The 461,373-nt window shown below is 39.8% G+C and carries 437 protein-coding genes, 6 tRNA genes, 1 pseudogene, 4 riboswitches and 1 other annotated feature (2 of these 449 cut by a window edge); of the genes and pseudogenes, 369 read left to right on the top strand and 75 right to left on the bottom strand.

Translation table 11 applies throughout. The features are described from left to right. The 3 genes from MKY65_RS15785 to coaD form a co-directional block, all read left to right on the top strand. Positions 1-77: the 3' end of a DUF2129 domain-containing protein gene (locus MKY65_RS15785; RefSeq protein WP_042535218.1), read on the top strand. Its footprint begins 196 nt before the window's first position; 77 of the gene's 273 nt are visible here — the last part of the coding sequence; its start codon lies beyond the left edge, outside the window; its stop codon occupies positions 75-77. Between the two features lie 296 nt (positions 78-373). Further along, entirely contained in the window at positions 374-943 is a 570-nt protein-coding gene (gene rsmD / locus MKY65_RS15780; protein WP_339178413.1) for a 16S rRNA (guanine(966)-N(2))-methyltransferase RsmD, read from the top strand. Positions 944-946: 3 nt separating this feature from the next. After that, entirely contained in the window at positions 947-1,429 is a 483-nt protein-coding gene (coaD, locus tag MKY65_RS15775; RefSeq protein ID WP_042536352.1) for a pantetheine-phosphate adenylyltransferase, read from the top strand. 96 nt (positions 1,430-1,525) lie between these two features. Here the strand turns inward: coaD and ylbJ are convergent, their stop codons facing one another. Next, a complete protein-coding gene (ylbJ, locus tag MKY65_RS15770) occupies positions 1,526-2,734 on the bottom strand; it encodes a sporulation integral membrane protein YlbJ (RefSeq protein ID WP_339178410.1) in 1,209 nt (402 codons plus the stop codon). A gap of 290 nt (positions 2,735-3,024) precedes the next feature. On the opposite strand from ylbJ, the gene MKY65_RS15765 reads away from it, so the two are divergent. Further along, on the top strand, positions 3,025-4,044 hold the full coding sequence (locus MKY65_RS15765; protein ID WP_339185276.1) for a SepM family pheromone-processing serine protease: 1,020 nt from the start codon (positions 3,025-3,027) through the stop codon (positions 4,042-4,044). A gap of 94 nt (positions 4,045-4,138) precedes the next feature. Here MKY65_RS15765 and MKY65_RS15760 read toward each other — a convergent pair whose 3' ends face one another. Then, entirely contained in the window at positions 4,139-5,344 is a 1,206-nt protein-coding gene (locus tag MKY65_RS15760; RefSeq protein WP_339178409.1) for a nucleotidyltransferase, read from the bottom strand. Positions 5,345-5,635: 291 nt separating this feature from the next. Between MKY65_RS15760 and MKY65_RS15755 the strand changes: the two genes are divergently transcribed. The 3 genes from MKY65_RS15755 (at position 5,636) to MKY65_RS15745 (ending at position 7,009) form a co-directional block, all read left to right on the top strand. After that, positions 5,636-6,166, top strand: a complete 531-nt coding sequence (locus MKY65_RS15755) for a YceD family protein (RefSeq protein ID WP_339178407.1) — start codon at positions 5,636-5,638, stop codon at positions 6,164-6,166. Positions 6,167-6,212: 46 nt separating this feature from the next. Then, positions 6,213-6,386, top strand: a complete 174-nt coding sequence (gene rpmF / locus MKY65_RS15750; protein WP_042535209.1) for a 50S ribosomal protein L32 — start codon at positions 6,213-6,215, stop codon at positions 6,384-6,386. A 161-nt stretch (positions 6,387-6,547) separates the two neighbouring features. Beyond that, positions 6,548-7,009, top strand: coding sequence for an RsfA family transcriptional regulator (locus tag MKY65_RS15745; RefSeq protein WP_042535207.1), 462 nt, complete (start codon positions 6,548-6,550; stop codon positions 7,007-7,009). 60 nt (positions 7,010-7,069) lie between these two features. Here the strand turns inward: MKY65_RS15745 and MKY65_RS15740 are convergent, their stop codons facing one another. Further along, a complete protein-coding gene (locus MKY65_RS15740) occupies positions 7,070-7,552 on the bottom strand; it encodes an N-acetyltransferase (protein WP_042535205.1) in 483 nt (160 codons plus the stop codon). Positions 7,553-7,881: 329 nt separating this feature from the next. Between MKY65_RS15740 and MKY65_RS15735 the strand changes: the two genes are divergently transcribed. The 39 genes from MKY65_RS15735 (at position 7,882) to pyrE (ending at position 53,044) form a co-directional block, all read left to right on the top strand. Continuing rightward, entirely contained in the window at positions 7,882-8,262 is a 381-nt protein-coding gene (locus tag MKY65_RS15735) for a DUF3397 domain-containing protein (protein WP_339178405.1), read from the top strand. A gap of 282 nt (positions 8,263-8,544) precedes the next feature. Continuing rightward, entirely contained in the window at positions 8,545-10,173 is a 1,629-nt protein-coding gene (gene bshC, locus MKY65_RS15730; RefSeq protein WP_339178403.1) for a bacillithiol biosynthesis cysteine-adding enzyme BshC, read from the top strand. 194 nt (positions 10,174-10,367) lie between these two features. Next, a complete protein-coding gene (gene mraZ / locus MKY65_RS15725) occupies positions 10,368-10,799 on the top strand; it encodes a division/cell wall cluster transcriptional repressor MraZ (protein ID WP_339178401.1) in 432 nt (143 codons plus the stop codon). 41 nt (positions 10,800-10,840) lie between these two features. Further along, positions 10,841-11,818 (top strand): 16S rRNA (cytosine(1402)-N(4))-methyltransferase RsmH, encoded by a 978-nt coding sequence (rsmH, locus tag MKY65_RS15720; RefSeq protein WP_339185274.1) that lies wholly within the window; start codon positions 10,841-10,843, stop codon positions 11,816-11,818. After that, positions 11,818-12,192, top strand: a complete 375-nt coding sequence (gene ftsL / locus MKY65_RS15715) for a cell division protein FtsL (RefSeq protein WP_339178400.1) — start codon at positions 11,818-11,820, stop codon at positions 12,190-12,192. Before rsmH ends, ftsL begins: the two co-directional genes overlap by 1 nt. Positions 12,193-12,209: 17 nt before the next feature. Further along, positions 12,210-14,495, top strand: a complete 2,286-nt coding sequence (locus MKY65_RS15710) for a penicillin-binding protein (protein ID WP_339178398.1) — start codon at positions 12,210-12,212, stop codon at positions 14,493-14,495. 760 nt (positions 14,496-15,255) lie between these two features. Beyond that, on the top strand, positions 15,256-17,190 hold the full coding sequence (locus MKY65_RS15705) for a stage V sporulation protein D (protein WP_339178395.1): 1,935 nt from the start codon (positions 15,256-15,258) through the stop codon (positions 17,188-17,190). Between the two features lie 152 nt (positions 17,191-17,342). Then, positions 17,343-18,824, top strand: coding sequence for a UDP-N-acetylmuramoyl-L-alanyl-D-glutamate--2,6-diaminopimelate ligase (locus tag MKY65_RS15700; protein WP_339178394.1), 1,482 nt, complete (start codon positions 17,343-17,345; stop codon positions 18,822-18,824). 3 nt (positions 18,825-18,827) lie between these two features. After that, positions 18,828-20,183 (top strand): UDP-N-acetylmuramoyl-tripeptide--D-alanyl-D-alanine ligase, encoded by a 1,356-nt coding sequence (gene murF, locus MKY65_RS15695; RefSeq protein ID WP_339178392.1) that lies wholly within the window; start codon positions 18,828-18,830, stop codon positions 20,181-20,183. Between the two features lie 157 nt (positions 20,184-20,340). Beyond that, positions 20,341-21,324: a phospho-N-acetylmuramoyl-pentapeptide-transferase gene (gene mraY / locus MKY65_RS15690; RefSeq protein WP_042535188.1), complete on the top strand. Its 984-nt coding sequence runs from the start codon at positions 20,341-20,343 to the stop codon at positions 21,322-21,324. Beyond that, positions 21,324-22,673, top strand: coding sequence for a UDP-N-acetylmuramoyl-L-alanine--D-glutamate ligase (gene murD / locus MKY65_RS15685; RefSeq protein WP_339178391.1), 1,350 nt, complete (start codon positions 21,324-21,326; stop codon positions 22,671-22,673). Before mraY ends, murD begins: the two co-directional genes overlap by 1 nt. Positions 22,674-22,805: 132 nt before the next feature. Further along, a complete protein-coding gene (gene spoVE / locus MKY65_RS15680; RefSeq protein WP_339185272.1) occupies positions 22,806-23,930 on the top strand; it encodes a stage V sporulation protein E in 1,125 nt (374 codons plus the stop codon). 223 nt (positions 23,931-24,153) lie between these two features. Next, on the top strand, positions 24,154-24,990 hold the full coding sequence (locus MKY65_RS15675; RefSeq protein WP_339178389.1) for an FtsQ-type POTRA domain-containing protein: 837 nt from the start codon (positions 24,154-24,156) through the stop codon (positions 24,988-24,990). A gap of 198 nt (positions 24,991-25,188) precedes the next feature. Further along, positions 25,189-26,472, top strand: a complete 1,284-nt coding sequence (gene ftsA / locus MKY65_RS15670; RefSeq protein ID WP_042535180.1) for a cell division protein FtsA — start codon at positions 25,189-25,191, stop codon at positions 26,470-26,472. Between the two features lie 65 nt (positions 26,473-26,537). Beyond that, positions 26,538-27,692 (top strand): cell division protein FtsZ, encoded by a 1,155-nt coding sequence (ftsZ, locus tag MKY65_RS15665; protein ID WP_339178386.1) that lies wholly within the window; start codon positions 26,538-26,540, stop codon positions 27,690-27,692. An 833-nt stretch (positions 27,693-28,525) separates the two neighbouring features. After that, positions 28,526-29,446, top strand: coding sequence for a sigma-E processing peptidase SpoIIGA (spoIIGA, locus tag MKY65_RS15660; protein ID WP_339178383.1), 921 nt, complete (start codon positions 28,526-28,528; stop codon positions 29,444-29,446). Positions 29,447-29,461: 15 nt separating this feature from the next. Next, positions 29,462-30,181, top strand: coding sequence for an RNA polymerase sporulation sigma factor SigE (gene sigE / locus MKY65_RS15655; protein ID WP_193063322.1), 720 nt, complete (start codon positions 29,462-29,464; stop codon positions 30,179-30,181). A 122-nt stretch (positions 30,182-30,303) separates the two neighbouring features. After that, positions 30,304-31,086: an RNA polymerase sporulation sigma factor SigG gene (sigG, locus tag MKY65_RS15650; RefSeq protein WP_042535173.1), complete on the top strand. Its 783-nt coding sequence runs from the start codon at positions 30,304-30,306 to the stop codon at positions 31,084-31,086. Positions 31,087-31,314: 228 nt separating this feature from the next. Continuing rightward, positions 31,315-31,575 carry a YlmC/YmxH family sporulation protein gene (locus MKY65_RS15645; protein ID WP_339178377.1) on the top strand — a complete coding sequence of 87 codons (261 nt, stop codon included), beginning with the start codon at positions 31,315-31,317 and terminating at the stop codon, positions 31,573-31,575. 95 nt (positions 31,576-31,670) lie between these two features. Beyond that, positions 31,671-32,489 carry a peptidoglycan editing factor PgeF gene (gene pgeF / locus MKY65_RS15640; protein ID WP_339178375.1) on the top strand — a complete coding sequence of 273 codons (819 nt, stop codon included), beginning with the start codon at positions 31,671-31,673 and terminating at the stop codon, positions 32,487-32,489. A gap of 12 nt (positions 32,490-32,501) precedes the next feature. Next, complete coding sequence (locus MKY65_RS15635; protein WP_339178372.1) at positions 32,502-33,182, top strand: YggS family pyridoxal phosphate-dependent enzyme; 681 nt, start codon at positions 32,502-32,504, stop codon at positions 33,180-33,182. A 15-nt stretch (positions 33,183-33,197) separates the two neighbouring features. After that, entirely contained in the window at positions 33,198-33,635 is a 438-nt protein-coding gene (locus MKY65_RS15630; protein WP_042535167.1) for a cell division protein SepF, read from the top strand. 6 nt (positions 33,636-33,641) lie between these two features. After that, on the top strand, positions 33,642-33,905 hold the full coding sequence (locus tag MKY65_RS15625; RefSeq protein ID WP_042535165.1) for a YggT family protein: 264 nt from the start codon (positions 33,642-33,644) through the stop codon (positions 33,903-33,905). Positions 33,906-33,926: 21 nt separating this feature from the next. After that, a complete protein-coding gene (locus MKY65_RS15620; protein ID WP_339178368.1) occupies positions 33,927-34,703 on the top strand; it encodes a YlmH/Sll1252 family protein in 777 nt (258 codons plus the stop codon). A gap of 84 nt (positions 34,704-34,787) precedes the next feature. After that, positions 34,788-35,291: a DivIVA domain-containing protein gene (locus MKY65_RS15615; RefSeq protein ID WP_339185271.1), complete on the top strand. Its 504-nt coding sequence runs from the start codon at positions 34,788-34,790 to the stop codon at positions 35,289-35,291. Positions 35,292-35,383: 92 nt separating this feature from the next. Beyond that, positions 35,384-35,601, top strand: a binding site (T-box leader). Positions 35,602-35,674: 73 nt separating this feature from the next. Beyond that, positions 35,675-38,428, top strand: coding sequence for an isoleucine--tRNA ligase (gene ileS, locus MKY65_RS15610; RefSeq protein WP_339178365.1), 2,754 nt, complete (start codon positions 35,675-35,677; stop codon positions 38,426-38,428). 137 nt (positions 38,429-38,565) lie between these two features. After that, positions 38,566-38,668: riboswitch (TPP riboswitch) on the top strand. Positions 38,669-38,863: 195 nt separating this feature from the next. After that, positions 38,864-39,706: a lipoate--protein ligase family protein gene (locus MKY65_RS15605; RefSeq protein WP_339178362.1), complete on the top strand. Its 843-nt coding sequence runs from the start codon at positions 38,864-38,866 to the stop codon at positions 39,704-39,706. Continuing rightward, complete coding sequence (lipA, locus tag MKY65_RS15600) at positions 39,699-40,643, top strand: lipoyl synthase (RefSeq protein WP_339178359.1); 945 nt, start codon at positions 39,699-39,701, stop codon at positions 40,641-40,643. Before MKY65_RS15605 ends, lipA begins: the two co-directional genes overlap by 8 nt. Positions 40,644-40,863: 220 nt before the next feature. Next, positions 40,864-41,334: a signal peptidase II gene (lspA, locus tag MKY65_RS15595; protein ID WP_042535158.1), complete on the top strand. Its 471-nt coding sequence runs from the start codon at positions 40,864-40,866 to the stop codon at positions 41,332-41,334. Further along, on the top strand, positions 41,331-42,242 hold the full coding sequence (locus tag MKY65_RS15590; protein WP_339178358.1) for an RluA family pseudouridine synthase: 912 nt from the start codon (positions 41,331-41,333) through the stop codon (positions 42,240-42,242). Before lspA ends, MKY65_RS15590 begins: the two co-directional genes overlap by 4 nt. Positions 42,243-42,412: 170 nt before the next feature. Continuing rightward, positions 42,413-42,961, top strand: a complete 549-nt coding sequence (gene pyrR / locus MKY65_RS15585; protein ID WP_339178356.1) for a bifunctional pyr operon transcriptional regulator/uracil phosphoribosyltransferase PyrR — start codon at positions 42,413-42,415, stop codon at positions 42,959-42,961. A 677-nt stretch (positions 42,962-43,638) separates the two neighbouring features. Next, on the top strand, positions 43,639-44,568 hold the full coding sequence (locus tag MKY65_RS15580) for an aspartate carbamoyltransferase catalytic subunit (protein WP_339178354.1): 930 nt from the start codon (positions 43,639-43,641) through the stop codon (positions 44,566-44,568). Beyond that, positions 44,525-45,808, top strand: coding sequence for a dihydroorotase (locus tag MKY65_RS15575; RefSeq protein ID WP_339178352.1), 1,284 nt, complete (start codon positions 44,525-44,527; stop codon positions 45,806-45,808). Before MKY65_RS15580 ends, MKY65_RS15575 begins: the two co-directional genes overlap by 44 nt. Further along, positions 45,801-46,901 (top strand): carbamoyl phosphate synthase small subunit, encoded by a 1,101-nt coding sequence (locus MKY65_RS15570; protein ID WP_339178349.1) that lies wholly within the window; start codon positions 45,801-45,803, stop codon positions 46,899-46,901. Before MKY65_RS15575 ends, MKY65_RS15570 begins: the two co-directional genes overlap by 8 nt. Continuing rightward, a complete protein-coding gene (carB, locus tag MKY65_RS15565; RefSeq protein WP_339178346.1) occupies positions 46,894-50,094 on the top strand; it encodes a carbamoyl-phosphate synthase large subunit in 3,201 nt (1,066 codons plus the stop codon). Before MKY65_RS15570 ends, carB begins: the two co-directional genes overlap by 8 nt. Further along, on the top strand, positions 50,091-50,849 hold the full coding sequence (locus MKY65_RS15560; protein WP_339178343.1) for a dihydroorotate dehydrogenase electron transfer subunit: 759 nt from the start codon (positions 50,091-50,093) through the stop codon (positions 50,847-50,849). Before carB ends, MKY65_RS15560 begins: the two co-directional genes overlap by 4 nt. Beyond that, positions 50,846-51,760, top strand: a complete 915-nt coding sequence (locus MKY65_RS15555) for a dihydroorotate dehydrogenase (protein WP_339178340.1) — start codon at positions 50,846-50,848, stop codon at positions 51,758-51,760. The genes MKY65_RS15560 and MKY65_RS15555 overlap by 4 nt, the downstream gene beginning before the upstream one ends. Continuing rightward, positions 51,757-52,446, top strand: coding sequence for an orotidine-5'-phosphate decarboxylase (pyrF, locus tag MKY65_RS15550; protein WP_339178338.1), 690 nt, complete (start codon positions 51,757-51,759; stop codon positions 52,444-52,446). The genes MKY65_RS15555 and pyrF overlap by 4 nt, the downstream gene beginning before the upstream one ends. Further along, positions 52,436-53,044 carry an orotate phosphoribosyltransferase gene (pyrE, locus tag MKY65_RS15545; RefSeq protein WP_042535141.1) on the top strand — a complete coding sequence of 203 codons (609 nt, stop codon included), beginning with the start codon at positions 52,436-52,438 and terminating at the stop codon, positions 53,042-53,044. The genes pyrF and pyrE overlap by 11 nt, the downstream gene beginning before the upstream one ends. A 52-nt stretch (positions 53,045-53,096) precedes the next feature. On the opposite strand, the gene MKY65_RS15540 is transcribed toward pyrE, so the two are convergent. Beyond that, positions 53,097-53,858 (bottom strand): class I SAM-dependent methyltransferase, encoded by a 762-nt coding sequence (locus tag MKY65_RS15540; RefSeq protein ID WP_339178332.1) that lies wholly within the window; start codon positions 53,856-53,858, stop codon positions 53,097-53,099. A 159-nt stretch (positions 53,859-54,017) separates the two neighbouring features. Here MKY65_RS15540 and MKY65_RS15535 point away from each other — a divergent pair, with 159 nt between their 5' ends. Then, on the top strand, positions 54,018-54,884 hold the full coding sequence (locus MKY65_RS15535) for a LysR family transcriptional regulator (protein WP_339178331.1): 867 nt from the start codon (positions 54,018-54,020) through the stop codon (positions 54,882-54,884). Between the two features lie 277 nt (positions 54,885-55,161). Then, entirely contained in the window at positions 55,162-55,584 is a 423-nt protein-coding gene (locus tag MKY65_RS15530) for an organic hydroperoxide resistance protein (protein WP_042535135.1), read from the top strand. Between the two features lie 56 nt (positions 55,585-55,640). On the opposite strand, the gene MKY65_RS15525 is transcribed toward MKY65_RS15530, so the two are convergent. Continuing rightward, positions 55,641-56,183, bottom strand: a complete 543-nt coding sequence (locus tag MKY65_RS15525) for an NADPH-dependent FMN reductase (RefSeq protein WP_193063344.1) — start codon at positions 56,181-56,183, stop codon at positions 55,641-55,643. A gap of 167 nt (positions 56,184-56,350) precedes the next feature. Beyond that, positions 56,351-58,054 (bottom strand): NFACT RNA binding domain-containing protein, encoded by a 1,704-nt coding sequence (locus MKY65_RS15520; RefSeq protein WP_339178328.1) that lies wholly within the window; start codon positions 58,052-58,054, stop codon positions 56,351-56,353. Between the two features lie 100 nt (positions 58,055-58,154). On the opposite strand from MKY65_RS15520, the gene MKY65_RS15515 reads away from it, so the two are divergent. The 14 genes from MKY65_RS15515 to spoVM all read left to right on the top strand — a co-directional run bounded on the left by MKY65_RS15515 (position 58,155) and on the right by spoVM (position 74,819). Then, on the top strand, positions 58,155-60,809 hold the full coding sequence (locus MKY65_RS15515; RefSeq protein ID WP_339178327.1) for a calcium-translocating P-type ATPase, SERCA-type: 2,655 nt from the start codon (positions 58,155-58,157) through the stop codon (positions 60,807-60,809). Positions 60,810-61,062: 253 nt separating this feature from the next. After that, complete coding sequence (locus MKY65_RS15510; protein ID WP_042535126.1) at positions 61,063-61,323, top strand: DUF370 domain-containing protein; 261 nt, start codon at positions 61,063-61,065, stop codon at positions 61,321-61,323. Positions 61,324-61,350: 27 nt separating this feature from the next. Further along, entirely contained in the window at positions 61,351-61,971 is a 621-nt protein-coding gene (gene gmk / locus MKY65_RS15505) for a guanylate kinase (protein ID WP_339178326.1), read from the top strand. Continuing rightward, on the top strand, positions 61,968-62,162 hold the full coding sequence (gene rpoZ, locus MKY65_RS15500) for a DNA-directed RNA polymerase subunit omega (protein ID WP_084613001.1): 195 nt from the start codon (positions 61,968-61,970) through the stop codon (positions 62,160-62,162). Before gmk ends, rpoZ begins: the two co-directional genes overlap by 4 nt. Before the next feature lie 268 nt (positions 62,163-62,430). Then, complete coding sequence (gene coaBC / locus MKY65_RS15495; RefSeq protein WP_339178323.1) at positions 62,431-63,639, top strand: bifunctional phosphopantothenoylcysteine decarboxylase/phosphopantothenate--cysteine ligase CoaBC; 1,209 nt, start codon at positions 62,431-62,433, stop codon at positions 63,637-63,639. Further along, complete coding sequence (priA, locus tag MKY65_RS15490; RefSeq protein ID WP_339178321.1) at positions 63,636-66,044, top strand: primosomal protein N'; 2,409 nt, start codon at positions 63,636-63,638, stop codon at positions 66,042-66,044. The genes coaBC and priA overlap by 4 nt, the downstream gene beginning before the upstream one ends. Before the next feature lie 716 nt (positions 66,045-66,760). After that, entirely contained in the window at positions 66,761-67,702 is a 942-nt protein-coding gene (fmt, locus tag MKY65_RS15485) for a methionyl-tRNA formyltransferase (RefSeq protein WP_339178319.1), read from the top strand. 7 nt (positions 67,703-67,709) lie between these two features. Further along, entirely contained in the window at positions 67,710-69,056 is a 1,347-nt protein-coding gene (gene rsmB, locus MKY65_RS15480) for a 16S rRNA (cytosine(967)-C(5))-methyltransferase RsmB (protein WP_339178316.1), read from the top strand. Positions 69,057-69,456: 400 nt separating this feature from the next. Beyond that, on the top strand, positions 69,457-70,218 hold the full coding sequence (locus MKY65_RS15475) for a Stp1/IreP family PP2C-type Ser/Thr phosphatase (RefSeq protein WP_339178315.1): 762 nt from the start codon (positions 69,457-69,459) through the stop codon (positions 70,216-70,218). Continuing rightward, positions 70,215-72,428 (top strand): Stk1 family PASTA domain-containing Ser/Thr kinase, encoded by a 2,214-nt coding sequence (pknB, locus tag MKY65_RS15470; protein ID WP_339178312.1) that lies wholly within the window; start codon positions 70,215-70,217, stop codon positions 72,426-72,428. Before MKY65_RS15475 ends, pknB begins: the two co-directional genes overlap by 4 nt. Next, the gene (rsgA, locus tag MKY65_RS15465; protein WP_339178310.1) at positions 72,429-73,310 is read left to right on the top strand and encodes a ribosome small subunit-dependent GTPase A; all 882 of its coding nucleotides are present in this window, start codon (positions 72,429-72,431) and stop codon (positions 73,308-73,310) included. A gap of 2 nt (positions 73,311-73,312) precedes the next feature. Further along, positions 73,313-73,966 (top strand): ribulose-phosphate 3-epimerase, encoded by a 654-nt coding sequence (gene rpe / locus MKY65_RS15460; protein ID WP_339178308.1) that lies wholly within the window; start codon positions 73,313-73,315, stop codon positions 73,964-73,966. Further along, positions 73,966-74,613: a thiamine diphosphokinase gene (locus MKY65_RS15455; protein ID WP_339178306.1), complete on the top strand. Its 648-nt coding sequence runs from the start codon at positions 73,966-73,968 to the stop codon at positions 74,611-74,613. Before rpe ends, MKY65_RS15455 begins: the two co-directional genes overlap by 1 nt. Before the next feature lie 122 nt (positions 74,614-74,735). Further along, the gene (gene spoVM, locus MKY65_RS15450) at positions 74,736-74,819 is read left to right on the top strand and encodes a stage V sporulation protein SpoVM (RefSeq protein ID WP_042535106.1); all 84 of its coding nucleotides are present in this window, start codon (positions 74,736-74,738) and stop codon (positions 74,817-74,819) included. Between the two features lie 244 nt (positions 74,820-75,063). On the opposite strand, the gene rpmB is transcribed toward spoVM, so the two are convergent. Beyond that, a complete protein-coding gene (gene rpmB / locus MKY65_RS15445) occupies positions 75,064-75,252 on the bottom strand; it encodes a 50S ribosomal protein L28 (protein ID WP_010649390.1) in 189 nt (62 codons plus the stop codon). Between the two features lie 547 nt (positions 75,253-75,799). Between rpmB and MKY65_RS15440 the strand changes: the two genes are divergently transcribed. Together MKY65_RS15440 and MKY65_RS15435 are read left to right on the top strand one after the other, a co-directional pair. Beyond that, on the top strand, positions 75,800-76,162 hold the full coding sequence (locus tag MKY65_RS15440) for an Asp23/Gls24 family envelope stress response protein (protein WP_339178296.1): 363 nt from the start codon (positions 75,800-75,802) through the stop codon (positions 76,160-76,162). 19 nt (positions 76,163-76,181) lie between these two features. Beyond that, positions 76,182-77,840 (top strand): DAK2 domain-containing protein, encoded by a 1,659-nt coding sequence (locus MKY65_RS15435; RefSeq protein WP_339178294.1) that lies wholly within the window; start codon positions 76,182-76,184, stop codon positions 77,838-77,840. A gap of 56 nt (positions 77,841-77,896) precedes the next feature. On the opposite strand, the gene MKY65_RS15430 is transcribed toward MKY65_RS15435, so the two are convergent. Then, a complete protein-coding gene (locus tag MKY65_RS15430) occupies positions 77,897-79,153 on the bottom strand; it encodes an NCS2 family permease (RefSeq protein ID WP_339178291.1) in 1,257 nt (418 codons plus the stop codon). A 240-nt stretch (positions 79,154-79,393) separates the two neighbouring features. Here MKY65_RS15430 and sdaAB point away from each other — a divergent pair, with 240 nt between their 5' ends. The 9 genes from sdaAB (at position 79,394) to rnc (ending at position 87,767) form a co-directional block, all read left to right on the top strand. Next, on the top strand, positions 79,394-80,056 hold the full coding sequence (gene sdaAB / locus MKY65_RS15425) for an L-serine ammonia-lyase, iron-sulfur-dependent subunit beta (protein WP_339178289.1): 663 nt from the start codon (positions 79,394-79,396) through the stop codon (positions 80,054-80,056). Between the two features lie 15 nt (positions 80,057-80,071). Continuing rightward, positions 80,072-80,947 (top strand): L-serine ammonia-lyase, iron-sulfur-dependent, subunit alpha, encoded by an 876-nt coding sequence (gene sdaAA, locus MKY65_RS15420; RefSeq protein ID WP_042535096.1) that lies wholly within the window; start codon positions 80,072-80,074, stop codon positions 80,945-80,947. Between the two features lie 52 nt (positions 80,948-80,999). After that, on the top strand, positions 81,000-83,027 hold the full coding sequence (gene recG, locus MKY65_RS15415; RefSeq protein WP_339178286.1) for an ATP-dependent DNA helicase RecG: 2,028 nt from the start codon (positions 81,000-81,002) through the stop codon (positions 83,025-83,027). Positions 83,028-83,273: 246 nt separating this feature from the next. Further along, the gene (gene fapR, locus MKY65_RS15410) at positions 83,274-83,846 is read left to right on the top strand and encodes a transcription factor FapR (RefSeq protein WP_339185269.1); all 573 of its coding nucleotides are present in this window, start codon (positions 83,274-83,276) and stop codon (positions 83,844-83,846) included. A gap of 4 nt (positions 83,847-83,850) precedes the next feature. Beyond that, the gene (plsX, locus tag MKY65_RS15405; RefSeq protein WP_339178285.1) at positions 83,851-84,852 is read left to right on the top strand and encodes a phosphate acyltransferase PlsX; all 1,002 of its coding nucleotides are present in this window, start codon (positions 83,851-83,853) and stop codon (positions 84,850-84,852) included. Then, entirely contained in the window at positions 84,853-85,791 is a 939-nt protein-coding gene (gene fabD / locus MKY65_RS15400; RefSeq protein WP_339178283.1) for an ACP S-malonyltransferase, read from the top strand. Further along, positions 85,791-86,531 carry a 3-oxoacyl-[acyl-carrier-protein] reductase gene (gene fabG, locus MKY65_RS15395; protein ID WP_339178280.1) on the top strand — a complete coding sequence of 247 codons (741 nt, stop codon included), beginning with the start codon at positions 85,791-85,793 and terminating at the stop codon, positions 86,529-86,531. The genes fabD and fabG overlap by 1 nt, the downstream gene beginning before the upstream one ends. Positions 86,532-86,591: 60 nt before the next feature. Next, positions 86,592-86,825, top strand: coding sequence for an acyl carrier protein (gene acpP, locus MKY65_RS15390; RefSeq protein ID WP_042535086.1), 234 nt, complete (start codon positions 86,592-86,594; stop codon positions 86,823-86,825). 255 nt (positions 86,826-87,080) lie between these two features. Further along, entirely contained in the window at positions 87,081-87,767 is a 687-nt protein-coding gene (gene rnc, locus MKY65_RS15385; RefSeq protein ID WP_339178276.1) for a ribonuclease III, read from the top strand. Positions 87,768-87,917: 150 nt separating this feature from the next. Here the strand turns inward: rnc and MKY65_RS15380 are convergent, their stop codons facing one another. Next, on the bottom strand, positions 87,918-88,139 hold the full coding sequence (locus MKY65_RS15380; RefSeq protein ID WP_042535084.1) for a DUF1128 domain-containing protein: 222 nt from the start codon (positions 88,137-88,139) through the stop codon (positions 87,918-87,920). A 415-nt stretch (positions 88,140-88,554) separates the two neighbouring features. Between MKY65_RS15380 and smc the strand changes: the two genes are divergently transcribed. The 104 genes from smc to hfq all read left to right on the top strand — a co-directional run bounded on the left by smc (position 88,555) and on the right by hfq (position 194,374). Then, positions 88,555-92,124 (top strand): chromosome segregation protein SMC, encoded by a 3,570-nt coding sequence (smc, locus tag MKY65_RS15375; RefSeq protein ID WP_339178274.1) that lies wholly within the window; start codon positions 88,555-88,557, stop codon positions 92,122-92,124. Positions 92,125-92,136: 12 nt separating this feature from the next. Further along, the gene (gene ftsY, locus MKY65_RS15370) at positions 92,137-93,147 is read left to right on the top strand and encodes a signal recognition particle-docking protein FtsY (protein ID WP_339178272.1); all 1,011 of its coding nucleotides are present in this window, start codon (positions 92,137-92,139) and stop codon (positions 93,145-93,147) included. An 87-nt stretch (positions 93,148-93,234) separates the two neighbouring features. Further along, positions 93,235-93,552, top strand: a complete 318-nt coding sequence (locus MKY65_RS15365) for a putative DNA-binding protein (RefSeq protein ID WP_339178270.1) — start codon at positions 93,235-93,237, stop codon at positions 93,550-93,552. A gap of 13 nt (positions 93,553-93,565) precedes the next feature. Next, a complete protein-coding gene (gene ffh, locus MKY65_RS15360; protein WP_339178267.1) occupies positions 93,566-94,912 on the top strand; it encodes a signal recognition particle protein in 1,347 nt (448 codons plus the stop codon). 119 nt (positions 94,913-95,031) lie between these two features. After that, on the top strand, positions 95,032-95,304 hold the full coding sequence (rpsP, locus tag MKY65_RS15355) for a 30S ribosomal protein S16 (protein ID WP_042535073.1): 273 nt from the start codon (positions 95,032-95,034) through the stop codon (positions 95,302-95,304). Between the two features lie 13 nt (positions 95,305-95,317). Next, complete coding sequence (locus tag MKY65_RS15350) at positions 95,318-95,545, top strand: KH domain-containing protein (protein ID WP_042535071.1); 228 nt, start codon at positions 95,318-95,320, stop codon at positions 95,543-95,545. Between the two features lie 130 nt (positions 95,546-95,675). After that, complete coding sequence (locus MKY65_RS15345) at positions 95,676-96,065, top strand: YlqD family protein (protein ID WP_042535069.1); 390 nt, start codon at positions 95,676-95,678, stop codon at positions 96,063-96,065. A 16-nt stretch (positions 96,066-96,081) separates the two neighbouring features. Next, the gene (gene rimM / locus MKY65_RS15340; protein ID WP_339178262.1) at positions 96,082-96,594 is read left to right on the top strand and encodes a ribosome maturation factor RimM; all 513 of its coding nucleotides are present in this window, start codon (positions 96,082-96,084) and stop codon (positions 96,592-96,594) included. Continuing rightward, the gene (trmD, locus tag MKY65_RS15335; RefSeq protein WP_339178261.1) at positions 96,595-97,332 is read left to right on the top strand and encodes a tRNA (guanosine(37)-N1)-methyltransferase TrmD; all 738 of its coding nucleotides are present in this window, start codon (positions 96,595-96,597) and stop codon (positions 97,330-97,332) included. Between the two features lie 122 nt (positions 97,333-97,454). Beyond that, complete coding sequence (rplS, locus tag MKY65_RS15330) at positions 97,455-97,799, top strand: 50S ribosomal protein L19 (protein WP_042535064.1); 345 nt, start codon at positions 97,455-97,457, stop codon at positions 97,797-97,799. A 288-nt stretch (positions 97,800-98,087) separates the two neighbouring features. Further along, on the top strand, positions 98,088-98,636 hold the full coding sequence (gene lepB / locus MKY65_RS15325) for a signal peptidase I (protein WP_042535062.1): 549 nt from the start codon (positions 98,088-98,090) through the stop codon (positions 98,634-98,636). A gap of 14 nt (positions 98,637-98,650) precedes the next feature. Next, complete coding sequence (gene ylqF, locus MKY65_RS15320; RefSeq protein ID WP_339178258.1) at positions 98,651-99,490, top strand: ribosome biogenesis GTPase YlqF; 840 nt, start codon at positions 98,651-98,653, stop codon at positions 99,488-99,490. A 122-nt stretch (positions 99,491-99,612) separates the two neighbouring features. After that, positions 99,613-100,383 (top strand): ribonuclease HII, encoded by a 771-nt coding sequence (locus tag MKY65_RS15315; protein WP_339178256.1) that lies wholly within the window; start codon positions 99,613-99,615, stop codon positions 100,381-100,383. Positions 100,384-100,404: 21 nt separating this feature from the next. Next, positions 100,405-102,582, top strand: a complete 2,178-nt coding sequence (locus MKY65_RS15310; RefSeq protein ID WP_339178254.1) for a hypothetical protein — start codon at positions 100,405-100,407, stop codon at positions 102,580-102,582. Beyond that, complete coding sequence (locus MKY65_RS15305) at positions 102,579-102,857, top strand: EscU/YscU/HrcU family type III secretion system export apparatus switch protein (RefSeq protein WP_339178252.1); 279 nt, start codon at positions 102,579-102,581, stop codon at positions 102,855-102,857. Before MKY65_RS15310 ends, MKY65_RS15305 begins: the two co-directional genes overlap by 4 nt. Positions 102,858-103,019: 162 nt before the next feature. Next, positions 103,020-104,180, top strand: coding sequence for an ADP-forming succinate--CoA ligase subunit beta (gene sucC / locus MKY65_RS15300; protein WP_042535054.1), 1,161 nt, complete (start codon positions 103,020-103,022; stop codon positions 104,178-104,180). Between the two features lie 62 nt (positions 104,181-104,242). Then, positions 104,243-105,145, top strand: coding sequence for a succinate--CoA ligase subunit alpha (gene sucD / locus MKY65_RS15295; protein ID WP_339178250.1), 903 nt, complete (start codon positions 104,243-104,245; stop codon positions 105,143-105,145). A gap of 121 nt (positions 105,146-105,266) precedes the next feature. Further along, positions 105,267-106,166 (top strand): DNA-processing protein DprA, encoded by a 900-nt coding sequence (gene dprA / locus MKY65_RS15290; protein ID WP_339178247.1) that lies wholly within the window; start codon positions 105,267-105,269, stop codon positions 106,164-106,166. 84 nt (positions 106,167-106,250) lie between these two features. After that, the gene (topA, locus tag MKY65_RS15285) at positions 106,251-108,329 is read left to right on the top strand and encodes a type I DNA topoisomerase (protein WP_339178245.1); all 2,079 of its coding nucleotides are present in this window, start codon (positions 106,251-106,253) and stop codon (positions 108,327-108,329) included. Between the two features lie 451 nt (positions 108,330-108,780). Next, the gene (xerC, locus tag MKY65_RS15280) at positions 108,781-109,674 is read left to right on the top strand and encodes a tyrosine recombinase XerC (protein ID WP_339185267.1); all 894 of its coding nucleotides are present in this window, start codon (positions 108,781-108,783) and stop codon (positions 109,672-109,674) included. A gap of 13 nt (positions 109,675-109,687) precedes the next feature. Continuing rightward, entirely contained in the window at positions 109,688-110,233 is a 546-nt protein-coding gene (gene hslV / locus MKY65_RS15275) for an ATP-dependent protease subunit HslV (protein WP_042535046.1), read from the top strand. A 61-nt stretch (positions 110,234-110,294) separates the two neighbouring features. Next, a complete protein-coding gene (gene hslU, locus MKY65_RS15270; protein WP_339178242.1) occupies positions 110,295-111,692 on the top strand; it encodes an ATP-dependent protease ATPase subunit HslU in 1,398 nt (465 codons plus the stop codon). 29 nt (positions 111,693-111,721) lie between these two features. Next, complete coding sequence (gene codY / locus MKY65_RS15265; RefSeq protein WP_339178240.1) at positions 111,722-112,501, top strand: GTP-sensing pleiotropic transcriptional regulator CodY; 780 nt, start codon at positions 111,722-111,724, stop codon at positions 112,499-112,501. A 554-nt stretch (positions 112,502-113,055) separates the two neighbouring features. Further along, positions 113,056-113,448 carry a flagellar basal body rod protein FlgB gene (gene flgB / locus MKY65_RS15260; protein ID WP_339178237.1) on the top strand — a complete coding sequence of 131 codons (393 nt, stop codon included), beginning with the start codon at positions 113,056-113,058 and terminating at the stop codon, positions 113,446-113,448. Between the two features lie 2 nt (positions 113,449-113,450). Next, entirely contained in the window at positions 113,451-113,903 is a 453-nt protein-coding gene (flgC, locus tag MKY65_RS15255) for a flagellar basal body rod protein FlgC (protein ID WP_042535039.1), read from the top strand. Between the two features lie 23 nt (positions 113,904-113,926). Further along, positions 113,927-114,229 carry a flagellar hook-basal body complex protein FliE gene (gene fliE / locus MKY65_RS15250; RefSeq protein ID WP_042535038.1) on the top strand — a complete coding sequence of 101 codons (303 nt, stop codon included), beginning with the start codon at positions 113,927-113,929 and terminating at the stop codon, positions 114,227-114,229. A 227-nt stretch (positions 114,230-114,456) separates the two neighbouring features. Next, positions 114,457-116,076 (top strand): flagellar basal-body MS-ring/collar protein FliF, encoded by a 1,620-nt coding sequence (gene fliF, locus MKY65_RS15245; RefSeq protein ID WP_339178231.1) that lies wholly within the window; start codon positions 114,457-114,459, stop codon positions 116,074-116,076. 12 nt (positions 116,077-116,088) lie between these two features. After that, entirely contained in the window at positions 116,089-117,099 is a 1,011-nt protein-coding gene (gene fliG, locus MKY65_RS15240; protein WP_339178228.1) for a flagellar motor switch protein FliG, read from the top strand. Beyond that, on the top strand, positions 117,092-117,829 hold the full coding sequence (gene fliH, locus MKY65_RS15235) for a flagellar assembly protein FliH (RefSeq protein WP_339178225.1): 738 nt from the start codon (positions 117,092-117,094) through the stop codon (positions 117,827-117,829). The genes fliG and fliH overlap by 8 nt, the downstream gene beginning before the upstream one ends. Beyond that, positions 117,826-119,136 carry a flagellar protein export ATPase FliI gene (gene fliI, locus MKY65_RS15230; RefSeq protein ID WP_339178223.1) on the top strand — a complete coding sequence of 437 codons (1,311 nt, stop codon included), beginning with the start codon at positions 117,826-117,828 and terminating at the stop codon, positions 119,134-119,136. Before fliH ends, fliI begins: the two co-directional genes overlap by 4 nt. A gap of 14 nt (positions 119,137-119,150) precedes the next feature. Then, positions 119,151-119,597 carry a flagellar export protein FliJ gene (gene fliJ / locus MKY65_RS15225; protein ID WP_339178220.1) on the top strand — a complete coding sequence of 149 codons (447 nt, stop codon included), beginning with the start codon at positions 119,151-119,153 and terminating at the stop codon, positions 119,595-119,597. A 5-nt stretch (positions 119,598-119,602) separates the two neighbouring features. Then, the gene (locus tag MKY65_RS15220; protein WP_339178217.1) at positions 119,603-120,250 is read left to right on the top strand and encodes a hypothetical protein; all 648 of its coding nucleotides are present in this window, start codon (positions 119,603-119,605) and stop codon (positions 120,248-120,250) included. Between the two features lie 40 nt (positions 120,251-120,290). Then, positions 120,291-122,105, top strand: a complete 1,815-nt coding sequence (locus tag MKY65_RS15215) for a flagellar hook-length control protein FliK (protein ID WP_339185265.1) — start codon at positions 120,291-120,293, stop codon at positions 122,103-122,105. A gap of 45 nt (positions 122,106-122,150) precedes the next feature. After that, positions 122,151-122,663, top strand: coding sequence for a flagellar hook assembly protein FlgD (gene flgD / locus MKY65_RS15210; protein ID WP_339178215.1), 513 nt, complete (start codon positions 122,151-122,153; stop codon positions 122,661-122,663). Beyond that, complete coding sequence (locus tag MKY65_RS15205) at positions 122,663-123,028, top strand: TIGR02530 family flagellar biosynthesis protein (protein ID WP_042535026.1); 366 nt, start codon at positions 122,663-122,665, stop codon at positions 123,026-123,028. Before flgD ends, MKY65_RS15205 begins: the two co-directional genes overlap by 1 nt. 81 nt (positions 123,029-123,109) lie before the next feature. Beyond that, positions 123,110-123,907 carry a flagellar basal body rod protein FlgG gene (gene flgG, locus MKY65_RS15200; RefSeq protein ID WP_339178214.1) on the top strand — a complete coding sequence of 266 codons (798 nt, stop codon included), beginning with the start codon at positions 123,110-123,112 and terminating at the stop codon, positions 123,905-123,907. 56 nt (positions 123,908-123,963) lie between these two features. Next, complete coding sequence (locus MKY65_RS15195; protein WP_040980122.1) at positions 123,964-124,182, top strand: flagellar FlbD family protein; 219 nt, start codon at positions 123,964-123,966, stop codon at positions 124,180-124,182. After that, complete coding sequence (fliL, locus tag MKY65_RS15190) at positions 124,175-124,594, top strand: flagellar basal body-associated protein FliL (protein ID WP_339178211.1); 420 nt, start codon at positions 124,175-124,177, stop codon at positions 124,592-124,594. Before MKY65_RS15195 ends, fliL begins: the two co-directional genes overlap by 8 nt. A 31-nt stretch (positions 124,595-124,625) precedes the next feature. Next, the gene (gene fliM / locus MKY65_RS15185) at positions 124,626-125,618 is read left to right on the top strand and encodes a flagellar motor switch protein FliM (RefSeq protein WP_339178209.1); all 993 of its coding nucleotides are present in this window, start codon (positions 124,626-124,628) and stop codon (positions 125,616-125,618) included. Continuing rightward, complete coding sequence (gene fliY / locus MKY65_RS15180) at positions 125,608-126,828, top strand: flagellar motor switch phosphatase FliY (RefSeq protein WP_339178207.1); 1,221 nt, start codon at positions 125,608-125,610, stop codon at positions 126,826-126,828. Before fliM ends, fliY begins: the two co-directional genes overlap by 11 nt. Before the next feature lie 37 nt (positions 126,829-126,865). After that, positions 126,866-127,228, top strand: coding sequence for a response regulator (locus MKY65_RS15175; protein WP_042535016.1), 363 nt, complete (start codon positions 126,866-126,868; stop codon positions 127,226-127,228). Between the two features lie 33 nt (positions 127,229-127,261). Next, entirely contained in the window at positions 127,262-127,939 is a 678-nt protein-coding gene (gene fliO, locus MKY65_RS15170) for a flagellar biosynthetic protein FliO (protein ID WP_339178203.1), read from the top strand. After that, positions 127,932-128,597, top strand: coding sequence for a flagellar type III secretion system pore protein FliP (gene fliP, locus MKY65_RS15165; RefSeq protein WP_042535014.1), 666 nt, complete (start codon positions 127,932-127,934; stop codon positions 128,595-128,597). The genes fliO and fliP overlap by 8 nt, the downstream gene beginning before the upstream one ends. Before the next feature lie 193 nt (positions 128,598-128,790). Beyond that, on the top strand, positions 128,791-129,060 hold the full coding sequence (fliQ, locus tag MKY65_RS15160) for a flagellar biosynthesis protein FliQ (RefSeq protein ID WP_042535012.1): 270 nt from the start codon (positions 128,791-128,793) through the stop codon (positions 129,058-129,060). A gap of 5 nt (positions 129,061-129,065) precedes the next feature. Then, on the top strand, positions 129,066-129,845 hold the full coding sequence (gene fliR, locus MKY65_RS15155) for a flagellar biosynthetic protein FliR (RefSeq protein WP_339178201.1): 780 nt from the start codon (positions 129,066-129,068) through the stop codon (positions 129,843-129,845). Between the two features lies 1 nt (position 129,846). After that, the gene (gene flhB / locus MKY65_RS15150; protein WP_339178198.1) at positions 129,847-130,926 is read left to right on the top strand and encodes a flagellar biosynthesis protein FlhB; all 1,080 of its coding nucleotides are present in this window, start codon (positions 129,847-129,849) and stop codon (positions 130,924-130,926) included. Positions 130,927-130,946: 20 nt separating this feature from the next. After that, positions 130,947-132,980 carry a flagellar biosynthesis protein FlhA gene (flhA, locus tag MKY65_RS15145; protein ID WP_339178195.1) on the top strand — a complete coding sequence of 678 codons (2,034 nt, stop codon included), beginning with the start codon at positions 130,947-130,949 and terminating at the stop codon, positions 132,978-132,980. Continuing rightward, entirely contained in the window at positions 132,977-134,065 is a 1,089-nt protein-coding gene (gene flhF, locus MKY65_RS15140) for a flagellar biosynthesis protein FlhF (protein ID WP_339178192.1), read from the top strand. Before flhA ends, flhF begins: the two co-directional genes overlap by 4 nt. Next, positions 134,062-134,913, top strand: coding sequence for a MinD/ParA family protein (locus tag MKY65_RS15135; RefSeq protein ID WP_339178190.1), 852 nt, complete (start codon positions 134,062-134,064; stop codon positions 134,911-134,913). The genes flhF and MKY65_RS15135 overlap by 4 nt, the downstream gene beginning before the upstream one ends. 4 nt (positions 134,914-134,917) lie before the next feature. Then, positions 134,918-135,985, top strand: coding sequence for a chemotaxis response regulator protein-glutamate methylesterase (locus MKY65_RS15130; protein ID WP_339178187.1), 1,068 nt, complete (start codon positions 134,918-134,920; stop codon positions 135,983-135,985). 26 nt (positions 135,986-136,011) lie between these two features. Continuing rightward, a complete protein-coding gene (locus tag MKY65_RS15125) occupies positions 136,012-136,491 on the top strand; it encodes a chemotaxis protein CheW (protein WP_339178184.1) in 480 nt (159 codons plus the stop codon). Further along, positions 136,491-137,126 (top strand): chemotaxis protein CheC, encoded by a 636-nt coding sequence (locus tag MKY65_RS15120; protein WP_339185263.1) that lies wholly within the window; start codon positions 136,491-136,493, stop codon positions 137,124-137,126. Before MKY65_RS15125 ends, MKY65_RS15120 begins: the two co-directional genes overlap by 1 nt. Position 137,127: 1 nt before the next feature. Then, positions 137,128-137,619: a chemotaxis protein CheD gene (locus MKY65_RS15115; protein WP_339178181.1), complete on the top strand. Its 492-nt coding sequence runs from the start codon at positions 137,128-137,130 to the stop codon at positions 137,617-137,619. Between the two features lie 24 nt (positions 137,620-137,643). Next, complete coding sequence (locus MKY65_RS15110; RefSeq protein ID WP_339178179.1) at positions 137,644-138,420, top strand: FliA/WhiG family RNA polymerase sigma factor; 777 nt, start codon at positions 137,644-137,646, stop codon at positions 138,418-138,420. A gap of 27 nt (positions 138,421-138,447) precedes the next feature. After that, complete coding sequence (locus tag MKY65_RS15105; RefSeq protein ID WP_339178177.1) at positions 138,448-138,912, top strand: hypothetical protein; 465 nt, start codon at positions 138,448-138,450, stop codon at positions 138,910-138,912. A 177-nt stretch (positions 138,913-139,089) separates the two neighbouring features. Next, on the top strand, positions 139,090-139,848 hold the full coding sequence (rpsB, locus tag MKY65_RS15100; protein WP_339178175.1) for a 30S ribosomal protein S2: 759 nt from the start codon (positions 139,090-139,092) through the stop codon (positions 139,846-139,848). Positions 139,849-139,953: 105 nt separating this feature from the next. Then, positions 139,954-140,838 carry a translation elongation factor Ts gene (gene tsf, locus MKY65_RS15095; RefSeq protein ID WP_042534994.1) on the top strand — a complete coding sequence of 295 codons (885 nt, stop codon included), beginning with the start codon at positions 139,954-139,956 and terminating at the stop codon, positions 140,836-140,838. 147 nt (positions 140,839-140,985) lie between these two features. After that, positions 140,986-141,708 carry a UMP kinase gene (gene pyrH / locus MKY65_RS15090; protein WP_042534993.1) on the top strand — a complete coding sequence of 241 codons (723 nt, stop codon included), beginning with the start codon at positions 140,986-140,988 and terminating at the stop codon, positions 141,706-141,708. A 2-nt stretch (positions 141,709-141,710) separates the two neighbouring features. Continuing rightward, positions 141,711-142,268 carry a ribosome recycling factor gene (gene frr / locus MKY65_RS15085; RefSeq protein ID WP_339178170.1) on the top strand — a complete coding sequence of 186 codons (558 nt, stop codon included), beginning with the start codon at positions 141,711-141,713 and terminating at the stop codon, positions 142,266-142,268. Between the two features lie 382 nt (positions 142,269-142,650). Then, entirely contained in the window at positions 142,651-143,409 is a 759-nt protein-coding gene (locus MKY65_RS15080) for an isoprenyl transferase (protein ID WP_339178169.1), read from the top strand. A 15-nt stretch (positions 143,410-143,424) separates the two neighbouring features. Then, positions 143,425-144,213: a phosphatidate cytidylyltransferase gene (locus MKY65_RS15075; RefSeq protein WP_042534988.1), complete on the top strand. Its 789-nt coding sequence runs from the start codon at positions 143,425-143,427 to the stop codon at positions 144,211-144,213. A gap of 279 nt (positions 144,214-144,492) precedes the next feature. Beyond that, positions 144,493-145,767, top strand: a complete 1,275-nt coding sequence (gene rseP, locus MKY65_RS15070) for an RIP metalloprotease RseP (RefSeq protein ID WP_339178167.1) — start codon at positions 144,493-144,495, stop codon at positions 145,765-145,767. A gap of 129 nt (positions 145,768-145,896) precedes the next feature. Further along, complete coding sequence (locus MKY65_RS15065; RefSeq protein WP_339178166.1) at positions 145,897-150,186, top strand: PolC-type DNA polymerase III; 4,290 nt, start codon at positions 145,897-145,899, stop codon at positions 150,184-150,186. Between the two features lie 287 nt (positions 150,187-150,473). Next, positions 150,474-150,944: a ribosome maturation factor RimP gene (gene rimP / locus MKY65_RS15060; protein ID WP_339178163.1), complete on the top strand. Its 471-nt coding sequence runs from the start codon at positions 150,474-150,476 to the stop codon at positions 150,942-150,944. A 42-nt stretch (positions 150,945-150,986) separates the two neighbouring features. Beyond that, positions 150,987-152,090 (top strand): transcription termination factor NusA, encoded by a 1,104-nt coding sequence (gene nusA / locus MKY65_RS15055; RefSeq protein ID WP_339178162.1) that lies wholly within the window; start codon positions 150,987-150,989, stop codon positions 152,088-152,090. A 14-nt stretch (positions 152,091-152,104) separates the two neighbouring features. Next, the gene (locus MKY65_RS15050; protein WP_339178159.1) at positions 152,105-152,374 is read left to right on the top strand and encodes a YlxR family protein; all 270 of its coding nucleotides are present in this window, start codon (positions 152,105-152,107) and stop codon (positions 152,372-152,374) included. A 1-nt stretch (position 152,375) separates the two neighbouring features. Continuing rightward, positions 152,376-152,675 (top strand): YlxQ family RNA-binding protein, encoded by a 300-nt coding sequence (locus MKY65_RS15045; RefSeq protein WP_339178157.1) that lies wholly within the window; start codon positions 152,376-152,378, stop codon positions 152,673-152,675. A gap of 20 nt (positions 152,676-152,695) precedes the next feature. Further along, positions 152,696-154,795 carry a translation initiation factor IF-2 gene (gene infB / locus MKY65_RS15040; protein WP_339178154.1) on the top strand — a complete coding sequence of 700 codons (2,100 nt, stop codon included), beginning with the start codon at positions 152,696-152,698 and terminating at the stop codon, positions 154,793-154,795. Further along, complete coding sequence (locus tag MKY65_RS15035; protein ID WP_339178152.1) at positions 154,792-155,070, top strand: DUF503 domain-containing protein; 279 nt, start codon at positions 154,792-154,794, stop codon at positions 155,068-155,070. The genes infB and MKY65_RS15035 overlap by 4 nt, the downstream gene beginning before the upstream one ends. Positions 155,071-155,103: 33 nt before the next feature. After that, on the top strand, positions 155,104-155,445 hold the full coding sequence (rbfA, locus tag MKY65_RS15030) for a 30S ribosome-binding factor RbfA (RefSeq protein WP_042534967.1): 342 nt from the start codon (positions 155,104-155,106) through the stop codon (positions 155,443-155,445). A 514-nt stretch (positions 155,446-155,959) separates the two neighbouring features. Further along, positions 155,960-156,847, top strand: a complete 888-nt coding sequence (truB, locus tag MKY65_RS15025; RefSeq protein ID WP_339185261.1) for a tRNA pseudouridine(55) synthase TruB — start codon at positions 155,960-155,962, stop codon at positions 156,845-156,847. Positions 156,848-156,881: 34 nt separating this feature from the next. Further along, complete coding sequence (locus tag MKY65_RS15020; RefSeq protein ID WP_339178148.1) at positions 156,882-157,826, top strand: bifunctional riboflavin kinase/FAD synthetase; 945 nt, start codon at positions 156,882-156,884, stop codon at positions 157,824-157,826. A 114-nt stretch (positions 157,827-157,940) separates the two neighbouring features. Continuing rightward, a complete protein-coding gene (rpsO, locus tag MKY65_RS15015; RefSeq protein WP_339178146.1) occupies positions 157,941-158,210 on the top strand; it encodes a 30S ribosomal protein S15 in 270 nt (89 codons plus the stop codon). 249 nt (positions 158,211-158,459) lie between these two features. After that, entirely contained in the window at positions 158,460-160,574 is a 2,115-nt protein-coding gene (gene pnp / locus MKY65_RS15010; RefSeq protein WP_339178145.1) for a polyribonucleotide nucleotidyltransferase, read from the top strand. 170 nt (positions 160,575-160,744) lie between these two features. Beyond that, the gene (locus MKY65_RS15005) at positions 160,745-161,698 is read left to right on the top strand and encodes a polysaccharide deacetylase family protein (protein ID WP_193065525.1); all 954 of its coding nucleotides are present in this window, start codon (positions 160,745-160,747) and stop codon (positions 161,696-161,698) included. 25 nt (positions 161,699-161,723) lie between these two features. Next, positions 161,724-162,950: a pitrilysin family protein gene (locus MKY65_RS15000; protein ID WP_339178140.1), complete on the top strand. Its 1,227-nt coding sequence runs from the start codon at positions 161,724-161,726 to the stop codon at positions 162,948-162,950. A 101-nt stretch (positions 162,951-163,051) separates the two neighbouring features. Then, entirely contained in the window at positions 163,052-163,303 is a 252-nt protein-coding gene (locus MKY65_RS14995) for a YlmC/YmxH family sporulation protein (RefSeq protein WP_042534953.1), read from the top strand. A 624-nt stretch (positions 163,304-163,927) separates the two neighbouring features. Continuing rightward, the gene (gene dpaA, locus MKY65_RS14990) at positions 163,928-164,812 is read left to right on the top strand and encodes a dipicolinic acid synthetase subunit A (RefSeq protein WP_339178136.1); all 885 of its coding nucleotides are present in this window, start codon (positions 163,928-163,930) and stop codon (positions 164,810-164,812) included. Continuing rightward, a complete protein-coding gene (gene dpaB, locus MKY65_RS14985) occupies positions 164,809-165,414 on the top strand; it encodes a dipicolinate synthase subunit B (protein WP_042534950.1) in 606 nt (201 codons plus the stop codon). The genes dpaA and dpaB overlap by 4 nt, the downstream gene beginning before the upstream one ends. Positions 165,415-165,453: 39 nt before the next feature. Further along, positions 165,454-166,506 carry an aspartate-semialdehyde dehydrogenase gene (locus MKY65_RS14980; protein WP_339178135.1) on the top strand — a complete coding sequence of 351 codons (1,053 nt, stop codon included), beginning with the start codon at positions 165,454-165,456 and terminating at the stop codon, positions 166,504-166,506. Positions 166,507-166,667: 161 nt separating this feature from the next. Beyond that, positions 166,668-167,897, top strand: a complete 1,230-nt coding sequence (gene dapG / locus MKY65_RS14975; protein WP_339178133.1) for an aspartate kinase — start codon at positions 166,668-166,670, stop codon at positions 167,895-167,897. Positions 167,898-168,069: 172 nt separating this feature from the next. Next, complete coding sequence (locus MKY65_RS14970) at positions 168,070-168,813, top strand: ATP-dependent Clp protease proteolytic subunit (protein WP_339178132.1); 744 nt, start codon at positions 168,070-168,072, stop codon at positions 168,811-168,813. Next, positions 168,810-169,016 carry a YlzJ-like family protein gene (locus tag MKY65_RS14965; protein WP_339178130.1) on the top strand — a complete coding sequence of 69 codons (207 nt, stop codon included), beginning with the start codon at positions 168,810-168,812 and terminating at the stop codon, positions 169,014-169,016. The genes MKY65_RS14970 and MKY65_RS14965 overlap by 4 nt, the downstream gene beginning before the upstream one ends. Positions 169,017-169,283: 267 nt before the next feature. Next, a complete protein-coding gene (locus MKY65_RS14960) occupies positions 169,284-171,626 on the top strand; it encodes a DNA translocase FtsK (RefSeq protein WP_339178128.1) in 2,343 nt (780 codons plus the stop codon). 182 nt (positions 171,627-171,808) lie between these two features. Continuing rightward, on the top strand, positions 171,809-172,534 hold the full coding sequence (locus tag MKY65_RS14955) for a GntR family transcriptional regulator (protein WP_339178127.1): 726 nt from the start codon (positions 171,809-171,811) through the stop codon (positions 172,532-172,534). 100 nt (positions 172,535-172,634) lie between these two features. Beyond that, complete coding sequence (locus MKY65_RS14950) at positions 172,635-173,924, top strand: pitrilysin family protein (protein ID WP_339178125.1); 1,290 nt, start codon at positions 172,635-172,637, stop codon at positions 173,922-173,924. Beyond that, positions 173,917-175,212 carry a pitrilysin family protein gene (locus tag MKY65_RS14945; RefSeq protein WP_339178123.1) on the top strand — a complete coding sequence of 432 codons (1,296 nt, stop codon included), beginning with the start codon at positions 173,917-173,919 and terminating at the stop codon, positions 175,210-175,212. The genes MKY65_RS14950 and MKY65_RS14945 overlap by 8 nt, the downstream gene beginning before the upstream one ends. Continuing rightward, positions 175,209-175,925: an SDR family oxidoreductase gene (locus tag MKY65_RS14940; RefSeq protein ID WP_339178122.1), complete on the top strand. Its 717-nt coding sequence runs from the start codon at positions 175,209-175,211 to the stop codon at positions 175,923-175,925. The genes MKY65_RS14945 and MKY65_RS14940 overlap by 4 nt, the downstream gene beginning before the upstream one ends. 210 nt (positions 175,926-176,135) lie before the next feature. Next, entirely contained in the window at positions 176,136-176,387 is a 252-nt protein-coding gene (locus tag MKY65_RS14935) for a DUF3243 domain-containing protein (RefSeq protein ID WP_042534929.1), read from the top strand. A gap of 811 nt (positions 176,388-177,198) precedes the next feature. Continuing rightward, a complete protein-coding gene (locus tag MKY65_RS14930; RefSeq protein WP_193064664.1) occupies positions 177,199-177,984 on the top strand; it encodes a DUF3388 domain-containing protein in 786 nt (261 codons plus the stop codon). A 24-nt stretch (positions 177,985-178,008) separates the two neighbouring features. Then, on the top strand, positions 178,009-178,914 hold the full coding sequence (locus tag MKY65_RS14925; RefSeq protein WP_339178118.1) for a RodZ domain-containing protein: 906 nt from the start codon (positions 178,009-178,011) through the stop codon (positions 178,912-178,914). Positions 178,915-179,108: 194 nt separating this feature from the next. Then, positions 179,109-179,687 carry a CDP-diacylglycerol--glycerol-3-phosphate 3-phosphatidyltransferase gene (pgsA, locus tag MKY65_RS14920; RefSeq protein ID WP_042534923.1) on the top strand — a complete coding sequence of 193 codons (579 nt, stop codon included), beginning with the start codon at positions 179,109-179,111 and terminating at the stop codon, positions 179,685-179,687. Beyond that, positions 179,684-180,931 (top strand): competence/damage-inducible protein A, encoded by a 1,248-nt coding sequence (locus MKY65_RS14915; protein ID WP_339178114.1) that lies wholly within the window; start codon positions 179,684-179,686, stop codon positions 180,929-180,931. The genes pgsA and MKY65_RS14915 overlap by 4 nt, the downstream gene beginning before the upstream one ends. Positions 180,932-181,129: 198 nt before the next feature. Continuing rightward, on the top strand, positions 181,130-182,173 hold the full coding sequence (gene recA, locus MKY65_RS14910; RefSeq protein ID WP_042534919.1) for a recombinase RecA: 1,044 nt from the start codon (positions 181,130-181,132) through the stop codon (positions 182,171-182,173). Between the two features lie 269 nt (positions 182,174-182,442). After that, entirely contained in the window at positions 182,443-184,005 is a 1,563-nt protein-coding gene (gene rny, locus MKY65_RS14905) for a ribonuclease Y (protein WP_339178113.1), read from the top strand. A gap of 184 nt (positions 184,006-184,189) precedes the next feature. Continuing rightward, on the top strand, positions 184,190-184,987 hold the full coding sequence (locus MKY65_RS14900; RefSeq protein ID WP_339178111.1) for a TIGR00282 family metallophosphoesterase: 798 nt from the start codon (positions 184,190-184,192) through the stop codon (positions 184,985-184,987). Positions 184,988-185,078: 91 nt separating this feature from the next. Next, positions 185,079-185,339, top strand: coding sequence for a stage V sporulation protein S (locus MKY65_RS14895; protein WP_042534912.1), 261 nt, complete (start codon positions 185,079-185,081; stop codon positions 185,337-185,339). Between the two features lie 256 nt (positions 185,340-185,595). Next, the gene (gene miaB / locus MKY65_RS14890) at positions 185,596-187,155 is read left to right on the top strand and encodes a tRNA (N6-isopentenyl adenosine(37)-C2)-methylthiotransferase MiaB (RefSeq protein ID WP_339178106.1); all 1,560 of its coding nucleotides are present in this window, start codon (positions 185,596-185,598) and stop codon (positions 187,153-187,155) included. 1 nt (position 187,156) lies between these two features. Beyond that, positions 187,157-187,585 (top strand): YlbF family regulator, encoded by a 429-nt coding sequence (locus MKY65_RS14885; RefSeq protein ID WP_339178104.1) that lies wholly within the window; start codon positions 187,157-187,159, stop codon positions 187,583-187,585. Positions 187,586-187,841: 256 nt separating this feature from the next. Further along, positions 187,842-188,414: an outer spore coat protein CotE gene (locus tag MKY65_RS14880; RefSeq protein WP_339178101.1), complete on the top strand. Its 573-nt coding sequence runs from the start codon at positions 187,842-187,844 to the stop codon at positions 188,412-188,414. Positions 188,415-188,623: 209 nt separating this feature from the next. After that, positions 188,624-191,221, top strand: coding sequence for a DNA mismatch repair protein MutS (gene mutS, locus MKY65_RS14875; protein ID WP_339178099.1), 2,598 nt, complete (start codon positions 188,624-188,626; stop codon positions 191,219-191,221). A gap of 24 nt (positions 191,222-191,245) precedes the next feature. Further along, the gene (gene mutL, locus MKY65_RS14870) at positions 191,246-193,132 is read left to right on the top strand and encodes a DNA mismatch repair endonuclease MutL (RefSeq protein ID WP_339178096.1); all 1,887 of its coding nucleotides are present in this window, start codon (positions 191,246-191,248) and stop codon (positions 193,130-193,132) included. A gap of 39 nt (positions 193,133-193,171) precedes the next feature. Beyond that, complete coding sequence (gene miaA, locus MKY65_RS14865) at positions 193,172-194,104, top strand: tRNA (adenosine(37)-N6)-dimethylallyltransferase MiaA (RefSeq protein ID WP_339178093.1); 933 nt, start codon at positions 193,172-193,174, stop codon at positions 194,102-194,104. Between the two features lie 45 nt (positions 194,105-194,149). Continuing rightward, a complete protein-coding gene (hfq, locus tag MKY65_RS14860) occupies positions 194,150-194,374 on the top strand; it encodes an RNA chaperone Hfq (protein ID WP_042534897.1) in 225 nt (74 codons plus the stop codon). A gap of 262 nt (positions 194,375-194,636) precedes the next feature. Here hfq and sigK read toward each other — a convergent pair whose 3' ends face one another. The 9 genes from sigK to MKY65_RS14815 form a co-directional block, all read right to left on the bottom strand. Then, the gene (gene sigK / locus MKY65_RS14855) at positions 194,637-195,344 is read right to left on the bottom strand and encodes an RNA polymerase sporulation sigma factor SigK (RefSeq protein WP_339178089.1); all 708 of its coding nucleotides are present in this window, start codon (positions 195,342-195,344) and stop codon (positions 194,637-194,639) included. A 228-nt stretch (positions 195,345-195,572) separates the two neighbouring features. Next, positions 195,573-195,923: a monovalent cation/H(+) antiporter subunit G gene (gene mnhG, locus MKY65_RS14850; protein ID WP_339185259.1), complete on the bottom strand. Its 351-nt coding sequence runs from the start codon at positions 195,921-195,923 to the stop codon at positions 195,573-195,575. Beyond that, the gene (locus MKY65_RS14845) at positions 195,916-196,194 is read right to left on the bottom strand and encodes a Na(+)/H(+) antiporter subunit F1 (RefSeq protein WP_042534890.1); all 279 of its coding nucleotides are present in this window, start codon (positions 196,192-196,194) and stop codon (positions 195,916-195,918) included. Before MKY65_RS14845 ends, mnhG begins: the two co-directional genes overlap by 8 nt. Further along, positions 196,194-196,670, bottom strand: a complete 477-nt coding sequence (locus tag MKY65_RS14840; RefSeq protein ID WP_339178087.1) for a Na+/H+ antiporter subunit E — start codon at positions 196,668-196,670, stop codon at positions 196,194-196,196. Before MKY65_RS14840 ends, MKY65_RS14845 begins: the two co-directional genes overlap by 1 nt. A gap of 5 nt (positions 196,671-196,675) precedes the next feature. Then, positions 196,676-198,160, bottom strand: coding sequence for a Na+/H+ antiporter subunit D (locus MKY65_RS14835; RefSeq protein ID WP_339178086.1), 1,485 nt, complete (start codon positions 198,158-198,160; stop codon positions 196,676-196,678). Then, the gene (locus MKY65_RS14830) at positions 198,153-198,491 is read right to left on the bottom strand and encodes a Na(+)/H(+) antiporter subunit C (protein WP_212929077.1); all 339 of its coding nucleotides are present in this window, start codon (positions 198,489-198,491) and stop codon (positions 198,153-198,155) included. Before MKY65_RS14830 ends, MKY65_RS14835 begins: the two co-directional genes overlap by 8 nt. Then, positions 198,491-198,919 (bottom strand): Na(+)/H(+) antiporter subunit B, encoded by a 429-nt coding sequence (locus tag MKY65_RS14825; protein WP_193064690.1) that lies wholly within the window; start codon positions 198,917-198,919, stop codon positions 198,491-198,493. Before MKY65_RS14825 ends, MKY65_RS14830 begins: the two co-directional genes overlap by 1 nt. After that, entirely contained in the window at positions 198,919-201,339 is a 2,421-nt protein-coding gene (locus MKY65_RS14820; RefSeq protein ID WP_339178083.1) for a Na+/H+ antiporter subunit A, read from the bottom strand. The genes MKY65_RS14825 and MKY65_RS14820 overlap by 1 nt, the downstream gene beginning before the upstream one ends. A 420-nt stretch (positions 201,340-201,759) precedes the next feature. Further along, the gene (locus MKY65_RS14815; RefSeq protein ID WP_193064671.1) at positions 201,760-201,900 is read right to left on the bottom strand and encodes a sporulation histidine kinase inhibitor Sda; all 141 of its coding nucleotides are present in this window, start codon (positions 201,898-201,900) and stop codon (positions 201,760-201,762) included. 638 nt (positions 201,901-202,538) lie between these two features. Here MKY65_RS14815 and MKY65_RS14810 point away from each other — a divergent pair. From MKY65_RS14810 to MKY65_RS14760, 11 genes are all read left to right on the top strand, one after another. After that, positions 202,539-203,054 carry a YqeG family HAD IIIA-type phosphatase gene (locus MKY65_RS14810; RefSeq protein WP_339178082.1) on the top strand — a complete coding sequence of 172 codons (516 nt, stop codon included), beginning with the start codon at positions 202,539-202,541 and terminating at the stop codon, positions 203,052-203,054. Between the two features lie 2 nt (positions 203,055-203,056). Then, positions 203,057-204,169: a ribosome biogenesis GTPase YqeH gene (gene yqeH, locus MKY65_RS14805; protein WP_339178080.1), complete on the top strand. Its 1,113-nt coding sequence runs from the start codon at positions 203,057-203,059 to the stop codon at positions 204,167-204,169. 77 nt (positions 204,170-204,246) lie between these two features. After that, complete coding sequence (aroE, locus tag MKY65_RS14800) at positions 204,247-205,092, top strand: shikimate dehydrogenase (RefSeq protein ID WP_339178078.1); 846 nt, start codon at positions 204,247-204,249, stop codon at positions 205,090-205,092. Further along, entirely contained in the window at positions 205,079-205,369 is a 291-nt protein-coding gene (yhbY, locus tag MKY65_RS14795) for a ribosome assembly RNA-binding protein YhbY (RefSeq protein WP_339178077.1), read from the top strand. Before aroE ends, yhbY begins: the two co-directional genes overlap by 14 nt. A 101-nt stretch (positions 205,370-205,470) precedes the next feature. Beyond that, positions 205,471-206,040, top strand: coding sequence for a nicotinate-nucleotide adenylyltransferase (locus tag MKY65_RS14790; RefSeq protein WP_339178075.1), 570 nt, complete (start codon positions 205,471-205,473; stop codon positions 206,038-206,040). Next, complete coding sequence (gene yqeK / locus MKY65_RS14785; RefSeq protein WP_339178073.1) at positions 206,027-206,608, top strand: bis(5'-nucleosyl)-tetraphosphatase (symmetrical) YqeK; 582 nt, start codon at positions 206,027-206,029, stop codon at positions 206,606-206,608. Before MKY65_RS14790 ends, yqeK begins: the two co-directional genes overlap by 14 nt. Continuing rightward, on the top strand, positions 206,605-206,961 hold the full coding sequence (rsfS, locus tag MKY65_RS14780) for a ribosome silencing factor (RefSeq protein ID WP_339178070.1): 357 nt from the start codon (positions 206,605-206,607) through the stop codon (positions 206,959-206,961). The genes yqeK and rsfS overlap by 4 nt, the downstream gene beginning before the upstream one ends. 5 nt (positions 206,962-206,966) lie before the next feature. Beyond that, positions 206,967-207,713: a class I SAM-dependent methyltransferase gene (locus MKY65_RS14775; protein WP_339178067.1), complete on the top strand. Its 747-nt coding sequence runs from the start codon at positions 206,967-206,969 to the stop codon at positions 207,711-207,713. A 110-nt stretch (positions 207,714-207,823) separates the two neighbouring features. Beyond that, entirely contained in the window at positions 207,824-208,444 is a 621-nt protein-coding gene (locus MKY65_RS14770) for a helix-hairpin-helix domain-containing protein (RefSeq protein WP_339178064.1), read from the top strand. Between the two features lie 25 nt (positions 208,445-208,469). Next, entirely contained in the window at positions 208,470-209,048 is a 579-nt protein-coding gene (locus MKY65_RS14765) for a ComE operon protein 2 (RefSeq protein WP_339178061.1), read from the top strand. Next, positions 209,045-211,336 (top strand): DNA internalization-related competence protein ComEC/Rec2, encoded by a 2,292-nt coding sequence (locus tag MKY65_RS14760; protein WP_339178057.1) that lies wholly within the window; start codon positions 209,045-209,047, stop codon positions 211,334-211,336. Before MKY65_RS14765 ends, MKY65_RS14760 begins: the two co-directional genes overlap by 4 nt. Positions 211,337-211,418: 82 nt before the next feature. Here the strand turns inward: MKY65_RS14760 and MKY65_RS14755 are convergent, their stop codons facing one another. Then, complete coding sequence (locus tag MKY65_RS14755; RefSeq protein ID WP_040980284.1) at positions 211,419-211,553, bottom strand: YqzM family protein; 135 nt, start codon at positions 211,551-211,553, stop codon at positions 211,419-211,421. Positions 211,554-211,921: 368 nt separating this feature from the next. Here MKY65_RS14755 and holA point away from each other — a divergent pair, with 368 nt between their 5' ends. Then, complete coding sequence (gene holA, locus MKY65_RS14750) at positions 211,922-212,926, top strand: DNA polymerase III subunit delta (RefSeq protein WP_339178054.1); 1,005 nt, start codon at positions 211,922-211,924, stop codon at positions 212,924-212,926. A 76-nt stretch (positions 212,927-213,002) separates the two neighbouring features. Here holA and rpsT read toward each other — a convergent pair whose 3' ends face one another. Continuing rightward, on the bottom strand, positions 213,003-213,263 hold the full coding sequence (rpsT, locus tag MKY65_RS14745) for a 30S ribosomal protein S20 (protein ID WP_339178052.1): 261 nt from the start codon (positions 213,261-213,263) through the stop codon (positions 213,003-213,005). A gap of 348 nt (positions 213,264-213,611) precedes the next feature. Between rpsT and gpr the strand changes: the two genes are divergently transcribed. The 11 genes from gpr (at position 213,612) to MKY65_RS14690 (ending at position 226,608) form a co-directional block, all read left to right on the top strand. Beyond that, the gene (gpr, locus tag MKY65_RS14740) at positions 213,612-214,712 is read left to right on the top strand and encodes a GPR endopeptidase (protein WP_339178049.1); all 1,101 of its coding nucleotides are present in this window, start codon (positions 213,612-213,614) and stop codon (positions 214,710-214,712) included. Between the two features lie 124 nt (positions 214,713-214,836). Further along, positions 214,837-216,021, top strand: a complete 1,185-nt coding sequence (locus MKY65_RS14735; protein WP_339178047.1) for a stage II sporulation protein P — start codon at positions 214,837-214,839, stop codon at positions 216,019-216,021. A 33-nt stretch (positions 216,022-216,054) separates the two neighbouring features. Beyond that, positions 216,055-216,360 (top strand): hypothetical protein, encoded by a 306-nt coding sequence (locus MKY65_RS14730; RefSeq protein ID WP_339178044.1) that lies wholly within the window; start codon positions 216,055-216,057, stop codon positions 216,358-216,360. A 123-nt stretch (positions 216,361-216,483) separates the two neighbouring features. Continuing rightward, positions 216,484-218,292 carry a translation elongation factor 4 gene (gene lepA / locus MKY65_RS14725; protein WP_042534854.1) on the top strand — a complete coding sequence of 603 codons (1,809 nt, stop codon included), beginning with the start codon at positions 216,484-216,486 and terminating at the stop codon, positions 218,290-218,292. A 353-nt stretch (positions 218,293-218,645) separates the two neighbouring features. Continuing rightward, on the top strand, positions 218,646-219,827 hold the full coding sequence (gene hemW, locus MKY65_RS14720) for a radical SAM family heme chaperone HemW (RefSeq protein WP_339178042.1): 1,182 nt from the start codon (positions 218,646-218,648) through the stop codon (positions 219,825-219,827). A gap of 76 nt (positions 219,828-219,903) precedes the next feature. Then, the gene (gene hrcA / locus MKY65_RS14715; RefSeq protein WP_339178039.1) at positions 219,904-220,935 is read left to right on the top strand and encodes a heat-inducible transcriptional repressor HrcA; all 1,032 of its coding nucleotides are present in this window, start codon (positions 219,904-219,906) and stop codon (positions 220,933-220,935) included. Between the two features lie 83 nt (positions 220,936-221,018). Continuing rightward, positions 221,019-221,579 (top strand): nucleotide exchange factor GrpE, encoded by a 561-nt coding sequence (gene grpE / locus MKY65_RS14710; RefSeq protein WP_339178037.1) that lies wholly within the window; start codon positions 221,019-221,021, stop codon positions 221,577-221,579. 40 nt (positions 221,580-221,619) lie between these two features. Further along, entirely contained in the window at positions 221,620-223,461 is a 1,842-nt protein-coding gene (gene dnaK, locus MKY65_RS14705; RefSeq protein WP_339178034.1) for a molecular chaperone DnaK, read from the top strand. Positions 223,462-223,644: 183 nt separating this feature from the next. Then, on the top strand, positions 223,645-224,778 hold the full coding sequence (gene dnaJ, locus MKY65_RS14700) for a molecular chaperone DnaJ (protein ID WP_042534846.1): 1,134 nt from the start codon (positions 223,645-223,647) through the stop codon (positions 224,776-224,778). Between the two features lie 103 nt (positions 224,779-224,881). Then, positions 224,882-225,823, top strand: a complete 942-nt coding sequence (gene prmA, locus MKY65_RS14695) for a 50S ribosomal protein L11 methyltransferase (protein ID WP_339178031.1) — start codon at positions 224,882-224,884, stop codon at positions 225,821-225,823. A gap of 17 nt (positions 225,824-225,840) precedes the next feature. Beyond that, entirely contained in the window at positions 225,841-226,608 is a 768-nt protein-coding gene (locus MKY65_RS14690; RefSeq protein WP_339178028.1) for a 16S rRNA (uracil(1498)-N(3))-methyltransferase, read from the top strand. 71 nt (positions 226,609-226,679) lie between these two features. Here MKY65_RS14690 and MKY65_RS14685 read toward each other — a convergent pair whose 3' ends face one another. Continuing rightward, positions 226,680-227,474, bottom strand: a complete 795-nt coding sequence (locus MKY65_RS14685; RefSeq protein WP_339178026.1) for a Cof-type HAD-IIB family hydrolase — start codon at positions 227,472-227,474, stop codon at positions 226,680-226,682. 230 nt (positions 227,475-227,704) lie between these two features. On the opposite strand from MKY65_RS14685, the gene MKY65_RS14680 reads away from it, so the two are divergent. The 30 genes from MKY65_RS14680 (at position 227,705) to MKY65_RS14535 (ending at position 260,864) form a co-directional block, all read left to right on the top strand. Next, positions 227,705-228,910: a Bcr/CflA family efflux MFS transporter gene (locus MKY65_RS14680; RefSeq protein WP_339185258.1), complete on the top strand. Its 1,206-nt coding sequence runs from the start codon at positions 227,705-227,707 to the stop codon at positions 228,908-228,910. Between the two features lie 385 nt (positions 228,911-229,295). Next, positions 229,296-231,851, top strand: coding sequence for an AAA family ATPase (locus tag MKY65_RS14675; RefSeq protein WP_339178024.1), 2,556 nt, complete (start codon positions 229,296-229,298; stop codon positions 231,849-231,851). A 217-nt stretch (positions 231,852-232,068) separates the two neighbouring features. Further along, on the top strand, positions 232,069-233,430 hold the full coding sequence (gene mtaB / locus MKY65_RS14670) for a tRNA (N(6)-L-threonylcarbamoyladenosine(37)-C(2))-methylthiotransferase MtaB (RefSeq protein ID WP_339178022.1): 1,362 nt from the start codon (positions 232,069-232,071) through the stop codon (positions 233,428-233,430). A 15-nt stretch (positions 233,431-233,445) separates the two neighbouring features. Next, a complete protein-coding gene (deoC, locus tag MKY65_RS14665; protein WP_339178019.1) occupies positions 233,446-234,111 on the top strand; it encodes a deoxyribose-phosphate aldolase in 666 nt (221 codons plus the stop codon). Between the two features lie 111 nt (positions 234,112-234,222). Continuing rightward, positions 234,223-234,399 carry a 30S ribosomal protein S21 gene (gene rpsU / locus MKY65_RS14660; RefSeq protein WP_019377991.1) on the top strand — a complete coding sequence of 59 codons (177 nt, stop codon included), beginning with the start codon at positions 234,223-234,225 and terminating at the stop codon, positions 234,397-234,399. Between the two features lie 14 nt (positions 234,400-234,413). Continuing rightward, positions 234,414-234,860 (top strand): GatB/YqeY domain-containing protein, encoded by a 447-nt coding sequence (locus tag MKY65_RS14655; RefSeq protein WP_339178016.1) that lies wholly within the window; start codon positions 234,414-234,416, stop codon positions 234,858-234,860. A gap of 231 nt (positions 234,861-235,091) precedes the next feature. Continuing rightward, entirely contained in the window at positions 235,092-236,426 is a 1,335-nt protein-coding gene (locus MKY65_RS14650) for a nodulation protein NfeD (protein WP_339178013.1), read from the top strand. A gap of 27 nt (positions 236,427-236,453) precedes the next feature. Next, positions 236,454-237,449 carry a flotillin-like protein FloA gene (floA, locus tag MKY65_RS14645; RefSeq protein ID WP_040980627.1) on the top strand — a complete coding sequence of 332 codons (996 nt, stop codon included), beginning with the start codon at positions 236,454-236,456 and terminating at the stop codon, positions 237,447-237,449. A gap of 27 nt (positions 237,450-237,476) precedes the next feature. Continuing rightward, positions 237,477-238,028 (top strand): hypothetical protein, encoded by a 552-nt coding sequence (locus MKY65_RS14640; RefSeq protein WP_212929083.1) that lies wholly within the window; start codon positions 237,477-237,479, stop codon positions 238,026-238,028. Between the two features lie 122 nt (positions 238,029-238,150). Continuing rightward, positions 238,151-238,450 carry a sporulation protein YqfC gene (gene yqfC / locus MKY65_RS14635; RefSeq protein ID WP_339178009.1) on the top strand — a complete coding sequence of 100 codons (300 nt, stop codon included), beginning with the start codon at positions 238,151-238,153 and terminating at the stop codon, positions 238,448-238,450. A gap of 114 nt (positions 238,451-238,564) precedes the next feature. After that, entirely contained in the window at positions 238,565-239,782 is a 1,218-nt protein-coding gene (gene yqfD, locus MKY65_RS14630; protein ID WP_339178006.1) for a sporulation protein YqfD, read from the top strand. Positions 239,783-239,784: 2 nt separating this feature from the next. Continuing rightward, on the top strand, positions 239,785-240,756 hold the full coding sequence (locus MKY65_RS14625; protein WP_339178003.1) for a PhoH family protein: 972 nt from the start codon (positions 239,785-239,787) through the stop codon (positions 240,754-240,756). 253 nt (positions 240,757-241,009) lie between these two features. Next, the gene (locus MKY65_RS14620; protein ID WP_339178002.1) at positions 241,010-243,127 is read left to right on the top strand and encodes an HDIG domain-containing metalloprotein; all 2,118 of its coding nucleotides are present in this window, start codon (positions 241,010-241,012) and stop codon (positions 243,125-243,127) included. Next, entirely contained in the window at positions 243,127-243,591 is a 465-nt protein-coding gene (gene ybeY, locus MKY65_RS14615; protein ID WP_339177999.1) for an rRNA maturation RNase YbeY, read from the top strand. Before MKY65_RS14620 ends, ybeY begins: the two co-directional genes overlap by 1 nt. Beyond that, positions 243,581-243,943, top strand: a complete 363-nt coding sequence (locus MKY65_RS14610) for a diacylglycerol kinase family protein (protein ID WP_212929085.1) — start codon at positions 243,581-243,583, stop codon at positions 243,941-243,943. Before ybeY ends, MKY65_RS14610 begins: the two co-directional genes overlap by 11 nt. A gap of 739 nt (positions 243,944-244,682) precedes the next feature. Further along, entirely contained in the window at positions 244,683-245,585 is a 903-nt protein-coding gene (era, locus tag MKY65_RS14605) for a GTPase Era (protein ID WP_042534822.1), read from the top strand. Between the two features lie 335 nt (positions 245,586-245,920). Beyond that, entirely contained in the window at positions 245,921-246,082 is a 162-nt protein-coding gene (locus tag MKY65_RS14600; protein ID WP_139089150.1) for a YqzL family protein, read from the top strand. Positions 246,083-246,205: 123 nt separating this feature from the next. Beyond that, positions 246,206-246,952 (top strand): DNA repair protein RecO, encoded by a 747-nt coding sequence (gene recO / locus MKY65_RS14595; protein WP_339177994.1) that lies wholly within the window; start codon positions 246,206-246,208, stop codon positions 246,950-246,952. Between the two features lie 382 nt (positions 246,953-247,334). Beyond that, positions 247,335-248,213 carry a glycine--tRNA ligase subunit alpha gene (gene glyQ / locus MKY65_RS14590; RefSeq protein WP_339177992.1) on the top strand — a complete coding sequence of 293 codons (879 nt, stop codon included), beginning with the start codon at positions 247,335-247,337 and terminating at the stop codon, positions 248,211-248,213. Between the two features lies 1 nt (position 248,214). After that, on the top strand, positions 248,215-250,293 hold the full coding sequence (gene glyS / locus MKY65_RS14585) for a glycine--tRNA ligase subunit beta (protein ID WP_339177990.1): 2,079 nt from the start codon (positions 248,215-248,217) through the stop codon (positions 250,291-250,293). Between the two features lie 259 nt (positions 250,294-250,552). Beyond that, positions 250,553-251,182 (top strand): helix-turn-helix transcriptional regulator, encoded by a 630-nt coding sequence (locus tag MKY65_RS14580; protein ID WP_339177987.1) that lies wholly within the window; start codon positions 250,553-250,555, stop codon positions 251,180-251,182. Positions 251,183-251,212: 30 nt separating this feature from the next. After that, positions 251,213-252,022: a pyruvate, water dikinase regulatory protein gene (locus MKY65_RS14575; protein WP_042534812.1), complete on the top strand. Its 810-nt coding sequence runs from the start codon at positions 251,213-251,215 to the stop codon at positions 252,020-252,022. A gap of 401 nt (positions 252,023-252,423) precedes the next feature. Then, complete coding sequence (dnaG, locus tag MKY65_RS14570) at positions 252,424-254,235, top strand: DNA primase (RefSeq protein WP_339177984.1); 1,812 nt, start codon at positions 252,424-252,426, stop codon at positions 254,233-254,235. A 27-nt stretch (positions 254,236-254,262) separates the two neighbouring features. Beyond that, on the top strand, positions 254,263-255,378 hold the full coding sequence (gene rpoD / locus MKY65_RS14565; protein ID WP_042534808.1) for an RNA polymerase sigma factor RpoD: 1,116 nt from the start codon (positions 254,263-254,265) through the stop codon (positions 255,376-255,378). Between the two features lie 173 nt (positions 255,379-255,551). Next, positions 255,552-256,103, top strand: coding sequence for a hypothetical protein (locus MKY65_RS14560; RefSeq protein WP_339177981.1), 552 nt, complete (start codon positions 255,552-255,554; stop codon positions 256,101-256,103). A gap of 81 nt (positions 256,104-256,184) precedes the next feature. Then, on the top strand, positions 256,185-256,586 hold the full coding sequence (locus MKY65_RS14555; protein WP_212929089.1) for a cytochrome c: 402 nt from the start codon (positions 256,185-256,187) through the stop codon (positions 256,584-256,586). A gap of 97 nt (positions 256,587-256,683) precedes the next feature. Continuing rightward, complete coding sequence (locus tag MKY65_RS14550) at positions 256,684-257,427, top strand: class I SAM-dependent methyltransferase (protein ID WP_339177976.1); 744 nt, start codon at positions 256,684-256,686, stop codon at positions 257,425-257,427. Continuing rightward, positions 257,399-258,517, top strand: a complete 1,119-nt coding sequence (locus tag MKY65_RS14545; protein WP_339177973.1) for a Nif3-like dinuclear metal center hexameric protein — start codon at positions 257,399-257,401, stop codon at positions 258,515-258,517. Before MKY65_RS14550 ends, MKY65_RS14545 begins: the two co-directional genes overlap by 29 nt. A 128-nt stretch (positions 258,518-258,645) precedes the next feature. After that, positions 258,646-259,959 (top strand): DEAD/DEAH box helicase, encoded by a 1,314-nt coding sequence (locus tag MKY65_RS14540; protein ID WP_339177972.1) that lies wholly within the window; start codon positions 258,646-258,648, stop codon positions 259,957-259,959. Positions 259,960-259,970: 11 nt separating this feature from the next. Beyond that, complete coding sequence (locus MKY65_RS14535; RefSeq protein ID WP_339177971.1) at positions 259,971-260,864, top strand: deoxyribonuclease IV; 894 nt, start codon at positions 259,971-259,973, stop codon at positions 260,862-260,864. A gap of 116 nt (positions 260,865-260,980) precedes the next feature. Here the strand turns inward: MKY65_RS14535 and MKY65_RS14530 are convergent, their stop codons facing one another. Continuing rightward, positions 260,981-261,268, bottom strand: a complete 288-nt coding sequence (locus MKY65_RS14530; RefSeq protein ID WP_339177970.1) for a DUF2624 domain-containing protein — start codon at positions 261,266-261,268, stop codon at positions 260,981-260,983. A gap of 168 nt (positions 261,269-261,436) precedes the next feature. Between MKY65_RS14530 and MKY65_RS14525 the strand changes: the two genes are divergently transcribed. Then, positions 261,437-261,805: a DUF4190 domain-containing protein gene (locus tag MKY65_RS14525; RefSeq protein ID WP_052485089.1), complete on the top strand. Its 369-nt coding sequence runs from the start codon at positions 261,437-261,439 to the stop codon at positions 261,803-261,805. A 97-nt stretch (positions 261,806-261,902) separates the two neighbouring features. Here MKY65_RS14525 and MKY65_RS14520 read toward each other — a convergent pair whose 3' ends face one another. Further along, positions 261,903-262,229: a hypothetical protein gene (locus tag MKY65_RS14520; RefSeq protein WP_339177966.1), complete on the bottom strand. Its 327-nt coding sequence runs from the start codon at positions 262,227-262,229 to the stop codon at positions 261,903-261,905. Between the two features lie 135 nt (positions 262,230-262,364). On the opposite strand from MKY65_RS14520, the gene MKY65_RS14515 reads away from it, so the two are divergent. The 11 genes from MKY65_RS14515 (at position 262,365) to MKY65_RS14465 (ending at position 270,491) form a co-directional block, all read left to right on the top strand. Continuing rightward, the gene (locus tag MKY65_RS14515; RefSeq protein ID WP_339177964.1) at positions 262,365-263,000 is read left to right on the top strand and encodes an NfeD family protein; all 636 of its coding nucleotides are present in this window, start codon (positions 262,365-262,367) and stop codon (positions 262,998-263,000) included. 278 nt (positions 263,001-263,278) lie between these two features. After that, positions 263,279-264,907: a Na/Pi cotransporter family protein gene (locus tag MKY65_RS14510; RefSeq protein ID WP_339177962.1), complete on the top strand. Its 1,629-nt coding sequence runs from the start codon at positions 263,279-263,281 to the stop codon at positions 264,905-264,907. Positions 264,908-265,326: 419 nt separating this feature from the next. Next, positions 265,327-265,401 (top strand) — tRNA-Asn (locus MKY65_RS14505). 1 nt (position 265,402) lies between these two features. After that, a tRNA-Met gene (locus tag MKY65_RS14500) sits at positions 265,403-265,479 on the top strand. A gap of 30 nt (positions 265,480-265,509) precedes the next feature. After that, positions 265,510-265,585 (top strand) — tRNA-His (locus MKY65_RS14495). A 13-nt stretch (positions 265,586-265,598) separates the two neighbouring features. Continuing rightward, positions 265,599-265,675, top strand: a tRNA-Ile gene (locus tag MKY65_RS14490). Between the two features lie 12 nt (positions 265,676-265,687). Continuing rightward, a tRNA-Ser gene (locus tag MKY65_RS14485) sits at positions 265,688-265,780 on the top strand. Positions 265,781-265,833: 53 nt separating this feature from the next. Beyond that, positions 265,834-265,906, top strand: a tRNA-Phe gene (locus MKY65_RS14480). A gap of 270 nt (positions 265,907-266,176) precedes the next feature. After that, positions 266,177-266,788: a superoxide dismutase SodA gene (sodA, locus tag MKY65_RS14475; RefSeq protein WP_042534787.1), complete on the top strand. Its 612-nt coding sequence runs from the start codon at positions 266,177-266,179 to the stop codon at positions 266,786-266,788. 101 nt (positions 266,789-266,889) lie between these two features. Further along, complete coding sequence (locus MKY65_RS14470) at positions 266,890-268,167, top strand: MFS transporter (protein WP_339177959.1); 1,278 nt, start codon at positions 266,890-266,892, stop codon at positions 268,165-268,167. Positions 268,168-268,421: 254 nt separating this feature from the next. Then, the gene (locus tag MKY65_RS14465) at positions 268,422-270,491 is read left to right on the top strand and encodes a penicillin-binding protein 2 (RefSeq protein WP_339185256.1); all 2,070 of its coding nucleotides are present in this window, start codon (positions 268,422-268,424) and stop codon (positions 270,489-270,491) included. 97 nt (positions 270,492-270,588) lie between these two features. On the opposite strand, the gene MKY65_RS14460 is transcribed toward MKY65_RS14465, so the two are convergent. Next, the gene (locus MKY65_RS14460; protein WP_339177957.1) at positions 270,589-271,203 is read right to left on the bottom strand and encodes a hypothetical protein; all 615 of its coding nucleotides are present in this window, start codon (positions 271,201-271,203) and stop codon (positions 270,589-270,591) included. A 12-nt stretch (positions 271,204-271,215) separates the two neighbouring features. Continuing rightward, positions 271,216-271,446 (bottom strand): hypothetical protein, encoded by a 231-nt coding sequence (locus tag MKY65_RS14455; protein ID WP_042534783.1) that lies wholly within the window; start codon positions 271,444-271,446, stop codon positions 271,216-271,218. A 428-nt stretch (positions 271,447-271,874) separates the two neighbouring features. Between MKY65_RS14455 and rpmG the strand changes: the two genes are divergently transcribed. Continuing rightward, complete coding sequence (gene rpmG, locus MKY65_RS14450) at positions 271,875-272,024, top strand: 50S ribosomal protein L33 (RefSeq protein ID WP_040985278.1); 150 nt, start codon at positions 271,875-271,877, stop codon at positions 272,022-272,024. 69 nt (positions 272,025-272,093) lie between these two features. Further along, the gene (locus tag MKY65_RS14445; protein WP_339177953.1) at positions 272,094-272,663 is read left to right on the top strand and encodes a 5-formyltetrahydrofolate cyclo-ligase; all 570 of its coding nucleotides are present in this window, start codon (positions 272,094-272,096) and stop codon (positions 272,661-272,663) included. A 100-nt stretch (positions 272,664-272,763) separates the two neighbouring features. On the opposite strand, the gene MKY65_RS14440 is transcribed toward MKY65_RS14445, so the two are convergent. Next, the gene (locus tag MKY65_RS14440) at positions 272,764-272,919 is read right to left on the bottom strand and encodes a hypothetical protein (protein ID WP_339177951.1); all 156 of its coding nucleotides are present in this window, start codon (positions 272,917-272,919) and stop codon (positions 272,764-272,766) included. Between the two features lie 172 nt (positions 272,920-273,091). On the opposite strand from MKY65_RS14440, the gene MKY65_RS14435 reads away from it, so the two are divergent. The 5 genes from MKY65_RS14435 to MKY65_RS14415 all read left to right on the top strand — a co-directional run bounded on the left by MKY65_RS14435 (position 273,092) and on the right by MKY65_RS14415 (position 279,617). Continuing rightward, positions 273,092-274,639 carry a rhomboid family intramembrane serine protease gene (locus MKY65_RS14435; RefSeq protein ID WP_339177948.1) on the top strand — a complete coding sequence of 516 codons (1,548 nt, stop codon included), beginning with the start codon at positions 273,092-273,094 and terminating at the stop codon, positions 274,637-274,639. 139 nt (positions 274,640-274,778) lie between these two features. Continuing rightward, the gene (locus MKY65_RS14430) at positions 274,779-276,224 is read left to right on the top strand and encodes a spore germination protein (RefSeq protein WP_339185254.1); all 1,446 of its coding nucleotides are present in this window, start codon (positions 274,779-274,781) and stop codon (positions 276,222-276,224) included. Positions 276,225-276,291: 67 nt separating this feature from the next. Continuing rightward, positions 276,292-276,504 carry a YqgQ family protein gene (locus MKY65_RS14425; RefSeq protein WP_339177945.1) on the top strand — a complete coding sequence of 71 codons (213 nt, stop codon included), beginning with the start codon at positions 276,292-276,294 and terminating at the stop codon, positions 276,502-276,504. Then, the gene (locus MKY65_RS14420; RefSeq protein ID WP_339177943.1) at positions 276,497-277,456 is read left to right on the top strand and encodes an ROK family glucokinase; all 960 of its coding nucleotides are present in this window, start codon (positions 276,497-276,499) and stop codon (positions 277,454-277,456) included. The genes MKY65_RS14425 and MKY65_RS14420 overlap by 8 nt, the downstream gene beginning before the upstream one ends. Positions 277,457-277,676: 220 nt before the next feature. Then, positions 277,677-279,617, top strand: a complete 1,941-nt coding sequence (locus MKY65_RS14415; RefSeq protein WP_339177941.1) for an LTA synthase family protein — start codon at positions 277,677-277,679, stop codon at positions 279,615-279,617. Positions 279,618-279,989: 372 nt separating this feature from the next. On the opposite strand, the gene MKY65_RS14410 is transcribed toward MKY65_RS14415, so the two are convergent. Continuing rightward, positions 279,990-280,163, bottom strand: coding sequence for a DUF2759 family protein (locus tag MKY65_RS14410; protein ID WP_084612994.1), 174 nt, complete (start codon positions 280,161-280,163; stop codon positions 279,990-279,992). A 142-nt stretch (positions 280,164-280,305) separates the two neighbouring features. Between MKY65_RS14410 and MKY65_RS14405 the strand changes: the two genes are divergently transcribed. Continuing rightward, positions 280,306-280,935, top strand: coding sequence for an MBL fold metallo-hydrolase (locus MKY65_RS14405; RefSeq protein ID WP_339177939.1), 630 nt, complete (start codon positions 280,306-280,308; stop codon positions 280,933-280,935). A gap of 86 nt (positions 280,936-281,021) precedes the next feature. Here MKY65_RS14405 and MKY65_RS14400 read toward each other — a convergent pair whose 3' ends face one another. The 8 genes from MKY65_RS14400 to comGA form a co-directional block, all read right to left on the bottom strand. Further along, positions 281,022-281,264: a DUF2626 domain-containing protein gene (locus MKY65_RS14400; protein WP_040985302.1), complete on the bottom strand. Its 243-nt coding sequence runs from the start codon at positions 281,262-281,264 to the stop codon at positions 281,022-281,024. A 153-nt stretch (positions 281,265-281,417) separates the two neighbouring features. Beyond that, positions 281,418-281,786: a hypothetical protein gene (locus tag MKY65_RS14395; protein WP_339177935.1), complete on the bottom strand. Its 369-nt coding sequence runs from the start codon at positions 281,784-281,786 to the stop codon at positions 281,418-281,420. Next, positions 281,758-282,192: a competence type IV pilus minor pilin ComGF gene (comGF, locus tag MKY65_RS14390; protein WP_339177934.1), complete on the bottom strand. Its 435-nt coding sequence runs from the start codon at positions 282,190-282,192 to the stop codon at positions 281,758-281,760. Before comGF ends, MKY65_RS14395 begins: the two co-directional genes overlap by 29 nt. Further along, positions 282,176-282,514 carry a hypothetical protein gene (locus MKY65_RS14385; RefSeq protein WP_339177931.1) on the bottom strand — a complete coding sequence of 113 codons (339 nt, stop codon included), beginning with the start codon at positions 282,512-282,514 and terminating at the stop codon, positions 282,176-282,178. The genes comGF and MKY65_RS14385 overlap by 17 nt, the downstream gene beginning before the upstream one ends. After that, the gene (gene comGD / locus MKY65_RS14380; RefSeq protein WP_339177930.1) at positions 282,498-282,929 is read right to left on the bottom strand and encodes a competence type IV pilus minor pilin ComGD; all 432 of its coding nucleotides are present in this window, start codon (positions 282,927-282,929) and stop codon (positions 282,498-282,500) included. The genes MKY65_RS14385 and comGD overlap by 17 nt, the downstream gene beginning before the upstream one ends. Then, positions 282,916-283,221 (bottom strand): competence type IV pilus major pilin ComGC, encoded by a 306-nt coding sequence (gene comGC, locus MKY65_RS14375; protein WP_339177928.1) that lies wholly within the window; start codon positions 283,219-283,221, stop codon positions 282,916-282,918. The genes comGD and comGC overlap by 14 nt, the downstream gene beginning before the upstream one ends. 13 nt (positions 283,222-283,234) lie before the next feature. Then, on the bottom strand, positions 283,235-284,275 hold the full coding sequence (locus MKY65_RS14370) for a type II secretion system F family protein (protein WP_339177926.1): 1,041 nt from the start codon (positions 284,273-284,275) through the stop codon (positions 283,235-283,237). Next, positions 284,244-285,242, bottom strand: a complete 999-nt coding sequence (comGA, locus tag MKY65_RS14365) for a competence type IV pilus ATPase ComGA (protein ID WP_339177924.1) — start codon at positions 285,240-285,242, stop codon at positions 284,244-284,246. Before comGA ends, MKY65_RS14370 begins: the two co-directional genes overlap by 32 nt. Before the next feature lie 148 nt (positions 285,243-285,390). Between comGA and MKY65_RS14360 the strand changes: the two genes are divergently transcribed. Continuing rightward, positions 285,391-285,585 carry a YqzE family protein gene (locus tag MKY65_RS14360; protein WP_339177922.1) on the top strand — a complete coding sequence of 65 codons (195 nt, stop codon included), beginning with the start codon at positions 285,391-285,393 and terminating at the stop codon, positions 285,583-285,585. A 5-nt stretch (positions 285,586-285,590) separates the two neighbouring features. Here MKY65_RS14360 and MKY65_RS14355 read toward each other — a convergent pair whose 3' ends face one another. Continuing rightward, positions 285,591-286,382 (bottom strand): YqhG family protein, encoded by a 792-nt coding sequence (locus tag MKY65_RS14355; RefSeq protein ID WP_339177919.1) that lies wholly within the window; start codon positions 286,380-286,382, stop codon positions 285,591-285,593. After that, on the bottom strand, positions 286,366-288,030 hold the full coding sequence (locus tag MKY65_RS14350; protein ID WP_339177916.1) for an SNF2-related protein: 1,665 nt from the start codon (positions 288,028-288,030) through the stop codon (positions 286,366-286,368). The genes MKY65_RS14355 and MKY65_RS14350 overlap by 17 nt, the downstream gene beginning before the upstream one ends. A gap of 160 nt (positions 288,031-288,190) precedes the next feature. Beyond that, a riboswitch (glycine riboswitch) is annotated at positions 288,191-288,280 on the top strand. A gap of 232 nt (positions 288,281-288,512) precedes the next feature. Here MKY65_RS14350 and gcvT point away from each other — a divergent pair. From gcvT to gcvPB, 3 genes are all read left to right on the top strand, one after another. Next, on the top strand, positions 288,513-289,616 hold the full coding sequence (gene gcvT / locus MKY65_RS14345; RefSeq protein WP_339177914.1) for a glycine cleavage system aminomethyltransferase GcvT: 1,104 nt from the start codon (positions 288,513-288,515) through the stop codon (positions 289,614-289,616). 81 nt (positions 289,617-289,697) lie between these two features. Then, entirely contained in the window at positions 289,698-291,047 is a 1,350-nt protein-coding gene (gene gcvPA, locus MKY65_RS14340; protein WP_339177912.1) for an aminomethyl-transferring glycine dehydrogenase subunit GcvPA, read from the top strand. Further along, a complete protein-coding gene (gcvPB, locus tag MKY65_RS14335; protein ID WP_339177909.1) occupies positions 291,040-292,500 on the top strand; it encodes an aminomethyl-transferring glycine dehydrogenase subunit GcvPB in 1,461 nt (486 codons plus the stop codon). The genes gcvPA and gcvPB overlap by 8 nt, the downstream gene beginning before the upstream one ends. Positions 292,501-292,592: 92 nt before the next feature. Here gcvPB and MKY65_RS14330 read toward each other — a convergent pair whose 3' ends face one another. Further along, a complete protein-coding gene (locus MKY65_RS14330) occupies positions 292,593-292,967 on the bottom strand; it encodes a rhodanese-like domain-containing protein (RefSeq protein ID WP_042534741.1) in 375 nt (124 codons plus the stop codon). Positions 292,968-293,297: 330 nt separating this feature from the next. Between MKY65_RS14330 and MKY65_RS14325 the strand changes: the two genes are divergently transcribed. Beyond that, a complete protein-coding gene (locus MKY65_RS14325) occupies positions 293,298-295,862 on the top strand; it encodes a vitamin B12-dependent ribonucleotide reductase (RefSeq protein WP_339177907.1) in 2,565 nt (854 codons plus the stop codon). A 42-nt stretch (positions 295,863-295,904) separates the two neighbouring features. Here the strand turns inward: MKY65_RS14325 and MKY65_RS14320 are convergent, their stop codons facing one another. Together MKY65_RS14320 and MKY65_RS14315 are read right to left on the bottom strand one after the other, a co-directional pair. Continuing rightward, positions 295,905-296,678, bottom strand: coding sequence for an ABC transporter permease (locus tag MKY65_RS14320; RefSeq protein WP_339177906.1), 774 nt, complete (start codon positions 296,676-296,678; stop codon positions 295,905-295,907). Further along, the gene (locus MKY65_RS14315) at positions 296,665-297,639 is read right to left on the bottom strand and encodes an ABC transporter ATP-binding protein (protein WP_339177904.1); all 975 of its coding nucleotides are present in this window, start codon (positions 297,637-297,639) and stop codon (positions 296,665-296,667) included. The genes MKY65_RS14320 and MKY65_RS14315 overlap by 14 nt, the downstream gene beginning before the upstream one ends. Before the next feature lie 300 nt (positions 297,640-297,939). On the opposite strand from MKY65_RS14315, the gene mntR reads away from it, so the two are divergent. Together mntR and MKY65_RS14305 are read left to right on the top strand one after the other, a co-directional pair. Continuing rightward, on the top strand, positions 297,940-298,359 hold the full coding sequence (gene mntR, locus MKY65_RS14310) for a transcriptional regulator MntR (RefSeq protein WP_193063922.1): 420 nt from the start codon (positions 297,940-297,942) through the stop codon (positions 298,357-298,359). Positions 298,360-298,497: 138 nt separating this feature from the next. After that, entirely contained in the window at positions 298,498-299,388 is an 891-nt protein-coding gene (locus tag MKY65_RS14305; protein ID WP_193063921.1) for a patatin-like phospholipase family protein, read from the top strand. Between the two features lie 575 nt (positions 299,389-299,963). Here MKY65_RS14305 and MKY65_RS14300 read toward each other — a convergent pair. After that, positions 299,964-300,347, bottom strand: coding sequence for an SA1362 family protein (locus MKY65_RS14300; RefSeq protein WP_193064740.1), 384 nt, complete (start codon positions 300,345-300,347; stop codon positions 299,964-299,966). A gap of 281 nt (positions 300,348-300,628) precedes the next feature. Here MKY65_RS14300 and MKY65_RS14295 point away from each other — a divergent pair, with 281 nt between their 5' ends. The 25 genes and pseudogenes from MKY65_RS14295 (at position 300,629) to spo0A (ending at position 322,169) form a co-directional block, all read left to right on the top strand. Beyond that, positions 300,629-301,135, top strand: coding sequence for a YqhR family membrane protein (locus MKY65_RS14295; RefSeq protein WP_193064741.1), 507 nt, complete (start codon positions 300,629-300,631; stop codon positions 301,133-301,135). Between the two features lie 81 nt (positions 301,136-301,216). Next, positions 301,217-302,278, top strand: coding sequence for a Xaa-Pro peptidase family protein (locus tag MKY65_RS14290; RefSeq protein ID WP_339177894.1), 1,062 nt, complete (start codon positions 301,217-301,219; stop codon positions 302,276-302,278). Between the two features lie 21 nt (positions 302,279-302,299). Further along, on the top strand, positions 302,300-302,857 hold the full coding sequence (efp, locus tag MKY65_RS14285) for an elongation factor P (protein WP_339177892.1): 558 nt from the start codon (positions 302,300-302,302) through the stop codon (positions 302,855-302,857). Between the two features lie 228 nt (positions 302,858-303,085). After that, positions 303,086-304,039: a stage III sporulation protein AA gene (spoIIIAA, locus tag MKY65_RS14280; RefSeq protein WP_339177890.1), complete on the top strand. Its 954-nt coding sequence runs from the start codon at positions 303,086-303,088 to the stop codon at positions 304,037-304,039. Next, positions 304,008-304,520, top strand: coding sequence for a stage III sporulation protein SpoIIIAB (spoIIIAB, locus tag MKY65_RS14275; RefSeq protein ID WP_339177888.1), 513 nt, complete (start codon positions 304,008-304,010; stop codon positions 304,518-304,520). The genes spoIIIAA and spoIIIAB overlap by 32 nt, the downstream gene beginning before the upstream one ends. Positions 304,521-304,553: 33 nt before the next feature. Continuing rightward, positions 304,554-304,754 carry a stage III sporulation protein AC gene (spoIIIAC, locus tag MKY65_RS14270; RefSeq protein WP_042534715.1) on the top strand — a complete coding sequence of 67 codons (201 nt, stop codon included), beginning with the start codon at positions 304,554-304,556 and terminating at the stop codon, positions 304,752-304,754. 11 nt (positions 304,755-304,765) lie between these two features. Then, on the top strand, positions 304,766-305,158 hold the full coding sequence (spoIIIAD, locus tag MKY65_RS14265; RefSeq protein ID WP_042534713.1) for a stage III sporulation protein AD: 393 nt from the start codon (positions 304,766-304,768) through the stop codon (positions 305,156-305,158). A 40-nt stretch (positions 305,159-305,198) separates the two neighbouring features. Beyond that, complete coding sequence (gene spoIIIAE, locus MKY65_RS14260; RefSeq protein WP_339177883.1) at positions 305,199-306,407, top strand: stage III sporulation protein AE; 1,209 nt, start codon at positions 305,199-305,201, stop codon at positions 306,405-306,407. Positions 306,408-306,413: 6 nt separating this feature from the next. Continuing rightward, on the top strand, positions 306,414-307,040 hold the full coding sequence (spoIIIAF, locus tag MKY65_RS14255) for a stage III sporulation protein AF (RefSeq protein WP_226895092.1): 627 nt from the start codon (positions 306,414-306,416) through the stop codon (positions 307,038-307,040). Beyond that, positions 307,037-307,675, top strand: a complete 639-nt coding sequence (gene spoIIIAG, locus MKY65_RS14250) for a stage III sporulation protein AG (protein WP_339177880.1) — start codon at positions 307,037-307,039, stop codon at positions 307,673-307,675. The genes spoIIIAF and spoIIIAG overlap by 4 nt, the downstream gene beginning before the upstream one ends. Before the next feature lie 13 nt (positions 307,676-307,688). Beyond that, positions 307,689-308,360: a SpoIIIAH-like family protein gene (locus MKY65_RS14245; protein WP_339177879.1), complete on the top strand. Its 672-nt coding sequence runs from the start codon at positions 307,689-307,691 to the stop codon at positions 308,358-308,360. 172 nt (positions 308,361-308,532) lie between these two features. Continuing rightward, positions 308,533-310,039: pseudogene (locus MKY65_RS14240) on the top strand (IS1182 family transposase). A gap of 157 nt (positions 310,040-310,196) precedes the next feature. Continuing rightward, entirely contained in the window at positions 310,197-310,688 is a 492-nt protein-coding gene (gene accB / locus MKY65_RS14235) for an acetyl-CoA carboxylase biotin carboxyl carrier protein (RefSeq protein WP_339177876.1), read from the top strand. Between the two features lie 13 nt (positions 310,689-310,701). Next, the gene (gene accC / locus MKY65_RS14230) at positions 310,702-312,075 is read left to right on the top strand and encodes an acetyl-CoA carboxylase biotin carboxylase subunit (protein WP_339177873.1); all 1,374 of its coding nucleotides are present in this window, start codon (positions 310,702-310,704) and stop codon (positions 312,073-312,075) included. Positions 312,076-312,087: 12 nt separating this feature from the next. Further along, the gene (locus MKY65_RS14225) at positions 312,088-312,471 is read left to right on the top strand and encodes an Asp23/Gls24 family envelope stress response protein (protein ID WP_339177870.1); all 384 of its coding nucleotides are present in this window, start codon (positions 312,088-312,090) and stop codon (positions 312,469-312,471) included. Positions 312,472-312,776: 305 nt separating this feature from the next. Then, complete coding sequence (gene nusB, locus MKY65_RS14220; protein ID WP_339177867.1) at positions 312,777-313,157, top strand: transcription antitermination factor NusB; 381 nt, start codon at positions 312,777-312,779, stop codon at positions 313,155-313,157. 14 nt (positions 313,158-313,171) lie between these two features. Beyond that, a complete protein-coding gene (folD, locus tag MKY65_RS14215; RefSeq protein WP_339177865.1) occupies positions 313,172-314,026 on the top strand; it encodes a bifunctional methylenetetrahydrofolate dehydrogenase/methenyltetrahydrofolate cyclohydrolase FolD in 855 nt (284 codons plus the stop codon). Then, positions 314,023-315,393 carry an exodeoxyribonuclease VII large subunit gene (xseA, locus tag MKY65_RS14210; protein WP_339177862.1) on the top strand — a complete coding sequence of 457 codons (1,371 nt, stop codon included), beginning with the start codon at positions 314,023-314,025 and terminating at the stop codon, positions 315,391-315,393. Before folD ends, xseA begins: the two co-directional genes overlap by 4 nt. Then, positions 315,371-315,613 (top strand): exodeoxyribonuclease VII small subunit, encoded by a 243-nt coding sequence (locus MKY65_RS14205; protein WP_256704802.1) that lies wholly within the window; start codon positions 315,371-315,373, stop codon positions 315,611-315,613. The genes xseA and MKY65_RS14205 overlap by 23 nt, the downstream gene beginning before the upstream one ends. Position 315,614: 1 nt before the next feature. Further along, entirely contained in the window at positions 315,615-316,502 is an 888-nt protein-coding gene (locus MKY65_RS14200) for a polyprenyl synthetase family protein (protein WP_339177858.1), read from the top strand. A gap of 41 nt (positions 316,503-316,543) precedes the next feature. Further along, positions 316,544-317,353, top strand: coding sequence for a TlyA family RNA methyltransferase (locus MKY65_RS14195; protein ID WP_339177857.1), 810 nt, complete (start codon positions 316,544-316,546; stop codon positions 317,351-317,353). Between the two features lie 63 nt (positions 317,354-317,416). Further along, a complete protein-coding gene (argR, locus tag MKY65_RS14190; protein WP_040985350.1) occupies positions 317,417-317,866 on the top strand; it encodes a transcriptional regulator ArgR in 450 nt (149 codons plus the stop codon). 25 nt (positions 317,867-317,891) lie between these two features. Next, a complete protein-coding gene (gene recN / locus MKY65_RS14185) occupies positions 317,892-319,586 on the top strand; it encodes a DNA repair protein RecN (protein WP_339177854.1) in 1,695 nt (564 codons plus the stop codon). A 248-nt stretch (positions 319,587-319,834) separates the two neighbouring features. Next, positions 319,835-321,028, top strand: a complete 1,194-nt coding sequence (gene spoIVB, locus MKY65_RS14180; protein WP_139089148.1) for a SpoIVB peptidase — start codon at positions 319,835-319,837, stop codon at positions 321,026-321,028. 358 nt (positions 321,029-321,386) lie between these two features. Beyond that, positions 321,387-322,169, top strand: a complete 783-nt coding sequence (gene spo0A / locus MKY65_RS14175; RefSeq protein WP_042534689.1) for a sporulation transcription factor Spo0A — start codon at positions 321,387-321,389, stop codon at positions 322,167-322,169. Between the two features lie 274 nt (positions 322,170-322,443). Here the strand turns inward: spo0A and MKY65_RS14170 are convergent, their stop codons facing one another. Together MKY65_RS14170 and lexA are read right to left on the bottom strand one after the other, a co-directional pair. After that, positions 322,444-322,707, bottom strand: a complete 264-nt coding sequence (locus tag MKY65_RS14170) for a hypothetical protein (RefSeq protein WP_339177850.1) — start codon at positions 322,705-322,707, stop codon at positions 322,444-322,446. Positions 322,708-322,919: 212 nt separating this feature from the next. After that, positions 322,920-323,540 (bottom strand): transcriptional repressor LexA, encoded by a 621-nt coding sequence (gene lexA, locus MKY65_RS14165; RefSeq protein WP_339177849.1) that lies wholly within the window; start codon positions 323,538-323,540, stop codon positions 322,920-322,922. Between the two features lie 388 nt (positions 323,541-323,928). On the opposite strand from lexA, the gene MKY65_RS14160 reads away from it, so the two are divergent. From MKY65_RS14160 to tkt, 3 genes are all read left to right on the top strand, one after another. Further along, entirely contained in the window at positions 323,929-324,585 is a 657-nt protein-coding gene (locus MKY65_RS14160; RefSeq protein WP_339177846.1) for a recombinase family protein, read from the top strand. Between the two features lie 65 nt (positions 324,586-324,650). Then, positions 324,651-324,884 carry a DUF896 domain-containing protein gene (locus MKY65_RS14155; RefSeq protein WP_339177844.1) on the top strand — a complete coding sequence of 78 codons (234 nt, stop codon included), beginning with the start codon at positions 324,651-324,653 and terminating at the stop codon, positions 324,882-324,884. A 92-nt stretch (positions 324,885-324,976) separates the two neighbouring features. Beyond that, positions 324,977-326,977 (top strand): transketolase, encoded by a 2,001-nt coding sequence (tkt, locus tag MKY65_RS14150; RefSeq protein WP_339177843.1) that lies wholly within the window; start codon positions 324,977-324,979, stop codon positions 326,975-326,977. Positions 326,978-327,042: 65 nt separating this feature from the next. Here tkt and MKY65_RS14145 read toward each other — a convergent pair whose 3' ends face one another. Next, positions 327,043-328,074: a hypothetical protein gene (locus MKY65_RS14145; protein WP_339177841.1), complete on the bottom strand. Its 1,032-nt coding sequence runs from the start codon at positions 328,072-328,074 to the stop codon at positions 327,043-327,045. Positions 328,075-328,566: 492 nt separating this feature from the next. Between MKY65_RS14145 and sirA the strand changes: the two genes are divergently transcribed. The 3 genes from sirA (at position 328,567) to MKY65_RS14130 (ending at position 329,740) form a co-directional block, all read left to right on the top strand. Continuing rightward, entirely contained in the window at positions 328,567-329,025 is a 459-nt protein-coding gene (sirA, locus tag MKY65_RS14140; protein WP_339177839.1) for a sporulation inhibitor of replication protein SirA, read from the top strand. A 47-nt stretch (positions 329,026-329,072) separates the two neighbouring features. Further along, positions 329,073-329,300 (top strand): YneF family protein, encoded by a 228-nt coding sequence (locus tag MKY65_RS14135; protein ID WP_339177836.1) that lies wholly within the window; start codon positions 329,073-329,075, stop codon positions 329,298-329,300. 293 nt (positions 329,301-329,593) lie between these two features. Further along, the gene (locus tag MKY65_RS14130) at positions 329,594-329,740 is read left to right on the top strand and encodes a YjcZ family sporulation protein (RefSeq protein ID WP_339177834.1); all 147 of its coding nucleotides are present in this window, start codon (positions 329,594-329,596) and stop codon (positions 329,738-329,740) included. A 161-nt stretch (positions 329,741-329,901) separates the two neighbouring features. On the opposite strand, the gene MKY65_RS14125 is transcribed toward MKY65_RS14130, so the two are convergent. Continuing rightward, the gene (locus tag MKY65_RS14125) at positions 329,902-331,542 is read right to left on the bottom strand and encodes a hypothetical protein (protein WP_339177832.1); all 1,641 of its coding nucleotides are present in this window, start codon (positions 331,540-331,542) and stop codon (positions 329,902-329,904) included. Further along, positions 331,532-332,257, bottom strand: a complete 726-nt coding sequence (locus MKY65_RS14120; protein ID WP_339177831.1) for an ABC transporter ATP-binding protein — start codon at positions 332,255-332,257, stop codon at positions 331,532-331,534. The genes MKY65_RS14125 and MKY65_RS14120 overlap by 11 nt, the downstream gene beginning before the upstream one ends. A 346-nt stretch (positions 332,258-332,603) precedes the next feature. On the opposite strand from MKY65_RS14120, the gene map reads away from it, so the two are divergent. Further along, positions 332,604-333,356, top strand: coding sequence for a type I methionyl aminopeptidase (gene map, locus MKY65_RS14115; protein WP_339177829.1), 753 nt, complete (start codon positions 332,604-332,606; stop codon positions 333,354-333,356). Positions 333,357-333,414: 58 nt separating this feature from the next. On the opposite strand, the gene nhaC is transcribed toward map, so the two are convergent. The 3 genes from nhaC to MKY65_RS14100 form a co-directional block, all read right to left on the bottom strand. Then, positions 333,415-334,779 (bottom strand): Na+/H+ antiporter NhaC, encoded by a 1,365-nt coding sequence (gene nhaC, locus MKY65_RS14110; protein ID WP_339177827.1) that lies wholly within the window; start codon positions 334,777-334,779, stop codon positions 333,415-333,417. A 432-nt stretch (positions 334,780-335,211) separates the two neighbouring features. Next, positions 335,212-336,315 (bottom strand): putative lipid II flippase FtsW, encoded by a 1,104-nt coding sequence (ftsW, locus tag MKY65_RS14105; RefSeq protein ID WP_339177823.1) that lies wholly within the window; start codon positions 336,313-336,315, stop codon positions 335,212-335,214. A 511-nt stretch (positions 336,316-336,826) separates the two neighbouring features. Further along, on the bottom strand, positions 336,827-337,708 hold the full coding sequence (locus tag MKY65_RS14100; protein ID WP_339177821.1) for a cation diffusion facilitator family transporter: 882 nt from the start codon (positions 337,706-337,708) through the stop codon (positions 336,827-336,829). Positions 337,709-338,036: 328 nt separating this feature from the next. Between MKY65_RS14100 and MKY65_RS14095 the strand changes: the two genes are divergently transcribed. Further along, the gene (locus tag MKY65_RS14095; protein WP_042534671.1) at positions 338,037-338,273 is read left to right on the top strand and encodes an IDEAL domain-containing protein; all 237 of its coding nucleotides are present in this window, start codon (positions 338,037-338,039) and stop codon (positions 338,271-338,273) included. A gap of 235 nt (positions 338,274-338,508) precedes the next feature. Next, entirely contained in the window at positions 338,509-339,819 is a 1,311-nt protein-coding gene (locus tag MKY65_RS14090) for an MFS transporter (RefSeq protein ID WP_339177817.1), read from the top strand. A gap of 54 nt (positions 339,820-339,873) precedes the next feature. Here the strand turns inward: MKY65_RS14090 and MKY65_RS14085 are convergent, their stop codons facing one another. After that, on the bottom strand, positions 339,874-340,788 hold the full coding sequence (locus MKY65_RS14085; protein WP_339177815.1) for a zinc dependent phospholipase C family protein: 915 nt from the start codon (positions 340,786-340,788) through the stop codon (positions 339,874-339,876). Between the two features lie 162 nt (positions 340,789-340,950). Between MKY65_RS14085 and fumC the strand changes: the two genes are divergently transcribed. After that, entirely contained in the window at positions 340,951-342,336 is a 1,386-nt protein-coding gene (gene fumC / locus MKY65_RS14080) for a class II fumarate hydratase (RefSeq protein WP_339177813.1), read from the top strand. Between the two features lie 146 nt (positions 342,337-342,482). Then, complete coding sequence (locus MKY65_RS14075) at positions 342,483-342,677, top strand: alpha/beta-type small acid-soluble spore protein (protein WP_040981996.1); 195 nt, start codon at positions 342,483-342,485, stop codon at positions 342,675-342,677. 73 nt (positions 342,678-342,750) lie between these two features. On the opposite strand, the gene ugpC is transcribed toward MKY65_RS14075, so the two are convergent. Beyond that, a complete protein-coding gene (gene ugpC, locus MKY65_RS14070) occupies positions 342,751-343,848 on the bottom strand; it encodes a sn-glycerol-3-phosphate ABC transporter ATP-binding protein UgpC (RefSeq protein WP_339177808.1) in 1,098 nt (365 codons plus the stop codon). Between the two features lie 111 nt (positions 343,849-343,959). After that, positions 343,960-344,859, bottom strand: coding sequence for a helix-turn-helix domain-containing protein (locus MKY65_RS14065; protein WP_339177807.1), 900 nt, complete (start codon positions 344,857-344,859; stop codon positions 343,960-343,962). Positions 344,860-345,024: 165 nt separating this feature from the next. On the opposite strand from MKY65_RS14065, the gene MKY65_RS14060 reads away from it, so the two are divergent. Next, entirely contained in the window at positions 345,025-345,372 is a 348-nt protein-coding gene (locus MKY65_RS14060) for a YlbF family regulator (RefSeq protein ID WP_042534660.1), read from the top strand. 61 nt (positions 345,373-345,433) lie between these two features. Here the strand turns inward: MKY65_RS14060 and MKY65_RS14055 are convergent, their stop codons facing one another. Further along, positions 345,434-345,619: a YhzD family protein gene (locus MKY65_RS14055; protein WP_042534658.1), complete on the bottom strand. Its 186-nt coding sequence runs from the start codon at positions 345,617-345,619 to the stop codon at positions 345,434-345,436. An 866-nt stretch (positions 345,620-346,485) separates the two neighbouring features. On the opposite strand from MKY65_RS14055, the gene MKY65_RS14050 reads away from it, so the two are divergent. The 7 genes from MKY65_RS14050 (at position 346,486) to MKY65_RS14020 (ending at position 354,743) form a co-directional block, all read left to right on the top strand. Next, positions 346,486-347,382, top strand: a complete 897-nt coding sequence (locus MKY65_RS14050; RefSeq protein WP_339177803.1) for an ABC transporter ATP-binding protein — start codon at positions 346,486-346,488, stop codon at positions 347,380-347,382. Next, positions 347,375-348,628 (top strand): ABC transporter permease, encoded by a 1,254-nt coding sequence (locus tag MKY65_RS14045; RefSeq protein ID WP_339177801.1) that lies wholly within the window; start codon positions 347,375-347,377, stop codon positions 348,626-348,628. The genes MKY65_RS14050 and MKY65_RS14045 overlap by 8 nt, the downstream gene beginning before the upstream one ends. A 275-nt stretch (positions 348,629-348,903) precedes the next feature. Further along, complete coding sequence (locus MKY65_RS14040; protein WP_042534650.1) at positions 348,904-349,203, top strand: metal-sensing transcriptional repressor; 300 nt, start codon at positions 348,904-348,906, stop codon at positions 349,201-349,203. Positions 349,204-349,337: 134 nt separating this feature from the next. Beyond that, complete coding sequence (locus MKY65_RS14035; protein ID WP_339177799.1) at positions 349,338-350,552, top strand: DNA repair exonuclease; 1,215 nt, start codon at positions 349,338-349,340, stop codon at positions 350,550-350,552. After that, positions 350,549-353,500, top strand: a complete 2,952-nt coding sequence (locus tag MKY65_RS14030) for an AAA family ATPase (RefSeq protein WP_339177796.1) — start codon at positions 350,549-350,551, stop codon at positions 353,498-353,500. The genes MKY65_RS14035 and MKY65_RS14030 overlap by 4 nt, the downstream gene beginning before the upstream one ends. An 18-nt stretch (positions 353,501-353,518) precedes the next feature. Next, on the top strand, positions 353,519-354,463 hold the full coding sequence (gene yhaM, locus MKY65_RS14025) for a 3'-5' exoribonuclease YhaM (RefSeq protein WP_339177793.1): 945 nt from the start codon (positions 353,519-353,521) through the stop codon (positions 354,461-354,463). A 103-nt stretch (positions 354,464-354,566) separates the two neighbouring features. Further along, a complete protein-coding gene (locus MKY65_RS14020; RefSeq protein WP_339177790.1) occupies positions 354,567-354,743 on the top strand; it encodes a sporulation YhaL family protein in 177 nt (58 codons plus the stop codon). 48 nt (positions 354,744-354,791) lie between these two features. Here the strand turns inward: MKY65_RS14020 and MKY65_RS14015 are convergent, their stop codons facing one another. The 5 genes from MKY65_RS14015 to MKY65_RS13995 form a co-directional block, all read right to left on the bottom strand. Next, entirely contained in the window at positions 354,792-355,691 is a 900-nt protein-coding gene (locus tag MKY65_RS14015; protein ID WP_339177789.1) for a peptidylprolyl isomerase, read from the bottom strand. Between the two features lie 114 nt (positions 355,692-355,805). Then, positions 355,806-355,991 (bottom strand): hypothetical protein, encoded by a 186-nt coding sequence (locus tag MKY65_RS14010; protein WP_042534637.1) that lies wholly within the window; start codon positions 355,989-355,991, stop codon positions 355,806-355,808. Positions 355,992-356,214: 223 nt separating this feature from the next. After that, positions 356,215-356,586, bottom strand: coding sequence for a YtxH domain-containing protein (locus MKY65_RS14005; protein WP_042536304.1), 372 nt, complete (start codon positions 356,584-356,586; stop codon positions 356,215-356,217). A 283-nt stretch (positions 356,587-356,869) separates the two neighbouring features. Further along, entirely contained in the window at positions 356,870-357,391 is a 522-nt protein-coding gene (locus MKY65_RS14000) for a tryptophan transporter (RefSeq protein ID WP_042534635.1), read from the bottom strand. 123 nt (positions 357,392-357,514) lie between these two features. After that, positions 357,515-358,084: an HIT family protein gene (locus MKY65_RS13995; protein WP_339177782.1), complete on the bottom strand. Its 570-nt coding sequence runs from the start codon at positions 358,082-358,084 to the stop codon at positions 357,515-357,517. A gap of 59 nt (positions 358,085-358,143) precedes the next feature. Between MKY65_RS13995 and MKY65_RS13990 the strand changes: the two genes are divergently transcribed. Beyond that, positions 358,144-358,887, top strand: coding sequence for an ABC transporter ATP-binding protein (locus MKY65_RS13990; protein ID WP_339177780.1), 744 nt, complete (start codon positions 358,144-358,146; stop codon positions 358,885-358,887). Beyond that, positions 358,880-360,100, top strand: coding sequence for an ABC transporter permease (locus MKY65_RS13985; protein WP_339177778.1), 1,221 nt, complete (start codon positions 358,880-358,882; stop codon positions 360,098-360,100). Before MKY65_RS13990 ends, MKY65_RS13985 begins: the two co-directional genes overlap by 8 nt. A 37-nt stretch (positions 360,101-360,137) precedes the next feature. Here MKY65_RS13985 and MKY65_RS13980 read toward each other — a convergent pair whose 3' ends face one another. Beyond that, a complete protein-coding gene (locus MKY65_RS13980) occupies positions 360,138-361,313 on the bottom strand; it encodes a M20 family metallopeptidase (protein WP_339177776.1) in 1,176 nt (391 codons plus the stop codon). A gap of 200 nt (positions 361,314-361,513) precedes the next feature. Beyond that, the gene (locus tag MKY65_RS13975; protein WP_339177774.1) at positions 361,514-361,948 is read right to left on the bottom strand and encodes a ferritin-like domain-containing protein; all 435 of its coding nucleotides are present in this window, start codon (positions 361,946-361,948) and stop codon (positions 361,514-361,516) included. 108 nt (positions 361,949-362,056) lie between these two features. Here MKY65_RS13975 and MKY65_RS13970 point away from each other — a divergent pair, with 108 nt between their 5' ends. The 4 genes from MKY65_RS13970 to MKY65_RS13955 all read left to right on the top strand — a co-directional run bounded on the left by MKY65_RS13970 (position 362,057) and on the right by MKY65_RS13955 (position 365,280). Next, the gene (locus MKY65_RS13970) at positions 362,057-362,707 is read left to right on the top strand and encodes a phosphatase PAP2 family protein (protein WP_339177770.1); all 651 of its coding nucleotides are present in this window, start codon (positions 362,057-362,059) and stop codon (positions 362,705-362,707) included. Positions 362,708-362,773: 66 nt separating this feature from the next. Next, entirely contained in the window at positions 362,774-363,544 is a 771-nt protein-coding gene (gene liaF, locus MKY65_RS13965; protein ID WP_339177768.1) for a cell wall-active antibiotics response protein LiaF, read from the top strand. An 18-nt stretch (positions 363,545-363,562) separates the two neighbouring features. Continuing rightward, positions 363,563-364,642 (top strand): sensor histidine kinase, encoded by a 1,080-nt coding sequence (locus tag MKY65_RS13960; RefSeq protein ID WP_339177765.1) that lies wholly within the window; start codon positions 363,563-363,565, stop codon positions 364,640-364,642. Next, positions 364,639-365,280 (top strand): response regulator transcription factor, encoded by a 642-nt coding sequence (locus MKY65_RS13955; protein WP_339177763.1) that lies wholly within the window; start codon positions 364,639-364,641, stop codon positions 365,278-365,280. The genes MKY65_RS13960 and MKY65_RS13955 overlap by 4 nt, the downstream gene beginning before the upstream one ends. 136 nt (positions 365,281-365,416) lie before the next feature. On the opposite strand, the gene MKY65_RS13950 is transcribed toward MKY65_RS13955, so the two are convergent. Beyond that, a complete protein-coding gene (locus tag MKY65_RS13950; RefSeq protein WP_339177762.1) occupies positions 365,417-365,914 on the bottom strand; it encodes an antibiotic biosynthesis monooxygenase in 498 nt (165 codons plus the stop codon). A 186-nt stretch (positions 365,915-366,100) separates the two neighbouring features. On the opposite strand from MKY65_RS13950, the gene MKY65_RS13945 reads away from it, so the two are divergent. The 5 genes from MKY65_RS13945 (at position 366,101) to MKY65_RS13925 (ending at position 372,721) form a co-directional block, all read left to right on the top strand. Next, complete coding sequence (locus MKY65_RS13945; protein WP_339177760.1) at positions 366,101-368,302, top strand: PBP1A family penicillin-binding protein; 2,202 nt, start codon at positions 366,101-366,103, stop codon at positions 368,300-368,302. A 197-nt stretch (positions 368,303-368,499) separates the two neighbouring features. Beyond that, complete coding sequence (gene hemE / locus MKY65_RS13940; protein ID WP_339177758.1) at positions 368,500-369,537, top strand: uroporphyrinogen decarboxylase; 1,038 nt, start codon at positions 368,500-368,502, stop codon at positions 369,535-369,537. Between the two features lie 119 nt (positions 369,538-369,656). Next, positions 369,657-370,592 carry a ferrochelatase gene (gene hemH, locus MKY65_RS13935; protein ID WP_339177755.1) on the top strand — a complete coding sequence of 312 codons (936 nt, stop codon included), beginning with the start codon at positions 369,657-369,659 and terminating at the stop codon, positions 370,590-370,592. Then, on the top strand, positions 370,592-371,998 hold the full coding sequence (hemY, locus tag MKY65_RS13930) for a protoporphyrinogen oxidase (RefSeq protein WP_339177753.1): 1,407 nt from the start codon (positions 370,592-370,594) through the stop codon (positions 371,996-371,998). Before hemH ends, hemY begins: the two co-directional genes overlap by 1 nt. A 153-nt stretch (positions 371,999-372,151) precedes the next feature. Further along, positions 372,152-372,721, top strand: a complete 570-nt coding sequence (locus MKY65_RS13925) for a GNAT family protein (protein WP_339177751.1) — start codon at positions 372,152-372,154, stop codon at positions 372,719-372,721. Positions 372,722-372,991: 270 nt separating this feature from the next. Here MKY65_RS13925 and pepF read toward each other — a convergent pair whose 3' ends face one another. Both pepF and yhfH read right to left on the bottom strand, forming a co-directional pair. Next, positions 372,992-374,812 (bottom strand): oligoendopeptidase F, encoded by a 1,821-nt coding sequence (gene pepF, locus MKY65_RS13920; RefSeq protein ID WP_339177748.1) that lies wholly within the window; start codon positions 374,810-374,812, stop codon positions 372,992-372,994. A gap of 266 nt (positions 374,813-375,078) precedes the next feature. After that, complete coding sequence (yhfH, locus tag MKY65_RS13915; RefSeq protein ID WP_084612985.1) at positions 375,079-375,210, bottom strand: protein YhfH; 132 nt, start codon at positions 375,208-375,210, stop codon at positions 375,079-375,081. A gap of 114 nt (positions 375,211-375,324) precedes the next feature. Here yhfH and MKY65_RS13910 point away from each other — a divergent pair, with 114 nt between their 5' ends. The 17 genes from MKY65_RS13910 to MKY65_RS13830 all read left to right on the top strand — a co-directional run bounded on the left by MKY65_RS13910 (position 375,325) and on the right by MKY65_RS13830 (position 398,160). Then, positions 375,325-376,053, top strand: coding sequence for an MBL fold metallo-hydrolase (locus MKY65_RS13910; protein WP_339177744.1), 729 nt, complete (start codon positions 375,325-375,327; stop codon positions 376,051-376,053). A gap of 136 nt (positions 376,054-376,189) precedes the next feature. After that, a complete protein-coding gene (locus tag MKY65_RS13905; RefSeq protein ID WP_339177742.1) occupies positions 376,190-377,185 on the top strand; it encodes a lipoate--protein ligase in 996 nt (331 codons plus the stop codon). Between the two features lie 229 nt (positions 377,186-377,414). Then, the gene (locus tag MKY65_RS13900) at positions 377,415-377,879 is read left to right on the top strand and encodes a competence protein ComK (protein ID WP_042534605.1); all 465 of its coding nucleotides are present in this window, start codon (positions 377,415-377,417) and stop codon (positions 377,877-377,879) included. A 380-nt stretch (positions 377,880-378,259) separates the two neighbouring features. After that, complete coding sequence (locus tag MKY65_RS13895) at positions 378,260-378,898, top strand: TVP38/TMEM64 family protein (protein WP_289585459.1); 639 nt, start codon at positions 378,260-378,262, stop codon at positions 378,896-378,898. 159 nt (positions 378,899-379,057) lie between these two features. Further along, positions 379,058-379,606 (top strand): signal peptidase I, encoded by a 549-nt coding sequence (gene lepB, locus MKY65_RS13890; protein ID WP_339177738.1) that lies wholly within the window; start codon positions 379,058-379,060, stop codon positions 379,604-379,606. 788 nt (positions 379,607-380,394) lie between these two features. Next, positions 380,395-383,892, top strand: coding sequence for a helicase-exonuclease AddAB subunit AddB (gene addB, locus MKY65_RS13885; RefSeq protein ID WP_339177735.1), 3,498 nt, complete (start codon positions 380,395-380,397; stop codon positions 383,890-383,892). Next, positions 383,885-387,601, top strand: a complete 3,717-nt coding sequence (gene addA, locus MKY65_RS13880) for a helicase-exonuclease AddAB subunit AddA (protein WP_339177733.1) — start codon at positions 383,885-383,887, stop codon at positions 387,599-387,601. The genes addB and addA overlap by 8 nt, the downstream gene beginning before the upstream one ends. Before the next feature lie 3 nt (positions 387,602-387,604). Further along, positions 387,605-388,762 carry a DUF418 domain-containing protein gene (locus MKY65_RS13875; protein ID WP_339177731.1) on the top strand — a complete coding sequence of 386 codons (1,158 nt, stop codon included), beginning with the start codon at positions 387,605-387,607 and terminating at the stop codon, positions 388,760-388,762. 144 nt (positions 388,763-388,906) lie between these two features. Beyond that, positions 388,907-389,278 carry a YisL family protein gene (locus MKY65_RS13870; protein ID WP_339177729.1) on the top strand — a complete coding sequence of 124 codons (372 nt, stop codon included), beginning with the start codon at positions 388,907-388,909 and terminating at the stop codon, positions 389,276-389,278. A 68-nt stretch (positions 389,279-389,346) separates the two neighbouring features. After that, the gene (locus tag MKY65_RS13865; protein WP_339177727.1) at positions 389,347-389,481 is read left to right on the top strand and encodes a hypothetical protein; all 135 of its coding nucleotides are present in this window, start codon (positions 389,347-389,349) and stop codon (positions 389,479-389,481) included. A gap of 306 nt (positions 389,482-389,787) precedes the next feature. Next, complete coding sequence (locus MKY65_RS13860; protein ID WP_339177725.1) at positions 389,788-391,287, top strand: alpha-amylase family glycosyl hydrolase; 1,500 nt, start codon at positions 389,788-389,790, stop codon at positions 391,285-391,287. Positions 391,288-391,518: 231 nt separating this feature from the next. Further along, positions 391,519-392,067 carry a signal peptidase I gene (lepB, locus tag MKY65_RS13855; protein ID WP_339177721.1) on the top strand — a complete coding sequence of 183 codons (549 nt, stop codon included), beginning with the start codon at positions 391,519-391,521 and terminating at the stop codon, positions 392,065-392,067. A gap of 218 nt (positions 392,068-392,285) precedes the next feature. Continuing rightward, a complete protein-coding gene (locus MKY65_RS13850) occupies positions 392,286-392,915 on the top strand; it encodes a helix-turn-helix domain-containing protein (protein WP_339177719.1) in 630 nt (209 codons plus the stop codon). A gap of 17 nt (positions 392,916-392,932) precedes the next feature. Then, positions 392,933-394,099 carry a rod shape-determining protein RodA gene (gene rodA / locus MKY65_RS13845; protein WP_339177717.1) on the top strand — a complete coding sequence of 389 codons (1,167 nt, stop codon included), beginning with the start codon at positions 392,933-392,935 and terminating at the stop codon, positions 394,097-394,099. A 701-nt stretch (positions 394,100-394,800) separates the two neighbouring features. After that, positions 394,801-395,898 carry a D-alanine--D-alanine ligase gene (gene ddlA, locus MKY65_RS13840; RefSeq protein WP_339177715.1) on the top strand — a complete coding sequence of 366 codons (1,098 nt, stop codon included), beginning with the start codon at positions 394,801-394,803 and terminating at the stop codon, positions 395,896-395,898. A 20-nt stretch (positions 395,899-395,918) separates the two neighbouring features. Then, on the top strand, positions 395,919-396,350 hold the full coding sequence (locus MKY65_RS13835) for a hypothetical protein (RefSeq protein ID WP_339177714.1): 432 nt from the start codon (positions 395,919-395,921) through the stop codon (positions 396,348-396,350). A gap of 130 nt (positions 396,351-396,480) precedes the next feature. Next, positions 396,481-398,160, top strand: a complete 1,680-nt coding sequence (locus MKY65_RS13830; RefSeq protein WP_339185252.1) for an AarF/ABC1/UbiB kinase family protein — start codon at positions 396,481-396,483, stop codon at positions 398,158-398,160. Positions 398,161-398,232: 72 nt separating this feature from the next. On the opposite strand, the gene guaC is transcribed toward MKY65_RS13830, so the two are convergent. After that, a complete protein-coding gene (gene guaC, locus MKY65_RS13825) occupies positions 398,233-399,216 on the bottom strand; it encodes a GMP reductase (protein WP_339177711.1) in 984 nt (327 codons plus the stop codon). Between the two features lie 281 nt (positions 399,217-399,497). On the opposite strand from guaC, the gene MKY65_RS13820 reads away from it, so the two are divergent. The 17 genes from MKY65_RS13820 (at position 399,498) to MKY65_RS13740 (ending at position 419,916) form a co-directional block, all read left to right on the top strand. Continuing rightward, entirely contained in the window at positions 399,498-400,298 is an 801-nt protein-coding gene (locus MKY65_RS13820) for an SDR family oxidoreductase (RefSeq protein ID WP_339177710.1), read from the top strand. A 542-nt stretch (positions 400,299-400,840) separates the two neighbouring features. Beyond that, on the top strand, positions 400,841-401,137 hold the full coding sequence (locus MKY65_RS13815; RefSeq protein WP_339177709.1) for a WXG100 family type VII secretion target: 297 nt from the start codon (positions 400,841-400,843) through the stop codon (positions 401,135-401,137). A 119-nt stretch (positions 401,138-401,256) separates the two neighbouring features. Then, on the top strand, positions 401,257-404,901 hold the full coding sequence (gene esaA, locus MKY65_RS13810; RefSeq protein ID WP_339177707.1) for a type VII secretion protein EsaA: 3,645 nt from the start codon (positions 401,257-401,259) through the stop codon (positions 404,899-404,901). Continuing rightward, complete coding sequence (essA, locus tag MKY65_RS13805; protein ID WP_339177705.1) at positions 404,870-405,376, top strand: type VII secretion protein EssA; 507 nt, start codon at positions 404,870-404,872, stop codon at positions 405,374-405,376. The genes esaA and essA overlap by 32 nt, the downstream gene beginning before the upstream one ends. 13 nt (positions 405,377-405,389) lie before the next feature. After that, the gene (locus tag MKY65_RS13800) at positions 405,390-405,641 is read left to right on the top strand and encodes an EsaB/YukD family protein (RefSeq protein ID WP_339177704.1); all 252 of its coding nucleotides are present in this window, start codon (positions 405,390-405,392) and stop codon (positions 405,639-405,641) included. Between the two features lie 237 nt (positions 405,642-405,878). Next, positions 405,879-407,117: a type VII secretion protein EssB gene (gene essB, locus MKY65_RS13795; RefSeq protein WP_339177702.1), complete on the top strand. Its 1,239-nt coding sequence runs from the start codon at positions 405,879-405,881 to the stop codon at positions 407,115-407,117. Between the two features lie 37 nt (positions 407,118-407,154). Next, the gene (gene essC / locus MKY65_RS13790; protein WP_339177701.1) at positions 407,155-411,609 is read left to right on the top strand and encodes a type VII secretion protein EssC; all 4,455 of its coding nucleotides are present in this window, start codon (positions 407,155-407,157) and stop codon (positions 411,607-411,609) included. A 12-nt stretch (positions 411,610-411,621) separates the two neighbouring features. After that, positions 411,622-412,044 (top strand): DUF5082 family protein, encoded by a 423-nt coding sequence (locus tag MKY65_RS13785; RefSeq protein WP_339177698.1) that lies wholly within the window; start codon positions 411,622-411,624, stop codon positions 412,042-412,044. A 2-nt stretch (positions 412,045-412,046) separates the two neighbouring features. Continuing rightward, positions 412,047-412,337, top strand: a complete 291-nt coding sequence (locus MKY65_RS13780) for a TIGR04197 family type VII secretion effector (RefSeq protein ID WP_339177695.1) — start codon at positions 412,047-412,049, stop codon at positions 412,335-412,337. A gap of 13 nt (positions 412,338-412,350) precedes the next feature. Continuing rightward, complete coding sequence (locus MKY65_RS13775) at positions 412,351-414,255, top strand: T7SS effector LXG polymorphic toxin (RefSeq protein WP_339177693.1); 1,905 nt, start codon at positions 412,351-412,353, stop codon at positions 414,253-414,255. A 30-nt stretch (positions 414,256-414,285) separates the two neighbouring features. Beyond that, a complete protein-coding gene (locus MKY65_RS13770) occupies positions 414,286-414,924 on the top strand; it encodes a DUF443 family protein (protein WP_339177692.1) in 639 nt (212 codons plus the stop codon). 325 nt (positions 414,925-415,249) lie between these two features. Further along, complete coding sequence (locus MKY65_RS13765) at positions 415,250-415,561, top strand: DUF4176 domain-containing protein (protein WP_339177690.1); 312 nt, start codon at positions 415,250-415,252, stop codon at positions 415,559-415,561. 344 nt (positions 415,562-415,905) lie between these two features. Next, complete coding sequence (locus MKY65_RS13760) at positions 415,906-417,711, top strand: T7SS effector LXG polymorphic toxin (RefSeq protein ID WP_339177689.1); 1,806 nt, start codon at positions 415,906-415,908, stop codon at positions 417,709-417,711. A 37-nt stretch (positions 417,712-417,748) separates the two neighbouring features. Further along, the gene (locus MKY65_RS13755; protein WP_339177688.1) at positions 417,749-418,474 is read left to right on the top strand and encodes a hypothetical protein; all 726 of its coding nucleotides are present in this window, start codon (positions 417,749-417,751) and stop codon (positions 418,472-418,474) included. After that, the gene (locus tag MKY65_RS13750) at positions 418,474-418,770 is read left to right on the top strand and encodes a DUF4176 domain-containing protein (RefSeq protein ID WP_339177687.1); all 297 of its coding nucleotides are present in this window, start codon (positions 418,474-418,476) and stop codon (positions 418,768-418,770) included. Before MKY65_RS13755 ends, MKY65_RS13750 begins: the two co-directional genes overlap by 1 nt. A 530-nt stretch (positions 418,771-419,300) precedes the next feature. Next, positions 419,301-419,636 (top strand): DUF443 family protein, encoded by a 336-nt coding sequence (locus tag MKY65_RS13745; RefSeq protein WP_339177685.1) that lies wholly within the window; start codon positions 419,301-419,303, stop codon positions 419,634-419,636. After that, a complete protein-coding gene (locus tag MKY65_RS13740; RefSeq protein WP_339177683.1) occupies positions 419,626-419,916 on the top strand; it encodes a hypothetical protein in 291 nt (96 codons plus the stop codon). The genes MKY65_RS13745 and MKY65_RS13740 overlap by 11 nt, the downstream gene beginning before the upstream one ends. 396 nt (positions 419,917-420,312) lie before the next feature. Here the strand turns inward: MKY65_RS13740 and MKY65_RS13735 are convergent, their stop codons facing one another. Next, positions 420,313-421,323, bottom strand: coding sequence for a LacI family DNA-binding transcriptional regulator (locus tag MKY65_RS13735; RefSeq protein ID WP_339177682.1), 1,011 nt, complete (start codon positions 421,321-421,323; stop codon positions 420,313-420,315). 324 nt (positions 421,324-421,647) lie between these two features. Between MKY65_RS13735 and purB the strand changes: the two genes are divergently transcribed. Together purB and MKY65_RS13725 are read left to right on the top strand one after the other, a co-directional pair. Then, entirely contained in the window at positions 421,648-423,015 is a 1,368-nt protein-coding gene (gene purB, locus MKY65_RS13730) for an adenylosuccinate lyase (protein WP_339177679.1), read from the top strand. Between the two features lie 12 nt (positions 423,016-423,027). Continuing rightward, positions 423,028-424,296, top strand: a complete 1,269-nt coding sequence (locus MKY65_RS13725; protein WP_339177677.1) for an SLC13 family permease — start codon at positions 423,028-423,030, stop codon at positions 424,294-424,296. Between the two features lie 961 nt (positions 424,297-425,257). Here the strand turns inward: MKY65_RS13725 and MKY65_RS13720 are convergent. Beyond that, on the bottom strand, positions 425,258-426,853 hold the full coding sequence (locus MKY65_RS13720) for an amidohydrolase (RefSeq protein ID WP_339177675.1): 1,596 nt from the start codon (positions 426,851-426,853) through the stop codon (positions 425,258-425,260). 376 nt (positions 426,854-427,229) lie between these two features. Between MKY65_RS13720 and MKY65_RS13715 the strand changes: the two genes are divergently transcribed. From MKY65_RS13715 to MKY65_RS13700, 4 genes are all read left to right on the top strand, one after another. Then, positions 427,230-428,132: a hydroxymethylglutaryl-CoA lyase gene (locus MKY65_RS13715; RefSeq protein ID WP_339177673.1), complete on the top strand. Its 903-nt coding sequence runs from the start codon at positions 427,230-427,232 to the stop codon at positions 428,130-428,132. A 199-nt stretch (positions 428,133-428,331) separates the two neighbouring features. After that, positions 428,332-428,901 carry an XRE family transcriptional regulator gene (locus MKY65_RS13710; protein WP_339177671.1) on the top strand — a complete coding sequence of 190 codons (570 nt, stop codon included), beginning with the start codon at positions 428,332-428,334 and terminating at the stop codon, positions 428,899-428,901. Positions 428,902-428,963: 62 nt separating this feature from the next. Further along, positions 428,964-429,269: a hypothetical protein gene (locus MKY65_RS13705; RefSeq protein WP_339177669.1), complete on the top strand. Its 306-nt coding sequence runs from the start codon at positions 428,964-428,966 to the stop codon at positions 429,267-429,269. Further along, positions 429,269-429,385: a hypothetical protein gene (locus MKY65_RS13700; protein WP_339185250.1), complete on the top strand. Its 117-nt coding sequence runs from the start codon at positions 429,269-429,271 to the stop codon at positions 429,383-429,385. Before MKY65_RS13705 ends, MKY65_RS13700 begins: the two co-directional genes overlap by 1 nt. A gap of 171 nt (positions 429,386-429,556) precedes the next feature. Here MKY65_RS13700 and MKY65_RS13695 read toward each other — a convergent pair whose 3' ends face one another. The 5 genes from MKY65_RS13695 to MKY65_RS13675 all read right to left on the bottom strand — a co-directional run bounded on the left by MKY65_RS13695 (position 429,557) and on the right by MKY65_RS13675 (position 434,555). Continuing rightward, entirely contained in the window at positions 429,557-429,868 is a 312-nt protein-coding gene (locus MKY65_RS13695; RefSeq protein ID WP_339177667.1) for a hypothetical protein, read from the bottom strand. Between the two features lie 93 nt (positions 429,869-429,961). Then, positions 429,962-431,503: a flotillin family protein gene (locus MKY65_RS13690; RefSeq protein WP_339177666.1), complete on the bottom strand. Its 1,542-nt coding sequence runs from the start codon at positions 431,501-431,503 to the stop codon at positions 429,962-429,964. A gap of 142 nt (positions 431,504-431,645) precedes the next feature. After that, positions 431,646-432,173, bottom strand: a complete 528-nt coding sequence (locus tag MKY65_RS13685) for a hypothetical protein (protein WP_339177664.1) — start codon at positions 432,171-432,173, stop codon at positions 431,646-431,648. A 178-nt stretch (positions 432,174-432,351) separates the two neighbouring features. Beyond that, the gene (locus MKY65_RS13680) at positions 432,352-432,531 is read right to left on the bottom strand and encodes an aspartyl-phosphate phosphatase Spo0E family protein (protein WP_042534554.1); all 180 of its coding nucleotides are present in this window, start codon (positions 432,529-432,531) and stop codon (positions 432,352-432,354) included. A gap of 662 nt (positions 432,532-433,193) precedes the next feature. Continuing rightward, complete coding sequence (locus MKY65_RS13675) at positions 433,194-434,555, bottom strand: sigma 54-interacting transcriptional regulator (RefSeq protein ID WP_339177661.1); 1,362 nt, start codon at positions 434,553-434,555, stop codon at positions 433,194-433,196. A gap of 244 nt (positions 434,556-434,799) precedes the next feature. Between MKY65_RS13675 and pruA the strand changes: the two genes are divergently transcribed. From pruA to MKY65_RS13655, 4 genes are all read left to right on the top strand, one after another. Beyond that, positions 434,800-436,347: an L-glutamate gamma-semialdehyde dehydrogenase gene (pruA, locus tag MKY65_RS13670; protein WP_339177660.1), complete on the top strand. Its 1,548-nt coding sequence runs from the start codon at positions 434,800-434,802 to the stop codon at positions 436,345-436,347. Between the two features lie 102 nt (positions 436,348-436,449). Then, a complete protein-coding gene (locus MKY65_RS13665) occupies positions 436,450-437,457 on the top strand; it encodes a proline dehydrogenase family protein (protein ID WP_339177657.1) in 1,008 nt (335 codons plus the stop codon). A 139-nt stretch (positions 437,458-437,596) separates the two neighbouring features. After that, a complete protein-coding gene (gene putP, locus MKY65_RS13660; protein ID WP_339177655.1) occupies positions 437,597-439,084 on the top strand; it encodes a sodium/proline symporter PutP in 1,488 nt (495 codons plus the stop codon). A gap of 489 nt (positions 439,085-439,573) precedes the next feature. Continuing rightward, positions 439,574-440,608 carry a lactonase family protein gene (locus MKY65_RS13655; protein ID WP_339177653.1) on the top strand — a complete coding sequence of 345 codons (1,035 nt, stop codon included), beginning with the start codon at positions 439,574-439,576 and terminating at the stop codon, positions 440,606-440,608. Between the two features lie 69 nt (positions 440,609-440,677). On the opposite strand, the gene htpX is transcribed toward MKY65_RS13655, so the two are convergent. After that, positions 440,678-441,583 (bottom strand): protease HtpX, encoded by a 906-nt coding sequence (gene htpX, locus MKY65_RS13650; RefSeq protein ID WP_339177651.1) that lies wholly within the window; start codon positions 441,581-441,583, stop codon positions 440,678-440,680. A gap of 183 nt (positions 441,584-441,766) precedes the next feature. Here htpX and MKY65_RS13645 point away from each other — a divergent pair, with 183 nt between their 5' ends. Next, positions 441,767-443,389 (top strand): M20/M25/M40 family metallo-hydrolase, encoded by a 1,623-nt coding sequence (locus tag MKY65_RS13645; RefSeq protein WP_339177649.1) that lies wholly within the window; start codon positions 441,767-441,769, stop codon positions 443,387-443,389. A 71-nt stretch (positions 443,390-443,460) separates the two neighbouring features. Next, positions 443,461-443,676, top strand: a complete 216-nt coding sequence (tatA, locus tag MKY65_RS13640) for a twin-arginine translocase TatA/TatE family subunit (protein WP_339177648.1) — start codon at positions 443,461-443,463, stop codon at positions 443,674-443,676. A 192-nt stretch (positions 443,677-443,868) separates the two neighbouring features. On the opposite strand, the gene MKY65_RS13635 is transcribed toward tatA, so the two are convergent. After that, the gene (locus tag MKY65_RS13635; protein WP_084612984.1) at positions 443,869-443,964 is read right to left on the bottom strand and encodes a YjcZ family sporulation protein; all 96 of its coding nucleotides are present in this window, start codon (positions 443,962-443,964) and stop codon (positions 443,869-443,871) included. Positions 443,965-444,100: 136 nt separating this feature from the next. Here MKY65_RS13635 and dacB point away from each other — a divergent pair, with 136 nt between their 5' ends. Further along, complete coding sequence (dacB, locus tag MKY65_RS13630; protein WP_339177645.1) at positions 444,101-445,465, top strand: D-alanyl-D-alanine carboxypeptidase/D-alanyl-D-alanine-endopeptidase; 1,365 nt, start codon at positions 444,101-444,103, stop codon at positions 445,463-445,465. 313 nt (positions 445,466-445,778) lie between these two features. Continuing rightward, positions 445,779-446,186 (top strand): transcriptional regulator Spx, encoded by a 408-nt coding sequence (gene spx, locus MKY65_RS13625; RefSeq protein ID WP_042534537.1) that lies wholly within the window; start codon positions 445,779-445,781, stop codon positions 446,184-446,186. 565 nt (positions 446,187-446,751) lie between these two features. On the opposite strand, the gene MKY65_RS13620 is transcribed toward spx, so the two are convergent. Continuing rightward, a complete protein-coding gene (locus MKY65_RS13620) occupies positions 446,752-447,858 on the bottom strand; it encodes a methionine biosynthesis PLP-dependent protein (protein WP_339177642.1) in 1,107 nt (368 codons plus the stop codon). Positions 447,859-448,001: 143 nt separating this feature from the next. After that, a riboswitch (SAM riboswitch) is annotated at positions 448,002-448,106 on the bottom strand. 309 nt (positions 448,107-448,415) lie between these two features. Between MKY65_RS13620 and MKY65_RS13615 the strand changes: the two genes are divergently transcribed. The 3 genes from MKY65_RS13615 (at position 448,416) to MKY65_RS13605 (ending at position 452,120) form a co-directional block, all read left to right on the top strand. After that, a complete protein-coding gene (locus MKY65_RS13615; protein WP_339177640.1) occupies positions 448,416-449,309 on the top strand; it encodes a hypothetical protein in 894 nt (297 codons plus the stop codon). Between the two features lie 418 nt (positions 449,310-449,727). Next, positions 449,728-450,936 carry an NAD(P)/FAD-dependent oxidoreductase gene (locus MKY65_RS13610; protein WP_339177638.1) on the top strand — a complete coding sequence of 403 codons (1,209 nt, stop codon included), beginning with the start codon at positions 449,728-449,730 and terminating at the stop codon, positions 450,934-450,936. A gap of 305 nt (positions 450,937-451,241) precedes the next feature. Beyond that, positions 451,242-452,120 (top strand): VanW family protein, encoded by an 879-nt coding sequence (locus tag MKY65_RS13605; protein WP_339177637.1) that lies wholly within the window; start codon positions 451,242-451,244, stop codon positions 452,118-452,120. Between the two features lie 58 nt (positions 452,121-452,178). Here the strand turns inward: MKY65_RS13605 and MKY65_RS13600 are convergent, their stop codons facing one another. Continuing rightward, on the bottom strand, positions 452,179-452,712 hold the full coding sequence (locus MKY65_RS13600; RefSeq protein WP_339177635.1) for a YceI family protein: 534 nt from the start codon (positions 452,710-452,712) through the stop codon (positions 452,179-452,181). Between the two features lie 216 nt (positions 452,713-452,928). On the opposite strand from MKY65_RS13600, the gene MKY65_RS13595 reads away from it, so the two are divergent. The 6 genes from MKY65_RS13595 to polA all read left to right on the top strand — a co-directional run. Continuing rightward, positions 452,929-453,147, top strand: a complete 219-nt coding sequence (locus tag MKY65_RS13595; RefSeq protein WP_339177632.1) for a phage holin — start codon at positions 452,929-452,931, stop codon at positions 453,145-453,147. Between the two features lie 143 nt (positions 453,148-453,290). Further along, positions 453,291-455,084 (top strand): M3 family oligoendopeptidase, encoded by a 1,794-nt coding sequence (locus MKY65_RS13590; protein ID WP_339177630.1) that lies wholly within the window; start codon positions 453,291-453,293, stop codon positions 455,082-455,084. A gap of 64 nt (positions 455,085-455,148) precedes the next feature. Continuing rightward, positions 455,149-455,253: riboswitch (TPP riboswitch) on the top strand. A 143-nt stretch (positions 455,254-455,396) separates the two neighbouring features. Next, a complete protein-coding gene (thiT, locus tag MKY65_RS13585) occupies positions 455,397-455,963 on the top strand; it encodes an energy-coupled thiamine transporter ThiT (RefSeq protein ID WP_339177627.1) in 567 nt (188 codons plus the stop codon). A gap of 263 nt (positions 455,964-456,226) precedes the next feature. After that, positions 456,227-456,919 (top strand): response regulator transcription factor, encoded by a 693-nt coding sequence (locus tag MKY65_RS13580; protein ID WP_339177625.1) that lies wholly within the window; start codon positions 456,227-456,229, stop codon positions 456,917-456,919. Beyond that, positions 456,920-458,284 (top strand): ATP-binding protein, encoded by a 1,365-nt coding sequence (locus MKY65_RS13575; protein WP_339177623.1) that lies wholly within the window; start codon positions 456,920-456,922, stop codon positions 458,282-458,284. 510 nt (positions 458,285-458,794) lie between these two features. After that, positions 458,795-461,373, top strand: the 5' portion of a protein-coding gene (polA, locus tag MKY65_RS13570) for a DNA polymerase I (protein ID WP_339177622.1). The gene runs 58 nt beyond the window's last position; 2,579 of the gene's 2,637 nt are visible here — the first part of the coding sequence; its start codon is at positions 458,795-458,797; its stop codon lies beyond the right edge, outside the window.

Genomic DNA, 461,373 nt, shown 5'->3' with positions numbered 1-461,373 from the left:
AGCCGTTTATTCCGACAAACTATGAAAACGCGAAGCCGGATAAGGCGAAGCAATACGATTATAAAATGGGAATTTAAAGAAGACATCTAAAAAGAATTATATCAAATAAAAAGAAAAAACCTGCAGTCAAAATTACTGCAGGTCCTTTTATTTTTATAAAAAATAAAAGGCTAAAGGGAGAGGAGAAACCGGATGAAGAGCTTATGGGGAAGAATAAGCCTTCTTCCGTTTCAACTAAATCATATTTAGCTGAATCATTATGATAGTATAGACAAAGTAAAAAATAATATACATGACGAATAAAAATAATTTGCTAAAGCGTCGAATCGTGGTAGACTATTGACGAGCTAAAAGAAGCTGAGGTGATTCAGAAGTGCGCGTTATAGCAGGAATACATAAAGGAAGAGCGTTAAAAAGTGCAGCTGGTGAGTCTACAAGACCAACTTCTGATAAAGTAAAGGAAGCTGTGTTTCAAGTAATGGGTCCTTACTTTTCAGGAGGACTAGCTTTAGATTTATTTGCGGGAAGCGGGTCTCTGGGAATCGAAGCATTAAGCAGAGACATGTCTAAGGTGATTTTCGTAGATAAACATCCCAAGGCAGTTCAAATCATTAAAGAAAATTTGAAATCGCTCCAATTAGAAGCGCAGGCAGAGGTCTATCGAAATGACGCAGAGCGTGCTTTAAAAGCCATCGCCAAACGAGAATTACAATTTGATTTAGTGCTTTTAGATCCGCCGTACAAAAGTAAAGATTATATGAAATTACTTGATTATCTGCTCGATAACAAAATGCTGAATAAGAATGCGATTGTCTATTGTGAGCACGATAAGACCAACATGCTGCCGGATACGTATAAGTCCTTGAAAGCAATCAAACAAGCAGATTATGGCGGTTTAGTTCAAGTTACGATTTACCAATCAGATAAAAGAGAGGAAGCATAAATGATGAGGAAATTAGCGATATGCCCCGGGAGTTTCGATCCGGTAACGAATGGCCATCTGGATATTATCAGACGCGGTGCTAAAGTGTTTGAAGAGATAGTAGTTACCGTGTTTAATAATCAATCGAAATCTCCACTCTTTACAGTAGAAGAAAGAATGCAGTTATTAGAAGAATCATTGAAAGACCTGCCAAATGTACGGGTCGATTCTTCGAGCGGATTACTCATGGATTATGCGGAAGAAGTAGGAGCTACTGCAGTTATTAGAGGATTGCGGGCAGTCAGTGATTTTGAATATGAGATGCAGATTACGTCGATGAACCGGAAGTTAAACGAAGACGTGGAAACCTTATTTATGATGACAAACACAAAATATTCTTTTTTAAGCTCAAGTATGGTAAAGGAAGCGGCTAAATACCAGGGAAATATTTCTGGTCTTGTTCCAGAAGTGGTGGAAACGGCACTGAAGCAGAAATATAATCAATAAAGAAATAACGAACGGACGCGGATTTCATTCGTTACATATTTTCAGAAGAAGAGAGAGTCAGCGATCAAGCGGCTCTTTCTTCTTCTATAGGGAGAATTATTTTTTTCTGACTTTATTAATAAGGATGAAAATAGCAGCCCCTAAACTGATGATTGTCAGGCTTGGCCCAATTGCCTGTAATAGATAGTATATTTGTATCCCGATGGGGGTCTCTTGTATTGTGCCGGCAGGAATCTCGTTAGAATGAAAAACGATTCGATCCAGGTATAACGGTTTGTATAATAAAATAGTTAAAATCACAGCAAAAGTTCCGTGTAAAAGCCGGGCGAAGAAATAAGGATAGAAACGGATATCTGTCTTGGCTAAGATGCTGGCTACCTGTGCTTGGATGGATAATCCATTAAAGCCAAGGATGAAGCTGATCAAAATTGCTTTTTGTAATAAAGAATCTGTGGTGATCTGTGAAATTAAGTTTGATCCGACGGTAATTTCAAATAAACCAGAAATAAATGGAAGTCCCAGCTCTTTTGGCAGATCAAAAACAGGGAAAATCGGTTCAATAAACGCTGATATAAAAGATGTGATGTCCATCAGGAAAAGCAATTTAATAAGAACGGAAAAGAGAATAATAAATCCCCCGACCATCACAAGAGTCTGAATCGAATTTAATACCGCATCCCCTAATATTTCTCCAAAAGGCCGGGGATTTCTTAACCGATTTCGATGCATCTCTTGAAATGCTTTTTTCAGCGAAAAGGGCTGTCTCTTTTGTTTGGTAATCTGCTTTTCCTGCTTTCTCCCATGAAAACGCATAACGATCCCGACGATCGTATTAGCTCCATAATGACACACAGCCAATAGAAGTCCCAGTTTAATATTATAAAAAAAGCCTGCAGAAATGGCGCCGAATATAAAGAGCGGGCTTGAATTATTGGTGAAAGACACTAATCTTTCAGCTTCTATCTGTGTGACTTGTTTTTCTTCACGAAGTCTTGCTGCTATTTTGGCTCCGGTAGGATAACCGCTGGCCATTCCCATAATCCAGCCGAAGCTGCCGGCACCGGGGATATTAAAAAGCGGCCGCATGATGGGCTCAAATAAAATGCCTAGAAATTTCACTACGCCAAAAGCTAATAATAATTCAGCGGTTATGAAAAAAGGAAGCAAAGATGGAAATACGACCTCCCACCACATATTTAATCCACGGATTGCTGCTTCTAATGCTTGATCTGGAAAACGTATTAAACTAAAAAACAAAAAAATGGATATGCCGCCATAGCCTAGTGTTTTCAGCTTTTGCTTCAATCTGGTGTCCCCCTATTAGTGCGTGTTTAAAAAATGGATGTATTATTTTGATTCGTTTTTTTTGAACATCCTTTATTCGTTAGAAGAAAGTATCCTTATGCTGTTTTTATCTTCCTGTTATGAAGTCTCATTCTGTACAATTATGGCAGGAAGTAGTAGAATAATGCTAGCTTGTCCGATGTATCGTTTCAATAAAAAAGTTGATATATATGATATATACGCGAATACCATCTAAAAATATGCCATAGATATATTTTTAGTAAGAGTGTCAGGAAGGGGAATAAGCAGTGTTGCGATTATCAAAACGGAGGATTATAGGATTATTAGCGGTTGTACTGATTGTTTATTTTTTGGGAGTGTATCAATTGCCGTATTATATACAAAAACCAGGCGGAGCCGATGCATTAGATCCCATTGTCGAAGTGGACGACGGCTATCCAAGTGAAGGGGATATGCATTTAGTGACCGTCAGCGGTATGCAGGCAACCCCTATTTTATATGCTGCAGCCTTCGTTCTTCCTCATCAGGATATTCTTCCTTTAGATCAGGTTTTCCCGGAAGGAATGTCGCAGGAAGATTATATGGCAGCACAGCTTCAGGTAATGGAAAGCTCTCAGGAAGCTGCAACTGTGGTAGCCTATGAAACAGCAGAAAAAGATATAGATATCCATTTTAATGGCGTCTATGTGGTTGCTGCGGTGGATGGCTTGCCTGCAGATGGTAAATTAGAGAGTGGAGATCGTATCATTGGAATTGATGATGCGGAAGTGCATGAATCTCAGGATTTGATTGATTATATTGATGGAAAAGAAGCCGGAGATACAGTGACAGTTTTGTTTGAAAGAGATGATGAAGAACACACTGCCGAGATGGAATTAGAACCGTTGGATGATGAAGGAACTCGTGTGGGTGTTGGAATAAATCTTGTCACAGATCGTGAAGTAACTGTAAATCCAGAAGTTCATTTTTCCAGCGGTAATATTGGCGGCCCGAGTGCAGGGCTCATGTTTTCATTGGAAATCTATGATCAGTTAACAGAGGGGGATTTAACCGGCGGCAAGCAAATCGGCGGAACTGGTGAAATTGACTATGAAGGAAATGTCCATCGAATTGGCGGGATAGATAAAAAAGTTGTCGCTTCCGATAGAGAAGACGTTGATATTTTCTTCGCTCCAAATGAAGGCGGCCGGGAAGGCTCCAATTACCAAGTGGCAGCAGAAACAGCAGAAAGTATCGGGACAGATATGGAGGTTGTTCCGGTGGATACGTTTGAAGATGCTGTAGAATATTTAGAAAGTGTTAATGAATAAACGAATTAAATAAAAGAGGATTTCCGTATCATAATGAAGACGGAAATCCTCTTTTTTGTAACGTCAGAAAGAATTGCTTCAACAAAATGAAGTTTCACTTTATAATAATCGGCGGTTTAATCTCCTGTAAAAAGAAGTCTCTTTGTTTCTTACCGGGTAAAATACTGTAATACGCTTTCGCAGCCCGTTCCTCGATTTCCAGGAAGGGGTGTTTGATTTGATTTATTTTTGTAATAAACGGAAGCTCCGCTTTCTTTTTCTGCTGATTAAGATAAGCCTGGCCGGTTTTATTCATGGCCAGTACCTTTATATAACCTGCCTGGGCACCAAGTATATTATCTTCTTTTCTTGTATTGGTTAAAATATGGACAAAAATACGTTGAAGCCTTGTCCATGTGTAACGTTTTGTTTTTAAAGCAGTCATCCATCCTTGAAAAGAGGAAGCTTCCATAGCTGTGCGTGCAATGCGATGCTCCAGCCCCTCAACAACCCCTTCTATCTGCTGCAATTCTGCTAAGGTCATTGTTTGTACTCGATATTTCAAAAAAGAGAAATATAACTCCCAATCATGCCAGTAGCCTGAGGCGCTTTTATAGCTCTGTAAAATATCTGATGTGGTCTCCGGCATGGCTTCAGCAGCTGCTTTGCTGGCAGATGGGTTATTCAGCACTTCTTTTCGGATACTTGTTGCGCTGGCTATATTTCCAGTAATAGCAGTATCGTGATAATTATTCTCGATTCGTTTTATAGTGATTGGTTTTATTGGATAATGGGCGTCTTTAATTGCCCGGACATAACTTAGTCCTAAAATATTATTTGGTCTGGACACATCCAATATATCAGATATACCAAAAATATGCTGATATGCTTTTGTTGCTGCATCTGGATAGGCATGTCCCTTATTTAAATATTCTTTTACAAAGGCTTCGTATTGATGCTGATGTACTTTCTGTAGCTGATAAGCATCGGAAAAAGCATCGATTTTGCCTGCTTCACTTCCGAAGCATACAGCACTGACGCCGGAATGATAAAGCATATCGATTGCTCCTTTGGCGAAATAATCGCTGTGTTGTACAGCATAGACATACGGCAGCTCAACAACTAAATCAACGCCTCCAAGGATGGCCGCTTTGGCCCGGTTGTATTTATCCACAATAGCCGGCTCGCCGCGTTGCAAAAAATTCCCGCTCATAACCGCAACAATACAGTCGGCATCGGTTTCTTTCCTGGCTTTTTTTAAATGATATTGATGTCCGAAATGGAAAGGATTGTATTCAACTATTAAACCGCAAGCTTCCATACACTCACCTCTATTTTTTCAAGTAGCTTTATTTTAACATATTCCGGAATTTGTAGGACGAAAAGAGAAATAGAATGACAAAAAGAAAAACTGCGGTTAGAATGGTTTTAACTGTTGTTTTTTATACACTGTATCAGGGAATACTACGTATGTATGGAAGATTTAGCAATTGGCAAGCCGGCAAGGGCTGTCAGAGCTATAGTCGAACTTATACCTGTGGTGTAAAGAAAATATATTGACAAACGAAGCATTTTCTTTTATCATTTATCTTGTTGCCTAGAGGTGATTTTAATGAAATTAACTGTTAATCAGATTAGAAAAGGTTCCGTAAATGAGCCATATTTCTTTGATAATCAAACCGATGTGTCAGAACTGGAAACGATGAATAATGATATACGAAAAATCGCTCCAGTACATGTGACCGGACAAGTGGTTGTGCATGGGGAAGAGTTCTATGTGAATTTTCATATAACAGGAGAAATGACACTCCCGTGCGCACGTACATTGGTGGATGTTCCTTATCCATTTGAAATAGATGCAAATGAGGTTTTCTCAGCATCTCCTTATTATGGAAGTGAGGAAGAAGAACAAGAAATTCATCCTATTCGGGGAGAAGTTCTTGACTTAACACCATATATCAAGGAAAATATATTATTGGAAATTCCATTCCGCGTTTTTGCAGAAAACGCCGATTCGGATGAGGCAGCTCCTTCCAGCGGGAAGGACTGGGAATTTGTATCTGAGACAAAGGAAGAGAAGCCCATCGATCCAAGATTGAAAAAATTGGAGTCTCTCCTTAATAATAACCAGAAAGAAAAATAAGAATCTGATTCAAGTTTTACTTTCATTTTTGAAGGAGGTGTAAGTCATGGCAGTACCTAAAAGAAGAACTTCCAAAAAAGTAAAGAACCAACGTCGTACGCATAAAAAACTACATGTACCTGGTATGGTAGAATGCTCCAACTGTGGCGAATTAACGAAACCTCACCATGTTTGCAAAGCATGTGGAAATTATGATGGAAAAGAAGTTATCAGCAACTAACTTTAATTAACGAAAACAGATCACATTGCGTGGTCTGTTTTTTTCGTTTTCCTCCACGTATATATTTTTTTAAGAGCTTTCTGGATATTTTTAATATAAAACGATTCTAGCATACCTATTTTTTGCATACATTGATAGCAAACCCTAATAGGAGGTATGTTATGAACGATACAAGACAGGACGCTTGGACAGAAGAAGAGGACAGATTGTTAGCAGATACCGTACTTCAATGTATTCAGGAAGGGAGAACCCAATTAGAAGCTTTTAAGGAAGTTGCTGAAAAATTATCCAGAACATCTGCAGCATGCGGGTTCCGCTGGAATGCGAAAATAAGAAAGCAATGCCAGGACCAGGTGCAGGCTGCGAAGGACAAAAGAAAAGCAGGGTTAAAGCAGCGAATTGCCTACCCAGCTATCGAAACCTCATCGATTCAATCTATTGATGCAGCTATTCAGCTGCTAGAAAAAATGCGGACAGATATTCCGCAGCAGGATGATTTTGTGAAGCGGGAAGAAGTAGATAAAATCTTAAAGGAAAACAAAGAGTTAAAAAAGCAGATGGAGAAATATGAAATGGTGTGGGGAAAAATAAATCAACTTATTCATACAGTCTCCAATCCATAAGTGCCCCAGATAAAGGGGATGCCTTCATTTAATCTTATATGATGCAAAAAAGCACGAAGCTTATTGCTTCGTGTCTTTTTCTTCAACGCCCTCAGGCAGCCAGAGCAGTGGATTTTCTCCTAAATCGCGTTCCATTTCATAATGTGGTTTGATGAAATCCATCTTTTCCCAAAATCCATGCGAATTAATACGTGGACTTGTTTTAATAGGAAGGTTAAAGCTTTTTGCAAAATCTACAAGCGCTTTTCCATAGCCTTTTCCTTGATAATCGGGAAGCACTTCTAATTTCCAAAGTGTCAAATAATCCTGAGAAGGCTTAAAGTAAAAATCATACTTCCTGCTCACTTCATAAAGACTCATTCTGGCTACTAAATTATCCCCGATATAAATTCCATAAAAAGGAGACTTACTATTATTCTCGATAATCTTATTCTCTAAATCTTCCATCATGGTCAATTCCTGGTTTCCATATTCACGAAAACGCTTAAATTTTTCTAGTGTTTTAAAATTAATCAGTAAATTTTCTATCTTTATATTTCCCATGTTAAACCCTCCTGAATAATTATCCTGTTATCAAAGATGAATGTAGATTTCCTTCTCTGTCTAAATTATAATACATAGGAGACAAATTTAAAATTATTTCTGTTATATTTATATTAGAAAACTTTTGCATTCATTAAAAGGAAGACTTGAAAGCGGGCTTAGTTTTCTAAAAATCGCTTCTGTTCAGAAGTGCATTTATAGGCGGACAGACGCCGGGGTTATGCAGTGGATACCGATACTGGTGCATTATGTCAAAATAAACTTGCATACATCAAAGCGGTCATCTTAACTTGATAGAAATAAATTGTTTATAGGCAGGGAGGAAAAGGATGAGAGATTATATTTATTATACAATAGCTCTTTTTATTGCATTCCCATTTATCATTACTTTTTTAGCATATGGGATAACGAAGCTCCGGAAACAACATACATGGAAAGCTGTACATAATGCTGTCCAGTGGTCAGCAATCTTTTTTATTTTAGGTGTAGGCGTCTTACTGCAGCTTTTGTTTGATCGAAGCTTTTTTGGCTGGATAATCCTGCTGTTTCTGATAAGTTTGACGGGGATATTGATTCATCAATATCAGAAACAAAGTGATGTAGAGATTTCAAAAGCAATTAAAATTGTTTGGAGAAGTGCATTTTTATTATTCTCTTCTGCTTATCTTGTTTTAAGTCTTGTTTATATTATCAAAGAAGTATTATCTTAATATGTGCAGTCAGAATATAGGTAACCAGTTAAGGGCGCCGGGGCTGGAAGGAAAGCTGTCTCTGCAAGCTTTTTTTGCTTTCGAAAAAATGCTCTGCCAGCCCGGCCACGATGCGGAGAATGAAAAGCTCCCCTTGAATAGAGATTCTTTTTCTCATTTGAGATAAAATAAACTTCTTCTGAAAAATGTTTATTCGTTTCCCCGGAAGCAGATTAGTTTGATTCTTGCTGTTTTTTCTGTACAATACGGAATGTATTCAAATCGATATAAGGGGAAAATGATATGCAGATAAATTCGTTAACTTTGCCTGCTGCCAACAGGTTAGTAGCTGATTATAAAAAAGAAGCAGAAAATATAACACAGTTGTTTGATTACCATCCATATAAGGATTTTCATAAACGATTACAAGATGTAGCTGAAAAAGATTTTGACCGGCATGGGCTGACGAATGTATTACATACATTAAACAAAGAATGGGGAGCGCCGGAAGAAACACTCAAACAAATTGAACGTTTAAACGATCAACAGAGTACGGTTGTTATCGGCGGACAGCAAGCTGGCCTTTTGACAGGACCTATTTATACAATCAATAAAATTATTTCTATTCTTGAACTGGCAAAACAGCAGGAAAAACTATTGGAAGCACCAGTTGTCCCGGTTTTTTGGATTGCTGGTGAAGATCATGATTTTGAGGAAATCAATCATATTTACTGTCCGAAAGACGATGGAGATTTTCACAAGCTAAAACTGCGGACTAAAAATATAGACGCGGGGAAAAAGGCTGTTTCGGAATTAGAAATGGATAAGAAAGAACTCTCAAAATGGGTGGAAGCTGTATTTGAAGCTTTGCCTGAGACAGCACATACAAGAGACATTTACACAGTGATTCAGGAAATACAACAAAAAGCTTCTAATTACATTGATTTTTTTGCACGTCTTATTTTTGCACTATTTCCAAATCAAGGGATTGTATTGGTAGATTCTGGCAACCCAGCATTTCGTAAACTGGAATCAAAGTGTTTTGTGGAATTAATTCAGAATCAATCTCAAATCAGCGGTTCCGTAGTCAAAACGCTGGAAACGTTAGAAAAGCATCAATATCCGCTTGCTATTGAAGCAGATACATCAGATGGGAATATATTTTACCATGATGATATACAAGGAAGAATTTTGTTGAACGTAGACGAGAGCGGAAACTGGGTCGGGAAGCAGCAGGAGGTTTCCTTCACGGTGGAGGAGCTTAAGGATATTGCCAGAAATACACCGTGGAAACTAAGCAATAATGTGGTAACAAGACCAATTATGCAAGAGTATATGTTTCCTACGCTGGCTTTTATAGCCGGTCCCGGGGAGATAGCTTATTGGGCTGGATTAAAGGCGGGTTTTCATGTAATGAACCTGCAAATGCCGCCAGTTGTGCCAAGACTTTCCCTGACTTTTTTAGACGCAGCTACGAAAAAATTAGTCACAAAATATCAGCTGACGGTGAAAGATGTTATCTTAAATGGCGTTCAAGCGACGGTAAAAGATTACATGGAAAGAAATGGTCAACAGGAAATTGATCAAATAACAGAAGACGTGGCGGAGAAGATTAAAGAAGCGCATCAGCCAATCCGGGAGATGGCTTCTGAAATGGGCGATGATATTCAGGCGCTGAGCAAAAAGAATTTAGCTTATTTATTAGAGGATATTCAATTTATGAACAAGCGGTTCCATAAGGAATTTGAAAAGAAGCATTCTAAAGTTTTACGTGAATTTAATCAGCTGGAGCAAGTGCTTCATCCGCATGGAGGCTTGCAGGAGCGTGTTTGGAATCCATTATTCTTATGGAACCACTATGGTACAGAATTTATTTCACAGCTGACTGCCTTTTCATTTGATATGGAACAAGGGCATTGGGTGGTTGAATAAAATCCCCCACAACTCACCACCACAACTATATAGTTGGAAGAAAAACTGTCTATCTATTGATATGGCAGTTTTTTTCATGTCTAAAAAAAGATATAAAACACAATGGAAAAGAGAAATAAAATATTTTTGAAGAAATAGTGGAGCATAGTGGGGGGATGTGGTATTATGAATTTACGAAAGTAGGGGGCGTCTATATGTTCATGGGAGAATTCCTGCATAGCATTGATACAAAAGGACGAATCATTGTCCCTTCCAAGTTCAGAGAAGAATTAGGGACAAGTTTTGTATTAACGCGTGGACTCGATAAATGTTTATTCGCATACCCTAAGCAAGAATGGGAAATTTTAGAAGGAAAGTTAAAGAAACTCCCACTGACTAAAAAGGATGCCCGGGCTTTTACACGTTTCTTTTTCTCTGGTGCTGTGGAATGCGAAGTGGATAAACAGGGAAGAATAAATATTCCTGCGAATCTTCGGACCTACGCTAATTTGGAGAAGGATTGCAATGTGATTGGTGTTTCCAATCGTGTGGAGCTTTGGGCGAGCGATCATTGGAATACGTATGTGGAAGAATCTGAAGAATCGTTTGCCGAGATTGCGGAGAACCTAATGGATTTTGATATTTAATTTGAACACGCATTATAAGGATAAAAAAGTTGGTGGCTAAGATGTTTGAGCATTACAGTGTTTTAAAAGAAGAAACAATAAAAGGATTAAAAATAAAGCCGGATGGTACTTATGTAGACTGTACGGTTGGAGGCGGCGGTCATTCCTTAGAAATTGCCTCAAGATTGAATGAAAACGGCAGGCTTTTTGCTTTTGATCAAGATATTCAGGCATTAGAAGCTGCTCAGGAACGCTTACGTATACATCAAGAAAAAATTACATTTATACACTCTAATTTTCAAGGACTGGAAAAAAGTCTGTCAGAGCTTGGGGTGGTACAAGCTGATGGAATTCTTTTTGATTTAGGGGTTTCTTCCCCGCAATTAGATCAGGCAGACAGAGGTTTCAGCTATCACCAGGATGCGAAATTAGATATGCGTATGAACCAATCTCAGGTTCTCACTGCATATAAAGTGGTGAATGAATGGACCTATGAACAATTGGTATCTATCTTTTTTCGATACGGTGAGGAGAAATTTTCCAAAGGGATTGCCCGGAAAATTGAAAAAGCAAGAGAGGAAAAACCGATTGAAACGACCGGAGAGCTGGTAGACATTATTAAAGACGCGATACCTGCACCCGCCAGAAGAAAAGGCGGCCATCCGGCAAAACGTATTTTCCAGGCGATACGAATCGCTGTAAATGATGAGCTGGAAGTGTTTAACCAGGCACTTCATCAGGCTGCGGAATTGACAGGCGTAAATGGAAGAATTGCAGTCATCACATTCCATTCATTAGAGGATCGTCTTTGTAAGCAGGCTTTTAAAACATGGAGTACAGATAAACCTGTACCCAGGAACCTTCCTATTGTCCCGGAAACACACCAGGCTCCATTTAAATTAATAACCAGAAAACCAATAATAGCTCATACGGATGAGCTGGATGAAAATAGACGATCGCGTTCGGCCAAGCTGCGGATTGTCGAAAAAATAAATGAATGGAATAATGATTTCCGTTATGAAGAAGGGTGGAAAAAGTAATGAGTGAAAATCAGGCTAGAAAGTGGCAAGTAAATCCCCAATATAATCCCCAAGAAGAATCTAAAACGATAGTCAAAAAGGTAAAGAAAACACCTTGGATCAGTAAAGGCGAAAAAGTGATTTATTCGGTTACCAGTGCTGCGATTTTAGTATTTGGGATCGGAATGGTTTCCTACGCTTCTGGGACAGACAGCTTAAATCGGGAAGTGCAGCAATTAGAAAACTCCATAAACCAGCAAAAAATCGTAAATGAAAACTTAAATTTTGAGAGAGAGGAACTGTCGCGTCCAGAGAGAATCACAGAGATTGCAGAGAAAAATGGTTTAAAAATCCAAAATTCGGAAGTGAAACAAGCAGAAACAGTTAACAACTAGCAAGGGGTTTCTTGAACATGAAAAAAAATAAGACGGCAAATGTCATGGCTAGCATTTATATGCTAGTTTTCGTTGCTTTATTCCTTGTGCTTGCAGGCAGGTTTATGTATATACAGGCAACGGGCGAAGTTAGCGGCGTTGCATTGGATGAATGGGCAGAAAACCAGCGGACAACCTCCTATAAGATGAATGCAGAGCGTGGACAAATCATGGATAAGAATGGCATGGTATTAGCTTATGACCGTCCGGCGTATCGGATGTATGCCATCTTAGATGAAGGATACTCAGAAAATTCACCGGAAGCCCTGCACGTTTCAGACACGGAGGAAACAGCGGAAGAATTGGCATCTATTTTAGATGAGGAAGAAAGTGAAATAAAAGGGATACTGGATGAAGCGGTAGAAGCGGAGAGATTTCAGGTTGAATTTGGTCAGCTGGGACGTCAGCTGTCTCAACAAGAAAAAGAAGCCATTGAAGAAGCAGAAATTCCAGGTATCTACTTTGACGAAGAGCCGATGCGGTATTATCCAAATGGTATGTTTGCTTCACATATTATTGGTTTTGCCCGCGAAGTGGAAGAAGAAACCGAAGATGGCATTGAACATAGCATCACCGGTGTAACTGGAATGGAAAATGTCATGAATGAGGTCCTTGGAGGGAAGGATGGATTTATTTCCTATCAGCGTGACCGTTTTAACAGCAAACTATTGGATCCTGATGAAATTATTCAAGAGCCGGAGGACGGGGATCAGGTTTATTTAACCATTGATCAAAAAATCCAAACCTTGCTGGAGGATTTAATGACGCAGGTAGATGAACAATATAATCCTGTAAAAATGAATGCAATTATTATGGATCCGAAAACGGGTGAGATTATGGCGATGAGTACACGGCCAAGTTTTAACCCGAATAGCCCTGAAAATGTAGAGAATTGGTATAATGATCCGATTTCTTCTCCATTTGAGCCTGGATCAACATTTAAAATATTTACTTGGGCAGCAGCGATTGAAGAAGGTGTCTATAATGGAGAAGAGACATTTGAATCGGGAACGTATCAGCCTAACGAAAGAATTGAGGAAATCAGAGACCACAACCAAGGGGAAGGCTGGGGAGATATTTCCTATGATGAAGGATTTATGCGTTCTTCCAACGTAGCTGCTTCTAAATTGCTTTGGGAAGATATTGGCGCAGATGAATTCTATGAATATATTCAGGCATTTGGTTTTGAAGAACCTACCGGGATCGATCTTCCAGATGAATCTGTCGGCCGGATACAATACAATTGGCCATCCGAAAAATTAAGAACGGCTTTTGGTCAAGGGACAACCGTTACCCCAATACAGCAGATGAGAGCTGCTTCAGCTATCGCAAATGACGGACAAATGGTAAAGCCGTATGTAGTGGATAAAATTGTTGATTCCACGACAAACAATGTACTGGAAGAAACTGAATCGGAATACACCGGCCAGCCAATTTCACCGGAAACTGCAGAAGAAATGAAAGAATTGCTTGCTTCTGTAGTGAATGATGAGGATGGAACCGGCGCCCCATATAAATTAGATGATTATGTGGTCGGAGGCAAAACTGGAACCGCACAAATGCCGGACCCTGAAGGCGGCGGCTATTTAACTGGAAAAGAAAATCATGTATTTTCCTTTTTAGGGATGGCTCCAATGGATGATCCCCAGTTAATGGTTTATGTATCTATCCAGCAGCCGGAATTGGAGGATACAGAATCAGGTTCTGCCCCGCTTGCATTTATCTTTAATAATGTGGTAGAAAATAGCCTTCATTATTTAGATGTAGAGCCGGAAGAAGATGAATCTAACAAGATTCAAGAGGTGGAATTTCCTGAAGTAGCAGAGCAATCTGCGGAAAGTGTTCAGTCTGAATTAGAGGAGCAAGGAATCCAGCCAATTCTTATTGGCGAGGGAGAAACCATTGTTGCCAGTAATGTGGAAGCAGGAGAGAGAATACTGCCAAATGAAAAAGTTCTATTGCTTACAGATGAACCAACGATGCCTGATATAACAGGCTGGTCGTTAAGAGAAGTGATGAGCTTTGCTGATCTGCTGAACCTGCAGACAGAAAGATTCGGTAATGGTTATGTCACCTCACAGGGTATTGAAGTTGGAAAACCAATTCAGGAAGGTGACTATTTAGGTTTTGAATTAGAAGTTCCTTCCGGAGAATCATCTGAAACATCATCTGATGAAAACGATGATGATAACGCGGGTGAAGAGGAAGCAGAAGAAGGAAATAACGACGACGAAGCAGAGAACGAAGAAACCGAAGAGGAATAGAGCAAAGGCTTGCTGAAAAAAGATTACTTTTTCAGCAAGCCTTTTTTTATAAAATAAGAATTTTTATAAAAAATAGCTGGGGATACCCGATCCAACGGGTTTCATGGGGTGAGCAATCTCAGGACCCGGAAATACACTCCGCTTTCCGGAGGCCCCGAGCTCAGCCCCCTTTAAAGAAGACTTGCTGATTGGCAAGCCGTCAGGCGCAGACAGAAGCTAAAGTTAGGACTGCGATTGCTCGTCCCACCGAAGACCATTGTGCATTCCCACGACGAATAGGACGTCCTATTCGTCGGTCGTTGGTTACAGGACGTGATTGTTCTTAGCCAACCAGGGTCTCCGTGTATTTCTTCTAGGACTGGGATTGCAATTACCCATGTTGTCAGGTTAATGGATTTTATTAATTTTGATACAGATAGTACTAAAACCTATCTAGCGTAGTGTTTTTCCGCAGCGGCCACATTAACCTGACAACATTGCTGTGATTACTCGCCCTATCCAAAAGCGTCGTAGTGGACATCTCCTTGGCAAGAACACCGATGTTTTAAAGAACAAGCGGTGTTCTTGGTTTTTCTTAGTGAAATTTATAGTCCTGTGACTTTCTTGGTATTTCTTATAAGCAGTTTTATATATGAAGTGAATTTTAGAAAAATCTATTCGCGACAGAAATACATGAGGGACAAGTAGAAAAGATAGCTTGTTCTATTCCATTTTTTACATTCATATAGTGGATACAAAGCAGGTTGAAAGGAGTTCTTTCATGAAACGCGCATCCACCATTATCATAAAAAAACGAATGATTACTGTTTTTTTATTTGCGATTCTAATTTTTCTGGTTATTATTGCAAGATTAGCCTATGTTCAACTGGTATTAAGCGATGATTTATCTGACAGTGCCAATGATTTATGGACAAGAGATATCACTTTTGCTGCAGAAAGAGGCTATATCCTTGATTCGGAGGGGGAAATCCTTGCAGAGAATGTAACTGCTCCTACGGTATTATTGATGCCGCGGCAAATTAAAGAACCGGAAAATACAGCGAAGCTTCTGGGGGAGGTCCTTGGCGTTCCAGAGGAGAGAATGCTGGAATTAGTTACACAGAATTCATCCAGTGTGATGGTGCGTCCTGAAGGTATTAAAATAAATAATGAGCAGGAGCAGGCCGTTCGAGAACTGGATTTGGACGGTGTTTATTTAGCGAAGGATTCCAAGCGTCACTATCCAAATAACAGTGCTTTATCACATGTGCTCGGATTTACAGGAATTGATAATCAAGGGTTAATGGGACTTGAATTATACTATGATGATAAATTAAAAGGAGAAAATGGGAGGCTCTCATTTTATTCCGATGCCAAAGGTGGAAGATTAGAGCAGCTGGCAGACGAATATACATCTCCAAAAGATGGTTTGAATTTAAAAACAACGATTAATAACAAAGTAACTACCATTATGGAAAGAGAGTTAGACCAGATTGTAGCGGAATATAATCCGGATGGGGCGATGGCCATTGCGGTTGACCCTAAAACAGGCGGTGTGCTGGGGATGTCCAGCCGTCCAAATTTTGATCCGGAAAATTATCAGGACGTGGATGCATCTATATTTGGCAGGAATTTGCCTATTTGGAGCACCTATGAGCCAGGGTCAACCTTTAAAATAATTACGTTAGCTGCTGCTTTAGAAGAGGGAGTCGTTGATTTAGAGAAAGATCGTTTTTACGATGACGGCGATATTAAAGTCGGCGGAGCAACGATTCATTGCTGGAAACGCGGCGGGCATGGAGACCAGTCGTATCTTGAGGTTGTTCAGAATTCCTGTAACCCGGGATTTGTTAATTTAGGACAAATGCTTGGTACAGAAAAGCTTTTTTCTTATATCGATGCCTTTGGTTTTGGGAGGAAGACAGGGATTGATTTGCAGGGAGAAGGAAACGGAATCCTATTTAAGCCAGAAAATGTCGGTCCTGTAGAGCTGGCAACCACATCCTTTGGACAGGGTGTTTCGGTAACGCCGATTCAGCAGGTGATGGCTGTTGCAGCAACGGTAAACGGCGGTTATTTATACGAACCGATGATTGCGAAAGAATGGGTTGACCCTGTAACGGGAGAAGCAGTTGAAACCTATGAGCCGCAATTAAAGGAACAAGTTATTTCCCAGGAGACATCCGAAACCATTCGGGAAACCTTAGAGACGGTAGTTGCCCAGGGAACAGGCAGACCTGCTTATGTCGATGGATATCGTGTCGGCGGGAAAACGGGGACCGCTCAAAAGGTAGGACCGAACGGCGGATATTTAGAAAATAACTATATTGTATCCTTTATTGGCTTTGCACCGGCGGACGATCCGGAAATTGTTGTTTATCTCGCTGTCGATAATCCAAAGGATACGATTCAATTTGGCGGTGTTGTTGCTGCGCCAGTTGTCGGAACGATTATTGGTGACAGCCTCCGGGCGATGAATGTAGAACCGCGGACAGATGGATTAGAAAAAGAATATGCCTGGCCGGATCAGCCTAAAATTGAAGTGCCGGATTTTATAGGTGAAAGTACAGATAAACTGGCGGAATATCCGTTAGATCTTTCCATTGAAGTAAACGGTGAAGGGGATGAAATCATTGACCAATCCCCAAGTGCGGGAACAATGCTGGAATCTGGAAGTACGATTCGATTAATATTAGGTCATAAAAATAATCGTTAAATCGTTAAAAATTTGCTATAATAGATTCTGTTGTAAGAGGATGTTTAACAAGTCCAGCAAAAATGTGAACAGAACATTCATGACAACCCTCTTAAACGATAGTTTTTTCGAGAATACATTAAAAGGAAAAGAACAGAAATAGGGTGTAAAAAATGAGACTAAAAGAATTATTGGATGGAATCGAATTCTATCAAACATCAGAATCTATTAAAGATATAAATATTGTCAATGTAGAAATGGACTCCAGAAAAGTAGAGCCGGGGAGCTTATTTGTCTGTATTGAAGGCTATACCGTGGACGGCCATAATTTTCTGCAGCAAGCGATAGACAAAGGTGCTGCGGCTGCAGTTATTTCCAGGGACGTAAACGTCAGCGGTGATATTCCGCTTATCCGGGTCAGAGACACGGGACGCGCCTTGGCGATGCTGTCAGCCGCATACTATGATTATCCAACAACGAAATTTCCGCTGATTGGGGTCACCGGTACAAATGGTAAAACAACCACGACTTATTTATTAGATACTATTTTTGAAAAACAGGGTAAAAAATCGGGTGTCATTGGCAGCATCCAAGTAAAAATTGGCGATGAAACATTTCCAGTAAATAATACGACACCTGATGCATTAGAGCTAAATCGCATCTTTCATCAAATGCAAAAAAAAGAAACAGACCAGGTTATCATGGAGGTTTCTTCGCATGCTTTAGACATGGGAAGAGTTTTTGGCTGTGATTATGACATTGGTATTTTTACAAATCTGTCGCAGGATCATCTCGATTATCATAAAGATATGGATGATTATTTGCGGGCAAAGAGTCTTCTCTTTGCCGGTTTAGGGAATGACTATCATCAAGGGAAGAAAAAATATGCAATTATCAATGAGGATGATGCTTCAAGCGACTTATTAAAACGAAGCACAGCGCAGCAGGTATTAACATACAGCTGCAAGCAGGATGCGGATATAATGGCAAAAAATATTATGCTTTCCCCTGCCGGTGTGGCATTTAACCTTGTGACTCCAGTGGGCACAGTTCATATTAAAACTGGTTTAATCGGTATGTTCAATGTGTATAATATGCTTGCGGCAAGCGGCGCTGCTATCGCATCGAAGGTGGATTTAGATGTGATTAAAGAAGCCCTGGAGGATACAAAAGGGGTAGATGGCCGGTTTGAACCGATTAATGAGGGTCAGGATTTTTCTGTCATTGTTGATTTTGCGCATACACCGGATTCATTAGAGAATGTGCTTCAAACGAGCCGGGAATTTGCAGAGCGTAAAGTATATGTAGTTGTGGGCTGCGGTGGGGACCGCGACCGTACTAAACGGCCGTTAATGGCTGATGTTGCTGTTAAGTATGCGGACCATGCGCTGTTCACATCTGATAATCCGCGTACAGAAGACCCGGTACAAATCCTGGATGATATGACAAGTCATTTAACGGAAGAGGTAGCGACCTTTGAAGTGATTGTAGACCGGACAGAAGCTATTAAGCATGCAGTGAAGCTTGCTCAAAAGGATGATATTATTTTGATTGCGGGCAAGGGACATGAAACCTATCAAATCATCGGCAAGAAAAAATTCGATTTCGACGATCGCCAAATTGCCCGGGAAGCAATTAAAGAGAAAGGGGAGTAAGAGATGTTATTTACTGCATCACAATTAATGAAATTATTCCCCCGGCATCAAGGGAACGTTTCCGCTGATTTAGAAATTCATGAAGTAGTCCATGATAGCCGGGTGAATACAAACCACGGGCTCTATGTACCAATTGCCGGCGAACGGTTTGATGGCCATCAATTTATTGGCGGAGCAGTGGAGAACGGGGCGGAAGCGGCCTTTTGGCAGAAAGAAAAGCCGCTTCCGTCAAATCTCCCTGACTCTTTGCTGATATTATTTGTAGATGATACTGTAAAAGCATTACAGGAGCTGGCTGCTGCGTATCGGAAGGACGTCAATCCGACTGTTATTGGGATTACCGGATCAAATGGGAAAACAACGACGAAGGATCTGACTAATGCTGTCATGCAGACAACATTTAAAACCCATGCTACAAAGGGGAATTTCAATAATCATATCGGGCTCCCATTGACGATTTTATCGATGGACCGGAAAACAGAAGTGCTGATTCTTGAAATGGGGATGAACCATTTTGGAGAAATCGAGCTGTTGAGTAAGATCGGGGAGCCGAATCAGGCGATTATTACCAATATTGATGGGCAGCATATTGAAAATTTGGGCTCTAAAGAAGGAATAGCCAAAGCCAAATTAGAAATTGTGTCGGGAATCAAGCCAGAGGGTACGTTAATCATTGATGGGGATGAACCGCTGTTAACAGATGCAGCTGTGCCTGTAGCTAAAACACGGGTCGGCTTCAGCGAAGACAATGATGTTGTGGTTCGCAATATCACCGTAGAGGAAGAAACGACAACCTTTGAGGCAGGAGAGAAAACTTACCAGATTCCGCTCTTAGGAAAGCATCACGCAAAAAATGCCGCTTATGTTATTCAACTGGCATACGGGATGGGGGTAGCTCCTGAAACCATCCAGCAAGCATTCGGACAATTAGAAATGACGAAAATGCGCTTTGAAAAGCATGCAGGCAAAAACGGTATTACGATTATTAATGATGCTTATAATGCTTCTCCTGCATCTATGAAAGCATCGATTCAAGTAGTCGAAGAAATGAAAGGCTATCAGCATAAAATACTTGTATTAGGCGATATTTTAGAGCTTGGTGATTATGCAGAGGAATTTCATCGCGGAATTGCAGATGTTATTCATTCTGAGATTACAGCAGTGTATACGTATGGTAATCATTCGCATTACATACATGACGAATTAAAAAAGAAAGGTACGGAGCTGATTGCTGTCCACTTGCAGGATAAGCAGGAGCTGATGGATCAGATTGAACAATATCTGGAACCGGAAAACCTTATCTTGCTGAAAGCATCAAGAGGAATGAAATTTGAAACATTTTTAGAACAATTACGTTAAGGCATCTTATAGGTATTGTTTACATCATCAGGAAACAGAATCAGTGCGGTGGATTTGAGGGTTAGAGGCGTTTCAGCAAATGCTCATAAGAATTGCACTGATTCTGGCATGCTTTGTTAACAATCCTATAAATGGTTACAAATGAGGTGGAGAGAAAATGAATATTACAGGTTTATTAATTACAATCGCAGTAGCGTTTCTTATAACAGTTCTTCTATCTCCAATTTTTATCCCTTTTTTAAGACGATTAAAGTTTGGACAGAGTATTAGAGAAGAAGGCCCTGAGTCTCATCAGAAGAAATCAGGAACACCGACAATGGGTGGAGTTATGATTGTATTCAGTATTGTGATTACATCCCTGATTATGGGAATGAGAATGGATACAGGGATTGGCTATGAGCTGTGGCTGTTACTTTTTGTGTTATTTGGCTATGGCTTACTAGGATTTTTGGATGATTATATTAAAGTAGTAATGAAACGAAATCTAGGCTTAACTTCAAAGCAGAAGCTATTTGGACAAATTATTATTGCACTTGTATTTTATTTTGTTTTACGCGGGCAGGAAGACTTCTCGTCAGCAATTGCCATTCCCGGAACAACGGTTGAATTTGATATTGGCTGGTTCTATGCAATTCTTATTATTGTAATGCTTGTAGGAGCCTCCAATGCTGTTAACTTAACGGATGGGTTAGATGGTTTATTAGCTGGTACTGCAGCGATTGCTTTCGGTGCTTTTGCCATTATTGCCTGGTATGGTGTGCCAAATGATATGGTAACCGTCTTCGCTTTAGCAGTCGTCGGCGCTCTGTTAGGATTTTTAGTGTTTAACGCGCACCCTGCCAAGGTGTTCATGGGCGATACAGGATCATTGGCATTAGGAGGAGCAATTGCTGCTATTGCGATACTTCTGAAGCTGGAGATTTTATTAGTAATTATCGGTGGTGTGTTTGTTATTGAAACCTTATCTGTTATTATTCAGGTAATTTCCTTTAAAACGACAGGAAAACGTATTTTCAAAATGAGCCCGCTGCATCACCACTATGAGCTGGTTGGATGGTCAGAATGGAGAGTCGTTACCACTTTCTGGTCTGTCGGCCTGCTATTTGCGATTCTTGCTATTTATATTGAGGTGGGTATCTAATGAACACATGGAAACAATTTCCCAAAAAAGTGCTTGTCTTAGGATTGGCCCGGAGCGGTACAGCTGCTGCGAATGTTTTGTTGGAGAGCGGCAAGGATGTAACGGTGAATGATGCGGCAGCATCCTATGAAGATGCGCCTGTTTTGGCACTTCAGGAAAAAGGAGCCCATCTTGTGCTCGGTTCTCATCCGCTAAGTGTTTTAGAGGGGATAGAGATGGTTGTTAAAAACCCGGGTATCCGTTATGATCACCCTATTGTTGCAGAAGCGCAGAAACGCAGTATTCCGGTAATTACAGAGGTGGAATTGGTATCTTATATAACCGAACAGCCAATCATCGGAATTACTGGTTCCAATGGAAAAACAACCACAACAACCTTAGTTACGGAAATGCTGGAAAAGAGTAATTGTAAGGTAAAGCTCGCTGGGAACATTGGAATTGCTGCAACGGAAGTGGCCCAAACGATGCAAGCAGATGAAAAGATGGTAATGGAGCTATCCTCCTTTCAGTTGCAGGGAATAAATACATTTCGCCCATCGACAGCAGTCCTTTTAAACATTTATGAAGCGCATTTGGATTATCACGGCGATTTAGAAAGCTATGTCAGAGCTAAATGTAATATATTTAAAAACCAGCATGCCGATGATTATCTGGTATATAATGCCGATGATTCGACGCTTGAAGAAAAAGTGAAGGATACAAAAACAAAAAATATAGCCTTTTCGGCAACAAAAAACCTGCATCAAACAGGCGCTTGGGCAGATGATACGCATGTATACTTTTTCGATGAAGCAATTATTCCTTTAGAGGATATTGTCTTGGTCGGGAAGCATAACTTAGAGAATATCCTGGCAGCTGTTGCAGCAGCAAAATTAAATGGAGCAACCAATGAGGGCATACAGCATGTCTTAAAAACTTTTTCCGGTGTCAAGCATCGTTTAGAGTTTGTAGGGCTGCTACATGACCGCTATGTTTACAATGATTCGAAAGCAACCAATATCCTAGCTACGCAAAAAGCATTAGATTCCTTTAAAAAGGATATTGTCCTTCTTGCAGGCGGTTTAGATCGCGGGAATGAATTTGATGAGCTGATTCCGCATTTGCATCATGTTAAAGCAATGGTTGTATTTGGAGAGACGGCACCGAAATTAGAGCGAGTTGGAAAAGAAGCCGGCATCCAGGTGATTGAGCACGCAGCCGGCGTGGATGATGCAGCTGAAATCGGTTTTTCATTAGCAGATGCAGGTGATATCCTATTGCTTTCTCCCGCATGTGCGAGCTGGGATCAGTACAAAACATTTGAAGAAAGAGGAGACATATTTGTTCAAGCAGTTCATACAATGAAGTAAGGGGCTTGAATAAATACTAAACCTAAAACAGCAAACCATATTCGGACAAGCCGAGAATAATACAGCATATTTAAAATGCCCCTATTTCCAAAGTTTATGTCATGGAAAGAAGGGGTATTTTTGTCTAAGTTCATTCAAAATCAAAATAAAGTAGACAGAGTATTATTTGGAATAATCATTCTCCTTTTATGTATCGGTATGCTGATGGTTTACAGCTCATCCTATATTTGGTCGGAGTATAAGTTCAATGATTCATTTTATTACTTAAAAAGACAGCTTTTATTTGCCGGCATCGGCTTTATTGGAATGGTTGTTATCTCTTACTTTCCTTATTATATATGGAAAAAGTATGCAAAGATTTTATTATTTTCTTGCTTTGTTCTGCTTCTTCTTGTGCTTATTCCGGGAATCGGCATGGTGCGCGGAGGGGCACAGAGCTGGATTGGCATCGGTGCATTCAGTATTCAGCCGTCTGAATTTATGAAGCTGGGTTTAATTATTTTTCTGGCATCTATATTATCTGACCATCAAAAATATATTACCTCGTTTAAAAAAGGGTTCTTCCCATGCCTTCTATTGATTTTTACTGCATTTGGTCTGATTATGCTTCAGCCAGATTTAGGAACTGGAATGGTGCTGGTCTTAACATGCATGATTCTGCTTTTTGTGGCAGGTGCAAAGCTCTCTCATTTTTTTGGACTGGCTGGCATTGGCATTATTGGGTTTATCGGATTGATTGCTTCTGCTCCTTACCGGATTAATCGGATTCTGGCTTTCTTAAACCCATGGGAGGACCCGTTAGGACATGGGTTTCAAATTATTCAATCTCTTTATGCTATTGGACCCGGGGGACTGATGGGACTGGGGCTGGGAAACAGCCTGCAAAAATATTTTTATCTGCCGGAGCCGCAGACAGATTTTATTTTTTCAATCATTGGTGAGGAATTAGGTTTAATTGGAGGTTGTACAACTATTTTATTGTTTTTTCTGCTATTATGGAGAGGGATAAAAATTGCTATTGAAGCTCCGGATTTATTTAGCAGACTGTTAGCGCTGGGAATTGCAAGTATGTTAGCATTACAGGCGATGATTAATATTAGTGTAGTCATCGGATTGATTCCGGTAACGGGGATTACCCTGCCTTTTCTCAGCTACGGCGGTTCATCACTGACGTTAACACTCTGTGCGGCCGGGATTCTTCTAAGTATTAGCAGGCACGCCAAAAGTATGGAAAAAAGTACGAAGCCGATTATTTAATATAGCAGCGAAGAACATTTATATAAAACGTAAATCCCGTCCGTGGAAGAAGTAAGAAAACTTCTGCGGACGGGTTATCCGTGATAAAAAAGAAAAAACTTCAGAAACAATAGAAGTCAATGACGTGTATCACCATAATTTATGATATAATTTTTGTAAATACAAGGGAGTAAACTGATACAGTTATATTCCTTGAAAATAATGGATAAAGGAAGAAATGGAGATGAGTGATAAAAATATCGTTTCGATTGAGGATCGAATTCCAAAATTGAAGCAAGCTAGGAAGAAAAAAGCAAACAGACGATTAATATTTTATCTATCTATATTTTTCTTTCTCATTGCTATCATTGTTTACTTGCAATCTCCATGGAGTGAAATACGGTCGATTGAAGTAAACGGCAATGTGTTCTTAACGGATGAGTACATAATAGATGAGTCAGGTGTAACAGAAGGAACAAATATCTGGTCTATGAACGGATCCTCTGTTGCAGCCGGGATGGAAGAAAATCCTGTCATTGAACATGCATCTATTAATCGGAGTTTTCCCAGCACCGTTGTGATTGAGGTAGAAGAACAGTCTGTCCTTGGCTATGTTCAGGACGAAAGGGAATTTTACCCGGTTCTTGCAGACGGTCAAGTCATCCAGCAAAATGCACAAAACTCTATCAGCAATGCTCCATTAATAACAGGCTTTAATGAAGCGCAATTAACAGAATTGGCAACAGCCATGGATAATGTTCGCCCGAGTATTTTTAATATGATTTCTGAGATTGAACGAAAAGATTCAGATGAAGAAGAGGATACGCTGCAGGTTAGATTGTATATGAGTGATGGGTTTCTGGTAGAAGGCAATGCAGATCAAATGTTAGACAGATTGGATTACTATCCTTCTATTGTGTCACAGCTTGACGAAGAGGATAGTGGTATCATTCATATAGGTGTCGGCATCTATTTCGAATCTTTTCAAAAAGATGAAATGGAAGAAGTAGATATCGAAGACGAAATTGAAGAACTCAATGAGGAAATTAATGAAGAAAATGAAGAAACAGGAAATGAATAATTTGCAGAATGAAGTCATATATCATCCTTTTTTAACGAATGGTATAATGTCGATTTTTATAGAAATAGATTACTTGAAAAAAATAAGCATAAAATATGTTTATTTTTTATTCATTTTCTTTTAGAATTAAAGACTATACAAAGGATAACGTGGCAGTAAAAATATCGTCAGCATATTTTTACGGGGAGGTGCTCTTTTTTGAACAACAGTGAGATATTAGTTAGTCTTGATATTGGGACAAACACGATAAAAGTAATTATTGGAGAAGTACAACAAGACTCTTTAAATATTATTGGAGTAGGTACTGCAGCGTCAAACGGAATGAAGAAGGGTGCTATAATTGATATTGATCAGACTGTTCATTCTATCAGGAATGCAGTAGAACAAGCAGAACGAATGGTAGGGATGGAAATCCACCGCGTAGTAGTGGGGATAAACGGATCCCATATCCAGCTTCAGCCTTGTCATGGCGTTGTAGCTGTACAAAGTGAGAACCGGGAAATAAATGATGAAGATGTAACGAGAGTAATTGACGGAGCTCAAGTGATTTCTATTCCTCCGGAACGGGAAATCATCGATGTGATTCCGAAGCAGTTTATTGTGGATGGATTAGATGAAATTACTGATCCGAGAGGGATGATCGGTGTCCGTCTGGAGATGGAAGGAACGATTATCACCTGCTCAAAAACGATTTTGCATAATATCTTAAAATGTGTAGAACGGGCTAATTTGGAAGTATCTGATATTTGTCTTCAGCCGCTTGCTGCCGGAACAGTCGCTTTATCAAAGGATGAGATGAATATGGGCTCTGCCCTGATTGATATCGGAGGAGGCTGTACAACGGTATCTGTATTTGAAAATGATCATCTGGCTGCGACAAGTGTCATTAATTTAGGCGGAGACAATATAACGAAAGATTTATCCGTCGGCCTGCGTATTTCTACAGAAGAAGCAGAGCAGATTAAACTAAATTATGGCTATGCATTTTACAATGATGCTTCTGAAGATGAGACATTTGAAGTCACAACAATCGGAAGCAATCAAAAACAGGTATTTAATCAACTTCAATTAGCTGATATGATAGAAGCTAGATTAGAAGAAATATACACTTATATTGATAGAGAAATTCGGAAAATGGGCTTTCAGGAGCTGCCTGGCGGTTTCGTATTGACAGGAGGCACCACGGCTATGCCGGGGAGCCTGGAATTAGCGCAAGACTTGTTCTATTCTCATGTACGTGTAGCTGTCCCGGATTATATTGGTGTCAGGGAAGCACAATTTACTTCAGGTGTTGGTATTTTACAATTTGCTTATCGCAATGCGAAAATACAAGGGAAAGAATTGTATCCTGCTGTAGCAATAGATGGGGAAGCGGAGCAGCAGCCAGTGAAGCAATCCAGACCTGCAGGCGAGAAGAAAAAGAAACAAGGCAAGAAAAAAGAATCAGGATTTGCTAACCTATTCAAATATTTCTTTGATTAATTTCTTTTAACAGAAGTTGAAATGAGGAATTGTTCGTAATTAGTAGACTAGGAGGAAACCATAATATGTTAGATTTTGATACAAACATGGAAGAATTAGCAACGATAAAAGTTATTGGAGTTGGCGGCGGCGGTAACAATGCTGTTAACCGTATGATTGAGCATGGCGTAGAAGGTGTCGAATTTATCGCAGTAAACACAGATTCTCAAGCTTTAAATCTTTCGATGGCTGAATCCAAGATACAAATCGGCGGGAAATTAACCCGTGGTCTTGGAGCCGGCGCTAACCCGGAAGTAGGGAAAAAAGCAGCAGAAGAAAGTAAAGAGCAGTTAGAAGAAGTGTTAAAAGGTGCTGATATGGTTTTTGTTACTGCTGGAATGGGCGGCGGTACAGGAACTGGAGCAGCTCCGGTCATTGCACAGGTAGCTAAAGATTTAGGAGCGCTGACAGTTGGTGTCGTTACTCGTCCTTTTTCTTTTGAAGGAAGAAGAAGATCAACACAGGCAATTTCTGGTATCGATACGCTGAAAGGAAGCGTGGATACATTAATCGTTATTCCAAACGATCGGCTGCTTGAAATTGTGGATAAAAATACACCAATGCTTGAAGCATTCCGTGAAGCGGATAATGTGCTTCGTCAAGGTGTACAAGGCATATCCGATTTGATTGCGAAGCCAGGTCTTATTAACGTTGACTTCGCTGACGTGAAAACGATTATGTATGATAAAGGTTCTGCTTTAATGGGTATTGGTATCGCAACTGGCGAAACAAGAGCAACAGAAGCTGCTAAAAAAGCAATTTCTTCCCCGTTGCTGGAGACTTCTATCGATGGAGCGCATGGTATTTTAATGAATATCACAGGCGGTACAAACCTGAGCTTGTATGAAGTGCAGGAAGCAGCTGACTTAGTTACTTCTGCAGCGGACCAAGAAGTAAATGTTATCTTTGGTTCTGTAATTAATGAGAACCTTAATGATGAAATTGTTGTAACTGTCATTGCTACAGGTTTTGATGAAAATGCACAACCAAAAGCAGATACGCGTCAAAAACAACAACGTCCAAATATAGGACAAACACAGCAGGCAGCTACACAGCAAACAAGTGAATCGACTCCTGTCAGGGAAAGAGAATCATCCAATCCATCACCTTCTAAACCTCGTCCCGAGGAAGATGAATTAGATATCCCGACTTTCTTAAGAAATCGTAATCGTAATCGATAAAAAGAAAAAATACTGTGCTAAGAGAACTCTTTTAGCACAGTATTTTTTTGTTTAAAGAGTAAGAAAATATATAAAAAATGCTGAATATAGCCGCTCTAACGGGTTTCATGGGGCGAGTAATCTTAGGCCACAGAAATACACTCCGCTTTCCGCGGGCCCCGACCCGAGCTCATCTCCTTTAAAGAAGACTTAGCGATTGGCAAGCCGACAGGCGTAGACAGAGCTAAAGTTGCACTTATGCCCCGCAGAAAAAAAGAAGTTCGCTTTTTTTCTACCCGCGGGGTCTTCCCACTGGGACTGGGACTGCGGTTACTCGCCCCACCGAAAACCATTGCGATTACTCGTCCCATCAAAACCGTCGCTAGAATTTGCGTTATTTCCTTGTAAAAAAGCAATTAAAACATAATTCCACTTAGATGGGAGCGGAGGGAAGTCGACTCCTGCGGGAAAAGCAACAGGTAGACCTGAGCAGGAAGCGGTTTTCTTACCGTGCGGCTGAACGTTGCCCGCGGAAAGCGACTTCCCGGAGCGGACATCTCCTTGGCAAGAACACCGATGTTTCAAAATCAAGTGGTGTCCTTTGTTTATCTAAAAGGAAAGAAAGTAAAGTTTCCTTGCCCCTCTTTTTTATTCCAAAAATCGTTAGACATTATTTCTAAGAATAAGTGTTAAATAGCTTAATTTTGCACACAAGAATTGACAGACTTTTCTCTTTCAATTGTCTATACTTTTCATCATATATTACTTCCTTTCTATGAATTTCATGATCAGCAACGTACGCAGAAGATAACAGCTTCTTCTGATTAGCAGCAATTTAGGGGGTGCAACAGAGAGTGTCTATTTACTTAGACGTTATTTGGGCATTAAATTTTATGGTAGATTTAATGCTGCTGATGCTCGTACAAATACTTGTCCGGAAACCAGTGAAAAGAAGGCGCTTGTTTCTTGGGGCATTTATTGCGTCATGCATTGTTCCGCTGACGATTTTGTATCCAAATTCGTTTTTTAATCATGTAGTCGGGAAATTGCTCTACTCTTGTATTATTATTTTCAGCACATTTGGATTTAAGAGTCTGTATCGCTTTATTAAGCTGATCTTCCTCTTTTATTTTGTATCCTTTGCCATTGGGGGCGGGTTAATGGCGATGCATTTTTTCCTGCAGCGTCCGGTGACTGTTTCCTTGGAAGGGATAATCACCTTCAACCAAGGCTATGGTGATCCTGTCAGCTGGATATTTGTTATAACCTGCTTCCCGATTATTTGGTATTTTACAAAGAGACGAATGGACGAGCACGTTGGAGAACAAGTGAAATATGACGAAATGTACAAGGTAATCTTAACAATGAATCATCAGTCTTTTGAATCCATTGGTTATATCGACAGCGGAAATCAGCTTGTTGATCCGTTAACCAAACAACCTGTCGTCATTTGTGATCAGCCGTTTTTAAAGCAATGGTTCGATGATGAAGAGTGGGAAGAGCTGAAAAATGTGAAAGAGCATTTAGACTTCAGCCGGCTGCCAAAGAAATGGGAAGATAAGCTGCATTTGATTCCTTATCAGGGAGTAGATGGAACACATTCTTTCATGCTTGCTATTCGGGCTGAGGAACTGACAATTTTTTATAATAACGAAATTCTTCAGGCAGTAAATGTATTCATTGGAATTCAATTTGGAGTATTGGAAAGGGACGGGCAATATCATTGTTTGCTGCATCCCCTCATCATTAAGCAATCTATTATACAATCTGCATAAAGGAGAGTGCGTTAAGTGGCTAATTGGAAATTCAAATTTAAATTACGCTGGTATCAATTTCTTAAAAAAATCGGAATAAAACCAAAGGAAATCTATTATATAGGCGGAAGTGAGGCTTTGCCCCCGCCGCTAACAAAGCAAGAAGAACAGGAATTGCTTAAAAAATTGCCCGAAGGAGATAAAGCGGCAAGGTCGATGCTGATTGAAAGAAATTTGAGATTAGTTGTTTATATTGCCAGAAAATTTGAAAACACGGGTATTAATATCGAAGACCTGATTAGTATTGGTACAATTGGGCTGATTAAGGCGGTAAATACGTTTAATCCGGAAAAAAAGATTAAACTGGCAACCTATGCCTCCCGCTGTATTGAAAATGAAATCTTAATGTATCTGCGCAGAACAAATAAATTAAAGACAGAGGTTTCCTTCGATGAACCCTTAAATATTGATTGGGACGGCAATGAGCTTTTATTGTCGGATGTATTAGGAACAGAAGAAGATATTATTACAAAAAGTATTGAATCAAATGTAGATAAATCATTGTTAAAATCAGCTTTAGGCAAATTAAATGCACGTGAAAAACAGATCATGGAACTGCGCTTTGGATTGATTGGCGATGATGAAAAAACGCAGAAAGATGTAGCAGATATGCTTGGAATTTCCCAGTCTTATATTTCCCGTTTAGAGAAGAAAATTATACGTCGGTTGAAAAAAGAATTTAACAAAATGGTTTGACTTGATATATCAATTGTTTTGCCGCATAGGTCGACTTTATTTACATGATTTTCCTGCATAAAAAAATTTCCCGGGGAGATACTGTCCTTGAACAGCATCTAAGATTGGGGAGGTTTTCGGGAATGGCAAGACATAAAGTTGAAATATGCGGGGTTGATACATCCAAACTTCCAGTACTTAAAAACGAAGAAATGAAAAAACTATTTATCCGGCTGCAAGAAGAAAATGATATTATTGCCCGGGAAGAATTGGTAAACGGCAATTTACGCCTTGTTCTTAGTGTTATTCAGCGTTTTAACAACCGGGGAGAATATGTCGATGATTTATTTCAGGTCGGCTGCATTGGTTTAATGAAATCAATCGATAATTTTGATTTGTCCCATAACGTACGTTTTTCTACCTATGCTGTTCCGATGATCATTGGTGAGATCAGAAGGTACTTGCGGGATAATAATCCAATTCGTGTATCCAGGTCTTTACGTGATATTGCTTACCGTGCTCTGCAAGTCAGAGAACAATTGATCAGTAAAACATCGAAGGATCCATCTCCAGCAGAAATCGCCAAGGAAATGGGAGTGGAGCAGGCTGATATTGTTTTTGCTCTGGATGCCATCCAAGATCCCGTATCGCTTTTTGAGCCGATTTACAATGATGGCGGCGATCCGATTTTTGTCATGGATCAGCTGAGCGATGAAAAAGATAAAGATTCCTCATGGGTTGATAAGCTATCACTAAAAGAAGGAATGCACAGATTGAATGCTAGAGAAAAGATGATATTAAATAAACGCTTTTTTCAAGGGAAAACACAAATGGAAGTGGCGGATGAGATTGGTATATCCCAAGCACAAGTGTCCAGGCTTGAAAAAGGGGCTATCCACCAGATGAATAAGCAAATGTTTGAATAAACAAAAAGCCTTGCCTTAACCGGTAAGGCTTTTTGTATGCAATAATAACTTTTTTAACAACGAATCACTCCATCAACCACTCTTTATTCACCCCGCTATAATCCATCGCAGCAGCCGCATTAACCTGACAATATTGATAATTACAGACTCACGAAGTGAAGATCTGTTTAATTTTTCATGAAAAAAAGCATGTTCCAATGCATAGGATAGGAAGAGGAGGGAGCTGTCATGGTGAAACTATCTGAACTGCAAATAAAAGAATTGATTGTCATGGATGATGGAACAAGGCTGGGACATATCATTGATTTAGAGATAGACGGCAGAACTGGAAGAATCATTGCCATCATTGCGGAAGCCAAAGGAAAAAAATCAGGTATGTTTGCTAAATCAGGCGAGCTTTTTATCGCCTGGGAAAAAATTGTTCGGATTGGGGAAGATGTTATTTTAGTCGAGAAAGTAAAAGGGCCGGATCTTTATACCGAAGATTAAGAAGAAATTATCGATATAATGTGTTAAAATAAGACACAAATTTGAATTTAAGATAATGTTCAATAGGAGAAATTATAGGGAAAAGAGGGAAAAACATGGAGCCATTTCAGCTTAAAAGTGAGACAAGACTTCATTTATCTTCATTGGAGGAAGAAATTCCAGGTCTGGTAGCAGGCTTTACAACAAAAAATGGCGGTGTAAGTAAGGGGGCTTATAAGCAATTAAATATGGGGCTCCATGTATTGGACGACGAGAATAAGGTGCTGGAAAATCGGCGGATTCTGAGCAAGGAATTAAATATTCCCCTGAACCGCTGGGTTTGCGGTGAACAAGTACATGGAACAAGCATCCATTTTACAGGGGAAGAAGATGCGGGAAAGGGCAGTATTTCCTTTGATTCCGGTATATCCGGCGTCGATGGATTAATTATCAATGAGGCGGATTCTCTCCTCGGCACGGCTTTTTTCGCAGACTGTGTTCCATTATTTTTTGCAGACCCGACCACAAGAATAGCGGGTATTGCTCACGCCGGCTGGAAAGGAACAGTCGGTCAGATCGCCCGGGAAATGGTACAGAAATTGAAAGAAGCCGGTGCCTCTATAGAGAATCTGAAAGTTGTGATAGGCCCGAGTATTTCCAAAGAAAACTACGTTGTTGACGATGTTGTTTTATCACATCTAACTGGTGAACAGAAACAAAAATTTACGAAAGAAATATCGCCAAATCAATATTTCATCGATTTAAAAGAGCTTAATGTCGATATCCTTGTACAATCTGGCGTCTTTCGTCATAATATAGAGGTAACAAAATATTGTACATTACAAGATGAGAGGCTATTCTTTTCTCATCGGCGCGATAATGGAAAAACAGGAAGAATGCTCGCGTTTATCGGATTTGAGAAACAGAAGAAGTAATGGAGGATAAGAATGGTTGCAGTAAAAGAAAATCTAATGGAAATTCAAGCAGATATCGAGCAGGCTGCAAGGAGAGCAGGCAGAAATAAAGAAGATATTAATATTATCGCAGTGACGAAATATGTTACAATAGAACGAGCTAAAGAAGCATTATCTGCCGGGATAGTTCATCTGGGTGAAAATAGAAATGAAGGATTTTTAGCGAAATTTGAAGAGATCAGGGACAGTGCCACTTGGCATTTCATTGGCTCCCTGCAATCCAGAAAAGTAAAAGATATGATACATCATATTGATTATATTCATTCACTAGACAGAAAATCTTTGGCGAAAGAGATTAATAAGCGGGCAGAAAAAACGGTGCCCTGCTTTGTTCAAGTCAATGTGAGCGGAGAAGAATCGAAACACGGATTAGATGAAGGAGAAGTTGAATCGTTTATAAAAGATTTAGCGGTATTTGAGCATATACAGGTGGCAGGTTTAATGACGATGGCTCCGCATGTCGATAATCCGGAAGAAACCCGGCCGCTGTTTAGAAAATTGCGTTTGCTGAGAGACCGTATAAAGGGGCTTGGCTTAGATTATGCACCATGTGAATACCTGTCTATGGGAATGAGCAATGATTATGAAATTGCTGTAGAAGAAGGTGCAACACATATTCGGATAGGTACCAAACTGGTCGGCAGCGAAATATAAAGTGAGGTGCAGTAAATGAGCTTTAAAAAGAAGCTTAAAAATTATTTCACGATGGACGATGAATACGAGTATGAATATGCCGAGGAAGAACAAAAAGAAGAAATACCCCAGGTTCAGGAAAAAACAGCAGGAAGCAAAAATGTTGTGAACCTTTCCAGTATACAAAATACGAATTCAAAGGTTGTTTTAGCTGAGCCGAGAAATTATAATGAAGCTCAGGACATCGCAGATAATATTGTTAACAGACGAGCTGTTATCATTAATCTGCAGCGTGTGGATCGTCAGCAGGCAAAGAGGATCGTTGATTTTCTGAGCGGAACGGTTTATGCCGTAAAAGGAGATATTCAAAAATTAGGATCAGAAACATTCCTGTGTACGCCGGATAATGTAGAAGTATCCGGCAGTATTTCTGAAATGTTATATGAGCAGGAAGATTATGATAAAGGATGGTAGCAGGAGATGTTGGCACAAATCGTTTCACTAATAAGCTTTGGTTTAAACATTTATAGCTTTGCACTAATCGTGTATATTTTTATGTCCTGGTTCCCTGGAGCCAGAGAATCTCAATTTGGAGAATTACTCGGAAAAATTTGTGAGCCCTATTTAGAAATTTTTCGTAAATTTATTCCGCCGCTTGGTATGATTGATTTTTCTCCAATTGTTGCGATATTATTATTGCATTTTGCAAGAATGGGATTTATCCAGTTTGCAATGATGCTTTAGGCTTGAAAGAAAGGAATGACCATGGAAGTTTATCAGCATTTTCGAAAAGAAGAACAGCCATTTATTGATCAGGTTCTTTCATGGAAAGACCAGGTGGAGCGATCGTATATTCCCAAATTGACTGATTTTTTGGATCCGCGCGAACAAGAAATCGTGCAGATGCTGTTAGGGACTAATCATGACGAGCTTCAGGCCGCTGCCTTTGGCGGATCCGAGTACAGCGAACGAAAAAGAATGGTGATTGCTCCTATTTATGAAAGCATTACAGAAGATATGTTTCAAGTGGAGCTCCTGGAGGCATCTTACCCGGAGAAATTTGTAAGCCTGGAGCATCGGGATGTAATGGGTGCTTTTTTATCACAGGGTGTGAAGCGAAAAAAATTAGGAGATATTACAGCAGCAGATGGGAAAATTCATTTACTTGCAGCGGGAGAGGTCGTCCCTTTTATCAAGATGAATTTAACATCTATTAAGAAATCTCGTATATCTTTCAAAGAACAGCCGCTCACGTCGCTGATTACAGAAAAAAAAGCCTGGAAAGAATATGATAAAACCATTTCTTCCCTGCGTTTAGATACAGTTGTTAAAGAAATATATGGTGTCTCCCGAAAAGACGCTGCTGCTTTGATTCAAAAATTGCTCGTAAAGGTAAATTACCGGGTAGTAGATGATGTGAAATTCCAATTACAAGAAGGGGACATGCTCTCTGTACGTGGAAAAGGCAGAAGTAAAATTACAGCGATACGCGGGAGAACCAGGAAAGATAAAATTAAAATGACAGCGGCAATTTTGCAATAAATGCTGGAAATTTAGCTGGAATTATTGAATAATAAAGAGAGAAATCGGAAGCTCAAGCAAGCACCGATTAGGGAGGTGGAGATGGTGGCACTATCACCATTAGATATTCATAATAAAGAGTTTGCAAGAGGATGGAAAGGCTATGACGTGGATGAAGTAAATAAATTTCTTGATCAAGTGATGAAGGATTATGAAATTGTTATACGTGAAAGAGATGAACTGGATCAAAAAGCGAAAGAGCTTCAGGAACGATTAGGACACTTTACGAACATTGAAGAAACATTAAATAAATCTATTCTGGTTGCTCAGGAAACGGCAGAAGATATCAAAGGCAGTGCGCAAAAAGAAGCAAAATTAATTATGAAAGAAGCAGAAAAAAATGCTGACCGTATTGTCAATGAAGCATTAAGTAAAGCGCGTAAAATATCCCTTGATGTGGAAGAATTGAAAAAGCAGGCAAAAGTATTCCGCTCAAGAATGCGCATGCTTGTGCAGGCTCAATTAGAAATGCTCGGTACAGATGATTGGGAAGAATTATTTGATACTGAAGTGGATGAAGATTTAGAATTGATGGAGCATGAATCTTAAAGGCTTGACTTAGGCTTGTATATTACATATAATTCATACAAGTATCATGTTTTTTGACATTTAATTTATGCTAAAAATTTCATAATCACTATCGTTATACAATGAAAGAGAAAGTATAGAAGATGACTCTGTGTAAGCGAGTCAGGGGCGGTGGAAGCCTGATACAGAAGTCTTTTAGAAAATCACTCTGGAGTAGCTATTATGAAAATAATGTAGTAATAGCCGGCTGTCCACGTTACGGATTTCGAGTGAATTTAATGCCGGGCATTAAATTTATAAGGGTGGTACCGCGAGTCTTCTCGTCCCTTTAGGGATTAGAGGACTCTTTTTGTATATAAAAATTTAATTTACGATGTGTCATGAAAATAACAGGAGGGAATATCTTGGAATATAAACAAACATTATTGATGCCGAAAACAGCTTTTCCAATGCGTGGAAATCTTCCAAATAAAGAGCCGGAGCGCCAACAGAAATGGGAAGAAAGTGAACAATATCAAAAAAACTTAGAGCGTACTAAGGACAGACCGTTATTTATTTTACATGATGGACCGCCTTATGCGAATGGAGATATCCATATCGGTCATGCACTGAATAAAATCTTAAAGGATTTTATTGTCCGTTATAAGTCCATGACAGGCTATTATGCACCATATGTTCCAGGCTGGGATACACACGGGTTGCCGATTGAAACAGCATTAGCGAAAAAGAAAGTAAAACGGAAAGAAATGTCTGTTGCAGAATTCCGCAAGCTTTGTGAAGAATATGCACTTGGACAAATTGACAGCCAGCGTACACAATTTAAAAAATTAGGTGTGCGCGGTGATTGGGATAATCCATATATCACCTTAACGAAGGATTATGAAGCTTCTCAAATTAAGGTGTTTGGAGAAATGGCACGAAAAGGCTATATTTATAAAGGACTTAAGCCGGTATATTGGTCTCCGTCTTCTGAATCTGCCCTTGCAGAAGCAGAAATCGAATATCAAGATAAACGCTCTCCATCTATCTATGTTTCCTTTGAAGTAACGGATGGAAAAGAAGTGCTTGACGGCGGCGAGAAAATTATTATCTGGACGACAACTCCTTGGACGCTTCCAGCGAACTTAGGAATCAGCTTACATCCTGATTTAAGCTATGTGGTAGCACAAGTAAATGATGATAAATATGTCATTGCAGAAGCTTTATTAGAAGATGTGAAAGAAGTATTAGGCTGGGAAGATGTAACAGTTGTAAAGAAATTCAAAGGACAGGAAGCAGATCGTGTAGAAGCACAGCATCCATTTTATGATCGTAAATCCCTTGTTATGCTTGGAGAACATGTTACAACTGATGCGGGGACTGGATGTGTTCATACAGCTCCAGGCCACGGGGAAGATGACTTCTATGTTTGCCGCAGATATGGTATCGATGCATTCTGCCCGGTGGATGAAAAGGGTGTCTTTACAAGTGAAGCGCCAGGTTTTGAAGGTTTATTCTACGATGCAGCAAATAAGGTCATCACAGAACAATTGGATGAGAATGGAGCCTTATTAAAATTAGAATTTATCACTCACTCTTATCCGCATGACTGGAGAACAAAGAAACCGACGATTTTCCGTGCAACGTCACAGTGGTTTGCATCCATTAAAGATTTCCGTCAGGATATTCTTGATGAAATTAAAAAAGTGCATTGGTATCCGCATTGGGGAGAAACAAGACTTTATAATATGGTGAGAGATCGTGAAGATTGGTGTATTTCCAGACAGCGTGCCTGGGGAGTTCCGATTCCAGTATTTTATGGAGAAGACGGCACAGCCATCATTACGGATGAAACGATTTCGCATGTATCCGAACTTTTCCGTGAACATGGGTCCAATGTATGGTTCGAAAGAGAAGCGAAGGATTTATTGCCGGATGGATTTACTTCAGAGCATAGCCCTAATGGCAAGTTTACTAAAGAAGTCGATATTATGGATGTTTGGTTCGATTCAGGCTCCTCACACGAAGGGGTGTTGATGAACCGGGAAGAACTTGATCGTCCGGCTGATGTGTATTTAGAAGGAAGTGACCAGTATCGCGGCTGGTTTAACTCTTCATTATCTACATCTGTTGCTGTAACAGGCAAAGCGCCATTTAAAAATATTATCAGCCATGGGTTTGCGCTGGATGGAAATGGACGCAAGATGAGTAAATCATTAGGAAATACGGTTGATCCGTCCAAAGTACAAAAACAATTAGGTGCCGATATTTTGCGTCTGTGGGTTTCCAGCGTGGATTATCAGGCAGATGTGCGTATCTCGGATGCTATTTTAAAACAGACTTCGGAAAGCTACCGTAAAATCCGGAACACCTTCCGTTTCTTACTGGCGAACCTTGCTGATTTTGATCCTAGCAAAGATCGCGTGAACGATGAAGAATTGCAGGAAGTAGACCGTTATATGCTTTATCGTCTGCAGCAAATCTTAAATAATGCACGTGATAATTATGAGCACTTTGAATTTGCACCAGTAATCAGCCAGGTCCATAATTTCTGTGCTGTTGATTTAAGTTCCTTCTATTTAGATTTTGCGAAGGATATCCTGTATATTGAAGCTGCAGACCATCCGCGCCGTCGCAGTCTTCAAACAGGCTACTATGAAATTTTAACAACACTTGTGAAATTGCTTGCTCCAATAATTCCGCACACAACCGAAGAAGTTTGGGAATATATCCCTGGAGTGGAGGAAGAAACAGTTCACTTAACAGATATTCCTGAGCCGCGGGAGGTTGCAGGGGCAAAAGACATTGTCGGAAAATGGGATCATTTTATGGAAGTAAGAGATGATGTTCTGAAAGCACTCGAAGAAGCAAGAAGCGAAAAGGTTATCGGGAAATCATTGGAAGCTAAAATTACAATCGTACCGCTTGATGAAGAAACGAAGCAGGTGCTTGAAAATATTACGCATCTGCATCAATACTTTATTGTTTCAGAAACAGTTATTGCAGATGAAAAAGGAACAGGTAAAGCATATGATTATGTTGAGGTTGCCGTTGAAAAACATCCAGGTGAAACATGTGAACGCTGCTGGGTTGTTTCAGAAACAGTAGGCGAAGACAAAAATCATCCAACATTATGTGCGAGATGTGCCAGTGTTGTCAAAGAAAATTATGAGAATTAAAAAACAGGAGCCAGCTTTTTGAGAAAGCTGGCTCCTGTTTTTACATATCTGCAAAAAAAATTGTAAACGCTAATTATTGTATTTTTCTTTACAATTATAAAAATTACCAGTAGACTTAATTTGTAAACTGAATAAGTATTATGCACTGGGGGAGCTGTTAAGCTGAGAAAGACATTCTGTATTGACCCTTGGCACCCGAACTAGATAATCCTAGCGTGGGGAATGTGCAGTCGATAAGGAATTGGATAATTTATCTATTTATCAATAAATCTATCAAAGGCTGCATTCTGTGGAATGGGGTCTTTTTTTTATTGAATCTATTCCCCATTTCGCTTGTATCTTTTAAGCTTGATGATCAAGAAGGGCCGCTAAGAAGCTTGGCATAACAGGGAACAGCTCCTGCAACAAGAAATTCTTTCATTGGAGGTGACGATATTGAAAAAACAGTGGGCGTTTATCGATACAGGCTTTCGAGATGCTGCATGGAATATGGCTTTTGATGAGTGCTTGATCAATTGGCATCAAGAAGGTAAAATTCCGCCGACATTACGTTTCTATGGCTGGGAAAAGCCCAGTTTATCGATTGGCTACTTTCAAAAAGTCGATAAGAAAATTGATCTGGAAGCGGTAGAACGGCATCAGTGTCAGTTCGTCCGTCGTTTGACCGGCGGCAGTGCCGTGCTTCATGACGATGAATTAACGTATAGCCTGGTTATTACAGAGAGTGATCCAGATATTCCTGTATCTGTACAAGAGGCCTATCATGTACTGGCAGAAGGAATATTTGAAGGATATCGCAATTTAGGGATTCCTGCAGAATATGCAACGCTGGACAGAGAAAGTGCCAGAGGAAGAACAGCAATATGCTTCGAAAAACCTGCGTTCTATGAAATGGTTGTTGACGGTAAAAAGCTTTCTGGAAACGCACAGACAAGGAAAAAAGGTGTATTGATGCAGCATGGGTCTATTCCTATGAGCATGGATACAAACATGCTTTTTGATTTATTTGTATTCTCTTCCGAAAAAATAAGAGAACGGAGCCGGGCTGCATTTTCTAAAAAAGCGGTGACGATTAATCAATTAACGAGTCGAGAGCATCGGTATGATATACTGGCGGATGCATTCAAAGAAGGGTTCAAGAAAGGTTTAGGTTTAGAATTTCATCCTCTGCAATTAACCAAAGCTGAGTGGGATGAAGTAGAGCAATTAGCACAATCAAAGTATGAAACGGAAGCGTGGAATATCAACTCAAACAAGGAGCGTGCTGGCATTGGCTAAACAATCAGAATATATTCGTAAACCAGAATGGCTGAAAACAAAAATCAACACCAATGAATCATACAAAAAATTAAAGAACTTAATGCGGGATAAACGGCTGAACACAGTTTGTGAGGAAGCAAAGTGTCCGAATATTTATGAATGCTGGAGCGAGCGAAAAACGGCAACTTTCATGATTTTAGGAGATACCTGTACACGGGGCTGCCGATTCTGTGCCGTCAAAACTGGTCTTCCAAGCGGAGTTGATCTGGGAGAACCAAAGCGGGTTGCTGACTCTGTTGAAATTATGGGATTAAAGCATGTCGTTATAACAGCGGTTGCGCGTGATGACCTGGAGGACGGAGGAGCGGCTGTTTTTGCCAATACAGTCCGTGCAGTTCGTCATCAGAATCCAGGCTGTACAATAGAAGTTCTCCCTTCGGATATGAAAGGGGACTATGAAAGCTTACATACACTGATGGACAGCGAACCGGATATTTTCAATCATAATATTGAAACGGTGAGACGTTTAACGAAACGGGTTCGGGCAATTGCAAGATATGACCGGTCCTTGCAGCTTCTGCAGCGAGTTAAAGAAATTGCTCCCGACACTCCTGTGAAATCAAGTATAATGGTAGGTCTGGGCGAAACAAAAGAAGAGCTTATCGAGGCAATGGATGACCTGCGGGCGCATGACGTGGATATTGTGACCATCGGACAATATTTACAGCCAACCAAAAAACATTTGAATGTGGAAAGGTATTATCATCCCGATGAGTTTGAAGAATTGAAAAATATTGCCCTTGAAAAAGGCTTCTCGCATTGTGAAGCTGGACCATTAGTACGCTCCTCCTACCACGCCGATGAACAAGTAAGCCAATCAGCCGCCCAAAGGCGAATTAACTATATGAAAGGCTATGAATCACAGGAGAATACAAAGGTTGATTTTCAATTTTAAATGATATATTTTCTGATAAAATCCCTCTCTGCCCGTTTATAAAACGGCCGGAGGGGATTTTTTATATGCTCATATGCTTACGAACCGATAGATGCAGCTGTCAGAAAGAAGGAAAGCCGTATTGTTTCTTGAAAATTACCAGCAGAAAGGATAAGATAAAGAAAGCTTGGTAAACGAACCCTGAAAAGGCGCAGATTTGCTTTAGATTGGAGAAATGAACATGTGGAGATATTATCTGATTACACTTGTCCTGATTGGGATAGACCAATGGACAAAATGGCTTGTTGCTGCACGAATGGAAATAGGTGAATCCATCCCGATTGTGGAGGACTTCTTTTATATTACCTCACATCGGAATTCAGGAGCAGCATGGGGTATTTTAGAAGGACAAATGACGTTATTTTACATTATTACGGTTATTGTGATTGCCGGGTTAATATACTTTTTACATACACATGGAAAACAGGACCGCCTGATTGCTGTCGGGGTCAGTGTATTGATTGGAGGGGCGGTCGGGAATTTCATCGACCGTATTTTATATCAAGAAGTAGTAGACTTTGCAAACTTCTATATTTTTAATTATAATTTTCCGATATTCAACGTCGCAGATGCATCTCTTACAATTGGTGTGGTGATTGTGATGATTGCAATTATTTTGGATGAGAGAAAGCGGGGGAAAGAGAAAAAATGACAGTAAACCAGCATACAGTGACAGAAACAGAGCATAAAAAAAGAGTGGATAAAATACTGGCGGATGTGCTGCATGAATATTCGCGTTCTCAAATTCAGGGCTGGATAGAAGAAGGCAATGTCAAGCTGAATGGAGAAGCAGTGAAAGCAAATCAAAAATGCCAAACCGGAGAAAGCCTTACATGGGAAATACCTGAAACCAAACCGCTTGTTTTAGAGCCGGAAAATATTCCTTTAGATATTGTTTATGAAGATGAGGACCTGCTGGTGGTGAATAAAGCAAAAGGGATGGTTGTCCATCCTTCTGCAGGTCATCACACCGGGACATTGGTCCATGCGTTATTATATCATTGCACTGATTTATCAGGAATTAACGGTGTGGAGCGCCCCGGGATTGTACACCGTCTCGATATGGATACGAGCGGACTTTTAGTTGTTGCGAAGAATGACTACGCCCATCAGTATCTATCAGAGCAGCTGCAGGAAAAGACATTAAAAAGAACGTATGAAGCAATTGTTCATGGAGAAATTGGCCATGAGACCGGGTTAATCGATGCGCCGATCGGCAGAGATCCGAAAGACCGTCAAAAAATGGGGATCGTTGAAAATGGAAAACAGGCGGTTACTCATTTTCGCGTGCTCGAACGTTTCCCTGACTATACGCATGTGGAATGCCAATTAGAGACTGGCAGAACACATCAAATTCGTGTGCATATGCAATATATTGGCTTTCCGATTGTAGGCGATCCAAAATACGGTCAGCGAAAATCGTTAGATGTCCAAGGACAGGCTCTCCATGCGAAGCAAATTGCTTTTATCCATCCAAAAACAGAGAAGCAGATGGAATTCAAAGCAGCACCGCCTGCTGTCTTCATGGAGGCGCTCGACCAAATCCGCAAAATGTATTGACAGACCCGTCATATTCTGACATAATAAGTAACAACAAATAAAGACCTTTAACAATAGTCCTGTGAGGCTAGGAAGGCTGCGATCAGCAAGTTTGCTTACGGTACACGTATGCCCTTTTCCATCAGCAGGAAAAGGGCATTTTTTATGCAGTTTGGAAGGAGCGGGCTAATTTGAAGAAAAAAACAGAGATTCTGGATGCTGCAGCAATAAATAGAGCATTGACCAGAATGTCCCATGAGATTCTGGAAAAAAACAAAGGTGGAGAGAACCTTGTTTTAATTGGAATCAAAACAAGAGGCGTTCCGCTGGCGAAAAGCATTCAAGAAAAAATTAAGCAAATTGAAGACATCGAAGTTCCGTTTGGCGAATTAGATATTACCATGTACCGGGATGATTTGGAAAAAAAGGATCATCACGAAGAACCGCGAATTAACTCAGTTTCTATTGATATGGACATAACGAACAAGCAGGTCATTCTGATTGATGATGTTCTTTATACAGGAAGAACTGTCCGTGCGGCAATGGATGCCGTAATGGATGTCGGCAGACCGGCGACGATTCAGCTTGGAGCTTTGGTAGACCGCGGTCACCGCGAGCTGCCTATTCGGGCTGACTATGTAGGCAAGAACATACCTACTTCTGAACAAGAAATTGTTGTTGTTCAGTTAAGTGAAAAAGATCAAGTAGACCTTGTTTCTATTTATGAAAAGAATACATGATAACTTTTAATCAGATCCAGAGAGATTTGAAAGGTTGTTCAGAATAGCGAATGCTTATAGGGTATTCGTCTAGCTCTCTGCAACCTTTGCAGGGAGCTTTTTTTATGGAAGTTCAAAAAGTCACTAAATGATAAATGAAGAGCTCTTTAGTTGACTTGCTTTATCCGATGGGACTGCGGTTACCAATGTTGTCAGGTTAATGAATTTTATTAATTTTGATATAGATAGTAATAAAACCTATCTAGCGGAGTAAAAACACGGAGACTCCTATGGGAAAGCGCAATGGTCTTCGGTGGGGCGAGTAATCGCAAAAGCTCTTCGATGGGACGAGTAATTGCAGTCCCAGTCCCAGGGTGAAGACCTCGCAGAAAAAAAGCGAACTTCTTTTTTTCTACCCGCGGGGCATAAGTGCGACTATGCTTCTGTCTGCGCCTGACGGCTTGCCAATCAGCAAGTCTTCTTTAAAGGAGATGAGCTCGGGGCCCATGGAAAGCGTAGTGTTTTTCCGTAGCGGTCGCACTAACCTGAGAACATTGAGACCTGCGATTACTCGGTCTATTAAAACCGTTGCTGCGATTACTCGTCCCATCAAAACCTGTTAGCAACTTTTTGAACACATATATTTGTATAATAAAAATCAATTTTAAAGAATGACACCAAAGAGGGAGAGATGAATCGTGAAACATTTTATGTCGATGCAGCAGCTGTCGAAAGAAACGATGAATCAAATTCTGAAAGAAGCCGAATTGATAAGAAAATCACCAAGAACCATGAATAAACAGTTATTTGCAGCCAACCTGTTCTTTGAACCAAGCACAAGAACGAAAATGAGCTTTGAAGTTGCACAAAAAAAACTTGGTTTAGAGATGCTGGATTTTCATACCGAAGCTTCCAGCCTTGTCAAGGGAGAGTCCTTATATGACACAGCGAAAACCTTTGAAGCTATAGGTGCAGATGTGTTAGTCGTGCGTCATCCATCTGATAATTGGATAGATGAAATAGAAGAAGAAGGTTACTTGAGCATACCGGTTATCAACGCCGGCTCCGGAAAAGAAGAGCATCCTACACAGTGCATGCTGGATTTACTGACAATGTACCAGGAATTTGGCCATGTTGAAGGCAGGAAGGTTGTTATCGCTGGTGATATCAAGCACAGCCGGGTGGCCAGGTCGAATGCGCTTGCTCTGGAGAAATTAGGAGCTGAAGTTTACTTGAGTGCAGCACCAGGATTTGAAGATACCAGCTTACATTATCCATATATCACGATGGATGAGGCGGTAGAAATAGCGGATGTCGTGATGCTGCTGCGAATTCAGCATGAGCGTCATATTCATAAAGCAGAAACTTCAGATTATCTCACCCTCTATGGTTTAACAATGAAAAGAGCTGCAAAAATGCAGAAACACGCGATTATCATGCATCCCGCCCCAATCAACAGAGGGGTGGAAATCGACAGCAGGCTTGTAGAAAGTAAACAGTCACGTATTTTTAAACAGATGGAAAATGGTGTCTATGTCAGAATGGCAATTTTAATTCATGTATTAAAAGAATGGGGGATTATCAATGAAAACGAAATTAACGAACGCAAAACGCTTAACATCATCTAATGAATTGGTAAACTGTGAGGTGCTTATCGAAGACGGTAAAATCAAAAAGGTGGCCCCGGAAGTAACAGAGCAGGCGGATAACACAATTGATGCAAAGAATAACCTTGTTGCTCCAGGGTTTATCGATGTGCATGTGCATCTGCGTGAACCGGGCGGAGAGTATAAAGAAACGATTCGTACAGGAACAGAAGCAGCTGCCAAAGGAGGATATACTACTATTTGCGCAATGCCAAATACGAATCCGGTTCCGGATAGCCCGGAAACATTGGAGCAGCTGCTTCAAAAAATTAAAGAGGATGCTGTTATCCGTGTTCTTCCCTACGCTTCGATTACAAAAGGTTTAAAAGGTGAAGAACGCACAGATGTTAAAGCGCTGTTTGAGCAGGGAGCTTTTGCCTTTACAGATGATGGGGTAGGTATACAGACTGCCAATCAAATGCTTCAGGCCATGAAGGAAGCAGCTGCATGCGGTGCGGCAATTGTTGCTCATTGTGAAGATAATTCCCTGGTCTATGGCGGAGTAACCCATGATGGAGAAGTAAGCAAGCGCCTAAACCTGCCGGGGATTCCATCTTTAAGTGAATCCGTACAAATTGCCAGAGATGTCCTGTTAGCTGAAGCTGCCGGCTGTCACTATCATGTTTGTCATGTCAGCACGAAGGAATCGGTTCGCGTCATCCGTGATGCAAAAAAAGCTGGTATTCATGTTACAGCGGAGGCATCTCCACACCATTTAATATTAAATGAATCTGATATTACCGAAAATGATGCAAATTTCAAAATGAATCCGCCGTTAAGAGGAAAGGATGACCAGGAAGCACTGATTGAAGGGCTTTTAGATGGTACACTGGATGCTATCGCAACAGACCATGCGCCGCATGGAGAGGAAGAAAAAGCAAATGGTTTCTTAGAAGCGCCATTCGGAATTGTTGGATTAGAAACAGCTTTTCCATTGTTATACACTCATCTGGTACAAAAAAACGTACTAAATTTACATGAATTGATTGATAGAATGACGAAAAAGCCGGCGGATGTGTTCGGACTTCCTTATGGAACGTTGGAAGAAGGAGCGCCAGCAGATTTAACCATTATTGATTTAGGGAAAACAGCAAAAATCGATCGCTATCAATTTGCTTCTAAAGGGAAAAATACACCTTTCCATGGCTGGGAGGTAACAGGATTCCCTGTCCTGACAATGGTAGATGGCAAGGTCGTATTTGAGGAGGGCAACCATGCGTAAACGTAATTTAATTTTGGAAGATGGAACAGTTTTTGAAGGATACGGTTTTGGAAGCGAAGAAGTTTCCAAGGGAGAGATTGTTTTTAATACAGGAATGACTGGATATCAGGAAGTTATCACCGATCCAAGTTATTGCGGACAATTTGTAACGATGACGTACCCTCTCATTGGAAACTATGGAATCAATCGAGACGATTATGAAACAGTGACACCATTTATTCATGGTTTGATTGTGAAAGAATATAGTGAGCAGCCTTCCAATTTCCGGAATGAAGAGACCATCGACAGCTTCCTAAAGGCGAATAATATTCCCGGAATCGCCGGAATCGATACGAGAAAATTAACACGGATTATTCGCAAGCATGGAACGATGAAAGCAGCTATCCTTTCTGCGGAAGAAGATGTAGAAAAAGCAGTAGAAGAATTGAGAAATGCGGAATTTCCTAGAGACCAAGTAAAACAGACATCCACAAGCAAGCCTTACGTTGTTCCAGGCAGAGGAAGCCGTGTGGTACTGGTTGATTTTGGTGCAAAGCATGGTATTCTGCGGGAATTAACGAAACGGGATTGCCAAATTACGGTGGTTCCTTATAACTATCGTGCAGAGGACATTCTGCGTCTCCGTCCAGACGGCATCATGCTGACAAATGGACCGGGAGATCCAAAAGATGTACCGGAAGCGATTGAAATGATCAAAGAGATTCTCGGGCAGGTGCCGATATTTGGAATTTGTCTTGGACATCAGCTTCTGTCTTTAGCCTGCGGGGCAAATACAGAAAAGATGAAATTTGGACATCGCGGTGCGAATCATCCAGTGAAAGATTTAGAGAATGATAAAACGTACCTTACTTCCCAGAATCATAGTTATGCAGTAAATCCAGATTCCCTTGAAAATACGGGGCTTGAACTGACACAGATCGCCATCAATGATGAAACCGTAGAGGGAGTAAGACACACGAAGTATCCGGCGTTCTCGGTACAGTACCACCCGGAAGCATCTCCGGGACCAGAGGATACCAATTATCTATTTGATGAATTTTTAAAAATGATGAAGCAGCAAGTGAAGAAGCAGGAGGTTCATATTCATGCCTAAACGTACAGATATTCAAAAAATTCTCGTGATTGGATCTGGCCCGATTGTCATTGGACAAGCGGCCGAATTCGACTATTCTGGAACTCAGGCTTGTCAAGCATTGAGAGAAGAAGGTTATGAGGTTATTTTAGCCAACTCCAATCCGGCAACAATTATGACAGATAACACAGTTGCAGATAAAGTATATATGGAACCTTTAACAGAAGAATTCTTAACAAAAATTATTCGTAAAGAGCATCCGGACGCTATTTTGCCGACATTAGGCGGACAAACAGGCTTAAACCTTGCTATGGAGCTTGTCCGTAAAGGGGTATTGGAAGATCATAAAGTACAGCTTCTGGGAACCGCACCGGAATCGATTCAGCAGGCCGAGGATAGAGAGCTGTTCCGTACCTTGATGAATGAGTTGGATGAGCCAGTGCCGGAAAGTGAAATTGTACATACCGTGGAGGAGGCTGTTAATTTCGCCAATACCATCGGCTATCCGCTCATTGTGCGCCCGGCATACACGCTTGGCGGTACAGGCGGAGGAATGTGCTACAGCGAGGAAGAGCTGAAGGAAATCACACATAACGGACTGGTGCTTTCTCCAGTAAACCAGTGTCTGATTGAACGAAATATTGCAGGGTTTAAAGAAATAGAGTATGAAGTGATGCGTGACCATAAGGATCAGGCAATTGTGGTTTGTAACATGGAAAATATCGACCCGGTAGGAATTCATACAGGGGATTCGATTGTTGTGGCCCCGTCACAAACCTTAAGTGACCGGGAATATCATATGCTGCGTAATGCTTCCTTGAAAATTATTCGTGCTTTAGAAATTGAAGGCGGCTGTAATGTTCAGCTGGCATTAGATCCATACAGCTTCCAATACTACATTATTGAAGTGAACCCGCGTGTCAGCCGCTCATCTGCTTTGGCGTCTAAAGCAACAGGTTATCCGATAGCCAAAATTGCAGCGAAAATCGCGGTTGGTTATACGCTCGATGAAATTATCAATCCGATTACCGGTAAAACCTATTCGATGTTTGAGCCGGCGTTAGACTACGTGGTTACTAAATTCCCGCGTTTTCCATTTGATAAATTTACATCAGGAGACCGCCGTTTAGGCACACAGATGAAGGCGACTGGTGAAGTAATGGCAATTGGCCGTAATTTGGAAGAATCCTTACTTAAAGGTGTACGTTCCCTGGAAATGGGAACAGAAGAGCTTTACCTTGCAAAAGCAGAGGGCTTAGATGAAGAAACATTAGATAGACGCTTGAAGCGTGCAGATGATGAACGTATTTTTCTCTTGGCAGAAGCATTGCGCCGCGGTTATTCGGTCGATAAAATCTTTGACATGACCAAGATTGACCGTTTCTTCTTAAACAGCTTAAATAAAATTATTGAAACAGAGAAAGCCTTGATTGAAAATAAAAACGATATGGCAGTGTTAAAAGCAGCAAAAGAGCTGGGCATTGCAGATGAGCAGGTTTCCAGACTCTGGGATGTTCCGCTGGATGACGTATATGCATTAAGAAAAGAAAACAATCTCTTCCCGGTTTATAAAATGGTAGATACCTGCGCAGCAGAATTTGAGTCGGAAACACCTTATTTCTATAGCTCGTATGAAACAGAAAATGAATCGGAAGTAACAGAACGTAAGAAAATCCTCGTGCTTGGTTCCGGACCAATCCGCATCGGACAAGGGATTGAGTTTGATTATGCGACCGTGCATTCGGTATTTGCAATTAAAGAGCTGGGCTATGAAGCAATTATTATGAATAATAATCCGGAAACCGTATCTACTGATTTTACGATTTCCGATAAACTTTACTTTGAGCCGCTTACGCTGGAAGATGTCATGCATGTGATTGAACTGGAAAAACCAGAAGGCGTGATTGTGCAGTTTGGCGGTCAAACTGCGATTAATCTGGCAGATGGACTGGAACGCCGCGGAGTGAAAATCCTAGGTACTGGCCTGGAAGCAATTGATCGTGCAGAGGATCGCGATAAATTTGAAGTATTATTAGATGAGCTTGACTTACTTCGCCCGCAAGGAAAGGCAGTACCAAGATTAGATAAGGCAATTGAAACAGCAAATGAAATTGGCTATCCGGTACTTGTACGCCCTTCTTATGTTATTGGCGGCAGCCGTATGGAAATTGTATACAGTGAAAAAGAGCTGGAAAATTATTTAGCGAAATCAGATGGTGTGGATTCTGCCCATCCGATTTTAATCGATAAATATTTAACAGGAATGGAAGCAGAAGTAGATGCCATCAGTGATGGAGAAACAACGATTGTTCCTGGAATCATGGAGCATATCGAACGCGCTGGAGTCCACTCTGGTGACTCGATGGCTGTATATCCTCCGCAGCGTTTAAGTGAAGCTGTAAAAGAAAAATGTCTGGATGCAGCAGTGAAGATTTCAAGCGCATTGAACGTAAAAGGGCTAATCAATATCCAATTTATTATCCGTGATGAAGATGTTTATGTGCTTGAAGTAAATCCAAGAGCCAGCAGAACAATTCCATTTCTAAGCAAGATTACCGGCGTAACGATGGCAAATATTGCTACGAAATGTATCTTAGGTGAGAAATTAGCCGATATGGGCTATGAAACTGGTATTTTACCTGAGCAGAATCTTGTTTCTGTCAAAATTCCAGTTTTCTCTTTTGAAAAATTACGCAGTGTGGATACCATTCTTGGACCAGAAATGAAATCTACCGGCGAGGCAATCGGTTATGATAAAACATTAGAAAAAGCATTGTATAAAGGACTTATTGCTTCCGGATTAAAAGTTCCGCAAGAAGGCGGCGTATTATTGACCGTTGCCGATAAGGACAAGGCAGAAATGCTGGAAGTAGCAGAACGGTTCCATCAGCTTGGGTTTGTCCTCTATGCAACACAAGGGACAGCATCCTTTATTCAGGAAGAAGGCGATATTCCTGTTGTTCAAGTAGGTAAAGTAGGGGTAGACGAGCCGAATGTATTATCCATCATTGAAGAAGGAAAAGTCCAATTTGTTATCAATACACTTAATTCTGGGCAAAAACCAAGGTCGGATGGTTTCTTAATCCGCCGTGAAGCAGTAGAGCATGGCATTGCAAGCCTGACAAGCTTAGACACGGTGAATGCAATTATCAATGTCATTGATTCCACAACATTTACAGCACAATCCATTAGCCAGCAAAAGGTGAAGCAATGATGAAGAAAAGACATGAAATGGAAGTAATCGCTGTTGATACAATCGCCAAAGAAACAATTGAAATGACATTGTATCAGCCGGAAATCAGTCAGCAAACTGTGCCGGGACAATTCCTGCATTTGCTTGTCCCCGGTTTTACATTAAGAAGGCCTATCTCAATTGCCAAGGTCAATTCAGAGGAAGGCACCGTCACCATTTTGTTTAAAGTCGTCGGCGGCGGCACAAAAGCGTTAGCAGCTTATCAGCCGGGAATGACAGTCGATGCACTTGGTCCAAATGGAAATGGTTTTCAGGTAGATGATGTACAAGAAGGAGAACGTATTCTGTTAGTAGGTGGAGGAATTGGGGTTCCTCCCATCTACCACCTCGCCAAGCGCTTGAGTGAAAAGAATGTGGAGCTTGTTGCTGTATTAGGATTTCAATCCAAGGATTATGTCTTTTACGAAGAAGCATTCCAGAAAATAACGGAAACGTATGTAGTCACTAATGATGGCTCCTATGGACATCAAGGGTTTGTCACACATGTGTTTTCTGAAGTGGGCGCCTTTGATCAATATTTCAGCTGCGGACCGCTGCCAATGCTCCGCGCTGTGACCACAGAATTAAAAGATGCGGCAGGAAAAGTATCTCTGGAAGAACGGATGGGCTGCGGAGTCGGTGCATGTATGGCTTGTGTGCTGCCGACGGTGGATAACAGCTATAAGAAGATTTGCAGTGACGGTCCCGTATTTTCTGCGCAGGAGGTTATTTTATGAATCTAGAGGTGAAATTGCCTGGACTAACATTAAAAAATCCGATTATGCCGGCATCAGGCTGCTTTGGGTTTGGCAAGGAGTACAGTGAATTCTACGATTTAAGCCGGTTAGGCGCTGTTATTATGAAGGCGGCAACGCAATTTGAACGCTTTGGAAATCCGACGCCGCGTGTTGCAGAAACTTCTTCAGGCATGTTAAATGCCATTGGTCTGCAAAATCCGGGAGTAGAGCGGATTATTGCCAATGAAGTTCCCAGACTTGCTGCATATGATACATCTATTATCGCAAACGTTGCTGGAAGCTCATTAGAGGAATATATTTTTGTAGCCAGTGCATTTAATCAGACTAAGGATGTGCATGCATTAGAATTAAATATCTCCTGTCCCAATGTAAAAGAGGGCGGTATTCAATTTGGCACAGATCCGGAAATGGCTAAACGCGTTACATCCGCAGTGAAAGAGGCGAGTAATCTTCCTGTGTATGTGAAGCTGTCCCCTAATGTGACCAATATTGTCGAAATGGCAAAAGCCGTAGAAGAAGCCGGTGCGGATGGACTTTCCATGATAAATACATTAACGGGTATGAAGCTGCATTTGCCGACTGGAAAACCGCTGATTGCCAATCAGACTGGCGGATTATCCGGTCCGGCTATTAAGCCGATTGCAATCCGGATGATTTATGAAGTGCGGCAGCAGGTGTCTATTCCGATTATCGGCATGGGGGGCATTTCTACTGCCGAGGATGTGCTGGAATTCCTGCAGGCTGGTGCAGATGCAGTAGCAATTGGTACAGCCAATTTCCAAAATCCTTTTGCGTGTGTAGATATCATTGATGCGCTTCCAGAAACACTAATGAACTATCAATATACGTCTGTGCAAGATGTAATTAATAGAAGGGGCGTACAGGTATGAGTGTCTTTGTCGCATTAGATTTTCCAACATGGACCGAAACGGAACGGTTTTTAAAGGATAATGATCTTGCAGGCGTCCCTGTAAAAGTCGGAATGGAGCTTTTTTATCGAGAAGGACCGGCAATCATTGAAAAATTGAAAGCAGATAACCACCCTATTTTCTTAGATTTAAAGCTTCACGATATTCCAAATACGGTTCATCAGGCAATGAAAAATATTGCTTCTTTGAACGTAGATATGGTAACAACGCATGCGATTGGCGGAAAAGAGATGATTTATCAGGCGAAGCAGGGGCTGGCAGGTTCATCTACCAAGCTGATGGCAGTGACGATCCTTACTTCAATGGATGATGATGTTTTAGAGCAGGAGCTTGGTTTATCAGGCGATGTAGAAGAGAATGTTATCCGTTTTGCAGCACTCGCAAAAGAAGCAGGAGCAGATGGAGTGGTCAGCTCCGTTCATGAGGTGCCAGTAATCAAAAAGCATTGTGGTGACGACTTCTTGTCCATCACTCCGGGCATCCGTTTAGCAGATTCTTCCCAGGATGATCAGAGACGAGTAGCGACGCCTGAGAAAGCGAAAGAGCTGGGCAGTGATTTCCTGGTTGTCGGCAGAAGCATTACCAAAGCAGAAAATCCAAGAAAAGCGTATGAACAAGTGATGAAGGAGTGGCAGCATGGAGAATAATATAACCAAAGATTTATTAGCAATTGAAGCCGTACAATTAAATGCAGATAACTATTTCACATGGACATCTGGACTTAAATCACCTATCTATTGTGATAACCGTTTAACGATGAGCTATCCTGCCGTCCGCAAAAAAATTGTTCAAGCATTTGCAGATATGGTGAAAAATAGTGATACCAAACCGGAAGTTATTGCCGGCTGTGCAACAGCAGGTATCCCGCATGCAGCCTGGCTGGCAGAAGAGCTTGATTTACCAATGGTATATGTACGTTCGAAGCCAAAAGGACATGGAAAAGGCAACCAGATTGAAGGGGCATCGGTAGAAGGGAAAAAGGTACTTGTGATTGAAGACCTGATCTCCACTGGCGGGTCATCCATTCAATCTGCCGAGGCGTTAAAACAAGATGGCGCTGAAATTACAGCAGTATATTCCATTTTCACATATGGACTTCCAAGAGCCCAAAAAGCTTTTGAAGAAGCAGGCTTCTCTTATGAATCGATAACCGGTTTTGATCAGCTGTTAGAATTACTTATTGAAGAAAATAAGCTTACAGAGAAAGAAAAAGAGACAGTACTTGCTTGGAGAAGCGAGTTATAAGAATAAGAAAGAAGGATGTGACTCGTAAAAGAGGGCACATCCTTTCTTATTTTTATTTTTCCCACATACTTATCCATTCATCAATGGAAAAGGAGAGAATGGTATTTTCATCTTTTTGTAAACGTATCGCTTCTTGCAGCTTTTCATCGGCTGTTTCGATAAAACGAGTAACCTGCTGGCGTACTTCCTCCGAATCTACAGTACGGTCAAGCCAGTCTTGGAAAGGAAGCTCTTTTATCCGTATATTCTCCTGCAGTAACGTAAATGGATGTTTAGAAAATAGTTTTTTCCATTCGGAGATTTTTTTTGCACGTTCATGACTGGGATCACGCATGGCTTCCAGCTGATTTAAAAATTGATCAGCTGCATCCTCCTCTGGAGCTACATTATCAACAAATAAACATTTTCCGCCAGGCTTCAACACACGATATACTTCTTGAATAAACTTCTTAGGTCGTGGAAAATGATGGGCCGCGATACGGCAGGTGATAATATCCATAGAGTCATCCAGAAAGGGAAGTTCCTCTGCATCAGCAATAATCAGCAGGATGTTATCGTTTTCATTTATGCTATTCCTCACACCGGTCAGCATGGACGGGGTTAAATCGGTTGCGATAACTTGTTTGGCGATGGGAGCTAACGTTTTTGCGACCTGACCTCCTCCTGTTGCAATATCTAAAATGATTTGGTCAGTGGATGGCTTTAACCATTCCGCGATTTTTTGTAAAGCGGCGGGGTTGCTATGTGTACGGCTGTTGACATAAGCATCCTTCCTTTTTGTGAATAATTCTTTGTTCTGCAATTTTTTATCCATTTAACACCGTTCCTTTCTTAATTTTTAGTAGAAAGTAAATTTCATGAGCAATTCATGCTGGAAAGTCTTCTTAAACTGATGTTATATGATATAATCGGATAAGTAAAATACTATATTATAATCAAAAATGATAACCTGTACTTATCGGAGGTTTTTGCTATGCGGATGGATGATTATGAAATCCTTTTAAAACTCTATGAAATTGGCACGATAAGGGGAACAGCAAAAGCGATTCTCATTTCTCAGCCAGCGGTTACCCAGCGTTTGAAATACATGGAGAACTATTTTGGGGAAGAGATATTTATACGAACATCAAAACGTTTATTACCCACACCTGCTGGAGAACAAATTATTCAGCATGCCAAAGAAACGGTGGAAAAGGAGCGGCTGTTTAAAAATCGTTTAGCGGAGACGGGTGAAGCGATACAAGGTACGCTGTCGATTGCCTGTTCTTCGTTGATCAGCCAGCGTTACTTGCCGGACATTTTAGGGGAATACACTGCTGCCTACCCCAAGGTAACGATTGATTTAGTAACAGGCATCAGTGAAAATATCAAACAAAATCATAAGCAATATCATGTATGCATTATTCGCGGCGAGAAATTAAAAGAAACGACCTCAGTTCATTTGTTTGATGACCCGCTTTATATTTTTGATACAGAACCTTTTCCGGAGCAAGCTTTAAAAGAAAGACCTATTATTTCCTTTAAGAGTGATGACAGCATGCATGAGCTTGTCGACAGCTGGTTGTTTGAACAGCAGAATTACATTAAACCGCAAAAAAAGATGACCGTGGATCAAATCGAAACGTGTAAACAGTTTATGAAGCAGGGAATTGGCATGGCCGTGTTGCCCGGCAGTGTCTCAAATCATCTGAAGGAGCACTATCCGTATATTCCTTTATTTTTAGAGAAAAAGGCAGTAACCCGAGATACATGGGTCTGCTTCCAGGAAGGGATCCGCCAGCTCCCGCAGGTCGATCATTTTCTTCGGCTGCTGGAAAATTATGATTTTGTCGCAGTGTAACTGGCTGGGACTGCGGTTACTCGTCCCATCAAAAGGCTTTTGTAAGACTCCCGCTTCAAGAATAGGTGGAAATCGAACATTCTAAGTGAGAGATCTAACAGCCAGTAACGGCCCGATTGGTTCCTTTCAAATTCAGTAGGAGATGAAAAGGCCCCCACTGAATGAAGTTTCACTTTATCGCAGATTAAAATAAAGTATCTTTAGAAAAAAAGGTTTAAAGAAAATGAATAAAGGTAATAGTACCATTAGATTAAATGATAAAGGAGCAGTGATTTCAATGAGTAATATTATTTTCAGTTCAAAAGCAACCGCACAAAACGGCAGAGACGGACATGTAAAATCAGATGATGGGATTATCGATGTTAACTTAGTTAATCCAGCCGGAAATAAATCAGATGAAAAAGGCTCCAACCCGGAACAGCTCTTTGCTGCTGGTTACGCAGCTTGCTATGATGGGGCACTTAATTTAATGGCATCCAATCAGGGAAAAAATATTACGTCAGAAACAACAGCAGAAGTTCATTTTATGAAAGACCCTGCTGACGACGGCTTTAAAATCGGCGCAACTCTGCATATCAAAATAGAAGGCGTTGATCAGAAAGAAGCGGAAGAACTGGCAGAAGCTGCGCATCAATTTTGCCCTTATTCGAAAGCAACGAGAGGTAATATTGATGTTGAACTGAAACCGACCGCAGTTTAAAAATCTATGTATAAAAAAATTCCAGCCGATAAAGGCTGGATTTTTTTATACATAGATTACTGATTTTTCATCCCCTGCTGCAAGGAAACCATTTCCTCTCCAAGCGCTTGAAGTCTTTCCAAAACACGTTCATCAATAATTTCATCACTGTCCATATTAAAAGCACTATTATGGACAAACACATTCCCGGTTGGAACTAAGCCTTTAAAATAAGACAGAATCGATCTTAGATGATATTCCATGACAAGAAAATGCCGGTCTGACCATCCAGTAGCAACCATTCCCGTTACTTTATGTTTAAAAGTGTATTCCGGTAAGTGGTCAAACAGATTTTTTAACGCTCCAGAAATCGATGCTTGATAAATTGGAGTCCCAAACACAAGGAAATCAGCGGAAGCAATTTTTTGAACAACATCCCAGGTATCTTCATTATAGTCTGCCAAGGGAGCACCGTTAAAAAAGTCGATTTCATAATCTCTTAAGTCTACTAATTCTGTTTTTATGGATGAATCGAAACGGCGAGCGTGGACTAGAATCTGATTAACAACAATCGATGTTTTATCTCCTGCAAGTGCACCTGATATTCCAACAAGTTTCATATATTTTAACCTCTTTTCCAGATGATTTTAATTAATAATTATAGTATGAGTTTATCATTTAGAAGGAGAAGGCTCTAATTTAATGATTGGTTTAGGCAATAAATCCGGATGATATTTTATTCATAAAAATTTGGTGTATCACGTCAGAGAAATGATACACCAGATTTTTATTTTACTTTCAGTTGATCCACCATCTCTTTTTTCGGCGTCACAAACAATGTTTTTTGATTATCATACGTCACGTACCCGGGTTTCGAGCCATTCGGTTTTTTTACGTGGCGAATCAACGTGTAGTCTACCGGTACAGAAGAAGATTGCTGGGATTTACTGTAATAAGCAGCTAAAACAGCAGCCTCCTCTAATGTCTTTTCACTTGGCTCTCTGTCCCGGATGATTACGTGTGACCCGGGAATGTCCTTCGTATGGAGCCAGATATCATCGCGGTGTGCCAGCCGCATCGTGGCGTATTCATTCTGTTTGTTATTTTTCCCGACTAATATCGTTGTGCCGTCAGAAGACTGGTAGGTTTCAGGTTTTGGCTTCTGCGGTTTTTTCGTCTTTTTCGAAGCACGCTGTTTTCGCAAATATCCTTCTTCCCGGAGCTCCTCGCGAATTTCTTCAATATCATCAGTACTTGCTACATCCAACTGCTGCAATAACTGATCGAAATAAACGATTTCTTCGTTCGTACGTTTGATTTCTGTTTCCATCATCTTACGGGAATTCTTCAGCTTCTGATAGGTTTTGAAATAATTCTGTGCATTGCCGCTTGGTGATTTATTTGGGTTTAGCGGAATAGTGATTTCTTTTTGATCCGGATCATAATAATCTACAACGGAGATTTCTTTTTGATTCGGCTTGACTAAATGCATATGCGCAGTTAAAAGCTCACCCATTTTTTGGTAGTGATCTGCCCGTTCAGATTTTTCTACCGTCTGCCGATGTTTTTTCAGCTTGCGGACGTTTTTATCCTGTTCATTTTTAATAAAGCGATAGAGGTCTTTTGCCTGCTGCTTGACCCGGTCCCGCTCGGCTTTGCCGGAGTAAAAGGCATCGAGCATCGTATTGACCTCTTCAAAAACCGTGTCTGCTGGTTCATCTGGAAAAGACAGTACATGAAAATCTTCTTTTGGCTCCTGATAGATAGCAGGCTGATAATCATTTTCCTGTAATTGCTTTTGCACTAGAGAAAGCGTATTTTCAAAATCTTGATTCGTGCCGAGTCGGACGTGCTCGATCATTTTTTTCGTCACAAATGGGGAAAAGCCTTCTAATAACCCAAGCAGCTGTTTATCCATTTTACCTGCATTGAAATCTAATTTTTTTATAATAGATGTGCTGTCTGTCTCTAAAATGTAAAGCTTATACTGGTCAGGCGGCAGTTGATACTGCTGTCCCGGCAAAATCATCCGATGCCTGTTTTGGGATAAGGAGACATGCTTCAGGCTGTCAATAATATGTCCTTTCTCCTGGTCGACTAAAATAAAGTTACTATGCTTGCCCATGAGTTCAATAATTAATTTTTTATAACTGATATCTCCTATTTCATTACGCGTCCGGATGGTGAATGTAACGATCCGCTCCATTCCTTTTTGTTCGATCTGTTCAATAACACTTCCGGTCAGATGCTTCCGCAGCACCATACAAAACATAGGGGGTTCTTTCGGATTGGTGTAGGAATCGTTCGTAATATGAAAACGGGCATAGGTAGGATGGACAGAAAAAAGCAGGCTGTGGTTTACAGACTGGCTGCGGACTGTCATCACAATCTCTGTTTCCGATGGCTGATAAATTTTATTGATTTTTCCTCTTTCTAATTTCGTTCTTAGTTCTTCTGTAACCGCTCTTGTTACAATACCGTCGAATGGCATAAGTAATCACCTCATCGGCAATTATAGCATCTTTTTAGATGTAGAGGCATAGAAATGGATTAAGTGCTTGTACAATTTATGTCTGCCGGAGGAATGTATAATGAAATGGTATCAGCTTACAACCGAAAAATTAGAAGAGACATTACAAGTAAAATCGAATGTCGGGTTAGGAGAGAAGCAGGTTGCGAAAAGACGTCAGCAATACGGCGAGAATGTTCTAGCAGCGAAGAAAAAAATACCTGGATGGATTTTGTTTTTAAAGCAATTTCAGGATTTTATGGTATTAGTTTTATTAGCTGCCACGTTGATAGCCGGATTATTAGGGGAGTATATTGATGCGATTGCGATCATGGTGATTGTATTAATTAATGGAATCATTGGTTATTTTCAAGAGCAGAAAGCAGAAAATTCACTAGAAAAACTGAAAGAATTATCTGCGCCGATAGCCAGTGTCAGACGAGATGGACAGTGGGTCAAGATTCCATCCAAAGACATTGTGGTAGGAGATATTGTCCGGTTTACAAGCGGGGACAGGGTTCCAGCAGATGTAAGAGTGATTAAAACAACCAGCCTGGAAACCGAGGAGTCTGCTTTGACAGGAGAATCCCTTCCTGTTGCGAAACATACCAAAGAAATTAGAATGGACGGATTAGAAGCCCAGGATCAAGTGAATATGGCTTTTATGGGGACATTAGTTACACGGGGATCAGGTGAAGGAATTGTTGTCGGTACAGGAATGAAAACAGTCATGGGGCAGATTGCCACGTTGTTGGATAATACAAAGAAGACCATTACACCGCTGGAAATGAAATTGGCCGAGCTGGGGAAAATCCTGATTGTTGTCGCCTTGTTCTTAACGATACTCGTGGTCGGAGCAGGTATTTTCCAAGGACACCCGATGTATGAAATGTTTTTAGCAGGAGTTTCCTTGGCGGTAGCTGCTATTCCTGAAGGACTGCCGGCGATTGTTACGGTTGCTTTATCACTTGGCGTCCAGCGGATGATTAAAAAGAAAGCCATTGTAAGGAAGCTTTCAGCTGTAGAGACACTAGGATGTGCCTCCGTCATTTGCTCGGATAAGACAGGCACCATGACAGAAAATCAAATGACAGTGAAGGAAGTATATATAAATGGAAAAACATTATATGTTACCGGGGACGGATACCAGACACAGGGAGATTTTCTATATAATCAGAAGAAGGTAGAGGATTCTCATTCTAATTTAAAAACGATGCTGCTATATGGCATGCTGTGTAATCATGCCTCCATTTCTACGAAAAAAGGAAAGAATGTAGTGGATGGCGATCCGACAGATGGTGCGTTACTTGTTGCAGCATATAAATTTGGTTTTCATGAAAATGATAAACAGCCTTTTCGGATTATCAAAGAAATACCATTCGATTCCGATCGGAAGCGGATGAGTGTCGTAATAGAAGATGATAATGGCATGCGTTTATTGATTACAAAAGGTGCACCGGACATGCTGCTGCCGAGGTCATCCCATATTCAAACAAAGGATGGAAAGACTGTTTTAACAAAGGAACAGAGTAAACAGACAGAACAAGCAATGGTAGGGATGGCGGAAAAAGCACTTCGAACGATTGCGATAGGTTTTCGGGTATTATCCCCTTCCGATTCATTAGATACAGCATTGCTGGAAGAGGATTTGACCTTGATTGGCCTGTATGGATTGATGGATCCTCCTAGAAAAGAAGTAAAAGCAGCCGTTCGCGAATGTAAAGAAGCCGGAATTAAAACGGTAATGATAACAGGGGACCATGCGCATACGGCAAGAGCAATTGCAAATCATTTAGAAATTCTTCCAGAGAGCGGGAAAGTATTGGAAGGAAAAGAATTAACACAGATGTCAGACGCTGAATTAGTGGATACGATTGAAGATACGTATGTTTTTGCACGTGTCACGCCAGAGCATAAACTTCGAATCGTCAACGCCTTTCAAGAAAAAGGACATATTGTTGCGATGACAGGAGATGGTGTCAACGATGCACCAGCGATGAAAGCAAGTGATATAGGCATTGCGATGGGAATAAGTGGAACAGATGTCACAAAAGAAGCATCATCGCTCGTGTTAATGGATGATAACTTTGCAACCATTAAATCGGCTATTCAGGAAGGCAGAAATATTTATGAAAATATTCGTAAGTTTATCCGCTATCTGCTGGCTTCCAATGTAGGAGAAATTTTAGTGATGCTCTTTGCTATGCTGCTTGGACTGCCGCTGCCGCTTGTGCCTGTGCAAATTCTATGGGTGAACTTAGTGACAGATGGACTGCCGGCCATGGCATTAGGTGTGGATCAGGCGGAAGGAGACGTCATGAAGCGGGGACCCCGGAATCCGCGTGAAGGCATTTTCTCCCGAGGGCTCGGTTACAAGATTATCAGCAGGGGAATTTTGATTGGGGTTGTCACCTTAATTGCATTTATTGTTGCTTACCAGAATGACCTAAGCAATTTAGTCTATGCGCAGACCATTGCTTTCTCAACTCTGGTGGTAGCACAATTAATTCATGTATTTGACTGCCGCAGCGAAAAATCTATTTTTGCGAGAAATTTGTTTGAAAACCGATACCTGATTTTAGCTGTACTGTCGTCCATGCTGCTGCTCTTAGTTGTTATTTACTTCCCGCCGATTCAGCCGATTTTCCATACCGTCAGCTTGTCTGTGGTTGACTGGTGCCTGATTGTCGGACTGGGAGCATTACCGACCGTATTATTTGGATTTACTAAAAAATAAGACAGGAAACAGCTATCCCATTTATTATGATAAGGCGGATAGCTGTTTTCATTATTTAAAATGTGTATTACAATATTTGCAGGCACTTATATAAAACGGATAAACCAAGCAATTCAAAGCCTGTAAATCTCACTCTATTTTCCTATTTCTTGGTTTTGCTCTTGTAACAAAAAAGTTTATAGTATAAAATTCAATAAAGATACAGTATAATGGTACTATTATAGATAGAAAAGAAATGACAGGGGGAAAAATTTTGAATCTAAGTTTAATAAATATTGGCTTTGGTAATGTTGTTTCCGCAAACCGCATTATTTCTATCGTGTCTCCGGAATCAGCACCAGTAAAACGAATTATTACGGTCGCCAGAGATAATAATAAGTTAGTGGACGCTACCTATGGCAGACGTACCAGAGCTGTTATCATTACGGATAGCGATCATGTTGTATTATCTGCAGTGCAGCCTGAAACAGTAGGACAACGGCTTGTGACAAACGATGAAATTGCAGACGAATAACGAAGCTGGAAATTAGGAGGAAATGGTTTGATTAAAGAGAAAGGCATTTTATTTATTTTATCTGGTCCATCAGGAGTAGGAAAAGGTACAGTTCGTAAAAAATTATTTGAGGAAGAACTAGATCTTCAATATTCTATTTCCATGACAACCAGGGACAGAAGAACCGGGGAAGTCGATGGTGTCGATTATTTTTATAAATCCCGTGAAGAATTTGAAAAGCTGGTGGAAGAAGGCGAGCTTTTAGAATATGCCCAGTATGTAAATAATTATTATGGGACTCCGAGAAAATATGTAGAGGAAACAATTGAAAAAGGACTTGATGTTTTTCTTGAGATAGAAGTGCAGGGAGCAATGCAAGTGAAGAAAAATTTCCCTCAAGGTGTATTTATCTTCCTATTCCCTCCTAGTTTAGAAGAGTTGAAAAATCGTATCGTTAATCGTGGTACAGAATCACAGGAACTTGTTTTAAACCGTTTGAAGGAAGCTCGCAATGAAATAGAAATGATGGATGCCTATGATTATGTTGTCGTCAATGATCAGGTAGAAACAGCAGTTGATAAAGTAAAAGCAATTATCAAAAGTGAGCATTTAAAGCGGGAAAGAATCGCAAAACAATATAAGCAAATTTTGGAGGATGAGTTATCATGATGTTAGAACCTTCTATTGATTCACTGCAAACGAGAATTAAATCAAAATACAGCTTAGTCACTTTATCGGCCAGAAGAGCGAGAGAACTGAGCGAAACAAATGAAGTTTTAGTAGACCGTCCCAAATCGCATAAATTTGTCGGGAAAGCATTAGAAGAAATTGAGGCTGGAAAGCTTTATATTAAAAAATAAATGTAAATTACAGAATAATAAAGACCTTTGCACAGCGAATAATTCTTCATATAAGAATTGTTCGGGGTGCAGAGGTTTTTCTATTTGCAGCGGAGTTGTTTTAAATTTTGCCCAGCCTCTTTTTCAAGCCTTCATTCGGCAGAGAAAGCCTATTATATGTTATAACTATGTATAGAGAAGATAAAAAAATGTTGAAATATGTTTTTAAATGTAAATGCTTATTTAGCATACGAATACGTGAAGAAAAATTATAGAGAGGATGTTTTCCATGCTCCATCAGAAAAAAATACTTTTAGGTGTTTCAGGCGGTATTGCTGTCTATAAGGTAAGTGCGCTTGCAAGTAAGCTGACACAGCTTGGTGCGGAAGTGAAGGTTATCATGACAGAAAGTGCGACGGAATTTGTTACACCGTTAACCTTCCAGGCATTAACAAGAAATCCAGTGTATACAGATACCTTTGATGAAAAAAATCCAAAGAAAATAGCGCATATTGATTTGGCGGACTGGGCGGATATCGCCATTATTGCTCCGGCAACAGCAAATATTATTGCAAAGATGGCCCATGGGCAGGCAGATGATATGCTCTCCACCACCATGCTGGCAACACAGGCTGAGGTATATATAGCTCCGGCCATGAATGTGCATATGTATGATCATCCGGCTGTTATCCAAAACATGAAACAGCTTGAAAAGTGGGGGTACCATTTTATCGAGCCGGGTGATGGCTATTTAGCCTGCGGTTATGTCGGAAAAGGCCGTCTGGAAGAACCCCAGGAAATTATTTCTGTATTGGAACGTCATCAGCAGAGAACACTCGATATGCAGGGGAAAAAGGTGCTTGTCTCTGCCGGACCGACAAAGGAAATGATTGATCCGGTACGTTTCTTTACCAACCGCTCCTCCGGAAAAATGGGTTTTGCTTTAGCTGAAGCAGCTGCAGAACGGGGCGCAGATGTTACGTTAGTTGCCGGACCTGTGTCGATAGAAGCGCAGCATCCATCGATAAAACGAATCGATGTTGTTTCTGCCAAGGAAATGTATGATGCGATGAACGAGCAGTTTGCTGATAAAGATATTGTCATCAAATCAGCTGCTGTAGCCGATTATCGTCCCAAAGAGGTACAAACATCTAAGATGAAGAAAAAAGAAGGCGATGATGTAATAACTCTGGAACGGACAGAGGATATACTAAAAAAACTTGGAGAAAGAAAAGAAAATCAATTTTTAGTCGGGTTTGCTGCAGAAACAGATACCCCAATTGAATATGGACTGGGAAAACGGAAGAAGAAAAATTTAGATGCTATTGTTGTCAATGATGTTAGCCGTGAGGGAGCAGGATTTGAAGGAGATACAAATATTGTTTCCTACATTAATAAAGCGGAATCGGTCATTGAATTGAAGCAGGCTTCCAAAAAACAGATAGCGACCCAGCTCTTAGATTGTATTTTACAAGATATGAAGGATGATTCCATTTGAAAATTGCCAGTGTCATCGTTGATGTGCCGACAAGTGCAACGAATCAAACATACGACTATTTAGTTCCAGAAAAATATCATGAAATCATTACTCCCGGTATGCGCGTCACTGTGCCATTTGGACCGCGGAAGATTATGGGGTTTGTTGTCCAATTAAAGAAGGAAACACATCTATCAAAAGTAAAAGAACTGCATGAGGTGTTAGATATAACACCTGTTTTAACAGAGGAACTGCTCCAGCTGGGGAAATCAGTCGCCAAAAAAACACTTAGCTTATATATTACCGTATTTCAAACGATGCTGCCCCAGGTATTAAAATCCCAGTACACGAAGGATTTGGTACGGGAGACAGACGAATTTCTCAGCCCGGAATTAGAGGATTTGTTTGCAGGCAGAGAATCCATTTCATTTGAAGAATTCACAGCTTCTTCTATCAGCTATTATCAATTACAAAAACAAATAGAAGCTGGAAATATCACGATTTACTATCATGTGAAGTCAAGAATTACGAAAAAACTGCTGACCATGGTGCAATTGGATGTATCAGAAATGCGTGCCATGGAGGCGTTAGAGGATTTAACCAAGCAGGCAAAGAAACAAAAAGAGCTGATTCAATTTCTTATGGGAAATCCGGAGCCGATCGAACAGGCAAAATTAATTCAAACTTTAGGCACCTCTGCTCAGACTGTGAAAACGTTGGTATCCAAAGGGATTGTAAAGACATTTCAGCAGGAAGTATTCCGTGACCCTTATAAGAATCAGCCAATCGAACAGACAGAAGCATTCGAACTGACGGAGGAACAGGCAGAGGCCATCAAACCAGTGATAACTTCTATCGAGGACCAAGAGGATAATATATTTCTATTACACGGTGTTACCGGAAGCGGTAAAACAGAAATTTATCTGCAATCAATCCAGCATGTGATTTCAAAAGGGCAGGAGGCGATTGTTCTTGTACCGGAGATTTCGTTAACGCCACAGATGGTGCGCCGCTTTAAAGGCCGTTTCGGATCCAGTGTAGCAGTTATGCATAGCGGCCTTTCCGCTGGAGAAAAGTATGACGAGTGGAGAAAAATTCAACAAAAGCAGGTCCAAGTGGTTGTCGGTGCCCGCTCTGCGATATTTGCTCCTTTTTCAAATATTGGTATTATTATTATTGATGAAGAGCATGAAACAACCTACAAGCAGGAAGACCAGCCGAGATATCACGCCCGGGACGTTGCGATAGAAAGAGCGGCAAGCCATCGCTGCCCGGTTGTGCTTGGCAGTGCAACGCCTTCGTTAGAAAGCTATGCCAGAGCTAAAAAAGGTGTCTACAAGCTGTTAACGCTTGCCAGCCGTACGAATCAGCAGCAAATGCCAAGTGTTGAGATTGTCGATATGCGCAAAGAACTGCATGCCGGCAACCGGACCATGTTTTCTACGTCGCTTATGGAAAATATGAAGGCTTGTATGGAGCGGGGAGAACAGATTGTACTGCTCTTAAATCGCAGAGGATATTCGACATTTGTGATGTGCCGTGATTGCGGCCATGTATCCGAATGTCCGCATTGTGATATTGCATTAACTTATCATAAGAACTCACATCGGCTTAAATGTCATTATTGTTCCTACGAACAGGCGGTTCCAGCACATTGTCCATCCTGTGAGAGTGATTCCATCCGCTACTTTGGAACAGGTACCCAGCGGGTGGAAGAGTCCTTGGCGAAGCTTCTGCCGGAAGCTCGTGTAATCCGGATGGATGTGGACACAACGAGACGCAAGGGTTCTCATGAAAAATTATTAAAACAATTTTCAGAGAAGAAAGCAGATATTTTACTAGGGACACAGATGATTGCCAAAGGCTTGGATTTTAAAGATGTGACATTGGTCGGAGTATTATCAGCAGACTCGATGCTGCATCTTCCTGATTTCCGTGCCTCCGAACGTACTTTTCAATTATTGACGCAAGTAAGCGGTAGAGCAGGCAGACATGAGCTCACGGGTAATGTAATTGTGCAGACCTATACGCCGGAGCATTATAGTGTGACATATGCTGCCGGCCACAATTTTTTAGATTTTTATCAGCATGAAATGGCTGTCCGAAAAGCATTTCAATATCCGCCGTTCGTTTTTCTTGTATTGGTTACCGTGTCGCATGAAAATCATGCCCGGGCCGTACAGGTTACGGGGGAGATTGTAAAGCAGCTGAGTGAGATTGTGTCACCTGGAACAACTATTTTAGGCCCAACACCTTCCACTATTGCACGGATAAAAGATAGATATCGGTATCAGTGCATGATAAAATACAAGCATGAACCTGACTTAATAAACTATTTAGAACATATTCAATCGGCATACGCTGATGAGATACGGAAGCAGACGCTGCAGTTGTTCATCGATATGCAGCCGTATTATATGATGTGAGGAGGTTCAAAAAGTCCAATAAAAATGACATGGAAGAAAAGGAACTTCTACTAAGAACGTCCACGTCCTGTGGACAACGCAGAAGTCACCACATCCTGTGAAAGCTCGTTAGCTTGCATTTCCGTTGGGGCTGCGATTACTCGCCCCATTAAAAGAGTTGCTCACGTATTTATAAGCATACGTTCCGCTACTCAATGCTGCGCTGCCTCGATCTTCTCGGTCCTTTTTATCGAACTTTTTGAACATAATTTAATCTATATAAATTGAAGTAAGAAATTACACTTTATTTTTCTTATAAAAATGACGAAATAATGATTGAAAACAGTAACTAGCGACGGTTTTTGATGGGGCGAGTAACCGCAGTCCCAGTCCCGGAGGAAAAACACGGAGACTCCTGGTCGGCTAAGAACGGTCACGTCCTGTGACCAACGACCGACACTAGGACGTCCTGTCCGTCGTGGGAAAGCGCGGAGGGAAGACCCCGCAGAAAAAAAGCGAACTTCTTTTTTTCTACCCGCGGGGCATAAGTGCGACTATGCTTCTGTCTGCGCCTGGCGGCTTGCCAATCAGCCAGTCTTCTTTAAAGGAGATGAGCTCGGGGCCCACGGAAAGCGTTGTGTTTTTCTGGGGCCTAAGATTACTCACCCCATGAAACCCGTTGTAGCGGTAGCTATTAATTTCAATTTATATAACTGGAAGGAAATGAGGGAATAAATTTGAAACGAATCGTTTTTATGGGGACACCAGACTTTGCTGTCCCTGTTTTACAAAAAATTATCGAAAATAACTATGAAGTTGTTCTGGTTGTAACTCAGCCGGACCGGCCGAAAGGAAGAAAAAAAGTCATCACTCCGACGCCAGTCAAAGAAGAAGCCTTAAAACATGGTATAGAGGTATTTCAGCCTGAAAAGCTAAAGAATGATTATCAAGCGCTGGCAGATGCAAAGCCGGACTTGATTATAACGGCAGCCTACGGGCAAATCCTGCCTAAGGAGGTGCTGGATATAGCCCCTTTTGGAGCAATAAACGTACATGCTTCCCTGCTTCCGGAGTTGCGCGGCGGTGCGCCGATTCATTATTCCATTATACAAGGGAAGCAGAAGACAGGAGTAACCATCATGTATATGGCGGAAAAACTGGACGCGGGAGATATCCTGACGCAGGTAGAAGTAGAGATAGAAGACACAGACCATGTCGGCACATTGCATGATAAGCTGGCTGAGGCTGGGTCAGACTTGCTTATTCAAACGCTGCCTGATTTATTTGCTTCTAAAATAACACCTCAGAAGCAGGACGAAGCATTAGCAACCTTCGCATCCAACATTAAACGGGAACAAGAAAAGATTGACTGGAATAATTCCGCCGCGGAGATTTATAATCAAATAAGAGGACTCCACCCTTGGCCTGTTGCATTTACTACCTATCAAGGTAAGGTAATGAAAATCTGGTGGGGAGAAGAAGCAGCAGAAAGCTCGTCTTCCAAGCCGACAGGTGAAATTATCGCGAAGGACAGTTCCTCTTTTACGGTGCAGTGTGGACAGCAAACAAGTATAAAGATAACGGAGATTCAACCTGCCGGAAAGAAGCGCATGAACGTAAAAGATTATTTACAGGCTTCCCGGGACAGGATTCAAATCGGCGTCATACTAGGAGAATAAAATAATTATGAAATATCAACTGAGACAAACCATGCTTGATGTTCTTATTCGGATTGAAAAAGATAAAGGATACAGCAATCTGCTGTTAAATCAAGAATTAAAGCAAAAAGGTTTAATTGAAAAAGATAAGAGATTACTTACAGAAGTTGTTTATGGAACTATACAAAATCAAATAACCATTGACTATTATCTAGCACCATTTATTAAAAATAAGAAAAAAATAGATGTATGGGTGAAACAGCTGTTAAGAATGTCTGTATACCAGATGGTGTATTTAGAAAAAATTCCGGATCATGCTGTTCTTCATGAATCTGTTGAAATTGCTAAGATACGCGGTCATAAAGGGATAGCTTCTTTCGTGAACGGAATATTGCGCAGTATGCAGCGGAATGGTCTGCCGGACCTATCCTTGATAAAGGATCCTGTGGAACAAATTTCGGTTGAGACAAGCCATCCAATCTGGCTCGTTGAAAGATGGATAGAAATGTATGGCAAAGAACGGACCGAAGCAATGTGCCATGAAAATTTAAAGCATTTCCCTATGTCTATCCGGATTCAGCCTATGAAAACAAATCGTGAAACGGTTATGGAGCAGCTTGAAAGGGAAGGATTCACGGTATCAGTATCCCAATTTTCACCACAGGGTATTTTGATTGAAAAAGGAAATATCTTTAAAACAAATCTTTTGCAGGACGGGTTCGTAACTATACAGGACCAAAGCTCCATGCTTGCGGCCGAATCATTAAAATTAGAATCAGGCATGAAAGTGCTGGATACATGCAGTGCGCCGGGTGGAAAGGTAACACATATTGCAGAGAAAATGACAGATCGGGGAGATATTCATGCCTATGATCTGCATCAGAAAAAAGTGAAATTAATCGAAGAAAAAGCAGCAGTATTGAATTTACATTCGATAGCGGCCTTTCAAGGGGACGCCAGAAAACTTAATGAAAAGTATGAAGAAGAAAGCTTTGACCGGATTCTTATCGACGCTCCCTGTTCCGGTTTAGGCGTTATTAACGGCAAGCCTGAAATAAAATATGAAAAACAAGTGCAAGATATTGAGCGTCTTGCAGCCATTCAGCTGGATATTGTGCAGGCTGCAGCAAAACTTTTAAAACCAGATGGGTTGCTTATTTACAGCACCTGTACAGTTGACAAAGAAGAAAATAACCAAGTAATCCAGAAATTTATAGAAAAAAATGATGGATTTAGTGTGGACCTCTCCTTTAGAGAGGACCTTTCCGAACCATTAAAACAAGCGCCAGGCTGGTCATCAGAAGGATTACAACTATTCCCCCAAGATTTTCAAACAGATGGATTTTTCCTGACAAGAATCAAACGGAATAGGTAAAGGATGTTTACTAGAGGAAAAAGTTTCATTTAACTTATAGAATGCATAGTTTTAATCTACGGAAGAATGTGCCATAATTATAAAGAAGTCTATACGGATATTTAAATAATGAAAAACGCATAATCCGGTTTTATCAAGGTGTTACTGACTGGGACTGCGATTACTCGTCCCATCGAAGGACTTTTGTAAGATTCCTGATTCCAGAAGAGAGAATCGAAAATTCTAAGCGGGACTTCAGCAGTGAGTAACAGTCCGATCAGTTTAATTATCATTTCGTGGAGAAGAAAAGCCCCGCGAAATGAAGTTTCACTTTATCTTATTTGTGGACATTCATTTACGAAAAGTAATCAGTATTGTTTGAGAAAGATATATATTTGGATTTGTAAAGGGGGAGTAGCTCTTGAAAGGACTTTTCTTAACGCATTGCGGACAAGTTCGCAATCATAATGAAGATGCAGGCGGTGTTTTTGAAAATAAAAGCAAGCAGCCAATTGCCATTATTGCTGATGGCATGGGAGGTCATCAAGCAGGTGATGTAGCAAGTATGCTGGCTGTTGAAAATATTAAAAACAGATGGGAAGAAACCGAACAAGTTGAAAACACAGATGAGATTGAACAGTGGTTTCAACAAACTATTAGAGAAACAAATGAACAAATTTTTCAGAAATCGCAAGAAAACAAGCAGCTGGAAGGGATGGGGACAACCCTTGTAGCTGTAGTGATAATAGGAGATTCCCTTACAATTGCCCATATTGGGGACAGCCGCTTGTATATTGCCAGAGGCAGTCAACTTGAACAGCTGACAGAGGATCATTCCTTTGTAAATGAGCTTGTAAAAAGAGGCGAGATTACAGAGGGGGATGCTGAAGTTCATCCTTATAAAAATTATATTATTCGTGCTCTGGGGACAGATGCCAAAGTTGATACAGATGTAAAGACGCTGACATGGCAGGCGGGAGACCGGCTGCTGCTATGTTCAGATGGCCTGTCAGATAAACTCAGTCAAACGGAATTAGCACAACATATTACAGCAGATAACGAGATGGATGAGATAGGTCACCAACTTGTTGATTTAGCGAATCAGCGCGGTGGAGAAGATAATATTTCGCTTATCTTGATAACACATGACGGTTCAGGCTCGGAGGCAGGTGAACCTGCATGAACACGGGACACTTATTAAATGACCGTTATCGAATCGAGAGAAAAATAGGCGGAGGCGGAATGGCTAATGTCTTTCTCGCCAGAGATACCATTCTTGAGCGTGATGTAGCTGTTAAAGCATTGCGTACCGACTATGTACATGACCAGGAGTTTATTGCACGTTTTGACCGTGAAGCGCAATCTGCAAGCTCTCTCTCTCATCCGAATATTGTCAATATCTTCGATGTCGGAGAAGACGATCAGGTATTGTATATGATTATGGAATATGTAGAGGGGATGACTTTAAAGGAGTATATTCAGCAGTTTGGGCCAATAGAGGTTCCCCTTGCGCTGGATATCATGAAACAGATCGCTTCTGCTATTGCGCTGGCACATGAAAATGATATTATTCATCGTGATATCAAGCCTCAAAATATATTAATTGACCGTTTTGGTCAGGCGAAAGTGACAGATTTCGGGATTGCGATGGCTCTCAGTGCAACCGCATTGACGCAAACCAATTCCATCCTGGGTTCTGTTCATTATCTGTCACCGGAGCAGGCGCGCGGCGGGATGGCAACAAAAAAATCAGATATTTATTCATTAGGTATTGTATTGTTTGAATTACTGACTGGAAAATTGCCTTTTTCTGGGCAATCCCCAGTATCTATTGCATTAAAGCATTTGCAAAGCGATACACCGTCTGTGAAAGAAATCAACTCGGATATCCCGCAGAGTGTGGAGAATATTGTTTTGCAGGCAACAGCTAAAAATTCATTTTATCGTTATGAAGATGTCTATCAGTTTGAGGCAGCTCTTGAAACTGCATTGTCACCGGAAAAATTACATGAGGATCCTTTTACGATTCCGGATGAAGAAGGCGACGAGACAAAAGCGATTCCAATTATTACAGATGATGATTTGTCCGAGGATGATACAGAAGCAGGACGGACGATAGTTCATCAAGCGGATACGGAGCCGACAAAAAGCTACCCGGATGATGACAATAAAAAGAAAAAAGAAAAGAAGAAAAAGAAACCTGCCAGTAAAAAGAAAAAAATTATCTGGATATCGATTCTATTATTATTACTTATCGGTATCGGAACTGCTGCGGTTGTGTATGCGATGCAGCCTCAAGATGTCACGATAGCCGATTATGTAAATGAACCGGCAGATGAAGCAAGAGAGGCACTGGAAAGTCAAAATCTTCTAGTTGAAATAGAAGAGGTTAATTCGGAGGAAATTGAGGCCGGATATGTGGAGAGAACCAATCCTGTTGCTGGAAGAACAATCAAAGAAGGGGCAGCAATCACCCTATTTGTCAGTCAAGGGCCAGAGCAAGTGGAATTTGGTGATTTTGTCGGAGAAGATTTTGAAGAGGTGGAAGCACAATTGAACCAAGAAGGTTTTGAAGATATTACACCTTTTGAAAGAAACTCTGACCAGCCTGTCGGTGAGATTATTTCACAGGTTCAGCCGGATCCGGAATCATCTGTCGTTCCAGCAGATACGAAGGTTATTTTTGAAGTCAGTGCCGGGCCAGAGATGGTGAGCCTTAATAACCTGACAGGAATGAGTGAAGAAGAAGCACAAGCTTATGTAGATCGTAATGAATTAGTTATGAATAAGCATGAAGAGCATTCAGATGATGTCGAAGAAGGGCTTGTTGTCAGACAATCTCCAGAATCAGGAACAGATATTGAAAAAGGTTCTACCGTTGATGTTTATTTCTCTTTAGGGCCGGAAGAGGAACCGCCGCGGTCTCATTCTGTTTCGTATATGGTTCCATATACGCTTAATAATGAAGAGGAATCAGCTGAAGAAGGCGGAGAAGAGAACGAAGGAAATCAAGAGGAAGACAACGAAGAAGAATCATCTGGTGACGGGAATAATGACGAAGAGCAAAACAGCGAATCAGATGAAGAGAATGCAGAGAACGAGGACACAAATAATGAAGATTCGAATAACGAAGATTCCAATAATGAAGAAGCAAATGCAGAGAATGAAGAAGAAACAGAATCGGCAGAACCAGAGGAGCAAACGGTGCGGATCTATATAGGTGACAGTAATAACGATATTTCAGATGTATATCGGGAAGAGACAATAACAGAAGATACGGAAGTAACGTTCACATTAACGATTGCGCCAGGAACGGATGCCGAATATCGAATCACCAGAGATGACGAGGAAATTACGGAAAGGACTGTATCCTATGATGGAGAGGAAGAGTAGATGGCAGTAGGAAGAATTATTAAAGCGTTAAGCGGCTTCTACTATGTACAGTCAAATGAAGGAGTTTATGCTTGCAGGGGCAGAGGGGTGTTCCGGAATAAAAAAATCACCCCTTTGGTTGGCGATTTTGTGGAATTTGAAGTTCGTAATGAAGTAGAAGGCTATATTATGAAAGTAAGAGACAGGTCGAATGAGCTTATTCGGCCTCCTATTGCGAATATTGATCAAGTAGGAATTGTCAGTGCGGCAACTTCTCCGGACTTCAATCCGCTATTGCTGGACCGCTTTCTTGTCCTTGTAGAATCAAAGCATATCCAGCCTTTGATTCTTATTACAAAAATGGATTTAATAGCGCAAGCAGAAATCGATAGAATTAAGGAGTATCAAACAGCTTATCAGGAGATTGGCTATGAAGTGAAGCTGTTATCATCCAAAGAGCCGGAATGGATTTCCGAAGTAATGCCCTATTTTAAAGATAAGGTGACCGTTTTTGCGGGGCAGTCCGGGGTCGGGAAATCATCGTTATTAAACACACTGGATCCAAATCTGTATTTGGAAACAGCTGAGATTTCAAAAAGTCTTGGAAGAGGAAAGCATACCACAAGGCATGTAGAGCTCCTGGCAATTGGAGAAGGGCTTGTGGCGGACACACCTGGGTTTAGTGCGTTAGAGTTTTCCGATTTAGAGGCGGAAGATTTAGGATCCTGTTTTCCGGAAATAAGACTTCATATGCCGGATTGTAAATTTCGGGGCTGTTTGCATGATAAAGAACCCAAATGTGCAGTGAAAGCAGCTGTTTCGGATGGAGCTATAGCTGAATTCAGATACGATCATTATTTACGTTTCCTAGAAGAAATTAAAACAAGAAAGCCGAGGTATTAATTATGACAAAAATAGCACCTTCTATTTTATCAGCTGATTTTGCCAAGCTTGGAGACGAAATCAAAGAAGTGGAACAAGCCGGGGCAGATTATATTCATGTTGATGTCATGGATGGACATTTTGTTCCTAACATTACCATTGGTCCTTTAATCGCAGATGCGATTAAACCAATTACAAATTTGCCGTTAGATGTTCATTTAATGATAGAAAATCCAGATGCATATATACCGCAATTTGCTAAAAGTGCATCTATCATTACCGTCCATCAAGAAGCCTGTGTGCATCTGCACCGTACATTACAACTGATTCGTTCCCATGGTGTAAAGCCGGGCGTCGTCATTAACCCGGGCACTTCAGCCGAAGCAATTAAGCCGGTTTTAACGGAAGTGGATCTTGTTTTATTAATGACTGTAAATCCTGGCTTTGGGGGGCAGTCTTTCATTAAAGAAGTTGTCCCTAAAGTTGCCCAGATAGCCTCATGGCGTGAAGAAATGGGCTTAAGCTTTGAAATAGAAATCGATGGCGGTGTAAATGAGGAAACAGCGCCTGTATGTACGGAAAATGGTGCAGATGTATTAGTCGCAGGAAGTGCTATTTTTAATCAGCGTGACCGAAAAGCAGCCATTGATGTGATTCGCAAGAGTGCAGAGAAATAATGATGCGTGTCGGCATTGTAGGTAATGGTCCGAAAGAACAGTTACCTAATCTGTTAACCTATCAAGAGGAAGTGGATTTTTGGATTGGCGCTGACCGCGGGGCACTTTATTTAGCAGAGCATGGAATAACGATAGACATTGCACTTGGAGATTTTGATTCTGTTACGAAAAGGGAATATGCTATTATTGAAAAACATGCGGAGCTTTTTGATAAGTACCCGGTGATGAAGAATCAGACGGATTTAGAGATTGCTATCGAGATGGGAAAAAAGAAGGAAGCAAGTGAATTTTACTTGTTTGGCGTAACTGGGGGCAGACTGGATCATGCATTAATGAATCTGCAGCTGCTTTACCCATTATTACAGCAAGGAAAGCGTGCGGTCATACTAGATAAGGGAAACCATATTGAAATGCTGGAGCCGGGCAGCTATTCAGTGGAGGAGGAAGGATATTCTTATATTTCTTTTTTAGCATTTACTCCTGAGGCTGCCGGGTTAACATTGACCGGATTTGTATATCCATTAGAAAATAAAACGATACACTGGGGTTCATCTTTATGCATATCTAATGAGCTTAGTCAAAAAAAAGGTACTTTTTCTTTCTCTAAAGGCATACTAATACTAGTAAAGAGTTATGATGCAGTTTAACTAATGATAAGTGTTCAACATTACGATAAAGGGGATTAAGAAGTTCGATATGTCGTTTTACCGGACTTTTTGAACATCCTTTAGGAGCAAATAGGATAGTTAAACAGGGAGGGCCTTTATAAATGAAATTTTATACGATTAAGCTTCCTAAGTTTGTAGGCGGATTTGTAAAAGTGATTATTGGTGTATTTAAAAAAGAAAAGTAATAGTAAACGAGCTTTTGTCATTAACGGCAAAAGCTTATTTTTTAGAGAAATCCGTTTAGTCGAAAGAGGTAATTTAAGGAAAAAAGTAAAGCTGAAAATAATCTCTTCGTGGAGAAAAGACCTGAAACTGATAACCATGATATGTATTTATTACTTCACCAATGATAGTTAAATTTTTTTTAGACACAAAAAAACACCATGCAAAACATGGTGTTTTTAAGGCATATGCACATATTTTCGTATATTATACACGTTCTACTTTGCCTGATTTTAATGCACGAGCAGATACATATACTTTCTTCGGTTTTCCATCTACCATAATACGTACTTTTTGTACATTTGCTTTCCAATTACGCTTGTTGGAATTCATAGCGTGAGAACGTTGGTTACCACTACGTGTTTGGCGTCCAGTTACAACACATTTTCTAGCCATGTCATTCCCTCCTTACATTCCAAAATCAGTATACCACTAACTTAATTTATCATAACTTCCCCGATATTGCAATTGAATCTTTTTTATTCGTTAAAGACCGTATGTTTTTTGAGAGCTAAGAAAGTATATGAAAAATGTAGAAGATAGCCGCTCCAACGTGTTTCATGGGATGAGTAATCTTAGGCCCCAGAAATACACTCCGCTTTCCGTGGGCCCCGAGATCACCTCCCTTAAAGAAGACTAACTGATGTTTTTATTTTTCTTAAGCAATCCTATGAAAGAAAAATTGCTTGACAGATGAATGAAAATCATCCATTGTAATAGTGGAGTTTTTTCTTCTGCCTAGTTTTAGAGGACAATTGTTGAGAGGATAGGTTTTCTAATTCTCGCAGGCTCCCTTTTAAAATGGCAGAGCATATAGTATAATTTTAATCATATATGATGGAAAAAACGGATGATCAAATGGCGCGAGGGCAATGATTACTCGTCCCATTCAATTTGTTTGAACAGCGATAAAACATACTTTGTAATAAAAGGAGCTGTAGTTATGTCAATAGAGTTGCATACAAACGATGGACTCGTTACGATAACAACAGATGTTATTGCAACAATAGCTGGTGGAACAGCTGTTGAATGCTATGGAATTGTAGGGATGGCATCGAAAAGCCAAATTAAAGATAATATTTCAGAAATACTGCGTAAAGAGAACTATTCTAAAGGAATTGTTGTTCGTCAAGAAGACGGAAAGCTACATATTGACTTGTTTATTATTGTAAGCTATGGCACAAAAATTTCCGAAGTGGCACATAATGTGCAATCACAAGTAAAATATACACTTAGTCAATCCTTAGGATTAGAAATCGATTCGGTAAATATATTTATTCAAGGTGTCCGAGTAGAAAAGGAATAGAGCAGAAGGAGGAGAAGATGTGGCAGTTGAGAAAATAGATGCAGCATTATTATCACAGATGGTGTTGACCGGAGCTTACCATCTTTCGAATAATGCACAAAAAATTGACGCATTAAATGTTTTCCCTGTTCCTGACGGGGATACCGGAACAAATATGAATTTAACAATCACTTCTGGAGCAAATGAAGTGAAAAAATTGGAAACAGACAAAGTTTATGAAGTGACAAGTGCTTTTTCAAAGGGATTATTAATGGGAGCCAGAGGGAATTCTGGTGTTATTTTATCTCAGATTTTCCGCGGCTTTGCGAAAGCGTGTGAAGGAAAAAAAGAGCTTTATGTAAAAGATTTTGCGGAAGCCTTTGAAGGGGCTGTCCATGCAGCTTATAAGGCGGTTATGAAGCCCGTAGAAGGAACTATTCTTACCGTAGCAAAAGACACTGGAAACAAAGCAATGGAAATTTCGGAGAATGATTTGGACATCGTTGCGTTTATGGAAGAAATATTAAAAGAAGCCAAAGCATCATTAAAACGGACTCCCGACTTATTGCCTGTATTAAAGGAAGTAGGGGTCGTGGACTCCGGCGGTCAAGGTCTGGTGACGATTTATGAAGGCTTTCTTGCTGCGCTAAAGGGTGAAGAACTGCCGGAAGAGTCGGATGCTGCTGGTAAAATGGACGAAATGATCAATGCCGAACATCATAAAGTAACTCAGGATTTCATGAATACTGAGGATATTGTATATGGGTATTGTACAGAGTTTATGGTGAAATTAGAAAATGATAAATTAAAAGATCATCCTTTTGATGAAACGACTTTCCGTAATGAATTAAGTGAATGGGGAGATTCCCTCCTTGTTGTTGCAGATGAGGAAATTGTAAAAGTGCACGTACATGCTGAAGCTCCAGGCACGTGCTTAAATCTGGCACAGCAATATGGCAGCCTGATTAACCTGAAAATCGAAAACATGCGGGAGCAGCATACAGCAATTGTCGGGGATAAAAAAGAAGTGCCAAAAGAAAAATCCGCTTATGGCATTGTGACTGTAGCAATGGGAAATGGATTAAAGGAACTGTTTGAAAACTTAGGGGCTGCCGTAGTCATTGAAGGTGGACAGACAATGAACCCGAGCACGAAGGATATTACCGATGCAATTGAAAAAGCAAATGCAAAGAAAATCATTATCCTTCCTAATAATAAAAATATCCAAATGGCAGCGGAGCAGGCGGCAGAATTAGCCGGCGATCATGTTAGAGTGGTTCCCACTAAAACGATACCACAAGGAATCAGTGCTATGCTGTCATTCCACCCCGAATCATCTTTAGATGAAAATAAATCTGTGATGGAAGAGGCAGGAAAGCAAGTCCGGAGTGGGCAAATAACCTATGCAGTAAGGGATACCCAAATTGATGGTATCGATATTGCTAAAGGGCATTTTATGGGAATTGATGAAGGAAAGATTGTGACAACACATAAGCAAAAACAAGAAACGGCTCAAGACCTCATTGATAAAATGATTTCAGAGGACAGTGAAATCTTAACGATTCTTTCAGGGGAAGATGTTTCTGCAGAAGAAGTGGAAGCATTAGAAGCCTATGTAGAAGCGAAGTATGATGAAATTGAAGTTGAAGTTCATCGAGGAGAACAGCCTATCTATTCTTATATTTTCTCGGTTGAGTAAGGAAAATAAAGCAAAGTCCAGTCTGATATTATAATCGGGCTGGACTTTGCTTTTATTTATATACCAACGATTTTTAAAACAAATTCGATAAAAAATAAAGTAGATATAAGCAGCAGCTGCTTAGATATTTCATTTCTCTTTCCGAGTGCCAATTGCACAATAGGATAGGCAATAAAACCAAATGCCATTCCATCACCAATACTATAGGTGAATGGAATCATCACTATAATGAGCAGTGCCGGGATACATTCGGAAAATTGATTCCAGGGCAAGTACTTCATGTTTTGAACCATTAAGAATCCGACAATAATTAGAATCGGACTCATTGCTGTTGCAGGAATAATGGAAATCCATGGAATAAATACCACCGTAGCCAAAAATAAGATACCAGCAGTTATCGCTGCTCTGCCTGTCTTTCCACCTGATGCTATCACAGCTGCATTTTCAGCACTTGAGATCGTAGGCGATGTTCCAAATATACCAGAAAGAAACGAAGATGTTGCGGTAATCCGATAAGACTTCTGAAAAGCTTCAGGTGATTTCAGCATATCCAGCTGGCTGGATAATGTACCCATATTTTCAAAAATCAAAATTAAAGTTAATGTAAATACAGATAACCAAAAAGAGATATCGCCGATTGCTGTAAACGAAGGAATAAATAGTAATTCATCCAAGTTAAAACTCACGGATGAAACGCCATTTGTCGGAACATTTAATGCCATAGCAACGAAAGTACCGATAATCATGGTGATTAAAAAATTTGCCGGTACTCCTTTTACAAACAGGTAAATTGCAACAAATAATGTAATCAGCCCTGCAATCACAGATGGTGAAGTAAAATCACCGATTGTAATAACAGTTTGTTCTCCGCTTGTAACAATCCCGCTGTTTTCAACACCGATCAGAATTAAGAAAAAACCTAATCCGATTGTTATCCCGTGCTGCAGAGAGTCCGGTATAGCTTCTTTTAGGATGGTACTGAGCTTTGTGAAGGCGGTAACCATAAATAATAACCCTGCTAAACAGACAACTGCTAATCCTTCATGAAAGCTAAAGCCATTATTTCCAATGATTGAAAAAGCAAATAAGGCGTTAATCCCCATACCAGGAATTAAGATTAAAGGAAGCTTTCCGAAAACCCCCATCATGACAGTGCCGGCAAAACTCGCTAAAATGGTTGCTATCATCCCGTTTTCTAATGAAAGCCCTGCTTCACTTAGAATGCTGCCATTTACAACAACGATATACACTGTTGTCAGATAACCGATAATACCAGCAACAATATCTTTTCTTAACGTATTTTTTTGTTGCATAGGAAACCTCAATATTTTATTATCCCTCTCCCGCCCAATAAAGAATGAAATCTTTATCCACAATTGAATATTATAAGAAGATGTTCAGAAAGTCAATGTTACCAGGAATTAGGCTGAGAATCTTTATAAAGATTCGAACGCATGGTTGCTTTTTTATCAAGATTAAATTGTGAATGAACTTCGTATTTTTGTTATAATGATAAAGGAAAGCTTAAACAATTACAGGGCGGTGTTATTTTTATGAAATATAATTCCGTATTCGATATTATCGGTCCGGTTATGGTGGGACCCTCCAGCTCACATACAGCAGGGGCGGCACGTATTGGAAAAGCAGCCCGGAATCTATTTGGCAGACAGCCCGCTTGGGCAAAAATACACCTCTATGAATCTTTCGCTAAAACCTATCGGGGACATGGAACAGATTTTGCACTTGTCGGCGGTCTTTTAGGCATGGAAACCGATGACTCGCAAATTAGTAACTCTTTGCAGCTGGCAAAAGAGAAAGGTTTAGAGGTTGAATTTATTGAGGATAGTGCAGCAGTAGACCATCCGAATACAGTCCGCATGATTATTGGAGATGACAAAGAACAGCAAGAGCTGATGGGAATATCTATTGGCGGAGGGAAAGTGGAGATTACAGAATTGAACGGTTTTGAACTCCGGTTATCCGGGAATCATCCCGCTATTTTAATTATGCATAATGACCGTTTTGGCGCGATTGCCTCAGTAACGAGAATTCTGGCAAAATATGAATTGAATATTGGACATATGGAAGTAAACCGAAAAGACGTTGGCAAAGAGGCGCTGATGGTTATTGAGGTGGATCAGAATATAGAAGATTCTATATTACAGGAGCTGCAGGCTGCTGATCATATAATCTCTATTGCAAAGATTGTAAGTTAAAAAGGGGGAATTGCGATGTTTCGAACAGTTGCAGAGTTAGTGGAAATGGCCAAAACAGAAAACATCCCCATATCAGAAGTGATGATACGACAAGAAATGGATGTAAAAGAGAAAACGAGAGATGAAGTTTTTGCCGAGATGGAAAAAAATCTCGTCGTTATGGAAAATGCGATTGAGGATGCACTGAAAGGAGTCCAGTCCGTAACAGGACTTACTGGCGGAGATGCTGTGAAAGTGCAAAAATATATGAAAGAAAAAACCCCGCTGTCCGGTAATTTAATGATGGACGCGGTCAGTAAAGCAATGGGAACAAATGAAGTAAATGCAGCCATGGGAATCATTTGTGCCACCCCCACTGCCGGGAGCGCTGGCTGTGTGCCGGGCACACTATTTGCGGTGAAGGAACAATTGAATCCGACGAGAGAAGAAATGGTGCGGTATTTATTCACTTCCGGAGCATTTGGCTTTGTGGTGGCAAACAATGCGTTTATTTCTGGTGCAGCAGGCGGATGTCAAGCGGAAGTCGGATCAGCAGGAGCAATGGCCTCCGCGGCTATCGTTGAAATGGCGGGAGGTACACCAGAGCAGTCCGCTCACGCTTTTGCAATGACATTGAAAAACATGCTTGGCTTGGTATGTGACCCGGTAGCTGGTTTAGTAGAAGTTCCGTGCGTGAAGAGAAATGCAGGAGGTTCCTCTCTTGCTATTGTATCTGCAGACTTAGCTTTAGCGGGTGTAGAAAGCCGTATTCCATGTGATGAAGTCATTGGAGCAATGTATCGAATCGGAAAACAAATGCCTTCTTCTTTACGTGAAACAGGGGAAGGCGGCTTGGCTGATACGCCAACGGGACGATTCCTAAAAGAAAAAATCTTTGGGGTATCTGTCTAACCGAAGAAAAGATAAGAAATAGCAATAGCTCTTGCAGAAAAGGATGTTGGAAATGAATGAATCAATCTTAGAAGTGAAAGGTATTGGCGAAAAGGTAGCAGAACAGCTTGCCTTCATGCATATTTACGAGACGAACGATATATTACAATATTTCCCGTATCGATATGATATTTATGAAGAAAAACCTCTGCAAGAGCTGGTTCATGATGAGAAGGTTACGATTAAAGGGAAGGTCGTTTACAATCCTTCTCTTACTTTTTTTGGAAAGAAAAAGTCACGGTTAAGCTTCACTGTAGAAGTGGAAGGGATTGCTGTCAAAGCGATTATGTTTAACCGGGCGTTCGCAAAGAAACAGATTCAGCAGGGACAAGATATTACCTTAACAGGAAAATGGGACGCGCACCGCCTGCAAATTACAGTCAGTAAATATAAAACAGGAAAAATGGAAGAAAATGATTCTATTACCCCTGTATATTCATTGAAAGGCGATTTAACTTCTTATAAATTCCAAAAGCTTATCAAGCAGGTGCTTGACTCACATGAGGACGATATCACAGAGATTCTTCCTGCTTCTTATTTGGAAAATTATAAGCTTCCGGAAAGGAAAGCTGCCGTAAGGACGATGCATTTTCCGGAGAGCAGGGTTGCTTTAAAGCATGCACGGAGACGGTTTATCTATGAAGAATTTCTGCTGTTTCAGCTGAAGATGCAATTGATTCGAAAAATAAATCGTGAATCCACCAAAGGGAATGAACAGGATTATCAGATCAATAACGTTCAAAGTTTTATTACATCATTGCCGTTTACATTAACCGATGCGCAGCAAAAAGCATTAACTGAAATTTTAAAGGATATGAAAAGTGCTTATCGAATGAACCGGCTGCTTCAAGGCGACGTTGGCTCCGGGAAAACCGCTGTTGCGGCAATTTGCCTATACGCTGCTGTTACAGCAGGTAAGCAGGGAGCATTAATGGTTCCTACTGAAATTTTAGCAGAACAGCATTTCCAATCCTTTCAAACGATGCTGGAAGGCAGAGCGGACGTTGCTTTGTTAACAGGATCTGTAAAGGGAAAGAAACGTAAAGAGCTGACCCGGCAAATTGAAAATCAAGAAATTGATATTGTGATTGGAACGCATGCGCTTATTCAGGAGGATGTCTTATTTAAGGATTTAGGTTTAGCAATTGTGGATGAGCAGCATCGCTTTGGCGTTGCGCAGCGCAGGACACTGCGAGATAAAGGGCTGGATCCGGATGTCTTATTTATGACAGCAACCCCGATTCCCAGAACGCTTGCGATTACAACGTTTGGCGATATGGATGTATCCATTATCAACCAGCTTCCTTCCGGGAGAAAAGAGATTGAAACATTATGGGTGAAGGAAAATATGTTTGAACGGATTCTTGATTTTATTCAAGAGCGGGTTAAGCAGGGCGAGCAGGCATATATTATCAGTCCGCTTATCGAGGAATCGGATAAATTAGATATTCAAAACGCCGTGGATTTGTATCATCAGCTGACAGCTTACTACGATAATGAAATGGAAATTGGCTTAATGCATGGCCGCCTGTCTTCCGCGGAGAAGGATGAAGTAATGCGCGATTTTGCAAATAACAGGGTAAAGGTGTTAGTTTCAACAACCGTTGTTGAAGTCGGAGTGAACGTTCCGAATGCTACCGTAATGGTAATTTACGATGCAGAACGTTTTGGCTTGTCACAGCTGCATCAGCTCCGGGGACGCGTCGGCAGAGGAAGCAAGCAAAGTTATTGTATTCTCATTGCAGAACCTAAAGGGGAAGTAGGCAAAGAGCGGATGCGCATCATGTCAGAAACAAGTGACGGATTTGAACTGTCCGAACAGGACTTGCAATTGCGCGGACCGGGCGATTTTTTTGGCAGAAAACAAAGCGGTATGCCCGAATTTAAAGTAGCTGACATGGTACACGATTACCGCGCGCTGGAAACCGCACGCCAGGATGCACAGCATATTGTTGAAAATAATTTATTACAATCCGAGGACTACAAATATTTAAAGGAAATATTAGCAGAAGAAGAGGGTCTGCTTGAAAAATTGGATTAGTCCAGAGACAGCAGTTAAATCAATAGATTACTTGCATAAAAAAGCATGCTATTATATATTACTATTAGTACCAAGTCTTAAAACGAAGCTTCACCATCGGCAGTATTCAATAAGCGCTCTTTTTCCCTGATCGAGACAAGAGACGGGACGATGCTTACCAATATTGACAGGTTAATGAGATTTATTGAATATGATAAAAAAGAATCGGCACCTCTGAAAATATTAGATGAAAGTTTGATGATAGAAATGAGACGATCAAAAGCAGAACGGCAATCGTTATTAAGAGCAAAAATCGAAGACTCTCCATTTGTAACGGATGAACAGCTTGCAAAAGATTTTCAAGTGAGTATTCAAACGATTCGGCTGGACCGTATGGAGCTGTCTATTCCTGAACTTCGTGAACGGATAAAACATGTGGCTACAAAGCAATGGAATGAAACAGTTAAAGCTTTGCCAGTGGAAGAAGTAATTGGAGATATTATTGACTTGGAATTGGATGAGCGGGCTATCTCCATGCTCGATATCACGTCAGAGTTTGTTTTTTCCAGAAATAAAATTGCCAGAGGGCATCATCTGTTTGCCCAGGCAAATTCATTAGCTGTGGCCGTCATTAATGATGAACTTGCTTTAACTGCTAAGTCTACCCTGCGTTTTAAAAGACAGGTTAAAGAAGGCGAAAGAGTGATTGCCAAAGCGATTGTTAAAGGAAGAGACAAGCGGGGGTACACCATCGTGGAAGTGAACAGCTTTGTGAATAATGAACCTGTGTTTACAGGTGAATTTTTCATGTTTCATTCCAGTGAAAGCAAAGGAGAATAAATCAATGCGATTAGCGATAGATGCAATGGGAGGCGACCATGCACCAAAGGAAATTGTGTTAGGTGCGATGGAAGCTGTAAAAGAAAATAAAGATTTACAAATTACCCTTTATGGGGATGAAAATCAAATTAAACCAATTTTAACGGACAGGAAGCAAATTAATATCATACATACAGATGAAAAAATAACATCAGAGGATGAACCTGTAAAAGCGGTGCGGCGCAAAAAGAATGCTTCGCTTGTTTTAATGGCTAAAGCTGTCAAAGACGGGGAGGCAGATGCCTGTATTTCTGCAGGGAATACGGGTGCATTAATGAGTGCCGGCTTGTTTGTCGTGGGGCGTATTCCAGGAATCGACCGTCCTGCATTGAGTCCTACTTTTCCAACAGTGGACGGGCAAGGCTTCTTAATGCTCGATGTCGGAGCAAATGTTGACGCAAAACCAGAGCATCTGCTTCAATATGGTATTATGGGCTCCATTTATGTGGAGAGAGTAAGAAATATTAAAAAGCCTCGAGTCGGCTTATTAAATGTAGGCACGGAAGATGGAAAAGGGAATGACTTAACGAAAAAAGCTTTTCAGCTTCTAGAAAATGCGCCCATCCATTTTGTAGGGAATGTAGAAGCAAGAGATATATTAAATGGTGTGGCAGATGTTGTGGTGACTGATGGCTTTAGCGGAAACGTAGCATTAAAAACCATGGAAGGCGTTGCCGAAACAATCTTTTCTCTTTTAAAAGGTACATTTATGTCTTCCACAAAAACCAAAATTGCTGCTGCACTTGTTAAAAATGACCTGAAAGGCATAAAAGACCGGTTAGATTACTCAGAGTATGGCGGAGCGGGATTATTTGGACTTTCTGCGCCAGTAATCAAAGCGCACGGATCTTCCAAAAGCCGGGCAATCACCAATGCTGTAAAGCAGGCCGTTTATATGGTTGAGAACGATGTGACCGCAACAATTCAGAGTACCATTGAAACGATCAGCGAAGAGGAGGAGAAATAAATGAAACGTATTGCATTTATGTTCCCGGGGCAAGGGTCGCAGGCTGTTGGCATGGGGAAAGATTTATATAACGCTTATCCGCAAGTACAGGCCTTGTATAAAGAAGCAAATGAAGTGCTGGATATGGATATACAGACACTTATGTTTGAAGGACCGAAAGAAACATTGACGGAAACAGAGAATACACAGCCAGCGCTATTATTATCCAGCGTTGCCGTAACCAAGCTCTTAGAAGAAAATGGCATTCACCCTTCGATGGTTGTCGGACATAGCTTGGGAGAGTATAGTGCATTAGTTGCTGCTGGTGCAATCAAGTGGCAGGACGCAATTCAGCTTGTTAAAGTAAGAGGACGTTTAATGGAACAGGCATTTCCAAAAGGGCAAGGAACCATGGCTGCTGTGTTAGGTCTTGGTCAGGACAAGGTTGAGGAAGCACTTGAGCAAGTGAAAGACGAAATTGTAGATATTGCCAATTTAAATTGTCCGGGGCAGATCGTTATTTCCGGTTCCGTTGCAGGCGTGGAACAGGCAACTGCATTATTAAAAGAAGCAGGAGCAAAACGGGTATTGCCGCTAAATGTAAGCGGGCCGTTCCATTCCAGATTGATGAAGCAGGCTAACGAAGATTTTGCAGCACATTTAAATGAAACAGCTCTAGGAGATGCAAAAACACCTGTTTATGCAAATGTTTCAGCTGATGCAGTAACGGAAAAAGAAACCATGAAAGAATTATTAGTACAGCAGCTCTACTCGCCGGTGCGCTTTGAAGAATCGATTCAAAAGATGCTGGAAGAAGATGTGGATGCATTTGTTGAAGTAGGTACAGGAAAAGTACTTTGTGGATTATTGAAGAAAATCGACCGGAAAACAAAAACATTTGCTGTACAGGATCAGGAATCACTCGACGCGTTTATTCGCTGGTACAAGGAGGAAGAATAATGTTACAAGGTCAGACAGCAGTAGTAACGGGAGCTTCCAGAGGGATTGGCAGAGCGATTGCTTTGGAACTTGCAAAAAATGGAGCAAATGTCATTGTAAACTATTCAGGTAGTGAAGCAAAAGCAGAAGAGGTTGTTGGAGAAATTCAGGAGCTCGGAGTAAAAGCAGTTAAAGTACAGGCAAATATTTCTGAGGAAGAATCTGTTAAACAACTCATGAAGCAAGCAGTGAAAGAGTTCGGATCAATCGACATTCTGGTGAACAACGCCGGCATTACAAAGGATAACTTATTAATGCGAATGAAAGAAGATGAATTCGATCAGGTGATTCAAACCAACCTGAAGGGCACGTTCTTATGTACGAAAGCTGTTACCCGCCAAATGATGAAGCAAAAATCAGGACGTATTATTAATGTAGCTTCCATCGTCGGAGTAAGCGGAAATCCTGGACAGGCTAATTATGTTGCAGCCAAAGCGGGCGTGATTGGTTTAACCAAAACAACCGCAAAAGAGCTTGCTTCACGAAATATTTTAGTAAATGCTGTTGCACCAGGGTTTATTTCTACAGATATGACGGATTTATTAAGTGAAGAACAGCAGGAATCTTTATTGCAATTAGTGCCGTTAGCCCGCTTAGGCAAACCGGAAGACGTCGCGCGGGTTGTCCGCTTTTTAGCAAGTGAAGATGCAAATTATATTACAGGGCAGACCATTCATATTGACGGTGGAATGGTGATGTAATACAATTGCAGAACAAAAACAAAAAATAATAATATATTTTTGAAAGGAGGTGAACGGGTAATGGCAGATGTGTTTGAACAAGTAAAGTCTATTATTTCTGATCGTCTGGATGTAGACGAAGAAAAAGTAGTTTTAGAAGCTTCATTTAAAGATGACCTTGAAGCAGATTCACTAGACGTTGTTGAGCTTGTTATGGAATTAGAAGACGAGTTTGATATTGAAATCGCTGATGAAGATGCTGAAAAGATTAATACAGTAGGTGATGCTGTAGATTACATAAACAGCAAAGCTTAATGAATAAAAACAACCTATGGGAAAGCTTCTTTTTAGAGGCTTTCCCATATCTATTTAACGCAGTGGTTACCTGTCTTATTGAAAGATGGAGCCGGTGTCCGCGCTTAATCATGAAATAAATAATTTATTGAAGTATGTGGTAAAATAAAGATTGTTCAAGTCAGTACCTGTATGTATTAAAGAATTCCGGCAATGTTTATTTGTTTCTTTAGAAAGTGTGAAATCATCTATTTTATGGGGGTGAAGGAGATTAATTTGGAATTAAGTCAGCTGGAGAATGAATTAGGAATAACTTTTCAACAAAAAGATTTATTAAAGGAAGCATTTACACATTCTTCTTATGTCAATGAATATAAAAAAAGCAAGCTGAATGATAACGAGCGGTTGGAATTCTTAGGAGATGCCGTATTGGAATTAGCTGTTTCGCAATATTTATACAGGAACAATCAGGAAATGCCTGAGGGAGAGATGACCAAATTACGTGCAGCTATTGTCTGTGAAGCGTCTTTAACGGTATTTGCAAAACAATTTGACTTTGGGAAATACATCCTTTTAGGTAAAGGAGAAGATAAGACTGGCGGACGTCAAAGGCCGGCGATTCTAGCGGATGCATTTGAGGCCTTTTTAGGAGCACTTTATTTAGATCAAGGCTTTGATGCGGTGCTTCGTTTTCTAAATATGCATATTTTCCCTGCATTAACAGTAGATACGTCAACAAGTGTGATGGATTATAAAAGTCATCTTCAGGAAATCGTTCAGCAGCAAAAAGATAGAAAAATTGAGTATGAGATTATCGAAGAGCGCGGACCTTCCCATCATAAAGAGTTTATCGCTCAGGTTGTAATTCAGGGAGAACCCGCTGGAAAGGGAAACGGAAGAACAAAAAAAGAAGCTGAGCAAAAGGCAGCCAGAGCGGCGCTTGAGAAAAAGCTTCCAGAATAAAAAAACGTTACGCAAGGGTAATTTAGCTGCTTGTTCTTGCGTAACGTTTTTCTTATATTGCGTGACCGAAAAGGTATTATGGCAACTTTTTCACTGGGATGAGTAATCGAAGCCTTAATTCCTGAGCGTTGCAGCCTTAGTCTTTCTGCATCATTTGCGAATGGCTGCTAATTCATTAATAAAGGCCTGTGTTTCTGACGCGCTTAAACGGCCTTTACTGATAACCATGTCATACATCCATTTTAAGTCCTCATATTTTTCAAGATTATAATCCTCTGCGTCCATAATTGAACGATTTACTACCTGTAGCTTTTCAGCTAACTCTTGAAGCATATACTCCATATTTTCCTTGCTTGGCTGCTCTAACTGCATCATATCCTCCTTCTATTTATCCTCTTCAGGAATTTTATCCGTACATAGAAAAAGTACAAAATAAGAATGAATGGTATTTCAAATGAGCTATGTACGAATAAATAACATTAATCTTATAACAAGTGTTAATTATAGCATAATTTTTATCTTTCGTTAAAGCGTTCCTTTCTGAATTAATAGCATGTCGCGCATAGGCTAAAGTGCCATAATGTGATAAAATATATTAGCTAAACAATTCAAGCAGCGGAAGAAAGAAATAAGTTTCATTTTATTGAAATGTTCACTTTGCCGCAGCTTTGGAAATCATAAAGCTGCGTATGAAAATGGGAGAGGCTTCTATTAGCCACTCTTTTGACGTATATAACGATAAATAGACACGATGAAAATAGAAAGATTAGATTTTAGGAGAATGATTATGCATTTAAAGCGATTAGAAAGTGTTGGATTTAAATCCTTTGCAGAGCGAATTAACGTAGATTTTGTACCTGGAGTAACAGCGGTAGTAGGTCCGAATGGAAGCGGGAAAAGTAATATTACTGACGCAATCCGCTGGGTGCTGGGAGAACAATCTATGAAATCACTGCGCGGATCCAAAATGGAAGATATTATATTCCAGGGGAGTGACTCGAGATCTCCTTTAAATATCGCTGAAGTTACACTTGTATTAGACAATAAAGATCAGCGTGTACCGCTGGATTACGAAGAAGTCAGTGTGACAAGAAGGGTTTACCGATCTGGGGAAAGCGAATTTTATATAAATAAACAGGTTTGCCGTCTGAAGGATATTGTTGACCTGTTTATTGATTCCGGTCTGGGCAGGGAAGCTTTTTCTATTATCAGTCAAGGAAGAGTGGAAGAGATTCTCAGCTCGAAAGCAGAGGAGCGCCGTGTGATTTTTGAGGAAGCGGCAGGTGTTTTAAAATATAAGCAGCGTAAGAAAAAAGCAGAATATAAACTTGCTGAAACGCAGGAGAATCTGAATCGTGTCGAGGATATTGTTTATGAAATTGAACAGCAGCTGGACCCGTTAGAAGAGCAATCAAAAAAAGCAAAAGAATATCAGACCTTGCAGGCTGAACTCCAAGAAACAGAGATTTCTGTGCTGATTACGGAAATGGAACAAATTCATCAGGAATGGCAGCAGGTATTAGAAAATTTAGCTGTGAACGAAAAAAAACAGAAAGAACAATCCGAAGCCATTCGTCTGATCGAAGTGGACGTGGCAAAAGAAAAAAAACATATACAGCAGTATGAAACAGAAATAGAGCAGCTGCAGACTGATTTATTAGATGTAACAGAACGGCTGGAGAAATTTGAAGGAAAGAAGCAACTGTTTGATGAACGGTCCAAGCACGCAGATGAGAATAAAGAAAAGCTTGTACAGCAGTTAGATCGGGTTACTTCAAATGTTCGTGTGCTGGAAAAACAAAAAATAAATGAACAAGAGAAACTGGCGCTTTTAGAGGCAGAGAAGGCTGATACTTTGGCCAGAAAAAAAGAAATAGAAAAGAAATTAGCAATGCGGCCGGAAGATGTAGCTAACCGAATTGAGGATTTAAAAGCGGAGTATATCGAATTGTTGAATCAGCAGGCTGCTTATCGAAATGAAAAACAATCTGTTGATCGGCAGCAAGAGCAAATTGAAGCAAAAAACAATTCCCAATCCATGAAATTTAAGGATATGCTTACGGAGAGAAATGAGCTGCAAGATAAACAGACAGCCGCTGAAGAAGTCCTGCAGTCTTATCAGAACCAACTGGAAAAAAAGACGCAGCAATTAAAGACGTTAAAGGCTGAAATGCAATCAGAACGCACGCAGTATGAGGAAGCGCAGTCTAAGCTTTATCAAGGCTATCAATACATTGAAAAAGTAAAGTCAAAAAAAGAAATGCTCGAAGAAATGAAGGAAGACTTTCAAGGCTTCTTTCAAGGCGTCCGTCAGGTTTTACGGGCAAGAGAAGAAGGCAAGCTGAAGGATATAGAAGGGGCAGTTATCGAGTTAATGGATGTCCCTAAAGACTATATTACAGCAGTGGAGACCGTATTAGGCGGACAAGCGCAAAATATTGTTGTAGAAACAGACCAGGCAGCAAGAGAAGCGATTAATTGGTTGAAAAAGACCAATAGCGGGCGGGCAACTTTTCTCCCGCTCAAATCGATTCAACCCCGTTTTTTATCCAGTGAAGGAAAACAGGAAGTAAGGGAGCACCCGGGGTTTGTAGGCGTTGCTTCTGATTTAGTGCAGCCGAAAGCTAAAAAATATGAGAAAGCAGTGCAGCATTTAATGGGTAATGTGGTTATTGCTAAAACCTTGCGGGATGCAAATGACATTGCGATAAAACTGCATCGCAGATACCGGATTGTCACGCTGGACGGTGACATGGTCCACCCTGGAGGCTCTATGTCAGGAGGAGCGCAGAAAAAACAGAATCAATCGCTGTTTACCCGCGAAAAAGATCTGCAGGAGCTGCATGCGCGCTTGGCAGAATACAAACAAAAAACAGAGCAATTTGAACATGGTGTACAGAAGAAAAGAGATTATTTGCGAGAGCTTGATGAAAAAATCAGCGATACCGAGCAAGAAGTGCAGAAAATGCAAAAAGAGGTGCAGGAAAGTCAAGCTGATTTTCAAACCTTTCAGGCGAAGCTGACATCCATCAATGACAACTTGTCCATCTATGATATGGATAAAAAACAGAATGAACAGAGCCGTACAGAATTAGCGGATCGAAATAAAGTCCTGACAAAAGAATTAGAAGAAATCAATATTAAGCTTCAAACAGTGCAAAAAGAAGTGGATGATTTAACAGAGGAAGAAGCGAAATTAAAAGAGACGCAAGGAAAATTACAGGATGCGTTTTACGAAATCAAAGTAACACTGGCTGAGCAGGAAGAACGCTTTAAAAATCAAAAAGCGAATACAAAAGCTTTAGAGACGCAGCTTGAACGGGCAATTGAGGACAAAAGTCAGGTGGACGAAGAGCTGGAGACAATAACGGCAATAAAAAACCAGGAAGAAACAGAAGAAGAAATGGAAGCTAAAATTGTCAATGCCAGAACGTCCAAACAGAAATTAACGGAAAGCATAGAGAAGCTGCGCACTAAAAGAAAAGAAAGCTTAGACAAACAGCAGTCCCTGGAAGCGAATTTGAAAGAGGCACAGGAACAATATAGCGTGACGAATGAGCACCATCAAAAACAGGAGGTCAAATCAAACCGCTTGGATGTGGAGCTTGATAACCACCTGCAGCAGCTTGAAAAAGAATACTTGATGACATATGAATTGGCAAAACGTGATTATGCAAAGGTTGAAAATATGGATGAGGCAAAAGCAGTCGTCAGCCGTTTAAAGGATAAAATCAACCAGCTGGGCACGATTAATTTAGGTGCTATTGATGAATATGAGCGTATTTCTGAAAGGTACCAGTTCTTAAAAGAACAAAGAGATGACCTTGTGGAAGGAAAGCGAACGCTATATACTGTTATTGAAGAGATGGACACAGAAATGAAGGAGCGGTTCTCAACCACTTTTTCAAAAATAAAAGAAGAATTTTCCCAGGTGTTTATGCACTTGTTTGGCGGCGGACATGCTGAATTAAAATTAACAAACCCGGATAATTTATTAGAAACAGGCGTAGATATTATTGCACAGCCGCCGGGTAAAAAATTGCAGCATTTAAGCCTTTTATCAGGAGGAGAACGAGCATTAACAGCAATCGCCCTTCTCTTTTCCATTTTGCGTGTCCGTCCAGTTCCGTTTTGTATACTGGATGAGGTCGAAGCGGCTTTAGATGAAGCGAATGTAGTCCGCTTTGCCAGGTATGTAAAGCAATTCAGCAAGGATACACAGTTTATCGTCATTACACATCGAAAAGGAACCATGGAGGAAGCAGATGTTCTTTATGGTGTGACGATGCAGGAATCAGGCGTGTCGAGACTGGTTTCTGTCCGATTAGAGGATACAAAAGAATTGATTCAATCGTAGGGGGATATCAATATGGGATTCATGGATAAATTGAAAGCGCGTTTTAAGCAAAACGAGGAAACCAAGGAGATTTCCGAAAAATATCAGGAAGGTATGAAAAAGACAAGAGATACCTTTTCTGGGAAATTAAATGATTTAATTGCACGTTATCGTAAAGTAGATGAGGATTTCTTTGAAGAATTAGAAGAGGTATTAATTACAGCAGATGTCGGTGTTTCCACTGTGATGGACCTTGTCGAAGAACTTAAAATGGAAGTAAAGCGTCAAAAAATCAAGGACTCCTCTGAAATAAAGGATGTTATTTCAGAAAAGCTTGTAGATATTTATTATGGTGATGAAGATTCGTCAATTCAGCATTTGCAGCTGGATGGAGACGGGTTACAGGTAATTCTTGTTGTTGGTGTAAATGGCGTGGGGAAAACAACCAGTATTGGCAAGCTTGCACATCAATTAAAAGCAGATGGAAAAAATGTCATCTTAGCAGCAGGGGATACTTTCCGTGCTGGAGCAATCGAACAATTAGAAATCTGGGGAGAGCGTGCTGACGTTCCTGTAATAAAGCACAGCGAAGGCAGCGACCCTGCTGCGGTTATTTATGATGGAATCAGAGCTGCAAAGTCTCGTGAAGCAGATATACTCATTTGTGATACTGCAGGAAGACTTCAGAATAAGGTGAATCTGATGAACGAGCTTGCTAAAGTGAAACGCGTCATTGAACGTGAAATTCCAGGTGCTCCCCATGAAGTTTTACTGGTTTTGGACGCTACTACCGGCCAAAATGCATTGACACAGGCACGTACCTTTTCAGAGGCAACAGATGTGTCCGGAATTGTCTTGACTAAACTGGATGGTACCGCAAAAGGCGGGATTGTGCTTGCTATTCGTAATGAATTGCAAATTCCGGTGAAATATGTCGGATTAGGTGAAGGTATCAATGACCTGCAGCAATTTGACGCAGATGCCTTTGTATATGGACTATTTTCTGATTTAGGAATGAGTGAGGAGAGCGAGAAAACGGAATAGCCGAAACCCGCTTCACTACTTGACAATTTCCGATTGAGTTGGATATGATAAATGTAAAGGAAAATCACTTAACAAGAGGTGTGCCCGTTGCTGGAAAAGACAAATCGGATAAATTATTTATATGACTTTTATCAAGCACTGCTGACTCCAAAACAGCGCAGTTATATGGAAATGTATTATCTGGAAGACTACTCATTAGGTGAGATATCGGAGCTCTTTGAAGTTTCCAGACAAGCTGTATATGATAATATAAAGAGAACAGAAAAAATGTTAGAGTCTTATGAGGATAAGCTTCATCTTTTTTCTAGATTTGAAAAACGTAAGCAAATCATTATGAAGCTTTCGGAAACGGTAAAAGATCCGGAGGCAAAAAAGTATGTTCAACAATTACTAGATTTAGATTAGGGGGATACCTTCTATGGCATTTGAAGGATTAGCGGACCGTCTCCAAGGTACGATAAAGAAAATTACCGGTAAGGGTAAGGTCTCTGAGCAAGATGTAAAAGAGATGACAAGAGAAGTTCGCCTGGCGCTTTTAGAAGCCGATGTAAACTTCAAAGTTGTAAAACAATTAATTGCCCGGATAAAAGAAAGAGCTGTCGGGCAGGAAGTAATGGAAAGCTTAACACCGGGACAACAGGTTATTAAAGTTGTAAAAGATGAATTAACGAATTTAATGGGCGGAGAGCAAAGTAAAATTGCTGTCGCCGACCGTTCGCCGACCGTTATTATGATGGTTGGTTTACAAGGTGCGGGTAAAACGACCACCACGGGAAAGCTTGCGAACCATTTACGTAAAAAGCATAACCGCAATCCTTTATTAGTTGCATGTGACGTCTATCGTCCGGCAGCCATTCAACAATTGGAAACACTCGGCACACAGCTGGATATGCCTGTTTTTTCATTAGGAACAGAAGCAAATCCGGTTGATATTGCCAACCAGGCGATTGCTCAGGCAAAAGAGAATCACAATGATTATGTCATTATTGATACGGCTGGCCGTTTGCATGTAGATGAAAACCTGATGGAAGAATTACAGAATATCAAAACAGATGTAAAACCAGATGAAATCTTTTTAGTGGTGGATTCCATGACTGGGCAGGATGCTGTTAATGTAGCAGAAAGCTTTAATGAACAGCTTGATATTACAGGAGTTGTTCTGACAAAGTTAGACGGGGATACCCGCGGCGGTGCGGCGCTTTCTATCAAAGCGGTAACGGACAAGCCAATTAAATTTGCCGGAATGGGAGAAAAATTGGATCAGCTGGAAGCCTTCCATCCAGAACGTATGGCATCCAGAATTCTCGGCATGGGAGATGTACTTTCCTTAATTGAAAAAGCACAGACCAATGTGGATGAAAAACAGGCAAAAGAATTAGAAGAAAAAATGCGTACGATGTCCTTTACATTCGACGACTTCCTGGAACAAATGGGTCAGGTCCGTGAAATGGGGCCATTAGATGACTTAATGGCCATGATTCCAGGCTCTAACAAGATGAAAGGCTTGAAGAATGCCCAATTAGATGAAAGTCAATTGACCGAGGTAGAGGCAATTATTCAATCCATGACGAAAGAAGAGCGCCAGGAGCCGAGTATCATCAATGGAAGCAGAAGAAAACGGATTGCAAAAGGGTCAGGGACTTCAGTTGCAGCGGTTAACCGTTTGATAAAACAATTTTCAGAGATGAAAAAAATGATGAAGCAAATGACCAATATGCAAAAAGGGAAAAAAGGAAAAGGCGGATTTAAATTTCCTTTCATGTAGAGTTGATTTTCACGCTTTTTTATAATAAAATAAGCTTGTAATGGAAAAATACTTTACAGACTAAAAACTATCTGTTAAAATCAATTCTTGTGATAAGATAATTATTGGAGGTGCAAAGCATGGCAGTAAAAATTCGTTTAAAACGTATGGGTTCTAAAAGAAATCCATTCTATCGTATTGTTGTAGCGGACTCTCGTTCTCCACGTGATGGTCGCTTTATCGAACAAATCGGTACGTACAATCCTGTAGTAAATCCAGTTGAGGTTAAAATAGATGAAGAAAAAGCACTTGATTGGATGACAAAAGGTGCAAAACCAAGTGATACAGTGCGTAATCTATTCTCTAACGAAGGCATCATGAAGAATTTTCACGAACAAAAAAATTCTAAATAAGTAGTGTGATATCATGAAAGCCCTGATTAAATCGATTGTTACCTCATTAGTAGATTATCCGGATGATATTGTGATAAAAGAAACGGAAGAAGATTCTAAAGTTACGTATCATTTAACTGTTCATCCGGACGATGTCGGAAAAGTCATTGGCAAAAACGGCCGGATTGCAAAAGCAATACGAACTGTTGTATATGCAGCAAACACTGGTGGTAATAAACGTATTTTTTTGGATATTATGTAAGGTTCGTATTCAGAAAGAATACATTCTTTCTGAATAACTTGGTAAAGGGAAAGCTGACCCTGCTTTTAGGGCTCAACTTTCCCTTTTTACACATTTAAACCCGAATCTATCAGGCAGGAGCTGAATTGAAATGAAATTAATTAAAAAAGTTCCCATTAAGGTAGTCGTGACAGAGGACAGCAAAGAAAAAATCCGCCAAAATTTCACAAATCATAAATTACGTCTTGAACAAGAGTGTCAACAACTCCAATTTGAAATGAGAAAATTAAAGAACAAAAATGCAAATGTTCGTTCAGATATGGAAACTCGGTTTAACCAGGAAATTAAAAATCGCCAGGAAAAAATGAAGCTGTTAGATTTTAAGATAGAACAGTTAGATGAATTAAAAATGGGTAGCGAAATCGTTGAAAAAGAGGTTGAAGCTCTTGTTGAGGTCGAAGTCGGCTCCGATTGGCACCATCTTATGAAGGAGCAGGCTATCGTAATTAAAGATGATAAGGTTATCCGAATCGACGAATGAAATAGGTGAAAAAAAGATGCATACAGAGAAATTAAAAATTGGTAAAATCGTGAATACACATGGAATTAAAGGCGAAGTAAAGGTTTTACGCATTACTGATTTCGAAGAACGTTTTACGCCTGGAAATGAAGTAATTATTACATCAGACCAGCGTGATATTACATTGGAAATTGGATCACATCGTATTCATAAAGGGTTTGATTTGATTACATTTAAAGGATATACCAATCTGAATGATGTAGAAAAATGGAAAGGCATGAATTTGTATATCGATAAAAACCAAACAGAAGAATTGGAAGAGAATGCGTTTTACTATCATGAAATTATCGGCTGCGAAGTTCAGACCGCGGAGGGAGATACATTAGGGAAAGTGAAAGAAATCCTCTCTCCCGGCGCTAATGATGTCTGGGTAGTACAAAGGCCTGGCAAGAAGGATTTGTTAATACCTTATATTGAAGATGTAGTCAAAAAGGTAGACATCCAGACTGGAGTTATTTCAGTGGAGTTAATGGAAGGGATGTTAGATTAGATGCATATTGATATTCTGACACTTTTCCCGGAAATGTTTTATGGTGTGATGGAAAGTTCTATCCTGAAAAAAGCGGCTGATAAAGATCAGTTTTCTTATCAGCTTGTTGATTTTCGTCATTATTCCACGCAAAAACATAAAAAAGTAGATGATTATCCTTATGGGGGCGGAGCAGGTATGGTGCTGACACCACAGCCTGTATTTGATGCTGTTGAAGCGGTGAAAAAAGAGAGAGCTTCCCGTCCGCGTGTTGTTTTGATGTGCCCTCAGGGGGAGCCTTACACACAGAAAAAAGCAGAGGAGCTGGCTCAGGAGGAGCATCTGATTTTTATTTGCGGTCATTACGAAGGATATGATGAGCGAATTCGTGAGCATCTTGTAACGGATGAAATTTCTATAGGAGACTACGTCTTAACTGGTGGAGAATTAGGAGCAATGGTTGTTGTTGACAGTATTGTTCGTTTATTGCCAGAGGCTCTTGGAAACGAAGCATCTGCAAAACAGGATTCTTTTTCAACTGGATTATTGGAACACCCCCATTACACCCGCCCTGCCGATTTTCGCGGAATGAAGGCTCCAGAAGTCCTTTTATCCGGAAACCATGCGAATATTGAAGCCTGGAGAAGGAAGGAATCCTTGAGAAGAACTGCTGAAAGACGCCCTGATTTATTAGAAAATCAACCGTTAGATACAGCAGATAAAGAAATACTTCAAGAATTAAAAAATGACGAAAAGTAGTTGTGCTTTACGCCATAATATGCTATATTATTAATTGTGCTTATGTGCGTGTAAGCATGTAAAACGATGTTCCGCTGTTCAGATAAAAGGGCATGAGCATTAGTTTGGAAGGAGTGAAAATCATGCAACAAATTATTGCAGACGTAACCAAAGATCAATTGCGTACAGACCATCCTGATTTTCGACCTGGTGACACTTTAAAGGTTCACGTAAAGGTTGTAGAGGGAAGTCGTGAGCGTATTCAGGTATTTGAAGGTGTTGTAATCAAACGTCAAAACGGCGGAATCAGCGAAACATTCACAGTAAGAAAAATTTCTTATGGTGTTGGTGTGGAGCGTACTTTCCCATTACATTCACCAAGAGTTGATAAAATTGAAGTTTCTCGTCGCGGTATTGTACGTCGTGCGAAGCTTTACTACCTGCGTAACCTGCGCGGAAAAGCTGCTCGTATTAAAGAACGTCGCTAATCAGCCGGCAGAGGATATGAAACGAATACAAAAGGGCTACGTCAATCATGGCAGTAGCTCTTTTTCATTCTTAAAGAGGACGTTCAAAAAGTCCTATAAAAATGATACGGTGATTAGAGGAACTCAGCTAAAATCGCAGTCACAGGACGTCGCGTTCTTAGCTGACTGGTCCTATTTATCGAACTTTTTGAACAGGCACTTTAATAAAAATAATACTACTTAGAATTTGTTTATCTAACACTTACTAGCTACAATATAAGGTAGACTGAAGTTATCGGAGGAAATCAGATGACAGAGAAAGAGCAAAAAAAGAAAAAGAATGAGTGGTTGGAGTGGATAAAAGCTATTCTTCTTGCTGTAGGCTTTGTGTTCTTAGTGCGAATGTTCTTATTTGCGCCTATCGTTGTAGAAGGACCATCGATGCTGCCAACCTTGCATGACCGTGATCAAATGATTGTGAATAAAATTAATTATACGCTTGGAGAACCAGATCGGTTTGACATCGTTGTGTTCCATGCTCCTGAGCAAAATGATTTTATTAAGCGTGTCATTGGATTGCCCGGAGAGCATGTAGCAGTGAGAGATAATGTATTGTATATCGACGGGGAACCGGTAGATGAGCCGTTCTTAAACGATCAGGTCTTTACAAATGATTTCGAGCTGGAAGAATTGGAAGAAGGCTATGAAGTGGTTCCTGAGGATTCCGTATTCGTACTAGGCGATAATCGAAGCAACTCAACAGACAGCCGAATTATCGGAGTAGTACCGATGGATGAGGTAGTCGGAGAGGCAAGTTTGGTCTACTGGCCATTGAATCGTATACACTTTAGTGAATAAGGAAGGTGAAAAATATGCCTATACAGTGGTTTCCCGGTCATATGGCGAAGGCGCGCAGAGAAGTACAGGAGCAATTAAAGCTTGTTGACTTTGTCATTGAACTGGTTGATGCAAGAGCACCGTACTCCTCCCAAAACCCGATGCTGCAAGAGGTTTTAGGACAAAAACCTAAGCTTGTCTTACTGATGAAAAAAGATTTAGCTGACCCTGCGAAAACAGCTGAATGGATAGCAAGTTATCAGGAGCAGGGGACACAGGCTGCTGCAGTGGATGTGAATCAAAAAGGAGATATACAGCAGGTTGTTCAGCTTGCCAAAGCAATGGGACAAGAAAAGATGGACAAGCTGAAGGCGAAAGGAATTAAGCCGAGACCAGCCAGAGCAATGATCGTTGGTATCCCGAATGTGGGGAAATCTACATTGATTAACCGGCTTGCCAATAAAAAAATTGCGAAGACGGGAGACCGTCCCGGAATTACTAAACAGCAATTATGGATTAAAATAAAGAAAGACTTCGAATTACTGGATACACCAGGCATTTTATGGCCGAAATTTGAAGAAGAGGCTGTAGGATACCGGCTGGCGGCAATCGGAACAATAAAAGACCAGCTGCTTCCTCTTCAGGATATTACAGCCTTTGTTATTCGCTTCTTATTTGAAGAATATCCGAATTACCTGAAGGAACGCTATGCTGTAGAAGATAGTTCGGATATGGTAGAACTATTTGAAGGCATCGGCAGAAAAAGAGGCGCATTAGAAAGCGGCGGTCATGTGAATTTCGATAAAGTATCCGATATCGTTCTTCAAGATTTACGAACAGGAAAATTAGGCAAGTTCACTTTGGAACAGCCGTAAAATATATTTAACAGCCTGCAGGGGATTTTTCTTTGTAGGCTATTTTCATATATAGAGGATGTTTAAAAAGATAGCTTAACAAGTTTGATAAAATGACGATAATAAAAGAAAGCAGGATAGTTATGAAAAAGCAATCGATCACAGAAATTAAAGGATTACTAAAAGAAGATACCCTGACAACTGAAGAATGGGAAGTAATTCTTCAAGACGAAAGGAAAGGCGTTCAGACACTGATACAATCCTATCAGCGTAAAAAAGAGCGTGAAAAACGTTTAATTAAACAGTTTGCTGAAATGCAGCGCTATGAGAACAATGCATATATGAATGGAATAGAAAAAATAGCAGGTGTGGATGAAGTCGGCAGAGGTCCGCTTGCAGGTCCTGTTGTAGCAGCTGCTGTGATCCTTCCAAGAGATTTTCAATTAATCGGGTTAAATGATTCCAAGAAACTAAAAGAAAACGTAAGGGAAGAATACAGCACCTATATCAAAGAGCATGCTGTCAGCTATCATATTTCATTTATAGATAATCAGATTATAGATACGGTTAATATTTATGAAGCAACCAAAAAAGCAATGTATGATGCGTTATCAGGGCTGACACGATCTCCTGAGCATGTACTGGTTGATGCAGTCCATTTGCCCGGCTTAGCCTGTTCTCAGGAAGCGATTATCAAGGGAGACGCATCAAGCGTCAGTATTGCAGCTGCCAGTGTGTTGGCAAAGGTAGCCCGCGATCAGTATATGAAGGAATTACATAAGAAATATCCCGGCTATGATTTTGATAAAAATATGGGATATGGGACCAGAGCACATTTAGAAGGGCTGAATCAATTTGGGGTGACGCCTTACCATAGAACATCATTTGCACCAATAAAAACAATGGGAAAATGATAAAGAAAAAGAGGAGAGCCTATGCGGATTCAAGACAATGTAAAGGCGGCTAAATTACTGCATTCTTCCAAGGCAAATTTGCTTCATAATCTGAAGACAGGGGATATTTTACAAGGAACAGTAAAGCAGCTTTTTCCAAATCATCGAGCAGCCATTCAAATTCAGGGCAGCCAGCTAATTGCCCAGCTGGAGGCTTCTCTTTCTGTGGGCGGAAAATATTTTTTTCAAGTAACATCCAATGAAGGGAAAATGCCTGAATTAAAAGTAATGACCGGTGAGCAGCATAATGGACAGCAGATGATTCGTCATCTTCTTCAGCAGCTTGGCATCAAAGAAAATAAATTAACGTTCCAGCTGGCCAGTGCGCTTGTCAGAGAACAGGTGCCCATGCAGAGAAGTGATTTGATGCAGGCAATGCAGTATATTCAGGATAACAAAATCTCACAGAAGCAAGCACAGCCTATTCTTATGGAGCTAATGAAAATGCGTATCCCGATAACGCCAGCTTCGTTCCAAGCAGTGCGAGCGTTTCAAAACGGCAATCTTAGTGAGAGCTTAGCGTTGCTGGAACGTTCCCTCCCTCCCGGCCAGCAGCCGATGCTGCGTGCTAGCCTGGAACACGTGCTTAAAGGGTTTCCTACTGAACAAAGCGCTGTGCGCGCCATTTTGAGTGCCGATGCTCAAGCTCCAAAGCCTGTTTTATTTCCGCTGCTTCAAAGTCTCGGCCTCGTTTCTAAAGGGCTGGACAGACAGGCATGGACAAATATTTTGCAGCAATGGAATGCACCTGTTACACAAACGCCACCCAATCAAGCTGCGGCTTCAGCTCCATTTACAGCTGGTTTGGAAGAAATAAAGGAGAAGATTCAATCTATTTTAGCTAATCAACAGCAGCTGACAACAGAAGCGAAGCCTATCCAACAACAAGGCAATAACACGGCAGCACCGATGAAGCAGAATATAGAAGCACAGCTTCCGCAATCTTTTTCAAATAAAGGATTAGGAGACGAAGGAAATACCCGTCAAATTATCGAGGCTTTATCTGATTCTAAAAAACTTCCAATGTTAGAACGGTTCTCGAATATTTTGGGAACTTCGAATGAAAGAGCGGTGAGAATTATACTGACAGCCGATGCACAAGCTGAGAAACCGGTGCTGTTTCCTCTTTTGCAAAACTTAGGGATGATTTCCAAAGCCCTGGATAAGCAAAGCTGGACAAATGCATTAAAGCAATGGAACCCGCCTGTATCACAAAATCAAGGGACAGTAACCGCGCCATTTACAAGCAGTTTCGAAGGAGTAAAGGAGAAGATTCAGTCTATTTTAGGTAATCAAAAGCAATTAATGACAGAGGCTAGAGCATTACAAGGGGCACTGATGCAAGGGGACAGTGCTGCCGTACAGCCTAAGTCAAATCTGGCTGCTGAGTTTCCGCAGTATTTCGCCAATCAATCGTCGGTTACGCTGGAGAGCAGCACCGTTCGTTCTTTACTGGAAGCCTTGACCGAACCGAAAAATTACCAGGCACTGCAGCGGTTCATAAATATATGGACAGCTTCAAATGAAAATACCATCCATGATCCTAAAGAACAGTTCCTGCAGCAAATGCAGTGGGTTCTCCGCGATGCCGGACTGAATGCTGAGAATTCGTTGAAAACAGATGAGGCAAACACGATGCAGTTCAAACACTTATTACTAGAAATGCTTCAGAGCAGCAGTGGTGGAATCAGTAGAGAGAACGCACAGCAGGTGGTTCATTTTTTAAATGGCATGCAATTAAATAACATGAATGACAGCAGTTATTTTATTCAGGCTAATATACAGATACCTGGCCAAAAATTGGGGGTATCCAAGGATATCGATTTGCATTTTGAGGGAAAGAAGACTGCTGACGGGAGGATTGACCCGGAGCATTGCCGTATTATTTTTGACCTGAATCTGCACGGAATGAAAGAAACCATTGTTGATTTGCATGTTCAAAAGAAATCACTGTCTATCACTATCTATAACGATCAGGCTACAACCCCGGTGCTGGTAGAAAAGCTTCGTCCTAATCTGCAGGAAGCATTAGAAAACATGGATTATCACGTGGCATCGGTTACCTGCAAGCTCTATACGGAAACAGAAAAACAACAGCGTCAGGCAATAAAAACTGCTGAGGAAAGGCCTGGTTCTGGAAAGGTGGATTTTCGAGTATGAATGAAAAACGAAAAAAAGCAGTTGCCTTAAGCTATGAGCAGAGTATGGACGATGCACCAAGAGTAATGGCTTCAGGAAAAGGACTTGTTGCCGAAGAGATAATTGAGCGGGCAGAGGCGCATGATATACCAATTTTAGAAGACCCTTCCTTAGTCGAGGTGCTGGCTGAATTAAATATCAATGAACAGATACCAGAGGAGCTATTCCAGGTAGTGTCAGAAGTGTTTGCTTTTATCTATCGGACAGATAAACAAACTGGAAAAGAGAATAGGTGAATAGGAGTTTTGTCAGGAACCATTCATTTTCTATTTTTACAATGGTGTCCATGATTTTGGCGAGTCAAGAAATAATATTGATTTTTATGTTCCCTATTTCTTGTTTATTTCCTATATTTTTAATACAATAGTAGTGCATTGATTTTGATAGGAGGATGGAAGATGAACATTCATGAGTACCAAGGTAAACAAGTTTTACGAGAATTTGGTGTAAACGTTCCGAACGGTCATGTTGCTTATTCTGTAGACGAAGCTGTAGAAGCTGCGGAAAAGCTTGGCTCGTCTGTAACCGTTGTCAAGGCGCAAATCCATGCAGGTGGACGCGGTAAAGCCGGCGGGGTAAAGGTAGCAAAGAGTCTGGAGGAAGTTCGTACATATGCGGATGAAATTTTAGGGAAAACGCTTGTAACACATCAGAACGGACCTGACGGCACAGAAGTAAAACGTTTACTTATTGAAGAAGGCTGTGATATTCAGAAAGAATATTACGTAGGGGTAGTTCTTGATCGTGCCACATCAAGAGTTGTTATGATGGCGTCTGAAGAAGGCGGTACAGAAATTGAAGAGGTGGCAGAAGCAACACCTGAAAAAATCTTTAAAGAAGTGATTGACCCTGTTGTTGGTTTATCACCTTATCAAGCTAGAAGACTAGCATTCAATATTAACATTCCGGATGAATTACTGGGTAAAGCAGTTAAATTTATGACTGCACTTTATGACGCTTTTGTTGCGAAAGACTGCTCTATCGCAGAAATTAACCCGCTTGTAACTACAGGGGATAACGAAGTTCTTGCGTTGGATGCAAAATTAAACTTTGATGATAATGCACTCTATCGTCAACCAGAAATTGCAGAACTGCGTGACTTAGGTGAGGAAGACGAGAAAGAAATCCAAGCATCTAAATACGACTTAAGCTATGTTTCATTAGATGGAAACATCGGGTGTATGGTAAATGGCGCCGGCTTAGCAATGTCTACAATGGATATTATTAAGCATTATGGCGGCGATCCGGCTAACTTCCTTGATGTAGGGGGCGGTGCTACAGCCGAAAAAGTAACAGAAGCATTTAAAATCATTCTTTCAGATAAAAATGTAAAAGGAATTTTTGTAAACATTTTTGGCGGAATTATGAAATGTGATGTTATTGCTGAAGGTGTTGTAGAAGCAACGAAACAAATTGGCTTGACTATTCCATTAGTTGTCCGCTTAGAAGGTACAAACGTAGAGCGGGGCAAAGAAATTTTAGATGAATCAGGTCTAAATATTACTTCTGCAACCTCTATGGCAGACGGCGCAGAGAAAATTGTTGCTGCAGTGAAGTAAAGCAGTTACCGTGTATTGACTTACAAATAGAGGACGTAAAAATAGGAAAGGGCGGACTTATAATGAGTGTTTATATTAATAAAGATACAAAAGTAATAGTCCAAGGAATCACAGGTGGAACTGCACGTTTCCATACAAAACAAATGCTGGAATATGGTACAAAAATTGTTGGCGGGGTAACACCGAAAAAAGCAGGTACGGAAGTAGAAGGAGTTCCTGTTTTTAACACGGTTGATGATGCTGTAAAAGCTACTGGAGCAACCGCATCTGTTATCTATGTACCGGCACCTTTTGCTGCGGATGCTATCATCGAAGCAACAGATGCAGAGCTTGATTTAGTTATCTGTATTACAGAACATATTCCGGTAATGGATATGGTGAAGGTGAAACGCTATATGGAAGGCAAGAAAACACGCCTTGTTGGGCCAAACTGCCCTGGTGTAATTACAGCAGATGAAACAAAAATTGGGATTATGCCAGGATATATCCATAAAAAAGGACATATCGGTGTGGTCTCCCGCTCTGGTACATTAACGTATGAAGCTGTTCATCAATTATCTGAAGCCGGATATGGACAAACAACAGCTGTTGGTATTGGCGGCGACCCGGTTAACGGGACAAACTTTATTGATGTATTAGAAGAATTTAACAAAGACCCTGAAACAGAGGCTGTTATTATGATCGGTGAAATCGGCGGTACTGCGGAAGAGGAAGCTGCTGAGTGGGTGAAAGCGAATATGACAAAGCCCGTGGTCGGATTTATCGGCGGAGCAACAGCACCTCCAGGAAAACGTATGGGACATGCCGGTGCTATTATCTCCGGAGGAAAAGGAACAGCTGATGAAAAAATCCGTGTAATGGAATCCTGCGGAATTAAAGTAGCTGCGACTCCTTCTGTTATGGGAGAAACAATGATTGAAGCATTAAAAGAAAATGGTTTAGAGGAAAAATGTAAAACGCATTAAGCGTATGGAAGTACTTTAAAGTACCTGGGCAGAAGATTCTACTTCCTTCTATAATATAGAAGGAAGTAGAATCTTGTCCGGGTTTTTCAGCTTCAATTAATTAAGAAGGGAAGGATATGGATTGAATTATCTTTTTAATCGGCTGGATTTTATTCATCTCAGCAGATGCCGTTATGCTACGCGTACTTTTATACGCAAGTGGATACGGACAGATCCTGAACTAAAAAAGATTTATCAGCTGTCCCCGCATGAATTGTCACAAATTATTCGAATTCCTCATCAAAAAGCACAAACCCTCTTGAAAGACCTTCATAATCCGCAATTAAAAAAGAAGATATTGGAAGAATCAAGAGATTTTCATATCATCACAATAGTTGACGAATATTATCCCTCTATGTTAAATACAATTAAAGACGCACCCCTCGTTTTATATGGTTCAGGAAATCTGGATCTTTTAGCAAAACAGCCGATGCTCAGTGTTATCGGTACAAGAAACCCGTCAAATGAGGCCTTTGGGAAGCTTTTTATGGCGATTGCGCCTCTTATTGATGCAAAATGGGTGATTGTCAGCGGAATGGCAAGAGGCGTTGACAGTATGGCACATCGGCTGACACTGGAACGGCAGGGAAACACGATTGCTGTTTTGGGCGGCGGCTTTCGGTCCATTTACCCAAGAGAGCATTTGCCGCTTTATCAAAAGATAGTAAAGCAGGGACTGGCTTTGTCTGAATACCCGCCAGATGCACCGCCTCAAAAATATCATTTCCCGGAAAGAAATCGAATTATAAGTGGCTTGACAATGGGAACCCTAGTGATAGAAGCAATGAAAAAGAGCGGTACGATGATTACGGTGAATCAAGCCCTTGATCAAGGAAGGGATGTGTTCGCTGTACCAGGCAATCCGCTTTTAGAACAATGTGCCGGGTGTAACCGAATCATTCAGGATGGTGCAAAATTAATTCAATCTGCTGAAGATATTTACACAGAATGGAATTATAGTTTTCGATTATTCAATAAATAGTGTTTGACAAAAACGTATTCTATCTATAGTATTAGGAAAGATTTCTATTCGTAAATTGTCAACCTCATTATGGGAGGAACGCACATGTCAGATTATCTCGTTATCGTTGAGTCGCCGGCGAAAGCAAAGACGATTGAACGGTATTTAGGAAAAAAATATACAGTAAAAGCTTCCATGGGGCATCTTCGCGATTTGCCAAAAAGTCAAATGGGAGTAGACGTTGAGGAAAATTATAAATTAAAGTATATTACTATCCGCGGAAAAGGGGATATACTTAAAGATTTAAGAAAATCAGCAAAAAAAGCCAAAAAAATCTATCTCGCAGCCGATCCGGATCGCGAGGGGGAAGCAATTGCATGGCATTTAGCACATGTTTTAAATGTGGATGAAAATTCAAAATGCCGGGTTGTTTTTAACGAAATTACAAAGGATGCCATTAAAGAATCCTTTAAGAATCCCCGGGCGATAGATTTAGACTTGGTTGATGCGCAGCAGGCCCGCCGTGTTCTCGATCGTTTAGTAGGCTATAATATCAGTCCAATACTATGGAAGAAAGTGAAAAAAGGATTGAGTGCCGGACGAGTACAGTCTGTTGCTTTAAAAATGATTATTGATAGAGAAAAAGAAATTGAGAATTTCCAGCCGGAAGAATACTGGTCTATCGACGGATTATTTGCAAAAGGAAACGAAATATTTGAAGGCGCCTTTTATGGTGTCGATGGTAAAAAAACAAAGCTTAAAACAAAAGATGATGTGGAAGAAGTTAAAAAGAAGCTGGACGGAAAAGAGTTCACCATTCAAAGTGTGAAAAAAAGAGAGAGAAAACGAAATCCAGCACATCCATTTACTACTTCATCCCTTCAACAGGAAGCAGCAAGAAAATTGAACTTCCGTGCAAAGAAAACGATGATGATTGCCCAACAATTATATGAAGGTATTGACTTAGGCCGCTCTTCAGGCGGAATTACTGGTTTAATTACGTATATGCGTACAGATTCTACGCGAATCTCAGACGGGGCAAAGGAAGAAGTAAAAGACTATATCAAAGAGAACTATGGCGAAACGTACCTTGGCAAGCAAGCCCCTGTTAAAAATAAAAGCGGTGCGCAAGATGCCCATGAAGCCATCCGCCCGACTTCTACTTTACGAGACCCAAAAGAATTAAAGAATATTTTATCAAGGGATCAGCTGCGTTTGTACAAATTAATCTGGGAACGCTTTGTGGCCAGTCAAATGGCGCCGGCTGTGATGGATACAATGACCGTGCATCTGTTAAATAATGGTGTGGAGTTTCGTGCAACCGGTTCAAAGATAAAATTCAAAGGGTTTATGAAAGTATACGTGGAAGGCAACGATGACAATAAAAAACAGGAAGATAAAATATTGCCGGAGCTGGAAGAGGGCATGAAGGTTGAATCGAAAGAAGTGAAGCCGAATCAACATTTCACCCAGCCGCCTCCGCGCTATACTGATGCAAGACTGGTTAAAACAATGGAAGAAATGGGCATTGGCCGGCCGTCTACTTATGCACCAACGCTGGATACGATTCAGCGCAGGGGCTACGTATCCATGGATAATAAGCGGTTTGTGCCAACGGAGCTAGGAACCATCGTCTGCGAGCTTGTAGAAGAGTTTTTCCCTGAAGTCATTGATGCAGAATTCACTGCTAAAATGGAAACAGACTTGGACTCTGTTGAGGAAGGGAAAACAGCCTGGATACAAATTATTGACAATTTCTACCAGGACTTCAGCAAACGGCTTGAAAAAGCAGATGCTGAAATGGAAAAGGTAGAAATACGTGATGAGCCTGCTGGAATTACCTGTGAAGAATGTGGGCACGAAATGGTATATAAAATGGGCCGCTATGGGAAGTTTCTGGCATGCTCTAATTTCCCTGAATGCAGAAATACAAAACCGATTTTAAAGAAAATTGGTGTCACTTGTCCGAAATGTCAACAGGGTGATGTTGTAGAAAGGAAATCAAAGAAAAAAAGAACTTTCTATGGCTGTGACCGATTTCCGGAATGTGATTTTGTATCATGGGATAAACCGATTGCCAGAACGTGTCCAAAATGTGACTCCATGCTGGTAGAGAAGAAAAGTAAAAAAGAAACACAGGTTCAATGTTCTAATTGTGAATATAAGGAAGTTGCACAGAAGTAGCTGATATTATCAGCTGCTTCTGTTCTGCTGTGTGTGAAGAAACGTAAAATATATAATAAAAAAATATGCATCGTGTTAGTTGGAATCGTTGAATTAGACGTATAATAATCGTTAAAGTTGACTAAAATTATAATTGTTATTAAAATCTATTTGGTAAGGCATTTCCCTTTACAGAAGCTGTCCAATTATTTAGCAGGAAGACCCTAAGCTATTGGAGCAGTTATTTATCATTTTTTGTGGATACACTTATAGAATGGAAATAAACAGGATCTTCAGATACTCCTAGCCATCCTTTCGTTGTTTTTTCACTTCATCGAATATTCATAACTCTAAGCACCTTTCTGAATTTTATTACAATTTAGTTAAATTCATTGCAATCTCAGAAGGAGTGTGCTATGCTTTATCCGTTATACGATGATGAGGTGACTTCTTTGTGAATTTAAAAACATATATGGACCAGTTTATAGAGTATTTACAAATTGAAAAAAATGCCTCGCCGTATACCGTTCAATATTATCGGACTGATTTAGAAACATTCGAAGCTTTTATGCAAAGAGAAGAAGTATATGATTTAAAAGATGTAACCTACCGGGAAGTCCGGATATTTCTTACAGAGTTATATAACAATGCGTTAAGCAAAAGGTCTGTCTCCAGAAAAATATCTTCACTGAGAAGCTTTTACCGTTTTTTGGAACGGGAGAAGCTGGTTGTGGGGAATCCGTTTACGCAGCTTTCACTCCCTAAGTCGGAAAAACCTGTTCCAGGCTTTTTGTATGAAGAGGAGTTGGAGAAGCTTTTTTGTGTGAGTGATTTGACGGCAGATTTAGGACAGCGCGATCAAGCGCTGCTGGAGGTTCTGTATGGAACCGGAATCCGCGTCAGCGAGTGTCAGCAATTGCGCTTGCAGGATATTGATTTTTCGATTGGAACTATTTTTGTAAAAGGGAAAGGGCGGAAAGAACGTTATGTCCCTTTTGGCAGTTTCGCGGAAGCGGCTTTAGAAAAGTATCTGCTCCACGGCAGGAAAAAATTACTGAATAAATCAAATAACAAAACAGAGAATGTATTTCTAAACGCAAGAGGAAATCCGATAACCACAAGAGGCATTCGTACTGTGCTAAATAAAATAGTAGAAAAAGCTTCTATAAATATTCAAGTGCACCCTCATAAGCTCAGGCATACTTTTGCAACGCATATGTTGAATGAGGGAGCTGATTTAAGGTCTGTGCAGGAACTGTTAGGACACGAAAGTTTATCCTCTACTCAAATATATACGCACATTTCGAAAGAGCATTTGAAGAAGGCTTATATGAAAAGCCATCCGCGCGCAAATGATAAAAAATAAGTGAGGTGGATATATGGACTCCCAAATGCATGCTACAACTATATTTGCAGTGCAGCATAATGGAAAATGTGCCATGAGCGGTGACGGTCAGGTGACACTGGGCAATGCCGTCATTATGAAGCAAACCGCAAAAAAAGTGAGGACTTTGTATAATGGAGAAGTTCTGGCCGGGTTTGCCGGATCTGTGGCAGATGCCTTCACATTATTTGAGAAATTTGAAGGTAAACTACAAGCATTTAATGGCAATTTGACAAGAGCTGCTGTCGAATTAGCAAAAGAATGGCGTTCTGATAAAGTTCTCAGAAAGCTCGAAGCTATGCTGATAGTCATGAATAAAGAAAATATGTACCTTGTATCCGGCACAGGAGAAGTTATCGAGCCGGACGACGGGATACTTGCTATTGGTTCTGGAGGCAACTATGCGTTAAGCGCCGGCAGAGCATTGCTTCAAAAAGCACCGCAGTTATCTGCTGCTGAAATTGCGCAAACTGCGTTAGAAATTGCAGGAGATATTTGTGTGTTTACGAATGATCAGATTACGTTAGAAGTACTGGAATAATCGTTTCTTTCTTTTTGAATGAACGCTTTTAATGAAGTCTTGACAAAGGAGAGTGCTTTTGATGACGGTGGATTTAACGCCAAAGCAAATAGTGAATCAATTAGATAGATATATTATAGGGCAAAAGCAAGCAAAAAAATCGGTGGCAGTAGCTCTGAGAAATCGCTATAGGCGAATGAAGCTTGACGAAGATTTTCAAGATGAGGTTGTGCCCAAAAATATTTTAATGATTGGTCCGACTGGTGTAGGTAAAACAGAAATTGCCAGACGACTTGCAAAGCTGGTCGGTGCACCGTTTGTTAAAGTAGAAGCTACAAAATTCACGGAAGTTGGTTATGTCGGCAGAGATGTGGAATCAATGGTTCGTGATTTAGTAGAAAAAGCTGTACGAATGGTGAGAGAAGAAAAGATGGAAGATGTCATGGAGCGGGCGGAACAGGAAGCAAATCAAAAACTTGTTAAACTGCTTGTACCGCAAACAAAAACTAAAAACTCCGTGAAAAACCCATTTGAAATGCTGTTTCAAGGCTCTGATTCAGATGAAGATCAAGAAGATGATGCTTCGAATGAAGAATCAGAGATAAAATCAAAGAGAAAACGAACAGCTCATCAGCTGGCGTTAGGTGAGTTAGAAGACCATTATGTTTCTATTGAAGTAGAAGAAATTCCGCCTTCGATGTTTGACATGCTGCAAGGTTCGGGAATGGAACAAATGGGGATGAACATGCAGGATGCTTTTGGTCAGTTCATGCCCAAAAAGAAAAAGAAAAGGAAACTAACCGTTTCTGAGGCAAGAAAAGTGTTGACCCAGCAAGAGGCGCAAAAGCTTGTCGATATGGATGAGGTCACTCAAGAAGCGATTAACCGTGCTGAACGAACAGGTATCATTTTCATTGATGAAATTGATAAAGTAGCAGGCAAACAAGAAGGCTCTGCAAATGTTTCCAGAGAAGGTGTGCAAAGGGATATCCTGCCGATTGTGGAAGGGTCAACGATTGTAACCAAACATGGGACATTGAAGACGGATCATATCCTATTTATCGCTGCAGGAGCTTTTCATATGTCGAAACCTTCTGATTTGATTCCTGAGCTGCAAGGCAGGTTTCCAATTCGCGTAGAGCTGGAGAAGCTTACAATCAATGAATTTAAGCAAATTTTAACAGAGCCTTCCAATGCTTTATTAAAACAATATAAGCAAATGCTAGAAACAGAAGGTATAAAACTTAAATTTACGGACGAAGCTATAGAGAGACTTGCGCAAATTGCTTATGATGTGAACCAGGAGACCGACAACATTGGGGCTCGCAGATTACACACAATCCTGGAAAAATTATTAGAGGACCTATCCTATGAAGCTCCTGATATTTCAATGACAGAAGTTGAAATTACAAAAGGGTATGTTAATGATAAGCTTTCGACAATTGCTCAAAACAAGGATCTCAGTCAATTTATACTATAATTTAAAATTCTAAAATGGAGGAATATCAAATGGATTTATTAACGAGAGCAAGAAAAATTAATGCAATGTTACAAACAGCAACAGGAAAGTCAGTGAATTTTAATGAAATGTCAGCATCATTACGTGATGTGATTCGCGGGAATGTATATATCGTCAGCAGACGCGGTAAATTATTAGGCGTTGCAGTGAATCAAGAGGTAGAGAATGACCGTATGAAATCAATGCTTGAAGAAAAACAATTTCCTGCAGAGTATACAGAAGGATTACAAGAAATCCGTGAAACGACTGCAAACCTGGATATCGAAAACAAACACACGGTGTTCCCTGTAGAAAACAAAGAATTATTCAAAGACGGCTATACAACTATTGTTCCAATTATCGGCGGCGGAGAGCGCTTAGGAACGTTAATCATCGGCCGGGTAAATGAAACATTTAATGATGATGATTTACTGTTGGCTGAATACGGCGCGACAGTGGTAGGTATGGAAATTCTTCATGAGAAAACAGAAGAGATTGAAATGGAAGCTCGAAGCAAAGCTGTTGTACAAATGGCAATCAGCTCTCTGTCTTACAGTGAACTGGAAGCAATCGATCATATTTTTGAAGAGTTAAATGGAAAAGAAGGTTTATTAGTAGCAAGTAAAATTGCTGACCGTGTAGGAATTACCCGTTCTGTTATTGTTAACGCACTTCGTAAGCTGGAAAGTGCAGGAGTTATCGAATCTCGTTCTCTAGGTATGAAAGGAACGTATATTAAAGTATTAAACGATAAATTCTTAGTAGAATTAGAAAAAATTCGTACACGCTAAAACGAAAATAAACTAAAAATGCTGTGAGGAAATATTTCTTCACAGTTTTTTTATGTGAGAATAAGAAAGGATATTACGTTTTATAACATATTTTCATTCGGTGACTAACTAAAGTCCCGATTTTTTATGTTCAGTAATAATAGCAACGGGAAGTCTGCGGTTCTAGCAGGCTAATTTTATTTTGGCGACTTTTTGAACAAAAACGATTAGTAAAATATATTTAATAAATATTTTTAATGAGCATATTGAATTCCTTTATTTTAAAAGGTAGAATGAAAATAAGGTCTAATGACCTGCTTTTCTATGTAATTTGGTTATGGAGAATGTATTATAGAGTTTGCAGATGATACGAAGCTTGCGAGGACCTTTGTGAAAAACAACAAATAAAAATCATTTATAGGGTCTTTTAGTCTAGTAAAAATGAATGATTTTTTAATTTGTCAATAATAATGTAGAAATTGCATAGACTTTGTCTACTACTTAATTTAAAATTAATTCGTATAAACAATGTAATTTATGGGTGTTTATGAAAAAAAAGAGGTGTAAAGAATAAAATGGATTTATTTAGCGGCACGATTGGTAACTTAGAAAATTCGATACAGTACGCTTCTGCAAAAAACAATGTTATTTCTAATAACATTTCAAATGCAGATACACCAAACTATAAAGCGGAAAAAGTAAGTTTTAAATCTGCTTTGGAAAATGAGATGTCTGGACTTCAAGCGAGAACAACCAATGAACGTCATTTGAACTTTGGTGAAGAAGAGAACCGTCCGTACCGTATTGTGAAGGACGCGTCAACTACATATAATCACAACGGGAATAATGTCGATATTGATAAAGAAATGTCAGAGCTGGCTAAAAATCAAATTTATTACAACAGTCTTATTGACCGTATGAATGGAAAATTCAGCAGCTTACAATCTGTCATTCGAGGAGGTAATTAAAATTGTCTATCTTTCAATCAATGGATGCCAGCGCAAGCGGTTTGACCTCACAGAGATTACGTATGGATCTGGTGTCTTCTAACTTGGCCAATGCACAGACAACCAGAGCAACCCAAAATGCTGATGGAGAGTTTGAACCGTATCGCCGGAAAATGGCAACATTTGGCACAGGGCAGCCTTCCTTTAAGCAGATGCTAAAGCATGCAGAAGGGAATAATGCCTCCGGCGGCGGTGTGCGTGCAACTGGAATAGTAGAGGATCAGACACCGTTTGAACTTGTGTATAATCCGGAGCACCCCGATGCAAATGAAGACGGCTATGTGGAAATGCCCAATGTAGACCCTTTAAAAGAAATGGTTGATTTAATGAGCGCTTCCCGTTCCTATGAAGCAAATGTAACTGCTTTTAATGCGAGTAAGGGAATGCTTATGAAAACATTAGAAATTGGACAATAAAAAGTTAAAGGTGGTAGAACAGAATGAATACGATTGGAACTTATCTCCCTCCAGTAAACCCGGTTGAAGAAGGGCAATCTTCGCGTTTAACTCCAAGTCAAGCACAGAGCAATTTCTCTTCCATGTTAAAAAATGCTATAGAGGATTTAAATCATATTCAATTAGAATCAGATAATAAAACAAATGGATTAGCAAATGGCAGTGTGGAGAATCTGCATGATGTGATGATAACTGCTCAAAAAGCAAGCGTCACACTGGAAACAGGTGTCCAAGTACAGAGTAAAGTAATCGATGCCTACAATGAGATTATGCGGATGCAGGTATAACGATAATAATTAAGCTGAAAATGTTTGTTCAAAAAAGTACAATCAAAAAATCAGCTTACGGCTTGGATATGATAATGCATTATGTCAAAAAAATATTCCAAGACAGGATTTACATGATGCAGCTGTTCTTAACTTAGAAAGTTTTTATAATAAGTTATTTTAGTTGAGCTTTTTGAACAGTCTTAAGTGCACAAAGAATAGTTTTGAATTTAGTGAGGGTAGTGTATATGAAAGAGAAATTACAAAAATGGAGAGAATCCACTTTTACTTTTTGGAAATCCAGGTCGAAGGGGCAAAAAGGGACGATGATCGGCGGAGCAGTATTAATCGTTTTGTTAATTGCTGCGGTAACTTTTTTTAGTTCCAATTCGAACTATGTTCCTTTGTATAATAATTTGTCCATGCAGGAAGCCGGCCAAATTACAACGGAGTTAGATACCAGAACAGTGCCGTATGAACTTGAAAATGGCGGGACTACCATTCTGGTGCCTGAGGAGCAGGTTGATTCGTTATTATTAGAATTTGCTTCTATGGGGCTTCCAAACAGCGGGAGTATAGATTATTCTTTTTTTAGTGAAAATGCCTCTTGGGGCATTACAGAGAATGAATTCAGTGTCATGAAACTAGATGCGATGCAAACAGAGCTCGGGAATTTAATTTCAGGAATTGAAGGTATACAAGACGCAAATGTCATGATAAACATGCCTGAACAGCCTGTGTTTGCCGATGAAGCAACAGGAGAAGCCAGTGTTGCTATTATGTTACATACACAGCCGGGATATCAATTTGAGGGAAATCAGGTAGACGGTCTATATCATCTGGTGTCAAAGGCAATTCCTAATCTAGATGCAGAAGATATTATTATTATGAATCAGTACTTTGAATATTATGACCAGGAAACGCAATTAGCCGGCGGTCAGGATACATACTCGAATCAGCAAACCATAAAAAAAGATGTAGAACGTGATATTCAGCGCAGGCTGCAGCAAATGCTCGGAACAATGGTAGGAAATGAAAATATTGTTGTTTCCGTTACAGCAGATATTGATTTTTCTCAAGAAAACCGTACAGAAGAATTAGTGGAGCCTGTTGATTTAGAAGCAATGGAAGGCATTCCGGTCAGTCTGGAGACGATTCAAGAGTCTTATACTGGTCAAGGAGCCCCGGACGGTGTTGCGGGAGCCGGAGAAGAAGATGTTGCGAACTTCCCTGCTGAAGAAGGCGACAACGACGGAGACTATGAATTAGATAGAGAAACAATCAATTATGAGTTTAACCGTATCCGCCGTGAGATAGTGGAAAGCCCTTATCAAATCAGAGACCTTGGCATACAGGTGGCAGTCAACAGCACAAGACAAGGAGAAGATGGAGAAATAGAATTTTTAAACCAGCAGGAACAGACAGATGTAGAAGAAGGTGTGGAATCTATTTTGAATTCCATCATAGAAACATCAGTTGACGGAGATTTACAGGATACGGAGGAAGAAGCTGATCCGAATACCTCGATTGTTTTTCAGGAATTCAGCACTTCAGTCGGGGAGCAGGAAGAACTGTCAGGAGCAGGAATCCCTATATGGCTTTATATTATTGGCGGAATTTTACTAATTGTCATCATTATTTTACTCTTTATGCTCAGAAGGAATCGTACAGAGGAAGAATGGCTGGAAGAAGAAATCGAGGAAGAGCAGCCGTTAGCTTCTGTAGCAGATAATGAAGAACCAATTATTCCGGAGCTTCCTAGAGAAGATACAGAAGAAGTTATCAGAAGAAAACAATTGGAGAAAATTGCAAACGAAAAACCAGAAGAATTTGCGAAATTATTACGCAGCTGGATGAATGAGGATTAGGAGGTTTTATTTATGGCAAGAAAAAATACACTGACAGGCAGACAAAAAGCAGCCATTCTTTTAATCTCATTAGGTCCGGATGTATCAGCACAAGTGTATAAATATCTATCAGAGGAAGAAATTGAAAAGCTGAGCTTGGATATTTCCTCTGTTAAAAAGGTAGATTCTAATTTAAAAGAAGATATATTAAACCAATTTCATCAGATTGCAGTGGCACAAGACTATATCTCTCAGGGAGGGATTGGATATGCTAAAACGGTCTTGGAAAAAGCATTCGGGAAGCAGGAGGCATCCAGTATTATTAATCGCCTGACCTCTTCCTTGCAGGTGAGACCGTTTGATTTTGCCAGAAAAGCAGACCCGCAGCAGGTTTTGAATTATATTCAGGGAGAGCATCCGCAAACTATTGCACTGATTCTCTCTTATCTGGATGCGGAACAGAGCGGTCAAATACTCTCTGCACTGCCCAAAAATGTACAGGCGGATGTGGCCAGCAGAATTGCTACGATGGACTCGACCTCTCCAGAGATTATCAGTCAAATAGAGCAGGTGCTTGAGAAAAATATATCTTCGTCCATGACAGAAGATTATACACAGACGGGCGGTATCCAAACGGTGGTAGAAGTGCTGAATGGAGTCGATCGTTCAACAGAAAGAACGATATTAGAAGCCCTGGAGACACAGGACCCGGATTTGGCGGAAGAGATCAAGAAAAGAATGTTTGTATTTGAAGATATTGTTACATTGGATAACCGGGCGATTCAGCGTGTTATCAGAGAAGTTGACAATGATGACCTGCGATTATCTCTCAAAGTAGCAAGCAATGAAGTGAAGGATATTGTGTTCCGAAACATGTCTGAACGGATGGTGACCACCTTTAAAGAGGAAATGGAATTTATGGGGCCGGTGCGTCTAAAAGATGTGGAAGAGGCACAAACAAGAATTGTCAATGTGATACGCGGACTGGAAGAAAAAGGAGAAATTGTGGTGGCACGAGGCGGAGGAGACGATATTATTGTCTGATGTAAAAAAACAAATATCGATCAAACCAATTGAGTCTATTGTTACGCGAGCCAATACTCCTCAAGATGACACAACAGAAGTACACCGGCAATTAACGGAGGCAATTTCCTTCCAAAAACAAGAATTAGCTTCCGTTGAAGAGCAGCAGAAAAAGCGGATAGAAGAAGCGGATAACCAGATAGAGGAAGCACGGAATAAATGGGAAACAGAAAAGAAAGAGCTAATAGAGCTGGCTCGGAAACAAGGGTTCCAAAAGGGTTATGAGGATGGAAAACAAGAAGCTTATACACAGTTTGAACACAAACTGCAGGAAGCAAATCATATCGTTGATAAAGCGAAAGAGGATTATCATCAAACATTGGAAAAGCAATCAGAAAGTATTGTAGAAATAGCCATGGCGACAGCGAATAAAGTTTTACATAATGAGCTGAAGGAGCAGCCGGATTATATCAGAACATTAATAAAGGATGCACTCGATGAAGTGAAATCTCAGCCAACTATTAGCATTATTATCCACCCGGATTATTATGAAGAGGTTCATTCCTATCAGGAAGAGCTGCAGCGCATAATCGGAGATGAAACGAAACTTTCTATCCACGCTGATATGAACATTCAGCCGACAGACTGTATTATCCAATATCCGCACGGTCAGATAGAAACAAGTGTGAATACACAGCTTGAAAAAATCCGGGAAGCACTAATGGATTATGTCATGGAGGATGCCGAATGAATAAAGAGGCCTTGATTTCAGTCATAGAGAAGACCGTTCCATATAAACGGTATGGAAAAGTGATTCGTGTTGTAGGTTTGATGATTGAATCGGAAGGACCTGCAGCAAACATCGGCGAGGTTTGTTACATCCATACAAGCTCTGATAAGGGAGAGCCTATTTTAGCAGAAGTGGTAGGGTTTCAAAATGAAAAAATCATTTTAATGCCTTATCGGGAAGTAAATGAAGTAGGTTCAGGCTGTTTAGTAGAAGCCACTGGAAATCCATTAAACGTAAAAGTTGGCCGGAGCTTGATAGGTCATGTGCTGGACCCGCTGGGAAAACCACTTTTAGACGGGGAAGCCCTGCCTAAAGGCTTAACAGGTTATCAAACGGAGAGAAAGCCGCCAAACCCCCTTTCCAGACCGACAATCAGGCAGCCGCTACAGGTTGGCGTCCGGGCAATTGATGGCTTTTTATCAATGGGAATAGGCCAGCGTGTCGGTTTGTTCGCCGGGAGCGGTGTAGGAAAAAGTACATTGCTGGGAATGATTGCAAGGAATAGCAATGCGGATGTGAACATTATTGCTCTTATCGGCGAACGAGGAAGAGAGGTCCGGGAATTTATTGAGCATGATTTAGGAGAAGAAGGACTAAAAAAATCCATTATTGTTGCAGCAACCTCTGATCAGCCTGCACTTATGCGAATTCGTGGGGCATATACAGCAACGGCAATCAGTGAATACTTCAGGGAACAAGGGTTTAATGTGAATTTAATGATGGATTCTGTTACCCGGGTTGCGATGGCACAAAGGGAAATTGGTCTGGCGGTGGGAGAGCCTCCAACAACAAAGGGATATACTCCGAGCGTATTCTCGATCTTACCAAAGCTTTTAGAGCGGGCAGGGACAGATGAAAATGGTTCGATTACGGGTTTTTATACCGTGCTCGTTGACGGCGATGATATGAATGAGCCAATTGCTGATGCAGTGAGAGGAATATTGGACGGCCATATTGTTCTGGATCGGAAAATCGCAGAAAGAGGCCAGTATCCTGCAATCAATGTGTTGAAGTCAATCAGCAGGGTCATGAATGTGATTACAACAGATGAGCATCAGCAAATTGCTACAAAATTAAGGACGCTTCTCGCTACCTACGAAGAAAATAACGAATTAATCTCTATCGGCGCATATAAAAAAGGAACAAACCCTGAAGTGGACTTAGCTGTGGCATCATATCCAAATATTGTTTCTTTTTTAAAACAAGGGGTCTACGAGCAAGTTAGTTTTGAAGAAACCGTACAGATGATGAAAAACCTGGTTCAATAAAGGAGTTGTTTTAAATGGCTAAGATATCCAGTTTAGCTAAAATACGGGATATGCATGATAATGAGAAGCAAGTAGCTCAGCGGGCTTATGCGGAATCCCAAGAAACATTTGAGAAAATCGCCAGAGAGTTATACAGCTTATTGAAGAAAAAAGAAATGGCAGAAAGTACCTTTGAAAATGCGATTCAAGCATCTACATCTATTGAAAAAATAAAAGAACAGTCTGCTTATATAGAAAAATTGACCAATCAAATCCAAACGGTACAGCTGCTAGTACAGAGAGCAAGAAATGACATGAATTCCAAGCAAACGAAATTATCGGAAGCTTATATTGAGTATAAAAAATACGATAAGATGATTGATTTAAAAAAAGAGGAAGCTAAAGCCGTATTAAAAAAGCAGGAAGCTGAGTTTATGGATGAAATGTCCATGCAACAATATCTGAGACAAAATCAAAGGTGAAAATAATGAAAAATAAAAATAAAAAACAAAGTGAAATGGAACCGGAAGTTAAGAAGTCTTCAGGTATCTTTATGAAGCTGTTTTTAATAGCTATGCCGCTTTTTATCCTGGCTGTTATTGTTGTTTTTGTTTTACATATTGCCGGATTTAATACATTAGATTGGCTGAAGGAACGAGGACAATCCATTCCGGTTGTTGGAGAAATGTTCACAGATGAATCAAATGAAGAAATAAGTGAATTGAATGATTTACAGGCATTGCAAAATCAATTGGAAAGCAGAAATGAAATCATCAATAATAAAGATGAACAAATCCAAGAGCTTGAAGAAACAATTGCTGATTTAGAAAGCGAGATTAGCAGTTTGGAAGAAGAACAGGAAGAAAACGAAAATAACGAGGATACAGAACAAAGCGATGAGCAGCAAGGCGGAGAGCAGGCTCAAGCTGAAGCAGGTGCCGTTTCAGAAAAAAGTTCGATGACTAGGACATTAGAAGGTATGAAGAGTAAGGAAGCAGCTGCTATTCTCGAAAACCTGGAAGCTGATTTGGCCGTAACTATTTTAGAAGAAATGTCTACTGGGGACCGCGGTGATATTTTACAGCAAATGAATGTAGAAGCGGCGACGACCTATACGCAAATGTTAATGGAGTAACAATATAAAAAACTTGAAAGGAGGTGAAAAAGTGAATGCGATGAGGTTGAATATAGCTGATCTTATGTTTTCCAATCAGACGAATACCAAGTCAAGAACACAGCAAGGATCCGGTTTCGGTGATTTATTATTACAGAAATCAGGATCATTACCTGCCCGGGGGGATGTAAGAACCCCGCTTCAGCAAAATCAGAATCAGCAGTTAGCAGATGTTTTTGAACAGATAGGAGAATCACTTCCTGATGAAGTACTTGCTATTTTGAAAGATAATGATGTTTTGCAGGAAGAAATCGTTGCTTTGTTAATGAAAAATGCAGTATCTCAGCAAGAGAATTCTATAGAAGAAAATGGCGAACAGCAAAGATTACAGATAGAGAATCTGCTCAGCCAACATCTATCTTCAGCGCTGGCGGAGCACCCAGAAATATCCTCGATGGCAGATTTACAGCCTGCGATAGATATTTATAACGAAATAGCCAATCAGCTGCAAGGCATAGAACAAACTGCAGATATACATGATACATCCAGCTTATTAGCGCAGTTGCTGCAGGATTGGGAGCAGTTTTTTAATGAAAATCCTGAGATAGATAAACAGGAAGTGCTGGACGGTATTTATCAGCAAATGCAACATGCTGATTCCTCCATTTTTGAACAGGCGGTACATCAAATGGCGTATCAAATGCTTGAAGCCGGCTTGCCGGAAGAAGAAATAAATGATGCTGACGACTTTGAAAATGCGGAAGTAATCAAGGCTTTGCAAGATTTTAATGAATTTATACTGAGATCCGATGGGGCAACAGCGGAGCAAATAGAAAAAAAGATAGCTGATTTAGTGATTGAAGCCGGTTTAATGATTGAAGAGCAAGTGAAAGGTAGTTGGGTTGATGCTGAACAGGCAGAGCAGCAGGCCAAAATGCAGCAATTCATCCAAGGTATAATCCAGCAGCTCCAAAAAGCAGATTCACCCGTTTCCAGTCAGATAGTAAATCAAATTGCACATCAATTGCTGGCCGCCAGCTTGCCAGAAGGACAAATGCTAAACAACCGTAAAGCAAATTCTGCGGTGGTCGAACAGGCCGATAAATCCAGACCAGATGCAGAAGGGTTACAGCGTGTGGAAGCTAGAATTGCAGGGTGGCTGCAATCCATTTTTAAAGAAGTATCTCCTGGAGTTACCAAACAGAACAAGGATGTCCAATTAGTCAGGCAGACAGCTAATGAAACAGGTTACCACCAGCCAGTAAAAGCAGAAGCTGAAGCTGCTCCTCGTATCGAGCCGAAAATGGCAGCCTGGCTGCAAACATCATTCCAAGATGCATCGCCGGCTGTTTTTAAGCAGGACAGTCTTCCTATCTCCAAGATAGAACAATTTATTGTTCAGATGGGGCAGACAGATTCATCAAAAGGTCTATCAGGTAAAGAGCTGATCGATAAAATTGAAACAATCGTACAAAGCCAGCGCCTGCAAAATTTTGTACGAGGACAAAATCCCATCTCCATCCAATTGAGACCGGAGAACCTAGGTGATATGACGATACGTTTTATTCAGACAAATGGGGAACTGACAGTACAGATGCTTGTTTCTTCTAAAGCGGTGAAGGAAGTATTGGAATCGAATCTGCATCAGCTGAGAAATGTGTTTTCACCGCATCAGGTATCGGTTGAAAGGCAGGATAATGTGAATGCTTCGCAGACAGACGCATCGAAAAATGCGAAAGAAAATCAAAGTGGGCAGCATTCAGAGCAACAGGAAACAGCTTCTGACTCGAAAGAACAGGATTCGTCTTCTGAAACAGAATCCTTTGAATCATTTATGGAGAAGCTGCTATCGCAAAATATAGAAGAGCAAGTTTAATAATAACCACAGCTGTACAAAAATGTAGTCGGAATTTGAAAGGCGGTGACAACGATCACTTCTATAGATCCATCTTTATACTTAAGTAATCAGCCAAAAACAAGAGAGCCTTCTTCTGAACTGGGGAAAGACGAATTCTTAAAATTATTGATTGCACAAATGCAAAACCAGAATCCGATGAATACGATGGATGAGTCTGAATTTATTGCGCAAATGGCATCATTTTCTTCCCTGGAGCAGATGACGAATATGTCTAATTCGATGGAACTCTTAGTCAATAATCAGCTCGTATCTCCGGCTATTCAATATAGTCATATGATTGGAGAAACGGTAAATTATAGAACCTTTGATAAAGAGACCGGAAGAGAAACAGGTGTGGAATCAAGCAAAGTTGTTTCTGTGTCTGAACAGGATGGGTGGGCTGTTTTTCATTTAGAAAATGGCGAAAAAATCTATGCTGATACTGTTATTGAAGTAGGAGCATCCGGAGAAGAAACTGATAATGAATCAGAAAATGAGGTGACAGACCCTTCGGAAAATGAGGAGGGAGAAGAATAATGGTTCGCCCAATCCAACCAATCGTACCACCTATATCACAGGAACAGCATATACAAAAAGCGGCACCAAAAAAAGGAGCAATTTCCTTTAGAGATATTCTTCAAAATCAGCAAGAGCTGACAATCAGTAAGCATGCTGCAGAACGGATGCAAGAGCGGAATATCCAGCTTAGCAATCAAGAATGGCAGTCTATTCAAGAGAAAGTAAAAGAAGCAAAACAAAAAGGTGTAAAAGATGCACTGGTCGTAATTGATGGCAATGCAATGGTAGTCAGTGTCAAAAATAATACAGTGATTACAGCGCTAAATCAATCAGAAGCAGATAAAAAAGTATTTACCAATATTGATGGAACAATTTTATTGTAAAAAAGGCCGGACCCTTTATGGGAAGCCTACTGCCGCGGAATGACAGAAGCGGTCAAATGAAAATAAAAAGGGGAAATAATCATGTTACGTTCAATGTACGCAGGTATTTCAGGAATGAAAAATTCACAAACAAAATTAGATGTTATCGGTAATAATATTGCAAACGTGAATACATCAGGCTATAAAAAATCGAATATCAATTTTCAGGATATGCTGAGTCAGACAACCTCTGCAGCACAAGGACCGGGAAATGGACGCGGCGGGATTAATGCATCTCAAGTTGGTCTTGGTTCACAGGAAGGTGCCATTTCAAATACACATACTCCAGGTTCAAGACAAACAACGAATAATCCTTTAGATTTTGCAATCCAAGGAGATGGGATGTTTGTTGTGCAGGACGGGGGCACAAATTACTACACGCGTGCAGGTAATTTTTATTTAGATGCTGGAGGAAATATCGTTAATGCAAACGGATATTATTTACAGGCTGAAGGTGGAGGGAATCTTACCATTCCTGAAAACGCAGAGAGTTTCAGTGTACAGCCGGATGGAACAGTTACCTACACGGATGCTGATGAGAATACAGAAGAAGTAGGACAAATCGCATTAGCGAAGTTTTCTAACCCGGCAGGATTAGAAAAAATTGGAGGCAGCTTGTACGCCGCTACAAATAACGCTGGACTAGTTGGCACAGGTCTGGAAGGTCCAGGAGCAAATGGAACAGGTGAAATAATCAGCGGTGCACTGGAAATGTCTAACGTTGACTTATCCGAAGAGTTCACAGAAATGATTACAGCACAGCGTTCATTTCAGGCAAACACGAGAATAATTACAACGTCTGATGAAATTTTACAAGAGCTTGTTAATCTAAAACGATAAGCAAGGGGGGGGGAGGGGACTGACCTGAACGGACATCAGGTTAGTCCCGATAACGTATGATTCGATTAACCCGATTAAATAATGAACCTTTTGTTCTGAATGCTATCATGATTGAGCAGGTCCAGGCATATGCCGATACAAGCATTTCTCTATTAAACGGAAAAAAGGTGTTTGTCAAAGAAAGCGAAGAAGAAATTATTGAAAAGGTAACAGCCTTTTATCACCAGATTGGGTTTCCCGCACTCCCGTTAAAGGCAGGTGAAAAGAATGAGTAAAATAGTAAAAATAGCTATGACATCTATTATTACATTACTTGTTGGCGTTGTAGCAACGCTTATTATCGTTATCTATGTTAATGAGCCGGAAGAAACTTCTGGAGAGCAATCGATTGATGATATGGTCAGCCATTCTTATGAAACGCCAGAGGTGACCACAGATATTAAGGATGACAGATATGTCCAGGTTCAATTTCAAGTTATTACAGATGATAATAACGCAGTGGAAGAATTAGAAAAACGGGGATTTCAAATTACGAATTTATTAATTAAAGAATTGGCCGTTATGGAAGTGGATGATTTTCAAACAGGTCTGGACGAGCTTGAGGATACATTGAAAACAGATTTAAATGAAATGATGACAGAAGGAACGGTTACCGAAGTATATACCATTAAGAAAATACTTCAATAGATTCTACCATGTCAGGAGGTGACCAAAGTTTATGGATGAGGTATTATCGCAAAATGAAATTGATGCCTTGCTTTCAGCGATAACATCAGGAGAAATGGATGCGGAAGAATTGAAAAAAGAAGAAGATGAAAAACGCATTCGTGTCTATGATTTTAAGAGAGCGTTACGTTTTTCAAAAGACCAGATACGCAGCATTTCAAGACTGCATGAGAATTATGCAAGATTGCTGACAACTTTTTTTGCTACACAGCTCAGGACATACGTGAATATTAATGTTACCTCTGTCGATCAAGTGCCTTATGAGGAATTTATACGCTCTGTACCGAAGCCGACCGTACTTAATATTTATAGTTTGGAGCCATTAGATGGCAATTTAATCATGGAAATCAATCCCAATGTAGCATTTGCATTACTGGAACGATTACTTGGAGGGAAAGGTTCTACTGGTTCGAAAACAAGCAGTTTGACAGAGATTGAAAAGATTTTGCTCACACAATTATTTGAGAAAGCAGAAGTCAGCTTAAAGGAAGCTTGGTCATCTGTTGCAGATATCGAACCCATTTTAGAAGAATTCGAGGAGAACCCCCAATTCATGCAAATCGTTGCACCTACAGAAACGGTGGTAGTTGTTTCGTTAGCCGCTATGATTGGAGAGGTATCCGGGATGATTAATATATGTATTCCACATATCATCTTGGAGCCGATTATACCAAAGCTTTCTGCAAGCTATTGGATGCAGACAAATAAAAACAAAGATGAAAAAAGTCTGCAAAGAATGTCGAAGTACCTTCAAAATACCGATGTAGAAGTAAAAACCGTTCTGGGGGAAGCATCCATCAATATTGATGAATTTTTGAAGTTCTCTGTCGGCGATGTGATTGCTTTGGATCAAGCAATTGATGCACCATTAAAAATGGCTGTAAATGATGAATTTAAGTTTCTTGTACAGCCGGGAAAGTATCGGCATAAAATGTCTGTCCAAGTATTAGAGGAACTGAATGGGGTGATGGAAAATGATGAATGATGGCAAGCTGTCACAAGAAGAAATAGATGCCCTGCTTAAGGTGCCTGCAGATGAACAGGAGGATGACCAGCAGGAGCAGGCGGCAGATGAAGCATTTTTAACAAGTATCGAAAAGGATGCTTTGGGGGAAATCGGTAATATTTCCTTTGGAAGCTCTGCTACTACACTGTCTACACTGTTAAACCAAAAGGTAGAAATTACTACACCGGCTGTCACGGTAATCGGCAAGGATCAATTAGAAGAAGAAGTTACATTTAAACCTGTGAGTGTTCAAGTTAATTACATAGAAGGCTTTACTGGCAATAATGTGTTTTTCATTAAATCAGAGGATGCGGCAGTAATCGCAGATATCATGCTCGGCGGAGACGGGACAAACCCGGATAAAGAACTGAACGAAATGCACCTCAGTGCCGTTCAAGAAGCCATGAATCAGATGATGGGAGCAGCTGCTACCAGCATGTCTACTGTATTTAATAAGAAAATAGATATTTCACCGCCTGAGATTATTCATGGACTGGAAAATCAGAAAAAAGAAGGTTTATTTAAAGACGAAGTGTACGTTAAAGTATTTTTCAAGTTAATGGTTGGAGATTTAATAGATTCCAATATGGTACAGCTGGTTCCGCTGGATTTTGCTAAAGAATTAGTACATCAATTAATGAATCCGGCTCCTGAAGCTAAAGAAGAGCCTGCTGTCAAAGAGGAACCAGAAGCAGCAGTAAGTCAGACTGCAGCAAGCGTAAATACAGATTCAGCTGTTGCTTCTGCACCGGTAACTGAAAAGAAACAAGCAGAACAAGAACCGCCAGTCAGACAGGGTGCTGAAGATGCAGGCGCTGCTAACCAAAAAAATGATGAGATCTTAGGAAGACCAAGCTCTCAAACAGCAGATGTACAGGAAGCAGCATTTTCAGAGTTCGAACAGGCTCCGCTCAATTATCAAGGACAGCGGAATTTAGATATGTTAATGGATATTCCATTAAGAGTCACTGTAGAACTGGGCAGGACAAAACAGTCTATCAAGGAAATATTAGAACTGGGAGCAGGCTCTATTATTGAATTAGATAAACTGGCGGGAGAACCTGTTGATATTCTTGTAAACGAAAAGTTAGTTGCTGAAGGAGAAGTGGTAGTTATTGACGAGAACTTTGGGGTTCGTGTAACAGATATTGTCAGTCAGCATGATAGAATTCAGCATTTAAGAAAATAGATATGCATAATTAAGTATATTGAAGGAGAGAGAAAAAATGGGCCAAAAGATTTTAATAGTAGATGATGCAGCTTTTATGAGAATGATGATCAAGGATATTTTAACAAAGAATGATTTTGAAGTGGTTGGGGAAGCACAGGACGGCAACGAAGCTGTTGAAAAATATAAGGAACTTCAGCCTGATTTAGTAACAATGGATATTACGATGCCGGAAAAAGATGGATTAGCAGCATTAAAAGAAATTCTTCAGGTTAATTCAAACGCAAAAGTCATTATGTGTTCAGCTATGGGACAGCAGGCAATGGTTATTGATGCAATCCAGGCAGGAGCAAAAGATTTTATCGTTAAACCATTCCAAGCAGACCGTGTCATTGAAGCAATTCAAAAAGCACTCGGCTAAATAGACTTCAATTTAAAAAGTGAGTTGACGAGATTGAAGAAGCAATCATGGCGTATCTATGCGTGGGGAGCAGGGATTCTATTATTTCTGCTGCTCCCAATCAGCGTAGGCGCAGAAGCAAATGTGTTAGACTGCCTCGAAAATGAAGAGGAGTGTAACGAAGAAGAAGTAAACATAGATAATGAACAGCCACAGCCGAATGAAAATGATGAGGATACAATCATGAACAATGACAATGAATTTTTAGTGGAGGACGATGCTGACAATTCATCTATGGGCTGGCAGATGGTTAGACTGATTGTTGGTCTGGCTTTGGTATTAGGTTTAGTTTATGTTGTATTGAAATTTTTAGGAAAAAGAAATGGATTTAATCAGCAGCCGGGTCTCCTGCGCAATGTAGGCGGAGTATCTGTCGGAGCGAATAAATCTGTTCAAATTATCCGTGTTGGAAACAAATATTATCTTATTGGCGTTGGAGATAATGTGGAGCTTTTAGAGGAAATCGATGATCCAGAAACAATAGAACAGTTGCTTGATCAGTCAGCAGAGAAGGGTTCAGATCCATTATCATTCTTTTCAAGAGAAAAAAATGACAATGGGAAGAAAGCGTCTGGCAAGTCTTTTGATCAATTACTGACCAGGGAGCTGAAATCGATTCGTAAAAATCGCCAGAATCTTATTAATAAGCATAAGGACGATTTAAATGAATGATTTTATAGATATCTTTTCAAGCTCTGACCCGACGAATATAGCCACCTCTGTGAGGCTGCTGTTATTATTAACGATTTTTTCCTTAGCTCCGGGAATTTTAATTTTAATGACGAGCTTTACACGGATCATTATTGTTTTATCCTTTGTACGTACATCATTAGCTACGCAGCAGATGCCCCCAAATCAGGTACTCATCGGTATTGCTTTGTTTATGACGTTCTTTATCATGGCTCCTACCTTTTCGGAAGTCTATGAACAAGGGTTATCTCCGCTTTTTGAAGAGGAGATAACGTTGGATGAAGCATACGAAAATGCAAGTGTTCCGTTAAAAGAATTTATGGCACAGCATACAAGGCAGAAGGATTTGCAATTATTCCTGAGTTATACAGAGGCAGAACCGCCGGAAACGGTACAGGATATTCCGTTGACCACCTTAGTCCCTGCATTTGCAATCAGTGAATTAAAAACAGCATTTCAGATGGGCTTTATGATTTTTATTCCATTTTTAATTATTGATATGGCTGTTGCAAGTATCTTAATGTCCATGGGGATGATGATGCTGCCGCCGGTAATGATTTCATTGCCATTTAAAATATTATTATTTGTGTTAGTGGATGGGTGGTATTTGATTACGCAGTCACTGCTCGGTGGTTTCTAAAAAAGGATGTTAAAAAAGAACGCTAAAAATGACACGGCGAATTTCTGCGTTAGCTTGCTTTTCCGTTGCTCATGTATTAACAAACATACATTCCGCTACTCAAAGCTGTGCTGCCTTGAACTTCTTGGTCCTTTTTATCGCCCTTTTTTAACACGTATTGAAAGCCGTATTGAAAGTGGAAGGAGTATAATTAATGAGTAGTGAATTAGTATTAACCCTGGCTGAACGGGGAATCTTTACAATTTTATTAATAACGGTTCCTGTATTGCTGCTGGCTTTGGCGGTAGGTTTACTTGTAAGTATTTTTCAGGCGACAACACAAATTCAAGAGCAGACACTGGCATTTATTCCCAAAATTCTGGCGGTATTACTTGGTCTCGTATTTTTTGGACCATGGATGTTAACAACCATTGTTGAATTTACTTCCAGTCTATATATGAATATTAACCAATACATAGGGTAGATCTGATGATTGAAATGATAAATTGGAACCTTGTTCCTGCGTTCATGTTAATATTTGTCCGGATTATGGCTTTCTTTGTCATTATGCCTCTATTCTCTTATCGGTCCGTTCCTGTTCAATTTAAAATAGGAATCAGTTTTTTTCTGACAATCATTTTGATTTCTACGGTAGATATCAGTAATGTTGCGCTGAATGATTTATATTTATTCCTGCTGTTTAAGGAAGCTCTCATTGGGATTTGTATCGGATTGATTGCTTTTATTCTTGTTTCAGCTATTCAGGTTGCCGGTGGATTTGTTGATTTTCAAATGGGATTTGCGATTGCCAATGTGATAGATCCGCAAACGGGGGCGCAAAGTCCGTTGACAGGCCAGTATTTCTATATTATTGCTCTGTTGTTTCTATTATCCGTAGATGGCCATCATATGATTTTAAATGGGATGATGAACAGCTTCACATATATCCCTTTAGATCAATTTATTCCATTTGGAGAGGAAAGCATTGTTGAACTCGTGCTGACAACGTTTAACACAATGTTTCTGATTGCTTTCCAAATAGCGGTTCCCATTGTAGGCTGTTTGTTTTTAGTGGATGTTGCCTTAGGAATTGTGGCTCGGACAGTACCGCAGATGAATGTGTTTGTCGTTGGGCTGCCATTAAAAATTCTTGTCAGCTTTGTGGCAATTCTTGTATTTCTAGCACTTTACATCGGCTTGCTGCAATCTGTTTTTGAAGCAATGTTCCGTGTAATGGAGCATTTAATGGCTTTATTTGGAGGTGCTTAATGTGAAATTGACATTAGACTTACAATTTTTTGCAGGGGAAAAAACAGAAAAAGCAACTCCAAAGAAAAGGCAGGACGAACGTAAAAAAGGACGTATTGCCAAAAGTCAGGATATCAATACAGCTATCCTGCTGCTGGGCTGTTTTATCGGATTATTTGTTTTTGGCGGTTACATTCTAGAATATATGACAGGTTTTTACAGGAAATCATTTACAGAATACATTCATTGGGATGTGACGAATCACTCGGTTCAAACGATGTTTAATGATTCCTTTCTTCAAGCAGTTTTAATGGTTGCGCCAATTATGCTGATAGCCGTTATTTCCGGTGTAGCTGCAAATCTGCTTCAGGTCAAATTCTTGTTTTCAACTGAGCCGTTAAAGTTTGATTTGAAAAAAATTGATCCGATCAAGGGAGCTAAGCGGATTTTCTCTATTCGGGCATTAGTGGAATTTTTGAAATCATTATTGAAAATTGCCTTGGTTGGGACGGTCACATTTACCGTCATTTGGATGAATAAAGACCAGATGCTGATGACTGCATTTTTAGATGCTGAAGGAGCGCTGGGCTTCTTTGCACGGGTTACCACCATCATGGCATTCTCGGCTATTGTTTTATTGATTTTTTTAGGAGTGCTAGATTATTTATATCAAAAATACGATTTTGAAAAAAACATTCGGATGTCCAAGCAAGACATTAAAGACGAGTATAAAAATGTCGAAGGAGATCCGTTAATTAAATCAAAAATGAAAGAAAAACAAAGACAGATAGCAACCAGAAGAATGATGAGCGAAGTTCCGGGAGCGGATGTCATTATTACAAACCCGACCCACTATGCCATTGCCATTAAATATGATGAAGCAAAGGCAGAAGCACCATTTGTTATTGCGAAAGGGACGGACAGTATTGCACAGCGCATCAAGGAAATTGCGAAAGAACATCATGTACAAATGGTGGAGAATCGTTCATTGGCAAGAGCACTGTATGCTGCAACTGAAATCGGTGAAGTTATTCCGGAAGAATACTTTCAGCCTGTAGCAGAGGTTCTTGCATATGTATATCAAATGGAGAAAAAAGCGTAAGAAGTTAGGAGAGAATGGAAATGAAATTCCGGGATATTGCGGTTCTCATAGGCGTTATACTGGTTATTGTTATGCTGGTTATCCCGTTGCCTGGAGAATTTTTAAGTCTTCTCATATTAATTAATATCATACTTGCATTGGTTGTTATTTTAGTAGCCATGAATACCACGGAACCATTGCAATTTTCCGTATTTCCAACATTGATTTTGTTGTTGACATTATTTCGGTTAGCTTTAAATGTGTCCACAACCCGTGCCATTCTCTCGGAAGGTGATGCAGGAGGAGTTGTAGAAACATTCGGCTCCTTTGTAATTGGAAATAACCCTTTAGTCGGGTTTGTTGTATTTATTATTTTAGTTATTATCAATTTTATTGTTATTACCAAAGGGGCAGAACGTGTATCGGAAGTTGCTGCCAGATTCTCTCTCGATGGGATGCCGGGGAAGCAGATGAGTGTTGATGCGGATTTAAATGCCGGTTTAATTACAGAGAGCCAGGCAAAAGAACGGCGGGAAAAAATTGAAAATGAAGCCGATTTTCACGGATCCATGGATGGGGCAAGTAAATTCGTTAAAGGAGATGCTATCGCCGGGATTGTCATCGTTCTGATTAATGTACTTTTCGGAATGATTATCGGGGTGGCTCAAATGGGCTTGTCTTTGTCAGAGTCCGTTGAATTATTTACACGTCTTACTGTTGGGGACGGACTGGTCAGTCAAATACCTGCCTTGCTCATTTCGACCGCAACAGGGATTGTCGTTACGAGATCTGCACGAGGCAGTAATTTAAGTTCGGATGTAACAGATCAGCTGCTGCAATTTCCGAAGCTTTTATATATCGCAGCAGGAACGATTTTCCTGCTCGGTCTCACTCCAATCAACTTTTTCTTAACGACGCTGCTTGCTGCCTTTTTAGCCTTCAGCGGGTATTGGATGGAGAAGAAAAGTGCGGAGCCGGAACAAGTTACAGAGGAAGAGGAAGAAGAAACCGAATCAACCGCTCTCAAGCAGCAGGAAAATGTGGTCAGTCTCTTGAATATGGATCCGATAGAATTTGAATTTGGCTATGGTTTAATTCCTTTAGCGGATACATCTCAGGGCGGTGATCTGCTGGACAGGGTCATTATGATACGGAGACAGCTGGCGATTGAACTGGGGCTGGTAATACCAGTAGTAAGAATCAGGGATAATATTCAGCTGCAGCCGAATGAATATCAATTGAAAATAAAAGGGGATAAGGTTGCCAGCGGTGAATTAATGCTGGACCATTATTTAGCTATGGCTCCTGACTTTTTAGAGGATGATATTGAAGGAATCGAAACGAAAGAACCTGCATTTGGTCTGCCTGCAAAATGGATAAGTGAGAATGTGAAAGATGAAGCGGAATTATCCGGTTATACGGTCGTTGATCCTCCTTCTGTTGTATCGACTCACCTGACAGAAGTAATTAAAAAACATGCATTTGAGCTCTTGGGAAGAGAGGAAACAAAACAGCTGATCGATCACTTAAAAGAAACAAATCCGATTTTAGTCGAGGAAGTAACCCCGGAACCATTGTCCGTCGGCGATGTTCAAAAAGTGCTGTCGAAGCTTTTAAGAGAAGGTGTATCTATCCGGAATCTGCCGGTAATCTTTGAAACATTAGCTGATTTTTCCAGATTGACTAATGATACAGATGTGCTGGGAGAATACGTCAGACAAGGATTAGCATCACAAATCACAAAAAGCTTTGTAAAAGATGATAATGCGTTGAAGGTGATTACGATATCTGGAAAGATTGAAAAAGCAATTGCTGACCATGTTCAACAGACAGAGCATGGCAATTACTTAGCGTTAGATCCGGATCAGCAGCAGGAAATTGTGCAGGCGATTCATAAGGAAGCGGAAAAAGTATCCCTTCAGGAAGAAACAACAATTATTATATGCTCGCCGGCAGTTCGGATGTATTTAAAGCAATTGTTAGACAGGTTCTTACCTCAAGTTGTTGTATTATCATACAATGAACTAGAACCGACTGTGGAGGTACAAAGTGTTGGGGTGGTGAATATCGCATGAAGATAAAGAAATATAAAGCACCGTCTATGCCGGAAGTAATGAAGCAGGTAAGGAAAGATTTTGGCACAGACGCAGTTATTTTACAATCCAGGCAAATTAAATCAGGCGGCATGTTGGGGTTTTTTAAAAAGAATTATATAGAGGTAGTTGCCGGCTATGACCCGGAACCGGTTCAGCCCGCTAAAAAAACAGCTGTCAAAAAAGAAGCTCCTGTACTGCAAAAGGAGAAGACCCCGGAAGCGGCGGCAGATGTTCCTCATTCTAAAGAACTGGAACAGGTTTATAAACTCCTGGAAGCGCAGAACAGACAGCTCCAGCTCAAGTTAACGCCGGATGAACAGCTGATATATGACCGCTTGACAGCGCAGGAGGTTCTTCCTGATATTGCTTTGGATCTCATCAAGGAAGGGAGCAATCAGACTGCTGCCTTCCAGAAAAGAATTCATGAAGAAATAGAAAAACGCTTGGAAGGGCTGCAATTAGGCTTCACATATCACCATAAAGTGATTCAATTTGTCGGTCCGACTGGTGTAGGAAAAACAACTACGATTGCAAAAATCGCCGCCCGCATGCAGCTGACAGAAAATAAAAGAATTGCGTTTATCACACTGGATACGTACCGGATAGCAGCAGTTGAGCAGCTGAAAACATATGCAAAGATTCTCCATATACCTGTACATGTAGCGTATAACAAGCAGGAATATCATCAGTATATCGCAGAGCTGCAGGATTATGATGTGATTTTAGTGGATACAGCCGGAAGAAATTATCGGGATGAAACCTACTTGAAAGATATGGCGGACTGGATAAACCCGGGGGAAGTAACAAATTATCTCGTATTATCAATGACGGCAAAACCGAAAGATTTTCTGGATATTTACGGAAAGTTTTCAGCAATCGGTGTTCATGGCCTTATCTTGACAAAATTAGATGAGACAGAGCAATACGGAAATATTTTAAATGCTGCATTTCATTATCCTGACATCCGAATCGGCTATATGACAAATGGGCAGGATGTTCCCGAGGACATGCTGAGTCCAACATTAAACCAGCTTAGCCGTTATATAATAGGTGATGAACAATGAGCTATGACCAGGCTGAACAGCTCCGAAACCGGTTATCCCCTGAAAGGACGGCAAAAACGATTGCTGTTTGCAGCGGAAAAGGCGGTGTAGGAAAATCAAATTTCACGCTTAATTTTTCGATGAAACTCGCACAGGAGAATCATAAAATCCTGGTATTTGATTTAGATGTGGGGATGGGAAATATCGATTTACTCCTTGGTATGCAGACAGACTATTCCATTGCTGATGTTTTAAATAATCGAATTTCGATTCAGGACGCCATTGTAAAAAGTCATTATGGCATAGATTATATTCCTGGAGGCTCAGGCCTGCACGATTTCTTAGAAATTAATGAGCATAAGAAAGCTATTTTTTATCAAGGGCTGGGAAAGGTATGGCGAGAATATGATTATGTGTTATTTGATATGGGAGCTGGTGTGACAGAGACTTCATTATTTTTTATTTTGGCAGCAGATGAATGTTTTATTGTCACTACGCCTGAACCGACGTCCATTACGGATGCATATGGAATGGTTAAGCATATATTATCGAATCAGCCGGATATGCCAATCTATACTATTTTAAATCGTTCAAGGAATAAAACAGAGGGCAGCAATATTCTCGATAACTTTCATACAGTTATTCGCCGTTTTCTGGACGCAGAGGCTCGAATCTTAGGTTGTATTCCAGAAGACGGAAATATAATGAAAGCTGTCATGCATCAACAACCGTATACCAAGTTATATCCAAAAACGAAGGCTTCCAAAGCAATGGAGTCGATCCTGCAAACGTACGTAAATGACACAAACAGAACGGTACGTAAACCTGGCAGTTTCATAGAAAGGATAAAACATTTCATGAAGGGGTGAAGAAATGACTCTAATTAATGTTCTTGTCGTAGATGATTCTGCATTTATGAGAAAAATGATTTCAGAGATATTAACAGAGGATGGCAGATTTCATGTAGCTGGAACTGCCGTACATGGCGAAGACGGGGTAAATAAAGTGAAAAAGCTGCATCCGGATGTCGTAACCATGGATGTCCATATGCCGAAGCTGGATGGTTTAGGAGCTTTAAAACAGATTATGGAGGAATGTCCTGTTCCTGTGGTTATGCTGTCCAGTGAAACAAGAAAAGGCGCTGATTATACCATCCAGGCTATCTCGACAGGTGCGGTTGACTTTATTACAAAGCCGTCCGGGGCGATTTCATTAGATATTAAAAAGGTAGAAAAAGAAATATGTGACAAGGTCTATACAGCAGCAACCGTAAAAGTACATAAAAAAATAAATGGAGCAGCGCAGCACGTGCCGATAGAGCGGATACAGCAGCCATTGACAATGCCTGCGAAGCCTTCTCTTTCCTCCAAAAAAATGGTTGCCATCGGAACATCTACTGGAGGCCCGAGAGCGCTGCAGAAAGTCATTACCGCTTTACCAAAAGATCTTGACGTTCCTGTTGCTGTTGTACAGCATATGCCTCCTGGATTTACTGCGTCTCTGGCAGAACGGTTAAATCAAATCAGCCGGGTAACTGTTAAAGAAGCGGAACATGGAGAATTAATGAAAAAGGGGACGGTCTACATCGCGCCGGGCGGATACCATATGGAAGTGAAAAGCAGCGGCATGGCATTAATGATTTCATTAAATCAACAACCGCTGGATAATGGTCATCGTCCGTCCGTCAATACATTATTCCGCTCCCTGTGTTCTCTTAAGAATTATCAGATTGTAACCTGCGTCTTAACAGGGATGGGGAATGACGGTACGCTTGGTTTAAAAGCATTGAAAAAAGCAAATTCCCATGTCGTTTCACTTGCAGAGACAGAAGAGACAGCTATTGTATATGGAATGCCGAAGTCTATTATCAATGAAGGTCTAGCTGATTATCAAGTGCCTTTAAATCAAATGGCTAGCCAGCTGAGCAATCTTGTTAAATAATAAATAACCGGAAGGGAAAGATTGGAATGACACAAGAACAGTTAACTCCAGAAAGATTAGAAAAAACAATCATTTTTGATTTGAATGGCAGTGAGTATGGGTTGCCGGTGAACTTCGTAGAGTCTATTGAAACATCCTTGCCTATTACACGTGTTCCGCACGAAAAAAATTATATTAAAGGTGTGATTAATCTTAGAGGGAAGATTATCCCCGTCATTGATCTGCGCATTCGGCTGGAAGAAGAGCCGGAGCATAACAAGGAAGAAGATCAGATAATCATCACCAAGATTGATGAGACACAAGTTGGATTGATTATAGACAGTGCAAATGATGTGTTAGATATCCCAGTTAATCTTTTGGAAAATCCTCCGGAAACCATTGGCACTGTAAAAAAAGAATACATCCATTCTATTGCTCATCTGAATAATCGGCTGATTGTTTTATTAGATATTTATAAATTATTAAATTTAGAAGAAATAAAAACAAAAGAATTGGATGATCAATGATGGATGTTTTCCAATTAACGAGCTTTCAGAAGGATATTTTGAAAGAAATAGGGAATATAGGTGCTGGAAACGCTGCAACCTCCTTATCACAGCTGTTGGGTCATAAAATAGATATGCTGGTTCCTAATGTGGAGATTGCTGACTTTAATGAAGTCATTGAATTGGTTGGCGGACCGGAACAGCCTATTGTCGGATTGATGTTTCAGGTGGAAGGGGAAATAACGGGTGTAATGGCTATTGTCGTTGATATTGAAGAAGCAGAGTATCTGGTACAAAAGCTGACGCATAATCCGGAATTTCGATTATCAGAAGAGACGAACGGAATAGAATTAGAGATTGCTATGTCTGCATTAAGTGAAATAGGAAATATTTTGACCGGGTCGTATCTTACCGCACTTTCTGACTTTACGGGTATGAATCTGCAGCCTTCTGTTCCGCATCTGGGAATCGATATGGCTGGTGCTATTATGACAATGGGCTTATTAGAAATTTCTCAGGTAACAGATTATGCAATTATTATTGATACGGAAATAAGGCAAGAGGAACGAGGCCATGAACAGATTAGAGGGAATTTCCTTTTTATTCCTGATCCAGAATCTTTTCAAAAGCTCTTTGCCAAATTAGGATGGTCTTAATATGAGTATAACGAAAACAATTGTAAATGTCGGTATTGCAGATACGAAAATTGTTCGCTCTCCTAATACGATTCGAACGCTGGGGCTTGGCTCTTGTATTGGAACGGTATTATACGATGAAAAACGCGGGATAGCTGGATTGTCTCATATTTTATTGCCTGACTCCAGTCAAGCAAGGGCCGGCAGTATAAGTGAGATGAAATATGCAGATACAGCCATCCCGCAGCTATTAGAAATGTTGCGGGAACAGGGAGCCAGAAATATGAAAGCAAAAATGGCCGGGGGAGCGCAAATGTTTCAGGTTGGCAAAGGAACAAGCTTTATGCGGATTGGTGATAAGAATATAGAAGCAGTCCAGGACGCACTCCGGAAATTAAATATTAAAGTCGTTTCCTCCGATGTAGGCGGTAATTTGGGAAGAACGATTGAGTTTGATCCAGTAACGTCCAAGCTTTCCATCAGAAAACGTAATCAGGATGTCTTTACAATTTAACCGATTTGAAAGGAGTGTGTCATCGTGAGTTCATTAGAGCCTTCACAAGAACAAATTTTATGGAAGCATTGGATGACCAGTCAAGATAATGAAGCAGCAAATTTACTCATTGAGAACTACATGTATCTTGTTTCCTTTCATACGGAAAGAATTGTAAGTCAATTGCCTAATCGTGTGGATCGTGAAGAAATCCGCAGCTATGGCTTGCTGGGTCTGTATGATGCATTGCACAAATTTGAGCCGAAACGTGATTTGAAGTTTGATACATATGCCTCATTTCGAATTAAAGGTTCGATCATGGATGGATTAAGAAAAGAAGATTGGCTGCCACGTTCGATTCGTGAGAAAACAAAAAGGGTGGAGCAGGCAAGTGAGATTTTTGAGCAAAAAAATCAACGGGAAGCACAGCCGGAGGATATTGCCGAAATGACAGGAATGCCTATTCATGACGTTGAAACAACATTACGGGATATGGTACTGAGCAACATGCTTTCTATTGAAGATAAACCAAAGGGGCAGGAGAATGACCTGAAAGAAGGTATCGGCTACAATGTATCAGATAAATCGGAGCTCAGACCGGAAGAAAGGCTTATCCAAGATGAGTGGAAGGACGAATTAATAGAAGGGATCAAGTCATTAAATGAAAAAGAACAGCTTGTCATCAGTCTTTTTTATCAAGAGGAATTAACCTTTACAGAGATTGGACAAGTATTGGAATTAACGACTTCCCGTATTTCACAAATCCATAAGCGAAGCATTGTAAAATTACGCTCAACGCTGCAAAAAATCACCCAGGTTTAATATGAGCATGTATGGAAGGGAAAAAATATGTCAACATTACTATGGATGATCAGCTTTTTACTACATGGCATTTCAATACTAGCTATTTATTTATTATTAAAGGACAGACAGAATGCTAATGGAAATAAACAAGCAGAAAATGTACTGAAAGAAACATTGGAAGAAATAAGGAAAGAGAATAGAATGCTGCAAAGCCTTCTGGAAGAGGATAAACAGCCTGACAAAAGTCCTGTAAAGCATGACAGCATAAAGTATCCTCCTTCCCCCCCTGCAGAGGAGAAGAAAGAGGGCGCTGCAATGATAGAGAAAGAAATGCAGCCTATAGAGGATTTTCAACCTGCTGCTTTTCAAGATGAAGTAGAAACATCCTTGGAAGCCCAAATACTGCAGCTTCACACAAACGGAGAAACAATAGACGATATAGCTAAAAAGTTAAATTGCGGAAAAACAGAAGCTGAAATAATTATCAAAATGCATCAAAAAAAGTCGTAGAAATCACTTGCCTCCTTGGGGAGGTTGTGGTATAGTAACCTTTGGTGTAAATAGTCTATCTATGATTAGTTAGCTAAAAATCACACGCATTTTGATTTATAAGGTTGGTGCTGATATTCAGTGTTCTTATAAAGAAGATAAATGCGGAGGAATAAAACCAATTAGGAGGAATTTATTATGGCAGCAATTTCAATGAAACAATTGCTAGAAGCTGGTGTACACTTTGGTCACCAAACACGTCGTTGGAATCCAAAAATGAAAAAATACATTTTCACGGAGCGTAACGGCATCTACATCATCGACTTACAAAAAACAGTTAAAAAAGTGGATGAAGCATACAACTACGTGAAGGACATCGCAGCAAACGGCGGTACAGTTCTTTTCGTCGGTACAAAAAAACAAGCTCAAGATTCTGTACGTGACGAAGCGGTCCGTTCAGGTATGTTCTATGTAAACCAACGCTGGTTAGGCGGAACATTAACAAACTTCCAAACAATCCGCAAACGTATTAACCGTTTGAAAGATATTGAAAAAATGGAAGAAGACGGTACTTTCGATGTACTTCCTAAAAAAGAAGTAGTAAATTTATTAAAAGAAAAAGATCGTCTTGTTAAATTCTTAGGTGGAATTAAAGAAATGAAAAAAATTCCAGACGCATTATTTGTAATTGATCCTCGTAAAGAGCGTATCGCAATTGCAGAAGCGCACAAACTAAACATTCCGATCATCGGAATTGTTGATACAAACTGCGACCCGGATGAAATCGATTATGTAATCCCTGCAAACGATGATGCAATCCGTGCAGTAAAACTTCTTACTTCAAAAATGGCAGATGCTATTCTGGAAGTAAAACAAGGTGAAGAAACAGAAGAAGCTGTTTCTGAACAAGACCAATTAGAAGCAGAAGTTACAGAAGAAGCTGCTTCCAAAGAGTAATCTTTTAAAAGGTGAGGGTGATAAGAGGATAGAAGCCTTTTATCACCCTTTTTTCAGGAAAGAAGAAGGAATAACAAAAATCAACGTTTTTAAGGAGGAATTAACATGGCAGTAACTGCTAAAATGGTTAAAGAATTACGTGAAAAAACAGGTGCTGGAATGATGGATTGTAAAAAAGCACTGACAGAAACAAACGGAGATATGGAGCAGGCAATTGATTTTCTTCGTGAAAAAGGAATGGCGAAAGCTGCTAAAAAAGCAGATCGTGTTGCTGCAGAAGGTTTAACGCATATTGAATTAGACGGAAATAGAGCTGCAATTATTGAAGTAAACTGTGAAACAGACTTCGTTACAAAGAACGATCAATTCAAGCAATTGCTTTCTGACCTTGGAAAACACATTGTGAAAAATAATCCTGAAACTGTTGAAGAAGCTTTACAACAACCATTTTTAGATGGTTCTGAAACAGTTGACGCAGCAATCACTACAGTGGTTTCTAAAATTGGAGAAAAAATCTCCCTTCGCCGTTTCACTGTATTAGAAAAAACAGATAATGATGCTTTTGGTGCATACCTTCATATGGGCGGACGTATCGGCGTGCTTTCATTGTTGGAAGGAACAACAGACGAAGAAGTAGCGAAAGATGTTGCGATGCATGTAGCAGCTATTAATCCTCGTTATGTATCTCGTGATGAAGTTGCTGAAGAAGAAGTGAACAGCGAGCGTGAAGTGCTTAAAACACAAGCATTAAACGAAGGAAAACCAGAAAACATCGTTGAAAAAATGGTGGAAGGCCGTCTAGGTAAATTCTTCGAAGAAATCGTTCTTTTAGAACAAAGCTTTGTAAAAGATCCAGACCAAAAAGTGAAAAAATATGTTGGAGATAAAGGTGCTTCTGTAAAAGCATTTATTCGCTATGAAGTAGGCGAAGGAATGGAAAAACGTGAAGATAACTTTGCGGAAGAAGTAATGAGCCAAATCAAAAAATAAGTTGTGCAAATTAGGGGACATTAATTTGTTCCCTTCTTTGTAGGGGTTTTTCAAAAGGCCGAGTGAAAACTGGAAAGTTTAATTCGTCCTTTTGAGCATCCTCTTATAGCTATATATTGTAAATATATTTTTTCTCTGGAGGTTATTATGACGACAGCACATTATAATAGAGTTGTGTTAAAATTAAGTGGAGAGGCATTAAGTGGAGAAGAAGGATACGGAATCTCTCCTAAAATCATTCATTCCATTTCAGAACAGGTTAAAGAAATTGTAGAGCTTGGTGTAGAGGTTGCTGTAGTAGTTGGCGGCGGTAACATCTGGCGCGGTAAAGTAGGATCAGAAATGGGCATGGATAGAGCTTCAGCTGATTATATGGGGATGCTTGCAACAATTATGAATTCTCTTGCTTTACAGGACGGTCTGGAAACGATTGGTGTACAGACCAGAGTACAGACATCCATTGAAATGAGACAGGTTGCTGAACCATACATACGGCGGAAAGCGATTCGCCATCTGGAGAAAAAGCGTGTTGTTATTTTTGCTGCTGGTACTGGAAATCCTTATTTTTCTACAGATACAACAGCTGCATTACGTGCTGCAGAAATTGAAGCAGAAGTTATTTTAATGGCTAAAAACAACGTGGACGGCGTTTATACAGATGATCCTAAAATCAATAAAGAAGCAAAGAAATATGACTCACTTACCTATTTAGAAATGTTAAATGAAGGATTAGGTGTAATGGATTCTACCGCTTCTTCATTATGTATGGATAATGACTTACCGCTGATTGTCTTCTCTATTATGGAAGAAGGTAATATTAAACGAGTTGTGCAAGGTGAAAACATTGGAACAACGATAAGGGGGAACTAAACATGTCAGAATCAGTGATAAAAGATACGAAGGAAAAAATGGACCAGGCTGTTCAAGCTTATTCAAGAAATCTAGCCTCTGTTCGTGCTGGACGTGCCAATCCAAGTCTATTAGATACGGTTTATGTTGATTATTATGGTGCTTCTACACCGCTGAACCAACTAGCTCAGGTAGGTGCTCCAGAAGCTAGACTGCTAACCGTTACTCCATACGATAAGTCAGCAATTGGCGATATTGATAAAGCAATCCAAAAAGCGGACTTGGGACTTTCTCCATCGAATGATGGAAACATCATCCGCATCAATATTCCTGCACTTACACAAGAGAGAAGAAAAGACTTGGTTAAAGTAGTAGGGAAATATGCAGAAGAAGCTCGTGTACAAATCAGAAATCTTCGCCGCCAGGCAAATGACCAGCTGAAAAAAGCTGAAAAAAATGGCGATATGACAGAAGATGATTTAAGAGCATTTCAAGATGATGTTCAAGAAACAACAGATGCGTTTATTAAGCAAATTGAAGATTTAGCAAAAACAAAAGAAAATGAAATTATGGAAGTGTGATAGAGGATACATGCCTTCTATCCATCTTAACAGTACAACCCAGGCAAAATATATTTTGTTTAAAGGTGACAGTTTTCTGCTAACGTAGTAAGATGCCATTAAGCCCTCTTATTAAAGGGGGTTTTTGTATTAATGTTACTGGCAATCATGCACTTATATATGAATGGATAAAAAAGACTTCCGTACCCGATGTATGTCGCGGTTAGCGGAAAATCCTTTTCTAAACGTGTCATTTTATCGGATCTTTAAAAACAGCCGATTTCATACATGTTAAACGAAATACAGTCATATTATTTATTGGCATGGTCATGCCTTTCATCCCTTGTTCTTCGATAAAAGATGAAGAGGGTTTATGAACAAACAACCATTCGGGGGACGGAAAATGTCTATTAAAATTCCTTTTTTATCAAAACAACCAAAAGAACCGGATTCACTTTCTGAAGAAAATGCTCCTAATCATGTTGCTATCATCATGGATGGGAACGGCAGATGGGCACAAAAACGGGGATTACCCAGGTTTGCTGGTCATAAAGAGGGTGTATCTACGGTGAATAAAATCGTTAAAACCGCTGTGAAAGCAAATGTGAAGGTTTTAACGCTTTATGCTTTTTCAACAGAAAACTGGAAACGGCCAAAACAAGAAGTAGAATATATTTTAAAACTTCCAAAAGAGTTTTTGCATGTATATTTACCAAGTTTAATGGAAAATAATGTTCGTATCCAAACGATAGGCGATTTTCAGGCATTGCCGAGCCATACACAGGAAGCAGTAAACTATGCAAAAGAAAAAACGAAGCATAATGATGGTCTTATCTTAAACTTTGCCCTTAATTACGGCGGTCGTTACGAGATTTTAAAAGCAGTCAAGCAGATTGTAACGGAAGTAAAAGAAGATGATATCGATATGAACAGCTTAGATGAAGAAACCTTTTCAAAATATTTATATACAACTGGTGTCTCTGACCCGGATCTGTTGATCCGTACTGGCGGCGAATGCCGTTTAAGTAATTTTATGCTTTGGCAAATGGCGTATACGGAGTTTTGGTTTACAGATAAACTGTGGCCGGAGTTTACAGAAGAAACATTCTATGAAGCATTACTTGCATATCAGCATCGGAAAAGACGATATGGAGGTATATAAGGTGATGATGATTTAATGAAGCAACGAACGATAACAGCAATTATAGCTCTGCTTGTATTTGTGCCGATTATTATTATTGGCGGTTTGCCATTTACTATTTTTGTCTATCTGTTAGCGACGATAGGGATAGTTGAATTAATGCGGATGCGCCATCCTGATAAGAATTTTTTTCCGTATGTTTTATCAGCTTTACTGACATGGGTTATTTTATTGCCTAATGAATTACTGGCTGATATTGAATGGCTGACGAAATATGAATTGATCTCTATCTTTATTTTTGTTTTATTGGCGTATACCGTGCTTGTAAAAAATGAGTTTACTTTTGACCAGGTCGGCTTTGTTGTCCTTGCGGCGTTTTATGTTGGTTTAGGGTTCTTTTATTTGCTGCAGACTAGAGATGGAGAAAATGCGCTGAGAAATATTTTATTTGCATTTTGCATTATTTGGGCAACGGATACTGGAGCCTACTTATTTGGACGCAAACTGGGAAAGCATAAATTATGGCCGACTATCAGCCCGAAGAAGACCGTTGAAGGCGCGCTGGGAGGTATTTTTGTAGCTGTAGTTGTAGCTGTGATTTTTCATCTGATAGCGCCATTTGAGCAATCCTGGCTGACATTGATTATTGTTACGATGATAGCTTCTGCCTTTGGACAAATCGGTGATTTGGTTGAATCTGCCTTTAAACGTGTGTATCATGTAAAGGATTCCGGGAATATTCTTCCTGGACACGGCGGCATTTTAGATCGCTTTGACAGCATGCTTTTTGTTTTTCCATTACTGCATTTTATTCACTTTTTTTAACAAATAGAAGCGAATATTGTAGAATTGGTAAAGTAAGCTGACTTATTGAATATACTAGGTGAAGAGCTTTCTTTTGGCTAATACATAACAAAATTACATTATCGGACAAGTTAGCATATATGTTATTCTTGTTCCGGCACATACATGTATAGTTCCTGCTGCAGGATACTATATGAATGAGAAATAAATGATTGTTATGTGAACTTGTTGCGGAGAATCAAATGGTTAAATACTCCCTAACAACCTCTTTCTACCTTTATAAAAAAGGAAGGTGCTGTCATGACAACGGTTATTGCGTTTATATTGATGTTTGGTCTGCTCGTTTCCATTCATGAGTGGGGCCACCTGATTTTTGCAAAAAGAGCAGGCATGCTTGTCCGTGAATTTGCAATTGGCTTCGGCCCCAAAATATTGTCATTCACAAAAAATGAGACGCTTTATACAATCCGGTTGATTCCGGCGGGCGGATATGTCCGTGTTGCTGGAGATGACCCGGAAATTGTAGAGTTAAAACCAGGGCATCATATTGCGCTTGATTTTAACAGAGATGGAAAAGTATCTAAAATTATTGTAAATAACAAATCAAAGCATCCGAATGCTCGGACGATTGAAGTAGAGAAGGTCGATCTTGACCATAAGCTGTATATCGAAGGCTATGAATTGGATGACGAAGAGACAAAGCTTCATTTCGATGTCGATCCGAAAGCGATGTTTATCGTGGATGAACAGGAAACACAGATCGCTCCTTTCGATAGACAATTTGCATCTAAAACGGTCGGACAGCGTGCCATGCAGCTTTTTGCCGGGCCAATGATGAACTTTGTACTTGCCATCTTTATCTTCCTGCTTATGGGGATGATTCAAGGCGTTCCGGTAGAGGAAGCACAAATGGGTGAGGTCCAGCCGGAAAGCCCGGCAGAAGAAGCGGGGCTGCAGGAAAATGATGTTATTACACAAATAGGAGATCAATCTGTCTCAACCTGGGATCAATTTACGGATATTGTCCGGGAAAATCCGGATGAGGAATTAGATTTGGTTATCTCCAGAGGTGACACAGAGCAAGAATTAACGGTTGTCCCAGCTGAAGTGGAGACCGTGGACGATAGAGGAGATCCAATTCATATCGGGCAAATCGGTGTAACTCCGGCTTATGAAAAAAATATCCTTGGAACATTAGTATTTGGATTTGAGACAACTTATGAAACGTCGAAGCTTATACTTAACAATTTAGTCATGTTGGTTACGGGCCAGCTTTCCATTGATGTTCTATCAGGGCCCGTAGGAATTTATGATGCGACAGATCAGGTTGTTCAATCTGGCTTTACAAACTTTTTAATGTGGACAGCGATGTTGAGTATTAATTTAGGAATTATTAATTTAGTTCCTCTGCCAGCATTAGATGGCGGTCGCTTAATGTTTGTCGGACTGGAAGCTGTCAGAGGAAAACCGATAGCTGCAGAAAAAGAAGGAGTCTTTCATTTTGTCGGGTTTGCCCTCTTGATGCTCTTAATGATTGTTGTCACATGGAATGACATTCAGCGATTATTCTTGTAAAATAAAATAGTAAATCTAATAGGTTACCCTTGTCGGTTTATAGACAAGGGTTTCGTGTTTTCGCTTAAATTATAGGAAAAAATTTCTTCCTGTGTAGTCAAATATCTATCTACAATTGGAGGGGTATAGATGAGTATTTCCAAGCAAGAAAAAATGAAATTACTGCTTGAGCAAATTCAGTTGTCTGAGACATCGATTCAAACGTATTTTGCCTCAAGTTATTTAGAAAAAGTAGAGGTTTATAAGCAAGAGAAGAAATGGCATTTTTATATTCATTTAGAGGATGTTCTTCCATTCGATGAATATTTATATTTCCAACAGTCTTTGCAAAAAAGCTTCTCATCCATTGCCGAGAAGGTCGAGCTGACATTACATACAGATAATAAGCAATGTAATGAAAAAGATATTGGTGTATATTGGAAACACTTTTTAGCAACAACTTCCATTTCACCTGCATATCAGGAAATGGTAATGCAGCAAACGCCTCAAATTGTGGAAAATAAGATAATCTTAACTTCAAGAAATGAAGCAGAATCAAATATTTTGAAGAAAAGACTTGAACCAGCCTTCAGTCAATTCTGTTATCAAATTGGTTCCAGACCTTACTCCATTGATTTAGAAGTAAATGCTGATCAAAGTGAAATGCAAGCATTCCAAGACAATAAAGCAAAAGAAGATCAGGCGCTTGTCCAAAAAACCGTACAAGAAAAAGAAAAGCGGGATAAAGAAAAGGATACGCCTGTCAGCCAGCCGCTGGCGATCGGTTATAAGATTCAGGACGAGCCGGCAGAGATGAATCAAATCCTGGAAGAAGAAAGACGGATTACTGTACAAGGCTATGTATTTGATTCAGAAATCAGAGAGCTGCGGTCTGGAAGAAGCCTTTTGATTATTAAAGCAACAGACTATACCGATTCCCTGCAAATAAAAATGTTCTCCAAGGGGGATGAGGATGTCAATAAATTTCAATCTGTTAAAAAAGGGATGTGGGTAAAAGCTCGCGGCAGCATCCAAACAGATATGTATACCAATGAATTGGCAATGATGGCAAAGGATATTCATGAGGTACAAGTAAGAGAAAAACAAGATGAGGCGCCTGAGGATGAAAAAAGAGCAGAGCTGCACGCACATACGACAATGAGCCAAATGGATGCGGTCGTTTCTCCGGATGCATTGGTGGAACAGGCTGCCAAATGGGGTCATCCTGCTGTAGCGATCACAGACCATGCTGGCGTGCAAGGCTTCCCGGATGCTTACTATGCTGGAAAGAAACATGGCATTAAAGTGCTTTATGGTGTAGAAGCAAATTTAGTCGATGACGGTGTTCCGATTGCCTACAATGAGAGTGACCGTTTACTAAAAGATGCAAACTATATTGTATTTGACGTGGAAACAACAGGGCTCTCTGCTGTGTATGATACGATCATCGAATTAGCCGCGGTAAAGGTACATGACGGTGAAATCATTGACCGATTTGAATCATTTGCTAATCCGCATCATCCGCTGTCTGAGACAACGACGAATTTAACGGGGATTACGGATGATATGGTTAAGGATGCTCCTGAAGTCGGCGATGTCTTAAAAGATTTTCATGCCTGGATGGGAAAAGATATATTAGTAGCGCATAATGCAAGCTTTGATATGGGCTTCTTAAATCAAGGATTTAAACGGATTGGCTATGAAAAAGCAGCCAACCCAGTTATTGACACATTAGAATTAGCCAGATTTTTAATTACAGAGCTTAAAAATCATCGTTTAAATACGTTATGTAAGCATTTAGGAATTGAATTGACGCAGCATCACCGTGCCATTTATGACGCGGAAGCAACAGGTTATTTATTGTGGAATCTGGTTCAGAAATTAATGGAAAGAGAAATCACCAATCATCAGGACTTAAATAATCATATGGGAGAGAATAATGCTTATCAGCGCTCCAGACCTTTTCATTGTACGATTTTAGCGCAGACGCAGGAAGGTTTGAAAAATCTATACAAGATTGTATCCCATGCGCATATTGATTATTTCTATCGTGAACCGAGACTGCCACGGTCTATTTTGAAAAAATACCGTAAAGGTCTCTTGATCGGGACGGCTTGTGACAGAGGAGAAGTCTTTGAAACCATGATGCAAAAATCCGAGGAAGAGGCGGAGCAGGTTGCTGAGTTTTATGATTATATTGAAGTGCAGCCTCCTAAAAACTATGTCCATTTGGTAGATAAAGATTTAGTGCAGAACGAAGCACAGATAGTAGATATATTACGAAAGCTTGTCAATCTTGGGGAACGCATGGGGAAATTAGTAACTGCGACCGGCAATGTGCATTATTTGCAAGATATTGATAAGCAGTACCGGCAAATCCTGATTGCCTCGCAGGCTGGTAATCCATTAAACAGACAGACACTGCCGGATACACCATTCCGGACGACAGGTGAAATGCTTGGAGCTTTCTCCTTTTTAGGAAAAGAAAAAGCAAAAGAAATTGTGGTCCAAAATACGCAGCAGTTAGCTGATAGTATAGAGGATATCTCTCCTATTCAGGATGGCTTGTTTACGCCGAACATTGAAGGGGCGGAACAAGAAATGCGTGATTTATGCTATGATATGGCGAAAAAAGTATATGGCGAGCCGATACCGGAAATTGTTACCAATCGTCTGGAGACGGAATTAGAAAGTATTATCGGAAACGGATTCGCAGTAATTTATTTGATTTCCCATAAACTGGTTAAAAAATCCTTGGATGATGGCTATCTTGTAGGCTCACGGGGCTCTGTCGGATCTTCCTTTGTTGCTACGATGACCGAAATTACAGAGGTTAACCCGCTTCCGCCGCATTATGTCTGTCCAAGCTGTAAGCATGCTGAGTTCTTTACAGACGGATCTGTAGCGAGCGGTTTTGACCTGGAAGATAAAAATTGTCCAGAGTGCGGAGCTGCACTTGTAAAGGATGGACAGGATATTCCTTTTGAAACGTTCTTAGGCTTTAAAGGAGATAAGGTTCCGGATATTGACTTGAACTTCTCAGGAGATTATCAGCCGCGCGCTCATAACTATACGAAAGAACTGTTTGGTATAGATAGTGTGTACCGGGCTGGAACAATTGGAACGGTAGCTGAAAAAACGGCCTATGGCTATGTGAAAGGCTATGCTTCCGACCATCAGCTTGTTTATAAAAATGCGGAGATTGACCGTCTTGTACAAGGCTGTACCGGAGTGAAAAGAACAACCGGGCAGCATCCGGGAGGAATTATCGTTGTTCCCGATGATAAGGAAATTTATGATTTCACACCGATACAGTTCCCGGCGGATGACCGGAACAGTGAATGGCGGACAACACATTTTGATTTCCACTCGATTCACGATAATCTGCTGAAGCTGGATATACTTGGACACGATGATCCGACTGTTATCCGTATGCTGCAGGATTTAAGCGGAATCGATCCTAAAACTATCCCTACCGATGATGAAGAAGTGATGAAAATCTTTGGCGGAACAGAGTCTTTAGGAGTGACTCCGGAGCAAATCCAGTGTAAAACTGGCACGCTTGGAGTACCTGAATTTGGTACAAAATTTGTGCGGCAGATGCTTGAGGATACGAAGCCAAACACCTTTGCAGAACTGTTGATTATATCAGGTCTGTCCCACGGTACCGACGTGTGGCTCGGCAATGCACAGGAGCTGATTAATAACGGCACGTGTAAGCTTCCGGATGTTATCGGCTGCCGTGATGATATTATGGTCTATTTAATGCATAAAGGCTTAGAGCCTTCCTTGGCATTTAATATCATGGAGTTTGTCCGGAAAGGTAAAGGGCTGAAGGACGAATGGATTGATGAAATGAAGAAAAACAATGTACCAGACTGGTATATTGAATCTTGTAAGAAAATCAAATACATGTTCCCGAAAGCACATGCGGCAGCCTATGTTTTAATGGCTGTACGAATCGCCTATTTCAAAGTGCATCACCCGATTCTTTTTTATGCGGCATATTTCACCGTTCGTGCGGATGATTTTGAGTTAGATACGATGATTAAAGGTTCGGATGCTATCCGTAAACGTATGGAAGAGATTAATTATAAGGGCAATGACGCATCGCCAAAAGAGAAGAACTTATTGACTGTGCTTGAGCTTTCATTAGAAATGTGTGAACGCGGCCTATCTTTAAAAAAGGTAGATTTATATAAATCAAGCGCAACCGAATTTATCGTTGACGGTGATTCGCTGCTTCCTCCTTTCAATGCTGTGGACGGCTTAGGCACCAATGCGGCATTAAATATTGTGAAGGCCCGTGAAGAAGGAGAATTTCTTTCTAAAGAAGATTTAAGAGAAAGAAGTAAAATTTCCAAAACTGTGCTGGAGTATTTAGACACGCACGGATGCTTAGAAGGTATGGAAGAGAAAAACCAGCTTTCCTTATTCTAAATGTGAAAGACATACGCATAAATCCGTTTGTTTTTGGAGAAACTAAAAGAAATTAGTTGAGGGTAAAAAGCGCTGTAGTATTGATTTGGAGGTTTGCAAAGGGGTATAGAATATGCTATACTATTTTTGTTTAGAATGTTCGATACGTACGAATGTAAAGAGTGGGTGCACACCCACTCTTTATTCATACCTCGCCTAAACAAGACTCTCTGCTTCCCCCGCCGTATTTTAGGCAGGGGTTTTATATTGATTGAAGGCGTGAGGACATGGTTAAAGGAGGTTTACACTTGAGTTCCAAGATAATTGAGATAACAACCGAATTAGTTAATCCGATTTTAGAAGAGAAAAATTTAGAATTAGTTGATATCGAGTATGTGAAAGAAGGGAAAAACTGGTTTCTACGTGTTTATATTGATAAAGAAGGTGGTATTGACATTGTAGAATGCGGTGAGGTCTCTGAACAGTTAAGTGAAAAACTGGATAAAGCTGACCCGATAAAAGAAGCTTATTTTCTAGAAGTATCTTCCCCGGGAGTTGAAAAACCGTTAAAAACACTGGATGACTTTAAAAAGAACATTGGTAACAATGTTTTTGTGAAGTTATATGAAAAAATTGATGGTGAAAAAACGTATGAAGGCATTTTACAAAATGTAGAGAACGATACCCTTTCTATTGAATACAAAATTAAAACGAGAAAGAAAATCGTAGAAATACCTTATGATAAGGTAGCAAAAGCAAGACTGGCAGTCTTGTTTTAATGAAGAGTACGAGAACAACATCCAAAAGGGGGAAAACAAAAAGTGAGCACGCAGTTGTTTGATGCGATTGATCATTTAGCAAAAGAAAAAGGGATAGACAAGGATATATTGATGGAGGCTTTGGAAGCAGCGCTTATTTCTGCTTATAAAAAGAATTTTAAGTCCGCATCGAATGTTCGGGTAGAGTTGAATGAAATTACTGGAAAGATGGCTGTTTACGCAAGAAAAACAATTGTCGAAAATGTAGAAGACTCGCAGCTGGAAATATCTCTTGACGAAGCAAAAAGTATTAATCCGAATTATGATGTAGATGATGTTATTGAAGTGGAAGTAACACCGAAAGATTTTGGACGTATTGCTGCCCAGGCTGCTAAACAAGTAGTTACCCAGCGAGTGCGTGAAGCAGAACGAGGCGTTATCTTCTCTGAGTATATTGATAGAGAAGAAGATGTCATGACTGGAATTATTCAGCGTAAAGATTCACGTTTCGTCTATGTGAACCTTGGCAAAATTGAAGCCAAGCTGGCAGAGGCAGAACAGATGCCTACAGAAGAATACCATATTCATGACCGGCTGAAGGTTTACGTGACAAAGGTTGAGAATACAAGCAAGGGGCCGCAAATCTATATTTCCCGCTCACATCCAGGCTTGTTAAAGCGTTTATTTGAAATGGAAGTTCCTGAAATTTATGATGGAATTGTTGAAATTAAATCTGTTTCCCGTGAAGCTGGCGACCGCTCTAAAATTTCTGTTCATGCACCAGACCCGGAAATTGATCCGGTGGGATCTTGTGTGGGCCAAAAAGGACAGCGTGTGCAAGCAATCGTAACAGAATTAAAAGGTGAAAAAATCGATATTGTAGAGTGGTCTGAGGATCCTGTCGTTTATGTATCGAACGCATTAAGTCCTTCTAAAGTATTGAAAGTATTTGTTGATGAGGAAGAAAAAGCAACGACAGTCGTTGTTCCAGATTATCAACTGTCTCTGGCAATCGGTAAAAGAGGACAAAATGCACGTTTAGCCGCTAAACTTACAGGCTGGAAAATTGATATCAAAAGTGAAACGGATGCAAGAGCAGAAGGTTTGCTGGATGATGCAGAAATAGAAGAAGCTTATTCTGACAACGATGAAGATTTGTTTGAATAAGGAGGTATTTTAACTTGGCTAAGAAGAAAAAGATACCAGAGAGAAAATGTGTTATTACAAATGAAATGAAGCCTAAAAAAGAATTGATCCGCATTGTCCGGAATAAAGAAGGGGAAGTGTTCGTTGACGTAACTGGCAAGAAAAACGGACGAGGAGCTTACCTTTCCAAGAATAAGTCTGTGATAGAACAGGCTCGGAAAACCAATGCGCTTAACAAAATTTTGAACGCAGAAGTAAGTCCAACAATCTACGATGAGTTAGAAGCTTTAGTAGAGGGAGAATGACATGAATCCTAATTATTTGAACATCATTGGTCTCGCTGTCCGGGCAGGGAAATGCTCAACAGGAGAAGACACTATTTTAAAGGATATTCGTAAAGGTCGTGCAAAGCTTGTTTTATTGGCAGAAGATATTGGACCGCAAACCAAAAAGAAACTTTCGGATAAATGTACCTCGTACAAAGTTCCGTATCGACTTGTTGATAACCGGGATATCTTATCGCAGGCAATCGGGAAAGAACAGCGAGTAGCTATAGCAATACTAGATTCAGGCTTTGCAAAAAAACTCCTTACTCTAGTTGGATAAATAAATCCGGGGGTGAACGCATGAGCAAAATACGTGTATATGAATATGCGAAGAAAAATAAGGTAGCGAGTAAAGAAGTCATTCAATTTTTAAAAGAAAAGAATGTGGAGGTTTCCAACCACATGTCTACGATTTCTGACAATGAAATCAAACAATTGGATGAAAAATTTAACCCGCAGCCAAAACAAGATAAAAAGAAAAACGATCAAGTAAATACGAATAAACAGCAAAAGAATAAAAATACCGGAAATAAACCAAATACAAATCGGAATCCTAAAAAAGATAATCCGAAAAATAAAAAACAAAAAACCTCTAACAAAGGTAAACAACATCAACCACAAAAGGAGCAGTCGTTAGTGAAAGAGACTCCAAGTAAAATTACGTACCACGGTATATTGACCGTACAAGATTTAGCAGAAAAACTTCATAAAGAACCTGCAGAAATCATCAAGAAATTAATGTTTATGGGTATCATGGCTACAAAAAACCAAGACCTTGAAGATGATGCTGTAGAGCTGATTTGTGATGAATATAATGTCGAGGTCGAAAAAGAAATTATTTTGGAAGATACAGACCTTGATAAATATATTGAAGAAGATGACAGTGAAAAATTGCAGGAGCGTCCTGCTGTTGTTACCATTATGGGACATGTTGACCACGGGAAAACAACGTTATTAGATGCTATACGCCATACGAAGGTTACTGCTGGTGAAGCTGGTGGAATCACACAGCATATTGGCGCTTACCAAGTTGAAAATGATGGCAAAAAAGTTACATTTTTAGATACACCGGGTCACGCAGCGTTTACAAGTATGCGTTCGCGCGGTGCACAAGTAACAGATATTGCTATTTTAGTTGTCGCAGCAGATGATGGCGTGATGCCGCAGACAGTGGAAGCAATCAACCATGCGAAAGCTGCTGGAGTACCAATTATTGTTGCTGTTAATAAAATGGATAAAGAAGGCGCGAATCCGGACCGCGTGATGCAGGAATTAACAGAGCATGAACTGATTCCTGAAGATTGGGGCGGAAGCACTATCTTTGTTAACCTTGCTGCACTTAAAGGGGAAGGTATTGACGATCTGCTGGAAATGATTTTATTAGTTGCAGAGGTAGAAGAATTAAAAGCAAATCCAGATGCGAAAGCTTTCGGTACAGTAATCGATGCACAGTTAGATAAAGGCAGAGGTTCTGTAGCAACACTGCTTGTGCAAAACGGTACCCTGCATGTAGGAGATCCGCTTGTTGTCGGCAGTACGTATGGTAAAGTTCGTGCTATGGTAAATGATTTAGGACAACGCGTGAATCAAGTAGGACCGTCAGCTCCAGTTGAAATTACGGGGTTACAGGATGTTCCGCAGGCAGGAGACCAGTTCCTTGCATTTTCTGATGAGAAAAAAGCGCGTCAAATCGGGATTGCTCGTCAACAGAAGCGGATTGATGAAAACCGCGGCGGCCAATCCACTGTCAGCCTGGATGATTTATTTGAACAAATCAAGCAGGGTGAAATGAAAGAATTAAATATCATTGTGAAAGCGGACGTACAAGGTTCTGTGGAAGCATTAGCCGCTTCTTTACGCAAGATAGAAGTAGAAGGCGTCAATGTTAAAATCATTCATACAGGCGTAGGAGCGATTACAGAATCCGATATTATCTTAGCTTCAGCGTCCAATGCGATTGTTATTGGTTTCAATGTCCGCCCTGATGTCAACGCAAAAAGAGCTGCAGAATCCGAAAAAATCGATTTACGTCTGCACCGTGTTATTTACAGTGCGATTGAAGAAATTGAAGCAGCAATGAAAGGTCTGCTTGATCCGGAATATGAAGAAAAAGTTATTGGTCAGGCGGAAGTACGTGAAACATTCAAGGTATCACGTATTGGTACCATTGCTGGAAGCTATGTAACAGATGGAAAAATTACCAGAGATTCGAGCGTTCGTCTTATTCGTGACGGTGTTGTTCTTTATGAAGGTGAATTACAAGCATTGAAACGGTTTAAAGATGACGTAAAAGAGGTACAACAGAATTATGAATGTGGAATTACATTGGCTAACTTTAACGATATTAAAGAAGGCGATATTATCGAAGCCTATGTAATGGAAGAAATGGAACGAAAATGATTCTCTATGCAGAAGTAGAGTGTATGTTGTATGAAGGAAATTCCTTAAAAGCAAAGCGCTCCGTGTTGAAACGGGTTATAAATAAACTGCGCCAATCGTTTAATGTTTCTGTAACTGAGCTTGAATTTCACGATTTATGGCAACGAACCAAACTTGGGATAGTTATTATTTCGACGGATTATGTGCATGCTGAAAAAGTAATACAACAAGCTTTACACACAATAGATTCTTTTTCTGAATTAGAAAGAACTATAACGAGTATCGAACGATTATAACGAAAATGCATAGAGCTATGTGAGGTGAGATAAATGGCTGAATTAAGAGCTCATCGAGTTGCAGAGCAGATGAAAAAAGAACTGGGTGATATTTTATCCAGAAAAATCAAAGACCCCCGCGTTGGCTTTGTGACGGTTACTGATGTAGAAGTAACCGGTGATCTGCAGCAGGCGAAGATTTTTATTTCTGTATTAGGTGATGAGAAGAAAAAGCAGGAAACCTTATTGGGGCTTGCAAAAGCAAAAGGGTTTATCCGTTCAGAAATCGGCAAGCGAATTCGTTTGCGCAAAACGCCTGAACTTACCTTTGAATTTGACGAAGCAATCGAGCAAGGTAACCGAATAGACTCTATCTTAAGAGATCTTAATAAGTAATGCTAAAAAACTGATCCCTCTGCTCCTTGGCAAGGATCAGTTTTTTTACAAGAATAAGAAAATATATAAAAAATGCTGAATATAGCCGCTTCAGAAATACACTCCGCTTTCCGTGGGCTTGAGCTCAGCCTCCTCGAAAAAAAGAAGTTCACTTTTTTCCTGCGGGGTCTTCACCCTGCGCATTCCCACAGGAGTCTCCGTGTATTTCTTCTGGGACTGCGATTACTCGCCCCATCAAAACCGTCGCTAGAATTTGCGTTATTTCCTTGAAAAAAAAAGCAAATAAAACATAATTGCACTTAGATGGGAGCGGAGGGAAGTCGACTCCTGCGGGAAAAGCAACAGGTGAAGACCCCGCAGGAAGCGGTTTTCTTCCGAGGAGGCTGAACGTTGCCCGCGGAAAGCGACTTCCCGGAGCGGACATCTCTTTGGCAAGAACACCGATGTTTTAAAGACCAAGCGGTATTCTTGGTTTTTCTTATTTATTTCAAAAGGAAAAAGAGGTGTAATGACGATGAATGGTATCTTGCCGCTGTGGAAGCCAAAAGGAATGACTTCTTTTGATTGTGTGGCTAAATGCCGCCGCTACTTCCATACGAAAAAGGTTGGTCATACAGGGACATTGGATCCGGAAGTGGAAGGCGTGCTGCCTATTTGTATCGGCAATGCGACCAAGATTGTTCCCTTTCTCACAGATACAAAAAAAGTTTATGTCGGGACAGTTGCATTAGGGTCCACTACAGAAACAGAGGACGCAACAGGGAATATTGTAGAAGAAAAAGAAGTTACGCACATGCCGGGAAAAACAGAGATTGAAGCGGTGTTAGAAACGTTTCAAGGAACGATCACACAAATACCGCCCATGTATTCTGCTGTAAAGGTCAATGGAAAAAAACTGTATGAATATGCCAGAGCAAATGAAGAAGTAGAAAGGCCAATCAGAGAAGTCTTTATTCATGATATACAGCTTGGGTCTATAGATGAGGAAAAAAGCACTTTTGACATCTACGTAGAATGCTCCAAGGGGACCTATATCAGAACATTATGTGTGGATATCGGGAAGGAATTAGGATATCCGGCACATATGCTGCAGTTAGAAAGAATCCAAACCGGTAGTTTTTCCAAGAAAAATACGGTCACTTTTGCTATGATAGAAGAGGCGGCTGCCAGAGGTGAACAAGACCAGCTATTAAGCCCGATTTCAGAGGGGGTAAGTCATCTAGTACACCAGGAAGTAGATGATGCATTAATGTTTCGCATTAAAAATGGTCAAAAATTAGCTGTTACCGATGCTCCTCTGACAAATAATCCGTTTGTGTTTACGAACAACGAAGAGGTATTAGCCATTTACGAAAAGCATCCGAAAAAACCGGATCAAATTAAACCATTAAGGGTATTTTAACGAGAGAAAGTGCAGGTGTAGCAGGATGAAAACAATGGAATTATCCTATCCGCATATGTTACATAAGGAGGATTTACCAGAAACAGTCAGTGCTATTGGTTTCTTTGACGGTATTCATAAAGGACATCAAAAGGTTATTCAGCAGGCCGTTAATAAAGCAAAAGAAAATAATATGGAGAGTGCAGTTATTACTTTTTTTCCGCATCCCTCTGTTGTATTGAGAAAAGACGTCCATCAGGTGAAGTACATAACCGTATCTTCTGAAAAACAGGAAATACTGGAAAAGCTTCAAGTAGACCGTCTGTATATAATCCGGTTTGATCAAGAATTATCGAAGCTCAGCCCGCAGGCTTTTATTGACCACTTTATTATTGGATTACATATCAAGCATCTTGTAGCAGGCTTTGATTACTCGTTCGGTCATAAAGGACAGGGCAAGATGACGGATATGCAGGATTATGCAAGAGATTTATTTACGTGGGAAACTATTGGTAAAATTACATTAGATGAAGAGAAAGTCAGCTCCACCCGGATAAGAGCGGAATTAGCATCAGGAAATATGGAGCAGGCAGCGCAGCTGTTAGGAAGGACCTTTGAGACAACCGGATTGGTCGTAAAAGGAGCACAGCGCGGACGTGAGCTGGGGTATCCAACTGCGAATCTGTCCATATCCAAGGATGCTTTATTGCCCAAGCAGGGTGTATATGCAACGCTCGTACGTCATCAGGATAAAATATATGGTGGAATGGCGAATATCGGAACGAATCCGACATTTACAGAAACAATGGAAAATCTGTCTGTCGAGGTGTATTTGTTTGACTTTGACGGGGATTTATATGGGGAAGAATTAACGATAGAATGGTTATCTTATACAAGAGAAGAAATAAAATTCGACTCAAAGGAAGCGTTGATTGACAGAATGCAGCAGGATGAGGAAGAAATTAGGGCTTATTTAGCAAATAGAAAAACTAATACTTGATTTTTCTCTTCAAAAACGCTATTCTTATATTTGTACAACCATCGCTTGGCATCACGTAACTCCGACGTATGCTAGGGGATTGGGGATAACAAATTTTATTTTGGAGGTGCCATCATGGCAATTACACAAGAACGCAAGAACAAAATTATTAATGAGTACAAGGTTCACGATACAGATACTGGATCTCCAGAGGTTCAAATCGCTGTTTTAACTGCAGAAATCACTGCATTAAACGAACATTTACGTACACACAAAAAAGACCATCATTCACGTCGCGGTCTTTTGAAAATGGTAGGTAAACGCCGTAATTTGTTAACTTACCTACGTAATAAAGACGTTACTCGTTACCGTGAATTAATCAAAAAACTTGGTTTACGTCGTTAATAAACGCAAAAAGCAGGAGCAATCCTGCTTTTTCTTTTATGTAAAAAATCCTATAAAACGATAGGCTTGTTCAATCAGGATGTATTTTGCGCGTCATATAAAAGGTAGTGATTGATTCCTGTCAAGCTATCGTTTATTCTATAAAAAGGGACTCTTTTGTAAATAATAGAAAATAGAAGAAAAATGTAATATATGAAGAGCTACATATATATTTAAATTGCTGTAGCCTTGAAAGGAGCAACAAAACCAATGGCAGATGAAAAAAAGCTATTCTCTACGGAGATTTCAGGAAAGAAATTTACGGTTGAAGTAGGGGAGCTGGCAAAACAAGCAAATGGGGCCTGCATGATTCATTATGGAGATACGTCGGTACTGTCTGTAGCAACAGCTTCCAAAGAACCGAAAGATTTACCATTCTTTCCGTTAACTGTGAATTACGAAGAAAGATTATATGCGGTAGGAAAGATACCAGGAGGATTTATTAAACGAGAAGGACGTCCGAGCGAAAAAGCAATCCTGTCTTCCAGACTGATTGACCGTCCAATTCGCCCGTTATTCCCTGACGGATTCCGTAATGAGGTACAAGTAATCAGCACGGTAATGAGTGTCGATCAGGACTGCTCTTCTGAAATAGCTGCAATGATCGGTTCGTCTATCGCTTTAAGTATCTCAGATATTCCTTTTGAACAGCCGATTGCAGGTGTTCATGTCGGACGTGTCGATGGAGAACTGATTATTAACCCTACGATCGAACAAGAAGCAAAAAGCGATATTGATTTAACGGTTGCCGGCACAAAAGATGCCATCAACATGGTAGAAGCCGGTGCGGATGAGGTGCCGGAAGATGTCATGCTGGAAGCAATCATGTTTGGTCATGAAGAAATCAAACGTCTCGTTGCGTTCCAGGAGGAAATTGTACAAGCATTCGGCAAAGAAAAATTCGAAGTCGAAATCGCAGAAACAGATGAAGAACTTGTACAAAAAGTGGAAGCAGAAGCAAAAGCAAAACTGCTGGAAGCAATTCAAGTTGTCGAAAAACATGCCCGCGAAGATGCAATTGATGCAGTGAAGCAGGAAATTGTTGAAAAGTATGAAGCAGAAGAAGCGGAAGAAGAAACGATTAAGCAAGTAAAATCTGTATTAAACAGTCTTGTGAAAGAAGAAGTACGCCGCTTAATCACCAAAGAAAAAGTACGCCCAGACGGCCGAAAAGTAGATGAAATCCGTTCATTATCTTCTCGTATCCATGTCCTTCCGCGTACACATGGTTCTGGTTTATTTACACGTGGACAGACACAGGCCTTAAGCATATGTACATTGGGAGCATTAGGTGATGTACAGATTCTAGATGGACTGGATTTAGAAGAAACAAAACGGTTTATGCATCATTATAATTTCCCGCAATACAGTGTTGGTGAAACTGGACCGATTCGCGGACCTGGACGTCGTGAAATTGGTCATGGTGCACTGGGAGAACGTGCGCTGGAAAAAGTAGTGCCAAATGAAAAAGATTTTCCTTATACAATCCGTCTTGTATCTGAAGTACTTGAGTCTAACGGTTCTACTTCTCAAGCAAGTATCTGTGCAAGTACATTAGCAATGATGGATGCAGGTGTTCCGATTAAAGCGCCAGTAGCTGGTATTGCTATGGGACTGGTGAAATCAGGAGAGGACTATACGATTCTTTCTGATATCCAGGGGATGGAAGATGCGCTTGGAGATATGGACTTTAAAGTAGCTGGTACAGAAAAAGGTGTTACTGCGCTGCAAATGGATATTAAAATCGACGGTTTATCCAGAGCGATTTTAGAGGAAGCATTGACACAGGCGAAGAAAGGCCGTATGCACATTCTGGATTCCATGCTTCAAACCATTCAGGAGCCAAATGATGAACTATCTGAATACGCACCAAAAATCTTGACCATGTCGATTAACCCAGATAAAATTCGTGATGTCATTGGACCAAGCGGAAAACAAATTAATCAAATCATTGATGAAACCGGCGTAAAAATCGATATTGAACAAGATGGTAATGTCTTTATCTCATCTACAGACAGCGAGATGAATCAAAAAGCGAAGAAAATTATTGAAGATCTTGTCCGCGAAGTCGAAGTCGGTCAACTGTACCTTGGTACCGTGAAACGTATTGAAAAATTTGGTGCTTTTGTTGAGCTCTTCAAAGGAAAAGATGGACTTGTCCATATTTCAGAGCTGGCAGAAGAACGTACAAATAAAGTGGAAGATGCTGTTTCCATCGGCGATCAAATCATGGTAAAAGTAAAAGAAATTGACCGTCAAGGAAGAGTTAACCTTTCCAGAAAAGCAGTACTGCAGGATGAAAAGAAAGAAAATGCTAAATCCTAGTAAGAAAAATAATTAATTAAAGAAGAAAATATATTTCTGTGATAAAAAAGAAGCTGGTGTTAAATTCAGTTTCTTTTTTTATGGAGATAGAATAAAAAATGCATCGCTTAAAATACATTCATACTTGTCCCTCTAAAAGCATAAAAATTATGAAGAGGGAGGGATTAAAAATGAAGCGGTATTTTAAGTATGTCCATGTTCTTGTTTTCCTGATTCTAATTTTCACGGTATTTGATATACGATATAATCCTTTTCAAACAGAGACGGTCATGATAGAACCATCAGAAATAGAAGTGAGTGCAACAAATGATGCCCTTTATATGGAAATTGAAGAAAAGAAAGAAGCTTACCAGGAAGAACCAGAAAATGCTTATATTGATGAGGTTTGGAAGAAGACACCAGGAAGAAATGGATTAGAAGTGAATGTGGAAGAATCGTATCAGAAAATGAAAGAAGCAGATAAATGGGATGAAAGCTTACTTGTTTTTAATGAAACCTCCCCTGATATCTTGCTGGAGAACCTGGAACCAGCTCCAATTTATCGAGGGCATCCCAAAAAAGAAATGGTCTCTTTCTTAATCAATGTATCCTGGGGGGAAGCATATATCCCGGAAATGCTGCAAATTTTAAAAGACCATCAAGTAAAAGCTACTTTTTTTATTGAAGGAAAATGGGCGCAAAATAATTCTGACCTTGTTAAAATGATTGAAGAGGAAGGACATTTAATCGGTAATCATGCCTATAATCATCCAGATATGGCTGCACTTGATAAAAGCAATGCCAATACGCAGATAGAGGAAACGAATCAAATCTTAAAAACCATCACAGGAGAACAGCCTAAATGGTTCGCGCCCCCAAGCGGAAGTTTTAAAGATGAAACCGTAGAAACCGCTGCAGAGCTGGAGATGGAAACAATTTTATGGACAGTTGATACAATTGATTGGAAGAATCCATCGGTATCTGTTATGGTTAATCGGATAGAAAAAAATGTTCACCCTGGAGCGATGATTCTCATGCATCCAACGCAGGCAACGACGAATGCGTTAGAGCAAATGATTACCATTATCAAGGAAAAAGATTATAAAATAGGAACCGTAGAATCGTTGTTAAGTGAATCACGTTAAGCTGAGATATTTAGGAGGATATGTATTGGTAGAAAAATATACAAGCAGTAATGGAGTACGGATTGTGTTAGAATCAATGCCGGCGGTACGTTCCGTCACGATTGGTATTTGGGTTAAAATTGGATCTAGAAATGAAAATCTCCATAATAATGGCATTTCTCATTTTTTAGAGCATATGTTTTTTAAAGGAACGAAAACAAGAAGCGCGCAGGATATTGCAGAAGCATTCGACTCTATCGGCGGGCAAATCAATGCTTTTACATCGAAGGAATATACATGTTTTTATGCAAAGGTTTTAGATACACATAAAGAATTTGCTTTGGAAGTATTAGCGGATATGTTTTTTGAATCTACATTCGATGAAGATGAAATGGAAAGAGAAAAAAAGGTTGTTTACGAAGAAATAAAAATGTGTGAGGATACACCGGATGATATCGTGCATGATTTGCTGGCAGAAGCCGCATATGGCGAACATCCATTAGGGTACCCTATTCTCGGGACAGAAAAGCAGCTGGCATCTTTTGATCAAAAGCAATTACAGGAGTATGTAGAAGCTAATTATACACCTGATAATGTAGTTGTTTCGGTTGCCGGCAATGTGCCTCATTCGTTTATCAATGATATCGATGCTTATTTTGGTTCTTTTACAAGAAAGGCAACTAAAGAACCAATCATCAAACCTGCCTTTTTACAGGAAGCGATTTACCGGAGTAAGGATACAGAGCAGGCACATCTTTGCCTTGGCTATAATGGATATGAAGCGGGAGACAAGCATTTATATCCATTATCTATCATGAATAACGTGCTTGGAGGCAGCATGAGCTCACGCTTGTTCCAAGAAATACGCGAGAAAAAAGGACTGGCTTATTCTGTTTTTTCTTATCATGCAGCATTTATAGATGATGGCTTGCTGACCATTTATGCCGGTACGGGAAAAGATCAGCTGGGTCAATTAGAAGAAGTGATGGATTCTACACTTCATCATTTTATAGAACATGGGTTAACAGAAAAAGAATTACGAAACAGCAAAGAACAAATTAAAGGAAATCTGATGCTGGGATTAGAGAGCACCAACAGCCGAATGTCACGGAATGGACGGAATGAATTATTATTGCAAAGACATCGTACCTTAGATGATTTGATTTTAGAGATTGATGGGATTACCAATGAACAAGTTACGGATGTTATTAAAAATGTGTTTAAGCAAAAGCCGTCACGGGCATTGATAGCACCGGAAGATACGCGCAAGTAAAAGCATGTTTTTCTTATTTTGGACATATAGTATATAAACGAAACTTCATTATTCTAAGGCTGTGACTGACTGCCTTCAGAACAGAGAAAAGGAGTTTTTCTATGGTACGCTTTCGAGATATGGGAGATAAGGAAATCATCAACGTGAACGAAGGAAAAAGGCTTGGGATGCTTGGGCAGACCGATTTAGAAATCAATCCGAAAACCGGGCAAATCGAAGCGTTTATTGTGCCGAGCTATAAATGGTTCGGCCTTGTAAAAGAGGGAGAAGAAACAAAAATCCATTGGAAGTCTATCAAAAAAATAGGGACAGATATGATCATGATTGATACAGAACTCCCTGAAGAAGGCTAAACAATGTAAAGCTTGTTTATTTTGCAGGAAAAGGTAATCAGACACACCTTTTCCTGCCGGATAAACAGGCTTTTTTTCTATGGGTTTCCCATCGGGACTGCGATTACCAATGTTGTCAGGTTAATGAATTTTTTATTTGTTACAGATGGGTAGTAAAAAACTATCTAGCGGAGGAAAACACGGAGACTCCTATGGGAAAGCGCAGTGTGAAGACCCCGCAGAAAAAAGTGTACTTCTTTTTTTCTACCCGCGGGGCATAAGTGCGACTATGCTTCTGTCTGCGCCTGTCGGCTTGCCAATCAGCAAGTCTTCTTTAAAGGAGGCTGAGCGCAAGCCCATGGAAAGCGTAGTGTTTTTCCGGAGCGGTCGCACTAACCTGACAACATTGCGACGGTTACTCGCCCCACTGAAAACCGTCGCAGCGGACATCTACTCGGCAAGAACTCCGATGTTTTAAAGAACAAGCGTTATTCTTGGTTTTTCTTATTTTTCGAAAATAGGTTTTCACCCTTCTTGCCAGGAAGACTGTATTTTAATGGCTAAATTGTTCACCACTGACTTAAAAATTCATAAACTATATCGAATCATGAATACGTGAAAAGTTGTCTGGAGGTTATACGTAAAATGAGTCGACGGATTGCAGTAATTGGTGGAGATGCAAGGTATTTAGAGTTAATAAAAATATTGAAAAGCAATCATGATAATGAAGTAATTCTTTGTGGTTTTGATAAATTAGAGCAGGGATTTACAGGATTAAACGAATCAGCACTGGATGAGTTGGACCAGAGCAAGCTGGATGTCGTTGTTTTACCGATAACAGGTACTGATTCAAAAGGAAATGTAGAAACTGTTTTTACAGATAAAAAAATTCATTTAGATGAAGCCTGGTTTCAAAAATTACATGCGGAATGTACGATTTTTACCGGGATGACGAATGCGTACTTAACAAGTATGGCGGAAAAAGCGGGTGTTACCTTAGTGCCGCTGCTTGATCGTGATGATGTTGCCATCTATAACTCCATTCCAACAGCGGAAGGAGCCATTATGATGGCTTTTGAGCATACCGATCAGACCGTCCATTCTTCCCGGGTGATGGTTGTAGGATTTGGAAGAGTAGGGAATACGGTAGCGAATAAATTTTCTGCGCTGGGAGCCAAGGTTTCTGTGTGTGCCAGAAGTATAAGGGATTTAGCGCGTATTACGGAAATGGGTTTACAGGCTGTGCCTTTACACGAATTAAACAATCATACAGAGAACTGTGATATTTTAATCAATACTATTCCAAGTTTAGTAGTAACCAAAGAAGCGATTCAAAATCTGCCGACGAATGCAGTTATTATTGATCTGGCTTCCAAACCCGGCGGAACAGATTTTGATTTTGCGAAAAAGCGTGGTATTCAAGCTATATTGGCGCGCAGTCTGCCGGGAATCGTAGCACCAAGAACAGCGGGGAAAATCCTTGCCAATGTGATGGAACAAATTCTGGAGGAGGAGCGTGTGTCAGAATGACATTCAAGAATAAGCGAATCGGCTTTGGCTTAACAGGATCGCATCATACCCTTCCTCATATTTTTCCAATTATCGAGGAATTGATTGAACAGGGAGCAGAAGTCATTCCATTTATAACAGAAATGGTCCAATACACCGATACGAAGCATGGAAAGGCTGCGGATAACGTGAAGAGGCTTGAAAAAGCAGCCAACCATCCTATTATTACCACTATTCCTGATGCAGAGCCTTATGGACCGGATAAACCGCTTGATGTGATGGTGATCGCCCCGCTCACAGGGAATTCGATGAGCAAGCTGGCGAATGCCCATACAGATAATCCGGTTTTAATGGCTGCAAAATCAACGCTCCGAAATGAACACCCTTTATTATTAGCTTTAACAACCAATGATGCGCTTGGGTTAAATGCCAAGAATCTAGCTGTATTGCTTAATGCAAAGCACATCTATTTTGTGCCGTTCGGGCAGGATAATCCGCATCAGAAGCCCTCCTCGCTCTCAGCAAACCTGGATCAATTAATCCCTGCTGCAGAGGCAGCGTTAAAAGGAAAACAAATTCAGCCGATTATTGTACCTTATTCCACGAAAAATGTGTTAAAATGAAGTTTAGTTGACATTTAATAAGTGGAGGGAGTTATTGGAATGGCAGAGCAACAAACATATAATGTAGCCATTGTAGGTGCTACAGGGGCAGTAGGTCAGAAAATTAAACAAATACTCGAAGATAAAAAGTTTCCGGTAAACCAGCTTAAATTACTATCTTCTGCCCGTTCGGCAGGAAAAGAAGAAGCTTTTAACGGGGAAACGATTATTGTTGAAGAAGCTGCGCCAGAATCATTTGAAGGAGTAGATATTGCACTATTTTCTGCGGGCGGTTCCATTTCTAAACAACTGGCACCTGAAGCTGTTAAAAGAGGGGCAGTTGTTGTAGATAATACAAGTGCTTTTCGTATGGATGAAGATGTACCGCTTGTTGTACCAGAAGTAAATCCGGAAGATATTGCAAAACATCAAGGGATTATCGCCAATCCAAACTGTTCTACCATTCAAATGGTTGCAGCTTTAAAACCGATAAAGGATGCATTTGGTATAGGCAAAATCATCGTTTCTACTTACCAGGCAGTATCTGGTGCCGGAAATGCAGCGGTAGAAGAGTTATATGAGCAGTCAAAAGAATATTTAGACGGTAACGAAGTAAAAGCAGAGATTTTGCCGGTTAAAGGAGATAAAAAGCATTTCCCGATTGCGTTTAACGCATTGCCGCAAATTGATGTTTTTGAAGATAATGGTTTTACATTTGAAGAGATGAAAATGATTAATGAAACGAAGAAAATCATGCATGATGAGGCGTTAAATGTTGCGGCAACCTGTGTGCGGCTTCCATTTGCTACCTCCCATGCCGAGAGTGTTTATATTGAAGTAGATCAGGAAGGCCTGAATGTGAAAGATATTTGGAAGACATTGGAATCTGCAGATGGAATCGTCCTTCAGGATAATCCACAGGAGCAGGAATATCCGACACCGCAATCTGCTGAAGGCAAAGAGGAAGTTTTCGTAGGACGCGTAAGAAAAGATTTAGATAATCCAAAAGGCTTCCATTTATGGGTAGTATCTGATAATTTATTAAAAGGCGCAGCATGGAATACCGTGCAAATCGCACAAACGTTAGTAAAAAGTGACGGCTTTAAAAGGTAATTATATATCTTAGTATGTGTTCAAGAAGGCTGATAAAAGAAAAGATGCTTTTCTGGAATAATATTTTCATCTCCCTTCTTGAACCTTCTTGTAAATAATGATGTAATCAATCTATTAGACATCCAGAGTGTAACTTCTTGGATAGTGTTGAGGTGTTAATATTGCAAGTATTAGTACAAAAATTCGGTGGAACTTCCGTACAATCAGAAACGAACAGGGAACATGTTATCCGTCATATTAAAGATGCACTTGTTCAAGAATATAAGTTAGTCGTAGTTGTTTCTGCATTAGGAAGGAAACCGGATCCTTATGCAACAGACAGTTTACTGAGCTTAATTGATTTTCCGGCGAATAAAAACTCAAATCGGGAGCTTGATTTGCTGATGTCATGCGGTGAAGTTATTTCATCCGTTGTGCTTTCTAATGAGCTGCAAAAAAATCATGTTTCTGCGACAGCGCTGACTGGTGCACAGGCTGGTTTTGTAACGAGTGAAGATTTTAATCGTGCAAAGATAAAAGAAGTTAATCCTGCCCGTATTTTACATGAATTGGAAACGCATGACGTCGTTGTGGTTGCTGGTTTTCAGGGCCAAAGCGAGTCCGGAGAAATAACAACGATCGGCCGGGGCGGCAGTGATACTTCTGCAGCTGCCTTAGGTGTTGCGTTAGATGCAGAGCGTATTGAGATTTTTACAGATGTAGAAGGGATTATGACAGCAGATCCGCGTGTCGTAAAAAGTGCACGCCCGCTTGATGTAGTAACTTATACAGAGATTTGTAACCTTGCTTATCAAGGGGCAAAGGTCATCCATCCTCGTGCTGTGGAAATAGCCATGCAAGGGAAAATTCCGATGCGTATCCGTTCGACTTATTCGGAACGGTTAGGGACACTTGTCACATCTTCCCGAATTGAAGAGGCAGGTGCAGATATTTCTGAACGAATGATAACGGGTATTGCACATATTGCGAATGTGACACAGATTAAAGTGCAGACGAAAGAATCAGCGTATCGGGTGCAGTCGGAAGTATTTAAGGCAATGGCTGAAGCAGGTATCTCTGTGGATTTCATTAATATTTCGCCGACAGGTGTTGCTTATACTGTGCCGGCTGAGCTTACGGCAAAAGCGATTGAAATTTTAGAGGTGCTGGGTTTCCAGCCGGAAATTACCGAGAGCTGTGCAAAAGTATCAGCTGTAGGAGCCGGCATGACAGGAGTACCCGGTGTTGCATCTAAAATCGTGCAGGCATTAACCGATTCCGGGGTGCAGATATTGCAGTCAGCAGACAGTCATACGACTATCTGGGTCTTGGTACATGACCACGAGTTAGTTACAGCAGTTAATGCATTACATGATGTGTTTGGTTTAAGTGCAGAGGAAGTATCACTATAGAATCATGTAAAAAAACATGAAGCAGAATTTTGGCTGCTTCATGTTTTTTTATGGACTCTAAAATATAAATTTGGGCCGGAAATTTCACTGTATTTCTGCATCCCTTCTTCCGTATGATTTTTAACTGATTGTTTATACTAATCGTATATAAATAGCTGGAAGGAGTTTTTGTATGCGTATGGATACGGATGATAACAACGAAAATCAAGGAGAAGAGGAAAATCAGCCGAATGCATCTTCTCTTGTCGAAAAAATTCAGCAGCTGGGACAGGCGAATGTTCCGCAGGCGCCTGATTCAAATATCCATGTTTTATCCATTATCGGACAGGTAGAGGGGCATCTTCAGCTGCCTCCGCAAAATAAAACAACAAAATATGAACACTTGCTGCCGCAGCTGATTGCCGTGGAGCAAAACCCTAAAATTGAAGGATTAATCATTCTTTTAAATACAGTCGGCGGGGATGTAGAGGCCGGACTGGCTCTGGCAGAAATGATTGCATCGATGTCGAAGCCGACTACTTCGATTGTATTAGGAGGCGGTCACTCCATTGGTGCGCCAATTGCCGTTGCTACCGATTATTCCTTTATTGTGCCGACAGCAACCATGACAATCCATCCAGTCCGGTTAACAGGAATGGTTATCGGTGTTCCGCAAACCTTTGAATATTTGGACAAGATGCAGGAACGGGTCATTCAATTTATTGTGGAGCACTCCAATATTGACTCGGAAAAGCTGAAAGAGCTGATGTTTGCAAAAGGCAACCTGACTCGTGATATCGGTACAAATGTAGTTGGCAGGGAAGCTGTGGATTATGGGTTGATTGATGAAGTTGGCGGGGTTAAGGAAGCAATACAAAAGTTAAACCATATGATTCAAGGGGCGCGTCCCGAAAAAGAAGAAGGAGATGCTTCATGATACTCTATACACCTTTATCTTATCAGGATATTTTTCCGGAAGCGCAAGGAACTGGAAATGAAATACAAGCAGTAGAGTGGCAGGGAAGAACGGTTTTTGTATCAAAAAATAACGACGGCCATTACCAAATTAATCAGCTAATTTCGAGTAATCCGAATGATTATCTGAATCCGGATTTTTTACCAGGAAGAATTATCAGCTGATGGTAATCTATGCTATAATATAGAAATGGTAAAGAGATAAAATGAAGAAACAATACTGGGTGATATCATAACTGGAACAGCAGCCTCTTTAAAGAGCAGACTTGGAAAAGAAGCATGAATACTTTATTTTCCTGATAAAGTCTCTCTGTCAGCATAAAGAGAACTGATTCCAGTTTCCTTGTTTGTTACCCGGCAAAGGAACATTTTTCTTATTTTAAATCTAGCATTATAGTAATCTTTATTTGTTTTACATACGGGGGTGAGAAAATGGCTGCCAAAAAGAGAAAGAAAAGAAAAAAACGGACAACAAAACAGACGAAAGGCCTGCAAATGGAATTGACCGGATTATTATTGATTTTTATTGCTATATTCGGAAGCGGGGCAGCTATGTTAAGCGGCGGTGCCATCCCTGATTGGCTAGGGAATATCTTTCAGTTTTTTATGGGGATATGGCATTTCCTTATTCCTGTTGCATTATTTTTGATTGGCTTTTATCTTATCTTCAAAAGAAAGGCTCCGGATTTTTTAACAAGAAGGCTGATAGGTTTTTATATTTTGCTGGCCGGTGTTTTATTGCTGACCCATGTACAAGTCATGGAAAGGCTGCTCGCTAATACAGCAGATGTATCTATACTTCGGCTGACCTGGCAGCTTTACTTTCAATATTTAGATGGGACAGGCACCTTGGTGCAAACAGGCGGCGGGATGATTGGCGCACTGTTATTCACCGTCTCCTTCTTTTTATTTTCGATTGCAGGGTCCCGGATAGTTGTATTTTTCTGCTTATTGATCGGGATTATATTTATGACCAATCTATCTATCGGCGATTTTGTTAAAAAGGTCGCAGCAGGGTTTAAAGCCACTTTTGCTTATTTTGGGGAACGTATCCAAAGATCCAGAGCAAATCGGGCGGAGCGGAGAGAGGAAGAACAGAAGCAGAAAGAGATTGCCGACACGGTTGTTCCAAATCAGGAAGAGGCTGGCAATGCGGTTCCGGAAGAACAAGAATACAGTGCAGAAGAGCTTCTGATTAATAATTTTACCGATGTTGCCTATCAAGACCAGCCGGAACCTGAGAAGAACAAAGGGAAAACAACCCCTTCCAGGGAAAAAACAGCAAATATCGATACAGAAGAAGAAACGCATGAAACCATGCCGATGACAGCAACAGAAAATCATGATTATCAATTGCCTTCTATGGAATTATTAGCCAGTCCGGCTCATAATTCACAGCAGCAGGAGAAATCGCATATTCAGGCAACCGTCCGCAAGCTGGATCGTACGTTTCAAAGCTTCGGCGTAAAAGCGAAAATAGCCAAAGTGCATGTCGGTCCGGCAGTAACGAAGTATGAAGTATATCCAGAGTCTGGTGTGAAGGTGAGTAAAATCGTCGGTCTTCATGATGATATTGCACTGGCTCTTGCTGCGAAGGATATTCGAATCGAAGCGCCGATACCTGGTAAATCAGCAGTCGGAATCGAAGTGCCTAACAAGGAAATATCGATGGTTTCGCTCCGGGAGGTTTTAGATAAACAATCGTCTAAAGCAAATAAATTAGCATTTGCTTTAGGCCGGGATATTTCTGGAGAGGCAATAGCCGGCGAATTGAACAAAATGCCCCACCTGCTGATTGCCGGGGCGACAGGAAGCGGGAAAAGTGTCTGTGTCAATGGCATCATTACGAGTATTTTAATGCGTGCCAAACCGCATGAAGTGAAAATGATGATGATCGACCCGAAAAAAGTAGAGTTGAATGTGTATAACGGCATTCCGCATTTATTAACACCTGTTGTGACAGATCCGAAAAAAGCATCCAGAGCGCTGAAAAAAATTGTTGCGGAAATGGAGCGGAGGTACGACCTGTTCTCCGATAGCGGTACACGAAATATGGAAGGCTATAATGCATATATCCGCAAACAAAATGCAAATGCAGGCGAGGAGGAACAGCAGCCTTACCTGCCATATATTGTGGTCCTCGTGGACGAGCTGGCAGATTTAATGATGGTGGCTTCGAGTGATGTAGAAGATGCAATTACCCGGCTTGCGCAAATGGCGCGTGCTGCAGGAATCCATTTAATCATTGCAACTCAGCGTCCATCCGTAGATGTAATTACGGGTGTAATCAAAGCCAATATTCCATCCAGAATTGCTTTCAGTGTTTCATCTACAACGGATTCACGTACTATCCTTGATTCGGGCGGAGCAGAGAAGTTACTGGGCCGGGGCGATATGCTTTATGTTCCAGCCGGAAGCTCCAAGCCTACCCGTGTCCAGGGAGCATTTCTGTCAGACGAAGAGGTCGAGCGTATTGTAGACCACTGTATTGAACAGCAGCAGGCAAGCTATCAGGAAGAAATGATACCGGAAGAAACGAATGAAGTAACGGAAGAAGTGGACGATGAGCTTTATGAAGATGCTGTCCAGATGATACTTGAAATGCAAAGTGCAAGTGTCTCCATGCTTCAGCGCCGTTTCCGGATTGGATATACCAGGGCAGCCCGGCTGATTGATGCCATGGAAGCACGTGGCATTGTCGGGCCATATGAAGGAAGCAAGCCTCGTTCGGTTCTGGTATCGAATCAGGAAGAAGAGCATTCCACGACATCATAGAGAAACGCGGTTTATCTGCTAAGGATAAGCCGCGTTTTTAAAATACGGAATTATTAAAGTTCAAAATTTACAGAAGAAGTGGTACGATAAAGTGAGACTGCCAACAGTGTGCGGAATGGAATTTACATCCGCCGCTCAGTGTAAAAGACGAACACATCATTTTTACTGAAAGAGGTGAAGAAATGACTTTACGTGAAGATGCCAGACATTTATATTTGCAGGTAATGGATAAAATAAAAGCAGGTATTGAAGCTGGAACGTATAAAGAGGAAGAAAAATTGCCGTCAGAGTATGAGCTTTCCAAACATTTAGGGGTTTCCCGGGCAACGTTGAGAGAGGCGTTAAGAATGCTGGAAGAGGATAATATTGTTACGCGCAGACATGGCGTCGGCACGTTTGTAAATTCAAAGCCGCTATTTCAAGCAGGCATTGAGGAGCTTAACAGTGTGACACAAATGATCAAACAATCGGGAAAGAAGCCGGGAACACAATATATCAGTACAGAGGTATTAGGCGCTGCTGAACAAGAGCAGCGTGATTTCAATTTACCTGATCTAGAATTTGTAACGACCATTGAAAGAATCCGCACTGCTGATGACGCTCCAGTTGTCTTTTGTATAGATACGGCACCGTCGTCCTATCTGTCTTTAGAAAAACTATGGGAGAAGGCGTCTATATTCAGTACGATTGAAGAAGCTTCCAATAAGCAAATCGCTTATGCAGTAGCGGATATTGAGCCAATTACATATCACGAACGTATCTATAGTATTTTGCAGTGTACACCGGATGAATCGCTTCTTTTGTTAAAACAGATGCATTATACAAGTGAAGATGAAGCTGTTTTATATTCGATGAATTATTTTCGGGCAGATATGTTTCGTTTTCAGGTCGTCCGAAGAAGGGTATGATGTGTAAAGCAAATATTTCAGGCTTTCTTTCAATATAATGGTTTATAAAGGAGAGAAAAGCGTAAAATAGATAATAGATCGTAAAGAATGGAGGATAACTATGAGCGTGAAGGAAATCAAACAGGTGGAAAATGATATAAACTTTCATATGCTTCCCAATAAAAAGCATAAAACAATTACTTTTGCAGTTAAGTTCCGTGCCCCATTAGAAAGGGAAACCATCACGAAACGGGCACTGCTTCCCTATATCTTGAAACAAGGTACGGCTTCTTTTCCAACGCGTAAAGAATTGCAGGAAGAGCTAGCTGAATTGTACGGCGCGGTATTATCTATCGGCGGAGCGAAAAAAGGAGAAAACCACGTTATAACGTTCTATTTGGAAGTGCCGAATGAAAAATTCCTTCCAGACAGCAGTTCCCTGATTGAACGGGCGATTCAATTGCTGCATGAAATTGTTTATAAACCGAATCAGGAAGGACAGGGATTTTCCCCGCAGGTATTTGACAGAGAAAAAGGGATTCTTCGTCAAAATATACATTCCATCAAAGACGATAAGGCAAGTTATGCGAACATTCGCTTAGTAGATGAAATGTGTGCCGGAGAGCCGTATAGTATTCATGCGCAAGGTTATGAAAAGGATCTTTCTTCCCTTTCTAATCAAGAACTGTTTACGTATTATGAAACTATCCGCGACGAAGAAGTGATGGATATTTATGTGAGCGGTGACTTTGAAGCGGAGCAGATGTTGCAGCTTTTAACCGGTCAATTCAAACGTACGCTCAAGAAAAAGGAAAGCACGCCTTCTAACCAGGAAGCTTCAAAACGGTCAACTGATGAGAAAGAGCTGATTGAAGAAGATCAGATTCAGCAGGCAAAATTAAATATCGGTTATCGGACGAATATTCTTTACCGGGATGAAAAATATCCGGCGTTACAGGTTTTTAACGGTATGTTTGGCGGTTTTCCAAGCTCTAAATTATTTATCAATGTAAGAGAGAAAAACAGCCTGGCTTATTATGCTGTCTCCCGCGTAGAGAGTCATAAAGGGTTATTATTTGTGATGAGCGGGATTGCGCCGGAGGACTATGAGAAAGCACTTGCGATTATCCGTGAACAGAAGGAAGCAATGCAGAATGGTGATTTCACAGAAGAAGAATTAGAAGAAACGAAATTGCTTATTATTAATCAATTAAAAGAAACCTTAGACCATGCGCAGGGCATGATTGAATTTATGTATCAGCAAGAGGTGGGACAGAAAGAGATGCCGGTGGATGAGCTTTTTGAGGGCATCCGGCAGGTAACCAAAGAACAGGTTATTGAGGTAGCGAATCAAGTGCAGGAAGCTATGGTTTACTTATTAACAAGCGAAGGAGGAGCGGCTCATGAATAAGCGGTATTTTGAAACAGTTGACGAAACCCTATATGAAAAAAAACTGGATAACGGACTGCAGGTTTGTCTGTTGCCAAAGCCGGAGCTGACAAAGACATATGGTGTTTTTATGACAAATTACGGCTCAATCGACCAAAGCTTTGTACCTATTGGTCAGACGGAAGCAATCACTGTACCGGATGGAATCGCTCATTTCTTAGAGCATAAATTGTTTGAGAAGGAAGATCGCGACGTTTTTACAGACTTTACCAAGCAGGCGGCTTCTCCAAATGCATTTACCTCTTTTACCGAGACAGCTTATTTATTTTCTGCAACGAGCAATATTGAGAAAAATGTTTTAACATTGATTGATTTTGTACAGGATCCGTATTTCTCAGAGCAATCGGTAGAAAAGGAAAAAGGGATTATCGCCCAGGAAATCAATATGTACGATGACCAGCCTGATTGGCGTCTGTTTATGGGAACGAATAAAGCATTATTCCATAATCATCCTGTCAATATTGATATTGCCGGGACGGTAGACTCTATTTACACAATTACAAAGGATGATTTGTATACCTGTTATCATACATTTTACCATCCGGAAAATATGATTTTATTTGTAACAGGGAATTTTGATCCAGAGCAGATGATGCAATTGATTTTAGAGAACCAGGAGAAAAAATCATTTGACAAGTTAGAGGAGATTCAGCGGGAATTTCCGGAAGAGCCTGATTATGTGAAAGAAAAGAATTTACAAATTAATATGCCGGTGTCTATCCCGAAATGCGCTGTCGGTATTAAAGAGCCTAACCAGCAGCTGCAGGGAGAGGATTATTTAAAACGTGATTTATTAACAGATATGGTGCTTGATTATTTCTTTTCAACCGGCGGGGAATTTTATCAAAAACTATATGAGGAAGATATCATTGATAACAGCTTCTTTTTTGAAAGTAATCTGCAAACCTCCTTTGGTTATGTTTCCATCGGCTCTAATACGAATCAGCCTGACGTATTCTCTGCACGGGTCCAAGAAATGCTATTATCAACCAGAGAGATGAAAATTAGTGAAGCTGCCTTTGAACGAATGAAAAAGAAAAAAATGGGGCAGCTGCTCCGTGCGATGAATTCGCTGGAGTTTATTGCTAATCAATTTGCTACATTATCGTTTAAAGGCGTGAATTTACTTGATATCGTGCCATTCATCCAAAAACTGACTGTCCAGGATATCAATGACTTTTTAAATACATGGATTGAAGAAGACCGTCTGGCAACCTGTATGATTCAAAAGCAGACGGTGGAAAAATGAAGGGGAATATCCTTTTAATCGGGGCAAGCGGAGATATCGGTTCTGCTGCCGCCAAAAAACTGATGAGTGATGGATATCATCTTATCCTGCATTATCATTCCAATCAGGCATCAGTGGAAGCGTTGATGGAAGCCGATAAACAACATGCTATTTTAGCTGCTTATCAGGCAAATTTAGCAAATGAAGCAGAGGTGAAGGCGTTTATCGAAGAAATATCCTTTGCGGTGGACGGGATCGTTTTCGCCGGCGGTCATGCTCATTATGGGCTTTTTCAGGATATGAAGCTGAAAGAAATGGATGATTTACTACAGGTTCATGTGAAATCACCGTGGCTGATTACCCACCATTTTTTACCGGATATGATTCGTCAGAAACGGGGCGCTATTTTATTTGTGACAAGTATGTGGGGAGACCATGGGGCAAGCAACGAAGTGGTTTACTCCAGTGTAAAAGGCGCTCAAAATATATTTGTAAAAGCTTTGGCGAAAGAAGTGGCGTTATCTAATGTTCGGGTAAACGCAGTAAGTCCCGGTTTTATTGATACGAAAATGAACCATAACCTATCTGCGGAAGAGGCACATGCTTTTATTGACGAGATCCCTGCTAATCGTGCCGGACGCCCGGAAGAGGTTGCCAATGCAATCAGTTATTTACTCAGTGAGGAATCCAGTTATATCCAGGGAGAAATCATCCGTATTAATGGCGGATTATAAGAACAAATGGACATGTATAAATTCCTCATTTCCTCAAATACTAAAGATGCTTAAGGCGAGTTACAGAGCATGCTGTTTAAAAGCCCGTATCAGACGGGTTTATAGTAATGCTTTAGGCTGAAAGGCTCTATCTTTGACAGCAGAGTCACCAGCAGGCAGATGAGGGAACCCTTCATTTGCACAAGAATACGTTTGAGGAGGCATGGCCAAATGTCAGTATTAGATAACTTTGATTCATGGAAAGGCTTTTTAAAAGGACGTTTGCAGCAAGCTGAGGAAAATGGTATCAACCATGATACGTTAACAAATTTAGCAGCTGAAGTCGGTGATTACCTCGCAGAAAGTGTAGATGCAAAAACACCGGAAGAAGAGGTATTGAAGGAACTGTGGAGCACAGCTTCTGAAGAAGAGCAGCAAGCTCTTGCCAGCGCGATGATTAAACTTGTCCAAAAGCATGATTAAAATGATGAATAATAAGAAGAGAAGCTGTATAGGATTATCTATATAGCTTCTTTTTGTATATCCCTTGAGAAATGAATTTCATTTGTGCCAAAAAGTATGACGATGCAGTAAAATAACATCATTCATTTTTATTTTGAAAAAAACGTTAAAGAAAACGGAGTAAGCCAAACTTGTAAAGGTGCAGGATTACCAATGTTGTCAGGTTAATGAATTTTATTAATTTTGATACAGATAGTAATAAAACTTATCTAGCGACGGTTTTTGATGGGACGAGTAATCGCAAAAGCTCTTCGATGGGACGAGTAATCGCAGTCCCAGTCCCAGGGGGAAGACCCCGCAGAAAAAAAGCGAACTTCTTTTTTTCTACCCGCGGGGCATAAGTGCGACTATGCTTCTGTCTGCGTCTGTCGGCTTGCCAATCGCTAAGTCTTCTTTTCACCCGCGGGGCATAAGTGCGACTTTAGCTCTGTCTGCGCCTGTCGGCTTGCCAATCGCTAAGTCTTCTTTAAAGGAGATGAGCTTGGGGCCCATGGAAAGCGTAGTGTTTTTCCGTAGCGGCGTATTAACCTGACAACATTGCTGCGATTACTCCTCCCATCGAAAACCATGACGCTTATACTTTTTCCCTTGAATTCTTTATATTTTCTCAAAGTGCAAAAAATGAATGGAGAAAAAGGGATTAGTAGTTTAGGAAATATAGAAAAAATGGTATATTATAATAGAAGGTTCATCTATTTTTCGATATGATAGTACATAGTATGACATAATAAGTTGCCTGACCAGAAAAAACTACTTCTAAAAGGAGCTTACAATGGATAGAACACAGTGGTATCTAGAATATGAAAACTTAAAAAATCGTCCGGGATTATTAGGTGAAATTTCCTCTCTGCTTGGAATGCTTTCGATAAATATTATTATGATTAATGGGGTTGAAAATTCCCGGAGAGCCATGCTTATCCTGTCTAAATATGATGAAAATATAACAAGACTTAAATATATTTTAGAAACAATGGATGCAATAAAAGTACATAAGCTTCGTAAGCCTAAACTGCGTGATAAAATTACCGTCCGGCACGGAAAATTTATTCATCACGATAATGAAGACCGTAAAACAATCCGTTTTGTGCGAAATGAGCTTGGACTTTTAGTTGATTTTATGGCTGAATTATTTAAGGTGGAAGGGCATAAGCTTATTGGGATAAGAGGGATGCCCAGAGTAGGGAAAACGGAGTCCGTCGTTGCAGCAAGCGTCAGTGCAAACAAAAGATGGTTGTTTGTATCCAGCACCATGATTAAACAAACAGTACGCAAAAATTTAATTGAAGGAGAATACGATTCGGACAATATCTACATTATTGACGGCATTGTCTCTAAAAGAAAAATGAACGAAGAAGAGCATTGGCAGCTTATCAGAGAGATTATGCAGCTGCCGACTGTCAAAGTGATTGAGCATCCAGATATCTTCGTTCAATCTACAGAATACAGCATGCAAGATTTTGATTACATTATTGAGCTCAGAACACATGAAGATCAAGAAATCACTTATGAGACAGTAGAAAATGAGGATTTGCGACAAGACGGATTCTCGATGTTTTAATTAAAAAGGTGGAAGGTGTTTTAAATGGATGTTGGTGAAAAGCTGAAAGAGGCACGGCTGGCGAAGGATATTTCTTTGGACAGCCTGCAGGAAAAAACAAAGATTCAAAAAAGATACTTGGTTGCCATTGAAGAAGGCAATTTTGATATTCTTCCGGGAAAGTTCTACACGCGTGCATTTATTAAAGAATATGCGACGGCAGTGGGAATTAATCCGGATGAAATCATGACCGATCATAAAGAGGAGCTTCCTGCTACAGAAGAAGAGAATGTACAATACAGCAGGATACAGCGAACGAGAAAAGAGAGCAGATCAGATAAAGAATCACGGTCCTCATCCATTATTCCAACGGTAACTGTGGTTTTATTGATTATCGCTATCATCGCGGTAGCTATCTTTTTCATTAGTCAGAGCTCTTCTCCGAATGACGGGGAACCAGTCGAAGAAGAAAATAGCAACGATGGCGGCATGATTATTGATGATTCCGGTGAGGGAGACGGTAATGGCGCTGCGGATGATAATGCAGAGGACAGTGAAGAAGGAACGGGAGATGGAGCGGCAGAAGAAGATGAGGAGACAGAAGAAAATGGAGAAGTCTCCGTTGAGGTTGTTGAAGAGGGAACAGGTAATTCTCCAACTTCTGAACTTGAAGTCACAGGTGCTGGTGAAGAAGCTACATTAATTTTGGAATCTGCAGATGATGAACAGAACAGCTGGCTGGAAATAACCGGAACAGATGATGACTCTTTATTTAGCGGTAATTTTGATGCAGAAGCATCCCCTGTAGAAATTGATTTAGCTGATGAAGAATCGATTTCGTTGAACATAGGTAATTCATCAGCAGTGACGATTTCTATCGATGGAACAGATATCGAATATCCGACTTCTGCCATCCATCAGCGTATCAATTTGCAGATGAACAATGAATGAATGGAGTAGAAGTAAACCCTCCTTTTAAAAGGAGGGTTTACTTCTTGCCCATTGGGAAATTATAAAATAAATGTATACTTCTTAAAGGCTAATAATTCTGGTATTGGCCTTTAAGAAGGATGTCAGCGCAGCTAACATGTTAAACAACAAAATATAGGAAAACTGCGTAGCAAGTTTTTGATGGAGGGTGTAAAATGAATTTACCAAATAAGTTAACTTTTTCTCGAATTTTAATGATACCTCTTTTTATTATATTGATGAGTGTTCCGTTTCCTTGGGGAAGCTGGGATATTGGAAATGCAGAGTTGCCTGTTGCCCACTTTGCAGCGGCCTTGATATTTATCATTGCAGCCTGCACAGATTGGGTGGATGGCTACTATGCAAGGAAGTATAACTTAGTTACCAATTTAGGGAAGTTTATGGACCCATTAGCGGATAAACTTCTTGTTTCAGCGGCTCTCATTTTGTTAATAGAGATTGAACTGGCTCCGGCTTGGGTGGTTATTATTATCATCAGCAGAGAGTTTGCTGTTACGGGATTAAGACTCGTTGCAGCAGGCGAAGGAACCGTAATGGCTGCCGGCAGCATGGGCAAATTAAAAACAGCAACACAAATGATTGCCATTGCTGCTTTGTTATTGCATAACTTTCCATTTTCTTATATGAATTTTCCATTTGGTACAATTATGTTATATCTATCCTTAGTATTCACCATTATTTCAGGGGTGGACTACTTTGTTAAAAACTGGAGTATAATGAGGGATTCGAAATGACAAAAAATTATCAAGCAGAAATCGTTGCAGTAGGTACAGAGTTATTGCTTGGACAAATAGCGAATACAAATGCACAATGGCTGTCGGAGCAGCTGGCTACGTATGGAATAAATGTTTATAACCATACTGTGGTGGGAGATAATTTAGATCGTGTTGAACAGGCATTTCGCCTGGCGCAGTCACGTTCAGATATTGTAATTGTTACCGGCGGGCTGGGACCGACGGAAGATGACTTGACACGGGAAGGCTTTGAACAATTAACAGGCCTTGAAATTATAGAAGATAAAACCACGATGGAAAAGATAGAAAGTTATTATAAAGAGCGAAACCGCACGATGACACCGAATAATCGGAAGCAAGCCCGTGTTTTCAAAGGTGCCAGTGTATTAAAAAATAATGCAGGGATGGCTCCGGGAATGTATATCGATTATCAGGATACGCATTGGTTCTTTCTGCCGGGCGTTCCTCGGGAAATGAAGCAAATTTCTTCAGAAGAGCTGTTTCCATTTCTGGAAAACTTAACGGGAAAACAGCAGGTTATTCAATCCACTGTGTTGAAATTTATCGGCATCGGCGAATCCAATCTGGAGCATGAATTAACAGATATGATTCATGAACAGACAAACCCGACGATTGCCCCGCTGGCACAAGACCAGGGAGTGGTTATCCGGGTTACTGCGAGTGCTGCATCGAAAGTTGAGGCGCAAAAACTGGTTGCAGATAAAAAACAAGAAATTTTAGCGCGTATTGGAGCATACTGCTTTGGTGAGGATGAGCAGACGATTGAGAATAAAGTAATTGAGCTGTTAGCAGAAAAAAGAAAAACATTAGCTGCGGCGGAAAGCTTAACAGGCGGATTATTCTCTAGTAATCTTGTATCCGCTGCTGGAGCTTCGAATGTCTTTGCCGGCAGTCTGGTGACGTATCAGACAGCAGCCAAAGAAGCTTTATTGGACTTAACACCGGAATGGATCTCGAAATATGGTGTGGTGAGCAAGGAATGTGCCGAAGCGATGGCGGAACAGGCTGCCTTGAAATTAAATACACCGACCGCTATTTCCTTCACTGGAGTCGCTGGTCCGGAAACGCAGGAAGAAAAGCCGGTTGGACAAGTTTATATCGCCGTTTACGATGAGGGGAAAATAGTGGAATCAAGTTCTATTCTTTTATCAGGCAACCGTAATAATATTCGTGAAAGAGCTGCTTTAAAAGGGTTTGAATTATTATATCAATATTTGAAATAAAAGTTTAAAAAAGGAAGTTTTAATAATTACCCCTTACCTGGCTTAGAGATTTCCTTTTTTAATACATTTTTACAAGCGATTTTAAATTTTAAGGCAAATCCTGTCTCGAAAATATAAGAACATTTATTCGTTTTTTTGCTTGTTAAATTGATGAAATCATTGTATGATGGATACAGATAGATAAAGGAGGAATTTTCGGTGAGTGATAAACAACAAGCTTTAGATATGGCTTTAAGACAAATAGAGAAGCAATTTGGTAAAGGTTCCATTATGAAAATGGGAGAGAATGAAATACCGAAGATTGCTACGATTCCAAGCGGATCGCTGGCTTTGGATGTATCCCTTGGAATTGGCGGATATCCAAAAGGAAGAGTAGTAGAAATATATGGTCCGGAATCTTCCGGTAAAACAACAGTAGCGCTCCATGCTATTGCAGAGGCGCAAAAACAGGGCGGGCAGGCTGCTTTTATTGATGCAGAGCATGCACTTGATCCTGTTTATGCAAGAGCGCTTGGCGTGAATATTGATGAGCTTTTATTATCACAGCCAGATACGGGGGAACAGGCTTTAGAAATTGCTGAAGCACTTGTACGAAGCGGCGCAGTAGATATTGTTGTTGTCGATTCTGTAGCAGCACTTGTACCAAAGGCTGAGATTGAAGGGGAGATGGGAGATTCCCATGTCGGCTTGCAGGCCCGGTTAATGTCACAGGCACTCCGTAAACTTTCAGGAGCAATCAATAAATCGAAGACAACAGCTATTTTCATCAATCAGATTCGTGAAAAAGTAGGCGTGATGTTCGGGAATCCGGAAACAACTCCCGGTGGCCGTGCGTTAAAATTCTATTCTTCTGTGAGGCTGGAAGTACGCCGTGCTGAAACCCTTAAAATCGGTAATGACGCAGTAGGGAATAAAGCCCGTATCAAGGTTGTAAAAAACAAAGTAGCACCTCCATTTAAGCAGGCAGAAGTGGATATTATGTATGGCAAAGGCATCTCCAAAGAAGGGGAAGTACTGGATATCGGTTCAGACCTTGATATCGTACAAAAAAGCGGTGCCTGGTATTCTTATAATGGAGAGCGGTTAGGTCAGGGCAGAGAAAACGCAAAACAATATCTGAAAGAAAATGAAGAAGTATTTGAAGAAATCAGCAAGACTATCCGTGATCATTATGAACTGGACAAAGAGCCGGAACAAAGTGAAGAAAAATCAAAAGAAGAGCAAGAAAGCCTGGACCTTTAATATAAACTAAAAAACCATAGCATTGACTATGGTTTTTTAGTATCTTTTAAAATACATATTCAGCGTGCACGCAGATGATTTATCAAGATTTCCAATATATTATAATTTATCTCGGGAGTTCCTTGACATTCAAGCTTGTGAGAATTAATATTAATAGTGTATAATTTTATAATTTGTATTATGAAATTACCTTTATTTTATGCATTTGAAAATGTGATATGCCGACAAATACGCAATTTACAATTTTATAGGCAATAGGAGGTGAAGTTATGAACACTGTGATTATTATCATCTCCATTTTGCTTGCTCTAGTCGTCGTATTTGTTGTTGGTTATCTGGTACGTAAATCTATTGCAGAAGCTAAAATTTCTAGTGCGGAAACATTAGCGAAACAAATTATGGAAGAAGCACGCAGAAATGCAGATACTGCTAAGAAAGAGGCGCTTCTAGAAGCAAAAGATGAGAATCATAAGCTTCGGAGCCAAGCCGAAGATGAGATTCGTGAGCGTCGTATGGAAGCTCAGAAGCAAGAAAATCGTCTGATGCAAAAAGAAGAAAATCTGGACAGAAAAGGTGAAACATTAGACAAACGTGAGGTTCTGCTCGAACAGAAAGAACAAACTCTTGTGGAACAACAACAACAAATGGAAGAAATGAAAAGCAAAGTGGAAGCTATGAAAGACGAGCAGCAAGCTGAGCTTGAGCGCATTTCAGGATATACAACCGAGCAGGCGAGACAAGTTATTTTAGAGCGCATCGAAAAAGAAGTACAGCATGAATCAGCAGTCATGATTAAAGAAGCTGAAAATCGTGCGAATGAGGAAGCTGATAAGAAAGCAAAAAATATCTTATCGCTTGCACTGCAAAGATGCGCAGCTGACCACGTTGCTGAAACTACGGTTTCTGTTGTGAATTTGCCGAATGATGAGATGAAAGGTCGTATTATTGGACGGGAAGGTCGAAATATCCGTACCTTAGAAACATTAACAGGAATTGATTTAATTATTGATGATACACCTGAAGCGGTTATTCTATCCGGTTTTGATCCAATACGGCGTGAAATCGCACGAATGGCGTTAGAAAGACTTGTACAAGATGGCAGAATCCACCCTGCGCGTATTGAGGAAATGGTTGAAAAATCAAGACGTGATGTTGACGAATATATACGTGAAGTGGGCGAGGAGACAACATTTGAAGTTGGCATCCACGGATTACATCCGGATCTTGTGAAGATTCTAGGTCGTTTAAAATATCGTACAAGCTACGGTCAAAATGTCTTGAAGCACTCAATGGAAGTTGCTTACTTGTCAGGACTGCTGGCAGCGGAATTAGGAGAAGATATAAATCTTGCTAAGAGAGCTGGTCTGCTGCATGATATCGGAAAAGCGATTGATCATGAAGTAGAAGGCAGTCATGTTGAAATTGGTAAAGAATTAGCAATGAAATACAAAGAACCAGAAGTGGTTATTAATTCAATTGCTTCCCACCATGGAGATGAGGAGGCAACCTCTGTTATAGCTGTATTAGTTGCAGCTGCAGATGCACTTTCTGCCGCCAGACCGGGAGCTCGAAGCGAAACCCTTGAGAATTATATCAAGCGTTTAGAAAAATTAGAAGAGATATCTGAGTCGTTTGAAGGCGTAGAGAAGTCATTTGCCATCCAAGCCGGTCGTGAAATTCGTATCATGGTTCGTCCTGATGATATTGATGACATGGAATCAGCGAGAATTGCACGTGATATCAGAAAACGTATTGAAGGGGAGCTTGACTACCCTGGACATATTAAGATTACGGTTATTCGGGAAACAAGAGCAGTTGAATACGCAAAATAAAGCAAGGGCGGCAGATGTCGCCTTTGTTTTTTTATTGACTTAGAATAGCGAAAATAGCGTTATGCCACAAAGTAAATCAGGGAAAGATACAAACGGGTACAGTGAATGCTTGGCCTGCTGTCTTTCATAGCGGCTGAGAAAACATAATGATATTGTTATATGGAAAGAAGAGAGGTAGGAAAAAATGAAAATTTTATTTATTGGTGATGTGGTAGGTTCTCCAGGAAGAGATATGATCGCAGAATATCTGCCTAAGTTAAAAGAAAAATATAAGCCGAGTGTAACCATTATTAATGGAGAAAATGCTGCTGCAGGAAAGGGTATTACAGAAAAGATTTACAAGCAATTTTTACAAGCTGGAGCACAAGTGATTACAATGGGAAATCATACGTGGGATAAAAAAGAAATTTTTGAGTTTATCGATCAGGCTCCGGCACTGATTCGTCCAGCGAATTTTCCAGAGAATAACCCGGGAAAAGGAATTGCCTATACAAATATTAACGGAAAAGAAGTTGCTGTGATTAATTTACAGGGAAGAACCTTCCTTCCGCCAATTGATGATCCCTTTGAGAAAGCAGATCAATTAGTAGAGGAAGCGAAGAAAAGAACCAATACGATTTTTGTAGATTTTCATGGTGAAGCAACAAGTGAGAAACAAGCAATCGGCTGGTATCTGGACGGAAGAGTAACGGCTGTTGTCGGGACGCACACGCATACGCAAACTGCAGACGAAAGAATATTGCCCAGAGGTACTGCATATATATCTGATGTGGGGATGACAGGACCGTATGATGCGATATTAGGCGTGGAGAAGGAATCGGTTATTAAAAGATTCCAAACTTCCCTTCCAGTACGTTTTGAAATTGAAAAAAAGGGAAGAACACAACTAAATGGAGTATTCATTAGTACGGACGATTCGACGGGAAAAGCAGCAAAGATTGAACGGATCCTTATTAATGATGATCATCCTTTCTTTGCATAGTATTTGCCCGTGATGCAGTCGAACAAGGTATACATCTCCAGAAGAAATAGTAGCAATAAAAGTATAAATAGCACATGAGGAGGTACTAGTGATGGAAGTTTTAAAAGTTTCAGCAAAATCAAATCCAAACTCAGTGGCAGGGGCTTTGGCAAATGTACTTAGGGAACGGGGTACGGCTGAAATTCAGGCGATCGGTGCGGGAGCGCTGAATCAATCCGTCAAAGCAGTTGCTATAGCTCGCGGTTTTGTAGCACCAAGCGGAGTCGATTTAATCTGTATACCGGCATTTACAGATATACTAATTGATAATGAGGAACGGACAGCGATTAAGTTAATTATTGAGCCGAGGTAATGAATATTTCAAAGGGTTGCCGTTCCAAAAGAAAAAACAGGCAGCCCGGATTGGATAGGGGCATGCCCTTCTCAAATTAACGGGTAATTTAGGACTTATTCCTTTATGAAGCAGAAAAATCTCTTTTTTCATTCGTGAAAAAAGAGATTTTTTATATGTTTCAGGCGTTGAGTATTGTACAATTATTATGTAGGCTTTATACTGTAAGTTAGTGCATCAATACATATGAATCGATGAAAGAAAGGGGATCAACCTGATGAACGAAGAACAGCGAAAACAACAGGCCCAGATTCGTAACGAAGAAGCTAATATAGAACGGATTAAAAATACATCCAGCGAAGAGTTAATTGCTAAATATTTTCAAATGGAGTATGAGCCGCAATCTCCAGATATAAAGAAAGCGAGAAAGCGTCGCAAGGAGGATATTCAATTTCATTATGATTTCTCCATCCCGGAGGATATGCAGCGAATCGGCGAGGGAAAAAAATTTCTGATCCGCACCTATGGCTGCCAAATGAATGAGCATGATACGGAGGTAATGGCCGGTATTTTGTCTGAAATGGGCTATGAATCCACCAATGTAACAGAAGAGGCAGATATTATATTGCTTAACACATGCGCCATTCGTGAAAATGCGGAAAATAAAGTATTCGGTGAAATTGGCCATTTAAAACCATTAAAATTAGAAAATCCAGATCTTATTATCGGAGTCTGCGGCTGTATGTCACAAGAAGAATCCGTAGTTAACCGGATTTTGAAAAAACATCAGCATATCGATCTAATATTTGGGACCCATAATATCCATCGTCTCCCGCACCTTGTTAAAGAAGCATTGTTCGGAAAAGAAATGATTGTTGAAGTATGGTCTAAAGAAGGCGATATAATTGAGAATCTGCCGAAAGTACGTAAAGGGAAGACAAAAGCATGGGTGAATATTATGTATGGCTGTGACAAGTTCTGTACGTACTGTATCGTCCCTATGACCCGCGGGAAAGAGCGCAGCCGCCGTCCCAAAGATATTATTCAGGAAGTCCGCCACCTCGTTGCACAGGGCTATAAGGAAGTCACTCTTCTTGGACAAAATGTGAATGCATATGGAAAGGACTTTGAAGATATCGAATACGGTTTGGGCGATTTAATGGATGATATTCATAAGATCGATATTCCACGTGTCCGCTTTACAACTTCCCATCCGCGTGACTTTGATGACCGTCTGATTGAAGTGCTGGCACAGGGTGGAAATCTTTTGGATCATATTCATTTGCCGGTTCAATCCGGAAGCAGCGAAATACTGAAGAAAATGAATCGGAAGTATACACGGGAAGATTATTTAGAGTTAGTTAGAAAAATCCGTGAAGCCATGCCACATGCCACATTGACTACAGACATCATTGTAGGCTTCCCAAACGAAACAGAAGAGCAGTTTGAAGAAACAATGACATTAGTGGAAGAAGTAGGCTTTGAAGCAGCTTATACGTTTATTTATTCACCTCGTGAAGGGACGCCGGCTGCAAGGAAGAAAGATGATGTACCTGAAGAAGTAAAAAAACAACGCTTATATCGTTTAAATGAGCTGGTTAATAAACAATCGGCAGCGTCCATGAAATCTTATCAGGGTGAAGTTGTCAAGGTGCTTGTCGAAGGGGAAAGCAAGAAAGATCCAGACGTTCTTGCCGGTTATACAGAAAGAAATAAATTAGTAAACTTTAAAGGACCAAAATCCGCGATTGGCCAAATTGTAGAAGTAGAAATTACAGAAACGAAAACCTGGTCATTGAATGGTATTATGGTAGAAAATAGAGTTGAGGTGGAATAAGATGGCGATGTATGAACGAAAAGAAGTACTTGATGAAGCCAGAAAGTTAGCGGCAATGCTTTCGAATACAGAAGAAATCGAGCGTTTTAAGCAAGTAGAAGCTAAATTAAATGGGAATAAAAAAGTCCAAAGCTTGATTAAGAAAATTAAAACGCTGCAAAAACAGGCTGTTAATTTTCAAGCATATGATAAGAAGGAAGCTTTACAGCGTATCGAGCAGGAAATTGACAGATTGCAAAATGAAATTGATGAAATTCCGGTAGTTCAGGAGTTTAAAGAGACACAAATCGTAGTCAACGATGTTTTGCAGCTGGTTTCCAAAACGATCTCCCGTACGGTTACAAATGATATTATTGAATCAACAGGCGGCGATGTGCTTAAAGGCGAAACCGGCTCCCAAACACAGAACAGTTCCAGCTGTGCGCACTAAACTGGAGACTGTTTAATAAAATAAATAAACAGACAAAGCCGGGCAGTGAGCTGTCCGGCTTTTTGTTACCACGCAGCTTGTTTCAAATCGTCCAATAAGCAATTTTCGGGCATCCAATGATAGCCCATTTTTTCAAAATAAAAACCTTTCAAGCTCTCCTTCGCGCCTGCTTTTCTTTTTTCTTGGCAATAGTTATGCACTTTAGGTATTTGCCGTGCATAAAATGACTATGAAAAAAGAGGAGGTAAAATATATCATGACTTTTCTTGATAAAGAATATAGAGAAATCATTACGAAAGCAGTATGTGGTAAAGGCAGAAAATTCACAAAAGATACCCATACAATAACTCCAAGCCATCGTCCGACAAGTATTCTTGGTTGCTGGGTGATCAATCATTTATACCACGCGAAGAAGAAGTCTGAGGATACTGTCATTATCAGTGGCAGTTATGATATTAATGTATGGTATTCTTACAATGATAATACGAAAACAGAGGTTATCACAGAAAGGGTGGAATACACAGATGTAGTTCCGTTATCTGTTAAGGACGATAATTGTATCAATGATGAATACGATATTATCGCAAAGGTACTTCAGCAGCCTAATTGTTTAGAGTGCATGATTTCAGATAAGGGCGGCAGTATTACCGTCGATATTGAACGTGAATTTGTCGTTCAAATTATTGGCGAAACCAAAATCTGTGTAAAAGTAAAACCTAACTGGAAGAGCGATGACGAAGAAGATGATTTTACGTGGGACTATGAAATGACTGATGATGAGGCAGAGGATATCAGACCGGACTTTATCCATCACAAACACAAAGATTAACATGAAACGAGGGTAGCCATACTCTCGTTTTCTTTTACACCCTAAGGAAATGATAAAAACGAAACATTCCCTTCTTCTTTAGCGAATGTTTCGTTTTTCTAAGAACAGGATAGGACAAGAATCGGGGAGATTATGCTATAATGGAGTTCGATTCAATTTAAAGATATGTGAAAAAAATAGATAATTTAGCAAGCTGGAGGAAATATTTCATGGCAAAATTAACACCAATGATGCAGCAATACATAGACATTAAGTCGCAATATAAGGATGCTTTTTTATTTTATCGGCTCGGAGATTTTTATGAGTTATTTTATGAGGATGCCACAAAGGCTGCGCAGGAATTAGAAATCACCCTAACGAAACGGGCTGGGGGCAATGACCCGATTCCGATGTGCGGTGTGCCTTATCATTCTGCAGAAAATTATATTAAGGTATTAATTGATAAAGGGTACAAGGTAGCCATCTGTGAGCAAGTCGAGGATCCGAAGACAGCGAAGGGCGTGGTCAAACGGGAGGTTGTCCAAATGATCACCCCGGGTACGGTGATGGAAAGTAATATGCTTGTGGAAGGTGAAAACAACTATATCGGCAGCCTGTCTCATTTTGGAGATGGTTCCTTTGTCATTGCGTATAATGATTTATCAACTGGAGAAAGCCGCCTGGCTTTAATGCAGGATGGCTGGGATAGTGTGATTCATGAATTTTATCATCAGCCGGTAAAGGAAATTGTGATTTCCTCTTCTCTGCCTGAAGAATTGCAAGCGCAGCTCAAGGAGCGGCTGCAGGTTACGTTATCCTATCAGGAAGAAGTGAATTTTAATGCGGAATTTCGTGAGCTGAGTGAGAATTTGAATGATGAACGTCTGATGGAGGCCTTCAGCAGATTATTGAATTATATCCAGAACACACAGAAGCGTTCCTTAGATCATCTGCAGCCGGCAGAAGTGATTGAGCTCAAGCAATATATGAGCCTGGATATGTATTCCAAACGCAATTTAGAACTGACAGAGTCGATTATGAAAAAATCAAAGCATGGCAGCTTATTATGGGTATTGGACAAAACCGTAACTGCGATGGGCGCAAGAATGCTGAAAAAATGGCTGGAGCGGCCGCTGTTAAATCAAGTTAAAATAAATCAGCGGCTAGAAGTGGTCGAGACTCTCCTAAACGCTTTTATGGAACGGGAGAATTTGCGGGAAAGCTTAAAGTCGGTATATGACTTGGAACGCTTATCCGGAAGAATTGCATTTGGGAATGTCAACGCAAGAGACTTAATCCAGTTAAAACAGTCCCTCCAGAATATCCCGGCGATAAAGGAGGCGCTCAATGCGCTTCATGTCCCTGAAGTGAGCGAGCTGGCAGACGCTTTGATTTACCCTGATCATATTGTTGAATTGCTGGAAAACAGCTTAGTTGAAGAACCGCCACTTTCTATTAAAGAAGGGGCTTTGATAAAAGAAGGTCATCATGAAGAATTAGATAAATACCGCGATGCATCTAAAAACGGAAAACAATGGATTGCATCCCTGGAGAAAAAAGAGCGGGAAGTAACTGGAATCAAGTCGCTGAAAATAGGATATAACCGTGTGTTTGGTTATTATATTGAAGTGACGAGACCTAACCTGCCTTTATTACAAGATGACCGCTATGAACGGAAGCAGACGCTCACCAACGCAGAGCGCTTTATCACACCGGAGCTGAAAGAAAAAGAAACACTTATCTTAGAAGCAGATGAAAAAAGCGTAGAGCTGGAGTATGATTTATTTATTAAAATCAGAGAGCAGATAAAGCAGGATATTCCATTAATTCAGCAGCTCGCGCAAATTATCAGTGAAATAGATGTATTGCAGGGCTTTGCGACGATCAGTGAAGAGAATAATTATAAACGGCCGACCTTTCGGGAAGGCGTCTTTTCAGTAGAGGGAGGAAGGCACCCCGTTGTCGAGCAGGTAATGAAAACCGGAACCTTTGTACCGAATGATGTACAGCTGAATGATGATAACCAGATGCTGCTTATTACCGGCCCAAACATGTCGGGTAAAAGTACCTATATGCGTCAAGTAGCATTAATCGCTATTATGGGACAGACTGGCTGCTTTATCCCGGCTGAATCAGGAATACTGCCTGTTTTTGATCAAATTTTTACGCGAATCGGTGCAGCAGATGATTTAGTCTCTGGACAGAGTACCTTTATGGTAGAGATGCTGGAAGCCAGGCATGCGATTCAAAATGCTACCGCCAACAGTCTGATTTTATTAGATGAAATTGGACGCGGAACAAGCACCTATGACGGCATGGCCTTGGCTCAGGCGATTGTAGAGTATATCCATAATCATATACACGCCAAAACACTCTTTTCCACGCATTATCATGAGCTGACAGCATTGGAGGGTTCCTTAGAGCATTTAAAAAATATCCATGTTCGTGCGGAAGAGCATGAAGGAAATGTTGTTTTTCTTCATCAAATCAAAGAAGGAGCAGCAGATCAGAGTTATGGTATCCATGTTGCTAAATTGGCCGATTTGCCGGATGAGTTAATCAATCGCGCTTCTGTTATTCTGGAAGGCTTTGAAAATAATGATTCCCAAGAAGTGCAGAAAGAGGAAGCTCCTTCTCTTGAACCAGAAGAGGCCGAATCAGCTCAATTATCCTTTTTTGCAGAGGAAAACAGTAAAGAACATAAGCCAGCGAAGTTAACTAATAAAGACAATGCAGCCTTAGAGGAACTCAAAAGCTTAAATATATTAGAAATGAATCCGTTAGAAGCTATGAATGAATTATATCGCCTGCAGAAGAAATTAAAGTAACACGTAGTAGAGGAAGGTGATAGCATGCCAATTCAACAAATGCCGGATAGTCTGGCAAATAAAATCGCAGCAGGAGAGGTGGTAGAACGTCCTGCTTCCGTGGTTAAGGAAATCATTGAAAATAGTATCGATGCAGGTGCCACATGGATACGCATCGATGTACACGAAGCCGGATTATCGGAAATACGCATTGTCGATAATGGGGCTGGTATTGCTGCAGAGGATGTGGAGAAGGCCTTTTTACCGCATGCGACCAGTAAAATAAGCACAGAGACCGATTTATTCCACGTGACCACACTTGGATTCCGTGGAGAGGCACTGGCAAGTATAGCTTCTGTCAGCAGACTGTCTATCCAGACCTCCCAAGGAGACGCTGCCGGAGTATCGCTTGAATTAGAGGGCGGAGAAGTTGTCAAAAGAGGCAAGAGCGATGCCCGTCAAGGTACAGAAATTGTGGTCAGTGATCTATTCTATAATACACCGGCACGGTTAAAATATATGAAAAGCCTTCATACCGAGCTGGGGCATATATCAGATGTGTTGAACCGGATGGCATTAGCGCATCCGGAAATTCGGTTCGAAGCAACACATAATGGCAAAGGGCTCCTAAAAACTTCAGGCAATGATGATATGCTGCAGGTCATTTCGCAAGTGTATGGAATGAGTGTGGCCAAGCAAATGTCCCCAGTTGAACATAAGACGCTGGATTTTACGATTACCGGCTATATTGCGAAGCCGGAGGTAACAAGAGCATCCAGAAACTATATGTCAACGATTATTAATGGCCGTTTTGTCCGCAACATTGCCCTGAATAAAGCAATTATCGAAGGATATCATACGCTGCTGCCAATCGGCCGTTCTCCAATTGTTGTTCTTTCTATTGATATGGATTCGATTCTGGTCGATGTGAATGTCCACCCTGCCAAGCTGGAGGTCCGGTTCAGTAAAGAGAAAGAGCTGTATAGTGCCGTCAAAGATATGATCCAGGCTCATTTTCGGAAAATGACACTTATTCCGGAAGTGACGAAAAAGCCGGAGCCGAAGCAAAAATCAGAACAGCACGCGTTTCAATTTGAAACAGAGTCTGCTTCTCCATTTCAGGAGAACGAGAAAAAAATAGAAGCGGATAAACCATCTGATGCTGTTATCAGAGAAGAGAATCGGCATCAGGAGGAAGAACCCGCCTTTCTTCGTGAAGAGAATACCCATATTGAAGTTCAAAGGGGCGAACAGGAATCAGCATCTGCCCCAGAAGAAAAAGTCCCTGAGGAGCCTGTAATGGACGCTCCTGCGTCTCCAATAGAAAAAACGCCAGAGCAGGTTCAGCCTCGGGTCCCAATGATGTATCCAATCGGGCAGCTGCAGGGAACCTATATTATGGCACAAAATGAAAATGGCCTGTATATGGTGGATCAGCATGCTGCACAGGAGCGGGTAAAATATGAATTTTTTAAGCAAAAGCTCGGTAAACCAATCAATGAGTCACAGGAGCTTTTAATACCGTTGACCTTTGATTTTTCTAAAAAAGAGGCTATCTTTATTGAAGAAGCAAAGGATACATTAGAAAAAGCCGGATTATTTTTTGAACCGTTTGGTCACCAGACCTATGTTATACGTTCTCATCCGACCTGGTTTCCAGCCGGGCTGGAAGAAGAAATTATCCGGGAAATGGTGGATCAGTTTATTCAGGAAGCAACGGTGAATGTAGAAAAAATACGGGAAGAAGCAGCGATATTAATGTCTTGTAAACGGTCAATTAAAGCAAATCATTATTTAACCAGCGAGGAAATGTTCCAGCTGCTCGAAGACTTACGAAGTACCACCGATCCTTTTACATGTCCGCATGGAAGACCGATTATTGTTCATTTCTCTACCTATGAATTAGAAAAGATGTTTAAGCGTATTATGTAGAATGGAAGCAAAAAAATAATGAAGTTGAGGAATAAATAAATGAAGAAAAAAGTAGTTTCTATCGTAGGACCAACAGCAGTCGGAAAGACAGCATTAGGAATTGCTGCTGCAAAAAAGTTCCGGGGGGAAATTATCAGCGGAGATTCCACCCAGGTATATAAGGGGATGGATATCGGTACAGCTAAGGTAACACCGGAAGAAACGGAAGGCATCCCTCATCATATGATTGATATTATTAAGCCGGATCAGCCATTTTCTGTTGCCGATTTTCAGGAGCACGTGAAATATCATATTGAAGCAATCCACGAACGGGGCAACCTTCCAATCATTGTTGGCGGGAGCGGCCTGTATATCCAATCTGTGCTGTTTGATTATCATTTTTCCGACCAGCGCCGTGACGAGGAGTTAACGAAAAAGCTATTTGAGCAGATAGAATCAGAGGGTCCGGATAATCTGTATGAGCGCCTGAAGCAGGTTGACCCGGAGCAGGCCAAAAAAGTTCATCCGAATAATCACAGGCGTCTTGTCCGCGCCTTAGAGGTCTATGAGCTGACCGGACTGACAATGTCAGAGTATCAGAAAGAGCAGAAGCCAGAATCCCCTTATGATCCATATATTATCGGATTAGATATGGAACGGACCGTATTATATGAACGGATTAACCGCCGGGTGGATAACATGATAGAAGCTGGATTAACCGAGGAAGTCGAGTCTCTTATTGCGAATGGGTATAAGAACTGTCAGTCAATGCATGCGATTGGCTATAAGGAGATAGCAGCTTATTTAGATAACCGCTTATCCCAAGCAGACGCTGTCAACGCGATTAAACAAAACTCACGCAAATATGCGAAAAGGCAGCTCACATGGTTTCGGAATAAGCTGGATGTGAATTGGTATCAGCTCACGGAGAAGGAAGCTGCACAACAAATGAAATTAATTTTAAATGATTTAGCAGGATTTTTAGAATCATAAATCGAATAAAGGATGTATAGATAGAAAAGAGGAGGAACTTATTTTATGGCTCAATCCGTTAATATTCAAGATCAATATTTAAATCAATTGCGAAAAAATCATGTTTTTGTCACTGTTTTTTTAACCAATGGCTTTCAATTAAGAGGAACGGTCAAAGCGTTTGATAATTTTACGGTGCTGTTGGAAACAGACGGCAAGCAGCAGCTTATTTTTAAACATGCAATTTCCACATTCTCTCCATCGAAGAATGTGGAAATTGAAAAAGAATAGAGATGTGAGGAGAGGAGCTGAATGGAGCTTCTCTCTTTTTGGTATTCACTTCAATAAAAAAACTTCTCCATGAAGCAGTTTTTTTATTGCCTCTCAATAGGTTATGATTACGCATTAAATACGAATAAGCCTCTCTTTAGAATTTAATCATAAAGAGAGACTTATTTTAAAATTTATTTACTTATCAGCAGACCAATTCCGTGTATCGTGCGTTTTCCGCAATACACCTCCTAAATAATCATCCTTCTTTCTCATCACACAATCACAAGGAAGGATGCTCATTCCGGTAATACTCATGAAATATCTTCATTAATGCTCTTTTTTCAATCCGCGATACATAGCTTCTGGAGATATTTAATTTCTTCGCAATCTCCCGCTGAGTCATTTCATCCTGGTCATTTAATCCGTAACGATACACAATTACTTCCCGTTCGCGGCTGTCTAAGATAGAAAAATACTGTTCAATCTTTGAAATTTCCATATTTAATTGGATATACTCAATCACATTTTCATTTTCAGCTTCTAATATATCAATTAAGCTGATTTCATTTCCTTCCTTATCCTGCCCGATTGGATCATGGAGGGAGACATCTTTTTTGACTTTCTTAAGCGCTCTTAAATGCATCAGTATTTCATTTTCCACACAGCGGGCGGCATAGGTCGCCAGTTTGGTGCCTTTTCCTGTAGAAAAGCTTTCGACTCCTTTGATTAAGCCGATGGTCCCGATAGAAATTAAATCCTCCATATCCTCTCCGGTATTTTCAAATTTCTTGACCAGATGGGCTACGAGACGAAGATTATGTTCAATCAGTTTGTTTCTGGCTTCTTCATCTCCTTCCTGCATCAATTGGATGTATTTTGCTTCTTCCTTAGGGGATAGTGGCTGGGGGAAAGACTGGTTCTTGACATAAGAGACAAAAAATAAAGCTTCTTTAATAAATAGTCCAAGTGCAGATAATATCATGGACAAATCCCATCACCTCCAAGAGTAAGCATCTTTAAACCTTCTAGGTAATTGCCTATAGCCTATTCTTATGTGCGGAAGAAGAAAAACGTGTCTGTCCATGCAGAATGGAAAAGCTGAAAGAAGAAAATAATTTTATTATCCTTGCCAATTCGAGGTTTTTATAAGGGAGCTATCTATATAAAAAGCTCCGATTTCTCTTGATAACAGGAGAAATCGGAGCTTTTATTTCATTTAATTTGATTGGTTTTGATCTGTATCGTACATTTCTTTTAAATCATCGGTTATTGTATTTTTATCGAGTTTTATTCCATTCCGGTAAGCTGATCTTGTAACCATCAGGCTGGCTACCGGAGCTGTCAGGAATAAGAACAGAATAGCTAATAATATTTTTGCGTTCATCTCGCCCTGAGTTAAAAAGTGGATAAATACAGCCAGCATGATAAAAATAACACCTAACGTTGCGCTTTTACCGGAAGCGTGTGCACGGCTATAGACATCCTTTAACCGGAGTATACCGATGGCGCTTACTACGGCAAAAAATACCCCAATGACAACAAAGATGGCTACAATTCCTTCAATCATCGCGGTCAATGACAACACCTCTTTCCAGGAATTTTGAAAGGGTCAAGGTCCCGACAAATCCCAAAATAGTCAGTACGAGAACAATGTCAGAGAACACGGATGTGTCTTGTAAAATCATCAGTATCCCGATAAATCCGACAAGCAGAACACCAATAGCATCCAACGCCAGAATTCTATCCTGTGTAGACGGACCAATCATAACACGGATAAACAATAAAACGAGGGCGACGGAAAGTGCACTCAATGCAACAATCAAAATTGTATCAAACATTATTTCGTCACCTCCATAATTGCTTTTTCAAAAGAGTCCTGGATATCCTTAATCATAATTTCTTTATCCGGCACATCAATCGAATGGACATAAATGGTTTTGCTGTCATCTGAGAAATCCATGGAAATCGTTCCAGGAGTCAAGGTGATTAATGCTGCCAGCATAGAGATTTCAAAATCTGATTCTAAACATGTTCTGACAGCAACAATTCCAGGCTGATGATCTTGCTTTGGATTAAGCACTACTTTCACAACATCAATATTTGCCTTGATTAATTCAATCATAAACAAATAAATTAGTTTCATAATCGCCCAGACCTTTTTTAAATAAAAATCAAACTTTAGGAAACGGCGTATGATAAATAAAATTAAAATCCCAATGAAATAACCGGAAAGAAAACTTACGAATGTATACTCATTTTGTAAAAACATCCAGAGTATCGCGAGCAAAACGTTTATTAATATTTGAAAAGGCATAGCAACTACTCCTTCAGCACAGATTCAATATAATTTGTAGGATTCATAATATCTTCTGCAACTTCCATCGAATAGGTGAAAATTGGTTCCGCTGCAAATCCTAAAATAATGGTAAGTGCAACAAGCGGTAAGATCGGCAGTAACAGTTTTCCTACGGGAATCTTTGCTTGTGCCTCTGTATGCTTCTGCTTGCCCCAAAAAGCGTAACTGAAAATTTTCATCATAGAAAATAAGGTCAGAAGCCCAACCAGGAGCGCTACCGCAGAAATGACATACTGTTGTTCCTCAAAGCCCGCTAATATTATCGGGAACTTACTAAAGAACCCGCTTAATGGCGGAATACCTGCTAAGGAAATGGCAGTGATAAAGAACAGCCAGGCAAGCCAAGGATGGGTTCCAATCAATCCGCCCATTTTCTTTAAATCGGTTGTTCCCGTAATTTTCTGTGTTGCTCCAGCAAATAAGAAAAGTGCTGTTTTTACAATCATGTGATGCGCAATATAGTAAATGGCGCCGGCAACAGCCAAAGGAGTGAAGATACCAAGCCCCATCACCATATAGCCGACCTGGCTGATAATATGATAGGAGAGAATCCGCTTGAAATCAAATTGCGATACAGCTCCAAGAACTCCGAATAACATGGTAAAACCGGCAATCGTAACAATTAATCCTTTGTGCGTAAAGCCTGTATCATGATTGAAAATTACAGTAAATGTACGGATAATCGCATAAATACCTACTTTGGTCAACAGACCCCCAAATAAGGCTGCTATAGCAGCAGGAGGACCGTAATAGGACTTCGGAAGCCAAAAATAAAGTGGGAATAAGGCTCCTTTAGAAGCAAAAACAATAAACAGCATAATAGCTACTATATTGAGGGCGCCAGTCTGATCTAATTCCGAAACACGCTGGGCGATATGCGCCATATTCATTGTTCCGGTAATAGAATAAATCCATGCTATCCCTACAATAAAGAGGGCGGAAGCAAAAATGTTGATGATTACATACTTAAAGGACTCTCTTAACTGATAGCCTGTCCCTCCATGAACAATCAATCCATAAGAGGCAATCAACATTACTTCAAAGAACACAAATAGATTAAATAGATCGCCTGTTAAAAAAGAACCGTTGACCCCAATCATTAAGAAAAGATAAAGCGGGTAGAAAAACTGCTTTTCACGGTCTCTCGCGATTGTCTGGAAAGCAAAGAACAAACAGACGGTACCTACTAAAGTAGATAGAAGCAGCATCAGTGTTGAAAGTAAATCTGCAACAATAACAATTCCAAAAGGTGCCTCCCAGTCGCCGACTTCCAATACGAGCGTTCCATGCTGGTACACATAAATGGCTAAGTAAACGGAAAGTGCCAGTAAAGCAAGCATTGTAACTCCGCTTATCACACGCTGTATCGTGTGTCGTTTGTATAAAAGTATAAGTATAGCGCCGATTATGAAAGGTATAATAACCGGCAGAATAATTACATTACTCATCAGCAGAACCCCTTAATTCTTCTAAATCGTCTGTTTTATGCACTTTATAGGTCCGATAAGACATAACTAACAATAAAGCAGTAACAGCAAAAGCAATAACGATGGCTGTCAGTACCAGCGCCTGAGGCAGCGGATCTGTATATGCTTCTGCTTCAAAACTTAAAACAGGAGCAGCACCGCGCTGCAGCCCGGACATCGTTAATAATAAAAGATGCACGGCGTGAGAAAGTAATAATGTAGCTGCAACAACGCGGAGCAGGTCTTTAGACATAAACAGATAAATCGTTACGCTAAAAACAATTCCTATGACAATTGACATTAATAGTTCCATTATTTATCATCCTCCGCAATCGTCAGAATAATTGCAAGTGCACTGGCCAGTACAACAAAGTAAACACCTAAATCAAAAGGCAGTGCGGTGGTCAATTCAACTTCTCCCAGGATTGGCAGTCTAAAATAGTCAAAGAATTGTTTTAGATAAGGAAAACCAAAAACCATAGAGACCACACCTGTTACACTGGCAAAAAGTAACCCGATGCCGATTATTTTTATATAATCAAATCGAATGACCTTCTTAATGGAATTTAAGCCAAATGAGAGGTACAAAATAAGAATGGCACTTGCAGTCATTAGACCTCCAATAAATCCTCCGCCAGGGCTGTTATGACCTGCGAGCAGTAAATAGATAGAGAAGGAGAGGACAATCAAAATAATGAGTCTGGTCAATGTCTGCAGCATCATATTATTTGGTTTTTTCATCATACGTCCTCACTTCCTTTAAAACGTAATCGTATTAAACTGACAACGGTTAATACCGCTAAAGCGACAACAAGCACTTCCAGCATGGTATCAAGACCACGGAAATCCACCAGGATAACATTTACGATGTTATATCCTCCAGCTTCTTCCTTGGCATTTTCAGTATAGTACTCGGAAATTGAAGAATAATTTGCCTCTTGTCCCAATGAAAATGCAGATAGGGAACCAAGCGTAATCATCAGCCCAAATCCAATGGAAATGATTAATTTAACAGCCTTCAATTTTGGAGGTGTTTTTACCTTCTTCAATTTCGGCAAGTGATAAAAGACAAGCATAAACAAAATAACGGATACGGTTTCGATAAGCAGCTGCGTCAATGCTAAATCCGGAGCTCGGAACAGAACAAACAATAGAGCTACGATAAAGCCGCTGACACTTGTTGCGATAATTAATGCTACCCGATTATTAATAAACGGAATAACAATAACAGACCCGATAAATACTGCAATGACAAACCATACGTAAATTGGCACCGGTGATAAATCAAGCGATTGGATCGCCGGTAAATTATAACGGTACATCGTATAGGCCATTATCAATATGATAAATGTACACATATAGATGAAGTAATCTCTTAACCTGCCTGTCATCTGGATGCGTGTTAGCCATTGAGACCCTTTTACTAAGCCGTCATATCCATAATCATAGGCGTAGTTGAACAAATCACGTTCCCCGCGGTAGAATGCGGTATTTTCCCATTTTTTAAAGGTCATAAATAAGATGACACCCAATACTACCACACCGATTGTCATCCATAACTCTGGTGCTAAAAAGCCATGCCAGTGAGTGATGTGTACATCAAAAAACTCTCCTGGAGAAAGAATGCCGGGTGCGATAGCAGCCATAGCAGGCTCGATAATGGAGTACGCTAACAGATTAGGGAAAAGCCCGAATACAACCACAAGAACAGCGAGTATGATAGGGCTGATCAGCATACCGATCGGAGCCTCATGCACATGTTGTACTTTTAGCTTACTGCTATCGAATTTACCCATAAACGTCTTTGAAAACATCAGGATACAATATAAGAAGGTAAATACGCTGGCAATCCAAGCAATAATCGGAATGATAAATCCAAATGTTTCTAAATGGAAAATACCGTATTCCGTCACATTCAGCATCCCTGTCAAAAACATCTCTTTACTTAAAAAACCATTAAATGGAGGCAATCCTGCCATCGAAGCCAGTCCAATTAGAGAAATGGTTGCTGTAACAGGCATTATGGTCATTAATCCGCCTAATTTGCGAATATCTCTTGTTCCGGTCTCATGATCAACGATTCCGGCTGCCATAAACAGACTTCCTTTAAAGGTTGCATGGTTAACCAGATGAAATACCGCTGCTAAGATGGCGGTCATGTATAACGCATTGTCCCCATCCTGAAAATAGAACGCAGCAGAGCCTGTCCCAAGTAAACTCATGATTAAACCGAGCTGACTTATGGTGGAAAAGGCCAGAATTCCTTTTAGATCCTTTTGCCGTACTGCTGAAATAGAGCCCCATGTTAAGGTAACTAATCCGGCAATGGTAATAATCCAGAACCATTCTGGTGCACCGCCGAATACCCCGGTCAATCTGGCAACAAGATAAATTCCTACTTTTACCATGGTTGCAGAGTGGAGATAAGCACTGACGGGTGTCGGCGCTTCCATTGCATCTGGAAGCCAGATGTGGAATGGAAATTGAGCCGACTTGGTAAATGCGCCTAGTAAAACCAGAATCATTGCCGGGATAAATAATCCGCTCGCCATAACAATGTCCGCATTTGCTATCAGCTCCCTGATACTGAATGTGCCGGCAATAACGTAAAGTAAAGAAAAACCAGCGAGCATGGATAATCCGCCGAAAACGGTGATATACATTGACTTTTGAGCACCATAAATAGATTTTTCTCTCGTATACCAGTAACTGATTAATAATGAAGAAGCGATACTTGTTACTTCCCAGAAAACATAAATAACAATTAAGTTATCGGAAAGAACGACTCCTAACATAGCACCCATAAACATTAAAAGATAGACATAGAAATTGTTTAACTTTTCTTTTCTTTTCGACAAATAGTAAATAGAGTAGAGAACAACAAGTGCTCCGATTCCTGTAATCAATAATGCGAAAAGCAGACTTAGACCGTCAACATATACGTTGAAGTTTATTCCGAGGGAAGGAACCCAGTCCAAATTATTTAAAATTGCTTCGCCAGATGATGTTCTAGGTATAAAAGATAGAAAATAGATGAATAGTACCAGAGGCAGAATCAAAACAAACCAGCCAGTATGTATTCTCTTTAAATACTTATACAAGAATGGAATAAGTATGGCTGCGATAAACGGTGATAAAACAGCCCAGTGTAGTAACGTCAAAAGTAATTCCTCCTTTTACAAAAATAGCGAATTCCTTTTAACTGTAGAGCAAAATAAAATACTTTAAATATTCCTTCAGTTAAAAGTGTTCAAGTTCATTTCTAATATTGAAAACAAAAAGCCTGCCTATTATGAATAAGAATAGGGATGGAAGCTTTCATTTTACAGAGCACATAAAGGTTATTCGGTGTGATAATGAAGGGGGAATACCATGCTTTCTATTTATTCTCCATCTCTTTACGGTTTTTTGCACAAAGTCAGAGTGCTACATTTGATTATAACCTATTCAGAAGATGGATGCATACAAAAAGAATGCGATTACCAGGATGAAAAGCTTGTATTTTAAATAGGAAGAAACAAGGGAAAAAAGCGAAAAAAAAACTTCAATTTAAAAATTGAAGTTTGGGAAACAAGACAAAATTATACAGATTCTTTAATTTTATGAGATAGAGATCTTTTATGGATTTCTTCCTCAAACAAAGAAAGAAAATCAGGACTTAAGTTTAATGATATTGCTGTATAATATGATTCTAGTAATAGTTCGTCCGATAATGTTTCCACAATACAACCTCCTCAAGTGTCAGCATTTCTATTAAGTTAATAATAATTTAACACGTGTATCTTGTGTTAACAAGCTATAACTTATCTACATATAGTTGTATATAAGTTGTGTATAAGAAGGGGGGTAACCCTGCTTACTGTTGTTATTAAAACATTTTTATGTTGATAAAGTTATCCACAAAATCGAAAAACATCGGAATTTGTCGAACGATTTTCAAGAGATGAAGGCATTTTTGATGATCAGCATGCATAGTTCCCAATTAATAAAAGAAAAAATTGGAAATCACTGTCGACTGGATGAACATCCCTAATGAAGGCAATAATTCTTTGAAACGCTAGTCAGTTGTAGTAGGATTAGGTATAATGTGATATAGCAAAGTGTTGCTTTTGTTTTGAAACGAACAGTTAGAGGAATATTTTCTATAAGCTGTTTTTACATAAAACGAAACTTCATTTCGCGGGAGTTTTGTTTCTCTCCCGCTAAGCGTCAGCCGAGTGATTCGGGGAGTCGGCGTCTGTTATCGCCAGCCTGAATAAATTTATTCTTATGTTTTATTTACAGACGGCTCTCCGTGATAAAAAGTATCATGTGCAGGAAAAATAAAATTGTTGTTAATCGGAAATCTTGAGGTGTGTATATGTTTTCTAAATTTTTGCCGGATGAGCAAATTGATCAAATTTTTGACTTGAAACCAGAGAAATTAAAAGAAAAGGGAATCAAGGGGATTATTACGGATTTGGATAATACGCTTGTTGCATGGGATGTGAAAGATGCAACCCCTGATGTGATTACATGGTTTAAAACAATGGAAGAAAATGATATAAAAGTAACCATCATATCAAATAATAATCAAGAACGTGTCACCGTTTTTTCGGAGCCGCTTGGAACTCCCTTTGTATTTAGTGCCAGAAAGCCTTTGAGCAGAGCTTTTAAGACTGTTGCAAAGCAAATGGATTTGAAAAAAGACGAAATTTTAGTCGTCGGTGACCAGGTGATGACGGATGTCCTCGGGGGTAATATGGCCGGATTCTATACTGTACTGGTCGTTCCTGTAGTGCAGACAGACGGAAAAATAACAAAGGTTAACCGTTTTATGGAAAGAATTATTTTAAAAAGAATTAAGAACAAGGATAAGCGTTATAAGGAGGAATAAGGTTGGAGCAACATATTTGTCAAGGATGCGGAAGTATTATTCAGACAGAGCATCCGAATGAAGCAGGATATGCGCCAGTCAGCGCATTAGAGAAAGACGTTATTTTATGTAAAAGATGTTTTCGTTTGAAGCATTATAATGAAATTCAGGATGTGTCAATAACGGATGCGGACTTTTTGAAAATGGTCAGTTCCATACGTGATAGAAATGGATTGATAGTGCATATCATCGATGTGTTTGATGTAGATGGTACGCTATTAAGTAATTTGCCGAGAATTACGGGGGACAACCCGATTATTTTAGTTGGCAATAAGCTGGATTTATTGCCAAAATCGACAAATGAAAATAAATTAAAACAGTGGCTGCGTCATGAAGCGAGCCAGCTGGGGATCAAAATAAAGGATGTTGTATTGATTTCTTCTGTAAAAGGAAAAGGAATAGATGAGCTGAAGGAAAAAATAGAAGCACATCGGTCCGGCAAGGATGTATTTATTGTTGGTGTCACGAATGTCGGGAAATCAACATTTATCAACCGCTTGATTAAAGAATCAACAGGAGAAGAGGATGCCATTACGACGTCTTACTTCCCGGGAACTACATTAGGATTTATTGAAATACCATTAGATGAAGATTCGTTTTTAGTAGATACACCGGGAATCGTTAATAAACAGCAAATGGCTCACTATGTTTCTGAAAAAGAATTAAAAATGATTACACCAAAAAAAGAAATTAAGGCTAGAGTTTACCAATTGCAGGAACAGCAGACCCTATACATTGGCGGCTTAGTAAGGCTGGACTTTATTAAAGGAGAGAAACAATCCTTTGTATGTTACTTCTCGAATGACTTAACGATTCACCGGACAAAACTGGAGAATGCGGATGAATTATACGAGAAGCATGCCGGAGAGCTGTTGTCTCCGCCGTATAAAGAACAGTTGGAGAATTTTCCGCCGCTTACGGCACACAGCTTTAAAATAGAAAAAGGAAAAGTAGATATTGTTTTTCCGGGATTAGGCTGGATCAGTGTGCAGGGCGATGGGGCTACGGTAGCTGCTCATAGTCCCAAAGGTGTTTCTGTCACAACGAGAAAATCCTTTTTATCCGGGCAGCAGTAACCAGGTACATTTCTGAGAGAAGATAAAAATAATATTAGATACCACCTATTTGTAATAGAGAGACAGGAGGCGTTTCGTTGAGTTTAAAATTGAAATTAATCGGTTATCCCATCAAGCATTCCTTATCGCCTTGGATCCAGACATGCTTTTTAGAGCGTTCCGGGCTGGAGGGCTCTTATACATTGCATGAAATATCAAGTAAGGAAATTTTTGATGAAGAAATGAAAAAGTTAAGAGAAGAAGAAGTGAATGGATTTAATATTACGGTTCCTTATAAGCAGACAATTATTCCTTATCTGGATAGAATTGATATTACTGCGGAACGCGTGGGGGCAGTCAATACTGTTTCTTTGGAAGGAAATGAATGGGTAGGCTATAATACGGACGGAATCGGCTATGTACAGGCATTGCGCGATAAGTTTCCTGATATGGACAGGAATATAGATGTTCCTATTTTAATACTCGGTGCCGGCGGGGCTGCACGAGGTATTTTCCATGGACTGACTCAGGCGGGCTATACGAATTTGACGCTTGCCAACCGGACGAAGTCAAAATGTGAAGATATTATGAAAGGAACCAGTGCTTCTGTTGTCACGCTGGCAGAGGCTGAGAAAGACATTGCAGCATACGATGTTATTATACAAACCAGCTCTGTTGGGATGGAGGAACCAAAGCAAATCGTAGACCTGTCTAATTTAAAAGCAGGCACGATCGTCAGTGATATTGTATATCAGCCGCTTGTGACACAGTTTTTAAAGCAGGCAGCAGAAAAAGGCGGCCGGATTCATTATGGACATACGATGCTGCTTTATCAAGCGCAGAAGGCATTTGAAATCTGGACCAATAAAAATGTCGATGTCACCGGAATGGATGAAGAGATGATAACCAAGATAAAAGGAGATAAAGCAGATGTTAACCAATAAACAAAAGCAATTTTTACGAAGTGAATCGCATCATATTAAGCCTATTTTCCAGGTTGGAAAAGATGGGGTAAATGAAAATATGGTCACACAAATCAGCGAAGCATTAGAGAAGAGAGAATTGATAAAGGTCAGTATTCTTCAGAATTGTGTAGAGGATAAACATGTTGTTGCTGAACAGATTTCTGCCGGCACGGAAGCAGAAGTGGTACAAATCATCGGCAATACGATTATTTTGTATAGAGAGTCAACGGACCATAAAGAAATTAAGTTACCATAAACAGAGGCTGTTCATAAAGCCGCCAGCGGTCATAATGGGACAAGTAATCCAAATGACGCTTCATGCTTGAACGCACATTAATAATTTCAGAAGGTGAGTCTTTGAAAAAGATTGGAATTTTAGGCGGGACATTTAACCCGCCGCATATAGGGCATTTATGGATTGCTGAAGAAGTAAGAATCCGAAAGCAATTGGATGAAATATGGTTCATTCCGACGCGGACGCCCCCTCATAAAGATACTGTCGTTTTGGATGCATCCCATCGCTTGCGGATGCTTCATTTGGCAATCAAGGATAATCCTTATTTTCAAGTAAATGCGCTAGAGCTTGAAAGAGAAGGAAAATCATACACTTATGACACAATAAAGGAACTGACGGCGGACTTTCCAGAGGCTGATTTCAGCTTTATTATCGGCGGGGATATGGTAGATTATCTGCCCAAATGGAATCGGGTGGAGGAATTAGTTCATATGGTTCGTTTTATAGGGGTATCGAGACCGGGGTATACATTAGATACACCTTACCCTGTGGAACGCTTGGAGATACATCCTTTAGATATTTCCTCTACCTTTATCAGAAATCGATTAGGGAAGGGGGAGAGAGTTCGTTATTTGCTTCCTGATGGTGTGATGAATTATATTAAGGAGAATCAGATTTATGAATATAGATAACCTGAAGGCAGACTTGAAGGAAAGGCTGACGAAAGGAAGATATGAGCATACGTTGAGAGTAACAGATACAGCAGTAGAGCTTGCTGTAAACTTTCATGAATCCGTAGAAAATGCTACTATCGCTGCCTTATTTCATGATTACTGTAAATGTGATTCCTTAGAGGAAATGAAGCAAACCATTGAAACGAGCAGCGAACTTCCGGATGTGCTTCTTTCTTTTCATCATGAATTATGGCATGGGCCAGTTGCATCGGTCCGGATAGAAGAAAATTATGCGATTACGGATCAAGAGATAAAAGATGCCATTTACTTCCATACAACGGGAAGAGCGAATATGACAAAGCTGGATAAAATTATCTTTATTGCTGACTATATTGAGCCGTTCAGAAATTTTCCCGGGGTAGAGGAAGTGAGAGAGACAGCTAAGACAGATTTAACAAAAGCATGTTACCAGGCAGCGAAGAATACGATTCGTTTCTTGATGGAAAGGGACAATACTGTATACCCTGACAGCTTTCATGCTTATAACGACTTAAATCAACACGTTTTTGGAGGAATAAAAAAATGAATAATAAAGAATTAATTCAAGTAGTTGCAGAAGCCTGCGATGATAAAAGAGCAGAAAATATTGTTGCCTTAGATATGAACGAAGTATCTTTAGTCGCTGATTATTTCGTGATTTGCCACGGAAGCAATGAACGGCAGGTACAAGCAATTGCCCGGGCAATCAAAGAAACTGCAGAAGAAAATGGAAAAGACATTAAAAGAATGGAAGGCTTTGAAGAAGCGCGATGGGTTCTTGTTGATGTCGGTGATATTGTTTGTCATGTATTCCATAAGGATGAAAGATATTATTATAATTTAGAAAAATTATGGGGCGATGCGGACCGTGTTGCGCTGAATATTACGCAGGAAGGGTAAGGACAATGGCGTATCGAAAAATGGCTGCGGTCTATGATCAGCTGATGGATAATGTGCCATATGATGATTGGGTGGTTATGATTCAGCAAATGATAGCTCAGACAGAAAGACCAGTGCAGTCAATTATTGATTTAGGCTGTGGTACCGGAGTCATTACCCGGAAATTAGCTGCCGGCGGATATACAATGACGGGGGTAGACCAGTCCGGGGATATGCTCCATGAAGCACAAAAGGATTTAGAACCTGCAGATGGTATAAGCTGGTTAGAAGCAGATATAACAAAGCTGGATGGGGCAGAGCAGCGTTATGACATGGCAATCAGCTGCTGTGATGTAATAAATTATGTAACAGACCTTCAAGCTGTAGAACAAGCTTTTAAGAATGTTTATCAGCTGTTAGAAGCAGGCGGGATATTCTTCTTTGATGTCCATTCCATGCACACTGTAGAGGATATCTATATTGGCCAGACATTTTCCGATGTAATGGAGGAAGCGGCTTATATCTGGGAGTGCATCCCGGGAGAGGAAAAAGGAGAAATGTACCACCATGTTACCTTTTTCCATCAAGAAGAAGAAGACCGCTTTATTCGTTTTCAAGAAGAACATCATCAACGGACATTTCCGATAGAAGTATATAAAAATATTTTAAAAAATATCGGTTTTAAGAAAATCCAAATTTATGCTGATTTTTCATTAGAAGCAGATAATTGGACTGAACAATCAGAAAGAATTTTCTTTTTGGCTGAAAAATAAGCCGCAAAAGTGTATTGTAATCAGTTTTCCGAGAAAAAGGAGATTATCTTTCTTTGTCGAAATACTAAGATAAGAGGATACTATTTTGACAAAGAAGGAGGTAATACCTTTTGTATTGGTTAAAGAAAAATAGTTATATTTTTATTGTGATTGCTGCTGTTATTATTTTTTTTATCTTTATCAGCAAAGAAGAACCGTCCAGCCCGCTATCCGCCTCATTAATATCTTCAGATTTGGAAGAACCGACAGAAGCCCCGCCTACTGAGGAAACTCCGGCAGAACAAGCAGAACAACAAGCGCGAACAGCAGTGGTCGATGTAAAAGGAGAAGTGATGCAGCCGGGAGTATATGAAATGGAGCAAGGTGACCGGATCAGGGATATTATTGACCGAGCTGACGGGTTTACCGAAAATGCAGATGTTCTACAAGTGAATTTAGCACAGGTTGTTCAGGATGAGATGGTTGTCTTGATACCTGCTGTCGGCCAGGAAGAAGAACCTGCAGTGGATGCTCCTGCGGGGGAGCAGACAAATAACGATAAGATAAAAATAAATACGGCTTCCAGTGAGGAGCTGACTCAGCTTCCTGGTATCGGACCTGCTAAGGCGGAAGCGATTATTGCCCATCGTGATAATCATGGATTGTTTCAAACACCAGAGGATTTATTAGAGATTTCTGGTATTGGAGAAAAAACACTGGAGACGCTGATCGAGCATATCCAAGTGCCGTAGAAAATAAGGGAAAGAGGGAATCATCATGGAGAGAATTGCTTGGGATCAATATTTTATGGCGCAGAGTCATCTATTAGCTTTAAGAAGTACATGTACCCGCTTAATGGTAGGCGCTACGATTGTCCGGGATAAACGTATCATTGCCGGAGGTTATAATGGAAGCGTTTCTGGGGATGTACATTGTATCGATGAGGGCTGCTATGTCATTGACGGACATTGTGTACGGACGGTTCATGCGGAAGCAAACGCATTGCTGCAATGTGCGAAATTCGGAGTGCCGACAGACGGCGCTGATGTATATGTTACCCATTTCCCCTGTCTGCAATGCACAAAACAGCTGATTCAAAGCGGTATTAAAAATTTATTTTATGCAGAAGATTACAAGAATCATCCTTATGCAGTCCAGTTATTTAAAGAGGCTGGCGTGCAGACACAAAAAGTACCGTTGGTTGATGCTGTAGTGGATACAAAGTTTGAAGAAAAGACTGCTTTTATACATGCGCTGATGGAGAAATTGGATGCATCCAATTTGACGCCGGATGAAACAGAGACAATAAAAGCCGATGCAGAGCGGCTGTTTTTTAGTGAAGAGAGAAAGCATTGAGGGGATATTGGCATTTTCCTGCAATTGCAGCCGTGTCAGCCATTTTATATCATTTATTGGATATGAAATGGCTGCTCCTTCTTTTTATACTCTGGCTCATTTGGCTCAAGCTTCTGAAAAAAATGAATGTCACCGTTTGGCTGGTTACAATGTTCAGCTTCATCACCTTTTTATCTATTATTCCGGTTATTCCCCAGACCGTATATGAAGAAAGCTCGATAGATGCAGAAATTACCGGGAAAATCGAAGGAGAAGTAAAGCTTAGCTCCAAACAAATTCAATTCACCCTCCAACCTCTACAAAATTCCTCTAAACTGTCAGTTACGTATTTTCCTGAAAAGGATGAAGATTTTCGTGAAATTCCTCTTGAGCATGCTTTATTTCATGGCTCCACCTGCACCATTCAGCAAACAGTTGAAATTCCCCCTTCCAGTACAAATCCCGCACAATTTGATTTCCGTCAATTTTTACTGCAAAAACAAATTACCCATCAAGCTGTTTTAGAGGATTTTAATCAAATTAACTGTGCCGCTGAAAAAGGCATCCTTCCATTACTTTATAAGGTGAGGACAGAGCTGCTGAATGAAATGGAGGATACTTGGAGTGATAATACTGCCCCGTGGATTAATGCCATCGTTTTCGGAGACTCCTCAGCAATGGAAGAGTCTGTTACAGAGTTATTTCAGCGGTTTGGTCTCTCGCATATTATTGCTATCTCAGGCACCCATGTCACCTTGGTCATCGCTTTTTTATATTTGATTTTAGTGAAAGGAAACCTGCTGACAAAAGAGAAATCACAGCTGTTTTTAATCTTGTTTCTTCCGCTTTACGCCATATTGGCTGGAGCGAATCCCCCTGTTCTCCGTGCCGCTTCAATGATGATCGGACTCCTTTTATTTCAAAAGTTTCGATGGAAACTGCCGTATTCTGATTTGCTGTGCATTATCTTTATGGTGTTTATTCTTTGGGATCCTTATATCATTTACCATATCGGATTTCAGTTTTCCTTCGCAGTCACCTTTGCCATACTTCTGTCTCAGGAATGGATCAGCAAATCCAAATCGCCTGTTTGGAAGGTTTTTCAAGTAAGCTTTATTGCACAAATGGCAATTCTTCCGCTCCAGATTTATTATTTCAATATCTTTCATCCGTTGTCTATTCTGATGAATCTGACAGTCGTCCCTTATTTTACCTTCTTCGTCATTCCGCTTATGTATGTTTTTGCAGTTGTTCATTTTTTACCAGATAGTATGCTCGTCATACTGGATAAGGCTTTTATATTTATTCATGAAAGGGCTCTGGGAGCTATTGAATGGGTCGATAATACATTCGTTCCGCCAATGTATTTAGACCAGTTATCTATTTTCAGCGTCATGTTTTATTTTGCTTGTTTTTTCTTGTTTATGAAGTTTTTAGAGCGAAGACAGGAAAAAGCAGCTTGGATTGCAGGGATTCTTTTAATCCTTCCAGTTTTAATGACGGCAGCCAAGCCGTATTTTCAGGAGGAAGGTATTGTGACCATGTTTGATATGGGGCAGGGGGATGCTATTTTAGTGGAAGCGGCAAAAAGAGAAGCAGTTGTTATGATTGATGCTGGCTCTGCTTTTCATTTTGAAGATATGGAACCGACCAGAGGAGTGTATAAAAATATTATTCGTACTTATTTTCATCAGCGGGGGATTAAAGAATTGGATGCGATTATTGTTACACATGACGATGTCGATCACTTTGGGAGTGTCCGTTTTATTTTAGAAGAGGTAAGAGTAAAGGAATTAATGGTAAGCGCCTATTTTGATCCGCTGCTATTAGAAGAATTCCAAGCAATTCAGCCATCACTAAATATAACGCAGATTGGCGCAGGGGATGTACTGAACTTTCATGATGCTATTTCCTTTCAGGTATTGGCGCCGGATATAGATACGGGAAATTCAAATGACAATTCGATTGTTCTATATACAAATTTTGGCTTGAAATGGCTGTTCACTGGAGACATCAGCAAAGAAATAGAAGAAAAAATAATACATGATTATCCTGCACTGCAAATCGATATTTTAAAAGTGGCGCACCATGGCAGTAAAACATCTACAGGGGAAGCGTTTATAGATGCAGTTCAGCCGCGTTTCGCTTTAATTTCGGCCGGGAGAAATAACCGCTATAATCATCCGAATGAAGAAGTATTGGACATATTGGAAAGGTATGGAATTCAAGTGTATCGTACAGATGAGGATGGGGCGATTCAATTTTATTACACGGTGGAAGGAGGAACCTTTTCAACCTTTTTACCATAAAATATAATAAGAAAATAAACCTTACCGGATAACAAAAAAAGAAGAGATAGCATCCCTTCTTTTTGACCCTCTATCTCTTTTATTATTGACCAATTACGCTGATGGTAACGCCCACCGCAAAAATGATAAAGAAAAAGAGAAATGAAAAGGTAAATCCTTTAATGGAGTCTACAACATCGCTGCCTTTGTACTGCGGATCTTTTTCGAATTCGTTCAAGATATACCCCTCCTCTGCTCACTATTATAGTATAAATCATCCACATAAAAAAATCTACATTCTTTGCATGATTCCTTCTTCATATGGTAACAGCCATTTTTAGCAACAGTTGACATCTATAGTTTTTGCACAGAAGCGCAAATTATATATAAGCAAATATCGTTCTTAAGATTTGTTTCTAGAGCTTATTTTAAGACGTTTAATATAGATGCTTCATAAAGGGAGGATGCAAAAGTCTTGCGGTTCTTCCTTTATTTTTTTGTTGCGTTTATGTCTGCTTCCTTATAGGATAAAAAGAGACGAGTTTATGCATGGAACATTCACATGCTCCGAATCGAAATAATGTCTAGATGGGAAGCGTAATATGCATGATGGACCAAATAAAAAAAATAAAAAGTAATCAGATTCAGCCGGTTTACTTTGCTTTTGGAACAGAATCCTTTTTTCTGGAACAATTAAAAGACAAGTTAATAAAAACGGTGTTAGATGGAGATAAAACGAATTTATCTCTTTATGATTTAGAAGAAACCTCCATACAGGAAGTATTAGCAGATGCAGAAACATTTCCATTTTTCGGTGAGCGAAAATTAATATTTGCTGCCAATGCTTCCTTTGTGAAAACAAAACCCGATAAAACACCGTTTGAGCATGATTTAACGTATTTACAGGAGTATCTGCAAAATCCGCCTGAGTATTCGGTGTTATTGGTTATAGCGCCTTATGAAAAATTAGATGAGCGTAAAAAGGTAACAAAACAATTAAAAAAACTGGCGTCCCCTGTGGATTGTCAGCAAGTAAAAGAAAAAGATGCAAGAAATTGGATTCAAAGTCTGATGAAGTCATATGAGATAGATATTGAACAAGAGGCGATGGAAATATTGGAAGCAGAGGTTTCTAATAATATCCAGCTCCTGCAAAGCGAGATGGAGAAGCTTGCTCTTTATGTTGGAGAAAATGGGGTTGTTACAAAAGATATTGCACAGCAGTTAGTGTCGCATACTCCGACCACTACGTCTATCGCACTTGTCGATGCAGTTATGAAAGGAAGTATTCAGGAAGCAATTCAAATTTATCAGGATTTAGAGAAAATGAACGAGGATCCAATTGCGATGATTGGACTGCTTGCTTACCAATTTCGCATGATTTTAAGAGTGAAGCAGCTGAAAAAGAAGGGATATTCTCAATTTCAAATTCAGAAGCATATTGGCGCACATCCATATGTTATTAAAGTAGCAATGGCCAGAGAAGCAAAACTGTCTGAAGAGCGTCTGTCTTACATCCTTTGCCAGCTTGCAGAAACGGATGCCAAAATGAAGCAGGGGCTGATGGAAAAAGGGCTGGCATTTGAATTACTGTTGATGGATTTAGTATAGTGTGCTGCGTTTAAAAAACATAATAAAAGGTGAAGTATTTACGGCAATTGTCCGTACTTACTTCACCTTTTATTTATTATGATGCGTTAACTTTTTTTGCTAAACGAGATTTTTGACGGCTGGCAGCGTTTTTGTGGATAATTCCTTTTTGAGCCGCTTTATCAATTTGCTTGTTCGCAGATTGGAATGCTGCTTTTGCATTTTCCACATCGTTTGCTTCTACCAATTTTTCTACACGTTTAATCTCCGTACGCATTGCAGAAAGCTGGGAAACGTTATTAGCGCGTTTCTTTTGGTTAACTTCTACACGTTTGATTGCAGATTTAATATTTGCCATGTTTATTCACCTCCTAAAAAGTATACGATTTTAAAAACATGTTTTAGAGGTTGTTCAAGCTAAATTGCTTCTGAACATGCCCTTTTGTATGCTTTCATCAATTGTCAATATTCACAGTACGACAAGAGTATTTTACCAAAGCTCCCTAATCTTTTCAATAGAATTGTTGCTTAATCAATAAATTGGTATGAAATTATTCCAGGCGTGCATGCTAAGAATGGTTAAAAACAGGAGTTTTTCCGGCAAATTCTCCATCTAAAAATAAAGTGTAGAAGGAAAGCTTTATTTTTAGATAATGGAATTTTATTTTATCAGAATAAAGCATATTGAACAAAGGGGCGCGGTGTAATGAAAAATAGAGAGGATCATTTTCAAGTAAGAACAGACTTAGCTGTAGAAGCAAAGGATATGTATACGGAAAAGCAAGAAAATAAACAAAAGAAGGAAGTTGCGGGTGTCACATTTAAAGAAAGCACGATAAAGGATATAAATATTTCCTATGTGACGATTGATGAGGCAGGCGCTGAACAAATTGGGAAGAAGCCGGGGAACTATGTCACCATTCATACTGACGGTGTCAAAAAACAAGATACAGAGAAACAGCATCAAGCAGCGAAGATTTTAGCAAAAGAGCTGGAGGAATTAATGAGAAAGCAAGACTTGCCGGATCAAGCCTCTTGTCTGATTGTGGGGTTAGGGAATTGGAATGTAACCCCGGATGCTTTGGGTCCGATGACGGTAGAGAAAGTGCTGGTAACCAGTCATTTATTTCGTCTTCAGCCGGAATCCGTGGCAGAAGGATATAGCGAAGTAGCTGCGATTACACCGGGGGTGATGGGAGTGACAGGCATAGAAACCAGCGATGTGATTTTTGGGATTATCGAAAAATACCAGCCTGATTTCGTTATTGCCATTGACGCGCTTGCATCGAGATCTATCAGCAGAGTGAATGAAACCATTCAATTATCTGATACAGGTATACATCCAGGTTCAGGGGTTGGCAACAAGCGAAAAGAAATAAGCCGTCAGACGCTCGGAATACCTGTGATTGCTATTGGTGTGCCAACGGTGGTGGATGCAGTTACTATTACAAGTGATACCATCGATTACTTATTGAAACACTTCGGGAGAGAATGGAATGAAAGAGATGACCCATCTAAATCCTTAACTCCTGCTGGTATGAATTTCGGGTCGAAGCAGTTAACGGATGAGGACTTGCCTGATAAAGCACAGCGGGAAAAGCTGTTTGGCTTTGTGGGCGGCCTGTCGGAGGAAGAAAAAAGACAGCTGATTATGGAAGTACTAACGCCGATTGGTCATAATTTAATGGTTACGCCTAAAGAGGTAGACGGCTTTATGATTGATATGGCTGAAGTGATAGCAAATGGGCTGAACGCTGCATTACATGAGACAGTAACGATTGATAATTTTTCAAGCTATTCCAGGTAGCCGTATGAAGCTTTAACATCCTCTATCAAGTCTATTTTTTTCTTTTTACACGGTTCTACTTTCTCTAGTTTACTCATAGGTTGGACTATAGAGTTATTAGAGAAAGGTGGCATCGTGTATTTTTATGAAAAAAAATAACTGGAGCAAAATGGTACAAACCTTTTCTCGACGAAGCGGTCTTTATATCGCCTTTTTTGTCAGTATATTTCTATTAATTAGTATATTAACGGCTGTACAGCCTGCCTATCGATTTTCATCAGATACGTTATCAAATTGGACGAAGGAAATGGACAGTGCGATTTTTTATCATTTGATTACAATGGAAAACCGTGCTTATAAGCAGAGTTTTCCGGAAGGGGAAGCAGAAATACCTCAATTATCCGGGGTGTTTCTTGAGCTTACGTCTAATGTGAAACCAACAGATCCCAGAAGCTTTTTTGGTAATGAAATTCCAGGTTTTTCGATATTTGACAATCAATTATTAATGGCAAGTGAAAATGATTTTACTCATTTTCCGATTGAGTCTAATCCCCCTTTGGAGGAAGTATTAAGGGAAAGGGAAGCGGTACTGACAGGCGAAGATGAGGAGGAAACAGAAGAGGCGGAAGAAACGGAGGAAGAAACAGAGGAAACGGAAAGTGAGCAAACAACTGGAGACAGAGATGTTGTTTTTATTTATAATACCCACAACAGAGAGTCGTTTTTACCGCATTTGCCAGATGAAACAGACCCCAATAGCGCCATGCACGGGGAGATTAATATCACAAATGTCAGTGACCGTTTAGCAGAAGGTCTTGAAAGGAAAGGAATTGGAACACAAGTAGATAATACAGATTTCGGGGAGCTCCTGAATGAAAGAGGAATGGGATATCATCAATCCTACGAAGTCTCTCGAGATATTGTTGCGGAAGCAGTGGCCGGCAATCAGGAGATTCAATATATGTTTGACCTTCATAGAGACGCCCTTCGCAGAGATAAGACGACAGAAACGATTGAAGGCGAAGATTATGCAAAGATTTTATTTGTTATCGGTACCGGGCACCCCGATTATGAAAGGAATCTGAAAGTAGCAACAGAGCTGCATGGGTTGATGGAAGAAGAATATCCGGGTTTAAGCCGGGGAGTGTTCCAAAAGGATGGATCAAGCGGGAATGGCGTTTACAACCAGGATATGGAAGAAAATGCATTATTGATTGAATTTGGCGGTGTAGATAACACGATGGAGGAGCTGTATCGTTCTGCTGATGCCTTAGCAGAAGTATTCAGCGACTATTATTGGGATGCCGAAGCCGTTCAGTCTGATGAATAAGTATGTGAATATTCTTATGTAAGGAGCGATTTGATGCGAAATATTATTATATTATTATTGCTCGTCATCTTTTTTCTGAGCGGACTCGTATTTGGAATGCAGAAGAATGAGACGGCTGAACAAACGGTATCCTCCGACACTCCTGCAGTTGAAGTAATAGAAGATGAAGCGCCAGATAGAGAGGAACAGGAAGAAATCATCGTTGCAGAAACAGATGTACTTGAAGATGGAAATTATTCGTTGACCAACCGTACAGCAGCCACTATGGGAGGCATCGTCAAACAATTATTTGAAGTAATCGTCTCCATCATGTATGGAATAGGAGAGCTGTTTTTTTAATCAACACCTAAGTTAATCATTGAATCTCAAGGCGTCAATTGCTATAATCAATGCTAGTAATTGACGCCTTTTGTTATGGGAAGAAAATAGGGGCTACAGGAAAAACTTAGGAGTGTGCGTGAAATGACGAATAAAAAAAGAAAGGTCAGAAACTTTTCGATTATTGCCCATATCGATCATGGGAAGTCTACATTAGCTGATCGTATTCTTGAAAATACAGAAACCGTGACAAAACGTGAAATGAAAGACCAGTTGCTGGACGGAATGGATTTAGAGCGTGAACGTGGCATAACCATTAAACTGAATGCAGTGCAATTAAAATATACAAACCAGGCTGGCGAAGAATTTATTTTTCATTTAATCGATACGCCAGGTCATGTCGATTTTACTTATGAGGTATCCAGAAGCTTGGCAGCCTGTGAAGGAGCGATTCTTGTCGTAGACGCAGCACAGGGAATTGAAGCGCAGACCTTGGCAAACGTTTATTTAGCGATGGAAAATGATTTAGAAATCATTCCGGTAATCAATAAAATTGATTTGCCGAGTGCAGATACAGAAAAAGTGAAAAAAGAACTGGAAGATGTATTAGGAATCGACGGCGATGAAGCAATCCTAGCCTCTGCCAAAGCAAATATAGGGATTGAGGAAATTCTGGAGCGTATAGCAGAGGTTGTTCCAGAGCCCCCTGGAGAGGCTGAGGATCCGTTAAAAGCGTTAATCTTTGACTCGCTGTATGATACTTACCGCGGGGTTATTGCTTACGTCTGTGTGAAGGAAGGCTCTGTTAAAGTCGGAGACAAAATTAAGATGATGGCTACCGGAAAAGAATTTGAAGTGAATGAAGTCGGGGTATTTACACCGAAGCAGCTTGCCAAAAAAGAGTTGACGGTCGGGGATGTTGGTTATTTAACTGCATCGATTAAAAATGTCGGCGATTCACGGGTCGGGGATACAATTACGTTGGCTGATCGACCTGCGGATACAGCGCTGCCTGGTTACCGCCGTCTGAATCCAATGGTATTCTGCGGACTTTATCCGGTAGATTCTAATGATTACAATGATTTAAGAGAAGCGTTAGAACGTTTAGAACTGAATGATTCTTCCCTGCAATACGAAGCAGAGACTTCCCAGGCGCTTGGTTTCGGCTACCGCTGCGGATTCTTGGGACTGCTCCATATGGAAATTGTCCAAGAGCGTATTGAAAGAGAATTTGGTATCAGTTTAATTACGACAGCTCCAAGTGTTATTTTTGAAGTAGAGTTGACGAATGGCGATGTATTTTCGGTTGATAACCCTTCCGAAATGCCAGATCCACAAGTAATTGAAGAAGTACGTGAACCATACGTAGAAGCTACAATTATGGTGCCGAATGATTACGTCGGAGCAGTGATGGAAATTGCCCAAAAGAAACGCGGGAATTTTGTAGATATGCAATATTTAGATGATATTCGTGTGAATGTGGTTTATCATATTCCGCTTTCGGAAATTGTATATGACTTCTTTGACCAGTTAAAATCACAGACAAAGGGATATGCTTCGTTTGATTATGAGCTGATCGGCTACCAGCCTTCCCGTCTTGTGAAAATGGATATATTGCTTAATGGCGATTCAATTGATGCGTTATCACTTGTTGTCCACCGCGACTTTGCGTATGAACGCGGAAAGCAGATCGTTGAAAAGCTGAAGACATTAATTCCAAGACAGCAATTTGAAGTGCCGATTCAAGCAGCAATCGGCAACAAGATTGTAGCGCGTTCTAATATCAAAGCAGTACGTAAGGATGTAACAGCAAAGCTTTACGGCGGAGATATTTCCCGAAAAAGAAAGCTTCTTGAAAAGCAAAAAGAAGGTAAAAAGCGTATGAAGATGGTAGGTTCTGTAGAAGTTCCTCAGGAAGCGTTTATGGCTGTCCTGAAGATGGATGAAGATTAACTGCTGAAATAATCTATTGTCGCTATTTATTAATCCCGTTACCGTGTTTTTTGCCGGTTGCGGGATTTTTAAGCTGTAAATAGCCGCTGCGGAAAAATACGGCGCTTTCCATGGGCCCCGAGCTCATCTCCTTTAAAGAAGACTTGCTGATTGGCAAGAATATCGTGTTTTAATGACTAAGCGATGTTCTTGTTTTTTTATTAGGAGGCCACAAGCCTATTTTTCATTTACATTGCGAGAGGACATAAAGTATTATAAAATAACTTCAGAAATAACAACTGGTGTTTCTGAAGAGGAAAAGAAGCCAGAGTTACCTTATCTGTTTTTTTTAACAAAGGAAGGAAGTTCAATCGATGCAAGTTCAGTCAGTATATATTCATATTCCTTTTTGCAAGCAGATCTGCCATTACTGTAATTTTGTAAAGTACTTTTACATGGAGACGAAGGCAGATGCCTTTATAGATGCTTTAATAAAAGAAATAGACACAGCTATTCCAGGAAGGAAAAATGTCTTTCGGACGATTTATATGGGCGGAGGAACGCCAACTGCTTTGTCGATGGAGCAATTGCAGAAGCTTTTTCAGTTTTTAAATGAAAAGTTTGACCTCTCCTCCTGTGAAGAATTTACAATCGAAATCAATCCGGGGGATATTGATACGGATAAAGCAAAATTACTTCACGGTTATGGCGTAAATCGGATTTCTTTTGGGGTTCAGGTAATGGATGATGAGATGCTTGAAAAAATCGGGCGTATGCATCGAGTGAAGGATGTTTATACAACAGTTGATATTCTTACACAGTCAAATTTCTCTAATATCAGCCTGGATTTAATTTATGCTCTCCCGGATCAAACCGTTGCCCACTTTGAAAAAACTTTAAAGGAAGCACTGCAATTCGGTCTGCCGCATTATTCAACCTATGCGCTGCAAATTGAACCGAAGACCGTATTTTATCATAAACGGAGAAAAGGAGCCCTGCATCAGCCTCCAGAGGATGATGAAGTAGAAATGTATCAGCTGCTTCAGGAAAATATGAAAAAGCAGGGCGTCTATCAATATGAAATAAGTAATTTTGCCAAGCCGGGTTATGAGAGCAAGCATAATTTAACCTATTGGAATAATGATTATTATTTTGGTTTCGGAGCAGGGGCTCATGGTTATTTACCGGGAAAGCGCACGGCAAATTATAAACCATTGGGAATTTATATGAAGGAAATTAACCGAAGCGGTTCACCTGTCGAACATCTTGAAGAAATAACACTGCAGGACCGGATAGAAGAGGAATTATTTCTGCAGCTCCGAAAAGTAGAAGGGATTAATACAGAAGCATTCAGGGAAAGATATGGACTATCGCTGGATAAATTATATCAGGAAGAGTTACGTCAGTTAACAAACGATAAATTAGTAACTTACCACGACGGAAGCTATGTATTGACAAATAGAGGAATGCTTCTCGGGGACAGGGTTTTCCAGCAATTTTTATTATTGGAGAACTTTGATCAAAAAATAAAGGAAGCAAAAAGCCAAACGGTTTGACAAAAGAAATTGAATTTGATAATTTTATTATAGATTTAGCACTCAAAAGATGAGAGTGCTAACAGAGGTGATCATCATGTTAACAGATAGGCAACTTATGATATTGCAGGTGATTATTGATGATTTTATAGAATCTGCTAAACCGGTCGGCTCCAGGGCATTATCTAAAAAAGATACCCTGCCGTACAGTGCCGCAACCATTCGAAACGAGATGGCGGATTTAGAAGAATCGGGGTTTTTAGAAAAGACGCATACCTCTTCTGGACGTGTGCCTTCAGAAAAAGGATATCGTTATTATGTTGATCATTTAATTGGTCCTGAAATCCATCAGCATGGACTGGGTATCATTGAAAGGTTAACAAATAACGGGATATATGAGTTTGAACAGATTGTTCAGACGGCAGCAGAAGCCCTTTCTAAACTGACCAATTATACGTCCATCATACTTGGACCGGAAATGTTTGAAGCAACCGTAAAGCAGATTCAGGTATTAGCACTATCCGATCAATCAGCAGTAGCGATTTTAGTAACAAACACAGGTCATGTAGAGCACCGTTCTTTTACATTGCCAAAAGGAGTTTCATCATCTGATATCGAAAAGCTTGTCAATATTCTAAATGACCGTCTTCAGGGCGTTCCGCTTTATCGAATTCCTGAGGTGATTCAAAATGAAGTAGCTTCTCTGATGATGAAATATATGAATGGAGTAGATTCTTCCATCAATTGGATTCGTACGCTCTTCACGCAAGAGCAGGCGGTCAAGCTTTATTTTGGCGGGAAAGCCAATATTTTAATGCAGCCGGAATTTAATGATGTGGATCGCATTCGTTCCTTTTACTCCTTGATGGAGCGAGAGGATGAAATTGTAAATCTCTTGAAAAACTCCAATCAAGGTATTAAAGTTTCTATTGGCCATGAAAATGAAGTGGAAGAGATTAAAGACTTGAGTTTAATCACCGCCTCTTATCATATCGGCGGCGGTCAGATGGGTACCATTGCATTAATCGGGCCTACGAGAATGGAATACAGAAAAGTATTGTCCTTAATGGAAAGCATCTCCAAGGAAATGACTGGTGCAATGGGAAAATGGTATAGTGATAAATCATAAGGAAAACAAGTATTTTGGTTTTCTATCTATATCTTCTATGGTATAGTTTTTAATTGGAAATTAGAAAAGAGGTGCCTGAGTAGATGTCAGAGAATGAAAAAAAAGAAGAAGCACTGCAAGAAGAACAGGAAATTGTAGAAGAGACTGCTGAAGAAGCAGGTACAGATGCAGAAACTGCAGAGAAAAATGATGCGTCAGAAGCTCAAATAGAAGCACTGAAAAATGAAAAAGAAGAACTGGAAGGCCGCATGCTTCGTTTGCAGGCAGAGTTTGATAATTATAAAAGACGCACATTAAAAGAGCGTGAAGCAGATCGTAAATACAAAGCACAGGATATGGTTCAGGAATTGCTTCCTGTGATGGATAATTTCGAACGCGCGCTGCAAGTAGAAGTATCTGAAGAAAATAAGAGCATCCTTGAAGGAATTGATATGGTATATCGTCAATTAAAGGATGTATTTACGTCACAGGGTGTTTCTGTTATTGAAACAGAGGGTGCAGACTTTGACCCGAATGTACACCATGCAGTAATGCAGATTGAAGATGACTCTGTGGAAGCAAATAAAGTGGTGGAAGAACTGCAAAAAGGCTATCTCTTAAAAGATCGGGTTATCCGCCCTGCAATGGTAAAAGTGAATAAATAATAAAAAAGTGTCGCAGAAGTATTGAAGGAGGAAATGAAGAATGAGTAAAATTATCGGAATCGACTTAGGAACAACCAACTCATGTGTATCAGTGATGGAGGGCGGCGAAGCAGTCGTTATCCCTAACCCGGAAGGAAACCGTACAACCCCATCTGTTGTATCCTTTAAAAATGGAGAAAGACAAGTCGGCGAGGTTGCAAAACGTCAAGCAATTACCAACCCGGATACGGTGCAATCTATCAAACGTCATATTGGTACAGACTATAAAGTAACCATTGGCGAAAAAGATTATACACCACAAGAAATTTCAGCGATTATTCTGCAGCATATTAAATCCTATGCAGAAGATTATATCGGCGAAAGTGTAGATAAAGCAGTAATTACCGTTCCTGCTTACTTTAATGATGCAGAACGCCAAGCAACAAAAGATGCTGGTAAAATTGCTGGTCTTGAAGTAGAACGTATTATTAACGAACCAACTGCAGCAGCGCTTGCATATGGTATTGATAAAGAAGATCAAGATCAAACAATCCTTGTATATGACCTTGGCGGCGGTACCTTTGACGTATCTATCCTGGATATCGGCGACGGCACATTCGAAGTTGTTGCAACAGCCGGAGACAATCGTCTTGGCGGAGATGACTTTGATGAAGTCATCATCAAGCATATGGTAGAAGAGTTCAGAAAAGAAAATGGCATTGACCTTTCTAAAGATAAAATGGCTGTACAGCGCTTGAAAGATGCTGCTGAGAAAGCGAAGAAGGATTTATCCGGTGTGGCACAGACACAAATTTCACTGCCATTTATTACAGCAGGGGAAGCTGGTCCATTACACTTAGAAATGACTTTATCACGTGCGAAATTCGATGAGTTATCATCTGATTTAGTAGAACGTACAATGAAACCGACTCGCCGTGCACTTTCTGATGCAGGCTTGTCCAGCAAGGATATTCATAAAGTTATCTTAGTCGGCGGTTCTACACGTATTCCAGCTGTACAGGAAGCAATCAAGAAAGAATTAGGTCAAGATCCTTCTAAAGGAGTAAATCCGGATGAAGTTGTAGCACTTGGTGCAGCAATTCAAGGCGGTGTCCTTCAAGGAGACGTGAAAGACGTATTATTACTTGACGTAACTCCACTTTCTTTAGGTATTGAAACAATGGGCGCTGTGTTTACAAAACTGATCGAACGTAATACAACCATTCCGACAAGTGCATCACAAACATTCTCTACAGCAGCAGATAACCAAACTGCAGTAGATATTCATGTACTTCAAGGTGAGCGTGAAATGGCGGCAGATAACAAAACGCTTGGCCGTTTCCAATTAACGGATATTCCGCCAGCACCACGTGGAATGCCTCAAATCGAAGTATCCTTCGATATCGATGCGAACGGTATTGTTAATGTAAGAGCGAAAGATTTAGGAACAAATAAAGAACAATCCATTACGATCAAATCTTCTTCTGGTTTATCTGATGATGAAGTAGATAAAATGGTAAAAGAAGCAGAAGAAAATGCAGAAGCAGATAAAGCGCGCCGTGAAGAAGTAGAGCTTCGCAACCAGGCTGATCAGCTTGTATTTACAACAGATAAGACATTGAAAGACTTAGGTGATAAGGTTTCTGATGAAGATAAACAGCAGGCAGAAGCTGCAAGAGATGAATTGAAAGAAGCTTTAGAGACTAATGATCAAGAACAAATCAAAGCGAAAAAAGACGCTTTGGAAGAAAAAGTACAGCAGCTTTCTGCTAAGCTTTATGAGCAGGTACAACAAGAAGCTCAAGAAGCGCAAGGAGCAGAAAATGCAGAAGGCCAGCAAGGCGACGACGTTGTTGATGCGGATTATACAGAAGTCGACGATGACGATAAAGAAAATAAATAATGAATAGCTGCTGAATAAAAGTCAAAGTCAGGATTCTCTTGGCTTTGGCTTTTTTACAGACAGGATAGAAGCAAGATAGTGCTTACAGGTAAATTGGTTTGAAGCTGATATTCATTGTTGCCATAGACAAATGAATGATGATATGATTAAACTTATGCAATCAGAGTATCGGGAGTGAATAATTTGGCAAAACGAGATTATTATGATGTCTTAGGTGTAGATAAAGGCGCCTCAAAAGATGAGATAAAGAAGAGCTACCGGAAACTGGCTCGTAAATATCATCCGGATGTAAATAAAGAAGAAGGCGCAGCAGAAAAATTTAAAGAAGCAAAAGAAGCTTATGAAGTATTAAGTGACGATCAGAAAAAAGCACAATATGATCAATTTGGGCATGCAGGCGCACAGGGTCAAGGCTTCGGAGGCTTTGGCGGCGGTGGCGGAGCTCAAGACTTCGGTGGTTTCAGCGATATTTTTGATATGTTTTTCGGGGGCGGCGGACGTTCACGTGATCCGAATGCGCCACAGCAGGGCGACGATTTACAATATACGCTGATTCTTGATTTTGAAGAAGCGATTTTCGGAAAAGAAACCGATATTGAAGTTCCAAAGGAAGAAGAATGTGATACGTGTCATGGTTCGGGAGCCAAACCGGGAACAAAAGTAGACACATGCTCCCATTGTCACGGCTCTGGCCAATTAAATCAAGAACAAAATACGCCATTTGGCCGTGTTGTCAATCGCCGCGTGTGCCATTACTGTAATGGTACAGGAAAAATCATTCCTGAAAAATGTGAGACCTGCGGCGGTGCTGGAACAGTTAATAGAAAGAAAAAAATTCATATTGATATTCCAGCCGGTATCGATGAAGGGCAGCAAATCCGTGTAGCCGGCAAAGGAGACCCCGGGAAAAACGGCGGCCCGGCAGGTGATTTATTTGTTGTTATTCGTGTTCGTAAGCATGATTTCTTTGTCCGCGAAGGCGACCATATTTTCTGTGAACTGCCACTTACCTTTGCTCAAGCGGCATTAGGTGATGAAATTGAAGTGCCTACTGTCCATGGCAAGGTTAAACTACGAATTCCTGCCGGCACCCAGGCAGGGAAGACTTTCCGCTTAAAAGGAAAAGGGGCGCCAAATGTTCATGGCAGAGGCCAGGGCGACCAGCATATTAAAGTAAAAGTAATGACGCCGACTAATCTGTCAGACAAACAAAAAGATTTACTGCGTCAATTTAATGAATTAGGCGGAAATGAATCCACCGATGAACAAGAGGATAATATTTTCCAGCGTTTTCGTAAAGCGTTCAAAGGAGACTAATCAGAGTAGTCCTCCAGCTTGTAGTTTTGATGATATTTTCAGATAAGCAGGCTGGAGGCATCTCTGTTTACATAGATATTTCAAAAGAACGGCGGTGTACAACATGAAATGGTCAGAGATTACAATTCTTACGACAAATGAAGCAGTGGAGCCTATTTCAAATATTTTGCATGAAACAGGTGCGAGCGGGTTAGTTATTGAAGATCCATTAGATTTAAAGCATTTTGAAGGGGAAGGTTTTGGAGAAATTGTGGAGCTTGATCCCGAAGATTATCCGGATGAGGGTGTCCGTATCAAGGCGTATCTGCCGATGAACAGCTTTTTAGGTGAAACGGTTGAAGAAATCAAACAGGCAATCAACCAATTACTGCTTTATGATATTGATTTAGGGAAAAACGAAGTAAGCCTAAGTGAGGTTCATGAAGAAGAATGGGCGAGTGCCTGGAAAAAGTACTATAAACCGGTTAAAATATCCAATCGGATTACAATCACTCCAACTTGGGAGGACTATCAGCCTGTCTCTACAGATGAATTAATTATTGAACTGGATCCGGGGATGGCTTTTGGAACAGGGACCCATCCTACAACTATATTAAGTATCCAAGGTTTAGAAGCATATGTGCAGCCTGATGATAAGATTATTGATGTGGGCTGTGGTTCAGGCGTCTTAAGCATTGCTTCAGTTAAACTAGGCGCTGAATCTGTACAGGCTTTTGATTTGGACGATATAGCTGTTAAAAGCACCAATTTGAACGTGAAACTAAATCACCTTCAAAATCAAGTGACAGCGAAACAGAATAATTTACTTGATGGGGTGGACAGTCAGGCTGATGTCATTGTCTCCAACATCCTTGCTGAAATTATTGTCCGTTTTGTAGAAGATGCTTATAAAAATCTTCGACCTGGTGGTCATTTTATCACTTCAGGAATTATTCAGAAGAAGAAACAATTGGTTCGTGACCGTCTGACAGAAGCTGGTTTTGAGATTATTTCTGTCAGCGAATTGGAAGATTGGGTTTCCATTGTTGCAAGGAAACCGGAATAAAAGCAGGTGATGGCAGGATGCAGCGCTATTTTATTTCGAAAGAACAAGTAGAAAATCAGACAATCAAGATTACTGGAGAAGACGTGCACCATATAGCCAGGGTGATGAGAAATAAGCCCGGCGATGAGATTATTTGCAATACGGATGACGGAAAATCAGCACTTTGTAAGATTGAAGAAATACATGAATCGGAAGTGCAGGCGGTCATCGAAAGCTGGTTGGATGAATCTGTTGAATTGCCAGTGGAAGTAAGTATTGCACAAGGAATTCCTAAGGGCGATAAATTTGAATGGATACTCCAAAAAGGAACAGAGCTGGGTGCAGCGAAATTTATTCCCTTTGCAGCGGATCGTTCCGTTGCTAAGTGGGATGAGCAAAAGTTTCATAAAAAAGCAAAACGATTCGGTAAAATTATAAAGGAAGCCAGCGAGCAGAGTCATCGCAACCAGATTCCTGAGCTGTCACAGGTGATGCAGTTAAAAACATTGATAAAAGAAAGTGAATCCTATCATGTAAAGCTGTTTGCATATGAAGAAGAGGCGAAGGGAGAGGCAGGAAATGCTTCTGCTTTTGCATCTGTATTGGATAACCTGTCTGATCATGACCGGATTTTGCTGGTAATTGGCCCAGAGGGCGGTATTTCTGCGGAAGAAGCTGCTATTATGAAAGACGCCGGATTCCAGCCGATTCGGCTTGGAAAGCGGATATTGCGTACCGAAACTGCGGCGTTATATGCGCTTGCCAGTATTTCTTATCATATGGAAGAATTAAGGAATAAGAATTAAAAGGTAAACCAGCCTCTTCGGTTGTTTTACCTTTTTTCTTATATATACATAATTTTAAGGCCGGCGATATGTTAATTCAGATAAGCTTCTATTATTTGCAGGACGCCGGATTCATCATTGGAAGGAGCTCTGTGTTTAGCGGTCTTTTGCACTTCCGGGCTGCAGGTTTCCATTGCATAGCTGTGTTCTGTTAGAGCCAGCATCTCTAAGTCATTGTTGGCATCTCCAAAGGCGAGCAATTCATGCGGGGAGATATTCCATCTGTCTAATAATATGTTTAATCCGTTTCCTTTGTTTACTCCGGGAATAATCATATCGATACTGCCATGGCCGCTGGAAACCGCCTGCATTTCTCCTTGAAAGGCTTGATTTAATTGAGAAACGATATGACTGGTTTGATTCACTTCTACATTTAAAGCAAATTTAACAAACGTATCATCCGGCAAAGAATCAAAATGCTCTACTTCTTCTAATTGATGATAATAATGCTTGGCAAATTTTTTGAAATCGTTGTCAGTGCTTTTTAAAATATATGCACTCTGTAATCCGCATAAAATAAGCTCTAATGGTTCAAAACTCTGTAAATAGTCCAATGCTTTTTGAACAAATTCATTCGGGAAGTTATCAATCGTCTCCAGTTTTGGAGCGTCATAGATAATCGCTCCATTTTCAGCAACAAAATAGATATCGTCTTCTTTTTCTGCAAAATAAGATTTTAATTGAGCGTATTGATTTCCGCTTGCAACAATAAATTTTATCTCTTTTTCTTGAAGCTGCTGAAAAATCCCGTCAAATCTTTTGCGGTCATAATTACTGCTGGAGTCTAAAAATGTTCCGTCCATATCCACTGCAATTGCCTTTATCATTGGTAAACCCCCATTGTTTTTGATAGTCTTGCATATACTGCTAGTTTATCATCAAACCATGGCATACTCACTTGATACACTCTGCAGCTTTGTGTTCATTTAATAAATCAACTATTGTGTTTGGAAGATTTGACAGGCGCACCAGGAAAATATAAAATTTTACTGTTTAAAGTCATTTGCCGTGACGCTGTTAGGAGTGAGAAGGATTGAATTTTGAAAGAGAAAAATCGATAGAGCATAATCCGACGGGATCTGCCCGGTTAGGATTAGCATTGCTGCTTGGTCTGCTTGCTTTTTTAGGGCCGCTTAATATCGATATGTATTTACCTAGTTTTCCTGAGATTGCACGAGATTTAGACACAAGCGCTACACTCGTACAGGCGAGTTTAACAGCATGTCTATTGGGCCTGGCAATCGGGCAATTATTTGCCGGTCCCATCAGTGACGCAGAGGGCAGAAGAAAGCCGTTATTGATTGCTACGAGTCTGTTTGCGGTAGCATCCATACTATGTGCTTTTGCTCCAAATATTACCCTATTAATCGCCATGCGTTTTTTACAAGGACTGACTGCCTCTGCAGGAGTCGTTCTTTCCCGCGCAGTTGTACGCGATGTGTTCAGTGGACAGGCACTTACGAAGTTTTTTTCGTTATTGATGGTTATTAATGCGATTGCTCCCATGATCGCTCCGATGATAGGCGGTTTTATTCTGTCATTTGATTCGACCAGCTGGAAAAGTATCTTTTTCTTTTTAAGCGTGGTCGGACTGCTTACGGTTACCATTGTAGCTATAAAGCTTAAAGAGACCCTGCCGCCGCATAAGCGTATTCCAAGCTCAGCAGGAGCTTCGTTAAAAACAATGGGCAGTCTGCTGAAGGACCGTTCTTTTATCGGCTATGCCCTAGTCGTTGGTTTTATCCACGGGGGAAGCTTTGCTTATGTATCTGGAACGCCATTTGTTTATCAGGATATCTATGGGGTGTCCCCGCAGGTGTTTAGTGTATTATTCGGTATCAATGGGCTGGCAATTATAACGGGCAGCTTTCTCATCGGACGCTTCAGCGGGATTATACCAGAAAAAACGATGCTTCAGGCAGCGGTTGTCATTGCACTCACGGTAACATCCTTATTGCTTATCATGACCATTGTCGAAGGACCTTTAGCATTGATTGTTTTATTCATATTTATTTATATGATTACAATGGGAATGATATTGACAAGCACCTTTACATTAGGAATGTCCAAGCAGGATCATCGTGCAGGAAGTGCCAGCGCCGTTTTAGGGATGCTTCCATTACTGCTTGGTTCTATTTTTTCCCCGCTTGCAGGTATTAATGAAGCTTCAGCTGTTCCGATGGGGGCAATCATATTTACAACCACGCTCATCGGCTCTATTGTTTTCTTTACGCTTGTTAAAAAGGATGAGGTAAAGGCATGATGGAAGAGCCGGATATGGATAACATTTAAGTGAAGATGGAATAAGCTGTATCTGGAGAAGATTTGAAACAGAGATAAAGCTGGTTTAAACAGGCAGATTTATCTCTGTTTTTTGTATCGTTAAAATGTATAAGCTCTAATCAAGTAAAGGGATAACTGTAGAGTCCGAAGTATACAGTTACTTGGCAGATATGGGAGGATGGCTTCTTGGATATTTCTGTGAGTAAATTATTAGTTTAAGCTGCTACTTTACGCTTGTATAAGCAAGTATACTAATATAACATACGAAATGAATAGTCGGAATAAGAGAAATATTTGTTTTTTAAGATTATCTGGTATATGACCGATGGAGAAAAACTAGAAAAATAGAAAAGCAGGTGTAATAAATGAGAAAAGTATGGAAGGTTGGCAAAGGATTTGGAAAAAAGCGTCTTGAAGATGCCATTATGAATTCTTCTAAAGGAGATACGATTCTTATTGAACCAGGCACTTATGATTTTCCGAACGGCTACAATATCTTTGAATTAGAGATCAAAGGAACGGGAAATCGGCCCAATGATGTTGTCTGTAATGGATTTTTTTCATTACAGAATAATGCAAAGCTTAATCTATCAAATCTTATGTTATTAGCGCCTCCAAAGATGAATGCGTTCCATATGACGGGAAATTCAAGTTTATTTTTAAAAGACGTTATCGCGTATGGTGAAGAAACCGGGCAATATCCAACCATTTGGTGCGTGAATTCCTATGTAAAGGTTGCTTCATCAGAAATTTATTATAATCAAGATTCTCCGTATGGTATCTATATACAGGAAGGTTCGAAGCTGGAAATGACTGCTGCGGTGGCAGATTCCATGTATGTCAGTCAATCACAGGTATATTTGAATAATGCAGAGATCCGGGTAATCCTGTATTTAGAAAACGAATCATTTGCGGAGGCTGCAGGGATGTTGGAATTACCGCGTTTGAATCCAAATAAATATGCGCTTACGGTTTATTCTGGATCTCGTGCTGACTTTGCGCTGGTTCAGAGCCCGGAAAATTATATGGAAGCAAATGTAGATGAAGGCTTATTGATTATTGATAAAACAGAATTAGGAGAAAATAATATATTTGATATTTATCATAATGACCAATCTACGGTAGAAGTAAATGGAGAGCGTGTCTTGATACATAATAGGGATGAAGATGTCAATCAGCAGGAAATAAATGCAGAAGAACAGCAGACGGAAGAAACCAATTCGGTTGATGAGGAAAGAAATAAGCCAGAAGCAGACAGAGAGGAACAGAGCCTTGAGAGTGTGTCTGTCCAACGGGAGGAGAAATCTGCTTTAGAGCAGCTTAATGACATGTATGGTTTAAAAGAATTGAAAAAGCAGATTAAGCAATTTATCAATACAATGAAGTTTAACCAATCCCGAAAAATGAAAGGGCTGAAGGCAGCCTCGCTTAATCTGCATTCGATATTTCTCGGCAACCCCGGGACAGGTAAAACAACAGTTGCTCGATTATTGGGAAATGTATTATATCAAGAAGGGGTTATTCCAAATGACAATTTTGTAGAGGCTACGCGAAAAGATCTTGTCGGGGTCCATATTGGGGAGACAGCTCCCAAAACACAAGCAGTATTAGACCGTGCTCGTGGAGGGATTTTATTTATTGATGAAGCATATACCCTGCATAGCTCTTCCGATAATGATTTTGGAGCAGAAGCTGTAGAGACCATTTTAAAATTTATGGAAGATAATCGTGGTGAAATAATGATTATTTTTGCTGGATATTTTGATGATATGCAAAATTTCCTCTCGATGAACAGCGGATTAGCTTCCCGTATTCCGAATGAGTTTGTGTTTGATGACTATTCCAGTTTGGAAATAGCTGAAATCGGTTATTTAGATATACTTGATCAAGATTATATTGTGGACGAAAAAAAGTATAAAGAAGTGGTCATGAATCAATATACTCGGACAGTTGATGAAAGTAATGCAAGATGGGTCCGCAATTTTAATCAAAAATTAATGATTATAATGGCAAATCGGGTTATTGAAACAGATTCTGAAGATACACAGACTATTTTAAATGAAGACATAGATGCTTTAGTGGGAAATAGCGGCAAGGATAAAGAAGAAAAGGTGGAGGAATTATTAACACAGCTGGACCATTTAATTGGGTTAGAAGAAATAAAAGAATACGTACATCGTTTAGTTAAACAAGTAAAAATTGATAAAATGCTCGCTGATGAAGGCGAATTATCTTTTAATCCAACCTATCATATGATTTTTGAAGGAAACCCTGGTACGGGAAAAACAACTGTAGCAAATATACTTGCTTCTTTATTCTATTGTTTGGATATTCTGCCGAGTAAAAATGTAAAAGTGGTGGATCGTGCCGATTTAGTAGGCTCCTATATCGGCCATACAGAAAAAAATACAAAGCGCATTATTAATCAGGCGATGGGTGGTGTTCTATTCATTGATGAAGCCTATCAGCTAACGAATAGTAGTGAGAATGATTTTGGAAAGCAGGCTGTGGAAACCTTACTCACTTATTTAGAAAATTACAGGGATAAATTTGTGGTGATTTTAGCTGGCTATACGAAGGAGATGGAAAAATTCTTAGATAGTAATCCAGGACTCCGCTCCCGTATTCCAGAAAAAAATATTTTCCCTGATTATCATCCGGATGATATTGCTGCAATCGTTGAAAAAAATATTTCGAAGTATTGGAAGGTAGATTCAAATCACCTGCATAGCGTGGTCAGTGAGGTGTATCGTAACCTTCCAGAAGCAGAAAAGGCCAATGCGAGATGGGCCCGTAATTTCAGTGAAAAACTGATTCAAAATCATAAAATCTGGATTAGCGATCACCAGCTTTCTGGACAGGAGATAAAACAGATCAGCCCGGAATTATTAGATCAGATGCTTGCAGCTTATTCTAAGTAACATAAAATGAAAAGGTTTAGGAGAAAAGGTTACCAAGGTAGAAATGAAGCTGGTTAAAATTGTGAAACAGCATTGTAATGAGAAAAGAAATAAAACCCTTTCACCATAGTTAGAAGGTTGAAAGGGTCTTTTATATCGTATTTTTAAATATTTGTGATATCATTAAATACGGATAAGCTAAAATTAAATTCAATGTCAATGAAAGGATGATACATAAATGGCTGAAAAATTGCCAAAGACAGTGAGCTTTCACACGCTTGGCTGCAAAGTAAATCATTACGAGACCGAGGGCATCTGGAGAATGTTCAAGGAGCAGGGCTATGAGCGAGTAGACTTTGATCATGATGCAGATGTGTATGTTATTAATACATGCACGGTTACCAATACGGGGGATAAAAAGAGCAGGCAGACCATCCGTCGTGCCATCCGAAAGAATCCTGACGCAGTCGTTTGCGTAACAGGCTGCTATGCACAGACTTCTCCTGGTGAAATCATGGAGATTCCCGGAGTAGACGTGGTTGTCGGCACACAGGAGCGTAAAAACATCTTCGCATATATTGAAGAGCATGAAAAAACAAAGGGACCTGTTAACGGCGTGTCGAACATTATGAAAAATCGTGTGTTTGAGGAAATGGATGTTCCAGTATTCACAGACCGTACACGGGCATCACTCAAAATCCAAGAAGGATGTAATAACTTCTGTACGTTTTGTATTATTCCATGGTCAAGAGGGCTGCTTCGTTCCCGAGAGCCTGAAAATGTAATTGCGCAGGCAAATAAATTAGTAGAAGCAGGATATAAAGAGCTTGTACTTACCGGAATACATACAGCAGGATACGGAGAAGATTTAAAAGACTATAATTTCGCAATGCTGCTGGAAGAACTGGAGCAGGTAGAAGGGTTAGAACGTATCCGGATCAGTTCGATTGAAGCGAGCCAAATTACAGACGAGGTTATACGTGTGCTGGACAGAAGTAAAAAAATCGTCCGTCACCTGCATATTCCGCTGCAATCTGGTTCGGATTCGGTATTGGCCAGAATGCGCCGTAAGTATTCCACGGACTTTTACCGTCAGAAAGTGAAAAAGATACAAAAAGCATTGCCTGGACTTGCTATTACATCGGATGTTATTGTCGGATTCCCTGGAGAAACAGAGGAAGAATTCCAAGAGACCTGTGATTTCATTAAAGAAATCGGTTATTCGGAGCTTCATGTATTCCCATTCTCCAGAAGAACCGGCACGCCGGCAGCAAGAATGGACAACCAGGTGGAAGATGAAGTAAAAGAAAGACGTGTGCATGAATTGATTACATTATCGGATCAGCTTGCAAAAGAATATGCTTCCAAATATCAAGACGAAGTGCTGGAAGTCATTCCGGAAGAGCATGCAAGTGAACAGGAAGATAATCAGCTTATCGGTTATACAGATAACTATATGAAAGTGCAATTTGAAGGCTCAGCTGATTTGATTGGTAAAATTGTTAAAGTGAAGATAATAGAGTCTGGCTATCCTGTGAATAAAGGTGTTTTCGTACGTGTGATGGATCACGCGACACATGTTGCAGAAAAAAACGCATAAAAGGAGATAACAATCATGAATTTAGCATCTTATATTGACCACACATTATTAAAACCTGACTCGACAAAAAGTCAAATTGCAAAAATTGTCGAAGAGGCAAAAGAAAATAAGTTTGCATCCGTTTGTGTTAATCCGCATTGGGTTGTTTACTGCGTGAGTGAACTAAAGGATTCCCCAGTGAAGGTATGTACGGTCATTGGCTTTCCTTTAGGAGCTACGACGACACAGACAAAGGTTTATGAAACGAGAGAGGCCATCGAAAATGGAGCAACAGAAGTAGACATGGTTATTAACGTCGGAGAATTGAAGGCTGGCAACGAAGCATTGGTAAAAGCAGATATAAAAGCAGTTGTAGATGCCGCAAAAGATAAAGCTTTAACAAAGGTCATTATAGAGACGGCTCTATTAACAGACGAGGAAAAAGTATTAGCTTGTCAATTAGCAAAAGAAGCTGGAGCAGATTTTGTAAAGACCTCGACAGGATTCTCTGGCGGCGGTGCAACCGTGGAAGATATCAGATTAATGCGGGAAACTGTCGGACCGGAGATGGGAGTAAAAGCATCTGGAGGAATCCGTGATTTGGAAACAACGGAAGCGATGATTGAAGCAGGAGCAACACGCATCGGTGCAAGTGCCGGATTAGAGATTGTCTCTGGTAAAGAAGGAACTTCAGATTATTAATAAATAACCATTGACCGCTTAGCGGGATTATATTATAATTTAAAAAGGCATGAAAGTATGTTCATGCTCGCATTAAAAATGGTTTTGTGCTTCGGAGGGAGGGAAATTAGCATGTCAAATACAACTCGCGTTCGTAAAAACGAGTCTCTTGAGGATGCTCTTCGTCGCTTTAAGCGTAGTGTATCAAAAAGTGGTACATTACAAGAATATCGTAAACGTGAACACTATGAAAAACCTAGTGTACGCCGTAAGAAGAAATCAGAGGCTGCTAGAAAACGTAAATTCTAAAGAAGGTGTGACGTATGACGCTACTTGATCGATTAAATCAAGATATGAAGCAGGCGATGAAGAACAAAGATAAAGAAACCCTGAGCGTTATTCGCATGGTAAAAGCTTCTATTCAGAATGAATCGATTAAGCTTGGAAAAGATACTCTATCTGAGGACGAAGAATTAACTATTCTTTCGAGAGAAGTTAAACAGAGAAAAGATTCCCTCCAAGAATTTAAAAATGCTGGAAGAGAAGATTTGGTTGAAAAGACCGAAAAAGAATTGGAAATACTGGAGCAGTATTTACCAAAACAGCTTTCAGATGAAGAATTAACATCGATCATTCAGGAAACAATAAAAGAAGTTAATGCTGACTCCATGAAAGATATGGGGAAAGTAATGGGCTCTGTGATGCCTAAGGTTAAAGGACAGGCAGACGGTACCAAAATCAAACAAATAGTAGAGCAGCAATTGCGATAAAGAAAACCAACCCTAAATCAGGGTTGGTTTTTTAATTTGTCCAGAAAATCAATGGCCGCAGTGAAACGACGGAAAATGAAATAATCATTCATCTTGTCAAACTTAGATGAAGCTTTCTCTAACCTGAGGAGATATGGTACTATCAAAGTATACCCATCCACGAAAAATGAAACCTTTTTGGGATTACTTTCGTAAATATAGATAAGGTGCAGGAGGAGGGGGTGACTCAAGTTGAAAAGACATCGTAAGCGGTTAGCTGTATACATATTGTTTGTAACAGTTTTAACCATTGTATCCATATTTACCGGAACGCAGACAGAGGCTGAGCAGGGTGAAGGCGAAACAGTTTATATTGTACCAATTGAACGGGAAGTGGAAAGAGGCCTGGAAGCATTTATTGACCGGGCTGCCACAGAGGCGATGGAAAGCGGGGCAGATCATATTATTTTTGAAATTGATACGCCTGGCGGCCGTGTTGACTCTGCCGGACAAATTGGTTCGCATATCCAAAGTATAACTGTCCCGACAACGGCTTATATCGTCAATGAAGCATTATCTGCCGGATCTTACATTGCGTTGTTCTCTGATAATATTTATTTTAATCCGCATGCAACTATGGGAGCGAGCGGGATTATTAATCAAGATGGAACAGCAGCAGATGAGAAAGCACAATCTGCCTGGCTTGCGCAAATGAGAAGTGCTGCAGAATCAAATGACAGAGATCCTATTTATGCTGCAGCAATGGCTGATAACAGCATTGATTTACCGGAGTATGGGGCTCCTGAAGGACAGTTCCTGACACTCGGCCCAAGAGAAGCAGTTGAAGTTGGATATGCAGAAGGAATTGTTTCTAACCGTGCTGAACTTCTGGAAGAGCTTAATCTGTCTGAAGCAACTATTGTAGAAACAGAAACTTCGATGGCAGAAGAACTGGCGAGGTTTTTAACGCATCCGGTTGTTATTCCTATTTTATTATCTGTTGCCAGTATAGGTTTGATTGTAGAACTGTACTCTCCAGGTTTTGGCGTGCCGGGAATATTAGGACTGGTATCCTTAGTATTATTCTTTTATGGGCATGTTGTTGCCGGATTAGCAGGCATGGAGGCGCTGCTGCTTCTTATTATCGGTATTGGTCTGATTGTAGCAGAATTCTTTGTAACCGGCGGGATTCTGGGAGTGCTGGGAATAGCTGCGGTAATCGGTTCCTTATTCATGTCAGGGTATGATATGGTCCACATGTCAATGAGCATAGGGATTGCCTTTTTGATTGCTGTGATTCTTGCTATCATCTTATTTAGAAGAATAGGTATGGATAAAGGGGTTTTTCGCCATATTGTTTTAAGAGACAGTACAGCAACAGAAGATGGTTATGTATCCTCAGTAAACCGTTTAGAACTTGTCGGACTTGAAGGAAACTCATTAACAGCGCTGCGCCCCTCTGGACTGGTAGAACTAAATGATGAAACAATTGATGTCGTGTCAGACGGAACTTTTGTTGACAAGGGTAAGAAAGTGAAAGTAATTCGTGTAGAAGGTGTTCGTGTCGTTGTTAGGGAAGTGAAATAATTATTTTTTAAATCAGGAGGAATCAGCATGGACGAAAATATTTTAATGCCGCTTATTATTATTGCGGTCATCGTTATTGCTTTAGCTATTTTATTTACTTTTGTACCAGTTGCGCTATGGATTAGTGCCTTGGCAGCCGGAGTAAAAATCAGTATCTTTACACTTATCGGTATGCGTTTGCGCCGGGTAGTGCCAAACCGTGTTATTAATCCGCTTATCAAAGCGCATAAAGCCGGGATGAATGTGAAAACCAACCAGCTGGAAAGCCACTATCTGGCAGGCGGTAATGTAGACAGAGTAGTAAATGCACTTATCGCAGCACAGCGGGCAAATATTGATTTATTATTTGAACGTGCAGCTGCGATTGACTTAGCGGGCCGTGATGTATTAGAAGCGGTACAAATGAGTGTAAACCCGAAAGTAATTGAAACACCATTTATTGCCGGTATTGCAATGGACGGTATCGAAGTAAAAGCATTAGCCAGAATTACCGTGCGTGCCAATATTGACCGCTTAGTCGGTGGTGCAGGTGAAGAAACAATCATCGCCCGTGTCGGTGAAGGGGTTGTAAGTACCATTGGTAGCTCTAATGCACATACAGAAGTTTTAGAAAATCCAGACATGATTTCTCAAACTGTATTAAGTAAAGGTCTTGATTCTGGAACTGCTTTCGAAATTTTATCCATTGATATTGCTGATGTGGACATCGGTAAGAACATTGGGGCAATCCTGCAAACTGACCAGGCTGAAGCAGATAAGAATATTGCTCAAGCGAAGGCGGAAGAACGCCGCGCAATGGCGGTAGCACAAGAACAAGAAATGCTTGCCCGCGTACAGGAAATGCGCGCGAAAGTAGTTGAAGCCGAAGCAGATGTACCGCTTGCATTAGCAGAAGCATTGCGTTCAGGCAAAATGGGTGTCATGGATTATATGAACTATCAAAATATTGATGCCGATACAGATATGCGTGATTCCATTGGCAAGCTTTCTACAGATAATAAGGATGACGACCAAAATAAGTAATTAAAATGAAAATAAAGGAGGGGGCTTATGGACTGGATATTTGAAAATCTGTTTCTTATTATTATCATTATTTCTGGAATAGTTGCATTTCTGGGGGATTCTAAAAAGAAACAGGAAGAACAGAAAAAAGAGCAGTCTAGACCTCCAAATAAACAGGCGCCGTCAAGACAAAGACAGCAGCGTTCCCCTCAAGAAATGAGAACGAGGCAGCAGACACAAAGACAGACACAAAGAAAAAGAGAGCAGCCTCGTGCCGAGCGTCAAGTCTACAGAGAGGGAGCACGTCCGGATATTTCTGCTGGAGGTATTGAAGAGCAGCAGAGAAAACAGATGGAGCGGATGACAAATCGCTATCAAACCTCCTCTCAAGAAGATGTGGAAGACGCAAAGCAAAATTTCAAGGACTTGATTGTGGACCGCAAGGATGAAGCAGATAGCCCAGGAAAGAACGAAATGAAGAAGCGTGTTTCTGGAAATCTTGATGGAAAAGGATTAGTCAACGGTATTATTATGGCAGAGGTCTTAGGACCGCCGCGTGCGAAACAGCCGTATAGAAGTATCGTGCAAAGAAGAAAATAAAAGGAAATATCAAACACCTTAATTGGCATTGTTATGCTGGTTAAGGTGTTTCTTTGTTTTTCCTCGTATCTAGTTCTGTTCAAAGCATTATTTACATATGTATCAATGAGGGGGGATCATCATTGAAAAAATGGCAACAAAGAATCCGTTCGCTTTTAATGGAGCAATTCTCTCTTCCATCCGATGTTGTTATGGAAATGCCGCGCATAACAATCATTGGACATTTGCATTTTTATATTGAAAATCATCAAGGCTTAGCACTGTATACAAATGAAGAGCTTAAATTAAAGGTAACAAATGGATTTGTAAGCATTAAAGGACATTCCTTTGTACTTAAAATGATGCTTCCAAAAGAAATTATGCTGGAGGGAACAATTTCTGAGGTGATTTTTTTAAATCACGCAGGCGAAAAAGAAGATTGATGCTTCTATATTTACGAAGCTGATGGAAACTTCCTTTTTAGAAAACATTTTTTGATAAGCGCAGCATGATTTTATGTAAAGGTCAGGATAGCAGATAAGCAATGGGAGGTTGAAATGAAAAAACAAAATCCGCCGTCGATACGTGCTTACGTTACTGTTCGTGTGAAAGGTGTCAAACCGGAATTATTTCTGCAAAAATGTGCCAGCAAGGGCATTCCTATTTGGGATGTAAAAAAAATAGATGCTGCGTGCTGTGAGGCTACAATTATGTTTAAAGATTTGGGAGCCTTAAGAAAGTTAAGGAGAAACTCTTTGTATAAAGTTTCCTTTGCCGGTCAAAAAGGCTTTCCTTTTTTTCTTTCGAGGCTCAGCCGAAAAAAATTCTTACTTGCTGGTATTTTAACTGGTTTTTTATTTTTTTTCATTTTGTCTAATTTATTATGGTCTGTTCATATCACTGGCGTGCCAAAAGAAATTGAAGAAAAAATAGAAACAGAGCTGGAGGCGTTTGGAGTGTATCCGGGTGTCTGGTTATTCTCTCTTGCTACTCCAAAAGATATTCAACGCCAGCTCTTAAATGAAGTTCCAGAGCTGCTCTGGACAGGCGTTCAGCTCCAAGGGACCTCATTGCATCTGGAGGCTGTTGAAAAAACGATTGTGGAGGAAATCCCCCCTGGAGAACCAAGAAATTTAGTGGCAACGAAAAAAGGCGTCATCACTAACATGTATGTTTCTAGAGGACGAGCTGAAGTAAGTGTGAATGATTACGTGGTTCCGGGGAAAATATTAGTGTCTGGTAATTTAAATACGGAGGAAGGAGAAGATAATACAGAAACGGAAGAAGAGCCGGACAAACCGATTGCTGCAGAAGCAGAGGTGATGGCAAATACATGGTATGAAGTTCATGTCACTGTACCGCTTCAATACCAGACAGAAGAGATAACAGGAAATCAGAAAACGAAGCATTATTTGCGTTTTGGTGATGTGCAGCTTCCATTTTGGGGATTTAAAAACCCGGATTATTCCCATTCACAAGAGGAGCGGAAAGAACAGCCCATTCATTTTTTAAAGTGGGAGCTTCCTTTCTCTTATGTTTCCAGTGAAATTAGCGAGACAAAAAAAACAGATGAAGAGCGATCCAATGAGGAAGCAATCGAGGCTGGGGTGGAGCAGGCTAAAATACAATTATTAAATGAACTGGGGCCAGAAGCGACGATATTATCAGAAAAAATTTTACATGAACATATAGAGCATGGTAAAGTTGAATTAGTCTTATATCTTTCGGTAGAAGAAAATATTGTAAAAGAAGAACTTATTATTCAAGGAGACTGATTATGCCCGAAAACTTAGTGGATATTGATTTACAATTAGAAGGTGCCAATGAAGCGCTTGCTTTATTTGGTACAAATGATAAACATTTAAAACAGCTGGAAGCTTTACTTGATGTAGATATTATATCCAGAGGCGAATCCATCCGCGTTTCTGGAGAGAATCAGGCAGTGCAGTTAGTACAGGAGATTCTGCTGACTATTTTAAGCGTTATCCGGAAAGGACAGACAGTTTCGGAACGGGATGTTGTCTATGCTGTAGACTTGGCGAAAAAAGGCAAGATAAAACAGTTTGAAACGTTATTTGAAGATGAAATTACAAAGAACTATAAAGGAAAGTCTATTCGTGTAAAAACACTTGGCCAGAAACAATATGTCCAGGCAATCAAGTCAAAGGATCTTGTCTTTGGCATAGGTCCGGCCGGAACAGGAAAAACGTACCTGGCTGTGGTTATGGCCGTTCATGCGATGAAGAACGGACTGGTGAAAAAAATTATTTTAACTAGGCCGGCAGTCGAAGCCGGTGAAAGCCTAGGGTTTTTGCCAGGTGATTTAAAGGAAAAGGTAGATCCTTATTTAAGGCCATTGTACGATGCTTTACATGATGTATTAGGCACAGAGCATACAGCCCGTTTAATTGAAAGGGAAACGATTGAAATTGCACCGTTGGCCTATATGAGGGGCAGAACCTTAGACGATGCTTTTGTTATTTTGGATGAAGCCCAGAATACAACACCGGCTCAAATGAAAATGTTTCTGACGCGCTTAGGATTTGGGTCGAAAATGATTATTACGGGAGATATGACACAAGTGGATCTCCCGAAAGGCATCGTATCCGGCTTAAAGGTTGCTGAGCGGATGCTCAGCCCAATCGAAGGTTTAGCCTTTGTTCATCTGCAGGCTGCCGACGTGGTGCGTCATCCACTCGTTCAAAAAATAATAAATGCTTACGAAACAGAAGGTGAGAACGAAGGATGAGACAAAAGAATGTCTCATCCTTGTTGTTCATCATAAAATTAAACTCTGATTAACGTTTAGATATCCATGCTGCATACGGACAAAGTTTTTCAAAGTCGTTTTAGAACTAAATATGGAATTTTAAGTTAAAATATCAGGTGAAGAGTCTGTGGATTTGTTGTTTTACTATGACCAAGGAATTCACTTAATTTTAGATAATTTCATCCCAATCCGTTGGATGGAAGTGGTAAAATAAAAAGAGGAGGTGAAGGTGTTGAAAAAAAGATGGAAGAAAATACTTCCTTTTTTTAAAAATAATCGAAAATACTTTATTGCAATTGTCCCGGCCCTTATTATAGGAGCACTTGTTTTTCTGACGTTATTAGATAATGTACGTACAGATACATATGATATTCAGCGTTTTGCTGTTTCTGAAGAGACAATACGTTCACCGATAACAATTGAAAATAAGCAGGAAACGGATCAGCGGATCAGGGAAGCAGTCAATGCCGTTCCTGACCGGTACAGCATTTCCGAAGAGGTGACAGAGGAACGATTAAATTATGTAAACGAAATTTTTGATGCTGTATTAACCATCATCGCGGAACATGATGAAGGCGCTTTAGAAGAGGTATTTGAAGAAGAAGCAGTTGAATTAAGAGCGTTGCTCTCGGAAGAAATTCGTTCAGAAATTTCCGAAGAAGTGCTCATTTCCTTGCTGAAGCAGCCCGAAGAGGACTTGGAAGAAGCGGGGGCAGTATTTTCCGAGAGTTTGGAAAGTGTATTAGAGCAAGGTATCAGAGCAGAGAATATTCAATCTGGAATTACCAATATCGAGCGTGATTTAGCTTATTCTGAAATGAATGAAGGCTTACAGGAAGATTTAATGGAATTAGCAGAATTTGCGGTCGTGGAAAACTCTTTCTTTGATTATGAGGCAACTGCTCAAGAGAAAAAAGACGCCGCAACACTTGTGGACCCTGTTGTTATTCGTGCCGGTGAAACCATTGTTCGGGAAGGCCAGACTATTACAAATGAAATCTACGAGCAGCTGGAGCTGGTAGGCGTATTATCACAGGAGGGTAATATTTATCCGATTCTGGCGTTGGGATTTCTGGCAGCGATAATTGCATACTTTTTCGGGATGGAATGTCTGCAAATTGCAAAAGATAAGAAATGGAACCTTCTGCCGATTGTAGCTGTTTCCCTGTTAAGTGTACTGGCTATTTTTGTTATGAAAATCCAAAGTTATTTCTTTGACCAGACGAATGCTCTCTATTTAGTTACCCCTATTGCAGCTATTGCTATTTTATTAAAAGTATTAATCGGCGATCGTTCAGCGGTACGTCTCAGTATCTTATATGCCATTTTAGCTGCATTTATGTTTAACAGTTATATTGCCGGGATGCTGCACGTCGAAGCGGCTATCTATTTCCTTTTTTCTCAGCTTGCCGCAATTGTGTTAATGAAGAAATTAAGTGAACGTCTTGTTATTTTAAAAACAGCGATTGGATTGATTTTAATTCATTCTGCTGTCATTATCTTATTTCTATTCCTGTCCTTTGAAAAATATACTTGGTTCGATGTCTTTTTATACCTTGGTTTAGGGATAGTTGCTGCTTGTCTTTCAGCTATTTTGGCAATTGGATTATTGCCGTTGTTCGAAAGCTTTTTAGGTATATTGACAGATATGAAACTCCTGCAATTATCTAATCCCAATCAGCCGCTGTTAAAACGGCTGCTGGTGGAAGCTCCGGGAACGTACCATCATTCGGTAATGGTAGCCAACATTAGTGAGACTGCCTGTGAAGCGGTGGGAGCGAATGGTTTGCTGGCACGGGTGGGCGCTTACTATCATGATATTGGCAAAACTGTGCGGCCGGCCTTTTTCATTGAAAATCAGATGCCAAATAAAAATCCGCATGATAAATTGCCGCCTAAGGAAAGTGCAGATATTATTATCCGCCATACAACCGATGGAGCAAATTTGTTAAAGGCGCATAAAATGCCTAAGGAAATCATTGATATTGCGAAGCAGCATCATTCGAATTCTTTAGTGCAATTCTTCTATATGAAAGCAAAGGAGCTGGATCCGGAAACAGAGGAAGCGGATTTCAGATATCCTGGACCAAAGCCGGAAATAAAGGAAACGGCGATTGTCTGTATTTGTGATTCTGTCGAGCCGGCAGTCCGTTCCTTGCAGGAACCGACACCGGAGACGATTGATTCCATTGTGTCATCGATTATCAATGGCAAAATTTCAGATGGACAATTAGATAACAGTCCTTTAACATTAAAAGAGTTAAAAATCATTCAACATACGGTTTGTGATTCTTTGAAAGGAATTTTCCATTCTAGAATTCAGTATCCGAAGAAGGAAGGGGATAAATAATGCTTATTGATTTTCAGGATGAAACCAATGCTGTGTCTGATGAACATAGAGCGCTTGTCGAAAAGCTGCTGACCTTTGCCGGAAAAGAAGAAAATACAGCTGCTGAAGCAGAAATTTCAATCAGCTTTGTGGATAATGAACAAATTCAAGTAATCAACAGAGATTATCGTGATAAAGATAAACCGACAGATGTTATTTCATTTGCGATGCAGGAAATGGAAGACGAAGAACTTGAAATTGTTGGCGAAGGTCTGCCGGTTGTGCTGGGAGATATTATTATTTCGATAGATAAAGCAAAAGAGCAAGCGGAGGAATACAATCACAGCTTTGAGAGAGAGCTGGCCTTTTTAGCGTTACACGGATTTTTACACCTGCTTGGGTATGATCATATGAATGCAGAAGATGAGAAGAAAATGTTTCAGAGACAAGACGAAATTTTAGGTGCATTTGGCATTGAAAGATAAGAAAAGAGTTGTTGGATTCCGTTATGCTTGGGCAGGGCTGAAAACGGTGGTGAAAAAGGAGTCGAATTTCCAGCTGCATCTTGTCGCTATGACGATTGTAGTTGCAGCAGGCTTCTTTTTCCATCTTTCTCTCATCGAATGGGCGGTTATTTTATTAACCATTGGTTTAGTGCTTATCACTGAAATGATAAACAGTGTCATTGAGCGGGTCATGGATTTTATTCAGCCGGGTTATGATGAAAGAATAAAGGAAATAAAGGATATTGCAGCTGGTGTTGTCCTCGTGACTGCGCTGATATCCGTTGTAGTCGGAATACTTATTTTTGGTCCTAAAATAATGCAATTCATATAATAGTATGATAAAAATAATGTTTATTGAACGATTATCCAGCTTCATAACGTTATTAGCAGATGTGGTTGTCATCAGGCCTTTTGCCGGCAACAGTGTTGCGCTAATGCAGTTAAGAAAGTCTGAAATTAACTGTCAAAAGGGAGGAGCTTGACCAAGCTCCTCCCTTTTTGTAATTCATTGTATGATTGTTAAAGGTTTTGTCGATATAGTGAAACTAATTAAAAAATGTAGTATGATAGGAAGCAAGCAAACAATGAATGCTCCCGCCACTTCATTTCTAAAGAAATTGGAAGTGTGGGTTTCTGGGGTGTCGACTTTCAAGATGACGATTAACCGCCAGTGGAGTTGACACATCGGTGTGCTAAAAACACCCAACCCCGCTATCCCATTGGTCCTGCCTTTGGGACTACTTTTCAGCTTACCTGAGGTTCACACATTTGTGTGCCTTGGCTGACATATTTGGCTTGAACATTTTACGTGGCAAAGCAACGATTCCCGCCACAACCTGCAATGTTCAGTTTTCAAGAGCATCTTTCAAGAACATTATAATATACGAACTTAAGTTCGTGAATGCAAAAAGGCGATTCATCTCTCACTTACTCATTGGATTTCACCCTGCACATTCCGACGTACAGGATGTACTAGTGCAGGCGTTGCAACAGGACGTTGCGACGTTAGCCTGCCTTGAGGTTGGGAGTCCTCTCGCCTAATCAAGAATAGAAATTCGGAGGAAAACAGCATGACAAATAATTTTAAATCAGGCTTTATCGCTATTATAGGCAGACCAAATGTTGGAAAATCAACATTCATGAACCGGGTGATTGGTCAAAAAATCGCTATTATGAGCGATAAGGCACAAACAACACGAAATAAAATACAAGGTGTTTTGACAACAAAAGAATATCAAATGATTTTCATTGATACACCGGGGATTCATAAACCGAAGCACCGATTAGGCGATTTTATGGTACAGGTGGCAGAGAACACATTGAATGAAGTGGATCATATTTTATTTATGATCAATGCGGATGAAGGATACGGCCGCGGGGATCAGTATATTATTGATTTGCTTCAAAAAATAAAACAGCCGGTATATCTGATCATTAATAAAATCGATAAGATTCAACCGGAAAAGCTTATGCAGCTGATTAATCAATATAAGGATTTTTATGAATTTGAGGAAATTATTCCTATTTCTGCATTGGAAGGGAATAATGTAGATCATTTACTAGAGGTGCTCGCTAAGCAATTGCCGGAAGGTCCGCAATATTATCCGGAAGATCAAATAACAGATCATCCGGAAAGGTTTGTAATTTCTGAGCTTATCCGCGAAAAAGTTTTGCATCATACGAAGGAAGAGATTCCGCATTCGATTGCCGTAGTCATTGAAAATATAGAGAAGAACGAAAATGATAAATTATTGGTACAAGCAACGATTGTTACGGAAAGAAGCTCTCAAAAAGGTATTTTGATTGGCAAGCAGGGCGGTATGCTGAAAAAAATCGGGCAGCAATCACGCCGCGATATTGAAGCATTGCTCGGGTCTAAAGTATATTTAGAACTCTGGGTAAAAGTGAAGAAGGATTGGAGAAACAAACAGAATCAATTACATGAATACGGATTCCGGCTTGATGAGTACTAGAGGATATGGTAAACCGGATATGCTGTTTTAATTCGTTTTTTTGAATATCCTCTTAAAGATGGTAATTTTTTATACTAATGAAAACGTCAAATCGAACCAACCTATAAAAGAGGCGGACATTCATTCCAGGCTGTCCTCTTTCGTCAGTAAATCTTGTTATTCGTTAAAGGAAGTCTTAAAAGCGGATTTTGTTTTCTTAGAATCTCTACTGCGGTAAAGTCGAAGCTTTAGAAAATGCTTGGTTGCACTTAATGAAGTAAATAGAAAAGTTTATCCTTTCCTATTTGTGAAGAGTCAGTTACAGCAAAAAAATAATTAGAAAGGTGGGGTTTCTTGTGTTAGATGCAACATGGAATTTGTTTTATCAAACAGGAAACATTGAAACCTATTTATTATTAAAAGAACTAGAGCAGCAAGGACAATTAAGTCAGGAAAAAAGACAAAATGAAAATACCCAATCTTCTATGGGTGACGGTATAGATTTGCCATCTTTGTAGCCATATCGCTTGAAGCATGATAAATCCTGCGATAAATTGAAACTTCATTCAGCTGGGGATTATTCATCTCCTTAAAGGAATCTTAATGAAACTGTGATAAAAAATGAGGCCGGGTGATGTTGCGTGCTGGAACAGATAGATGGTATGGTATTAAAAACAAAAGATTATGGTGAAACACATAAATTAGTGACTATCTACAGCGGGAAGTTTGGAAAATTCCAAGCTCTGGCCAAAGGGGCAAAAAAACCAAAAAGTCGAATGGCTGCTGTTACTCAGCCATTCGTTTTTGCCCGTTTTTTTGTTTATGTCGGCAGCGGCTTGAGTACCATTCAGCAGGGAGAATTATTAAACTCCCATCGTAAAATACGCGAGGATTTCGTGAAGACGGCTTATTGCTCCTATATTGCAGAGCTGACGGATAAGCTGCTGGAGAATAAAAATATAGATCCGTACTTATTCGGTCAATTTCAACAAACTATCGCGTGGATTGAAGAAAATGATCAGGCTGAAATCCCGATAATGATGTATGAATTAAAACTTTATAAAAAAGCTGGATTCGCCCCTGTACTAAATCAGTGTATAAATTGCGGGTCGACGCAGCAGCCTTTTGTGTTTTCTGTGGTGGAGGGCGGCTTTCTATGTCCGAAATGCCGTCATATGGATCCTGAAGCAATCGAACTAGCGCCGAAACTGACAAAGCTCCTCTATCTCTTTTCTGAAGCAGGATTAGAGCGTATCGGAACAATTCAAATGAAACCGGACAATGTGAAAATGTTTCAGGCTATTTTAAAAGCTTATTATGAACGCTATGGCGGATATTATATTAAATCCCGCAAGTTTCTCGATCAGCTTGATTTGTTTAAGAATTAATTGACAAGTTGAGGGGTAATGGAGTATGATTTGTACATAAATTAACGCAATTTAACCTTATACAAGATATTAACTACATGATAACTGCAATGATGAAGAAAAGTACGGAAGCATGTTCTGTAAAAAGCGAGTCCGGGATTGGTGCGAGCCGGGTGTATAGAGGCTTTTGGAAGGAACTTCGGAGCAGTATGAAAAAGAGGCTCTTGTTATTGAGAGCAAGTAGGGTGGAACCGCGGTTTAAGCCGTCCCTATGTCTGTTTGAACGACAGACATAGGGACGGTTTTTTAGGTTGTCAGCTGATAACGTGGCTATAATGGGTTTCTTACCATCACCAGATGAAATACTTAGAGTAAATTTCTATCCATTAAAGGAGTGGAGTAAATGAATATTCAAGAAATGATTTTAACATTGCAAAATCATTGGTCAGATCAAAATTGTATTTTAATGCAGGCATATGACACCGAAAAAGGTGCAGGAACGATGTCTCCAATGACATTGCTGCGAAGCTTGGGACCAGAACCGTGGAATGTCGCCTATGTAGAGCCTTCCAGACGTCCGGCGGATGGCAGATACGGGAAAAACCCGAATCGTCTGTATCAGCATCATCAATTTCAAGTAATCATGAAGCCTTCTCCTGAAAATATTCAGGAACTGTATTTAGAGTCCTTGAAAAAATTAGGGATTGATCCGCTTAAGCATGATATCCGCTTCGTAGAGGATAACTGGGAAAACCCGACGCTTGGCGCAGCCGGTCTGGGCTGGGAAGTATGGCTGGATGGAATGGAAATCACACAGTTTACTTATTTCCAGCAAATCGGCGGTTTGGAAGCAAATCCGGTAACGGTCGAATTAACGTACGGGATTGAGCGGTTGGCTTCTTATATCCAAGATAAAGAAAATGTATTTGATTTAGAGTGGAATAATGGAGTGACTCTCCGTGATATTTTCTATCAGCCGGAATATGAGCATTCTGTCTATACGTTTGAAGCATCCAATACGGATATGTTATTTGATTTATTTACGAAATATGAACAGGAGGCCAAAGCAGCCATGGAGAAAGGGCTTGTCTTCCCGGCATATGACTATGTTTTAAAATGTTCGCATACCTTCAACCTGCTGGATGCAAAAGGGGTTATTTCTGTAACAGAAAGAACAGGCTATATCGGCCGAATTCGTAATCTCGCCCGCAGTATTTCAAAAATTTATGTACAAGAGCGTGAAAAATTAGGTTTTCCGATGTTGAAAAAGGAGGCAAACTAGAGTGGCACAGGATGTATTGATTGAAATTGGATTAGAGGAGCTGCCGGCTCGATTTATAGATGATGCAGAAGCGCAAGTATTGGATAAAACAATCAAATGGCTGGATGAACAGCGCATTTCCTATTCGTCTGCTGTCTCCTTCTCAACGCCGCGAAGATTAGCTGTCCTTATAGAAGAAGTGGCAGAAAGTCAGGTATCCATAGAAGAAGAAGCAAAAGGACCTGCTTTAAAGATTGCCAAAGATGATGAGGGAAATTGGACAAAGGCCGCAGAAGGCTTTACCAGAGGTCAGGGAAAAACAACCGATGACATTTATGTCAAAGAGGTCAAGGGAACTTCCTATATTTATGTGAAAAAATTCATCGAAGGAAAAGCAGTGCAATCGCTACTGCCGGAATTTAAGGATATTATTGAGTCCATTACATTTGGAAAAAATATGCGCTGGGCAAATGAAACATTGCGCTACGCCAGACCGATTCGCTGGCTAGCAGCACTTTATGGAAATGAAGTGATTCCTTTTGAAATTGCGCATGTAAAAACAAGCAATTTTACCTACGGACATCGTTTTCTCAGCAGCGATAAGCTGACCATAGAGGACCCCAAGCAATACGAACAGCTGTTAAATGAGAATTATGTCATTGCGAATGCTGAAAAACGTAAAGAGAAAATTGTAGAGCAGCTGAATGTACTGCAAACAAAAAATGGATTTCAAATTCCAGTTGATACAGAGCTTTTAAATGAAGTGAAAAACCTTGTGGAATACCCGACTGCTTTCGCAGGCAGTTTCGCAGATTCTTTCCTGGCTCTGCCCAAAGAAGTACTTATTACGTCTATGGCTGAGCATCAGCGTTATTTCCCGGTAGAACGAGACGGGGAGCTGCTGCCTAAATTTGTAGGAGTAAGAAACGGTGATGATTACGAACTGGAAACTGTCATCCGAGGAAATGAGAAAGTACTTCGTGCGCGTCTTGCGGACGCAGAGTTTTTCTTTGAAGAGGACAAAAAACTTTCCATCGATTTCTTCCAGGAGAAGCTGACCAGGGTCGTATTTCAGGAAAAGCTGGGTACGTATACAGACAAAGTAAACCGGGTTAAAAAAATTGCGAGTCATTTAGCTGAAGAACTTGCTTTAAAAGAAGGAAAAGAGATTGCCCGCGCTGCGGAAATCAGCAAATTCGATTTAATGACCAATATGGTAAATGAATTTACTGAATTACAGGGCGTAATGGGTGAGAAATATGCTGCATATTTTGGAGAAACAAAAGAAGTTTCTCAAGCCATACGTGAACATTATTTACCAAAGCAGTCTCATGGTGAACTCCCTGCAACAACAGTCGGCGCCGTACTGAGTATTGCAGATAAAATGGATACCATTGCCGGCTGTATCAGTGTCGGACTTATCCCGAGCGGTTCACAGGATCCATATGGTTTACGAAGACAGGCAACGGGAATTTTACGTATTTTGCAGGCTCAGAACTGGAATGTGACGGTAGAATCATTCATTAAATATACGCTATCTGTATTAGAGGATGCCGGTTTAACAGTCAATGCTTCTGCGAATGATGATTTGCGCACATTTTTTGCTTCCCGCGCTGCATATTTGCTGCGTGAAGAGAATGTAGAATCAGACATTATCCATGCAATTACAGATAATCAGCTGGGCGTATTCCATTTTGCAGTGGATAAAGCACATGTTTTATCTGTGAAAAAAGCAGATGAGGCTTTTAAAAACTCTCAGGAAGCGCTCGTGCGTGTGCTGAATCTGGAAAATAAGGTAGAGGATAATAATCATGAGATAAATACATCACTCTTCCAAACAGAATCAGAACAAGCATTATACGATGCTGTGGAGGCTGTAAAATCAAATTACGCTGCGCATTTAGAAGCACAAAACAGTGAAGAGGCATTACAGCTTCTTGCGGATCTTGCAGATTATATCCATGCATTCTTTGATCATAATATGATTATGGACGATAATGAAGAAGTAAGAAAAAATCGTCTATCTATGATTCATGAGCTTTCTATGCTTATTTTGCAATATGCGGATTTACGAAAAATAGCGTGGAAGCAGCATGTATAGAAATATAGGAAGACTTCTGCGATGACGACAATTAATCTAAACAATTTTACACTTTCTTCACTTTAGAGGATGTTTAAAAAGGTTTTCTCTCTTAAAAAAAGGTTTTTTAGTGAATGGAGTCGAATAATAATGAATGTACCATGTTTTAAATATGAAAAGCATGGTACATTATCTTTCATAATGCCAAATTTGATGCAATTAATATATAGCAAGCATCCTATTTATTTGCGAATAATGTGGCAGTTTAGGTGGTGAAAAAGTGGACTTATCGAAAAGACAGCAGCGGATTATAGAAATAGTAAAAGCAGACGGTCCCATCACGGGGGAGCAAATAGCAGACCAGCTGGCGCTGACCCGGGCCACATTGAGACCGGACCTGGCTATTCTGACGATGGCTGGTTTTTTAGACGCACGTCCTCGTGTTGGCTACTTTTATACAGGTAAAACAGGTTCAGAATTGCTGACAGAAAAGATAAAGCGGTATAAGGTTCATGAATTTCAGCAGGTCCCAGTAGCTGTAAGTGAAAAGGTATCAGTATACGATGCAATATCAACGATGTTCTTAGAAGATGTTGGCACACTTTTTGTTGTCGATGAAAATTCATGCTTGGTGGGAGTTCTTTCCCGAAAGGATTTACTGCGTTCAAGTATGGGCAGGCAGGACCTGAGCTCCATCCCTGTACCGATCATTATGACAAGAATGCCTAATATTACTGTCTGCCGAAAAAATGACCTGCTGGTCGATGTAGCCCATCAGCTTATATCCAAGCAAATCGATGGTGTCCCTGTAGTAAAAGACACCGAAAATGGGCTTGAGGTGATCGGCCGGATCACAAAAACAACGATGACGAAACTGTTGGTGGAATTAACGATGGAAGATACAATATAAATTTTTAGGTGCTAAGGGGAGGATATCGAGATGAAGGAGCAGCAAGTTATTTATGTGTTATCTGATTCTGTTGGAGAAACGGCTGAGCTGGTAATTAAAGCGGGCTTAAGCCAATTCAAAAGCGGAGATTATAAAATCCAGCGTATTCCTTATGTGGAAGATAAAGGAACCATTGATGAATTCTTACAACAGGCAAAATTGAATTCAAGTCTTATCGGTTTTACACTGGTTAATCCAGAATTGCGTGCGCATTTAAACAAGCGTGCAGCCGAACTGGATATTGAAGCAATTGATATCATGGGTCCGACTATGGACGCTATGGAGCGCGTTTTTAGTGATCAGCCCCGTTTAGAGGCCGGACTTGTTCATAAACTGGACGAAGATTATTTCAAAAAGATTGAAGCAATCGAATTTGCTGTTAAATATGATGACGGGAGAGATACGCGAGGTATTACCCGTGCCGATATCGTATTGATAGGTGTTTCCAGAACCTCCAAAACCCCGCTGTCTCAATTCTTGGCACACAAACGCTTTAAAGTAGCAAATGTTCCAATCGTTCCAGAGGTAGACCCGCCGGAAGAGCTGATGATGGTCGACCCTAAAAAATGTATTGGTTTACGTATCTCTTCAGAAAAGTTGAATGGCATTCGGAAGGAACGTTTAAAAGCGCTGGGGCTGGGAGACCAGGCAACATATGCAAATGTAAGCAGAATTGAACAGGAGCTCGAATTTTTTAATGATGTCGTTGAAAAAATTGGCTGTCCTGTCATTGACGTGTCTCATAAAGCAGTGGAAGAAACAGCAAACCAGATTATTAGAATGTGGCAAAGCAGACAATAATAATCATTTAAAAGCTTTGCAAGAGGTATTAATAATAGCATATTTTCAGGATAAAAATGGTTGGAAAAGCATTCTGTACGCAACTCTCACGGAATGTTTTTCTTTGTTCCATAGATTTATATACAAATTAATAGAAATCTATTAAAAAATATATTATAATGGTAAATCGTATGAGCAGATTTAAATAAAATGCAATTTTAATCATAATTTGCTCTGAAAAAGAAGGAATCTATGTATCCTTTGTAGAATCTATGTTAAGGCTATTTTTTTTGAGAATAAGAAAAAAATATGTCGAATCATGAAAAATGGAGCAACTAAGTTTAAAAAGGAGGATTTTGCATAATCTCTCTAAAATGTGTTTTAGCATCCTTTAAAATCAAATAGAATAGTTGGTGGTAAACATGGCTAATCAAATACCTGAACCAATTATTGAGGAAGTGAAAAAAACCAATGATATTGTCGATGTCATTGGAGAGTACATTCAATTAAAAAAACAAGGTAAAAACTATTTTGGTCTATGTCCCTTTCATGGCGAAAATACACCCTCATTTTCAGTTACCCAGGATAAACAGATCTTTCATTGCTTTGGCTGCGGAAAAGGCGGAAATGTATTCTCGTTTCTAATGGAAATGGAAAATTTCACATTTTATGAGGCGCTGAAATATTTAGCTGACCGAAGCGGTGTAGAGCTGCCGGCAGCATCCATTCCCAAAGAAACTTCCTTATCAGAGGAAACAGAGCAGATGCTCTCTGCGTATGAATGGTTGACAAAATTATATCATCATCTCATAAAGTATCAAAAAGATGGGAAGGATGGATTAGAGTATCTAAAAAGCCGCGGGCTTACGAAGGAGACGTTAGAAGAATTCCAAATCGGATATGCTCCGGATAAGCGCGATTTCACAGCGAAGTTTCTTACACAAAAAGGATATTCTAAACCATTGCTTTTAAAAAGCGGTATTTTAGCAGGGAACGATAATAATGAAGTCATCGACCGTTTTCGCGGCAGAATTATTTTCCCTATACGGAATGCATTGGGGCGCACTGTCGGTTTTGGCGGCAGAGCAATGCATGATGACAGCGGTCCGAAATATTTAAATAGCTCAGAAGGTGAACTTTTTCAAAAAAGTAAGCTTTTATATAATTTTGATTTGGCGAAGCGCCATATCCGAAAAGAAAATGAAGCTGTTTTAATGGAAGGCTATATGGATGTTATTTCTGTTTATCAGGCTGGCGTGAAAAATGTAGTGGCTACGATGGGGACTGCTTTGACAGAAACGCAGGCAAAGCTTTTAAACCGCTATGTCGATACGGTTATTATTTGTTTTGATGGGGATAGTGCAGGGATAGAAGCCCGTTATAAGTCGGCACTTCTATTACGCTCTGTCGGCTGTGATGTCCGTATTGCCAATCTGGATGCGGAGGAAGATCCGGACAGCTACGTCCGGGAGCATGGAGGCGAAGCTTTTAAAGAAAGGGTTCTGCGCACAAGTGACAGTTATATGAGTTTCTTTATGCGATATCAGCGCAGACACTTCAATCTGCAGCTGGAAAGTGAGCGTATTGAGTATATCGAGCGCGTTTTAAAAGAACTTTCTATGATTGAGAGTGCGCTGGAACGGGAATATTATATTCAGGAATTGCATAAGGAATTTGATTTGTCTGTAGATACCTTGATGAGCCAGCTGGCTCAGTATCAGAAAAGCCTGCCTTCCGCGAAGGATAATCAGCGTGATAAGAGTTATACTAAGCCATATGTACCTGCAAATAAGAAAAAGTTATTTCCGGCATATGTTAATGCTGAAAAAAGAATTTTATCCTATATGCTTCAGGATGCCTATATAGCTGAAAAAGTACAATATGAGCTTGGAGCGGGATTTAATGTAAATGACCATAAAATTGTTGCAACACATTTATATGCTTTTTATGAAGAAGGTAATTCACCAGATATTAGTTTATTTATGGAGAGACTGTCTGATGAACATTTAAAGAATCAAGTCATTGAATTGGCGATGTCCAGCGATGTCCAGCATAGTACAGAGGAAGAAATCGATGACTATCTGCGAATGATTCATCGGGAGGCGGATCAAAGTCCGGCGAAAAAAAGCTTAAAAGAGCAGCAAAGGAAAGCGGAGCAGGAAAATGATCCTTTGGAGGCTGCCCGCTTGGCTATGGAGTTAATCCGGCTGCAGAAGCAAAATAACGAAAAATAATTCAACAATTTGGAAGGAGGGGGACTCATGGCCGAACAAAAACCTTCGCATATGAAAGAACCCGAACTGACATTAGAGCAAGCAAAAGAAAAATTGGTTGACATGGGTAAGAAACGCGGTACACTTGCGTATGAAGAAGTGGCTGACGGTTTATCTAATTTTGACATGGAACCCGAACAAATGGATGAGTTTTATGAGTATCTGGAAGAACAGGGTGTCGATGTATTAGGCGAGTCTGAGGATGACCCCGAGATGCAGAAAATCGCAAAAGAAGAAGAAATCAACCTGAATGATCTCAGTGTTCCTTTAGGGATAAAGATCAATGACCCGGTCCGTATGTATTTAAAAGAAATCGGCAGAGTAGACCTGCTTTCTGCAGCAGAAGAAATTGAACTCGCTTCCCGAATTGAAGAGGGAGATATCGAAGCAAAGAGAAGATTAGCGGAAGCCAATCTTCGGCTCGTTGTCAGCATCGCAAAACGCTATGTTGGACGGGGAATGCTTTTCCTCGATTTGATTCAAGAAGGAAACATGGGTCTGATCAAAGCTGTTGAGAAATTTGACTACCGCAAAGGGTTTAAATTCAGTACCTACGCAACCTGGTGGATTAGACAGGCTATTACCCGTGCAATCGCGGACCAGGCCCGCACCATTCGTATCCCGGTTCATATGGTGGAAACCATTAATAAATTAATCCGTGTGCAGCGCTCTCTGCTGCAGGACCTGGGACGTGAACCGACACCGGAAGAAATCGGCGAAGAAATGGAATTAAGTCCGGATAAGGTGCGCGACATTCTAAAAATCGCTCAAGAACCTGTATCTTTAGAAACACCAATTGGAGAAGAAGACGATTCCCATCTAGGTGATTTCATTGAGGATCAGGAAGCAATCTCTCCATCCGATCACGCAGCTTATGAATTACTGAAAGAACAGCTGGAAGATGTATTAGACACATTGACAGACAGAGAAGAAAATGTGCTTCGTCTGCGCTTTGGATTAGATGATGGAAGAACGAGAACGCTTGAAGAAGTAGGAAAAGTATTTGGGGTAACCAGAGAACGTATCCGCCAAATCGAAGCGAAAGCATTGCGTAAATTAAGACACCCAAGCCGAAGCAAGCGATTAAAAGACTTCCTTGATTAAGGTGTTATACTGAAATAAGTTCATTCTGAATACTGGAATATGCAAGTTCCCGTTTAGCGGCTTGCGTATTCCAATTATTGTTTTCTATGAATTCATAGAGGATATTCAAAAGTCCATAAAATAAGATTTTGCTTTTTTTAACATATAAATGGTGACGCTTCCGGGGTGGATCTATGAATAATCAAGAAAAAAATCAATTGATTATCCAGGAAATTTTAAAGTGGAAAGAGAATCGTTTATTGCCGGAAGAACAATGTGATTTTTTATTAGCATTATATACTAAAGGCGGAGAAATAGAAATAACCAATAAAAACAAAAATTGGCTATCTACATGGAAAAAGCTTCATTTTACCATGATGTTGATGGTATTGGTAAGCGCTATCTTTTTAGATTATTATTATCAATTGGCCGGCTCTGTCAGGGCAGGTATTTTAAGTATTGTTTTCTTTATAAATATTCTAATCTGGTTAAGAACTGGAAAGAATGCATCACGGCGATATCGTTATTTATTTATATCTATTCAATTGTTATATGTGTTGCAGCTTTCTATCTGTATAATGGAAACTTTTGGATTAGGAGCTTACAATAATTTTATGATTACTGCCAATGGCATTGGGTGGATTGTTTTTGGATATTTGAAAAAGCTTCCTGTTATTCGTTATTTGGGAGCAGCTTTGACTGTAGGAATCATCACTTTTGTCGTTTTTTTTAAATATCTTGGATAATCCTTTAAAAATTTTTAGATTTCGAGTAAACTAATAGTAGTATTAATTTATAATATTTGGATTACATAAGGAGGAAGCGTAATGAAAAAGAATCCGGTTATACCATATGCAATTATTGCCGGGCTGGGGCTGATAGCTGTCATTATTATTTCTGTAATTGGTATTGATCAAAGACAGGCTATTCAAGATGCTGAAGAAAATGGTGAAGAACAGACAGAAGAGGCAGAAGGAGGAGAAGAAGGCGGCGAGTCTACCAGTGCTGATGCTGGAGAAGAAGTTTTCCAATCCAATTGTGCCAGCTGTCATGGTCAAGATTTAGCAAGTGGTTCCGCTCCTGATTTAACACAAGTTGGAAGCACTTATTCTCAGGAAGAAATTGCTGATATCATTGAAAATGGAACTGACGGAGGCATGCCGGCTTTCCCTCAGCTTGCAGGTGAAGAATTAGATGCACTCAGCGAGTGGTTAAGCGAGCATGAATAATATATAATAAAAGAAATGAAAGCTTTCTGATTCGTACAGAAAGCTTTTCTTATTGGAGAAATACAGAAAAGAACTGTCTTTAAAAGGAGAACAAATAATGAACCAGAATGTCACCCTATCGAATCGTTTGAAAATAGTTGCTGAATATCTGCCTCAGGGAGCGCATTTCGCAGATATCGGCTCTGATCATGCTTATCTGCCTGCCTATGTCTGCCAAAGAGATAAAACAGCAAGCGCTATTGCCGGAGAAGTGAATCAAGGGCCTTTAGACAGCGCCAAAAAAACAATTCGATTTCATCAATTAGAGGAACGGATCGATGCCCGTTTAGGAGATGGTTTATCTGTCATAAATGAAGGCGAGGTCAAACAAATCGTCATTGCAGGGATGGGCGGAGGATTGATTACTTCCATCTTAGAAAACCATGCTGCTATTGCTAAATCTGCTGAACGAATTATTGCACAGCCTAATGTAGACGCAAGAGCAGTCAGACGATGGTTTGATCAAAATGATTTTATACTGAGAGCAGAAGAGATTGTGGATGAGCAGGGACATATCTATGAAGTGCTTGTTGCGGATCGTTATACAGAAGCCTCTTCACCATACAGTGATAATGAACAGAAGAAGGGCAGGCAGCTTTTATTAGGTCCCTATTTAATGAAAGAGAAGAATGCTGCTTTTATTAAAAAGTGGTCACAGGAAATAATGAATATCGAACGAATCATTTTGCAAATGCAGCAGGCAAAGCAAATAAATCATGAGAAAATAGCTGATTTCCAAACAGAATTATACTGGATGAAGGAGGAACTTGATCATGAAGGAACAAACGACGAAACACGCTGATTTTTTTCGGATCATGAACAGCTGGGCACCGAAACGTTTTGCCTATCATTGGGATAATATCGGGTTGCAGACTGGACGGTTTCATGATACGACATCTCAAATTCTGATTACACTGGATGTGACAGAGGAAGTAGTTGATGAAGCAATTGAAAAAGGGGCGAATTTGATTATTGCCCATCACCCTTTACTCTTTCAGCCTTTAAAACAGATTAATGTTGACCATCCGAAGGGCAGAGTGGTACAAAAGCTTTTAAAAAACGATATAACGGTCTTTGCTGCGCACACCAACCTGGATATCGCCGAGGGCGGTGTAAATGATTTATTAAGTGACGCCCTTGAATTGAAAAATAAAGAGCCCTTAGAAATATTAGAACAAGAGTCGCTGCTTAAAGTGGTTGTTTTTGTTCCAGAGTCGCATGTACAGGAATTACGGGATGCTTTGCATCAGGGCGGAGCAGGCCAAATTGGCGATTACAGTCATTGCACCTTTCAAAGCGCCGGACAAGGGACCTTTCTTCCGTCAGAGGAGGCTGCCCCGTATATTGGCGAGCAGAATGAAATGACCTATGTAGATGAGAAGAAGCTGGAAGCCATTGTTCCTAAGAAAAATCTTGCCAGGGTGATAGATGCTGTTATTTCAGCCCATCCTTATGAAGAACCGGCTTATGATATGTATCCATTGGAAAATAAAGGACAGTCGATTGGAATCGGACGCTTTGGTGTCCTGGAATCCCCGGTTTCAATGAAAGCATTTATTGAAACGGTGAAAAAGAATTTAGACATGCCTTGCGTGCGTGTTTCTGGTAATATAGAAAAGAATGTAAAAAAAGTTGCTGTCCTGGGAGGAAGCGGGGAGAAATATGTCAGTCATGCGCTGCGAAAAAAAGCGGATGTATATATTACAGGAGATATGACATTTCACGCTGCTCAAGATGCAGAGCAGATGGGACTGACAGTCATTGATGCCGGTCATTATATCGAGAAGATAATGAAAGCAGCAACAAAGGAAAAATTGATACAGGAAATACCTGCATTCAAGTCAAAGGTTTATGTATCTGAAGTAAATACAGACCCGTTCGTATTTATGTGAAATAGATAGTTAAATGATTTATTTGAGTGATAAGCACTGTAACCAGCGGATTTTTTTCCGTAGCAAATGCCATAGGCTAAATATTTATTTCAACTTATCATAGAAAAGATTTCAAAGGAGGGAAACAGATGGGAAAAACATTTGCAGAACTATCCCTGGATACGGATATCCAGGATATTATTCAAGAGTTGGAATTTAGAAATCCGACTGCAATCCAAGAAAAAGTGATACCTGCTATCTTGGGTGGGAAAAGTGTTATTGGTCAATCCCGGACCGGTTCCGGCAAATCGCATGCATTTTTATTGCCGATGTTTCAACAGCTGGATGAGAATCAAAAGAAAGTGCAGTTTGTAATTACCGCGCCAACAAGAGAACTGGCAACACAGCTTTACAATGAAGTAAGGAAAATCATTACGATTGCGGATAAGACAGAAAAATGGACAGCCAAGCTGCTTGTCGGCGGCACCGATAAACAAAAGGCAATTGAGAAATTAAAAACACCGCCAATGATTGTGGTGGGGACACCAGGGAGAATTTTAGATTTAGTAAAGGATGGGGCATTATCCATCTACAGTGCGGAATCGTTTGTAATTGACGAGGCGGACTTGATGCTTGATTTAGGCTTTATTGAAGAAGTGGATCAATTATTAGTACGAGCGAAGCAGGATATACAGCTGATGGTCTTCTCGGCAACCATTCCACAGCGCTTACAGCATTTCTTTAAAAAATATTTGAGAAATCCGGAATATATTAAAATGGAAGAGCATTTTTCTCCGGAAACGATGGAGCATCGGCTTATTCTGAAAAAGCATCGGGATGAAGCGAAGATTATTTGGGATATTTCCAAGACAATCCATCCTTATTTAGCGCTGGTATTTACAAATGGGAAACAACAGGCTAATGAACTTGCAGAAGCGCTTGGAGGCTATGGCTTGGATGTTGGTGTCATTCATGGCGGTCTGACGCCCCGGGAGAGAAAGCGTGTATTGAAAGAGATACAGCAGCTGCGCTATCAATACGTAGTCGCAACAGATTTAGCTTCAAGGGGAATTGATATCAAGGGTGTCAGCCATGTGATTAATGCCCAGCTTCCAAAAGAAGAGCATTTTTATATTCACCGTGTCGGCAGAACAGCACGAGCCGGACTAGAAGGCACGGCAATCAGTATTTACAGCGAAGAGGACGCCCGTTTAATTGAAAGATTGGAACAAAAGGGGCTCACGTTCTCGTTCGTAGAGGTTAAGCAGGGTGAATGGACCGAGGATAAATCCTGGAATGAAAGAACACGCCGGAAAACCGAAGACACAAGTAATGACCGGGAAGCGTGGAAGCGCGTAAGAAAAGCAAAGAAAGTAAAGCCGGGCTATAAGAAAAAACAAAAGCAGCAGCAACAGCAAATTAAAAGACAGCTGACAAAAGAGCAAAATAGGAAGAAGCGTTAGGAGGAATAAATATGGTGAAAATCGGTTCTCATGTTTCAATGAATGGTAAGAAAATGTTATTAGGATCCAGCGAAGAAGCTGCTTCCTACGGGGCAAATACCTTTATGATATATACAGGCGCACCGCAGAATACAAGAAGAAAGCCGATTGAAGAATTAAATATTGAAGCTGGTTTAGAACATATGGCATCTCATGGAATAGCTGACATTGTTGTGCATGCGCCGTATATTATTAATATCGGCAACACGGTAAAACCGGAGACATTTGAGTTGGGGGTTAATTTCCTGCGAAGTGAAATCGAACGTACCGAGGCTCTGGGGGCAAAGCAAATCGTACTTCATCCGGGAGCGCATGTGGGGGAAGGTCCGGACAAAGGTATTCCGAAAATCATCGAAGGATTAAATGAAGTGCTTGAACAAAAAAATGATGTTCAAATTGCTTTAGAAACAATGGCTGGAAAAGGATCCGAAATGGGCCGTACATTTGAAGAGCTGGCTGAAATTATTTCTGGTGTAACGCATAATGAACATCTCTCTGTTTGTTTGGATACATGTCATATTCATGATGCAGGCTATGATGTTGTTAATGATTTTGATGGGGTATTGAATTCATTTGATAAAATCGTCGGTTTAGACCGTCTGAAAGTAGTCCATGTCAATGACAGTAAAAATGATCGCGGGGCTCATAAAGACCGTCATGAAAACATCGGCTTTGGCTACATTGGTTTTGATGCCCTCCACAAGGTTGTTCATCATCCGCAGCTTAGCGAGCTTCCTAAGATTCTTGAAACGCCTTATGTAGGCACAGATAAGAAAAATAAAAAAGCGCCGTACAAGTATGAAATAGCTATGCTGCGTGAAGGTGATTTCCAGGAGAATTTAAAGGAAATCATTATGGAAGGTTAGTTCCGTATAAAATGAAATTTATTCAGCGGGAGTTTATGGACAATTATCCATGATAAATTTAAAAAGATGAGTACCCTGTATATGGGAATGCTCATCTTTTTAAATTTCATCCGGTTTTAGTTTTCAAATAAATGCTCCATCCCATATGATTTAATGACCTCATCCATTAACTGCTGTGCTGCTACAGCTGTTTTTTGATCCGTAATTTTTGCAAGCTCCATCATAAAGCGGTCACGATCTGCCTGGTCAAATGGATTAGGTGCAGAAGTCCTTAGATAATGTACAATCTGATCCGCTTGCGTACGTGTAATGGCAAAACCATATTCGGCGCTATAATGTAAAATTTCATCTGGGGTTAATTTACGCAGTTTATTTTTAATCATTTCTTTGATAAAGAAAGACATATCATCCCTCCTTTTGAATATCCTCATATTTTCTTCCATCATGTAAATATATGCAGACAACAAAAAGATTATACCATTCTTTGCTAAAAATTCCGCATGATACCTGTATGAAAACCTGTGGATTCCGTATGCTAATCATATAATTCTAAAGTATAAGGAGTTTATCTCATGAATGATAATGATAAAGACAAACGTATACAGGATATGCCGAATCATGGACAAAGACCACAGCATGAACATACAAATGAACAGTTAGACAGCAAAAGAATGGAAGAATTTTCAACAGAACTAACCGATGCCAACCTGCTGGAGTTTGAAGATGAGAAAAGCTTTAACCCGGGGACGATATATGGATGGGGAAGTATTATCTTAGCAATTATTTCATTTTTTACCTGGCCGGTTATTTTAGGAGCCGCCAGCATTGTATTCGGATTTGTAGCACGAAGCAGAGGGACAAATATTCTTGGTATTATCGGAATTATAGCAGGAGCTCTTTCTTTGATTTCCGCTTTTTTCATTATCCCTTTCTTTTCCTAGGCGGTATTTCTGAGCATTATAATTATTTAGCAGAAAGCTGCATTTCATAATAAAAAGCAAGCATTCACTTTGAAAATAAAGCGGATGTTTGCTTTTTCTAATGCTCCTCTTGAAATTGAGGGAAATAGTAAACTTCATGTACATGGATGTCATTGGAGGAGGTATTCGGGTTCAATGATTCAAAAGCCTTTAAAATAATCTCAATAGAGACAGTGTTGACCGTTATGGTTTGAATTTCTTCCGTAATACTGAGGACCGTATCTCCAGGATTTACTTTTACCGGAACAGCTTCAAAAGGAGGCAGTTCCAGGTTTTCATTATTTGAAGAGGAGATTGTCCCGTCTGAATGAGCTAAGTCTTGAAAAATACTGACTGCAACTAATATAATAAATGTAATCAGGGAAATTCTACGCAAAAATTCCATAAAAAATCTCCTTTAATGAAACTATTTTCTTTCCTCATACGTACATATAATATAGAAGAGGATGTTTAAAAATTCCTTCTTATCGTTCTTTTCGAACATGCGCGGTAAGCAGGGCAACGAGAGGGTGTGAATGGTATGGACGTGGTTGAATTACAATGGATTGGATTTCTTGCCTTATTTTTTGGAACTTTATTTATATTAGGTGAAATGTTTGTCAATATGCGCGGTATATTTGGTGTATTAGGGCTGGGATTTATAACTGTTTATTTTACGGTATACACAGAAACCAATTCAGTCTTACTCATGTTTATTATATACTTCCTGGGAATATTACTGATTATTATTGATGGAAAAGTGTTGAACGATGGAACCTTGGCTACGATTGGACTGGTTCTGATGATTGTTGCCGTTGCATTGCCGCAGCCGGATTTTGCAAACGGTCTTTATGCGGTAATAAGTATCGTCATTGGAGCATTTTCATCTCTGGCGTTTTTAAAAGTATTTAAACGGAGACAGATGTGGACGAAAATCGCTTTAATGGACCAGCTTACAAATGAACAGGGCTACAGCTCGCTCAGTAAAGAGTATGAAGCTTTGTTAGGAGAAGAAGGCATTGCGCTGACCGATTTTAGGCCTTCCGGTACGATTGAAGTGAATAAAAAGCATTACAGTGCTGTATCTGGAGGCCGCTGGATTAAAAAAGGAACTCCGATTAAAGTAGTGGCAGTGGATGGTACCAGTGTCCGGATAGAGGAGCTTAAAGAAGATTAATTAATAGTTCGTAATTAAATAGAATAACCCTGAAACAGGATTCATTTCATAAAAATGGAGATGAATCCTGTATTTGTGTGCAATCGACCCTAATATTATACATATTTTCATGAAAAAAGCAGATACTAAGCTTCCCTTTCTATTCGAATGTAAACAAATATTAAATCTATGTAAATTTTTCAACAAACATGTTTACATTCTCTTTAGAATCATCAATAATGAATGAGGCGCAAAATTCTACAAAAGTTTACATAAGAGGTAGAAGGGATGAAGTTTTCGTGAATATCGATGTTCAAAGTTTAATTATTGAATTTCTCGGAGGAATTGGCATATTCCTAATGGGGATAAAAATGATGGGAGATGGACTCCAAAAATCAGCAGGAGATCGCTTGCGGGATATTCTGGATCGGTTTACAAGCAATCCGTTTCTAGGAGTGCTTGCCGGTATTATCGTAACTATACTAATTCAAAGCAGTTCCGGCACAACCGTTTTGACAGTTGGACTTGTAAACGCCGGATTTATGACATTGAGACAGGCAATTGGTGTTATTATGGGTGCGAATATTGGTACGACTGCAACAGCATTCATTATCGGAATTGATATTGGAGAATATTCATTACTTATTTTAGCACTTGGTGCATTCACAATCTTTTTCTTTAAAAAGCAAAAGATTGTAGCTATAGGACAGGCTTTATTTGGGTTTGGTTCCTTATTCTTTGGGCTTGAACTAATGAGCAGCGGAATGACACCACTCCGTTCTTTACAGGCATTTCAAGATTTGACGGTTTCCATGAGTGAAACACCTATCCTTGGTGTTGTAATTGGTACAGTCTTTACAGTAATCGTACAAAGCTCTACCGCAACCATTGGTATTTTGCAAGGGCTGTTTGCGCAGGGGGCCATTGATATAAAAGCGGCGATTCCGGTTCTTTTTGGTGATAATATCGGTACAACGATTACTGCAGTTTTAGCAAGTATTGGAACATCTGTAGCTGCTAAACGTGCGGCATATACACATGTAACGTTTAATTTAATTGGTGCAGTTATTTTTATGCTGTTATTAATACCATTTACGAGCTTTATCAGTTATTTACAAAATACATTAAGTCTCAATCCGGAAATGACGATCGCTTTTGCACATGGAAGCTATAATATAGCAAATACGGTTGTTCAATTTCCGTTTATCGGTGCTCTGGCATGGCTGGTTACGAAGCTTGTTCCAGGCGATGATGTCGTAATTGAGTATAAGCCGAAGCATTTGGATTCTATTTTCCTTCAACAGTCTTCGTCACTGGCATTGGGACAGGCTAAGATGGAAGTTGTCCGTATGGGGAAATATGCGTATCAAGGTTTAGAGGAAACCCATAGTTATGTCACTACGCAGAATCCAAAAAATTCAGAGATGGCTCTGCAAATTGAAGGAGCGCTGAATAATCTGGATCGTAAAATAACGGAGTATTTAGTGGATATCGCTTCTACCAACTTAACTGAACCGGAAAGTATAGAGCATACCGGCTTGATGAGTACAATTCGTGATATTGAACGGATTGGCGACCATTTTGAGAATGTGGTTGAACTGGTGGACTATAAAATGTCCAATAAAGTTTCGCTGACAGATCAGGCAATTGAAGATTTAAACAAAATGTTTGATTTAACGTATATGACAGTTAAACAGGCTGTTGAAGCTTTAGAGGCAAATGACCGGGAAGCGGCTTTAGAAGTTATTCAAAAAGAAGACCAAATCGATAAAATGGAGCGGAAATTCCGTAAAAACCATATTATTCGTATGAATGAAGGCACTTGTAATGGGTCAGCAGGAATCGTTTTTGTCGATATTATAAGTAATCTAGAACGAATTGGCGATCATGCTGTAAACATTGCTCAGAACGTCTTAGGAGACCATTAATGATGATCTGATATAAAAGGGCTCTATCTGTTATAATGAAGCAGATAGAGCCCTTATTTCATCTATTTCGGGATAAAAGGGGGAAGAGTCCTCTTTTACCGTGAAAATTGCCGTTCATTGTTATGCAGTGCGGAGGTGTATAATTTATCAACAGCATTTTTGGAGCATCTGATTATTTTGAAGCATGCACATCAAAGAGAGGGGGTAACAGATGCGATAGAAATACAGCTTTTTCTATATATTACCCGAAATGAAAAAAGTTTTTATAAGTTTTTGTTGAAATATGTTATATTACATGCTATTATAATTCTTGCAGTCAACTTCTGATAAAAACTTTTGCAACACCGCAAAAAAAGTTGTTGACATAATTAATAGAACATGATAAATTATATTTTGTTGCTAATTAAAACAAACATTATTCCACAGTAGCTCAGTGGTAGAGCAATCGGCTGTTAACCGATCGGTCGTAGGTTCGAATCCTACCTGTGGAGCCATGGCGGTGTAGCTCAGCTGGCGAGAGCGTACGGTTCATACCCGTGAGGTCGGGGGTTCGATCCCCTCCGCCGCTACCAAAAATATATACATACATTTGCTATTTCATGGCGGCCGTGGCGAAGTGGTTAACGCACCGGATTGTGGCTCCGGCACGCGTGGGTTCAATCCCCACCGGTCGCCCCATTCAATAGTAAGAGGACCCTTAGCTCAGTTGGTTAGAGCTATCGGCTCATAACCGATCGGTCGCAGGTTCGAGTCCTGCAGGGTCCACCATTTATTCTGTCCGGAGGTATACCCAAGTCTGGCTGAAGGGGTCGGTCTTGAAAACCGAGAGGCGGGTCAAACCGCGCGGGGGTTCGAATCCCTCTACCTCCTCCATACATATTTTACAACAGAATGATGCAGAGCTTTTATATCATAGCTCCATGTACGGCTTGGTAGCTCAGTCGGTAGAGCAGAGGACTGAAAATCCTTGTGTCGGCGGTTCGATTCCGTCCCGAGCCATCTAAAAAAACAAGCGCAAAGCTTGTTTTTTTGTGTGCTTTTTTCTGATTTTGCAAGCGGATTCTGATTCCTTTTATAAACATTTTATTATTTCTTTAAGGCAAAAAAGTTTCCCATAAACAAAATAAGATAGTCAATAATATGTAAACGGTTATTTAATAAGGAATGTTTGATATATATCAGTGCAAAATATTTGCAAGAAATTCTTACCTTTGATAACGTATAAATTGTAGAAATAAAATCATCATTTATTTTAAGGAGGAGTTACACATGGCAAAATTTGAATTACCGGAATTACCTTATGCATACGATGCATTGGAACCATCTATTGATAAAGAAACAATGAACATCCACCATACGAAGCATCACAACACCTACGTTACCAAATTAAATGATGCATTAGAAGGACATGAAGATCTGCAAAACAAATCAGTTGATGAGCTTGTGAGGGACTTAAATGAGGTTCCTGAAAGCATCCGTACTGCTGTACGCAACAATGGCGGCGGACATGCCAACCACAGCTTCTTCTGGAAGACTTTGTCACCAAACGGCGGCGGAGAACCAACTGGCGAGCTGGCTGATAAAATCAACAGCAAATTCGGTTCTTTTGACAAATTTAAAGAGGATTTTGCAGCTGCGGCAGCAGGACGTTTTGGTTCTGGCTGGGCATGGTTAGTACTAAATAATGGTGAGCTTGAAATCACAAGCACTCCAAACCAGGATTCTCCATTAACAGATGGTAAAACGCCACTATTAGGATTAGATGTATGGGAGCATGCATATTATCTTAAGTATCAGAACAGACGCCCGGACTATATTTCCGCATTTTGGAATGTCGTTAACTGGGATCAAGTAACAAACAATTACGAAGCAGCAAAATAAAGAATAATTATAAAAGCTTGCAGATAACTTTATGTTTCTGCAAGCTTTTTGTATAGATACGGCTCCTTCGCTAAAAATAAAAGAAGAAGGAGTCGTTTTCTATGCAATTACAACAGCAGTACAGAAGATATAAACAACAAAAAGATGAATATCGGGATCTTTGGATACTCTTGCTTATCGGCGCTTTATATGCAGCAGGAATCTTTTTATCAAATACTTTTGTTAATGTGTACCTATGGAAGCAATCCGGGGATTTTTTTGTGATTGCTAATTATCACTTGGCAAGCTATGTATTCCAGGCATTATCTTTTATTTATGCTGGAAAATTATCCAAAAAAATCGATCGCATCATTATATTGCGAATCGGAATTCTTTTTTTATGTTTCTTTTTTCTGTTCGTTCTTTGGATCGGAGAGCTGGCTGCATATTATAATTTTATTCTTGGCTGCTTATTGGGAATAGGGTATGGTTTTTTCTGGTTAGCTTATTATGTACTGACTTTTGAAATTACCGAACCGGATACAAGAGATTGGTTTAACGGCATTTCCGGCACACTGACCTCCTTTGCCGGTATGGTTGGACCACTGCTTGCAGGATGGATGATTTCAAAAATGGCCGGGGATTTTGGTTATACCGCTATTTTTATCATTTCTTTAAGCCTGTTTATTGCGGCTATTATTGTCAGCTTTTTTATTATAAGAAAGGGAAGCAGAGGAAGCTTTGCTTTACCTGCTGTTATAAATGAAAGAAAGAAAAATAAAAATTGGAAGCGTATTTTACATGCTCACTTTTTTCAAGGGCTGAGAGAAGGTATCTATGGTTTCTATATCACCATCTGGATTTTTCTTGTTACAAACAGTGAGCTAATTTTAGGGATTTTTAATTTATTTCTTTCGGGGTTATCCATTATTTTTTATTTCGTTGCTTTAAAATGGATTCAACCTGCATTAAGAAAAAAAGCCATTTTATTTGGCGGAATCTTACTGTTTGCTTCTATTTTTATTATTATTTTTGAAATGAGTCTGTTCTGGTTAATTGTATACGCGGTGATTATCGGAATTGCATTCCCAATTCTGACCGTTCCGTATCAATCCCTGACCTATGATGTAATCGGCAGAGCGCGGATGGTGAGCGAGAGAAGAGTGGAATACATTGTAGTCCGGGAAATTTATTTAAATCTGGGAAGAATTGCTTCGATTGCCGTGTTTATATTTGGCATGTTTCTATTTCCGCATGATGTGATTATCCCTGCTTTACTGATTATATTCGGAGCCGGGCATGCCATCATCTATTTTTGCATCCGAAACATTTTTATTGGACCGTCAAAAAAACAAAAAATCGCATTAAAAGAAGATTTTACGGACGAAAAAAGCCGTTAATTGTGGTAAAATAAAACAGTGCTCTTTATTTTAACTCCACAGGTTATCATAGAAAGCACCATCGCAGGCCTGATGAAAAGTTTTTCCGTTTTATAATATTAAAGGGTTTAAAAAGATGCAAATAAGTGGTTCATTGTATATACTTTTAAACGAGCTATACAGTTTAATGCGATGCAAGTTCAAAATAGATGTGAAGGAGGAGAAAAGTGGTAGACAAGAAGAAAAAGAAAAAACGGGCTCAGCTCCCCGTTCGCATGAATATTCTTTTCTTTGCTATCTTCTTATTATTTTCTGCACTCATACTTCAGTTAGGTGTTGTTCAAATTCTAAACGGGGAAGCATATCAGGACGAAATTGAGAGAACCAATTTAGATACGACAAGTATACCTGTTCCCCGGGGGAAGATTTATGATACAAACGGGAAATTAATTGTAGATAATGAAGCGATGTATTCCATTACGTATACGCCTCCCAAAGGTGTTCAGGCGGAGGACCGTTTGAAAGTAGCGGAAACATTGACACAATATATTGATATGAGTGATGACCAATATATTGATCGAATAACAGAAAGAGACAAAAGAGAATATTATTTATTATTACATCAAGAAGACATAGAAAAGCGATTAGAGGAAATTGACACAGAAGAAATGGACAATTCTGAGGTTTATAATGCAACGCTGGAGTTGATTACGGACGAAGAAATTGCAGATTTTTCCAATGACGAACTGGAAGTAATCGCAATCAAAAAAGAACTCGATAAAGCATACGCGTTGACGCCTCAGGTTGTAAAAAATGAAGAGGTTTCCGCAGAGGAATATGCTTCTGTAGCTGAAAATCTGGATAAATTGCCTGGTATTAATGCTACAACGGATTGGAATCGTGTCTATCCAAACGGTGATACTTTAACAAGTATTTTAGGCAGTATCTCCAGCCAGGAGCAGGGAATTCCGGCAGAGGACATGAGTGCTTACCTGACGAAGGGATACAGCCGGAACGATCGTGTCGGCAGGAGCGGACTGGAAGAGCAGTATGAGGATTTTCTGCGCGGACGTAAAGAACAGATTCAATATACAACACGCCAAAACGGTTCGATTGTCGGTTCGGAAACCATAGTAGAGGGAGAACGAGGCAAAGATTTGGTGTTAACAACAGATTTAGATTTTCAGCAGGAAGTGGATGAGATTTTATTAGATGAGTTTCAGTCCATGAAAGCAAAAAGCCCTTATGAAAATCGATTTGCGACTAATGCGTATGCTGTGGTTATGAATCCAAAAACGGGGGAGCTGCTTGCTATTTCCGGTCTGAACTATGATTCGGAGCAGAATGAATACAGCGATGCAGCATTTATGGCTTTGGCGAATGCACATGAGCCTGGTTCCAGTATTAAAGGAGCGACGATTCTTACCGGTTATGATTCAGAGGTAATTTCACCGGGCGATGCTTTCAATGATGCGCCGATGAAGTTAGCGGGGACACCGGTGAAGAAATCTGTTTCAGCAATGGGAACCGTTAATGATTTAAGTGCTTTAGAAAGATCATCCAATGTTTACATGTTCTATGTTGCTTTACGGTTAGGAGGAGACTATCGTTACCCAATGCCGCATAATGCCAGCCTTAGCATTAACATAGGAGAAACCTTACAAACGCTGCAAAATTATTTTAACCAGTTTGGCTTAGGGGCCTCTACCGGGATTGATTATCCATATGAAAGTACCGGCGTTAGAGGGGAAGCCCCGGATAATCCCGGTAATATCCTTGACTTTGCTATTGGCCAGTATGATACGTACACAACCCTGCAGCTTGCACAATATGTATCAACAATTGCCAACGACGGCTACCGTGTCCAGCCGCATTTCTTAAAGGAAGCGCGTGATCCAATTGCTTCTTTAGATGAGCTGGGGCCATTGTATTATTCCAAAAACACATCGGTAATGAACCGGATTGAAATGTCAAATGACCAAATCAGCCGTGTGCAGGAGGGTTTCCGTCTTTCCTATCAAGGTTCACAGGGAACAGGAAGCGGTTTTTTTGCAAGGAAGTCTTATAATCCGGCAGGAAAAACAGGAACAGCGCAGTCATTTGAGTATGTAGACGGTCAGGAGTTTGCCCTTAATAATTTAACATTAGTCGGCTATGCTCCTTATGATGATCCGGAGGTTGCTTTTGCTGTTGTTGTACCGCATGTAGGAATTGGTGAAGGGGATCAAATCAATTTAAAAATCGGTGAACGTATTTTAGATACGTATTTCGAAATAAAAGAAGAGCATGATGAAGAAGAGGAAGATGGTTCTTCTGAAGACAGTGAAACTGAAAACGAAGAATAAAAAAACTTCTGCCCATGTAACGGGTGGAAGTTTTTTGTAATTCATATAAAAAATGAGCAGCTCCTGGATGGAACAGCTCATTTTAAATTTGATGATTCTATTCGGAATACGTGGTGATGACATCGCCAATTTCGCTGAACGACATCTCGCTATCGATTTCATAGGTTCCAGGTATGACACTGCCGCTTAAATCATTATCATCCAGATAATCATTAAAGTCCCACGCGTCATCAATAATACCGGCATCTTCTAAAGCATTGCTGATAGTGGAAGGCGGTGCGCCGTCTTCCAGTGTGATTTCTACTTCAATCACATCAGAATCTTCGGACGCTTCGTCATCTTCATTGCTTGCTGAGTCGTTATCATTACTATCTTCATTCTCATTGTTTTCTTCATCGTTGCTATTTTCTTCTTCATCTGTGCTATCATTTTCATCCGAATCGTTGTTTGAATCGGAATCAGCTTCTTCATTTCCGGTTCCTTCATCTGCATCGGAGTTTTCTTCTTCCCCATTTTCTCTGCCAACGCTATAGGCAATATATTCATCTTGGGTCAATACGGCATAACCTTGATCTTCCAAAACCGAAATCAATTCTTCCGGTTCGGTATCCTTCAGATTGCCTGAAGATTGACCGCCAAAAAGATAAATAGCGAGAAGCAGGGCACCGCTGGTTAACAGACCGACAGCAAACGCTCTTACATGTTGTTTCATGATAATACTCCTCTAATTATTATTTTTAGGTTGAGACGATACAGCGTCGTCAGATATATTTTGAGGCAATAATTCTTCTTCTAAAACAGATACTTTCTTTTTCAGCTGATATGTATCTTGCATTGTTGTAATAGACAATTGTTCAAGCTGACTCTCTACTTCTTCCAGACGATCGTTAATAAAGAATGATAGGATAAATAGAACAATTCCAATGACGACAACTGCCAAAATGGCAACTAACATTTTTAATTCCCTCCTTTTATGAGGATGTTCAAAAGCCTTCAAATGATACGCGGCGATATATTGACCTTCAAGGAAGAACGCCCGCGTCCGCAAAAGCGCAGCGTAAAGAGTCCGCCTTAGCCCGTCGCATCGGCTGCATAAGCTGACCACATTGCTGCAATTACTCGTCCCGCCGAATACCATTGGATACTTTTTGAACACGCACTTTATGTATCATTTATAGTTATACCATAAATTAAAAGAAGTGACTATGCTAAAAGCTGGAGAAATCTTGATAAACGTCTGCTTTATCTCTAATAGATCAGCGCTTGAAAAGTTTTAGGATTCTTTGAAGAAACATTCTTGATAAATTGAAGAAACTTTGATAATATAATTAAAGTCTGTACAGTTATGTAAAAAGGCAAGTTGAAAAGTTTGGAGGGATAGATATGCGCGTAAATATAACGTTAGCTTGCACGGAAACAGGAGATCGTAACTATATTTCTACAAAAAACAAACGTAATAATCCGGAACGTATTGAGCTTATGAAATACTCACCACGTCTTAAAAAACATACCCTACACCGTGAAACTAAATAAGCATTCATGAAAAACTCTTATCTGATATTATTGGATAAGAGTTTTTTTATCCATGGAGGTGGATTTCTCATGTCAGAAAAAAAGATGCTTCGGCAGCATATGCTGACGTATATAAGCGGATTGTCGGAATTTGAACGGAAAAATATAGAAGAAAAATTACAGAATCAATTAGTGGCAAGTCCTGTATTTCAGCAGGCTGCGACAATAGGCATCACAATCTCCACGGCTCAGGAGTGGGCTACATCTTCCATCATGGAAAAGGCATGGGAGAAAGGGAAGATAATCGCTTCCCCTAAATGTATTGTGAAAACGAAAGAAATGCAATATTATGCTTGGAATCAGCTCGATCAAATCGAAGCTGGCTATGCCGGAATAAAAGAACCTATACCAGAAAAAACGACACCCATAGCGCCTGCTGACATCGATTTGCTGCTGGTGCCTGGTGTTATTTTTGACAAGGACGGCTATCGCATCGGCTATGGCGGCGGGTATTATGATCGTATGCTGGCTGATTATAAGGGTGTAACGATTTCACTGTGCACGGAAAAGCAGCTCGTTGAGCGTATTCCAAGAGAAAGCCATGATTTGCCTGTGGAGCTGATTATAACAGAGAAACGAACTATAAAAACTTCCAAATAGCATATCTGATGTATAAGATGGCTTTCTAGCAGCATCACAAATACAAAGATAAAGCGCATCATTTTCCTGACCTCCTTCGAGATATCCATTGCATTCCTTTTTATGAAATGGAGATACCGCATTTTAAACCGCATGTTAAATTGGAAACAGGGGAGAAAGTACCTGGTACCGCTGCTTGGTAATATGATTTTGTGGGAAAAGAAAAAGGAAACGGTTTAATTTCTAAATTACCATTTTTATTTTCTCCGCCATTCATCCGCATGCTCCCTCTTTGCCGGCAAATCGTAGCGAGAGCTTAATCAGGATGGCAAGACAGGTACGCCTTACGAACCTGTTTAAAAATTATCATTGCATCCTGGTTTGCTGCAAACGGAAAATTGTACCTGATTATAAATATTTGGTATGCTTCAAAGAGGGGAGGATGATTTATGGACATACATATGCAATATCGGGCGTATGAGCTGGTGAATAAATTAACAGAACAAGGTTTTCGAATTATTGCCGGTGACTATCAAACGGATGAAATCTGGCTGGAGCGCAAAGCTGACAGAAAATCCGCTATTATTCGAGTGAAGCCGCAAACGTTTGATTGGTCGAATCACCTGCGTCAGGATTCGCAGATTGCCTACCAGCAGATGCAGCGGATCAGGCAAGCTATTGCTAGCTCAAATGCTGTCTTCTATTCGATTTATATCGCAGAAGAACTGCCGGTGGATGATTGGGAAGACGTAAAGCACCCGCGGGGAGAAGGAACAAAGAAAGATCCTAAGATGCATACATATTATCTTACTGAAGCAAATGAAGAGGAAGAAATCAGCCAATTAAACCTTGATCTCCATGTTTCATTGTCTTCGGATAGAGAAAAATATGTAACAGATACTGATAAAGAAACTGCCGCAAAGCGCATGAAAGATATTTTATTTCAAGAAATGCAGGAAGAAATGGAGAATCGCAAGAAAGTATTTTCATTTTCGAAACCGTTGTTTACATACATATTGATTGCTATCAACGTACTCATTTTTATTTTTCAAATAACCAGTGGAGAAATGGAGAATACACAGCATTTAATTGATATGGGGGCAAATTTTAATCTGCTTGTCATGGAAGGAGAATGGTGGAGATTCTTCACATCGATGTTTTTACATCTGAACTTCCTTCATTTGATGATGAATATGCTTGCTTTATTCTACCTTGGCGCAGCCATTGAACAAATATTCGGGAGGATCCGGTTTCTTTTTATTTATTTCCTGGGCGGTTTAACAGGATCTATTGCAAGCTTTGCTTTTTCTATCAATGTGTCAGCAGGGGCATCGGGCGCCATATTCGCTCTGTTTGGCGCACTTCTCTTATTTGGATTGATTTATAAGAAAATTTTCTTTCAGACAATGGGCTTTAATATCATGCTTATTTTAGGGATAAACCTTGTGATTGGATTTACTATTCCTGAAATCGATATGGGAGCGCATCTTGGCGGACTGGCCGGCGGGTTTTTGATTGCTGCAGCAGCCTATGTTCCAAACAAAAAAAATAAAAAGAATCAGCTGCTTGCCTTGATTGGCTTTGTTGTGCTCAGTCTTGGATTATTTATTTATGGCTGGTCTTTCAATTCTTCATCTCCAGAGTTGAAATTAATTGAAGTAGAGATGCAATTAGAAGAGAATCAGTTTAACGAAGCCATTTCCATTGCAACAGAAGCTTTGGAGGATACGAATGATGAGACGCTGATACCCTATTTCCTTTTCCATCGTTCATATGCGTATATTCAAGAAGGGGAGTATACAGAGGCTGCAGAGGATTTGGAAGAGGCTGTTCAATACGACAATAGACTGCCGCAAATGTACAATAACCTGGCTGTTTTATATTCAAGGCAAGGCGCAAGCACCGCAGAAATCGAAGCCATTATTGATGAAGGCTTAACCCATTTTCCAGATGATGAAGAATTATCCAAGCTGAAGGAAGATTTGCAATCTTACTGATTAAAAAACCAGACTGCTGAATGTGAACGGCAGTTTGGTTTTTTTAGTGTGTTTTAAATGATGTAGCATGTATAGTTTTCATCTGGTGATATAAACTATCTACATCCTATGATGTAAGGTGATAAAATTGACCAATCAGATGAAAAAAGTAGCTCCAAGTCTGGAGACCAATGTTTCTTATCTAAAGTCTTATCTGGGAGTGGATAAAAGCTTTGACATAATTAATTTAGACTTAAACTATGCCGGGAAGGATATGGCTATGTTTATGGTCGACGGGTTTGCAAAAGACGATATCATGCTCTATATTATGCAATCGCTGCAAAGACTTCAACCGAATGAGCTGGATACCGATACATTACGAAAATTAGTGAAGAGAGATATTCCCTATATTGAGCTGGAAGAAATGAAGGAGATGGATAAAATAGTTGATTTTATCCTTTCTGGAGCCACTGTCTTATTTGTAGATGAATTGGATAGGGCAATTATCATTGATGCAAGGGAATATCCGGCAAGGTCTCCGGAAGAGCCTGATTTGGAAAGGGTTGTCAGAGGGCCCCGTGATGGATTTGTGGAAACACTCGTATTTAATACAGCATTAACAAGACGCCGAGTCAGAGACCGCTCTTTAAGAATGGAATTTACACAGGTTGGCAGACGCTCTAAAACAGATGTGGTTATTAGTTACATAGAGGATATAGCTGATTCCAGACAGGTGGAGAGACTGAAAAAGTTACTAGACGGGATAGATACAGACGGGCTTCCAATGGCAGAAAAGTCAATTGAGGAATTTTCTAGCCACCGTTATTGGAATCCCTACCCTGCGGTCCGTTATACCGAGCGGCCTGATACAGCCGCTTCTCACCTTTTAGAGGGGCATATTGTGCTTATTATCGATGGAACCCCAAGTGTGATGATTACGCAAACAACGTTTTGGCAGCATCTGCAGCATGCAGAGGAATATCGTCAAAAGCCAAGTGTTGGAGCGTATTTACGTATCGTTCGATTTATCGCCATATTTTTTTCATTGCTTCTCCTGCCGTTATATTATTTATTTTCTGTACAGCCAGACCTGTTGCCCGATGCATTTTATTTTATCGGACCGGAAGATTCCGGTGTTATTCCATTGCTGGTTCAATTTTTAATCGCCGAACTGGGGCTGGATATTTTGAGAATGGCTTCGATTCATACACCATCAGCGCTCGCAACCGCTCTAGGCTTAGTAGCTGCGATTATGATTGGTGAGGTTTCGGTAGAAGTCGGCTGGTTTTCCCATGAGGTGGTCTTATATATTGCGACGGCAGCCATTGGCTCGTATGCCACGCCGAGCTATGAATTAGGCATGGCCAACCGCCTTGTCCGCTTATTTTTATTATTTACAACGGCTTTATTCGGCGTCGGCGGATATGTTGTCGGTGTCACCATTTGGCTGTTATTTTTAATAAAGATGAGAACGTTGGATACGCCTTATTTCTGGCCGCTGGTTCCATTTTCCGCAAAGAATATGCGTGATACCTTTATTCGTTTTCCATTACCAGAGAGACATCTGCGTCCATCCATATTACGGCCGAAAGATCCAGATCGTTGATTCGATTTGGGTCTTTTTCGCATTTCCCATTTTCATGCCCTTTTGGTATAATGTTTTTGGTGATAGTATGGAAAATATACACGATGTACGAAAGCTGCTGCTGAAGTTTGGTACTTTTATTTATACAGCAGACCGTTTAGGTGATTTAGAATTAATGATAATGGAAATAAATGAACTATATGAATGGAAATTAATTAGTGTAGAGCAATTTCAACAAGCGTTATTGCTTCTGAAAAAAGAGATAAGAGAATATAAAAAGGGGACGGAAGACAATGAGTGAACTATTAGCAGGCGTAGATATCGGCGGTACGACCGTTAAAATTGGATTTATTACAAAAAATGGAGATATCATTGAAAAATGGGAAATCCCTACGGATTTAACAAATGAAGGGGTCCATATCATTTCAGATATTTGGGCAAGCATTGAATCAAAATTACAGACACCGTCATTTAAGGATGCTTCTATAAAAGGAATTGGCGTCGGAGCACCGGGCTTTGTAGATGCGCATGCCGGTATTATTGCAGAAGCTGTAAATATTGGCTGGAAAGATATTCATTTAGCGGAAGAGCTTGAAAAACTGGCGAACGTTCCCGTTTATGCTGAGAATGATGCCAATATTGCCGTATTAGGAGAGAACTGGGTCGGTGCAGGGAATCAATCCAGAAATTTAATTGCCATCACACTTGGTACAGGTGTTGGCGGCGGAATTATCGCAAATGGGTCCATCTTAAATGGTGCCAATGGAATGGCAGGCGAAATTGGCCATATCGAAGTATTAGAGGATGGTCATTTATGTAACTGCGGTAAAAGAGGATGTCTAGAAACCATTACATCAGCAACAGGCATCGTCAGACAAGGAATGGAAAAGGTGCAGACAAACCCGGAATCCCAATTGGCGAAATTATTTCAATCAGAGGGAAGTATTACCACCCAGCATATTTTTGAGCTGGCTAAACAGGGAGACCAGGCTTCTAAGGAGATTATTGACTATACCGCAGATGTTTTAGGGAAAGCGATGGCAAATATGTCAATGATTATTAATCCTTCCAATATTTTGATAGGCGGCGGGGTTTCCAATGCAGGGGATTATTTAATTGACGCTGTTACAAAAGCATTCAGAAAACACGCATTGCCAAGGATAAGCGAGGTATGCACGATTAAAGTTTGTCAGCTCGGCAATGATGCAGGCATTATTGGCGGAGCGTATCTGGTATATGAAAATAATAGTTAATTGATTTTCAGACTTGATTTTTTTAGATTATCTACTAAAATAGTAATTTATGAACGGGTATTAAAATAAAATGATTTAATGTGAAACCTTTTGCTTGCCAAATCGTATGAAAAAGATGTAGAATTCATTAATTGTAGGTTTACATTAGTTTATAAAATGGGAAGTAGTATGTTAGAGGATAAACTCGAATTCCTGTTTTTATTATTTAGGAGAGGATATAATGAAACGATTTAAAAAGCCAAAGATACCGCTCTATGTCATAGCGGCGTTACTTCTTGGCCTGAAAACGTATATTGTCTATCGATTTGTATTTAATATTGAACTTGATAACTCCATGCAGGAATTAATTCTGTTTATTAATCCATTTGTGTCAGCATTCTTAATACTGGCATTAGGGGTCTGGTTTAAAAAGTCTTCCAGACAAATGAAATATATTCGGTATGCGATGCTGGCAATGTCACTGATTGTCTGGGCAAATCTGGTATTCTATCGCCAGTTCACAGACTTTATCACCATCCCGCAATTATTTATGGGAAGCAATATGACAGATTTAGGATCCAGTATCTTAACTTTGATTAAGCCATGGGACCTGTTCATATTTGCTGATGTGGCGATTGTCTGGTATATAAGTAAGAAATTTGCAGGAAATTTATCTGTCTTGTACCCTAGAAGCGGAAAAGTCGGGGTTCTGGCGTTTTCATTAGTTTTACTTGCAGGTAACTTTTTCTTAGCAGAAATGGAAAGACCACAGTTATTCACCCGTGGTTTCGACCGTGAATATTTAGTGAAAAATATCGGGCTGCTTAACTATCATGTATACGATGTTGTTGTTCACTCAAAAAATGAATCACAGCGTGTTTTTGCTGACGGAAATGAAATTCCTGAAATTCAGGAATTTATAGAAGAAAATGTAGATCACGAGCGCAGTGAAGAAATGAATGGTATTGCGAAGGATAAAAACATTATTTTCCTTAATGCAGAGTCATTGCAACACTTTGTGATGAACAGTGAAGTAAATGGGGAAGAGGTTACACCATTCCTGAATGATTTAGCTCAAGATGAGGATACGTATTACTTTGACAATTTCTATGAACAAACTGGTCAGGGGAATACATCTGATTCCGAATTCTTAGTAGAAAATTCATTGTACCCGCTGTCCCGCGGTGCTGTATTCTTTACCCACGGAGGAAATGATTATCATTCCTTCCCGGAAATGATTAAAGAAGCCGGTTATAGTTCTTCCGTATTGCATGCGAACAATAAAAGCTTTTGGAATAGAGACGCAATGTATGACAGCTTAGAAATCGATGAATTCCTTGGTGAGGAGTCATACGATGTCACACCAGAAGATTCTGTAGGATGGGGTTTGAAAGACAAACCGTTCTTTGAACAATCTATCCCGCTTCTGGAGGATCTGGAAGAGCCGTTCTATTCAAAAATGATTTTACTGACAAATCACTTCCCGTTTGAATTAGATGAGGAAGATGCAACAATTGATAAATTTGATTCCAATTCCAATACACTGAACAGTTATATCCCAACTGTACGTTATATGGATGAGGCTATTGAAGAATTCTTTGATGAATTGAAAGAATCCGGTATGTATGAAGATTCTATTATCGTCATTATGGGTGACCATATTGGAATCAGCGCAAACCATAATAAAGCGATGGCCCAATATTTAGATCAGGATGAAATTACTCCTTATGATCAGGTGCAATTGCAGCGTGTACCATTATTTATCCACATCCCTGGAGACGGTAATGGCCAAGTAATGGATGAGATTGCCGGTCAAATCGACTTGAAACCAACCATGTTAAACATGCTTGATGTCGATCCTGGTGAAGATATCTATTTCGGTAATGACTTATTCAGTGATGACAGAAAAGACTATATCGCATTGCGTAATGGCGATTTTGTCAGTGATGATTATGTAAGTACAGCTGGAATCTGTTATGACCGTGAAACAGGAGAGCCAATGGATCAGGCTATTGAAGAAGAGACTGATTCAGATGAAGAAGCAAGTGAAGAGTTAGAACAGGTAGAAAGTGCTTGTGACTCCATTCAAGAAAAAGTGGATACAGAGCTTTCTTACTCTGATTCCATCATTTACGGAGACTTATTCCGATTTGTTGATTTTGGAGATGAGGAAGAGGAATAATAAAAACGATGCAGGTGCTCATCACCTGCATCGTTTTTTGTATCAATTAATTAATCAGCTGTCTCTATTTTGTGCTTTTGTTTCACAAATAATTTAATAAAATAAATAAAAACGATAGCTATAAATGAAATGCAATAATAAAGAATCTCGGCTCTTTTATCGCAGTGTAACTGGCTGTGACTGCGATTACCAATGTTGTCAGGTTAGTGCGACCGCTACGGAAAGCGGGGTATATTTCTGGAGCCTAAGATTACTCATCCCATGAAACCCGTTAGAGCGGTTAGCTCCCACTTTTTAGATACTTCTAAAAGTGCAATAAAAAACAGATTCATTTTATGTTGTTTAACATAAAATGAATCTGTCCATTTCGTTTTAGCCCGTAATTTCTGAAATAATAGTGGCGATGGAGAAGAATCCAAAGACAACTGCAGTCAGAGCAGAAAATAACAGCGCCAGTATATTTTTATATTTCAACTGACGAATCACGGATACGACCGCTAATAGTGCAACTGCTAAAAATATAACTCCTAATATAATATGGCTCATCCGAAATTTTCCTCCTTTTCAACGTAATTATTCTTGTGTAAAAAGTCAGTATTTAATACTATGTAATTATCGTTAAACTATTTATATTTTATAGTATTTCCAAGTGTTTGTCGAGTTATTATAAAAGAATGGAGAGATAGGTATGGAAATTATTGCGATGCCGGTAGGTTTAGTCCAGGCAAATTGCTATATCGTTTACAAAAAAGAAGAAAAAGATGCTTTAGTTATCGACCCCGGCGGTGAACCGGAGAAGATTATTGCTGCCATTGAAAAACATCAGCTGAATGTGAGGGCAATATTGCTGACCCATGCTCATTTTGATCATATCGGCGGTTTGGAAGGAGTCCGGGAGTTTACAAATGCACCGGTTTATCTTCATAAAGCTGAATGGGATTGGTTAGGGGAACCTAAATTAAATGGTTCAGCTAAATTAATGGGACAGCCCGTAACTGCGCAAGCGGCAGATAAAGAATTAGAAGAAGGACCATTGGAAGCTGGCGGATTTTTCATGGAGGCATTACACACACCCGGCCATTCGCCGGGAAGCATCAGCTTTGTTTTTCCTGAAGATAATTTTGCTGTTTGCGGAGATGTCCTGTTTCAACAGGGGATTGGAAGAACAGATTTAGTTGATGGGGATATAGATATTCTTGAGCATACGGTAAGGGAAAAATTATATCGTTTGCCGGAGGATCTGACGGTTCTTCCCGGACACGGACCTGCAACGACAATCGGCTATGAGAAGAAAAATAATCCTTTTTTTCCGGCATAGAAAGGTAGTATCTTTATTGCGGGAACAGAATTAAATAGAAAAAAGACCATCTATAATCCAATACAGATGGTCTTTTTTCGATGTTTTTAATGTCCAAATCCAGGTACCAGGATAAACTCAGAATACCAAGTATATCCAACAATAAATACCGTACAATATGCACCAAACAGATACATGTACATACGTTCAGACAGCTTTAAGTAACTCAGTGTAAGGAAAAACGCCGTTTGAACAAGGAATAATAGTGCAGTATTCAGCATGTCACCTACATAAAACATAACTGTAAAAATACCTGTCCAAAAGGCAAGAACACGAAACATGCGGTCCATGTCTTCCCCCTCCTTTATAGGTAACGTTCTCATAGTTATTATATACGAGCAAGAAAGGATTGTAAACGATTCTTATAGATATCATGCCCAATTAGCATAGATTTAATTTCAAAACAATGAAAAATCATTCAAATTAATGTTGAACCTGTCCTTTTATGCGTAAGGGCGGGATAATCGATAAGTATGATTGCTCTCTGTTGGTTTGATTAAAAAAACGATATAAATTGTATTGTTTCTTTCTTTGTGAAGTGTTATGGTAACATCTCCCTGAGGAAAAACATAATCAGTCTGATAGGGAAAAGAAATCTCGTCATCACCTGTTTCATTCTGGAATTGCTGATACGCCATTTGAAAAAGTGTCTCTATTTCTATATGATACAGCTGATTTTGAGCAACAACTTTTGACGTATGGTAATGATAAAGCAAAAAATGGATTGAAAGAAATACAATAAGAATTACCCAGACGACATGAAATAATAAAAATCCTTGCTGGTTATGGATAATTGTAAATCGTTTTTTCATAAACGTCACCTGATTCTTTGGTAATGGTTAAAAAAATAGCGTTTGCTTGTTCTTCAAACGTAATATCAGCAACCTGTCGAAGATAAATTTCATGACCTAATCCATTTACCTGCCTGCGTATCGTATTATTGTAGAGACTGACGCGGGCTATACTTTCTGTGTGGTCGTTTCGATCAGTAGCACGGATATATAATTGGTTATTCGCTACATGCGCAGAAGAGGAAGACATGACATCATAGTGTAATTGAGTAAAAAATTGTTGTACAGATAAGGCTTCCGTATTTGTTTGTTTCAGCTGCAATGCAGACAGAGCATAAGATACAAAAGGCAGTGTTAATACCAGGATGGTCATAGCAACGAGCATTGAGATGAACGTAAAACCTTTTGTATTACTCCATAATCGCATAAAGGCATTTACTCTCTGTTTTTTGTTTTGCATTAGTCCATTCTGCACATCCTTTCAGGTACTTACCTTCCAGCGAAAAAGAGAAGGCTGCAGGCGTCTGGTAAGGAGTTACGGTGTAGTTACCTGAAAAAGGTGCCGCTCCCGCCAGAATACCCTGCATGTCATCATGTAATTTACTTGTGATTTGTACTTTTTCAATGGAATTATACTGTTCTTTTGCAATGATGGAGAGAAGCGGCAAAAGTATCGTCAGCATGGAGAATAGAAGCAGGGACGCAATTAAAGTTTCAAATAAGGTAAACCCTTTATCTTTTTTCCACATAGTATCTGCCTTTCCCTAACGGAAATACAATCTGATAAGGCTCTCCTGCCAAGCTTACTCGAATCGTCTGGGGATTTTTAATAACCCCGCTGATGTAGAATTCAACATTTTTGGGAAATGAGGTCACTAACGAAAATTGAGCCGGATATTCCCGCTTGATTTCTCTAAACCGATCAAGCACAATGCTGTAGCTGTCTGGATTAAACTTTAGTACATATGGGATATCGTTTTCCTGCGTGCTTGCTGTGCTTTGCAAGTAGAGCACATCCATTTCTAATGTATCAAAAAAATGCTGCAGCTCGAATTTATCTATTTGCTCCACCTGCTGCCTGGGAATGAGTAAAAGAATAATCGACAGGATGGATAATGCAAACAATGCCTCAATCAGTGTAAACCCTCGTTCAGTTTGAGGCATTTACAACACCATTAGAAATGGAGAGCTCATTTCCGTTTGAGCATGTCCGCTGGTCTTCGGTGATATAATCAGCGCTTACCAGCTGATTCATACTGGAAGGTAAATTGCCTGTATCAATATGATAAGCATCTGCCTGAGCTTGTACGACAGAAATTAATGCATCACAGCCCTTCGAGTGAACATCCCCTGTTTTCTTGCCCAGATTCGGTATAATTAAAATCATTATTACCGAGATAACCATTAAAACTATCAACATTTCAATCAGTGTGAATCCTTTTGAACTTTTTAACATAAAAACCGCTCCTTTACATCGTATTCATTAATTCAAACATAGGAGACATCAGACTAATGTAAATCAATATGATAAATGCTCCGATAATCGAGAAAAAAACAGGTTGGATATAAACAATCCTTTTTTGAAGCCGCTGATACATGGTATCAATCGAAATATCTGCATAGATAGCTAAATCCTTCGCCAGGCTTTTCGCATCCATATTAGAGGATAAAATATCCGACAGATGGCTCTCTAAAAATTCCATCGTTGTTAACAGTCCGTGAATGGATCTTCCTTTAAAATATTCCAGCTGCATCTGCTTCGCGTAATAAGAAATAATCGGAAGCTTAGTCTGCCGGGACATATAACTTAATAATTCCTTCATCGGCATCCCGGTTTGCAGAAGAGAGCTGTATAATGCGGCAAAGTGAAAGGATGTTTGTCTTTTTACGTAAGAGCGGTAGAGAGGCATTCGTTTATATATAGACAGTTTTGTTTCTAAAGAGATATTATTTCTTGAAAATAGCCAAACAAGCGCAACAAGGGTGGAAAGAACAAAAAGAATAAGGAGAGAATATCCGAGCCATGTAGAAAGAAAAATAACAGCTTGCAGCAGCATAGGAAGCTCACCAAACATCAGCTGCTGGAAGGAAGGGATGACACGTGAATAAATAAAAAATAACAGTCCGCTAAAAATTATCATTAATATAAGGGGATAACGCACTGTTTGCTGAAATTTACGAATGTAGTGAACGCGTTGCTGAAATAATTGATAGCAATGCTCGATTCGTTCATAAATATCTGCTTTTTCCCTTACTACAAAAAGGTAAGAGACAATGGAATGATGGAAACCAGCCTGATCCATTGCTTCATCCAGCTGTTGCCCTGCTTCCAGATTACTTAAAACCTGTTTGGAAATGTGTTCTAATTCACCGTAATATTTCATTGCATCTAAGGAATGGACAAGGGTAAGGCCTCTGGAAAGCATGCGCTGCAAAACGTGTAAAAATTGCAGCTGGGTGGTAATCGTTAACCTTTGATTATTGGGGAGAAATCGTTTCAGTAAAACCATAAGCAAATGCCTTTCTTTGTAAATTTTTAAATTGCTGCTTTTCCGGGAGAGTTTGGAGATTGCCTTCAATAGCTTTTGTCAGGTGGACGCCTTCAATCAATTCTCCGATTGCACTCCGCTGCTGTTTATTCTTTCTTCTGATTGGAATAAGGCGCAGGGCGCCCACCCCGATCAGAATCTGATGAAGGTCAGCTGTTTTGATTCCCATCTCTTTCAAACGGAAAATCGTACCGACTGCATTTTTTGCATGCAGCGTACTGAGGACAAGGTGACCGGTCAGGGCAGCCTCCACGGCAAAGTGCGCAGTTTCTTTATCCCGTATTTCCCCGACCATCAGAATATCAGGGTCATGACGCAACGCAGCTTTTAATCCCGCTTGATAGGAAATACCTGCACGCTCATTGATTTGTACTTGCAGAATTTGCTTTATTTTTCTTTCGATAGGGTCCTCTAAGGAAATAATTTGACAAGGCCTTTCTTTCATTTCCGTTTCTAACAGGGAATATAATGTAGATGATTTCCCGCTTCCTGTTGCCCCGGTTATCAGGATAAGACCCGATTCATGGCTCATCCATCTTCGCATTTGCTCTATTTGTTTTGGAAAAAGAAATAAATAATCCAGCGGTAAAGTGTCATTTTGAGGAAGAATCCGGATGGCAATCGTTTCTTGCTGATAATGGGGAAGGGTTGAGATACGAAGTGCATAATCTTTTGATTCGAAACTCCAGATCATCGTACCTGCCTGAGGCTTTCTGCTTTCACCGATATCCATATTGGCATTGAATTTAAAAAATGTTCTTAGAAGCTGGTATTGCTTTGTTAAAATGGTCCGGATGAAGGTACGTTTCCCGTGGATGCGGAAGTAGATTTCTGTTTCCTGCTCATAAGGATAGAAGTGGATATCGGATGCATGCTGCTTCGTGGCCGACTGAAAGAGATCGTCAGATAATTTAGTGACGTGATTCATTAGCTCACCTCCTTTACAACTAATTCTGACATAACTTATAATTCGACATTTTTTTTAAATGTCCTTCTTTTTATCAAAAAAGAATAGAATTTTTTTAATTGTTTAAACTAAAAATAGAACGGTCTTTAAAAAGGAGCGATGATAGAGTATGAAAAGCAATGACTATATCCGTTTTCTGACAGAAGAAGCGGTGAAATACATGAACTTATCTTCAGAAGAAAAAGCAGAGCGCAAACAAAAAAAGAAGAAATTATCTTATCCGATGTATGGTAACAAATGGCTGGGGGTTATTCCTTTTTCCATTCAGTCCTGGTACCATGAAAGAAAAAATAGCCGGGATTAATCCGGCTATTTTTCATTCATTGTGGATGCAGTTAAGTAAAAAATTCCTCCATTAATCACCTGAAATGTAATCATTGGTTTAAACCGCTTCTCCAACGCTTCTAATTCTTCTACATACCTTGGATGATCAAGTTCATCCGCATAAAAATGCTTTAAGGTAGCTTTTTCCGCTTCCAGCTGTTGGATAGATGCAGCAGCCCATGCGTTATCCTGGTTTTGAACGTGTTGTAATAAAACGTTTTGAATACGGAGAAATCCACTTTTGGGATTAATCATCGGCGTCAGCGTATAACAATAATCGGATATGGCTCTATCAAGCGGGATACGATCTAAATAATCCATCATATTTAAAGCCATATGCCCGTGAAGCAGCTGCAGGCCGACAGAAAATATTTCATCCTTATGCTGGACACCACGGTAGCTGATTTTTATATTGACTACAAGCCAAGGATACAGGGGAGTGTTTTCCGATGTGCGGACCTCCTCAAATAATCTGGTATAACGTTCTTTTTCCGTTAATTTATTAATAATTTGATGCAGTCTCGGACTCCCAAAATGAATCCATTCCCCTGGTTCACTCGCTTTCTCTTTGTCCGTAATCAGACGCAGCGCCTGGGGCTCTCCTTCCCGGCCGATTTTTTTAATGTAATGCCAGTAGAAAGGGCGGTTCATTAATTCTTTGTCCATTTCTTCGGTAAGCTGGATATGAATTTGTCCCTCGTCTTTAGAAAGGATGGTACAATGTTTGGTTTCAAAATAGCTGGTTAGAAAATCGGATAAATCAATTTGCTGTTCCATCTCTATATTGCTCCTCGTTTTGTATTTCCTGGTTTGCCTGCTCCATCACGTATTTCAAATTATCGAGCTTAATACGAACTTCTCCAGCTGAAGTGGATTCCTGATAGATAGATTCTATTTCTTTCTCCATACTATCTACTTTCAACTCTGCTAAAATGGCATCTAAATTACCAATTACATTCTCAAACAAGTTTATTTTTTCGTAAAGCATGGACAATATATGCTCTTCAATCGTCTGCTTCGTGACAATGTTGTAGATATGCACATCTGATTCTTGGCCAAAACGGTGAATACGGCCAATTCGCTGCTCTAAGCGCATCGGATTCCAAGGTAAATCATAGTTGATCAGATGATGACAAAATTGCAGATTAATTCCTTCGCCGCCGGCTTCGGTGGCAATCAGAACCTGTGCGTGGTCCCTAAATAATTGCTTCATCCAATCTTTTTTTCCTCGTTTAAAGCCGCCGCGAAAAGGTACTGAAGAAATACCGTGCTGCTGCAGATACCATTGCAGATAGTACTGTGTAGCGCGATATTCGGTAAAAACAATCACTTTTTCACCATTCAGCGATTTAATCAGATTGGTTAATTCCTCCGCTTTGGGATGCTGCTCCAGCTGTTCAATATTTCCGATGACTTCCTGAATAGCTTCATGATTTCCGGCTTGGTCTAATTTCATCAAAGAGGTAAAGCAAGCCTCTCTGGAAGAACAGAATTCACGTAAATAAGTGATTTTAGCAAAGGATGCCATTCCAAAAGACAGCTCCATTAATTGGTGATAAACCTTGTGATAGCTTTCTGGAAGAGAAGTCCAAATGGTTTGGATTTTTCTTTTAGAATTGTTTAAGCTGGTATCTTTCCTTGTATTACGGACCATTACCTGCTGGACAAGCTTCTTCAGATAAGGATCCTGTTCCATTTTTTTGCGGTCCTTTCCATACTTCTCTGTAAAACTTTTATAATTCCCTAGATGTCCAGGCTTTAAAAGGCTGACAAGATTAAATAATTCTAACAGCTTATTTTGTACCGGCGTAGCAGTTAATAAAAGACAATACTTTTTCTTTAATTCTTGAACAAACTGGTAGTTTTTTGTCTGCTCATTTTTTAGTTTATGAGCCTCATCCACCAGGATAAAATCATAATCTATATCTAAAATAGCCTCCCGATGCGGAGAACGCTTGGCGGAATCAATGGAAGATATAATAATTGGATTATCGTCCCAGCTGTAATTTTTACGATAGGCAATGGCAGGAATGAGAAATTTTTCGTTTAATTCTTTTTCCCATTGATTTACGAGAGAAGCCGGAACAAGAATTAATGCTTTTTTCACCAGCCCTCTTACCATATATTCTTTTAGAACCAGTCCTGCTTCAATTGTTTTTCCAAGTCCTACTTCGTCCGCTAAAATGGCACGGCCATGCATCGTTTCAATTACTTGTTCGGCAGCTTGTAATTGATGATCTAAAATATCCAGATGCGGCAAATATTCCAGCGCCTGCAAGCCTTTGAAAGAAGGGCGCTTTGTTACATTTGCAGCCTGATATGCCATACGAAATAGCTCCCAATTTGTTAAATCATTTTCATCACGAAAGGCTGACTCTAAGTCCGTAATGAATTGATTGTCTTGTTGAATTTGAATAGAATCCATTTATTCGATGCACATCCTTTCGGGTAAAATATGGTTTTTCAATTACTTTTTTAAAGAGTTATGATATACTTTTGTCAAATAGATTTTCCTGCTAACATACTATATGATGAAGGATTATATATCCTTTAGTATAACCAACATGAATATATTCAATCAGCGGATGAATACAAGGGGAGAGCTTACAGTTTATGTAACGCCGAAGGAGCAAGTTAAGAGCGAATCTCTCAGGCAAAAAGACTCTTGTAGGACGCTACTCTGGAGAGCGTTTATAGGCATCAGCTGCCTATAAACCACCCACGAAGCAAATATTCACATGATGAAGACCGTTTTCTTTGTGAATATGCAACTTTCTGGTTTGCGGACAGAGACTTCTTTTAGGAGGAGTCTCTATTTTTGTGTTTAAAATCAATTTCTTTAAATCACCAGCAAATGTTATAAGGATGTTCACGTATTTCAATCAACCTTAGTAAGGAGAGAAGCAGATGAGTGAATTAAAACGTACACCGATTTTTCCAGCTTATGAAAGGGTTGCCAAGACCATTGATTTTGGCGGATGGGATTTGCCGGTGCAGTTTTCAGGTATTAAAGAAGAGCATGTAGCGGTCCGGACAAAAGCCGGTCTGTTCGATGTGTCGCATATGGGCGAGGTTTTGGTGAGCGGTCCGGAAAGTGTTCATTTTTTACAGACGACTTTAACAAATGATGTAACAAAGCTAGTGCCAAACAAAGCACAATATACGTTTATGTGCTATGAAAATGGTGGAACAGTCGATGATTTAATTGTATATATGCTGGCTGAAAATGAATACTTGCTTGTTGTAAATGCTGCTAATACGGGGAAAGACGTTGCCTGGCTGCAGGAACAAAATAATTTCAATCCGAATGTTACCATAGAAAATGTTTCGGAAAATTATGCGCAATTAGCTTTGCAAGGACCGAAAGCAGAGCAGATTTTACAAAAGATTGTAAAAGAACCGCTTCAAGATATCTCTTTCTTCCGTTTTAAAAAGGATATTGAAATGGAAGGAATGAAAGGAAAGGCCCTCATCTCCAGAACAGGGTACACAGGCGAAGATGGTTTTGAAATTTATCTCGATTCTGAAAATGGCAAAGATTTGTGGAATACACTGCTTGAAAAGGGAAAGGAAGAAGGTATCCAGCCAATCGGTTTGGGAGCAAGAGATACGCTGCGCTTTGAAGCGAATCTTGCTTTATACGGGCAAGAGCTGTCAGCTGATATTTCGCCATTGGAAGCTGGTTTAGATTTTGCTGTGAAGCTGAATAAGGGAGTAGATTTCATAGGAAAAGAAGCACTTGAACAGCAAGCAGCTAATGGGACAGAAAGAAAGCTTGCAGGAATCGAAATGATTGATAAGGGTATTCCAAGACACGGCTATCCAGTGTACCAGGGAGATACCGAGATTGGTTTTGTTACTTCCGGTACACAGTCACCTACACTAAACAAAAATATTGGTCTCGTACTGATTCAATCTGATTCCGCAAAGATTGGAGCAGAGGTGGAGGTTCAGGTTCGAAAGCGCCGCTTAAAAGCGAAGGTGGTCAAGACACCGTTCTACCGTAGATAATCATCGTACATTTTCACAGGAAAAAGAGTTCGGGGAAAAAAGTTTCACTTTATCAGCGCAGTAAAATAAGGGGGAGAAAAGATGGAGTTTCGTTATTTACCGATGACCAGGGAAGATAAACAAGAAATGATGGATGCCATAGGGATAAAGGATACGGAGGAGCTGTTTGCAGATATTTCAGGCAATGTTCGTCTCCAGAAGGAATTAGAGTTAAAAGAACCAAAGAATGAATATGCATTGACGAAGGAATTAACAGCAATGGCGAATAAAAACACATCTACGAAAGATGTTGTATCCTTTCTTGGGGCAGGTGTATATGATCATTACACACCTTCCATTGTGGATCATGCCATTTCAAAACCTGAATTTTATACAGCATATACGCCTTATCAGCCGGAAATTTCCCAGGGAGAGTTGCAGGCAATTTTTGAATTTCAGACAATGATTTCTGAACTGACAGCTTTACCAATCGCGAATTCTTCTATGTATGACGGAGGTACGGCTTTAGCAGAAGCAGTAAATTTAAGTGCCGCCCAGACTAAACGAAAGAAAGTGCTGGTATCGGACGCCGTCCACCCTGAATATCAGCAGGTTATTCATACGTACGCAAAAGGACAGGAAGTTGAAATAATTCCGATTCCATTAAAAAATGGAAAAACAGATCTCGTCCATTTGGAGGAACTCTTGAATGAGGATATTGCCGGAGTTGTCGTCCAATATCCGAACTTTTTCGGACAGATAGAGCCAATGGAAGCAATCCAAAAGCTGTTAGAAAATCAAAAGAAGACCATGCTGATTGTGTCCAGCAATCCGCTCGCCCTCGGCTATCTGACTCCGCCGGGAGAATTTGGTGCGGACATTGTAACCGGCGACACGCAGGTATTCGGTATTCCAGCCCAATTTGGCGGGCCGCATTGCGGATATTTTGCAACAAGTAAAAAATTAATGCGCAAGGTTCCGGGACGTCTGGTCGGTCAGACAAAGGATGAAAATGGAGTCAGAGGCTATGTGCTGACGCTGCAGGCACGGGAACAGCATATTCGGCGTGACAAGGCAACTTCCAATATATGCTCCAATCAGGCGCTGAATGCATTAGCCAGCTCTGTTGCGATGAGCTCTATCGGCAAGCATGGGATACGGAAAATGTCCGAAATGAATATGCAAAAAGCCCGTTATGCAAAGAAGAAATTGAAAGAAGAAGGTATTTCGATAGTTTATGATGGCCCGTTCTTCAATGAATTTGTCATTCAGTTAAACCAGGACATTACTAAAGTAAATGCTGCTTTGCTTGAAAAAGGAATTCTTGGCGGTTTTGATTTAGGAAAAATCGACCCTTCCTATCATGGTCAGATGCTTGTGGCTGTGACAGAAATTCGTACAAAACAAGAGATAGACCAACTTGCAAAAGAATTGGGGGATATGCATGGCTGATAAAAATTTTCCATTATTATTTGAACGCAGTAAAGTAGGGAGAACGAGCTACAGCTTACCGGAATTGGAAATAGATGCCTTTGATTTAGAAGAAGAATTAGAGGACGTTTATATTCGCAAAGAACCTCCTAAGCTGCCGGAAGTAAGTGAACTGGATATTATTCGTCACTATACGGGGCTGGCATCCCGTAATTATGGAGTGGATTCCGGGTTCTATCCGCTTGGTTCCTGCACGATGAAGTATAATCCGAAAATTAATGAAGACATTGCGCGTCTGGAAGGCTTCAGTCATATTCATCCCTATCAGGATCCAAACACGGTGCAGGGTGCTCTGGAGATGCTCTATGATTTACAGGATTCATTAAAAGAAATTACTGGCATGCATGAGGTTTCATTACAGTCAGCTGCCGGTGCGCAGGGAGAGTGGACTGCATTAATGATGATTCGTGCTTTTCATGAGGCCAATGGGGATTATCACCGTACAAAAGTCATTGTACCGGATTCTGCCCATGGAACCAATCCGGCGTCTGCAGCAGTAGCCGGGTTTGAAGCAGTTACCGTGAATTCAAATGAAGAAGGACTGGTGGATCTGGATGATTTGCGGCGGGTTGTCGGGGAAGATACAGCAGCCTTAATGCTTACCAACCCGAACACGTTAGGATTATTTGAAAAAGATATTTTAGAAATGGCAGAAATAATACATGGTGCCGGCGGTAAGCTTTACTATGACGGCGCTAATTTAAATGCGATTATGGGTTATGTCAGACCGGGAGATATGGGATTTGATGCAGTACATTTAAATCTTCATAAAACGTTCACAGGTCCGCATGGCGGCGGCGGTCCGGGCTCAGGACCGGTAGGAGTCAGCGAAGAGCTGGCAGCATATTTGCCAAAACCATTAATTATTAAGGAAAAGGACTCGTTTCGCTTTGATTATGACAGACCGCAGTCTATCGGCCGGATAAAACCGTTCTATGGGAATTTTGGTATTAACCTGCGTGCGTATACGTATATTCGTACGATGGGAGCAGAGGGCCTGAAAAAGGTCAGCGAATATGCCGTACTCAATGCGAATTACATGATGCGTCAGTTAGAAAAAGTATTTCAACTGCCTTATCCGCAGCATTGTAAGCATGAATTTGTACTGTCGGGTAGCATTCAGAAAAAACTTGGCGTTCGCACATTAGATATGGCGAAAAGGCTGCTGGATTTTGATATTCATCCGCCTACCATTTATTTTCCGTTGAATGTGGAAGAAGGCATGATGATTGAGCCTACAGAAACAGAATCGAAAGAAACGCTCGATTCCTTTATTGATATCATGACCCGTATAGCAAAAGAAGCAGAAGAAGACCCGGAAACTGTACAGGAAGCACCGCATCATACAATTGTGAAGCGGATGGATGAAGCAACCGCTGCACGTAAACCAATCCTGCGGTACGAAGAATCGTAAACCATCATAAAAGCTGATTTAGAGGTTATGCTCTGAATCAGCTTTTATTTTTAGCCCAATTAACAGCTTTCACAAAATGGAAAACAAAGGCTTTATTTTTTCATTTTAATCTTTCCAGTCCATTTTTTAAATCCGCCTTTAAGCTGATAAATTTCTTCAAATCCTTTTTTATGCAGGAGCTGCGCAGCTCTTGCGGAACGGCTGCTGTTTTGACAATACAGGTAGACCGGCTTGTCCTTTCTCAATTCCACAAGTCTTTGTTTCATTTGCGTTACCGGGATATTACGCGCTCCGAGAATATGACCTTTATCAAATTCCTGCGGCTCACGTACATCGATCAATTGTGCTTTGCGGTAGCCTTCTACAAATTGATCTTCTGTCAGTACATTTAAATAAGTGCGTTGTCTATAGTAGCGAAAAATAGTAATCGCAAGCAGAACAACTAAAGCAATGAGTAAAAATGTCATTTTGTTTCCCCCGTCTATCTTTATATTCTACACTCTTATTATATGGGCAGCGTTTTTATTTTTCAAAGTTTTTATTTTGCAGGCGGATATTCATCTTAAAAAAATATCCTCTTTCCAGTTCCGGATTATTATTTTTGGTAAAAGAGGTGTTTCAAATCCGCTTTAAGGGAATAAAAAAAGTAACCAGAGATTGCATGAAAGTTACTTGCTTTTTCTGATAATTAACTATATATTGTGTCGGAATAATGAATTAGACACTATATATTGTTTTATGAAGAAGAGTTATGATAAACTAATAAGTAATCAATTGCAAGACAAGGAGCGATAACATTGACTATCCATTTCGAGTCATTAAGGCAGGTTAATATCGAGGCGCTTAATGAAGATATAAAAAAATTTGAAGCAGTGCACCCAATCACAAAAGAAATGCATATCACCCATCAAGGCGTGTCGAGATTGGTCATGCTGGACCGGTATGCATATAAAGATACAGAGAAAAAAACATTAAAAAAAGGTGATTTTGTTGTTTTGACCGTAAAAGCAGACCCTAAATTTCCCGCTCGGGGTCTAGGATTTATTATAGATATTAATTGGGAAGAAAACAAGGCGGAAGTAGCTGTCGAATCCGATTATGTCGGAGTTTTAGATAAGGAAGAAGAACGGGAAAGCGGGATGATTACGCGTTCACTCGATGTTATCGAAAAGCCGTTGGAAATTTATTATGAACAAATTGCCAAAAGAAATGCGAGCGGCCTTTCCGAAGTGGAAGAAACTGAAGAAAGAAAAGCCAGATCATTTGATGCTTTTTATAATCAATTGGCTTCTATGAATTTTATTCCGGCGGGACGTGTGCTATATGGAGCAGGCGCTGAAACCGATGTAACCTATTTTAACTGTTATGTGATGCCTTTTGTAAAAGATTCACGCGAAGGCATTTCCGATCATCGTAAACAGGTAATGGAAATTATGTCACGCGGCGGCGGTGTCGGCACGAACGGTTCCACATTAAGACCGCGAAATACACTGGCCAGAGGAGTCAACGGAAAATCTTCAGGAAGTGTCTCCTGGCTGGATGATATCGCCAAATTGACGAATCTGGTTGAACAGGGCGGTTCCAGACGCGGAGCACAAATGATTATGCTTGTCGATTCGCACCCGGATATTGTAGAATTTATTATTTCTAAAATGCAGAATCCGCGTATTTTACGTTATTTAATAGAAAATACAGAAGACGAGCAAATGAAGCAGCTGGCAAATGAGAAGTTAAAATTTACCCCGCTGACAGAAACAGAATTTGATTTGTATCAGGGAATCGTCAATTATAAAGCCATCCCCGGCCAAGGCGGCTTCACAGATGCTGCCATGAAGCAGGCGGCGGAGTTATTGCGCGATGGAGGAACGTATTCCGTCCATAACCCGGATTTCCTGGCAGGAGCAAATATTTCTGTCTGTATTACAAAGGAATTTATGGAAGCCGTGGAAAAAGACGATTATTATGAGCTGCGCTTTCCAGATGTAGAAAATTATACACCGGAAGAAATGAAAGCCTATAATGAACAATGGTATGAGGTGGGCGATGTCCGTAAATGGGAAGAAATGGGCTATGGTGTTCGGGTTTACCGGAAAGTGAAAGCAAAGGAACTGTGGAACTTGATTAATATTTGTGCAACATATTCCGCAGAACCGGGCATTTTCTTTATAGATAATGCTAATGAAATGACAAATGCAAAAGCATACGGTCAGCAGGTTGTTGCGACAAACCCTTGCGGCGAGCAGCCGCTTGCTCCGTTTTCTGTTTGTAATTTGGCTGCCGTCAACCTTGCTGAAATGGCAGATAAAGGCACCAAAAAGATAAATGTAGAAAAATTAAAAGATACTGTAGAAACTGGAGTGCGGATGCAGGATAATGTAATTGACGCAACACCATATTTCTTAGAAGAAAATAGAAAACAGGCTTTAGGAGAAAGACGTGTCGGCTTAGGCGTGATGGGACTGCATGATTTATTGATTTATTGTGAAACAGCTTATGGCTCAGAAGAAGGAAATAAGCTGATTGACCAAGTGTTTGAAATCATGGCAACTACTGCTTACCGCACTTCAATCGAGTTGGCGAAAGAAAAAGGAAGCTTCCCTTTCCTGGTGGGTGAAACAGAGGAAGAAACAAAAACGCTCCGTGAACGTTTTATCCAAACAGGGTATATGCAAAAAATGCCTGCAGACATTCGGGAAGGTGTATTAGAGTATGGTATCCGCAACTCGCATCTGCTGACTGTTGCTCCAACCGGAAGTACGGGTACGATGGTTGGAGTAAGTACGGGACTTGAACCATACTTCTCCTTTTCTTACTACAGAAGCGGCCGATTAGGTAAATTTATTGAAGTAAAAGCAGATATTGTGGAGGAATATTTAAAAGAGCATCCAGAAGCAGCGGATAAAGAGCTGCCGGAATGGTTTGTAACCGCAATGGACTTAAGTCCGGAAGCGCATGCTGATACACAATGTGTGATTCAGCGCTGGGTAGACAGCTCTATTTCCAAAACAGTAAATGCACCAAAGGGGTATACTGTTGATCAGGTAGAAAGTGTATACCGCCGCTTGTATAATGGCGGTGCCAAAGGCGGTACTGTCTATGTGGATGGAAGCAGAGATTCCCAAGTCTTGACCTTAAAAGCAGAGGATAACCAAGTAGGGGAGCAGACAGAATTATTCCCGGATGAGGAAGAAGATAAAAAAATTGTTCTTATGGACACCATTCAGGAATTAGATAAAACAAATGTAACAATCGGGTCTGAGGTAGGAGATACCTGTCCAGTCTGCCGAGAAGGCAGTGTAGAAGACATCGGCGGATGTAATACGTGTACCAGCTGTGGAGCTCAATTGAAATGTGGTTTGTAAACAATAAAGAGAACGGTTTTGAGCCGTTCTCTTTTAAATATGTTAATATTGCCCCAGCAATCCCTTTTTCATCGCCATACGTTCACAATATTTAAAAAATAACAGACCGGCAATAAAATAGACGAAAGCATTTATAAATAAAATTAACAGTGGCAGCCAGCCGATATCCATCAATGTCTGTCCGTCAATCATGATACCTCTGACTAAATCAACGCCAATAACAAATGGCAGGAAATACATCAAGGGAGATGCAGCAAGCGGAATAAAGGTCAGCCCGGCCAATAAAAATTGCAATATCTGCAAAAAGGCTTGAATTTGTTTATAAACAATGGCCAGCCCGCCGACTATTAAACCCACGCCATACATTCCGAAAACAGTTAATACAAAGACAGGGAAAATAGATACAATATCAATATTAAGCCATTGTCCTGCTGTCAGCATGGTAATAACCAATAAAACAGATATAATGATTCCGTAAATAATCGTACTGGCTACAAGTCTTGTGCTTAAAATGCGCCAGATGCCCATTGGTGACATCGATAATTGTTCAAGCGTTCCGCGAATGGCTTCATTCACAATTTCAAAACCAAACATTTGAATAACGCTAAGTGCTAAGAACCAGAAGATGTAGTTAACAATCACAAATTGAATATTTGCATCCTGTGTTGATGGATCCCCAAAAAAATGTATTACTCCAAATAAACCTAAAAAGATAAAGTAAAAGGTTAAAACAAGTGCAAGGGTATTCGGTAAATAGCGTTTCAGTTCCAGATATTCCTTTCGCAGATTTGCTCTAAATAGGTTAATCCATGGCATGGTGATAGTCTCCTTCAATAATTTTTAAAAATACTTCATCAAATCGAACCGATTTCCGGTCAATCGAGTCAATTGGAGTGCGATTCAATTGTAATACCTGAAAAATCTGATAAATATCCTCGCTTTTCTCAAGCTGTACAGTAAGATAGCTGAAGCGTTCATCTTCTACATAATCGTTTGTTGGAAAACGGGAGGAAATCGCTTTTCGCTGGTCTGGTGACAAAGCTTCACTTAAGGTCAGCCTGTAAGAACGCACTTCAAATAGTTTAATCAATTCATCGACCCGCTGATCGATAACGACAGTTCCTTGATTAATAATGACGGTGCGGTCACAAATATCCTGAATGACTTCCATGTCATGAGAGCTGATGATAATGGTACGCTGATAATTTTGAACAATGGATTTCAAGATTTCTCTAACCTCCAATCCGGTTTGCACATCTAAACCAAGCGTCGGTTCATCTAAGAGCATGACTTCCGTATTGGCAAGCATCGCTACAGCTATTGCTAATTTTTGCTGCATCCCTCGGGAAAGCCGGTTTACCAGCTCATTCTCTTTTTCCTTCAAACGGAACATTTGCAGCAGCTCATCGATCTCTTCTTTGACTTCCTTTCTTGACCTTCCTCTGTTTCCGGCAAAATACTCCAAGTTCTCTCTCACCGTAAGCCGCCAATATAAATTACGATTGCCCTCCAGCACGGCGCTGATATGATGTAACGATTCTAAGCGTTTCGCTGTATTGGGTACTCCTTTTATCTTTATTTCGCCGCTGTCCGGGTATAACAAACCGCATATTAACTTAATCGTAGTTGTTTTTCCGGCTCCGTTCGGACCAAGCAGGCCAAGAATCTCTCCTTTATAAACATTAAAATCAACATCTTTGACTGCTTGAACAATTTCCTTTGATTTTCTTTTCCGGTAGCTTTTATTTAACTGGCTGATCTCAATTATCTTTTCCACGTTATCCCTCCTCTTTCTGAAATAATTGTAGCAATCGGCAAAAATTCGAACAACAACCCATCGAAGGAAATAACCTCCGTCTTCAGACGTATAAACACAGGATATATTTCAATTTTATTTTGTTTACTGGAAGTGATAAATGCATATGAAAATATACAAATAAAGGATAATAACTTGAGTTTTATGAGGAAATCAGCTATTATTAAATTAGAAAAAAAGTTTCCTTTGATAAAAAAAATTAACGTTCTTATTGAAGGTGTTCACGTTTCTCTGTGGCAAAACATAGAAAGGAGCTTTTTTATGCCTACACCAAGTATGGAAGACTATATTGAAATTATTTATAATTTAATTGAAGCAAAGGGTTACGCAAGAGTTTCATCGATTGCAGAAGCATTAGAAGTGCACCCGTCCTCTGTGACAAAGATGGTCCAGAAATTGGACAAGGACAATTATTTAGATTATGAAAAATACCGCGGTTTTGTACTGACATCGAAGGGCAAGAAAATCGGTGAACGGCTTGTCTTCAGACATGAGCTGTTAGAAAATTTTCTGGAGTTAATCGGAGTGGACGAAGAACATATATATAATGATGTAGAAGGTATAGAGCATCATCTCAGCTGGAATTCGATCGACAGAATAGCAGATGTGGTTGCTTATTTTAAAGAAGATGAACGGCGGAGAAAAGATCTGCAAAAAATAAATGAAGTTAATAAAACCTAACCGGTTATTCTCAGGAATGACTGGTTTTTTTGATGCGGTTTAACTTGTCATTTCTTCATCTTCTGGTGCGAAAAAGCATAATAAACAAGCCGATAGACGTATAAATCAATAAGCACCTATAAGGGATGGAGCGATGTCATGAAAATTGATGCTGTATTTTCTGGCGGGGGAGTGAAGGGGTTTGCGTACGTCGGCGTATTGGAAGCCTGGGAGGAGAAAAATTTGCAGGTAGAGCGTGCAGCTGGAACTTCTGCAGGTGCTATTATAGCCGGGTTTCTGGCAGCTGGTTATCATTATAAGGATATTAAAGAATTAATGAAAACTTTGGATGTTCAGGATTTAGCTGATCCGCCGCTGTTATCCAAAGTATTGCCGGCTACAAAGTGGTTATTTCTGTATTTTCAATTAGGATTATATAAAGGGGAGAAGCTGGAAGCATGGCTGGGAGACGCATTATCCAAGCGGAATATATATCGGTTTGGCGATTTAAAGCCAGGTGTGCTAAAGGTAGTTGTCAGTGATTTATCGCTTGGTAAACTTGTTGTTATCCCGGATGATTTAGAAAGAGTTTATGGCATTCATCCAGATACGTTTTCGGTAGCCGCCGCTATTCGGATGAGCGCCGGGTTTCCTTATTTTTTTATGCCGAAATCCATACAGGGTAAAAATAAGCAAAAAAGCATTATCGTGGACGGCGGACTACTTAGTAATTTTCCGTTGTGGATTTTTTCAGAAGCAGAAGAGAAGCAGGTTCGACCTGTTATCGGTGTAAAATTAACAGAACCTTCCACATCTGTAGAGCCGCGCGAGATTCGAAATGCGCTCAATATGTTCCCTTCTCTTTTCGTAACGATGAAGCAGGCACATGATAATCGATATATTTCAAAACACCAGGCGGATCATATTATTTTTGTCCCCACTCCTGAACAGAATTCCATGAATTTTAATATAACAGAAGAGAGCAGAGAGAAACTGCGGCGGATTGGAAAAGAATCCAGTGAAAAATTTTTGCGTACGTGGAGCGGTTAATTATTTTTTTCAGAGGTACGTAATGGATAAAGCGCGTTCGAATGGGATAATATTCGAACGCGCTTTATTTGAAGAATAAAAAATTATATAAAAAATGCTGAATATAGCCGCTCCAACGGGTTTCATGGGGTGAGTAATCTTAGGCCCCGGAAATACACTACGCTTTCCGTGGGCCCCGAGCTCATCTCCTTTAAAGAAGACTTAGCGATTGGCAAGCCGACAGGCGCAGACAGAGCTAAAGTCGCACTTATACCCCGAGGGTGAAAAGAAGACTTAGCGATTGGCGAGCCGACAGGCGCAGACAGAGCTAAAGTCGCACTTATGCCCCGCGGGCAGAAAAAAAGAAGAACACTTTTTCCTGCGGGGTCTTCTCACTGGGACTGGGACTGCGGTTACTCGCCCCACCGAAAACCATTGCAATTACTCGTCCCATCAAAACCGTCGCTAGAATTTGCATTATTTCCTTGTAAAAAAGCAAATAAAACATAATTCCACTTAAATGGGAAATGAGAGAATATAAAAAAGGAGCTTAAAATCTAAGCTCCTGCAAAGGTCTGCCCTGTAATAATTTATTTCTAAGAAGAAACACGGTTCTTTTTCTTTGCTTTATTTCCTTCGATGACACGCAAATGACTTGCTCTTTTAGGATTTCTTTTCTTTTGATTTGCTTTCTGATGGCTGGAACCAGCTGATTTCACAGCCTGTTTATGACCGTACTTGGATTTAGATTGTTTTACAGCCTGCTTATATTTTTTCATGCTGTCGCGCTGTCGTCCGGAAGGCTGTCTATTGCGTATGAGAAAGAAATAAACCAATCCAAAAATAGCTGCCCCTATCCCGATAGAAATCAATAGTCTTGAAAGAAATGCAACGGTATTTCCAAATAGCTGTGTAAATAAACCGAAAGCTGCAAAAGCAATAATCAAATAAACAAAAATAGATACTGCTTTATTTCTCAATTGAAATCCTCCTTTCTCACACATTATTTATACTTCTATTTTACCATATCATGCTACAGGATGCCTGTGAAGGAGCTTCTGCCAATCCGCCAATATATCGGATGGAGATTACCCGAGACACTCGAAGGCTGGACAGAAATCACGGTATCCTGTGGAAACTGTTTGCTTGTTAATTAATTATTCCCTCTTTCATAAAAAATATTCCCGCAGATTAACAGAAAGATTATTTCTTCATACGAGTTTCATGATTTGGTCATACTAGAGAGTGGAGGTGTTTATTAATGAGGCGCTTATCAAAAAAACAACAAATAAATGATAATGAGGAATCTGTATTAAAAAAATCGATGTACACAGGATTTGTCGGCGGGGTTGTATTCAGTTTACTTGCAAGTGTAATGTATTACTTTAATTTTTTGGAGGTCGCACCAAAGTTTTATCTGCTGACTTCCTGGGTATCAGAAGGATGGACAGATACGTGGCTCGGTATCTTCTTTACAACGATTCTGGCTGGGGTAGTTTCTCTGCTCACCGCGTTTCTATATTATATGATTTTCAGAAAAATAAAGTATATGTGGGTGGGAATTATCTACGGCTTTATCTTATGGGCTCTTATATTCCTTTTATTCCGTCCCATATTTAACGATATTCCTGCTGTGACGGAATGGAATTTGAACACCTGGATAACAACCATCTGCTTATTTATTTTATATGGCACATTTATCGGCTATTCCATCTCCTATGATTATATGGATTCGCAGCAAACCGAAGACATCATAAAGAAAAGCTAGGATTTTCCTGTGATTATTCAAACGCATCTATATATGATAAAATACTTATGATACTTGAGATTTTGGAGAGGATGAAACCTTTTGACGAAATTGGACCGCTTACGTGAAAAACTGGAAGAAAACAAAGCAGACGCCATAATTATTGACAGTCCGTATAACAGACGTTACCTGACTAATTTTACTGGCACAGCTGGAACAGCATTGATTACATCAGATAAGGCTCTATTTATTACAGATTTTCGTTATACAGAGCAGGCTGCTGAACAAGCGGCAGCATTTGAAATTATAGAGCATAAACAAGGAATGATTCAGGAAATTGCGAACCAAATCGACAAGCTTGGTGTAAAGAGGCTGGCTTTTGAGAAAAATTATACGACTTACAGCCAATTTGAAACATATCAAAATCAATTTTCTCAAGAGTTGATTCCTGTAGAAGGAATCGTTGAAGCATTACGGATGATTAAAACCCCTGATGAGCTGGAAATTATGAAAAAAGCTGCGAAAATTGCAGATGACGCATTTGCGCATATTCAATCATTTATCGAGCCTGGGGTGAAGGAAATCGATATCTCGAATGAATTAGAATTCTTTATGCGCAGACAGGGAGCGACTTCTTCCAGCTTTGATACCATTGTAGCGTCCGGCTTACGTTCTGCTCTGCCGCATGGGGTGGCATCTGATAAAAAAATAGAAGAGGGCGAACTGGTGACCCTGGATTTTGGTGCATTATATGAAGGGTATTGCTCTGATATCACAAGAACGGTAGCTGTTGGAGAAATTTCTGCTGCGCTGCGTGAAATTTATGATATAGTATTAGAGGCGAATCTTCGCGGAGTTAAAGGGACGAAAGCTGGCATGAGCGGGAAAGAGGCAGATGCTTTGACCAGAGATTACATTACGGAAAAAGGATATGGCGAGCGTTTCGGTCATTCGACAGGTCATGCAGTGGGAATGGAAGTTCATGAGAGTCCTGGGTTGTCGACTCGTTCTGAAGCAATATTAGAACCAGGCATGGTCGTAACAGTAGAGCCGGGGATTTATGTTCCGGGGGTAGGCGGCTGCCGCATTGAGGACGATATCGTTATTACAAAAGACGGCAATGAGCGATTGACCTTTGCTCCCAAAGAATTAATCCAATTATAAAAGGGTACAGGAGGAAAAAATATGATTTCAGTAAATGATTTTAAAACAGGTTTAACCATTGAAGTAGACAATGATATTTGGCAGGTTATTGAATTCCAGCACGTAAAACCAGGAAAGGGAGCGGCATTTGTACGTTCAAAACTCCGTAATTTACGTAATGGAAATATTCAAGAAAAAACGTTCCGCGGCGGCGAAAAGGTAGAAAAGGCGCATATTGAAAATAACAAAATGCAGTATTTATATGCTTCTGGCGATGCGCATGCATTTATGGATACATCGTCGTATGAGCAAATTGAAATTCCAGAGAGTCAAATTAAAGATCAATTGAAATTTATTAAAGAAAACATGGAGGTTTCTGTGGTCACCTATCAGGGTGAAATCATCGGAGTAGATCTTCCAAATAACGTAGAGCTTACAGTAACAGAAACAGAGCCCGGAATTAAAGGGGACACAGCGAGCGGAGGTTCCAAACCGGCTACGTTAGAAACCGGCCATATTGTACAAGTTCCTTTCTTTGTTAACGAAGGGGACGTTCTCGTTATTAATACTGCGGATGGGAAATATGTTTCCAGAGCATAATTTAATAAACACAAGCAGTTTGCTGAAACTTCGGCAGACTGCTTGTTTTTTTATGTAAAAAAATAAGTGACGGGCTTCAGCTATTTTTTGAAATTCCTTTGTTATCACTCCTCTCTCTCCCAAACCTTTCAATAAAGAAAAAGCTCCCAGGGCATAATTTCATTTTAAAATCATATATCTCTAAGTAAAACAAGCTGATTTTGTATTTTTAAAAAGCGGGGTTTTAGGATGAATGAGATTTTACGGCTTTTTCCGCCATCTTTTCAGGACCGGATAGACGGTCTTATAGGTCATCGCTGGTCACAGCTTCAAGAAATACGAGTGCGTATTCATCAAAAAATAGAATTTATTTTCGACTCAGCTGTTTGCTGGCTGGACGAGCCATTGCCACATAAGAAAGAAGCTGTTTTTATTCTGAATCAGCTGAGTGAATATTCGCTGTATCGGCTGGAAGAAGAGCTGCGTAATGGGTTTATAACCATTGAAGGCGGTCATCGTGTCGGCATTGCAGGAGGTATTATAACAGCGGATCAAAAAGTAAAAGCGATTCAGCCTGTTTCATTTTTTAATATTCGTATTGCCAAGCAAAAAAAAGGCTGTGCAGATATGCTGATGCCTTACATCTATGATGGGATATACCATCACACTATGATCCTTGGAGCACCGCAATCTGGAAAAACAACGATAATACGCGATATCTGCAGGCAAATAGCCAGTCAATCTGCTACGAGCCGCTCTAAAAAAGTAACCATCGTGGATGAGCGTTCCGAAATAGCAGCATCCATCCGCGGTGTTCCGCAGCATGATATAGGGATGAGAACGGATGTGTTAGATGCCTGTCCGAAAGCAGAAGGGATGATGATGGCGATTCGTACGTTATCTCCTGATATTCTGATTGTCGATGAGATTGGCACAGAAAAGGATGTGGAGGCGATTATCGAAGCATCCCAGGCAGGTGTGAAGGTTATTTGTACAGTGCATGCAGGAGATATGGCTGATTTATACCGCCGCCCTATTATGCAAAAAATAGTTCAGGAATTAATTTTTGAGCGTTACCTGCTGTTAGGGCAGGGAAAAAGAATCGGAAAGCTAGCTTGTGCCTTTGACAAAGACGGGAATCCGATCAGTTTTAAGCAAAGAGGTGGTGAAGGTGAAGTGGATTGGCGTGCTGCTTTTAATTAGTATGTCTACAGTACTTGGCTGGGAATGGGGAAGAGCATTAAAACAGCGGCCCAAGCATATTCAATTATTATTGCAGTCTCTTCAGATTTTAGAGGCGGAAATGGTATACAGCCAGGTCCCATTACAAGAAGCATTTCAACTAATCAGTAAGAAATTGCAGGGTCCGACTGCTTTATTTTATCAGGAACTGGCTGAGGAGCTGGAAAATAAAGAAAAAGATTTTGATGAGATATGGGAAGAATGTGCGCAAAGATTAATCGGACAATCTGCGCTGCAAAAAAGCGAGCTGGAGATATTGCTTCAGTTTGGCAGAACACTGGGACAGCATGATATTGAGCAGCAGAAAAAGCATATAAAATTAACCAATCTCTATTTAGAAGAGCAGTGGAAAAATGCCACAGAACGTTTTCAAACGTATGGAAAGCTGTCAAACGTGCTGGGACTTCTGTGCGGTATCTTTCTGGCACTATTGTTTATGTAATGAAATGAGTGGCATCAGGGAAGGAGCAAGTACATGTTTGTGGATGCATTGATACTATTTCAGATTGCTGGTATAGGCATTATTGTAGCGCTTATCCATACGATTTTAAAACAGATGGGCAAGGAAGAAATTGCCCAATTTGCTACGTTGATCGGCTTTATACTTGTTCTGCTCATCGTGGTGAACGGGCTCTCAGATTTATTTCAGCAAATCAGATCTGTATTTCTATTTTAAGGAGATTGGATATGGATATTCTCCAGATTACGATTTTAGGTGTACTCGCAAGCATATTATATATCCTGGTAAAAGAGGTACAGCCTTCGCTTGCTTTTTTAATTATTCTTATCACGGGTATTGTTATCTTTTTCTCCATCATTCAGCAAGTCCAATTAATATTTGAAACCATCCGGAAGCTGGGCGACCAGGCGAATGTGCAAGGACTTTATTTAACAACGATTTTAAAAATTATCGGTATTTCTTATATTGCTGAAATCGGGGCTCATCTGACGAAGGACGCCGGTCTGAATTCTGTATCCAAATACATTGAATTAGCAGGAAAAATATTTATTTTACTGCTTGCTGTTCCCATTATTACTGCGGTAATCGAAGCGATTATCGGTTTTATCCCTAATGTTTGATTGGCGAAAGAAAATGAAGCCGGGAAAGGGAGTATCCAGATTGTCTAAAAGACCTGTCAACTTACTCCGAATACTATGTATGCTATTTATCGCTCTTGTTATTAGCCAAGGAAATTCAACAGTTGTCCAAGCTGAGGATGCTCCGATGACCGAAGAGGAGGAGGAAACCCTTCAAAATTCTTTATTAGATGAGATTTCACTGGATGAAATTCAATCCTATTGGGATCAGCTGATTATAGAGTACGGAGATAACTTACCTGACTTACAAAAAATCAGTATCTATGAATGGATTAAAAATGGAAACAGCTTCTCCATTCAAGATATTCTGATGCATTTTTTGCGCTACCTCCTCCATGAGCTGATTATCAACGGAAAGCTTTTAGGGACACTTTTAATGCTGACCTTATTTGCTGTTGTGCTTCAGTCGATTCAATCTGCATTTGAACAGACAACCGTCAGCAAGGTTGCTTATTTTGTGGTTTTTTTAGTCCTGTTGTTTATCGTATTGAACAGCTTTTACCTGGCGACCTCCTATACAAAAGATGCGATTGATACCATGCAAAGCTTTATGATTGCGCTTCTGCCTCTGGTACTGGGGATGATGGCGAGCTTTGGAAATGTAATTTCTGTCTCTTTTTTTCACCCGATTATTATATTTTTTATTCACTTTAGCGGTGTGTTTATTTCAGCCTTTGTTTTACCTTTGTTATTCCTTTCCGCCATGCTGATTATTATCAGCAGTTTAAATAGTCACTTTAAAGTAACGCATTTGGCCAATCTCTTTAGAAACGTTGCTGTAGGCAGTCTGGGTATTTTTTTAACTATTTTCCTTGGGGTTATTTCTGTTCAGGGGACTGCGACAGCAATCCAAGACGGAGTAGCAATGAAAACAGCTAAATTTGTAACAGGAAATTTTATACCGATACTAGGACGGACATTCACCGATGCTGCGGATACCATCCTTAGTGCCTCCCTCATTTTAAAAAATGCTGTCGGCATGATTGGCCTGTTTATTATTTTGTTTATTGTCGCTTTCCCGGCTTTAAAAGTGGGAGTCATTGCAATAATTTATAAGCTGGCGGCAGCAATATTACAGCCGATTGGCGGAGGTCCGATCGTGCAATGCTTAAATACAGTGAGCACGTATATTTTATTTATCTTAGCCTGTTTGCTGGCAGTCTCCCTGATGTTCTTTCTTGGAATCGTCATCATTGTCGCAGCAAGTAATTTAACCGTCTTACTAAGATAGGGGTTGATGAGAATCGAAATATTTACAGACTGGGTGACACAAATTATTTTATTTATCATATTGGCCTCCGTAATCGATTTGCTTGTGCCGGCAAATCATCTGCAAAAATATGTGCGGCTGGCGATTAGCTTAATCTTGATTTTGATTCTTCTTCAGCCTGTTTTTTATTTGTTTAATACGGATATAAATACTGCTATATCAAGCTCGATGAACAAAATAGAGAGCCAGTTTCAAGGACAGCCTTCGATAGAAAATCAAATAGATTTAGAAAAAAAAGAAATAGAAAGTGGACAAGATGCATATATTTTAGAACAAATGGCTATTGAATTGGAAAAAATAGCGGCAGAACCATTAAAAGAGGAATTTAACGCAGAGATTGCCTCTATTGATTTCCAATTTTCTGTAATGGACTCCGTATCCTACGAGGAGCTGACAGAGGTCATTGTTTATATAACAGAATCAGAACCAGGGGAAGGAGCGATGAACACGGTTGAAGATGTGGTTATTGAATGGGGCAATGAGGAGGAAACGCATTCGGAAGAGCCATTACAAGAGATGGAGGCCAGTTTAAAAGAAATTTGGGAAATTGAGGATAAAGAAATAACGGTCTATTGGGAAGGAGAGGGATTTTGAAAAATAAACTGACTCACTTTTTAAAACAGACCACGGATAGCGAGCAAGCTTCTGGGAAAGAAAAAAAGCAGCCGTCTAAAAAAATAGGATTTATTGTTATTTTAGGACTGGTGGGAATTTTATTTATGATTATCAGTAATGTATTAAAACCGGAAGAGGAGGTTCAGCCCGTACCTTATGACGATTCACAGCTGGAAATTTCGGAAGAAGCGGCTTCAGAATCGACAGGTGGTGAAGTAGAAGACCTGGAGAATGAGTTAGGCGAACAATTATCCAGCATGCTGAATCAGATGGATGGTGTTTCGGAAACAGAAGTAATGATCAATTTAGAAGCAACAAGTGAACAGGTGTATGAAAAAAATAGAACAACAGGCAAACAGACGACAGACGAAACGGATCGAAACGGAGGTTCAAGAGTGGTTGAGGATCAGACGGATGATCATCAGGTCGTGCTTTATCGCCAGGGCGATCAGGAAACACCATTATTGGTACAAACCAAACAGCCGGAAGTACGGGGCGTATTCATTGTAGCACAAGGCATGGAAAGTCAATCGATGAAAAGTCAAGTCATTGAAGCAGTATCCAGAGTATTAGATGTCCCTTCACATAAAATCTCAGTGATGCCTAAAAATTAAGGAGGTAGAATGTATGTTAAAAAAACAAACAGTATGGTTACTCACAATGTTAAGCTTGATGGTTGTTTTAAGTGTCTATTATATCTTTTCAGCAAATGGGAATGATTTAGCTTTTGTGGACGATGGGCAGGACGCGACTTCAGAGGATGTGGTTCCTGCAACTCAATCTGAAGAAGGAATTGAAGTGGACAATATAGAAAATGTAGACAGCGATGAATTATTCACGACCATCCGTATGGAAATCCAAGATGAACGCAGCCGCAAAAAAAGCCAGTTAACAGATGTAGTGGCTTCCGCAAATGCATCAGCAACTGAAAAGGATGAAGCATTGCAGGAAATTGACGGGTTAGAGGAATTAGAGAGTAAGGAATTGATTCTTCAGGAGCAGCTGCTGGCTGCAACAGAATATGAAGATGTGCTCGTCCGTTCCAACGATGGGAAAGTCCATATTCATGTGAAAACGGAGGAATTACCCGTAACAGAAGCAGCGAATATCATGCAAATGGCCCGTGATGAATTTGGAGAAGATGTCAAAGCGGAAGTTAATTTCCAGCCAACTGCTGAAACGACAGACATGGAAGATACAACGGAAACAGAAGAAGCAGCCGAAACAGAAGAGACAGAAGAAACGGGAGAAACCCAAGAAGGAGAAGAATCAGAAGACACAACCGAAACGGAAGAGTAAAACAATAAGAGGCTGGGACAAAACCCAGTAAAAACAGAAAAAGTGACTTTCTACTAAGGCAAGTAGGAAGTCACTTTTTTAATTGGATAAAAAAATGAAATAAATGTACAAAAAAAGGATACCTTCTGATAAAGTTAAAGTACCACTACAAAAACAGAATCGAGGTATCCTTATGTATAAATATTATAACGTAAATCAAATCGTTTTGCCATTAGATTTCGAGATGAAATTACAAGAAAATGATATAGCTTATACAGTCCATGAATTTATTGAACAGATTCCAGAAGAAGCTTTCACCGGTTTTATCCGTCAGACAGGCTGTCCAGCCTATCATCCGCGTATGATGATGAAAATTATTTTATGTGCTTATACCCAGTCGGTGTTCTCTGGCCGAAAAATCGCAGGATTATTAAAAGACAGTGTGCGGATGATGTGGCTTGCGCAAGGATATGAGCCCAGTTATCGTACCATCAACCGTTTTCGTGTGAATCCGGAAGTAAAAGAACTATTGCGTCAGTGCTTCGTTCAGTTTCGTTGTCAGCTGGTGGAAAAAGAGTTGATTGATGCAGAGGCTATCTTTATTGATGGAACCAAAATCGAAGCCAATGCCAATAAATTCACGTTTGTCTGGCGAAAATCGATTGAACGCTATCAAGCAAACCTTATCGAGAAATCGAATGCGCTCTATGAAGAACTGGTAGAAAAAGAAATTATTCCAGAAATCGAACGGGAAAGCCCGGAAACGCTATCGACAAAAGAACTTCAACAGATAGCAGGGAATTTGGATAAGTCTGTCCAAACCTATACGGAACAAATCGAATTAAGTGAAGAAGCACAAGACCGAAAAGTTTTGCGTTCGGAACGGAAGCAGCCAAAACAAGCCTTAAAAAAAGTGCATGATTACATACATCGGAAAGAAAAATATGAAGAAGCATTGGAGATTTTAGAAGAACGTAACAGCTATTCCAAGACGGATCATGACGCCACCTTTATGCGATTGAAAGATGACCATATGAAGAATGGACAGTTGAAAGCTGCTTATAATGTGCAATTGGCAACAGAAGGACGTTACGCATTAACCTATGATATTTTTCCGAACCCTACCGATACACGAACATTGATTCCTTTTTTAGATCGAATTGAAAAGGAATATTTTGTGTTGCCTGAATTCCTCGTAGCGGATGCAGCTTATGGAAGTGAACAGAATATAGAAAATGTCACCCTGGAACGATTACGAACTGCCCTCATCACTTACAATATGTATCGGAAAGAGAAGAAGAAAAAATACAAAAACAATCCTTTTAACACCGCTAACTGGGATTATGATGCCGAAAAAGATGCCTTTACTTGTCCAAATGGGCAAGCTTTACGGAAAACGTAAGATAGATGTGGAGCCATTCTTTGGATTCTTGAAGGCTAATTTGGGTTTCACTCGTTTCTCGGTACGAGGAAAACCCAAAGTGGAAAATGAATTGGGATTCGCCTTAATGGCAGTGAATCTGAGAAGATACACTGCCTCTAGCCGCTTTTTTATGTATTTACTTATAAATGATTTCAAAAAAGATGGATTTCGCATCAAAACTCGATGTGGAATCCATCTTTTTTATTTTTGGCTAGTTATGTCCCAGCCTCTTTACAAATGTAAAAAACAAGTTTATCCCAACATTAACAGGCATTAACTGTTATAATAATAAAAACAGCTTTTCATCCAGTTAATACAGATTTGATTACGGTAGACTTGATGTTTTTGTTCATTCTATCGTAATATATTAGAAGGTAATGAAACAGCCAGCATGAAATTATAAAAAGATAACAATCGAAATGAGGAGTGCCAATATGTTACAAGTAGATGAAATAAGAGAAATTATTCAAATGGTCGATAAATCATCATTAACCGAATTTTCCTATGAGGCAAACGGTGCAGTCATAGCTATGAAAAAAAACACAGGCTCTGTTACTACTACCGTCCAATCACAGCCTCAAGCCGCAGCAGAACCTCAAGCTCCGGCAGTTCAAGAATCCAAGCCTGAGGTAAGCGCACAGCCAGAAATTAAAGCAGAGGAAACACCGCAAATTTCAGCGGATTATGATTATGAAATTGTTTCCCCGATGGTCGGAACATTTTATACTTCTTCTTCTCCAGACAGCGATCCTTTTGTAACAAAAGGAAGCACGGTAGACACAAGCACAGTGGTTTGTATTGTAGAAGCGATGAAATTATTTAATGAAATTGAAGCGGAAACCAATGGAGAGATTGTGGAAGTTCTAGTTGAAAATGGCGAGCTTGTAGAATATGGTCAGCCATTATTTAGAGTAAAGAAGAAGTAAGGGGATGGAATAAGTGATTAAAAAGCTATTAGTTGCCAATCGTGGAGAAATAGCTGTCCGAATTATCCGTGCCTGTAAGGAGATGGGCATAGAGACAGTTGCAATATATTCTGAAGCGGATGAAGAGTCCCTGCATGTGGAGCTGGCAGATGAAGCCTATTGCGTCGGTCCGAAATTAAGTAAAGACAGTTATTTAAACATAACTAATATTATGAGTGTTGCATTGTCTACAGAGACTGATGCGATACACCCGGGTTATGGATTTCTAGCAGAGAATGCTGACTTTGCAGAGATTTGCAGGGCATGCAATGTAACCTTCGTCGGTCCGACACCGGAAGCCATTCAAAAAATGGGAATTAAGGATGTCGCCAAGGAAACAATGAAATCTGCAGATGTACCGGTTGTACCTGGTTCAGAAGGAATTGTTGAAGGGGTAGAGCATGCAAAAGAAATTGCTTTGGAAATAGGTTATCCTGTTATCATTAAAGCAACTGCCGGGGGCGGCGGAAAAGGAATCCGCGTGGCCCGTACCGAAGAAGAGTTAATAAAAGGAATGGAATTAACACAAAAAGAAGCGGAAACCGCCTTTGGAAATCCAGGTGTCTATATTGAAAAATATATCGAAGACTTTAGACACGTAGAAATTCAAATACTGGCCGATACGCATGGAAATGTGGTTCATCTTGGAGAAAGAGACTGCTCAATCCAGCGCCGTCTGCAGAAATTAGTGGAGGAATCACCTTCTCCTGCAATCAATGAAACACTGAGAGAACGGATGGGGGATGCTTCTGTAAAAGCTGCCCAAGCCGTGGACTATGTAGGTGCGGGAACGATTGAATACATTTTTGACAGACAATCGGAAGCATTTTACTTTATGGAGATGAATACCCGTATTCAAGTAGAGCATCCTGTAACAGAAATGGTTACCGGAGTGGATCTGATTAAAGAACAAATTCGAATTGCAGACGGTCAGGAGCTTGCGTTTACCCAAGAAGATATTACATTTGAGGGGCATGCAATCGAATGCCGTATCAATGCCGAAAATCCATATAAGAATTTTATGCCTTCCGCAGGGGAAATTGAAATGTATCTGCCGCCTGGCGGACTTGGAGTTCGTGTGGACTCCGGCGCTTACAGCGGATATAGAATTCCGCCATATTACGATTCCATGATCGCGAAGCTCATCGTTTATGCTTCCACCAGAAATGAAGCCGTAGAACGTATGAAGCGTGCTTTGGAAGAGTTTGTTGTTGAAGGAGTGCATACAACCATTCCATTCCAATATCAAATCATGAGCCATCCTGTGTTTAAAGAGGGAGACTTCAATACGAATTTCTTAACTGAATATCCAATCATCGAAGAAAAGGAAGATGAGGATAGCAAATAAGGAGTGAAGGCAATGAGTGATCAACTATTATTAGAGATACGTGAGGATGACAGCTTAGGCAGTGTACAGATTGTACCGGAAGTCCTTGAGGTTATAGCAGGACTTGCTGCAACGGAAGTAGATGGGGTAAAATCAATGCACGGCAGCTTTGCAACAGGGGTTGCGGAGAAATTTGGCAAGAAGTCCCACGGTAAAGGGGTCCGCGTAGAATTAACGGATAATGGTGCTATTATTGATATTTATGTAATCCTTAAATTTGGAAAATCGATTCCGGAGGTTGCTGCAAAGCTGCAGACGAATATTAAGCAAAATATTCAAACCATGACATCTATCCAGGTGGAAGAAGTCAATGTTCATGTAGCAGGTATTCAAATGGATAATCAGGAAATTGTATAAATACAAGTACAATAAATGTTCAAATGAGAAGCGGTGAGATTTAGTTATTTTTTGAACATACCTTATGACTCATGCCTCAAAAAATAAAAATAAAGACAGATGTATGAATATACATTTTAAAACAAAGAGGAGCACAGGCAAATGACCTGTGTTTTTCTTTTTGAGAAATTGGGAAAAAAGGCTTCAGCTCTGTAAATTCTTTTTTATTTTTCTTAAAAAAGCGAGTATACGGTATCCTAGCCAAAAATAAGGGAAACGTGTTATGATTTTAACAGTAAATGAAAGAATGTAGAAGGAGACGTGTGATGAATCGACATAAAGCCAGAGAAAAAGCGTTTCAGACGCTTTTTCAGTTAGATATGAATGAAGATGAGGTAAGCTTAGCAATGGAATCATTGAAGGAAGAAGAGCGGAAAGACGTATTTCTGTCCATGCTGATTGAAGGCGTAATTACGTATAAAGAAGCAATTGATTCAAAAATATCGGAGAACCTGGAAAAATGGTCGCTCGAGCGGGTTGCGTCCGTAGAACGTACTATTTTAAGACTTGCTGTTTATGAATTATTATACATGGAGGATATTCCCCAAAATGTAACTATCAATGAAGCGGTAGAGCTGGCTCACACATTTGGAGATGAACAATCCGGTAAATTCATTAATGGTGTCTTATCAAAGGTTATTTCTTAAGGAGGGAATTGATTATGACTGCAGAGTTATTAAACGGAAGAGAGCTGTCAGATGAGTTAAAAGAAGAAATGAAACATGAAGTAGAGACTTTGAAGCAACAGAATATCCACCCGCATTTAACGGTTATTCTGGTAGGAGATAATCCTGCGTCTAAATCCTATGTGAAAGGAAAAGAAAAAGCATGTGATTTCACCGGGATATCGTCCAACTTAATCGAGCTGCCGGAATCGGTTTCCGAGCAGGAGCTGTTACAGGTGATTGAAGGGCAGAATAATGATAAGGGTGTACATGGTATTCTTGTTCAATTGCCATTGCCTGATCATATTGACGAACAAAAGGTCATCCACGCTATTTCTCCTTTAAAAGACGTAGATGGTTTTCACCCGGTCAACATTGGAAAGCTTGTAAATGGAGAAGAAACCTTTTTGCCTTGTACTCCTTATGGGATACTGACGATGCTTGAATCTAAAAATATTGAAATAGAAGGGAAGCGCGCTGTTATTATCGGACGCAGCAATATTGTCGGAAAACCGATGGGATTATTGCTGTTAGAGAGAAATGCGACAGTTACATATTGTCATTCCCGTACGCAAAACCTTCGTGAACTTGCGTTGGAAGCAGATATTTTAGTAGTTGCTATGGGCAGAGAGCATGCTGTTGACGGAAGCTATGTGAAAGAAGGAGCAGTAGTTATCGATGTTGGTATTAACCGCATGGACAATGGCAAGCTGACTGGTGATGTGGAATTCGAAAGTGCGAAGGAAAAAGCGTCTTATATTACACCGGTTCCCCGCGGTGTCGGTCCGATGACGATTACAATGCTTTTAAAAAATACCATCAAGGCAGCTAAAGGACTGTCTGAAAAGTGAAAGACAATTATCTGACGGTTACTGCACTAACCAGGTATGTGAAGCGTAAGATAGATACAGACCCCCACCTGAGACAGGTTTGGCTGCGAGGGGAAATATCTAACTTTAAACACCATAGCCGCGGACATATGTATATGACCATTAAGGATGATAATGCCCGTATTCAGGCAGTGATGTTCTCTTCGAATAACAGCAGGCTTGTTTTTCGTCCGGAAAATGGCATGAGTGTGCTTATTCGGGGAGAGGTAAGTGTCTATGAGGCAAGCGGTCAATATCAGCTCTATATCCGTGATATGGAGCCAGATGGCATCGGGGCGTTGTATCAGGCTTTTGAGCAATTGAAAGAAAAATTGCAGACAGAAGGCTTATTTCTTGATGACCAGAAAAAAAAGATTCCTGCTTATCCGAATCATGTCGGTGTCATTACATCTCCGACCGGGGCAGCTGTCCGCGATATTGTAACAACGATTGAAAGAAGAGCACCCTCTGTGAAGATTACGGTTCTGCCGGTATCTGTGCAAGGTCCGCAGGCGACCAGTTCCATTGTGAAAAAGATTCAATATGCGAATGCTTTTCCAGAGGAATATGACGTTTTAATCGTCGGCCGCGGCGGCGGGTCGATTGAGGAGTTGTGGAGCTTTAACGAAGAAGCAGTGGCACGAGCGATTTATGCATCGGAGATTCCTGTTATTTCTGCGGTGGGGCATGAAACAGATACAACAATTGCTGATTTTGTATCTGATTTACGTGCGCCGACGCCGACAGGAGCAGCTGAGTTAGCTGTCCCTTCGCAAAAGGAACAGCTTGATAAAGTATCGTATTTAGCTCAGCGTCTGTCACAGGTGATGCGTACAGACCTGCAAATGCAGCGTAAACGATTGGAATCATTAAGCCAAACCTATGCATTTAAATACCCGAAACAGCTGATTGCCCAAAAAGAACAAGAACTGGATTCGATGCTGGATTCATTAAACAAGTCGTTAAAAGCAAGAATAGAACAGAAGCAGCTTCGTTACACGCATCTTAAGCAGAGGCTGGATACACAGCATCCGGAGCAGGAAATAAAAACAGCAGCTGATAAAAATAGTAAATTGCTATCCGAGTTAAACCGTTCCATGAAACAGCTGTTTGCGAAATCGGAAAGCGACTTACAGGCTTCTATTAATAAACTAATGCTGGTTAACCCGCTGGCTGTCATGGCTCGCGGTTATGGAATCAGTTATAACCAAGACGGTGATGTGATTAAATCCATCAAGGACGTGAATAAAGGAGATCCCATTGATGTGCGGCTGCAAGATGGATATCTGCATGCAAACGTACAAAAGATAAAGGAGGTAGATCAGAGTGGCAGAAGAGAAGAAATATGATGAATTAACCTTTGAGCAGGCAATGGAAAAGCTCGAAGTCATTGTGAATAAGCTGGAGGAAGGCGATGTTCCTCTTGAAAAAGCGATTGAGTATTATCACGATGGGATGAAGCTCTCTAAGCTATGTAATGAAAAATTAACCAATGTACAGGAAAAAATGGTTCATATTTTAAATGAGCAGGGTGAACTGGAGCCGTTTGAAGTAGAGGAGGACAAATAAGATGGCGCATAAACGATTACAGGCATATTTAACGTATTATCGGGAGGAGCTCCAAAAAGCGTATACAAGCTGTTTTAACAAGCTGGAGATACCGGGTAATTTAAAACAGTCCATGCTTTATTCCTTAGATGCCGGAGGAAAAAGATTGCGTCCTATTTTATTATTTGCCAGCTATGAAGCATACGGTCAGGATGTTCAAAAAGCGATGTCATCCGCGATTGCTCTTGAGATGATACATACCTATTCGCTTATTCATGATGATTTGCCGGCAATGGATGATGATGATTACCGGCGCGGTATGTTAACGAATCATAAAAAATTTGATGAAGCTACAGCCATTCTTGCGGGGGACGCCTTGTTGACCTACAGCTTTGAATTGATTTTAAATGATCCATTGCTTACTGCAGATGAAAAAGTGACGCTCACTAAAGAATTAACTGCCTGCAGCGGTCCGAAAGGGATGGTCGGCGGACAGATTCTTGATATGGAAGCAGAGAAACAATCTGTTTCGTTAGAAGCCATGGAAGAAATTCATGCCTTGAAAACAGGGGAACTGATTCGTTTCGCTATTTTTGCAGGAGCGTTTTTAGCAAATGCAACAGATGAGCAGGTACGTTATTTAGAGAAATATGCTTATTATTTAGGGCTTATTTTTCAGGTGCAGGATGATATCCTGGATGTTTCCGGCGAGGAAGAAAAGCTGGGCAAGCGGGTAGGCAGCGATGAATTAAACGAAAAAAGCACGTACCCTAAATTATTAGGGCTGGAAGGTGCAATTGCGCAAAAAGAAAAATACGTTCAACAAGCATATGAGAACTTGAAATTAGCTGACGCAGAAGATTCTCTTTTAAAAGCATTGACGGATTACTTTAGTGAAAGAGACCACTAAAAGCGTGTGTTGACACATTATATATGTAAAGGAAACAGGTTATGAAAAAAAAGAAAAGAATTGCTGAGCTATTAGTAGAAAGAGAATTGGCGGAAGATATGGAAAAAGCGAAACGTGCGGTGATGGCGGGACTGGTTTATTCAGGAGAAGAGCGTGTGGATAAGCCGGGAAGCCTTGTTCCTGTCGATAAGCCGCTCCGAATCAAAGATAAACGTTTAAAATACGTAGGCCGGGGCGGCTATAAACTTGAAAAAGCTCTTCAATTATTTTCAGTGTCTATTTCGGATAAAATTTTTATGGACATCGGCTCTTCGACAGGCGGTTTTACAGATTGTGCTTTGAAAAATGGTGCAAACAAATGCTATGCCATTGATGTCGGCTATAATCAATTAGATTGGAAGCTCCGGAACGACCCTCGTGTGATTGAGATGGAACGGACAAACTTCAGACATGTTAAACCAGAGATGCTCGAGTATGGTTTGCCTGAAGTTGCTTCTATTGATGTGTCTTTTATTTCATTGAAGAATATATTCCCTGTTCTGGCGTCATTGCTGCATGAAAAAAATGATGTTATTGCGTTAATAAAGCCTCAATTTGAGGCTTTAAGAGACCAGGTTGGAGAAAAAGGGATTGTCAGAGATCCGGCAATTCATCTGGAGGTTCTCGAAAAAGTGGTAAATTATGCAGCGATGGCCTCATTTACTTTAGTGGATATAACATACTCTCCTATCAAAGGAACAGAAGGCAATATTGAATTTCTGGCACATTTCAAATGGAGAAATAAAGAAATGCCAAAAGAAATCGTATTAGAAGAAGTCGTCAGGGAAGCACAGCAGGCATTAACTCAATAATTCTGGAAAGCATGACCATATCACATTATAAGAAGATGTATGCACTATAAGGAGGGTTTATACGTGAGTAAAATACAACGCCATATTAAAATTCGTGAACTGATCACAGAAAATATTATTGAAACACAGGATGAGCTTGTCGATTCACTAAAAAATCTTGGCTATAACGTCACACAGGCAACCGTATCCCGGGATATTAAAGAACTGCAATTGGTAAAGGTACCGACGAATACAGGTCAATATAAATATAGCCTGCCTGCAGATCAGCGTTTTAATCCGCTGCAAAAACTGCAGCGGCTGATTGTAGATACCTTTGTCAAAATAGAGAATGCAAGTCATTTTATTATTTTAAAAACACTCCCTGGTAATGCCCATGCAGTCGGCGTTCTGATCGACAATCTGGATTGGGAAGAGATCATGGGAACCATCTGCGGGGACGATACTTGTTTGATTATATGCAGGACACCTGAACATGCGGAGGATATCAAAAATCGATTAATTGGAATGCTTTAAAATTATTTAGTCGGGGTGAGGCAGCATGTTAACTGAATTATCTATAAAAAACTTTGCGATTATTGAAGAATTATCCTTAAACTTTCAAGAAGGCCTTACTGTTTTGACGGGAGAAACTGGTGCAGGAAAATCGATTATCATTGATGCTATCCAATTATTAGCCGGGGCAAGAGGTTCTGTAGACTTTGTTCGACATGAATCGAATAAAGCGGAGATTGAAGGACTATTTTTCATCGATCACGAAAAGCACCCTATTTACCAAGTAGGAAAAGCATATGGGATTGAAATCAGTGATGAACAAATTGTACTTCAGCGGACCATAACCTCCTCTGGGAAAAGCATCTGCCGTGTAAATAGTAAATTAGTGACGCTGGCTATTCTCCGGGAATTTGGAAAAACATTGATTGATATCCATAGTCAGCACGAGACGCAATCGCTGATGGATAATGAGCAGCATATTGATTTTTTAGATCTTTATCTTGGAGATGCCATGAAGGAAGCAAAAAAGGATTATCAGGATATTTATAACCGCCTGGAAAATCTGAAGAAAAAGTACCGCAGCCTGAATGACAATGAACAGGAGATGGCGCAGCGTCTGGATCTGCTCCAATTCCAACAGCAGGAATTAACAGAAGCACAGCTTGTCCCGAATGAAGATACGGCGCTTGAAGAAGAGCGCAATCAGCTTGCAAATTACGAAAGGATACATCAATCCCTTTCGGATGCTTATTTTTCTTTATATGGCGAGCAGCATGGATTAGAATTAGTCAGCCACGCACAATCAGCTTTACAGGACGGAGCAGATTTAGATCCTTTTATTGCTGAAAAATTGGATAGTATATCTAACCATTATTATATGCTGGAAGAACTCACGTATGATATTCGCAATTATCTTGACCAGCTGCAATTTAATCCGGAACGTCTGAATGAGATTGAACAGCGGATGGATGAATTAAACAGATTGAAGCGTAAATACGGTCCAACGGTGGAAGAAATGTTAGACTACTTAGGGCGTGTTGAAGAAGAAATCGAACAGATTACAAACCGGGAAACGCATTTAAACACACTTGTAACAGAAATTGATGAGCTTGAAAAGGATGCTTTATTAGAAGCAGATCAGCTTCATCACTTACGGAAACAAGCCGCGGAAACATTAACGAACGATATCCACCGGGAATTAAAAGACCTCTATTTAGAAAAGACGACCTTTTCCATTGATTTTGAGGATTCCACGCAGCGGAAGCTGAAATTAAATGGTTATGATAAAATACTTTTCCGCATTTCCACCAATGTCGGTGAGCCTTTAAAAGACCTCACAAAAATAGCTTCAGGAGGAGAATTATCACGAATCATGCTTGCTTTGAAGAAGATTTTCTCAAAGCATCAGGGTATTACGAGTGTTATTTTTGATGAAGTGGACACCGGAGTCAGTGGAAGAGTGGCACAGGCAATTGCTGAAAAAATCCATGAAATATCGCTGGAATCACAGGTTCTGTGTATTACACATCTTCCGCAGGTCGCTGCTATGGCAGATACGCATAAATTTATCCAGAAAAAGGAAAAGGAAAATCGCACTTTTACTTCTGTTATTGAATTAAATAATACGGAACTGATTGAGGAATTAAGCCGGATGATTACTGGAACAAAATTAACAGATACAGCAAAAGAACATGCGAAAGAAATGTTAACATTGGCAGATCGTTTTAAAAAATCAAATTAAAGGGATAAAAACGTTAAAAAATCGGACAATAACTGTACCGGTTTTTTTCTTTTTCCTGTACTTACAAATTTCGTTAATCACATGTCCTTTTGCATCTTAAGAATAACAACACTATACGTCCGTTTATCTATATTTTTAGAGGAAAAGATACACATATCACATAGGTTGTTCCAGTTTAAACTGCCCTCCATCTGCAAAAAGTATATGTACAGAAAGATAATATTTTTTGTATGAGGAGGAGACGATTTATGAGCAAAACAAACAAAATCAGATGGACATATAAAATCAGCTCGCTATTATCGCTTGCTTTTATATTGTTTTTTATTTCCCCTTCCTTTATCCACGCAGATACTTCCATGCAAGGGTATAAAGAGGTTTTTCAAGACTATCCTATCCTTCCCTTTTTCAATAATGAAGAGCATACGAATAAAGAGGATAATCAGGGGCAGCATCAACGTCTGGAAGATGTAAGAGTAGTACCAGGAGGACAATCCATTGGAGTGCAGTTAGAAACGAAAGGTGTACTGGTTGTCGGTCATCATCAAGTGAAAATGTCAGAAGGAGTAAAGTCTCCGGGAGAAGCCGCTAAAATAAATATTGGTGATACAATTGTTGAAATAAATGGTCAAAAAATCAATCATATGACAGACATTAAACCGATTGTTGATCATAGCGGCAAGGAAAACAAAAAAATGCAAATTAAGCTAAAACGTGGAGATAAGTATATCGAAACTAACCTGCAGCCGATTTTTGACAAAAAAGAAAATGCTTACAAAATCGGGTTATATATCAGAGACACAGCAGCAGGTATTGGAACAATGACATTTTATGAGCCGGAAACAGGAAAATATGGCGCTTTAGGACATGTTATTTCAGATATGGATACGAAGAAGCCGATTGATATCAAGCAAGGGTCCATTATCCATTCTTCTGTAACTGCAATTGAAAAGGGTGATAATGGTTTACCGGGAGAAAAACAAGCTTCCTTTCAAACGCAAGAAAAAAGAATCGGTAATATCACGAAAAATACGGATTATGGAATATTTGGGGTATTAGAAAAGGAGGTAAATCATGAAAAATATGATGAAACCTTTCCTGTTGCACTATCTCATGAAGTAAAAGAAGGGCCTGCAAAAATTCTTACTGTAGTGGATGGAGAGAAGATTGAAGAATTTGACATTGAAATTATCAGCAGTGTGCCTCAAAAGTCAGCATCCACAAAGGGAATGGTTATTCAAATTACCGATCCGCGATTATTAGAATTAACTGGCGGAATTGTTCAGGGAATGAGCGGAAGCCCTATTATTCAAAATGACAAGGTTATCGGTGCAGTAACACATGTGTTTGTAAATGATCCGACCTCGGGCTATGGTGTTCATATCGAATGGATGCTTGAAGATGCGGATATTATTCAATCTGATTTGAATGAAGCTGCCGCGTAGCAGCTGCTGCCATTCCGGTTAAGCTTTCTTTGCTCCAACAGAATAAATAATAAGTCAATAATTAAAAATGTCTGTAGTAGCGCTTGCTATTACAGGCAATTTTTAGTTTTTAAATAATCATTAAAATATAGTATGTTTATTGGAAATATGCATTTTATTTCCAACTACTATCTGATATAATGAAAACGGATACAATAATACGTTGAAAATTGTGTCGAAAGTTGGTGAAAAAAAGAGAAAAACGAAGAATACTTGAGAAAATCGAAATAAATCAAAAGTTTTTTGATTTTAAAGAGGATATTTATGTTTTTTGTAGAATATGATATAGGTGCATAAAAAGCAAAAGGAGGATTTTTTAGTGAGTAAAATATCTGTGTGTTTTGTTGATGATAATCGTGAGTTAATACAATTAATGGAGGACTTTTTTGGGGAACAGGAAGAAATTGAAATTGTCGGAACAGCATTAAACGGAAGGGACTGCCTCCCGTTGATTGAAGAGAAAACACCGGACGTGCTGGTTTTAGATATTATTATGCCGCATATGGATGGAATAGCTGTTTTAAATGAAATTAAAAAAATGGAATTAACTAAAAAACCACATATTATTATGTTGACTGCATTTGGTCAGGAAGAAGTAATGAAGAAGGCGGTTGATTTAGGAGCTTCTTATTTTATCCTGAAGCCGTTTGACATACAGAATCTGGCTGATCAAATTTTGCAGGTTCAGGGAAGTGCAGTTTCCAGAGTATCAAATGTGACGAAAACGAATATTGAAAGTAAGAAAAAGCAGGATCTGGAAGCGAATATAACCAATATTATTCATGAAATAGGCGTGCCTGCGCATATTAAAGGATATATGTACTTAAGAGAAGCAATTACAATGGTTTATAACGATATTGACCTTTTGGGATCCATCACAAAAGTGCTTTATCCGGATATCGCTAAAAAATTCAATACAACTGCTTCTCGTGTAGAAAGAGCAATTCGCCATGCAATAGAGGTGGCTTGGAGCAGAGGAAATATTGATTCCATTTCAGCATTATTTGGTTACACCATCAATATTTCTAAAGCAAAACCGACGAATTCTGAATTTATTGCAATGGTGGCCGACCGATTACGATTGGAGCATAAAGTATCGTAATATGGACTGCAAGTGTTGACAGAAAGCTTTAAATAACCATACAGCAACCCGTATTGTCACAGAAGGAATCATATAAATCCTGCTGATGTATCCAATGAACAGGAAGCAGTGCAGCCATTTATGAAGGAAAGGGTTGTACAATTTTATATGTTATAAGTAAATTGCTAATTCTGTATTTTGATGAATATTCAAAAAAAGTTGGGACATTACTTATTTTTTGATTACAATGGTTTTCTTTTTATAAAATGAAAGGCTGTGTATATGCTTTATTCACTTATCCAAGAATAAAAACAGATATCTGGTACCAAAGTGCAAGAGCAATAATCACAAGAGCAGAAATGATTTTTACCAAATTCTTTTTGGAAAAATAGTTCTTGTCCGGGTAAACTTCTAAAAAAGTGACAATGAGGAGAAGAGCTGATAAAAATGGCAGTGTTAAATAATCTGCAACCTTTGTTAAATAGATAATTCCCAGAATAAAGCTGATAATGATGATTGGAAGATAAAGCCAGCGTTTCTTTTTTATCGTTTCAGTCAATTTTATACACTCCTTGTACTTGTACTTTATATTAAGCATATTATGAATGGACTAATTTTATACTAGAAAAAAGGTTAACGGGCACATCTGACAAATGTGTCCGTTAACCTTTTTTTGACTGGCCGATAAAATCGCCTATAGAGGATGTTCTGACGTTCCTGCTGTGTGCAGCTTATGCTGCCCGCATGCTCCGACTCTAAAGTACAGTCCTTTTAGTGGATATGACGATATAAGCCGATTACCTTACCGAGAATAGATACGTTTTCGTAATAGAGAGGTTCCATCGTTGCATTTTCAGGCTGGAGGCGGAAACGGCTCTTTTCTTTAAAAAATCGTTTGACGGTCGCTTCATTTTCATCTGTCATTGCTACAACGATATCTCCATTATCAGCAGAGCTTTGCTGTTTCACGATAACCATATCTTTGTCCAGGATGCCTGCTTCAATCATACTGTCTCCATCAATGACAAGTACAAACAGATTATCCTCCGGTCCGGCAGAAGAGCTGGGAACTGGAATAAACTCTTCCACATTTTCAATCGCAGTAATCGGGATTCCAGCTGTTACCTTCCCTATTACAGGCACATAAATGGCCTTATCCTTTGGCGCATCATTCTCATTATTATATATAATCTCGATAGCACGAGGTTTGGTCGGGTCTCTCCGAATATATCCTTTGTTTTCTAATCTTTCTAAATGACCGTGAACAGTAGAACTTGAAGCTAACCCGACAGCAACTGCAATTTCACGTACGGAAGGCGGATACCCCTTCTGCTCTACTTGATCTTTAATAAAGTCAAAAATCATCTGCTGTCTTTTTGATAGTTTTGTCATGACTTACTCCCCTCTAGCATAGGTATTTGTTATTCATAGTATAGCATTGAATGAACCAATTTACAAACAAATGTTCTAAAAAGTATTGACAAGAACAGTTGTTCTAAATATACTATAGTCAGAACAACTGTTCCGGAACCAGATAAAATATCGAAGGGGAGTTTTATTATGTTTGAAAAACTGATGAAGTCTGATGCTTTTTATATTGTAGCTTTTATTATTGCGTTAATATTTTTATATACGATGATGGTTACGATTTAAGTGATTGACCAGACGACTGATTTCCTTGCTTATTTTGTTGAGAGCAAATATGCTGGTAAGACAGATTCTGTAAAGAATTGTCACCGAAAAGTTGAAAAAGAGCGGTTTATTATTGGAGGATAAAACATTGAGAACGATTATTTATTGTCGGGTAAGTACAGAGAAAGAAACACAAGAAACATCACTTCAAAGACAATATGAAGAGTTATCAGCACTGGCCGATAAATTAAATTTTACGGTTGTGGATTGTATTCAAGAGAAGGCCAGCGGCTATGACATTGATAGAGATGGCATATTTAAGCTTCTTGATTATTTTTCTCATCAAGAAGCTGATTGTCTTTGTATTCAAGATGAAACAAGACTTGGAAGAGGAAATACAAAAATTGCTTTATTTCATCAGCTCCGGAAAATAAATATCCCCGTTTATACAGTTACTCATGAAGGAGAACTTGAGCTGAATGAAGCGGATTCGATGGTGTTGAACATCGTCGGTATAGTGGAAGAATATCAGCGTAAACTACATAATATGAAAATAAAAAGGGGAATGCGGCGTGCTGTATCAAATGGGTATAACCCTCAAGAAAATTTACATCATATCAATCAATCCCCTGGAAGAGAACGCGCTGAAATTCCGATAGAAGAGATAGTCCGGCTGCGGCAGAATAAATTAACGTTTCAAGAAATCACAACAGTTTTAAAAGGACTTGGATTTCATGCATCAAAGGCAACCATCCATCGCCGCTACCAGGAATATATCAATTCCTTGAATGAAAGTGAATCGTGACGTAAGATAAAGAAACAGGAAGGTTATTTTAACTCCTGTTTTTTTAATCGAAGGAGGGACAAGCTATGTTGTCTAAAGATAAATTAAATAGAATAAATACGTTAGCTAATAAAGCGAAAAGTGAAGGCTTAACAGAAGAAGAAAAAACAGAACAGCAAAAACTTCGAAAAGAATATCTGTCAAATGTACGGGGTTCTTTTAAAAATCATCTAAAAGGGATGACAGTCATTGACCCGGCCGGGAATGATGTGACCCCGCAAAAGCTTCGTGATTACCAGGAACGTAATAAGAAACACTGATATGTCACATTAACTTAGCTTGTATCGTATCGGATTTCATTATAAAATAGAGAAAGAAACAGAATATGTTTTGAAGTGGAAGGAGAAAAACAATGACACAACAAGTTGAGGAACTATCCATCAATACCATTCGCACGCTCTCTATCGATGCAATTGAAAAAGCAAACTCCGGACATCCGGGATTACCGATGGGTGCGGCACCGATGGCGTATACACTCTGGACAGATTTTATGAATCACAATCCAAAGCATTCGAAATGGTTCAATCGTGACCGTTTTGTATTGTCTGCAGGTCATGGATCCATGCTGCTGTACAGTCTGTTGCACCTATCAGGCTATAATGTATCTATCGATGATTTAAAAGGATTCCGTCAATGGGATTCGAAAACACCGGGACATCCGGAAGTACATCATACGGATGGTGTGGAAGCAACAACGGGTCCATTGGGACAAGGCATTGCGATGTCAGTAGGTATGGCAATGGCGGAAGCACACTTAGGTGCTGTGTATAATAAAGAAAAGTATAATGTGGTCGATCATTATACATACGCGATTGTCAGTGACGGGGACTTAATGGAAGGAATCTCGCATGAAGCTGCATCGTTAGCCGGCCATATGGGCTTAGGCAAACTGATTGCTTTGTATGATTCCAATGATATTTCATTAGACGGCGATTTAGACCGTTCTTTTTCCGAGAATACGGAACAACGCTTTAAAGCATATGGCTGGCAGGTATTGCGGGTGGAAGACGGCAATGATGTCAACGCCATTCGCCAGGCAATCAAAGAAGCGCAGCAAAACCAGGACCAGCCGACATTGATTGAAGTGAAAACGGTAATCGGTTACGGTTCTCCAAATAAATCTGCTTCCAGTGCTTCCCATGGCGCACCACTTGGGGCAGATGAAGTGAAGCTGACCAAAGAAGCCTATAAATGGACGCATGAAGATTTCTATGTGCCGGAGGAAGTATATGCTGACTTTAAAGAAAAAATCGTGAATGACGGTTCTGAAAAAGAAGCAGCATGGGACGAGCTGGTTGCTGCTTATAAAGAAGCCTATCCGGAATTAGGAAAACAGTTCGAGCTTGCTTTAAAAGGAGAGCTACCTGAAAACTGGCATGAAAATCTTCCTGTATTTGAAGAAGGCTCTAAATTTGCTACACGTGCATCCTCCGGAGAAGTATTAAACGCTGTAGCAAACTCCGTTCCGAATTTCTTTGGCGGAAGTGCTGACCTTGCCGGTTCGAACAAAACAACAATCAATGACGAAGCGGACTTTACAAAGGCAGATTATGCCGGACGTAATGTCTGGTTTGGTGTACGTGAACATGCAATGGGTGCTGCTTTAAATGGAATGGCGCTTCATGGAGGACTTCATGTCTTCGGTGGAACCTTCTTTGTATTCAGTGACTATTTACGTCCATCCATTCGTCTGGCATCGATTATGAATATGCCGGTAACCTATGTGTTTACGCATGACTCGATTGCAGTGGGAGAAGACGGTCCGACCCATGAGCCTGTGGAGCAATTAGCTGCTTTACGCGCGATGCCTCATCTTTCTTTAATCCGTCCAGCGGATGCGAATGAGGTACAGGCAGCATGGCGCTTAGCTCTAGAATCAACAGATCAGCCGACAGCGCTTGTATTGACACGTCAAAATCTGCCTACTTTAGCAAATACTGCAGAGTTAGCTTATGAGGGAGTTAAAAAAGGAGCTTATGTTGTAAGTAAATCCGAAAAAGAAACACCGGATGCGCTTCTTTTAGCTACCGGATCCGAGGTTCAACTGGCAGTTGCAGCACAGGAAGCATTGAAAGAAAAAGGTGTCGATGTACAGGTAGTAAGTATGCCTTCATGGGATCGCTTTGAAGCCCAGGATGAAGCATATAAAAACGAAGTACTTCCAAAAGAAGTCACAGCCAGAGTCGGCATTGAAATGGCTGCGTCATTCGGATGGGACCGTTATGTAGGCTTTGAAGGAAAAACACTTACGATTGACCGTTTCGGCGCTTCAGCGAATGGCGATTTATTGATTGAGAAATTTGGTTTTACAGTAGATAACGTTGTTCAATTAGTAGAAGAAGTGACGAAATAAGGAATATTTAAATATTTTATGTCATGAGGAAGAGAGATGCTAGCATCTCTCTTCCTTCGTATCTATTATAATTGTTGCTCGATAAAATGGATGATTTCTTTCCGTTCTTGTTCGGTGCAGGAAAACTGTTGCTCTAAAGTTTCCAAATATTTACCAGCCTTTTTCAGCTCTGCAACGCTTTTTTTCATATAGGATTTATAATGGTCATTTATTTTGTTAATTTCACCAGCATATTTTTCATCTGTTCCAGGCTTGACGGTTTCTTCGTATAAATCAATAACTACTTCCCCTTCTCTAGTTGGGAAAAATTCATGGGGATCAGTACTGTCAAATATACAAAAATCCAAATCTGGTACTAATACCATATCAATACTATTTGGATCAAAACTACAATGATAAATTTCAGTATCATAACCATATTCAATACAAGCACTCGCTACTTTTTTCATAAATGTTGACTTGCCTGTTCCAGCTCTCCCTTTTACATAAAAAACGCAGGATAGTTTTTCTGTAATATGAGGAACGACATTGACAGGACCATCTACAGTTGTGGTACCAAAAAGGCGGTGATACTCGTGGCCACCTTGATCCTTCTTCGATTGTCCTTCTAAGACTTCTTGAATAAACGTATCGGCAATTTCATCCGCTCGCTTAAAATTCATTTCTTTAATATAGATCTCTTCCAGATCATCATGTATGCGTAACCCTGTTTCCAAATGTTTATATGCTTTTTCTGTGTAGTGAATGAAGTTTTCTTCTAGTTTCTCTTTTCTTACCGAAATGTCTTGTGTAAATCGATTTAAATCCAGTTCGATTCCTTCACGCATATCATCTGGTATAATGGAATCATTTAAAAAAGCGAGTCCCTTTTCAGGTATAACCACCCCATCCAAATAATGTTCACCCAACGCACTTTTTAACACTTCTACTTCATAGGTAGCTTCATATTTTGTGATTATATCTTTTAAAATTTTTGCTTTCACCGTTTGAGAAGAGTGTTTTAAACGAAAGATTTGCTGTATACGTTCTAAATTGGAAGGCAGTAAATTCACAAATCCCACCGCTGTATTTGCCGTAACATAATAATAATTTTTCAAGAAGACACTTCCTTTTTGATTTGAAATTTTGGGCTTTTGTTTAATTAATTTATGCTGCTTCCCATTTTTGGTGAATGTAATTGGTTGTTTGATAGTGGATCAATACCAAAATCAATGGTTGACAGACAGTAGTTAAATTGATAGTGGTAACTGCTACGGAAAAATACTACGCTAATTAATCTCTTTACTCATATCTATTCATTAATATCAACCATTGATTTTGGTGAAGAGCCTTGATAGTATAACATAATTATTTGATATGATAATTGTATCAATGATGATATGAAAAAAGTGTTTCAAAAGAAATTCAAGTAGGGGAAAGCAGAAATCAAAAATCAGCAGATTGACAGACTTCTCTTAAATTCCTGAAAGAGAAAAGTAGACGCCAAGTTTTCTTTACTGTTTCGACAAAAGAAGTTCTTCTTTGCACACTATTATGACAACTTTCGGAAATAGATTCCTCTATAATGATAGTCAAAGGGGGAATACGTGATGAATGAATACGCAATTTATTGGATAGAAGAAAATGTAGCAAAAAATTATTATCATAAAAGTGATTTATTACATCGTTTCTTTTTAGAATGTGCTGAAAAAGAGGACGAAGTAATAATTAGAAAGCAATTTCGATTTATCACTCGAAAAATTCATTTTTACAAGTTTGCTATGCATTTAAAGACGTTTTCTTCGCCGGATATTTATGTAAAACGAATTGGAAATAGAGTGCTTGTAAAAAAAGGAGAAGAATCACTCTGCTTATATATTGAAAATGGAGAATTGATTTTAAGATGCCATCATTTAGCTGTTGCGGTGTCACTGCTTTTTCCTATATTAGAAGATATTCATCCTTATTTCTTTGTCCAAGGAAAAGATACACCACAATATGGATGGATTTCTCCTAAATCTATAAAAGAGCTCAATGATGAAAGTCAAGTGTTGTATAATTTCCTCTAATCTAATATACTGTATTAGAGACAACACGAAGGAGGAAATTTTGTAACATGAGTACGATATGGGTAGTATTAATTGCAATTGCAGCTTTAATTGCTGGTGTTGCTCTTGGATTTTTCATTGCTAGAAAATATATGATGAACTACTTGAAAAAGAATCCGCCAATAAATGAGCAAATGCTTCGTACATTGATGATGCAAATGGGCCAAAAACCGTCACAGAAGAAAATTAATCAAATGATGCGGTCAATGAATAATCAGAATCAGTCTGGCAAATAATTCATAATTATTTTATGGACAAGCACTAAAACCACTTTTTAGAAGGTGGTTTTTCTTATTGGTCAAAAAAATAATTCAGCATAGTAAAAATTTAAATTGTACAGGATCAAAGTGCTCGGGTTTAGAAGCGCTTTGTCAGCATACATACGATGTGCGGACACGTTGGAATCAGTATATGGTCATCCAGGTAAAACGCAACGAATGGGAGTTTTTCAAAAAAAATAGTCATTCGCCTTCCCAATTTGAATGAAGCTGCATAAGTTAAAGTAGTTCAGATAGAGGAGGTTATACACATGGGTAGAGAAGAATGTTGTGATGATCGTCAAAGCTTCGGTTCAGCAGGCTTTGCGTTATTAGTTGTGTTATTTATTTTGTTGATTATTATTGGAACAGCATACTCCGGCGGCAACCAGTGCTACACGGGTGGCTACTACTGTTAATGATTAAAAAACCTGGTATTCGTGAAAGGGATTTCGATAAGCGGGCTTCTGCTTTCAAAAATCTCTTATGCACTGGCGCCCAAGCCTTTGCTCGAATGCCCTATTTGCTGAAAAACAAGAAGACGTCCTGGCGGATGAATTGCCAGGGCGTCTTTTTTCAATTAGTTTCCCAGGTTTTGCAGTGTTTTTAACGTTACTTTTTTACGTAAATAAACGTGTGCTATATCAGTAACAATGAACGTGAGAAGCAGTAAAATAAGCATAATCAGATAAACATTCGTTATATTCATATTCCAAAGAATAATCGTTATAATCCCGAAAAGAGCAATTTGCCCAAGCGAAATAAAGAAAGGGATGAATCTGCCTTTAAATAATTCCTGTTCGTCTGTCCAGTGCAGCTTCGGATGATAAACATCAATAAAGAAGTTAATCACGACGGCTAACCAATTATACAGCAGGGTAACCCCTACCCAGCCAATCAATATATGAGCTGGAATATTTACATAAATACCGACACCAATAAGCAGTAAAAACGGCAGCACAGACATAAGATAGGCAACATATAATTTTGCGTTTATCAAATGTTGAAATGGTATTGGCAAAAATAAATTTAATTTTATGCTTGCTCCTTCTCTGGAAATAGCAGTGGAAGCTGTTACATTCGTACTTAATAAAAAAATCGATATCATAAATAAGATCAGAAAAAGATTTTTTTCTGGTGCAGCAGGGACATACGCTGCCAGATCATTTCCCATATCCAAAAATAGAATCACCGTTATAAATACCGGGAAAAATAATGCCTGAATGACACACTGCATTAGAAAAGCAGGGGTGCGAAAAATCATTTTAAATTCCTTCAGCAGATAGGTTTTTAAAATCGAACGCTGCTGTGTTAATTTTTGAGACGCTTTAGCTGATAAATTTCCTTTGCTTCCCGAACTCATTCCCCGGACGCCCTTCAAATAAAAACGTTGTCCAGCCCAAATAAATAAGAGGACACAAAGGATAAATACAGCCAAAAGTGCAAGCAGGAAAAGAAGACCGGACCAATCAGCCGCAAAATGGAGACTGCCTGCTCCAAAATAAGCCGGTGGAAAGATCATAGTTATCATTCGCAGTAATCCTTCTTGCTCCTGCATATAGGTCGTAAACGTATCAAGCATTGCGGCATCGTCCATGTTGAGACGAACAAGTACGTTAACGAGAATAACAAATAGTAAGGAACCGATACCCATAAAGATTTTGGAGCGATCCTTGTTTTTGGCGATATTGACATAACGCATGATAAACATCAGGATAACCGCTACAAGACTAAATGGAATAATTGGAAAAATGATAAACAAAATGAAGCCATAGACATAAAATAGGATAGGCGCACTGCTGATGCTTCCATACATAAATAAAAATGGCAAAAATAAAAGTGCTGCAATGCCATAATTATAAATTAACGGATTTGCTGCTTTGCCAATCAATAATTGATAAGGATGTACCGGCAGCGGAATATAAGCTGTAATATCATCAGAAAAATAAAAAGCAGATAAAATCATAATAAATGAAAGGAAAAACAGGATAACTGCAATAAAAAGCAATGCCAAACCAAGAAGCATACTTTCCTGATTTACTTCAGCCAGCATGTGATAAGCATATGTAACCATAGAATTTATTCCTTGCATGAGCATAATAAAAAATGGAATAAGAATCAGGGAAACAATAATATAAATCCATGCATTACTTTGTTTGCCTGCTGAAGAATATTGCATCCTTAACATTATTTTTGTAATTGTCCATGTATTACGCATCATTGGTCAGCTCCAAAAATACATTTTCCAGAGATTGGTCGGTTTGAAATTCTGCCTGCAGTTCATCAATTGTTCCATAAAATAAAAGCTCTCCGTGATTAATAATTGCCACTTCATCACAGAGCTGTTCCACGACCTCCAGGCCATGACTGGAGAAGAAAACCGTATTTCCTTTATCAGCGTGTTCCCGCATCATTTGTTTTAAAGCATAGGACGATTTTGGATCCAGCCCAGTTAATGGTTCGTCTAAAATCCAAATATCCGGATCGTGCAGCAGTACAGAAGTAACCATTATTTTTTGCCGCATCCCATGAGAGTAACTCTGAATAAAATTTCTCAAGGCATGGTCGATTGAAAATTGTTTTGTATAATAGGCTATTTTTTCTTGCCGCACGTCCTCAGGAACCTGATAAATATCAGCAATAAAATTAAGGTATTCCAGCCCTTTCAGCCTCAGAAAAATATCAGAACGGTCTGGAACAAATCCAAAAATCTCTTTTGCTTTTAAGGGCTCTTTGTCAATATCAATGCCATTTAAAGTAATTGTTCCTTTATCAATGGGTAAGATACCAGTCATCATATTGATCGTGGTAGATTTCCCCGCGCCATTTGGACCAAGAAAGCCGACGATTTTTCCGTCTGGGATGGTCAATGATAAATCTTGGATAATATGATGATGTCCATCAAAGCTTTTATTGACTCGAGAAATTTCTATCATCCAAAAACCTCCATTTCTACATGAATATCAGAAATTGTATTGTAAGGTAAATATAAACTTATCGTAACATGCGGCTGGTTTTTCGCAAAATCAATTTTCCATTTTTAAGAAATAAAAGTCATTTTCTTTTTGAGGGGGGCTTGGGTTTATCTGTTTGTACATGATAGCAACAGCACAATTTCTTTTTTTAAAAGGCGATGCTAATACAGGAAAAGGTAAGATACTGTTCGTTTCAGAATGGTTGTGTTAGAATTTACAATGGACTCTGGATATGAAACATCATTTAAATGTAATGGATTTTTTATAAAGTATTGCGTATATAGAAGATAGAAAGGAAGAAATACGAATGATAACAAGAAAAAGTAAGCGGGAAGTTCAGCAAATGCAGGAAGCAGCTGATTTGCTGGTAGCCACACATAAAGAAATCGCAAAACGGATCAAACCGGGCGTAACAACACTGGAATTGGACGCATTTGTAGAAAGATTTTTAGAAGAGCATGGAGCAACGCCGGAGCAAAAAGGCTATAATGGCTACCCTTATGCGATTTGCGCTTCTTTAAATGATGAAATTTGTCATGGCTTTCCAACAGATAGCCCCTTAGAAGACGGAGATATTGTAACGATTGATATGGTTGTTAATTTAAATGGAGGCTTGGCTGATTCTGCGTGGACATATGCTGTCGGCAATGTAGACGAAAAAGGGCAGAAGCTGATTGACGTCACGAAGGAAGCGTTGTACAAAGGTTTGGCTCAGGCAAAGCACGGCAATCGTTTAGGTGATATAGGGCATGCGATTCAAACGTATGCAGAGGCGGAAGGTTTTTCAGTTGTACGTGATTTTACAGGGCATGGAATTGGGCCGACGATTCATGAAGATCCGCATGTGCCTCATTACGGTCTTCCCAATAAAGGCATTCGTTTAAAAGAGGGAATGGTTATAACGATTGAACCAATGGTTAATGAGGGCGACTGGCGCAGCAAGATGGACGATAATGGCTGGACTGCAAGAACGGTTGATAAAGGACGCTCTGCCCAGTTTGAACATCAAATCGTTGTTACGAAGGAAGAGCCGATTATTTTAACAGAGCAGGATAAATAATAAAAATACTCCCTAATGAGTGAGCATGAAATTTCACATTAGGGAGTATTTTTTTCTGTTATTTTTTCGCTGTTCGGGCTCCAAATAAAATAGTAATCACGGGGCTTAACAAGCAGAAAAATGCAAAAGGCAGGTAGGCCAGTACAGGAATGCCTAAGACATCTGCGATAAACACCCCGCATACGCTCCAGGGAACAAGCGGATTAATCACTGTTCCTGCATCTTCCAACGTACGGGATAATGCTTTTTTCGTTAACCCGGCTCTTTCATAAATCTGCTGAAATGTTTCGCCGGTTAACAGAATAGATAAGTACTGCTCCCCGATAAAAACATTCACTCCAATTGCTGTCCCTGCAGTGGAAGTGATGATTGACCTTGTTCTTTTAAGTCTTTTTTGCAGTGCTTCTAAAATGGCCGGCAAAATACCAGTAACAAACAACAATCCGCCAAAGCTTAGAGCGAGAAGTACAAGGGCGATCGTAAAGAACATGCTTTCCAGACCGCCTTTTGTAATTAATTCATTAACAGGATCAAAATCAGAATTTCCAGTATAGCCGCCAAACCAGATAGCAGGAATAGCGCTTAAAGGAAATTTATTAACAACAATCGCAATGATACTGGCAATGACACTGCTTATAGATAAAGATAAGAAAGCAGATAATTTAAAAATCGTACAGCCAATCAATATAATCAATGGAACCCAGGAACTCCAATGTATCAATCCTGTTCCTTGTAATGCCTCCTGATACTGTGCAATATTATTGCTGGCCTGGGAGTCGCTGGGGGATAGTATTGCAAAACCTATAAACGAAATAATGAATGCAGGAATCGTTGTTAAACTAATATGTTTAATATGTTCAAATAAATCTACACCGACGATTGTTGAAGCAAGGTTGGTTGTATCAGATAATGGAGACATTTTATCACCAAAAAAAGCTCCGGAAACAATTGCCCCCGCTGTAATCGCCAAAGAAGCATCCATCGCCCCGGCCATTCCTATCAGAGCAACGCCGACAGTTGCGGTAGTAGTCAGGGAGCTCCCTAAAGAGATACCAATAATACCGGTAATAGCAAAAACAACCGCGTAAAACCATGTGGTTGAGATAAGGGATAAACCAGTTGTCATCAAGACAGGAATGGTCCCGCTTATCATCCAGCTGCTGATTAGAATACCAATCACAAAGAATAAGAATACCGCTCCCATTGCAGAACCGGCCCCTAACCCCATCGCCTTTTGCATTGATTGGTAAGTAATTTTATTCCATAATCCATAACCAATCAAAATAAATATAGCGATAAGGATAGGGATATGCGGCGCGGCTTCCAGACCAATCATAAAAAAGCTGATAATCCCCACAATCAGGATAAGGAAAACGATGGAAACAAGTAATGAAGGGTGATGTTTTGCTTTAATTGAATTCATTTTATAACCTCCTTGGCTTTGCATATGTATAAGATATGCCTATTTTTCTATAAGAAATGCAAAAGCTGCAGCATTATCGTTTTAAACCAATAAAAAAACTCCGCCCCTATAGACAGGGACGAAGTAAATCTCCGCGTTACCACCCTAGTTGATGCACATAAGTGCATCCGCTTGATTTCAGTGACAAGTTTTATTACAAAGCCTGTAATTCAATCATTATACACCAAGGTTTTCACCAGCCACCTTGTCTCTAATCTAACTGTCATATAATGATTTACTGCGGACTTTTACTGTCAAAACGATAGAATTGTTAATAATGACTATACAATTAATTTACTTGAATTGTCAATAAGAGATTCGAATAATTGCTGTCTAAGTATCCATTTTGTTGAAAACAACGAGTTTACATGATGCCTTTTTTCAAAGGTTGGTTTAGCTTTCTCTTTTCGCAGACAAATTCACAAGAATTCCGGCACAAACCATCATCATGATAATGGAAGAGCCTCCATAGCTGATGAATGGTAAAGTAACTCCCGTAATTGGGAAAATTCCAGAAATCGCTCCTAAATTAATCACTGCCTGGATCATAATCAGAAAAGTGATACCTATTGCCAGTAATTGATAAAAGGAACTGGACAGCTGTTTGGCGATTAAGATACCTCTGAACAGGATAATTATATAACAGGCAAGAACTATCAGTAAGCCTGCTGCTCCGAGCTCTTCTACCGTAATTGCCATAATAAAATCGGTATGTGCTTCTGGGAGATAGCCGAGCTTCTGTGTACTGTTACCTATTCCGTTTCCCATTAATCCGCCGCTATTGATTGCAAGCAAAGAATTTGCAAGCTGATAGCCATTCTCTGAAAACTCCTCAAACGGCTGCCTGAAGGAAGTCAAACGATTCAAACGATAGGCTGAGCTTAGGGCGAAGTAAACCGTACCTATAGCAGCAACACTTCCCAATAAAAAAATATGCCGTTTCTTCACACCACTGCATGTAACAATAATTCCGCAAGCGGCCAAAATAATTCCGGCTGCTCCTAAATCAGGCTGTGATAAAATTAATAAAAAAACAAGCAGCAATATGATGATCGGAGGCAGGACGCCCTGTACGAAATGGTTGATATACGACTGTTTTTTTGCATAAATCGAAGCAAAGTAAATGACCATGGATATCTTCACCACTTCTGACGGCTGAAATAAAAACCCGCCAATCGCAATCCAGCGCTGAGAGAAGTTGCGTTCTACTCCTATATTTGGTATTAAAACAGCTATTAGCAGAATTAACGAGAGCATAACAAGCGCGGGACTCCATCTGGCATACAGTGCAGGGTTTATTAACGCAGCCAAGGTAAAGATGACTATGCCGATCAAGAGCCATTGCAGCTGTTTTACAAAAAAGTAATTTCCGCTATCATAATACATTTGTCCAATTGGAAAGCTTGCACTGTATACCATCAACAGTCCAAAAATGGATAAAATACCTACCGCAGCAATTAACAAGAAGTCCATTTTCTTCACTTTTGCCCAAAGCATATTCTCATCCTAACTGTATAAAAATCATGCCTGACTGCTCCTTTTTGAGAACAGTTCATGTTTGCATTCCATAATTGTATATTGCCGACCAGACTGATCATTATTGAAATACTTAAAAATCAAGGTTTTTGGTAGTTCCTATTAAATATACTAGGGCTGTTGACATTTCGTCAAATAGTGCAGCGTTTTTCTCCCGGATTGTAATAAAAAGAGTACGTGAAACGAGGTTTAAAATGCTTGTTCGTGATATGCGGGCTGTACTTGGACTATAAGAAGGGTTCGTAATTAGCCAGTATTCACTGTCAGGGATGGAAGGGGGGGAGGAAGAGATAAAAAACGAATGGTAACTTTGACGACAGGAGTAACAGAGTACTTTCCTGCTATCGACATTGGACGAAATTGTTTTGACAGAGGAGTAAATGTAGCTTCATTTTATAAAAAAGAAAATACAAATATTAAAATGAACCATTCTCTAAGAATATAGAAAATGGTTCATTTTTGTTTCTGCAGTTTATTTTTTATTTTCTTCATAAGGTTCAATATGAATCAATGCGTGATTTATTCCGTATTCTTTGTAAAGGTATTCCTCAATATGCTCTGTGATAGCATGGCTGTCAACAACATTTAAGGTGGGGTCCACTAAAATAGTTATATCTAACAGCTCTTGATTGCCGTGAATACGGCCTTTAATATCAACAACCTCCCGTACATTTTTAAAGGTGCGGATAGCTTCCTTCATTTCATCTAATTTCTTATAATCAAATCCATCTGTCAGCGTAACAGTAGAATCTTTAAAAATATCCCATGCTGTTTTGCAGATGATTAATCCGACCAATATCGCTACAATCGGATCTAACCAAAATAGTCCGAATTGGGCTCCGATAATGCCGATAAATACGCCAATACTTACAAAAGCGTCTGAACGGTTATCCATTGCTGCCGCATAAAGTGCACTGCTTCCAATTTTTTTGGACAGTTTTAAATTATAACGGAAGACACCCAGCATAACGAATGCTGCGAATATAGCTACCCATGCTGTCAGCATATCAGGCTGTTCATAATCGGATGCGTAAAGTGTCCGGCCTGCAGTAAATATGACTTGAAGACCGATAAACATCATAATAAAAGCGGCAAATAGAGAAGCGATACTTTCTGCACGGTAATGGCCGTAGCGGTGGACGGAATCTGCAGGTTTGACCGCTATTTTTAATCCGACTAATACAGCAACAGAAGCAATAATATCGGTAAAGTTATTTAAACCGTCAGCGCGCAGCCCTTCTGAATTTCCGATAGAAGCAATATACAGTTTTAAAATAGCTAAAAAAACATAAGCAATAATACTGAGCCAAGCCCCTTTTTCTCCGGTTTTTAAGTTTTCATTATGATTATTCATCTTTAATCCCACCATATTCTAAAATTAACTAGAAATTTCCATACCATATTCAAGTTAGCTTATATAGTCTATCAAATCACTTGCTGGTGGGTCTAGAGAAAAATAACAGACCACAGGAAGAGTTATTGAGAGTTGTAAGCATATTTTCCTTTGGGAAACAATCATTGCTATGGCAGTATTTATTATTTCTTTTTATATATAAAATGATTCAGAAAATAAGGCGCTTGCATAGGTGAAAATAAACAAGAAAAAAATGGATAATATTTATAAGTTGAAATTTATTGAAAGTTTGTGCATAATGGGTAAAAGGCTTTAAGGGGGAACTTCCATGAAACAAGAAAAAGTCGTATACCGTTTTTTTCAGTATGTAGGAGAACCGTTAACAGCACGAAAAGAAATGGCATTTGAAGAGAAGCTTGCTGCTCAATTATTATTGGACGAACTTGTATTTAAATGGAACAAATCTCATTTAGAAGAAGAAATAAATCAAGCCATTGAAACAAATAATTATGTAGATTTTAAAAAATATAGTGAAGCTTATAAACAATATGTGTGGGAAGATTAACTATAAAGGTATAGGTGCCGGAAATTAAGTGCGCCTATACCTTTTTTATTTTAAATATGACCGTTGCATTTTTGCCCGTTCACAGTATAAAAATAGTTATGAAAGCATTTATGTCAACATCTCCTTTTACAGAAAAGACGGAATATAGGTTTTTTAAGAAATAATGTTAAATTTAAAAAATAGATGGGATTAACCAAATAAATCCATTATAATGCAAGTAAAGGAGGGGGATAAGGTGGACGCAAAATCGAGAAAGAAAATACAGCGCAGCTGGATGATGTACGATTTCGGGAATTCAGCTTTTGCAACAACGATGATGGCTGCAGTACTACCCGTTTATTATTCAACAGTAGCTGCATCAGGTCTGGATGATCATTTAGCAACAAGCTATTGGGGATATTCACAATCTATCTCTGTGCTGATTGTAGCTATTCTTGCACCGATACTTGGTGCCATCAGTGATTTTTCAGCAGCAAAGAAAAAATTTCTTCGTTTTTTCGCATTTATGGGGATTATTGCAAGTATTTTAATGATCTTCATCAGTGAAGGAGATTATTTACTGGCCTCTTTACTATTCATTATTGGCTCGATTGGATTTTCGGGCGGTAATATTTTTTATGATGGATTTTTACCGGAGATTGCTGAAAAAGAAGAGATGGACAAAGTATCATCAGGCGGTTTTGCCTATGGATATATTGGAGGCGGTATTTTATTAGCTGTTAATGTGATGATGATATTAAACCCACCCTGGTTCGGGATTCCTGATACAGAATGGGCAACCAGAATTTCGCTTGCTTCTGTAGGTATCTGGTGGCTGATTTTTACGATTCCGCTCCTGAAAAATATAAAAGAAGAGAAAAAAGAGAAAGTGAAGCGGGAAAAATCATATATAGCCATTGGTTTTTCCAGAGTCGGAAACACCTTCCGGGAGATAAAGCAATTTAAACAGCTGGCTATTTTCCTGATTGCATTTTGGCTTTATAATGATGGAATTTCTACCATCATCCGAATGGCAACGGTTTATGGAAGTGAGATTGGGATTGGTCAGAATGATTTGATCATTGCTTTATTGATTACCCAATTTGTCGGCATACCATTCACCTTCTTTTTCGGTTGGCTGGCAACAAAGATTACAGCAAAGAAAGCATTATTTATTACATTATACATTTATTTAGGGATTGTCATTATTGGTTATTTTATGAGCACTGCTCTTCATTTTTATATGCTGGCAATTATTGTAGGAATGGTTCAAGGAGGAGCACAATCATTGAGCCGATCCATTTTTGGACGTATGATACCAACTGGAAAGCATGCGGAGTTTTTTGGATTTTATGGTATTTCATCCAAGTTCGCGGCCGTAGTCGGCCCATTTATATTTGCGCTTATTGGACAAGTGACGGGAAACAGCCGCTTAGGCATTTTATCGCTTATTTTCTTCTTTATTATCGGAATCATTCTCTTGAAATTCGTGGATATTGATAAAGGAATAGAAGAGGCAAGGAGAGCTTCGAATAAAAAAGAGGAAGTCAATATACGCCCGCAATAAAGATAAGCACATGCTGTCTGGTTCAATACTACTCCCGGCATGTGCTTATTTTTATTATACAATTGGTACACTAAAGCGGTTTGTATCATAATTCGCTACAGGTGTGCCGGTATCATATGAAATATTGCCGATACGGCGGATGAGCTGCGCTTTTACTGATTCTCCACCTTCATTCCAATAATCCGTAACTAAAGGAAGCAGGCTGACGGCATCATTTAATGCATACGTATATAACTCTGCAAAGCTTTCCTCCCGTTTTTCTCCAGTAGCTGCATGCACCCACGGCTTATTTTCTTCATTAAGATAATCAATATTTTCATGGATGGGCTGATGAGAATAAGAACGGATAAAGGCTTTTAAGATTTTATTTTTCCAGCCGCCCGGGTCTGCAAAAAGTTTTTGAGCAGTAATCATATCCTGATAAGCAATCTGGATATCCTTCGTCTGAAAAGATAATTCGGGGTAAAACCTGCGGATAGCATCATCTAATATGTATAAAATGGATACAGGCAATGTGTCGCCAACATTGATTTCTGCATATGCCGGATGCTTCCACAGTTCCATTTTACGCGTGTCTAAAGCCATTTTCGTATCAATAAGGGTTTCCAACTTTTGATGCTTGCTGCCCTGATACCCGGCCCGGTAATGGATATAAGGGTGTGTATGACGGTCCAGCAGATGATGGGTGATAAAACCCGCCACATAGGCTTTTACTTCATCAGGCCCTTCCTGAGCCTGTTCAATCAGGTACATTAGAAAAGGGCCGCATTCTTTTGTGTGCAATGTGTTGCCGATTCCCTGTCCGGTCTTTTGACTGGAAAGCCATGGCCAGAATCGGTAATAAAAGAAAGGGTCAGGTCCTTGAGCGCCTAGAAAGAGAGTATGTCTGGAAGGGGAATGGTGGATATCCCAGGATAAAGCATTGCAAGCATCTTCTGCGAAAAAAATATGTGTCCAGATATTCGGCATGATTTATTCTTCCTTTCTTCAATTTAATTGGTATACGTAAAAATAGCGGATATTCTCTGGAAATATGCTTATTCTTATCATATCATGAAAAAGAAATCGAAAAAAATCAAAAAATTTGATACACTAGATATGATTCGAGGAAAAGTTCAAGGAGGAATTAGGATGGATTATCGTGTTGAAAGAGATACTATTGGGGAAATCAAGGTTCCGGCCGACAAATATTGGGGAGCGCAGACACAACGCAGTAAACAGAATTTCCCGATCGGTCAGGAAACAATGCCTGTCGAAATCATTAAAGCGTTTGCAATTTTAAAAAGAAGTACAGCTGTTGCCAACTTTGAACTGGGGTTAATGGAGGAAGAAAAAGCGGAAGCAATAAAATATGCTGCAGACCAAGTATTAGCAGATAAATTAAATGACCATTTTCCATTAGTAGTATGGCAAACAGGAAGCGGAACACAGTCAAATATGAATGTAAATGAAGTATTGGCGTATGTTGGTAATCAATGGCTGCAAGAGCAGGGGAGCGAGTTAAAACTTCATCCGAATGATGATGTAAATAAATCACAAAGTTCAAATGATACATACCCTACAGCGATGCATGTAGCAGCTGTATTGAAATTGGAAGATACCGTACTTCCTGCCGTGAAGCAACTCAAGGATACACTGGAAGAAAAACAAAATAAATTTACAGACATTGTAAAAATAGGACGGACCCACTTGCAGGACGCAACACCATTGACGCTGGGCCAGGAAATCAGCGGCTGGCACCGGATGTTAGAAAAATCATATACCATGGTTAAAGAGAGCAATGAACATCTGCGGGAGCTGGCTATTGGCGGAACAGCTGTCGGAACTGGTTTAAATGCACATCCGGATTTTTCAGAAAAGGTTTGTAAAGCTATTTCAGCATATACTGGTAAAACATTTATTTCTGCTAAAAACAAATTTCATGCATTAACGAGCCATGATGAGACGGTTTATGCGCATGGTGCGTTAAAGGGTCTTGCTGCAGACATGATGAAAATTGCTAATGATGTACGCTGGTTAGCGAGCGGACCGCGCTGTGGTATTGGAGAAATTACGATACCGGCAAATGAGCCTGGAAGCTCGATCATGCCAGGAAAAGTAAATCCGACACAAAGTGAAGCAGTAACGATGGTAGCGACACAGGTGATGGGAAATGATGCGGCAATCGGATTTGCTGCCAGTCAGGGGAATTTTGAATTAAACGTCTTCAAACCGGTGATTGCTTATAACTTCCTGCAATCCAGCCAATTGCTGGCAGATAGCATTCTTTCCTTTGATGAGCGCTGTGCGGTCGGAATTGAAGCGGATCTGGAGCAAATTGAGAAAAACCTGCATGGATCATTAATGCTAGTAACTGCTTTAAACCCGCATATCGGTTATGAAAATGCTGCAAAAATCGCCAAAACAGCATTTGCAGATAATGCAACATTAAAAGAGACAGCAGTTAAGCTTGGTTTATTGACTGCTGAACAATTTGACGAGTATGTAAGACCAGAACAAATGACACATCCCAAATAAGCTTAGAGAGCAGTACTTTTGAATACGAATATGAAGCAATGAAAAAGCTGAACCCATGCACAGGGTTCAGCTTTTTTAATTTCCAAAAATTAGCTATCATAAGTTGGGCGAAACTGCAGAAGATACTTGTACAGGAGGTGATAATCATGGCAAACAACAATTCAAACCAATTAGTAGTGCCTGGAGTACAACAAGCTCTTGATCAAATGAAATATGAAATCGCTCAAGAATTTGGTGTAAACCTTGGTGCAGATTCAACTTCTCGTGCAAACGGTTCTGTAGGTGGAGAAATCACAAAACGCCTAGTGCAGACTGCTCAACAACAAATGCATGGTAAATAATTTTATTAAATAAAATATTACTGGCTAAAAAGGGGAACTTATAATGAGTTCCCCTTTACCAATATCTCCTGTCTTAACGTATCCGCTGTTCACTCTCATTATCAAAGAAGTGAACCTTATTCATATCAAAGGAAAGCTCTAATTCATCCCCGCCTTGAATATCTGCACGAGAATCGACGCGCGCAACAAATTCCTGATTATTGATACTGGAATAAAGAATAGATTCTGCTCCCATCAATTCCGCAACCTCAATTTTAGCTGTCAGTTTAGACTCGGGAGAGGATTCTAAGAAGACTAATTCATCATGAATATCTTCCGGGCGAACGCCGATAGTCAGTTCTTTTCCTTCATAGCCCTGCTCTTTCAGCGGTGCAAGCTTTGGCTGCGGAATCAGGAAGGAATGATCACCGATTTGGAACTTGTCTCCCTGTAATGTGCCAGTAAAGAAATTCATAGATGGCGATCCGATAAACCCGCCTACAAAAATGTTTTCCGGTAAGTCATAAACATCCTTAGGAGCACCAACCTGCTGAATAACGCCATCTTTCATTACAACCAGTCTTGTTGCCATTGTCATTGCTTCGGTCTGGTCGTGAGTCACATAGATAGTCGTGGTTTGCAGACGCTGGTGCAGCTTTTGAATCTCTGCACGCATTTGCACACGCAATTTTGCATCCAGGTTAGATAAAGGTTCGTCCATCAGGAATACCTTGGCATCCCGGACAATCGCACGCCCTAAAGCAACACGCTGTCTTTGTCCGCCGGATAATGCTTTTGGTTTTCTGTCTAAGTATGCTTCTAATCCTAAAATTTTAGCTGCTTGATCAACACGCTTTTTGATTTCTTCTTTTTTAAATTTGCGAAGCTTAAGTCCGAATGCCATATTATCATATACATTCATATGAGGGTATAAGGCATAGTTTTGGAATACCATTGCGATATCTCGATCTTTTGGTGAAACATCATTCATTAATTTCTCATCAATATACAGTTCCCCGTCAGATATTTCTTCCAAGCCGGCAATCATACGCAATGTAGTTGATTTCCCGCACCCGGATGGCCCGACGAATACAATAAATTCCTTATCTTGAATATGTAGGTTGAAATCTTTTACCGCCAATACATCCTTATCGTATTTCTTTTGAATATGATTTAATTTTAATTCTGCCATGATGACATCTCCTTAAAATGATTTAGTGTTAAAACAAAATGAAAGCGTTTTTCTTATGTTTTTAATTTTACTGAAAAAGCTGTAAAAACAATATGGAGATGTTGCACAAAATTATGACTGGATATTGTGCATATTTGCTAAAATGGCTAAATAAACGGTAAATGCATTATCAAACTGCTTGATATCAATGCCTGTACTTTCATAAAATTTATCGAGACGATATTGCAGGCTGTTCCTGTGGATATATAAATTTTTTGCTGTTTCAGATACATTTAAATTACATTGAATAAACATTCGAATCGTTTCTAAAGCCTCCGGGTCTGTTAAAAACTCTTTCAAAATCCATTCACTTAATTGCTGCCGCTGCTTATGGGAAAGGATTTCAATAAGAAACGAAGGGTATACCTCGGTATAATCAATCACAGCCGTGTCCATTTTTCGAAAGCTTCTCTCTGCCATGGCGGTAATTTGTTCTATGCAGTCTGCCAAGTCTTTATCATTTTCTAAATAGGGGCCGATGAAAAACATGATTTTCACATATAATTCACCTGTTAATGTATCAGCGATCTGGTGATAAGTGATTCCCTCCTCTAAAAAGCTGGCCGGTTCCTCGATAATAAACCCTTCATTTGTATGATTCCATAATATAGATAAATCTCCTGAAAAAAATTCCTGTAACGTTTTTTTGAATACATTTGTATCAATGTGTCCTTGTTCGATTCGAAAAAAAATAAAACGGTAGCGCCCGGTTTTACCAAGGTTTTCGTCTTTTTGCCGGTGAATCCGTGCTTCCCATTGTTTTTCTTTAGGTGTTTGAATGGGCAATTGAATATGGTAAGAAGTCAGAAAAGTGCCCAGAAGGATTTTATCTCTCTCTGTTAATTCTTTATTATCAATACCAATAACGGTATTCTCTAATTTGTACCACTTAAAATCAGGATTCATTTCTTTCTGGTTTTTGGGAAGCTCTGTCAAACTGGGGTAAAGCTTCTTTAATCGTTGTAAATACAATCGTATTCCTCCTTTTAAGCTGAGACAGCAGTTTTATTGCATGCTGCTTTTATTATACTATGAAAAACACAGGATTTATTTTTTAATCCAGTAAATAGATATGGCTATACATACGTTAACAGCTTTGTTATAGTAGCAAGAGACGATGAAGGAGGAGTTATATTAATGTCAAATTTACAAGAACAAGCAAATCAATTAGAACAAGCACTTCGTGAAAGCAAAGAATTTCAGGATTTAAAACAAGCTTATGAAGCAGTAATGTCTGACGAAATTGCAAAGCAAATGTTTGAAAACTTCCGTGAAACACAATTAAACCTGCAGGAAAAGCATATGCAAGGTCAAGATATTTCTGAAGAAGAAATTGAAAAAGCAAGACAAATCGTTGAGACGGTTCAACAGCATGATGCCATCTCAAAATTAATGGAAGAAGAGCAGAAACTAAACAATGTGATTAATGAAATCTCTCAAACCATTACAAAACCATTAGAAGAACTTTATGGTGCAGCTGAATAAAAATGAATGGATAAATCCCTGCCGCTGCTTTACCTTTTGCAGCAGCAGGGATTTTAACTTTTTAACGATGAAAGAGCACCAGCTTAGCATTTGGGCTGACACATCGATGTGTATGCTCAGCGTACCCCTCTTTATCCAGTTTTTCTTTTCCGATTTCCTTTGCTTCTGCATGCGTGGAAGCATCAAATTGTGTATCAAGCAGTTTTTCTCCTGACTGTGAAAATACCGTTAAATAATATGTCCCCATCGAATGACCTCCTCCAAAATGTAATCGCTTTACTCTAAATTATAAAACAAATGAAATACTTCTTGCAATATATATGAATTAGTATTCATTTTTTGAAAGAAGTAAGAATGTTTATAAAAATAGCTGAAATTAATCGCTCCAATGGGTTTCATGGGGGGAGTAATCTTAGGCCCCAAAATACACACTTCGCTTCCCATGGGCCCGAGCCCATCTCCTTTAAAGAAGACATAGCGATTGGCAAGCCGACAGGCGCAGACAGAGCTAAAGTCGCACTTATGCCCAGGAGGTGAAAAGAAGACTTAATGATTGGCAAGCTGACAAGCGCAGCCAGAGTTAAAGTTGGGACTGCGATTACCAATGTTGTCAGGTTAATAAATTTTATATTTGTTACAGATGGGTAGTAATAAACTATCTAGCGGAGGAAAAATACGGAGACTCCTATGGGAAAGCGTAGTGGGAAGACCCCGCAGAAAAAAAGTGAACTTCTTTTTTTCGAGGAGGCTGAGCTCAAGCCCATGGAAAGCGTAGTATTTTTCCGTAGCGGCTATTAACCTGACAACATTGAGACCTGCGATTACTCGATCTATTAAAACCGTTGCTGCGATTACTCGCCCCATCGAAAACCGTTGCAGCAGACATCTTTATGGCAAGAACACTGGTTTTTTAAAAATCAAGTGGTGTTCTTGTCAAAATGATTTAGATAGAAGCGCCGGGGAGGTAATGATAGTAAACAGGATAGATATAATAAAAAAATGAAACGAATGGATATGTTTGTACGTATAACAAGTGGATGAATAAAAATTTGAAAAGTTATATGAACCTTTTGATTCGTTCAATTGTATAGTCAGCAGAAGGGAGAGAAGTATGTGCTAAAGCTATCAAATGTCACCAAGCGGTTTGGAAATCATACTGCAGTAAACAATTTATCTCTGGAAATTCCTGAAAGAGAAATGTTTGGATTTTTAGGCGGAAACGGCGCAGGCAAAACAACAACATTTCGTATGATTCTCGGATTGCTGGATAAAACATCCGGCGATATTACCTGGGACGGCGGCCCGATTTCTTATAATGAGAGTCATTTAATTGGATATTTGCCGGAAGAAAGAGGGCTGTATCCGAAATTAACGGTGAAAGAGCAAATTATTTATTTAGGACGGCTGCGGGGAATGAAAAAACAGGAGGTTCTTAAAAAGCTGGATGAATGGCTGGAACGGTTTAAAGTACCGGAGTACTTAGATAAAAAAGTGCAGGAGCTGTCTAAAGGGAATCAACAGAAAATACAGTTTATTTCTGCCGTGATTCATGAGCCTAAGCTGTTAATATTAGATGAGCCATTTTCTGGATTAGATCCTGTCAATGTAGAAATGCTGAAAAGTGCTGTCAAAGATTTAAAAAATCAGGGGACGTCGATTGTTTTCTCCTCTCACCAGATGGAGCATGTCGAGGAAATGTGCCAGCATATCTGTATTCTGCAAAAAGGAACGCCAGTTGTTCATGGTTCCTTGCGGGAAATCAAACACAGCTTCGGAAAGAAAAATCTTGATATTCGCGGTGATTTTTCAACGGCATTTTTAAAGAATTATCCAGGTGTGGCTTCTTATAAAGAACTGCCGGATGGGTGTGCATTGCAGATTGAGGATGAACAAATTGCACAAGATATATTTTCAGAGCTGCAAGGGAAAGGATTTGTCCGGAAATTTGAAATTGAAGAGCCTTCTTTAAATGATATCTTTATTGAAAAGGTAGGTGCTTCTTATGAATAAATTCTGGACGATTGTTGGTCATACGTATCTTTCGCGTGTGAAATCGAAATCATTTATTATTACAACGGCAATTACATTAGCTATTATTATTGGTTTCGCAAATATATCTTCTATTATTGATATGTTTTCAGGTGATGAAGAATCGGATCAAGTGCTTGTCATCGATGAATCCGGAATATACGGTGATTATTTGCAGGAGAAAGGGATAAGTGAAGGCACCGGAATTACCTTTGAGAATTTTGAAGGAACAGAGGAAGAAGCGAAGGATGCAGTCACCGCTGAAGAATATGATGGCTTGCTTGTCATTGCTGCCGATGAAAATAATCTGCCTGAAGGAGATTATTATGCGAATCGTATTGCGGAAACGGGCGAACAAGTAGAAATTGAGCAGATTCTGCAGCAGCTGAAGGTGGTTGTTGGAACACAGGAAGCGGGAATTGATCAGCAAACATTAGATATGATTTACGCTCCGGTGAGCCTCCAGACAGAGCAGCTGGATGACAGCGCCAGAACAGCGGAAGAAATGAATCAATCTCGGGGTCTGGTATATGTGATGCTATTTGTTCTGTACATGACCGTTCTTCTTTATGGACAGATGATTGCTACAGATGTGGCAACAGAAAAATCATCCCGCGTCATGGAGCTTCTTATCTCCAGTGCCCCGCCTATGATGCATATGTTTGGAAAGATTGTCGGGATTGGTTTGTTAGGGTTAACACAAATGATTATCCTGCTGGGCGGAGGTTACTTTGCCATTCAAGCAAATCAAGATTCTGCAGCAGGGGAATTTTTTGAAGTGATGGGAATTATGGATAATGATCCAGTTATTTACATTTATGCGATTGTCTTTTTCCTATTAGGCTATTTCCTCTATGCAACTCTGGCGGCCATGCTTGGATCGTTAGTCAGCCGGATCGAGGATGTCAATCAATTGATTATGCCGATGACAATGTTGATTGTCATTGCCTTTGTCATTGCAATGACAGGTTTGGGTATACCTGAATCAACATTGATTACGGTGACATCTTATATCCCATTCTTTACGCCGATGATAATGTTTTTACGTATCGGTATGCTCAATATCCCATTTTGGGAAATTGGTTTGTCCATCGGGATTATGATTGTAACGATTGCTTTGTTTGCTGCATTGGCAGCGCGTGTATACAAAGGCGGTGTGCTGATGTATGGTAAGTCGGGATCGTTAAAAGATTTGAAACGTGCCATCAATTTATCAAAGAAAGAATAGCTGCATGATTGATTTTAAAATAACCGCTTCGCCTGCGTGGCAGATGAAGCGGTTATTTTAAAGGTTAACGGGAAAGATAGTGATGGTTGAACCGGAAGTATTTATCAGCCGGATGATTTATACAAAGCAATAGAACCGGACTCTAAAAATAACTCCTGTTCAGGATACGTTTTATTTTGATTAATGATATAATGGACTTTTAAGCAGAAGTCTTCTGCATTGACATATATACGGTAGGGTGGTATATTAAAAGAGAAGATTAAAGGAGGGATACGATGGATTCCTTACATGAGCATACATTGAAACCAAGAACAGATGCCGAGAAAAAAGCAGTAACGAATCGTTTAAAACGAATTGAAGGTCAGGTCCGCGGTATTCAAAAGATGATTGATGAAGATAGATACTGTGTAGATATTCTTGTTCAAATCAGTGCAATCAATTCCGCGTTAAAACGAGTTGGATTTGAAGTTGCTGAACGTCACATCAAGCATTGTGTCAGCGATGCTGTAAAATCTGGAGAAGGCGATGAAGCAATTGACGAACTGATGGATGTGTTGAATCAGTTTACAAAATAATAAATAAATCATGGTAAAAGTCTACACGTACAGTAGGCTTTTTTTATGTGCCTGAGAATATTCAACGGATAGAACGTGCATTCTGTTATTGGCTCTGTTAAAATAAGGATATCATAAAATTGGGAGTGGAGACAGTGAATGCAGCAGTTACTTTTATTCATGCAGCTGATTTACATTTAGACAGCTTATTTAAAGGCCTGAGGCATGTGCCTGCCAATCTATTTAAAGAAATTCAAGAAAGCACATTTACTGCTTTGAATCACCTGGTTGATGAAGCGATAAACAATAAGGTAGATTTTGTTTTATTAGCAGGTGATCTGTACGATCAAGAATCACAAAGCTTAAAAGCGCAAATAAGACTGCGACGCGCATTCGAAAGGCTGGCGGATGAAAATATTGCAGTATTTTTATCCTATGGAAATCATGATTTCAGAAAAGGAGATTCCTTTGATGTGGAATACCCCGGCAATGTATATATCTTTCCTGAGGAATCCGTAACGTGTATCCCTTTTTATAAGAATGGAGAAGCGGCTGCGGCTATATACGGATTCAGCTATGAAAATAGAGCGGTATATGAAAATAAATCTTCAGAATATGAGCGGACAGGGGAGGAATTTCCATTTCACATCGCTATGCTGCATGGCAGTGTGGCAACAAATACAGAGCATGACTCCTATGCGCCATTCCAGCTGAAAGACCTGTTAAACAAACGCATGGATTATTGGGCGTTGGGCCATATACATAAACGGCAGCATCTCCATGCGGATCCTCCGGTTATTTATCCGGGCAATATACAAGGGAGGCATCGAAAGGAGACAGGAGAAAAAGGCTGTTATCTGGTTAACTTAAGCAGACATCAGGTAAAGCAAACCTTCTTGCCGCTTCAGGCAATTCGTTATGAAGAAGCACAGGTGGACATTCGGGATTGTCTCACTCCTTCTCAAGCAGAAAAAGCCATTATGAGGCAATTGCCGGAACACAGTGTCCCAAACTTATTGTATTTGAACATAACTGCAAGAGAAAATGAGGCATTTGCTCCGGATGATATCCTTGTTCAAGAGTTAGTTGAAGTGATAAATGAATCTTTAACAGAAGTTTTTCCATGGCAGTATATTTATCGTTATCAGCTTGTTTTGGAGGAGGAATCAGCTCAGCTGAAAGACGCTTTTTTAGAGGATATATTAAAAGAAGCTGATATGGCATTTATTCAGGAAGGATTAAATGAAATTTATCATCACAAGGATGCGCGAAAGTTTTTATCCCCTCTGTCGGAGGAGGAGGAACAGACGATTAAATCGGATGCTTATAAGCTGCTGAATACGTTATTGAGGAAGGAGAGAGCAAGGTGAGAATAAAGGAAATTACGATTTACGGGTTTGGCAGATGGGTCGACCAGACTTTCTCCTTCTCTGGTTCTAATCTGATAATCCTTCTAGGCGATAATGAAGCCGGGAAAACAACCCTGCATCAATTTATTTTATATATGCTTTTTGGAATGTCCAAAAAGCAATGTGATTTTTATCGTCCCAAAACCAGCAGTAAATTAGGAGGAAGGATGATATTAGAGCATCCTGCGGAAGGGAATGTAATGATTGAACGGTTGGATGCATCAGAGGTCAGGTGCTTTGATAACGTTGGAGCGGAAAGAGACATGACCTGGTTCGGAGCTTTTTTGGGAAATATGAATCTGGAAACCTTTCAATCGATTTATTCCTTTTCCAATCAAGATTTAACCGTGATGCAGGATATGAATGAATCGGATATCAGCGAGCTTCTATTAAGTGTTGGTTTAACGGGTTCAGCAGCGATTTATAAAGTGGAAAAGAAGCTGCAGGCAGAGCTGCAGAAGCAATTTAAGCCTTCTGGCACCAAGCCGGTTATCAATGAAAAACTAAGTGCGTTACGAACCAAAGATAAACAGACTGGGGAAAGCAAGCAGCTGGAAAAATCATATAAAGAACAAATAGAAAAAATGCGTGCATTGGAAAATAAACATAGGTTGAAAAAAGAGCAGATTGCAGAGAAAAATGAACAGCTGGAAAGAGAAAAGCAGCTGGAAAAAATACTGCCTATACGAAAAGAAATGCTTCGTGTTTCCAAAGAATTACAAAAACTGGCGGATGTCCGTGATTTTCCATTAGATCATCAGGAGCAAATAGAGACAATCCATGCAGATATGAATCAGGCAGACAGAGAAATCAGCTCCCATCAGGCTACCTTAGATACGTATATGGAGAAAAAACAAGAATTAGAAACGATTACCCTTCAGGACGGGGAAAAAGAAAAATTAAACCATTTACTGAATCAAAAAGCAGAAATAACCTTTATGATAGAACGAAGGAAAACGTTGAAAGAGGACTATCATTATAAAGCCCGTGAAATTACAGAGATGATTCAGGAAAAGCAGGTTCGTATAACTGCTGAGGATTTAGAACAGCTGGAATTACCGTTTTATCTTGAAAAGGAATGGGCGGCATTACGTGAAGAGCTGGGAAATGTACAAAAAAGCATCGCTGATAATCAACAGCAGAAAGACCATTTGGCCCAGGAAAAAGCACGAATGGAGGAGGAGCATCAGCAAGCAGAAAAAGAACTGCTTGCTGATGTGCATGTAGATGAATTAAAGCAGCGGATCCAAGCTTATCATCAGACCAATCAACGGAGCGAAACGCAGCACCAGTATATGTATCAGATGCTGGGTCAAATGATAGAAGAGAAGCAGAAGCAAACAAAAAGATTTACAGCTGTTGGAATAGGAATTGCCTTGGCAGCAGCCTTTATTGGGTATGCAGGAAGCATACCGTGGCTTTTTTTATTCAGCCTGGCAGGCGGAATTGGTATATATTATTTCCGGCACGTACAACAGCAGGATACCCAAAAATTAAAACTTCAGCAGGAAAGCTGGCAGACCAGCCCCTCTGAACAAGAAATGGATGTGACAGAAGCGGAATATCTGGAAGCGCAGGAAATTTTGGAAAGGCAGCAGATATTGCGCAGTAAGCTTTCTGCTTTAAATGAGAGGTTGCGAGAAACGATTCATCAGCTAAAAGTGAAGGATACGGCTGAATCTAATCTAATGAAGCAGCAAAATAAATTAGAAGAGGGCAGGCGGAAGCAGCAAAATCACTATCCATTTTTAGAATCCATCGACGTCTTTTATTGGCAGGATATTTACCATTTATTACAAAAGCTGCTTCAGCTGACGAATGAAAAGCAGCATATCTATACAGAATTAGTCAGAGTAAAAGAACGGATAGAGCAGTTTTCAGACCAGGCCAAGAGTTGGCTGGAGCATAAAGGGCTGGCCGGGGAGACTCGAATGGATGAAATACTGCATGCCCTTGAAGAAATAGAACAGCAAGAACAACAGCACCAGCATGAGCTTCAGCAGCTGAAACAATTTATAAAGGACACCAGCAATAAACAGGCAGCTTTCATCCAAAAAAGAAACCATGATAAGAAAGAAATAGATAAGCTGTTAAACATGGCAGGAGTGGAGTCTGTAGAAGTTTATTTTGAAAAGCAGACAAGAAAAGAGCAGTATAATAAACTGTACGCCAGGCAAGAAGAACTGAGAGAAAGAATCCATATCATGCTTCCAGAGAAATGGCAGCAGGAATGGACAACTGATTCCATAGAGGATGCTGACCATTATAAAAAGAAAAAGGAATTAGAATTGGCATTAGCGGATGAGGAAGAAGCGTTAGAACAATTAAAGAGCCAGCAGGCAGAGCAGAAATTACGAATCGAACAGCTGGAATCTACGGAGGATATATCCTTGCAAATGCACCAGCTGGCAATGGAGAAGGAAGAACTGGAGGACTTGGTCAGAACCTGGGCAGTACAAAAAACAGCTTTACGGATGCTGGCCGCTGCGAAAAGCCAATACAAGGATAAATACTTGTCGCTTGTAATTGAAACCGCCCAAATCTATTTTAAAGAGATTACTAGAAATCAATATGATACAATATATTCACCTGCAGCAGAACAGCCTTTTCAAGTAGAAAACAGCAGGGAAAAACGACGATTTCGCGTGGAGGAGCTTTCTCAGGGAACAAGAGATCAGCTTTATATTTCCCTGCGGCTTGCGATTAATGAGGTGATGGCAAAAGCGAGCGGTCTGCTATTTCTGATGGACGATGTTTTAGTACATTTTGACGGGAAACGCTCAGAACGTATGCAACAGATACTGGAGCGGATGGCGGAAAATCAGCAGGTTATTATATTTACATGCCATAGAGAGCTGGCTGAAGCTGCAAATGGAGAAATCATTCATCTTAATGCTGGAGATGCTTGATTTGGAGGGAGGAAAAAAATGAAAAAAGGAATCGCATATTTAACAGTCGGTGATAAATTTGAAGGATTTTTATTGATCAATGATGCTACGAAGGGTACGACCAGCAACGGAAAACCATTTTTAACGTTAATGCTGCGAGATGAATCTGGCGAGATAGAATCGAAGCTGTGGGATGCCACCAAAGAGGATGAAGAGAACCTTGTCGGTGAGCAGATTATCCATGTAACGGGAGATATTAATCAATTTCGCGGGAAAAATCAATTACGCATTCATTCTATCCGCTTATCCCAGGAAACAGATCAGGTTCAAGTCAGTGATTTTGTCGGTAAGGCTCCCGTAGGCAAAGAAGAGCTGGGAGAAAAGCTGACAGAAGCTATTTTTGAAATGAAGAACCCGACGTTGCAGCGTATTGTGCGGGGGTTTGTAAAAAAATATCAGCATGAATTACTTATTTATCCGGCTGCTGCGAAAAACCACCATGATGTCGCATCAGGACTCGCCTATCATATTGTCAGCATGGTGGGGATTGCCCGGCAGCTTCATGAGCTGTATCCTTCCATCAATAAAGATTTATTATATGCAGGTATTATCTTGCATGATATCGGAAAAATAAAGGAATTATCCGGGGTCGTGTCAACAACATATACGCTGGAAGGAAAATTGCTTGGACATATTACCATTATGGTAGAAGAGATAGCAGAAATGGCGAAGGAGCTGCAAGTAGAGGATAAGGAAGAGGTGCTTATTTTACAGCACTTGATTTTAAGTCATCATGGAAAAGCAGAATGGGGGAGTCCGAAGCCTCCAATGGTCAAGGAAGCTGAACTGCTGCATTTAATTGATTTGATTGATGCAAAAATGAATATGCTGGATAAAGCACTGGATAAGGTGCAGCCGGGCGAATTTACAGAACGGCTTTTTGCGATGGACAACCGCTCTTTCTACAAGCCTTCCTTTGAGTAGCCCTTAAAAAATATTGAATCCCTCGGATCGCTGTGAAGATTATGTCATTTTCTATTTACTTGTTCATATATATTTATTAAGGAGTGGACAAGGGGGATTTAAGATGAGCTCGATTCCAATTTGGGTCTTAGCAGTGGTTTTGTTAATTTTATTCAGCGGATATATGGCAGTGCGTGCGTTTTTAGCTGAAAGAAAGCTGGATAGGCAGTTTATTGAACGTGAAGGTAAGATATATATGGAACGTATTCAAAAGGAACGATTGAAAAAAAGAGAGCAGTAATAAAGTAAAAAAATCGCTACCCATTTTCAAAATGGATAGCGATTTTTTTTATTGTTCAGATTCCGTGTCTTCTGCAGGCTGCTCTTCTTCAGAAGGCTGTTCAAATAAATCTTCAAGTCCTTCAGCAGAGATATCTACATTCGCATCTTCAATTAAATTTTGAAGTTTTGCTTGAATGTCCTCCTGATTTGCTTGTTGAAGAACGAGCTCGCTTCTTAATTCATCCTTTAATTCTTCAAAGTCGCCAATGGTTTCTTCTTTTTCACGTACATCATTTACTTTGATAATATGGAAGCCAAATTGAGATTGCACAGGGTCGCTTATTTCACCTGGTTCCATAGAGAATGCAACTTCTTCAAACTCAGGAATCATATCGCCGGCAGAGAAGTAACCAAGATTACCGCCGTCTTCTGCACTGCCATCCGTTGAGTATTCAGAAGCAAGGTCTTCAAACTCTTCCCCATCATCTAATTTTTCTTTTACTTCATTTGCTGTTTCTTCATCCTGCACAAGAATATGCTGTGCATCTACTTCTGAATTCTTTCTGTCATAGTAATCCTTCAGCTCTTCATCCGTAATTTCCATATCTTCAGAAATAGCGGCTTCTTGAAGCATACCTACATAGACTAAATCTCTAAGTTCTTCTTCATCACCGAATTGCTGAGCCACCATGGAATCAAATTCATCTTCACCAAGTTCATTTTTCATGGTATCGATTTCTTCATCTACTTGCTCGTCAGTCACTTCGTATTGGTCTTCTAAAACTTTTATGGTAACAAGCTCTTCAAGAACAGCTTCCCCATTACGTTCTTTTAATTCATCATAAAACTCTTCTTTTGTGACGTCGCCTGCGTCTGTTGTTGCGACCACTTCATCGTCGGAAGAATTACATGCAGCCAATGCAAGCACACTGGCAGATATTGTTGCTGCTAAAGTCCATTTTTTCATGTCTGATATACACCTCTACTCTTTTCTCATCTTGCTATTATTGTTTACCATGATTAATATATCATACTTTTCCAGTTTAAATAATTATTTTCAACTTTTTACTAAAAAATCACATTAAACTGTCACATTTAAAACACGCAGATAAGAACAAACTAGCATAGCTACCAATATCATATTCGTAACCCGGTCCATTCTTTCTGATTTTTGCTTGGAAAGCTCCATTTTTGTACTTAAAGCACTAATCATCACATTAAAAATAAGTAATATAAAAAAACCAAAAATGATATAAAAAATAGCCATGTTCTATGTACGCCCCTTTACAATAATGCTACTTCTCTAACTCTATCAAAAACAAATCGCATTGAACAGTCATAAAGCGCAACTTAATGGAGTAAAACACGATTTTCTCTTCCTGAAAAAACATATTTTTATAATTGCGATAGAGAGAGGCTGCGGTCACGCATGCTGTAATAAAGTAAAAAAAGCTTTTACCAGCGGAAATTTGCCAGCAAAAGCTTTCTTTCTATGAATTGGCATTTGTGTTTTTTAGTTTTTCTTCTAATTCACGAATACTTGATTCAATTTGTTCCAGTGACTGGTGAATATTATCCTGCTGAGGTTCTACAGCGTTTTTCCAGTCTTCAACGGATTTTCGCATTTCTTCCGTCAATTCTTTGACTAAAACAGCACCTTCTTTAGAAGTTCGAAGCAGCTGCTCTTTGATTCGAATGCTGTCTTCTTTTAAATTCATCAATAGTTCTTTTAATTCTAAGGATTGATTTTTGACTCTTACACGAACATCCTTGCCTGATTCAGGTGTGCTTAATAGTGCAATGCCAGCACTGACAGATGCTCCAACGATAAAACCCAGGGTTAATGATTTTTTCTTAGACATAATAGGAAATGCACTCCTTTCTTCTTTCACATATACCTTTTCCTTTTACGATATGTACTTAAACATCTTCCTGCAAAATAAATGCAATATACATATTATAGGAAAAAGAATCAATTTCTGCTAGTATGAATGTTTTTTTACTATCTTTATTTTAACACAAAATAGATAAGATATGATAAATATACTTTTTTAGAATGGAAAAAGCATTCGCTCCAATTTAAAATGGAACGAATGCCTTGGAAGACAAGGAAGAGCTGAAAGTTTTTTTGCTTTCTGATCTTCTTTACGAAACCGCAGCTACTTTGCTTCGCTTCATAATCCCCTCTACAATTGGATAAACAACCAGCATGATAACGGTATTCATTACTGCTGCTGGAAGAACAACAGCTGCAAATAAAGCAAGAAAACCGCCTTCTAAGAATCCTAAGAAGAAAAGCGCAACAGATAAAAAGATACTGCCGCTGATCAATGTCCCGGCAAATGTTAGTACAGAAGCTGTTACTTTTGTATTCATCTGCTTTCTTACCAGCAAAAATAACAGAAAGAAAGCAACTGCTGTCAGCGGTTTATCAATCAGGTTGGCAATTTGTCCTCCCGGAGCCGCTGTGGTCAATGCGGAAATAGCGCCTGTTGCAAATGCAAGCAGAATAACATAATTCCATTTAGGGAATAAAATAATACCTAAAAACATCATTGCCAGCATCATATCAGGCTTTACTCCAAATAATAGCGGGGGCATTACAAAATGCAGTACGGTTCCGATACTTACCAAAAGGGCAAGAATGGTTAAAATTTTTGTCTTCATTACTTAACTCTCCTCTACTTTTCTATACTCTGCTTTCCGGCTGTGCGCTCATCGCCAGCCGCGAAAGGTTATTGTCAGTATATCAAATGCTGTTAAAAATAAAAAGAACGAAATGAACGGTTTTTAGTGCTTGATTTGCTCATTGATTGCTTTTGCAACCGCCTGTAAATCATCTGATGTGTAATCCTCTGTATGCGTTATCCAATTTGGTGTGTACCCGTCTCCATCGCCGTAGCGCGGAATTAAATGAACGTGCAGATGGAAGACAGACTGCTCAGCTGCCGGTTCGTTATTATTAAGCAGATTGATTCCTAATGGCTGATAGGCATCGCGAATAGCGTTAGCAATAACGGGTATTCTACTGAATAATTCTTTTGCTGTTTCTGACGGTGTTTCATAAATATTCTTCGTGTGTTCTTTAGGAATAACAAGTGTATGCCCTTTAGTTACTTGACTGATATCGAGGAAAGCATATACCTTATCATCCTCGTAAACTTTGGCAGAGGGAATGTCTCCATCGATAATTTTGCAAAAAATACAATCTTCATGTGCCATCTTTTGTTCCTCCCTATCTAATTTAAAATGTAATCTTTTATCTATTGTATAGAGTTGGACCGGGTAAAGTAAAGGGTTCTGTATTAAACTTGTTAAAGGATGTCTAAAAAACTTCCCGTAATTTGTAGAACGGTTCATTTTGGAATCTTCTTCGAATGATGATAAAATCAGATTAGTGAACAAAGGGGGTTAACAAGGTGAGTTCCTTATTACATATTGAAAACTTGTATGGAGGCTATACCCATAAAAATGTATTGCATGATATATCATTTGATTTAAATAAAGGAGAAATCGTCGGGCTGATTGGATTAAACGGTGCTGGAAAAAGTACAACCATTAAGCACATTATCGGCCTGATGCAGCCAAAAAAAGGGGAGGTACAGGTAGAGGGGAAAAGCTTTCAGGATGATCCTGAAGGGTATCGTAACCAGATGGCATACATTCCGGAGATGCCGATTCTGTACGATGAGCTGACTTTATATGAACATCTCAGGCTGACAGCCATGGCCTACGGAATTGAAGAAGAGGTATTTGAGCAAAGGCTGCCTAAGCTTTTACAGGAGTTTCGGTTAGAAAAGAAATTGAATTGGTTTCCGGTCCATTTCTCAAAAGGAATGCGGCAGAAGGTTATGATTATGTGTGCTTTTCTGATTGAACCGCCGCTTTATATTGTGGACGAACCATTTGTTGGTCTGGATCCATTAGGCATCCAGTCTTACCTGCAGATGATGGACTCGATGAAAAAGCAGGGGGCTGGCGTCTTAATGTCCACGCATATTCTGGCAACAGCGGAGAGATACTGTGACCGATTTCTTATTTTACATGATGGGAAATTACGTGCGGAAGGAACATTAGAAGAGCTTCGCACGCAATTCCAGATGCCGGGAGCAACTTTAGATGATTTATATGTTCAGCTGACAAAGGAAGATGATCATGTTTGATTCGCATGCACTTTATAAAAAACGTTTATCTTCCCATGTCAAAAATTTAAGCAGATATTTAAAATATATGTTTAACGGACATATTGCATTTGCCATGTTTTTTTTCATTGCTGCAACTGCTTATTATTATCAGCAGTGGCTGGAACAATTACCGGAGAATTTTCCGACTGGAATCATCATGGGAATTGTTTTAGGATTGCTGATCAGCTATAATCCAATCCGGACATTATTGCAGGAGCCGGATCTGGTGTTTCTTATTGCTGCTGAGCAGCGGATGGGAGCGTATTTCCGGAATAGCTTGATTTACAGCTTTGCGATTCAAACATACCTCATTGTACTTGCAGCGGCTGCATTCAGTCCGCTCTATTTCGCCAGTTTCAGCGGGCGGTCGGGAAGCATATACCTTGTTACGCTTTTGTTATTTTTGATTTTTAAAGGCATGAATATGCTGGCAAACTGGAATATGCTGAAGGTAAGAGAGAAGAGTTTGCGAACCATTGATTTAACAGCACGGACACTGCTTAATATCGTTATAGCTTACTTTGTGATTGAAGGACAGGCATTATACGCTGTGATAACGATGGTGTTGCTGCTTCTTGTGATTGTATATGATTTTATTGTGGCAGCAAAACAGCCGGGCATTATTTGGGAATTGTTAATAGAAAAGGATCAAATCCGCCTGCAATCCTTTTACCGGATTGCGAATTTATTTGCAGATGTTCCGCATTTGAAAAATAAAGTAAAAAGAAGAGAATGGCTGACAAAGACCTTTATCAGCAGAATCCCATTTGAACGTTCAGCTTCCTATGATTACTTATATCAGATTTCTTTTCTCCGCAGCGGGGATTATTTAGGGATGTATCTCCGGCTTGTAGTAATCGGCGGTATTTTTATCTGGGTTATTCCTAATCTCTGGATAAAAATTTTATTTGCCATTTTGTTTATTTATTTGAGTGTTTTTCAGATGATGGCTCTATATCACCATCACCGTACACAAATGTGGCTGGATTTGTATCCGCTGAAGCCCGGATTAAAACTGGAAGCAGTGATTAAAATTATTCGCAAGCTCGGCTATATGCAGGCATTTGCTTTTACCTTTTTATTTATTTTTCAGCTTGAGTGGCTGGGGAGTATTATTGTATTAATTGGCGGTCTAGCTTTTGTCTGGGCATATGTAACATTCTACGTGCATCCTAAACTGGATAAGGTATAAAAACAAGCTGACGAGAGGATAGCCTCGTCAGCTTGTTTTATTTGGCTTGTTCCTGATAGGTCAAATAAATATTTGCGAAAGCTTTTGCAGCTATAAGCATAGCTTTTTCATCGATATCAAATCTCGGATGATGATGCGGATAATCATTTCCCTCCAGATTCGCACCTGTCAGGAAGAAAGCGCCTGGTTTTTCTAATAAGTAATAAGCAAAATCTTCTCCGACCATTAACGGCTCCGTAATCGCTGCAATGTCTACACCATCAATTTCCTTTGTTGTCTGGAGGACAAGATCTGTCTGCTCTGGATGATTGATAACTGGCGGATACCCTTTAACATAGTCAAACGTATAGGAAGCACCGAAAGAATCGCAAACTCCTTTTAGAATCTGCTCCATTTCCTGAATGATTTTTTCTTGCACTGCTGTATCGAAATGTCTGACGGTTCCGACCAATTTAGACTGGTCGGCAATGATGTTAAAGGCATTCCCTGCTTCAAAAATACCAATTGAGATAACGGCAGATGATAATGGACTTAATCGTCTGCTCACAATTTGCTGGAGTTGGGAAACTGCCTCAGCACCAATCACGATGGCATCCTTTGTATCTTGCGGAATAGCGCCGTGACCGCCCTTTCCCTGAATCGTAATTTCAAACCGGTCCGTACCTGCCATGATTGCCTGATGTGTAGAATAAATACTTCCAAGCGGGAGGGTTGCCCATAAGTGTGTGCCAAATACAGCATCTACATCTTTCAAAGCACCGGCTTCAACGATTGGTTTCGCCCCGCCGGGAGCATATTCTTCTGCATGCTGATGAATAAAGACAATACTTCCTTCCAAGTCATTTTGAAACTGTTGCATTACTTTTGCAAAGGTAAGCAGGGTAGCAGTATGGCCGTCATGACCGCAAGCATGCATGACACCCGGAACCTGAGATTTATAAGGAACATCCTTCTCATCCTGTATCGGCAGCGCATCAAAGTCAGCCCGGAAAGCAACGGTTTTGCCCGGTTTTGCTCCTTTTAATGTTGCTACGACACCGTTACCGCCTACATTTTTTTCGTATGGAATACCTAATTTTTTATAATAGTTTGCGATGTATTTAGCGGTTTCTGTTTCTTCAAATGACAGCTCGGGATGCTGATGCAAATATCTGCGGATGTCTACCATTTCTTCATATGTGTTATCAAGAAGGGAATGAATAGCTGATAACATATTAACCACCTCTTTCAATTGATAGCCTTGTAATAAATAGAGATAAGCCTCTAATTTCAATCTCTTTCATTATATCACTAATCCAAGAAGCTGTAGAACAAATATTTCGAGGATTAAAATACTTTTGCGTATGGCAGCAATATAAAAACCATGAAGCAGTAATCGCTTCATGGTCAGGAAGAAGTTCATATCAATTGTTCTTAATGGATACGCGGGTCTTCTAATAATCTCTCTATTTCTTCTTTATGATGTGTTTCATCAGAGATCAAGTCCTCTAATTTCACAACCAGCTCTGTCAGCCCCAGTTCCTCAGCCTGTGCTTTTCTTTTTTCATAGCGCTTAATCGTATCTGTCTCAGATTGAAGGGAGGCCTTCAATAAATCTGCCACTTGGGAAGGCTGCGGTACTGAAGCTGCTTCTGTAGTCGGGGTGCCGCCAAGTGATTTGATTTTTTCGGATAAATAAAGCGCGTGTCCTAATTCGTCTGTTATTTCTGATTCAAAAAATGGTTTCAGCGCGGACCTGTATAAACCTGAGACAACGGATGCGCTGTACGTATACTGGATAGCTGCAGCGTATTCATTCGATAAATCTTCATTTAATCCGTCAATTAATTCTTGTAATTTTGCATCCATACTTTATCACCCTTTTTTATGATTTTTACTTCTTTATATATATTTCCCATTGTTATTTTTGTCAAACCTGTTTAGCATAAATAAAGAGAACAGAAAAGGAGAGGTTATATGAAAAATAAAACAGCAGCAGTTTTGTTCAGCGTATGGATGGCTGCTTGTTTACTTAGTATTGTCTGGATAATACAAATAAAACGTGATATTTTGCCATATACCGATCAATGGACCAGAGGAATCGTTCCTCATGTTCATGGAACAGGTTTATTTGATTTTTTCAGAGTGATTACGGAGTTAGGCTCTTCGCATGTACTTATCCCGATAGCCATTGCTGCAGCGGCAGGACTTATGCTGTTGTATAAGCATTGGTATCCGGCGCTGCTGCTTTTAGGAGGAACGTTATTTGCGCATTTACTGAATACATGGATAAAGCAGCTTATAGCAAGAGAAAGACCGAGTGTCTCTGTTACTTTAAATGCAGAAGGATTTAGTTTTCCATCGGGACACAGTATGATTTCCATGGTTTTTTATGGCCTGCTGGCTTATTTACTATGTAAAAAAATACATTCAGAGAAAGGAAAGCTGATGGTGCAGATTCTATCAGGAACGCTCGTTTGTTTAATTGGAATCAGCCGCTATTTTATTAATGTACATTATATAACAGATATCATTGCCGGATTTACGATTGGTTTTGCGCTGCTTTATATTTATATTCGTATAGATAAAAACATCTCAGACTTAAGACGGAGAAGAGAACCTGCTTAAGCTGGTTCTCTTTTAATCCTATTCCGAAGTAAAATAGAGTTATAGAGAAAGGGGTTGATGAAACACATGAAGAGAGTTTTTTCTTATTTTATAGCAATTTGCTTCATTTGGATTGGAATCATGTTAATTGTAAACAGTTTAAATATAGATGGTTTTGAATTAAATTTTGGCTGGACATATATTTATCCATTATTCTTTGTGGTTGCCGGAGCTGTGCTGCTGGGAAGCGCCGTAATCAAAAAAGGCGGCAGGTGGATGATAGGTACGTTCTTGCTCGTTTTTGGGGGGCTCTTGTTAGCAGATCGGTTTGGGCTGGTTGATTTTACATTTTGGAATGTGTTTAAGCTCTGGCCGCTGATTCTGATTTTTATAGGAATCAGTCTATTTCGCGGACTTCATTTCTTGACTGTGTACAGCGGCAGTTCGAAAAAAAGGAAAAAAGATCGCTGGTACGCCTTCTCAGAACTTAAAAAGAATGATGCGCCATTTACAATAGGAGATATGGAGAAAAAGGGAAACTGGAATTTGGAGCCAATGAATATTACCACCATGGTAGGCAATTTTTATTTAGATCTGACCGATGCCTATATACCGGATGAAGAAACAGAGATAAATATTCGTTCGCTGGCAGGCGACGTCACTATCCTGATTCCCGGGGAAGTGGAATTCCAAGCCAAAGCGGCAGCAAAGGCTGGAGATATCAATATTTTGGATGAGGAATCGACAGGAATCAATACATCCTTGTTTTATAAAACGGATCAGTTTGAAACAGCTACCAAAAAATTATTTATCGACATTCGCTTAAAGGCAGGATCTATTCGGGTAGACCGAGTATAAGATGGGAGGAGGAAGAAAATGAAACGTTGGGGAAAAAGTATCCGATTCAGCTTTATAAAATCTCATCTTTATGTTTTATTTTTAACAACATGCATCCTGCTGGCTATTATTCTATCCTTATTTGTTATTTGGGAACCAAACTGGCTAACGGCACAAAGTATCTTTTTATTTATCGGCTTATATATTATCATTGGATTTATTTTGTCCCTGCAGGCCGGATTTACACAAATCGGCAATTTATTAAAAATACGCTTAGATGCCATTTCCATCCAAATCAAGCAATTTGCCAACGGAAATTATACTTCTAAAATCACGAATGTTCATGAGGATGTGGATGAAACAGATCGAATTATTGCTGAGCTGAATGATTTAGGAGATAAATTGCAACGGCAAGTGGAATCCTTACAGCGGATGGCCGATGAGAAATCAGATTATGCGAAATCAGCACATAAAGCAGCAGTTATTGAAGAACGGCAGCGGATTGCCCGGGACCTTCATGACGCTGTCAGCCAGGAGCTTTTTGGGCTGGCAATGCTATCAGAGACAGCATTAAAGCTATTTGATAAAAATCCTGCTACAGCAAAAGAACAAATGGAGGAAGTCGTACATTCCGCGCATCAGGCACAGGCAGAGATGCGTGCATTATTGCTTCATTTACGGCCGGTTTATCTTACGGGCGGAGAAACGTTAGAAGAAGGCATTCAGAAATTAATCGATGCTTTAGAACAAAAAAGCAATCTGACATTCCAAATCGATATGGATGAAGGCTTAGATTTAAAAGAAGTAGTCGAGGAGCACATTTTTCGAATTATTCAGGAATCTTTATCGAATATCCTGCGGCATGCGAATGCAAATACGGTTCAGCTAGAAATAAAACAGAGGCGAGAAGAGCTTTATGTCCGTATTGAAGATGACGGCATCGGCTTTGAATCAGATGATCAGCAGAATAATAAAGCTTCTTATGGTCTGAAAACAATGAAGGAACGCAGCGAAGAATTAGGCGGAACATTTACCATTCGTTCCAAAAAAGGGCAGGGTACATATATTTATATTCGAATTCCCAATCAAGGGAATGAAAAAGGGGAGAATGTATTATGATTCGTGTAGTTGTCATTGATGATCATGATGTGGTACGTAAAGGAATTATTTCTTTTTTACAGACGGAAGACGATATTGAAATTGCAGGGCAGGCGGACAGCGGATTTAAAGGAGCTGAGCTTGTTATCCAGGAGAAGCCCGAAGTCGTGCTGATGGATTTAATTATGGAAAATGGAAATGGTATCGAAGCAACCAGACAGATTATGTCTTCTTATCCAGAATGCAAGGTGATTATTTTAACATCCTATTATGATAATGAACAGGTAATCCCTGCCTTGGAAGCAGGGGCATTCAGCTATTTGCTGAAAACCTCTAATGCACAGGAAATTGCAGATGCTGTACGAAAAGCAGCTAAAGATGAAAATGTAATCGAACCAAAGGTTGCCAATACAATGATGAACCGTTTTCGCACCCCGGCGAAAAAACCCCATGAAGATCTGACCGAACGGGAATTAGAGGTGCTGCTATGTATTGGAGATGGAATGACCAATCAAGAAATCAGTGAAAAACTCTATATCGGGATTAAAACGGTGAAAACACATGTAAGCAATATTTTAAGTAAGCTGGAAGTGAATGACAGAACCCAGGCTGCTGTTTACGTGCACAGGAATCAATTATTTAAAACAGCAGGAGATTGATTCGCTTTACTTTACATGAAGATACGCCCCTCACAAAAAAAGGTTGTCCGCAGGGGAACAACCTTTTTTTGATAAAACGATTATTACGTGGAATTGTCCAAAAACAACCTTCTGAATGAATGTTTGTTTTCTGTATTTATTCTTCCTTCTCATGCATATGCCCTGAAATAACAAACGGGCGCTCCATAAAGTAGCTCGGCTGTTTTGCCTGCTGCGAATCATGAGCTTTTTTAAATTGATCGGAGCTTTTCCAGTTCTCAAAATCAGCGAACGATTTCCACTGTGTTAAAACCACATATTTACTTGATTTTTCCTGACGTAAAAAACGCCATGCTTGAAAGCCTTCCATTTCTTCAATGCCGCTGTCGCTATGCTTCATACGATATTCAAAGGCGGGGCTGCTGTCTTCTGAAATAGGGAGATGATTCATAACCACATACCCTTCCTTAGATAATTCGCCAACCGATTTTAATACATCAAAGGCTTGACCGGCTGAAAAAATATTTTTAGAATTGTTTTCATAATAGGCGATACCGCCATCATTACTGGCGATAAAGTAAAAGTCAATATGCTTATGTTTTTTCTCCAATGTTTCTAAAAAATGAATCGTTCCTCTGGACATAAATGCTTTCATAAAATTCCTCCTTCAATTGTCGACCTTCTTTGAATATCTACTTATAATTAAATTGTACACAAATACAAATAATATTGAAAATAATACCCTTTTGTCGAATGTCCTTGTAATTTAAGGATGTCCATTCTTTATCAAAAGATGAGAATAACGTATAATGAATGCGTATATGCTACTTGAGGTGAACTTATGAGAAGCGAGCGAAGAAATGAAAAAAGAAACGAACGCAGAAAACAGCAGAAGAATGTTTTTCGACAAAAATTCAAATGGCTGGGAATAGCCGTTGCTGCTGTTTTTCTTTTATTATTAAGCGGCTATGGTCTGCTTATTTTAGGCGGGAAAATGGTTGCCAATGAGGAAGATTTACAGCTTGATTTGACGACCACTATCCGCACAGAGGATGGAGAAGTTATCCGGACATTATACAATGAGAACAGAGAGTATGTTTCGACAGACCATATACCGGACCATGTTCTGGAAGCATTCGTTGCAGTGGAAGATCGCCGGTTTTATGAGCATCAGGGAATTGATCTGCAGTCGATCAGCAGAGCTGTTTACCGTGATATTTTAGCGAGAAGCAAAGTAGAGGGTGGAAGCACCATCACACAGCAATTATCTAAAAATCTTTTTCTGTCAAATGATAAATCCTGGACAAGAAAAATTAAAGAAATGATGGCGTCACTTTATCTGGAGCGCAGACTCAGTAAGGATGAGATATTAGAGTTATATGTGAACCAGGTCTACTTTGGAGAGGGAGTATATGGGCTGCAGAAGGCTTCAGAATATTTCTTCTCAAAAGATGTAGATGATTTAACGATATCTGAAGGAGCACTGCTTGCCGGTTTAATGAAGGCACCTAATGGATATTCGCCTTTAAACCATCCAGAAAAAGCAGCAGAGCGCAGAAATGTTGTTTTAATGACCATGGAATCAGCCGGCTTTATAGATGAAGAAACAATGGCTGCAGAGCAGGAAAAAGGGTTAGGAATCAATCTGAAAGAAGAAGAAAGAGGAACAAACCCTTGGGTCGACAGCTACGTTGATATTGCTATAAAAGAGGCTGCGGAAGCGCATGACTTAAGCTTTGCCGAATTGCAAAGCGGAGGATATGACATTACTGTCTATATGAATGATGATTTTCAGCAGGTTGCTTATCAGAACTTTCAAGAGGATGCTTTCTTCCCTGGGAATACAGAGGGGACAGAGGGAGCCTTTGTTATGCTGGATAAGAATAACGGACATATTGTCTCGGCTATCGGCGGACGGGATTATAGCTTTGGCGATTTAAACCGGACAAATGTACAGCGGCAGCCGGGGTCAACCTTTAAACCAGTTGCTGTGTATGGTCCTGCACTGATGCAGGAAGACGAGTATAATCCTTATACGATTATCCCTGATCAATATATGGATATAGATGGGTATGAAGCAACCAATGTTAGTGGAGAATATAAGAATAACATAACGATTTATCAAGCAATTGTTGAATCAACAAATACCTCCGCAGTCTGGCTGCTTAACGAAATTGGAATAGACAATTCGAAATCGTATCTGGAGAAAATGGGGATGCCGATTGAGGATAAAGGATTATCGATTGCACTGGGAGGCTTAAATAAAGGGGTCACGCCGCTGCAAATGGCTCAAAGCTTCCAGACCTTTGCAAATAACGGAGAAATGTCGAAAGCGACAGCAATAGCGGAGATAAAGGATCGTAACGGGGAAGTTCTTTATCAGTCTGAATCAAACAGCGAAGAAGTATTTACCCCGCAGGTTGCCTGGGATATGACAGAAATGCTTAAAGAAACAGTCCGGACAGGAACAGCAAGTTCCGGCTATTACGGTAAGGAGCTTGCAGGGAAAACAGGAACAACGCAGCATCCAGCTGTCGATGGAGCGTCGAAGGATGCTTGGTTTGTAGGCTATACACCTGATTATGTTACGGCCATGTGGATGGGCTATGATCGATCTGATGCAGAGCATTATTTAACAGGAGGAAGCTCTTATCCGACGTCCTTGACTAAAAAAATACTGACGGATATTGATAACCAGACGGGTTCTGGATTAACAGCATCCTTTGAGATGCCAGAAGGTGTAGAAGCTTTGCCGGAACCGATTGATTTACCAGTCATTGAGCATGTAGATGCAAGCTATACCTTTGGCGGATTTGCTTTATTGAAAGGAAAGCTTAGCTGGGAAGGCTCCGCCGATGATCGAGTCGTATACCGTATTTATAAAGAAGAAGAAGGTACAGATGAACTCGTCGGAGAAGTGGAAGGAGAAACAGAATTTATCGTTGATGATGTGTGGTTCCGCAACGAAACGTATTACGTAGTTCCAGTTGATCCCATTACCAATATGGAAGGTTCTCATTCCACATCCGTATCCTTTTTCTAATATCTCGCCGGTTCGTTTTATCACGGAGAGTCGTCCGTCAAACTCCCACTGAGTGAAGTTTCGTTTTATAAGAAATATCTTTTTAGAATGATTATAAAATGAGACAATTTGATGACAAACAAATCGTAACCCTATACAGAAATGCGATAAATAGATATAGTTAGAGATGGAAAAAGAATATAAAGGATGAACGTTGCATGGCAAAAGTGAAAAATACAACTATTTTAGACGCATATCGCGGAAAGAAAACAGACTACACGCCAGCTTGGTTTATGCGCCAGGCTGGAAGATCCCAACCAGAATACCGGGCATTAAAAGAAAAATATTCCCTGTTTGAAATTACACATCAGCCGGAGCTTTGTGCTTATGTTACAAGACTTCCGGTAGAAAATTACGGAGTGGATGCGGCGATTCTTTATAAGGATATTATGACGCCTCTGCCGGCTATCGGGGTAGATGTAGAAATCAAAAGCGGAATTGGCCCAGTGATCGACCAGCCGATCCGGACTATGCAGGATATAGAAAAGCTTGGTGAGATCAACCCGGAAAGTGATGTTCCTTATGTGCTGGATACCATACGTCTGCTGACAGAAGAACAGCTTGATGTGCCGTTGATCGGCTTTTCCGGAGCGCCGTTTACATTAGCGAGCTATATGATTGAAGGCGGACCTTCAAAAAACTATACGAAAACAAAAGCGTTAATGTATCGTGAACCACAGACTTGGTTTGCGTTAATGGATAAATTGTCAAAAATGATTATTCGTTATGCAGAAGCGCAAATTAAAGCTGGTGCAAGTGCTATTCAAATCTTTGATTCGTGGGTCGGTGCATTAAACGTGGAAGATTACCGTTATTTTATGAAACCAGTAATGATGGATATTTTTTCAGCGTTAAAAAAATATGATGTTCCGCTGATTACCTTTGGTGTAGGAGCAAGACATCTGCTGCTCGAATGGAATGACCTGCCTGTCGATGTCATTGGCCTGGATTGGCGCACTTCCGTGGAAGAAGCGAGAAGCTTAGGTGTAACGAAAGCACTGCAAGGAAATCTGGACCCTGCAATTTTACTTAGTGATTGGGAGACAATTGAAAAAAGAACGAAAGCGATTCTCGATCAAGGAATGAACACAGAAGGCTATGTCTTTAACCTTGGTCATGGCGTTACTCCCGATATTAAGCCGGAAACATTAAAACGGCTGACAGATTTGATTCACAGCTATTCCAAGCAAAATTGAGAAGCAAACCCGGGCTAATGAAGCCCGGGTCAAACAATTAAATCTTATCTGTAAACAGATTTATAAAAAGGTATAGTTTCTAACTACGGAATAACAAAATGTAACGAGGTGTATTGGAAATGGAAAAAAAGAAATTAGGATTATTAGTAATGGCATATGGTACGCCATATAAAGAAGAAGATATTGAACCTTACTACACACATATTCGTCACGGCAGAAAACCGGATCCAGAAGCCTTACAGGATTTAAAGGATCGTTATGAAGCAATTGGAGGCATTTCCCCTTTAGCAAAAATAACGAAGGAACAAACAAATGCTTTAGAAAGCAAGCTGAATGAAGTACAGGATGAATTTGAATTTAAAGCATATATCGGTTTAAAGCATATTGCTCCATTTATTGAGGATGCCGTAGAGGAAATGGCAAAAGACGGTATAGAAGAAGCAGTTTCCATTGTTTTAGCGCCACATTATTCTACATTCAGCGTGAAATCATATAACGAACGGGCGAATAGTACTGCTGAAAAACATGGTATAAACATTGAATCTGTACAGGATTGGTATACGGAACCAGGGTTTATTGACTTCTGGGCAAAAGGTGTGCAAAATACCTTTGCAGAAATGCCTGCCGAAGAAAAAGAGAATGCGGTATTAATCGTATCTGCCCATAGCCTGCCGGAGAAAATTCTTCAAAATGGCGATCCATACAAACAGCAGTTAGAGGAAACAGCACAATTAATAGCAGAAGCTGCTAATGTGAAAAATTATGAAGTAGGCTGGCAAAGTGAAGGCAACACACCAGATCCTTGGCTTGGGCCGGATGTACAGGATTTAACTCGTGAATTGTATAACAAAGAAGGGTACAAAGCATTTGTATATACACCTGTCGGATTTGTAGCAGATCATCTTGAGGTGCTATACGATAATGATTATGAATGTAAAGTGGTCTGTGATGAGATAGGAGCAAGCTACTACCGTCCGGAAATGCCAAATGCCCGTCCAGAGTTTATTGAAACGTTGGCAAATGTCGTATTAAAAAAAGTAAAGGCTGCTTCCTGATGGATAGAAAAAAAGTAGTTGTTCTGGGCGGCGGAATGACAGGATTATCTGCCGCCTATCACCTGCAAAAACAGGTGAAATCAGCAAAGCTTCCAATTGATATTACATTAGTGGAGGGCTCTAACCGACTGGGCGGACGCATTCATACGATAAAAAAAGACGGGTTTACGATTGAAAAAGGTCCAGACTCCCTTTTAGCACGTAAACCATCTGCAATGAATTTGGCAGAGGAATTGGGTATACTTGATCAAACAAGACGTAATTCTACCGGGCAGTCCTTTATGCTGATTAAAAATCGGCTGCATAAAATGCCAAAGGGTGCATTTATGGGTGTGCCAAAAGAAGTTGGACCGCTCCTGCGTTCAAATTCCTTTACTTTGACAGGTAAAATCCGTGGATTAATGGATCTGATTATACCAAGGAAAAAAAGGACCGGGGATGAGTCATTAGGACATTTTATGCGTCGCCGTTTTGGAGATCAAGTAGTAGATAATCAAATTGATCCGTTGCTTTCCGGAATTCATTCTGGTGATATTGATCAAATGAGCCTGGAGGCAATTTACCCTGTTTTTGGAAAGATGGAGCAGGAATACGGCAGTGTCATGAAAGGACTCCGAAAGACCACGTCGAAACCGGTTAAAAACAGCAAGCCTGCCCAAGGACAGTTTTTCTCTTTTACAAATGGTTTACAGACGCTTGTTGATGCACTTGAAGCAAAGCTGGATACGGTGAAAATCCTCCGTGAAAATAAAGTGAATCATATAGAGAGGAAAGAAGCAGGTTATCATCTTCTATTAGATTCCGGAGAGGTGTTAGCAGCAGATTTTGTTTTAGCAGCTGTTCCGCATACTCAGGTTCCCGGAATGCTGAGTAAGCATCCAGCGCTGCAGGAATTATATGCTATTCCGGCGACATCCACAGCAAATGTCGTACTCGCTTTTGATGAAAAACAAATTAAGCGTGATTTAGACGGAACCGGATTTTTGGTTACTAGAAATAGTAATTACCGCTTCACTGCATGCACGTGGACCCATCGTAAATGGGAAGGAACTGCACCTGCAGGGAAAGCTTTACTGCGCTGTTATGTCGGTAAACCTGATGATCAGGAGATTGTAAAAGAATCCGATGAGACGCTGGTGGATATTGTGTTGAAGGATTTAAATAAAGTAATGAAAGTAAAGGGAAAGCCTTTATTTTATGAGATTACTAGATTTATTGAGGCAAGACCACAGTACCACACAGGGCATTTAGAGCTTGTCAGCAGAATCCGGGATTATGTGGCCAGTCAGCTTCCAAACCTGGAGCTGATTGGCAGCTCTTATGACGGTACGGGACTTCCGGATTGTATTGAGCACGGACAAAAGGGTGCAGAATTGGCAATAGAAGCATTGACTCAAAATAAATAAGTTGAATATATGACTTAAAACAGCTATGGAATGTTTGGTTCTGTGGCTGTTTTTCTTACGGACAGAAGTAAATAAATGATAGAATGAAGAAAAATAACTTGTTTTTTAAAAAAAGCATTCGTTTATCATGAAACTACGTAAGAATAAATGCGAATGAAAGAGAAAGAGGAGGGGGAGCAGCTGCTATATAATCAAGTCAATCAAGAGATCATGATTTCGTTGCTGGAAGAAAACGATGCAGAAAACTTATTTGATTTAGTCAGCGACAACAAAAATTTTTTAAGCAACTGGTTATCCTTTCCATCTGTAACCAATCAGATGGAGGATTCCAAAAGTTTTATTAAAAGGTCCTTATTTCGTTTCGTAAATAAAGAGGGCTTTTGGGCCGGGATATGGTATAAGGAAGAATTAGCCGGTTCCATTGGTTTCTTATATTTTGATTGGAAAGTAAAGAAAACGGAAATTGGATACTGGCTGGGAGAACCATATACAAATAAAGGAATCATGACACATACCTGTGCTGCAATGGTGAATTATGCATTTCACGAATTGGGATTAAATAAAGTAGAAATTAAAACCGCCGTAAGTAATAAAAAAAGTGCAGCGGTCCCCGAAAGACTGGGATTTAAACATGAAGGAACCATACGGGCAGATGAAATGATAGGGGATACAATTCATGACCGGGAAGTATATGGGATATTGCGAGCTGAGTGGGACAGGTGAGGCGCAGCTTTTCTTAAAGATGGGACTGCGGTTACCAATGTTGTCAGATTAATAAATTATATTAATTTTGATACAGATAGTAATAAAACCGTCGTAGCGGACATCTCTTCGGCGAGAACACGGATGTTTTAAAGCCCGAGTAATATTCTTGGTTTTTTAAAAAATACCAAAAAGCCAGACTGGCATAGTACCCGTCTGGCTTTTTGGCGGAGCTGGGATTGTGATTACCAATGTTGTCAGGTTAATGAAAGCATTAAAGCTTAAAACAAATTACTCCGAATAGCTTACGATTAATTCATCAATTAATGAACCGACATAATCTACCGCAATTTCGATATTTTTTGGATTGGACATATCAATGCCTGCATCGTTAATTAAGTCAAGCGGACGCTTGGTACCGCCTGATTTTAAGACGTTTAACCAGTCAGCCACAGCAGGCTGTCCTTCCTCACGAATCCGCTTAGCCATTGTTGTTGAAACGGTTAAACCGGCAGAGTAGGTATATGGATACAGACCCATATAGTAATGCTGCTGACGCATCCAGGTTAAGCCGGCACCATCATCAAAAGTGACGGTGTCTCCCCAGAAGGATTCTAATACTTGACGCTTCTCTCTGCATAAAACATCAGCTGTTAACGGAGTACCTTTTTCAGCCAAATCATAAACCTTACGCTGGAATGCACCTTCTAATAGATGTGTAATAAAGTTATGATAATAGGTTCCCAATAATTGAGTGATTACCCAGCGTTTCATCCGCGGATTATCTTTGTTTGCGCGCATTAAATGATCAGCGAGCAGCAGCTCATTTAATGTAGACGGTGCTTCAATAAAATAAGTTGATGGACGTGTATTAAAAAGTGTCTGGTTTTTACCGGCTAAATAGAAGTGGCCGGCATGCCCTAATTCATGTGCAAGAATAAAGGCGTTGCGCATTTTATCAGCCCAGGTTACCAGAATATATGGATGTGCTCCATATGGGCTCGAACAGAATGCGCCGCTTGCTTTACCAACATTTTCAGCACGGTCTACCCAGCGGTCCGATAATGCTTTTTTCATTCCTTCGATATATTCCGGCCCCATCATATCGAGTGCGTTTAAAATGGTCTCGGAAGCCTCTTCATAGGATGTACTCGGATTAAACGCAGGGTCCAGCGGCGCTTTTAAATCACTGAATCGCAATTCTTCCAGCCCGAGCTTTTCTTTTAGTAATTTCGCGTATTTCTGCATGTGCGGAGCTAATTTTTCCTGGATAACATCTAATTGATTATGATACATTTCCGTGGTTACCTGCTGTGGTGCTAAAAGCATATCCGTAACAGAATCATATTTTCTTAACTTGGAAAGCTGTACCTGTTTTGTAATTTCTGTCTGATAGGTAGCAGCATACGTATTTTTATATTGTTCCAATGTTTCTATAAAGGATTCGTAGGCGTTTCTTCTCAGTGCGGTATCCTCTGAATATTCGTAGCTTTCTTCGTATAACGGTTCACTCATTGGCTGTGTTTTTCCCTGACTGTCTGTTACACTTTTGAACTGCATATCAGACTGTTTACTTCGTGAAAAGATATTGTGTGGAGCTTCTAAAACTTCGCCGAGGGCAGATAAAGCTTCCTCTAATTCAGGTGAAAGGATATGCTCCTTCTGCTCTAAAATATCAAACAAATATTTCCGATATGTTTCAAGCTCAGGCTCATCCTTTATAAACTGCTCGATTTCAGATGAAGTCAGGCTAAGAAGCTCTGTTTCAAAGAAGGAAATCTTGGAACGGATTGCAGCAAGAGCAGCTCCGCTCTTTGCAGCAGCTCCCTGATTAGCCGGATCGCTCCCGTCTGCACTTACTAATAAATTTGCATAAACGGCAACATGAATAACCTTCTGCTGGTAAGCTTCTGCAGTTTTAATAGCATGTAATAAAGTGTTTGCATTTTCAGAAAGCTTTCCTTTGAAAGCGGTAATTTGGTCAGCTTCTTCAACAATGTCCTTCAATGCTTTTTCCCAGCTTTCTTTGTCTGGAAAAAGATCTGTTAAATCCCATGTCTGTTCAACAGGAACATCTTTCCGATATCTTCTGCTTTCTTCTGTCATCGTCATTCCTCCCAAATGCTTGAAATATTACTGTCTATCAAAGAAAATATAGATACAGCAATATGTTAGCCATTAATTCGATTACCTAATTAATTATAGTACACAGAAGGGGAAAATTATAGCATTTTATCACAGAAGCAATAAATGTGCAAAAAAAAGAATAGCCGAGTACAGGCTATTCAGGAGAAGGATATAACTTATGGGAATTCTTCATATTAAACAGAGCGAGAATAACAGTAATGCCTTGCTATTGGTTTTACTGGTAAAATCTATTAACGCCCTGGATAATCACAATCGTCACAAATGTTGCCATAACAATCTGCCTTTTCATTTACCATTGCATTTCCACATTTTGCACATTTCTTCTTTGGCAGATTTTTAAAAAATTCGATAATTCCAGTCATTTCGATTCCTCCTAATGTTTTAAATGATTTAAAAGTATTGTACTATAACAGAATATTGATGTCAACACTGTATTGCTACAATTTTTAAATATTTTTTGAGGAGCTGTTTTTAAGATGAAATTAACTATTATCGGCTTTTGGGGCGGCTATCCCAATAAAGATGGCGCTACTTCAAGCTATTTGTTAGAAAAAGACGATTATAAATTGGTGCTGGATCTAGGGAGCGGGGCCCTGTCCAAGCTGCAGAAATTCACATCTGTACCTGAACTGGATGCAGTGATTTTATCTCATTATCACCATGATCATGTAGCAGATATCGGTGTACTCCAATATGCAAAACTGATTGATTATTATGTGCATAATAATGAAAAGAAACTAAAAATATATGGACATACAGAAGATGAAGATGGCTTCTCATCCCTGTCCCATCAGTATACAGAAGGGGTTGCTTATAGCCCGGAGGAAGAATTGAAAATAGGTCCTTTTTCCATTACATTTCTAAGGACAGCGCATCCGGTTCCATGCTTTGGTATGCGTATTACGGACGGAAAAAAGACGATTGTATATACTGCAGACAGCAGCTACACTGAAGCGTGGATTCCATTCGCAAAAGATGCGGATGTACTTATAACAGATTGTAATTATTTTAAAGGACAGGATGGAACAGCAGCCGGACACATGAATAGTGAGGAAGCTGCCGGCATTGCGAAGGCTGCAAATGTGAGGGAATTAGTGCTTAGCCACCTGCCTCAGTTTAGTGTACTAGAACAGTTGAAGGAGGAAGCAGAAAAAATTTATACAGGCCCGATTATGTTAGCGGAGGAGGGATATGTCTGGGAATAACTTATAAGAGTTGTTCCCTAAGCTGCTGCGAGTTCTTGTAATGCTTTTTAAACGCCTGCTTGCAGGTAGAAGTTTTGATTTGCAATAATTTATACGTTAGAATAAAACTAGTGAAAATAAAGGGAGGAATAGTAAGTTGAAATTTATTGATAATAAAGGAATCACAGACCCTCAAATTAATCTGGCTATTGAAGAATATATTCTTGAAAATTTTGGTGAGAAAGATACATACCTCTTATTTTATGTAAACAGTCCTTCTATTATTATTGGACGAAATCAAAATACAATTGAAGAGATTAATACCGATTATGTGGATGAACAAGGAATTAAGGTTGTTCGACGTCTTTCCGGCGGCGGCGCAGTTTACCATGATGAACAAAATTTAAATTTCAGCTTTATTACGAAGGATGATGGCAACAGCTTTCAGAATTTCGCTAAATTTACACAGCCAGTTGTCGATGCTTTGAATAACATCGGTGTGCCGGTTGAATTGCAAGGAAGAAATGATTTAGCTGTAGAGGGAAGAAAAATATCTGGCAATGCGATGTTCTCTACCCGAGGCCGTATGTTCAGCCATGGAACGTTAATGCTGGATTCCCAATTAGAAGAGTTAACCAAAGCATTAAAGGTGAAAAAGATTAAAATTGAATCAAAAGGAATTAAATCTATTCGCAGCCGCGTGGCAAATATCGCTGAATATCTGGATAACCCAATATCTATGGATGAATTTAAGGAATTGATTTTACGCTATATTTTTGATGTGGAAGACGTTAACGATGTGCCACAATATGTATTAACCGATGAAGACTGGGCAAAAATTCATGAGATTTCCGAAAAACGTTATCAGCAATGGGAATGGAACTATGGAAAATCACCTTCATTTAACTATCAGGAGTCTAAAAAATTCCCGGGTGGGCTTGTTGATGTTCGTTTAGATGTGAAGAAAGGCATCATTGAAAATTGTACCATCTTTGGCGATTTCTTTGGCTTGGGTGATGTAAAAGTATTAGAAGATGCACTGACCGGTGTCCGCCATAACCGCGACGCTGTCAAAGAAGCTGTAGATCAGGTTGATGTCTCCCATTATCTTGGCAGAATTTCTAAAGAAGAATTTCTAGAATTGCTTTACTAAAATTTCTAGCAGAATACGAATCATTTAATAAAACTTCATTCTGAAGCGTTAAGAGCTCTGCGCAGAATGAAGTTTTTTGTCGGTATTAATTCCAGAATTTAACGCATGAATTTTCTTTGTTTTTAAAAATAATGCAAAATTTTTAAAATAATTATTTCTTTTTCCTCAGTTTGGTGCTATAATGCTTTTAACTCATCCATATCACTAGGGAATAAGGAGGAAAAATAAAATGCAAATGAGAGAAATAACCCCTTATACGATGGCAATATTGTCGGATAAGGACGAAAACGGGAAAAATATCACCCGTATTTTAGAAGATGAAGTAGAGTATGTATTAAAAGGCAGGCCGACTAAAGTGATTGAATACGCATGCGCATATTTTGGATCTGATTTAAAAGGCCGGCAAAATGGCATCAAAAGTATATCCCACATTACACATAAAACTCCAATACCGATTGATCCAAGAAATAAAATGTATTTCTTTCCCACAAAATCTCCATCCCATGAGAGCTGTTCCTGGATATCACATACCCATATTGAAGATGTTAAAAGAATAGATAGTAAATCAACGGAAATTTTATTTAAAAATGGACGAAGCATCACATTGGATATTTCCCACGGCATCGTTATTAATCAAATACAGCGTACCGCTCATATACGCTATCTTATGGATGAGCGGGGAAGTGCATTTTAGTAACCCTGCAGTACAGGATTTCAAATGGGATCAAGAGATAATAAATGATTAGAAGAGTTGTTACTTCATCTTCGTTTTTCTGCTTTTCCTCAGTCTCCTCTCAAAATCACCTCAGCCAACTTCAGACATAATAATATAAAGCTACCTGGAATAAAAGCCGGTTTTTTGACAGGCCTCTGCATAAAATAATGTTATTGCTTAAGAATATGATTATAAAACCTTCTCTGCCTCCATCCATGATGATAATAAATATAATTATAATAGGGTACCCTGGTGATAGATTGAGTTTCATTGGACAGAGAAGTTTATACTTTTCAAAAAAACTGCAGTAGCATATAATCATCAATAAGATTGTTGGAATTTTGAGGGAGACTGACCGTATGTACGTAATGAATATTACATTTTCAAATTGGCAGACATTTCTAAAAGAAGAGGGCTGGGAGGAATTTATCCGCCAGCTGTTGGAGCAATATGAAGGACTCGGTCCGTTGCCTGGTATTGCACTTCCTTTTTTTGAAGCTTTTTTACCATTTTTGCCGCTTATTGTATTTGTACTTGGAAATGCTGCTGCTTACGGCTTGTTTGAGGGTTTTCTCTATTCTTGGCTTGGTGCCAGCTTAGGTGCTGTTCTAGTGTTCCTTGTTATCCGGCGCTTAGGAAATACAAGACTCTTAAAACGGATACGCCATAACAAGCAGGTGTCCAGGATTACGAATTGGGTAGAACGGCATGGCTTTGGGCCTTTGTTTTTATTATTATGTTTCCCATTTTCTCCATCATCTGTTATTAATGTGGTGGCCGGGCTGTCAAAAATCAGTTTCTACCCATTTTTATTAGCGGTGCTGTTAGGGAAGACCGTGATGATTTTTTCTATTTCTTATATTGGCTCCAGTATTATGGAATTTGCACAAAATCCGGTGCGGACCATTCTAGTGGGAATAGGTATTATCATTTTTTGGGTATTCGGCAAGTATTTAGAGAAAAGACTTCAAAAAAAAGCGGACAAGCATCAAGTATAATAACAGAAGTCAAATCAGCTAGTATAACAAAATGAATAAAAAAACGTTCATATATTTTTTAAAATTAAACGAATACTGTCTGTCCGCGGATAAAAGGTTAAATTTCTTTGCTTTGGGGTATGATATTAATAATTAAACTAAAGCGAAGGAAGAATAACAGTGAAAAAATATAACTATGTAAGAGTTTCTATTGTCGCTGTTTTATTAATCGCTGTGTTTTTACTTATCCGGACACTTTTATTCGAAAACTATGTGGTTAACGGAAAATCCATGGAACCCACACTGTATGACGGAAATTTAATGATGGTTAATACGTTTACAAGTGATATTTCAGATATTTACCGTTTCGATGTGATTGTATTTCATGCCTCGGAAGAAAATGATTATGTAAAACGAGTTGTCGGGCTTCCGGGAGAAAAAGTAGAATACAAGGATGACCAATTATATGTAAATGGCGAGTATATCCCTGAGGATTTTCTGCAGGAAGAAAAAGAAAAGACGGAAGCGACACCTTTGACAGAAGACTTTACACTTTTGCAAGTGACTGGAGAACAAACGGTGCCGGAAGGTGAACTGTTTGTATTAGGAGATAACCGCAGAGACAGCTTAGACAGCAGATCAATCGGTTTCGTCTCTGTAGAGGAAATAGTCGGCAAGGTGGATGTGACGTATTGGCCAATAACACAGTTATTTAAGCAGCCGCGCTAAGACGGATGGAAAGCAGGTATATGTTCGTGTAAGATGTATGAACAATCCTAGCATTCACCATTTTAGTGCAGGCATGAAACAGATGAAAATAAAGTGAAACTTCCTTCAGTGGGGGTGCTCCGTCCCCCACTGAAGGACTAAAGGAACAAAGGTTAAGTTCGCGACGTCCTGGGGCTGCGATTACTCATCCCATCAAAAAGCGTTGTCGCAACACTTTTGTGACCTACATCCTGTAGGCCGGAACGAATTGGACCGTTACTGGCTGTTGGATCTCCCACTTAGCAATAACATGTATTCGTCATTTCTGGAAGTAGGAGTCTTACAAAAGCCCTTCGGTGGGGCTAGCAATCGTAGCAATGTTGTCAGTCAGGTTAATTAATTTTCTTAAATTTAAAACAGATAGCAATAAAACTATCTAGCGGAGGAAAAACACGTAGACTCCTATGGGAAAGCGCAGTGTGAAGACCCCGCAGAAAAAAAGTGAACTTCTTTTTTTTCGAGGAGGCTGAGCGCAAGCCCATGGAAAGCGTAGTGTTTTTCCGCAGCGGGTCGCGTTAACCTGTCAACATTGGTAATCGCCGTCCCAGTCTCAGCCAGTTACACTGCGATAAATTACTTTTATTAGGAACGAGCTTCTATCTTTGATAAAATAAGGATAGAAGCTTTTGTTTTGAGGCAAGTACGGTATAATGTGAAACAAACAACAACGAAACTGCCTTCTGCGGGAAATTTGCAGAAGGTTATCCGTAATCCATACATATACCACTAAAAAAGGAGTGTGTATCAGATTGACTGTGCGATTTATTTTAGGCAGGTCCGGTACAGATAAAAGCGAGTGGATGATGACGGATATTGAACATCGTCTGCAAAAGGAACCGATTGGTCCGGCTATTTTTTATATTGTACCGGATCAAATGACCTTTCAATTAGAAACAGCTTTATTCAGCCGGGAGCATTTAAATGGGAGTATCCGGGCGCAGGTTGCCAGCTTTTCACGGCTTGCATGGCGGATTTTACAAGAAACAGGGGGCGGATTAAAGCCTTTTATCAGTTCGGTTGGAACCCAAATGATGCTTCGGAAAATTATTGCTGAAAAAAGCGGAGATTGGATGGCTTTTCAAAAAGCAATCAAAAAACAAGGATTTTTGGATCAGTTAGAATCTGTTATTCAAGAATTTAAGCGATATGAAATTACACCTGATGCACTCCGGATGCAGCAGGAGCAATTCAATAAATTTGTTCATCAATCCCCCTCGGAAACGGGGTTAGTCCGAAAACTGGATGATTTTATTTACATTTATGAACAGCTCCTTAACCAGCTGCAGCATATGTATATGGATAATGAAGACAGATTGCAGATATTAATGGAAAAAATCCCGCAGGCGAGCACGCTGGAAGGAGCGCATATTTATATTGACGGCTTTCACCGCTTTACGCCGCAGGAGCTGTCGGTAATCACGGAATTAATGAAGAAATGTGCACAGGTTCATATTGGCTTGACATTAGATCCGGCAGGCACAGAGAATCTGGAGGAGCTGGATATCTTCTACCAGACGAATCAAACCTACCACCAATTAACAGCTGCAGCGGAAGAGAACGGTATTTCGCTGGAACAGGCCGTTTATTTAGACCCGGCAAAGGATCAGTTTAAAGAACGTGCCTACTTTGCTCACTTAGAACAGAATTTTGATGTGCGGCCTTTACCGGAATACAAAGGAGAGTCTCCGATTCAAATAGCTGAAGCAGTGCATCCGCGTGCAGAAGTAGAGGGTGTTGCCGGAGAAATTCTTTCCCTTGTCAGAGACGAAGAGTACCGCTATCGGGATATTTCCATTTTAGTAAGACAGCCGGATGTTTATGATGATTTAATAGAAACGATTTTTGGCGATTACGATATTCCCGTTTTTATTGATCAGAAGCGTTCTATGCTGCAGCATCCATTGATTGAACTGATTCGTTCGATGCTGGAGGCAATTGAAAATGGCTGGCGATCCGATGCCATTTTCCGGGTTTTAAAAACAGGATTTATCCCTGCCAGTGATGAGGAGTTTCCTTTAACCAGTGATGCCATTGATCAATTAGAGAACTATACGATAGAGTATGGTATTCGTTACCGAAAGCAGTGGTTAGATAATAAACCTTGGAAATATCAACGTTTCCGCGGCTTTGATCAGGCTGCGCAGACAAACACGGAAAGGGAGATGCAAGACAAAATCAATCGTTATCGCAACCAAATAACGCATGCACTCCGTCCTTTTGATGAAAGCTTTCGTGCAGCAGAAAGTGTAAAAGATCGCTGTGAAGCTATTTTTATTTGGCTGGAATCACTAGGCGTACCCGAAAAGCTGGAAGAAATGCGTGCATCCTTCGACGAACAAGGCATTCCTGAAAGAGGAAGGGAGCAGCAGCAGGTCTGGGATGCAGTGCTCCAATTAATGGATGAAATGGTAGAAATAGCTGGTGACGAAAAAATGGATATGCCTACTTTCAATGCCTCCATCAATGCCGGTGCAGAAGCTTTGGAATTTTCGCATGTGCCCCCGACCATGGATCATGTGTTAGTGGGAACGATTGACAGGTCAAGAATGTCTGATGTCCGCTGCGCGTTTTTACTTGGTGTGAATGAAGGAATATGGCCGATGAAGCCGACAATCGATGGCATGATTGACGATGAAGAAAGAGATTTGCTGGAGCAAAATGGTTTGAAGCTTGCGGATAATGGAAAACGGCAGCTGCTGGATGATTGGTTTTATATCTATTTATCTGTAACTGTAGCAAAGGATAAGCTGATGATCAGTTATCCAATTAGTGATGAGGAGGGAAAAGCGAAGGTCCCTTCTCAGGTTGTTCATAGAATAGAAGGCCTGTTTCCGGCAACGCAGGAGCATGTATTATTTCAAGATGTGGAGGATACTGCGGATACAACGCGATTTATTACGACCGAAACGAAAACAAGAGCAGCTCTGACGACGCAATTTGCAAGATTGCAGCGCGGTTATGAGATTGATAATGCCTGGTTTGCTGTTTATAACTGGTATGTAAAAAATCAGCCGAAATACCGTATGACCTATCGCATATTACAAGGCTTATTTTATAAAAACCAGCCGGAGCATTTAAAAAAGGAAACAGCGGAAGAACTTTATCCAAACCAAATTAAGGCAAGTGTCAGCCGTCTGGAATCTTATTACAGATGTTCGTACCAGCATTTTGCCCGTTACAGCTTGAATTTGAAGGAAAGAGAAACATATAAATTGGATGCTCCGGATATCGGACAATTATTCCACGAAGCATTACGCCTCATTACAGAGTGGGTTCAAAATGAAAAAACAGACTTTAAGCAGCTTACCAGGGAGACATCGGCAAATTATGCACACCGGGCGATTCAGAAATTATCTCCCGTACTGCAGCATCAAATCTTGCACAGCTCGAACCGTTACACATTTATTCAGCAAAAGCTGGAGGAGATTATTGCCAGGGCAGCATTTATATTAAGTGAGCAGGCGAGACAGACAGATTTCAGTCCAATTGGTCTTGAACTCAGCTTTGGAGAGAAGAACAGCCCGTTGCCGCCGCTTATTTTGCCGCTTGAAAATGGGTATGAGCTGCTGCTGCGCGGAAGAATTGACCGGGTGGATAAAGCACAGCTCCATCAGGATTTATATTTACGGATTATCGACTATAAATCAAGCTCCCGTGCGTTGGATTTATTGGAAGTTTACTATGGTCTTGCCCTGCAAATGCTGACGTATTTAGATGTTGTACTGACTCATTCCGAAAAATGGCTCGGTCAGCAGGCGAGTCCTGCGGGTGTCCTTTATTTCCATGTGCATAATCCAATGATTAATATGGATAAAGAGAAATTAGACAGCGATATCGAGGAGCAAATCTTTAAGTCTTATAAAATGAGAGGGCTCCTTTTATCCGATGAGGAAATCGCCAGAATGATGGACGAGTCATTAGAATCGGGAAACAGTCATATTATTCCTGCCGGACTGAAAAAAGATGGTACATTCAACAGCAATTCGAAAATTGCCGATGAAGATACATTTGAACAATTGAAAAATCATATCCATGGATTACTGAAGCAGGCGGGACTGGATATGACTTCAGGCGGAGTAGAAATTAATCCGTTTCTGAAAAAAGAGACCGAAGCATGTACGTATTGTCCTTTTCATGCAGTTTGTCAGTTTGATCCTGCGTTAGAAGGAAATAATTATAGAAAAATAGCAAATATGAAAGAAAAAGAAGTGATTGAACGGCTAAAAGGAGGGGAAATCCGTGGTTAAATGGACACAGGAACAGGAACGGGCAATTTATCAAAGCGGTACGGATATCCTCGTAGCCGCAGCAGCTGGTTCCGGAAAAACAGCTGTTCTTGTAGAACGTATCATTCAGAAACTACTAAAGGAAGAAGACGCAATCAACATCGATGAATTACTCGTCGTTACCTTTACAAACGCTGCAGCTCAGGAAATGCGGGCGAGAGTTGGAGCAGCGTTAGAAAAGGCACTGGCTGAAAAGCCTGGATCACTTCATTTAAAAAAGCAGCTGTCCTTATTACAGAGAGCTTCTATTTCGACATTGCACTCTTTTTGTTTAGATATTGTACGAAAAAATGCCTTTATGATCGAACTGGATCCTTCTTTCCGGATTGCCGATGAGGTAGAGATGGATATGATCAAACGAGAAGTTCTGGATGAGCTGCTGGAGGGCTGGTATGATGATTCGAATACGGAGCAGGAAACGTTCTTTGAAGTGGTGAACCGCTTTTCTAATGACCGAAGTGACAGAGATGTGGAAGAGTTAATTTTACGGACGGCAAATTTTGCAGTCCAGCATCCATCACCCAAAGCATGGCTGCACCAGCTGACGGCTAATTATGAAATAGAGGAGAATTGGACGGAAGAGACCATCCCCTGGATTCAGGAGGTGAAGGAAGAAATAGCGGGTCAATTAGAAGCAATGAAGCAGGAGAATGCATTAGCTATTGCTGTGGCAAGAGAGCCGGATGGACCGTATCATTATCTGAATGCCTTGGAAAAGGATACAGCGATACTTGATACAGCGATGGAAAAAATAACGCATTGGGAGGCATTACACCAATTTGTTCAAGATGCAAAGTTTGCTGCTTTATCCAGAAAAAAAGCAGACGATAATCCAGAGAAACGGGAACAAGTGAAGGATTTCCGGAAAAAAGTCAAGGACAGATGGGACAAGATGAAGGAAAAATGGTTTGTCCGCAGCTTGCCTGCTCATATTCAGGATATGCAGGAAATGGCACCAGTTTTGAAACAAATGACCTTGATGGTAGAAGACTATATGGATAAGTTTCAAAATCGAAAAAAAGAGCAGGCTATCGTTGATTTTAATGATTTGGAGCATTATTGTCTGGACATTTTAACAGAGACAAATCCAGAGGATAACAGCAGACAGGCTTCTTCGATTGCTTTCCAGCTGCAAAAGCAGTTTAAAGAGGTACTCGTTGATGAATATCAGGATACGAACCTGGTGCAGGAAAGTATACTGCAGTTAGTCCGCAACCCGGAAGATAATGGGAACATGTTTATGGTTGGCGATGTGAAGCAAAGTATCTATGGGTTTCGTCATGCAGAGCCTTCCCTGTTTATCGAAAAGTATAAACAATTTGCCGCAAACGATGATCCGGCAGAACGAATTGATCTCAACCGGAATTTCCGGAGCCGCGGAGAAGTGTTGATTGGTGCAAACTATTTATTCCGTCAGCTGTTTGATGAATCGGTCGGGGATATTGCCTATGACGAGGATGCTGAATTGATTTATGGTAACCGCATGTACGATGAATTTCCATTCGACTCCAATCCGGAATTGCTGCTGATTGATTCTCCGCAGGGACAGAAATCCGATGGAGGAGAAGAAACAGAGGAAGATTTAGAAAAGGCGCAAATTGAAGCTCGCGCCTATGCTAAAAAAATACAGGAATGGATTGGCACCGGAGAGAATGGAACACCGATGCAGGTGGTGGATAAAGGAAAAGGGCAGCACCGTAATTTGATGTATCGGGATATCGTTATTTTAATGCGTTCAATGACATGGGCCCCGGTAATTATGGACGAGCTGAAAAAACAAGGTATACCTGTCTATGCTGAACTGACCTCCGGCTATTTTGAAGCGATTGAAATCAGAGTCATGATCAGTTTATTAAAGACTGTCGATAATCCGCGTCAGGATATTCCGCTGGCTGCTGTACTGCGGTCGCCTATCGTCGGGCTGCAGGAAAATGATTTAGCGGCTATCCGTTTAGCTGATCGTCACGGTAATTTTTATGATGCCCTCTTAGCATACATGGCAAAAGAAGATAACAGTGTAACAGAACAGTTAAAGGAATTCCAGGAGCTGCTGGATAATTTAAGGTTATCTGCCCAGCAGGGAGCGCTCTCGGAATTGATTTGGCAGATTTACCGGGAAACCGGCTACTATGATTTTGTCGGCGGTATCCCTGGAGGAAAGCAGCGTCAGGCAAATTTACGGGCGCTGTATGATCGGGCAAGAAGCTATGAAGAAACGTCCTTTCGCGGTTTATACCGCTTCTTGCGATTCATTGAAAGAATGGAAGAAGAGCAAAAGGACTTAGGTGCTGCCCGTGCACTCAGTGAGCAGGAAGATGTTGTCCGGATAATGACGATTCATAAAAGTAAAGGACTGGAATTCCCGGTCGTTATCCTCGGCGGCATTGGCAAATCATTTAATATGATGGATTTAAATCAAAAGTATCTGCTTCATAAGGATTTGGGCTTTGCCAGTAAATTTATTGATCCCGAGAAACGAATTCAATATTCTACGTTGTTTTATCATGCGATGCGGGAAAAAATCAGGAGAGAACAATTATCTGAAGAAATTCGTCTATTGTATGTTGCCCTGACACGTGCGGAAGAGAAGCTGTTTATGGTGGGGACAGTGGATTCGGCGGAGAAGCGGAAAGCAGCATGGTCCTGGATTGCGCACCATCCAGACTGGGTGCTGCCGGCTTATTTCCGGGTTGGAGCAAAGACTTATCTGGATTGGATTGGCCCTGCGCTTATCCGTCATCCGCAGGGAGAAGTCCTGCGGGAAGAGGAGATAGGTAATCAGGTTTTGTCTGCGATTACGCAGGATGCGTCCAAGTGGGAGGCAAACATTTATCCGCGTCAGGATATTATTGCCTTTGAAAACCGGGTACAGGAGAAACAGGATGCTTTAAAAACGCATATCAGAAATTGGGATCCGATTGAACAGAAAGATAAAGCGTTAGATGCTTGGGTGGATCACCGTCTTTCTTATCAGTATCCCTATCAGGAAGCTGCTCATTCACGTGCGAAGCAATCTGTAACCGAGTTGAAACGTCAGCAGGAGCAAAAGGATACGTATAGTGATGAAAAAATGCTTCCCGCAGCGACGAAGGCTCCAATTACGAAAAGACCAAGATTTATGCAAGCGGAAAAGAAATTAACACCGGCCGAAAAAGGGACCGCACTTCATACCGTGATGCAGCATCTTCCTCTAAAAGGCATGCTTGCAAATGAAGAAGTAGAGGAATTTATTGAAAAACTGGTGCAGGAGGAGAAAATGACAGCTGCAGAAGCAGAAAGTGTATCCGCTTCGGATATTATCGCATTTTTAGAATCCGCTATTGCACAAAAGATTTTTGATAAGAAAAAGTTGTATAAGGAAGTGCCATTCAGTTTAATGCTGCCGGCCGAAAAGGTATATGCTGACTGGCAGGGGGCCTCCTCAGAAAAAGTGTTGATCCAGGGAGTTATTGACTGTATTATCCCTTCAGAAAACGGCTGGATTATTCTTGATTATAAAACAGACCGGATTACAGAAGAAATGTCAGAGAAATTGGAAGAAAAATTGAAAAAACGATATAAGACCCAGCTTGAGCTTTATCGATACGCTATAGAAGAAATCTGGAAGCAGCCTGTGGAGGAAACCTATCTCTATTTCTTTTCAAAAGGACTGCTTATCAAAGGGGAGTAGCCGGTGCAACCTTATCAGGGAAACAAACGATTAGAATGGATAGATGCAGCAAGAGGCTTTGCGATTTTTGGAATATTTATGGTCAATATAGGAGCATTTTCTGCTCCTTATTTTCTCTATGGCGGAGCAGAGGGTGCCTGGACGGCTAAAATAGATCAGTACAGCTTGATTTTTATTGATATTTTCTTTCAAGCGAGCTTTTACACGCTGTTTTCGATTCTTTTTGGTTTTGGCATACAAATTCAAAAGGACAGCTTAGATAAAAAAGATATTTCTCCATACGGCTTTTTTGGACGCAGGCTGGGAGTGTTGATTGTTTTTGGAATCATTCATGCCTTTGCGATATGGAGCGGAGATATTCTTCTGACCTATGGAACAATGGGATTTTTGCTATTATTCTTCTTATACAGCGGGGAGAAGGTTTTAATGGGCTGGGCGATTGGTTTATTAGGTGCATCTACCATTGCCTTGACAGGTCTGCAGTATGCGGCAAGGAATTTTATTGATATAAGTTATACAGCGGAAATAAACCAAGCTTTTCAAAGCTATCAATCCAATGATTTTTCCATTATTCTGGCGCAGAATTTTCAGGATTGGCAGTTATCAAACGGGATTTTCAGCTTTTTCCTGTTTCCTTTTATTTTCCTGCCGCTGTTTTTATTTGGGATGTACTTAGCAAGAAAGAGATGGTTTCATGAGCCGCTTGTCCACAAGGGGATATTGAAAAAGGTTTGGCTTATTTCTTTGATTGTGTTCATCGTATTTAAGATAGGACCGTATACATTTGGCAATCCGCTCTGGTTCAGTCTGGTTCAGGATAATATTGGCGGGACAGCATCGGCCGTCTTCTACCTGACGTCGATTACATTATTATGGGAGAAGAATACGGCGCAGAAGGTGCTTGGTGTCCTGAAGCCGATCGGGAAAATGGCATTATCTAATTACTTGCTGCAATCGATTATCTCTTTTTGGCTTTTCTATGGTGTCGGTCTTGGATTATACGGGGAAATCCGACCTATTCATCAAATCGGGCTCGTGATTGTGATTTTCTGCTTACAGATTATCGGAAGTATAATCTGGCTTCGATATTTTCGTTTTGGACCTGTGGAATGGGTATGGCGATCCATTACGTATAAAAAATTACAGCCAATGAAACGCTAATCATGGCAATTTGTTGACAAAGATACGTTTAAATGTCATCTTAGGGAAGAAAATGGTATCATTATAAACGAATTATTAGTCATTTTTGTGAAATGTGACAGATGATGATGACATGTATTTATAAAATTGAAGGAGGGAACATGAATGACGCATATGCATATTACATCGTGGGCGTTGGGACTGATTCTATTTTTAGTAGCTTTATCCCTTTACAAGAAAAACAGTAACAAGCCTGCAACCATTGTTCATATGATTTTACGACTTGTGTATTTGTTTATCATCGTTACTGGTGGATTATTAACTTGGGACTATATTCAAGGCTATGGCATGCCGCTTCTTGGGGAAGCTATTGTAAAAGCACTTGCCGGGCTTTGGATTGTTGTGGTAATGGAAGGAATTCTGGTTTCTACGAAAAAAGGAAAAGCAGTAACCGGCAAATGGATTCAATTCTTTATCGCACTAATTATCGTTATTGTTTTAGGCTTTTTCCGTCTTCCAATGGGTTTTTACTTCTAAAATAAGGGAATGACGAACAAACCTGTCAGGATAAAGGAATCCATTTCCAATGAACAGGATGATATAAAGTGCCTTGGTTAATTGCCGGGGCACTTTATTTTAAAATAAGAATGTTTATAAAAATAGCTGAAAATAGTTGCTACGGAAAAAATACTCCGCTAAAATTTGCGTTATTTCTTTGGAAAAAAACAAATAAAACATAATTCTTCTTAGATGGGAGCGGAAGTTGTCGACTCCTGCGGGAAAAGCAACAGGTAGACCTGAGCAGGAAGCGGTTTTCTTACCGTGAGGCTGAGCCGTTGCCCGCGGAAAGCGACTTCTCGTAGCAGACATCTTCTTGGCGAGAACACCAATGTTTTAAAGATTAAGTGGTGTTCTTGTTTTTTCTGGTTAATTGTGAACGCTTTTTTACATCATTCCAATCAAGGTATGATTTTTTAAGAAAATAAGTGATAATAAAACAAGGGTGGAATCGTAATTACAGTTTTTATATCATTGGGGGAAAATCTATGATCAAAAAAATAAGTATTGGACTTGCTGCTGTTATCAGTATGTTTGTCATACAAATACCGGTACACGCACAGGGCGAAGATATACATAATGAAGTATTTTATCAGATATTGATTGATCGCTTTAATAATGGGGATACAGAAATTGAAGGAGAATTAGATATTAACGATCCTTATCATTACCATGGAGGAGACTTTCAGGGAATCATAAATAAATTAGACGATTTGCAGGATATTGGAATCACCACGATTTCCCTGAGTCCGATTATGGAAAATAAAGAAAGAGGATATCATGGTTATTGGACCAATGATTTTTATGAGATCAATCCGCAATTTGGAACAATGGAAGATTTTGAGCGTCTTGTATCCGAAGTGCATGATCGTGATATGAAAATAATGATTGATTTTGTATTTAATTATGCTGCGGATACCAATCCGTTAACAGATGATGCGGACAAGGAAGATTGGTGGCTTGGAGCACCTGAATCAGATGACGAATGGCTGTCAGAAACAGTTCAATTTGATTTAACAAATCCGGAGGCTGCGGAATATGTATTAGACGCTGCGAGATATTGGCAGGAAGAAACAGAAGTGGATGGATTTAAACTTCAGGATGCAGACATGGCGCCGCAGCCATTTGTCGAAGAGCTGACAGCAGCTTTGAAAGAAAACCGTCCTGATTTTTATCTGATTGGTGATACAAGTACTGCTACGACTGATGAAGCAGCTTCGCTGATGGAAAATACATCCCTCGACCTCATCAACTACCCGGATTTAAATCAAGTATTAAGCGAAACATTTGCTGATAGTGATCAGGATGTTTCTGCTATTTTTGATGCGTGGGAAGAACAAGGACTGACCGATTTTTATAAACAAATCGATGGCCTTCAACAAGAACGTTTTACAAACTTATTTTCGGAAAATCAACGTAATGCTGTTACGGCTTGGACACTTGCCTTAACCTATATGTATACTACACCGGGGGCAACGATGGTAACGCAGGGGACAGAGCTTCCAATGTACGGGATGGATGCGGAAGAGTCACAACGGCTTGTACCTTTTAATAGCGGAGATGAAGATTTAAGGGAGTTTCATAAGCGTATTGCTGCGCTGCACAATGAATTTCCGGCATTAAGGTTGGGAGATTTTGAATATGTCGGCTCGGAAGCATCCATGCTGGTTTTCCGCCGCAGCTATGAAGACGAAGTGATGTATGTCGCTATTAATAACGGAAGTGAATCAGCATATATTGATGAAGCTAATTTAGAATCTGGTATGCAGCTGACCGGTATTTTAGAGGATAATTTAGTTCGTGAAAATGAAGAGGGCAATTATCGGATTGGAATACCGAGAGAATCTGTGGAAGTATATCTTTTAGAAGAAGATAAAGGCTTTAATTGGTTATTTATCGGCTTTATTGTTTCTGTTCTTTCGTTATTTGTGATTGCTGTTGTGCTATTAAAAAGAAAGCAGAAGCAAAGAGAGCATACAGACAATTAGCACCGTTAATTACCTTGGTGAATTTGAAATATAACTGCATAAAAAACATGTGTCTGATTTATTACTGACGCATGTTTTTTATGATTATACGTTTTGAACACCCTTTTTTAGGGACTTTACTCACACCTGTGTATAGAATAATTTTAGAATATATAAATATATATCGTTCCATTCTCCTGCTTATATTGTATAATAAAAGAAGAGAGTATTTGTTTAAAGGAGGTGTCCCGTATGGAGTGGAGCACAATAAAGAAAGAATTCTATTTGCTTTGCAGAATTATTATATTTGTTGTTATTGGATTATTTATTGTTAAAAATTTCCTTTTAGCTCCTTCGGTCGTATGGGGTGAATCGATGCAGCCCACTTTTTTCGACCAGGATAAAATCATTGTTAATAAAGTAGCCACAATAGACCGGTTTGATGTGATTGTATTCCAGGCCCCTGACTCCGACAATTATTACGTGAAACGAGTGATTGGTGTACCAGGTGATCATATCGAATATAAAAGTAATACGTTATATTTAAATGGAGAGGCAGTAGAGGAATCCTACTTAATAAATGATGACAGTCCGGCAAAATTAGGTTTTCAAACTGGCAATTTTACATTAGAAGAATTAACAGGCTATTCCGTTGTTCCGGAGAATACCTATTTTGTTTTAGGTGATAATCGCGGCAACAGCAATGACAGCCGCTTCTTCGGCCTTTTGAACGAAGAGGCGATTATCGGGGAGGTAACATTCCGATTCTACCCATTTAATAATATCGGCAGACCTGAATAAACCTGTATCTAAAAAGGAACTTCCTGATTTTAGATGCGGGTTTTTTATTTTAATCACGTTTGCTACTTAAGATAGATAGAAAGCGGTTTTTAAAAATTAATCCCGCTTATATATCTATCTTAATTCAATTGCGGCTGTGTTTGACATTTTGTCAACATTCCTCGTATAGTAGAATAATAGGAAAAAGATAACTGAAAATAGAAGGGTTTGTATAATGAATGAGCCAAAATATAGGAGATTACTTAAAAGAACAGTTAAAGGAAAAACATATTTCGATGCGTGAACTAAGTAAACAGACGAATATTAATGTTTCGACGATATCCCGAATTATCAACCATAAGCGCAAACCGACAAATCAGCATTTAGTGGAAATTTCAAAAGCACTGGATGTTCCTTTTGATGAATTACTTCAGAGGACCGGACTGCCGGTCAAAGCTTCAGAGAATCATACCAATGATATACAAGCATCTATTGTAATGATTGATCAATTTTTAGAGCAATCTGATGATCATTATGATTCTTTTTCAATGGAAAAATTAAAAAAACAACTGGATTGTTACGAAAAAGATGCAGAAACGGAAGAAGGGCGTCGTCTCATTCTGGATACATTTCATCAGAAAAAAGAAGATGCAGGTGCCTGTGGGGCCTATATGAAAAAACTTTCCACTTTTTTTCATCGGATTTGTCATAAAAAAGGAACACGGAAAGAATTAATTTTAATGGGTGCAGCACTAATTTATTTCATCAGTACAGCAGATGTTATTCCGGATTATCTTTTTCCGGTTGGTTATTTAGATGATGCTGTAGCTGTTCAAGTGGTAATGAATGCACTTGCTAATAAAACGTAATTAATGAGGGTTTGGATATGAATCGGAAGAAATACCATTTGGATTACAGTATAATCACTATTTTGTTTTTGTTATTATTAATTAGTTTAATTGCAATTTATAGCGGTTCGGGTCAATATGCACAATCACAGCCTTACTATTTTGTCATTCGCCAGGGCATTTGGTATGTTTTTGGTGCGTTGATAATGCTGGCAGTGATTTTCTTTGACTATGAGCTCTTAAAAAAACAGGCATTTAAGTTGTATGCGATTGGCATTTTCCTTTTATTAGGTGTTCATTTTTTTGGGGTTTTTCGCAACGGTTCTCAGCGTTGGCTGAATTTAGGAATCTTTGAGATACAGCCATCTGAATTTATAAAAATATTTCTTATCATCTACTTAGCTGTTTTATTAGAGAAGTATGGCAATCGAAAGCTGTCCTTAAAAAAGAGCATCCAATTAACGTTGAAAGTAGTGGCAGTAACATTAATTCCATTTGTTTTTATATTTTTACAGCCGGATTTAGGATCTGCTTTGATCGTACTAGCCATTGCTTTTTCCATGATTATTGTTTCCAGTATCTCTGTTAAAGTTATTTTGCCGGTGCTTTTCACCATAGCTGCTTCTATAGGCGGTTTAATTTTTTTGTATTCTTATAATGAAGATATTTTTTCCCGGTTATTTCAATCACACCAAATGGATCGTATTTACGGGTGGTTGAATCCGGCGGAGTATGCATCTGATTATGGGTATCAGCTTCAGCAGGCAATTATGGGGATCGGTTCAGGACAATTGAGCGGCGCCGGGTTTAATCAGGGGATGCAGATTCAAAATGGGAATGTCCCTGAAGCACATACAGACTTTGTTTTTACAGTAATTGGAGAAGAATATGGTTTTATCGGCGCTAGTATTCTGATTTTATTATATTTCCTGCTTCTTTATCGAATTACAAAGGTTGCCTTCGAAGCAGATAATTTATTCGGGGTCTATCTTTGCATCGGCGTCATCGGAATTCTTGCCTTTCAAGTGTTTCAAAATATTGCGATGACCATTGGTTTAATGCCAATTACTGGAATTACCTTGCCTTTTATCAGCTATGGAGGAAGCTCGCTTATAACCAATCTGATTATGATGGGACTGGTAATCAATGTACAAATTCGCTCCTCTAATGATTATTTATTTCGAAAAAAAGCAATTAGTGAATAAGGGGAAAGCTAAAAAATCAGCATGGGAAGATTTTTTAGCTTTCTTTAAAGAAGACTTGCTGACTGGCAAGCCGACAGGTGCAGACAGAAGCATAGTCGCACTTATGCCCTGCTTATGCCCTGCGGGTAGAAAAAAGAAGTTCACTTTTTCCCTGTGGGGTCTTCACCCTGGGACTGGGACTGCGATTACTCGTCCCACCGAAAACCATTGCGGTTACTCGCACCACCAAACCCGTCCGTCGCTAGAATTTACGTTATTTCTTTGTAAAAAGCAAAAGAAACAAATTTCTTCTTAGATGGGAGCGAAGGGAAGTCGACTCCTGCCGGAAAAGCAACAGGTGAAGGCCCCGCAGGAAGCGATTTTCTTCCGAGGAGACTGAAGCGTTGCCCGCGGAAAGCGACTTCCCGTAGCGTACATCTCCTTGGCAAGAACACTGATGTTTTAAAGACCAAGCGGTATTCTTGGTTTTTCTTATTATTTTTTAATACATTCAGGATTCCAGATTAGGCAGAGAAGTTGAAAATTTATTATTTCTTAATAATCAGAATCACTGCCTCGGATGAATTATTGACATTTAAGTCCCCTTCCAAATGAACTCTATGATAAAATAGCGATACAGGTCAAACAAATAATGATATAAACACATAGGATATAGGAAGAAACGTAATTATGTCATTAGAGTCAATGAGGAGAGGATTGGAATGAAGAAAAAAGTTGGTATTGTTTTTGGAGGGAAATCATCAGAGCATGAGGTTTCTTTACAATCAGCCAAAAATATTGTGGACGCAATTAATTTAGATAAGTATGAAGTATATCTGCTGGGAATTGATAAGCAGGGGAATTGGCATGTCAATGACCGTTCTCACTATTTAATAAATGAAGAGGATCCAAGCCTGATTGCATTAAATAAAACAGGGAAGGGAATTGCCATTGTCCCTGGAGCGGAAGAGAATCAAATTATTGAGACCGGCTCAAGTGTAAGCATGGATCAATTAGATGTTATTTTTCCTATTGTACATGGCACACTCGGTGAAGATGGAAGCCTGCAGGGTATGCTGAGAATGGCCAATATTCCATTTGTAGGCTCTTCTGTGCTTGGTTCAGCTATCAGCATGGATAAGGATATTGCCAAGCGTCTGCTGAGCGATGCAGGCTTACATGTTGCCCGTGGTTACAGCTTCCGTAAAGCCAAACAAGATCAAATCTCTTATCAGGAGATTGCTGCGGAATTAGGGACACCATTATTTATTAAGCCGGCAAATCAAGGTTCTTCTGTTGGTGTACACAAGGTGGAAACGGAAGAAGCATTTAACCATGCTATTCAGGATGCGTTTATGTATGATCACAAAGTTTTAGTTGAAGAAGCTGTCTCAGGAAGAGAAATAGAGTGTTCGGTTTTAGGTAATGAAAACCCGATTGCATCTGTACCAGGCGAGATTCTCCCAACCGTCGAATTTTATTCTTATGAAGCGAAGTATATTGATGAATCTGGAGCAAGCTTAGAAATTCCTGCTGTATTGGACAAAGACGTGACAGATCGAATTAAACAGACTGCCGTTCAAGCGTTTGAGGCTTTAAATTGTGAAGGCTTAGCCAGAGTAGATGTATTTTTAAAAGAGGATAATACGATTATTATTAATGAAATCAATACATTGCCTGGATTTACGAAAATAAGTATGTATCCAAAGCTTTGGGAAGAAAGCGGCGTTTCCTATCGGGAACTGATAGAGAAATTAATTGAACTGGCAATCGAAAGACATCAAAGAGATCAGCAGCTAAAGAGCTCTATTCAAAATTAAAGACGTAAAAGGATGGTTGAATGTCTAGCGACAACATAGAAAACGGCGGTATCAAAGCGTATTTACAAAACAATTTGCCGGCGTTGATTTTTCACTTTTTCCTGACAGTGTTTGCCATGCTGATGGTACTTTTCACGAATCAACTGCAAATGGTGTTTTTCGGTGTTTTAATCGCGTATGTATTATTTGGATTTGCATTGAAAAATCAAGGAACGCTTTTAAAAAATAGTTTGACGGTTTCCCTGGTTTTTATCATTAATCTGATAATGTACACCCTAGTCCCGCTGGCAGTGTCTGAGGCACTTATGTTTTATTCCTTGCCGTATCTTTATTTAGCGTTGATCAATGGACAATTGATTTTCCTGGCTATTGTATTGCCATCCATTTGTATGCTGATCGGGTTATATGTGAAAATAAGCATTACAAAACTATCAAATAAGAACAAGGCATAAATTTACAAAGAGGAGCTGTCATAGGGAAAACAGTTCCTCTTTGTAAAATATAGCCTGGATTTCCTGTTAGCAGATGGATAAGAATGGGTATACTATCAATAGGAATTAAACAGGAAAGGAGGGAACCGCGATTCTTAATAAACGTATTCGTCATATACAACGTTATCGAGAAATACTTGTTGCATTTTCCCGTAATGGTTTTGGGTATATTGTAAAGGAATTGGGATTGCAAAAGGTTGTTTCTTTACCGGAAAAAGTACTTAAAGGGAAGAAGGAAATACATAGAAAAACAACAGGAGAGCGAATTCGGCTTTTCCTGGAAGAATTAGGACCGACCTTTGTGAAGCTTGGACAGATCGCAAGCACAAGAAGTGATTTGATTCCCCAAGATATTATTAAAGAACTGGAGAAGCTGCAGGACCAGGTTGGTAAAATCCCCTATACCGAAATTCAGGAAATTATCGAGAGGGAATTGGGAGAGCCGATTCATGATATATTTAAAGATTTTAACAAAGAGCCTATCGCCGCTGCCTCCATCGGACAGGTTCATTATGCTATTTTGCAGAGCGGGGAAGAAGTGGCTGTAAAGGTACAGCGCCCGAATATTGAAAAGAAAATTCATACGGATTTAGAGATTTTAATGAATTTTGCCACACTTGCAGAAACACGTTTAGAATGGGCTTATCAATATAAAATCACCGAAATCATTGAAGAATTTAAAGCATCGATTCTCGCTGAATTAGATTACACTTTGGAAGGACGGAATGCTCATAAAATTGCAATGAATTTCAAAAATGATAAAGAAGGCGTGAAAGTCCCTGACGTGTATTGGAAATATACAACTGAACGTGTGCTGACAATGGAATTTGTCAAAGGAATAAAGTTAGATGAGAATGTGCAGCTTATCCGGGAAGGTTATCAGCCCAAGGTGATTGCAGAAAAATTAATCCATAATTTATTTGAACAAATATTATTAGATGGTTTTTTTCATGCAGACCCGCACCCGGGTAATGTGATGATACTACCGGGTCATCAGCTGTTATTTATGGATTTTGGAATGGTCGGCCGGCTCACACCGTTAATGAAGGAGCATCTGACGGATATGATTATTGCGCTGGCCCGTCAAAATACGCATGCTATCGTGAAGTCTATCTATCGAATGGGTGTGGTCCCTGATGAGGTCAATGATGATATGATGCGCGCGGATATTGAAGAGCTGCGGGATAAATATTATGATGTTCCTTTCAGCCAGGTAAGCTTGGGAGAAGCGGTGAATGATTTGTTCAGTGTTGCCTCCAAACATCAAATTCGTATTCCTGCTGATTTATCTTTGGTCGGGAAAACACTGGTAACTCTGGAAGGGACCGTAGAAAGGTTAGATCCGGATATCAGTATTGTTAAAATAGCACAGCCATTTGGAAAGAGGCTGATTAAGGAAAAATATCGACCTAAAAAAATGGCAGAGGAAGTTTATGAGCAGGTCGATGATTATAAGGATATTATTTTAGATTTACCGGAGCATGTTAATGCGGTGTACAAGCTGATTCGGAAGGGGAAGGTGCCCTTGGAAATATCCGTTTCCAGAGTGGACATGATTCTTAAGAAGCTTGACAGAATCAGTAACCGGTTATCGTTCAGTATCGTCCTGTTATCGTTCAGTATTATTATGGTTGGATTAATTGTCGGTTCAGCAATCGCGGGAGAGGTTTCCTATTTTTGGAGTCTGCCAGTTATTGAAATTGGCTTTGTAGTTGCTGTGTTGATGTTTATATGGCTTATTTTTGCGATATTCAGGTCAGGAAGGTTTTAGTTTTAAACAGAGAAAAAGCTTATGTCTGAAGGGGCTGTCCCATTCCTGACATAAGCTTTTTTTGAATGTTGATTAGAATACTTTATCGCCATTAAAGATAGAATTTTTCACAACCACATAATCTACTGTGCGGATAGCATCTAACTGTTTGCCGCCTGCGTAAGAAATAGAGGATTGAAGATCCTGTTCCATTTCTGTCAACGTATCCTGAAGGGCTCCCTTATGCTCTACATACATTTTTTTGCCTTCTACGTTTTTCTTTTCTCCCTTTTGGAACTCTGATGCAGAACCGAAGTATTCCTTCAATTTCTTGCCATCTTTTTCAATGGTTTCTCCAGGAGATTCTTCGTGACCGGCAAATAAAGAACCGATCATAACCATGGATGCACCAAAACGTACAGATTTCGCAATATCGCCATGTGTACGGATTCCGCCGTCTGCAATAATTGGTTTGCTTGCAGCTTTTGCACACCAGCGCAGTGCTGCCAGCTGCCAGCCGCCCGTTCCGAAACCAGTTTTAATTTTAGTAATACATACTTTACCAGGCCCGATTCCTACTTTTGTAGCATCCGCACCCGCATGCTCCAGCTCACGTACAGCTTCAGGAGTACCAACATTACCAGCAATTAAAAAGCTGTCTGGTAAATGCTTTTTAATATGCTTGATCATACGGATAACAGGTTCTGAATGACCATGTGCAATATCAATGGTGATATATTCTGGAACTAAGTTATTTTCAGCAAGTGATTCAACAAAAGCATACTCGTCATCCTTCACTCCGACACTGATTGAAGCAAATAAGTCTTGTTCCTGCATTGTTTTAATAAAATCAACACGTTTCTCAGGCTCGAAACGGTGCATAATATAGAAGTAATTATTTTTAGCTAAATAGGTTGCAATATTTTCATCAATAATCGTCTGCATATTTGCAGGAACAACCGGTAATTTAAAGCTTCTTCCGCCAAACTCAATGGAGGTATCGCATTCTGAACGGCTATTTACCACACATTTTGCGGGAACTAATTGGATATCTTCATAATCAAAAACATTTTCCATTTAAAACACTCCTAAACACGAATAAAATTTGTATTGGATATTAAAAACATTCGCCTTTAGTAATTTAACCCAAGCGGGATGTTTTGTCAATGTTTTATGTCTGTTTATCGACATAATAATTTGAAAAATAAGGCACTTTACGACAATCTGTGATTGAGTTTAATAAATGTAGAGGGATTATTTATCATATATACACTAACAATGCTTAATCAGAAAAGAGCTGTCATGCTATAATTGGTTGATAATCATATCAAAATAATGAATTGGAAGGGGAATACATCATGGCCATATTTTCAAAAGATGCACTAGAAGGAAGGCATGTATTAATAACAGGTGCAACTGGCGGAATAGGAAGAGAAACAGCGAAGATTGTTGCGCAGATGGGGGCTAAGGTCACCATAACCGGACGGAATGCCGATAAGCTTGCAGAACTTAGACAGGAGCTGGAAGGTCTTACTGATGCTTCGAAGCTATTTGTACAGCAGGCAGATATAACAGAGGAAGCGGAAAGAATGCAATTGGTCCGCAACGCACGGGACGCATTGGGATTTATCTCTGATTTAGTCAATGCCGCTGGAGTTGCGGGAAACAAGACGGTGGATCAGCTGGAAGAAGCGGATATACAAGCCATGCTTACAGTAAATTATTTGTCTGCATTCAGTTTAACGAAAGAAATTTATCAGAAGATGCAAGAGAAGCAGCAGGGGAATATCGTCAACGTGGCGTCTTTATCCGGTTTGCGGGGGACATATGGAAATAGTGCTTATGCTTCTTCTAAATTTGCGATGATCGGCTGGACACAGTCCATGGCCTTGGAAGCAATTGCTTATAATATTCGTGTCAATGCAGTTTGTCCCGGTTTTGTTGATACAGAAATGGTGCAGGGCTTATTTGAAGCAAAAGCGGAAAATACAAATCAATCCTATGAACAGGTAAGAAAAGCAGCAGAGGATTCGCTGCCATCTCAAAAAATAACAGCTCCGGATGAGGTAGGCAATACGATTGCGTACCTGCTGACGGATGCTGCCCGAAATATTGTAGGGGAGTCGGTGAAAATTTCAGGGGGGGCTGTGATGCGATGATAAAAAAACTATATATTGGAGGAGAGTCTCCAATATATAGTTTTTTTAATTGATGCATAATCTTTTCCATTGAAACATCCTATTAGCGTAGTTCTTTTGGCTTATTTTTCCTAATTATTATGCTTTTAACCGTTAATTCACAATCGAATTTCATTAGAATTAGCAATTATTATTGCTGATTTAGAGAATGAACATACTATTTTAACAGTTTTACGAAAACAGGAAAAATAGATAGTTTAATTTATGAAAAGCACATGCAGCAATGTCTCAAGCAATTGCTATTCGATATTAACTCATCCCGAAAGTATCAATATATCGTTGTATATCAAGAAAAATAGGCTTATTTTACCAGAGGATATGTTGTTTTTTTCTTCTTATTGTAAATGTTCTCATACCTGTTGACAGTAAATTCCACTCCTATTAAACTGGTAATTAATAATTATAAAGGTAATTAAATCTTAGGTTTTTTGCTCCAATAAGGATATTAATGGAGTTTTTACCCTAAATCATTACTAAAACGAATATAAAGGAGATGGGTATTAATGGCAGGACAAATTCGTATGAGTCCAGAAGAACTACAGTCAAAAGCAAACGCTTATGGGGAAGGCGCAACGGACGTTAATGATGTTTTACAGAGGTTATCCAACTTGCAAGAGCAGTTACGCTCTGAGTGGGAAGGACGCGCTTTTGAGCAATTTGATGTTCAATTCCAGCAGTTAAGCGAGAAGGTAGTAGATTTTACGGAGCTGTTAACGGAAATCCAAACCCAGCTTAAGAAAACTGCTGAAGCTGTGGCACAGCAGGATGAAGCATTAGCAAATAATTTTGGACTTAAATAATTAAGAAATTTGTAATATTACCAATAATCACTATTTTGAGCCACACGACGATTGTTGTGTGGCTCCTGTTCATTTCATAGATAAATAGATTTTTAAGAAGATGCAGGAGTTGAAAATAGATGAAAAAGCTGAACAAGCGAATTCTATTGTTTTTGATTTTGATGCTTTGTCTTGCTTCAGGTTTGTCCTATCTTGGGTTTAACCAAATATCGACAACGGATACGGAAACAGAAACAGAAGAAGGAAGAGAAGAGCAGATACTGGCAATGGATATAGCACTTGTGAATGAGGATGATGGCGCAACATTTAACGGCGAAGAATTATCCTTTGGCGATGCATTTATCCGAAGTATGGACAAGGATGAATCACATGAATGGTATGTCGTCAGCCGTGGTGTAGCCGACAACGGATTAGAAAATAATACATACGATATGATGATAATTTTTCCTAATGATTTTTCTGAAAAAGCATTATCTATGGAATCCGAATCACCTGAACAGGTGTCATTAAATTATAAAATTAATACATCCGGTAATCCACGGGTACAGGCGGAAGCAGAAAAGACGGCCAATGAAATATTAAATGATGTAAACCGTCGAATTATCGATGTTTATTTTGCAAGTATTGTTGGCAGCTTACAGAATGCGCAGGACAATATTGGTTCCATCGTGGATAAACAAGCAGAACATACCAACACGTACAATAATTCTGTCAACGACCCGCTTAGTTCCTACACAGATCGTTTTAGTGATGTACAGGACAATACAGAAAGATCAAAAGAAAGTTTCAGCGGTTTGGAAGAAATACTAGAATCGTTTGGTAACAGTTTAAATAGCCATGTTGATAACCAGGCTGATACGAATCAAAATTACCTATCAGCAATGCAGGAATATATGGATTTAAAAGAAGTGAATAATAATTTATCGGCGGACATTTCCAGTCAGCAGAATGAATTTAGTAATCAAATAAATAGCGGGGATGTATCGCAGCAATTGGCCGCATTGGAAGAAGCGAATCAAGCAATGAATGACCAGCTGCAGCAAGCGGAAGATGATAGGGAGATAATGGATGCCGATGCTGCTGCAATACAGAATAAGTTAAATGATACGAGAGACCAAATTGCTGACTTAGATATGTATTTGCAGGATAATTTCGACCTGGATATGCAGTCCAGGATTGATGACAGATTGGCCGGCATTTTTGAAGATGCTTTAGATGAGGAAGAAAACGATTTGAGTGTACTGTTCGATGCTGCAGATAATCATGCACATCAGAACATACAACAGCAGATAAACCAATTGCCGCCCATCGATATAGACGAGATGCACCGGCTTGGTTTATCAGGGCAGACCGTTACCGAATTGGAAAATGTCATGGCGGTAACAGAGAAATATAATCAAGCGTTTGGATATGAACCGGATTATGCCAGCGATAGAAGGACATTACCTCAACTTGTCCAAGGGATGAAAACAGAGCTTGCTAACAACGGGGTGGAAGTGCAAGATACGGTCAACCTCCCTGAGGAAATTAAAGAATCAGGTTCTACATTTTCATTACATGTTCCTGAATCGTTCCAAGAGAGTGGTTTAACACTTACTTTAAATAATGAAGAAATCAATTACGAATATAATAACGGAGCAATAACCCTTCCACCACTAGATGAAGGGGAACTAACAGTTCAATTAAACTTGAAATTGAACAATGAAGAGGCTGAAATCGATATTTTCCAGCCTGTCACATGGGGCTGGGAGATTGATCTGGCAAGTGTGAAGGAAGAGCGTGAAGAGGAAGAAGATGAGGAATCTGATTCCCCGGAAACAGCCTCCCTTTTTGAACCAGAGGAGCCGCTTGTAGCTACGATGAGTACAAAAAGAACAGAAACAGATGACAACGACGAATCCTCGGTAGAAACAGAGGATAATAATGAATCAGAAAATGATGATGCGGATCAGCCGGAATCCGATGACGATAGTTCGGAGGAGACGGAAGAAGATGCAAGTGACCCTGAATCTCCTGATTCCGACGATGATTCGGACCAAGAGGAATCAGAATCTGGAAATGAAGAGGAAGAAGATACAGACGCTGGTTCAGACGGAACAACAGAAGAGGAAGAGGAAGATCAAAACGAACCTGAAGAAGACAATACGGACGAAAATGAGAATGAAGAGGAAACGGAAGAAGACGGCAATAACGAAGAAGAAACAGAAGATGATGAGGGCCAAGAAGATGAACAGGAAGATCAAGAAAAAACCGAAACTGTTCATATCACAAACCATCAAATACAACATCAAGTCGATTCATCATTAACCAATGATTCAACGGAAAATTTACTGAATGCAACGGCGGATACAGTAAGTGATTATCAAAGACTGCTTGCATTGTATGAAAATTATTTCGGAATCAGTATAAGAGATAATGAACTGGCTGATCAGGAATTAACCGATCTTGCCGCCGATGATTCGCTTTACAATCTATTTAATAATACGGAGATTAACGACGTATTAGAAGACCGCATGGTGAATCAGCTGACAGATGAGATTACTGCAGAGGTACAACAGCCGACAGAAGAATTACAAGAGCAGATTGAAACCTATAATCAAATGGTCGGGGAAGTGGATGAAAATGCAGAGCAGTTATCTGAAGAAATGAATCAAACGGTCGAGCAAGCTGAAGTAACGAACTATGATATAGGCGAGACCCTGAATGAATTGGCTGCTTGGCATGAAGAGAGTATGCGGCTGGTCGATGAACAAGAGAATACTCCAACGAATAGTGGTGACGAAGATTCGGCAGTCATGACGATGGACAATGATTTACAATCTATTTTTTCAGAGACAGAATCACTGGCAAGCCAAGCTGATACGAACTTAGCTGCAGCGGATGATGTATATCAAATATTTGATACCATTGATGAACAAGCGAGTGATATACAACAAAGCGGTGTCACGCTGGTGGATGAGGCTGCTGCGTTATCTGATAATATGACAGAAACGGTGCTGGAAGATCAAAACTACGCTGAAAACTTTGCGGGAGTTCTCGAAAACAGCCGGGTAGGCGATAGACAGAATGAAGATTTATATAATTTTCTCTCTGATCCTGTTGGAATAAATAACCAAGGAGTGATAGGAACAGAAGAAGCATCCAATCAAAAAAGTGAAAATACAACTTTCACACCATATTTCTTAGTATTAATTTGTTCTATCGTTGCTTTGTTCACAGCCTATGTTATCTCAACAAATAATCAAAAGCGTATGGACAAAGACCAATTTGCGGAAGATAAATCGCTTGTAGGTAAGAACCTGCTGACAACAATACTCACCGCTAGTATTGGAGTTGTCGAAGGACTGGTCATCGGATTGACTGCAGGCTACCTGCTGGGAATTGGCGGAGAAAGACTATTTTTATGGGTCGGTTTGATTACCCTTATTATGCCAGCCATGTTACTCATTGCTACGTATCTGCTTAGGCAGTTAAAAATGATTGGAATGTTTATCCTGCTGATTATTTTGAGTCTGTATCTATTCTTAACAGATGCACTTACAGTCAGCCTGAGTCAAATGGAAACGGTAAGGATGTTCTCTCCTTTACAACATATCGAAACACTGATTGCTAATGTTGTGAACGGAACCGCGAACAGCGTTCTGGGGCTTGCAATTCTTGCCGGTGTTGCTTTGATTGGTGCTGCAGCTAACTTATTCGTCCTGCATCCAAAAGAAAGAGAGGAAACAGAAGATGAAGATGAAGATGCGGCTGAAGCAAATTAGTTGTTTTGCCGTCTGCTTGCTGAGTCTGCTGCTGTTTATCCCCTTGTCGGCCGCAGCTGAAGACGACAGTGATAATAATGGAGAAATGAAATTGAAAATGGACCGCATCGGTGGAGATGGCGCCCAAAATTATCAAAATACCGAAACAGAAAAGGAAAAAAGATTTCCGCATCTATTTAATGAAGAAACAAAAGAGGTAATTGAATCCAAGCAATCCGAAGAAGAAGCAACGGTACAGGAGTTAGAAGAAGTGCTTTTCACGATGGATGTGGAGGATGTTGATACCGTATTGGAAGATACAAAGCAAGAGCTGTTTAATGAAGAATATACAGCTCCAGCTGCTGATAATAATCAGGACAATAGTCAGGAAGAAAGTAATAGCGGCTGGAGCACAGCCCTCTATATCGGCTTTGCCGGTCTGGCCGCTATACTATGTACGGGTATCTATGCGATGTTTCAAAGATTTTCAGGTTAGGGGAGATGGGAAGATGGCATCGAACACGCATATTAATGTCACAGTAGATTTTAGAAAATGGGGGTGGAATACGTATGATTTACGTATTCCCCTTCAAATATCCGTTAAGCAATTACTGCTGAATTTGGCGGAAACATTAAAAATTGATCGGGGAGACCGTTCCCTATCGGCTTTGAAAATAACAACAAAAGACATTTTGTTGACAGATGAAGATAGTTTAATAGATTATCCGGTATCTGATGGAGATATATTAAAAGTTTTATAGATACATACCCCTTTTTACATAACAGCTTGCACTTTAAAAAAGTATAAGAAAAACGATGGAAGCAAAGGAACTTCAACTAAGTTCCCTGCGTCCTGGGACTGGGACTGCGATTACTCGTCCCATCGAAAACCGTCGCAGCGGACATCTCCTTGGCAAGAGCACCAGTGTTTTAAGGACCAAATGTTTTTCTAAAGATTTACTAGAGGATTGCTAGAACGAATGAAGGAGTCAGTCGATATGAAGGAAAGAACAGTACAGATGGAAGAGCTCTTCCTCCATTTCACTATAAACGAGGATGATTGGAGCTTACAGTTACCGAAATCGCAAACGCACGTGAAAGATATTCGCCAGCTCGGATTGATTACGGAAGCTGCTGATTATTTCGTACCACTGACAGTTGATGAAGAAGCTGATATGTTTACCTTCACATTTACTGTTGACCGGGACATGAAAAAATGGGAGGATTTGAAAAGTCTCAGACGCAATGACAAATTGCGTTTATTGTCTAATATTGCCCGTTTAAAAGAATATTTGCATACCAGAACAACTTTTTTCCTTCATCCAGATAATCTTGTATTTGATGATAACCTGATGCCATCTGTGGTATACCGCGGGATTCATGATTTGCTTCCGCCATATGAAATGGAAGAAGAGAAATTCCTGAAGCAATATCAATGCCTGGTAATTGCCTTATTTTCTAAAACTTATACCTTTGACCAGCTTTATCAGGGCTCGCTGCAAAATGCAGATGAAACGGAATTTCAACGGCAAGTGCGTGAGATGGATGATCTTTATCAGTTAATACATTTTCTGAAGGACAGCTATAAAGAAGAACAAAAGAAAACAGAGGCAACGATGCAGCTTGTGCCGGCGAAGCGTTTTCGTCTTTTCAAGGGGCTTTCCATCGGCATGATTATCTTATCCGTGTTATTAATCATTCCGCTCGCCTATTTGATGTTATGGAAATTACCTTATCAGGATACATTGCATGCATCTCATGAGGAGTATCTCGCATCGGATTACGGAGGAGTTATCTCGACATTGGAGGGAGAAGGCCCGGAAGAGCTTCCCTTTGTCAATAAATATATTTTAGCTGTTTCTTATATTAGTGTGGAATCATTATCTGATGATGATAGAACATCCATTATGCGAAATGTCAGCTTGAATAGCGATGAGAATTATTTATTATATTGGATTTACAATGGGCGCGGAGACTTTGAAGAATCGGTTGATATCGCCAAGTATATAAGTGATCCGACGCTTGTTATGTACGGTTTGATCAAACAGATTGAACAGGTGAGTAACGATCCGGAATTAACAGGTACAGAGCAGGAAGAAAAGGTAAATGAACTGGAACAGGAGTTAGATAACTACAGAGAAGAATATGATGTATTGCCGGAGGATGAGGAATCAGATAATCAAACGGAAGAGCTGGAATCTAACGAGGACAATGAAGAAACAGATGATGAAGATTAAAACATAAAAAAGCAGGACTTGTTTGGAGGATAGAAGGATGGCAGAAAATTTACTGATGGTAAGCTATGGGAATCAACTGCATACATGTCATTTGCCATTGGGCGAAGAAAAGGAAATAACGATTGGAAGTGATTGGACAGATACGATTACGTTTCAGTCATTGAAACAGCAACTTCCAATCGCTTGGAATAAAGAAGCATGTATTATTGCAGACGATGTGCTTCATGTAAATGAACAAAAAGTAATACAAATAGAGAGCCAGCCGATGCATTTCTATCTTTTAGATACAGAGCCGGGAGTTGTCTATGACATAGCAGGTAAACGCAGTACAACGTTCAGCTCCAAAGAATATGATGATGTGAGCGTGTCTGGTACATCTGTTAACTTTGTGCTGTTACGCGAGCAGGTAGAATGGTTATTTAAGCTTGAAGTTTATCAGGGGGAAATCTTCCATAATTATGTGCGTACGAGTGGAGAAGTGGCTGTTGAGCCTGGTGATCATCTCTTCTTTGAGGGAGTAACGATGATTATGGGCCACGAAGAGATACAAATGATTGCACCTAAAGACAGTGTCTCATCGAAGCTGGTACCGCTGATAGAACCCAACCGTCGTTATTCTGCGGATTATCCTGATTACCATCGCTCACCAAGGATTGTCTACAGAGAACCGGAAGATAAACGTGTTATTGCCAAACCGGCCAATAAGCCAGCGAAGCCGAGTGAACAGCTGGGACGAACTATTGTCCCGCCGCTGGTGATGATTGCTGCACTTGTCATCGTATCGATTATTCAGCCAAGAGGTATCTTTATTATCGTCATGCTGGCGATGACCGTCACCACCGTTATTTTTTCCATCACCTCCTACGTGAGGAATGTGAAAAAGTATAAAGCGGATATGAAAGAGCGCGATAAGACCTATAGAGAATACCTGCAACGTAAAACCGAAGAGCTGTACCATGTTACGGAAGAACAGCGTCATGCTTTGAATTATCATTATCCGAACGTCACACAAATCCGTCAGATGGCAAAGGATGTCGATGCCAGAATATATGAAAAAACACTATTTCATCATGATTTTCTGAACTATCGTGTCGGTCTTGGGAAGGTTGATTTGAGTTTTGAGATTGACTTTAAGGATGAAGAGTTCGATAAGGAAAAGGATGAACTTGTTGACGCATCCCGAGAACTGCATTCCCAATACAGAGAGATTGAAAATGTTCCTGTCGTGACATCCCTTATGAATGGACCGGTTGGTTATATCGGTTCACGTCACCTTGTCCTGGAGCAACTGCAATTATTAGTCATGCAGACAGCGCTGTTCCATAGCTATCATGATTTACAATTTATTACGATTTTTCCAGAAGAGGAAAAGAAGGAATGGGAGTGGATGCGCTGGTTGCCGCATGCAAGCTTGCAGGGTGTGAATATCCGCGGTTTTGTTTACCATGAACGTTCCCGTGACCAGGTGCTCCATTCCCTGTATCAAATTCTAAAAGAACGGCAGCTTGTTTTAGATGAAAAATCAAATAAAAACGAGAAAACGTATTTCACACCGCACTACCTCGTTTTGATTACAGATGAAAAAATAATTTTGGATCATACAATCATGGAATTTTTCAATGAGGATCCGAGTGAGCTTGGCGTCTCCTTAGTGTTCGTTCAGGATGTCATGCAGTCTCTGCCGGAGCATGTGACAACGGTGATTGATGTAAGAGATGTAAAAAGTGGGAATATTTTGCTGGAAGAAGGGGAATTAGTTAATAAGCATTTTACGATGGATCATTTTCCGAAAGATTTCCATAAGGAAGATGTCTCTCGGGCTTTGGCGCCATTGAACCATTTACAAAGCTTGAAGAACTCTATCCCGGAAAGTGTCACTTTTCTGGAGATGTACGGCGTGGAAAAAGTGGAAGAGCTTGCGATTGCCAGACGCTGGCAGGTAAATGAGACGTATAAGAGCCTAGCCGTTCCATTGGGCTTACGTGGAAAAGATGATATTGTCAACTTAAACCTGCATGAAAAAGCACATGGGCCGCATGGTCTGGTCGCAGGGACAACAGGTTCTGGTAAATCCGAAATCATTCAGTCATACATTATATCGCTTGCGGTAAATTTCCATCCACATGAGGTTGCCTTTCTATTGATTGACTATAAAGGAGGCGGGATGGCAAATCTATTTAAAAACATGCCGCATTTACTTGGAACAATTACCAACCTGGATAATCTACAAGCCATGCGTGCGCTAGCCTCCATTAAAGCGGAGCTGAAAAAACGCCAGCGCTTATTCGGGGAGCATGACGTCAATCATATTAATCAGTATCAAAAGCTGTTTAAACAGGGCAAAGCCACCGAAGCAATGCCGCATCTGTTCCTGATTTCCGATGAATTTGCTGAGCTGAAATCCGAACAGCCTGATTTTATGAAAGAGCTTGTCTCTACAGCCCGGATCGGACGCTCCCTCGGTATTCATCTGATTCTGGCAACACAAAAACCGAGCGGGGTTGTGGATGAACAGATTTGGTCCAACTCGAAATTTAAGCTGGCATTGAAGGTACAAAACAAAAGTGATTCCAATGAAATTCTAAAAACACCGGATGCAGCGGAAATCACGCTGCCCGGACGTTCTTATCTGCAGGTCGGGAACAATGAAATCTATGAACTGTTCCAAAGCGCCTGGAGTGGTGCGGATTATGTACTCGATAAAGGTGGGGGCGAACAGGTAGATACAACGATTTATGCTATCAACGAATTGGGTCAGTATGAAATTTTAACCGAAGACTTAAGCGGCTTAGACAAAAAAGAATCGATTGAAAAAGTGCCGACAGAATTGGAAGCAGTGATTGATTATATGCAGGACTACGCCGAGGAGTTGGAGATTGAGTCATTGCCGCGGCCGTGGCTGCCGCCGCTTCCTGAACGTGTTTTCGCAGATGATCTGCATCCAGTGAACTTCGAAGAGGCATGGCTGGAACCGAAGAAGCCATTACATGCCATGGTCACCCTGTTGGATCAGCCAGAGTTACAAGCGCAGGAGCCTCATACGCTGAACTTGACCAAGGATGGGCATATTGCGGTTTTCTCCAGTCCTGGCTATGGAAAATCAACGTTTCTGCAATCATTAATCATGGATTTAGTCAAACAGCATAATCCGGAGCATTTACAAGTATATTTAATGGATTTTGGCACCAATGGCCTGCTGCCGTTGAAAAATTTCCCGCATGTCGCAGATACCATCTTAATAGATGAAGTAGAGAAAATAGGCAAATGGGTACGCCTCTTAACGAACACCATCAAAGAACGCAAACAGAAGTTAAGTAGATATGGTGTGGCAACGATGGACATGTATGAAAAATCCAGTGGTGAAACAATCCCGAACATCTTTATCGCTATTGATAATTATGATTCCGTCCGAGATGCGGATTTTGGAGAAGAGTTCGAGAAGCTTATTACACAAATCGCGCGCGAAGGAGCAAGCGTCGGTGTGCATCTCGCTATCAGCGCCGGAAGACAGAATGCGATGAAAATGCCGCTCGTCACCAATATGAAAATACAAGTTTCTTTATACCTCATTGATCCAGCGGAGGTGCGGTCGATTGTCGGAAGAACGGACTTGGAAATTGAAGAGATAACAGGACGCGGCATTATTAAACTGGAAGAACCGACCTTGTTCCAGACTATGCTCCCGGCAGAAGGAGAAGAAGCGCTTGCGATTATTGATGCCATACAGGATACAGCGAAAGAGATGGATGCACATTGGCAAGGAGAACGTCCAGAGTCCATTCCGATGATGCCGGAGGGAGCCATTGATTTTGAACAATTCCGGAAAACGAAGAAAACCCGCGAATTGGTTGAGAAAAAACATCTTCCGCTTGGACTGGAATTTGAAGAGGTTACGCCGCTAGCATTTGATCCAATGCAGTTTGGTTTTCTCACGGTAACTAGTGACAGAAAGGATGGACTGGATAAATTAACACATGGATTGGCGAAAAATATGACAATGGTAAATGATGCTTACCATACGACGTTAATCGATACAAATGACGGGTCGCTTGCTGATAATGGAAAGCAATTACATGCTTATGCTTCAGAAACAGCTGATATACATGCTGTTAAAGAGGAGATAACAACAGAAATCCGCAAACGGCTGCAGGGTGAAGCAGAGAAAACAAACTGGCTGGTCATGATTAAGGATCTTAAAGACTTCTCAAACCGCAGCGATATGAAAGACGATGAGCCATCCTTATTATGGGAAGATGGACCATCCGTCGGTATTCATTTTATTGTATGCGGCGATTACAGCTTTATCGGGAGCAGTATTGAAGCGGGAGCCAAGTATATCCGCAGGCGGTCAACCATCGGTTTATTCGCCATGAAAATGGGCGATCAGAATATATTTAGTCAACCGTTCATCCGAAAAGAAAAATATCCAAACGCATATGAGTGCTATTACGTGATGGACCATGAGAATGTAAAAATAAAAATCCCGGAGTGAGGAGGAGAGTAGATGAGCAGTGATGAACTTAATAGGTTACAGAAACGGAAGACCAATGTTAACCAGGATATTGGAAATGCAAGGGAAAGAATCTCTGCTGCAGAAGACAAAATCGAACGCCTGCAAGAAGCTTCAACCGCATTGGATACCAGTATTCAGAGCTTAAGAAGCATCAGAGAAGCTATTGAAAGCTTTGAAGTAACAAAAGCAAAATGGGAAGGAGATCAGGAGAAGCAGTTTGAATCAACGTATAACTCCTATGGTGTTGTTATAGGAAGCTATGACATAGATGCTGGTAATGCTAAACAGCAAATTGATGAAGATCTTGAATTGGCAAAACAGGAAAAAGCTCAAGCTCTGATTGGGCTGGGGATAATGCAATTTAAGTTGGCTGGTTTAGAATCTGATATTAAAGCAGCGAAGGAGGATTCATAAATATGGCAGAAGAAGTAGGTATTAAAATAAGTGAATTCAACGCGAATATAAACAGCTTACAATCAGCTGTTTCCAGTATTGACAGCAGTATGAAAATAAGTCGGGAATTAGAAAAAACAAACATTGAACCATTTACAAAGGATTTGGAAAAAGCCATTGAAGCTATCAAATTGCTGGAAAGGTACAAACAAATGCTGGATGCTGACGTTCTGGCATTAGATAATGTCGGAAAAGAAATGGTAGAAAATGATGAGGAATTGGCTAGAGTAAGCGGACCACAAATAATGTCATAAAGGAGGGAAACGAATGGCGAATAAAGTGGATATATCGGAAGTGACGGATTTTCAGAGTGATTTGCAAGAAGCGTCCACCAATTTCCGGTCGCAATTAGACAAGGTAATAGAACATATGGAAGCAGTCAATGGCATGAACTCCTTTTCCGGAAAAGCGGCCAAAGAAGCAAAACAATATTTTAGTGAATTGCATGTGACATTATTGGAATCGTTCAAAGGACTGTTTGACGATTTGGAAGCTAATCTGGAACAGCATCTTGAAGAATTTCAATCTGAAGTAGATGTGAGTGAAACGGCCATTATTCAAAGTGACTATTTGCAAGATATCCAAGAAGATGTGAATGAACTCTATGAAGATTTAGTTACGCAGGACGAAACGATTCATGATACCATCAATGATGTGTCTGATATTTCTTCAGCCACGCCTCCATCTTTTTCGGATGTAGACGAGTATAAAAATAAGGCGATTAAGAAATTGAAGGAAGTGGATGAAGACTTGGCTTCTTTCACCGGTAAAGGCGATGAAACAGATGTCGAAGCAATCATGAGCAAGATAGAGACAGCGATGAATCATGCGCAAACGAGTGAGGGGCAGGCGAGATTTGCGGATTTTGAAGGGGCGTCTCAGAGTAAAGATTTGAGGAAGTTGCAGGAATATAATGGTAATAAAAAAGAGAGACAGGTGGAAAAGGCCAAGGATTCAGTAATTAACGATATGGATGAATATTCACAAAGTGTCATTAATAATGTCTATCAAGATTTAAAGAAAGGTAAAATCACCAGTAATGACTTTGAGGAGATATTAACAATATTTAAGAAGGTAAAAAACGGATTATGGAGTTGGGAAGATTTACAAGGTAAAGCATCATCAATATTTGATAAATATTTAGAAGATAATTGGGTTAAAAATGGATCAGATTTGGGTATTCCAACTATTGCATCAGCTATCCAACAAACTGGTCTCGGTTTAAACAGGGTTGGTGGTTGGGTGAACAACTTTAAAGGAGTTCGTGGTCCAGCTGGTACTAATTCCTTTGTAATACCAAATGCAACATCCGCTAAAGCAGCAAATTCTATTTTCAGGGCAGATAAACTAGTGAGGAACTGGGGAAAATGGTTAGGACGCAGTTTTGTCGGAACTGGACTTGCTATTGGCATGTATGATGATATTAAAAATAGAAACAAGACACCAGGAGAAGCCGCAACACATAATATAGTTTCAACAGGCGTTGGTGTTGGAACAGGTATAGGTGTGACTGCGTTAGCTTCTAACCCAGTTGGATGGGCTGCTGTAGGAGTTGCAGCTATCGGTGCAGGTATTGGAATGGGGACTACATACATTTTTAATAGGCTATATGATAATAATGTAGGGCACATCAAGGATATTTTAGATTGGGCAGGTCAAGGAGTAGACTGGGCAAGCGAAAAAATAGGTCAAGGAGCAGACTGGACAACAGAAACAATAGGTCAAGGAGTAGACTGGACAAGTGAAAAAATAGGTCAAGGGGCAGAATGGGCAACAGAAACAATAGGCCAGGGAGCAGATTGGACAACTGAAAAGATAAGTCAAGGAGCAGACTGGACAAGTGAAAAAATAGATCAAGGAGTAGACTGGGCAAGCGAAAAAATAGATCAAGGAGTAGACTGGGCAAGTGAAAAAATAGATCAAGGAGTAGACTGGACAAGTGAAAAAATAGATCAAGGAGCAGACTGGACAAGTGAAAAAATAGATCAAGGAGCAGACTGGACAAGTGAAAAAATAGATCAAGGAGCAGACTGGGCAAGTGAAAAAATAGATCAAGGAGTAGAGTGGACAAGTGAAAAAATAGATCAAGGAGTAGACTGGGCGGGAAATGTAATGGATGATGCCGGGAATTTTATTAATAGTGGTGTCGATTTTATTAATCCATTTTCTTAAAGTAATTCATCACATGAAGGGAAGGTTTAAATGGAAGGTAAAGTAGAAAGTGTAATTAAAAACCTAAGATATAGGTTTTTAATTATTAATCAAGAGTACTATCTGATAGATATATGGCAGTCGATGTGGCAAATGCTTATTCCGTTTTCATTCTGGATATTTCCAAAATCTGTTTATAAAGTACAGGATACAAATATCCTGAAAAAATTAAAGAAAACTGATACGAAACAGGGAAATACATCAGGCCTTGGTATACTTGGTGCAGGAATTGGAGTTGTTATAGCTAATCTTTTAAGAATGTTAGGGAATTATTTCGAATTACAGAGTTCTTACTTTGTCAATGTGGTAATCGCTGTTCTTGTGCTTGTTATGGTATTTTTACTGTTTGGTTTTATAAGTAGAGTTTACAAAAGTAGAATATATAAAGTTGTTAAACTTGACCAATTACCTAAAGAACGATTATGTATCAAACCCAAATCATCGAATCATTTTTTTGTGGTTTTATTGTACTATTTTGTATTTTTGTGTTTAACTCTATTTGCATTTATTGGGTTTGTACAATTGGGAGATGTTTTAATAGTAATTTTTATGGGACTTTTTATGTCTGTATTTTTAGTTGCCAATATATTAATACAATTAAAAGGCGATATTATTGTAAATTTTAAATAGTATGTAAAATACAGTTTTATACAACAATTATATGTCAAAAAGATAGATGAGGAGAGCCAATTATCAAAGGAACATTTATAGATAATGCATGTTCCGTTTTAAACTATATTTTTAGTTATATTCATTCTTATAGGAGGGGGAGTAATGAGAAAGGCTATATATCTTAATTATTCTCTATGGTTATTCTATTTGTGGAGATAGTTTTACCTATTCTCACAACGATAGAAGGAAATACAAGGATACATTCCTGGGGGACAAGTTTATCTAAAGAATAAAGCTTAGAACTTCGTGGAGAAGTATAAACTAAATGAAGAGGGGAAATAGTATGTTACCGATTGGAACGATTATATATTTAAAAGAGGGAACGAGTAAACTTATGATTTTGAACCGGGCTCCGATACTTCCGTCAGGAGAAAATGAAGAAGAAGGAATCTGGTATGATTACTCAGGGTGTTTTTATCCCCAAGGATTGAATCCAAAAGAAGTATTTTATTTTAATGAAGAGAACATAGATGAAGTGATTTTTGAAGGATTTAAAGATAATGAAGAAGAGCGCTTTCAAAAGCTTTTTCAGGACTGGTTGCAGGAAGAAAAACCAAACATAAAAAAAGGAACGATTACAGGTCCAATGGAATAAGGAAAAATGAAATCATTATGGCAAAGAAGCATATTATCGGTATGCTTCTTTAAGAGTTTTCCACCAGAAAAGAAAGAGCTATTTTAATAATCAGTGACAAAAGATTTAAAAACTCTTACATAGCAATTTTTAATTAATGGCGATTTATAAATTAAGAAATAACTATTTGGAAGATATTCAAGTAAGATACCCATGTAAGTAATTGAACTGCTGGAAAGATACAAGTAGCTGATGGATACGGATATTAACACAGTTAGATAATGTCGAAAAAGAAATGCTAGAAAATGATGAATAACTTGCCAGAGTAAGCAGACCACAAATGATGACATAAAGGAGGCTAATAAATGGCGAATAAAGTGGATATATCGGAAGTGGCGGATTTTCAAAGTGATTTACAAGAAGCATCCACCAATTTCCAGTCGCAATTAGACAAGGTAATAGAACATATGGAAGCAGTCAATGGCATGAGCTCCTTTTCCGGAAAAGCGGCCAAAGAAGCAAAACAATATTTTAGTGAATTGCATGTGACATTATTGGAATCGTTCAAAGGACTGTTTGACGATTTGGAAGCTAATCTGGAACAGCATCTTGAAGAATTTCAATCTGAAGTAGATGTGAGTGAAACGGCCATTATTCAAAGTAACTATTTGCAAGATATCCAAGAAGACGTGAATGAACTCTATGAAGATTTAGTTACGCAGGATGAAACGATTCATGATACCATCAATGGTGTGTCTGATATTTCTTCAGCCACGCCTCCATCTTTTTCGGATGTAGACGAGTACAAAAACAAGGCGATTAAGAAGTTGAAGGAAGTGGATGAAGACTTGGCTTCTTTCACTGGTAAAGGCGATAAAACAGATGTCGAAGCCATCATGAGCAAGATAGAGACAGCGATGAATAGTGCGCAAACGAGTGAGGGGCAGGCGAGATTTGCGGATTTTGAAGGGGCGTCTCAGAGTAAAGATTTGAGGAAGTTGCAGGAATATAATGAGAGAAAACAAGAGGAACAGATGGAGAAGGCTAAGGAAGCTAGAGATAGTGTACTCCGAGACCAAGATAAATCTTCATCAAAAGAAGTAGTCAATCAAGCTTATCAGGAATATGAAGATGGAGATATATCGTATGATCAATACACTGCTATAGTGGATTCCGTTAAAAATACTAGTGGAAATATGAGTGAAGAAAAGATAAAAGAGCATACAACAGAGAGTTTCATAGAATATTTGGAAGACCGTGGCATGCTGGAAGCTTATTTAGAGGAGCATGAAGTAGTTGCGAAATATGAAGCAATTCAAGCCACAGACCAACCATCTTCCGAAGAGGTCATAAATATGGCTTATCAGGATTTTGAAAACGGTGAGATTGATAAGGAAACCTATATTAATGTTCTAAATGAGCTGAAAAATTTTGACAAAGAGTATAAGGAAAGTAATGAAGACATTGAAGGCATTGAAGTTTCACAGGTACTTCTGAATTATATAGGTAGTAAAGAGAATGACATTATAGATGACACTGGAGAATTATTAAAAGATGGAATATCAGTTGCTCCTCTATTCGCAGCATATGGGTTGCACAAAAAGGGGTTTGAAATTCAAAAGTATAAAACAGAAGGAAAGGAAATGGTTCGGTATCGAGTGTATAATCCACAGGCTGCTGGAATGAGTAAACCTACTAAACGGGATACTAAAATATATGATAAAAAGTTTGTGGATCAACAAGTCAAGAGAGGATCTAGTAATAAAGTGCCTATTGCAGATAGAGTCAATGTAAGAGCGGGTGCTACAAATGGATTAAAAACGAAAGCTGGTTGGTTAGGGGTTGCCATTGATACAGGAGTGAATATAAAAGGGAATATAGAAGACGGTGAATCTGTCGAGAGAATAGTCGGTGATGCAGGGGTTGATGTTGGTGTTGGAGCCGTGTCACTAGCCGCAGCAGGAGCTGCAGCGGCATTTACAGTAGGTACTTTAGGTGCACCGGTATTAGCAGGTGCAGCCGCAGGATTTGTAATATCTTCTGGAGTTTCAGCTGTAGCTAATATAGAAGTTAAAGGAAAAAGTATTAAAAACCATGTGAAAGATGGAGTTCAAGGAGTTGCTAATAGTGTCAAAAGTGGAGTGGAAACAGTAGCAGGTTGGTTTAAATAACCTTCATATATGAATATGTTATAAAGGAAGTGAAAGTATGAAAATAAGCCCTGAAATTAGACAGCAGGATTTAGCTCAGCACGTTAAGAAACAATTAGAATTTATCCCTGTAGAAGATGTGAAATCATCTGTTATAGTAATGGTTCTTGTTATGTTCGATATACCTTTACTATTGGGTTTATTAAGTATATTTGAACTTGAGTTTTTATATATTCTTTCCCCGTTTATTCTAATTCTCCATTTGTGGGGAATTAGACTTATAATAAAAAAACCTTATTCAACACAATTTGAAATGGTATTATTTATAGGTGTATGGGGGCTATGCGGAGCAATTTCTTTATTCGTGACAGTACTGGGGATGTCGTATTATACAATTCATATTACTTCTGTATTGTATTATATCACAATAAGTGTAACGACCATCCTATTAACATATATTTTGGTGAAATATCAAAAGGATAAATATTCTGATGATCCAACAAAAGAAAAAAAAATTGGAAACCAATCAAAATATATGGGAATATTAACTATTTCACCTGCAATAGGATATATGGTCGCGCAAAGTGTGCAGGAAACGATTGTTTTACAGCAGTTTTTTTCATTAATTATTGTATACATTTCGGTCATTTTACTTATGTATGCAGCAGCGAAATTTTTACATCGATACTTTTTTATGAAAGCAAATATGGACTTTGTTAACTATCATCCATACCCCAATAAGGAAAAGAAAAAACTTATCAAACAAGGAGTGGAAATAAAATAATGGAATCACTATTACCGAACGGAACAATCGTTTTATTAAAAGGTGGAAACAAACGCTTAATGATTTATGGAAGAAAGCAATTGGTTACAGATGAAGAGATGGAAAATCTTCAGACTGAAGAAGAGGAAAATACAGAACAGCAGATGTATGACTATATCGGCGTTCCTTATCCGGAAGGTTATATTAGTCAAGAGTATACGTATGTATTTAATCATGCAGATATCATTGACATTGTATCCCACGGTTATGAAGATGAGGAAGAAGAGAAGTTCCAAAAAATCTTAAGACAAGTTTAAGAGCATTTGAAAATGAATATGGTTGGGTATCAGCAGTCTCATATTCTCTGAAAAAATAAAAAGAAGTTAAGTACTCTTATCATGTATAGGTAAGGGTATTTTAACTTCTTTTTATTAAAATGTACCTTTGTATATTTTGGTATTTTTTGATTGATAAAATACAGTAGGATTACATAATTTTGATGAAAAATAAACACAGACTGGTATTGGAAAATTTTCCAATACTGTTTGTAGTAAGAAAAGCCAAATATTAAAAAAGAAGTTGTTACGCTCCCAGTAGAGTACTAGTTATACATAGAGGTAAAAGTCAGAGTCGGCTGAAGGATATTATGGAAACGGAACAAGTAGAATACTTTTATACACCAAGGATTAAAAACATTTTATTATTCATAATGAGATTGGTTTTTGTGTCATTTGGTATGGTAGTGTGTTTTTGCTTTTAACGAACAAGGCTTTTTTATAAGTGGGGTAAGAGCGTTCCTAGCAGAATTGTTTGGATTTTTCGATGTATATTGCTTAGAGGTTATTTAATGAATTGCGAGGTCCAACATTTAGCTGAAAATATACGGTATCGCATTCTAATTATTTACGGCGAACAATACATTTTGGATATGGAGCGATTTTTCTGGGAAATTATATTTCCATTTTTATTTTGTACGTTGCCTAGTCCTATTTTTAAAGTAGAGAATCAGGGTATTGAGGAAAAATTGAAAGTGACAAAAAAGGAAAAGGTAAGCAGTGGCCAGGTAATCATGTGGGGAGTAATTGCTGTTGTGCTTGGTAAGTTTTTTACCCCTCTAGTGGTAAAGCTATTACAGTTATACCATAATAATTATTATAAGGAGAAAATTAGTAGTGGATATTAAATATGATGATTTAGAATTAATGGAATTATTCAATACAGAAGACGGAAATATTTTGTATAGAAGAAGTAATGAAAATTTTAAATTAACAATGTTTTTATATACCTATGAACAGAGAATTAACCTATTTTTGCAATATAAAGAAATGGATATGGTTTCTATTGAATTAAAAGGGGTTTCTAATTTAAAAAAAGAAGACCACTATTTGAAAATTTATCGGAATGATCAAGAAATAGGAAATATTTGTTTTGGAAAGAACTTTGTAATTAATGTTGAAAACTGAATTTTCAATTAAATAAGCAGAGTATTTGACAGAGCTAGTTAAGTGAAACCTCTCAATGGGAGAAAAAGAATTGATTCAAACGAAATACAATGGAAACCGCCATTAGAGTGGTAAAAGCTTCTTATTTGCCTGTAAAACGAACAATACGCTACACCCATTGTCGTTATATTTTAAAAATAGAGTTTCGTATCTAAAAAATTGGATATAACCTGTAAATAAAGCCTAAATCCTTAGACATAATTGGATTTAGGCATTATTTTATATTACGCACTTTTGACAAATAAAATAAAGTTTTTACTCGAGAAACCAGTTGTCTACGAGCGCTGTTCGTAATCTGGTCTGCCATCCAGTAAAGAATGACGGCTCAATGAACTTATTAGAGTATGTACCTCAAATTTAGTCATGCAACAATGACCGCGTACTTTCACGGGGAATAAGTGTCGCTCCATCGATAGTTATTCCCGGGAACTTAAGCTTTCGTTCGCTGATTGCATTTATCAGCTGGGCAACTGCTCTGGATCCCATTTCATATAAAGGCATATCGACAGTAGTCAGAGAAGGGGACAGTCCTGACGCAAAGAAAACATCATGAATACCGATAACGGAAAAATCAGCTGGTACTTGAAATCCATTATCATGGATAGCCTTGATTGCGCCCATTGCCACCATTACATTTGCTGCGAATATTGCTGTTGGGGGAGAATCCAGCTCCAGCAGTTTTTCCATGGATTGATATCCGCCCTCCATGGTGTAGTCGCTCTCCTGAACATATTTTACTTCAAACGGAATGTTTTTCTCCTGGAGCATCTCCCGGTAGCCTTGAAATCTTTTTAAAGCAGTTCCTGTATATAGCGGACCTGTAATATGGGCAATATGACGATGCCCTAAATCAATTAAATGCTCCGTTGCTAATTTTCCGCCGCGCTCATCATCCAATACGACATAATTCTCAACATCCTGAATCATTCTGTTGACAAGCACAAAAGGTTTTTTGGTCTCATTTAAGCTGAGAATATGCTTGTTATTAATATCTGATGTAGCGATTAAGAGCCCATCAATGCGTTCCTTGAGCAATTTTGAAAAGAAATCCTTTCCCAAGCCTTTTTGTTTCATGCTGTAGACAAGCAAGTGGTAGCCTTCCATAGCAGCATGATCTTCAGCCCCATGAATAATACTGGAATAAACAGGGTTGTTAAAGTCTGGGATTGCCATTCCAATCATTCGGGATTGATTTGTTTTTAAGCTTCTCGCAGCGGAATTCGGGCTATAATTTAATTCGTTAATGGCTTCGTTAATTCTTGTTCTTGTCTCTTCTTTGATATTTAATGTATTGTCCTTATTCAACACTCTGGAAACAACTGAGGGATGTACATTTGCCAGCTTGGCAACCTCTTTTAAAGTAGTCAATGTGCAGCAGCGTCCTTTCTCTGGTAACGATTCCTCTTTCTATTCATTATAACGTATTATGGATTATTTTGTTTATAATCAAGATTTTTTTGTGAATTCGGGCTCTATCAGTTTAGTAAATAGTCAATAAGTATTGAAAAGTAAAAAAAGAGTTGACAAGGAACATTATATACCTTAGGATATTTTTAAACATATAAGAAAAACGTTTTCCTTATAATAATTATAAATAATCGTTATAGATGGTTGTTTATAATAGGATTAATGGAAACACAAAAAGAAAAACGTTTTCCTTTTATGGAAGCGATTACCTTGGAGGGATAAATAATGAAATCAAGTGTTTTGGATTCCGATTTATTGCGTGGCATTTTTGTTTCAGAAGAGATGAGAGAGGTTTTTTCAGATGACAGCCTGCTTCAGAAATGGCTGGATGCTTGGATTGCGTTAGCAAAAGCAGAAGCGGATGTTGGTGTTATACCGAAATTTGCGGCGGAAGAAATTGAAAAGAAGGCAGATATTAATGATTTTGATCGGGAAATTATTCGAAAAGGGATTGTGGATACGACCCATCCTTTAATCGTTCAAATACGGGAATTCACAAAATCAGTTGGAGGGAAGGCTGGCGGTTATATTCATTGGGGAGCTACGACCCAGGATATTATGGATACTGCAGTTGTATTGCAAATAAAACAAGCACAAGAGGTGTTGGTAAAGCAATTAAAGCAATTTCTTAAGAAGCTGCTGCAATTAGCGGATGAGCATGCAGAAACCGTGATGCCTGGAAGAACGCATGGACAGCATGCACTTCCCATTACCTTAGGGTATAAGATTGCTATTTGGGCAGATGAGATAGGTAAGCATATTGAAAGATTAGAAGCAGGCAAAGAAAGATATTTACTAGGTTCCTTTGGGGGAGCAGCCGGCACATTGGCCTCGATTCATGATGACGGGCTGGCGGTACAAAAACGTTTTTGTGAATACTTAGGTTTAGTACAGCCTACGATTACCTGGCATGTGCAAAGAGATGGATTTGCAGAATTTGCAAGTATTATTGCGATGATTTCAGGAACGATAGGAAAAATAGCAAATGAAATAATTAATTTGCAAAAGTCAGAGATAGGGGAAATGGAAGAAGGATTTAAGATGGGACAAGTTGGCAGCAGTACTATGCCCCACAAGCGGAACCCAATGATTTGTGAGTATGTCGTCGGTTTAACCAGAGTAGTACAAAGAAACGCCAGTTTAAGTTTTGATGCAATGATCCAGGAGCATGAAAGAGATATGACTTTTTGGACAACGGAATGGTCCTACCTGCCGCAAATATGTATGCTGACAAGCGGCGGATTGGAGCAGATGCAAGGCGTGCTGGAACGATTTATCGTGTATCCAGATAATATGGAACGCAACTTAAATCTTTTACAAGGTCTAATCGTATCTGAAAATTTAATGCTGTCCTTAGGTGAATTTGTGGGCAGGGGCGAGGCGCATGATATCGTTTATGAGGTCTCTATGAAAGCATTTGAAGAAAAGAAATCTTTGATAGATGTTGTTTTGACCGATGAACGAATTACGAATCATATCAGTGAGGAAGAGGCTAGAAAACTACTGGAGCCGAAGAACTATATTGGATTATGTAAAACGTTTATTTCGAGAGTAGAGGAAAAATGGGGAGATCAGGATACATCTATCAACTAGGAGGTATGTAAAATGAGCCCGGCGATAATTACATTACTTATTTTATTGTTAGCAACGATATTATTTTTAACTGGGGTAATACCAGTTGCACTGACCGCACTTCTAGCAACCATGCTGTTATACCTTACTGGAATTATAGATGCTGAAACCGTATTTTCTGGATTGACAAATAATGTTGTGCTGCTTATTTCGGGGATGTTTATTATTGGTGCAGCATTATTTGAAACAGGTGTAGCGAGAAGAATGGGAAATTTAATTACGAGATTTGCTAAAACGGAAAAGCAGCTGCTGTTTGCTGTGATGGTAATTGGAGCAGGTTTATCTGCTTTTCTGTCAAATACAAGTACAACGGCAGTAATGATGCCGATTGTTATTGCAATTGCTGCTTCTTCCGGCTTTTCCAGCTCCAAATTATTAATGCCTCTAGCCTATGCAACTGCTCTAGGCGGCATGATAACACTGGTTGGAACGAATGGCAACCTCGCCGTACAGAGTGTGATGGAAAATGAAAATACACCTGTATTCGGATTCTTTGAATTTGCCTATATCGGAATTCCTCTAACGATTATTGGTATTATTTACATGATGACGATTGGTTATAAGCTTATTCCGAATCGGGAAACGGCTTTGGAAGAAACTGATACGAAAAATGAAGAAGAAACTAAAAGCGAAGAAACCACATGGAAACAAATGGTTGCCATTGGGGTTTTGCTGGCAGCAGTCGTTTTTATGATCTTTGAAGAGCAATTTGGAATCCCTTTGCATATTGTTTCTGTTATGGGGGCAATGGTTATTGTTTTAACACGTACGATGTCGGAGAAAAAGGCATACCGTTCCTTAGATTTCTCCACAATCATTTTAGTAGCCGCCATGATGCCGATGGCGACTGCTTTAGCAGAAACAGGCGCCGCACAGATGATTGCGGATTATGTACTGGAGATGGCAGGAAGCAATGCCGGACCGTATGTTATTACCGCTTTAATTTTCGGAGTAACCACTGTACTGACCTCTGTCATGTCCAATACAGCAGCGGCAGCACTTATGGCTCCCATCGGATTAGTTATTGCAACAAGTATGGGGGTTGATCCAAAAGCGATTTTAATGACGGTTTGTGTAGGTGCTTCAGCAGCTTATGCCTCTCCTGTTGGCACACCTCCTAATACAATGATTTATGGTCCGGGAAATTATACATTCCTTGATTATATTAAATGCGGTTTTCCATTTTTGGTTATTCAGCTGATTGTATGCGTTGTCATTGTGCCGTTGATTTGGCCATTTTAAAGATTAATTATAATAAATAAGCAGTGAAAAATCCAGCATGATTTTTCACTGCTTATTTTAATTAACTCAACTTTCGCACCTGAGAATAAGCAAATATATCTTGCTATTTCAAGATGAACATGTTCTTCATTATCATACTTGCTTTTGAGTTAAATATCCGGCCTTTTTGGAATTGATGATGGTGCATAGCTCCGCTCCGGCCAACCACTCCGCTTTCCATGGGGACGGCTTCAGCTAACTTGAAAAGAAACCCGCTTTTCAAGTGGATCTTCAGCTCGCCCTGCGATGCACAGGACGTGCAAGTGCAGGCGTTGTGACAGGAGTCACGGATTTAGCCTGCAAACCACTTAGGAGTCTGCGTGGTTGGCCTGCGCTCTGATAGAATTCTACAGCGAATGAAAGAAATAACATTTTAATAAGCTGAAGGAAATAGCAGCTTTCGCCTGAATAACCAATCATGACAGCATGGATATGAAATACAGGGAATCGCTTCGATGCACAGAAAGGAATCTTGGCGGAACATGTTACCATGCAGCATGAAAAATAGGTTCTATCTGATTAAACTTCTGTTTGGTGAGTTGTTTTTCACGCATAGAATATCCTGCTAGCGGAGGCGGACCGTTTTGACTCCTGAGGGATCAGCACCATCTGAAGATCCACTTTTGCCAAGTGCTCTTCTTGGCAAAAGTTAGCTGAAGAGCGTGCCCCTAGGCAGACTAAAGTCGCAACGTCCTGGGGTTGCGATTACTCACCCCATCGAAAACATTTGTTGCAACGTCTGCACTAGTACGTCCTGTACGTCGGAAAGCAAAATGGTCCGCCGCAGCGGTGCTTTACACTTCACCTTCTATAATCTTTATCAAGGGTGTTAGTGAAGGAACAATCAACTCCTGTTTCTATGGAAATGAAGTTACTTTTTAATGTGCGAAAGTTGAGTAATTAATACATCGAATTTTTTGTTCTATCCTTTCCTATACACAATATCCCCATCAACAATCGTCATTTCAATACTGGTATCTACTAATTCGTCTGCATCCTTCATCTGAAATGGATCAGCAGAATAAACCGTCATATCTGCAAGCTTGCCGCGGGAAATGGTTCCTTTTATCTTTTCTTCATTTGTTGTATAAGCTGCATATTTCGTAAATAGATAAAAAGCTTCGTGCATGCTTAATTTTTGTTCCGGATACCAGCCGCTGTGTGTTTCACCGGGAGCTTTTCTGGTAACTGCTGCATGAATCCCAAGTAAAGGATTCAATGGTTCAACAGGGGCATCTGATCCGCCACCACAGATAATGCCATTATCGAGCAATGTTTTCCAGGCATAGGCATAAGACATGCGTGCTTCGCCAAGCCGCTCTGTAACCCATGGATAGTCACTTGCAAGGAAACGGGGCTGAATATCAACGATACGATCTGGCGTTGCCAGGCGCTTTACTAGGTCTGGATTAATGACCTGCGCATGAATCAAACGATCTCTATAGGCGGATGCCGGAAATTGGTCCAGGATATCAAGGACATTTTCTAATGCCTGGTCACCAATTGTATGAACAGCAACAGGCATGTCCATTTCTCTGGCGCGTTTTACGATAGTGTACAATGTATCCTGCGAGAGCATTGCTTCTCCAAATTGCCCGGGCTGATCGGAGTATGCTTCCTTCAATAGTGCCGTTCTTCTGCCGAAAGCACCGTCTGCAAATATTTTTACCGCTCCGATTTGCAGCATATTATTTCCATATCCGGTGTACATTCCCGCTGCATGCAGATTCTCTAAGAAAGGATAATCAATTAATAGATTTGCCCGCAGACCCATTTTTTCTTCATTTAATAAATCCTGATAGAGCTGATAGGTTTGCTGTAAGCCGCCTAAATAAGCCGGGTCATTGGAATGCACACTGGTTACACCATATCCGGAAACGGTGGAAATGGTTTTACGAAGTGCTTTTTTCCATGTTTGATACGATTTATCAGGGATTTTTGCTTTAAATAATACCGTTGCCGATTCAAGAATTAAGCCGGTGGGTTCTCCATTTGCATCCGTTACAATCTCGCCGCTCTTTGGAACCGCAAGCGTCCCGGAATAATTAATCTCCTCGAGCGCTTTCGAGTTAACAACGGCTGCATGCTCGCATATTCTTGTCAGAAAAAGCGGGTGATGTGGAACTGCCGCATCAAGCTCTTCTTTCGTAGGCAGGCCGCCATCCGTGAATAGATTTTCATCCCATCCGGCGCCAAGCAGCCATTCTCCCTTGTCTAATGTATCGGCATGCTGTTTTATTTTATTTAAAAATACTTCTTTCTTTGTCACACCGGTCACATCTAAATCAATAAACTTCATTGCCTGCATAGAAAGGTGGAGGTGTGTATCTGTTAATCCCGGCGTAGCAGCTTTTCCGCCCAGATCAATCACCGCATCACTTTTTGAACTCCAAAAAGAAAGCATTTGCTCATTGGAGCCCATATCTATGAAATGTCCATCTTTAATAACAACAGCCTGTACAACTGGCTGCGAAGGTTGAAATGTATGTATGACCCCATTGGTATATATCTTTATCATGGAAACGCTCCTTATCTAAATTATCGTATGTTTTACGTATATTAAAAACGGACAGAACCAGTTTACAGACGCCTTGTAAACCTTAAAAGGGAAAGCATTCTGTAAATGGCACTATGATTATATTTTATCAAAATTGTTTCATTTTGACAGCAGGCAGGATTGACATTTTCAGAAATTTTATTATATACTTGATTCAACAAAGTTGAACAGAAGGAAACTGAATTGAATATTATTTGTAGTATATAAAGAAGGGTGATTTGCATGCGGTTATAGTAATACCTTGCAATAACGATGCTATCTTGTTTGTCGGGTCATGCACAATCAATGTATATTTTCATAGCTTGAATTGAAAACGCATACAAAAGGAGGGGTATGGATGCGTGGATTACCAAGCGAAGTTTATTTAAAAGAAGTCGGACCAAGAGACGGACTGCAGAACGAGCAGAAATGGATTTCTACAGAGGATAAGATTGCATGGATTAACATGCTTTCCAAAACCGGCGTCTCAGAAATTGAGTATTCATCCTTCGTTCATCCAAAAATGATTCCTGCATTGAAGGATGCGAGGGAAGTAGGTAGACGGATCAACCGTGAAAAAGGAGTTGCTTATTCCGCTTTAGTACCGAATATGAAAGGGCTGGAGCATGCTTTAGAGGCTGGTATTGACGGTGCTTCGGTGTTTATGTCGGCGAGTGAGACGCATAATCTCAAAAATATCAATAAACGAATTCCAGAGACATATCCGATATTAACAGAGGTTATCAAAGAAGCTAAAAATGCCGGGAAAATAGTAACGGGCTATGTTTCTACGGTATTTGATTGTCCATACGAGGGACGGATTGAAGTGGAGGATGTACTCAGCGTATGTGATCAATTAATTGAGAGCGGAGTGGACTATCTTTCTCTTGGCGATACCATTGGAACAGCTGTACCGACGCAAGTGGAGAAACTGCTCGAAGGCCTTTTTCCTTATTTTCCAAAAGATAAACTGATACTACATTTTCATGATACGAGAGGAATGGCAATAGCGAATATCATGACGGCGCTTCACATGGGAATTACCCGGTTCGACAGTACCGTCGGCGGCCTGGGCGGGTGTCCTTATGCACCGGGAGCTGCAGGCAATGTTGCTACCAATGATGTGCTGTATTTGTTAAACGGGCTGGGAATTGAGACAGGAATAAATGAGAAATGTATTCAGGAAGCAAGTATATATATTCAAAACAAGCTTGGAACAACATTGCCGAGCAGATCGGTAGCTTATTTGAAAAATGCATGAAGATAAAACAAACAGCGGAAAAGTCTTGTCAAGCAAGTGATGGCAAGGCTTTTTGGTATGTTGCCAAGAATGTTTTTTCGTAAACGGTGTTAGAGAATAGATTGACTCTATTGGTTTGTCTGGATTATGATTAAATATACTATAAAAGGATGTTCAAGAACTATAATAGAACACGAATGACTATTTGGCAAAGGAAGGAATGAGCAGCATCGAATTACATAAAATGGGAGAAAAAATTAAGTATGCAAGACGCCGGGAAGATAAAACACAGCAAGAAATTGCGGACGCTTCCAATATCTCTAAAAGTTTATTATCTAAAATTGAAAATGGACAGACTGCTTCAGCGATAGCGACGTTATCGAGAATTTGTGACGCTTTACATATACAGCTGTCATGGGTGCTGGATGATAAAGAAGAACAGGATATTGTTATTCAAAAGAAAAGTAACCGCCCGCAAAAAGTAGGGGATGAAAGCATGGGATACTCCTATGAAATTCTTGCTAACCGCTCCCAATATAGCGGGATTGAACCGACAATCGTCCATGTTACTCCAAAGTCTCTGAATCTGCGTGATGAAAAAACGTATACGCATTCACAGGACGAATTTATCTATATATTGGAAGGGGAAATTGAACTGCTATATGATGGGAAAAAGCAGTTGCTCCAAACAGGTGACAGTGCTTATTTCGCAGGGTCTAAACCGCATTTATTTCTCCCGGTAGATGATCAGGAGGCAAAGGTGTTGACCTGTTTTATTGACAGGGTCTGAATAAGGAGAGAACCTAAATCTAATTAATCAATATAACGTTTTTTATACTGGGAGGCAGAAGAATGAATTCACCTGAATGCTCTTTTTGTTATCCTTCTTTAATAAAAAATCAGCAAATCATATTGGAAAATGAAAAAGCAATGTTTTTACAATTAGAGGAAGCGCAGGAACCAGGGAGAGCACTCGAAGGAGCTGGAGTGATTGTGACCAAAGCACATCGAGTCTATCCATTTGACTTAACAGATGGAGAATGGCTGGCAATAAAAGATCTTTTACAGAGAGCAAAAATACTGATTGATGAAAAGCATGCACCTTCTGGATATAATATATCGGCTGGAACAGCGGTGAGGCAGCCGGCCAGCATGTGATGCATGCGCACCTGCATGTACTGCCGCGCTATAAGGATGAACAGATGAGAGGGAAGGGCATACGTTATCTGTTTAAGCTTGCATCGAATAAACGGACAGGGGAAGAGGAAAGTTAATTTAAGTACCGTGAGAATAAGACTGCATAATAAAAAAATAGGAAGTAAAAAAATCTCTGTTCATTTTCAAATGAACAGAGATTTTTATCTTCTTGCTGTGTTTGATTCCTAATTTCATAACAATAAAGCCGTTTCGAAATACCTCTCTTCACAATCTGGCAAACTGCTAGGTTATGGAGCAAAGTCCATTTGGCCAGTAATTAATAAGATAAATACGATTATCCAAAATATAAAGAAAGAAGAGGAAAGTATAAAAGATATAATCGGAATGATATTTTTTTCTGTTTTCTTTCCTAATCCAATAATTGATAATATGATACCCGCTGCTGTAAGAAAAAATGTGATATAATCACCAGCTAAGTTTCCGATGTTAGCTATCCTTGTAGGGGTTATGAAAACGATGAAAAAGCAGATAACACCGATGATAAGAGCAAAATAGCTAATAAGACCATGTTTTTTCAGCTTATCAGGTTCATTTTTCAAATTAACACCTCTTTATTCAAAGTAAAGCATGATATCATCCGGATAGTCAGAGAAACAACTTTATTGCCGTGCCGCAACTATTGCTGCCTTACATTAGTTATCATTATTTTCTTCGCTTGTTTTCGCTGCAGCTACTTCTGATGCCGCTGGTGCAGGAGTTTCTTTCGATTGCGGTTTAGCATTGCCTTTCGATGCACCTGCCAGTAATTCCTTAATATCGATTCCAGAGGTTTCTTTTAGATTTTCCTGCAATGTACTGATTAAGTTGGTTGCATAGCTGGAAACTTTGTTTGCTCCGCCATTAGCGCCATTGCTTCCTGTATCTACTACTGTAATCTTATCAATATTGGATAATGGGCTTGCAACTTGTTTTGCATAATCTGGAAGCATTTTGATAACCATATCAAGAATAGCTGCTTCTCCATATTGTTCAAAGGCTTGAGCGACTTTTTCTTTCGCTTCTGCTTCCGCAAGACCTTTCAAGCGGATAACCTCTGCTTCTGATTCCCCTTGTGCACGTTCTGCATCTGCTTTCGCAAGACCGTCAACACGGATTTTTTCAGCTTCTGCACGAGCTGCTGTTTCAATACGATATTGGTTCGCATCTGCGGTAGCCATTTCTCTTGCTTTTTCAGCAATTGCAGATTGCTCCACGGAATATCTGTCCGCATCTGCTTTTTTCTTAACTTCTGAATCATATTGCTTCTCACGACGCAAAATTTCTTTTTCTTCCAATTCAATTTGCTTTTGACGCTCGATGATTTTAATTTGCATTTCTTGTTCCGTAACTTCCTGTTTGGAACGGGCTGTTTCAAAATCATAAGCTTGGTCCGCGCGTGCTTTTGCAGTATCCTGCTCACGACGGTATTCAGATGTTTTTAATTGATTTTCTTTTTCTGATTCTGCAATCTCGGTTGCCCGTTGCAATTCTGCACGTTTTGCATCTTTTGCTGCTTCCGCACGCTTGATTCTCGTTTCTTTCTCTGCTTCAGCTGTAGCGATATCTGCATCACGTTTTACTTGTGCAATACGGGGCTTACCAAGTGATTCTAAGTATCCATTTGTATCTCTTACATCTTTAATCGTAAAGGATACGATAACTAATCCCATCTTAGCTAAGTCGTTAGAAGCAACCCGCTGTACTTCCTGAGAAAACTTGTCACGGTTTTTATAGATTTCTTCAACCGTCATTGAACCAAGGATGGAACGTAGATGACCCTCCAGTACTTCTTTCGCTTCCAGCTCCCGGTCCTGTTTAGATTTTCCGAGGAATTGTTCTGCTGCTGTAGCAATTTCACTGATCGTCCCGCCTATTTTAAAAATTGCTGTACCATCTGCTAAAACAGGAACACCTTGTTCTGTGTAAACTTCTGGAGTAGTTACCTCCAATTTACTTGATAAAAGACTAAGTGGTTCTGCTTGTTGAAAGACAGGAACGACGAATGTTCCGCCGCCGCGAATAATTTTAATTTTATTTCCGGCTTCATCTACGTGAACATTCTTTCCACCTAAATAACTTCCTGTAACAATGAGCGCTTCATCGGGGCCGGCTGTACGGTACTTGGTTACAAAGAGACCAAGCAGTGCCAAAAGAAGCGCAGCTGCTACAATAATAACAATCCACAATTCTGACATGATTTTCCTCCTCTAAGTTTTATTTTTCCGACTGCCGGCCCCTCTGGGTAAGAGGGGAGCAGCCGGAATTACTTCACTAGCATTCTCTCTATTTAAAAAGGAATGAAGCTTCAGTATATGTGAAAAGCTAATCCATGATTAGCTAATCCAACGATTGATAGGGGCTGACATAGAAAACACCATCTTTAATTTCGATAATTAAAACGCGCTCATCCTGAGAGATTGCTTCATTATCATAGCTGACAGCCGGTTTTGAGATAACTCCACTTTTCCATTGCACCATTACTTCTCCATAACCATCTATCGGAATAGATACAATCGCAGTCCCTACACTGCCAATGAGAGCTTCTTCCGAATATCCCCATGATTGTTCAGCTGATCGAATTGGAACAAGAACAAATAAATGCAGGAGAGTTACAAAAATGATACTTAATATAGAAGAAATAATTAAAATGATTAAACTTGACCAGTCCATAAACCATTCGAGAACATATCCCATGGCAGATAAAAAAATGAAAAAGGAGAGAACAAGCACCGGGTGCAAGAAAGGAATGGATTCAAAGATGCCATCCAATAAATCTCCAAACAATAAAACAACAACAGTTAAAATTGCTGCTATAATCAGTATCCATAAATATAAATCTTGTATAGCGTAACCAAATAAAGTCAATATGTACCCTCCCTTTTTCCATGTCTTACTTATATGTACGTTTATTGTTACAGTTTGGTTTCAATTTTTTGGAGGAAACGATGTATTTTATATTATTATAATAAAACAGAGGCCCCTTTATGAAAAGAGCCTCTTTCCCTATTTAATCATGTAATGATTTTGTTTGTACGTTTTTATGTTAAGTATCTAAAAGAACTAGCTGATTCATTAACTCATCTAATTCTTGGCTGCAGTTAACGGTTTCTTTGGCTCCCAAGCCATTCTTTTGTGCTTGTTGTAACATTTCACTTCTTTTTTGAACAATTGATAGTACAATGGCCTCCCTGTTGTACTCATCAATCTTTACTTCTTCTTTCATATCCTTTACGATGCACCTTTCTTAGTAATATTTGGCTGCGATGAATAATGTAATAAAAGCTTATTATTAAAGTACCAAAAGAATTATCGCAAAAAGAGAAAAAAAATGAAATGCTTTCGACAAAACTAGTGGTTTTTCTTTCTCATTTTTTTAAAAAATGGTCTGAGAGTCTTATTCTTAAAATAGTAGTTTAGTGATTTTACTGAATAATCGAGCATCATTATTTTCCTTTTCTTTTAAAATATACCAATGTAGATCATCATCTAGCTGCTCGTGGGGGCAGTTTTCCGTTTAATTAGCAGTGTACGAGCGTATTCCTTGAAGAAGCGCATTAATATTTGATTTTTCGATATATTTAGTAAAAAAATGATGTTGTTCTAAAGAAGAGTGCGATGCGCTCTTACAAAGATAGTCTCCTTATTTCACGGCGGGGAGCGGGGATCCGTTTTTGCAAGCACCTAGCTGTAAGGCTAACATGCATTTTTCTACAGTATGGATGGTTAATTAAATAATGTTTTGCTTTTTAACCAATTAAATAAAGAGAGGGAAAAAAACCTCTCTTTTTATTTAACTGTCTTTGATTTCATAAAAAGCGACATGTGTCCGCGAATATTTTTTAGCCCTGGAAAACAGCTCCAAACGTTAATGAAAAAGAAGGTATATCAAATGTCGAGATGGTATTTTTTAATTTTTTGATACAAGGTAACACGGGATATACCAAGCTGTTTAGCGGCCTTTGATTTATTGCCGTTACATAATTCCAATGCCTGTTCAATTGATATTTTCTCCAAGTTTTCCTTCTCCAGCGGCAGTGTTTCCGTATGCGGCAAGGGAGGATTTGAAAAGGAGACCGGGAGAAAGCTTAATACATCCTGTCTGGTTAAGGTTGTTCCCTCATGCAGGATAATGATTCTTTCCATCAGGTTTCTGATTTCTCTTATATTTCCAGGCCAATGATATTGCTGCAGGGCTTCCATTGTTTCATCAGGTATCTCTGGAATAGAAGTCTGATACTTCGCAGCAAATTGCTTTAAAAATGTTTTTGCCAGGATGCTGATATCTTTTTTTCTATCACGCAGAGGAGGCATGGTCAATTGAATAACATTTAATCGGTAAAATAGATCCGATCTGAATTTATTCTCTTGCATCAGCTTTTCTAAATTCTGATTTGTTGCAGCAACGAATCGGACATCAATTTGTTTTCCGCCTGAGTCACCGATACGGTAAATACGATTTTCCTGCAGAACACGCAGAAGCTTTACCTGCATATCTAAGGGAAGCTCACCTACTTCATCTAAAAAAACTGTGCCGCCATCAGCCATTTCAATTTTCCCTGCTTTCCCTCCTTTTTCAGCACCGGTAAAGGAGCCGCTCTCATAGCCAAATAACTCACTTTCAAATAATGCCTGCGGGATGGCGCCGCAATTGACAGGAATAAAAGGGGCATTCTTTCTTTTACTGGCATCATGAATCGCCCGGGCACATACCTCTTTCCCTGTACCGCTTTCTCCAAGAATCAAGGTGGTTGCATCGGTTCCGGCAGTTTTACTGGCGAGCCGGATCATTTGGTGAAGCGCCTGACTGTCTCCTTTTAATTTAGCAAAGGGAGAGCTGGAAGAGGCGGGAGTCATTTTTTGCTTTAGCTCCTGCAGCTCTTGGGAGGTACTTTCCAAATTATCGTTCAGTTTCACAATGTGGGTAATATCCCGTTCAATCGAAATCACACCGATTAAAGTATTTTCCTGATTGAAGACAGGGGAGGAATTGACCACAACATGCTTATCTTTCCTTGGTCTGTGATAGGCATTCTTAACAGGCTTCCTCGTATTTAAAACCTTCATTACCATCAGGTCATCATGTGAAAAGAAGTCTGTGACAGGCTGGTTGATAATTTGTTCTTTATCAATTTGATAGGTTTGTTCGGCAGCATGGTTCCAATAGATTACTTTTTGTTCTATATTTACAATGGTAATGGCATCATCTTCAGATTGTAATAATTCCTCAAAGAAAAAAAGTTCATTCATATACTCACCTCGTAAATGTAAAGTAAACTGTAAACCCTCTATACAATATGTGTAATTTTCCTTTACACTATTGTAAAGGTGATTTGCAGTAAAAGGCAATAGAAAATCACAAAATAATGAAATCGCTTCCATTATTCACAAGCTTTCATCAGGTGTTTTTATTAATAATGATAATACTGGCATGTTTTTTGCATATAGATTGATAGAAAAACAGAATTAAATTATCTACTAGGAGGTATGTTACATGGTGCAGCCATTTACACATGAACCATTTACAAATTTTAAGAAAGAAGAGAATAGAAAAGAACTGGAGGGAGCATTACGTTCTGTCCGCACGGAGCTGGGTAAAGATTATCCGCTGGTTATCAACGGAGAAAAAGTTTATACAGAGGATAAACTGGTATCCATCAACTCAGCTAATAAGGAAGAAGTGGTTGGAAACGTATCAAAAGCAACAAAGGACCATGTCGAACAGGCTTTTCAGGCAGCAGTAGAAGCTTATGAAACCTGGAGAAAAGTACCAGTGGAAGATCGTGCGCATGTTTTATTCCGTGCGGCCGCAATTGTCCGCCGCCGCAAGCATGAATTTTCTGCTTGGCTGATTCAAGATGCCGGCAAGCCTTGGGATCAGGCGGATGGAGATATTGCAGAGGGCATTGACTTTTTAGAATATTATGGACGCCAGATGCTGGAGCTTGATCAGGGAAAACATGTAGAAGACCGTATGACGGAAAATAATAAATATTTTTATAAAGCAATGGGGCCCGGTGTTGTTATTCCGCCATGGAATTTTGCATTTGCTATCGTGTGCGGAACGGTTGCTGCTCCGATTGTTGCTGGAAATCCGGTCTTATTAAAGCCTTCTGAAAATACACCGGTTATTGCATATAAGCTTGTAGAAGTATTAGAAGAAGCTGGTCTGCCTAAGGGCGTATTAAATTTTGTGCCGGGTGATCCAAAGGAAATTGGCGATTATCTGGTAGACCACAAAGATACGCATTTTATTAACTTTACCGGTTCACGAGCGACTGGTGTCCGTATTTTTGAACGTGCAGCTAAAATTCAAGAAGGACAGCAGCATCTGAAGCGGGTTGTTGCAGAAATGGGCGGGAAGGATACAATTATTGTTGATGAAACAGCTGATTTAGATTTGGCTGCGGAGTCAATTGTTCATTCTGCATTCGGATTCTCCGGACAAAAATGCTCTGCATGCTCCCGTGCAATCATCCATGAGGATGTCTACGATGAAGTTATCAGGAAATCAGTTGAAATTGCCAAAACATTAACTGTCGGCAATCCATCTGAGGAAAATGTGTATATGGCTTCGGTTATTAATCAGGCACAATTTGATAAAATCAAAAACTATATTGAAATTGGCAAGGAAGAAGGAGAGCTTGTTTTCGGAGGAGAGACAGATGACTCTAAAGGCTTCTTTATCTATCCAACTATTTTCAAGGATCTGAACCCTAAAGCACGTATCATGCAAGAGGAAATCTTTGGACCTGTCGTTGCGTTTGCAAAGGCAAAAGACTTTGATGAGCTTTTAGTGATTGCAAACAATACAGAATATGGGTTAACGGGAGCGGTTATTTCTACAAATCGCAATCATTTAGAACGTGCCCGGGAGGATTTCCATGTCGGCAACCTGTACTTTAACCGCGGCTGTACAGCAGCCATTGTCGGTTATCAGCCATTTGGCGGATTTAAAATGTCAGGAACCGATTCAAAGGCAGGAGGTCCGGATTACCTGCAGCATTTCTTGGAGGCTAAAATTGTGTCAGAACAATTTTAATAGATAGCAGCTTGCCTGTGAACAGAAGCAGAAATCGTTTTTTCTGTTCACAGGAAGCTTTTTAAATGAAGAGCTTGTTTTGAAGATGGGGGATATTGGGTTATGGCTAATTTAGCTAGAGATTTTTTTATAGGACTTTCCAATAATGACTTTTTAAATAAAAGCGCAAGAAAATTTGGAACGCGGTTTGGAGCAGAACGTTTCGTAGCCGGAACCGTTTTCGATGCCATTGTTCCTGTAATAAGAGAGTTGAATCAAAAACAGATATCTTGTACAATGGACCACCTCGGCGAGTTTGTAACTGATAGAAACGAAGCAGTGCATGCAAAAGAGAATATCATAGCAATGCTTCATCAAATTCAGGAAGAGAATTTGGATTGTCATATTTCTATCAAACTGACGCAGCTGGGGCTGGATATTGAAGAAGCTTTTTGTATTGAAAATGTGGAGCAGATTCTAGACGTGGCTCATGCATGTGACATTTTTGTGAATATAGATATGGAGAAGTATATCCACTATGAGAAAACCCTGGAGATTCTGAAAAGCCTTCGAAAAAGCTATACCAATGTCGGTACGGTTATACAGACATACTTGTTTGATGCAGAGAAGGATTTAAGAGATCTTGAAGAAGTGCGGCTGCGTATCGTAAAAGGAGCTTATAAAGAAGACAGCACGGTTGCGTATTCCTCCAAAGAGGAGATTGATAAGAATTTTCTGGTGATAGCAAAGAAAAGGTTGCTTGGAAAAGCTTTTACATCTATCGCAACGCATGATCATCGTATCATTCAGGAATTAAAGGAGTTTATCGAAGAACATCACATTTCAAAAGATCGTTTTGAGTTTCAAATGCTTTACGGTTTCCGAGTCGATATGCAGCATCAATTGGTAAAAGAGGGGTTTCGATTCTGCACATATATCCCCTTTGGAGAGGATTGGTTCGGATATTTTATGCGCCGTTTGGCAGAGAGACCGCAGAACCTGAATCTTCTTATGAAAGATGTTTTTTATACAGAGGAGGATAAGCTGAAAAAGCAGCCGATTATCATTGGAACTGCAGCGTTAACGCTGTTGCTTTTTTGGGGGAGGCGGAAGAAGAAGGAGAAGCAATAGCAGATAACTCATAAAGGATTGTTTCTCATACCGTCTTTTTCAACGCCTGTTATTAGAGACAGGCTAATGAACAAAATGAAAATTACAAGTTTTACACTTGTTATTATAAATTTTATCACCTACAAAGGGAGAGGGAAGGATGTCAGAAACAACCTATCAAATTACGGCGATTGTCTTGTACTTTTTAGTGATGATCGCTATTGGCTTATATTCTTACCGTAAGACATCGAATTTAGATGACTATATGCTGGGCGGAAGAAGTCTGGGGCCTGTTACATCAGCACTGAGTGCCGGTGCTTCCGATATGTCGCAATGGCTGTTAATGGGGCTTCCCGGCGCAATTTATGTATTTGGTCTGGCCGAGGGATGGATGGCCATCGGTCTGGCAGCCGGGGCTTGGGTAAACTGGCTGATTATTGCTCCGAGACTGCGGACCTATACCGAGGTATCAAATAACTCCATTACGATTCCAAGTTACTTAGACAGCCGCTTTAAAAACAATACGAAGGTATTACGCATCGCATCCGGTATTGTTATATTGCTTTATTTTACATTTTATGTTTCTTCAGGGATGGTTGCAGGAGGCGTATTTTTTCAGAGCGCCTTTGATGTAAACTATCATACTGGCTTAATGACCGTAGCAGCGGTAACTATTATCTATACACTTGTCGGCGGTTTTCTTGCAGTCAGTTTTACCGATGTAGTGCAGGGAACGATGATGTTCCTGGCGCTGATTCTGGTACCGGCAATGACCATTGTTTCACTTGGAGGAATTGGCGAAACAGTAACCATTGTCCAAGATGTCAATCCCGATATATTAAGCTTTTTTGCCGCTGCATCAGCCACGGGGATAATTTCATCCTTAGCATGGGGACTGGGTTATTTTGGGCAGCCGCATATTATCGTTCGTTTTATGGCAATCAAGTCGGTGAAAGAAACCACTTCTGCCCGCCGTATCGGCATCAGCTGGATGGTCATTTCATTAGTCGGTGCTGCCGCAACAGCGATATCCGGATTTGCATTTTTTCAAGCCAATCCAGAATTGACATTAGCGGATCCAGAGGCTGTATTTATTGTTTTAGGGCAATTATTATTTCATCCATTCATAGCTGGCCTTCTGCTGGCGGCAGTACTTGCCGCAATTATGAGTACGGTGTCTTCCCAGCTGCTGGTAACTTCTTCTGCGCTGGTGGAGGATATTTTCAAGGCTGTGTTTCATGCAGATGCAAAGGATAAAACCTATGTGAATTTGGGGAGACTGGCTGTTTTAGCTGTTTCACTCATTGCTATGATATTTGCCTGGCAGCAAAATGATACCATCTTAGGGCTTGTTTCTTTTGCATGGGCAGGCTTTGGTGCTTCTTTTGGACCGGTCGTTCTGCTGTCTCTATTTTGGAGGAAAACAACAGGAGCTGGAGCCCTTTGGGGGATGATTGTCGGTGCGGTCGTTGTATTTGCATGGGGCTACTCTCCATTGTCCGGATATTTATATGAAATAGTACCCGGGTTTATTCTGAGTACAGCTGTAATTATTTTAGTCAGCCTTCAAACGTATAAGCCTAACAAAGAAATTGAAGCAGAATTTAATGAAACCATGAACAGGCTTCAAGAGCATAAGAATAAATAAGAAATAGGGCCGGGGTGTGACTCCGGCTTTTTTCTTATTACTCAATTTTCGCACACTAAAAGTAATTTCATTTCCATAGGAACAGGAGTTGATCGTTCCTTGGATAACTCCCTTGACAAAGAATAGAAGGTGAAGTGTAAAGCACCGCTGCGGCGGAAAGCGGAGTGGTTGGTTGTAGGAGCTATGCACCTTCACCAATTCCAAAAAGGCCGATATTTAACCAAAAAGTAAGCATGATAATGGAGAACATGTTCATCTTGGAATAGCAAGATATGTATGCTTATTCTTAGGTACGAAAGTTGAGTTATTTTATAAAAAGTTGGAGGAAGCCGCCTCCAACGGATTTCATGGGGTGAGCAAACGCAGGCTGGAGGATAACTGTTTTAGCAGCAAATTGAATTTTTAAAATGCTTATATATGTAACCTTTTTGTCGAAAATGATACAATGAACAAATGAAAGAATAGTTTTTGAAGGAAGGATGCATTCAAATGAGCAAATACTTTGGTTACGCAGGAACCTACACAAGAAAGACAAGCCAGGGAGTATATCGATTCACTCTGGATACAGAAAAAGGGCAGCTGTCTGCTTCTGAGGTAGCAGCAGAGCTTGGAAACCCAACATATCTTAATTTTAATGAAAATCAGGATTATTTATATGCTGTTGCGCAGGAAGATGATATGGGAGGCGTAAATGCTTTCCGTGTTGATAAAACGAGCGGAGAATTAACCCCATTAAATGGTCAATTGGTAGAAGGGAACCCTCCATGCCACGTAGAGGCAGCAGCAAACGTGGTAGTAACAGGAAATTATCATAAGGGTGATATTGGCCTTCATTTTACAAATGACGATGGAGAAGTAGAGCAAGGGCAATTTACCAAGCATGAAGGAAACGGACCGCATGAAAGACAGGAAAAACCGCATGTTCATTTCACTGGATTTACTCCAGATAAGAAATTTATCGTTGTTGCAGATTTAGGAACAGATCGTTTAGTGACGTATAAGATGGCAGATTCTTCTTTGCAGGAAGTGAGTACTTTTCATGCAAATCCGGGGAGCGGACCAAGACATATTACGTTCCATCCGAATAAACCAATTGCTTATCTAATTACAGAGCTTTCTACAGAGGTAATTGTTTTAGATTACAATCAGGAGACAGGCGAATTTACGGAGAAACAGACGATTCTTGCGAAGCCTGCTGACTTTGAAGAAACAAACGATGCGAGCGCGGTTCATATCACTTCAGATGGAAAATTCCTTTATACAGGAAATCGCGGGCATAATAGTATTGCTTCATTCAAAGTAGATGAAAATAGCGGAGAGCTGACATTTCTAGAATTCACACCATCTGGCGGGGAATGGCCAAGAGACTTTGTATTAGATCCGACTGAAAAATTCCTTCTTGCTTCTAATCAGCATACCGGAAACGTTGTATTGTTTGAAAGAGATGCAGAAACAGGAAAATTAACGCAGACAGATCAGGTAATCGATGTTCCAGAAGTGGTTTGTGTGAAGTTTCTTTCCTAATTAGCTATTAAAAAAACTTCCTTTTGCGGAGGAGTACGAAAACGCTCCGCAGAAGGAAGTTTTATTTTCTTAGCGCTGTTGTAATCTAGCAATTCGTTCATCCAGCGGCGGGTGAGAAGATAAAGCATTAAGGATACTGGATTTATTGCTGATTTTCATGGTTTGAATTGCTGTGTCATTTGTGTGATCGTCTGCTTCTGCACGATTGATATAAGCTTTTAACGATTGTAAAGCATGTGTCATCTTATCACGGCCTGCTAAATCTGCACCGCCCCGGTCTGCGTGATATTCCCGATGTCTGGAATAAGCACTGACGACAAAGCTTCCTAAAATAGAAAATAAGATTTGGAAAATAATGATTGCAGCAAATTGAACAATCCATTGCAGCTCGGAACGTACAAATCTGGAAACGATCATTGCAGCGATCCGGGACAAAAAGACGACAAATGTATTGACGATTCCCTGTAATAAGGTCATTGTCACCATATCGCCATTCGCAACGTGAGCCACCTCATGTGCAATGACTCCTTCTACGGCATCATCATCCATACTGTCCAGCAGACCTTGAGAAACAGCAACTAAAGAGCGTTTTTTACTTGGACCTGTTGCAAAAGCATTTACTTCATGTGACGGGTAAATACCAACCTCTGGTGTATGTGCAAGTCCGGCAGCACGGGATAACCGTTCTACTTTTTCATAAACGTCACGCTCTTGCTGTGTAGTAATATGATTCGGGTCAACTATTTTCACCTTCATCATGGTCTTAGCCATCCAACGGGACATTGCTAAAGAAATAAATGAACCGGTAAAACCTACAACAATACTGAATATCATGAGAGAAACATAATCAATTCCGCCATCTGAACGATAGCTTGGCCCAATATCAAATATACTTGTAAGGATGGACCAGACAATGACGATTGTCGTCATAACTAAAATGTTTGTTAAAAGAAACAGTGTAATTCTTTTCCCCATACATAACCTCCTGATGAATTTTCTATACTATAAATAAATCATACCATATTTTGCGGCCAAGACTGAACTGTTATCTAGCTGGCCATGGAAAATTATTTGGGAAGAGAATACCTGCTAATAATGTAAACGCGTTCAATTGCTGATATAATAGAAAGGAAGGTTAATAGAAAGGCGGGGGTTTTCGTGGAGGCATTTCAATGGAACAGTGCGGATGAATTACGCCAGCTCTTAAATGAGCTAGTCAGCTGGAAGAGTATCAGTCTTTCAGAAGGAGAAAAGCAATTTCCCAGAAAGCTATATGCTAAGCTTCAGGATTTAACTTATTTTCATGACCATCCTGCTTACTTAAATCTGCATGAGGCAGACCAGCGCCGGAAGCTTTTAACGGCTTTATATAAACATCCGGAAGCTGCGCAGACGATTTGCCTGATCAGCCATTTTGATACGGTGAATACCGAGGAATATGGTTCACTGGAGCCGCTCGCAACACAGCCGGAGGAGCTTACGAAAGTATATCTGGAACAAAAGGATACATTTTCGAGAGACATCCGTGCAGATATAGAATCAGGTGATTTCTTATTCGGGCGCGGCACAATGGATATGAAGATGGGCCTCGTGATGCATATGAGTCTGATTGAACAGGCCAGCATTGAGAAGTGGCCAATTAATCTGCTTTTATTGACTGTGCCCGACGAAGAAGTGAATTCAGCAGGAATGCGTTATGCCATCCCTGTTCTGACGGAATTACAAAAACAGCATGAGTTAACCTATACGTTATTTTTAAATAGTGAGCCGACATTCCGTCATGATCCAAAGGACAATACACACTATATTTACAGCGGGACGATCGGGAAGGTATTAGCTGGAGCGTTATTCTACGGAAAGGAAACCCATGCAGGAGAGCCATTGAGCGGAATGACATCTCCGTTTATCTCTTCATTTTTAACAAGGGAGATGGAATGGAATCCCATTTTTCAGGAAACCGTACTCGGAGAAACCGCTCCGCTGCCGGTTACCCTGCAGCAAACCGATTTGCGGCTGCGGTACTCCACTCAAACTCCGTACCGTTCTTCCGCTTTGTACAATATTTTTCTTTTAGAACGGACAGCAGAAGAGGCCTTTGCTTTATTTGAACAGGTTGCCAAGACTGCTGCTGCACAATGTAATGAGCGGTATAAAAAGATATGTAAGGATAATCAAGTGCAGCCGATTGGTCATGTGAAAGTAATTTCTTATAAAGAGTTATTAGAGTATGCAGGGAATAAACTAGGCAGGGAATTTGTTGGAGATGTGAAAAAGGATATTCATTTTCATGATGACTATGATGACCGGGAAAAATCGCTTCGTATTACGGACAGCTTAATGATTCATTGTCAGGAGCTTGCCCCAGCCATGGTGATTTTATTTGCGCCTCCTTATTATCCTGCTGTAAATTCCAGCGGCAACGCCTTTGTAGAATATTGTGTCGATTTTGTTGAAAAAGAAGCAAAAAAAGAATTTCAATTAGATATCAAACGAAGTCATTTTTTAAATGGAATTTGTGATTTAAGTTATGTACATTATCAGGGAAGTGATACAGGCTTGCAGGTCTACGAGGAAAACACGCCTGTCTGGGGGGATTCGTATGAATTGCCATTTTCATTGATGCGTGAATTGGATGCGCCTGTGTTAAATGTAGGTCCGTTCGGGCATGATGCACATAAACGCACAGAAAGGCTGCATATTACCAATGCATTTGAGCAATTTCCATATTTAATGCGTCAGCTCATTCTACAAATTTCACAAAAAGAAGCCAAATCGTCATAATTTTATAGGTGTAACCATTAAAAAATAGATCGAAATGATTTATAATGAAATCAGAATGGAGGTGTGGTTCCATGAGTCCAGCAAACATAGGTATTCCGGGTTTGATATTGATAGTTGTCATTGCCTTAATTATTTTCGGTCCCAAAAAGCTTCCGGAAATCGGGAAAGCAGCCGGACAGACCTTACGGGAATTCAAAAATTCAGCAAATAATATAATGTCTGAGGAAGACAAAAAGAAAGAAATAAAAGAAGATAATGATGAGCCTGAAAAGGATCCGTCAAAATAAGAGAAACAAGGCGCCGATGTAGTTTTCCATCATGCGCCTTGTTTTTATATTACACATAAAAAATGCTTGTAAAGAGGTCGATGCCTTATCTTTACAAGCGTTCATAATCACGATCTATTTTCTTAGCCAGCCGTACGTGAAGCTAATTAATTATAGGGAAGAGGAGGAAAAGATTTGTTTATCATGGCATCACTAGAATCCCCAATAAGAAGTACCTACAATAATCAATAAGATGAACAGGACTACCAGTAGAGCAAAACCTCCGCCAAATTCATTGTAATTACTCATTTTTTACACCCCCTGTATGTTTACTATATGAAATGATTTTATGTTTGAGAGGGTATTTGACTAGAAAAAAGGATTTTAACCTATAGTTATCGAATTAGAAATTTAAGAACGTAATACATCATCCGAGGTGGAATCGATGCAAAAACTAAATAACTTTTTATTAAACAAATGTAACAGCAAGGGGGATGTTTTAGGAATAAGTGTGCGCTCCGGGACAAGTGGTGCAAGCCTGTTTGATTATTATGCATCAACACGGCTGCAGCCTGCTTCCAACTTGAAAATACTGACAGCAGCGGCGGCATTAAGGAAATTAGGTCCTGAATATACATTTCAAACCGAACTTCATATGGGTGGAGAAGTAGTGGAGGAAACCTGTCATGGTAATGTTTATTTGGTTGGAAAGGGAGATCCGACTTTACAAGAAAAGGATTATAAACAGTTTGTGGCTTCTTTAAAAGAGCATGGGATTAGAAATATATCCGGAGACTTTATTCTTGATGACAGCTGGTACGATGATATCCGCTGGTCTGATGATTTAATTTGGGCTGATCAGCAATACGGGTATGGTTCAGAAGTATCTGCTTTAACACTTGCTCCAGATGCTGATTATGATACGAATACAATTAAATTTATTATTTCTCCAGGAGAATTGAATACAGCGCCAAAAATAGAAATCCTGCCGCATACGGAAGGAATCACAGTAGTTAATAAAGCCGTAACGACAGAAGAAGCGGATGAGGAAGCACTGATTGTAAGACGGGATAATGCAGAAAATCACTTTTTTATATCTGGAGAAATCGGCAGGAAAGAAGGAAAGCAGGAAGTATATATGGCCATTAAACATATTGAAAGTTATATCGCTGACACAATCCGGCGAATGTTAAAAAAGGAAGGTGTTGTGCTAGAAGGCCAGATAAAAAAAGGAAAGCTTCAGGGAGATGCAGTGTGTATTCACCATAAACAGTCACTGCCATTAACTGACATTATTATTCCCTTTATGAAGCTGAGCAATAATGGGATTGGTGAAATGATCACAAAAGAATTAGGGCGTAAAACATATGATGACGGTTCATGGGAATCCGGTCTGACAGCAGTAAAAGAAGCTCTGGCTTCCTATTCAATCAATCTGGATACAATCCAGTTAAAGGACGGTTCCGGAATTTCAGCAGCTAACTTCATTCCAGCTGAAGAGCTGACGCGATTACTGTATGAAATTCAGCAGGAAAAGTGGTTCCCTGCATTTTTAGCCAGTCTGCCGGCAGCTGGAGAAGCGGATAAAATGATTGGAGGCACATTACGTGAACGTATGAAGGGACTGGATGTTCAGGCGAAAACAGGAACCATTGAAGGCGTCAGCACCCTTTCCGGCTATGTAACCAATGTAAAGGGACAACGGCTTATCTTTTCCATCTTATTTAACCATTTATTAGATACGGATACAGGAAAAGAATTAGAAGATGAACTGGTTGCGAAAATGGCGGAGATAGAAGAATGGTGCTGACCTCTGTCATTTGTTTTCTTTTGAGTTCGTTATTTGATTTAAGTTGTTATCAGACAGAAATTTAAGTGCGTATCGTGAAGCCGGGAAAGCATATTTACAGAGCGAAGGAATAATAGCAGTAAGCTTTATTTCATTGAATTAAGCTTCATTTCATGTTTTTTTTATGACCTTACCATAGTTTTACCACATTTCCATGCTAAAGTGAAACTAAGATAGAAAAAATGGAATGAAGAAGCAGAAATGTTTTACTTTCATTTCATCATAATCACTTTGATTCTTGTAATGAATATGTCAAATAATAAGGAGAATGAATATGACAGTGCATATTTACGGAGTATCTTGCTCATCTACAAGAAAAGCGAGACAATGGTTTCGCAAAAATGGAATTGCTTATAAGGAACGAAATATTTTACATCAACCATTGACAATTGACGAACTAAAGAATATTTTACAAATGACTGTAGAAGGTACGGATGAGATTCTTTCAACCCGTTCTAAAATTTTTAAAGAATTGAATTTGAATGTAGAGGATTTGTCTCTGCAAACTTTATTGAAATTAATTCACAAGTACCCAAGACTGCTGAAAAGTCCAATTTTGGTGGATGAAAAAAGATTCCAAGTTGGGTACCATGAGGAAGATATTCGTCAATTCTTACCTCGTAAAACGAGACAGCTGCAATGGTTACAATGGAAAGTGGATTTAGGTTTAATAAAAGGGTAACGAACCTTAAATGAACCTTAAATTATGGAAGCATACGATGAAATGGCTGTATGCTTCCATATGTTGAATGTTGAGCAAATTAAATAATATGTAAGGAAGAATATAATTTCATCTTTACGCCAAAAAAAGAGGCAGCTTTAAAATGAGCTGCCTCTTTTTTAAGAATAAGAAAGTAAAAAAATGCTGAATATATCCGCTCCAGAAATACACTTCGCTTTCCGTGGGCTTGAGCTCAGCCTCCTCGAAAAAAAGAAGAACACTTTTTTCCTGCGGGGTCTTCCCACTGCGCATTCCCACAGGAGTCTCCGTGTATTTCTTCCGCTAGAATTTGCGTTATTTCCTTGTAAAAAAGCAAATAAAACATAATTCCACTTAGATGGGAGCGGAGGGAAGTCGACTCCTGCGGGAAAAGCAACAGGTGAAGACCCCGCAGGAAGCGGTTTTCTTCCGAGGAGGCTGAACGTTGCCCGCGGAAAGCGACTTCCCGGAGCGGACATCTCTTTGGCAAGAACACCGATGTTTTAAAGACCAAGCGGTATTCTTGGTTTTTCTTAGGAGTATTGTTTTAAATTTTGCTGACAACCAGAAGCGCCTGTTCAATATCCGCTATTAAGTCATCCGCGTCTTCAATTCCTACAGAGAAACGAAGAAGGTCATCACCGATTCCTCTGTTATCTCTTTCTTCCTCCGGCATATCGGCATGTGTTTGTGTTGTAGGATAGGTAATAAAGCTTTCTACACCGCCCAGACTTTCGGCAAATACAATTAAGTTGAGGTTAGCTAAGAAAGAACGCACCTGCTCGGCATCTTCTAAACAAAATGAAAGCATGCCGCCTTTATTTGGGTAATAAACCTGCCCAATTGACGAGTGGTCTCGCAGGTAAGCAGCAATTTTCTGTGCGTTTTCCTCGTGACGCTGCATACGCAATGCAAGTGTTTTTAACCCGCGGACAAGCAGCCAGCTGTCTGAAGCAGATAATGTTGCTCCTGACGCATTATGCATTTCAAATAATTTTTCGGAAAGGTCAGGACTTTTGGTTACGACCAGACCGGCTAAAACATCATTATGACCGCCGATATATTTTGTCGCACTATGCACTACAATATCCGCACCAAGCGTGATCGGCTGCTGGAGATAAGGTGTTAAAAACGTATTATCAACAATAAGCAGCAGGTTATGCTTTTTAGCCAGCTCCGCATACTTTTCAATATCCACCTCCTGAAGTAACGGGTTCGTCGGTGTTTCTAAAAAGATAGCCTTTGTATTTTCATTAATACATCGTTCTGTTTCCGTAATATTTTGACAGTCATCATAGGTCACGGAAATATTATAAGCTTTTTCAAAATGATTAAAAATACGGTAAGTTCCTCCATAGATATCCTTCGTCGCGATAAGGTGGTCGCCCATACGAAACAGAGAGGAGAGAACTAATTGAATAGCTGCCATTCCTGAGCTGCAGGCGAAAGCAGCATCTCCTTCTTCCAGTTTTGCGAAACCTTCCTCTAAAACCGATCTGGTCGGGTTCTTGGTACGCGTATAATCATAACCTGTGGAATGACCAATTCCCTGGTGCTGATAAGCTGTTGACATGTAAATAGGCGGATTTATAGCCCCTGTCCGTTCATCTGTTTTATTACCTAACTGTACTAATGCTGTTTCTATTTTTCTCATTTCCTTCAGCCTCCTCAATCCCGAAACATGAATTCGCTCATCCTTCGCGAGTATGCAGTTTTCTTATGATTTTCCCATGTGAACTAAATAAAAAACCCTTCTTATTCCAGAGATAAGAAGGGTATGATATCGTGATGATACATATCTTATCTTTAAAGGGGAGTTCCCTTCTGGAATTAGCACCTTGCTATAAGCAGCTGGTTGCTGAGACATCGTCGGGCCAGTCCCTCCGTCTCTCTGGATAAGAATTGGAATTTTATTAAATTATAATTACGTTAACTTTACAAGAGCGGAGAAAAAAAATCAAGTCTTGATTTTTTTTAAAGTGTAAAAGCCGGCAACACTGGCTTAGAGGCTGTGTATAGAAAGAAGAAGCTTGAAAAAAACGAAAAGTATTTGAAAAGGACTCCGATGAAGATTACAATGGTAGTGTAGTGAACGTATTGTTGAATGGTTATAAAATGGACAATTACTCTGAATGGGCTGGATATGTCTGATAATAAAAAGGGTGAAATAATAAATATCCGAATGAAACTATTTAAAAAGGAAGAAGATATATGCGCAAAAAAAAGCTATTATGGGTAAACATTTCTATGTTAGCAGGATGTATTATCATCATTGGCATGGGGATTTATAAGGACAGCCGCTCTGTAGAATATTCAATGGAAGTGAGTACAGAAGACGGAACTGGACAAACTGGAGAAAGCGTAGAGATTTTTACAACCTCTTGGAATAATCGGTTATTAGGAGATAATGAACAAATTTATCAAACAGCTAATTTAGATTATCGCAACATACTTCAGCAGGAAGACAATGAAATAGAAGCGCAGGAAGAGCGTAATGTGAACCAGAGTACCGAAACAGAGGAAGAAACATACACGAATCCAGAAACAGAGGTGCAGGAAGAAGATTATACAGTTTCTGAGGAAGCATCATCTAATCAAATAACAAATGATGAACCAGTTGACAGTGAACAAAGCAGCAATGCTTCAAATAGAGAAAACGCAGCTGGTGAAAATAATGAGAATACAGAAAGCCGAGAAACAGAATCGAATAATACGCAACGTTCCACAGCTTCTGTACACCAGAATCAATCTAAAAAAAACCATCGTTCTTCCGATGCTAATGCTTCTAAATCGGAAACCGATGATTCCAGTACAAACGACAGGAAAGATGATAATTCAAAAGAGGAACCGGAAAATCCATCAAGACCGCCAAAAGACGAAAATGATGGCAATAAAGAAGAGAATCCAAATATAGAAGAACCTGACCCTGAAGATGAAACGGAGAGTAATGATTCGGAATCAGAGGAAGAAAAGCCCGAGGAAGAAGAGAATAATGAAGATCACGAGGCTGAAGAGGATGAAGAAAGTTCAGAACAGGAGTCAGAAAGAGGTAACGAAGAGCGCAAAGGTGCTGAGGTCGATACGGCATCTATTTACTCTAATTAAGCAACGAAACTATTCAGTTATTTCATACTTTAAATGGACATGGTAAATAATAAACTGTAAATTTGCTGCGGGCTGGCTAATTTGCAGTTTTTTATTATGTTTCATGAGCACAACATACCCATACTTAGCAACGATTTAAATGGGGCGAGTAATCGCAGTCCCAACGAACTACTTGGGAAGGCTAACCGCTTCATTCAAAAAGTATTTTGTCCTGATAAGTATTCTGCGTGATAACATGCTGAGCATAATATATTGAACATAAGACACGTTTTGCTAAGTTTTCTAAAGAAATTATAATGAAAATTAGCCTAATCCTGCAAAATTTGATATTATAATAGATGCAGTGACTATTAAACGTGATAGTTCGAAATTACATTACATTTTATTTGTGGAAGATAGAAAGGATGGAAGATGAATTATGAGTAAACCAAAAGTAGTCGTTCTTGGTGCAGGCTATGCTGGATTAGTTGCAACAAGACGTTTAACTCAACAGCTGTCTCCTGAAGAAGCTGAGATTGTGTTAATCAACAAACATAATTACCATTATGAAAGTACATGGTTACATGAAGTAGCAGCGGGTACAATTACCCCGAATCAGGCACGTTTTATGCTAACAGATGTAGTTAACCCTAAGCGTGTACGTTTAATTTACGATACCGTTGCGGAAGTAAAGCGTGAGGAAAAACGCGTTGTTCTTGAAAACAGCGAAGTAGCTTATGACTATCTTGTATTTGCACTTGGATTTGTATCCAATTCATTTGGCATTCCGGGTATGGAAGAGAATGCTTATGCAATCACAGATATTGATTCCAGCCGATTAATTGCAGAGCATATTGAATATCAGTTTGCTCAGTATTCTTCAAGCGAAGAAAAACGTGACGAGCAGCTTACCATCGTTGTTGGCGGCGGCGGATTCACAGGTATTGAATTTGTTGGTGAGCTTGCAGACAAAGTACCTGAGCTATGTAAAAAATACGATATCGATCGCAGCAAAGCAAAAATTATTAACGTAGAGGCAATGCCATCTATTTTACCTATGTTTGATGAAGATTTAGTTTCTTACGGAAAACAGTCCTTAGAAAATCGTGGCGTAGAATTCCGTATTGGTACTGCCATCAAAGAATGTACAGAAGACGGATTTGTTGTCGGCGAAGATAACGAATTAATCAAAGCTGGTACGGTTGTATGGACAGGCGGCGTAATGGGTAACCCGGTATTGGCTGAATCCGGATTTGAATTATTCAAAGGAAAAGTAAATGTTGGATTAGATTTACGTCCAGAAGGAGAAGAAAATATCTTTATCCTTGGAGACTGCTCATGGACAATGGATCCGGAAACTGGAAAACCATTCCCTCCAACTGGTCAGCTGGCTGTACAAGAAGGCGCGAAAGCAGCAGATAATATTGTTGCATTGATTCGTGATGAAGTGATTACTGACTTTGTTTTCTCTAACAAAGGAACAGTTGCATCTCTTGGCTTATCTGATGGGATCGGAAACGTGCTTGATGGTAAAAAACTAAGCGGTAAAGCAGCGGCAGCAATGAAAAAAGTTGTTGATGACCGTTCTCTATTCTTAGTCGGCGGTGCTAAAACATTACTTAAAAAAGGTAAATTCCGTCCGTTTTAATAACCAAATAACATTCGAATTGAAGTTGTATTTGATAAATTACTCCACAGGAGGTAAGCGATATGAAGAATTTATTATGTTACGTTCTACTTGCTCTGACAGCCCTGGTAGGCTACCGTGTTGCAAGTGAATATTTAGAAGACAACAGGGACTTTAGATAAGCTTTAAAAAATTGCCGGGATATATCCCGGCAATTTTTTTGCTCTTTAACAAGGAGTATATTCCGTCGCGTAACAGTAAATCCAAGCTTATTCACTGTATAGAAATAAAGCATCCCAAACATACTAAGGCTTAAGGGGTGTGTCATGATGCGAATGATTGTACTTTTATTGCTATTTATATTTCTTATATTTCCTCATACAACGAATGCTGCTGTTATGGAACTTTATGATGAACAGGATGATTCTTGGCTTATCGATTTAAAGCCGTATATATTTGAAATGGATGAAGCGTTATTGGATTGGAATGAGATTCAGGGGTTAACAAAATATATGCAGGAGCAGGTCTATAAAAAACCGGAAAACGCTTATATAGATAAAGATGGTGAAATTATCAAAGAAAAACAAGGATTTACCCTGGACGTAAACCAATTTCATACCCTGATTAACGAAGCTTATTATGGCGGGGCAGGGGAGAATCGGCTGCAAGTACCAAAACAAATGATTCCGGCACGCGTGAATGAAGACCTTTTAAAAGAATTAAAGGAGAAAGAGTTAAATCGTTTTACGACAAGGTTTAAAAAAGGGAATATTGAAAGAACGCGCAATATTGAATTGGCTGCAGATGCAATCAATAATACAGTGATCTTTCCCGGTGAGCATTTTTCCTTTAATGAAATCGTGGGAGAGCGGACAAGAGAAAGAGGTTACCTGCCGGCTCCGGTAATTGTAAAAGGGGAGTTTAGTGAAGATATTGGCGGAGGTATTTGCCAGGTATCCTCAACATTATTTAATGCGGTGGATCTGCAAGGCATAGAAATAACCGAACGCTATGCACACAGCAGAGAGGTTCCCTATGTTCCGAAGGGCAGAGATGCTACAGTGAGCTGGTGGGGGCCGGATTTTGCGTTTCGGAATAAATATAACCGTCCGGTGCTTATTCAAGCAAGGGCTGAAGAAGGAGTGATGACGGTTGCTGTTTATACGAGTTACGATGCCTCTCTTTTTCAGGCAAAAAGCCCCTGATTTTACGCTCAGCGTAAAATCAGGGGCTTGCTGTTTTATGATGGCAAGGCTAGTAATATTATTCAGCCTTTTGTAATTCTAATTCAAAGTTGATTTTTACTTCTTCTCCTACTAGAACTCCGCCAGTTTCAAGAGAAGCATTCCATGTTAAACCGAATTCTTTACGGTTGATGCTTGTTGAACCGCTGAAGCCTGCAACAATGCTTCCGCTCATTGGATCTTTACTTTGACCTTCAAAAACAACATCCAAAGTGACCGGTTTAGTTGTTCCTTTTAATGTTAAATCACCAGTTACTTCGTAGTTATTCCCAGATTTTTTGATATCTGTTGCAACGAAAGTGATTTTAGGATAATTTTCTGCGTCAAAGAAATCAGCAGAACGAAGATGGTCGTCACGGTCTTTGTTACGAGTGTTGATGCTTTCTACATCAATGTTTAATTCAATCTCTGCATCAGTTAAATCCTCTGCATCTGCAACGATTTTTGCATCAAAATTATCAAAGGTTCCTTTTGCTTTTGAAATCATCATATGCTTTACAGAAAATCCTACTTCACTATGCGCTGTGTCTAAATTCCAGTTTACTTTTGTCATTTACGATTCCTCCTAAATAATTAGTTACTTACTTTCTGTTACCAAGTGTAAAATAATAAATAAAGAAAGTCAAGTATCTTTAATTAAAAATATTTTAAATGCATATATGTATAATACCCAAGTAAATAGATAATGAAACTTCTAAAGGTTTCTGCCGTTCCTAAAACCTTGTTTTTGCAATAATAATATATAGGGTTGTATAAGGAGGGGGAGAAAGTGGACAAAGGTACTATGATTAGTATAATAGCCGTGATTATCGCAGCAACAAATCAAATTTTTGTGCTATTAGGTAAGTCACCGATGCTTATCGATAGTACCCTGATAGAACAACTATTATCTGCTATATTCACCATTGCGGCGGTTTTAAATGCTTGGATAAGGCGGAAAAAAGCGTCTAAGGAGAAACAAAAAAAGAAATCTTCTAAAAAGAAATAAAATAGCTGTTTAAAAATTATAGATGGGAAATAAATGCCTGTAATAGAATAAATTTTCTTTACAGGCTTTTTTTTAATGCTTTGTTTTAACAATTTCGTTATACTAAATATTAGATAATAGAATAAAAAAAGGGAGAGAAGCTGATGACTCAAAAATTACAACCAACATGGGATTTAGATGTTATTTTTCCGGGGCAAAGCGATTCTGAAGCGCTTCGTCAATTTGTAAATGAGGTTAGTGAAGAAATAGAGACTGTCACCGAAATCGTAAATAATCTCGAAGCAAACGGATCTGGCGAAGATTGGGAGCATGTTTTAAAACAAATCGAGCTTATTACAAAAAAATTACGTGAGATGGGAGCGTTTATCAGCTGTTTAAGTGCACAGGATGTAACGGATAAACAGGCGGACATCTATGTTGCAAAAAGAGCGCAGATAGCGGCTGCACACAGTGCGCTAACAAAAATAGTAGACCAGAAGCTGGGAGCAGTGACCGAAGCGAATTGGAACCTGTTGCTGGAAAGGGAAATGATAAAACCGCTTCAATTTATTTTAACAGAAAGAAGAGAGCGGGCACGTGAACAATTATCTAAAAATGAAGAAATTTTAATCGGTGATTTAGCAATAGACGGGTACCATGCATGGAACCAAATGTATGAAACAATAGTCGGCAATATGAAAATTGATATAGAAGAGGACGGAAAAGTTCAACAATACTCTGTTGGACAAGCTGCTAATAAGCTGTCGACACCTGACCGTGAGCAGAGAGAATATGTTTTCCGGCGAATAAGTAATGCCTGGAAAGCGAATGAGGACTTATTTGGGCAGACATTAAATCACATGGCTGGATTTCGCCTGCAAACCTATAAACATTATGGATGGGACCATGTCTTAAAAGAGCCGTTAGCAAAAAATCGAATGAAGGAAGAAACATTAAATACAATGTGGGGAGCGATTGAAAAGCATAAATCCCTGTTTGCAGACTACTTACATCAAAAGGCTTCTCTGTTAAATTTGGATAAATTAAGCATTTTCGATGTAAATGCTCCGATTCAATCAAAAATGGAAAAGAAAAGCTATGATGAAGGAGCTGCTTTTATTGTAGAGCAATTCCGCAGCTTCAGTCCCAAAATGGCGGATTTCGCACAAATGGCGTTTGAAAAACGCTGGATTGAAGCGGAGGACCGTGCAGGAAAACGTCCGGGAGGATTCTGTACAAGCTTTCCGCTCAGTGAACAAACTCGTATTTTTATGACGTACTCCGGAACGCCTTCTAATATAGCTACCCTGGCTCATGAGTTGGGACATGGTTATCACCAGTATGTGATGAACGATATGAACGGTTTGAATCAAGGCTATGCAATGAATGTTGCGGAAACTGCTTCGACCTTTGCAGAAATGATCGTAGCAGATGCATCGGTGAAAATGGCGGCGACAGATGAAGAAAAATTAACGCTGTTAGAGGATAAAGTATCGCGAAGTGTGGCTTTCTTCATGAACATCCATGCACGCTTTTTATTCGAGAAACAATTCTATGAAGAACGCAAACAAGGTATGGTCAGTACGGAACGGTTAAATGAACTTATGGTGGAAGCACAGAAAGAAGCTTACTGCGGAAGCCTGTCTGAATATGATCCGCATTTCTGGGCTTCCAAACTGCATTTTCATATTACTGGTGTGCCATTTTATAACTTCCCGTATACATTTGGTTATTTATTCAGCCAGGGAATTTATGCTTATGCAAAGGATTATAAAGGAGATTTTGAGGCAAAATATACTGCTTTATTAAGGGATACCGGCAGAATGACCGTAGAAGAGCTTGCTGAAAAGCATTTGCAAGTAGATTTGACCAAGCCTGAGTTTTGGGAAAATGCCATCGAAATCTGTAAACAGGATGTGCGGGAATTTTTAGAGTTAGCGAAGAGAGTTGAAAAGTAAAAGAGGCTATTGCGGTTTTTTAGAAAGTGATTTATACTAAGCCTATACAAAAAAGTGAATAAAAAAAGCCTGCAAGGGGAGCCTTTGGCTGAGAGTGGACATTTTCTGTGTTCTGACCCTTTGAACCTGTCAGTTAGCGCTGGCGTAGGGATTGTGGACTTTTTGATGGATATAAAAGCAATGTGTGAGTGGAGTTTAAGGTATTCTTTTAAAATGTATTTTTTTAAAGAATACCGCCATCAAGAAGACTCCCTTGGCATTGCTTTTTTGTGGTCTAAAAAAGATTGTTCGATGTAAAAGGGGGAGAGACGATTGAAGAATAAAACACTATTTTTAGTAGAAGTAGCTATTTTTACGGCACTTGCATTACTGCTGGATATTTTACCGTTAGGATTTAAGCTTTGGCCGCAAGGAGGCTCCGTTTCTTTTGCAATGATTCCTGTCTTCATTGTAGCCTTTCGCTGGGGTCTGAAAGGCGGTTTGTTATCTGGTTTTCTTTGGGGAGTATTACAGGTGGCAACTGGTACAGCTTATATCCTGCATCCCGTGCAGGGAATCATTGAGTATGGATTAGCTTTTACAGTAGTAGGGCTTGCCGGGGTGTTTTCGAAGCAGGTTATCGAAAGCATGAAAAACAAGCAGGTAAAGAGATCCTTTGTCTATATTTTAATTGGCGTATTTCTGGGATCGGCTGCTCGTTTTATATGTCATTATATTGCCGGAATGGTTTTCTTTGGTTCAGCCGTCGAAGGACAGCCGGCGTGGCTTTATTCATTAATATATAATTCATCTTATATGGTTCCATCCTTTATTTTAAGTCTTGTTATTGTGTTCCTCCTGTTTTATAAACAGCCGAGAACATTAGTTGGAAAAGTATAACAAAAGAAAACTCCCTCACACAAAAACCTGTAGCACATCTTGCTTCAGGTTTTTCTTAAACCATTATTTTTATTTGGATAGTTTTGTTAAGTTTTATTAACATTTACTTATGGAATAGGCGTTGAACGTGAATAATGGTAGAATAAAGAAAATAAAATATATAAAGATACATTCTTACATCTTCATCTAACAAAAAAAGGGAGCTTTAAAAGAAGGAATTTTTGTCTAAGAGAACGTATATATGAATAAGGGGGATTTTCTAAGTGGGAAAACAGATTCTAATTGTGGATGACGAGCAATCAATTGTTACTTTATTAAAATATAATATGGAGAATGCCGGATTTACGACAGAGGTAGCATACGATGGAGAAGAAGCTTATCAAAAAGCAACTGCAGACAGCTATGAATTAATTATCTTAGATTTAATGCTTCCAAAACTGGATGGAATAGAAGTATGCCGGAAATTAAGAAAGAATGATATTGATACGCCTATATTGATGCTTACTGCAAAAGATGAAGAAATAGATAAAATTCTCGGTCTGGAGCTTGGTGCAGATGACTATCTGACAAAGCCGTTCAGTCCGAAAGAAGTAGTTGCCCGCGTGAAAGCTATTATCAGAAGAGCGCAGCGGCCGCTGGAGAATCATTATCAAGCACTCCGGATAAAGGATTTAACGATTTATCCGGAACGCTATGAAGCAGAAATGAAAGAAGAATTAATTACTTTTACACGAAAAGAGTTTGAACTGCTGTATTATTTGGCTAAACATAAGGGAAAGGTTATCTCCAGAGATCAATTACTCAGCAGTGTGTGGGATTATGATTTTGTTGGAGATACGCGAATTGTAGATGTTCATGTGAGTCATCTGCGGGATAAAATTGAACCAAATTCCAAAAAGCCTGTTTATATAAAAACAGTCCGCGGATTAGGTTATAAATTGGAGGAGCCGGTTTAAATGCAAATATTATTTTCGAAACCCTTGTTTCCGAATATACTTGGTATCACGATTGTCCTGGTTTTATCAGGCTGGTTAATGGTACAAGCTCAAGGAAACTGGATATTTATCGCAGCAATTATTTTAGTGGAATTTTTAGTGATTTCCATCATATTTATGCAATTCTACAATAAATACACAAGACCGCTTAACAAAGCTTCAAAAACAGTAAATGAAATGATTAAAGGAAATTATTCTGCCCGTTTTAATAACAGCAATAGTGAAGAAATGGAGCAGTTAAGCAAAAATATCAATAAATTAGCGCGAAATATGAATGAAATTACGATTCAGGAACAAATGCATGCAGAGCAATTAACTTCTATTATTGATAATATGAAAAACGGGCTTGCACTGATTGATGAAAAAGGATACGTTCATCTGGTGAATCGAGGATTCACGGAAATGTTCCAAGGAAAAGAGAAACAATATCGCGGTCATTTATATTATGAAGTATTTGAAAACGAGGCAATGCACGACGTTATCCAAAAAACATTTCTGTATGAACAGCCTGTCAAAGAACAATTTAAAAATAAGCGCGGTCTGACTAAAAACTATATGGAAGTGATTGCAGCTCCTATTTTTAATGAGCATAATATGATTAAGGGTGCTGTCCTCGTTATATATGATATTACGGAATTAAAGCGTTTAGAAAAAATGCGCAAAGATTTTGTTGCCAATGTTTCTCACGAGCTGCGTACACCAATAACTTCTATCCGGGGGTTTGCAGAAACGCTAAAGGAGAAACAGCATGATGAAAAAGCAGCAGAAGAATTTATTGAGATTATTTATAAGGAGAGTCACCGCTTACAATTACTGATAGAGGATTTATTAGAACTTTCCCGTTTAGAAAGGGAAGGCTTTCAATTAGAAAAAGAAGATTTTAATGTTAAACAGATGATAGATGCAGTCCTGCCAACTTTAGAAAAAAAGGCAGAGAAAAAAGAACTGCATTTTAAAGCAACTGTTTCTTCTGATATTAGTGTAAATGCGGATGCTGAAAAATTGAAGCAGGTGATTATCAACCTGGTAGATAATGCAATCAACTATACGCCGGCAGGAGGAACCGTCAATCTAAATGTATCTGAAGAAAAGGGTCAGGTTCATTTTTCGATTACAGATACAGGAATTGGGATCGAACAAAAAGCCATCTCAAGAATATTTGAGCGTTTTTACAGAGTCGATAAGGACAGGAGCCGGAATACAGGAGGCACTGGTCTGGGGCTTGCTATTGTGAAGCATATTATAGAGGTCCACCAAGGAGAAATTGTTGTAGAAAGTGAAGTGAACGAAGGAACTGCTGTTCATGTATATATTCCGAAAGAGTAAGTCATCACTAGCGCCATAGTGATGGCTTTTTTTCTGAAGGGCTTCAACAGGACTGGGGCTGCGATTACCAATGTTGTCAGGTTAATGAATTTTATTAATTTTGATACAGCTAGTAGTAAAACCTATCTAGCGGAGGAAAAACACGTAGACTCCTATGGGAAAGCGCAGGGTGAAGACCCCGCAGAAAAAAAGCGAACTTCTTTTTTTTGAGGAGGCTGAGCGCAAGCCCATGGAAAGCGTAGTGTTTTTCCGCAGCGGTAGCACTAACCTGACAACATTGCTGCGATTACTCGTCCCATCGAAAAGCTTTTGCGATTACTCGCTCTACCGAAGACCATTGCGCTTTTAGTTCTGAAAGATATCGATGTAATAAAGATACGAGTTTAATTGGTTATGCGACGTGTAAAGATTGGAAAAACTATGTAATAAGAACGTGTGTATTATGCAGTTTTCTCCAAACATGATAAAATAAAGTTACTTAAACAGTTGATAGATAAAGGAGACGGAATTATGACCAAAAAGCTAATTCTAATGGATGGCAACAGTATTATTTACCGTGCTTTTTTTGCTCTGCCATTATTGAATAACGAAAAAGGCGTCTATACGAATGCCGTTTACGGATTTACTACGATGCTGCTCCGTATTTTAGAGGAAGAGAAGCCAACGCATATGCTCGTGGCCTTCGATGCCGGGAAAACAACATTCCGCCATCAAACCTATAAAGAGTATAAAGGAGGGCGTCAAAAAACACCTTCAGAGCTTTCTGAACAATTTCCAGTCTTAAAAGAGCTGCTGGATGCTTTTGACATCAAGCATTACCAGTTAGATCAGTATGAAGCAGATGATATCATTGGCACATTATCAAAACAGGCAGATGATAATGACTGGGAAGTAACCGTTATTTCTGGCGACAAAGATTTATTGCAGCTTGTATCGGATCACGTGACGGTCAGCGTAACCAAAAAAGGAATCAGTGAAATTGAAAAATATACACCGTCTTATCTTCTTGAGAAAATGCAGGTAACGCCTGAACAGATTACTGATTTAAAAGGACTGATGGGAGACAGCTCAGACAATATCCCGGGAGTGCCGGGTGTCGGCGAAAAAACAGCTACGAAGCTGTTAACGCAATTTCATACGTTAGAGAAGGTTTACGAGAATCTGGACGAGGTAAGCGGGAAAAAGCTTAAAGAAAATTTAACAAACCACCAAGATGATGCGGTAATGAGTAAAGATTTAGCAACAATTAATCGGGACTCGCCAATTGAGGTCAGTCTGGATGATGTCATTTATGAAGGCTATTCTGCCGCTTCCGTCCGTCAAATGTTTATGGATTTAGGCTTCCAATCTCTGTTGACGCGTCTAACCGGATCTGAGGAAACGGAAGAAGAGACAATAGAGCATAAAGAGATAAATTATGACATCGTGGAAGAAATAACGGAAGACCTTTTTTCTGAGGAAGATGTATTCGTAGTAGAGATGTTAGGTGAAAATTATCATACTGCACAGATAGAAGGCGTGGGCATTGTCAATGCAAATAAAAAAAGCTTTATCCCTACTTCGATTGCGATGGAATCTCCTATTTTCAAAAAATGGGCACAGGACCATCAAAAAAAGAAAATCGTATTTGATGCCAAGCGGACAAAAGTTGCTTTATTACGGAATGATATACAAATAGAAGGAATTGTGTTTGATGCGTTGCTTGCTTCTTATTTAATCAATCCTGCTGAAAACAGCCATGACATACCTGCTATTGCAAGCAGAAAAGGAAAATATGACGTATCCTTTGATGAAGAGGTTTATGGAAAAGGTGCGAAACAAAAGGTTCCGGAAGAAGCGATTCTCAGTGAACATGTGATTCGAAAGACAAATGCACTGCTTGAATTATATCCGGCGATGGAGAAGGAATTAGAGGACAATGAACAGGCGAAGTTATTAAAAGAACTGGAAATGCCACTTGCTTTGATTCTTGCTGAGATGGAGCATCAGGGTGTTTTAGTAGATGTGGACCGGCTGAAAGAAATGGGAGACGATTTAAAAGAAAGGCTTAGCAATTTAGAAAAAGAAGTATATGAATTGGCTGGCAAGGAATTTAATCTGAACTCACCGAAGCAGCTCGGGCCGGTGTTATTTGAAGATTTAGGGCTTCCTGTAATCAAGAAGACAAAGACTGGTTACTCTACGGCAGCAGATGTTTTGGAACAGCTGGCAGATCAGCACGAAATAATTCCTAAATTACTTTTGTACCGTCAGTTAGGGAAGCTGCAATCAACCTATATTGAAGGCTTGCAAAAGGTGGTCCGTAAAGATACGCATAAGATTCATACACGCTTTAATCAGGCTTTAACACAGACAGGCAGATTGAGCTCAGTTGATCCCAATTTGCAAAATATCCCTATTCGTCTGGAGGAAGGCAGAAAGATACGGCAGGCGTTCGTTCCATCTCGAGAAGGCTGGAAAATGTTTGCGGCCGATTATTCGCAAATCGAATTACGGGTACTTGCCCATATTGCAGGGGATGAGAAATTGATTGCTGCCTTTAAAAATGATTTGGATATTCATACACAGACAGCAATGGATGTATTTCATGTCGAGAGAGACGAAGTCACCTCGGGTATGCGCCGGCAGGCAAAGGCTGTTAACTTTGGGATTGTATATGGAATCAGTGATTATGGACTATCCCAGAACTTAGGGATTACGCGGAAAGAAGCGAAACAATTCATCGAACGGTATTTTAAGAGCTATCCAAGTGTTAAAGAATATATGGATGACATTGTTGTTGAAGCAAAGCAAAAAGGCTATGTATCCACACTGATGAACCGTCGCCGTTACTTGCCTGATATTACAAGCAGGAACTTTAATGTACGCAGTTTTGCGGAAAGAACAGCGATGAATACACCTATTCAGGGAAGTGCAGCGGATGTGATCAAAAAAGCAATGATTGATTTAGACCATCGAATGAAACAAGAAAAACTGCAGGCCAAGCTTTTATTACAGGTCCATGATGAATTGATTTTAGAAGCACCGGAAGACGAGATTGAAATCTTAAAGGAAATCGTTCCGGAAATGATGGAGAAGACGGTAGAGAT

This window comes from Oceanobacillus sp. FSL W7-1293 (assembly GCF_037969815.1).
In the GTDB taxonomy this organism is placed as follows: Bacteria; Bacillota; Bacilli; order Bacillales; family Amphibacillaceae; genus Oceanobacillus; species Oceanobacillus oncorhynchi.
This window is presented reverse-complemented; position numbering and strand designations above follow the sequence as displayed.

Bases quoted from the DNA above. Each gene is read 5' to 3' on its own strand.
- sdaAB (WP_339178289.1), top strand. From the start codon at position 79,394: ATGAAATATAATTCCGTATTCGATATTATCGGTCCGGTTATGGTGGGA.
- MKY65_RS15345 (WP_042535069.1), top strand. From the start codon at position 95,676: ATGAAATTAATTAAAAAAGTTCCCATTAAGGTAGTCGTGACAGAGGAC.
- MKY65_RS14515 (WP_339177964.1), top strand. From the start codon at position 262,365: ATGGACGTGGTTGAATTACAATGGATTGGATTTCTTGCCTTATTTTTT.
- MKY65_RS14880 (WP_339178101.1), top strand. From the start codon at position 187,842: ATGACTTTTCTTGATAAAGAATATAGAGAAATCATTACGAAAGCAGTA.
- rsmB (WP_339178316.1), top strand. From the start codon at position 67,710: ATGAAATATCAACTGAGACAAACCATGCTTGATGTTCTTATTCGGATT.
- MKY65_RS14125 (WP_339177832.1), bottom strand. From the start codon at position 331,542: ATGATGCGTAATACATGGACAATTACAAAAATAATGTTAAGGATGCAA.
- rsfS (WP_339178070.1), top strand. From the start codon at position 206,605: ATGAATAATAAAGAATTAATTCAAGTAGTTGCAGAAGCCTGCGATGAT.
- MKY65_RS13750 (WP_339177687.1), top strand. From the start codon at position 418,474: ATGGAATCACTATTACCGAACGGAACAATCGTTTTATTAAAAGGTGGA.
- MKY65_RS13900 (WP_042534605.1), top strand. From the start codon at position 377,415: ATGCAAATGAGAGAAATAACCCCTTATACGATGGCAATATTGTCGGAT.
- murD (WP_339178391.1), top strand. From the start codon at position 21,324: ATGAACACATGGAAACAATTTCCCAAAAAAGTGCTTGTCTTAGGATTG.
- MKY65_RS14085 (WP_339177815.1), bottom strand. From the start codon at position 340,788: ATGCCGAATATCTGGACACATATTTTTTTCGCAGAAGATGCTTGCAAT.
- MKY65_RS13835 (WP_339177714.1), top strand. From the start codon at position 395,919: ATGTCTAGCGACAACATAGAAAACGGCGGTATCAAAGCGTATTTACAA.
- flgB (WP_339178237.1), top strand. From the start codon at position 113,056: ATGGATTTATTTAGCGGCACGATTGGTAACTTAGAAAATTCGATACAG.
- fapR (WP_339185269.1), top strand. From the start codon at position 83,274: ATGAGACGATCAAAAGCAGAACGGCAATCGTTATTAAGAGCAAAAATC.
- spoVM (WP_042535106.1), top strand. From the start codon at position 74,736: ATGAAATTTTATACGATTAAGCTTCCTAAGTTTGTAGGCGGATTTGTA.
- MKY65_RS14005 (WP_042536304.1), bottom strand. From the start codon at position 356,586: ATGTCTAAGAAAAAATCATTAACCCTGGGTTTTATCGTTGGAGCATCT.
- pyrF (WP_339178338.1), top strand. From the start codon at position 51,757: ATGAGTGTCTTTGTCGCATTAGATTTTCCAACATGGACCGAAACGGAA.
- accB (WP_339177876.1), top strand. From the start codon at position 310,197: ATGTTACAAGTAGATGAAATAAGAGAAATTATTCAAATGGTCGATAAA.
- sucC (WP_042535054.1), top strand. From the start codon at position 103,020: ATGAACATTCATGAGTACCAAGGTAAACAAGTTTTACGAGAATTTGGT.
- MKY65_RS13820 (WP_339177710.1), top strand. From the start codon at position 399,498: ATGGCCATATTTTCAAAAGATGCACTAGAAGGAAGGCATGTATTAATA.
- MKY65_RS15735 (WP_339178405.1), top strand. From the start codon at position 7,882: ATGAGAGATTATATTTATTATACAATAGCTCTTTTTATTGCATTCCCA.
- MKY65_RS15590 (WP_339178358.1), top strand. From the start codon at position 41,331: ATGACAGTAAACCAGCATACAGTGACAGAAACAGAGCATAAAAAAAGA.
- MKY65_RS15175 (WP_042535016.1), top strand. From the start codon at position 126,866: ATGGGCCAAAAGATTTTAATAGTAGATGATGCAGCTTTTATGAGAATG.
- hemE (WP_339177758.1), top strand. From the start codon at position 368,500: ATGGCAAAAGTGAAAAATACAACTATTTTAGACGCATATCGCGGAAAG.
- comGD (WP_339177930.1), bottom strand. From the start codon at position 282,929: ATGCCTCAAACTGAACGAGGGTTTACACTGATTGAGGCATTGTTTGCA.
- rpmG (WP_040985278.1), top strand. From the start codon at position 271,875: ATGCGCGTAAATATAACGTTAGCTTGCACGGAAACAGGAGATCGTAAC.
- ftsL (WP_339178400.1), top strand. From the start codon at position 11,818: ATGAGTGAAAATCAGGCTAGAAAGTGGCAAGTAAATCCCCAATATAAT.
- fliF (WP_339178231.1), top strand. From the start codon at position 114,457: ATGAAAGAGAAATTACAAAAATGGAGAGAATCCACTTTTACTTTTTGG.
- MKY65_RS14765 (WP_339178061.1), top strand. From the start codon at position 208,470: ATGGAGAGAATTGCTTGGGATCAATATTTTATGGCGCAGAGTCATCTA.
- MKY65_RS15760 (WP_339178409.1), bottom strand. From the start codon at position 5,344: ATGGAAGCTTGCGGTTTAATAGTTGAATACAATCCTTTCCATTTCGGA.
- spoIIIAA (WP_339177890.1), top strand. From the start codon at position 303,086: ATGAATGAGATTTTACGGCTTTTTCCGCCATCTTTTCAGGACCGGATA.
- grpE (WP_339178037.1), top strand. From the start codon at position 221,019: ATGTCAGAGAATGAAAAAAAAGAAGAAGCACTGCAAGAAGAACAGGAA.
- fliR (WP_339178201.1), top strand. From the start codon at position 129,066: ATGATTGAAATGATAAATTGGAACCTTGTTCCTGCGTTCATGTTAATA.
- MKY65_RS14095 (WP_042534671.1), top strand. From the start codon at position 338,037: ATGAAACAAGAAAAAGTCGTATACCGTTTTTTTCAGTATGTAGGAGAA.
- MKY65_RS15755 (WP_339178407.1), top strand. From the start codon at position 5,636: ATGAAATTAACTGTTAATCAGATTAGAAAAGGTTCCGTAAATGAGCCA.
- pruA (WP_339177660.1), top strand. From the start codon at position 434,800: ATGGTGCAGCCATTTACACATGAACCATTTACAAATTTTAAGAAAGAA.
- MKY65_RS15430 (WP_339178291.1), bottom strand. From the start codon at position 79,153: ATGCAACAAAAAAATACGTTAAGAAAAGATATTGTTGCTGGTATTATC.
- MKY65_RS14970 (WP_339178132.1), top strand. From the start codon at position 168,070: ATGCGTATGGATACGGATGATAACAACGAAAATCAAGGAGAAGAGGAA.
- flgG (WP_339178214.1), top strand. From the start codon at position 123,110: ATGTTACGTTCAATGTACGCAGGTATTTCAGGAATGAAAAATTCACAA.
- mutS (WP_339178099.1), top strand. From the start codon at position 188,624: ATGGCAAAATTAACACCAATGATGCAGCAATACATAGACATTAAGTCG.
- hfq (WP_042534897.1), top strand. From the start codon at position 194,150: ATGGCTCAATCCGTTAATATTCAAGATCAATATTTAAATCAATTGCGA.
- rbfA (WP_042534967.1), top strand. From the start codon at position 155,104: ATGGCTGAATTAAGAGCTCATCGAGTTGCAGAGCAGATGAAAAAAGAA.
- pgsA (WP_042534923.1), top strand. From the start codon at position 179,109: ATGAATTTACCAAATAAGTTAACTTTTTCTCGAATTTTAATGATACCT.
- MKY65_RS14015 (WP_339177789.1), bottom strand. From the start codon at position 355,691: ATGAAAAAATGGACTTTAGCAGCAACAATATCTGCCAGTGTGCTTGCA.
- MKY65_RS13760 (WP_339177689.1), top strand. From the start codon at position 415,906: ATGGCGAATAAAGTGGATATATCGGAAGTGGCGGATTTTCAAAGTGAT.
- MKY65_RS14000 (WP_042534635.1), bottom strand. From the start codon at position 357,391: ATGAAGACAAAAATTTTAACCATTCTTGCCCTTTTGGTAAGTATCGGA.
- MKY65_RS15045 (WP_339178157.1), top strand. From the start codon at position 152,376: ATGAATCCTAATTATTTGAACATCATTGGTCTCGCTGTCCGGGCAGGG.
- MKY65_RS13615 (WP_339177640.1), top strand. From the start codon at position 448,416: ATGCGCAAAAAAAAGCTATTATGGGTAAACATTTCTATGTTAGCAGGA.
- recG (WP_339178286.1), top strand. From the start codon at position 81,000: ATGAATGAATCAATCTTAGAAGTGAAAGGTATTGGCGAAAAGGTAGCA.
- coaBC (WP_339178323.1), top strand. From the start codon at position 62,431: ATGCTCCATCAGAAAAAAATACTTTTAGGTGTTTCAGGCGGTATTGCT.
- yqeK (WP_339178073.1), top strand. From the start codon at position 206,027: ATGAATATAGATAACCTGAAGGCAGACTTGAAGGAAAGGCTGACGAAA.
- MKY65_RS14440 (WP_339177951.1), bottom strand. From the start codon at position 272,919: ATGAATGGCGGAGAAAATAAAAATGGTAATTTAGAAATTAAACCGTTT.
- lspA (WP_042535158.1), top strand. From the start codon at position 40,864: ATGTGGAGATATTATCTGATTACACTTGTCCTGATTGGGATAGACCAA.
- smc (WP_339178274.1), top strand. From the start codon at position 88,555: ATGCATTTAAAGCGATTAGAAAGTGTTGGATTTAAATCCTTTGCAGAG.
- MKY65_RS15305 (WP_339178252.1), top strand. From the start codon at position 102,579: ATGAATGAAAAACGAAAAAAAGCAGTTGCCTTAAGCTATGAGCAGAGT.
- MKY65_RS14225 (WP_339177870.1), top strand. From the start codon at position 312,088: ATGAGTGATCAACTATTATTAGAGATACGTGAGGATGACAGCTTAGGC.
- deoC (WP_339178019.1), top strand. From the start codon at position 233,446: ATGAATTTAGCATCTTATATTGACCACACATTATTAAAACCTGACTCG.
- MKY65_RS13635 (WP_084612984.1), bottom strand. From the start codon at position 443,964: ATGAGTAATTACAATGAATTTGGCGGAGGTTTTGCTCTACTGGTAGTC.
- MKY65_RS14940 (WP_339178122.1), top strand. From the start codon at position 175,209: ATGAAGGGGAATATCCTTTTAATCGGGGCAAGCGGAGATATCGGTTCT.
- MKY65_RS14925 (WP_339178118.1), top strand. From the start codon at position 178,009: ATGGATGTTGGTGAAAAGCTGAAAGAGGCACGGCTGGCGAAGGATATT.
- MKY65_RS14350 (WP_339177916.1), bottom strand. From the start codon at position 288,030: ATGGATTCTATTCAAATTCAACAAGACAATCAATTCATTACGGACTTA.
- yhfH (WP_084612985.1), bottom strand. From the start codon at position 375,210: ATGACTGGAATTATCGAATTTTTTAAAAATCTGCCAAAGAAGAAATGT.
- yhaM (WP_339177793.1), top strand. From the start codon at position 353,519: ATGAAAAAAGGAATCGCATATTTAACAGTCGGTGATAAATTTGAAGGA.
- MKY65_RS14075 (WP_040981996.1), top strand. From the start codon at position 342,483: ATGGCAAACAACAATTCAAACCAATTAGTAGTGCCTGGAGTACAACAA.
- rpsU (WP_019377991.1), top strand. From the start codon at position 234,223: ATGTCAAATACAACTCGCGTTCGTAAAAACGAGTCTCTTGAGGATGCT.
- lepB (WP_042535062.1), top strand. From the start codon at position 98,088: ATGACAGAGAAAGAGCAAAAAAAGAAAAAGAATGAGTGGTTGGAGTGG.
- MKY65_RS15205 (WP_042535026.1), top strand. From the start codon at position 122,663: ATGGTTCGCCCAATCCAACCAATCGTACCACCTATATCACAGGAACAG.
- MKY65_RS15745 (WP_042535207.1), top strand. From the start codon at position 6,548: ATGAACGATACAAGACAGGACGCTTGGACAGAAGAAGAGGACAGATTG.
- lepA (WP_042534854.1), top strand. From the start codon at position 216,484: ATGACGAATAAAAAAAGAAAGGTCAGAAACTTTTCGATTATTGCCCAT.
- truB (WP_339185261.1), top strand. From the start codon at position 155,960: ATGAATGGTATCTTGCCGCTGTGGAAGCCAAAAGGAATGACTTCTTTT.
- MKY65_RS14100 (WP_339177821.1), bottom strand. From the start codon at position 337,708: ATGAATAATCATAATGAAAACTTAAAAACCGGAGAAAAAGGGGCTTGG.
- dnaK (WP_339178034.1), top strand. From the start codon at position 221,620: ATGAGTAAAATTATCGGAATCGACTTAGGAACAACCAACTCATGTGTA.
- MKY65_RS15005 (WP_193065525.1), top strand. From the start codon at position 160,745: ATGAAGCGGTATTTTAAGTATGTCCATGTTCTTGTTTTCCTGATTCTA.
- MKY65_RS14395 (WP_339177935.1), bottom strand. From the start codon at position 281,786: ATGAAAAAACGATTTACAATTATCCATAACCAGCAAGGATTTTTATTA.
- comGF (WP_339177934.1), bottom strand. From the start codon at position 282,192: ATGCGATTATGGAGTAATACAAAAGGTTTTACGTTCATCTCAATGCTC.
- rpoD (WP_042534808.1), top strand. From the start codon at position 254,263: ATGGCCGAACAAAAACCTTCGCATATGAAAGAACCCGAACTGACATTA.
- MKY65_RS14530 (WP_339177970.1), bottom strand. From the start codon at position 261,268: ATGTCTTTCTTTATCAAAGAAATGATTAAAAATAAACTGCGTAAATTA.
- MKY65_RS13925 (WP_339177751.1), top strand. From the start codon at position 372,152: ATGAAAGAGAAAGAGGAGGGGGAGCAGCTGCTATATAATCAAGTCAAT.
- rseP (WP_339178167.1), top strand. From the start codon at position 144,493: ATGACAACGGTTATTGCGTTTATATTGATGTTTGGTCTGCTCGTTTCC.
- essA (WP_339177705.1), top strand. From the start codon at position 404,870: ATGAAGATGAAGATGCGGCTGAAGCAAATTAGTTGTTTTGCCGTCTGC.
- MKY65_RS13910 (WP_339177744.1), top strand. From the start codon at position 375,325: ATGAAATTAACTATTATCGGCTTTTGGGGCGGCTATCCCAATAAAGAT.
- MKY65_RS14320 (WP_339177906.1), bottom strand. From the start codon at position 296,678: ATGCCATGGATTAACCTATTTAGAGCAAATCTGCGAAAGGAATATCTG.
- coaD (WP_042536352.1), top strand. From the start codon at position 947: ATGAGGAAATTAGCGATATGCCCCGGGAGTTTCGATCCGGTAACGAAT.
- fliE (WP_042535038.1), top strand. From the start codon at position 113,927: ATGAATACGATTGGAACTTATCTCCCTCCAGTAAACCCGGTTGAAGAA.
- MKY65_RS13605 (WP_339177637.1), top strand. From the start codon at position 451,242: ATGATGCGAATGATTGTACTTTTATTGCTATTTATATTTCTTATATTT.
- rpsO (WP_339178146.1), top strand. From the start codon at position 157,941: ATGGCAATTACACAAGAACGCAAGAACAAAATTATTAATGAGTACAAG.
- MKY65_RS14540 (WP_339177972.1), top strand. From the start codon at position 258,646: ATGGGAAAAACATTTGCAGAACTATCCCTGGATACGGATATCCAGGAT.
- MKY65_RS15705 (WP_339178395.1), top strand. From the start codon at position 15,256: ATGAAACGCGCATCCACCATTATCATAAAAAAACGAATGATTACTGTT.
- MKY65_RS14060 (WP_042534660.1), top strand. From the start codon at position 345,025: ATGTCAAATTTACAAGAACAAGCAAATCAATTAGAACAAGCACTTCGT.
- MKY65_RS14120 (WP_339177831.1), bottom strand. From the start codon at position 332,257: ATGATAGAAATTTCTCGAGTCAATAAAAGCTTTGATGGACATCATCAT.
- MKY65_RS15530 (WP_042535135.1), top strand. From the start codon at position 55,162: ATGAGTAATATTATTTTCAGTTCAAAAGCAACCGCACAAAACGGCAGA.
- fliQ (WP_042535012.1), top strand. From the start codon at position 128,791: ATGAGTAGTGAATTAGTATTAACCCTGGCTGAACGGGGAATCTTTACA.
- holA (WP_339178054.1), top strand. From the start codon at position 211,922: ATGATGGACCAAATAAAAAAAATAAAAAGTAATCAGATTCAGCCGGTT.
- MKY65_RS13975 (WP_339177774.1), bottom strand. From the start codon at position 361,948: ATGGATGCAAAATTACAAGAATTAATTGACGGATTAAATGAAGATTTA.
- MKY65_RS14825 (WP_193064690.1), bottom strand. From the start codon at position 198,919: ATGAAAAAACCAAATAATATGATGCTGCAGACATTGACCAGACTCATT.
- MKY65_RS13980 (WP_339177776.1), bottom strand. From the start codon at position 361,313: ATGTTATCAGCTATTCATTCCCTTCTTGATAACACATATGAAGAAATG.
- floA (WP_040980627.1), top strand. From the start codon at position 236,454: ATGGACGAAAATATTTTAATGCCGCTTATTATTATTGCGGTCATCGTT.
- ybeY (WP_339177999.1), top strand. From the start codon at position 243,127: ATGCTTATTGATTTTCAGGATGAAACCAATGCTGTGTCTGATGAACAT.
- MKY65_RS15380 (WP_042535084.1), bottom strand. From the start codon at position 88,139: ATGCAGTTAGAGCAGCCAAGCAAGGAAAATATGGAGTATATGCTTCAA.
- MKY65_RS14430 (WP_339185254.1), top strand. From the start codon at position 274,779: ATGAAAAAAGTAGCTCCAAGTCTGGAGACCAATGTTTCTTATCTAAAG.
- spx (WP_042534537.1), top strand. From the start codon at position 445,779: ATGACAGTGCATATTTACGGAGTATCTTGCTCATCTACAAGAAAAGCG.
- MKY65_RS15620 (WP_339178368.1), top strand. From the start codon at position 33,927: ATGGAAGTTTATCAGCATTTTCGAAAAGAAGAACAGCCATTTATTGAT.
- MKY65_RS14560 (WP_339177981.1), top strand. From the start codon at position 255,552: ATGAATAATCAAGAAAAAAATCAATTGATTATCCAGGAAATTTTAAAG.
- MKY65_RS13995 (WP_339177782.1), bottom strand. From the start codon at position 358,084: ATGAACCGTTCTACAAATTACGGGAAGTTTTTTAGACATCCTTTAACA.
- MKY65_RS13590 (WP_339177630.1), top strand. From the start codon at position 453,291: ATGACTCAAAAATTACAACCAACATGGGATTTAGATGTTATTTTTCCG.
- folD (WP_339177865.1), top strand. From the start codon at position 313,172: ATGACTGCAGAGTTATTAAACGGAAGAGAGCTGTCAGATGAGTTAAAA.
- map (WP_339177829.1), top strand. From the start codon at position 332,604: ATGATAACAAGAAAAAGTAAGCGGGAAGTTCAGCAAATGCAGGAAGCA.
- MKY65_RS14640 (WP_212929083.1), top strand. From the start codon at position 237,477: ATGGACTGGATATTTGAAAATCTGTTTCTTATTATTATCATTATTTCT.
- fliJ (WP_339178220.1), top strand. From the start codon at position 119,151: ATGGCTAAGATATCCAGTTTAGCTAAAATACGGGATATGCATGATAAT.
- MKY65_RS14455 (WP_042534783.1), bottom strand. From the start codon at position 271,446: ATGTTAGTTGCCATTTTGGCAGTTGTCGTCATTGGAATTGTTCTATTT.
- rsmH (WP_339185274.1), top strand. From the start codon at position 10,841: ATGTTTGAGCATTACAGTGTTTTAAAAGAAGAAACAATAAAAGGATTA.
- MKY65_RS13870 (WP_339177729.1), top strand. From the start codon at position 388,907: ATGACGCATATGCATATTACATCGTGGGCGTTGGGACTGATTCTATTT.
- MKY65_RS14385 (WP_339177931.1), bottom strand. From the start codon at position 282,514: ATGTGGAAAAAAGATAAAGGGTTTACCTTATTTGAAACTTTAATTGCG.
- MKY65_RS13815 (WP_339177709.1), top strand. From the start codon at position 400,841: ATGGCAGGACAAATTCGTATGAGTCCAGAAGAACTACAGTCAAAAGCA.
- MKY65_RS13775 (WP_339177693.1), top strand. From the start codon at position 412,351: ATGGCGAATAAAGTGGATATATCGGAAGTGACGGATTTTCAGAGTGAT.
- MKY65_RS14370 (WP_339177926.1), bottom strand. From the start codon at position 284,275: ATGGTTTTACTGAAACGATTTCTCCCCAATAATCAAAGGTTAACGATT.
- MKY65_RS13575 (WP_339177623.1), top strand. From the start codon at position 456,920: ATGCAAATATTATTTTCGAAACCCTTGTTTCCGAATATACTTGGTATC.
- rpsP (WP_042535073.1), top strand. From the start codon at position 95,032: ATGGCAGTAAAAATTCGTTTAAAACGTATGGGTTCTAAAAGAAATCCA.
- MKY65_RS15120 (WP_339185263.1), top strand. From the start codon at position 136,491: ATGGATGTTTTCCAATTAACGAGCTTTCAGAAGGATATTTTGAAAGAA.
- glyQ (WP_339177992.1), top strand. From the start codon at position 247,335: ATGAATATTCAAGAAATGATTTTAACATTGCAAAATCATTGGTCAGAT.
- tkt (WP_339177843.1), top strand. From the start codon at position 324,977: ATGACACAACAAGTTGAGGAACTATCCATCAATACCATTCGCACGCTC.
- MKY65_RS14900 (WP_339178111.1), top strand. From the start codon at position 184,190: ATGAAAATTTTATTTATTGGTGATGTGGTAGGTTCTCCAGGAAGAGAT.
- MKY65_RS14130 (WP_339177834.1), top strand. From the start codon at position 329,594: ATGGGTAGAGAAGAATGTTGTGATGATCGTCAAAGCTTCGGTTCAGCA.
- era (WP_042534822.1), top strand. From the start codon at position 244,683: ATGACAAATAATTTTAAATCAGGCTTTATCGCTATTATAGGCAGACCA.
- MKY65_RS14655 (WP_339178016.1), top strand. From the start codon at position 234,414: ATGACGCTACTTGATCGATTAAATCAAGATATGAAGCAGGCGATGAAG.
- MKY65_RS13725 (WP_339177677.1), top strand. From the start codon at position 423,028: ATGAGCCCGGCGATAATTACATTACTTATTTTATTGTTAGCAACGATA.
- MKY65_RS14735 (WP_339178047.1), top strand. From the start codon at position 214,837: ATGAAAAAAAATAACTGGAGCAAAATGGTACAAACCTTTTCTCGACGA.
- MKY65_RS13765 (WP_339177690.1), top strand. From the start codon at position 415,250: ATGTTACCGATTGGAACGATTATATATTTAAAAGAGGGAACGAGTAAA.
- lexA (WP_339177849.1), bottom strand. From the start codon at position 323,540: ATGACAAAACTATCAAAAAGACAGCAGATGATTTTTGACTTTATTAAA.
- MKY65_RS15080 (WP_339178169.1), top strand. From the start codon at position 142,651: ATGTCTATTAAAATTCCTTTTTTATCAAAACAACCAAAAGAACCGGAT.
- MKY65_RS15515 (WP_339178327.1), top strand. From the start codon at position 58,155: ATGAAATGGTATCAGCTTACAACCGAAAAATTAGAAGAGACATTACAA.
- sucD (WP_339178250.1), top strand. From the start codon at position 104,243: ATGAGTGTTTATATTAATAAAGATACAAAAGTAATAGTCCAAGGAATC.
- MKY65_RS14520 (WP_339177966.1), bottom strand. From the start codon at position 262,229: ATGGAATTTTTGCGTAGAATTTCCCTGATTACATTTATTATATTAGTT.
- MKY65_RS15540 (WP_339178332.1), bottom strand. From the start codon at position 53,858: ATGGATAAAAAATTGCAGAACAAAGAATTATTCACAAAAAGGAAGGAT.
- MKY65_RS14400 (WP_040985302.1), bottom strand. From the start codon at position 281,264: ATGGACCGCATGTTTCGTGTTCTTGCCTTTTGGACAGGTATTTTTACA.
- miaB (WP_339178106.1), top strand. From the start codon at position 185,596: ATGAACGAAGAACAGCGAAAACAACAGGCCCAGATTCGTAACGAAGAA.
- acpP (WP_042535086.1), top strand. From the start codon at position 86,592: ATGGCAGATGTGTTTGAACAAGTAAAGTCTATTATTTCTGATCGTCTG.
- mtaB (WP_339178022.1), top strand. From the start codon at position 232,069: ATGGCTGAAAAATTGCCAAAGACAGTGAGCTTTCACACGCTTGGCTGC.
- MKY65_RS14625 (WP_339178003.1), top strand. From the start codon at position 239,785: ATGCCCGAAAACTTAGTGGATATTGATTTACAATTAGAAGGTGCCAAT.
- rpsT (WP_339178052.1), bottom strand. From the start codon at position 213,263: ATGGCAAATATTAAATCTGCAATCAAACGTGTAGAAGTTAACCAAAAG.
- MKY65_RS13675 (WP_339177661.1), bottom strand. From the start codon at position 434,555: ATGAATGAACTTTTTTTCTTTGAGGAATTATTACAATCTGAAGATGAT.
- MKY65_RS15075 (WP_042534988.1), top strand. From the start codon at position 143,425: ATGAAGCAACGAACGATAACAGCAATTATAGCTCTGCTTGTATTTGTG.
- fabG (WP_339178280.1), top strand. From the start codon at position 85,791: ATGTTACAAGGTCAGACAGCAGTAGTAACGGGAGCTTCCAGAGGGATT.
- MKY65_RS15310 (WP_339178254.1), top strand. From the start codon at position 100,405: ATGCGGATTCAAGACAATGTAAAGGCGGCTAAATTACTGCATTCTTCC.
- nusB (WP_339177867.1), top strand. From the start codon at position 312,777: ATGAATCGACATAAAGCCAGAGAAAAAGCGTTTCAGACGCTTTTTCAG.
- gcvPB (WP_339177909.1), top strand. From the start codon at position 291,040: ATGGCTGATAAAAATTTTCCATTATTATTTGAACGCAGTAAAGTAGGG.
- MKY65_RS15520 (WP_339178328.1), bottom strand. From the start codon at position 58,054: ATGCCATTCGACGGTATTGTAACAAGAGCGGTTACAGAAGAACTAAGA.
- MKY65_RS13785 (WP_339177698.1), top strand. From the start codon at position 411,622: ATGAGCAGTGATGAACTTAATAGGTTACAGAAACGGAAGACCAATGTT.
- mnhG (WP_339185259.1), bottom strand. From the start codon at position 195,923: ATGATTGAAGGAATTGTAGCCATCTTTGTTGTCATTGGGGTATTTTTT.
- tatA (WP_339177648.1), top strand. From the start codon at position 443,461: ATGAGTCCAGCAAACATAGGTATTCCGGGTTTGATATTGATAGTTGTC.
- MKY65_RS13600 (WP_339177635.1), bottom strand. From the start codon at position 452,712: ATGACAAAAGTAAACTGGAATTTAGACACAGCGCATAGTGAAGTAGGA.
- MKY65_RS14535 (WP_339177971.1), top strand. From the start codon at position 259,971: ATGGTGAAAATCGGTTCTCATGTTTCAATGAATGGTAAGAAAATGTTA.
- pyrH (WP_042534993.1), top strand. From the start codon at position 140,986: ATGACGACAGCACATTATAATAGAGTTGTGTTAAAATTAAGTGGAGAG.
- MKY65_RS15215 (WP_339185265.1), top strand. From the start codon at position 120,291: ATGAGGTTGAATATAGCTGATCTTATGTTTTCCAATCAGACGAATACC.
- MKY65_RS14965 (WP_339178130.1), top strand. From the start codon at position 168,810: ATGATACTCTATACACCTTTATCTTATCAGGATATTTTTCCGGAAGCG.
- MKY65_RS14555 (WP_212929089.1), top strand. From the start codon at position 256,185: ATGAAAAAGAATCCGGTTATACCATATGCAATTATTGCCGGGCTGGGG.
- essC (WP_339177701.1), top strand. From the start codon at position 407,155: ATGGCAGAAAATTTACTGATGGTAAGCTATGGGAATCAACTGCATACA.
- MKY65_RS14295 (WP_193064741.1), top strand. From the start codon at position 300,629: ATGAGGCGCTTATCAAAAAAACAACAAATAAATGATAATGAGGAATCT.
- MKY65_RS14675 (WP_339178024.1), top strand. From the start codon at position 229,296: ATGAGAAAAGTATGGAAGGTTGGCAAAGGATTTGGAAAAAAGCGTCTT.
- MKY65_RS14955 (WP_339178127.1), top strand. From the start codon at position 171,809: ATGACTTTACGTGAAGATGCCAGACATTTATATTTGCAGGTAATGGAT.
- MKY65_RS15525 (WP_193063344.1), bottom strand. From the start codon at position 56,183: ATGAAACTTGTTGGAATATCAGGTGCACTTGCAGGAGATAAAACATCG.
- spoIIIAC (WP_042534715.1), top strand. From the start codon at position 304,554: ATGTTTGTGGATGCATTGATACTATTTCAGATTGCTGGTATAGGCATT.
- dnaG (WP_339177984.1), top strand. From the start codon at position 252,424: ATGGCTAATCAAATACCTGAACCAATTATTGAGGAAGTGAAAAAAACC.
- MKY65_RS15315 (WP_339178256.1), top strand. From the start codon at position 99,613: ATGAAAAAGCAATCGATCACAGAAATTAAAGGATTACTAAAAGAAGAT.
- MKY65_RS14305 (WP_193063921.1), top strand. From the start codon at position 298,498: ATGAAAATTGATGCTGTATTTTCTGGCGGGGGAGTGAAGGGGTTTGCG.
- esaA (WP_339177707.1), top strand. From the start codon at position 401,257: ATGAAAAAGCTGAACAAGCGAATTCTATTGTTTTTGATTTTGATGCTT.
- hrcA (WP_339178039.1), top strand. From the start codon at position 219,904: ATGTTAACAGATAGGCAACTTATGATATTGCAGGTGATTATTGATGAT.
- spoIVB (WP_139089148.1), top strand. From the start codon at position 319,835: ATGAGCAAAACAAACAAAATCAGATGGACATATAAAATCAGCTCGCTA.
- MKY65_RS14840 (WP_339178087.1), bottom strand. From the start codon at position 196,670: ATGCCTTTTCAAATATTAATAAACGTTTTGCTCGCGATACTCTGGATG.
- efp (WP_339177892.1), top strand. From the start codon at position 302,300: ATGATTTCAGTAAATGATTTTAAAACAGGTTTAACCATTGAAGTAGAC.
- MKY65_RS14845 (WP_042534890.1), bottom strand. From the start codon at position 196,194: ATGTTTGATACAATTTTGATTGTTGCATTGAGTGCACTTTCCGTCGCC.
- MKY65_RS14420 (WP_339177943.1), top strand. From the start codon at position 276,497: ATGAGTGAACTATTAGCAGGCGTAGATATCGGCGGTACGACCGTTAAA.
- miaA (WP_339178093.1), top strand. From the start codon at position 193,172: ATGAAGAAAAAAGTAGTTTCTATCGTAGGACCAACAGCAGTCGGAAAG.
- murF (WP_339178392.1), top strand. From the start codon at position 18,828: ATGTTATTTACTGCATCACAATTAATGAAATTATTCCCCCGGCATCAA.
- MKY65_RS13945 (WP_339177760.1), top strand. From the start codon at position 366,101: ATGAGAAGCGAGCGAAGAAATGAAAAAAGAAACGAACGCAGAAAACAG.
- MKY65_RS13800 (WP_339177704.1), top strand. From the start codon at position 405,390: ATGGCATCGAACACGCATATTAATGTCACAGTAGATTTTAGAAAATGG.
- hemW (WP_339178042.1), top strand. From the start codon at position 218,646: ATGCAAGTTCAGTCAGTATATATTCATATTCCTTTTTGCAAGCAGATC.
- gcvT (WP_339177914.1), top strand. From the start codon at position 288,513: ATGAGTGAATTAAAACGTACACCGATTTTTCCAGCTTATGAAAGGGTT.
- frr (WP_339178170.1), top strand. From the start codon at position 141,711: ATGTCAGAATCAGTGATAAAAGATACGAAGGAAAAAATGGACCAGGCT.
- MKY65_RS13770 (WP_339177692.1), top strand. From the start codon at position 414,286: ATGGAAGGTAAAGTAGAAAGTGTAATTAAAAACCTAAGATATAGGTTT.
- MKY65_RS13665 (WP_339177657.1), top strand. From the start codon at position 436,450: ATGGCTAATTTAGCTAGAGATTTTTTTATAGGACTTTCCAATAATGAC.
- MKY65_RS14835 (WP_339178086.1), bottom strand. From the start codon at position 198,160: ATGAGTAATGTAATTATTCTGCCGGTTATTATACCTTTCATAATCGGC.
- MKY65_RS13655 (WP_339177653.1), top strand. From the start codon at position 439,574: ATGAGCAAATACTTTGGTTACGCAGGAACCTACACAAGAAAGACAAGC.
- MKY65_RS14020 (WP_339177790.1), top strand. From the start codon at position 354,567: ATGAGCTCGATTCCAATTTGGGTCTTAGCAGTGGTTTTGTTAATTTTA.
- MKY65_RS14135 (WP_339177836.1), top strand. From the start codon at position 329,073: ATGAGTACGATATGGGTAGTATTAATTGCAATTGCAGCTTTAATTGCT.
- bshC (WP_339178403.1), top strand. From the start codon at position 8,545: ATGCAGATAAATTCGTTAACTTTGCCTGCTGCCAACAGGTTAGTAGCT.
- liaF (WP_339177768.1), top strand. From the start codon at position 362,774: ATGAAGAGAGTTTTTTCTTATTTTATAGCAATTTGCTTCATTTGGATT.
- MKY65_RS14200 (WP_339177858.1), top strand. From the start codon at position 315,615: ATGGCGCATAAACGATTACAGGCATATTTAACGTATTATCGGGAGGAG.
- MKY65_RS14690 (WP_339178028.1), top strand. From the start codon at position 225,841: ATGCAGCGCTATTTTATTTCGAAAGAACAAGTAGAAAATCAGACAATC.
- rpmF (WP_042535209.1), top strand. From the start codon at position 6,213: ATGGCAGTACCTAAAAGAAGAACTTCCAAAAAAGTAAAGAACCAACGT.
- MKY65_RS14950 (WP_339178125.1), top strand. From the start codon at position 172,635: ATGAGCGTGAAGGAAATCAAACAGGTGGAAAATGATATAAACTTTCAT.
- MKY65_RS14055 (WP_042534658.1), bottom strand. From the start codon at position 345,619: ATGGGGACATATTATTTAACGGTATTTTCACAGTCAGGAGAAAAACTG.
- MKY65_RS14245 (WP_339177879.1), top strand. From the start codon at position 307,689: ATGTTAAAAAAACAAACAGTATGGTTACTCACAATGTTAAGCTTGATG.
- MKY65_RS14470 (WP_339177959.1), top strand. From the start codon at position 266,890: ATGCAATTACAACAGCAGTACAGAAGATATAAACAACAAAAAGATGAA.
- MKY65_RS15035 (WP_339178152.1), top strand. From the start codon at position 154,792: ATGATTCTCTATGCAGAAGTAGAGTGTATGTTGTATGAAGGAAATTCC.
- MKY65_RS13690 (WP_339177666.1), bottom strand. From the start codon at position 431,503: ATGTCAGAATTGTGGATTGTTATTATTGTAGCAGCTGCGCTTCTTTTG.
- pnp (WP_339178145.1), top strand. From the start codon at position 158,460: ATGGCAGATGAAAAAAAGCTATTCTCTACGGAGATTTCAGGAAAGAAA.
- fumC (WP_339177813.1), top strand. From the start codon at position 340,951: ATGGATTATCGTGTTGAAAGAGATACTATTGGGGAAATCAAGGTTCCG.
- MKY65_RS14425 (WP_339177945.1), top strand. From the start codon at position 276,292: ATGGAAAATATACACGATGTACGAAAGCTGCTGCTGAAGTTTGGTACT.
- flhF (WP_339178192.1), top strand. From the start codon at position 132,977: ATGAAGATAAAGAAATATAAAGCACCGTCTATGCCGGAAGTAATGAAG.
- MKY65_RS14545 (WP_339177973.1), top strand. From the start codon at position 257,399: ATGAAGGAACAAACGACGAAACACGCTGATTTTTTTCGGATCATGAAC.
- MKY65_RS14575 (WP_042534812.1), top strand. From the start codon at position 251,213: ATGAAGGAGCAGCAAGTTATTTATGTGTTATCTGATTCTGTTGGAGAA.
- MKY65_RS13610 (WP_339177638.1), top strand. From the start codon at position 449,728: ATGAGTAAACCAAAAGTAGTCGTTCTTGGTGCAGGCTATGCTGGATTA.
- MKY65_RS14915 (WP_339178114.1), top strand. From the start codon at position 179,684: ATGACAAAAAATTATCAAGCAGAAATCGTTGCAGTAGGTACAGAGTTA.
- rplS (WP_042535064.1), top strand. From the start codon at position 97,455: ATGCAACAAATTATTGCAGACGTAACCAAAGATCAATTGCGTACAGAC.
- MKY65_RS14045 (WP_339177801.1), top strand. From the start codon at position 347,375: ATGAATAAATTCTGGACGATTGTTGGTCATACGTATCTTTCGCGTGTG.
- MKY65_RS15675 (WP_339178389.1), top strand. From the start codon at position 24,154: ATGAGTGATAAAAATATCGTTTCGATTGAGGATCGAATTCCAAAATTG.
- gpr (WP_339178049.1), top strand. From the start codon at position 213,612: ATGAAAAATAGAGAGGATCATTTTCAAGTAAGAACAGACTTAGCTGTA.
- MKY65_RS14355 (WP_339177919.1), bottom strand. From the start codon at position 286,382: ATGGAACAGCAAATTGATTTATCCGATTTTCTAACCAGCTATTTTGAA.
- MKY65_RS14360 (WP_339177922.1), top strand. From the start codon at position 285,391: ATGAAAAGCAATGACTATATCCGTTTTCTGACAGAAGAAGCGGTGAAA.
- MKY65_RS13715 (WP_339177673.1), top strand. From the start codon at position 427,230: ATGCGTGGATTACCAAGCGAAGTTTATTTAAAAGAAGTCGGACCAAGA.
- fliP (WP_042535014.1), top strand. From the start codon at position 127,932: ATGAATGATTTTATAGATATCTTTTCAAGCTCTGACCCGACGAATATA.
- MKY65_RS13955 (WP_339177763.1), top strand. From the start codon at position 364,639: ATGATTCGTGTAGTTGTCATTGATGATCATGATGTGGTACGTAAAGGA.
- rimM (WP_339178262.1), top strand. From the start codon at position 96,082: ATGCATACAGAGAAATTAAAAATTGGTAAAATCGTGAATACACATGGA.
- fliM (WP_339178209.1), top strand. From the start codon at position 124,626: ATGGATGAGGTATTATCGCAAAATGAAATTGATGCCTTGCTTTCAGCG.
- MKY65_RS15575 (WP_339178352.1), top strand. From the start codon at position 44,525: ATGAAAACGAAATTAACGAACGCAAAACGCTTAACATCATCTAATGAA.
- MKY65_RS15535 (WP_339178331.1), top strand. From the start codon at position 54,018: ATGCGGATGGATGATTATGAAATCCTTTTAAAACTCTATGAAATTGGC.
- lepB (WP_339177721.1), top strand. From the start codon at position 391,519: ATGGAGTGGAGCACAATAAAGAAAGAATTCTATTTGCTTTGCAGAATT.
- pyrE (WP_042535141.1), top strand. From the start codon at position 52,436: ATGGAGAATAATATAACCAAAGATTTATTAGCAATTGAAGCCGTACAA.
- MKY65_RS15740 (WP_042535205.1), bottom strand. From the start codon at position 7,552: ATGGGAAATATAAAGATAGAAAATTTACTGATTAATTTTAAAACACTA.
- guaC (WP_339177711.1), bottom strand. From the start codon at position 399,216: ATGGAAAATGTTTTTGATTATGAAGATATCCAATTAGTTCCCGCAAAA.
- recN (WP_339177854.1), top strand. From the start codon at position 317,892: ATGTTAACTGAATTATCTATAAAAAACTTTGCGATTATTGAAGAATTA.
- MKY65_RS13985 (WP_339177778.1), top strand. From the start codon at position 358,880: ATGTTTGATTCGCATGCACTTTATAAAAAACGTTTATCTTCCCATGTC.
- rpe (WP_339178308.1), top strand. From the start codon at position 73,313: ATGACAAAAATAGCACCTTCTATTTTATCAGCTGATTTTGCCAAGCTT.
- gcvPA (WP_339177912.1), top strand. From the start codon at position 289,698: ATGGAGTTTCGTTATTTACCGATGACCAGGGAAGATAAACAAGAAATG.
- MKY65_RS13620 (WP_339177642.1), bottom strand. From the start codon at position 447,858: ATGAGAAAAATAGAAACAGCATTAGTACAGTTAGGTAATAAAACAGAT.
- ftsY (WP_339178272.1), top strand. From the start codon at position 92,137: ATGGGATTCATGGATAAATTGAAAGCGCGTTTTAAGCAAAACGAGGAA.
- MKY65_RS14885 (WP_339178104.1), top strand. From the start codon at position 187,157: ATGGCGATGTATGAACGAAAAGAAGTACTTGATGAAGCCAGAAAGTTA.
- spoIIIAF (WP_226895092.1), top strand. From the start codon at position 306,414: ATGAGAATCGAAATATTTACAGACTGGGTGACACAAATTATTTTATTT.
- mraY (WP_042535188.1), top strand. From the start codon at position 20,341: ATGAATATTACAGGTTTATTAATTACAATCGCAGTAGCGTTTCTTATA.
- MKY65_RS13895 (WP_289585459.1), top strand. From the start codon at position 378,260: ATGTACGTAATGAATATTACATTTTCAAATTGGCAGACATTTCTAAAA.
- fliY (WP_339178207.1), top strand. From the start codon at position 125,608: ATGATGAATGATGGCAAGCTGTCACAAGAAGAAATAGATGCCCTGCTT.
- MKY65_RS13950 (WP_339177762.1), bottom strand. From the start codon at position 365,914: ATGAAAGCATTTATGTCCAGAGGAACGATTCATTTTTTAGAAACATTG.
- MKY65_RS15020 (WP_339178148.1), top strand. From the start codon at position 156,882: ATGGAATTATCCTATCCGCATATGTTACATAAGGAGGATTTACCAGAA.
- MKY65_RS14155 (WP_339177844.1), top strand. From the start codon at position 324,651: ATGTTGTCTAAAGATAAATTAAATAGAATAAATACGTTAGCTAATAAA.
- mraZ (WP_339178401.1), top strand. From the start codon at position 10,368: ATGTTCATGGGAGAATTCCTGCATAGCATTGATACAAAAGGACGAATC.
- flhA (WP_339178195.1), top strand. From the start codon at position 130,947: ATGAAATTCCGGGATATTGCGGTTCTCATAGGCGTTATACTGGTTATT.
- dpaA (WP_339178136.1), top strand. From the start codon at position 163,928: ATGAGTCGACGGATTGCAGTAATTGGTGGAGATGCAAGGTATTTAGAG.
- sodA (WP_042534787.1), top strand. From the start codon at position 266,177: ATGGCAAAATTTGAATTACCGGAATTACCTTATGCATACGATGCATTG.
- fliG (WP_339178228.1), top strand. From the start codon at position 116,089: ATGGCAAGAAAAAATACACTGACAGGCAGACAAAAAGCAGCCATTCTT.
- codY (WP_339178240.1), top strand. From the start codon at position 111,722: ATGGATTTATTAACGAGAGCAAGAAAAATTAATGCAATGTTACAAACA.
- dacB (WP_339177645.1), top strand. From the start codon at position 444,101: ATGCAAAAACTAAATAACTTTTTATTAAACAAATGTAACAGCAAGGGG.
- mutL (WP_339178096.1), top strand. From the start codon at position 191,246: ATGCCAATTCAACAAATGCCGGATAGTCTGGCAAATAAAATCGCAGCA.
- MKY65_RS13780 (WP_339177695.1), top strand. From the start codon at position 412,047: ATGGCAGAAGAAGTAGGTATTAAAATAAGTGAATTCAACGCGAATATA.
- MKY65_RS15195 (WP_040980122.1), top strand. From the start codon at position 123,964: ATGATTCGATTAACCCGATTAAATAATGAACCTTTTGTTCTGAATGCT.
- MKY65_RS14525 (WP_052485089.1), top strand. From the start codon at position 261,437: ATGAATGATAATGATAAAGACAAACGTATACAGGATATGCCGAATCAT.
- mntR (WP_193063922.1), top strand. From the start codon at position 297,940: ATGCCTACACCAAGTATGGAAGACTATATTGAAATTATTTATAATTTA.
- MKY65_RS14330 (WP_042534741.1), bottom strand. From the start codon at position 292,967: ATGACATTTTTACTCATTGCTTTAGTTGTTCTGCTTGCGATTACTATT.
- MKY65_RS14010 (WP_042534637.1), bottom strand. From the start codon at position 355,991: ATGGCTATTTTTTATATCATTTTTGGTTTTTTTATATTACTTATTTTT.
- rny (WP_339178113.1), top strand. From the start codon at position 182,443: ATGAACACTGTGATTATTATCATCTCCATTTTGCTTGCTCTAGTCGTC.
- MKY65_RS14995 (WP_042534953.1), top strand. From the start codon at position 163,052: ATGGTACGCTTTCGAGATATGGGAGATAAGGAAATCATCAACGTGAAC.
- MKY65_RS13700 (WP_339185250.1), top strand. From the start codon at position 429,269: ATGCATGCGCACCTGCATGTACTGCCGCGCTATAAGGATGAACAGATG.
- essB (WP_339177702.1), top strand. From the start codon at position 405,879: ATGAAGGAAAGAACAGTACAGATGGAAGAGCTCTTCCTCCATTTCACT.
- MKY65_RS14435 (WP_339177948.1), top strand. From the start codon at position 273,092: ATGGACATACATATGCAATATCGGGCGTATGAGCTGGTGAATAAATTA.
- fabD (WP_339178283.1), top strand. From the start codon at position 84,853: ATGAAACGTATTGCATTTATGTTCCCGGGGCAAGGGTCGCAGGCTGTT.
- MKY65_RS15105 (WP_339178177.1), top strand. From the start codon at position 138,448: ATGTCAACATTACTATGGATGATCAGCTTTTTACTACATGGCATTTCA.
- infB (WP_339178154.1), top strand. From the start codon at position 152,696: ATGAGCAAAATACGTGTATATGAATATGCGAAGAAAAATAAGGTAGCG.
- ftsZ (WP_339178386.1), top strand. From the start codon at position 26,538: ATGTTAGATTTTGATACAAACATGGAAGAATTAGCAACGATAAAAGTT.
- yqfD (WP_339178006.1), top strand. From the start codon at position 238,565: ATGAAAAAACAAAATCCGCCGTCGATACGTGCTTACGTTACTGTTCGT.
- MKY65_RS13850 (WP_339177719.1), top strand. From the start codon at position 392,286: ATGAGCCAAAATATAGGAGATTACTTAAAAGAACAGTTAAAGGAAAAA.
- rpoZ (WP_084613001.1), top strand. From the start codon at position 61,968: ATGATGTTAGAACCTTCTATTGATTCACTGCAAACGAGAATTAAATCA.
- MKY65_RS15700 (WP_339178394.1), top strand. From the start codon at position 17,343: ATGAGACTAAAAGAATTATTGGATGGAATCGAATTCTATCAAACATCA.
- MKY65_RS14415 (WP_339177941.1), top strand. From the start codon at position 277,677: ATGAAACGATTTAAAAAGCCAAAGATACCGCTCTATGTCATAGCGGCG.
- MKY65_RS15630 (WP_042535167.1), top strand. From the start codon at position 33,198: ATGAGCTTTAAAAAGAAGCTTAAAAATTATTTCACGATGGACGATGAA.
- comGC (WP_339177928.1), bottom strand. From the start codon at position 283,221: ATGTTAAAAAGTTCAAAAGGATTCACACTGATTGAAATGTTGATAGTT.
- spoIIIAD (WP_042534713.1), top strand. From the start codon at position 304,766: ATGGATATTCTCCAGATTACGATTTTAGGTGTACTCGCAAGCATATTA.
- MKY65_RS14810 (WP_339178082.1), top strand. From the start codon at position 202,539: ATGTTTTCTAAATTTTTGCCGGATGAGCAAATTGATCAAATTTTTGAC.
- MKY65_RS14960 (WP_339178128.1), top strand. From the start codon at position 169,284: ATGGCTGCCAAAAAGAGAAAGAAAAGAAAAAAACGGACAACAAAACAG.
- purB (WP_339177679.1), top strand. From the start codon at position 421,648: ATGAAATCAAGTGTTTTGGATTCCGATTTATTGCGTGGCATTTTTGTT.
- yhbY (WP_339178077.1), top strand. From the start codon at position 205,079: ATGTTAACCAATAAACAAAAGCAATTTTTACGAAGTGAATCGCATCAT.
- MKY65_RS14935 (WP_042534929.1), top strand. From the start codon at position 176,136: ATGTCAGTATTAGATAACTTTGATTCATGGAAAGGCTTTTTAAAAGGA.
- MKY65_RS15570 (WP_339178349.1), top strand. From the start codon at position 45,801: ATGCGTAAACGTAATTTAATTTTGGAAGATGGAACAGTTTTTGAAGGA.
- MKY65_RS15065 (WP_339178166.1), top strand. From the start codon at position 145,897: ATGAGTATTTCCAAGCAAGAAAAAATGAAATTACTGCTTGAGCAAATT.
- MKY65_RS14195 (WP_339177857.1), top strand. From the start codon at position 316,544: ATGAAAAAAAAGAAAAGAATTGCTGAGCTATTAGTAGAAAGAGAATTG.
- MKY65_RS14465 (WP_339185256.1), top strand. From the start codon at position 268,422: ATGAATATTCTTTTCTTTGCTATCTTCTTATTATTTTCTGCACTCATA.
- sigG (WP_042535173.1), top strand. From the start codon at position 30,304: ATGGCAAGACATAAAGTTGAAATATGCGGGGTTGATACATCCAAACTT.
- MKY65_RS14895 (WP_042534912.1), top strand. From the start codon at position 185,079: ATGGAAGTTTTAAAAGTTTCAGCAAAATCAAATCCAAACTCAGTGGCA.
- hemY (WP_339177753.1), top strand. From the start codon at position 370,592: ATGGATAGAAAAAAAGTAGTTGTTCTGGGCGGCGGAATGACAGGATTA.
- fliI (WP_339178223.1), top strand. From the start codon at position 117,826: ATGAATAAAGAGGCCTTGATTTCAGTCATAGAGAAGACCGTTCCATAT.
- MKY65_RS14980 (WP_339178135.1), top strand. From the start codon at position 165,454: ATGGCAGAGCAACAAACATATAATGTAGCCATTGTAGGTGCTACAGGG.
- ffh (WP_339178267.1), top strand. From the start codon at position 93,566: ATGGCATTTGAAGGATTAGCGGACCGTCTCCAAGGTACGATAAAGAAA.
- putP (WP_339177655.1), top strand. From the start codon at position 437,597: ATGTCAGAAACAACCTATCAAATTACGGCGATTGTCTTGTACTTTTTA.
- rodA (WP_339177717.1), top strand. From the start codon at position 392,933: ATGAATCGGAAGAAATACCATTTGGATTACAGTATAATCACTATTTTG.
- MKY65_RS13710 (WP_339177671.1), top strand. From the start codon at position 428,332: ATGAGCAGCATCGAATTACATAAAATGGGAGAAAAAATTAAGTATGCA.
- pknB (WP_339178312.1), top strand. From the start codon at position 70,215: ATGAACACGGGACACTTATTAAATGACCGTTATCGAATCGAGAGAAAA.
- MKY65_RS15625 (WP_042535165.1), top strand. From the start codon at position 33,642: ATGTTGGCACAAATCGTTTCACTAATAAGCTTTGGTTTAAACATTTAT.
- MKY65_RS15710 (WP_339178398.1), top strand. From the start codon at position 12,210: ATGAAAAAAAATAAGACGGCAAATGTCATGGCTAGCATTTATATGCTA.
- MKY65_RS15635 (WP_339178372.1), top strand. From the start codon at position 32,502: ATGGTTGCAGTAAAAGAAAATCTAATGGAAATTCAAGCAGATATCGAG.
- plsX (WP_339178285.1), top strand. From the start codon at position 83,851: ATGCGATTAGCGATAGATGCAATGGGAGGCGACCATGCACCAAAGGAA.
- carB (WP_339178346.1), top strand. From the start codon at position 46,894: ATGCCTAAACGTACAGATATTCAAAAAATTCTCGTGATTGGATCTGGC.
- MKY65_RS13960 (WP_339177765.1), top strand. From the start codon at position 363,563: ATGAAACGTTGGGGAAAAAGTATCCGATTCAGCTTTATAAAATCTCAT.
- MKY65_RS14445 (WP_339177953.1), top strand. From the start codon at position 272,094: ATGTCAGAAAAAAAGATGCTTCGGCAGCATATGCTGACGTATATAAGC.
- ddlA (WP_339177715.1), top strand. From the start codon at position 394,801: ATGAAGAAAAAAGTTGGTATTGTTTTTGGAGGGAAATCATCAGAGCAT.
- MKY65_RS15220 (WP_339178217.1), top strand. From the start codon at position 119,603: ATGAAAAATAAAAATAAAAAACAAAGTGAAATGGAACCGGAAGTTAAG.
- MKY65_RS14730 (WP_339178044.1), top strand. From the start codon at position 216,055: ATGCGAAATATTATTATATTATTATTGCTCGTCATCTTTTTTCTGAGC.
- MKY65_RS13705 (WP_339177669.1), top strand. From the start codon at position 428,964: ATGAATTCACCTGAATGCTCTTTTTGTTATCCTTCTTTAATAAAAAAT.
- pgeF (WP_339178375.1), top strand. From the start codon at position 31,671: ATGGAGCCATTTCAGCTTAAAAGTGAGACAAGACTTCATTTATCTTCA.
- MKY65_RS13720 (WP_339177675.1), bottom strand. From the start codon at position 426,853: ATGATAAAGATATATACCAATGGGGTCATACATACATTTCAACCTTCG.
- MKY65_RS13755 (WP_339177688.1), top strand. From the start codon at position 417,749: ATGAAAATAAGCCCTGAAATTAGACAGCAGGATTTAGCTCAGCACGTT.
- MKY65_RS13745 (WP_339177685.1), top strand. From the start codon at position 419,301: ATGAATTGCGAGGTCCAACATTTAGCTGAAAATATACGGTATCGCATT.
- rsgA (WP_339178310.1), top strand. From the start codon at position 72,429: ATGGCAGTAGGAAGAATTATTAAAGCGTTAAGCGGCTTCTACTATGTA.
- MKY65_RS14040 (WP_042534650.1), top strand. From the start codon at position 348,904: ATGGATTCCTTACATGAGCATACATTGAAACCAAGAACAGATGCCGAG.
- prmA (WP_339178031.1), top strand. From the start codon at position 224,882: ATGAAATGGTCAGAGATTACAATTCTTACGACAAATGAAGCAGTGGAG.
- fliL (WP_339178211.1), top strand. From the start codon at position 124,175: ATGAGTAAAATAGTAAAAATAGCTATGACATCTATTATTACATTACTT.
- MKY65_RS14410 (WP_084612994.1), bottom strand. From the start codon at position 280,163: ATGAGCCATATTATATTAGGAGTTATATTTTTAGCAGTTGCACTATTA.
- ylqF (WP_339178258.1), top strand. From the start codon at position 98,651: ATGCCTATACAGTGGTTTCCCGGTCATATGGCGAAGGCGCGCAGAGAA.
- MKY65_RS15125 (WP_339178184.1), top strand. From the start codon at position 136,012: ATGACACAAGAACAGTTAACTCCAGAAAGATTAGAAAAAACAATCATT.
- comGA (WP_339177924.1), bottom strand. From the start codon at position 285,242: ATGAATCACGTCACTAAATTATCTGACGATCTCTTTCAGTCGGCCACG.
- MKY65_RS14550 (WP_339177976.1), top strand. From the start codon at position 256,684: ATGAACCAGAATGTCACCCTATCGAATCGTTTGAAAATAGTTGCTGAA.
- hemH (WP_339177755.1), top strand. From the start codon at position 369,657: ATGGAAAAAAAGAAATTAGGATTATTAGTAATGGCATATGGTACGCCA.
- rpsB (WP_339178175.1), top strand. From the start codon at position 139,090: ATGGCAGCAATTTCAATGAAACAATTGCTAGAAGCTGGTGTACACTTT.
- MKY65_RS15455 (WP_339178306.1), top strand. From the start codon at position 73,966: ATGATGCGTGTCGGCATTGTAGGTAATGGTCCGAAAGAACAGTTACCT.
- hslV (WP_042535046.1), top strand. From the start codon at position 109,688: ATGGACTCCCAAATGCATGCTACAACTATATTTGCAGTGCAGCATAAT.
- MKY65_RS14930 (WP_193064664.1), top strand. From the start codon at position 177,199: ATGGATAGAACACAGTGGTATCTAGAATATGAAAACTTAAAAAATCGT.
- nhaC (WP_339177827.1), bottom strand. From the start codon at position 334,779: ATGAATTCAATTAAAGCAAAACATCACCCTTCATTACTTGTTTCCATC.
- dpaB (WP_042534950.1), top strand. From the start codon at position 164,809: ATGACATTCAAGAATAAGCGAATCGGCTTTGGCTTAACAGGATCGCAT.
- MKY65_RS15115 (WP_339178181.1), top strand. From the start codon at position 137,128: ATGAGTATAACGAAAACAATTGTAAATGTCGGTATTGCAGATACGAAA.
- MKY65_RS13970 (WP_339177770.1), top strand. From the start codon at position 362,057: ATGAAAAATAAAACAGCAGCAGTTTTGTTCAGCGTATGGATGGCTGCT.
- MKY65_RS13680 (WP_042534554.1), bottom strand. From the start codon at position 432,531: ATGAAAGAAGAAGTAAAGATTGATGAGTACAACAGGGAGGCCATTGTA.
- MKY65_RS15440 (WP_339178296.1), top strand. From the start codon at position 75,800: ATGTCAATAGAGTTGCATACAAACGATGGACTCGTTACGATAACAACA.
- MKY65_RS15350 (WP_042535071.1), top strand. From the start codon at position 95,318: ATGAAAGCCCTGATTAAATCGATTGTTACCTCATTAGTAGATTATCCG.
- MKY65_RS15560 (WP_339178343.1), top strand. From the start codon at position 50,091: ATGATGAAGAAAAGACATGAAATGGAAGTAATCGCTGTTGATACAATC.
- MKY65_RS15130 (WP_339178187.1), top strand. From the start codon at position 134,918: ATGACTCTAATTAATGTTCTTGTCGTAGATGATTCTGCATTTATGAGA.
- MKY65_RS14460 (WP_339177957.1), bottom strand. From the start codon at position 271,203: ATGAAACAACATGTAAGAGCGTTTGCTGTCGGTCTGTTAACCAGCGGT.
- MKY65_RS14830 (WP_212929077.1), bottom strand. From the start codon at position 198,491: ATGGAACTATTAATGTCAATTGTCATAGGAATTGTTTTTAGCGTAACG.
- MKY65_RS14685 (WP_339178026.1), bottom strand. From the start codon at position 227,474: ATGATAAAGGCAATTGCAGTGGATATGGACGGAACATTTTTAGACTCC.
- MKY65_RS14945 (WP_339178123.1), top strand. From the start codon at position 173,917: ATGAATAAGCGGTATTTTGAAACAGTTGACGAAACCCTATATGAAAAA.
- trmD (WP_339178261.1), top strand. From the start codon at position 96,595: ATGCATATTGATATTCTGACACTTTTCCCGGAAATGTTTTATGGTGTG.
- MKY65_RS14405 (WP_339177939.1), top strand. From the start codon at position 280,306: ATGGAAATTATTGCGATGCCGGTAGGTTTAGTCCAGGCAAATTGCTAT.
- ftsW (WP_339177823.1), bottom strand. From the start codon at position 336,315: ATGCTTTGGGCAAAAGTGAAGAAAATGGACTTCTTGTTAATTGCTGCG.
- hslU (WP_339178242.1), top strand. From the start codon at position 110,295: ATGACGGTGGATTTAACGCCAAAGCAAATAGTGAATCAATTAGATAGA.
- tsf (WP_042534994.1), top strand. From the start codon at position 139,954: ATGGCAGTAACTGCTAAAATGGTTAAAGAATTACGTGAAAAAACAGGT.
- htpX (WP_339177651.1), bottom strand. From the start codon at position 441,583: ATGGGGAAAAGAATTACACTGTTTCTTTTAACAAACATTTTAGTTATG.
- MKY65_RS14775 (WP_339178067.1), top strand. From the start codon at position 206,967: ATGGCGTATCGAAAAATGGCTGCGGTCTATGATCAGCTGATGGATAAT.
- MKY65_RS15645 (WP_339178377.1), top strand. From the start codon at position 31,315: ATGGTGAAACTATCTGAACTGCAAATAAAAGAATTGATTGTCATGGAT.
- topA (WP_339178245.1), top strand. From the start codon at position 106,251: ATGTCAGATTATCTCGTTATCGTTGAGTCGCCGGCGAAAGCAAAGACG.
- MKY65_RS13860 (WP_339177725.1), top strand. From the start codon at position 389,788: ATGATCAAAAAAATAAGTATTGGACTTGCTGCTGTTATCAGTATGTTT.
- sdaAA (WP_042535096.1), top strand. From the start codon at position 80,072: ATGTTTCGAACAGTTGCAGAGTTAGTGGAAATGGCCAAAACAGAAAAC.
- sirA (WP_339177839.1), top strand. From the start codon at position 328,567: ATGAATGAATACGCAATTTATTGGATAGAAGAAAATGTAGCAAAAAAT.
- pepF (WP_339177748.1), bottom strand. From the start codon at position 374,812: ATGACGATGACAGAAGAAAGCAGAAGATATCGGAAAGATGTTCCTGTT.
- ugpC (WP_339177808.1), bottom strand. From the start codon at position 343,848: ATGGCAGAATTAAAATTAAATCATATTCAAAAGAAATACGATAAGGAT.
- MKY65_RS15135 (WP_339178190.1), top strand. From the start codon at position 134,062: ATGAGCTATGACCAGGCTGAACAGCTCCGAAACCGGTTATCCCCTGAA.
- xerC (WP_339185267.1), top strand. From the start codon at position 108,781: ATGGACCAGTTTATAGAGTATTTACAAATTGAAAAAAATGCCTCGCCG.
- rpmB (WP_010649390.1), bottom strand. From the start codon at position 75,252: ATGGCTAGAAAATGTGTTGTAACTGGACGCCAAACACGTAGTGGTAAC.
- MKY65_RS15555 (WP_339178340.1), top strand. From the start codon at position 50,846: ATGAATCTAGAGGTGAAATTGCCTGGACTAACATTAAAAAATCCGATT.